Source organism: Sphingobacterium sp. GW821-FHT03E03, assembly GCF_059420745.1.
In genome coordinates this window covers 1-354,679 of the sequence record NZ_JBWKUH010000003.1, presented here as the reverse complement: position 1 = coordinate 354,679, position 354,679 = coordinate 1, and the positions used below count along the sequence as shown (strand labels likewise).

General features: G+C 39.4%; 299 protein-coding genes, 1 pseudogene and 1 riboswitch. Of the genes and pseudogenes, 186 read left to right on the top strand and 114 right to left on the bottom strand.

The genetic code is table 11. The features are described 5' to 3' along the window. Window positions 1-720 precede the first annotated feature (720 nt). Window positions 721-2,841: an ATP-binding response regulator gene (locus tag AC07UV_RS06465; RefSeq protein ID WP_282251019.1), complete on the bottom strand. Its 2,121-nt coding sequence runs from the start codon at window positions 2,839-2,841 to the stop codon at window positions 721-723. 259 nt (window positions 2,842-3,100) lie between these two features. Between AC07UV_RS06465 and AC07UV_RS06460 the strand changes: the two are divergent. The 3 genes and pseudogenes from AC07UV_RS06460 to AC07UV_RS06450 all read left to right on the top strand — a co-directional run bounded on the left by AC07UV_RS06460 (window position 3,101) and on the right by AC07UV_RS06450 (window position 10,554). Next, window positions 3,101-5,113 (top strand): annotated as a pseudogene (locus AC07UV_RS06460) (beta-N-acetylhexosaminidase). A 353-nt stretch (window positions 5,114-5,466) separates the two neighbouring features. Then, on the top strand, window positions 5,467-8,772 hold the full coding sequence (locus AC07UV_RS06455) for a SusC/RagA family TonB-linked outer membrane protein (RefSeq protein WP_495183089.1): 3,306 nt from the start codon (window positions 5,467-5,469) through the stop codon (window positions 8,770-8,772). Between the two features lie 9 nt (window positions 8,773-8,781). Next, on the top strand, window positions 8,782-10,554 hold the full coding sequence (locus AC07UV_RS06450) for a RagB/SusD family nutrient uptake outer membrane protein (RefSeq protein ID WP_495183088.1): 1,773 nt from the start codon (window positions 8,782-8,784) through the stop codon (window positions 10,552-10,554). A gap of 91 nt (window positions 10,555-10,645) precedes the next feature. Here AC07UV_RS06450 and AC07UV_RS06445 read toward each other — a convergent pair whose 3' ends face one another. Both AC07UV_RS06445 and AC07UV_RS06440 read right to left on the bottom strand, forming a co-directional pair. Continuing rightward, window positions 10,646-10,924 (bottom strand): hypothetical protein, encoded by a 279-nt coding sequence (locus AC07UV_RS06445; RefSeq protein ID WP_495183087.1) that lies wholly within the window; start codon window positions 10,922-10,924, stop codon window positions 10,646-10,648. Between the two features lie 191 nt (window positions 10,925-11,115). Beyond that, window positions 11,116-13,350, bottom strand: a complete 2,235-nt coding sequence (locus AC07UV_RS06440) for a glycoside hydrolase family 2 protein (protein WP_495183086.1) — start codon at window positions 13,348-13,350, stop codon at window positions 11,116-11,118. 423 nt (window positions 13,351-13,773) lie between these two features. Here AC07UV_RS06440 and AC07UV_RS06435 point away from each other — a divergent pair, with 423 nt between their 5' ends. Then, a complete protein-coding gene (locus AC07UV_RS06435) occupies window positions 13,774-15,372 on the top strand; it encodes a beta-N-acetylhexosaminidase (RefSeq protein WP_495183085.1) in 1,599 nt (532 codons plus the stop codon). An 86-nt stretch (window positions 15,373-15,458) separates the two neighbouring features. Next, complete coding sequence (locus tag AC07UV_RS06430) at window positions 15,459-16,964, top strand: alpha-L-fucosidase (protein WP_495183084.1); 1,506 nt, start codon at window positions 15,459-15,461, stop codon at window positions 16,962-16,964. A 70-nt stretch (window positions 16,965-17,034) separates the two neighbouring features. Here the strand turns inward: AC07UV_RS06430 and AC07UV_RS06425 are convergent, their stop codons facing one another. Together AC07UV_RS06425 and AC07UV_RS06420 are read right to left on the bottom strand one after the other, a co-directional pair. Then, window positions 17,035-17,679 (bottom strand): HAD family hydrolase, encoded by a 645-nt coding sequence (locus tag AC07UV_RS06425; RefSeq protein ID WP_495183083.1) that lies wholly within the window; start codon window positions 17,677-17,679, stop codon window positions 17,035-17,037. Between the two features lie 239 nt (window positions 17,680-17,918). Further along, window positions 17,919-19,418 carry a fimbrillin family protein gene (locus AC07UV_RS06420; protein WP_495183082.1) on the bottom strand — a complete coding sequence of 500 codons (1,500 nt, stop codon included), beginning with the start codon at window positions 19,416-19,418 and terminating at the stop codon, window positions 17,919-17,921. Window positions 19,419-19,842: 424 nt separating this feature from the next. Between AC07UV_RS06420 and AC07UV_RS06415 the strand changes: the two genes are divergently transcribed. From AC07UV_RS06415 to AC07UV_RS06375, 9 genes are all read left to right on the top strand, one after another. Further along, a complete protein-coding gene (locus AC07UV_RS06415; protein WP_495183081.1) occupies window positions 19,843-20,547 on the top strand; it encodes a hypothetical protein in 705 nt (234 codons plus the stop codon). A 5-nt stretch (window positions 20,548-20,552) separates the two neighbouring features. Beyond that, window positions 20,553-22,541, top strand: coding sequence for a DUF4836 family protein (locus AC07UV_RS06410; RefSeq protein ID WP_282250990.1), 1,989 nt, complete (start codon window positions 20,553-20,555; stop codon window positions 22,539-22,541). A 185-nt stretch (window positions 22,542-22,726) separates the two neighbouring features. Next, window positions 22,727-23,527 carry a tyrosine-protein phosphatase gene (locus AC07UV_RS06405; protein ID WP_282250988.1) on the top strand — a complete coding sequence of 267 codons (801 nt, stop codon included), beginning with the start codon at window positions 22,727-22,729 and terminating at the stop codon, window positions 23,525-23,527. Window positions 23,528-23,741: 214 nt separating this feature from the next. After that, window positions 23,742-25,334 (top strand): DUF3843 family protein, encoded by a 1,593-nt coding sequence (locus AC07UV_RS06400; protein WP_495183080.1) that lies wholly within the window; start codon window positions 23,742-23,744, stop codon window positions 25,332-25,334. 256 nt (window positions 25,335-25,590) lie between these two features. Continuing rightward, window positions 25,591-26,145: an RNA polymerase sigma factor gene (locus AC07UV_RS06395; protein WP_495183079.1), complete on the top strand. Its 555-nt coding sequence runs from the start codon at window positions 25,591-25,593 to the stop codon at window positions 26,143-26,145. Window positions 26,146-26,192: 47 nt separating this feature from the next. Next, on the top strand, window positions 26,193-27,158 hold the full coding sequence (locus AC07UV_RS06390) for a FecR family protein (protein ID WP_495183078.1): 966 nt from the start codon (window positions 26,193-26,195) through the stop codon (window positions 27,156-27,158). Window positions 27,159-27,161: 3 nt separating this feature from the next. After that, on the top strand, window positions 27,162-30,497 hold the full coding sequence (locus tag AC07UV_RS06385; protein WP_495183077.1) for a SusC/RagA family TonB-linked outer membrane protein: 3,336 nt from the start codon (window positions 27,162-27,164) through the stop codon (window positions 30,495-30,497). A 17-nt stretch (window positions 30,498-30,514) separates the two neighbouring features. Beyond that, a complete protein-coding gene (locus tag AC07UV_RS06380) occupies window positions 30,515-32,044 on the top strand; it encodes a SusD/RagB family nutrient-binding outer membrane lipoprotein (RefSeq protein ID WP_495183076.1) in 1,530 nt (509 codons plus the stop codon). Between the two features lie 163 nt (window positions 32,045-32,207). Further along, window positions 32,208-34,679 (top strand): phosphocholine-specific phospholipase C, encoded by a 2,472-nt coding sequence (locus AC07UV_RS06375; RefSeq protein ID WP_495183075.1) that lies wholly within the window; start codon window positions 32,208-32,210, stop codon window positions 34,677-34,679. 114 nt (window positions 34,680-34,793) lie between these two features. Here AC07UV_RS06375 and AC07UV_RS06370 read toward each other — a convergent pair whose 3' ends face one another. The 15 genes from AC07UV_RS06370 to AC07UV_RS06300 form a co-directional block, all read right to left on the bottom strand. Continuing rightward, a complete protein-coding gene (locus AC07UV_RS06370; RefSeq protein ID WP_495183074.1) occupies window positions 34,794-36,137 on the bottom strand; it encodes a TlpA family protein disulfide reductase in 1,344 nt (447 codons plus the stop codon). Between the two features lie 11 nt (window positions 36,138-36,148). Beyond that, a complete protein-coding gene (locus tag AC07UV_RS06365; protein WP_495183073.1) occupies window positions 36,149-37,375 on the bottom strand; it encodes a thioredoxin family protein in 1,227 nt (408 codons plus the stop codon). A 44-nt stretch (window positions 37,376-37,419) separates the two neighbouring features. After that, window positions 37,420-38,904 carry a retropepsin-like aspartic protease gene (locus AC07UV_RS06360; RefSeq protein WP_495183072.1) on the bottom strand — a complete coding sequence of 495 codons (1,485 nt, stop codon included), beginning with the start codon at window positions 38,902-38,904 and terminating at the stop codon, window positions 37,420-37,422. Window positions 38,905-39,098: 194 nt separating this feature from the next. Beyond that, a complete protein-coding gene (locus tag AC07UV_RS06355) occupies window positions 39,099-40,634 on the bottom strand; it encodes a PKD-like family lipoprotein (protein WP_495183071.1) in 1,536 nt (511 codons plus the stop codon). Window positions 40,635-40,646: 12 nt separating this feature from the next. Beyond that, window positions 40,647-41,450 carry a DUF4843 domain-containing protein gene (locus AC07UV_RS06350; protein ID WP_495183070.1) on the bottom strand — a complete coding sequence of 268 codons (804 nt, stop codon included), beginning with the start codon at window positions 41,448-41,450 and terminating at the stop codon, window positions 40,647-40,649. Between the two features lie 5 nt (window positions 41,451-41,455). After that, window positions 41,456-42,898 (bottom strand): RagB/SusD family nutrient uptake outer membrane protein, encoded by a 1,443-nt coding sequence (locus AC07UV_RS06345; RefSeq protein WP_495183069.1) that lies wholly within the window; start codon window positions 42,896-42,898, stop codon window positions 41,456-41,458. A gap of 1 nt (window position 42,899) precedes the next feature. After that, a complete protein-coding gene (locus AC07UV_RS06340) occupies window positions 42,900-46,361 on the bottom strand; it encodes a SusC/RagA family TonB-linked outer membrane protein (RefSeq protein WP_495183068.1) in 3,462 nt (1,153 codons plus the stop codon). Window positions 46,362-46,394: 33 nt separating this feature from the next. Continuing rightward, on the bottom strand, window positions 46,395-47,513 hold the full coding sequence (locus AC07UV_RS06335) for a FecR family protein (protein ID WP_495183067.1): 1,119 nt from the start codon (window positions 47,511-47,513) through the stop codon (window positions 46,395-46,397). Window positions 47,514-47,738: 225 nt separating this feature from the next. Further along, window positions 47,739-48,296 carry an RNA polymerase sigma factor gene (locus tag AC07UV_RS06330; RefSeq protein ID WP_495183066.1) on the bottom strand — a complete coding sequence of 186 codons (558 nt, stop codon included), beginning with the start codon at window positions 48,294-48,296 and terminating at the stop codon, window positions 47,739-47,741. A 159-nt stretch (window positions 48,297-48,455) separates the two neighbouring features. Continuing rightward, window positions 48,456-49,181 (bottom strand): DUF4998 domain-containing protein, encoded by a 726-nt coding sequence (locus tag AC07UV_RS06325; RefSeq protein ID WP_495183065.1) that lies wholly within the window; start codon window positions 49,179-49,181, stop codon window positions 48,456-48,458. Between the two features lie 6 nt (window positions 49,182-49,187). Continuing rightward, window positions 49,188-50,498 carry a DUF5000 domain-containing lipoprotein gene (locus AC07UV_RS06320; protein ID WP_495183064.1) on the bottom strand — a complete coding sequence of 437 codons (1,311 nt, stop codon included), beginning with the start codon at window positions 50,496-50,498 and terminating at the stop codon, window positions 49,188-49,190. An 18-nt stretch (window positions 50,499-50,516) separates the two neighbouring features. Further along, window positions 50,517-52,439 (bottom strand): RagB/SusD family nutrient uptake outer membrane protein, encoded by a 1,923-nt coding sequence (locus tag AC07UV_RS06315; protein WP_495183063.1) that lies wholly within the window; start codon window positions 52,437-52,439, stop codon window positions 50,517-50,519. Between the two features lie 5 nt (window positions 52,440-52,444). After that, window positions 52,445-56,044: a TonB-dependent receptor gene (locus tag AC07UV_RS06310; RefSeq protein ID WP_495183062.1), complete on the bottom strand. Its 3,600-nt coding sequence runs from the start codon at window positions 56,042-56,044 to the stop codon at window positions 52,445-52,447. A gap of 164 nt (window positions 56,045-56,208) precedes the next feature. After that, a complete protein-coding gene (locus tag AC07UV_RS06305; RefSeq protein WP_495183061.1) occupies window positions 56,209-57,345 on the bottom strand; it encodes a FecR family protein in 1,137 nt (378 codons plus the stop codon). 224 nt (window positions 57,346-57,569) lie between these two features. Then, window positions 57,570-58,142: an RNA polymerase sigma factor gene (locus AC07UV_RS06300; RefSeq protein WP_495183060.1), complete on the bottom strand. Its 573-nt coding sequence runs from the start codon at window positions 58,140-58,142 to the stop codon at window positions 57,570-57,572. A 444-nt stretch (window positions 58,143-58,586) separates the two neighbouring features. Here AC07UV_RS06300 and AC07UV_RS06295 point away from each other — a divergent pair, with 444 nt between their 5' ends. The 18 genes from AC07UV_RS06295 (at window position 58,587) to AC07UV_RS06210 (ending at window position 89,382) form a co-directional block, all read left to right on the top strand. Beyond that, a complete protein-coding gene (locus AC07UV_RS06295) occupies window positions 58,587-59,573 on the top strand; it encodes a LacI family DNA-binding transcriptional regulator (protein ID WP_495183059.1) in 987 nt (328 codons plus the stop codon). 171 nt (window positions 59,574-59,744) lie between these two features. Continuing rightward, complete coding sequence (locus AC07UV_RS06290; protein ID WP_495183058.1) at window positions 59,745-62,096, top strand: GH92 family glycosyl hydrolase; 2,352 nt, start codon at window positions 59,745-59,747, stop codon at window positions 62,094-62,096. A gap of 21 nt (window positions 62,097-62,117) precedes the next feature. Further along, window positions 62,118-62,837, top strand: coding sequence for a basic secretory protein-like protein (locus AC07UV_RS06285; protein WP_495183057.1), 720 nt, complete (start codon window positions 62,118-62,120; stop codon window positions 62,835-62,837). Window positions 62,838-62,847: 10 nt separating this feature from the next. Continuing rightward, window positions 62,848-65,142: a GH92 family glycosyl hydrolase gene (locus AC07UV_RS06280; protein ID WP_495183056.1), complete on the top strand. Its 2,295-nt coding sequence runs from the start codon at window positions 62,848-62,850 to the stop codon at window positions 65,140-65,142. 254 nt (window positions 65,143-65,396) lie between these two features. Continuing rightward, on the top strand, window positions 65,397-67,685 hold the full coding sequence (locus AC07UV_RS06275) for a GH92 family glycosyl hydrolase (protein ID WP_495183055.1): 2,289 nt from the start codon (window positions 65,397-65,399) through the stop codon (window positions 67,683-67,685). Window positions 67,686-67,859: 174 nt separating this feature from the next. Beyond that, the gene (locus AC07UV_RS06270) at window positions 67,860-68,222 is read left to right on the top strand and encodes a hypothetical protein (protein WP_259186610.1); all 363 of its coding nucleotides are present in this window, start codon (window positions 67,860-67,862) and stop codon (window positions 68,220-68,222) included. Window positions 68,223-68,368: 146 nt separating this feature from the next. Continuing rightward, window positions 68,369-69,475, top strand: coding sequence for an efflux RND transporter periplasmic adaptor subunit (locus tag AC07UV_RS06265; protein WP_282250949.1), 1,107 nt, complete (start codon window positions 68,369-68,371; stop codon window positions 69,473-69,475). A gap of 13 nt (window positions 69,476-69,488) precedes the next feature. Further along, window positions 69,489-74,039 carry an efflux RND transporter permease subunit gene (locus tag AC07UV_RS06260; RefSeq protein WP_495183054.1) on the top strand — a complete coding sequence of 1,517 codons (4,551 nt, stop codon included), beginning with the start codon at window positions 69,489-69,491 and terminating at the stop codon, window positions 74,037-74,039. A gap of 170 nt (window positions 74,040-74,209) precedes the next feature. Beyond that, on the top strand, window positions 74,210-75,838 hold the full coding sequence (susR, locus tag AC07UV_RS06255; protein WP_495183053.1) for a SusR family glycan utilization regulator: 1,629 nt from the start codon (window positions 74,210-74,212) through the stop codon (window positions 75,836-75,838). A gap of 256 nt (window positions 75,839-76,094) precedes the next feature. Further along, on the top strand, window positions 76,095-79,067 hold the full coding sequence (locus AC07UV_RS06250) for a SusC/RagA family TonB-linked outer membrane protein (protein WP_495183052.1): 2,973 nt from the start codon (window positions 76,095-76,097) through the stop codon (window positions 79,065-79,067). 10 nt (window positions 79,068-79,077) lie between these two features. Beyond that, window positions 79,078-80,598 carry a RagB/SusD family nutrient uptake outer membrane protein gene (locus tag AC07UV_RS06245; RefSeq protein WP_282250944.1) on the top strand — a complete coding sequence of 507 codons (1,521 nt, stop codon included), beginning with the start codon at window positions 79,078-79,080 and terminating at the stop codon, window positions 80,596-80,598. A 36-nt stretch (window positions 80,599-80,634) separates the two neighbouring features. Continuing rightward, on the top strand, window positions 80,635-82,107 hold the full coding sequence (locus AC07UV_RS06240) for an endo-1,6-beta-glucanase (RefSeq protein ID WP_495183051.1): 1,473 nt from the start codon (window positions 80,635-80,637) through the stop codon (window positions 82,105-82,107). A gap of 11 nt (window positions 82,108-82,118) precedes the next feature. Beyond that, window positions 82,119-83,453, top strand: a complete 1,335-nt coding sequence (locus AC07UV_RS06235; protein ID WP_495183050.1) for a DUF5125 domain-containing protein — start codon at window positions 82,119-82,121, stop codon at window positions 83,451-83,453. Between the two features lie 110 nt (window positions 83,454-83,563). Beyond that, a complete protein-coding gene (locus AC07UV_RS06230; RefSeq protein WP_495183049.1) occupies window positions 83,564-83,944 on the top strand; it encodes a hypothetical protein in 381 nt (126 codons plus the stop codon). 437 nt (window positions 83,945-84,381) lie between these two features. After that, window positions 84,382-85,326 carry a hypothetical protein gene (locus AC07UV_RS06225; protein WP_282250941.1) on the top strand — a complete coding sequence of 315 codons (945 nt, stop codon included), beginning with the start codon at window positions 84,382-84,384 and terminating at the stop codon, window positions 85,324-85,326. 5 nt (window positions 85,327-85,331) lie between these two features. Continuing rightward, on the top strand, window positions 85,332-87,320 hold the full coding sequence (locus AC07UV_RS06220) for a TonB-dependent receptor plug domain-containing protein (RefSeq protein WP_282250940.1): 1,989 nt from the start codon (window positions 85,332-85,334) through the stop codon (window positions 87,318-87,320). 32 nt (window positions 87,321-87,352) lie between these two features. Beyond that, on the top strand, window positions 87,353-88,219 hold the full coding sequence (locus AC07UV_RS06215; RefSeq protein WP_282250939.1) for an MbnP family protein: 867 nt from the start codon (window positions 87,353-87,355) through the stop codon (window positions 88,217-88,219). 140 nt (window positions 88,220-88,359) lie between these two features. Next, window positions 88,360-89,382, top strand: coding sequence for a cytochrome-c peroxidase (locus AC07UV_RS06210; RefSeq protein WP_282250938.1), 1,023 nt, complete (start codon window positions 88,360-88,362; stop codon window positions 89,380-89,382). Between the two features lie 48 nt (window positions 89,383-89,430). On the opposite strand, the gene folP is transcribed toward AC07UV_RS06210, so the two are convergent. The 4 genes from folP to AC07UV_RS06190 form a co-directional block, all read right to left on the bottom strand. After that, complete coding sequence (folP, locus tag AC07UV_RS06205) at window positions 89,431-90,270, bottom strand: dihydropteroate synthase (protein WP_495183048.1); 840 nt, start codon at window positions 90,268-90,270, stop codon at window positions 89,431-89,433. Continuing rightward, the gene (locus AC07UV_RS06200) at window positions 90,267-90,746 is read right to left on the bottom strand and encodes a DUF4920 domain-containing protein (protein WP_282250935.1); all 480 of its coding nucleotides are present in this window, start codon (window positions 90,744-90,746) and stop codon (window positions 90,267-90,269) included. Before AC07UV_RS06200 ends, folP begins: the two co-directional genes overlap by 4 nt. 213 nt (window positions 90,747-90,959) lie before the next feature. Continuing rightward, window positions 90,960-91,538 (bottom strand): L-threonylcarbamoyladenylate synthase, encoded by a 579-nt coding sequence (locus AC07UV_RS06195; protein WP_282250933.1) that lies wholly within the window; start codon window positions 91,536-91,538, stop codon window positions 90,960-90,962. A 29-nt stretch (window positions 91,539-91,567) separates the two neighbouring features. Next, entirely contained in the window at window positions 91,568-92,386 is an 819-nt protein-coding gene (locus tag AC07UV_RS06190) for a 2,3,4,5-tetrahydropyridine-2,6-dicarboxylate N-succinyltransferase (protein ID WP_108636324.1), read from the bottom strand. Between the two features lie 176 nt (window positions 92,387-92,562). Here AC07UV_RS06190 and AC07UV_RS06185 point away from each other — a divergent pair, with 176 nt between their 5' ends. The 5 genes from AC07UV_RS06185 (at window position 92,563) to AC07UV_RS06165 (ending at window position 99,581) form a co-directional block, all read left to right on the top strand. Next, window positions 92,563-92,973 carry an RNA-binding S4 domain-containing protein gene (locus AC07UV_RS06185; protein WP_282250929.1) on the top strand — a complete coding sequence of 137 codons (411 nt, stop codon included), beginning with the start codon at window positions 92,563-92,565 and terminating at the stop codon, window positions 92,971-92,973. A gap of 101 nt (window positions 92,974-93,074) precedes the next feature. Next, the gene (locus tag AC07UV_RS06180; RefSeq protein ID WP_495183047.1) at window positions 93,075-96,206 is read left to right on the top strand and encodes a SusC/RagA family TonB-linked outer membrane protein; all 3,132 of its coding nucleotides are present in this window, start codon (window positions 93,075-93,077) and stop codon (window positions 96,204-96,206) included. Window positions 96,207-96,219: 13 nt separating this feature from the next. Beyond that, window positions 96,220-97,650: a RagB/SusD family nutrient uptake outer membrane protein gene (locus AC07UV_RS06175; RefSeq protein WP_495183046.1), complete on the top strand. Its 1,431-nt coding sequence runs from the start codon at window positions 96,220-96,222 to the stop codon at window positions 97,648-97,650. 4 nt (window positions 97,651-97,654) lie between these two features. Then, window positions 97,655-98,710 (top strand): isoaspartyl peptidase/L-asparaginase family protein, encoded by a 1,056-nt coding sequence (locus tag AC07UV_RS06170; protein ID WP_495183045.1) that lies wholly within the window; start codon window positions 97,655-97,657, stop codon window positions 98,708-98,710. A gap of 28 nt (window positions 98,711-98,738) precedes the next feature. Next, window positions 98,739-99,581 (top strand): cyanophycinase, encoded by an 843-nt coding sequence (locus tag AC07UV_RS06165; protein ID WP_495183044.1) that lies wholly within the window; start codon window positions 98,739-98,741, stop codon window positions 99,579-99,581. On the opposite strand, the gene ytxJ is transcribed toward AC07UV_RS06165, so the two are convergent. The 5 genes from ytxJ to AC07UV_RS06140 all read right to left on the bottom strand — a co-directional run bounded on the left by ytxJ (window position 99,582) and on the right by AC07UV_RS06140 (window position 104,050). Next, entirely contained in the window at window positions 99,582-99,911 is a 330-nt protein-coding gene (gene ytxJ / locus AC07UV_RS06160; RefSeq protein ID WP_282250923.1) for a bacillithiol system redox-active protein YtxJ, read from the bottom strand. 5 nt (window positions 99,912-99,916) lie between these two features. Continuing rightward, window positions 99,917-100,657 carry a hypothetical protein gene (locus AC07UV_RS06155; RefSeq protein ID WP_282250922.1) on the bottom strand — a complete coding sequence of 247 codons (741 nt, stop codon included), beginning with the start codon at window positions 100,655-100,657 and terminating at the stop codon, window positions 99,917-99,919. Between the two features lie 147 nt (window positions 100,658-100,804). Beyond that, complete coding sequence (ribH, locus tag AC07UV_RS06150; RefSeq protein ID WP_282250920.1) at window positions 100,805-101,293, bottom strand: 6,7-dimethyl-8-ribityllumazine synthase; 489 nt, start codon at window positions 101,291-101,293, stop codon at window positions 100,805-100,807. An 82-nt stretch (window positions 101,294-101,375) separates the two neighbouring features. Then, on the bottom strand, window positions 101,376-102,047 hold the full coding sequence (locus tag AC07UV_RS06145) for a tetratricopeptide repeat protein (RefSeq protein WP_120261859.1): 672 nt from the start codon (window positions 102,045-102,047) through the stop codon (window positions 101,376-101,378). Window positions 102,048-102,124: 77 nt separating this feature from the next. Continuing rightward, the gene (locus AC07UV_RS06140; RefSeq protein ID WP_282256149.1) at window positions 102,125-104,050 is read right to left on the bottom strand and encodes a polysaccharide biosynthesis protein; all 1,926 of its coding nucleotides are present in this window, start codon (window positions 104,048-104,050) and stop codon (window positions 102,125-102,127) included. 223 nt (window positions 104,051-104,273) lie between these two features. On the opposite strand from AC07UV_RS06140, the gene AC07UV_RS06135 reads away from it, so the two are divergent. Together AC07UV_RS06135 and AC07UV_RS06130 are read left to right on the top strand one after the other, a co-directional pair. After that, complete coding sequence (locus AC07UV_RS06135; protein WP_282250918.1) at window positions 104,274-105,485, top strand: alanine dehydrogenase; 1,212 nt, start codon at window positions 104,274-104,276, stop codon at window positions 105,483-105,485. 166 nt (window positions 105,486-105,651) lie between these two features. After that, complete coding sequence (locus tag AC07UV_RS06130) at window positions 105,652-106,503, top strand: alpha/beta hydrolase (protein WP_282250916.1); 852 nt, start codon at window positions 105,652-105,654, stop codon at window positions 106,501-106,503. Here the strand turns inward: AC07UV_RS06130 and AC07UV_RS06125 are convergent. Genes AC07UV_RS06125 through porX form a run of 3 tightly spaced genes read right to left on the bottom strand, consistent with a single transcriptional unit; the run spans window position 106,500 to window position 109,543 of the window. Beyond that, window positions 106,500-107,543 carry an ABC transporter ATP-binding protein gene (locus AC07UV_RS06125; protein WP_495183043.1) on the bottom strand — a complete coding sequence of 348 codons (1,044 nt, stop codon included), beginning with the start codon at window positions 107,541-107,543 and terminating at the stop codon, window positions 106,500-106,502. The two genes, AC07UV_RS06130 and AC07UV_RS06125, sit on opposite strands and share 4 nt — an antisense overlap. 23 nt (window positions 107,544-107,566) lie before the next feature. Further along, on the bottom strand, window positions 107,567-107,977 hold the full coding sequence (gene tsaE, locus AC07UV_RS06120; protein ID WP_282250913.1) for a tRNA (adenosine(37)-N6)-threonylcarbamoyltransferase complex ATPase subunit type 1 TsaE: 411 nt from the start codon (window positions 107,975-107,977) through the stop codon (window positions 107,567-107,569). A 12-nt stretch (window positions 107,978-107,989) separates the two neighbouring features. Next, complete coding sequence (porX, locus tag AC07UV_RS06115) at window positions 107,990-109,543, bottom strand: T9SS response regulator signal transducer PorX (protein ID WP_282250912.1); 1,554 nt, start codon at window positions 109,541-109,543, stop codon at window positions 107,990-107,992. Window positions 109,544-109,803: 260 nt separating this feature from the next. Between porX and AC07UV_RS06110 the strand changes: the two genes are divergently transcribed. From AC07UV_RS06110 to AC07UV_RS06075, 8 genes are all read left to right on the top strand, one after another. Continuing rightward, window positions 109,804-111,054 carry an HD domain-containing protein gene (locus AC07UV_RS06110; protein WP_495183042.1) on the top strand — a complete coding sequence of 417 codons (1,251 nt, stop codon included), beginning with the start codon at window positions 109,804-109,806 and terminating at the stop codon, window positions 111,052-111,054. Between the two features lie 33 nt (window positions 111,055-111,087). Then, window positions 111,088-112,128, top strand: a complete 1,041-nt coding sequence (gene lpxD, locus AC07UV_RS06105; protein WP_495183041.1) for a UDP-3-O-(3-hydroxymyristoyl)glucosamine N-acyltransferase — start codon at window positions 111,088-111,090, stop codon at window positions 112,126-112,128. A gap of 143 nt (window positions 112,129-112,271) precedes the next feature. Further along, window positions 112,272-113,672, top strand: coding sequence for a bifunctional UDP-3-O-[3-hydroxymyristoyl] N-acetylglucosamine deacetylase/3-hydroxyacyl-ACP dehydratase (locus AC07UV_RS06100; protein WP_259186648.1), 1,401 nt, complete (start codon window positions 112,272-112,274; stop codon window positions 113,670-113,672). A 10-nt stretch (window positions 113,673-113,682) separates the two neighbouring features. After that, window positions 113,683-114,471: an acyl-ACP--UDP-N-acetylglucosamine O-acyltransferase gene (gene lpxA / locus AC07UV_RS06095; protein WP_075990789.1), complete on the top strand. Its 789-nt coding sequence runs from the start codon at window positions 113,683-113,685 to the stop codon at window positions 114,469-114,471. Between the two features lie 23 nt (window positions 114,472-114,494). Beyond that, window positions 114,495-115,118 carry an ABC transporter ATP-binding protein gene (locus AC07UV_RS06090; RefSeq protein WP_495183040.1) on the top strand — a complete coding sequence of 208 codons (624 nt, stop codon included), beginning with the start codon at window positions 114,495-114,497 and terminating at the stop codon, window positions 115,116-115,118. 84 nt (window positions 115,119-115,202) lie between these two features. Further along, window positions 115,203-115,763, top strand: coding sequence for an elongation factor P (efp, locus tag AC07UV_RS06085; RefSeq protein ID WP_120261848.1), 561 nt, complete (start codon window positions 115,203-115,205; stop codon window positions 115,761-115,763). 168 nt (window positions 115,764-115,931) lie between these two features. Continuing rightward, complete coding sequence (locus AC07UV_RS06080) at window positions 115,932-116,531, top strand: 5-formyltetrahydrofolate cyclo-ligase (protein ID WP_495183039.1); 600 nt, start codon at window positions 115,932-115,934, stop codon at window positions 116,529-116,531. A gap of 221 nt (window positions 116,532-116,752) precedes the next feature. Continuing rightward, complete coding sequence (locus AC07UV_RS06075; protein ID WP_495183038.1) at window positions 116,753-118,423, top strand: transcriptional regulator; 1,671 nt, start codon at window positions 116,753-116,755, stop codon at window positions 118,421-118,423. A 746-nt stretch (window positions 118,424-119,169) separates the two neighbouring features. On the opposite strand, the gene galE is transcribed toward AC07UV_RS06075, so the two are convergent. Then, the gene (gene galE / locus AC07UV_RS06070) at window positions 119,170-120,201 is read right to left on the bottom strand and encodes a UDP-glucose 4-epimerase GalE (RefSeq protein WP_495183037.1); all 1,032 of its coding nucleotides are present in this window, start codon (window positions 120,199-120,201) and stop codon (window positions 119,170-119,172) included. Beyond that, window positions 120,201-121,193 (bottom strand): UDP-glucuronic acid decarboxylase family protein, encoded by a 993-nt coding sequence (locus AC07UV_RS06065; RefSeq protein WP_495183036.1) that lies wholly within the window; start codon window positions 121,191-121,193, stop codon window positions 120,201-120,203. Before AC07UV_RS06065 ends, galE begins: the two co-directional genes overlap by 1 nt. Window positions 121,194-121,259: 66 nt before the next feature. On the opposite strand from AC07UV_RS06065, the gene AC07UV_RS06060 reads away from it, so the two are divergent. Beyond that, the gene (locus AC07UV_RS06060; protein WP_495183035.1) at window positions 121,260-122,498 is read left to right on the top strand and encodes a 3-deoxy-D-manno-octulosonic acid transferase; all 1,239 of its coding nucleotides are present in this window, start codon (window positions 121,260-121,262) and stop codon (window positions 122,496-122,498) included. A 150-nt stretch (window positions 122,499-122,648) separates the two neighbouring features. On the opposite strand, the gene AC07UV_RS06055 is transcribed toward AC07UV_RS06060, so the two are convergent. After that, on the bottom strand, window positions 122,649-124,097 hold the full coding sequence (locus tag AC07UV_RS06055; protein WP_495183034.1) for a glyceraldehyde-3-phosphate dehydrogenase: 1,449 nt from the start codon (window positions 124,095-124,097) through the stop codon (window positions 122,649-122,651). 138 nt (window positions 124,098-124,235) lie between these two features. Further along, complete coding sequence (gene hemW / locus AC07UV_RS06050) at window positions 124,236-125,408, bottom strand: radical SAM family heme chaperone HemW (RefSeq protein ID WP_495183033.1); 1,173 nt, start codon at window positions 125,406-125,408, stop codon at window positions 124,236-124,238. Between the two features lie 210 nt (window positions 125,409-125,618). Between hemW and AC07UV_RS06045 the strand changes: the two genes are divergently transcribed. Further along, on the top strand, window positions 125,619-126,740 hold the full coding sequence (locus AC07UV_RS06045; RefSeq protein ID WP_282250892.1) for a glycoside hydrolase family protein: 1,122 nt from the start codon (window positions 125,619-125,621) through the stop codon (window positions 126,738-126,740). Window positions 126,741-126,882: 142 nt separating this feature from the next. On the opposite strand, the gene AC07UV_RS06040 is transcribed toward AC07UV_RS06045, so the two are convergent. After that, entirely contained in the window at window positions 126,883-128,760 is a 1,878-nt protein-coding gene (locus AC07UV_RS06040; RefSeq protein ID WP_495183032.1) for a M1 family metallopeptidase, read from the bottom strand. A 160-nt stretch (window positions 128,761-128,920) separates the two neighbouring features. Between AC07UV_RS06040 and AC07UV_RS06035 the strand changes: the two genes are divergently transcribed. Continuing rightward, the gene (locus AC07UV_RS06035) at window positions 128,921-129,778 is read left to right on the top strand and encodes a hypothetical protein (RefSeq protein ID WP_282250889.1); all 858 of its coding nucleotides are present in this window, start codon (window positions 128,921-128,923) and stop codon (window positions 129,776-129,778) included. A gap of 77 nt (window positions 129,779-129,855) precedes the next feature. Here AC07UV_RS06035 and AC07UV_RS06030 read toward each other — a convergent pair whose 3' ends face one another. The 6 genes from AC07UV_RS06030 to AC07UV_RS06005 all read right to left on the bottom strand — a co-directional run bounded on the left by AC07UV_RS06030 (window position 129,856) and on the right by AC07UV_RS06005 (window position 135,024). Then, a complete protein-coding gene (locus tag AC07UV_RS06030) occupies window positions 129,856-131,253 on the bottom strand; it encodes an MBL fold metallo-hydrolase (protein WP_495183031.1) in 1,398 nt (465 codons plus the stop codon). A 12-nt stretch (window positions 131,254-131,265) separates the two neighbouring features. Continuing rightward, window positions 131,266-132,171 carry a sulfite exporter TauE/SafE family protein gene (locus AC07UV_RS06025; protein WP_495183030.1) on the bottom strand — a complete coding sequence of 302 codons (906 nt, stop codon included), beginning with the start codon at window positions 132,169-132,171 and terminating at the stop codon, window positions 131,266-131,268. Then, the gene (locus AC07UV_RS06020; protein WP_495183029.1) at window positions 132,140-132,553 is read right to left on the bottom strand and encodes a DUF6691 family protein; all 414 of its coding nucleotides are present in this window, start codon (window positions 132,551-132,553) and stop codon (window positions 132,140-132,142) included. The genes AC07UV_RS06025 and AC07UV_RS06020 overlap by 32 nt, the downstream gene beginning before the upstream one ends. After that, the gene (locus AC07UV_RS06015; RefSeq protein WP_335994442.1) at window positions 132,554-133,048 is read right to left on the bottom strand and encodes a YeeE/YedE family protein; all 495 of its coding nucleotides are present in this window, start codon (window positions 133,046-133,048) and stop codon (window positions 132,554-132,556) included. A gap of 148 nt (window positions 133,049-133,196) precedes the next feature. Next, a complete protein-coding gene (locus tag AC07UV_RS06010; RefSeq protein ID WP_282250880.1) occupies window positions 133,197-133,637 on the bottom strand; it encodes a hypothetical protein in 441 nt (146 codons plus the stop codon). Next, complete coding sequence (locus AC07UV_RS06005) at window positions 133,627-135,024, bottom strand: WG repeat-containing protein (RefSeq protein ID WP_495183028.1); 1,398 nt, start codon at window positions 135,022-135,024, stop codon at window positions 133,627-133,629. The genes AC07UV_RS06010 and AC07UV_RS06005 overlap by 11 nt, the downstream gene beginning before the upstream one ends. Window positions 135,025-135,318: 294 nt before the next feature. Here AC07UV_RS06005 and AC07UV_RS06000 point away from each other — a divergent pair, with 294 nt between their 5' ends. From AC07UV_RS06000 to groL, 26 genes are all read left to right on the top strand, one after another. Beyond that, entirely contained in the window at window positions 135,319-135,999 is a 681-nt protein-coding gene (locus AC07UV_RS06000; protein ID WP_495183027.1) for a response regulator transcription factor, read from the top strand. Beyond that, window positions 135,989-137,371 (top strand): sensor histidine kinase, encoded by a 1,383-nt coding sequence (locus tag AC07UV_RS05995; protein WP_495183026.1) that lies wholly within the window; start codon window positions 135,989-135,991, stop codon window positions 137,369-137,371. The genes AC07UV_RS06000 and AC07UV_RS05995 overlap by 11 nt, the downstream gene beginning before the upstream one ends. A 154-nt stretch (window positions 137,372-137,525) precedes the next feature. Beyond that, window positions 137,526-138,734, top strand: coding sequence for a porin (locus tag AC07UV_RS05990; RefSeq protein WP_495183025.1), 1,209 nt, complete (start codon window positions 137,526-137,528; stop codon window positions 138,732-138,734). Between the two features lie 36 nt (window positions 138,735-138,770). Continuing rightward, window positions 138,771-139,073: an urease subunit gamma gene (gene ureA / locus AC07UV_RS05985; protein ID WP_046674789.1), complete on the top strand. Its 303-nt coding sequence runs from the start codon at window positions 138,771-138,773 to the stop codon at window positions 139,071-139,073. 14 nt (window positions 139,074-139,087) lie between these two features. Next, the gene (gene ureB / locus AC07UV_RS05980; RefSeq protein ID WP_120261831.1) at window positions 139,088-139,459 is read left to right on the top strand and encodes an urease subunit beta; all 372 of its coding nucleotides are present in this window, start codon (window positions 139,088-139,090) and stop codon (window positions 139,457-139,459) included. Between the two features lie 6 nt (window positions 139,460-139,465). Beyond that, window positions 139,466-141,316, top strand: a complete 1,851-nt coding sequence (ureC, locus tag AC07UV_RS05975) for an urease subunit alpha (protein ID WP_223584367.1) — start codon at window positions 139,466-139,468, stop codon at window positions 141,314-141,316. Window positions 141,317-141,324: 8 nt separating this feature from the next. After that, the gene (locus AC07UV_RS05970) at window positions 141,325-141,819 is read left to right on the top strand and encodes an urease accessory protein UreE (protein ID WP_495183024.1); all 495 of its coding nucleotides are present in this window, start codon (window positions 141,325-141,327) and stop codon (window positions 141,817-141,819) included. 1 nt (window position 141,820) lies between these two features. Beyond that, window positions 141,821-142,507, top strand: coding sequence for an urease accessory protein UreF (locus AC07UV_RS05965; RefSeq protein WP_282250859.1), 687 nt, complete (start codon window positions 141,821-141,823; stop codon window positions 142,505-142,507). A gap of 102 nt (window positions 142,508-142,609) precedes the next feature. Next, entirely contained in the window at window positions 142,610-143,239 is a 630-nt protein-coding gene (gene ureG / locus AC07UV_RS05960; RefSeq protein ID WP_120261827.1) for an urease accessory protein UreG, read from the top strand. 12 nt (window positions 143,240-143,251) lie between these two features. After that, window positions 143,252-144,208 (top strand): urease accessory protein UreD, encoded by a 957-nt coding sequence (locus tag AC07UV_RS05955; protein ID WP_495183023.1) that lies wholly within the window; start codon window positions 143,252-143,254, stop codon window positions 144,206-144,208. After that, window positions 144,201-144,680 (top strand): urease accessory protein UreE, encoded by a 480-nt coding sequence (locus AC07UV_RS05950; RefSeq protein WP_282250856.1) that lies wholly within the window; start codon window positions 144,201-144,203, stop codon window positions 144,678-144,680. Before AC07UV_RS05955 ends, AC07UV_RS05950 begins: the two co-directional genes overlap by 8 nt. A 106-nt stretch (window positions 144,681-144,786) precedes the next feature. Continuing rightward, window positions 144,787-145,836: an A/G-specific adenine glycosylase gene (gene mutY / locus AC07UV_RS05945; RefSeq protein ID WP_495183022.1), complete on the top strand. Its 1,050-nt coding sequence runs from the start codon at window positions 144,787-144,789 to the stop codon at window positions 145,834-145,836. 19 nt (window positions 145,837-145,855) lie between these two features. After that, complete coding sequence (locus AC07UV_RS05940; RefSeq protein ID WP_120261823.1) at window positions 145,856-146,314, top strand: single-stranded DNA-binding protein; 459 nt, start codon at window positions 145,856-145,858, stop codon at window positions 146,312-146,314. A 286-nt stretch (window positions 146,315-146,600) separates the two neighbouring features. Then, window positions 146,601-147,641, top strand: coding sequence for a phenylalanine--tRNA ligase subunit alpha (pheS, locus tag AC07UV_RS05935; RefSeq protein WP_223584381.1), 1,041 nt, complete (start codon window positions 146,601-146,603; stop codon window positions 147,639-147,641). 114 nt (window positions 147,642-147,755) lie between these two features. Next, the gene (locus tag AC07UV_RS05930) at window positions 147,756-148,331 is read left to right on the top strand and encodes a TetR/AcrR family transcriptional regulator (RefSeq protein ID WP_120261822.1); all 576 of its coding nucleotides are present in this window, start codon (window positions 147,756-147,758) and stop codon (window positions 148,329-148,331) included. A gap of 358 nt (window positions 148,332-148,689) precedes the next feature. Continuing rightward, window positions 148,690-150,102 carry a 23S rRNA (uracil(1939)-C(5))-methyltransferase RlmD gene (gene rlmD, locus AC07UV_RS05925; protein ID WP_495183021.1) on the top strand — a complete coding sequence of 471 codons (1,413 nt, stop codon included), beginning with the start codon at window positions 148,690-148,692 and terminating at the stop codon, window positions 150,100-150,102. Between the two features lie 4 nt (window positions 150,103-150,106). Beyond that, window positions 150,107-150,505: a hypothetical protein gene (locus tag AC07UV_RS05920; protein WP_282250851.1), complete on the top strand. Its 399-nt coding sequence runs from the start codon at window positions 150,107-150,109 to the stop codon at window positions 150,503-150,505. A gap of 221 nt (window positions 150,506-150,726) precedes the next feature. Then, window positions 150,727-151,482: a hypothetical protein gene (locus AC07UV_RS05915; RefSeq protein ID WP_495183020.1), complete on the top strand. Its 756-nt coding sequence runs from the start codon at window positions 150,727-150,729 to the stop codon at window positions 151,480-151,482. A 194-nt stretch (window positions 151,483-151,676) separates the two neighbouring features. Further along, the gene (locus AC07UV_RS05910; protein ID WP_495183019.1) at window positions 151,677-152,366 is read left to right on the top strand and encodes a YiaD family glycine zipper/OmpA-like lipoprotein; all 690 of its coding nucleotides are present in this window, start codon (window positions 151,677-151,679) and stop codon (window positions 152,364-152,366) included. Window positions 152,367-152,616: 250 nt separating this feature from the next. Next, complete coding sequence (miaB, locus tag AC07UV_RS05905) at window positions 152,617-154,053, top strand: tRNA (N6-isopentenyl adenosine(37)-C2)-methylthiotransferase MiaB (RefSeq protein ID WP_223584403.1); 1,437 nt, start codon at window positions 152,617-152,619, stop codon at window positions 154,051-154,053. A 37-nt stretch (window positions 154,054-154,090) separates the two neighbouring features. Beyond that, on the top strand, window positions 154,091-155,368 hold the full coding sequence (locus AC07UV_RS05900) for a sigma-54 interaction domain-containing protein (protein ID WP_282250847.1): 1,278 nt from the start codon (window positions 154,091-154,093) through the stop codon (window positions 155,366-155,368). A 64-nt stretch (window positions 155,369-155,432) separates the two neighbouring features. After that, the gene (locus AC07UV_RS05895) at window positions 155,433-155,894 is read left to right on the top strand and encodes an LptE family protein (protein WP_282250846.1); all 462 of its coding nucleotides are present in this window, start codon (window positions 155,433-155,435) and stop codon (window positions 155,892-155,894) included. 12 nt (window positions 155,895-155,906) lie between these two features. Next, the gene (locus AC07UV_RS05890) at window positions 155,907-156,992 is read left to right on the top strand and encodes a DUF8458 domain-containing protein (RefSeq protein ID WP_282250845.1); all 1,086 of its coding nucleotides are present in this window, start codon (window positions 155,907-155,909) and stop codon (window positions 156,990-156,992) included. A 12-nt stretch (window positions 156,993-157,004) separates the two neighbouring features. Then, the gene (gene secG, locus AC07UV_RS05885) at window positions 157,005-157,424 is read left to right on the top strand and encodes a preprotein translocase subunit SecG (RefSeq protein ID WP_223584411.1); all 420 of its coding nucleotides are present in this window, start codon (window positions 157,005-157,007) and stop codon (window positions 157,422-157,424) included. 301 nt (window positions 157,425-157,725) lie between these two features. Beyond that, entirely contained in the window at window positions 157,726-158,001 is a 276-nt protein-coding gene (locus AC07UV_RS05880; protein WP_088160030.1) for a co-chaperone GroES, read from the top strand. 115 nt (window positions 158,002-158,116) lie between these two features. Further along, window positions 158,117-159,754: a chaperonin GroEL gene (gene groL / locus AC07UV_RS05875; RefSeq protein WP_223584413.1), complete on the top strand. Its 1,638-nt coding sequence runs from the start codon at window positions 158,117-158,119 to the stop codon at window positions 159,752-159,754. 68 nt (window positions 159,755-159,822) lie between these two features. On the opposite strand, the gene ggt is transcribed toward groL, so the two are convergent. The 4 genes from ggt to AC07UV_RS05855 form a co-directional block, all read right to left on the bottom strand. After that, complete coding sequence (gene ggt, locus AC07UV_RS05870) at window positions 159,823-161,526, bottom strand: gamma-glutamyltransferase (protein ID WP_495183018.1); 1,704 nt, start codon at window positions 161,524-161,526, stop codon at window positions 159,823-159,825. A gap of 67 nt (window positions 161,527-161,593) precedes the next feature. Next, on the bottom strand, window positions 161,594-161,920 hold the full coding sequence (locus AC07UV_RS05865; RefSeq protein ID WP_108636271.1) for a nucleotide pyrophosphohydrolase: 327 nt from the start codon (window positions 161,918-161,920) through the stop codon (window positions 161,594-161,596). An 18-nt stretch (window positions 161,921-161,938) separates the two neighbouring features. Continuing rightward, window positions 161,939-162,397, bottom strand: a complete 459-nt coding sequence (gene dtd / locus AC07UV_RS05860; RefSeq protein ID WP_495183017.1) for a D-aminoacyl-tRNA deacylase — start codon at window positions 162,395-162,397, stop codon at window positions 161,939-161,941. Between the two features lie 136 nt (window positions 162,398-162,533). Then, entirely contained in the window at window positions 162,534-164,969 is a 2,436-nt protein-coding gene (locus AC07UV_RS05855) for a TonB-dependent receptor (RefSeq protein ID WP_495183016.1), read from the bottom strand. A gap of 411 nt (window positions 164,970-165,380) precedes the next feature. On the opposite strand from AC07UV_RS05855, the gene AC07UV_RS05850 reads away from it, so the two are divergent. The 3 genes from AC07UV_RS05850 to AC07UV_RS05840 are packed head-to-tail and all read left to right on the top strand — an operon-like array spanning window position 165,381 to window position 168,383. Then, window positions 165,381-166,556 (top strand): amidohydrolase family protein, encoded by a 1,176-nt coding sequence (locus AC07UV_RS05850; RefSeq protein WP_282250828.1) that lies wholly within the window; start codon window positions 165,381-165,383, stop codon window positions 166,554-166,556. A gap of 37 nt (window positions 166,557-166,593) precedes the next feature. After that, complete coding sequence (locus tag AC07UV_RS05845) at window positions 166,594-166,881, top strand: acylphosphatase (protein ID WP_495183015.1); 288 nt, start codon at window positions 166,594-166,596, stop codon at window positions 166,879-166,881. Then, window positions 166,881-168,383, top strand: coding sequence for a lipopolysaccharide biosynthesis protein (locus AC07UV_RS05840; RefSeq protein WP_282250825.1), 1,503 nt, complete (start codon window positions 166,881-166,883; stop codon window positions 168,381-168,383). Before AC07UV_RS05845 ends, AC07UV_RS05840 begins: the two co-directional genes overlap by 1 nt. A gap of 72 nt (window positions 168,384-168,455) precedes the next feature. Here the strand turns inward: AC07UV_RS05840 and dusB are convergent, their stop codons facing one another. The 13 genes from dusB to trmD all read right to left on the bottom strand — a co-directional run bounded on the left by dusB (window position 168,456) and on the right by trmD (window position 183,443). After that, the gene (gene dusB, locus AC07UV_RS05835; protein WP_259186741.1) at window positions 168,456-169,451 is read right to left on the bottom strand and encodes a tRNA dihydrouridine synthase DusB; all 996 of its coding nucleotides are present in this window, start codon (window positions 169,449-169,451) and stop codon (window positions 168,456-168,458) included. Between the two features lie 66 nt (window positions 169,452-169,517). Next, complete coding sequence (locus AC07UV_RS05830) at window positions 169,518-171,959, bottom strand: TonB-dependent receptor domain-containing protein (protein ID WP_495183014.1); 2,442 nt, start codon at window positions 171,957-171,959, stop codon at window positions 169,518-169,520. A 10-nt stretch (window positions 171,960-171,969) separates the two neighbouring features. Then, entirely contained in the window at window positions 171,970-173,103 is a 1,134-nt protein-coding gene (locus AC07UV_RS05825) for a PepSY-associated TM helix domain-containing protein (protein WP_495183013.1), read from the bottom strand. A gap of 66 nt (window positions 173,104-173,169) precedes the next feature. Next, complete coding sequence (locus AC07UV_RS05820) at window positions 173,170-174,426, bottom strand: DUF4374 domain-containing protein (RefSeq protein WP_495183012.1); 1,257 nt, start codon at window positions 174,424-174,426, stop codon at window positions 173,170-173,172. Window positions 174,427-174,451: 25 nt separating this feature from the next. Beyond that, window positions 174,452-176,842, bottom strand: a complete 2,391-nt coding sequence (locus AC07UV_RS05815; RefSeq protein WP_495183011.1) for a TonB-dependent receptor — start codon at window positions 176,840-176,842, stop codon at window positions 174,452-174,454. A gap of 114 nt (window positions 176,843-176,956) precedes the next feature. Next, window positions 176,957-178,045, bottom strand: coding sequence for a DUF4374 domain-containing protein (locus tag AC07UV_RS05810; RefSeq protein WP_495183010.1), 1,089 nt, complete (start codon window positions 178,043-178,045; stop codon window positions 176,957-176,959). 145 nt (window positions 178,046-178,190) lie between these two features. Further along, the gene (locus tag AC07UV_RS05805; protein WP_495183009.1) at window positions 178,191-178,829 is read right to left on the bottom strand and encodes a hypothetical protein; all 639 of its coding nucleotides are present in this window, start codon (window positions 178,827-178,829) and stop codon (window positions 178,191-178,193) included. A 49-nt stretch (window positions 178,830-178,878) separates the two neighbouring features. Next, a complete protein-coding gene (locus AC07UV_RS05800; RefSeq protein WP_495183008.1) occupies window positions 178,879-179,424 on the bottom strand; it encodes an RNA polymerase sigma-70 factor in 546 nt (181 codons plus the stop codon). 34 nt (window positions 179,425-179,458) lie between these two features. Further along, window positions 179,459-180,241: an indole-3-glycerol phosphate synthase TrpC gene (trpC, locus tag AC07UV_RS05795; protein ID WP_495183007.1), complete on the bottom strand. Its 783-nt coding sequence runs from the start codon at window positions 180,239-180,241 to the stop codon at window positions 179,459-179,461. Window positions 180,242-180,256: 15 nt separating this feature from the next. Continuing rightward, complete coding sequence (locus tag AC07UV_RS05790) at window positions 180,257-180,829, bottom strand: anthranilate synthase component II (RefSeq protein ID WP_282250808.1); 573 nt, start codon at window positions 180,827-180,829, stop codon at window positions 180,257-180,259. Beyond that, entirely contained in the window at window positions 180,816-181,109 is a 294-nt protein-coding gene (locus AC07UV_RS05785) for a chorismate mutase family protein (protein WP_120261797.1), read from the bottom strand. Before AC07UV_RS05785 ends, AC07UV_RS05790 begins: the two co-directional genes overlap by 14 nt. Beyond that, window positions 181,106-182,509, bottom strand: coding sequence for an anthranilate synthase component I family protein (locus tag AC07UV_RS05780; RefSeq protein ID WP_495183006.1), 1,404 nt, complete (start codon window positions 182,507-182,509; stop codon window positions 181,106-181,108). Before AC07UV_RS05780 ends, AC07UV_RS05785 begins: the two co-directional genes overlap by 4 nt. Before the next feature lie 256 nt (window positions 182,510-182,765). Further along, a complete protein-coding gene (gene trmD, locus AC07UV_RS05775; RefSeq protein WP_495183005.1) occupies window positions 182,766-183,443 on the bottom strand; it encodes a tRNA (guanosine(37)-N1)-methyltransferase TrmD in 678 nt (225 codons plus the stop codon). Window positions 183,444-183,527: 84 nt separating this feature from the next. On the opposite strand from trmD, the gene AC07UV_RS05770 reads away from it, so the two are divergent. From AC07UV_RS05770 to AC07UV_RS05720, 11 genes are all read left to right on the top strand, one after another. Beyond that, the gene (locus AC07UV_RS05770; protein WP_495183092.1) at window positions 183,528-185,159 is read left to right on the top strand and encodes an ABC-F family ATP-binding cassette domain-containing protein; all 1,632 of its coding nucleotides are present in this window, start codon (window positions 183,528-183,530) and stop codon (window positions 185,157-185,159) included. Between the two features lie 410 nt (window positions 185,160-185,569). Further along, window positions 185,570-186,430: an FGGY family carbohydrate kinase gene (locus AC07UV_RS05765; RefSeq protein WP_495183004.1), complete on the top strand. Its 861-nt coding sequence runs from the start codon at window positions 185,570-185,572 to the stop codon at window positions 186,428-186,430. Next, on the top strand, window positions 186,427-187,068 hold the full coding sequence (locus tag AC07UV_RS05760; RefSeq protein WP_495183091.1) for an FGGY-family carbohydrate kinase: 642 nt from the start codon (window positions 186,427-186,429) through the stop codon (window positions 187,066-187,068). The genes AC07UV_RS05765 and AC07UV_RS05760 overlap by 4 nt, the downstream gene beginning before the upstream one ends. Window positions 187,069-187,084: 16 nt before the next feature. Continuing rightward, window positions 187,085-188,407, top strand: coding sequence for a gluconate:H+ symporter (locus tag AC07UV_RS05755; protein ID WP_495183003.1), 1,323 nt, complete (start codon window positions 187,085-187,087; stop codon window positions 188,405-188,407). A 179-nt stretch (window positions 188,408-188,586) separates the two neighbouring features. Continuing rightward, the gene (locus tag AC07UV_RS05750) at window positions 188,587-190,062 is read left to right on the top strand and encodes a TPM domain-containing protein (protein ID WP_495183002.1); all 1,476 of its coding nucleotides are present in this window, start codon (window positions 188,587-188,589) and stop codon (window positions 190,060-190,062) included. Between the two features lie 162 nt (window positions 190,063-190,224). Beyond that, window positions 190,225-190,830: a CDP-alcohol phosphatidyltransferase family protein gene (locus tag AC07UV_RS05745; protein WP_495183001.1), complete on the top strand. Its 606-nt coding sequence runs from the start codon at window positions 190,225-190,227 to the stop codon at window positions 190,828-190,830. Further along, window positions 190,823-191,668 carry a phosphatidate cytidylyltransferase gene (locus AC07UV_RS05740; protein ID WP_495183000.1) on the top strand — a complete coding sequence of 282 codons (846 nt, stop codon included), beginning with the start codon at window positions 190,823-190,825 and terminating at the stop codon, window positions 191,666-191,668. Before AC07UV_RS05745 ends, AC07UV_RS05740 begins: the two co-directional genes overlap by 8 nt. 49 nt (window positions 191,669-191,717) lie before the next feature. Continuing rightward, on the top strand, window positions 191,718-192,749 hold the full coding sequence (locus AC07UV_RS05735) for a patatin-like phospholipase family protein (RefSeq protein ID WP_495182999.1): 1,032 nt from the start codon (window positions 191,718-191,720) through the stop codon (window positions 192,747-192,749). A 262-nt stretch (window positions 192,750-193,011) separates the two neighbouring features. Then, window positions 193,012-193,767: an SDR family NAD(P)-dependent oxidoreductase gene (locus AC07UV_RS05730; RefSeq protein ID WP_495182998.1), complete on the top strand. Its 756-nt coding sequence runs from the start codon at window positions 193,012-193,014 to the stop codon at window positions 193,765-193,767. Then, a complete protein-coding gene (locus AC07UV_RS05725) occupies window positions 193,749-195,134 on the top strand; it encodes a phosphatase PAP2 family protein (protein WP_495182997.1) in 1,386 nt (461 codons plus the stop codon). The genes AC07UV_RS05730 and AC07UV_RS05725 overlap by 19 nt, the downstream gene beginning before the upstream one ends. A 97-nt stretch (window positions 195,135-195,231) precedes the next feature. Continuing rightward, the gene (locus AC07UV_RS05720; protein ID WP_495182996.1) at window positions 195,232-196,932 is read left to right on the top strand and encodes a bifunctional alpha/beta hydrolase/class I SAM-dependent methyltransferase; all 1,701 of its coding nucleotides are present in this window, start codon (window positions 195,232-195,234) and stop codon (window positions 196,930-196,932) included. Window positions 196,933-197,043: 111 nt separating this feature from the next. Here the strand turns inward: AC07UV_RS05720 and AC07UV_RS05715 are convergent, their stop codons facing one another. The 7 genes from AC07UV_RS05715 to AC07UV_RS05685 form a co-directional block, all read right to left on the bottom strand. Continuing rightward, window positions 197,044-201,888 (bottom strand): DNA repair ATPase, encoded by a 4,845-nt coding sequence (locus AC07UV_RS05715; protein ID WP_495182995.1) that lies wholly within the window; start codon window positions 201,886-201,888, stop codon window positions 197,044-197,046. 20 nt (window positions 201,889-201,908) lie between these two features. Continuing rightward, window positions 201,909-203,342: a serine hydrolase domain-containing protein gene (locus AC07UV_RS05710; protein ID WP_495182994.1), complete on the bottom strand. Its 1,434-nt coding sequence runs from the start codon at window positions 203,340-203,342 to the stop codon at window positions 201,909-201,911. A gap of 80 nt (window positions 203,343-203,422) precedes the next feature. Continuing rightward, entirely contained in the window at window positions 203,423-205,537 is a 2,115-nt protein-coding gene (locus AC07UV_RS05705; protein ID WP_282250787.1) for a flotillin family protein, read from the bottom strand. A 102-nt stretch (window positions 205,538-205,639) separates the two neighbouring features. After that, complete coding sequence (locus AC07UV_RS05700; RefSeq protein ID WP_282250786.1) at window positions 205,640-206,362, bottom strand: OB-fold-containig protein; 723 nt, start codon at window positions 206,360-206,362, stop codon at window positions 205,640-205,642. Window positions 206,363-206,371: 9 nt separating this feature from the next. After that, complete coding sequence (locus tag AC07UV_RS05695) at window positions 206,372-206,566, bottom strand: DUF4177 domain-containing protein (protein WP_257094693.1); 195 nt, start codon at window positions 206,564-206,566, stop codon at window positions 206,372-206,374. After that, window positions 206,553-207,260, bottom strand: coding sequence for a PspA/IM30 family protein (locus AC07UV_RS05690; RefSeq protein WP_282250778.1), 708 nt, complete (start codon window positions 207,258-207,260; stop codon window positions 206,553-206,555). The genes AC07UV_RS05695 and AC07UV_RS05690 overlap by 14 nt, the downstream gene beginning before the upstream one ends. A gap of 4 nt (window positions 207,261-207,264) precedes the next feature. Next, entirely contained in the window at window positions 207,265-207,654 is a 390-nt protein-coding gene (locus AC07UV_RS05685) for a YbjN domain-containing protein (protein ID WP_282250776.1), read from the bottom strand. A gap of 92 nt (window positions 207,655-207,746) precedes the next feature. On the opposite strand from AC07UV_RS05685, the gene AC07UV_RS05680 reads away from it, so the two are divergent. The 3 genes from AC07UV_RS05680 to AC07UV_RS05670 all read left to right on the top strand — a co-directional run bounded on the left by AC07UV_RS05680 (window position 207,747) and on the right by AC07UV_RS05670 (window position 209,603). Further along, window positions 207,747-208,406, top strand: coding sequence for a helix-turn-helix domain-containing protein (locus AC07UV_RS05680; RefSeq protein WP_495182993.1), 660 nt, complete (start codon window positions 207,747-207,749; stop codon window positions 208,404-208,406). 140 nt (window positions 208,407-208,546) lie between these two features. Then, the gene (locus tag AC07UV_RS05675) at window positions 208,547-208,999 is read left to right on the top strand and encodes a hypothetical protein (RefSeq protein WP_495182992.1); all 453 of its coding nucleotides are present in this window, start codon (window positions 208,547-208,549) and stop codon (window positions 208,997-208,999) included. A gap of 193 nt (window positions 209,000-209,192) precedes the next feature. Beyond that, a complete protein-coding gene (locus AC07UV_RS05670; RefSeq protein WP_495182991.1) occupies window positions 209,193-209,603 on the top strand; it encodes a hypothetical protein in 411 nt (136 codons plus the stop codon). A 64-nt stretch (window positions 209,604-209,667) separates the two neighbouring features. Here AC07UV_RS05670 and AC07UV_RS05665 read toward each other — a convergent pair whose 3' ends face one another. Then, window positions 209,668-210,063 carry a single-stranded DNA-binding protein gene (locus AC07UV_RS05665; RefSeq protein ID WP_282250770.1) on the bottom strand — a complete coding sequence of 132 codons (396 nt, stop codon included), beginning with the start codon at window positions 210,061-210,063 and terminating at the stop codon, window positions 209,668-209,670. Window positions 210,064-210,248: 185 nt separating this feature from the next. Here AC07UV_RS05665 and AC07UV_RS05660 point away from each other — a divergent pair, with 185 nt between their 5' ends. Then, window positions 210,249-210,611, top strand: coding sequence for a hypothetical protein (locus AC07UV_RS05660; protein WP_495182990.1), 363 nt, complete (start codon window positions 210,249-210,251; stop codon window positions 210,609-210,611). Between the two features lie 155 nt (window positions 210,612-210,766). Here AC07UV_RS05660 and AC07UV_RS05655 read toward each other — a convergent pair whose 3' ends face one another. Next, window positions 210,767-211,348: a helix-turn-helix domain-containing protein gene (locus tag AC07UV_RS05655; RefSeq protein ID WP_495182989.1), complete on the bottom strand. Its 582-nt coding sequence runs from the start codon at window positions 211,346-211,348 to the stop codon at window positions 210,767-210,769. 418 nt (window positions 211,349-211,766) lie between these two features. Here AC07UV_RS05655 and AC07UV_RS05650 point away from each other — a divergent pair, with 418 nt between their 5' ends. Further along, window positions 211,767-212,273 (top strand): hypothetical protein, encoded by a 507-nt coding sequence (locus AC07UV_RS05650; protein ID WP_495182988.1) that lies wholly within the window; start codon window positions 211,767-211,769, stop codon window positions 212,271-212,273. 93 nt (window positions 212,274-212,366) lie between these two features. On the opposite strand, the gene metE is transcribed toward AC07UV_RS05650, so the two are convergent. The 3 genes from metE to AC07UV_RS05635 all read right to left on the bottom strand — a co-directional run bounded on the left by metE (window position 212,367) and on the right by AC07UV_RS05635 (window position 217,585). Continuing rightward, a complete protein-coding gene (metE, locus tag AC07UV_RS05645; protein ID WP_495182987.1) occupies window positions 212,367-214,679 on the bottom strand; it encodes a 5-methyltetrahydropteroyltriglutamate--homocysteine S-methyltransferase in 2,313 nt (770 codons plus the stop codon). A 76-nt stretch (window positions 214,680-214,755) separates the two neighbouring features. Continuing rightward, window positions 214,756-214,859, bottom strand: a riboswitch (SAM riboswitch). Between the two features lie 152 nt (window positions 214,860-215,011). Then, entirely contained in the window at window positions 215,012-215,701 is a 690-nt protein-coding gene (locus tag AC07UV_RS05640; RefSeq protein ID WP_120261768.1) for a response regulator transcription factor, read from the bottom strand. A 54-nt stretch (window positions 215,702-215,755) separates the two neighbouring features. Then, entirely contained in the window at window positions 215,756-217,585 is a 1,830-nt protein-coding gene (locus AC07UV_RS05635) for an ATP-binding protein (RefSeq protein WP_282250761.1), read from the bottom strand. Between the two features lie 217 nt (window positions 217,586-217,802). Between AC07UV_RS05635 and AC07UV_RS05630 the strand changes: the two genes are divergently transcribed. Further along, the gene (locus AC07UV_RS05630) at window positions 217,803-218,126 is read left to right on the top strand and encodes a hypothetical protein (protein ID WP_282250759.1); all 324 of its coding nucleotides are present in this window, start codon (window positions 217,803-217,805) and stop codon (window positions 218,124-218,126) included. A 55-nt stretch (window positions 218,127-218,181) separates the two neighbouring features. Here AC07UV_RS05630 and pyk read toward each other — a convergent pair whose 3' ends face one another. Together pyk and AC07UV_RS05620 are read right to left on the bottom strand one after the other, a co-directional pair. After that, window positions 218,182-219,609, bottom strand: a complete 1,428-nt coding sequence (gene pyk / locus AC07UV_RS05625) for a pyruvate kinase (RefSeq protein ID WP_120261765.1) — start codon at window positions 219,607-219,609, stop codon at window positions 218,182-218,184. Between the two features lie 134 nt (window positions 219,610-219,743). Then, window positions 219,744-220,238, bottom strand: a complete 495-nt coding sequence (locus tag AC07UV_RS05620; protein WP_282250756.1) for an IPExxxVDY family protein — start codon at window positions 220,236-220,238, stop codon at window positions 219,744-219,746. A 287-nt stretch (window positions 220,239-220,525) separates the two neighbouring features. Between AC07UV_RS05620 and AC07UV_RS05615 the strand changes: the two genes are divergently transcribed. From AC07UV_RS05615 to AC07UV_RS05580, 8 genes are all read left to right on the top strand, one after another. Continuing rightward, entirely contained in the window at window positions 220,526-220,762 is a 237-nt protein-coding gene (locus AC07UV_RS05615; protein ID WP_028070665.1) for an acyl carrier protein, read from the top strand. 27 nt (window positions 220,763-220,789) lie between these two features. After that, window positions 220,790-222,043 carry a beta-ketoacyl-ACP synthase II gene (gene fabF, locus AC07UV_RS05610; RefSeq protein ID WP_495182986.1) on the top strand — a complete coding sequence of 418 codons (1,254 nt, stop codon included), beginning with the start codon at window positions 220,790-220,792 and terminating at the stop codon, window positions 222,041-222,043. An 84-nt stretch (window positions 222,044-222,127) separates the two neighbouring features. After that, a complete protein-coding gene (rnc, locus tag AC07UV_RS05605) occupies window positions 222,128-222,868 on the top strand; it encodes a ribonuclease III (RefSeq protein WP_282250746.1) in 741 nt (246 codons plus the stop codon). Between the two features lie 55 nt (window positions 222,869-222,923). Beyond that, entirely contained in the window at window positions 222,924-224,306 is a 1,383-nt protein-coding gene (gene hisS / locus AC07UV_RS05600) for a histidine--tRNA ligase (RefSeq protein ID WP_495182985.1), read from the top strand. Between the two features lie 243 nt (window positions 224,307-224,549). After that, entirely contained in the window at window positions 224,550-225,545 is a 996-nt protein-coding gene (gene pdhA / locus AC07UV_RS05595) for a pyruvate dehydrogenase (acetyl-transferring) E1 component subunit alpha (RefSeq protein WP_259186816.1), read from the top strand. 29 nt (window positions 225,546-225,574) lie between these two features. After that, window positions 225,575-227,206: a dihydrolipoyl dehydrogenase family protein gene (locus AC07UV_RS05590; RefSeq protein ID WP_495182984.1), complete on the top strand. Its 1,632-nt coding sequence runs from the start codon at window positions 225,575-225,577 to the stop codon at window positions 227,204-227,206. A 266-nt stretch (window positions 227,207-227,472) separates the two neighbouring features. Continuing rightward, window positions 227,473-228,663: a serine hydrolase domain-containing protein gene (locus AC07UV_RS05585; protein ID WP_495182983.1), complete on the top strand. Its 1,191-nt coding sequence runs from the start codon at window positions 227,473-227,475 to the stop codon at window positions 228,661-228,663. Window positions 228,664-228,764: 101 nt separating this feature from the next. Continuing rightward, window positions 228,765-229,124, top strand: a complete 360-nt coding sequence (locus AC07UV_RS05580) for a CoA-binding protein (protein WP_495182982.1) — start codon at window positions 228,765-228,767, stop codon at window positions 229,122-229,124. Here AC07UV_RS05580 and AC07UV_RS05575 read toward each other — a convergent pair. From AC07UV_RS05575 to AC07UV_RS05565, 3 genes are all read right to left on the bottom strand, one after another. Next, window positions 229,121-230,371 carry an ROK family protein gene (locus AC07UV_RS05575; protein ID WP_495182981.1) on the bottom strand — a complete coding sequence of 417 codons (1,251 nt, stop codon included), beginning with the start codon at window positions 230,369-230,371 and terminating at the stop codon, window positions 229,121-229,123. The genes AC07UV_RS05580 and AC07UV_RS05575 overlap by 4 nt on opposite strands. Window positions 230,372-230,521: 150 nt before the next feature. Then, entirely contained in the window at window positions 230,522-233,923 is a 3,402-nt protein-coding gene (locus tag AC07UV_RS05570; RefSeq protein WP_495182980.1) for a 3-keto-alpha-glucoside-1,2-lyase-like domain-containing protein, read from the bottom strand. Between the two features lie 105 nt (window positions 233,924-234,028). Further along, window positions 234,029-235,297, bottom strand: a complete 1,269-nt coding sequence (locus tag AC07UV_RS05565; RefSeq protein WP_282250736.1) for a Gfo/Idh/MocA family oxidoreductase — start codon at window positions 235,295-235,297, stop codon at window positions 234,029-234,031. A gap of 543 nt (window positions 235,298-235,840) precedes the next feature. Here AC07UV_RS05565 and AC07UV_RS05560 point away from each other — a divergent pair. Together AC07UV_RS05560 and AC07UV_RS05555 are read left to right on the top strand one after the other, a co-directional pair. Then, window positions 235,841-237,985 (top strand): glycosyl hydrolase family 95 catalytic domain-containing protein, encoded by a 2,145-nt coding sequence (locus AC07UV_RS05560; protein WP_495182979.1) that lies wholly within the window; start codon window positions 235,841-235,843, stop codon window positions 237,983-237,985. A 46-nt stretch (window positions 237,986-238,031) separates the two neighbouring features. After that, window positions 238,032-239,282, top strand: coding sequence for a glycoside hydrolase family 88 protein (locus AC07UV_RS05555; protein WP_282250734.1), 1,251 nt, complete (start codon window positions 238,032-238,034; stop codon window positions 239,280-239,282). A gap of 124 nt (window positions 239,283-239,406) precedes the next feature. Here the strand turns inward: AC07UV_RS05555 and AC07UV_RS05550 are convergent, their stop codons facing one another. Further along, window positions 239,407-243,267: a hybrid sensor histidine kinase/response regulator transcription factor gene (locus AC07UV_RS05550; protein ID WP_495182978.1), complete on the bottom strand. Its 3,861-nt coding sequence runs from the start codon at window positions 243,265-243,267 to the stop codon at window positions 239,407-239,409. A gap of 140 nt (window positions 243,268-243,407) precedes the next feature. On the opposite strand from AC07UV_RS05550, the gene AC07UV_RS05545 reads away from it, so the two are divergent. The 12 genes from AC07UV_RS05545 to AC07UV_RS05490 all read left to right on the top strand — a co-directional run bounded on the left by AC07UV_RS05545 (window position 243,408) and on the right by AC07UV_RS05490 (window position 260,595). Then, window positions 243,408-246,680, top strand: coding sequence for a SusC/RagA family TonB-linked outer membrane protein (locus AC07UV_RS05545; protein WP_495182977.1), 3,273 nt, complete (start codon window positions 243,408-243,410; stop codon window positions 246,678-246,680). Between the two features lie 11 nt (window positions 246,681-246,691). After that, complete coding sequence (locus tag AC07UV_RS05540; RefSeq protein WP_495182976.1) at window positions 246,692-248,542, top strand: RagB/SusD family nutrient uptake outer membrane protein; 1,851 nt, start codon at window positions 246,692-246,694, stop codon at window positions 248,540-248,542. 162 nt (window positions 248,543-248,704) lie between these two features. Then, window positions 248,705-249,973, top strand: a complete 1,269-nt coding sequence (locus tag AC07UV_RS05535) for a DUF2264 domain-containing protein (RefSeq protein WP_495182975.1) — start codon at window positions 248,705-248,707, stop codon at window positions 249,971-249,973. Between the two features lie 205 nt (window positions 249,974-250,178). Then, complete coding sequence (locus AC07UV_RS05530) at window positions 250,179-251,453, top strand: glycoside hydrolase family 88 protein (protein WP_495182974.1); 1,275 nt, start codon at window positions 250,179-250,181, stop codon at window positions 251,451-251,453. Between the two features lie 66 nt (window positions 251,454-251,519). Next, a complete protein-coding gene (locus AC07UV_RS05525; RefSeq protein ID WP_495182973.1) occupies window positions 251,520-252,791 on the top strand; it encodes a DUF2264 domain-containing protein in 1,272 nt (423 codons plus the stop codon). Between the two features lie 7 nt (window positions 252,792-252,798). Beyond that, window positions 252,799-252,987, top strand: coding sequence for a hypothetical protein (locus AC07UV_RS05520; RefSeq protein WP_495182972.1), 189 nt, complete (start codon window positions 252,799-252,801; stop codon window positions 252,985-252,987). Between the two features lie 144 nt (window positions 252,988-253,131). Beyond that, complete coding sequence (locus tag AC07UV_RS05515) at window positions 253,132-254,952, top strand: CBM96 family carbohydrate-binding protein (RefSeq protein ID WP_495182971.1); 1,821 nt, start codon at window positions 253,132-253,134, stop codon at window positions 254,950-254,952. A gap of 328 nt (window positions 254,953-255,280) precedes the next feature. Further along, on the top strand, window positions 255,281-255,748 hold the full coding sequence (locus tag AC07UV_RS05510; RefSeq protein ID WP_495182970.1) for a hypothetical protein: 468 nt from the start codon (window positions 255,281-255,283) through the stop codon (window positions 255,746-255,748). Window positions 255,749-256,400: 652 nt separating this feature from the next. Continuing rightward, window positions 256,401-258,362 carry a tetratricopeptide repeat-containing sensor histidine kinase gene (locus AC07UV_RS05505; protein WP_495182969.1) on the top strand — a complete coding sequence of 654 codons (1,962 nt, stop codon included), beginning with the start codon at window positions 256,401-256,403 and terminating at the stop codon, window positions 258,360-258,362. Further along, complete coding sequence (locus AC07UV_RS05500) at window positions 258,355-258,981, top strand: response regulator (RefSeq protein ID WP_495182968.1); 627 nt, start codon at window positions 258,355-258,357, stop codon at window positions 258,979-258,981. Before AC07UV_RS05505 ends, AC07UV_RS05500 begins: the two co-directional genes overlap by 8 nt. A 107-nt stretch (window positions 258,982-259,088) precedes the next feature. Next, window positions 259,089-259,505 carry a hypothetical protein gene (locus tag AC07UV_RS05495; RefSeq protein WP_282250721.1) on the top strand — a complete coding sequence of 139 codons (417 nt, stop codon included), beginning with the start codon at window positions 259,089-259,091 and terminating at the stop codon, window positions 259,503-259,505. A gap of 136 nt (window positions 259,506-259,641) precedes the next feature. Further along, window positions 259,642-260,595, top strand: coding sequence for a helix-turn-helix transcriptional regulator (locus AC07UV_RS05490; RefSeq protein WP_495182967.1), 954 nt, complete (start codon window positions 259,642-259,644; stop codon window positions 260,593-260,595). A gap of 215 nt (window positions 260,596-260,810) precedes the next feature. Here AC07UV_RS05490 and AC07UV_RS05485 read toward each other — a convergent pair whose 3' ends face one another. Next, entirely contained in the window at window positions 260,811-261,281 is a 471-nt protein-coding gene (locus tag AC07UV_RS05485) for a DinB family protein (RefSeq protein WP_495182966.1), read from the bottom strand. A 342-nt stretch (window positions 261,282-261,623) separates the two neighbouring features. On the opposite strand from AC07UV_RS05485, the gene rplC reads away from it, so the two are divergent. From rplC to AC07UV_RS05315, 34 genes are all read left to right on the top strand, one after another. Beyond that, window positions 261,624-262,241 carry a 50S ribosomal protein L3 gene (gene rplC, locus AC07UV_RS05480; RefSeq protein WP_104385215.1) on the top strand — a complete coding sequence of 206 codons (618 nt, stop codon included), beginning with the start codon at window positions 261,624-261,626 and terminating at the stop codon, window positions 262,239-262,241. A 5-nt stretch (window positions 262,242-262,246) separates the two neighbouring features. Next, window positions 262,247-262,876 (top strand): 50S ribosomal protein L4, encoded by a 630-nt coding sequence (gene rplD, locus AC07UV_RS05475; RefSeq protein ID WP_120261738.1) that lies wholly within the window; start codon window positions 262,247-262,249, stop codon window positions 262,874-262,876. Window position 262,877: 1 nt separating this feature from the next. Further along, window positions 262,878-263,168 carry a 50S ribosomal protein L23 gene (gene rplW / locus AC07UV_RS05470; RefSeq protein ID WP_223584514.1) on the top strand — a complete coding sequence of 97 codons (291 nt, stop codon included), beginning with the start codon at window positions 262,878-262,880 and terminating at the stop codon, window positions 263,166-263,168. 6 nt (window positions 263,169-263,174) lie between these two features. Continuing rightward, window positions 263,175-264,002: a 50S ribosomal protein L2 gene (rplB, locus tag AC07UV_RS05465; protein ID WP_172392283.1), complete on the top strand. Its 828-nt coding sequence runs from the start codon at window positions 263,175-263,177 to the stop codon at window positions 264,000-264,002. Continuing rightward, a complete protein-coding gene (rpsS, locus tag AC07UV_RS05460) occupies window positions 264,002-264,268 on the top strand; it encodes a 30S ribosomal protein S19 (RefSeq protein ID WP_002997495.1) in 267 nt (88 codons plus the stop codon). Before rplB ends, rpsS begins: the two co-directional genes overlap by 1 nt. Window positions 264,269-264,274: 6 nt before the next feature. Then, window positions 264,275-264,709 (top strand): 50S ribosomal protein L22, encoded by a 435-nt coding sequence (gene rplV, locus AC07UV_RS05455; protein WP_077438121.1) that lies wholly within the window; start codon window positions 264,275-264,277, stop codon window positions 264,707-264,709. Between the two features lie 11 nt (window positions 264,710-264,720). After that, window positions 264,721-265,515, top strand: coding sequence for a 30S ribosomal protein S3 (rpsC, locus tag AC07UV_RS05450; RefSeq protein WP_120333130.1), 795 nt, complete (start codon window positions 264,721-264,723; stop codon window positions 265,513-265,515). A gap of 62 nt (window positions 265,516-265,577) precedes the next feature. Then, complete coding sequence (gene rplP, locus AC07UV_RS05445) at window positions 265,578-266,000, top strand: 50S ribosomal protein L16 (RefSeq protein ID WP_046674870.1); 423 nt, start codon at window positions 265,578-265,580, stop codon at window positions 265,998-266,000. 92 nt (window positions 266,001-266,092) lie between these two features. Next, on the top strand, window positions 266,093-266,311 hold the full coding sequence (gene rpmC, locus AC07UV_RS05440; protein ID WP_108636200.1) for a 50S ribosomal protein L29: 219 nt from the start codon (window positions 266,093-266,095) through the stop codon (window positions 266,309-266,311). Between the two features lie 13 nt (window positions 266,312-266,324). Further along, a complete protein-coding gene (gene rpsQ, locus AC07UV_RS05435; protein WP_046674872.1) occupies window positions 266,325-266,579 on the top strand; it encodes a 30S ribosomal protein S17 in 255 nt (84 codons plus the stop codon). Between the two features lies 1 nt (window position 266,580). Further along, window positions 266,581-266,949 carry a 50S ribosomal protein L14 gene (gene rplN, locus AC07UV_RS05430; protein WP_104385212.1) on the top strand — a complete coding sequence of 123 codons (369 nt, stop codon included), beginning with the start codon at window positions 266,581-266,583 and terminating at the stop codon, window positions 266,947-266,949. Window positions 266,950-266,951: 2 nt separating this feature from the next. Further along, window positions 266,952-267,299, top strand: a complete 348-nt coding sequence (gene rplX / locus AC07UV_RS05425; RefSeq protein WP_104385211.1) for a 50S ribosomal protein L24 — start codon at window positions 266,952-266,954, stop codon at window positions 267,297-267,299. Continuing rightward, window positions 267,299-267,868, top strand: a complete 570-nt coding sequence (gene rplE / locus AC07UV_RS05420; RefSeq protein WP_046674875.1) for a 50S ribosomal protein L5 — start codon at window positions 267,299-267,301, stop codon at window positions 267,866-267,868. Before rplX ends, rplE begins: the two co-directional genes overlap by 1 nt. Continuing rightward, window positions 267,861-268,130: a 30S ribosomal protein S14 gene (gene rpsN, locus AC07UV_RS05415; RefSeq protein WP_028071569.1), complete on the top strand. Its 270-nt coding sequence runs from the start codon at window positions 267,861-267,863 to the stop codon at window positions 268,128-268,130. The genes rplE and rpsN overlap by 8 nt, the downstream gene beginning before the upstream one ends. A gap of 139 nt (window positions 268,131-268,269) precedes the next feature. Next, window positions 268,270-268,668 carry a 30S ribosomal protein S8 gene (gene rpsH, locus AC07UV_RS05410; RefSeq protein ID WP_046674876.1) on the top strand — a complete coding sequence of 133 codons (399 nt, stop codon included), beginning with the start codon at window positions 268,270-268,272 and terminating at the stop codon, window positions 268,666-268,668. A gap of 21 nt (window positions 268,669-268,689) precedes the next feature. Further along, window positions 268,690-269,244, top strand: a complete 555-nt coding sequence (gene rplF / locus AC07UV_RS05405; protein WP_257094573.1) for a 50S ribosomal protein L6 — start codon at window positions 268,690-268,692, stop codon at window positions 269,242-269,244. 5 nt (window positions 269,245-269,249) lie between these two features. Further along, a complete protein-coding gene (rplR, locus tag AC07UV_RS05400; protein WP_120261732.1) occupies window positions 269,250-269,603 on the top strand; it encodes a 50S ribosomal protein L18 in 354 nt (117 codons plus the stop codon). Window positions 269,604-269,615: 12 nt separating this feature from the next. Beyond that, a complete protein-coding gene (gene rpsE, locus AC07UV_RS05395; protein WP_104385209.1) occupies window positions 269,616-270,134 on the top strand; it encodes a 30S ribosomal protein S5 in 519 nt (172 codons plus the stop codon). Window positions 270,135-270,139: 5 nt separating this feature from the next. Continuing rightward, entirely contained in the window at window positions 270,140-270,319 is a 180-nt protein-coding gene (rpmD, locus tag AC07UV_RS05390) for a 50S ribosomal protein L30 (protein ID WP_046674880.1), read from the top strand. Between the two features lie 119 nt (window positions 270,320-270,438). Beyond that, the gene (gene rplO / locus AC07UV_RS05385; RefSeq protein ID WP_120261731.1) at window positions 270,439-270,885 is read left to right on the top strand and encodes a 50S ribosomal protein L15; all 447 of its coding nucleotides are present in this window, start codon (window positions 270,439-270,441) and stop codon (window positions 270,883-270,885) included. Between the two features lie 3 nt (window positions 270,886-270,888). Beyond that, window positions 270,889-272,226 carry a preprotein translocase subunit SecY gene (secY, locus tag AC07UV_RS05380; RefSeq protein WP_108636196.1) on the top strand — a complete coding sequence of 446 codons (1,338 nt, stop codon included), beginning with the start codon at window positions 270,889-270,891 and terminating at the stop codon, window positions 272,224-272,226. Window positions 272,227-272,235: 9 nt separating this feature from the next. Beyond that, a complete protein-coding gene (gene map, locus AC07UV_RS05375; RefSeq protein ID WP_104385207.1) occupies window positions 272,236-273,018 on the top strand; it encodes a type I methionyl aminopeptidase in 783 nt (260 codons plus the stop codon). 74 nt (window positions 273,019-273,092) lie between these two features. Then, window positions 273,093-273,311, top strand: a complete 219-nt coding sequence (gene infA / locus AC07UV_RS05370; protein WP_002997456.1) for a translation initiation factor IF-1 — start codon at window positions 273,093-273,095, stop codon at window positions 273,309-273,311. A gap of 45 nt (window positions 273,312-273,356) precedes the next feature. Continuing rightward, window positions 273,357-273,473 (top strand): type B 50S ribosomal protein L36, encoded by a 117-nt coding sequence (ykgO, locus tag AC07UV_RS05365; protein WP_013665024.1) that lies wholly within the window; start codon window positions 273,357-273,359, stop codon window positions 273,471-273,473. 30 nt (window positions 273,474-273,503) lie between these two features. After that, window positions 273,504-273,881: a 30S ribosomal protein S13 gene (rpsM, locus tag AC07UV_RS05360; protein ID WP_495182965.1), complete on the top strand. Its 378-nt coding sequence runs from the start codon at window positions 273,504-273,506 to the stop codon at window positions 273,879-273,881. A 10-nt stretch (window positions 273,882-273,891) separates the two neighbouring features. Then, entirely contained in the window at window positions 273,892-274,281 is a 390-nt protein-coding gene (gene rpsK / locus AC07UV_RS05355; RefSeq protein WP_046674885.1) for a 30S ribosomal protein S11, read from the top strand. 60 nt (window positions 274,282-274,341) lie between these two features. Next, on the top strand, window positions 274,342-274,950 hold the full coding sequence (gene rpsD / locus AC07UV_RS05350) for a 30S ribosomal protein S4 (protein ID WP_495182964.1): 609 nt from the start codon (window positions 274,342-274,344) through the stop codon (window positions 274,948-274,950). A 96-nt stretch (window positions 274,951-275,046) separates the two neighbouring features. Then, window positions 275,047-276,039 (top strand): DNA-directed RNA polymerase subunit alpha, encoded by a 993-nt coding sequence (locus tag AC07UV_RS05345; protein ID WP_077438111.1) that lies wholly within the window; start codon window positions 275,047-275,049, stop codon window positions 276,037-276,039. A 131-nt stretch (window positions 276,040-276,170) separates the two neighbouring features. After that, a complete protein-coding gene (gene rplQ, locus AC07UV_RS05340; protein WP_120261728.1) occupies window positions 276,171-276,677 on the top strand; it encodes a 50S ribosomal protein L17 in 507 nt (168 codons plus the stop codon). Window positions 276,678-276,834: 157 nt separating this feature from the next. Continuing rightward, window positions 276,835-277,980 (top strand): aspartate aminotransferase family protein, encoded by a 1,146-nt coding sequence (locus AC07UV_RS05335; protein WP_495182963.1) that lies wholly within the window; start codon window positions 276,835-276,837, stop codon window positions 277,978-277,980. 139 nt (window positions 277,981-278,119) lie between these two features. Then, a complete protein-coding gene (locus AC07UV_RS05330; protein WP_495182962.1) occupies window positions 278,120-279,082 on the top strand; it encodes a Rossmann-fold NAD(P)-binding domain-containing protein in 963 nt (320 codons plus the stop codon). 52 nt (window positions 279,083-279,134) lie between these two features. After that, entirely contained in the window at window positions 279,135-279,932 is a 798-nt protein-coding gene (gene argB / locus AC07UV_RS05325; protein WP_120261725.1) for an acetylglutamate kinase, read from the top strand. 26 nt (window positions 279,933-279,958) lie between these two features. Continuing rightward, complete coding sequence (gene proC, locus AC07UV_RS05320; protein ID WP_282250617.1) at window positions 279,959-280,765, top strand: pyrroline-5-carboxylate reductase; 807 nt, start codon at window positions 279,959-279,961, stop codon at window positions 280,763-280,765. Next, window positions 280,755-281,819: a M20 family metallo-hydrolase gene (locus tag AC07UV_RS05315; protein WP_495182961.1), complete on the top strand. Its 1,065-nt coding sequence runs from the start codon at window positions 280,755-280,757 to the stop codon at window positions 281,817-281,819. The genes proC and AC07UV_RS05315 overlap by 11 nt, the downstream gene beginning before the upstream one ends. Before the next feature lie 34 nt (window positions 281,820-281,853). On the opposite strand, the gene AC07UV_RS05310 is transcribed toward AC07UV_RS05315, so the two are convergent. Next, window positions 281,854-282,327, bottom strand: a complete 474-nt coding sequence (locus AC07UV_RS05310) for an Lrp/AsnC ligand binding domain-containing protein (RefSeq protein ID WP_046674894.1) — start codon at window positions 282,325-282,327, stop codon at window positions 281,854-281,856. Window positions 282,328-282,682: 355 nt separating this feature from the next. Here AC07UV_RS05310 and AC07UV_RS05305 point away from each other — a divergent pair, with 355 nt between their 5' ends. Further along, window positions 282,683-283,729, top strand: a complete 1,047-nt coding sequence (locus AC07UV_RS05305) for a hypothetical protein (protein WP_120261722.1) — start codon at window positions 282,683-282,685, stop codon at window positions 283,727-283,729. On the opposite strand, the gene ruvC is transcribed toward AC07UV_RS05305, so the two are convergent. Next, window positions 283,730-284,296 carry a crossover junction endodeoxyribonuclease RuvC gene (gene ruvC / locus AC07UV_RS05300; protein ID WP_495182960.1) on the bottom strand — a complete coding sequence of 189 codons (567 nt, stop codon included), beginning with the start codon at window positions 284,294-284,296 and terminating at the stop codon, window positions 283,730-283,732. A 136-nt stretch (window positions 284,297-284,432) separates the two neighbouring features. On the opposite strand from ruvC, the gene AC07UV_RS05295 reads away from it, so the two are divergent. Together AC07UV_RS05295 and AC07UV_RS05290 are read left to right on the top strand one after the other, a co-directional pair. Next, complete coding sequence (locus tag AC07UV_RS05295) at window positions 284,433-285,371, top strand: lysylphosphatidylglycerol synthase domain-containing protein (protein WP_495182959.1); 939 nt, start codon at window positions 284,433-284,435, stop codon at window positions 285,369-285,371. After that, a complete protein-coding gene (locus AC07UV_RS05290; protein WP_495182958.1) occupies window positions 285,355-286,485 on the top strand; it encodes a glycosyltransferase in 1,131 nt (376 codons plus the stop codon). The genes AC07UV_RS05295 and AC07UV_RS05290 overlap by 17 nt, the downstream gene beginning before the upstream one ends. A gap of 7 nt (window positions 286,486-286,492) precedes the next feature. Here the strand turns inward: AC07UV_RS05290 and AC07UV_RS05285 are convergent, their stop codons facing one another. Further along, the gene (locus AC07UV_RS05285) at window positions 286,493-287,227 is read right to left on the bottom strand and encodes a lysophospholipid acyltransferase family protein (protein ID WP_223584528.1); all 735 of its coding nucleotides are present in this window, start codon (window positions 287,225-287,227) and stop codon (window positions 286,493-286,495) included. A 123-nt stretch (window positions 287,228-287,350) separates the two neighbouring features. Here AC07UV_RS05285 and AC07UV_RS05280 point away from each other — a divergent pair, with 123 nt between their 5' ends. From AC07UV_RS05280 to AC07UV_RS05270, 3 genes are read left to right on the top strand one after another with little or no spacing between them, the layout of a single operon-like run. After that, the gene (locus tag AC07UV_RS05280; protein ID WP_495182957.1) at window positions 287,351-287,626 is read left to right on the top strand and encodes a DUF2089 family protein; all 276 of its coding nucleotides are present in this window, start codon (window positions 287,351-287,353) and stop codon (window positions 287,624-287,626) included. Next, window positions 287,616-288,200 (top strand): YIP1 family protein, encoded by a 585-nt coding sequence (locus AC07UV_RS05275; RefSeq protein ID WP_495182956.1) that lies wholly within the window; start codon window positions 287,616-287,618, stop codon window positions 288,198-288,200. Before AC07UV_RS05280 ends, AC07UV_RS05275 begins: the two co-directional genes overlap by 11 nt. Before the next feature lie 13 nt (window positions 288,201-288,213). Next, window positions 288,214-289,587, top strand: coding sequence for an alpha/beta hydrolase family protein (locus AC07UV_RS05270; protein WP_495182955.1), 1,374 nt, complete (start codon window positions 288,214-288,216; stop codon window positions 289,585-289,587). Window positions 289,588-289,909: 322 nt separating this feature from the next. Here AC07UV_RS05270 and AC07UV_RS05265 read toward each other — a convergent pair whose 3' ends face one another. Continuing rightward, window positions 289,910-290,617, bottom strand: coding sequence for an SDR family NAD(P)-dependent oxidoreductase (locus AC07UV_RS05265; protein WP_495182954.1), 708 nt, complete (start codon window positions 290,615-290,617; stop codon window positions 289,910-289,912). A gap of 2 nt (window positions 290,618-290,619) precedes the next feature. Beyond that, window positions 290,620-291,534 carry a lysylphosphatidylglycerol synthase transmembrane domain-containing protein gene (locus tag AC07UV_RS05260; RefSeq protein WP_282250604.1) on the bottom strand — a complete coding sequence of 305 codons (915 nt, stop codon included), beginning with the start codon at window positions 291,532-291,534 and terminating at the stop codon, window positions 290,620-290,622. A gap of 475 nt (window positions 291,535-292,009) precedes the next feature. Here AC07UV_RS05260 and AC07UV_RS05255 point away from each other — a divergent pair, with 475 nt between their 5' ends. The 3 genes from AC07UV_RS05255 (at window position 292,010) to AC07UV_RS05245 (ending at window position 294,953) form a co-directional block, all read left to right on the top strand. Beyond that, entirely contained in the window at window positions 292,010-292,573 is a 564-nt protein-coding gene (locus AC07UV_RS05255; protein WP_495182953.1) for a lipocalin family protein, read from the top strand. 198 nt (window positions 292,574-292,771) lie between these two features. Further along, window positions 292,772-293,923, top strand: a complete 1,152-nt coding sequence (gmd, locus tag AC07UV_RS05250) for a GDP-mannose 4,6-dehydratase (protein ID WP_495182952.1) — start codon at window positions 292,772-292,774, stop codon at window positions 293,921-293,923. A gap of 103 nt (window positions 293,924-294,026) precedes the next feature. Then, a complete protein-coding gene (locus tag AC07UV_RS05245; protein WP_495182951.1) occupies window positions 294,027-294,953 on the top strand; it encodes a DUF8428 domain-containing protein in 927 nt (308 codons plus the stop codon). A gap of 364 nt (window positions 294,954-295,317) precedes the next feature. Here the strand turns inward: AC07UV_RS05245 and AC07UV_RS05240 are convergent, their stop codons facing one another. The 5 genes from AC07UV_RS05240 to AC07UV_RS05220 all read right to left on the bottom strand — a co-directional run bounded on the left by AC07UV_RS05240 (window position 295,318) and on the right by AC07UV_RS05220 (window position 303,471). Continuing rightward, entirely contained in the window at window positions 295,318-299,064 is a 3,747-nt protein-coding gene (locus AC07UV_RS05240) for an ATP-binding protein (RefSeq protein ID WP_495182950.1), read from the bottom strand. A gap of 87 nt (window positions 299,065-299,151) precedes the next feature. Then, entirely contained in the window at window positions 299,152-299,925 is a 774-nt protein-coding gene (locus AC07UV_RS05235; protein ID WP_199768744.1) for a succinate dehydrogenase/fumarate reductase iron-sulfur subunit, read from the bottom strand. A 14-nt stretch (window positions 299,926-299,939) separates the two neighbouring features. Continuing rightward, window positions 299,940-301,874, bottom strand: coding sequence for a fumarate reductase/succinate dehydrogenase flavoprotein subunit (locus AC07UV_RS05230; RefSeq protein WP_282250596.1), 1,935 nt, complete (start codon window positions 301,872-301,874; stop codon window positions 299,940-299,942). Between the two features lie 58 nt (window positions 301,875-301,932). Further along, the gene (locus tag AC07UV_RS05225) at window positions 301,933-302,703 is read right to left on the bottom strand and encodes a succinate dehydrogenase cytochrome b subunit (RefSeq protein ID WP_120261707.1); all 771 of its coding nucleotides are present in this window, start codon (window positions 302,701-302,703) and stop codon (window positions 301,933-301,935) included. Window positions 302,704-302,874: 171 nt separating this feature from the next. Then, window positions 302,875-303,471 (bottom strand): porin family protein, encoded by a 597-nt coding sequence (locus AC07UV_RS05220; protein ID WP_495182949.1) that lies wholly within the window; start codon window positions 303,469-303,471, stop codon window positions 302,875-302,877. A gap of 88 nt (window positions 303,472-303,559) precedes the next feature. Between AC07UV_RS05220 and AC07UV_RS05215 the strand changes: the two genes are divergently transcribed. The 6 genes from AC07UV_RS05215 to pruA all read left to right on the top strand — a co-directional run bounded on the left by AC07UV_RS05215 (window position 303,560) and on the right by pruA (window position 307,949). Beyond that, on the top strand, window positions 303,560-303,769 hold the full coding sequence (locus AC07UV_RS05215) for a hypothetical protein (protein ID WP_120261705.1): 210 nt from the start codon (window positions 303,560-303,562) through the stop codon (window positions 303,767-303,769). Continuing rightward, a complete protein-coding gene (locus tag AC07UV_RS05210) occupies window positions 303,766-304,107 on the top strand; it encodes a tRNA-binding protein (protein ID WP_282250593.1) in 342 nt (113 codons plus the stop codon). The genes AC07UV_RS05215 and AC07UV_RS05210 overlap by 4 nt, the downstream gene beginning before the upstream one ends. 9 nt (window positions 304,108-304,116) lie before the next feature. After that, a complete protein-coding gene (locus tag AC07UV_RS05205) occupies window positions 304,117-304,584 on the top strand; it encodes a nucleoside deaminase (protein ID WP_282250590.1) in 468 nt (155 codons plus the stop codon). Window positions 304,585-304,685: 101 nt separating this feature from the next. Then, window positions 304,686-305,294 carry a superoxide dismutase gene (locus AC07UV_RS05200; RefSeq protein WP_120261702.1) on the top strand — a complete coding sequence of 203 codons (609 nt, stop codon included), beginning with the start codon at window positions 304,686-304,688 and terminating at the stop codon, window positions 305,292-305,294. Window positions 305,295-305,483: 189 nt separating this feature from the next. After that, window positions 305,484-306,137, top strand: coding sequence for a peptide-methionine (S)-S-oxide reductase MsrA (gene msrA, locus AC07UV_RS05195; protein WP_495182948.1), 654 nt, complete (start codon window positions 305,484-305,486; stop codon window positions 306,135-306,137). A gap of 174 nt (window positions 306,138-306,311) precedes the next feature. Beyond that, window positions 306,312-307,949, top strand: coding sequence for an L-glutamate gamma-semialdehyde dehydrogenase (pruA, locus tag AC07UV_RS05190; RefSeq protein WP_282250586.1), 1,638 nt, complete (start codon window positions 306,312-306,314; stop codon window positions 307,947-307,949). 110 nt (window positions 307,950-308,059) lie between these two features. Here the strand turns inward: pruA and AC07UV_RS05185 are convergent, their stop codons facing one another. The 6 genes from AC07UV_RS05185 to AC07UV_RS05160 form a co-directional block, all read right to left on the bottom strand. Then, window positions 308,060-309,241, bottom strand: a complete 1,182-nt coding sequence (locus AC07UV_RS05185; RefSeq protein ID WP_495182947.1) for a metallophosphoesterase family protein — start codon at window positions 309,239-309,241, stop codon at window positions 308,060-308,062. Window positions 309,242-309,247: 6 nt separating this feature from the next. Next, window positions 309,248-310,015 carry an endonuclease/exonuclease/phosphatase family protein gene (locus tag AC07UV_RS05180; protein WP_495182946.1) on the bottom strand — a complete coding sequence of 256 codons (768 nt, stop codon included), beginning with the start codon at window positions 310,013-310,015 and terminating at the stop codon, window positions 309,248-309,250. 208 nt (window positions 310,016-310,223) lie between these two features. Continuing rightward, on the bottom strand, window positions 310,224-311,249 hold the full coding sequence (gene recA, locus AC07UV_RS05175; protein WP_282250580.1) for a recombinase RecA: 1,026 nt from the start codon (window positions 311,247-311,249) through the stop codon (window positions 310,224-310,226). 67 nt (window positions 311,250-311,316) lie between these two features. Beyond that, on the bottom strand, window positions 311,317-311,994 hold the full coding sequence (gene nth, locus AC07UV_RS05170; RefSeq protein ID WP_495183090.1) for an endonuclease III: 678 nt from the start codon (window positions 311,992-311,994) through the stop codon (window positions 311,317-311,319). A 217-nt stretch (window positions 311,995-312,211) separates the two neighbouring features. Continuing rightward, window positions 312,212-312,403 carry a hypothetical protein gene (locus tag AC07UV_RS05165; RefSeq protein ID WP_147420472.1) on the bottom strand — a complete coding sequence of 64 codons (192 nt, stop codon included), beginning with the start codon at window positions 312,401-312,403 and terminating at the stop codon, window positions 312,212-312,214. Window positions 312,404-312,486: 83 nt separating this feature from the next. Beyond that, complete coding sequence (locus AC07UV_RS05160; protein WP_495182945.1) at window positions 312,487-314,112, bottom strand: S8 family peptidase; 1,626 nt, start codon at window positions 314,110-314,112, stop codon at window positions 312,487-312,489. Window positions 314,113-314,402: 290 nt separating this feature from the next. On the opposite strand from AC07UV_RS05160, the gene AC07UV_RS05155 reads away from it, so the two are divergent. Continuing rightward, window positions 314,403-316,493, top strand: a complete 2,091-nt coding sequence (locus AC07UV_RS05155; RefSeq protein ID WP_495182944.1) for a S9 family peptidase — start codon at window positions 314,403-314,405, stop codon at window positions 316,491-316,493. A gap of 95 nt (window positions 316,494-316,588) precedes the next feature. Here the strand turns inward: AC07UV_RS05155 and AC07UV_RS05150 are convergent, their stop codons facing one another. Beyond that, the gene (locus tag AC07UV_RS05150) at window positions 316,589-316,852 is read right to left on the bottom strand and encodes a hypothetical protein (protein WP_120261693.1); all 264 of its coding nucleotides are present in this window, start codon (window positions 316,850-316,852) and stop codon (window positions 316,589-316,591) included. A gap of 574 nt (window positions 316,853-317,426) precedes the next feature. On the opposite strand from AC07UV_RS05150, the gene AC07UV_RS05145 reads away from it, so the two are divergent. From AC07UV_RS05145 to AC07UV_RS05120, 6 genes are all read left to right on the top strand, one after another. Continuing rightward, window positions 317,427-318,143 (top strand): GNAT family N-acetyltransferase, encoded by a 717-nt coding sequence (locus tag AC07UV_RS05145; RefSeq protein WP_120261691.1) that lies wholly within the window; start codon window positions 317,427-317,429, stop codon window positions 318,141-318,143. A 142-nt stretch (window positions 318,144-318,285) separates the two neighbouring features. Further along, window positions 318,286-319,470: an argininosuccinate synthase gene (gene argG, locus AC07UV_RS05140; RefSeq protein ID WP_120261690.1), complete on the top strand. Its 1,185-nt coding sequence runs from the start codon at window positions 318,286-318,288 to the stop codon at window positions 319,468-319,470. 79 nt (window positions 319,471-319,549) lie between these two features. Then, window positions 319,550-320,563 carry an N-acetyl-gamma-glutamyl-phosphate reductase gene (gene argC, locus AC07UV_RS05135; protein ID WP_282250568.1) on the top strand — a complete coding sequence of 338 codons (1,014 nt, stop codon included), beginning with the start codon at window positions 319,550-319,552 and terminating at the stop codon, window positions 320,561-320,563. Between the two features lie 344 nt (window positions 320,564-320,907). After that, window positions 320,908-321,405, top strand: coding sequence for a DUF1648 domain-containing protein (locus AC07UV_RS05130; protein ID WP_282250566.1), 498 nt, complete (start codon window positions 320,908-320,910; stop codon window positions 321,403-321,405). A gap of 22 nt (window positions 321,406-321,427) precedes the next feature. Continuing rightward, window positions 321,428-322,159: an AAA family ATPase gene (locus tag AC07UV_RS05125; RefSeq protein WP_282250565.1), complete on the top strand. Its 732-nt coding sequence runs from the start codon at window positions 321,428-321,430 to the stop codon at window positions 322,157-322,159. Window positions 322,160-322,357: 198 nt separating this feature from the next. Further along, the gene (locus AC07UV_RS05120) at window positions 322,358-323,653 is read left to right on the top strand and encodes a DUF3472 domain-containing protein (RefSeq protein ID WP_495182943.1); all 1,296 of its coding nucleotides are present in this window, start codon (window positions 322,358-322,360) and stop codon (window positions 323,651-323,653) included. A gap of 88 nt (window positions 323,654-323,741) precedes the next feature. On the opposite strand, the gene AC07UV_RS05115 is transcribed toward AC07UV_RS05120, so the two are convergent. Continuing rightward, window positions 323,742-324,578, bottom strand: a complete 837-nt coding sequence (locus AC07UV_RS05115) for a hypothetical protein (RefSeq protein ID WP_495182942.1) — start codon at window positions 324,576-324,578, stop codon at window positions 323,742-323,744. Window positions 324,579-324,959: 381 nt separating this feature from the next. Here AC07UV_RS05115 and AC07UV_RS05110 point away from each other — a divergent pair, with 381 nt between their 5' ends. Genes AC07UV_RS05110 through AC07UV_RS05095 form a run of 4 tightly spaced genes read left to right on the top strand, consistent with a single transcriptional unit; the run spans window position 324,960 to window position 327,315 of the window. After that, the gene (locus AC07UV_RS05110) at window positions 324,960-325,475 is read left to right on the top strand and encodes a GFO_1088 family ECF-type sigma factor (RefSeq protein ID WP_495182941.1); all 516 of its coding nucleotides are present in this window, start codon (window positions 324,960-324,962) and stop codon (window positions 325,473-325,475) included. A gap of 38 nt (window positions 325,476-325,513) precedes the next feature. Continuing rightward, the gene (locus AC07UV_RS05105) at window positions 325,514-326,203 is read left to right on the top strand and encodes a hypothetical protein (RefSeq protein ID WP_495182940.1); all 690 of its coding nucleotides are present in this window, start codon (window positions 325,514-325,516) and stop codon (window positions 326,201-326,203) included. A 6-nt stretch (window positions 326,204-326,209) separates the two neighbouring features. Next, window positions 326,210-326,731: a DUF4252 domain-containing protein gene (locus tag AC07UV_RS05100; RefSeq protein ID WP_120261681.1), complete on the top strand. Its 522-nt coding sequence runs from the start codon at window positions 326,210-326,212 to the stop codon at window positions 326,729-326,731. A gap of 5 nt (window positions 326,732-326,736) precedes the next feature. Beyond that, entirely contained in the window at window positions 326,737-327,315 is a 579-nt protein-coding gene (locus AC07UV_RS05095) for a DUF4252 domain-containing protein (RefSeq protein WP_495182939.1), read from the top strand. Between the two features lie 86 nt (window positions 327,316-327,401). Here the strand turns inward: AC07UV_RS05095 and hemL are convergent, their stop codons facing one another. The 5 genes from hemL to AC07UV_RS05070 form a co-directional block, all read right to left on the bottom strand. Then, window positions 327,402-328,712 carry a glutamate-1-semialdehyde 2,1-aminomutase gene (gene hemL / locus AC07UV_RS05090; protein ID WP_495182938.1) on the bottom strand — a complete coding sequence of 437 codons (1,311 nt, stop codon included), beginning with the start codon at window positions 328,710-328,712 and terminating at the stop codon, window positions 327,402-327,404. A gap of 278 nt (window positions 328,713-328,990) precedes the next feature. Continuing rightward, window positions 328,991-329,959, bottom strand: a complete 969-nt coding sequence (hemB, locus tag AC07UV_RS05085; RefSeq protein WP_282250551.1) for a porphobilinogen synthase — start codon at window positions 329,957-329,959, stop codon at window positions 328,991-328,993. A 104-nt stretch (window positions 329,960-330,063) separates the two neighbouring features. Next, window positions 330,064-331,650, bottom strand: a complete 1,587-nt coding sequence (hemC, locus tag AC07UV_RS05080; RefSeq protein ID WP_282250549.1) for a hydroxymethylbilane synthase — start codon at window positions 331,648-331,650, stop codon at window positions 330,064-330,066. Window positions 331,651-331,895: 245 nt separating this feature from the next. After that, window positions 331,896-333,137, bottom strand: a complete 1,242-nt coding sequence (hemA, locus tag AC07UV_RS05075) for a glutamyl-tRNA reductase (RefSeq protein ID WP_495182937.1) — start codon at window positions 333,135-333,137, stop codon at window positions 331,896-331,898. 219 nt (window positions 333,138-333,356) lie between these two features. After that, window positions 333,357-334,199, bottom strand: coding sequence for a hypothetical protein (locus AC07UV_RS05070; RefSeq protein ID WP_495182936.1), 843 nt, complete (start codon window positions 334,197-334,199; stop codon window positions 333,357-333,359). 250 nt (window positions 334,200-334,449) lie between these two features. Between AC07UV_RS05070 and AC07UV_RS05065 the strand changes: the two genes are divergently transcribed. After that, window positions 334,450-334,848, top strand: a complete 399-nt coding sequence (locus AC07UV_RS05065) for a hypothetical protein (RefSeq protein WP_335994593.1) — start codon at window positions 334,450-334,452, stop codon at window positions 334,846-334,848. 34 nt (window positions 334,849-334,882) lie between these two features. Here the strand turns inward: AC07UV_RS05065 and AC07UV_RS05060 are convergent, their stop codons facing one another. From AC07UV_RS05060 to rbfA, 4 genes are read right to left on the bottom strand one after another with little or no spacing between them, the layout of a single operon-like run. Then, window positions 334,883-335,533 (bottom strand): DUF8465 domain-containing protein, encoded by a 651-nt coding sequence (locus AC07UV_RS05060; protein WP_495182935.1) that lies wholly within the window; start codon window positions 335,531-335,533, stop codon window positions 334,883-334,885. Between the two features lie 2 nt (window positions 335,534-335,535). Continuing rightward, a complete protein-coding gene (locus AC07UV_RS05055) occupies window positions 335,536-336,624 on the bottom strand; it encodes an aminotransferase class V-fold PLP-dependent enzyme (RefSeq protein ID WP_495182934.1) in 1,089 nt (362 codons plus the stop codon). After that, window positions 336,608-337,264 (bottom strand): leucyl/phenylalanyl-tRNA--protein transferase, encoded by a 657-nt coding sequence (gene aat / locus AC07UV_RS05050; protein WP_495182933.1) that lies wholly within the window; start codon window positions 337,262-337,264, stop codon window positions 336,608-336,610. The genes AC07UV_RS05055 and aat overlap by 17 nt, the downstream gene beginning before the upstream one ends. A 30-nt stretch (window positions 337,265-337,294) precedes the next feature. Next, complete coding sequence (gene rbfA / locus AC07UV_RS05045; protein WP_495182932.1) at window positions 337,295-337,669, bottom strand: 30S ribosome-binding factor RbfA; 375 nt, start codon at window positions 337,667-337,669, stop codon at window positions 337,295-337,297. Between the two features lie 806 nt (window positions 337,670-338,475). Here rbfA and argH point away from each other — a divergent pair. Further along, on the top strand, window positions 338,476-339,807 hold the full coding sequence (gene argH, locus AC07UV_RS05040) for an argininosuccinate lyase (protein WP_282250538.1): 1,332 nt from the start codon (window positions 338,476-338,478) through the stop codon (window positions 339,805-339,807). A 115-nt stretch (window positions 339,808-339,922) separates the two neighbouring features. Here argH and AC07UV_RS05035 read toward each other — a convergent pair whose 3' ends face one another. Next, complete coding sequence (locus AC07UV_RS05035) at window positions 339,923-340,981, bottom strand: aldose epimerase family protein (protein ID WP_495182931.1); 1,059 nt, start codon at window positions 340,979-340,981, stop codon at window positions 339,923-339,925. 139 nt (window positions 340,982-341,120) lie between these two features. Between AC07UV_RS05035 and AC07UV_RS05030 the strand changes: the two genes are divergently transcribed. Together AC07UV_RS05030 and AC07UV_RS05025 are read left to right on the top strand one after the other, a co-directional pair. After that, complete coding sequence (locus tag AC07UV_RS05030; protein WP_495182930.1) at window positions 341,121-342,479, top strand: deoxyguanosinetriphosphate triphosphohydrolase; 1,359 nt, start codon at window positions 341,121-341,123, stop codon at window positions 342,477-342,479. 168 nt (window positions 342,480-342,647) lie between these two features. After that, window positions 342,648-344,759, top strand: a complete 2,112-nt coding sequence (locus tag AC07UV_RS05025; protein WP_495182929.1) for a type IA DNA topoisomerase — start codon at window positions 342,648-342,650, stop codon at window positions 344,757-344,759. 38 nt (window positions 344,760-344,797) lie between these two features. Here the strand turns inward: AC07UV_RS05025 and AC07UV_RS05020 are convergent, their stop codons facing one another. The 4 genes from AC07UV_RS05020 to AC07UV_RS05005 are packed head-to-tail and all read right to left on the bottom strand — an operon-like array spanning window position 344,798 to window position 346,973. Next, complete coding sequence (locus AC07UV_RS05020) at window positions 344,798-345,688, bottom strand: TIGR01777 family oxidoreductase (protein WP_495182928.1); 891 nt, start codon at window positions 345,686-345,688, stop codon at window positions 344,798-344,800. A 26-nt stretch (window positions 345,689-345,714) separates the two neighbouring features. After that, on the bottom strand, window positions 345,715-346,095 hold the full coding sequence (locus AC07UV_RS05015; protein WP_495182927.1) for a hypothetical protein: 381 nt from the start codon (window positions 346,093-346,095) through the stop codon (window positions 345,715-345,717). 4 nt (window positions 346,096-346,099) lie between these two features. Further along, entirely contained in the window at window positions 346,100-346,462 is a 363-nt protein-coding gene (locus AC07UV_RS05010) for a hypothetical protein (RefSeq protein ID WP_495182926.1), read from the bottom strand. 4 nt (window positions 346,463-346,466) lie between these two features. Then, window positions 346,467-346,973, bottom strand: coding sequence for a GbsR/MarR family transcriptional regulator (locus AC07UV_RS05005; protein ID WP_120261913.1), 507 nt, complete (start codon window positions 346,971-346,973; stop codon window positions 346,467-346,469). A 153-nt stretch (window positions 346,974-347,126) separates the two neighbouring features. Here AC07UV_RS05005 and AC07UV_RS05000 point away from each other — a divergent pair, with 153 nt between their 5' ends. The 3 genes from AC07UV_RS05000 to AC07UV_RS04990 all read left to right on the top strand — a co-directional run bounded on the left by AC07UV_RS05000 (window position 347,127) and on the right by AC07UV_RS04990 (window position 349,468). Further along, on the top strand, window positions 347,127-348,110 hold the full coding sequence (locus AC07UV_RS05000) for a hypothetical protein (RefSeq protein WP_495182925.1): 984 nt from the start codon (window positions 347,127-347,129) through the stop codon (window positions 348,108-348,110). 72 nt (window positions 348,111-348,182) lie between these two features. Continuing rightward, a complete protein-coding gene (locus AC07UV_RS04995; protein WP_495182924.1) occupies window positions 348,183-348,632 on the top strand; it encodes an energy transducer TonB in 450 nt (149 codons plus the stop codon). 5 nt (window positions 348,633-348,637) lie between these two features. Further along, window positions 348,638-349,468, top strand: a complete 831-nt coding sequence (locus AC07UV_RS04990; RefSeq protein WP_495182923.1) for a suppressor of fused domain protein — start codon at window positions 348,638-348,640, stop codon at window positions 349,466-349,468. Between the two features lie 62 nt (window positions 349,469-349,530). Here AC07UV_RS04990 and lat read toward each other — a convergent pair whose 3' ends face one another. Then, complete coding sequence (lat, locus tag AC07UV_RS04985; RefSeq protein WP_495182922.1) at window positions 349,531-350,817, bottom strand: L-lysine 6-transaminase; 1,287 nt, start codon at window positions 350,815-350,817, stop codon at window positions 349,531-349,533. 19 nt (window positions 350,818-350,836) lie between these two features. After that, window positions 350,837-352,366, bottom strand: coding sequence for an L-piperidine-6-carboxylate dehydrogenase (gene amaB, locus AC07UV_RS04980; protein ID WP_495182921.1), 1,530 nt, complete (start codon window positions 352,364-352,366; stop codon window positions 350,837-350,839). Window positions 352,367-352,496: 130 nt separating this feature from the next. On the opposite strand from amaB, the gene AC07UV_RS04975 reads away from it, so the two are divergent. After that, window positions 352,497-353,666 (top strand): acyl-CoA dehydrogenase family protein, encoded by a 1,170-nt coding sequence (locus AC07UV_RS04975; protein WP_495182920.1) that lies wholly within the window; start codon window positions 352,497-352,499, stop codon window positions 353,664-353,666. A gap of 604 nt (window positions 353,667-354,270) precedes the next feature. Here the strand turns inward: AC07UV_RS04975 and AC07UV_RS04970 are convergent. Further along, entirely contained in the window at window positions 354,271-354,606 is a 336-nt protein-coding gene (locus AC07UV_RS04970; RefSeq protein ID WP_495182919.1) for a hypothetical protein, read from the bottom strand. Window positions 354,607-354,679 lie beyond the last annotated feature (73 nt).

Below are 354,679 nucleotides of genomic sequence, written 5' to 3'. Positions count from 1 at the left end.
CCTTTTTTTACACGGAAGCCCTTGCTGGAAACAGTCAAGGGCTTCTTTCGTTTACATACTTCCCAAAAGATTCCAGAGAGCAATGCACCGCCACAAAGCCACACAGAGATAAGTCTCCGAAGTTGTACTATAAAATACGGTTCTGCAGGGTACTGATCTAAAGTACTCTACTATGACTCCGTTTATCTACTTTCCAGTGGCAATGACTCTGAAGCTATGGAGAAACTCTAATTTTACTACTTACAGGGGGAATTTCGTCTTGTTCTTTGTCTGGACAGGTCTGCTTAGTCGATTACGAATGTTGTAGCGGCTCAGTTTGTTCCCCCATGCGGCGTTGTGTTGCGAAGTGATGCTGTAGTTTCCCAAGTGAGAGACGGGAAGCCAATCAAATACATATTCCGCGAACGAATGAAGGGGCAGAAGCCATCAAAGACCTAAGTTCTAAACATGATGTTGAAATTCTATTGGATTGTAAGCAGAAGGCCTGTCCAATATTTTATTACCATCCCGAGCACCCGAATAATATCTTAACGATTAACGGCAACCAAGCTGTAATGAAGTGCTTCAGGATTATGAATAATACGTAGGAAAAAGGGGGCTGCAAGCGTTGCAGGCCCCTTTCCTTATTTTCTTGATGTAGATCTTATTTTGTATTGAAGCCGATAGGAACGGATGTTGGTTTTATGGGAAGATAATTGCAACAGCATCTAGCGATACGATCTAAGATGTTAAAATTTGTACGAATGTTGTTAGATTAAAAGGCTTGACCATGATCCCATCAAAATGATACATCTGCCCTTGAGGGGTCTGTACGGTTACCTGTGATTCATCTGATGTTAATGCAATTACTTTGTTGTTAGCGCCGTGGATAGTTGTGTTTCCTTTGACTAAATTCAAAATATCCCAGCCGCTAGGACCATTCATGTTGAGGTCAGTAATGACAATATCACTGGTATTATTTTGAAGATACTCCATCGCATGTGACGAATCTTGAAAAATCTGTACATCTTTGAACTGCTGCAGGGCCTGCTTAATAAATAAATTATTGATTGGGTTATCATCGATAACGACAATATGTGAATGTAGCGGTAGATTGTCCTGTGTAATAACTTGCGTCGGGCTTTTCTTTTCATCAGCAATTGGAACGACTAATGTAAACGTCGACCCTCTTCCTTGTTTACTTTGCACACTTAATGTTCCATTTAGCTGCTCAGCCATAAGTTTGGAAATATGTAATCCCAATCCAAAGCTATTTTTGGACCTGAGGTCAGTCATGTAATATTGTTCAAAAATATGTTCTTGGTCTTTAACCGAAATACCCTTTCCAGTGTCACTGACCTGTACTTGCAACGTTTTTATTGCGTCCGAGTTGATAAATGCCTTTATCTCTATCTGTCCCTTGTCAGTATATTTAATAGCATTACTCAGGAGATTGGATACAATCTGACGCAAACGATATGCCCCGCTCTTGATTAAGGTGTCTGGTTCTATCGTAATATGGCTGATAAGCTTAAGACCTTTTTTATCAGCCTGGCTTTGTTGCATTTTTATCAAATTGGCAAGCAAGTTCGCTGGTGAGAAATATTCTTCTTTAATTTCAAGCATACCTGATTCTAATTTGCCAAGATTGAGTATATCTTCAACAGTATCATTGATCACATGGATATCCTGTGTGATGGAATCCAATAATGCGGGATTAACGCGATTGTTGGATGTGTTGTTCTTTAAGAGGTCAATGACGCTGACCAGCGAATTGACCGGTGTACGCACGTCGTGGCTCACATTAGCTAATATACTGGTTTTTTCTTTGGCAGTGCGCAGGGCGTAATCTCGCGCTGCTGTGATTTTACGTTCGTAAATGATGGTATTGTAATGATAGGATAGAATCAAAGTCACCATAATAATCATTAGGATGATTGAGGCAATAACCTGCTTTCCGAAAAAGGCAGAATTTTCCTTATACAATGTGAAATCCTGTATCTCGGCCGCCCGTAAGGACTCATCTTCTTGTGTTTTTATCTTGAGCAGAGCGGTACTGATTGTACTAAAAAGTGCATAATTTGATTGTAGGAGTTGTCTTTCCTTATCTTGGAGTTCGACGAAAGAACGACGGATTTTACTAAAATCTTGTTTATAGAACGATTCATTCTGTTCAATTAACGTCTGGATCTGGCTGTGAATTGCTTTAATCTGATTGACATTAAATTGTTGTTCAAGTTTGTTAGAAACTAAAGTGTCATTTTTTGCTTTGAAAATCCGGGTGAAAAGTTTTTCTTTTTTTCTGACAATTGTATCTTTTTTGCTTACAGTTAAGGAGGTATCCCGTAATATTCTACTAACAACTGAATCCGCATCTATCCGATTAGTCGTTGGGCGTAATGTTCGACTGGTTTTTGTCAAAAGAGAAAGGGAGTCTTTTGCCAGGAAAATCATATTGTCTACAGATTTCTTGATGCGTGCGAATTCATCAGAGAGATGAATGTTTTGTTCCAATGGTGTATTGGTTGAAAACGATATTCCTTTTTTGGAAGAAAGCGTAGAAAGGGAGTCAATATAAAAGCGGAGGCTATCTAAGTTTTTCGTATAGTTTGCCAAATTTTCGGTACTAAAATCTACCGTATATGACCGAAATGCGTTTCCTGCAGCGTTATAAGATGCAAATAGCTCATAAAATAAACTTGTCAATTGATTTTTGGAACTATAGGCTTTATTTAGACGAGCTTCGGTTTTTTGATATTCAATATATTGATAGGTAAATATCGAACCGATATACACTAAAGAAAGAATCAGAAAAGCAATTAAAACTGTCCTGAAAATAAATATTTTTCTATTATTTTTCACGTTGTTATTCTTTCAACCAATAAATTAATTACAGCCTCTTTGTTTAGTATGAAATTCAAATTTAAGACTTAAAAATGAAAGGTGTTGTTTATAACTGTCAATTAATCGCTACTTTTTAAAAAACTTACACAATCGTTTGATTGAAAAGGCGAGTCGATAGTACAATTTTTATTTTCTATTTTACAGATGGAAACCTAAAAGAGTCAAATAGTTGAGCCAAAATAATTCAGCTCCATTAAAATAACAAATTGTAAAACTGATGAAAAAACTGTTTATTTCAGCAATGTTGTCACTGATTACCTGGCAGGTAAGTAATGCGCAATCTATTGTAAATATTATTCCAAAACCACAGGAAATCACTTACGGGGAAGGTTTATTCCAATTAGATAAACAAACGACCATAAGTTTTAAAAATTGTAGCGTTAAAGATGTGGACTTGTTCATTCGGCAATTGCGGCAAGCAAGCCATTATCCAATGCTGGAAAAAAAGCAATCAAGCAATACGATCGAGTTTATTTTGGATAAAAAACTGGATCTGCCTAGTGATGAGGGGTATCAATTACATGTATCTGCTAAAAAGATAACGGTGAAAGCAAAGACAGCACATGGTCTTTTCAATGCCTCACAATCGTTGCGCCAACTCCTCCCCTTAGCAATAGAGACTAATACGAGTAAAGTTCCTGAATCTACCTGGTCCATTCCTGCTGTGGCGATCAAAGATTATCCCCGATACCATTGGCGTGGATATATGAAAGATGTAAGTCGGACATTCTATGATGTAAACACGGTGAAGAAGTACCTGGATGCGATGGCTTTATATAAAATGAATATCTTTCATTGACATTTGACGGATGACCAGGGGTGGCGTATCGAAATAAAGAAGTATCCAAAATTAACAGCAGAGAATGCGACTGTCTTCCACCGTACTGAAAAACAACCGGCTGAGCGTAGTGGTTTTTATACGCAGGAGCAAATAAAGGAGCTGGTTCAGTATGCTAAAGAGCGCAATATTACAATCGTTCCTGAAATCGACGTACCTGGGCACTCCTGGCCAACAATATTAGCCTATCCTGCATTGGGGGTGAACAAAAATTCTTACCCCAATCATATCTTTCCTTTTGTATCGTCCTGGGGTTATTGGGGTAACCAGTTTACACCAAATACACTTGATCCAACAAAAGAGACAACCTATCAATTTTTGGATAATGTGTTTACAGAGATTGCCGGTCTATTTCCAGGAAGCTATATTCATTTTGGGGGGGATGAGGTCCGTCATGATCTATGGGAAAAGGAACCACATGTGCAGGAGTTTATGAAGCAGTATCAGATTGCTGATGTCAAAGCATTGCAAAGCTATTTTGTACAACGTGTATCAGCTATCATTGTTCAGAAAGGGAAAAAGCCTATTGGTTGGAATGATATTTTAGCAGATGCTAAGAATCTTCCCAAAAGTACAGCTATCATGAGTTGGGTTGGAGAGGAGGCGATTAAGGAGGCGACCAAAGATGGATTTAAGGCTGTGGCAACACCCGCCTCGCATTTGTATTTCGATATTACGCAGGCGGACCGCAATGATGGCACAATGACCGACCTGGCCTATCCGCAGATTAATTCTTTAAAGAGGGTCTATGACTTTGATCCATCAAATGGGCTGACAGCAATGGAGGATCAATTGGTTTTGGGGGTACAGGGTAATATGTGGTCGGCGATCGCCCAGGATATCAAAGATATGAATGTGCAGAATTTTCCACGCTTACTTGCCGTCGCTGAAATAGGTTGGGCTTCTAAGTCGAAGAAAGATTATGCGGAGTTTTGCCGTAGGCTGGATGCTAATCTTCCACGTTTGGATTCCATGCGGATTGATTACTATCATACTGGCGGTTATATCGCAGGTAGCTGGAAAAGTGAAGACATTAAAGAGGAGTATAGTACACTAACCTTTGATGTGACAAAAAAGATCTATGACAATGGGCGGGCACAAGCTGGTTTTTTCTTTTTAGAAGGTAAGAATTTTCTGGAGATAGACGCTGTCCAATTGCTGCAAGATGGTCGTATTATTGATGAGGATGGACATCATGCGCTTGCGGATAAATTTAGAGGAACGAATAAGATTAAACCTTTTTATTACAATTTCACTGTGAGAGATTATAATCCGAATGCGAAATACGAAATCAAGGCTCGCGTTAGAGGAGCTGGTGGAGTAGATTCGAGGGGTAATTTTACATTTAATTTGTCGCCAACTCTTCCTTTCAACAGAACGGAGAAAAGATAGTATATGCAATATATCTTTTTAACCACAAAAGCAGCTGCCCCGGTGGCTGCTTTTGTGGTTAAAAAGACCTCTTCTGTTGTCTAAATATTGCTCTTTTTAGTGCGACCAGCTCCTGCTGGATTCGCTGTTTTATAAAAACAACGGGTTAATTATTCTAATAACCTATCTGTGAAACATAAAAAACAATCTAGTTTTCAGTTTCTTTTGTTCAATTTCATTTTTATTTTCAGATTCTTTTATTTAATTTCCTAATAGAATCAACCGTCTTTTGTGATTTTTTGACAAAAGATAAAATACCAATAAACCTTTAGTAATTGTTTGTAAACTATTATCTAAACACCTCCATTTTAATTATGAAAAAGAATTATCTTTTTTACAGCAAAGCCAGACCTTTAAGTCTTTTAGGTCTAAGTCTTTTATGCTCGTCCCCTAATTTAATTGCGAGCAATTTGAAATCGAAATTGAGCTATTTTCATGTCGAACAACAGCAAATTTCGGGTAATGTGAAGAATGAAAAGGGCGAACCGCTTGCGGGTGCTACGATTACCGTAAAAGGTAGCACGATCCAAGCGTCGACCGATGCCAATGGCAGCTTTTCCATTCGCGCCAAACAGGGCGATTTTTTGGTTATCAATTATCAAGGTTATGCGCGACAAGAGGTCGCAGTAAGTAGCGGAACGATCGCCGTGACGATGATTGGCAATACCGAGTCGTTGGAAGAGGTGGTTATCGTGGGGTATGGTAAGCAGAAAAAGGGAAATCTAACCGGGGCTGTCGCAGCGGTAAACTCTGAACAACTGAAAAATATCTCGCCATCCAATCTGTCCAATACCTTGGCAGGAAGGGCTGCTGGGGTGAATGTGACCAATACCTCAGGGATGGCCGGAGCTTCCTCTTCCTTACGTATCCGTGGAGCTGCTGTAGAACCGCTTTATGTGATTGATGGTGTGGTGCGCGACAAAGCGGCTTTTGACGCGCTGGAAGCAAATGAAGTAGATCAGATGAGTTTCTTAAAAGATGCCGGAACCGCCGCTGTATATGGTACGCGAGCAGGTAATGGCGTTGTATTAGTGACGACAAAAAAAGGGACTGCCCAGGCTCCGGTATTCAATGTGCAGAGCAATTATTCCTTCAGTGCACCAACACAGACTTTATTGGCCAATCTGACTACCGCTACGGATGAACTAATCTATCAGAATCGAGTTTCCCAATTTCGTTGGGAACAGGGCAAGAAAAGTGAACCGTGGGTAGCTCCGAATGGACAGCGCGAATTTGACTATTTTAAAGACAAAAATTATAACACCAATGATGTCATTTGGCGAAATCCTTTTAGCCATAGGCAGTCTATTGCTGTTAACGGCGGTGGCGATAAGATTACCTACTATGCCTTATTGAGCTATCGGAAAGAAAATGGGTCTTATAAATCGCTGGATCACGAAAAATTTAATCTCCGGAGCAATATTTCAGCGAAAATTAGTGAAGCATTTAGCCTAGATTTTAACATCTCGGCCAACCAGACGAATTCCAATAGGTTTTTCTGGCCATTTAGTACATCCGCGAGTGATGATGATTTTGATGTTTCGGATTTCTACCGCGTTACTTTCAACTGGCCCAAGATGTATCCATTTTATCTGACCGCAGATGGGACGCCGAGCAATACTCCAACGGCTTATCCGGTTCAAACGCCAATGGGAAGCTGGCAGGCCTGGAATGTGATCGACCAGGTCATCGGTGACCGATATATCGATCGCAAAGTACGCCAGGTAAATCCAATCATGACCCTTAATTTAAAGCTGGATAAAGTGCTAGAGGGGTTGTCAACAAAATTGGTGGGAAGTTACGTAGCGGAAGATTATATGCGTAAACGCTATATGAGTTTTCAAAAGAACTATACATTTACTTCGCTGAATCCTAATGGCAACCGTTTCATACCGGCCCCACCGTCAGAGGATAGGACAAATGTATTCACTTTTAGCCAGGCCCAACCTTTTATGGACTATAATCCACAGCGCAAATGGCAATACCAGGTGGACTGGTTCCTAAACTACAACCGCAAGTTTGGCAAACATACGGTGGATGGTCTGATTGTCTATGAGCAGTTTAAATCGGGGAATACCAATATTACGTCGCGGGCAGAAAATCCAATTATTCCATTGGATCAGATGTATATCTATCCGACAGACAGGAGCATGCGATCGACGGATGCTTTTGAATTAATGGACGCACGACGCGGAGTAATCGGTCGAGCGAACTATAACTATGCGGATAAGTATATAGCCGAGTTTTCTTTCCGTTACGACGGCTCGCCTTTATTCCCAAATGATAAGCGTTGGGGATTTTTCCCGTCTATGTCTCTTGGCTGGCGCATGTCGGATGAGAACTTCTTTTCGTCCATCAAGAATATAGTCAGTGATCTGAAACTACGAGCATCGTATGGAAGTTCGGGCAACTTTGTGGATGTGGAAGGCTATTCGATATTACCCTATTCGTATATGGAGAAATATAGCTCGATCATCACTTCACGAACAGGAAGCAGAACACCGGTGCCGGGATATATTTTTGGCGATAGCTATTACACCGGGGTAACGTACCTTGACAACCCAACTATGAATCTTACTTGGACAAAATCAAAGAGTTACAACGTAGGGGTAGACTTTGGTTTTGCTCACAATAAATTGACGGGTAGTTTAGATGGATTTATCCGGAAGGAGAGCGATATTCTCGGAACGCGGGGGATTAAGGTTCCTGATAATTATGGGAGAGGGTTGGCACCGGAAAATTATGCGGCGCGAAGCTTTAGAGGAGGAGAACTCTCGCTCAACTGGAATGACAGGGTTGGTGAAGTTTCTTACGGTTTGAATGCGAATATGGGATATGCAAAAGACCGATGGGATATTTTTGACGAGGAACCTTCCTACGCAGCAGGAGGACGGGAAAATTTTCGATCCAAGGTAGGGCGACCTGAAAATCGCATTATTGGTCTGGAAGCTTCGGGACTGGTCCGTACGCAGGCCGAAGCTGATGCGCTGAAGGGAAAGGGCTTTAAGACTTATGGACGTGACCCTTATCAGGGTATGATTCTGTATAAAGATATCCGTGGACAAAATTATTCTGACCAGCCAGATGGCATTATTGATGACAATGATATGCAGTTACTTTCGGAGAATAATACACCTCGCATTAATTATGGATTTGGATTTAATGCCAGTTGGAAAGGTTTCTATATCTCTGCTTTATTTCAAGGCGTATTGGCTTATGATCGTGTGATCAGCAATCAGGAAGGCGCAGGAATGCGGCAACATGGGGATACGTTTAGACCTTATTATCCTATCTGGACTTCGGATGTCTGGACCCCTGAGAATACAGAAGCTAAATACCCTCGGCCTGTAGGCTATAATTGGCAGGAATCCGGTGCCACCTCTTCAACATTCTGGATCCGAAATGGAGCTTATATGCGATTACGAGATTTAAATATTTCCTATACACTGCCACAGGCAATGATGGAAAAAATCAAAATGAAGGGTGTCAACATATTCTTAAATGGTACCAACCTGTTTGTTTTTTCACCGATGAAGGAATTCCATGATCCGGAGCAAAAAATGTACGATTCATATCCGGTGATGAAAACGTTCACATTGGGTCTTGATGTTAAATTTTAATTGATTTTAATGATGAAAAAGATATTTTATCCGCTAGTTGCCTTGTTGCTGACAACGGCTTCTTGCAAGAATGTATTGGATATTGAGGATCTCAACTCGGTAAATGAAGACAAGGTGTGGAATGATCCCAATCTTGTCAATGCTTATCTGGCTAATTTATATACCTTATTTGGAAACTGGAGCAGTGGCGCAGACAATAATTCGCAACAGCTTGCAGGGATTAACTTTCCTTTGAATGCGGTTACAGTCAATAATACGGCCTATAAGGCTTGGGACTATACAACCATGCGTAAGATCAATACCGCTATTCAGAAAGTGTCCGGAAGTACAGGATTAAATGATGCAACTAAGAAATCTATCTTAGGTCAGGCACTTTTTATGCGTGCTTATATGTATTTCAATATGGTCAAGCATCATGGTGGAGTACCCTATATCACAAAACCGCAGGATCTGGAGAGTGATGAATTGAAAGTGCCGCGAAACAGTACCAAAGAATGTTTTGATTTCATGGTAAAAGACCTGGATGAGGCGCTGACTTATTTGCCGATGACTATTGGGAAGGGGACAGCAGATTATGGACGTATTGATGGTAATTTCGCTCTGGCTTTTAAAGCTAAAGTATTATTGTATAAAGCATCGCCACAGTTTAATCCTTCCAATCCTTATGGGAATACCTACTGGGCAGAAGCAAATGCGGTGAATAAAAAAGCCTATGAGCAGCTAAAGGCACAGGGGTATAGTCTGACTGCTGATTACGCCAATATTACATTGGTAGAGAAAGGTCCTGAGGTGGTCTTTGCTGTCATAAACTCCTATCCCAACAAGGTTGCTAACTGGGATAATGGGGTACGGCCGGGCTCCGAAAGCCGGGGAACTGCCAGTGCTGTCCCAACCTGGGATTTTGTGAAAGAATTTCCGATGAAAGATGGTAAATTATATACAGACCCAGCGGGCAAATACCATAAAACGGATGAGCAGTTTCTACAAAGCTATTGGGAGAACCGCGATCCTCGTTTTGACAAATCCATTGTTTGGAACGGGAAGGTCTATGAGGTTTCGGCTAAAACAGGGAAAAGACAATATACCTCGCTGGGCATCGCGGATGCATTAGACAATTTTGGAGAAAACCCAAAAGCTGGAACAACCTCCTCGAATAGAGACCGGTATACAGGCTTTTTTATTTTGAAGAATTCAAAACTCTCTTTAAGACAAACACAGGTGGAGACCCAATATGATGTGGATTTTGTGCTCATGCGCTATGCGGAGGTACTATTGAATTATGCTGAAACAGCAAATGAAACAGGGGACCTGGCTACGGCAATGACCCTCTTAAAACAGATCCGGATGCGTGCAGGTATTGAACCGGGGGGAGATAATAACTATGGTATCGCTGTCGGTAATAAAGCAGATATGCGGGAAGCTTTATTGGCGGAAAGAAATATTGAGTTCTGCTTCGAAGGGCACCGTTTTTGGGACTTACGTCGCTTGCGTAAGCTTGTTGTCCTCAACAATAAAACCAAACAGGGAGTGGAAGCGATCGCGATCAATGCAAACGGAACAGATATGGATCTAAAAGCTGCGGCAGACTTAGCAAAAAATTACCAACTGAAAGAAAATCAGTTTAAGTACAATGTATTGCAGGTACCTAGTACTGGAAATAAAATAAATCTGGTGCCAGATACATATTATTTCTTCCCGATTGCTCAATCTGTGATAGACAAAAACCCGAATATCAAGCAAAATAAAGATTGGGGGGGAGAATTCAATCCTACGTTAGAGTAGTGTATTTTCCGATTACTAAATGTATATAAAATAGAGCGGGATGCCCAGCAATGGGCATCCCGTCTATATTAAACTATGTCAAGTACAGCGTTTATTTTAGCTCGATCATTTTTTGTTTTTCTTCTTCCTGTTTATCTTCTTGTAAGATGGCCAACTGAAGGCTACAAATCAAAGTAAGGATAATAAGGACCACAAAAGCTATCGGAAAAATAACTCCAATGATCACCGCTAGCAATAATGAGATATTGAGGTATTCCTGTCCATTTTTGGAAGACACCTTTAAAACTGAACTTTTAAATGAATCAAAAAGGTCTTGAAAAGCTTTTGTGATCGTTTTGCTGTTGATGCTGAATGTTGTTTTAGTTGCCATGATGTTTATTTTTTAATGTTTTGTTTCTTATTTGATATCTCAAAGGTAGGGCAGATTTGCGTTGTCGGGGAGGGGCATTAGGCTAATCAGGAAAGAATTTCGGTAAACGGTCAGGTTATGTCGGTTAATGATCTAAAAAAGCCACACTAATGCAGGGATTAGTGTGGCTTTTTTAGGCTTTAGTTTTCGTGTTAGAGACCTACGTGTTCTGTTTTAGATTTCGTTGGTCCCGATGCATTTTGCTTATAAGATGGATCATAGTTCCAATGAATGGTATCCGTTAATACCTTCCCATTTTTTTGGTTGATCTTTGCTTCTATGGTATTGGCCCCCTTTGCAAGTTTAACATTGTCAAAAATGTAATGTACATCTGTTTGCCCTTTTCTAACGCCTTTGATAACCGTTCCGTTAACGGTTAAGGTTGGTTCGCCTCTATTGGAATAAACGGTTACAGGAGTAATTTCATTTCCGCGATTGATCATACGGCGTTGGGTGACATACAATATCGGTTCTTTGCTCCAGTTGGCTTTGTACCAGTAAAAACCATCTTTCTTTAGTTTTCTATCAAAGGAAACTAGGCCTTTGTAATTTCTTGGATTAACGTTCAGTGCGGTAATCGGTGTGGCAAAATCAAAAGTATTCCAAACGTACGATCCAAGGAAAATTGGATTTTTGGAGATTACTCCCCAATGGACTTCATGGAATTTTGTTGCATATTCTTCTGGAAAGAAGGATGGATTGCTCCATTGGTTCCCGAAATTACCTACCTCTTCCGCTTGATCCTCGGGAACTGCTTCGGCACCATATTCAGAAAAGATAATCTTGTAGTCTTTGAACTCTTTACTTATACGTTGCGCCCATGTAGCTACATCGTCATCTTTATCAGATTTGTTTTCCAGTTCACCGTTATACCAGCCGAAATAGTGGTTGATCCCTTGTACATCGGCGTTGTTGTTAACCGGATGATCAATTACATTGTATCCGCTGACGGAGACGGTGTAACGATCCGGGTCTTCGGATTTAGCGAGATCATTTAGTTTGGTCGTGAGTTCTACGGTGTAGGCAGACGGGGAGTAAACTTCGTTATGCATCCCCCAGATATAGATGGAAGGGTGATTGAAATTTTGTCGAATTAGTTCTTTCAACTGCTGTTGGGCATTATTGTCTTCAAATGTTGTCACGCGATTCACAAATGGGATTTCGGCCCAGATCACAAGCCCGATACTATCGCATTTGGAATAGAAATATGCTGACTGCTGATAGTGTGCCAAACGAATGGAAGTGGCTCCCATTTCTTTGATAATGGATAGATCTTCGTCGTGGTCGGCGTTGCTCAGGGCTGAACCTTTGCCCCAACGATCCTGATGTCGACATACACCATATAGGGGATACTTGATGTCATTTAAAAAGAAACCTTGACCAGTGCGCAATTCAAATTTGCGTATGCCTAAAGGTGTCGTCACCTCGTCAATGATATGACCATCTTTTTTGATCTGTGTCACAACCCGGTAAAGGTAAGGATCGTCCAATCCTTGCCATAAATGCGGATTTTTGACCGCAATCTGCTGTAATAGCATTTGCCGACCTTGAGGTGGTAAAGTATAAGCTGTATGCTGTTTTGCTTTTATTGTGCCATCTTTTTCAAAAATGGTCGTTAGCAATTCGATCGGTTGTATTTTTCCGGACTTGTTGTCAATTTTTATTTTTAAAGCTATGTCTGCAGCTTTCTTCGAAACATTTTGCTGCGTGATATAGATACCCTGGGAAGCAAAGTCATTCACAGCAACATGAATGTCATCAGTAACAATAAGTTCAACAGGACGATAAACACCGCCGTACATGGGGAACAAGGTGTGGTTGACCGGGATGACCTGTGGGCTAGCTTCATTGTTAACCTTGACCAACAGCTCGTTTTCTGCACCCAATTGCAACATATTAGTTAGTTCAAAGACAAAAGCAGAATAGCCACCCTGATGTCTGCCGACAAAATTGTAGCTACCATTTCGTTGCGAGTTATCGTAGGTAATATCATTTTTTCCTGCTTTGGCAGAAAGAGGTTTATTATTTAAGTAAACTTCGGTATTGGTATTCACACCCTCAAATCGGATAAAAACACGTTTACCTTTCCAATCTACAGCGGGGACAAATGTTTTGCGGTAATAGGCATCTCCAGTATAAAAGCGTTCGTTCTTTCCAAGGCTGCCCGGTTTGATCTCTGCTGTCTGCATGTCTGACGCATTCCAGGTATGTGGTAGGGTAACCAATTGCCACTTTCCATCAAATGTCTGGTTATAGTCCAATGCTGAGGTGGAAAACGGACCTTTTTTAAACGACCAGTTTGAATTGAACGGAATGACAGTTCTGGCTTGTAGATTCAGAATAGTTATCCCTATAAAGAAGAGCGTATAAAAAATCCTTTTAATCATATGGTTTTAACTTAGGGTATTTGTTTCGTTTTCAAATATAACCAACAAAAAGACAATCGCTAATTGTACGGGTTTTAGTTAGTGTAAGATTTTGCAATAATATTAATTTTTTAAATCTTTATTGTCTCCATGTTTAAATATGTTTCCTTATTGTTTTGTTTGTATAAAATACACTATAACGTTTTCGAGAGTTGCGCAAACGATTGACTGGATTTGACTTTCAGTAATAACTTAATAATTTCTTTACCATTGTATTACGCAGAGCTACAATTAGAATCGATTAAACACTTTAGATATTTGGTTTTTGTTTAAGGATATAGCAAACTCAGAATCGAAAATAAAGGTTTTATAAAAATGTAGCAGGATGACGCTTAAATAATTAATTTTAACACCTTCTAGCCAAGGTAAAGTCTTAATTATCATATGAAACGTAAATTAGTATTTATTATAACCTACCTGCTCATTCAAAATGTGACAGCTCAAATCGCGATTATTCCACGGCCTTTAGAATCTAAAATGGGGCAGGGAGAGTTGAAGTTGGCGGGTAATTTTGGAGTCACTGGAGATGCTGTGTTTGAATCGTCTTTACACTATCTTCGGAAGCTGATGTTGAGCCGTTTTGGAATTTCAACTTACACTTCGTTGGAAAAGGACGCAAAAATGATCGTGAAGCTTGATGGCAAATTACAACATGAAGCATATCGTCTAAAGATCGGTCGCAAAGGTATTGAAATATATGCTTCTGATAGATCGGGTATGGTCAATGCTATTGCTAGTTTGGAGCAGGTGTTTACCGCTGCTGAAAGAAAAGGCAATGCGTTCCTATTACCTGTATTGAATATTGAAGACAAACCGCAATTTGGCTGGCGAGGGTTTATGTTAGATGAATCGCGCCATTTTTTTGGTAAGGAGAAAGTGAAATCTTTGTTGGATTGGATGGCTTTTTACAAGTTGAATAAATTCCATTGGCATTTGACAGATGAACCGGCTTGGCGCTTAAGTATACAAAAATACCCCTGGTTAACCCAAGTTGGGGGGATAGGCAATTATCTCGATCCTTATGCTCCGGTACAGTATTATAGTCAAGCTGATATCAGTGAGATCGTTACCTACGCTGCTGAGCGAAATATCGAGGTCATTCCTGAAATTGATATGCCGGGACATGCTACAGCCGCAAACAGGGCTTATCCTTTTCTGTCTGGTGGGGGGAACGAAAAACATCCCGATTTTACTTTTCATCCTGCTAAAAATACAACATATACATTTTTGACTGATGTTTTGCGTGAAGTGAAAACACTGTTCCCCTTTGTCTATATTCATTTAGGAGGAGATGAGGTTGCTTTCGGTAGTGAAGCCTGGAATAATGATGTCAAAGTTCAGGAATTGAAAAAGACAGTAGGTCTAAAATCTAATAAAGAAGTTGAAGAGTATTTTATTCGTCGTATGGCAGATTCTGTGGCTGGGATAAACGGAAAGATTATTGTCTGGGATGAAATGGTGGATGCCAAGTTGGCCAAAGATCAGACGGTCATGATGTGGTGGCGTCATGATAAACCAGAACAGCTAAACAAGATTTTGGATAAAGGTTATCAGGTTATACTAACTCCTAGGTTGCCCATGTATTTTGACTTTGTACAACAAGAGCATCATAAGTATGGTCGTAAATGGGGAAAAAGCTTCAATCCTTTGCAGGATGTATTTAATTTTGCTGGAAATCAATTGGATAGTTTGGGAAAAAGAAAACAACAGGTCTTGGGTATTCAGGCTAATCTTTGGACTGAAACAGTGACGAATGTCAATCGTTTGGATTACCTTGTGTTTCCGAGAATAGCGGCATTGGCGGAGGCGGCATGGGTGCCAGGAACAGGTCGAGATTTTGATGAATTTACAAAGAAATTAAAAAAGCATTTGCCCTTGTACCGCGATCAGGGACTTTATTACTTTGATCCTTTTAAGGACAGTAACGCAGAGCCCGCAGTTATCAAGAAATCGCAAAAACAATATATAGATAATCCAAAGTGATCGTCGGACGGGCAACATATATCTGGTCAATAAACATAGATTTATTTGTCGTTAGGAAGAGTCATTTTCAAAGAAATAATGATAAGATGAAATATAATAAAATAATCACAGCATTGATTCTCGGCAGCATATTGCTGGGAGTAAAAACTACTTCGGCACAATGGACAGGTCCTCGCAAGAAAGTAGAAAACAAGGTAGACGTAAAATATGGGCCTTTGACGCCCGGACATCGGGCAGATGAAGCGATGGAACGGTTCCGAAACTATGGATTAGGACAATTTATCCATTGGGGCTTGTATGCAATTCCTGGTAATGAATGGGAGGGAGTCAGTGCACGGAAAGGAGCGGCGGCATCCGAATGGATACGTACCTGGAGTGGACCAACAGCGCCGAAAGATTGGAAGAATACTTATGATAACCTCTACAAAAAGTTCAATCCTACAGGTTTTGACGCAAAAAACTGGGCTAAACAGGCGAAAGAAATGGGTGCAAAGTATCTTATTTTTACCACAAAGCATCATGATGGATTTGCCCTGTGGCCTTCTAAGTATACAGACTATACAGTGAAGAAGAGTCCTTATAAAAAAGATATCGTCAAGCAGGTCGTAGATGCCTATACAGCGGAAGGTATAGATGTGTTTTTGTATTTTTCAATTCTTGAATGGAATAATTCAAACTATATGGGGAAAGCCCCCTCTAGTCCTGAAGAAAAGGCTAAATTCAATAAGTTTTTGGAATACACGCGTAATCAGTTGCTAGAACTTCTGGAAAACTACCCGCAAATAAAAGGTTTTTGGTTTGATGGTACTTGGGATCAATCTTGGATCCAATCGTATGATTTTACGTATAAATTAGAAAAAGAGCTACGTGAAAAACATCCAGGATTGATTATTGGAAGCCGATTTAGAAATGACGAATTTGGAAAGCGGCATTTTGACTCCAATGGTGATATGCTAGGTGACTATGAACAAGGTTGGGAAAGAAAAATGCCGAAGGAGTTTGAATGGTTGGAGGGACGTGACTGGGACTGTGTCATGACGATTCCACCGAATGGTTGGGGCTATATGAAAGACTGGTCTGGGATTTATACCAAGACCTCAGATGATCTCATCGATATGTTGATGAATTGTGTTTCCATGAATGGCAATTTTGTGTTGAACTTTGGACCTGATGGGAATGGTCTTATGCATCCTGGAGAAGATAAGCTAGCCAAGGAAATCGGTGACTGGATTAAGATAAACGGCGAAGCGGTATATGGTGTCAGACATGCTGGTCTAGCGCCATCCAAATTGGGTTACTTTACAAAGAAAGAGGATAACCTTTATCTGACAGTTTTTAATCGTCCCGTCAACAATATCGTGCGTATTGCAGTTCCTAAGAAGGCTGTAGAGGTTCCAGTCTCTGCTACTATACTCCACAATGGACAATCCTTGGAATTGAGTCATACAGATATTGGTTTAGACTTAGACAAAAATACATATTACGATATTCGGCTTCCCAATTCGTTTAACTCAAATAAAGCCTTTGTGATCAAGATGAAATTAGGAAAGCCAAAGGCGCAAAGTGAAAAGCTGATGGATGCTAAAATGTAGCTAACAACAATAGTTTAATTCAAAAAAGCTGAACTTAAACCATCATTGGAATTAAGTTCGGCTTTTTCTTTTATACGATGTTCAACAGTTCCTGCGGAGCGTGAATAATATGCTTTGCACCGTGTTGCCGCAACTCGGTTTCATCGCGAAAACCCCAGGTTACACCAATAGCTGTCACCCCCGCGTTATTGGCTGTGTCCATATCAACAGAGGAATCGCCAACATAATAACAGTTTTCTTTTGTTATTCCTAAAGTCTGGAGCGTATCCCTGACAATGTCTGGATCAGGTTTGGCGGGATGTCCTGTACGGTGGCCAAGGACCAGATCAAAAGCGATCGTGGGAAAATATTTTTCCATCAAAGGAATAACCGCCTCATGATATTTATTGGATGCTACAGAGATGAGGTACCCCGAAGATTTAAGCATCTCAAGTAGCGAGACAATTCCAATATAAGGTCTTGTATGGGATACTGTCTGTTCTTCGTAGTAGGACTTAAATGCCGTTAGCAGTGTTGCGATTATTTCCGTGGTTCGTGCATGTTCGGGAAGGGCGCGTTCGATCAGTTTCTGTACACCATTACCTACAAATTTCTTGTAGGCCGGTAGCTGATGTATAGGATAACCAAATCGCTGAAGGATCGCGTTGCAACTGTCTCCAAGATCTTGTAATGTATCCAATAATGTTCCATCCAGATCGAATATTATAAGCTTCATGGGTTAAAACTAATAAAAAACTATGATGGATTGATTGTGCATTTTAAGGATAAAATGGTGTTTTTACAGGAATGTCAAGTTTTTTGACGCATCGTGGCTATACCGTTAAATAAAAAGACAAGGCACAATTCATCGTGCATTGTCTTTTTATGGTGGAGATCTTGGCCTTTTTAAGACTTATCAAGCTTTAAGTAATTGTCTTAATCGGAATAAAATAATTCGATAAAGCCGACCATGAATTATTTCCAGATATTGGTATTTATACTTTCTTTTTTCGTGTTGTCTAAATCGGGAAAAAATGTAAATCCTGTTTCTCTTTCCAGATCGCTTACAGTTAGTTTATAATTATTAAACGTGCTTCCTGAAGGCGGAGTTATGTTGTCTATTTTATAGGCAATCGTATAGTATTCGCTCCCTTTCTTCATGGCTAAAGCTTTGAAATAGTATTTTGGTTTTGCGATATCTTTCCTGTCATTGTCTTGTGCAAAATTAAGCAGATTATCCGTATCTGTTGTGGGCATTGCTCCTGTTACAACATACATGGTGTCACATTGCGCTGTCCAGGTCCGTACCTTAGTTTCCAGGTTTGCCCAAAGACCTTGATTGAGACGGGATGCCTGTGCCGTCATATTGGTAAAATAAAATGTTGTTTTATTGTGGGTAATATTCAGGTTGCGATCAGCACTAGGTAGCTGATGACCTCTGTCATAACCCGTTGGTTGAAACCCTTTAAATAGATTTGGTTGGAATGCTGTTGATATAGAAGGATCATATCCCCAAGCATCTGTACGATTGCCAGAACCTAAAATGCTATTATATAATGGATAAGCTACCCAGTAAGCCATTTTTAGCTTTTTATCATACAACATTGCATAGTTTCTTGCTGTGTTTGCATCGGGAAGAAAATGCTGTATGAACACTTCGTCATTACTCAAATTACTCATTTTGGGGATTTCCAGATAGGCTTGCGAATCTCCAATTCCTCCACTTAGCTTACCATTGTCAATTTTGATGTCGAAATTGTAACGATTTCCAGCAATTAGATTTTTTAGGTTTTGATGTTGTGGTGTTGTCCATGTATAACTATCGCCATTAGGAGCAATAAATTTAATAGCCTTTCTAGTGATATCCTCTCCGGGAAGGAGGATGAATTCTACGATAGCTGTTTGGTTGGTATTCACCGAAACTTTTCCTTGTATATCTTTCTTTTCAATGAGGTTAACATTTAGTTTTCCAGCGGGGAGATCAAATCCTCCTTGTGTGTGTACCGATGGTATACTGACGGCAATCTGATTGGCTTCTAAACCCGCTGTATTGGTAATGGAAAGATGAATCGCAATCTTGCTCAATTGTCTTACAAAATTGAGTGGGACGGTATTGTTGGTTTTGTTGATGTTTTTTGCATTGCTGGCATACATGAAATCCAATGCTGACTGATTTGACTGATCACTCAGATCGATGGGATATTGAAAATCAGTAATGGATTTATAAGGATAATATGCAATGAAATCTACCTGTTCATTTGGTAAAAAGATAGGTGATTTACTTTGAAATAATGAACCGTTAATCGCGAATACATGATTGTTGACAGCATTCACAATTGAGGTTGATGTTAATCGCTGACCTGATTTGATCATATAAACGCCAATTTGGTCGCCTTTGTCCCAAGAGGTCCCAGCAGCTTTGGTGTTAATTTGGCCAACAATTGTAGGGGCAAATTGTAATGCAGCTTGCTCCATTCTGGACTCATTTTTTTTACATGAATTAAGAGTAAGCAACGTAATCATAAAATAAACTATTCGCCACATTGCATGCTGTGGAATAGTCCTGGAGGTGTAAATCATATTGATCGTTAGTGTTTGTTAGCAAAGAGGGGCAAAAGTACCTAAGAAAAGTTGAATTATCCGGGCATAAATCTGTGTTTTTGTGCAAGCAAATGCTTTGATAATGCATCTATTTGATTTTTAGATATATTTATTGTGGTTACTGAATAATTTTTGAGGAAGACAGCTGTTTTTAAATAACGGTAAAGATTAGTGCTAAATATGTTATTGGATATCTTTTTTTTAAAATTTTCCTAAAGTGACGAAAATAGCACACTATTTGCTGTTAATGCCCGAACATATATTGATTTGATAATTTATTAATCGGTACTGAAAAGAAATGAAGAGAGTTTTTAAATTAAAAGAACCGTTGAATAGGTTTTATGTGGTTGTATGTGCATTGTTGATGACTTTTACATTGTCCAGTTGTTTTGACTTTGTTGAACAGATTGATCTTAAACCCAATGGTTCGGGACATATAGCGGCTACATTGAACCTGAGTAAAAGCAAAACAAAGGTTTCTTCTTTGATGAAGATGAAAAGCATAAAAGGGATACAGATACCAACGCAGGCCGAGATGGAAAAGGAGATTAAGGCGGCAGTTCAGCTACTCAAGCAGACAAAGGGTATCTCCAATGTTCAGTATCAAACTGACTTCACAAATTTTATTGTAAATATATCCTGTGACTTTAGTCAGATCGAGTCATTAAATGCCTTTTCGGATATATTAGCTAATCGGTTTAAGACAAAGATATCAAATTCAAATAGATATTATTATAATGCTCAGACCAACGTTTTTCAACGTAAATTTGTAGCCTCGAGCAACTGGAAGGCTAAATTCAATCAGTTGGGAAGCGATAATACAAATCAGTTTGCAGATGCTTTTTATACGCAGATCGTGCGTTTTGAAAAAGCGATAGTGGCTCAGGATAATAGCAAAGCAAAAGTTGCGGGCAATAAGAAGGGCGTACTACTAAAATTACCATTTACGGATCTGGTCTATGGTAAGTCTACTTTGGCAAATAAAATCACACTAACAAAATGACCTATATGAAATCAAAAATTTTATTGACTGGACTAGCGTGTCTCTCTTTGATGGGGACTGTGAAGTCACAAGATTTAGTCAAGCTCATTCCTGAAGATGCAGAAATTATCGCTGCATTTAATGTGAAGGAAATTGTTCAGAAGGCGAATGCAAACAAGTTGAATGAGTTGCTTCAGAAAGCAGGTCTGTTCAAGCAACTTGAAAAATCAGGTGCTTCAGTTGGGAATGATATCAAAAACTTGGGTATCGATTTGTCACAAACGTCTTATTTCTATAACAGAAAGACAGACAGTGTCAGTTTTCTCGAGTTTATATTTCCGTTGTCCAATAAAGTGCAATTTGAAAAACTGCTACATGATGTCGGTGAACCTAAGCCCTTTGCCAATGGATATTCAAGCATAGGGATGAAGGCTGGCAGCGTATTGGTTTACAACGACCGTGTGGCGCGCTTTATTTCGTCGACAATGAGTACAACTTTCTTCGAGAACGACTCTGTTGCTAACCGGTATGGGATAAAGAAGGTTGCTTACATGGCACCTGCGGCTGACGCATATTCTCCCGAACTGGATTCCACAACTGCGGTAGTGGATTCAGCAACGGCAGCAGTGGTGGCGTGGGACGAAGATGAAAAGGTACTGGAGCCACTGTCTCCTCCGGTGATTGTAGAGAGTGTACCAGATACGGTCATAGCGCAGGCGGATGCTGTTGATATTGCTGCCGATGCAGCTGTCGCGGCCGCTGAGGCGGTGGAAATGCATGATCCAAGTTATTACGATTCGCTTTATACAGAATACGAGAATCAAAATAGAAAAAACGACTCTATACGCAATGCGCTTCGTGATAAGTGGTTGCTCGGAGAAGCGACACGTTTGCTGTCTGCATCCTATAAGCCTCTCTCAGTTTCAGATCAGGAAAAAGTTCTCAAAAACTTAGGATTGATCCGTCTATATGTACCACATGTCGAGGAACTCTATCGTGGCCTTATGCCTTATAAAACCATTCCTTATCTCTATATGGGGATTAATATGGACAAATTTAAAACAGGATATAAGGATGGAATGCTGGATTTGTTGCAGGATGGAAATGTATTGCGATTGAGAGGCTCCATGGGATTAGATAAAGATCTAGTTGAAATGTCCAAGCGATTATATGCAAGAAAACCAAATGGAAAATTCAATAAATATCTGACCGATAAAACGCTTGGTTTCTTTAACGTTAATATTAATTCAGAAGCCTATTTGCGAGATATGCCTAGTTATACAGCAAAATATTATAGCGGATTACTAGGCCCTCAGCAAGATTTGGTTGAATGGGGATTAATGGCACTTGAAGTTGCATTGGATGAGAAAGCAATTGCTCAAGTAATGCCGGGGGATCATCTATTTGTGGTGAATGGTCTACGCAAGTTCAGAAAGGAATATATTGATTATAGTTATGACGATGATTATAATTCAACGGAGGTAAAGAAGACAAAGGACGAAACTCTACCTGTCTTTATCTGGATGTTTACATCAAAAGACCAGCGTTTGTTTAGAAAGGGACTAGATCTGGCAGTAGCTAAAACCTTTGGTAAAATACAGGATGGCATCTACGCATTTTCGTCCAAAAAAGGGTTAGATTTTCCAATGTATGTTCTTCTAAAAGATGATTTGGTGATGGTAAGTAATGATTCTTTGTCTTTACATGATATCCGTCAAAATAAAACGGCTGGCACTGCAAATAAAGATTTTATTAAGTTGATGAAGCAAAACAAAATGTCTGCTGCGATTGATTTACAAAAGCTGCCCGCAATGTTAAAAGAGATGGGTGTAAGTCCAGGAAGACAATGGGAGCAAACTGTGGCACAATTGAACCAATATGGTAGCACAGCAATCACTTCGAAGGGGATTGTGGGCAACCGTATGGAAGCCGAAATATCAACAAAACTACCAGAGACAAAAGAAGGTGCTATCGGCTATATGATCGATCAGATCCTGCGAGAGATCAGTAAATAAGATGGTATTGAACTTTGCATCAAACAATTTTATAACCCGATTGTTTGATGCAAAGTTTGTAATATTATGGTTATATTTTTATAATGTTAAAATAATATTACGCTCTTTTGGACTGATAGTGGTACTTTTGTGATTTATTATTTACACAATAATAAGATAACTAAACGATTTATACTTTATAGAATATGGGGATATTTTCAAAGCTGTTTGGAAACAAAACTCAAGAGTCAAAGATCAAGGTTGTTGGTACACTCGCTTTTTTAGAGGTGGATATGCACAATCATATCCTTCCCGGAATAGATGATGGAAGCCAGTCCATTGAACAATCTATTGATTTGTTGAAAGGCTTGGGAAGAATGGGGTTTGAAAAATTTATTTGTACACCACATATTATGGAAGGTGTGCATCCGAATACAATCCGAACAATTGAGGATGCCAAAGATAAATTGGTGAATGGAATAAAACAACTTCCTAACAGTCCTGCGATCTATCATGCTGCTGAACATATGATAGATGATGGCATTGCAAGGCTGATTGATACAAACGAGCTTTGTGTGATGCCGGGAGGTTATGTGCTCATTGAAATGTCCTATCTACAGGAATCTAAAGCTTTATTTCAAACTATTTTAGATATACAAAGACTGGGTTACCAGCCAATTTTAGCACACCCAGAACGCTATAATTACTACCACTATAATTTCAATATGTACAAACAGATCAAAGACGCTGGCTGTATGTTACAATTGAATCTTCTTTCTATCAGTCGATATTATGGTGTTGAGGTGAAATCTGCGGCCCTGACAATGATTAAGTCCGGCATGTATGATTTTGTTGGAACGGATGTACATCACAGTCGCCACCTTGCAGCGTTGGAAGATATCGTTGCAAAATATCCGGTCCGTGATTTACTAAAAACATGTAATATTTTAAATCCGTCACTTCAGGATCATTTGAAAAGCAATGATAATGTAATTGCTGCAGGATAAAGAAAAAATAAAATTTACGATACGGAGATGCCCATAAGGCATCTCTTTTTGTTTCTGTTAGACGATCCTCTATCATCATTGAGCTAATTCATCTACGGCCGTTTTTGTCTTTTATTGACCGGAAAGAATATCTAAATTATTTTCGTCTATGCTTGTGTTTTGCAATCATGGAAATTTCGAAAATTTGGCTACTTTTGGATTTAGCATTTTTCATATGAGAGGAAACAAAATTTTTATTCAAGATTGGATTGCACACCATACTTACCAGAAAGCAAACGATATAGATAGTTATTATTTAAGAGTTGCCAATCAGATCAACGATAGTCTATCGACATTGTGGTTTGAAGAGCCGGAGACAAATGACCTCATTCACACTGACGCATTAAAAACATTAAGTATTTATCTCACCTGTTATCTAGAGGATGTTATTGCCAATACAGGGATATTTGCTGCTTTTAGGACCATCCATAAAGAACTATACAGCCAGTTTTTGCCTTTCTACAAGGATAATAATCTGACGGATTACTATCCTGAAGATATCAATAGCGAAGATGTCGCTGTATTGACCTGGTTATTTTTTAGTGAACGGAATCCACACTTGTTTATTGATCCTCAGGGCCGTTTGATACAATTGGTCACAGATCTAACCTATGCTATTTTGGAGGAACATTATGAAGTGGCGCCTGAAAACCCAAAATTAAAATCAGAATATTCATTAGATGAAAATGCTAACTATTTTGAGGTTCGAAATTTTATCGAAAAACTTGTCGCAACAAACTATCTGACCGCGGGAGAATATAACACCAATCTCAACCACTTGATGCAGGTGGCTGAATTGGGAAGATATCAGCATGATCAAACTCAATTGCAACAAATGATTTATCGTGTCCGTGATAATCATTTCAACAATTATAGGCTACATTTATTTGCCCTTAAATCTTCGGAATTTGTTGCAGAAGTAGTGGGTAAGGAACATGCTCTGTATAGCTCTGTCAAAACGCTGGGTAATCGCATCCATAGTTTTTTTGAATATGTAAAGACAGATGAACAGTTTGTCCATGTAAAACATATTGGCACAAAAGCAGCATTCAAGATTTACAAGGATTCGATTCAGGAATTTGCGGAGCCTTCTGCCATATTATCCTTTTATATGGAAATCGTTCCCTGGAAAGAAGCTTGGAATTTGTCGGGAATTATGACAGTGGTCAATCCGGAAGAGGTGAATTTTGATCTACCAGAACAATATGAAATGACTTACCGTATTGAAGCGATGAACGGTAAGGACAAGAGCCTGAAAAAAACAGAAAAGCAGTTGAAAGATATGGGTAAATTATTCCAGTCAGAGCAAAAAGCAGCTGTAGCTTTCATGGAGGGACGAGAAGTAAAAGAATTTGCAAACGAATTCTTTCAAAGATATCAGCAAAAATATCCAAGCAAAGAGGAATCGCCACTCCCGGAATCGAATTTGGAACTTACTGCAGATGCTAAAGTAACAGTTTTCTTCAATCCAAAGACAGGATTAGAGGTATTTGGCGGAATAGAAGAATTTTTCCCATTGAAACATAATCCTTTTATTGAAAAGGAAGAAAAGGGGGCTGAAGCAGATGTGCCTTATGCGCGTTATTTTTTGAATCTTTTGGTAGAAGACTTTTTCCCTAGCGAATTGCCAAGGTATTATGCCAACTTGTTTAAAACTGAAGTAGATAAACAATTCTTCTTCCCATTGGAAGAGTCCATACTGGATTTTTTCCTACGTTTTTATAAAAGGGGGAGTTATTTTCTAGGACCTTTTCCGCTCCTAAAATAATAGCTTTCTATTAAGCGCATATAATTTTTTAATCCCATTGGCATCTACAATGGGATTTTTTATTGACCTTGCAAAATTGCTTTTAACAATCCATCTGGAAGGAGCTATTCTGAAGTTTAATTTAATGTAAACTAATTGTAGCTAAATTGTTGTATCCATATCAGGAGAGAGCAAGCTTTGATTTATGATGTACATTCATTCAGATATTTTGGAAAATTCTACCTAAACTTGTAGGGTCAATTATAAGTGGTGAAGGATGCCTATTGAAAATAACAACATTCCGGATTTTAAAAATTTCTTTTTGTCTTATAAAGATAAGGTGTATAAATATGCCCTGTTACATCTGAAAGAAGAAGATACTTCCGCCGATTTGGTTCAGGAAGCATTTTCTCGTATCTGGAAGAAGTGGGGAGAATTAGATGGAAATAAGAATCCTCAGTCTTATTTATACACAATTGCTAAGAATCTTGTATTTGACGAATTAAGGAAGCAGAAAGTACGGGTTCAATTTAAACTTGATGGGATAGATGCCTCCAAGCAGGTGGACAATTCAAATGAGGAATCCATCCGTTTTAAAGACTTGGAACGCGTCTATCGTGAGGCAATTGAAAAGCTTCCTAAGGCTCGCCTAGAAATATTCCTTTTGAGTAAAGAAGAATTTTTGGATAATCAGGAAATTGCGGACCGTTTGGGTATTTCTGTCAATACAGTCCGCGATCAATTGGTCAAGGGAAACAAGTTTGTACGCCAATATATCCTGGATAATTTTGAGATTTCAACAACCCTGTTGATCTTCTTAACTATTTTTTAGTGTAGCGTCGTCTTATCGTCTTTTAGATACGTATATGTATTTAAACGATGGCAAAGATGATGGATCCCAAACTAGCTGCATTATACAAAAGATATTTACTGAGGGAATTGACTCCACAGGAAAACGCCATATTTTTAGATTTACTGACTTCTTGCAATAAAGATGATTTGCCCGATTTGGAGGAGGTAATCGCGTTGGATGATAATACATGTGATTTAGAGAACTCTATATCAGATGATATTTTTTATGCGATTACGGGAGCAGAATTAAATTCTAAGGTGCGACCTATTTGGAGACGGTCAAGGATGCTAATTGGTATTGCTGCGACGATGTTGCTAGTTGGTTTTGCCTTTTTGTTCTCACTTGTTTTTCAGCCGGTACCAACGGACCTAAACTTCGCGGCGATTCAATATTATAACCCGACTAAATTTGTCAAACGTGTTGTTTTAGAGGATGGCACGAAAATCTCTTTGCGTCAAGGGGCTCGTGTTGTAGTAGTGTCTGATTTTGAAACGGATAGCCTGAGAAAAGTAAAATTGTCGGGTGAGGCTTTTTTTGAAGTTGCCAAGAATCCCCACAAGGCCTTTGTCATAGTCAATTCAGGTGATTTTGATGTACGGGTTTTAGGGACTGCATTCAATCTGACATGTTCTCCACAACAGATGCGTTTGGTTTTAAATCATGGGAAAGTTCAGGTTAAACATGACCAGCAACATTCTATTATCCTTCCTGGCCAACAAGTAGATTATGATATGCACCATAAGCAATTCAATGTAATTGCTATTGATACCATGACAGCTTCCAATTGGAAAAGTGACTTTTTATCATTCAATCAAGTCCCACTTATGCAGATTGTAGGAGACCTCAATAATCTTTATCCAACATATAATTTGAAATTGATTGATTCTTTTCAAACAGAAAGTTTCACAGGTTATCTGCCTGCAAACGATCTGGAAAAGTCTTTGAAAATTCTCAATACCGCATTTAATCAAACAATTATCCATAAAAAGTAATTTATGAAAAGAACCAATTACTATTTAAAACTTATGGGAGGAGCACTGCTATTTCAGTCTTTAGCACTTCAAAGCATGGCCGCCCAATTTTCTGCAAATGAGGGGATAGGAAAAATCCTTACGCGAATGGAGCAGAAATTCAATGTTAAATTCGGTTATGATGCGTCAATATCTAATCAGAAGATTAATGAGCGTGCTGACATTGGCCATCTCAAAAAAGATCAGATCGTCCAGTTTATACAGACGATTTCAAATGGAAATCTTGAGGTAAAAAAAATTGATGACAAACTTTATGTTGTTTCTAAACGGATTAATGGCGACGAAAAAGGTGGGGTTGTTGTTTCTGTGAGCACTCAAAAGGAAATTCATGGTAAAGTTGTGGATCAGGAAACGGGCCAGCCTATTGCTGGTGTCACCATTCGTGTGAAAGGGGGATCAGCAACAGCGACAAGTAATGAAGAAGGTAATTTTAGATTACAGGGAACATCAAGTGCTGAAGTCTTACTCATCTCTTATATCGGTTATGAAACAAAGGAAGTCACCGTTGCTGAGGCTGGACTAATTAAATTGTCAAAATCTTCAGAATCTTTGGAGGAAGTGGTTGTAACAGCCTTGGGTATTAAGCGAGAGCAAAAGGCACTCGGTTACGCGACACAGAGTATCAAAGGTGATGATTTAACGCGTGTAAAGGGGGTTGACGTCGGAACAACACTAACTGGGCGCGTCTCTGGGGTCAGGGTTCTGAACAGTACCGAATTTAATAGCACTCCACAGATTCAGGTTAGAGGACTGACACCTATTTTGGTTATAGATGGTGTGGCATATGAAAATCTGACCTTACGTGATGTCCCCGTGGACAATATAGAAGATATGACTGTTCTGAAAGGAGCCACTGCCACAGCTTTATATGGAAGTATGGGAGCCGGAGGAGCAATTATGATCACCACAAAAAAAGGACTCGCTGAAAAGGGAACCGAAATTGCTGTAAATAGTAACAATATGTTTTTTTCTGGATATTTAGCTCTTCCAGAGGTACAACATGGTTACTCATCAGGTGAAGGCGGAAAATTCAATAATGACGATTATGTTTGGGGAGATAAGTTGGATATCGGGCGTACTGCCAAACAATGGAACCCATTGACAAAACAATTGGAAGATATGGAATTGTTGTCCAGAGGGAAGGACAATTTTAAAAATTTCCTCGAACCGGGTTTTATTTCCAACAATTCTATCAGCTTTACGAATCAGGGCGAACATGGGAGCATTCGCACGTCAATAAACCATATTTATAATAAGGGACAGTATCCTAACCAGAAGCTAAACATGACCAATATGTCTGTTGCTGGACAGACAAAAATCAGCGACCGTGTTGATATCGAAACAAGATTGGCTTATAACAGGCGTTCGGCGACAAGTAACTTCGGAGCCGGATATAATGATCAAGGATATATCTATAATATTCTAGTATGGACTGGTCCAGAATATAATCTGTCGGACTATAAAGACTACTGGCTGATCAAAGATCAATCGCAAAATTGGATGTATAAAGCGTGGTATGATAATCCTTATTTGACAGCATATGAAAAAGTTACTCCCGAATTGGTCAATAAGATTAATGCTGCCCTAACATTAAACTATAAGGTTTCGGATTGGGGAAAGCTTATGGTACGCTCTGGTTACGATTACTATGGACAGAAAAGAGAACAATGTAATCCAATGGGCATTTACGGTACACGTGGTGGTTACGCTGGCTTTGATAGTAAAGGTAAGTATTGGACTCAAAATCAAGATGGTTTTAGCACAACAAATGATGCAATCTTTACAGCAAAGAAAAAGATCGGTGATTTTGGCTTTGACGGTTTGCTGGGCGGAGCTATCTTTTATCGACGCGATAATACAATAACTGCCTCGACAGTGAATGGTTTGTCGATTCCTGGATTTTACTCATTGCGCAATTCAATTGATCCTGTATCTGCAGTGGAAAGTAAGACAAAAGAAATGGTAAATAGTGTATATGGTCGTCTATCTTTGTCATGGAAAAATGCTGTCTTTATCGAGGCAACTGGGCGTAACGATTGGTCGTCGGCATTATCTAAGGCACATCGCTCGTATTTTTATCCTTCCCTTTCTAGTAGTGTAGTTGTGAGTGATCTCCTCGCGTCGAAACCAACTTGGCTGGATATGTTTAAGGTACGTGGTTCTTGGGCAATAACGAAAACAGTACCCTCTCCCTATGAAATTAACCAGGCCTTTTCTATTAGTAACAATGTATGGGATGGATTACCAACAGCTTCTTATCCCAATTCAATTAAAGACTATTCGATATCGCCAACACAGCGTGATTTGACGGAATTTGGTTTTGATTTTGCTGTACTGAAGAATCGTTTTTACGGTAATTATACTCGTTATTTTCGGCTATTGCATAATGTCACAACATATGCAACGATATCAGGATCATCTGGCTACACATCACGATTGATTAATACGCAAGAGGAAAAAATGACGAAAGGCCATGAGATCACTTTAGGAACTACCGCCATAAAAAAAGAGAATTTTCAATGGGATATTATCCTAAATATGTCTCAAAACTTAGAGTACTTCCATAAACTAGATCCTACCTATTCCGCTGATGCCCTATATGTGAAAGAAGGTGCTCGTACCGATTATATTACTGTTAAGGATTGGGAACGATCTCCCGATGGGCAAATCGTGAACAATGCCTCAGGGATGCCTATATCTGCAAAGTATGCGGCTCAGTTATTCGGTTATACAGCACCTAAATGGTTTGGAGGATTGACAAATCAATTTCGTTATAAAGATTTCTCTCTGTCTTTGAGCCTTGATGGGCGGATTAAGGGAATGTCTTATTCGGGGATGAATGCGCGTCTGTGGCAGACAGGTGCACACCCAGATTCGGATAATTCGTACCGGTACGAAGAAGTTGTCAATGGAAATCGAACTTTCGTTGCTCCCGGTGTAAAGATTGTTTCTGGTGCGGTTACTTATGATAAGTATGGACAAATTGCTGAAGATACACGAGTTTTTGCGCCTAATGATAAAGTTGTTTCGTATGAAACTTACTGGAAGTCAGGTTATTCTGGTCGGCAAAATTATTGGGATGAAACATTTATTAAACTTCGAGAATTATCACTTAACTATCGTGTGCCTGAGCGAATCGTTTCGAAATTTAAAGCGAAACGTGCCAGTGTAGGTGTTACAGGACAGAATCTTTTACTATGGACAAAGGATTATCGTTTTTCGGATCCTGATGTTGGATCGGAGGATTTAAACTCACCGTCAATGCGTTACATAGGCTTTAATCTAAATGTTACTTTCTAATGATTACCGAAATTAAGATGAAAATGAAAAAATTGGGTATATATATAGCGATTGGAGCGTTGATCTCGTCTACGAGTTGTTCTAAATTTGACGAGATAAATACTAATCCAGAAACACCTGTGCAGGTCAATTCTTCGATGTTGGCTACACGCATTATTCTAAATTTGGCTAACCAACCTAGCCAAAAGTCCTTTATGCAACCATATCTGTTAACGAAAGAGATCGCCTGGACTGAATTGGTAGAAGGATTTCAATACAACGGATTTGGCGAGGGGACCATATCAATGAATGCAATTAATGATGCTCATTTTATGGGCCAATATGCAGCAACAGATGTCTTGGCAAACGCATACAATGGATTGATGTATTTTGCAAGGGCAGTTAAATTTTATGAAGCAACAATGAGTGTGGGAGATATACCCTACAAAGAAGCACTAAAAGGTGAATCGGATAAACTTTACTTTCCAAAATACGATAGCCAAAAAGAGGTTTTTCTGGGCATATTGGACGAACTGGAAAAGGCGGATCAGTTGTTTGCAAGCGGAGCAAAATTTGCTGGAGATCCCATGTACGGTGGTGATGTTACTAAATGGAGAAAGTTGGTGAACAGTTTTGTCTTAAATGTTTTGATTCAATTGAGTAAAAAAGAAACAGATGCAGACTTAAATATAAAGGGACGTTTTCAGTCAATTTTATCAAATAAGCCGATTTTTACTGGTAATGCTGATAATTTTCAGTTGATTCGGTCTGACAAAAGCGGACAAACCTATCCTTTTTATAAAATCAGTAATAGTTTTGTGATTTATCCAGTTGTCTCAACCGAAATTATAGACCGTTTGAAACAGTATCAAGACAGACGTTTGTTTTTTTATGCAAATCCTTCAGCTTTACAGATTAGCAGTGGGAAGCAGATGAATGAATTTGATGCTTATGTGGGAATTGATCCTTCCTTGGCTTTTGGCGATATCGCAGATTTAAAAAAGAAGAATGACTATTCTAAATTAAATGACCGATACACGGAGTTGGTAAGTGGAGAGCCTACACAGCAATTTTCATATGCACATTTATGTTTCATAATCGCTGAAGCAAGCGCACGAGGTTGGATAGCAGAGTCTGCAGTCAATTGGTATAAAAAGGGAATTGAAGCTTCAATGAAATTTATTGCAGATAATACACCCAATATTACGCAATACACGCATAATATGCCAATGGATGCGACTTATATAGCCAATGCTATAACAGCTTATGGAAATCAGTTCCCTGTTAGCAAAGAAGCACAGATAGAAGCGATCATGATACAAAAATATTTGGCCAGTTTTTTACAAGGAAGGATAAATCCCTACTATGATTACCGTCGTACAGGATATCCGAAATGGAAAATTAATCCAGCATCCAGCTTAAATGCTGATGATCCGACCAAAATCCCAGTCCGCTGGCGTTATCCTGCAAGTGAATATAATTATAATGGAAGTAATCTTGATGCAGCATTGGCGAATCAATATGATGGAAAAGATGAAATCAATCAACTGATGTGGATCTTAAAATAGGTAATACTTTGATCTGTTGAATTTTTATCGTAAAAACTATCCCTGCGCATGAGATCAATCGTGTGCGGGGATTTTTGTTAAAAACGTTACATGAAAAGCGCCAGCGAATGAATATATTCGCTGATAGACCATTGAATTTATAAGAGATATAATAGATGTTTTTATGGATAGTAGAAGAGACTTTATCAAGAAGGCCTCCTTGTTGGCTGGGGTTTTTGGCTTACAGAGTGCTGTACCGGATGCGATACAGCGTGCTTTAGCGATTGAACCAGTTGCGGGGAGTTCTGTTTTAGATGCCGAGCATATTGTTTTGTTAATGCAGGAGAATCGCTCCTTTGACCATAGTTTTGGTACACTGAGAGGGGTTCGGGGATTTAATGATCCAAGAGCTATCGAGTTGCCTAGTGGAAATCCCGTATGGTTGCAGGCTTCAGCTTCAGGAAAGACCTATTCACCTTTTCGATTGGATATCAAGAATTCCAATGCCGCCTGGACAGGAAATCTTCCACATTCCTGGGAAAATCAAATGGCGGCACGTAATCAGGGTAAACATGATAACTGGATTGAAGCAAAACGTCCAGGTGGAAAAGTGCTGAGTGAGATACCGCTAACCATGGGCTATTATACCCGTGAAGATATACCCTTCTATTATGCATTAGCCGATGCGTTTACCATCTGTGACCAGCATTTTTGTTCCTCCATTACAGGTACGACAACCAATCGTCATTTTTTCTGGACAGGCACTTGTGTGCCCAATAAAGGAGCAAAACCGTTGATTCGTAATTCGGATATTTATTTCAACCGTTGGGCGCATTGGAAAACTTTTCCTGAACGTCTGGAAGCTGCGGGTATTCCTTGGAAGGTATATCAGAATGAAGTCAGTATGGAGAGCGGTCTTCATGGAGAAGAATGGTTAGGTAATTTTACAGACAATAACTTAGAGTGGTTTTCACAATACCATATTGAATTCAAAAAAAGCCACTTGGAATTTATGCGTAAGCGTGTCGTTGAATTACCTGCTGAGATCCAGGAGCTTGAAAAAGCATTAGCGAATAATGGAACTGAAAGTGTACAGAAAACCCAAAATAAGCTTAAGCAAAAACAGGAGCAGCTGGGCAGCTATAAGAAACAGCTAGAGCGACTCACCGAACAGGCATTCCAGCAACTTCCAAAGGAGCAAATCGCTTTGCATGAGCGTGCCTTTCAGACAAATGAGGATGATACGTTTTATCGTGAAACCGCCACTGTTGTACATGAAGGTGAGCAGATTACTGTACCAAAAGGGGATGTATTACATCAGTTTCGGAAGGATGTGAAGTCTGGAAATTTACCTACTGTATCTTGGCTGGTCGCCCCGCAATGTTTTTCGGACCATCCCAGTGCGCCGATGTATGGAGCTTGGTATGTGTCCGAAATATTGAATATACTCACCGAAAATCCTGAGGTTTGGAAGAAAACGGTTTTTATGCTGAACTACGATGAAAATGATGGTTACTTCGACCATATTCCGCCGTTTGTAGCGCCTAATCCGGCAGATGCCCGATCGGGAAAAACTTCAGCAGGATTGGATTATAGCGATGAATATGTGAGTTTGGAGCAGGAACTTGCCAGTGGCGAGAAGAAGGAGCATGCCACAGAGGGACCGGTTGGTTTGGGCTATCGGGTACCTCTGATCATTGCGTCTCCTTGGAGCAAAGGCGGCTGGGTCAATTCGGAGGTCTGCGATATCACTTCGACCATTCAATTTATGGAGTATTTCTTTGATAAGAAGCTTGGTAAGGATGTGAAAGAACATAATATCAGTTCTTGGCGGCGTGCTATAACAGGAGATCTGACTTCGGTATTTCGTAAGGCAGAAGAAGGAACTGCTGTAGAACTGCCATTCTTGGATCGCAATCAACAGATCTATGCAATTGATCAAGCCAAATCGAAACCGCTACCGAATAATTTCCATGTATGGACTGCAGATGAGATGCAAGCTTTGCAGACTACCGGAAAAGCTGCACAATTGGCAAGACAGGAAAAAGGTCAAAAAAATTCTAATGCGCTGGCATATGAGCTGTATTCGAGTGAATCTATTGATAAGGACAACGTAAAACTGACGATGTCCGCGGGCAATAAGATTTTCGGGGCGAAATCCCTGAGCAGCCCTTTTAATGTGTATAGTGGACCGAGTTATAAAGATGGTGTAAGTTTTTGGCCATTTGCGATTATCGCGGGTGAGGAATTGAGTTTTGACTGGAACCTAGCCGACTTTAAAGATGGGTATTATGATCTGACGGCCTACGGCCCAAATGGATTTATGCGCAGTTTTAAAGGCAATAGGGAGTCACTGTCTGTTATCGCTACTTATGAGATGGGAAAGAAAGGTACTCCCACGGGGAATCTCATCCTGGAAGCGAGCAATAAAGGAGACAAAGTACTTCATGTACAGGTGAAAGATAATGCCTACAGTTCTTGGAAAAAAAATACAGTATTGGGTGCCGGTAAATCTATAAAATGGGTTGTAGAATCTCAGAAGGTTAACGGTTGGTATGATGTTACTTTGCAGATTGTTGGAAGTAAATTTGTTCGCCAGTTTGCCGGTCGTGTAGAAACGGGAAGCCATTCGAAGACTGATCCGCAATTGGGATAAAAACCAAAGATACAGCTAGCGAAACGGATTCAGTTGGCATATTCGATATAAACAGAAAAAGATCCCGGTTTATTTGGACAGGGATCTTTTTTAGGATAAGTTGTTATTGGGTTTTTATTTTTTAATCCATTCTTCCAGCAAAGCTTTTAGTTTGGGGTCGCTTGGTCTTGGACTGTCTGCGGTGATGAGGTTCCCGGCTTTGTCAATCAATATATAACGCGGAATGGAATTGACTTTGTAAGCATTGGAAAGTTCATTGTCAGAACCTGCGTGCAGCTGGATACCTTTTAGTTTCTTCTCTTTCACATAACTGTCCCATTTGGGTTTATCCTGGTCTACTGATACGCCTACAAACGCAACTGGTTTTCCGTTAAATTCTTCATTTAATTTTTCCCAATGCGGTTCTTCGGCACGGCATGGACCACACCAGGTTGCCCACATGTCAATTAAGACAACTTTGCCTTTAAGATCTGCAAGACTTGTTTTCTTTCCGTTGATATCAGGGTAATTAAATTGAAATGCAGGTACGCCGGTTTTCGTTTCGACCAGTCGGGCTTCTACAACTTTTGCCCGTTCGATTTGCTCGGGTAGCGTAAAATATTTTTTGTATTTCTCATTCATTTCCTGAAAGTCACCATAGGAACGTGCTCCTTCAAGCCGTTGTAAGACATATTGTCCTTTCAGTACATCTGGTCCGATTGCCGCAACTTGTTGATCAAATGTTGGTTTTGTTGACAGATCCAGTTTGCGGTAAATCATATTGCTCATAAAGCGGTCGCCATAGGGAAATTTTAATAATTCAGTTGTCAGGTATCGATCGGCGTTGAACTGTGTATAAAAATCGCTCATTTCCTCTTTGCTGGGGTGGGCTGTACGCGGCATGTAAAGATAAGAGATCGCATAATAGGCAAAATCATAATCGACTAGCTCGGGAAAGAATTTGTCAAAATTCGGATTCCTGGTCTTGACCTTCTTTTTGATCCCTTCTAATTTTCCTTTAAATTCCTCTACCTCGGGGAAGAAATCGACATAAGTACTCATGCCGCCAGGAGTGGTGCCTTTAGCGCGAAAAGTTTTCGATTGTTTGTCCCAAGCGTATAACGTTTCATTTTCTGGGCTATTTTTACCTGTTAATTCATAATCATTTTGACTTAATTTTAGGTTTAATTCCTCATTTCCCTTGAAGTAAAAACGGAAAAGTCCCTGTTGATTCTGGGCATTTCCACTGCCAACAGCATACAATCCTTCATATTCAGGCGTGAAGCGAAATGCAAATCGACCTGATGCGTCGGGAATAGATGTAGCGACTTCCTTCAAGCGGCCATTCAGTACTTTAAATAGTCCGACACGTTTTACTTTGGCGGGATCTGTCGTTCCGGTGATGTTACTTGGCTGTTGTGCGAATGCGACAATCGAGCAAGTCAGGGTAACGAGCAATAAAATGGTTTTTCTAATCATGATATAGAGGATTAACTTAATTTAAATGGAATAATTTTCTTAATATCCTTAGCCTTATATAAGCTGGCATCTTTTCTTTGTATGGCCTCACGTAAGTCTTGTAGGTCTTTTTTGTCGATGTTTAGGAATGGAGATGTCAGGTCTGATTTCAGTAGTTTTTCCATCCCTTTGGAAGCCTGATCAAAATCTTTCAAATAGTAATTTAATAGTATCAGTCGATAACTATCCACCGGATCCAGTGTGTTTCGTTGTGCTGCGGCTAGATATTCAGCTCGTATAGATTTCAGGATTGTCGGATTTTTTGACTGATCCATAATGACCGGTCCGAAGGCATTGCTACGTTCGTCCCAAGTAGGGTAGAGTTTATATTCGTCAATCAGCGCAAAATAGCTGGCCGCATTTTGTGAGCCCGCATAGTAACTCGTAACAAACCCAGGTAAAAACACCTCCCATAATTTATCATTGAACGTAGGACGTATATAGGTCAACATGGTGTTTAGGCTATCCAATTGCTGCGCTGCCCCATATTGTTTACTTTTTACTTTGGCAATTGTTGAAATTTTGTTGCGGAGTAGATTTCCGCCGTATAGTTTAATCAGTTTTGGAAGATTGTCATAAGCCCAGTTATTATATTTTCTAAAGGAAGTAACGCTATTGGCCAAGAAAGCTGTCTCATTGAAGAGATCCTTTTGTTGCTCGAGATATCCTTCGAGTTCCGCAAAATCATGTTTTTCTCCGGTTTTGATAAAACGCTCGCTGTAAGCAGCGGGGAAGTCGTTGTCCAGCGTACTATTAAAGGCTAAATACTGCTGCGCTTTATTCAACCGTACGGCTTCTTTCAGTAGTGGCACAAATCGGTCTACACCAAAGAAACCAGATTCGGTCAGTATGGTTTTACCTTCGGGGCTTACGATGACATAGGTGGGGAACCCTGGGGCGCCGTACTTACGAGCTAATTTCTTCCCGTTGGTCTCTTTCATGACATCTGTTTTGTACATAATATAATTGTCGTTGAGTTCCTTCATAACGATTGGATCCGGGAATACTTGTTTGTCCATCTCAGCACAAGGCATACAGCCTACAAAGTACAGATCTATCAGAATGAGTTTGTTTTCCTTTTTTGCCTTTGCCTGGCATTCCGCATAACTGCCTTGGAAGGTTTTTTCCTGCGCGCTCAATGCGTTGGAAAAAAACATCCCACAGCAGATTGTGATCATATATAGAATATATTTTTTCATGTGATTAGTTTTTAAAAATCTGAGTTATTGACTCTTTTTCAAGATTAAATTGTGATGCTATTGTTGGCATTTGTGGTAATAGAAATAGGTTCGGCTGCTGCTTTTAATCGAATCTCATCTATCAGGGTCGGATTTTTTTTCAATTGATCGACCGTATACTTGTCTATACGTTGAATCAAATCTCCTGTTTTCAGGCCAGTTGGATTTTCAGTAGCACCTACAGCGCCAAGTGCTTTCAACTTTCCGGTATTATCCCAGCCAAACTGATAACTCTTAATTAAAAAATCCTGTGGATGGGCATGTAATCTACTGGGGGAGAAATATACCTCACTTTCAGCGAGATTGATGGTGATATTATAGCGGCTTAATAGACGAACACCAATAGATCCGTCGAAACCAGGTTGCCATTGTTCATTTCCAGCACTGCCGCCCATTAGTGTGACAGGCAAGCCTTGCATTGGGGGCAGTGGAGAAATGGCAAATTGGTAGCTTTTGCCCGAGAAGGTGGGGGAGGAAACTCCCATGCTTACCGTTGCGGCCTGAGTCTCGGGTTTGAATCCGCTGACCAGCAGTTTATTTTGGCGTACAAAAGGACGGAAACAGATAAGGTCATACGAGGCACCAGTGTCGAAAACAAAATGCCCCGAGTAACTCTTGTCCTTGACGATCTCAAGCTGTCCGGGCAATATCATTACACCGGCAGGCATTGTAATCGGTACTACCGTTCCCTTGCCTTTGTATTGAAAATCTCCGAAGTCGTATAATGAAAGCGTATTTTTATCGTAGTCGATATGCGTGATAAATTTTCGTATCAAGCTATTGCCGATGATGCCATCGCCTTCTTTTCCCATTTCAGGAAAGATGGCGATCCCTTGTCCTGTCAGCTTAAGCGTGTCTAATAGAATACTATTGTTGTCAGATACCTGAATCTTTGTGTTGCCGCCGACGACGGACGCGTTATTTTCACGCGTTACCTTTAGGCCAATAGCATCAGCAAGCTGCTTGTTCACGGCCATGCCATCTGCTCCGGTGTCAAAAAGGAGCCTTAAAGGTTTTTCGTATCCATTGATTTTGACTTGCAGGTAAATGGAACCATTCTTGTTTTCAAACGGAATGACTACCCGTAATTTGGGCTTACTTTCTCTTTTTAGTCCATAAAGCTGATCAAAAAGGCTGAAGTAAATTAGTTTTCCCTTATGATCAACTAATGCTTGATTGCTTGTTGTCTTACCCTTTATATCTGTGACCTCAATTTGAAGTAGTGTTCCTCTTGTTGTTTTCTTGTCCGATAGAATATGTACGGCTTTTAGGGGGTAATTTTTGACAATTTGGTTTAAGCGGAAGCTTGCTCCTGGGCCTGTGTGACCTGCGATGGAAAAACCTTCAGCCAGTTCGTGGGAAATTAAGGCCGTATCCTTTTTCTCAAAGCAGGCAAGTAATTTGACTGGTAGCGTTGTATTTGTTTGCGCTAATAGAACAATACTGTTTATAATATACGATCCGAGTAAGAAACATTTTTTAATTTTCATAGCCCACATAAGCGTTTTGTTATTGGTAAACAGCCAACTGGATCTCTTATCCAGTTGGGCTGCTCACATAAATATCTTCTTGAGATACTTGTTTTTAGCATTTTTACATACTGATTAGGTTGTCTACACAATTTAATTTTGTATGACAAATGCCGATCCTGTGAATAAAGTCTCTGTTGATTTTTTAATTTGTGTTATTCACGGTAAGACACATCGACGATTTTGCCAAAACCAGTGTATGATTCGGTCAGCTTTGGAGCTCCGGATAGACTAATCCCATAGAATTCCATTTTACCACTGGTATTTGGATTGGCAGGATCGTAACTACATACCATCAGTTTCTTTGCAAAATCATTGTATCGGTTACTTCCAGTATTGTAAACCAATCGTTGGAATTTAACTTTGGAAATGCGGCGGGTACCAAGATCGACTGCAAGCCCGTGTTTTTTGTTAAACGGATCATATTGGTATACTTGGCTGCCGATCGAATAGTAGATATAACCAAATGTTGGATCTGCAGCAATATTTTCAGCTGATTCCATTCCATATGGATTCTCAATGTCATCAACGGCTAATGGATTGAAGATAGCACCCTCATGTGTAAACCGGACTAATCTTAATTTATTGCTTGTCGGATTTTTCAATAATGCGTAGAATTGGTTTGTTGCGGTAAGTACGCGTTCCATATACACCAAATCCATTTTCATCGCTTCAGGACTGAAGATTTCAGGATCGCTAGAGCCTGGGATCAACAAGGTATAATTTGTACTATTGTGAACTAAAAAACGTTGGTTCTTTTCATCATAAACAAGAGCATAAGCTGCAAAACCATTAGAATTTACTGCAATAAATTTAGCAATCTTCAGTCTGACGCCAGCATTTAAGCGATTAATTGTTGAGCCATAAACCATATTTTGTGTTACATTTTGATGTATAAGAACTCCTTCGCTGTCTAACATATAGACTGGACCTCCCCCTCTGCCCATTGGTTGAATTATTTCAGCGTGATAATTGTCTGTCGTCGTGCGAAAGATTTCTTTTCTCAGATTCCGAAAATCTGTCCAGGTATTTTCCTGATTGTTAAAACTCATGGTCGTTTTGTCCGTACCAACATAGACCCTATGGGCATATTTATTTGTTACAGCATCTCTATCATTTAAATACATCACTAATTTTGGAGCTCCTTCCATATCAATCCTTGCGAAATTTTTAAGAATATCCTGATAGGGATCATATTTGGATGTTGTTTGATTGTAGTTTAACATGTCTAGCCGAGATTTGCCATCAATATCATTCAATACAAGCCAGCCATCGCTTAGTTCAGATGTGACGTTGATTTTGGTAACAAATTCTGCTATTGTATTATCTGTTTTATTTGTGACCCTCAGGTGTAGCAGGTACTTCGCTGGGGACAAGCTTATTATGGTGTCTAGCGCTAATTGGTGTCCCAGCACTTTCTTTTTTTCTGCATTTAAAATAGCGGCGCTTGGGTTGATCGTATACCATTCGTAAGTATAGTGATTCGGGTCTACTTTTTCTCCACTGATCAGCGCCAAATTAGGTTTGATCTGAAATGGTTTCTGATTATACGCGAGATAGGCCGTGTCTATTCCGCTGATTTTTAAACTGTCAAAATTAGAATAGGTATAATTCCCGAGATCTTTTTGACAAGATTGAAATGCATTCAATATACAAATGCAAAGTATCGTAATAAATAGTAATCTTTTCATATTGAGGTTACATTATTGGACATAAATCCCTAGTTCCATAGGTTTCCCGTCTTCATCCATAATCGGATTTCCAGAAGCCGCCTGCTCTTCCAAATAGGATTTCATTCCATAAGACCAAGCGAAAATACTAGCCACAGAAGGTGCATAAGTAGGAGCGGTGAGTTCTTCAAGGCTCAAATCATATCGTTCGATTAATAGCTTAAATTTCAATCCGGAGAACTTTCCAAGATACCCAATGATTAACGATGCATAAGAAGACCTGGCCGGATTCCAGAAATCAGGAACACCTGGTATGTCATTGGCTTCTAATAAAAATCGGGTAAAGTAGGCTGTATATTTACTGGTTCCAGTACCGATCTCCTGACTATTCATCGACGTGGAAAAGTTGTCATTGGACCCCAGTTTAAATAGCAAGTTTAGATTTTCCTTTTTTAATTCGGCGTTGCGGAGCAAGCGGATGTGCAAGGTATCACTTACCTGACCTGATTGAATCATGAAATTATCGTTGACGATATCATAATCACGATCTTTTACGAGGGTTGATGCCGGATCTATGAGCAGTTTATAAGGTCTGTCTTGATTGGACTTACCACCTGTCGTCATAACAATAACGGGGAAAATAGCTTCTTTTATTTTGGGATCTACATAACCAAAAGAATACACACCGTAATCTACAGGGATATAGGTCCCATTGCTTAATTTATTTTGGAAATAGATGTTGTTTTGTCCGGAATATGTTTCGAGACTACTTTTCTTGCAGCTTATGCATACACTGATAGCGAATAAGCCGTAAATTATTAATTTTAATATTTTCATGATCGTTACCTTGGGTCAGTTTCAGATTGTGGAATTGGAAATGTATAGTTTTCTACCGCTACAGATTTATTTGTCGTGGTCGCTCCATTGATCGTTCTGTTATCATTGCGTTTGTAGTAATACCATAACTGACCTTCTCCGTAAAATTCTTTACGATATTCTTTCTTGATATTATCAAGCAATCCTGTTGAGCTTGCAAGGATATCACAGTTCCTATTCTTACGCAATTCATTTAAATAGACTAATGCTTTTGCTTGATCAGGTTCGCATTCGGATGCGATTAAATACATTTCGCTGATACGCATGCCGGGTACGGTATATCTAAAGTTTCGGTTATTATCTGAGGGAATATCAGCATATTTTAAGAAGACAGGGTAAGACTTACCGCCGTTGGAGCGCCAATTGGAAGCGTACCTAAAATCATTCTCCCAATTTTCGTAAACCACATTAATGAATCTGCTGGTTGTCCCCGCGCTGAGAATATTTCTATCTTCCAATGCTGGGCTAAAAAGCTCATCATAGTTTTTGTATAATCTCGGGCTTTCAAAGGCCAGTAATAGCTCCATACTAAATACGCGATTGATTTGAGACAACGCGCTAAGGTCGGAGGCTTGGATCCATGGAAACTTGGATTTTGCTGCGATAACTGCTTCGGCAGCTTTTAAGGCATCTTGTTTGTTTCCAGCCCATAAGTTTGCTCTCGCTTCCAAACCTTTGGCCGCAAAATAGTTAAAATGATAGTTTCTGAATTGAAGGAAAGGTTTGGAACCTAATTGTACTTCCCCGAATGTTTGGTCTACTCTTCCCATATTTAGGACGGGGTCATATTTGAGCAGCAGCTCCGATGATTTTTTTAAATCCGCCAAAATATTGGCCATGACTTCCGTACTCTTAAAAAAAGGAGCGGCCTTATAAGTTGTATTGGTGTAATAGGGAATTGTTTGTGCTTCTTTATTAACTGAAAATGCTGGTGCGAACATCCGAAGTATATCTAGATAAAGATAAGCTCGAGCGGTTAGGGCTTCACCCTCCATCAACCCTTTCGTTTGGGTATCTAAAACATGACCATAGGTGTCTAAATTCTCTAGGAACCTATTGATATTGGTAATGTTGACATACAGATTGGTCCAAATGCCATCCAATTGGGCTTTGACATCCTTGTCTCCGTAATTGAAACTGTTGAGCAGTTGACGTTTTTTGTCATGGGAACCCGAAATGTAATAGGTCTGCGCGAGTAGATCCAGTGTTTCCAGATTTAGCATTCGGCCATACAAATTATCCCCGCTGATGCTTAAATAAATACCATTTAGGGCATCATGAAATCCTTGTGGCGTTTTAAAAACCTCTTCTTCAATAAATTTATCTTCCGGTTTGACATCTAACCATTTATTGCAACTAGTCAGTCCAAGGCTAATTGTAAGTATAGTGATCGTAATTATGTTTTTCATCTTATTTAAAGGTTGCGTTGAGGCTAAACGAAACGGATCGAGAAAAAGGATATTCTATTCCGCGTTCTCTTCGTACAGTTGAGCTGTAAAAGATATCATTCAATATACTGTTGATTCTTACAGTAGAGAGATTTAAACGGTCTAACCAAGTTTTGTTTCTAAACTCATAACCAAAGCTGATACTTTCGCCGCTGAATGAGTTTTCACGTTGTATAAATCTGGAAGACATTGGTGTTATATCTGTGATACTTATTCCTCTGAATTGGGCGATGTCTCCTGGATTCTGCCAACGGTCGTATAATGCACGTTTATCTTGATTGTTTTTTACAATTTCTTCTTCGGACATATTCTCGACTTTATCATACAGTGCCTTATTGAAATTGTCTTTACGAAGGATGTAACGCACCAAGACATTGGTGGTAAATCCTTTGTATGAAAGTGTGCCTCTCAATATACCTTCGGCGAGTGGTTGGGCATTGCCAACTGCAACTAAATCATCGGCGTTATAGTTAAATGTCTGTTCGCCAGCTTTTGTCAGGAATATTTCCCGACCGGAAGAAGGGTCTATTCCCTGAGACTGAACAGCCCATAGCGTATTTGGACTATAACCGTCTCGATATCGGATGAGGGCATTGCTCTGTTTCATCTCGTTATTCAGTGCGCTCAATTTATTGTCAAAATGTGCATACTTGGCTTTTAACATGGAGCCTGTTAATCCAAACGTCACTATGAACTGATTTTGTGGTCTATAAATAGGAGAAAAGTTGATTGTCGCTTCAAGTCCTTTATAATCCAGCGTTCCGGCATTAAATGGATAAGCTGATAATCCGGTCGAAGAGGGTAGGGTGACAGCGACCACCAGTGGATCGGTGAATTTGTCGTAGGCATTGATCTGAAAATTCAGTTTATTATTAAATAATGTCGCATCTATACCCACGCTCGTCTGCCTGGTTCGTTGCCATTCCAAATCTGGAGCACCCAGTGCAGATAAGACAATACCTTGCCCAAATCGGTTTACATCTGAATTATAGTCAAATATTGACTGACTTACATTCCCAAAGTTTTGATTACCTGTAATACCGATGTTTGCTCTCAAGCGTAGCATGTTAATCCAGTTAGCTGTTTTTGCAAATCGCTCATTGTGTATATTCCAGCTTGTACCAAAGGAGTAATAGGGAGAAAATAAGTTGTTGGAACCAAAACTAGTGGAACCATCGAGATTATAGTTTATGTCAAAATTGAAACGTTGGTCATAAGAATAATTGATGGAACCGAGTATTGACGTTCGACGTGAAATTCTCGTGCTTGCAGCGGGTTTAGAGTCCTGTTCAAAACCAAAGGCAAAACTCGGATTACCGTTACTTGCTGCAGGAAAACCTACTGCCTTATATCCATTGAGCCGATTTTGTGATTCGCTTATTTCTCCGCGAAGGTTTGCTGTAATGGTATGTTTATCTTGTAAAACCTTCGAGTACGTTAACATGGCGTTTGCGGTATATCCAAAGGTGGAGGATTCTCTATGCGCCAAGGACCCCTTTTTGCGGTTTTCAACACCTTCAAAGGAAGAATGTAATGGAGAAAGGAAATTATCTGTATTTGTCATCCCCTTACTAATCTGTCCGCTCGCTGTTAACCGAAGTGCCGAATTGAAATCATACGTCATCATCAGGTTATTGTTGATGACATAGTTTTTTGTCGTATTAAAGCTTGAAAGATTGGCATCGTAAATCGGGTTAAATACGTTCCATGAATAATTGGAGGTGCGGGCATCCTCTTTATAGGTTAGGAATTTTTCAGCGGCAGATAGGGGTCTGTAATATGGATTTGTATTTGCCCATGTGGCGAAACCACCATAGGGTGATTCGTTCCCTGTATATCCTGTAACAAAGGCCCGATTGGCAATATTTAATTTACCAGCGCGGTAATTGAGATTCAAGTTTGTGGACCAATCGTCACGACCTGAGCCCTTCATGGAGCCCTTTGTATTTTTGTAATTGACACCAGCATCAAATACGAGCGCACCTTCTCCACCACGTGCACTTAAAGAATGTCGATGGGAAAAACCTGTCTGAACAGGGATCTTCAACCAATAGGTATCAACTCCGCTCAATACTTCCTGAAGTCGGGCATTATAGATACTGTCGAGAAGGATCTGTTGTTCAATTAAATTACTTTTGGCGGTATAGCGTCCTGACAAACGTTCAAATTCTAGTTTTTCAGGAGCATTCATCATGTTATAACTGGAAAGGTCGGGAATTTGAGCCTGCATATCCGTCGTATAAGAGAGCATAATCTTTCCCGCTTTGGGTTTGATCGTTTCGACAACAATAACACCGTTGGAAGCTCTCGATCCATAAATCGCAGTGGAAGCAGCATCCTTTAGAATCGTGACATTTTGAATGATATTCATGTCAAGATCCATTATTGTCCTTAAATTTGTCTCAAAACCATCTAAGATGAATAACGGTTGGTTGGGATCTATTGAAAATTCATCACGAAGAGCAGATGTCGAAATACTGGTTTGCCCACGTAGTTCGATTGTGGGTAGCATATTGGGATTTGACCCCAGTGCATTGTTTTCAATCTGAATAAAAGAAGGATCAAGTGCTCTTAAGCCAGCAACTACATTTTGGTTATTGACCATTTTAAGTTCTTGGCCCGTAAATGATGCTGTTGCTCCAGAAAAGCTTTCCTTTTTGCGTGTCATCATTCCGGTCACAACCACCTCATCAACCTTCTGTTCTAACTTTTTAAGTTTAATAACAATGTTAGAATTTGATTTGTTCGCTACAAATTCCTGCTTTTCAAAACCAAGAACAGAAACAATAACAGTTTCACCCTCGGATGATGAAGGAAGATTAAATATGCCATTAACTTGGGTTTGGACAGCTTTTCTGCTATCACTTTTCAATCGAAGAGTTGCACCAGCGAGTGGTTTACCCTCTTCGTCTAAGACCTTGCCCGTAATGAATTGTTGTTGCACTTGATTTACAATCAAGCTAAAATGGTCTATTTGAGCAGTTTTGATGACTACGGTCTTTTTGACAATCTCATACTCCAATCCATTCGGTTTGAGAATGGCATCCAAAGCCTGTTGTAATGTTCCGTTTTCAAGTTTGATACCCCTGTTCTTGATCTTGTCCAGGACAACATCCTTGTAGAAGAAGCTGTACCCCGATTGTTTCTCCAATTGTTGAAACATTTGTTTGATGGAAGACCCACTCGAATTGATTGTAATGCGTTGTGCATTGGTTGTGCCGTATAACTGCATCAGACTGATTGTCAAAAGAGCAGAAACCAGATGGAATCGCAGTTTGTTTTTTCTGTTAAATACACGGTCTAGCGTGTTGTCTATACAGCCTGCTGTAGGAGATTCGGTCCAAGGTTTTGGATCGGAAAGGGCTGTACTTTTTGCATGGTTCTCCCATGGAACCGGAGGTTTTGCCTTCCTGTTGTTTTGCATTAGGTTAATGATTTATAGTTCAGTATTAATAATTTAGTTTTTCAGTAGGATTGTTTTTTGTTGATTTTTATTTTGAACGATATCGAAATTCAGATCAGCTGCTTGAAGGACGGTTAGGATTTCCTGCAAATTCATGTGTTTATTGATTTTTCCACTAAATCGCTCGTTTTTTTCTGAGTAGTCAAGGTGGACGTTGAGATCGTACCACCTAGCCAACTGTTGCATGATTTCATTCGGGGAGGCATTATGGAAAGTAAAATATCCATCTCGCCATGTAACATATTCTAGCGCATCTACATTTTTCTTATTGAGTATGGCTCCTTTTGTCACCGCTTGTTGATTAGGTGTTAAGAGCATCTTTTGCTGTTGATGTTGCACTTCTACTTTTCCTTCAACAAGTGTTGTTTTTGTGATAGGTTCATTATCGTAAGCATTGACGTTGAAATGCGTGCCCAAGACCTTGATTTGCTGCTCGGCAGTCTTTACAATGAAGGGTTGATTTGGGTTTTTGGTTACTTCAAAATAGGCTTCACCATGGAGTTCTACCGAGCGTTCCGCTCCAATAAACTTCGAGGGGTAGCTTAAGGAACTATTCGCATTCATCCATACTTTGGTTCCATCAGGCAGCACAATTTTAAAGAGCTGTCCTCTGGGAGTCGAGAGGGTGTTTTGGACAATATGATCCGCATCGTCATTATAAACAAGTTCTCCATTTTTAATTTCTTGGACACCTTCAATTGCCTGTGTAGACTGTCCCTGCTTATTCAGTATAACAACTTTTCCATTTTCAAAAGTAAGTTGTACATTCTCCTGAACAGGTTTTATATTGGCCAACTGTTCGGGGGCTATTTTGTCAAAGATCGCATGTTGATAATAGTAATAACCCCCAACACAACTGAGTGCAATCGTAATTGAGGCTGCAATACGAATGGCGTAGCGATACTTTTTCTTGAAAGAAATAGGTTCATTAAATAGAATAGGATTGAGCCGTTGTTGAACACGAAGTTGGCTCATTTGAATTTCCTCATCTGATGGCATCTCTTGAAACTCGGTATCCTCAAACCACTTTTTCAGTCGGCTGTATTCCTCCTTGTTCTCAAAGCCTAATAGATAGTTTTTGATTAGTTTACGTAATGCGTTAGGTACTTTCATCTATTTAAATTAGTTACAAGAGTCTAGTCTTATCGGTATAAATGAACTCGTTTCACTCGGTTCATGCTGCCTTCGGCTGCTTCAGCTGTGATGAAACGATCAGATTTATTTATTCCTTTGTGTGGCATAAATACATCATGATGGTTTCATCGTTCTATTTGGTTAGCCTCGTATACATATAGTCATCAATTGAGACCGGAGCACCTACGCAGAAATGAAAAAAGATTAAAAAAAAGAAAGGAAAATTTGAAAGTCTTTGGTAATCAGTCGCAAGCGTTTGAGCGCTTTGTTGATTTGATTTTCGACAGTGCTTTTGGATAAGCCATATTCAAGAGCAATCTGATTGATAGATTTGTGATTGACCCGGCTTTCATTGAAAATAATTCGGCAACGATCTGGAAGGTTTTGTATTTCTTCCTGGATAAGATCGAGCAAATAGCGATAATGTAAGCGGTCTTCGATAGGGGCATCGTCGATTATGAGGTCTACTTTATCAATTTCAACCAGTAATTGTGTGCTATTTTTGTTGAAGTAGGAGTACGTTAAATATCGGGCTCCAGTCTTGAGATAAGATTCGATATTGTCGATTTCCTGTAAGCGGCTACGGTTTTTCCAAATACTCAAAAACAGGTCATGTAAAATATCCTCTGTTGCCTCTGTATTTTTAGTTTTCAGGTATACATATTGATAGATCTGTTTCCAAAAATGGTTGTATAATGCATCAAATGCAGTCCGGTCGCCTTCAGCAATGCGTATTAGCCATGATGCAATTGTATTGTCCATTTTTTAGTTACCCCTTGTGCTACAAAGGTATTTAAAAAAAAGATAGGGAAAAATACGTTAGGTTGAGTGGGGAGAAATATGGACTAACAAAAATAATAGCGCATGATCAGTCTATTATTTTCGTTAGATTCCATATGTTGATTTTTTGATGAATTCCTATTATTTACTATAATTCTGCTCTGTAAATGCTGTATAGAAATAATCTATTGAAGCCAGGATAGGCTTATAGACGGTTCTATATTTGACCGTACTTGGAGTGACGATATTCTTTAAACTTGCAAAATCTTCGTAGGGTGTAATACGAACGGTTGTTGAATCGCCAGTATTATTGAGGTAGGTTACCTCTGTAAATTGCATAGGGTAAAACGTACCTTGTCGGGGCAGATTACTTTCCCTGGCCAATACAAGAAAATGTTCATTCGCATTTGTTTTGTCAAACTTTAGAAAGGAACGATTTACCAAGGTTCGGATATAGCTTTGCCCATAAATAAACTGACTTGTCGTTACTGCTCTTGAGCTATCTCCTTGACTTGTGAATGAATGTACGCTGGCCGTATAAGTTGCTTCAGAAAGCCCTTCTAAAGCAATCAGCTTAATTTTTCCATGTTCGTTGGCTTCTATTGGATAACTTTTTATTTCTGCAACAGGCGAAAGACTGCTTCTTAGATAGATCTTAACGCGATCAACTTTTGGATCTGTCGTTGCTCTAAATCCTAAGATTGCCCGTTGGTTGCCGGGGATAATCAATAAGGAGTCTACTCTTCCCGGATAATAAATTTCACCATTTTTTAAATACTCACCATAATAGTAATCTGATGGCTTACAACTGTGGGCCAAATAGATAATACCGATGGCAATTAGCATATAATTTAATATTTTTCTCATAATTTATCAGTCTACATATTTACCATATAATTTCAATTCGGATATTGCAACAGTAAGTGCATTCCCTAAGGGCTGTTCACGAACCCCATTCCAGGTACAATTCACTTTTATGCGGAAATATTTAAACCCTCCAGGATTTTCCCAATTCACTTCGAAATCTTCGCCTTTACGCGCATAATCCTGGTCTTCGGCATTTGCATTCGTTCCAAAAGCTAAGCCGGAGGGACGCACTCCTTCAAATGTTCCAAGCATTGTCCAGGATTCCCAGGATCCATCCTGTGCCGGTGAATTGCTGCCATAGAGTTCAAATTCTTTCGGATGGGTCGCCTGAAACAATAAGCCATTGTTGTCATTTCTTCCCCAAAGTTTCACGCGACTTATCTGTGCCTTTTTGCGTGCGTCTAATGTAAACTGAAAAGGTATCGGCGCTGCTTTACCCCACCATTGTTTGTTGGTGGTATAATAAGGGGAGCTTTCGACACCATCAAATAGTGATATCTGCATTTCTGCGCTTCCCCCTTGGGCATTGTAATTGCTGATATAATCACCATTTCTATTCATATCGCTATACGCGGTGATGCCATTATAAATCAAAAGATTATTGATCTCATACTCCTCTTGAGGGGTTAATATCCGTTGGATTGTATCAGATACATTGCCCCATTGATCGCGTACGACAATACCATAGGTCGTCGCAATAGGTTGCTCCCCACGGACGCGAACGATTCCTTCCTTTGATTTGGTGTACGTTTCGTTCAGCACATTCCAACCCGTAATGTTGGTATTTGGATTGGTCCCATATTTGAATACACGTAGTATAATATTGGATGCGTCCTTGTTTTCGAATTTTAGGTTCACCCCGCCAAATGTGCTGTAAAAGAAATCATCTGATTTAAATGATTCTGCCAGAATGATGTAATTTGGTTTTCCAGTCTTGATCTTAATACTGACGGGATCAGACTCTACGTCTCCGACAGAAATCGCAACTAACTTTACTTCATGCTCACCGATGCCGGCATAGCCCTGTACCAACACGGTGTTATCATAGATACTTGCCTTGGTGATCATCTCCTTGCCGTTTTCTAATATATATGTTGCTTTTACATAACGCAGATCAGCGGAAGTAGGTAGATCGTATTTGATTTTGGCTCCCCCGGGAGCTTCTTCGTAAGTCAGGTTTTTTAGTTCGCCTGGTTTTTCTCCCTTTCTCGCAGCCGTAATGCCGATATCTTCCTTGCAGCTTGTCCACAGGATCGGCGTGACGAATAGGATTGTCAGCAATAATTGTCCCGTTTTGTTTAATATATTTTTCATCATTGATATTTCTAGATTAAATTACCACCCCGCGCTTTGGACAAGGTTTGGGTTCCGTCGTCTTTCATTTAAACTCAATGGCCAAAAGTAATCGCGGTCCATAAAGGAACGAGTGTATAATAGCGTTGTTCGATAATATGAACCTTCTGAAGATTGATTGATGTCCCATCCCAAAATAGGATTGTTAAGTTCTTTTACGGCATCTTTCCAACGACGGAGATCCCAGAAACGGATGCCTTCGAGAGCAAACTCACTTGTGCGCTCATATTTAATAATATCCCGGAAACCTTCTTTTGTTGTAGGTTTGTTGGGCGAAGAGGAGTAGTTTTGCCAAGATTCCACGACACCTTTTAGCCCGCTGCGTGCCCTTACTGCGTCAATGTATGAATAAGCTTCTGCTGAGGGACCGTTAATCTCATTTAGTGCTTCTGCATAATATAGAAAAAGATTGGCCAAACGCATGATAGGATGTCCATATAATCTAGCGGTGTATGCATTGCTTGCGCCCACTGTACTTCTATAGTTGTAGTGTTTTTTTGAAGCATATCCCGTCCAATTGAATCGTGTAGGATCGACTTTTCCTGACGAACCAGAATACTTAAGATCGATATTATAAGCGTTGGCGTCTGAGCCTGCCTGTAACATAAATACACGACCTGCATCGAACATTAGTGTGCCATAAAACCTGTTCTCCCTGTTCAGGTTCATGCGTGCAGTTTGTTTTCCTGCCACAAGATCATATTTATATGCATCTGTATTCGGCACAGTAGTCAAATCGAATCTGGATGTATAGGGATAAGTGATATCTTCATTGATAGGTACACCATTTTTGGAGTAAAACTTTTCAACGATATTCAATGTTGCAGACATAAACCCCAACAAGGTGCCTGATCCGGCATTGGCTGTGTATCTGGGTAGCATGAAATAACCTTGTATCGTACCGTTAGCAGTAGATTTTGTGTCGAGCCATAATACTTCTGGGTTATCGGTGTTTTCATTATAGGCCTCCCGGATATTCATTTGAAACTGGGTGCTTGCTTGTGGTGTAAACCCGCCTGTGGCTGTCCAAGTATGTAATTTTTTTCCATGTTCTGTCGCGAAAACAATAGCATCTTTACAGGCATTGGCTGCCAATTGCCATTTTTCAGCCGAATAGCTGTGGTTGAAGAGTTCTTTTCCATCTGTATTCTTTATTGAAGCTTCAACACCGGAATTTCCATTGAACAAAGGGCTGGCTGCGTACATTAATATTTCTGCCTTCATCGCCTTAGCAACGATTTTGGTAATGCGCCCGGTCTCACTATTTACTGCTGTAACATCATCCATTAAATTGGGCATTGCCTCATCAATTTTAGTTACAATGTAACTGAAGCATTCATCCACACTATTTCGAGCGAGCTGGGAGGAGCCAGGGCTGTCATATATAGGGATATTTTTATCCCGAATTGGTACTGGTCCATATTGTTTTAGCAAAAGGAAATGGTAATAGGCTTTTAGGAATTTTACTTCTGAAACCCACATTTGTTTTTCTTCGTCGGTCATATCTGGTACCGACATGATGTTATCGAGAAATGTATTACAATTGGTAATACCGACCCAAAGATTGGTCGCTCCATTATTTCCGTCCCAAGCATTTAGCAAAGGATTATCACCATTTTGATTTCCCAAGGCAATCCTCCAGTTAAAATATCCAGAGTATGTAGACTCTGAATTCAACCAGAACTCGTCTCCGGAAAGCCAGCCGGGATTATTTGTCATCGAAAAACTAGGCGGTAACTGACTATAACAAGTGACCAGATAGCGTTCGGCCATCGTACGCATTGCAAAGGCCTGATCCAGTACAGGGGCATTATCTGGTACAACATCCAGAAATTTGTTACAGGAAGTCGAAAGTCCCAATAATAATCCCAGTCCAATTATATTTTTCTTAAATCTTATTTTCATAATTCCTATAAATTAGCATTGATACCAATGTTAAATACCCTTTGTAAGGGATAATTTAAGGCATTGCCCCCCATTTCAGGATCCCATAATTTGAAGGAGCTAAACCGTAATAAATTTGTCGCGCTCGCATAAATACGTAGATTCTTGACTTTGTATCGTTGTGTTAGTTTTTTGTTGAATGTATAACCAAGCTCGACTTGTTTGAGTCGAAGTAAACTGCCGTTACGCATCCAGAATGTGCTTTGAACGGTGTTATTGGCCATAGGCATGACACTAAGACGAGGCCATGCTGCATAAATATTCTTATTATCTTCGGACCAATAGTTATTTGCCCATTCTTGAAAAACTGCATTTGGAGATGTCTCTGAACCAAAAGGAGCTATCCCTTTACTGACGGGGCTGCTGGTATTATTGGTCGTAGGGTTAATGAATAGTGATGTTCTACCTACTCCACTAAAGAAAAAGGAACAATCTAAACCTTTATAACCCGTACTAAGTCCAAAACCATAATTGATCTCTGGCGTTGTAGGATAACCGATTGGCATGCGATCATCATCATTGACCAGCCCATCACGGTTGACATCTAGGTATTTGATGTCTCCACCACGAACTGTTGAACCAAATTCCTGCGCTGGGCTGTTGTAAACTTCATTGTCGTCGATGAACAATCGTTCAGCTATATATCCAAATTGGTTCGCGACAGAAGTTCCTTTACGTTGACGGTACTCATTTTTATAAGCGGGTTCTTCATAGAATGCATATTCTCCTGTTGCGAAAGTAAATGTTCCTCTGCCCTGAAACCATAAATCGCTATTTACGGATTTGTTGTAAACCAGTTCACCATCAAAACCCTTGCTTTTATATTCACCAACATTGGCGAAAACAGAAGCGGTAAGTCCATTGATTGAAGATAATGATCGTGCTTGGACGATGTTATCCCGATATTGTTGATAGAAATCTCCGGTAAATGCTAGCGCTCCATTAAACAAGCTTAAATCGATACCTAAATTGGTCTGCGTGGACACTTCCCATCGGATATCAGGGTTCGCATACCGATTGACAACAATACCATTTACCGTTCTTCTTCCTGATTCAGCGGGTAAACCAAAAGAATAACCGTATTCAGCGCTATTGAGGTTGACATCAGAAAGATAGAAGAATCTGGTGTCCAAAATTTGGTCGTTTCCAAGTGTACCTCTGGTAAAGCGGAATTTCAAATTATTGACAACATTCCGAATCGGTTCAAAGAATTGCTCTTTGGAAACATTCCAGGCTAGACCGAAAGATGGAAAAAATCCCCAACGAAATTTGTTGGAGAACTTCTCCGATCCATTATAACCAAAAGCAAACTGCGCATGATAGCGATCATCATAACCATAGGTAAAGCTACCGGAGAAGGAGACGTTCCGATTAGGAAGCGTATTTATCAATGAGATGTTATTATCAACAGGCGTTTTGACATTGTCCCGAATCGTATTGATCAGCATACCGAATACATTGTGCTTTTCATTAAATGTTCGTTGAAAGGAAAGTTGATTTTCCATATAAAACACAGCTGATTGTGTCCTCTCTCCAGGCACAAAATCAAGATATTCTGTTCCAGTTTCTGGATTAATCTCTCGATATAATAATGAATTATTTGTGGGGTCAGTTCCGATCGGCTCGTAATAAAAGGGGCTGTATTGCCGGGATTGGGAGAAATAGGAATTTCGCCCAATGTTAAAGAGACCTCTATACTTTAATCCTTCTAACAGTAGCTCCGAAAAATCCTGTTTTAGCTCTAATTGAACCTGAATGTCGCTTCGTTTTCTTTCCGAATATCCACGCATGATCTGTGCGTAGGGATTTGCATATTGTCCCTTATCCGCATTTCCGAAAAGTGGATGCTGGATGTAGGACTGGCTTGGGCCAGCTTGATATACAGGGAGAAATAAGACGGGGTTGGCACGCAGTGCTAGGTTGTATGCTTCAGCACCATTGGTTGGTGGGCCACTATAATTTTGAAGATTGGCTACCGTTCTTACCATGGCAAACGTTGATTTCGTTATATTGATACCAATGTTACTGCGCAGGTTCATTACTTTGAAATTCACATTGTTATTAAAGTTATTCAACGCATCCATCTTTAGAAGTCCATTGTCATTGGTGAAATTTCCACTGACATTATAATTCGCGATCAGACCTCCACCCGAGACACTTAAATTGTAGTTTTGCGTTGTTGTCGTTTGTTTCGTTAGCGCATTTAACCAATCTACTGCAGGGTAGGTCATTGGGTCGTCACCTGCCGCAGTACGCTCGATCTTAAATTGGCTATAAGGCTCAACACCAAGAGGGTCACGTGTCGTTACTGCTTCGTTGTACATCTTCATCCAGGTCACAGGGTCCGCAAACTTTAATGTTTGGGTAGGGGCGGAAATCCGTTGTTCAGCTCTAAAATTGATGGTTGCAGGGCCATCACGACCGACTTTTGTCGTAACAAGTACAACGCCGTTTGCGCCACGGGAACCGTACACTGCGGAGGCTGTGGCATCGCGCAAGATGGAAAAATTTTCAATGTCATCAACAGGAATACGCGCTAAATCATCAGCAGTAACTTCCATATTGTCAACGAGAATCAATGGCCTGTTGTTGGTGCCAAAGGTTCCGACTCCTCGAATAAAGAAGTCAGCATTATCTCCCCCTGGTTCGCCGCTGCGTTGGAATGAGACTACACCGGCAACTTTACCCTGCAGGGCAGCTGTAAGGTTGCTTACTGGAGCACGAAGTTCTTTTGGACTTAATGAAGAAACTGAGCCGATGAGATCACTTTTCTTGGAGCGTTGTCCGAAAGCTGTAACAACAACTTCATCAATGGAGCTTGAAGAAGCTTCTCGTAAAATAACATCAAATTTGGATTTTCCAGTGATAGCTATTTCTTGAGCATCATAACCTACCATTGTAAAGAGAAGTATACCGTTGCTCGGGACTTTTAATATAAATGCTCCATTAATATCCGTTGCTGTACCTAAACCTGATTTTCCCTTTACATTGATGCTTACACCGGTGAGTTTGCGCCCCAAGCTGTCACTAACTGAACCCGTAATTTGAATTTCTTGTTGTATGTTTAAGCTTTTGTCTATAATCAGTCTATTCGCTGTTTTATTCGGATCGACTTTAGCAGGGATATTATTTTTCTTGATAACAACGGTCTTGTCAAAAAAATCGTATGTAAAGTTTGAATTTCCCAATATGATGTTTAAAGCCTGTGTAAAGGGGATGTTTTTTACATCGATGGAAATGTCTCTGTTGGCGGATATTTCGTTCTTTTTGTAGAAAAACGTATATCCACTTTGTTTTTCAAGGTCTTTTAAAATCACTTGAAGACTAGCATGTTGCCTTTTGAGCGTAATCTGCTGTGCGTAGGTATGGGCATCCACTTGGGATAGTCCTAAGCCGATCAATAAAGTAATTAGGTTGATCCTCATGAGAGATCGGGATAATGGTTGCACAAAAAAAGGTCTTTGTTTATCACTTTTAGGGCCATTAAGGGACACAGGTTCTGTATCCAATGAACCTTCATGAAAAACCTTCTCCTTCTTAATGAACGGAGTTAGTAAAAATTTCATTAAATTCGTTTGATGTTAATGTATTAATAATTTAGACGTTAGACGATGCTTTAATATCAATTGTATCAACGGGTTCTGCTCCAACAGAATCCGTTTTTTATTGATATTAACAATGCTATTTAAGGGGGTAATTGTTCATTTTTCATAATTCTTGGCAATTTTGGTTAAGTAATGATTAATTTGATTCGATTGTTCTTTTCAACCAAAGCTTTCGTGTTTAGATCAGCATAATTGAGCAACTCAATCAACTTGTTTAGGCTCAGATTGCGTGGTATTTTTCCGGTATACTGTTCCTTATTTTCATCCCGTTTATAACTAATATCGATATTATACCATCTCGCGATTTGTTGCATGACCTCATCAGTATTACTTCCATTGAAATAAAACTGGCCATTTTTCCAGCTCAATACCTCTTCAATATTCACAAGATGTGAATTCAATTTCCCTTGTTGTAGTATGGCTTGTTCATTTAGCTTGAGGCGAACAGCATGTTTGCTGGGGTCTTCTAGGGTCACAAGTACTGCGCCTTCAGCTAATGTTGTCTTGGTCTGCCCGAGGCCTAGATAGGCATTAACATTGAACTGAGTGCCAAGTACTTCTATTTTTTGTCCTTGTGTCTTGACGATAAATTTACTTTGATTAGAGGTTTTGCGCACATGAAAATAAGCCTCCCCTTGTAGTTCGACCTCCCTGTCGCCTTGATCAAATGAAGTCGGATAGGATATCTTCGAATCCGCATTCAGCGTGACTAAAGTACCATCTGATAATGTCAGATCATACGTTGCACCTTTCGGTGTGTACATACTGTTTTTTTGTACGCTTATTTGTCCGCTTTTGGCATCATGATAACTAATTTGTCCATTACCATCTTTTTTAATGATCACATCACCAGTTTGGATACTTTGATTAAGTGGGAGTTGCTCTAGATCAATTTGTTTTCCATTCCCTAGGATAATAATTGCTTTTTCTTTACCTGCTGTGGTTGACGCAAGTTGTTCAACTGTTGCCAATCGTTCAGGTTCGGGCCAAAATTTTAAAATTGAAAATCCAATTATTAATAGCGTTGCCGTTATTCCGGTATATCGGATAGCAGGATGTAGGATAATTTTCTTTTTTCGACTTTGTATATGCTTGATAATGCTCTTCCGTGCATTGTCTTGAATGTTGCCAAAATCGGCTTCAGAAATATCATTCCTTGATTGTTGATCAAACCAATCAAATAATTCTTTCCTTCCATGAACAGTTTCCTTCCTGTTCAAGAAGTTGGATATCAACTTGTATACTTCATTTAGTTCGTTCATAACAGGTTCCATTGGAATGGTCAGTTATTATATAGGTGATAGAAAATGAAGGTACCTTCTAGTCAAAAATGAAAAAAAATAGAAAAATTAATTTTCATCTCGTTATTGGGCACTACTTTTTTATTGTGCTATATTTATAGGGTTGATTTTTAGCTTGTTGTCGATTTTTTTTGAAGGGGGAGTTTATTTTGAAGCCTGTGATGTTTATTGATATACTTCTTGTTTTAGAAAAAAAGTATAAAATGGAAGAGATGGTTTGTCGCGGCGCGTAGTTGTCTAATGGCCTTATTAATGTGTTTCTCCACCGTTGATTCGCTGATAGCTAGCTTATGGGCAATTTCTTTGTTGGTCAAATAATATTCCCTACTTAATTTGAACACGAGCTTACATTTTTCAGGGAGATTATCTACTTCTTTGGCAACAATGTCGATAATGTATCGATAATATAGCCGGTCTTCAATGCCAATTGTTTCGTCTTCAAATTCTAGCTCTTCGAGATCCTGTGAAATATTCATCTTCATCTCTTTGCGATATTGTGCAAGTATAAGGTATCGGCATGAAGAGAATAGGTAAGCTGGTAAAGATTCAATCTGATCAATCCGGTTACGATTTTTCCAGACTGAAATAAAGAGATCATGTAATATATCTTCTGCGATTTCTGGGCTAGATATCTTTTTGGCAATAAAGGCAATTAAGTCACCTGAAAATAAATCATATAACATAGCAAAAGCCTTTTGATCCCCTTCCTGAATGCGAGGTAAAAGTTCTTCGTAATGGTATGATTTGGTGTTTTTCATAAGGAGTTCAATGCTGGTAAATTTAAGAAAAAAATAGTAGCTTGATTACAAGCTACTGAAAAGTCGAGTTTTTTAATTACTTTTTTTATTATCAATCGATTGCGATGGTAAAATTTTTTATGCTTTCTTATGATATAAAGTATTGTTTATATATTTTTCAACCATACTTAAAGTACTTTTTCGGTATACTTTAAGTATGGTTAAGTATAAAGTTGAAGATACTTAAACTGACCTTAGGCATCATTATGCAAAGAAGGGAGAGACTTAATAAAAATAGAATGGGCGGCTTTTCCACTATGATTTCGCTGGTTGTTTTAGCATACAGTAATCATAAACATGTTCAGATAATTTTATGCATACGATTGTTTAAGAATTCATTGATCTTGATAGGAAGTTACTTTTCATTTTATTTTCTAATTTCACTTAATTTTATGAAATGCTCTTATGGCCAAATCTATTAAAGAAATTGCACAGGAACTGAATGTCTCCAAATCTACTGTTTCATTGGTGATCAATCATAAAGCCGAACAGGCGCGTATCAGTAAGGACCTTGAGAAGCGCGTGCTGGATTATGTAGCAAAAGTAGGCTATAAGCCCAATTCTTTAGCGAAGAGCTTGGCTACGGGGCGTTCGAATACAATTGGGTTGATTGTCGAAAATATTGGAGATTCCTTTTTTGGCCCTTTTGCGCTGTATGTAGAGGAGCTGCTGCGCAAGAAAAATTACCATGTATTATACAGTAGTACTTTGGGAGATCCTCAAAATGCACGAGATATCATTGATTTCATGCTTGAAAAGAAGGTAGAGGGCATAATTCTAGCACCTACGGTAAACTTGGAGAAACATCAACGAAAAATCTTGGAATATAAAGTGCCCTTAGTTGTTTTCGATCGAAATTCACCTGATATAGCGGCACATTATGTTCATATTGACAACGGAGTCAGCAGCCGGAAGGCCTGTTCATATTTGCAGTCTATTGGATGTAAAAATTTTGGATTGATTACAATCGATTCGGATCAGCCCCAGATGCTCGCCCGTAAAGATGCTTATCTAGAGTTTTGTGAGGAAACAGGTATGCAAGCGAGGATACTGCAATTACCATATCGTCGTTTACGACAAAAGGGTATAGCTGCTGTGCAGAGCTGGGTATCTAAAAATGCGGATTTAGATGGTTTATTTTTTACGACCAATTACCTCTGCATCCTCGGTTTGAAATCGCTTCGGACTGAAGGAGGGGAACAATTTAGTTTTCCGTTGTTTTCTTTTGACGATCATGAATTGTTCGATATATTAAATCCTAAGATCTCCTGCATCCAACAACCATTGGAGCCATTGGCAAAAACCTGTGTGAAGGTATTGTTGAGGGAAATAGATCGTGGGATTACCAGTCCGAAGGAATATGTGATTTCGACAAATTTGATCAAAAGATAGTATCAATACCTGAAGCGGGGTAAATCCGAAATTTGTCTTAAAGAAAATAAAGCCTTATTGTAAAAATCATAAGACCTAATATGCGAAAGCTCCGAGTTTTTTTGATTTAATATTCTTTTTTATATCTTTACTAATACGTTTTAGTAGAAATATTTATATATATCCTAAATAATGAAGAAATCATTAAGTGTTTTTCTAGGGTCATTACTGTCCTTGGGTTTGTTTTGCGCAAAACCGGTTTTGGCTCAGAAGTTTAGAGGACAGCAAATGGAAGCTGTCGATCTGGTGAATCCTTTAATGGGTACAGAATCCAAATTTGAGCTATCCAACGGGAATACTTATCCTTCCATAGCAAGACCATGGGGGATGAATATGTGGACTCCACAGACCGGAAAAAATGGCGATGGATGGCAGTATCAATATACAGCTGATAAGATCCGTGGACTGAAACAAACACATCAGCCTTCTCCCTGGATGAATGACTATGGTGTTTTCTCTATTATGCCTGTTACCGGAAAACCAGTGTTTGATCAGGATGAGCGTGCAAGCTGGTTTTCACATAAAGCTGAAGTTGTAAAACCATATTATTATTCTGTGTATTTAGCTGATCACGATGTGACAGCGGAGATGACACCGACTGAACGCGCGGCGATGTTTCGGATCTCTTTCAATAAGACGGATGATGCTTATATCGTTTTGGACGCTTATGAAAAAGGGTCGGAAGTTCAGATCATCCCCGAAAAAAATATGATCATTGGCTACTCGTCGAAATATGCACGCGGCCCATTGCCTGAAAATTTCAAGAACTATTTTGTCCTTGTTTTCGATCAACCTTTTGCTAGTGTTGCTACCTGGGAGGGAAAAGAAAAGAAAGATGGCCAGCTGAAAATCAAAGGTGATCATACAGGCGCCATTGTTGGTTTCAAAGTTAAGGATAAATCAAAACCTGTTCAGGTAAAGGTTGCGTCCTCTTTTATCAGTGCTGATCAAGCTTTGTTAAACTTAAATGAGCTCGGCAATAAGTCATTCGACCAAGTTAAAGAAGATGGACGCCAGATATGGAATACGACCTTAGGTAAAATTAAGGTTGAAGGTGATGATATTGATCAATTGCGCACATTTTATTCTACAATGTACCGTACATTATTTTTCCCGAATAAACTATATGAAATCGATGCACAAGGAAAGGCGGTCCATTACAGCCCATATAATGGTAAAACGCTACCAGGGTATTTGTTTGGTGGTACAGGTTTCTGGGATACCTTTAGAGCCTTGTATCCTTTCTTAAACTTTATGTATCCTTCTATCAATAAAGAAATGCAGGAGGGATTGCTTAATGCTTATCTGGAGGGTGGGTTTCTGCCTGAATGGAGTAGCCCTGGATATGCGGATATCATGGTTGGTAACAACTCTGCTTCGGTAGTTTCAGATGCCTATATGAAGGGCTTGCGTGGTTATGATATCAACAAACTATATGAGGCCTTGCAACATGGTGCAAATAATGAGGGGCCAATGACCGCTGTTGGACGAAAAGGTGTTGAATATTACAATAGCTTAGGCTATGTTCCCTATGATGTTAAAATCAATGAAAATGCTGCCCGGACATTAGAATATGCTTATGATGACTTTACAATATACCAATTGGCAAAAGCATTGAACCGTCCTAAGACTGAGATTGATCTCTATGCTAAACGTGCTCAAAATTATAAGAACTTATTTGACCCTTCCACCAATCTAATGCGTGGTAAAAATAAAGATGGCAAATTCCAAGCTCCTTTCAATCCATTGAAATGGGGGGATGCATTCACTGAAGGTAATAGTTGGCATTACTCCTGGAGTGTCTTCCATGATGTGCAGGGACTGATCGATTTAATGGGGGGAGAGAAAACTTTTGTCAATATGCTGGATTCTGTATTTGTTCAGGCTCCAAATTATGATGATAGCTACTATGGTGGTATTATCCATGAAATTCGGGAGATGCAGGTTGCTAATATGGGGCAATATGCGCATGGTAACCAGCCGATTCAGCATATGCCATATCTGTATAATTATGCAGGCCAACCATGGAAAACGCAATATTGGGTGCGTCAGGTTATGGACAGAATGTATAAGCCAACTCCTGACGGTTATTGTGGCGACGAAGATAATGGTCAAACATCGGCCTGGTATGTATTTTCTGCTTTAGGTTTCTATCCGGTTTGTCCAGCGACAGACGAATATGTGCTTGGGGCTCCGTTATTTAAAAAAGCTACATTAACTTTCGAAAATGGTAAGACATTGACAATAAATGCACCTAAGAATTCGAATGAAAATGTTTATGTCAATGCGCTGCAGTTGAATGGAACAAATTATGGTAAAAACTGGTTAAGTCATAAGGCACTCCATGAAGGTGGGAATCTTAATTTTGATATGACAGCTAAACCAAACTATAATAGGGGGACAACCTTGAGTGCAGCTCCATATTCGATGACAAGTGAATTGAAGGATGGGCTGAGTTCAAAAAAAACAAAAAAGAAGAAATAAGAAAATAACAATAACCTAATTATGAACTTTAAATATTTGAAAAGAACGCTTGCTGTTGTCGCTTTAATGTATTCTTGCTCGCTTTCCGCACAGGATAATTGGCAGCATACAGAGAATGACCGAAAGGTAGCTGTAGATGTCGACAGTATCACCAAAGGTGGATATACCTTAATCTGGATCAATAAAGACAAGGATTTTAGTCCTACACTAAAGAAGAGATTGGTGGCGGCTTATTTTACTAATTATCCCAAACTGGCAAAAAAATATAATAGCAAGACTATCAAAAAAGTGTCTTTTGTTATTGATCCAGATTATAAGGGCGTGGCCGCAACAGCCGGAGGTATTGTACGATATAGCCCGGAGTGGTTTGCCAAAAATCCAGGTGATATCGATGTTGTTACCCATGAAGTGATGCACATTGTTCAGGCTTATCCTGATGGGGCCGGACCTTGGTGGGTAACCGAAGGGATCGCAGATTTTGTTCGTTTTGACAACGGATTAGATAATGCTGGAGCAAATTGGAAGTTACCTGAGTATACAGAGAAACAAAAGTATACGGATTCTTACCGTACTACGGCACGATTCCTCTACTGGATTAACAAAAATGTGAAAAAGGATTTTGTTAAAAAATTGGATGGAGCAATGCGGAGTAAAACGTATACAGATGATTTCTGGAAAGCGCAGACCGGAAAGACGATTGACGAGTTGTGGAGTGCTTATAGTCAAAATCCAAAGATCTAATCCTTAAGCAATGAACATAAGAAGTTTAGTTTGTTTCGGTTTGCTATGTGCCCCTTATTTATTAAGAGCGCAGGAAACCAAATTGATTCAGTATGTTAAACCACTGATCGGAACCGCTCGAATGGGACATACTTTCCCTGGGGCGACCGTCCCTTTCGGTGCGGTGCAGCTAAGTCCAGATACGGATACTTTATCCTATGCTGTAAATGGACAGTACAATGGTGATGTGTATAAATACTGTGCTGGCTACCAATATGGTGACCCAACGATTGTTGGCTTTAGCCATACACACTTTAGTGGTACTGGCCACTCTGATCTTGGAGATATATTAGTCATGCCAACCCAGGGGAAGGTGCAGCTCAATCCAGGAACTGCAGATAAATCTCAGGAGGGGTATAGATCTCCTTATTCGCATGCAAATGAACGTGCCGAGCCCAACTACTACAGTGTTTTGCTTGATAAACATCAGATTAAAGCAGAATTAACAACAACAACACGCGTAGGGATCCATCGTTATACCTTTCCGAAATCAGATGCTTCACATCTTGTGGTGGATTTAACTGCTGGAATTTATAATTATGATGGTAAAAATGTTTGGACAGTTGTCAAGGTATTGAATGACTCGACCTTGGTAGGGTATCGCCAGACGAATGGATGGTCCCGGACACGTACCGTGTATTTTGCGATAAAAACGTCCAAACCTTTCAAAAACTATGGCGCTAAATATGAAGATGGGAAATCAGTGTATAACGGTTTTTGGCGTAAGTTTGATCAACAGCATAATTTCCCCGATCTAGCCGCTCACAACATCAAGCTACATTTGGATTTCGACACGAAAGCCAACGAATCTATTCTGATGAAAGTTGCGCTGAGCCCAGTAAGTATGAAGAATGCGCTCAACAACATGGAAGTTGAAGCTCCGAACTGGAATTTTGATGGGTATGTGCATGCAGGACAAACGGCATGGGAAAAGGAACTTCAGAAAATTGAAGTGGATATGTTGAACAAGGAGGATCTAGTCAATTTCTATACTGCCATGTATCATGCCAGTCTGATGCCAACCATTTATATGGATCAAAATGGTGAATATAAAGGATTGGATCAGGAGATTAATCAGGCGAAGGGTTTTACGAATTATACCTCGTTTTCACTTTGGGATACGTTTAGGGCATTCCATCCGCTTCTGAATCTGATTAACCCTTCGCGCAATGCAGATATCGTAGCGTCGATGATGGCGCATTACGATCAGAGCGTATTGAAAATGTTGCCGATTTGGTCACATTATGCCAACGACAATTGGTGTATGAGTGGTTATCACTCCGTATCAGTCATTGTTGATGCCATATTGAAAGGCGTGTATAAAGGTGATCCCGAAGCAGCATTACGAGCTTGTGTACAAACTGCAAATACACGTAATTATGAGGGAATAGGAGCCTATATAGATAAAGGGTATGTTCCGGATGATGTGTCTGGTACTTCGGTTTCCAATACACTGGAATATGCTTACGATGATTGGTGTATTGCTCAATTGGCAAAGAAGCTGGGTAAAGAAGATATCTATCGTGAATTTTCGAAACGTGCTGAGAGTTGGAAATCGCTATATGATCCAGCGATTGGCTTTATGCGACCAAAGAATTCTCAAGGGAAGTTTAAGGAAAAATTTGATGTATTAGATACCCATGGACAAGGCTTTATCGAAGGGAATTCCTGGAATTATAGCTTGTATGTCCCACATCAACCCCGCGAGATGATGGAGCTTATGGGTGGTCAAAAGAAACTGGAGACCTATTTGGATTCTTTATTTACTATGGAACTACCCGATAAATATTTTGAGCATACCGAGGATATCACCCGGGATGGAATTATTGGGAATTATGTACATGGAAACGAACCATCGCATCATGTTGCCTATTTGTATAACATGACCCAGAGCCCTTGGAAAGCGCAGGCACGTTTACGTCAGATTATTCGAAATCAATATCATAATGGACATGCTGGGTTGGGTGGAAATGATGACTGTGGACAGATGTCCGCCTGGTATCTGTTTACAGCGCTTGGATTTTATCCTGTAGCACCGGGTGAAGATACCTATTGGATTGGAAGCCCATTGGTGAAATCTGCAAAGATCAATCTAGAAAACGGAAAGAGTATTGCGATTACTGTGCGTAACCAATCGGAGAAGAATGTATATGTTAAATCGGTGACTTTGAATGGTAAACTCTTGGATAATTTGAAACTATCGTATAGTAGCCTAACGAATGGTGGTGAACTGATCTATAACATGAGTAGTAAACCGAGTAAATAAAATATTTGACTATACGAATGATAAAATTCAAACAGAAGCCAAACGATATCAGATAGAACGGGTAAAATCTCATTTGGTCATGTTTTAAAAGATACAATCCCCTATTCAGGCAACCACTTGAATAGGGGATTTTTTGTAACCATCTTGTGAAAATAGGCTTGTTATCCTCTATATTTAAATTTCTTATATTATATTTACTAATACGTTTTAGCTTTTTGATGAATTTTAGGACGGCTTCAACCAAAACAAGAATTATGTTTAACATTAAAAAAATAACAGGCGGTGTCCTTTTTCTTTTTGCGTCTCATGTAAGTTTAGCGCAACAATCTTCTCCGGTAGACTATGTAAACCCTTTGATTGGTACAGAATCTAAATACGAGCTGTCTAATGGGAATACCTATCCTGCCATCGCGCGTCCTTGGGGAATGAACTTCTGGACACCGCAGACGGGTAATATGGGCGATGGTTGGGTATATACTTATACTGCGGATAAGATCAAGGGATTTAAGCAAACGCATCAACCTAGTCCCTGGAATAATGATTATGGACAATTCTCGTTGATGCCGATGACGGGTAAACCACAGTTTGATCAGGAAAAACGGGCGAGTTGGTTCTCGCATAAAGCCGAGGTTGTGAAACCCTATTATTATAGTGTTTACCTGGCAGATCATGATGTCACTACTGAGCTTACACCTTCCCAAAGGGCTGCGGTATTTCAATTTACTTTTCCCAAAACAGAACAGGCTTATGTGATTATTGATGCCTTTGATAAGGGATCGTATATCAAGGTTATTCCCCAAGAAAATAAAATTATAGGTTATTCGACCAAAAATAGTGGTGGTGTTCCAGATAATTTTAAGAATTATTTTGTCATAACTTTTGATCGGCCTTTTTCGTATAAAGCTGGTGTAAGGAATGGCAAAATCAAGGATAATGAATTGGAAATTCAGGATGATCATGCTGGAGCGATCATTGGCTTCCCTTCTTTACAAAGAGGAGAGAAAGTGATGGCAAAGGTTGCTTCTTCCTTTATTAGTTTTGAACAGGCGGAGCTTAATCTCAATGAAGTGAACTCTAAAACATTTGAGCAGGTCGCAGATGAAGGCAAACAACAATGGAATGAGGTATTGGGGCGTGTTCGGGTGGAGGATAAAAACGTGGATCGTTTGCGTACGTTTTATTCCTGTCTCTATCGTTCAACATTATTTCCACGAGATTTCTCCGAGATTGATGGTTCAGGAAGACGAATTCATTATAGCCCTTATAACGGCCAGATTCTACCTGGTGAAATGTTCACAGATACAGGCTTTTGGGACACATTCAGAAGTTTATTTCCGCTTTTGAACTTGCTCTATCCATCTATGAATGATCGTATGCAGGAGGGCTTAGTGAATGCCTACAAGGAAAGTGGATACTTGCCAGAATGGGCATCACCGGGGCATCGTGCGTCTATGATCGGTAATAATTCTGCATCGGTAGTAGCGGATGCTTTGGTGACTAATCGAACAGGTTATGATAAAGAAATTCTTTGGGAGGCCCTGAAACATGGCGCACACAATGCGTATCCAAAACATTCTTCTACTGGGCGTTTTGGCCATGAGTACTATAATAAACTAGGCTATATTCCAGCAGATGTAAAGGTTGACCAGAACGTAGCCCGCTCCTTGGAATATGCTTATAACGATTGGTGTATTTATGAATTTGGAAAGACCTTAGGTAAACCAAAATCTGAAACAGCTATTTATGCACAACGGGCGATGAATTACAAAAATCTTTTTGACCCAACGACAAAGTTGATGCGTGGTAAAAAAGCTGATGGTTCTTTTGTTGCAAATTTTGATCCAAGTGCTTGGTCTCGTGAATATACTGAGGGTAATGCATGGCATTGGAGTTTTTGTGTATTCCATGATCCACAGGGACTAATAGACTTGATGGGCGGAAATAAATCTTTCGTTTCCATGTTGGATACAGTTTTTGTTATCCCGAGTTATGAAGGTATGAAAAGTCGTAGCATGATCCACGAGATGCGTGAAATGCAGGTCATGAATATGGGGCAATATGCGCATGGTAATCAACCGATCCAACATATGCCTTACCTCTATAACTATGCCGCAGAACCATGGAAGGCACAATATTGGGTCCGTAAGATCATGGATAAACTGTACCTTCCGACACCAGATGGCTACTGTGGTGATGAGGATAATGGACAGACTTCTGCTTGGTATGTTTTTTCATCATTGGGATTTTATCCTGTTTCACCCGGATCTGGAGAATATGTTATTGGTTCACCTCAGTTTGATAGCGTGACCTTAAAACTCGAAAATGGGAAAAAGGTCCATATTCATGCGAAGCAAGAGCGGGGCGATCAGGTTTATGTGAACCAGCTCTCCTGGAATGGAAAAGCTTATGAGAAAAACTATATCCGCTATTCGGATCTCCTAAAAGGAGCAGATCTGGAATTTAAAATGAGTACAGAACCGAATAAAAATAGAGGAACTAAGAAAGACGATGCTCCATATTCTTTCAGTAACGAAAAGTTTTAGTACGAAAGATCAGGAAATAAATAAAATAGTATAAAAAAATCACAGGTACAATTCACTTAAAAAAGTGAGACAAAAAAACCATGATGACCAATCTATTTGCTGTCATGGTTTTTTTACACGAATAAAATAATCTTGGCTATTTAAAGTCATACCTTTGTGGTTCGAAAATTCGATATGTTAGGTAAATTATTTCATCTTTTAACACTCTTTGCGTATCTCAATCTCTTGACGTATGAGTCATTCTCATCGACGACGGGGCAAGTGCTGCATGCGGGAGAAACGATGGTGGAGTATTTTTTGGATGATGTATTGGATCTAGAACCTATTCATTCTTCACAAGAAGAGAAAGTCCTACTGCAGGACGACTATCGTATATTTTCTGTCAATAGTCAGGTACTATCCATTTTCATATTTGTTTTTGGGATTGTATTTACTGCATTATGCTTTTCTAAGGATAAAATACATCCATTTTATCGGTCAAAAACTATTTGTCGACCAGGATATTATCAATTTTTATATAGATTCCGGCCTTTCTAAGGATTCTCCTATACTTTTCTATTGGAGTCTATAAAATAATAGTGTTTTTTATTTTTCTGGTGTCCAGGGGCAGTAGCTCTGGTGTTTTCCTACACAATATTATTGTAGCTCCCATCTAGTTTTACATTTTATTTTTTATCGTTTTTATGAAGAAATTATTTGCACTGTGCCTATTATTGGGTACGGTAGGGATGCTGGCTTCTTGCAGCTCTTCCAATGCTAATGCCGAGCAAAAAGAAGAAATTAAGAATATACCAATTACACCGCTTGTTGTAATGGATACGACTGTCTATCAGGAGTATATTGCAGATATTCAGGCCTTGAAAAATGTTGAGATTCGATCCAAATTAAATGGATTTCTAGATAAAATCTATGTGGACGAGGGTGCTTGGGTAAAGAAAGGCCAGATTTTATTCCGATATAATAACGAAGAGTATCGCTCGGAGGTTGCCAAAGCAAAAGCGCAATATGATAATTCCATTGCTGAAGCTCAAAAAATCAAGCTTGAGATGGAAAGAACCCAAAAGTTGGTGGATAAAAATATTGTGAGTCCTTCGGAATATAATCTATTAAAAATTCAGTTGAAGGCCGCTAATTCTAAAATTGAAGAAGCCCGTGCTTTAGTTAATCAAGCCCAAACGAGATTGGATTATACGGTGATCCAGGCACCATTTGATGGTCGGATAGATCGGATCTTATTGAAGGAAGGTTCGCTACTGACAGAGGGAAGCCTCATCACCACGATTTCTGATCTAAGCCAGGTCAATGTTTATTTTGATATTTCAGAACGGGAATACCTGACGATGATGCAAGATAAAATGAATGGGAAGGAAACCCGTAAAACGGTGAAATTAATTTTGGCGAATGGGGTCTTATACCCACATGAAGGGGTAGCACATATTGTCGAAAGTGAATTTGAGGCAAATACGGGGTCTATCGCACTTCGTGTACAATTTCCAAATAAGGAACATATCCTGAAACACGGTGCTACTGGTAAGATTGCTGTCCCGATGGAAACTGGAGAACATGCATTTGTACATCAGAAATCAGTATTTGAGATACAGGACAAAACTTATGTTTATACCATGCAGGCTGATAGTACAGTCAAGATGACACCTTTTATTGCGGGGCCTCGTGTAGGCCATTATTACATTGTTGAAGGTGGGCTCGATCCAAATGTTAAAGTGGTTTATGAAGGTGTGCAAAATTTGCGTAATGGAATGAAAATTAATCCAAAATTGAGGAGGCTGTAGCGGAGGATAAATTATGTTTGAAACATTTATAAAAAGGCCCATATTATCGCTTGTAATATCGGTTTTTATTACACTCTTGGGCTTACTGGCATTATTTACGTTGCCGATTACGCAATTTCCAGATATTGTGCCGCCATCGGTGGTTGTGAACGCCAATTATACTGGTGCGAATGCCGAAGTAAGTACCAATGCCGTCGCTATTCCATTGGAGAAAGCGATCAATGGTGTTGCAGGGATGACCTATATGAACTCCGTATCAACTAATAATGGAAGTACGGTGATACAGATTTTCTTTGAAGTAGGAACGGACCCGGATATTGCTGCGGTCAATGTTCAGAACAGGGTAACGACTGTACTGGATGAATTGCCTGAGGAAGTTATTAAAGCTGGGGTAACGACAGAGAAAGAAGTCAACTCAATGTTGATGTACCTGAATGTCTTTACTGACGATGAAACTGCAGATGAACGTTTCATCTATAATTTCGCCGATATCAATATCCTGAAGGAGCTGAAACGTATTGAAGGTGTCGGGCTAGCCCAGATTATGGGTATGCGGGATTATGCGATGCGTGTATGGGTAAAACCCGATCGTATGGCGGCATATAATATCTCTGCCGAAGATGTGGTAGCGGCTTTGCGCAAACAGAATATTGAGGCTGCACCTGGGCAAACTGGGATTAGCTCAGACAAAATGCGCAATATGCAACAGTATGTCTTGCGTTATCCAGGAAAATTTACGGAGATTGATGAATATGCCAATGTGCCTATTCGTGCAAATTCCAATGGTTCGATTATTCGTATCAAGGATGTAGCTGACGTTGAGTTTGGCTCCCTGGATTATGAAATGGTCTCCAAAACGGATGGACGCCCATCTGCGTCCATCATGTTAAAACAGCTACCAGGATCAAACGCGCAGGAGGTTATTCAACGGGTAAAAGATCGTATGGCAGAACTGAAGCAGACTTCATTTCCAGCGGGTATGACCTATACCATGGGCTATGATGTGTCACGTTTCTTGGATGCATCTATTTCATCTGTTATAAAGACCCTACTGGAAGCATTTCTACTGGTGTTTATTGTCGTGTTTATATTTTTACAGGATTTTAGAGCGACAGTTATCCCAATTCTGGCGGTACCGGTCTGTCTGATTGGAGCTTTGTTTTTCATGCAGATGTTAGGCTTCTCAATCAATCTACTAACACTATTTGCATTGGTATTGGCGATCGGAATTGTGGTCGACAACGGGATTGTGGTCGTGGAAGCGGTTTACGCTAAGATGGAGGAAGAGCATCTACAACCCATGGAAGCGACCTTAGAAGCAATGAAAGAAGTTGGGGGCGCTGTAGTAGCGATCACATTGGTGATGTCGGCAGTTTTCGTTCCTGTTGCCTTTCTTTCAGGCCCAGTAGGTATATTTTATAGGCAATTTTCGCTGACTTTGGCCGCGGCTATCGTGATTTCAGGTATAAATGCCCTAACGTTGACACCTGCGTTATGTGCGCTTTTCTTAAAATCACCACATGATCGCAAACCATCCAATAATTGGTTGGACCGTTTTTTCAAACAATTCAATGCTATTTATGACCGAACCGCTTTCGGTTATAAAGGAATATTGATGAAAACAAGTGCTAGACGCGGACTCACACTACTATTGTTGGGTGGATTCTTTGTTGCAACTTGGGGAAGCAGTGCGATATTGCCATCGGGTTTTATTCCAACAGAAGATCAAGGTATGATCTATGTCTCGGTAACTACACCTCCGGGGGCAACAGTAGATCGTACGGAGCGCGTATTGGATAAGATTGATTCCGTTGCACGTAAGTTGGATATTGTCGAAACAGTTTCAACCCTATCGGGATATAGTATCGTTACTGAGGTCTCCGGTGCATCGTATGGAATGGGGATGATTAACCTTAAACCTTGGAAAGAAAGAGATCAAACGGTCGATGATGTAATCAAGGAATTGCGGGAGAAAACAAAGGATTTTGTAGATGGGCAAATTGATTTCTTCCCTCCTCCGACAGTTCCGGGATTTGGTAACTCTTCAGGCTTTGAATTACGGTTGTTGGACCGTAGCGGGAATGAAGATCTCAATAAGACGGCGGAGGTATTGCAGAAATTTATGGAGGATATGGAGAAAAGTGAAGTCATTCAGGATATCAGTTCCAGTTTTGATGTTAACTTTCCGCAGTATATGCTGAAAGTAGACTATGATATGGCTGCAAAGAAAGGGATATCGGTAGAAAATGCAATGAATACCCTACAAACCTTGATGGGGAGTCTCTATGCAACAAATTTCATCCGTTACGGGCAAATGTATAAGGTGATGGTACAGGCAGGACCTGAGTATCGCCAGCGGCCTGAGGATGTCCTCCGTCTATATGTAAAGAATGAAACCGGAGAGATGGTACCTTATAATGCTTTTATTTCCATGGAGCGTATTTACGGTCCAGAGCAGATTACGCGTTATAATATGTTTAGCTCAGCGATGGTGACAGGTCAGTCTTCTCCTGGGTTTAGTTCAGGACAGGCGATCGAGGAAGTTGAAAAGATTGCATCATCTTTACCGCAAGGTTACAGTATCGAATGGTCGGGGATGACCCGTGAACAGAAGATTTCAGGAAATCAGGCCCTGTATATTTTTGCGCTCTGTTTACTCTTTGTTTACCTGTTGTTGTGTGCTCAGTACGAAAGCTTTTTATTACCATTACCAGTTCTCCTCTGTTTACCTGCCGGAATTTTTGGAGCCTTTATTTTCCTGAAAATATTTGGCTTGGAAAACAATATTTATGCCCAGGTCGCACTGGTCATGCTGATCGGTCTTTTGGGTAAAAATGCGATCCTAATTGTGGAATATGCCAATTTGAAATATAAGCAGGGAATGGATATTGTGACTGCCTCAATTGAGGGGGCTGTCGCGCGTTTACGTCCTATTTTGATGACTTCTTTTGCATTTATTGCTGGATTGATTCCATTAATGATGGCTAGTGGGGCTGGTGCTTTGGGGAACCGGAGTATTGGTACTGCTGCAGTTGGTGGTATGCTTATCGGAACGATATTAGGTGTTATTGTTATCCCGGGGCTGGTTATCTTATTCTCAAAAAAGGAGAATAAAAAACAGGTTATAAAACAGACATCGTTAGTGATTGCTGCACTCATTCTTTTTGGTAGCTGTTCTGTCCCCAAGAAGGCGGCACAGCCTGAGAAAATTGCCGTACCGACAGCATTTTCAGAAAGGACTGCTGTTGATAGCGTAAATGTGGGGAATCGGTCTTGGCGCGAGATTTTTAAGGATCCACTTTTAGTTGCATTGATTGATTCCGCATTACAGCATAATATTGATATTCGCCAATCGATCTTACGGCTTGAATCAGCACAGGCTTATTTTAAACAGCGAAAGGCTGCATTAGGCCCTACTGTAGAAGCAGCTGTTGAGGGCGGGATACGTAAATATGGGCACTATACGGAATCGGGTATCGGTAACTATGATTCAAATTTTTCGAGTAATTTGAAAAATGATGAAAAGCTGCCAGAACCATTTATCCCAGATTATTTTATTGGACTTCGTTCTTCGTGGGAAATTGATCTATGGGGTAAATTAAAAAGCCAGAAGCAAGCTGCTTATTTTGGTTTTTTGGCCGAACAGGAAGGAAAACGCCTGTTAGAAACAGAATTGGTATCCAATATTGCAACGGCCTATTATGAGTTAATGGCTCTCGATCAAAAGATCAAGGTGTATAACCGTAATATTGAACTGCATACGAATGCACTTGAAGTCGTTGAGGTAAAAAAAGATGCCGGTTATGCCACGGAACTGTCTGTGCAACAGTTTAAAGCACTATTGGCAAATTCTAAATCTGCTCAGGAGAAATTAAGTCAGGAGATTGCACTGTGGGAACATCATATCAACGGATTGCTGGGAAGATATTATCAGCCTATTAAGCGCAGTGAATATATTGAAAATACAAATCTATATCATGCAATGACCTTTGGCACTCCGGATGATCTGGTCAATCAGCGTCCAGATATTAAAACAGCTTACCTGAAGATGATGGCATCGTCAAACAATCAGGAAGCATCACGGTTGGCCTTTCTACCTTCGGTAGCCATTAGCCCTTTTGTCGGTTTACAGAGCTTCAGTTTCAACAAGTTGTTTAATTTGGACAAATCTATTGCTTATAATTTATTTGGTGGTATCACGCTGCCTATATTAAATCAGAGACAATTGAAGACACAGTATGAAGTTGCAAAAGCCGATTATGGAATTGCTTTTTTAGACTATGAGAAATCTGTTGTGAATGCTTATAACGAAGTCTCTAATGTCATTATGACTCAAGAGGCAATCAGTAAGCGTAGAACATTTGTGGATGAGCACGTAAGGGCATTGGATCTATCTATTGAAGCTGCACAAGAGCTTTTTATTGCGGGACGTGTGACATCGCTGGATGTGGTTACAGCTCAAAAAGAATCCTTGGAAGCCCAGATTGGAAAAGTTGAACTGGAGAAAGAAAATACCTTGAACCAGATTTTACTTTACAAAGCTTTGGGAGGTGGGTGGAAATAAACCCAATGTTCAGCTAATTAGGGAAACTATTTTTCATGCGATAAAGAATTAATTTGTTAATTCTTAGACCCCAAAAAGAGGGTCACAGAAAGAGGCCGTCGTGAGATGTCCTCTTTTTTATTGTTATTTTTATGTAGTTTAGCTTTGACTATGTTGAACCGGGCTTTATTATGTTGCAGCGCATTTTTGTTTTCATTTTTCTATTTCATTTAAGTTTTTTACTAACTGCTCAGGACTATTCGGATAGTACCAAGATTTTTCAACGTTTAGAATATCTAATGGAAAATCAGAAGATGTATGTTAAAAATCGGGAAGACAAATTAGCCAAACTAAAACAAGAGGCGAAAGCACTTGAAGCTGACCAAATTCGTTTTTTTGAGAAGAATTATGAAATTTTTGAAAACTATAAAAAGTTCGATTCCGATGCTGCACTTACCTATATCACGCTTTGCCAAAAATTAGCTCCGGCCAACAATGATTCACTTCATACAGTTATTCAACTAGATTTAGCCTGGGTTTATTCGACGATTGGGCGTTATATTGAAGCATCAAAATTGTTGAACCAAATTAGTTCCGCAGGCCTTGCTACCAAACTTTTAGCCAAATATTACGATACCTATAGCTCATTTTATAGTCATTATGGACAAAGTAACGACCGTCAGGAATATTATCAGGCAAGTGAACGCTATCGAGATTCACTATTACAGGTTTTGCCGAAATCTTCATTGGAATATCGGACGACCATTGCGATAAAAACCTTATTTAATGGCAGTCGGGAAGATGCGAAAAAGCAATTTTTCAAGCTTTGGACGGAAAATCAGAAAGACTTGGAGCAGCGCGCCTTATTGTCCTATTTTATTAGCTTGATCTATAAATACGAAAAAAATACGGCCGGCCAACTTTATTATCTGGCTATTTCAGCGAGTGCAGATATTGAGATGGCAAATCGAGACAATGCTTCATTTCATGATTTAGCGCTAGCTTATTATGATAAACAGGATTTTGACCGTGCCTTTCGCTATATTGAAAAAACAATTGATGATGCGATGCTGTGTAAAGTGCGTTATCGGATTATTGAAGGCACCTCTTCCTACCCAATCATTAATGCTGCATACCAACAGAAAATCAATAGTCAGAATAAGCAATTGATCGCCTTGGTTGTTGTGGTTAGTATTTTGTTGATCGGTGTAATTATCGGATTGATTGTAATCTATCGTCAAGTCCAGCATTTGCGAAGGATCAGGTCGGAATTGTCAGGAACCAATCAGCAGTTGCGGTCATTGAATACTGAAATCAATCAAACGAATTTAAAACTCTCAGAATCCAATCACATTAAAGAGGAGTATATTGCGCAATTTTTTGATATGTGTTCAAGTTATATTGACAAAATGGAGGATATACGAAAAGCATTGCTGAAAAAGGCATCCAATAACCAATGGGAAGCAATCCGGGAGCAATTGAGATCGACACAGATGGAAGAAAGGGAGATACAACAACTCTATATCAATTTTGATCGGATCTTTTTGAACCTTTATCCAACGTTTGTTGATGAATTTAATGCCCTTCTTCAAGAGGACGAGAAGATATATCCGAAGAAAAATGAACTGCTCAATACAGAACTGCGTATTTTTGCCCTGATTCGTCTGGGAATAGATGACTCGGTTAAGATCGCTAGTTTTCTTAGATACTCCCTTCGTACAGTTTATAACTATAGAACCAAGGTACGTAACAAAGCAGCTGGCCATCGCGATGCCTTTGAGGCATCTGTTTGTCAAATTGCAACTATTGATCGACCTTAATATCCACTGATAAATACCAAATAATTAATAATACAAGCCTGTATTCGATCTCTTTTTAGTACTTTTTATCTTGTGTTTTATTTTGTAGTGCGCTGTCTTGTAGTGTTTTGTGTTTTTTGAGAGGTACTTTTTAAGTACCGCCGCTTTTTTTCCTGTTTCGGTCCTGCTAGTTTTGTTTTGAGCGATGGAGCAGGGGAAACTCCTCGCTAGTTTGGAATAACCAAAGACAAAACAATAACCAATTTTTTTATTTCATATGATTTACTTTACTCGAAAAGTAACCTTTTCAATAGGGCTGATTTTCTTGTGTACCTGGTTGAATTCGGTGTTTGCACAAGACCGTATTCAGGTCAGTGGACGAGTGCTTGATGCCCAAGATCAGAAACCGCTCACTGGCGTAACAATTACACAGAAAGGTACCAGTAATGCGGTCTCCAGTAACGGAGATGGGCGTTTTCAAATTTCAGCTGTTCACGGTAGTATTCTTCAATTTAGTTTTGTTGGCTACGACAATAAAGAATTGCCGGCTAATAGTACAATGACTGTTCAGCTGAACTCATCGACCAATGTACTTGAAGACGTTATTGTGATCGGTTATGGTGCCGTAAAACGGAAAGATGTAACCACCGCAATTTCTTCGGTATCGACCAAAGATTTGGAAAAGAGACCGGTCGTAAGTTTGGGGCAGGCCATACAAGGGAAGGCTGCAGGTGTATCTGTGATCCAACCCAATGGAGCACCCGGTGGTGAGATGTCAATTAAAGTCCGGGGTACAACCTCATTTAATGGTTCAAATGACCCACTTTATGTTGTCGATGGATTACCTGTTGAGGACATCAAATTTTTATCACCAAGTGATATCACGGACATTCAGATTTTAAAGGATGCTTCTTCTGCAGCTATTTATGGTTCGCGTGGAGCAAATGGTGTTATTCTTGTAACGACAAAATCCGGAAAAGCTGGGGAAGCTAAAATTACCTTAGGAGCACAAGCTACAGCAAATGTGGTTAATAATACCGTAAAAGTCCTGAATACCGCACAATACAAGGAGTTGATGGATGAGACAGGTTATGTTAAGCTGCCTGAAGGGCTTACTGATCAAACAGACTGGTTTAAGGAAACCTATAAAACTGGAGTTCAACAGAATTATCAGTTATCAATCTCCGATGGTAACGAGAAATTACGTTATTATTTGGGTGGGGGCTATCTGACAGAGAAAGGCACGCTGCAAGGTTCATTCTTTAGACGTTATAACTTCAAAGCGAATATAGATAATCAAGTAAAAAGATGGATGAAGGTTAATGCCAATTTATCTTATGCGGATTACAATACCAACGGGATTATCTCGGGCAACGGATCTAATCGTGGCGGAGTGGTTACCTCTATCATTAATACGCCAACTTATGCACCAATATGGGATACTCTGTTTCCTGATCGGTACAATACTAATTTCAATGGGCTAAATATAAACAGCCCTTTAGAAAATCTCGAACGAACCAAGAATAACAATAATCGGGAGAATAGATTATTGGCAACAGGAAGTGTATTGATATCTTTTTTACCCAATTTAACCTGGAAGTCCTCTTTTTCAATGGACAGACGATCGGGTGTACTGACAACGTTTTTAGATCCCTGGATTACACAACAGGGTAGAAATCAGTTTGGAGAGGCATCTGATGCTCGCAACACAAACACGGTATTGACTTGGGACAATGTGCTGACTTACAGCAGAAGCTTTGGAAAACATAGCTTGGAGGCAATGGCAGGGTCATCCTGGACAGATTCCAAATATTCCAATAGTTATATTTATGGTTCCAATTATGCTAATGGTATCATACAGACGCTCAATGCGGCAAACAAGATTTCATGGAATGGAACTGGGTCCGGGGCATCCAATTGGGCCATCCTATCCTATTTTGCCCGTGCAATGTACAATTACGATGGAAAATATCTTGTAACAGCAAATATGCGCGCGGATGGATCATCAAAATTAAGTCCTTCTGGTCGGTGGGGATATTTCCCTTCGGTATCGGCAGCATGGCGTTTATCTGCGGAGGATTTTATGAAGGACGTGGATTGGATCAATGACTTTAAAATACGCGGGGGATGGGGTCAGACCGGGAATCAATCTGGATTGGGGGACTACTCTTATCTTTCATTCAATGTGATTCAGCGTTTACCTTGGTTTGAAGACAAATATCAATATTCTCCGCCAAATATTGGGAATTCGACTACCTTACGAGCGACAGATTTAAAATGGGAAACAACGACCCAAGCGAACGTGGGGATAGATTTTTCTACATTAAATAATCGATTGAACCTGACCTTAGATTACTACCATAAAAAAACAACAGATATGTTGATGGAAGTGAGCTTGCCTACAGGGTCTTCCTCGGCGAGCACAATTAAACGGAATGAGGGCGAAATGACCAATAAAGGATTTGAGATTGGGATCAACTCCAAGAATCTCACAGGCGATTTTACATGGAATACGGATTTCAATATTTCGTTTAATAAGAACCGTCTGGATAAGCTCGTTTTTACAAAAATCTACAATGATGCGGTTACAAATAATCTAGTCAATGCAACGGTCGTTAGGAATGAACCTGGAAGGCCTTTAGGTGGATTTTATGGATATATTTCTGATGGTGTAAATCCGGAGACAGGTGAATTGATGTATAGAGATCTCAATGGTGATGGCAAAACATCTCCTTCCGATCTCACTTATATCGGGGATCCCAATCCAAAATTTGTGTACGGATTGACAAATAGTTTTTCTTGGAAAAATTTTGATTTAAGTATATTTCTTCAGGGCACTTACGGTAATGATATTTTCAATGCGAGCAGAATGGAAACAGAGGGAATGTATGATGGTCGTAACCAAACGACAGTTGTACTCGATCGCTGGCGTGTTCCCGGACAGATTACACATGTGCCCAAAGCAGGTTTTGATATCAAAAACTCATCTTATTTTGTGGAAGATGGAAGTTATTTGCGCGTGAAAAATATTTCATTGGGTTATTCTATCGCACCTGAACGTTTGAAAAAGATTGGAATTCAAAAGATTCAGCCTTATTTTTCGGCAAGCAACCTATTTACGCTGACTAAATATTCAGGCATGGATCCGGAGGTAAACCAGTGGGGAAATTCGGGAAGAGTACAAGGCCTCGATTGGGGGACATATCCACAAAATAGATCCTTTGTACTTGGTGTAAATGTAGAATTTTAATTGAATTGTGATGAAAAAAATAAATATTAAATACGTTTTACCTTTGCTCATAACAGGCTTATTGCTGGCATCTTGCTCGCTAAATCGTGATCCTCTGGACAGCTATACAGATGTAAGTCAAGGTAAAACTGAAAATGGAACACAGATCGTCTTTAAAAACAAAAGCGAGGTTGATAATTTTCTTTCGGGAATTTACCAACAGATGCGAGATCGGCAAGAGCATTGGTACCTGGATCTATTGCTGATCGGCGATTCTCATGCTGACAATGCGTACGCAGGAACAACAGGTGCGGAAGTTGTACCATTTGAGAATAATTCTATTGAGGGATCCAATTCCGTTGTTGATCGGGATTGGGCTCGTTATCTGGAAGATATTGCGCGGGCCAACCGTTTAATAATCAATGTCGATAGTGTTGCGGATAAATCCATTAGTGAGGCTGACATCAAAGTCTACAAGGCGCAGGGTAAAATCTTTCGGGCGCTTGCGATGTTTGATATGGTGCGCATATTTGGATCCATTCCAGTAATTACAACACAAGGAAAAGATATTACCGCGGAAAATATCGAAGCGGTATATCCGGAGTACTTCCCCAAGCAAGCGACTGAAGAGGAAGCGCATAAACAGATTGAGAAGGATCTTTTGGAGGCCCTGGTTGATGCCCCGGTCAACAGCAATGCGAATAAAACTTTGTTTACAAAGTCTGTAGCCCGAGCTATGTTGGCAAAGCTATATGCTGAGAAACCGCTTAGAGATTATAATAAAGTGATTCAGTATGCAGATGCATTGACTGGAGATGGATTTGATTTGAATCCTAATTATGGAGATTTATATGCAGTGAACGCGGCCAAGACCGATTTAGCACAACGAAATACAAAAGAATCAATTTTAGAAGCGCAATTTATGCCTGGCTCAGGAAACTGGGCGACCTGGATGTTCGGTCGAGACCTGTCCAATTACGACAATGCATTTACATGGGCCAAATGGGTCACACCATCGCGTGATTTGATACAAGCATATACAAATGAGGCAGACCAAATTCGGATGGAGCAAGCGATTGTGTACTATACAACAACCTGGAGCAACTATTACCCATCGAGCCATTATCCTTTTATGTTTAAATTGCGTTCGGGCATGAGTAGCATTGTCAAGCTCCGCTACGCCGATATTCTATTATTGAAAGCCGAAGCGTTGATTCTGCAGGGAACTGATCTTTCCGGTGCAGCTGACATTATTGATAAGATCCGTACACGTGTAAAATTACCCAAATTACCTGCAGGAATTCGGTCGAATAAAGATGCATTATTGGAAGCATATCTGAAAGAACGTCGCCTGGAATTAGCCTTCGAGGGGCAGCGTTGGTTTGATCTAGTTCGTTTAGATAAGGTGGAAACTGTCATGAATGCCGTGTATGCGAAAGACTCAGGAAGAAAGGCGCAGGTATATCCGTTCACAAAGAATTCCTACCGTCTGCCGATTCCACAGCCTAAAATTGACCAGAATCCTAACTTAGTTCAGAATCCAGGATACTAATTATTTTAATTGTTTATGAAACGTAATAATAACACTATGATATATACATTCTTGTTGTCCTGTTTGATCACGGCAACATCTTGTAACCGTGATAGCTTCACACCCTCACAGGGCGATGATATCAAAAAATCTGGCGATGTCACTATTGTGATGACTAATACAAACCGTGCCTATGATCTGACAAAAAAATATGTCGATTTTAGTACAAAGTTTAATATGTCGCCCAACACAATTACCGTAAATCCTGCTCAGAAGTTTCAGACAATGGACGGATTTGGTGCAGCTATTACCGGTTCTACCTGTTATAATCTGATGAAAATGAGTAAGGAGGATCGGACGAAATTTCTTACGGAGACTTTCTCCGATAAAGATGGTATGGGCATGAGCTATATTCGTATTGCTATCGGATGTTCTGATTTTTCATTGAGCGAGTATACTTGTTGGGACAAAGAAGGAAAGGAAAATTTTGGGTTGCAGTCAGAAGAAACGCAATATGTTATTCCTGTGTTGAAAGAAATACTGGCCATCAATCCAAACGTCAAAATTATGGGATCGCCATGGACTCCGCCAAAATGGATGAAGGTCAATAATCTGACAGATTTAAAACCTTTCGATTCTTGGACTAGCGGTCAATTAAATCCAAAATACTATCAGGATTATGGTTGGTATTTTGTACAATGGCTTCAAGCAATGAAGAAGGAGGGTATTAATATTTATTCAATTACCGTTCAAAATGAGCCATTGAATCGAAAAAATTCTGCTTCAATGTACATGTCATGGCAAGAGCAACAAACATTTATCAAACAATCTCTAGGCCCACAGCTCAAGACTGCAAGTATTGCTACGAAGATCTACGCGTTTGACCATAACTATAATTACGATAATATGGCTGATCAGGAAGATTATCCTATCAAAATCTATAATGATGCAGGAGCGGCTTCCTTTATTGCTGGCGCAGCTTATCACAACTATGGTGGTGATAAAGCGGAGCTAATTGATATTCATAATCAACGCCCGGATAAGGAGCTGGTCTTTACAGAGACATCTATAGGAGAATGGAACGACGGGCGTAATCTCGACAAGCGTTTGATGGAAGATATGCGTGAAGTGGCTTTGGGAACGGTCAATAACTGGAGCAAGGGTGTTATTGTTTGGAATTTGATGTTGGATACTGATAAGGGACCGAATCGCGAAGGTGGTTGTCAAACCTGTTATGGTGCTGTCGATATTAGCAAATCAAATTATAAGAGCATCACGCGCAACTCGCATTATTATATTGTAGGACATCTTTCATCTGTGGTTAAGTCTGGAGCGACACGAATTGGTGCTACAGGATATACAGCAGAGGGGCTGGTTTATAGTGCCTTTCAAAATACAGATGGTACCTACGCTATGGTGTTATTAAATGAATCGAATGACAACCGTAAAATCACGTTGGCAGATGGTAAAAATCATTTTAGCTATGAGGTTCCTGCAAATTCAGTTGTCTCTTATCGTTGGAAAAACTAAATATTGGGATTATGAAAAGATATCTCATCAATATACTATTGGGAACAATAGCTGTGGTAAGTTCTTGTAAAAAGGATGAAAAATATGTCTATCAAATTGGTGATCCCAAAATAGAATTGAAATCAGCTATTTCTGCTGCTCATTTTGGTGATAGTTTAGTGTTTAATGTTCGTGTATCGGATAGCGAAGTTGCTTTATCTACGCTGAAAGCTCAATTATATTTTACAGACGATAAGGTCACCGAAACGACGATTCGTACAAAAGAGAATGGCGACTATAGCGGAAAAATTTATGTCCCTTTTTTGAAAGACATTCCAGATGGCAAAGCAACCATTAAGTTTGTCTTGCAGAATATTAGTCAGAAGAAGACCGAACAGTCTTTTGATATAGACTTAAGCCGTCCGGACTTTCCTTATCTCACTTTGGTTACTGAATCAAAGTCCTATCGGATGGAGAGAACCGGGCGGAATCAATATGCGGCCAAAGAGAATTTTCCGTTTTCTGTAAAAGGATATATTCAAGCGCCAAAGGTTGGTGAGCAGGGAAATAGCATGAATTTTGGATGGGTCAATAATGCCATTACGCTCGGATCCACATTGGATATTCCTTTCTCAAATTCGACCTCTGGTGTGTATAGTATCGCATTGAATACGTTAACTTATCAGGCATCACCTTTTATTATCGCCTACGCGATCGATGGTACGGTTTTTAGTCGTCTTGATGATACACATTTTAGAGCGGAGCTGAATATGACCAAAGGTAATTCGGTCACGATAGATGGTATCGAAGATTTGAAAGATTGGTGGATTGATCCGGATTTCTTCAGCCAATCAGTTGATGGGGCCATATCGTTTAAAGGAATAACAGGGAAATACCGTGTTACTGCAGACTTCGCGCTAAAATACTTCGTCGTTGAGGCCATGGCCGGAAATGATCTTGCTAAATTGCAGGAAGATGGTACTGGTGCCGTATGGATAATTGGAGAAGGCGTTGGGAAACCAAAAGTATCCAGTAATCAGGTAGGTTGGAATACAGATAAAGCACTCTGTTTAGCTCCATTGGGTAATAAAAAGTACCAAATTACATTGAGAGCAGGCGAGTCTATCAATACCGATAATATCAACTTTAAGTTTTTCCATCAGAAGGGCTGGGGCGGAGAATTTGGTGGTACGGATGTTACAACCTCAAGTGATCTAGTTTTTGTTGGTGATGGTAAAAATGGACGTGATTCCGGAAATTTGGGTGTCAAAACCGGTAAAATGTTAGAAACTGGCAAAACATATACATTCACATTAGATTTAACAGCCGGTAATAAAAAAGCTGTGCTTACAGTTGTACCAAAATAAGCTGTTTTTTGATTTTTCAGTCCCCAGGTAAAACCTTATCTGGGGACTTTATTGTTCCTATTGAATTTGTTTAATCAAGGATTCATTTATATATTTGCCGAACTCACAAGATGAAAGCTAGACAGTTCATATGGATTTTATTGCCTTTGATGCTCCTCCAGAGCTTCTCAACAGTATGGCTGTGGTCCATTTTTGAACTGAATCGAGATTACATTGCACGCTATGAATGTATCAACCGTTTCAATGAGAACGCCCTTTCGTGTAGAGGACAATGTATCCTAATGAAGAAAATGCGTGAACACGAAGAAAAGGAACAAAAGAACCTTGAATCACGTATTATCTACCTCGTTTTTATCAATAATTCCCAAAATTTTGACTTTAAGGTCTCTTCTTTATTTCAAGAAGATGTAGCGGAGCGCTCGTTTCCTGAATACAACGAAAATTATTCTTACAGACCTATTTTTACCATTTTCCACCCCCCGTTAGTTTAAATCCATTTTTAGAATTCATCATGAGTTTTTTGTTGTTCACTTAGAGCGACAAATAATTCCTCATGTTCGCTTCATCGTGTTTAAGGAATAGTTTATTCCGATGAAACCATCATGATTTATTCAATCTTATAAGGGAACGAATAATCGAGCAAAGCGAGCTCATGAATGCCGCTTAAAGCATACGCTCGATGAATAAATCTGATCGCTTCATCACAACTGAATAAAAAATTTAAACGGATGAAAACTTTATTTGAACAGGTTATCGGCTTTTTGGATGTCAGGTTCCAGTTAATTTAGAAGATTCTATGGACAGCATATGTATTGTTATCCCCTTTTTGTTGGGCATACCTTTCTGTCGTCATTTTTGTTGTCTTCTAACTATACTTTATCCTGCACTAAGATTAGTCTCCTGTAAACTAAGCTAAGATGGTATTTTTATGAAGGTAAGTGTATTGATAAAAACAATAGTTTTTTATGTTGCTATAACATGCGTATTTCTCGGGTCATGTACAAAGGGAAAAACAAATTATGAAGCCGAAAGAGGGAGTGTGGTCGAGGAAGGTGTTGAATTTAAAGAGGTTACAAATGTTGTAAACGCCGGTTATACGATTAGCATCGAGGCGTTGAATGGTGTATTGTATCGCGGTTATAATGATATCCGCGTGCGAATCAAGAACACGCAAACGAATACTCCTGTGGAAGTGTCTGGTGTTACATTTTTGCCAATCCAGACCACTGTTACAGGAGAGAAAAGATCATGTCCAAACCAGTATAATTTCAGTTATAAATCGGACGATAAGTATTTCTCGGGTTATACCGTTTTTACCAGCGAAAGTGGCTCGGAAGGCGGTTGGGAAATCAATGTCAATTTTACAGTTGGCGGTCAAAATTTCTCCGTGATAAAAGAAGTATTGGTCCGGCAACAAACCAATAAAAATCTGAATATGACGATGTTCACAGGGAAAGATGATGAGCAGTATGTCATTGCATTAATTTCTCCAAAGAAACCTAATGTCGCTGAGAATAAATTGGTCGCTGGCATCTATAAATTGAATAGGCAGCTTGACTCTTCACCGAAAGGCTTCGCTGATCAACTGCAATTTTCCTATTCGCAAGTTGAGCGTTATGCGCTGAAGTTAGACCCACGTATGCCTGAACCGTCTATGGGCAATCACTCCTCTCCTAACAATAAAGATTTGATACAGGACACGGATGGTTTATATCATGGTGTCGTTAATTATACCATGACCGGGAACTGGACGTTAAATTTCATCTTGTTGAATCCAGATGGAAAAGTAATCCGTGGTACCGAGGTGCCGAAAGATTTTACACCGGGAGTGGAAGGACGTAAAAGTGAGTTGTACCTCGATATTTTATTCTAAGAGTTATGAGGAAATTAAGTATTATTCTTTTTATTCTTTCTCTTGGATTGAAAGTACATGGGCAAAGCATCCCAGTAAAAAGAGATACAACGAGACGTTTGGGGGAAGTCAATGTTGAAGCTACGATCAAGCGAAAGATTGAAAGTGACATGAAAATGGCCGTCTCCGTCGATGAATTTTTGGCTTCATCAGACAATATCAGCTTTATCAAACGTGGTGCGTATGCATGGGAACCCTTACTGAATAACATGAGTACGGAACGTTCCACAATCACAATTGATGGTATGCATGTTTTTGGTGCCTGTACAGATAAGATGGACCCCATAACTTCCTACGTGGAAAGCAATAACCTTTCTTCCATTGATATTAAGTCTGGGCAAGAAGGGAATATGCATGGTGCGACAGTGGCAGGAAGTATTGATCTCAAAAGGAGAAGTACTCCTTTTGGTCTGCAACAAAAAATAGGTGGTGCGTATCAGACAGGTTTTGAATTTAACAATAAACAAGCTTTTAACCTTGGGAATCTATTCTATTCAACAGACAATTTCGTTGCTGATGGTAGCATTGCCCTTCGTAAAGCGGGTAATTATTATGATGGAAACAACAAGGAAGTGCTGCACTCACAATATAATAAACTGAATGCATCATTGGGCTTAGCCTATAAGACAAGTGCGCTTTCTGCTGTCAGGGTAGATGCGATATTTGATCGAGCAAAAGATGTTGGCTTCCCAGCTTTACCGATGGACCTATGGTTATCACGGGCGATTATTACATCAGCATCCTATAAACAATTGTTTGAGGAAGGGTTGGTAAAAGTGTGGGATACCAAAGTTTATTTCAATGCCGTGGAGCACTATATGGATGATACGACACGGCCGGAGAATTTGGTACATATGGATATGCCCGGATGGAGTACAACCTATGGATTGGTTTCAAAAATAAATTTAAAGAAGGACCGATATTCTTCAGAAGTACAGTTAAATGCTTATGATAATCTTTCGATAGCGGAAATGCGGATGTACCCACAGGATCGATCCAAACAGACTATGTTTGCCTATAGTTGGCCTTGGGTAACAACACGTTTTGTGAGTGTTGCAATGAATAATTCCTGGGAAATTTCAGATCGGAGTAAAGTGAACTTGGGTGGTTCGTTGGGCTGGAACTACAATTATTCTAAATATGTGGAATTTAACTGGATTTTTCATCCGGGCGCACCACAAAAAAAGAATAGATGGCTTCCGGGGATACATGCCAGTTACGAGTTAAACTTAAATCAGTTTGATATTTCTGTCGGAACAGGGGTTGGACATCGTGCACCTTCCGTTTCCGAAGCCTATGGTTATTATATCTACAATAGCTTTGACCGTTACGATTACATCGGAAACCCTGATCTCAAAAATGAAATCTCTTATGAGGTTAACGCCAGTGTTGGATTCAAAACGGAAAAGCTAAGTGTATCCGCAAAAGTGAACTACTTCTACATCGACAATTATATCATCGGACGGATTCTGAGTTTAGGAAGCCCCATGAATTATCAATCCGTTGGTGTGAAAGGTTACACGTCTTTAAAGTATGCGACGCTATTTAATACGGCGATGAGCATAGATTATCAAGTCCTGGATAACCTGCATTGGAAAGCGGTGCTTACCTACGCTAGAGGCAAGGACGATGAAGAGAGTAATCTCCCTTTTATACGGCCGTTAAGCTATCAGACAGCACTTCATTATGCCTATAAACGAATAGGCTTGCGGACTTCATTAAATGGGGATTTTGCACAGACCAATTATAGTCCAGCCTATGGCGAAGATCAAACGGCTTCCTACAAAATATGGAACTTATCTGCTGATTACAGTTTCAGTCTCGGCAAGTTCAAATCTGTCTTTCAGGTTGGGGCTGAGAACCTGTTGAATGAATACTATAGTACCTATGCGGATTGGGGAAATATTCCACGAATGGGACGGAATATTTTTACATCCCTAAAAGTCAATTTTTAAAAAAAATTAATCACATTCAAATAACACATACAATGAAAAAATTAACGAACTATCTAATTTTATCTGCTGCTTCATTAATAATGATTTCCTGTAGCAAAAACGATAACAACCCTGTAGCAAATAATATCAACTTACATTTTAATAATACATTTAAAAATAGCACCATTGTCCTTGGAGGAGCGACAATTACTGATGCTACCGTTAACACATCAGAAAAGGATCAAGCACATCACCTCTCAGAACTTAAGTATGTTGTCAGTAATATTCGACTTGTTAAAGCAGATGGAACTGAAATCCCTTACAATGTAAATGACCTGGATAAAGGAGCTACTGTGGTTAACCAAAGCAAACAAGCGAGTTTGGATTATGTATTGACCAATATACCTGTAGGGGAGTATCGTCAGCTCAAATTTGGATTAGGGGTGAAGCAAGAAATCAATACATTGGATCAGGTCAGATTTCCGGTATTTTATGCTGCAGCGGGAGCTAATGATACCGATATGATGTGGCAATGGGCTACGGGATATCGATTTACGAAGATCGAAGGATTTTATGGTGTTGAAAATAATGCTTTTCAGGTCCACACCGGAAGCACACTGAATGGAGAGGGAGGTAAACCTGAAACATATACGCAGGGCGTAGATGCTTATCGTGATATTACATTGGATCTAACGACGACTGCTGTTGTGGGAAGCAATGCACCTAAAATCACGATCAAAGCTGACTTTGATAAACTCTTAAGTGGAAAAACAAAAGTAATCCTAACGTCGAAAAATGCAACAACACCAAGCCTTCATAGCAGCATGGCGGCCATGGAAGTTTTTGTAAATAATATTGGGGGAGATGGTAAAGAGGATAAAAGCGGCATGTTTTCTGTCGAGCGTGTCGAAAACAACTAAAAGAAATTAATGGCAAGGTCATCAGGAACTTAGTGATGATGGCCTTGTCTTAATATAAAATCTAACAGACCCCTTGTTAGTTAGTAGGAAACAATAGTGGCATAATAATCCTATTCTTATTTGCAAAATCGTTTATTCGAATGAAAACAGTAATCTGTGCCTTAACTGTGTTATTGATTGTACTTTCCTGCAGTAAAAGGGATATGGACGAATCAATAAAGGAGGACAACCCTGAAATTTCACTGGAGATACCTGCAGAATTTCCAGCATTAAATAGTTCCCTAGCGCAAAATAGACCTACAAAATATGGTGTTGAATTGGGCGAGAAATTATTTCATGAAAAGAGGTTCAGCGGAAATAATACTATTTCCTGTGCGAGTTGTCACAATCCCAGTCTAGCTTTTTCAGATGGAAAGCAACAGGCCGTCGGAATTTATGAACGGGTGGGACTTCGTAATACGCCCGCTGTTCAAAACATGGCATTTATGAAGTTTTATAATTGGGATGGAAATATCCTGCAATTAGAAAAGCAACCTCTCGTTCCGATTATAACACATGAAGAAATGAACTCCTCTATCTTGGAGGTGATCGGTAAAATTGGTGTTGATGCCGATTATAAAAAATTATTTCAAAAAGCATTTGGCGATGCAAGCATAACGGCTGATCGAATTTATCGCAGTATTGCACAATACGAGTATACATTGATCTCTGCCAATAGCAAATATGATCGTGTAAAAAGAAATGAAGGGGAGCGATTTACAGCGGAAGAGGAGAGAGGGTATATAACTTTCAAGAGTAAATGTACAAGTTGTCATGGTACGGAGCTTTTTACTGATCAGAGCTTTAGAAATGTAGGCTTTCCATTGAATCCCAATCCTGAAGAAGCAGGACGAGGTCGGGTCACTGGACGACATGCAGATCAGATGGCTTTTCGTGTTCCCTCTTTAAGAAATGCGGCTTACACAGCGCCTTACGGAAGTTTTGGTCAATTTCCAACCTTAAGATCTGTTTTAGATTATTTTGATAAAGGTGTGTTGGAAGCAGAAAATCTCGATCCTATTCTTAAAGAAAATGGTAATCGAATTCCATTAACGGAGCAAGAAAAGCAGGATATTATCGCTTTTATAGAAACATTAAGTGATCCAACATTTATTGGCAAGTAAATACGACATACCCGGAACGATGTTTATACAAATAGTATGCACATTTCTCTAATAGAAGAGATCAACGAGCTGTTTAGCTTCTGCGACATCATGGACACGGAGTATCTGTACACCTCTTTCCAAAAGTAAGGTGTTTAATGCCGTTGTACCATTGAGGGCTTCCTGGGCAGTAGTACCCAATTTTTTGTAGATCATGGATTTACGTGATATACCACCTAAAATAGGGAGACCAAAATATTGTAATTCATCGACCCGATAAAGCAGTTCATAATTTTGATCGATTGTTTTCGCAAAGCCAAACCCAGGGTCGAGGATTATATCCTTTACACCCAGATCTCTTAATTGAGCTATACCTTGTCCCAAAAAGGTAGCAACATCGGTCACGATGTCGGTATATTCGGTTTGTCCTTGCATGGTTTCTGGAGTCCCACGCATATGCATGAGGATATAAGGCACCTGATATTTGGCTACTGTTGCAAACATCTCCTCATCAAGCGTACCTCCTGATACGTCATTGACAATATGTACACCAGCGTCAATAGCTTCTGCAGCAACATCTGCCCGAAAGGTGTCTATAGATAAGATCGCTTCTGGAAAGGCGTTTCTGATTGCCAGGATAGGGGGAAGCGCCCTGTCCATTTCTTCTTGAGAAGAGATTAATGGCGCGCCGGGACGTGAAGAATAGGCCCCAATATCGAGGATTTGAGCGCCTACCGTTAAGAGATTACTTGCTTTTCCCAGAACTTTCTCTACCGTGGTATTATCTCCACCATCAAAAAAGGAATCTGGTGTAACGTTGAGAATACCCATAATAACAGGCTTGTCAAATGTCATTAGCTTTCCACCTACATTGATGGATGGGGCAGTTACTGTCTGAAATTTTTTCATCTTACCACAACAACCCCTTCAGCGACAATATTAATATCGTTTTTTGGCTGAGTAATCTGATTTATTTCGGCTTGAGATTTACCGAGATCTTTTGCGGCATGTTGCAATGATGCGACTGAAGTTTCTTTCCGCTTGGCTACACCTTCGACAACAACTGTCTTACCGATGATATCTGCGGGCATAAAGAATCCATAATCTTTAAAACGTACCATGATAGGTTCCTCTCCATCGCGTTGTAAGGTCATGAAACAGCCTTTCTTTTTGCAGACTTCAACGACTTTGCCTTCAATTTTACCGTTGAAAGTATTCTTGCTACTTAGTTCTTTTTCCAGTTTAGCAACAGAAATCGCTTTATTGGCCTGAATTTCCTTTCCATATTTTACACCCGGTTTTGCTGAGGGAATCTCCTTTTTCTGAGCGTGTAATTGCGTACTTACAGCAATTGCCAATGCAAAAAATAAAATGATCTTTTTCATCTGTATAAATTATTTATAAGTATTGGTCTCATCGGTATAAATGAGCTCGTTTCACTCGGTTCATGCTGCCTTTGGCGGTTTCAATTGTGATGAGGCTATTCCCTGAGCTCACAGGCTCGGTTTTCATTGCGTATATATTAAAGCTGAATGCAAGATAGCTAACACCGTTTATTCAATCTACTTTGAGTTTGAATACATCATGATGTATTTATATTACTTTCGAATGAATTCAAATTTACCACTTGGGTCCAGCTTCATAATGGTAGATGATCTACCATCAGTCTTCACATGCCTATCATATTCGACAATATAGTCTACACCTGCTTTGATCTCTTCAGCTATTTCGTCAAAATCTTTCGCTGTTGGCTCACCACTGATATTTGCTGAAGTAGAGATAATAGGTTTACGGAAACGTTGTAGAAGCTGTTCACAAAAAGGATGTTTGACAATTCGAATGCCAATCGAACCGTCCTCTGCAATGGCATTAGGGGCAAGATTTTTGGCATTCGAATAGACAATTGTCAATGGCTTGTCCGTATATTCAATAAGTTGATAAGCAACATCGGGGATTTCGTTGACATAACTTGCCAATTGGTTGTCGTTATGTAAAAGGACGATCAGACTTTTGGACTTATCTCTTCCTTTCAATTGAAAGATTTTCTCTACGGCATCAGGATTAGTGGCATCACAGCCTATCCCCCAGATTGTATCTGTTGGGTATAGGATTAACCCACCTGCTTTTAGCGTTTCCAACGCTTTGTTCAAATCCTCACGATCCACAAATGCACTCATTTTTTATTTTTTTAGTTCTAACCTTGAATTTAGACAGCTACATTATGCTCCCGTAAAGCATCATTTAATGAAGTTTTCTTATCTGTAGATTCTTTACGTTGACCAATGATCAATGCACAAGGAACTTGATACTCGCCAGCTGCGAATTTTTTAGTATACGATCCAGGGATGACAACCGAACGAGCAGGAACATAGCCTTTGTATTCTACAGGTTCAGGTCCAGTAACATCAATAATTTTGGTTGATGCAGTCAATACGACGTTAGCGCCTAACACAGCTTCTTTTTCTACGCGAATTCCTTCAACAACGATCGCTCTCGATCCAATAAATACATTGTCTTCGATGATAACTGGAGCAGCTTGAACTGGCTCAAGTACGCCACCGATACCAACACCACCACTTAAGTGTACATGTTTACCAATTTGAGCACAGGAACCGACTGTTGCCCATGTATCTACCATGGTGCCTTCGTCTACATAAGCACCGATGTTAACATAAGAAGGCATCATAATTACCCCTTTTGCTAAATAAGCACCTAAACGAGCAGAAGCGCCAGGAACAACACGCACACCAGTATGTTTGTAATCCGTTTTTAGCTTCATTTTGTCATGGAATACAAAAGGACCTGCTGTCATCTCACGCATATCGTTGATCGGGAAATACAAGATCACAGCTTTCTTGATCCAGTCATTTACATGCCATCTCGTGCCGATCATTTCCGCTACACGGATTTCACCGCTGTCTAACTTCATGATCACGGTACGAATTGCTTCTGTATATTCTTTATACTCCAATAATTGTCTATCTTCCCAAGCTTCCTCAATCAATTTTTTAAGTGGCTCTACCATATTATTTGTTTGCTTATTTGAATTTGTTTATTTTGATGTACAAACTTAGATAAAGTTGCATTTAAAAGCAACTTTATCGTTCTCTCCCCTGCCATGAAGAAATTAGGTATAGGGGAAATATGTTAATTTTCGGTGGGAATACCACGATAATTTGCTAATATAACTATTTTTGCACTATGGCTGCAGCATCAGAAAAATTGAGAATTGATAAATATTTATGGTCGATAAGATTGTTTAAAACAAGAACTTTGGCAACCGAAGCCTGTAAGGCGGGACGGGTCAAGTTGAACGGTCAAAATATTAAACCTTCTTACGAAGTTAAGATCGGCGATGTCTATCATATCCAAAAAGGAATCGAAAAGAAAGTTGTTAAAGTGATCGGTCTTCTTGATCGGCGGGTGGATGCAAAAACTGCTGTTCAGTTTTATGAAGATCAAACCCCTGTAGAAGAGACTGTAGGCTACAAATCGGTATTTCAGGCACCTGTGCTTAAGCGAGACCGCGGAACGGGAAGACCTACGAAGAAAGATCGTCGTGAAATAGATGATTTACAGGCTTCAGACTGGTGGGACAAAGAAGATGAATAAGGCAAAAAACATTTCATTTGTTCGATAATTATTTGCATTTTAGGTTAAGTAAAGTTATCCATATTGATATGCTTTAACACTGACCAAAAATGTAGATATTTATGAGAGGTAGCATGCACGCACAAGCGCTGATGACACTAGCGCTTAGCCTAAACCTAGCACCAACTATTGCCAAGACTGGAAGCAAATCCATCTCATTTGCCAATTATGGAAATTCATTTGTACTGTTGCAACAAACTATTCGAGGAAAAGTTCTTGATGAGAAGGGGCAAGGCATAGGAGGAGTCACTGTCAGAAATTTGACAGCTGGAACAACTGCACAGTCAACTCCAGATGGCAATTTCAGTATTGCTGCAAAACAGGGGGATCAATTGGAGTTCTCCTCTGTGGGCTATGACCGACAGAGCAATACTGTCAGTGGTTCGGGGCCGCTAACGATTGTATTGGCAAATAAGAGCACGGTGTTGGAGGATGTGACAGTGACAGGATATACGAATTATTCCAAAAAACAGTCCGCCAATGTTTCCACCACAGTAAAAGCAAAAGATCTGGAACAAGTACCTATGGCTTCTGTTGACCAAATGCTACAGGGGCGTGTTCCGGGGATGAGTGTAATGGCTAGTTCAGGACAACCTGGTGCTACTGCTTCTGTTGTTATCCGGGGGATTGGTTCCATCAATGGTATTTCGGATCCTCTGTATGTGATCGATGGAATTCCTATTGCCACATCTGAACTGAAGAATTTTAGTGCGAATGATTTTGAATCTGTCAATGTATTGCGTGATGCAACAGGAAAATCTTTATACGGATCCAGAGGTTCAAACGGTGTTATTGTTATCACGACAAAAAAAGGTAAATCAGGTCAGTTAACGGTGAATTTTAACTCTCAATATGGTCTTTCCAAACTGACACGACCAAAATTCCAGATGATGAATACACAGCAACGTTTGCAATTTGAAGAAGAATTGGGGGCGTTTGTCGATCCAGATAACAATGAAGGCATAGGTCCTGGATGGACTTATTCACCTAAAAATCCTGACGTAGCGGGCGGAACTTCAGCTTATAAAGCTCGAGCAGCTCAAATTTTGGATAGTTTGAGAGGAATAAATGTTGACTGGCGTGATTACTTCTTTCGCAATGGAAAGTTTATGGATCAGCAGGTAAATGTCAGTGGAGGCGGGGAGCATGTACGGTTTTATAGCAGTGCGGGATACTATAAACAGGAGGGGGTCGCCATTCGATCTGGTCTTGATCGGTATACCTTGAAAAATAATGTAGATTTTGATAAAGGGAAGCTTTCAGGAGGTGTAAATGTGACCCTTGGGTATACAAATTCGAAATTTACTGAAGGTGTAGGAGCTTCACGTGTGGGATCGTCTATGGCATCGGTTTATTATGCACTACCTTATGAATATCCGTATGCACCAGACGGAACGCTCATTCATTTTGGTAATGAAGACGATTACTTTATTTTGGATCAGCGCGAAGGGAGTGCCGGATTGGAACGTTTACTCAACTCAAGTAGTTCTTCTGAGTTATTTAATACCAATGTTGGCCTCAATCTAAATTATCAATTACTACCGACCTTAAAAGCCCACACGCGATTGGGTATAGACTATAACACGACTACCGGCCAAGATTATATCAACCCTGATTCTTATTACGGATCACGGGATCGGGATCCGACACTTGGTGGAAAGGGATTATTCGCAGAAGACAATCTCCGGTCTACCAATGTGATCAGTACCACCGGATTAACCTATCAAAATACTTTTGACGAAAAGCATAATTTGGAGCTCTCAGCTTATTTTGAATATTTATATCGACGTAACCGCGCCTTTGGATACAAAGGTTACGGTATTGATAGCCGTCTACCGGAAAATCCGAATGGTGTAACAGTAAGTCCGACCTATTTACCAGCAATTTTGGGTGGGCGTACTAAATATGCGTTGGCTTCGTATATGGCCTTGGGAAGGTATACTTATGACAATCGTTATTCGTTGACGGCAAGTTATCGTTATGATGGCTCTTCCCGTGTAGCGGAGGCGAATCGTTGGCATGGTTTCTATTCCTTCGGTGCAAATTGGAATATCAAGGAAGAGGAATTCTTGAAATCCAATGAATTCATACAAGGCCTATCTCTACGGGCCAGTTATGGTACCACGGCCAGTACAATCAACGGTGATTTCAATTACTTAGCAACTTTTAGAAAGGACATTACCTATGGTGGTGAAACAGCCATTCGTCCTTATGATCCCGGAAATCCGAATTATGACTGGGAATATGTGGATGAATTCAATGCCGGATTTGATATGGAGCTTTTTCCATCAAAGCGGCTTCGTATTGCCATGGATTATTATAATAAAATAACCAAGAATATGTTTTTCGATCAGCCGATTTCCTTGACATCGGGATTCTTGGATCGTAAACTACCATTGAGCACGGGCAAGATGCGTAATAGGGGATTGGAAATGAGCTTATCCGGTGATGTTATTAAGAGGGAAGATTGGGGGGTGACTTTAGGGGTCAATGCTTCCTATAATAAAAATACCATATTATATCTTTCTGATGCATTGACCGAGGTTTTAGATGGAGATACACGGATTATGCGAGTTGGATTGCCCTATGGTACCTATTATGCGCCTGAGTGGGCAGGGGTTAATCCCCAGACTGGCGATGCGCAGTATTATAACCGCGATGGTAGTATAACAACCGAATACGATGAAACTTCACAGGCCGTTACAAAATCTGGCAGTATGTTTCCAAAATGGGTTGGCGGATTTAATACAACTGTCCGCTGGAAAAACCTCTCGTTGGATGCTTTGTTTGCATTTGTGAGTGATGTTAGCCGTTGGAATAACGAGGATTTTTATAATGAAAATTCAGGTTATATGACGAGTAACCAAAGTATACGCATGCTTACTGATCGCTGGAAGCAACCGGGAGACAATACCATTTTACAGCGGATTGATGTACCACGCGAATATACATCCAAAGATATCCAGGATGCTTCTTTCCTCAGATTGCGAAATGTCAATTTAGTTTATCAGTTTCCGAAAACATTGTTTGGGGATCAAAAGGTAATTAAAGGAGCCCGAATTTTCTTTCAGGGACAAAATTTATTGACCTGGACGTCCTGGCGAGGGCTTGATCCCGAAAATAGTGAAGGGATCAGCCGTTTTAACTATCCTGCTCCGAGAACATATACAGCGGGATTCAGTGTTAATTTTTAAAAAGACTACGGCAATGAAATCATTTAAAAATATACTAATAATCGGCCTCTTTACTGTGGGTTTGTCGACGTTCTATTCCTGTAATAAATTAGATCTAAAACCTTCAGATACGATTGATCCCGAAAAGGCTTACCGTAATCTGGATGATATCGATATGGCCATCAAAGGTGCTTATGCTGGTATGACCTACACACTCATTGGAAATAGTGTAGTTGTATCGGACGAAGCAATTTATCCATTGGAAAATACGGTTGGAAATGTTAGTGCTTATCGTTGGCAATATACAGCCTCAAGTTCATCGGTGACGAGTGCTTTTGGTGAGTACTATGTAGTCATAGATCGTGCGAATCGCGCTTTGGCAGGACTGGAAAAATTGGAGAAAGTGGATGCTGATACGAAAAAGCATTATCAAGGCGAATTGCTTGCAGTCCGTGCTTTTGCTCATGTTGAGCTTTTGAGAGCTTATGCAGCGAGCTATGAGCCCACAGCATTGGGAATTCCCTATATGTTGAAGTCTGAAATTGGACATCCACCACGGAAAACAGTTGCCGAAGTAATCAGTTTAGTCCAAAAGGACATTAATGAGGCTTTGAGCTTAATTGGAGATGAAGAGGCTGTTTACCGCTTTTCTAAAACGGGTTTGTATGCATTGCAGGCAAGAGCCGCTTTATATGCAAAAGATTGGCCACTGGCAATTGCTGCTTCATCGAAAGTCATTGCTGCAAAGCCACTGGCTGACCGGACTTCTTTTCCGAAAATATGGTCAGATGAGAGTTCCAATGAAGTGGTTTTTTCATTGCGTAGGACAGCAGCAGATCTCCCCAAAGAAGATGATTCTCCTGCCGAAGGACCTATAGGCGCGCTATTTTTTAGACAAGACGGCGAAATAGCTCTTTATACTCCTTCGAATAAATTGATCGCTCTATTTGATAAGAATAAAGATATACGTTTTGGTAGCTATATTCTCGATGACCCCAATCGGGGAGTAGGGAAACAACAGTATCTGATTGGAAAATATTTGGGCCGTAAAGAAGCTGATGCAACAGCTGGTCTTGTGGATGTGAAATTATTTAGGACGGGGGAGATGTATTTAATTCGGGCTGAAGCTAATGCCGAAACAAATAAACTCAATGAAGCAAATAGTGATTTGAACGTGTTGCGGAAAGCTCGAATCAAAGATTATCAAAACCGAGTGATCGCTTCTAAAGATGAACTTATTGATGCTATTTTAGCGGAGCGTTACAAGGAGCTAGCATTTGAGGGACATCGTTTTTTTGATTTAAAAAGAAGGAAAATGCCTATTCGTAGAGGTCCCCAAGATGCTGTAAATACGGCGGGAGCACTATTGTTGGAGTCAACAAAAGCACAATACAATTTTCCTATTCCTGCAGATGAAATATTTGTCAACAAAAATATGGTGCAAAATCCAGGTTATACAAAATAATAAAATGAAGATACATGCAATGATAGCCATGATTATTGGAAGTGCTGCGGTTGTGGCTTCCTGTAATCACAATGACGGAAAGGAGAAGCAAGACATGACAAAAGAACAATTTGTTCTGGCAATTCATGGTGGTGCAGGGACAATTTTGAAAAAAAATATGACTGACTCCATGGAGCAGGCCTATAAAACGGTTTTAGAGCAGGCTCTACAAGCTGGTTATAGCCAATTGAAGCAAGGGAGTTCAAGCTTGGATGCCGTTGAACAAGCGATTCATGTAATGGAAGATTCTCCCTTGTTTAATGCGGGAAAGGGAGCCGTATTTACGAATGCGGGAAAAAACGAATTGGATGCGTCTATTATGGATGGAAAGACATTAGCTGCTGGTGCGGTTGCTGGCGTCACAACCATTAGAAACCCAATTTCCGCAGCGCGTGCGGTCATGGAGAAATCGGAACATGTCATGATGGTGGGCAAAGGAGCAGAAGAGTTTGCAAAACAGGTGGGATTGCAATTGGTAGATCCATCTTACTTTTGGACCAAAATGCGTTGGGATGCCCTACAAAAAATTAAAAAAGAGGACAGTACCAAAACACAGCTGGATCATGATCAGAAACAGAGTTCCCGTTTGGGTATCCTTAATAAGTACTATAAATTTGGGACAGTGGGTTGTGTCGCATTGGATAATCAGGGGAATTTAGCTGCGGGTACTTCGACCGGAGGGATGACGAACAAAAAATTTGGTCGTGTTGGCGATTCACCAATTATTGGTGCAGGGACTTATGCTAATAATGCAACCTGTGCGGTTTCCTGTACCGGTTGGGGTGAATTCTATATTCGTAATGTAGCTGCATATTCGGTTTCGGCCTTAATGGAATATAAAAATGATAATGTATGGCAAGCAGGTCAAGCTGTCATTGATCGGATTGGCAAAATGGGCGGAGATGGTGGAATGATTGTTATGGATAAAGAAGGTCATGTCGCCATGCCGTTTAATACCGAAGGAATGTATAGAGGGACGGTTACAAAGGAGGGTACGGTAAAAGTAGAAATTTATAAGTAATCAAACGTATAATCTAAGGGAAGCTGTTATGAAAAAGTTGTTGTGTATTATTGCAGTAGTCGTTTTGTGTTCTTTCACCGACCAGAAATCGCGAATTTCACCTAAGGGAACATTGTTCATTATTGGTGGTGGGCATAAAGATGAACATCTGATGGAGGCTTTGGTCGAAGCAGCTCGGCTTTCGCCAAAGGATTACATTATGATCTTACCGATGGCTTCCACGATCCCCGATGAGTCTGTAGAAGGCATGGTACATCAACTCAAGGAAGTGACAAAAAATAAGATCACCAGTATTAATTTTTCGAAATCGGATGCCGAAGATCGGACGCTAGTTGATTCGGTACGCCATGCAAAACTGATTTATATTACAGGGGGAGATCAAAATCGTTTTATGTCGATCGTGGAGCATACAGCATTGTTCGACGCGATTCATGCAGCTTATCAGCAAGGCGCATGTATAGCGGGCACAAGCGCTGGTGCGGCTATTATGAGCGAGACAATGATAACAGGTAATCAATTAAAAGATTCGGTTTATCGGCCTACCTTCAATAGACTGGAACATCAAAATTTAGAGACATCCAAAGGTCTGGGATTGATAAAATCCGCGATTATAGATCAGCATTTTGTAAAGAGAAGTCGATACAATCGACTTTTTACTGCCTTAGCTGAGTTCCCTGACAAGACCTGTATCGGGATTGATGAGGGAACTGCTATCATAGTTCGACAGAATACTGTAAAAGTGGTTGGCGAATCCCAAGTAATCGTAGCCAAAAATCCACGTGGATTAAAGAAAAAATCCAATGGAATGATCACTTGGGATAATCTTACATTGAGTGCCTATGATGAAGGCAAAATATTTAAGATCAAATAATTATAGGTATTTTTCAATTTCGTCAAATTGAATATCCCCATGTGACGCATCATAAAGGCTGTTTTTGCCTTCGACAATCAGTATCTGCGGTGATTGATGTTCAATATTCCATCGTTGAGCAATTTCATTGGAAAGTGCCCGGTAGCGCAACAGGTCTAAAAGATAAATAGAATACTCCTGATCAACTGTATTTGACATCCGTTCTAAGCTGCGTTTTGCCATGTTACTGATACCACAGGTTGTGCTGTGTTTGAATATGGCGGACACCTTGTCCGATTGATAAAGTTCTTGTAATTGTTCTTCTGTATTTAATTCTATCCAATTGATCATAATAATTATAATTCTTTAAATTTCTTTTGCTCGACTTGCACAAATGAAGAGATCGAAGAGAATACACAGGTTCTCTTGTCGTTGCTAGCAGCGCTAAATAAACTAGGTAGACGTATTCCATCACCTATTTCTTTGTATTTGCTTACCTCATAACTGATTTTTTCTGATTTATCAGTGTATTCGTAACGCGTAATCTCACCCGTATTTTGATCTATATAGATTAAACCGTCTAGCTTCGAACCGAGAACCTGACCTGATGAGGTAATACTTGCAACTGTTAATTTTTGCCCGCCAATAAAACGTTCTTCCTGATTTTTAAACTGAACACTTCTTTGCTCTATAAGCGTGGGTAACAACAGTAGATTTAAATCTGCAAAAAGTTGATTTTTTATGGATTTCTTTATTTCTTGACCGTCAGTAGATACATTGCCTGCTATAAAAAGCTTATCTGTGCTGTTTCCTTTAAAATTGAATAAATAGGTCACCTGATCAGATCCACTAAATCCATCGAATCTACATTCTCCTGTTGTACGGTTAAAGAGGAATTTACGTTCTTCATTAGACAATTCTTCCGATACTGTATTGCCCTTTGCCGAGAAAGCGAGATATTGTAAGGAATCCCATTTCCCTTGACCACCAATACTGCGCCAGATCTGTTTATTCAGGCTATCATCTTGAGCAGATAAATGCCCGAGAGAAAGGAATGATAGCATAAATGCTAAGAGTATGTTCGATAATGTTTTCATAATCATATCTAAAAAATAAAAATCGATTAATAAGATATTATCATATTTTATTAATCGATTTATTTAAAATAAAAGTACTTGTGCATTTTTATGTTTTGGCCCAGAATACTTTTTCATGATTAAATAATAGACAAAATTGATACCAAACTAGAATTTTTTAGCGATGGTAGCCATTTGTATTGCTGTAATAGCAGCTTCTTCACCCTTATTGCCATGTTTTCCACCGGCACGGTCCAAAGCTTGTTGAAGGTTGTCTGTAGTCAGTACACCAAAGATAGCCGGTTTATTATACTTCAGTCCTACATTTGAAATGCCATTGGCGACCGCATGGCAAATAAAATCGAAATGGCGGGTTTCTCCCTGGATTACACATCCCAGACAGATAACAGCATCAAAGCGTTGATTTCTCAAGGCCAGATCTGCTCCAGAGGTCAGTTCGAAGCTTCCTGGAACCTCGATAACTTCGATATTGCCTTCTTTTGCACCATGTTTTTCTAAACCTGAGATAGCACCGTTCAATAGTGCACCAGTAATTTCTGCATTCCACTGTGCAACTACGATTGCAAATTTGAATGGACTCGCATCCGCAACTTGGATATGCGAAAAGTCTGATAGATTTTTAATGCTACTTGCCATAATAGATGCAAAGATAGTGATTTTAGATGGTCACAAAAAAAGAGGCTATCAAATAGCCTCTTTTTTGTGTATTTATGATTTCTTATAAATGTGCTTGTACTCTACCCAATAGACCATCGATAGTAGAAGCCTCTTGGCTTTCTGGGAAATCTGTTTTGATCTTTTTGTAAGCTGTTTCAGCACTTTTGTAGTCGTTTTGTGCTTCGTAAACAAGACCTAATTTTTTTAGGAATAATGGAGTTGTGTATGAGTTGCTCGATTTTTCAGAAGCTTGTTTGTAATAATCAGCAGCTTTTTTATAGTCTTTTAACTCTGAATAAGCATCTCCTGTCAAACCGATAACTAGTGGGTCTAAGATTTGACTTCCTGTAGGGGAATATTTTTCCAATGCTTTTACAGCATCATCAAATTTACCCTGACGTAAGTAAAGACCTCCTAAATATGCATTTGCAATATTTGCAGATTTTGTGTTTGAATATTCGTCTGCAATTTGCTTGAAACCAAGGAACGCGCCATCTCCTGAAATCGCTTTATTCTGTAAAGAATCAATTGTAACAAGCTGCTCGGCTTTATACATGCGATTCGATGCTTCCTCTGCTCTTGGTTGCAAGTAGAGTTTTTCGTATCCAAAGTACAGCAAAATCAATACAACGATACCACCTAAAATAAACGCAACGCTTTTTTGGTTATCTTGAAAAAAAGATCCTTTTGAAGGTTTCAAACCTTGATTTGTATTATTTGTATTTTTAGACATTACTAATCAGTAAAATATGGTTGCAAAAATACACTTTTCGAGCAAATTTGCAAGTGTTTTACAAATTTTAAAGTGAATTAACTTTTGTTTTCGGACTCATTTGACAATTCGATTTCTTTATCCAGTTGTTCATAGATCGAATTTTTACTTTTAAATTCTGGAACAATAAGCTTCATTTGATAAACGACCTCATTTTTATTTTGAGTCGCTAACCGCAATTTTAATTCCGCTAGTTTCAGGCTTACAATGTTATAATTATTTTCACGGACCTTGGCTATCATAATTTTCTCATGATGCGTCGGAAGGGTATTTTCTAGATCGTTTAACAGCTCTTCATATAATTTTTCACCTGGTCTTAGACCTGTAAACTTTATTTCGATATCTTCATTCGGTTTAAATCCAGAAAGACGTATCATCTTCTTGGCAAGTTCAACGATCTTTACTGATTTACCCATATCAAAGACGAATATTTCTCCACCCTGACCCATTGCGCCAGCTTCAAGAACAAGTCGGCAGGCTTCGGGGATAGTCATAAAATAACGTGTAATTTCGGGGTGAGTTACTGTAACAGGACCTCCTTTTTGGATCTGATCTCTAAATCTAGGAATAACAGAACCATTTGAGCCAAGGACATTGCCAAAGCGTGTGGTAATAAATTTGGTATTGACGTCACCATTCGATAAGCTTTCCAAATGATTGTTTAGGGCCTGTACATATATTTCGGCAATTCGTTTTGTTGCCCCCATAATATTTGTTGGATTAACAGCCTTGTCAGTAGAAACGAAAACGAATTTTTCGACCTGAAATTCCACCGCCAGATCAGCTAGGTTTTTGGTACCCATAACATTGGTTTGTACAGCTTCAAGTGGATGGTTTTCCATCATAGGTACGTGTTTGTAAGCTGCCGCATGATATACATAATGTGGTTTGAATGTTTCAAATAGTAAACGCATTCTTTTTGTACTTCTGATATCTGCTATATAAGTGTGGTATACTTGATTTGGGAATTCGTCTTGTAAATCCAATTGTAAATTGTGCAATGGGGATTCCGCCTGATCACAGAGGATAATCATTTGGGGTTCATATTTACCCAATTGTGAGGCGATTTCGCTCCCGATTGATCCAGCTGCACCAGTAACAAGGATCCTTTTACCTTTGGTTTGGTTTAGGATATGATCGTCATTGATTTTGATTGGATCCCTTTCTAAAAGATCTTCAATTTTTATTTTTTGAATCTGATTGGGATTAAGATCCCCATTCATGATTTTTTTGACAGGTGGAAGTGTTAATATACTTACATTTCGCTCTAAAGCAATATCAGTAATTGCATTCTTGCGCTCTGAAGGAATATTATGTGATGCTATAATGACCTCTTCAACATTTAAGGTATTGATCAGATGATTAAATTTCTTGGATGAATAAATTTTCGTTCCATCAATCACTTTGTTGATCTTCTGGTCATTATCATCCAAAAAACCAATTATAGCATTTTTCGATCTAACATCATGATCTAATGTTCTTTTTACGGCGATACCGAGATCACCTGCGCCATAAATCAAGGTTTTTTTTCTGGTGCCATTGACCTTTTTTGTATAGAGAAAGAAAATTTTAATAATAGTTCTATATACTGTTAATATTAAAAATGAGAAGAGCGCAAAAAAGATGATTAATGCCGTGGGAATGTTCCGTTCAATTTCATTTGCTTGAATAATCAATTTGATGATTAAAAGCATGAATACGCTAAATATTATGGTGGATAATATTCGGATGGAGTCAATCGCGCTTGTGTAACGAATTATCCCAGTATACATCTTGAATAAGTAAAATGAGAGGGAGCAGACACTTATAAATAGAATATATCTTATGCTGAAATCTATGTCAAGGAGAAAATCGAAGTTAAAATCATAATAAATGACGTTTGCAAGGAGATAAGCGATAGAGACACTGAAAATATCCAATAAAAAAATGATCCATCTGGGTACTATACTGATTTTACTTAGCATGGTATTATATCTGATTAATTTAGACAAATGTAGATAATTTTGTTTCATTCCCATGGTCTTTATATGCATTAATCTTCCACACCATATAATGGTTCCAAAAGGTAATAGGAGATCTATGATTTGTGTTATTGGTTCGACAACGATGTGGGTATTATGACAATTTTATCTTCGTTTGATTAGATTAATTATTTATCGTAATTTTAACTAAAGTCAATTTAATAAAATGAATGAGTTAGGGAAGCTTGCGAGTCAGGCCATGATTTCTCCGAAAGAAATGCTTTTTGAGAAGAAAAAGAACGGGAAAAGTCTTTTTATTGGGATTCCAAAGGAGATCTCGCTTCAGGAAAAGCGTATATGTCTGACACCGTTGGCGGTAGCATTACTTGTCGAAAATGGGCATGAGGTATTGATTGAGACTGGAGCCGGAGCCGGAGCAAATTTTTTGGATCACCATTATAGTGAACAAGGAGCTCGGATCGTGTCATCCAGTGAAGAAATATACCAGGCCGATTTGATCATTAAAGTTGGTAGTCCTACCGTTTCTGAGGTTAAATTGATGAAAGAGAGGCAAGTACTCTTGTCTTCCCAACAGCCTTCTTTAATGAATGTTGAAGTGTTAAAGGCGCTGATGCATAAGAAGATTACCGCAATCTCCTATGAATATCTGCGGGATGAGGGAGGATGTTTAGCTGTGGTGCGGGCAATGAGCGAAATTGTCGGGGCGACGGCGACTTTGATAGCTGGAGAGTATTTAAGTAATGCTTTCGGTGGAAAGGGGCTCATGCTAGGAGGTGTTACAGGAGTCGCCTCTACAGAGGTCGTCATTATAGGCGCGGGCACAGTTGGGGAACAGGCTGCACGAACAGCCTTGGCGCTGGGCGCACAAGTAAAAGTATTTGACAATTCAATTTATAAACTCCGCCGTTTGCAAAACAATCTTGGTAGTCTTGTATTCACTTCAGTTATTCAACCAATTATTCTCAATAAAGCAGTTATAAGTTCAGATGTCGTTATTGGCGCATTGCGCGCGCGCAACGGCCGCTCTGCTTGTGTGATTTCCGAAGAAACAGTTTCAAAGATGAAACCGAACTCGGTTGTTATAGATGTCAGTATTGATCAAGGTGGGAATTTTGAGACATCGGAAGTAACATCGCATGATAAACCTGTTTTTCGAAAATTTGATGTCATTCACTATTGTGTTCCCAATATCGCTTCGCGGGTCGCTCGTACAGCGACTTATGCGATGAGTAATATTTTCACGTCCATCTTGTTGGACTTTGCAGAATTGGGCGGATTGAAAAATGCGATTTGGAAAAGCCCGGGGATAAGAAGTTCAATCTATCTGTACCAAGGCAACCTAACCAATGCCGATATGGCTTCCCGATTTAATATGACGGCAAAAGATTTGGACTTATTGGTAGTTTCTTCACTGTAACGCATACCTCATATTATATGATACAGATGAAACCATCATGATTTATTCAAACCGAGTGAAACGAGTTCATGAATGCAACTAAAAAACAAATTATGAATGAATAATCACATAGTGGGATGAATAAATCTGATAGCTTCATCACAACTGAAAAATCAAATTTAAAAGGATGAAAAAAATTCTTATGATCTTGTGCTCTTTGGTTTCGCTTGCAAAGGCTCAGGAAGTTATAAATCTTTACCCGGATACTATTCCAAATGCAACTGATAAAGATCAGGTTCTTTTGGAAAAAAATATACCCAAATTATTTGTTTATAAACCAGCTGAAGGTGCAGCCAAAAATATTGCTGTACTTGTGATCCCTGGGGGTGGATACTCGCATATCGCAATGGATCATGAAGGGCATGCAGTCGCTAAGGAACTAGTAAGAAATGGATATTCGGCGTATGTATTACAATATAGATTACCGTCACCCAATATCATGCGGGATAAGAGTATTGGACCGCTTCAAGATGCTCAGCGGGCAGTACAATTGATTCGTACTTCCAACCCACAATTCAAAAAAGTTGGTGTTATAGGCTTTTCAGCGGGAGGGCATTTGGCATCAACCTTAGTGACCAAATTTAAGAAAGAATATATCGCCAATCCATCACATGTGTCACTGCGGCCGGACTTTGCAGGACTAATATATCCAGTTATTTCTATGCAGAATGATGTGACGCATAAAGGTTCTAAAATTAATCTGATTGGAGAGAATCCATCCGAAGAACTTGTTCAATTATTCTCTTCAGATTTGCAGGTTTCTCCAGAGGTTTGTCCTGTTTTCTTTGTGCATGCCAAAGATGACAAATCTGTTCCGATTGAAAACAGCTACCAGATGATGGCGGCATTGGATAAGGTGCATGTCCCAAATACACTCTATGTGTTTGAACAAGGCGGCCACGGTTTTGGATTGATCAACAAAACTTCAGAAAAAAAATGGTTTGATGTATTTCTATCCTGGGTGTCCACCTTGAATTAATCGAAGGGGATCCAATTGGAAATTGTTAGATCAACCGCTTGATTTTTCTGAGGAATTAGTTGTGAAGTGGTTGTGCAATGTAGGTCAACCACATCGTTTGAAACAACGATCTCATAATAGAAGCCTCTAAATTTAGTGTCTTTTACATAGAAAGGCGATTCTTCGGCGAGCATAATAGAGATCCATTCCTGATGAATTGCAATAGGCTTTTCGCTTGCTATACCTAAATTTTGTGCTTGTTGGGGATTTAGGATATTACTTTTTGCCAACAATTGTGCCGTATAAGGGTGTGATGGTTGGCTATACAACAGATGTGGATTATTTTGATCTAATATTTTTCCTGATTTCATGACAATAAGGTTGTCTGCCAGAGCAAGGACCTCAGTGGGATCATGCGAAACCAAAATTATCGTAAGACCTGTTTCCTTCACAATATCTTTGATGTCCTGTTGCAAGGTATCTCGAAAAGACGCGTCAACTTGGTTAAACGGTTCATCCATCAGAAGCACTTCAGGTTCATTGATCAATGCGCGACAGATGGCAACGCGCTGTTTTTCTCCACCACTGATATCAGCGACTCTTTTTTTTGCCAAATGATCTATGCGTAAGCGTTGTAAAATCTCTGCGGTCTTATCCTGCTTTCGTTTGATATCCGTATTGGGTAGCTGTGAAGCAACATTATCCCATACATTCGCATAGGTATTTAAATCGTCGAATCCTTGCGAGACGAGTTTCATGGCATCATGTCCGGGTATTAGCTTGTCTTTACGCGTAGGAACTTGCCAGCCTTTATACCGCACGACACCGTCCGTAGGTTCTAACAGGCCATAGATTAATTTAAGTAGGGTACTTTTTCCACTTCCGGACTCACCAATAATAGCCGTTATTTTTCCTCCTTCAATATCAAAAGAAGCATTTTCAACAGCAAACTGTACATTGTTTTCATGAAATGAGAAACTTAAATGTTCAGCATGAATAGCTGCTAACCCCGGGACGTGGATATCTGAAGGAATATATTGACAAGATGATGAATGAGCCATAATGGAGTATGATAAAAGATAGATTAACGGATAGATATTTTTCGGGTAGCAGCGTCTATGATGCTGATATGTATTTCTTTTGCTTCTTCAGGCAACAAATTTGGTATTTTTTCAGGCCACTCAATAAAGCAGTATGCTCCCGAATAGAAATATTCCTCATAACCAAAGTCAAATGCCTCCTGTTCATCTTTAATCCGATAAAAATCAAAATGATATATTGGCCCGTTGTCAGAATCATATTCATTAACAATCGAGAAGGTAGGACTCGACGTGCTATCTTTTACACCTAATTGTTCACACAAATATTTTATAAAGGTCGTTTTTCCTGCCCCCATTGGGCCATATAGCAGAAAAATTCGATCCTTTGGAAACCTGTTCAAAAGAGTTTGGGCTGCAACAGAAAGATCTGCCGTTGTATTTACGATAATTTCCATGTTGCAAAATTACTATTTCGGCAAGTATGTCGCAAAGGGGATGATCATTTCTTCCAATGATATTCCTCCATGCTGGAATGTTCCGTTAAAGTAATTAACAAATTGATTGTAATTGTTTGGATAAACAAAGTAGGAATCCTCTTTGGCGAATACATAAGTTGAGCTGACATGAAGTTTGGGCAACTGTGCATCATGGGGATTCTTTATCGTAAATACATCTTTTTCAATGTAATTTAGATTTTTCCCTTGTTTATAGCGGAGGTTTGTATTTGTATTTCTATCTCCAACGATTTTGCTCGGTTTTTTGACCCGAATGGTCCCATGGTCCGTTGTGATAATAACACGTACTTTTTTCTGTGAAAGCCATTTAAGGGTCTCTAAAAGAGGTGAGTGCTCAAACCACGATAAGGTAAGCGAACGGTATGCCGCTTCATCATTCGCCAGTTCACGGATCATGGAGCTGTCCGTGCGTGCATGGGATAGCATATCAACGAAGTTATAGACCAGAACATTGAGCTGATTATGTATCAAGTTTCCTAAATTATCTAAAACGTCCTTGCCTTGTTCAAGTGTTAAAACTTTGGTGTAAGAATGTTTTATCGGTTTACGATATAACCTTTTGACCTGATCATCTAGAAATTTGTCTTCATATAAGTTCTTGCCACCTTCATCCTCGTCATTTTGCCATAACTTCGGAAACCGTTTTTCCATTTCCAATGGCGTTAAGCCGCTGAAGATTGCATTCCTCGCATATTGCGTTGCTGTTGGGAGGATGCTGAAATAGTTGATCTCTTCTTCCAGTCTAAAATAATCAGTAATCACCTCGTTGATGATTTTCCATTGATCAAAACGCAAATTATCTATCAGGACGAAAAAGGTAGATATTTCATCCTCAAGTACTGGAAATACTTTCTTTTTAAACAACTGATGGGATAAAATAGGTGCATTTTCCGGACGATTGATCCAATTGATATAGTTATTTTCTACAAACTTTGAAAATTGCATGTTCGCTTCCGACTTTTGCATGGTCAGGATTTCATGCATGTTGTTGTCATCGAGCTTTTCAAGTGATAACTCCCAGTAAACAAGTTTTTTATATACTTCTGACCATTGATTAAAATCCAGATCGTCATTTAATATCATCCCTAAATTGCGGAAATCTTGCTGGTAGGCCATGGAAGTTTTCTCATTGACAATACGTTTATTCTCAGTGAGTTTTTTTATTGTCATCAAAATCTGCTTGGGATTTACAGGTTTGATTAAATAGTCATCTATTTTAGATCCGATGGCATCTTCCATGACATGTTCCTCTTCATTTTTGGTGACGAGTACGATAGGAACTGTAGGATTAATGGATTTGATGATCGAGAGTGTTTCGAGCCCAGTTAGCCCCGGCATGTTTTCATCCAGAAATATTAAGTGAAAAAAACCATTTTTAAAGGCTTCAACTGCATCATTTCCATTGTTGACTGTGTCAACTTTATACCCCTTACTTTCTAAAAACAAAATATGAGGTTTTAGAAAGTCAATCTCGTCATCAGCCCAGAGAATATGTGTTTTTTGCATCTTGTTATATATGTCTACTATAAGAGAGGTTGATATGTTACTCAAATTGTAACAAAAGAAAATACCTCGGTCATTGAATGGATTTCAATATAGTGCTAACATAAGCAAATATCGTGCTTTAGATTTATTTTTAACATTTCTTAACGATGAACTAACTATCTTTGTTTTAAGTTTATATTAGTGATAACCATAAGTTTGTGTTTTACATAAGTGGGTTTTCTATTTAATATGTTGAAAAGTAGCATTAATTTATCGCCGCATTGAATAAAAATAAAATCATCAATGATCCTGTATACGGGTTTGTTGCCATTCCTACTGGGTTGGTCTTTGACCTTGTACAACATCCCTATTTTCAGCGACTTCGCTATGTTAAGCAGGTGAGTATGACTCATTTGGTCTATCCAGGGGCGTTACATACACGATTTCAGCACGCTATAGGTGCTATGCATTTGATGTCGATGGCATTGGAGACGCTTAGAAGTAAAGGGGTAGAGATCTCTGAAAAGGAAGAAGAAGCTGTCTTAGCTGCAATTTTGCTACACGATATCGGTCACGGTCCTTTTTCCCATTCGCTGGAACATAGTTTGATTGCAGGCGTTTCGCATGAATTACTTTCCTCTTTGTTGATGGATCGGATGGATCAGGACTTGGGGGGGAGATTAAGTATGGCGATTGATATCTTTAATAATAAATACGCTCGAAAATTTCTCCATCAGCTTGTTTCTAGCCAATTGGATGTAGACCGGATGGATTATCTGAATAGAGACAGCTTTTTTACGGGTGTTTCTGAAGGAGTAATTTCATTTGACCGCATTATTAAGATGTTGAATGTAGTGAATGACGAGATTGTAGTTGAATATAAAGGACTTTATTCTGTGGAAAAATTTATTATTGCGCGGAGACTGATGTATTGGCAAGTGTATTTACATAAAACAGTTATAGGAGCGGAGCAATTATTGATTAAAATTTTACAAAGAGCAAAATATTTAACAGCATCTGGAGTAGCACTCTTTTCTACTCCAGCATTCCATTGGTTTTTGAGTCAGGAGATTGACCGAACAAATTTTATGGCTGACCCGTTGCATTTGGACTGGTTTACTCGTTTAGATGATACGGATATTATGTCAGCGATAAAAACATGGGAGCTGCATGAGGATAAGATTTTGAGTAAAATGTGTCAGCGAATAATGAAAAGAGACCTGTATCGTTCAGTTATGAGCAATAAACCCTTTCCCTCACATTATATCGAATTGGTAAAAGCCAAAGTACGGGAGTCCTTGGGTGTAAAGGAAGAGGATATTCATTATTATGTGTTTACACAGGAAATTCATAATCGCGCATATAATCCTTCCAATGATCAAATCAAGATATTATTGAAGTCGGGAGAACTTATTGATATTACTGAAGCGTCGGATCTTGGAAATTTAGAAGCGTTGTCAAAAAATGTGTCCAAATATGCATTATGTTATCCGAAAGAGGTAGGATATATTGCAATTCCTTCCATCGGATAGTTATTTTTTAATAAAAAAACATAGATTTGTACCATGCAATTTACTGCTCAACAAATAGGGACATTATTAGAAGGAAGGATTGAAGGGAATCCTGAAGTTACTGTAGGTAACCTTGCCAAAATTGAGGAAGGTAAAAAAGGCGATCTTTCTTTTTTGTCAAATCCAAAATATGAGCATTTTATTTATACTACTGATGCATCGATAGTCATTGTGAATGAAGATTTGCAATTGATGCAAGCGACCAAACCCACACTGACGATTATTCGCGTTAAGAATGCCTATGCGGCTTTCTCTACCATATTGAATATGTATAATGAGTTTCGTCTTGACAAAAGTGGACGTGAAGAACCCTATTTTATACATCCTGAGGCGACAATAGGAGCTGGCGGCTATATTGGAGCGTTTGTTTATATCGGTAAAGGAGCTACGATCGGCGATAATGTGAAGATCTATCCACAGGTTTTTATAGGAGATAAAGTTACGATTGATGATAATACGACCCTCTATCCAGGAGTAAAGATCTACCATGATTGCAAGGTAGGCAAGAACGTTGTTGTTCATTCAGGTGTCGTTATTGGCTCTGATGGTTTTGGTTTTGCCCCTCAGGAAGACGGTTCTTATAAGAAGGTTCCACAAATAGGTTATGTTCAAATAGAGGACAATGTCGAGATTGGCGCGAATACTGTGATCGATAGAGCTACTATGGGAGCGACTATTGTGCGTGATGGTGTCAAATTGGATAATCTGATTCAGATAGCACATAACGTTGATATTGGTAAAAATACAGTAATTGCTGCGCAGACGGGGATTTCTGGGAGTGCAAAAATTGGAGAACGAGTGGTGTTAGGAGGACAGGTGGGTGTCGTAGGGCATATTGTCGTGGCTAAAGGCTCTCAAATACAAGCTCAATCGGGTGTTAATCGGTCAATTAAAGACGAAGGGAAAAAATGGGGTGGCACACCAGTGATGCCGTATCAGCCTCAGCTGCGATCAAATGTCATATTTGCCCGCCTTCCAGAGTTGGAGAAACGCATCCAAGAGCTAGAAAAATTAATAGAATCAAAGTTAAAATAATCTTTTTTCATTGAAATAAACTGTTATCTAATTGTAATGAAGTTATCATGAGTAGTCCAGCTTGCTGCTATTTCGATATAAATATTATAATCTCATGATGGTTTTGTCAAAAGAAGTTTTGATTTAAAAATATGTTATTAGAAATGAATGTGAAACAGAGAACCATCAAAAACGAGGTTGAAATTTCGGGGGTAGGTCTTCATACAGGAAAAATTGTATCGATGACGATCAAACCAGCTCCGGAAAATCACTGGTTTAAGTTCAGACGTGTAGATTTAGACGGTCAACCTGAGGTTTTGGTTGATGCAGATAACGTTACAGACACTTCCAGGGGAACCACTATTTCTCAAAATGGAGCAAGTGTTAGTACAATCGAACATTTAATGGCATCATTAATTGGTCTTCAAATCGACAATGTTCTGATTGATATTGATGGTCCTGAAATTCCAATATTGGATGGGAGTTCAGCAATTTTTGTGAAATTGTTGGAAGAAGCGGGGTTTGAAGAACAAGATGCGGACAGAGATTATTATGAAATCTCTAGCAATATTCATTATGCAGAGCCAGAACGTAAAGTTGAGATACTGGGAATGCCTATGGATGATTATCGTTTGACTTGTATGATTGATTTCAATTCACCTGTTTTGGGTAGTCAACATGCTGCGATTACTTCTATAGAAGATTTTAAAGCAGAAATAGCGTCTTCACGTACGTTTTGTTTTCTACACGAATTAGAGATGTTAGTCGATCACGGACTCATCAAGGGAGGGGATCTAAGCAATGCAATTGTTATTGTTGATAAAGAAACTTCTCCTGAGGAATTGCAGAAACTTGCGCATCTTTTTCATAACGATACAGTTGCCGTTGCAAAAGAAGGTATTCTGAATAATATTCAGTTGCGTCATCAGAATGAGCCAGCCCGACATAAACTGTTGGATATGGTTGGTGATTTGGCACTTGTAGGTCGACCTCTGAAAGGCCATATTATGGCTGCTCGTCCGGGGCATGCTGCAAATGTTGCCTTTGCAAAGAAAATCAAAGAGCAGATTAAGAAAGATAAAACACGTAAAAAAATAAAAGTTTACGATCCAAATATGCCAGCGTTGTATGATACTGTGGAGATTATGAAAATCCTTCCACATCGTCAGCCAATGCTCATGGTCGATAAGATTTTAGAATTAACCGAGACACATGTTGTGGGGTTAAAGAATGTGACCATGAATGAAGACTTATTTATGGGACATTTTCCTGGAGCTCCATTATTCCCCGGTGTATTGCAAGTTGAAGCAATGGCGCAGACTGGTGGTATCTTGGTCCTAAAGACTGTTCCAGATCCTGAAAACTGGTTAACCTTATTTCTCAAAATTGAGAATGCACGTTTTAAAGCACAAGTAACCCCAGGGGACTGTGTTATTTTTAGATGTGATCTCATGGAGCCGATCCGGAGAGGTATTGCTAAAATGAAAGGTGTGGCCATGGTGGGAGAGAAAATTGTCTGCGAGGCAGAACTTATGGCACAGATCGTAAGAGTAAATAACAACTAAAGAAGTATAGATGATACAGCCATTAGCTTATATTCATCCAGAAGCAAAGATTGCTAAAAATGTGGTCATTGAACCATTTGTAACCATTTACAAGGACGTTGTCATTGGAGAAGGTACTTGGATTGGTTCAAACGTGACCATTATGGATGGAGCTCGAATTGGAAAGAACTGTAAGATATATCCCGGTGCCGTGATTTCTGGTGAACCTCAAGACTTAAAATTTGATGGCGAGATTACAACAGCAGAAATTGGAGATAATACAACGATTCGTGAATGTGTAACAATCAATAGAGGAACCAAGGACCGTTATAAAACTGTCATCGGTAAAAACTGTTTGATTCAAGCTTACAGCCACGTTGCACACGATTGTGAAGTGGGTGATAATTGTGTTTTTTCGAATAATAGTACCCTTGCCGGACATATCACAGTCGGGGATTATGTTGTTTTAGCAGGAATGGTTGCAGTACATCAATTTGTGAAAATTGGTTCGCATGCATTCGTCACAGGAGGTTCTTTGGTGCGGAAAGATATTCCTCCATTTGTAAAAGCAGCCCGTGAGCCGATTTCATATGCAGGAATTAACTCTGTGGGATTGCGGAGAAGAGGTTTTTCGGAAGAACAGATAGCTGAAATTCAAAATCTTTACCGTATTCTATTTGTTCAGAACCGAAATCTTGCTAAAGCAATAGAAATTATTGAAGCTGAATATCAAGCAACAGAGATCCGTGATGAAATTTTGGATTTCATTCGGAACTCCGGAAGAGGTATCATGAAGGGATTCAACAATAGAGCGATGTAATAGCATTACTGATTTTTATAGCTTTGGAAATAACATTAAAGGATATTGGTCGAAGATATAACAGCGAATGGATTTTCAGGCATATTAACTATCGTTTTGAATCCGGAAAGAGCTATGCTGTCCTCGGACAGAATGGTTCTGGAAAATCCACCTTGTTGAAGGTTCTTTCTGGGAGCTTGTCATCTTCTGAAGGTGAATTGGTTTATACGAATGGGGAGAGCATCATTGGTATTGATCAGGTTTACCAACAATTGTCTATCGCTGCACCATATATAGAATTGATTGAAGAATTTACCTTGCGTGAGCTGTTCGATTTTCATTTTCAATTTAAAAGTTATCTTCGGGGTTTTGATAAAGAAAGTGTTTTAAATTTATTAGGGTTGGAAAGTGCTCTGGACAAAGAAATAAAGCATTTTTCATCAGGAATGCGTCAGCGGGTTAAACTGGTACTGGCATGTTGCTCTAATTCAAATTTAGTATTGTTGGACGAGCCAACAAGTAATCTGGATAGCGCAGGAGAGGAATGGTATCTGAATTTAATAGCGCGTACCAAGCTCGATTTTAGATTGTTTATTATCTGTTCAAATCAAAAAAAAGAATACGGATTTTGTGACGAAACAATTTCTATCGTCGACTTCAAAAAGTAGCGAATGAAATTTTTATAAAACAATTAGTTTTTGTATTTTTGACGACTCAATAATGAGATAACCGTTTAAAGTTCAATTCAAAGAATGGCTAAGGCATCAGAGGTAAAATCAGGAAATATTTTAAGATTTAACGGAGAGTTAGTCTCTGTAGAAGAATATATACACCGTACACCAGGTAATTTGCGCGCTTTTTATCAAGCAAGAATGCGTAACGTGAAGACTGGGAAATTAGTTGAATATCGTTTTAGAGTTGATGAGAGTGTGGAGATTGCGCGTGTTGAAACGAGTGATTACCAATACTTATACGAGGATGGCGAATTTTTCGTCGTGATGGACAACAACACATACGAGCAATTCAATATTCCTAAGTTTTTATTTGGTGATTCAGCGCGTTTCCTGAAAGAAGGAATGACTGTCATTATTGCTTTTGAAAGTGATGAGCCTATTATGGCAGAAGCACCGAAAAGTGTTGAATTGGAAATCACATATACGGAGCCAGCAGTGAAGGGAGATACTTCTACAAACGCTTTGAAAAAAGCTACTGTAGAAACAGGGGTAGAGATTATGGTGCCTTTATTCATTAACCAGGGAGAGAAAGTAAGAGTCGATACGCAAACAGGTAACTATATCGAACGCGTAAAGTAATATAAGATTTTAGGTTTAGGTTGATTATTCGGTCTTGATAGCGCTCGCTACAAGGCCGTTTTTTTTTGCCTGCTTCCGTCTATTTGCAGTTTCATTATCGAAAATTAGATCATTCATTTACTGGATGCGTTTCAGCTGAATGATGGAATAAAAAAATTATCTTTAAGCATGAAATCTAAAAAGGAATTAAGACAGGAGTTTAAGATGAAAAGATGCCAACTTTCCAAAGAAGATGAGGAAAGTCTTAACCATAAATTACTGTTGCAATTTCAAAAAATAGATCTAACAAAGGTTAGCTATATGCATGTTTTTCTTCCAATCCAAAAATATCATGAACCCGATACCTATCCCATCATAAATTATGTGAAGGAATTTTTTCCGAAGATCATCTTGGTCGTATCTCGCTCAAACTTTTCGGACTATTCTATGCAACACTATATCCTTGATCATCAAACGATTTTCGAGACGAATGAGTGGGGAATTCCGGAGCCTGTTTCAGGAATAGAAGTACGCCCTTCAGTTATTGATTTTATTCTAGTTCCTTTATTGGCGTTTGATGTTGATGGTCATCGCGTCGGTTATGGGAAAGGATTTTATGATCGTTTTTTTTCACTTTGTACGTTAGAAACCCAACGTGTAGGACTATCTTTTTTTGATCCAATCGGACGAATCGCTGATCGAAATGAACACGATGTTGTATTGACTAAAGCGATTACGCCAAATCGCATTTATAGTTTTAGTTCACATGGGCATGATACATCTTTCTAAAGATATTTAAGATGTCCGGAATCCCAGTTTAATGATTTATTTTATCGGATCAGCGTATTTCTCTTTTATCTGTATGTTGATTTTAATGTATGCTGATTTAATTAAAATTATTTTTTATTTTTAGTGAGAAATTCGATTTCTATGCCGTTATGCTGAGATTTTTTATTATACTTTTTTTTATAACGATAATTCCCAGTCGCGCTGTTTTTGGAATGGATATCATGGATTCTAATTCTTCTGCGGAAGAAAAGAACTTTTATGAGACAATTATCCGGGAATCACAGAAGTATCAGACTTCTAGTTCGGCATTGAGCATATACCTAACCCCATATTTTAATCAGGCTATTCGGAAAAATGACAATGCATTGCTCGCGATTTATTATTGCTTGTTAGCGGATCAATCTTTTGACAGTGAAGGTGGAAGAAATAGCTTTAGTGACAAATACTACCTAAAGGCACTCGACCTGGAAAAGGAGTATAATTATCAGAATGTCAAAGCTTGGGTAAAGGTGATGTACGGTTTTTATCTGTACAGATGTCTAAAAGCTTCTGAGGCACTTCCTCTGCTATTGGAGGGTGAAAAGGGCATAGAGGATATACCAAAGGATCTGGTGTTAGATCTGACACAAACATACAAAAAGCTTGGTTATTTCTTCGGCACTTTGGGCGACTATAGAACGGGAATTAAGTATTTGGAACTCGGCCAACAGCAAGAAGGTATCTCTCCAAAACTGAAAGCCGAGATTTTGGATAACCTTGGCTTATTGACTTTAAAAAGTGGTGGGGATACAGTGCAGGCGATGAAAAATTTTGAGATTGCCCAAAATCTGGCGCTTTCGGAGAAGGATTCTCTTCGCTATGCAAAGACTTTGGGTAATCAGGCACGGATCTACGAAGGAATGAAAGATTATCAGAAGGCATTGTCACTTTTAGATAAAGATCTGGAAATCTCGAAATCTCTGGGTAATAATAAAAATACCATTTTCGCTTTGATGATGCGGATTCGTTTGTGTATTTCTATAGGAGCAAATCGCGAAGTCCGTCAAATGATCAAGGAAACCGAACATCTATTGGAAGGAGCCGATGACAAAAAGACGATATTGGAGCTTGAGGGGCATAAGTTGAATCTTGCTGTTCAAAATGGTGACTTGAAGCAAGAACTAAATGCACGCCGGCGTATCGAACAACTCCAAGATTCATTGCGATTTCTGGATGGAGATCCCGTGTTGTCGCAATTGAAATTTATGGCTGACAAGCAAAAATATGCTGATAAACTATCTTTGGCTCAGGCGCTCATCAAAAAGAAACGTGCTGAAACGAGATTGTGGGTGACATTGAGTTTGTTTGTATTGGTATTATCCTTTTTTATTTATAATGCATTTCGATATCGTTCACGCAAGCGTATGCGGGAATATGAGTATCAGTTGTTGAATCTCAAGTACACCAAAGCCGAATTGGACAAGGAATTGATGAGTTCCAAAAGTCAGCTAGAGGAGTATATGGTATATCTCAAGCGTAATAATGAACAGATAGATCTTCTTTCTTCTATGCTTGATGAAATGGGGGAGAGACCTGTCAAAGACCGGGATGAACTTAAAACACTTTTGCAGTCTCATCTTATCACGGATGAGAAATGGCAGGAATTTAAGCTTCTGCTTGCTAAGGAGTTTCCGAACTTATTGCAAAATATTCAGGCTAAATTTCCAGATATTACCGAATCTAATCTGAGGGTGATTGTGCTTATGAAAATGGGCTTAAATAATAGAGAAGTTGCCAATGTTTTGGGCGTTACTCCTGATGCTATTAAAAAATCAATGCAACGTTTGAAAAAGAAACTTGGTGGACAGGCCGGTATATTGATGGAATATATTTCTGATAAGGAACTTGTCTAAAGGGGAATTTCTTATTCATCTCAACATTAAGAATGCTTTGCTGAAAGATCGTGATGCTTGTTTTCGCTTTTTATTACGTAATGATCCTACCAATGGCAGTCGAATCGAGCTGGGTGCCGGTTTTTCCAAAAAAGTAATGCATCGATATCAAGCACATATTTTGTCAAGTTGCTTCTTGGGGATGTCTACTGTCACCCTTCGGCTGGCAAAGGGATCTGATGGGGACCAAGTTAAGACCATGTTATTACCGAGTTCGACCTGTAAGCAGTTTGAGTGCACAGTGAGTCCACCTTGAGTCCACCTTTTACGGTGCTTTCACTGTGCCTGCATGTTTTTTACAAGTCGGGAGCGGGACGAGCATGGAGCGAACTTGTCCATAAGCTATTTACAACAAAGTCCCTTGAAAATTGCAAGATTTACAATTGTCATTTTACTCAAATTTGGAATTGTCCAAAAATCAACAAGATGCTTGATAACAGGGTTTTACTGTGGTGCCTTTAGGTATAGGAATAGATGATAATGGATTTATCAAACAACTAACACGGTTCTTCGTGTAAATTTTTCAACAAAAATAAACTGATTTTACCCAGCCTTGTTTCTTCAGAAACAAGGCGTAGCCTTTGCAAAAAGAGAAAGGATGCAAACAATCCAATCCACTATTATCAAAAAAATGACCGTCTCAATTCTTAAGACGGTCATATGAAGTGAAAAATTATAATGCTTTCTTGAGCTCAACGAGCTCCTATTTAATCCAAAGGATTTTCTTTCAGATTTTTTTCCCATGCCCATGCGGAGGCCATCATCTCATCGATGCCCAATGCAGCTTTCCAGTGCAATTGATCTGCCGATTTGGTCACGTCACCATATACTTTGATGATATCACCATCCCGACGTGGGCCAATTTCATAATTCAATTTTTGACCAGAAGCTTTCTCAAATGCTTTGATGGCTTCAAGTACCGAATAGCCGTTACCGGTTCCTACATTGAATACATCATATCGACCATTAGGGTTTCCTTTTTCCAATAATTTGATTGCAGCAACGTGTGCCTTTGCTAAATCGACCACGTGAATATAATCACGTACACAAGAACCATCAGGTGTGTCATAATCGTCTCCAAATACCATTAGTTTTTCTCTTTTTCCGATAGCGGTCTGCGTAATGAATGGTAATAAGTTTTGAGGTACACCATTTGGCAATTCGCCTATCAATGCAGACCCATGCGCACCTACTGGATTGAAGTAACGCAGGGCGATAATGTTATAGTTATCGTATGCAGTAGCTGTTTCTTCAAGAATCTCTTCGGCGATTTGTTTTGTATTTCCGTAAGGTGAAGTTGCTTTTTTTACAGGAGCACTTTCATTGACAGGAAGATAGTCTGGTTCGCCGTAAACTGTACAGCTTGAAGAGAATACAAAATTAATCGGTTTATTCCGATAAGACTCCAAGATGTTGATCAAGGAGAAGAAATTATTGTGATAGTATTTTAAAGGATTTTGAACTGACTCACCTACAGCTTTGGATGCCGCAAAATGAATAATCCCAGAGATATCGCTGTTATTTTTCACAAATTCATTTACCTTATTGGCATCACAAAGATCGAATTGATGAAATTCGGGTTTAATCCCGATGATTTTCTCTATTTGATCCAATATCTTGATATTTGAATTGGAAAGATCATCAACGATTACAGGAATATATCCTGCCTGATGTAGTTCGACAACTGTGTGAGAACCAATATAGCCTGTTCCGCCTGTGACTAATATTTTTTTGCTCATTATTTTTGATTATAGTATGTAAAGTCTTTATGTAATAAAGTTTCCAAAGGAATCTTTCTGTAAAAATCTATGGTTTTTTCTAAGCCTAATTTTCGGTCTATTTTGGGCTGCCAATTCAATTTTGTCTTCGCTAGACCAATATCCGGTTTACGTTGTTTAGGGTCGTCTATGGGCAATGGTTTATGGCTGATCATACTTGAGCTGCCTGTTAGTGCTATAATCTCCTGCGCCAGCTGTAATAGTGATATTTCGTCGGGGTTGCCTATGTTTATGGGTTGTATACAATCTGAATGCAACAATCTATAAATGCCTTCGATTTGATCATCAATATAACAGAATGACCGTGTTTGTGAACCATCACCAAAAAGGGTGATGGCTTCGCCTCGAATAGCTTGGGCTATAAACGTTGGGATGGCACGTCCGTCATTTAGACGCATTCTGGAACCAAAGGTGTTAAATATTCTTACGATACGTGTGTCCAGCCCATGCGCATTATGATAGGCCATCGTAATTGCCTCCTGGAATCTTTTGGCCTCATCATATACCCCTCTGGGGCCGACAGGATTTACATTGCCCCAATAATCTTCTGACTGTGGTGAGACCAAAGGGTCGCCATAGACTTCTGAGGTCGATGCTACTAATATCCGGGCTTGTTTTGCCCTAGCCAAGCCAAGGAGATTATGCGTACCTAAGGAGCCGACTTTGAGTGTCTGAATCGGGATTTTGAGGTAATCAACAGGACTGGCAGGAGACGCGAAATGGAGGATATAATCCAAATGTCCCGGAATATGCACAAATTTTGAAACATCGTGATGATAAAAGTCGAAATTCTCCAGCTTAAATAAATGTGCGATATTCTGTAGGTCTCCAGTGATCAGGTTATCCATTCCGATAACATCGTAGTCTTCGGCAATAAAGCGATCGCAAAGGTGGGAACCAAGGAAGCCTGCTGCTCCAGTGATCAAAATCCGTTTGCGATGTTTATTTTCCACTCAATGGTTCCTTATTAATGAAATGGGTTTGATATCTTTGACTAAGATAAACATTATTTTAACAACATGCGTTTGCTTTATTCAATTGGAATCTTTCTTTATGGACTCTTATTGCGTATTTTGGCCCCTTTTCATACCAAAGCGCGCCTTATGGTAACAGGGCGAAAAGACTGGTATTTGCGGATGAAACAATCGGTTGACTCTAGCCAAAAACATATCTGGTTTCACTTCGCTTCATTGGGCGAATTTGAGCAGGGAAGACCTGTTTTAGAAGCCGTAAAAAATAATTATTTGGACCATAAAATAATTGTAACATTTTATTCTCCTTCTGGCTATGAGATCAGAAAGAATACCAATCTGGCGGATCATGTTTTCTATTTACCTTATGACACTGCTCAGAATGCAAAGCTTTTTTTAGACCTGATCAATCCCTCATTTGCAGTCTTTACAAAATATGAATATTGGTATTATTATTTTGAAGGCTTACACAGCAGGTCTATTCCATTATTTCTTGTTTCGGCAATTTTTAGACCAGAACAGATTTTCTTTCAGGCCTATGGTACCTTTTTTCTGAAAATTCTGGGCTTTGTGACTTATTTTTTTGTTCAGAATGAGGAAAGCGTAGGTTTGTTAAAAGAATATGGAATCCGAAATGCGGGATTAGCAGGTGATACACGTTTTGATCGTGTGATTGACCTTCCTAAGGTTCGAAAAGAAATACCGTTGATAGCGGATTTTGTGGGAACGGCTCCTGTTTTGGTGGCTGGAAGTACCTGGCCTGAGGATGAAAAATTATTGAAAGAGCTGTTCCAGCAGTTTCCAGAATATAAGCTGATCTTAGCGCCACATGAGATCAATGAGGCCCACATTGTCAGTATATTAAATCTGTGGCCTGAAGCGCTTCGTTTTTCAAAAATGGCGGAATATGAGGCGGTAACTTTAACGGAAGCAAAAGTATTGATCATAGACAATATTGGACTCTTGTCTTCTTTGTATTGTTATGGTCAGGTCGCTTATATCGGCGGCGGATTTGGTTTGGGAATACATAATACGCTCGAAGCGGCAACCTATGGAATGCCTGTGCTGTTTGGTCCCAATTTTAAGAAATTCCAAGAAGCGAAAGATCTGATTGAACAGGGGGGAGGTTTTTCATTTGCTGATAGTAAGGGGCTTATGGATGCCTTTGGACGATTGCAGGATCAATCAAAACGTGTAGAAGCAGCGAAATCCGCCCGTCAATATGTACAGCAAAAAGCGGGAGCAACACCCATTATCATGAAATATTTGAAGAATGCCAACTTATAAAATATAAAGAAAGCTGCTCCAAAGTTAAAAGCAAACTAGCCGAGAATTGAATAGCTGAAAAAGAGACGCTAAGAGTAGACGAACAAAATTAAAGAAAAATAGGATATCAGATCATTTTGGATACCCTATTTTAATATTGAAAATTGGATTCTAATAGTAGGTATATCTTCTTACACCCGCAATATGCCGCGATAAACGCATAACTTGATGGGAATAACCATACTCATTATCATACCATACATAGAGTACAATATTTTTACCATCAGCTGAAACAATGGTTGCTGGTCCATCAATGACAGCGGCTGCTGTTGTACCTATAATATCGGTAGAGACAAGCTCATCATTGCTTGAGAATTTAATCTGTTCGACAAGATTGCCTTCCAATGCACTCGTTTTTAAGAGTGCGTTTATTTGTTCCCAAGATATGGCTGATGTCAATTCTAAATTTAATATGGCTAAAGACCCATTAGGGACAGGTACCCGGATTGCGTTGGAGGTGAGTTTGCCTGTTAATGGCGGGAGGACTTTTGAAACAGCACTTCCAGCCCCAGTCTCCGTAATGACCATGTTTAACGCTGCAGCACGACCTCTTCTGGATTTTTTGTGCATATTATCTACCAGATTTTGATCATTCGTATAGGAATGGATAGTTTCTATATGACCTTTCAGGATACCTATTTTCTCTTCGAGGACGGCCAAAACTGGCGCAATAGCATTTGTGGTACAGGAGGCTGCTGAAAAAATAGCATGTTCTTCCAGATCTATCGTGTTTTCGTTTACACCATAAACAATGTTGGGTACCCCTTTGCCAGGTGTTGTCAACAATACTTGCGAAGCGCCTTTAGAGGCTAAATGGCGGGCAAGTTCTTTTTCATCACGAAAGGCACCTGTATTATCAATAACCAAAGCATTATTGATGTCGTATGTTGTATAATCAATATCTTCAGGTTGCTTAGCGGAGATAACGCTGACTGTGATCCCATTAATAATCAGCGCATTTTTTTCATGATCGGTATAAACCTCACCCTCAAATTCCCCATGTATGGAGTCACTTTTCAAAAGAGCAGCCCTTTTAAGCAATGATTTGGCATCGTTAGGGTCCCTAGTGACTATTGCGCGTAGACGAAGTTGCTTGCCAGAACCCGATTTATTAATGAGTTCGCGTGCGAGTAGACGGCCAATACGACCGAAACCATAGAGTACAACATCACGGGGTGTTAATTCCTGCCACTCGGTGATTCCCTCTAATTCATTGAAAATAAAAGAAGACAAATCCTCCGCATTGATCTGGTCGTTTGTGGCTTTAGTTGCAAGTTTACCGATATCAATTCGAGCGGGAGCTAGATTTGATTTTTCCAATACACGAGCAACATTCAATAGATCAAATATGGTCAGTATATTGCCGGAAAGGATAGTACTTTCCCGGAGGTGGTTGAGAATCACACTTACTTTTTCATCAACCAGCTGCTCTCTGAACAGAACGAGCTCAATGGCCTGGTTATACCAAAGATTACTAATGATTTGAATCAGTTCAATAGCTGCATTTTGCTGTTCTCTGTAACTTTTGATTTCTAGATCAAAAGAAGGACTATGTAACATAATATTTTTATAATAGATTATGTTGCAAACATAGTACAAACAAAACTAAAAAAGCGATTTGATTTTCATTTTCGTAATTATTTAAATTAAAAGACGCTTACTATTGTTGTTTTGATAATTTTATTGGCTGTTTTATTGTTAATTTTCAATAATAAATAATTCGGACATGATATGGTCTGCCATTAATTTACCAGAATCTGTTAATTTTAATTTATTATTGTCTAAAATTAATTGCTGCTGCTCGAGAAATGGTGCGGCATCTTCTATTATCTTGCTTTTAACAGTGTAATCAAAATTCTTTTCTAACAGTTCCAGATCAAGCCCCCACATGGTGCGAAGTGAGGTCATAATACACTCATTAATCTGATCGCGTACAGATAGATGCTCGATTTCTAAAGGGAGCTGGTTGGTTTGTATCGAGCCGATATACTTGGCGTTATGGGCAATATTCCAAGATCTGGAATGGCCATTGAATGAATGGGCAGATGGACCGATGCCAAGATAATGCTTGCCTTTCCAATAATTTGTATTGTGACGTGCATATAAACCATTTTTAGCAAAATTGGAAATTTCATATTGTTCATAGCCCGCACCTTTCAATGTTTCGATCAGCAGATTCATCTGATCGGCTGCCTGATCTGAATCAATGGCAGGACTCATGCCCTTCTTGATAAAATGATCTAGTGCTGTTTTGGCTTCAACGGTCATTGAATAAGACGAAATATGGGGGATTGCATAATCGATCAGTTGTTGCATATTGTAGCGCCATTTTTCATCGGTCAACAGGGGGTAGCCATAAATAAGATCACAGGTGATATTCTCAAATCCTGCATCTTGTACACGCATGATTGCTGCGGATGCTTCCTGTCTGGTATGCGCCCGATTCATCCATTTCAGATCTTCCTCGAAAAAAGACTGTACTCCTATACTGAACCTATTCACGGAAGTTGATCTTAATGCATTCACTTTTGCAGCACTGAGGTCATCTGGATTAGCTTCCAACGTAATTTCAGCATGATTACTGATGTCAAATTGTTTGGCAACAGCATCAATGATCCTTGAGATTTCGTCCGCCTCCAATAGTGAGGGCGTCCCACCACCAAAATAGATGGATTCAACTTTTCTGTCTTCCAAATAGGGAGACCTAAGTTCTATTTCTCGCAAAAGGGCGTTAACCATTTCGGTCTTGTATTGTAGTGAAGTACTAAAATGGAAATCACAATAATGACAAGCCTGTTTGCAGAATGGGATATGGATGTAAATCATGGCTACAAATATACCAACACTGGACCAACTTCGGAGTTTATTCACATTTTTTCTTCCACTTGGGAAGTCGTTCTCCCTATCCTTTTGGATGTTTTATATTGGCGAGCAAAACCCCGTGTTATGTCACGTCGATGTTGAATGGGGTTATTTTTAGAAATAGTCTTTTAAAAATAGGAGATAAAGAGTTTGACAACAAAGGAGTTATTTTCTATCTTGATGATCAGATTCATTTTATATAATCAAAAAACCAATCTTATGAAAATATCTTCCCGTCGTGACTTTCTGAAAAATGTCATTGGTGCATCGAGTATGCTACTGCTTTCACAGCAAGGATTTGCTGTGGATAATCAGTATGAAGAAGCATTTATCGATAAGTTGCTCCCAGCACCAAAAGGAGGTGGATTTGCGATGGCGGATTATTGGATATGGGATCCTTCAGTGATTAAGGGGGAAGATGGTAGATATCATATGTTTGCTTCACGCTGGAGCAAAAAATATGGCTTTGGTAATTGGGTGACTAATTCCGAAGTGGTGCGTGCGATTGCTGATACACCAGAGGGGCCTTATGAATTTGTAGAAGTGGTATTGCCTGCCCGTGGGAAAAAGTATTTTGATGGTTGTACAACTCACAATCCTCGGATCGTTAAAAACGGTGACTATTATGTGCTTTATTATTTTGGAAACAATTATGACGAGCCCAATCCTAGTTATTCCGAGAATGTTTGGGAATCGGGACTGGGGCAGAAAGCCTGGATGCATAAACGTATCGGGATGGCCTATTCAAAGTCGATATCAGGTCCTTGGAAGCGCGTCGATCAGCCCATTTTGAATCCGAGGCAGGGTGAATGGGATACTTCCATAACATCCAATCCTTCTCCGGTTGTTTTGCCAGATGGAAAGGTATATCTGATCTATAAATCATCACCTGTGAATTATAATCCCCCTTTGCTATTGGGGGCAGCGCAAGCTGATTCGTTCTTGGGGCCATATCATCGTTTGTCTGATAAACCTATTTTTTCTTTCCATACCGATCAAAATCATGAAAATGATGTAGAAGATCCTTTCGTATGGCATAATGGTCAGCATTTTGAATTGATTATGAAAGATCGCTATGGCAAAATCTGTGGGGAAGAGGGGGGCGGTATCCATGCATATTCGAAAGATGGAATCGATTGGCATCTGTCAAAAGCCGTCAAAGCCTATTCCAAGACGATCCGTTGGAATGATGGTACTGTCAGTCATCAAGCCAATTTTGAACGGCCGTTTTTACTATTTGAAAATGGAAAACCGACACATCTTTTTGCGGCTACAGGAGATGGATCCGAGTCTTATCAATTTGAACGGACCTGGAATATGGTTATTCCGTTGAAGGGATAGTATATAGGATAACAACGCGCCCTTCAACTGAGGCAGACTAAAAAAATAAGCCCCAATAAATTCCGATTTATTGGGGCTTATGCGTACCTCGAAAGCAGATTATTATAGCAATCTGCTCTAATGTTTACTTTCGATATTTGGATTAGCGTGTAAGGCTATTGTTTGCTGATTCCACATCCGCAAGTCGCAGCGATGGATCTATTGTGATTGTTTTTGGTGCCTTATTGACTGAAATTTTATATTCAGGGTTCGTCCAGAACCAATCCTTTAGTACAGTGCGTTTTATATCCTTATAGATCTCAAAGTTTTCCTCCGGTTTTTCACCGCGCATTTCACGTAAAGGAATGTAAAATAGTTCTTTGCTTCCATCTTGATATTCTACAAGTATATCGAGTGGCATCGCAAAGTTTGATTTATTGAGCAGTTGAATTTCTGAGTCAGTTACATGGCCAATTGCATAATCAATTTGGCGTGTCGTATTGATGAACAAATTGAAATACCATTTTAGGTTTATTCCGGATACATCCTCTGCAACACGCTTGAAATCATTAGGTGTAGGATGTTTGAATTTCCAGATGTCGTAGAATTTCAAAAATGTTTTCTCTAGATTTTCCTGACCGATAATGTAGCCTAATTGTTCCGCTAACACAGCACCCTTATTGTAAGCTTCATTACTATACCCATAATTCGTGTTGTAATAATCCGCAAGCAGACTCATCGGCTCTTCCTTGCCTGAAAGCGCTAATTTATAATAAGCCCGATAGGCATCGATAAGTGGATTGGATGCAATGGCTCCTCGTTTTTCGAAGAGATGCTGCATCGCCAATTCTTCCACATAGGAAGTAAATCCTTCGTCAAACCACTCATCTACGGTTTCATTAATTCCAAATAAATGTTGGTACCAGGAGTGAGCAGATTCGTGGAAGATAACACCAACAAGGCTTTTCAGATTACGGCCTCCAGTAATTAAGGTTGCTGTTCCATATTCCATACCACCGTCACCGCCTTGGATGATGGTGTAAGTTGGCCATGGGTACGTACCAAACTTAGCACTGCAAAAATCGAAAAATTCGGTAGATAGACCCAGGGCTGATTTCCAATTTGATATAACTTCCTTGTCGGTTGGGAGATAGACCGTATAAACTTTTATTCCATTTTTGCTGGAAGCTGAGTCTACCACAAATTTGGGATCCGCCGCCCATACAAAATCATGGATATTTTGGGCTTTGTAATGCCATGTAGCCTTACCATTGTTGGCTTTTACTTTGGCTTTTGCCTGATAGCCTTTTACCTCATCTGGGTTTTGAAGAACACCTGATGCACCGACAACATAATTCTTGTTGAGGTGTATAGTGACGTCAAAGTTGCCGAAAGGCGCTATAAACTCACGACCGATATATTCATCGAGATGCCAGCCAAATTCATCGAATTGTGCCATCTTCGGATACCATTGTGCCATAGAAAGCGCTACACCTTCTGCCGAATTGCGGCCTGACCTCCGGATCTGTTCAGGTACCTGTGCAGTCCATTCTATATTAAAATTAGCTGTTTCTCCGTCCTGGATCGCAGTGGGTAGGGTGACTTCTAGTATGGTACCATCAATCTTATAGCTTGTATTGACCCCATTCATGCTGAGGCTTTTGATTTTTTGGTAACCGATCTGGTTAGGTTGTAAGGTTTCGATACGGCTTTGCAATATTGGTTTTTCTTTGGTGCCAATATTTGATACCATTCGCTTATCTGGATCGCTGATATTTTTCAACCGGTAATCCATCATTGATCCTGGTTGGAAAGCGTTAAAATATAAATGAAAATAGACTTTTTTTAAGGATTGGCCTGAATTGTTGCTATATTTCAAAGCCATTTTTCCATCATATTGATAAGCTTTTTCATCCACGTTGACATTCATTGTATAGTCAACCTTCTGCTGCCAGAATCCTTTTCTCTGGGCCTTTACTTCCTGTCCCCCAATATTTATGACACATATAAGTGCTAGAAAGGACAATATTTTGATTTTCATGTTCCAAACTTACAAAATTGTCTCAAGAAATGCCGATTAATCAGCCCAATCCAGATAAATGTCATCAAATCTTGACGAAAAGCGATTTGATTATTAATAATTGGCTTGGTTTTGGTTAGAAAATTTATCTATTGAGTTAACAAATATTACAAATAAATTTATGGAAAATCTGTATTATAAGCCTTCGGGGAAGGTGCCTGCTTTCGCATTAATCGGTTCGCTTGTGTTAGGTATTGTAGGATCAATTATTTTGGCAATTGTCTATATCGCCTTACAGTGGTTTATTCCGATTGTCTATTTTAATGTCTTTATCACACTTGGATTTGGAGCAGGACTGTTTTATCTGCTTAATTTTTGTTTCAAACAATGGAAACTCAGGAATAAAGGTGTTGCGATTATCATCACATTGATCGTTGCTATAGTTGGTTTTTATGCACAGTGGGCTTTGTTTGTTTCGTTGATGTATAATGCTGAAGGCACCATGGGTGGAGACACCTGGGTGAAATCTTCTTTTAGCCTAGAAGGCTTTAAAGCGTTTTTTATGCATCCATCTTTTATCTGGGAGGCACTACAGGGGTTAAATGAGGTGGGTACATTTACATTGAAGAAATCACCTGTTTCTGGAGCGATGCTTTGGGTAGTATGGGGGATCGAAATGGCAATTATCCTTATTACGCCAATCATCATGGCTTTTCGAGGTATTACCATTTATCCTTTTTCAGAGAAAGATGAAATCTGGATGAGCAAACGGATTTTGCCGGGAAGATTAAAATTTGTTGAGGACAAAGATACGATGGCGAACGCATTGGCCAATCATGATTTTGCCTATGTCTATGATCATCTCTCCGATGAAGAAGAGCATTTTTCTTTTGCGACTGCCGAAGTTTATGAATCAGATACCGATGACCATCAATATCTGACCATCTATAATCATCAATTTGTGGAGAAGAAAGGGAAGATGGAAGAAAAGAAAGATGAGGTCATTGAATTCTTGCGAATTAACAGGAATAGCTTATAGAAGCAGCGGAATGACTGAAATCATGTAAAAATAAAATAGCTCCAGGATTTATTTCTGGAGCTATTTTATTCAGCAGGCTATTTAACTAATAGACCACCTTTTGCTTTCCAGTCATTGATGGACGCACTATATATTTTAATGTCTTTAATTCCATTTTTAGCTAAGATCGAGGCTGCAATTGTCGCCCTGTCCCCAGATTGACAATGTAGGTATAATTCTTTTTTGCGATCAATTTTGTCTAGATTGTCTTCAATTGTTCCAACAAAGAGATGTGTGGCATGTGGTAGATGCCCTGCAGTAAATTCGGCTGTATTCCTTACATCTAGAATCTGAGCGTTGGGATTTTCAAGGGCATCATTCATTTCCTGGAATCCGATAAGCTGTTGTTGTTCCAAAGAAATTCCCAATTGAGGAATGGCATCAGCTGTAATATATCCGACAACATTGTCAAGACCAATACGCATTAACTTACGTGCAATTTCGTCCTGTTCGTTTTCATCCATGATAAGAATAAATGGCTTTGTGTAATTCAGTATCCAGCCGGCCCAGGTATTGAATGTCCGATTATGTTGTATGTTGATACTGTTGGGAAGATAACCTTTCGCAAAATCAAATTTATGTCGTGTATCAATAACCGTGGTGCCTGACAGATACAGTCTAGTGAACTCTTCCCTCGAAAGTTTGGTGTACAGAGGTACACTAGTTTGTAGCGGGCGCATAATTTTGTTAAGTTTCTTCATCATAGCAAAATAGCGCGGCGGCTCAGGCTGTCCATCTAAAAGTTCCGCAACAAAATCACTTTCATTATTTTGATATTGAAATGCCCAGTTGCGTATCCGTTCATAACCAACGGTTGAACTAGGTACAGCACCCAATGCTTTACCACATGCTGATCCAGCGCCATGGGCAGGCCATACCTGAATATAATCGGGCAGTGTCAAAAAATGCTGTAAAGACTTAAACATCTGCTGTGCACCAACTTCCTTGGTACCAATGAGTCCAGCGGCATTCTCCAAAAGATCTGGACGGCCAATGTCTCCAACAAATACAAAATCACCTGTAAATATCATCACCGGATCCATTGTTGCTGGCGTATCAATTAAAACAAAACTAAGGCTCTCAGGAGTATGTCCAGGGGTATGGAGCACCTTAAAAATTAGATTTCCAAGATGGATCTGATCACCGTCTTTTAATCCGATATGGGGAAACTCATATTGCCAATCTTTGCCCCCTTCGTCGGAAAGGTAACATTGGGCGCCTGTTAGTTCAGCTAATTCCAATGTTCCGGAGAGATAATCAGCATGGATATGTGTTTCGGCAATATGTGTAATTTTTAAATTGTTTTTTGCTGCAATCTCTAAGTAAGTATCGACATCTCTTTTGGGGTCAATTACTAGGGCAACACCTTTGGCTTGACAGCCAATTAAATAACTTGAATGTGCTAATGATGACTCGAAAATATGTTGAAAAAACATAATATATGATTTTTAGTGATTTACGAATTGAATGATTTCGAAAGTAAGAATTAGGATACCGATACTGATCAGGAAATAACCAAAGATCCCCTGTAGTCGTACCACCTCCAATTTGTCTTTCCATTTGGAACCAATCTGAAGGCCTATTAAAGTGATTAACGTAAAAGTAAGCAATATCGGCCAATTCATGTGGTTCAATAGCTGGTAGTTTGCAACCAGACCAAAGGACGCGTTTAACCCGATGATGAATAGCGATGATGCGATAGCCTGTTTTAATGGAATTCCCAAAAGGAGCACCAACGATGGTACAATAATAAAGCCGCCTCCGGCACCGACAAGTCCAGTCATGACGCCGACAAGCAGACCCGCGATAATTATTTTGAGGACTTGACCAATATGCATCGTGACAGCAGGTATTGCGACCTGTTTCCTTCTGCAGATCATTGCTAGAGCGGAAATCAGGATAACAATCGAAAACAGCAGCATAATAATATGATTTCTGGAGATCGCTATTTCCGCAAGATGAAATTGCGCTGGTATGGGAGCCAAGAGGTGGCGCTTGGTCAAATAGACCGACAGTAAAGACGGAACCAAAAAGAATGCTGTAGTTTTTAGATCTATCTCGCCTCTAGTCAGGGGTTTAATTGAGCCGATTATGGCCAGTATTCCAATGGAAAACAGGGAATAATCAAGCGCATATTGGGGCTCAATATGAAATAGGTATACGAAGATCGGTAGTGTTAAAATACTGCCGCCACTCCCCATCAAACCCATTGATAGCCCAACCAATATCGCCAATAAAAAGCCAATTATAAATAGTAGTTCCATTTTTGCTAAATCAAATGCTATCGTTACACCCACAGACTCATGATCGTCTATTGTCGGCCTAATGAGGCAGCTTGTGTCTAAGTAAACCATAGATCCATGTTCCCAGGATGGCGAAGATCAGTACAATACCCAATGTCCAATAACCTGAGCCGATCAATGCAAACATAGGCCCCGGACAAGTTCCTGACAATGCCCAGCCCAATCCGAAAATGGTGCCACCGACGAGATAGCGTGTGATACTTTTGTCTTTGGCCTGGAATGCGATCTGCATCCCATTGCTGTCTTTAATCTGTTTCCGTTTGATAATTTGTACAATGATAATCGCTGTTGCGAGTGCCGTACCGATCATACCATACATGTGGAAGGAGCGGAACTGAAACATCTCATAAATGCGATACCATGAAGCTGCTTCTGATTTGTATAAAATGATCCCAAATAAGATCCCGATCAATATAAATTTTACTGCTTTCATTTATGCGAAGATTAAAGGAAATAAGAAGTGAACCATGATGATGCCACCTATAAAAAAGCCAATGACAGCAATTAATGAAGGGAGCTGGAAATTGCTGAGTCCTGAGATGGCGTGTCCTGAGGAGCAGCCTCCGGCATATCTTGTCCCGAAACCAATCAATAGTCCGCCAATGCTTAGAATTAGAAACTGAAATAAAGAGCCATTAAAAATAAAGATAGATTCGGGAAGATAGCCCTGTAGATGATCTATTATTCCCAGTTCCTTTAAATCAGCGACACTTTTTGCATTGATTTGCGCAGCGGAGCTGTCACTTAAAAAGTAATGGGCAATGAATCCTCCAATGGCGGTCCCGAGTACTACAAGAAGGTTCCAGGATTGCGTCTTCCAGTCGAAGCGAAAAAAAGAGGATGATTTACCGGCACCTAATACCGTACACATCGTCCGCAGATTATTCGACATGCCGAAATCTTTTCCTTGTTTTAGCAATAAGTACATGACTAATGCAATTAAAGGCCCTGAAATATACCAAGGCCATGGTTGTTTGATGTATTCCAATAACATAGCTTGTTCTTAAGTTATATGACAAAGGTACATACCGCTATTACAAAAAACGGTAACAAATGTTACCGTGGAATGTATGCTATTACATATCGTAATACTCAATATTAGCCTCTTTGATTGCTTGGGTCAATAAGGGTAGATCATCCTCTTTCTGAAATAACTTATTACGCCAGGTACGAAAAGCGGAACCTTTGTTTTGGTTTATGATAATCAAATTGCCGCCGGAGCGTCTGAGATTTCGAATATGTGAAATGTTGCTCAATGGGAATTCAACTGTTTTTTTTGAATTGCTGACGGTGAGTGTATCTGCATCCAACCGCCATGTGGAGTCCAGAGTAGAACACTTGATGGCAAAATACAGTGCAAGGGGAACCATCAAAAGAGCGATGATTATTTTATAAATTTCTTGAATCGGAACTTTCGACATCCCTATCCCTATCAATAGAATCGAGGTCAATAGAATAAACATGTATTTCCCGCGATGCAATGTTGAAAGATAGAATGTTTGTGGATTACTCTTCATACTTTTTTATAAACTTTCCTTTTGCATTAATATAGTAAAAATTCTCGAGGTCCTCGCTGACCAAGGCTAATCCATTTTCATAGGGTTGTGCATTTTGGAATTTAAAAGGAATGACTACTTTGCCACTGTAGTCGATATATCCATACTTGTTGTCTTTAAAAACCAATAGTAATTTCTCGCCAGCAAAAGATAAATATTCCTGACCTGTAGGTAACAATTTTTTGCCGGATTTGTCAACTAACTGATAGGTTAGATTTTCGATAATCAGTGCTAGATTGTCGCGATACTCTGCAATAGTTTCGTATTTCGCAGGAATCAATACGTTCCCTTTTAGATCGAGTACACCAGTAAAGTCTCCTTCGTTATATAAGGCATAACTTAAACTTGGGACGGAGATGAAATCATATTTTGCAGCGAGCAATAATTTGCCGCTGTTATCCAACAGGCCATACTTCTGATCTTTCATAAATACTAATGGCACACCTTCCGTATCTAAACTTAACGATTCGTACTGACAAGGGATAACTTCTTTTCCCTGTAAGTCGATCAAGCCAAACATTTGAACTGTATCGGTGACGATTGCATAATCACCTACGTAAGCGTAGATGGAAGCATATTTTGCTGACGTGAGTTTATTGCCTAAGCTATCCTGTACTCCAAAAAATTCAGTATTGGGATCTTGATACCAAGATAAATGGTCATTTAGAGCAGAGTCAGTCGTAGTTTCTTCTGCTTCTCCTTCTTCGTAACCTTCTGGAATTTCGAATAATGCCGTATCGTAAGGGACTTCTTCAACTTTAGTAGCTTGGATTCCTAAACCTTCGGCGCCGATAGATAGCGCTGCTCCAGGTACTTTTTCTAGATAATCGTAGGTTCCCCAATATAATTTAGGCAATTGCTCTGCATACCAGACTGTGATTTCAGTCTGTTTATCCTTACTGCCTGCTAGATTAAATGTTGCTTTTTTGCAAGATAGACCTGCAATAACTTTCTTTTCATTCGGAATTAAGCTCATTTCAAAATCACTTGAGTAAGCGTAATCTCCATCCGCTGATGTTTCAATAAGCTTACCGGAAGCAAGATCCGTTGAAGTATATGTTTTGCTATTTTCGTCGATCAGATAAGAAGTCTCGTCTTTGATATTGCTGATCTGTATGGATTTTCCAAACAGCAAACTTTCTACACGCATTTGGTCCTTACAAATATAGGCATGCATCAATGCCTCTCCGTTTCCGGCCAAAATTTTGATAAATTCCGAAGCTGATGTATCTGTGCCTGTTTCGGGGTCTGCAAACTGATAGGTTATTTTAAAGACCTTCTGTTGAGCTGAACTGGTTTTAACAAAAACTAATGTGAAAAAGGCTATGCAAAGGAAAAAATGTTTCATTGGATATACAAATTAGAATACGAAAGTATTGAAAATTGGCTGGTTTGTGAAATAATCTTTTGCCGATTGGGAAAAATCATGCAGAAATTTTGATATTATTGTATTCAAATGCCATATTGTAAAATTAGGTGATGCTATTAGGCAGAAAAATAATAAGTGTGTTTTTATCATCACAAAAATATCATATAAAAGTCAAGAATTTGTGAATTTAATGGCATTCAGTAGCTTAGGTAAGACGAACGGCGATATTTTTGTATTTTACAAACCTTAAGTTTACTTTTTAAAACAATATCTGTGGAACTACTGCTTATAGAAGATGAACCGTCGGTCATATCCTTAATAGAAAGAGGGCTAAAGGAAGAAGGCTATAACATTAGCATTGCAATGGATGGCTATACTGGTTTGAAAATGGCCGGATTAAATCATTATGATCTCATTTTGCTGGATGTGATGCTGCCGGGGATGAATGGTCTTGATGTATGTAAAAACATCCGTATGTCCAATAATGAAGTCCCGATTATTATCCTCACTGCACTGAACCAAACCGAAGATATTGTGGAGGCTTTTGAACGTGATGCGGATGACTACTTGACCAAACCGTTTCGCTTAGAGGAGCTAAAGGCTCGTATAAATCGCTATAGCCGCAAGTCCAAAACAGTGACCGAACAAAAGAACGTCTTGACATTTGATGACCTGCAACTGGATCGAGATAGCAAATCTGTTCAACGCGGGGAATTTCCAATCATACTTACGGCCACCGAATTCCGCTTATTGGAATTCTTGATGCTCAATCGTAATAAGGTATTGACACGAATAGACATCCTAGAGGAAGTATGGGGCATGGATGTCGATCTAAGTACCAATGTCGTGGATGTCTATGTCAACTATTTGCGTAAAAAAATTGACAAGCAATTTGCCCGTAAACTGATCCATACAGTTATTGGTATGGGCTATGTCATCCGTCATGAAAATTAGAACCAAGATCGTACTCTTATTTTCTATCATCAGCACGCTTCTGCTTGTTGTCTTTGCCTTGTACGTCTCTTATTTTACCTACGATAGCCTGCAGACCAAGTTTTTTCATCGGTTAGAAGAAAATGCTGTCATTGTCGGTGATCATATTGTCAACCAGAAGGAAGAAAACAAGGAACTCTATATTCAAGTAAAACGTAAATACCTAAAGCAGTTATCTGAAGGGACAGATCATTTGCTGCGGGTGGTGAAAGGCAGCGACAGTATTCGGTTTAAACCTAACTTACCTATGCCCATGAGCTTCTATAAGGAGGTCATTAAGAACGGCAAAGGTAGGTATATGCACAACGAAACTGCATTTGTTGCGGTATTCTTTAACGACAATCTCCATCATGACAATCTTATTGTCGTATCAGAAGGTATAGATGAGTATGGACATGACGAGCAGCGTCACCTAGACCGTACCCTGATAACAGGTGGGTTTTTAGCCATTTTACTGATTATCCTCATGTCATTTTATTTTGCTGACCGGCTGCTCAAGCCAATAAAGGATATCAACCGTGATTTAGGAAAGGTGGATATTTCAAATCTGGACTATAGACTTTTCAGTAAATTCAGTAACGCCAAAGATGAACTTGGCGTACTGATCGCGAACCTGAATTCTATGCTCAATCGCCTGGATATTTCTGTGCAGTCCCAACAGAGTTTTATCGGTAATGCATCTCATTCATTAAAAACACCCTTGACCATTATTGGTGGTGAAGCGGAACTTGCACGCAATCTGATCCCCAAGGAACACGAAGCCTACTATTCATTGGAAACGATTGCGAAGTATGCGGATAAGATGGAACTCATTATCAATAATCTCCTTCAATTATCGCGTATGGGCTTTAAAGGGGAGGTAGATAATAAAGTGCTCATTCGCATCGACGAATTGCTCTATGAAATTTATAAAGCTGAACGAAGCATATATAAGGATTTTAGGTTGTCTTTTGATCTTACTCAAATCCCTGAGGATAGCGATGAGTTGACCGTGTTTGCTAATCCCGATCTATTCTATATTGCATTTAGCAATATTATCTCCAATGCGTACAAATATGGTAATGGTGAGCAGGTACAGGTCGCTATTAGTTGTGATGACCGAAATATTACAATTAAAGTATTTGATAAAGGGATCGGAATTCCGCAGAAAGATCAGCCCCATATTTTTACTTCGTTTTATCGTGCTTCCAACGTAGGGGATATCTATGGAAATGGCCTTGGGCTTGTTTTAGCCAAGAATATCTTTGATCTTCATGCTGCGGAACTCAGCCTTTATTCTGCAGAAGGCCAAGGCACCCAAGTTGTTGTCACGCTGCCTAAAATCGCTTTCTAATCTCATTTTAATCTCATCCTTATTCCATTTTTAATTTGCTGTGATATACTTGTGCCAGAGATAGGTATATCATATGAAACCATCATGATTTATTCAAGCATATGACTGAATAAATCTGATAGCTTCATCACGAATAAAAAGCGATTTAAAACGGATGAAAAAAACACTTTCACTTATTACAACCTTGGGTTTGGGCATTGCGACATTACAGGCGCAGGAACAGACTCCAACAGATTCCATTCCAGCAGAAAGAAATAGCTTATTATCCAGAGGTAGTTTATTGTCAAAAGAACCAACCAGGGCGAAATCATTTCAACTGGATGTTTTGCTGCGTGCAGGTCTGCAGACTGATAATAGCGATGGCTCCGGCCAGGCAAAAGCAAATCTGGACGATGCACGTATCTTGATGAGTGGCGATTACAACGAGCAACTTTCTTATAAAGTACGTTTTCGCCTGAATAGATCATTTGCACCGACCAGTCAGGACAATGGATCAAGGGCATTGGATATGGCCTATATCAAATACAAGTTTGGAAAGGATCTGAAATGGTCCGTTACAGCGGGTAAGCAGAGCGCTATAGTGGGTAGCTATGAGTTTGAAAATAACCCTATTTACGAATATAAATTCACGGATTATGTTGATCGTATTTTGAATTTATTTGTGGTAGGGGGAACATTGTCCTATGAAGTCAATCCTAATCATTCCTTACATGCACAAGTTTATAATACTACAAACGATAGTTTTATGGATGTGCATACCAAGAGTGGTTTTGCTGTAGGTGATTTGGAGCGATCTGATGTGCCAATGGGAGCTTACTTTACTTGGGTAGGAGCCTTTATGGATAAAAAAATCAATACGAAATGGTCCTATAATATCTCTCAGTTTGCGAAGGGACATACCAATCATTCCATCTCTTTGGCAAACAAGTTTAAAACGCCGAAGCAAATGGTCTATTTAGACCTGCAATATTCTTACCTGGGTGTTGATCATGCCTTGATTGCATCATCAGCAATCAATGACTTTTATGGCCGCACGGGGACAGGACGCATCTTGGCAAAGGATGTCAATTACGCTTCAGCAATTGTACGGTATGATCAGTTTTTAAGTGAAAAATGGGAGGTAGCTCTGAAAGGAGGTTATGAGACTGCCGGATCAAGAGATGACGATCAACTTGGTAAGAATTTCCGTCAAAACTGGACATACTTTGCCACCCTACAACATAAGCCCTTTCATAATCAGGATTTGCGATTTTACCTTGGTTATGTAGGTAATACAGTAAACTACAAGGGACACATGAATATGGGTAAAAGTCAATATAACCGTGTTGCCTTTGGAGCATATTTTACAATTCCAGTCTTGTAATAATTCCTTTAACAAAATAACAAATAATTATTTTTTATGCGTTTAACACCAAGAGAAACAGAAAAGCTGCTATTGCATTTAGCAGGAGAATTGGCAGCAAAGCGACTAAAGCGTGGGGTGAAACTAAATTACCCTGAATGTATTGCCTATATCAGTGCTCAGATTATGGAGGAAGCAAGAGATGGTCGATCTGTTGCGGACTTAATGTCTTATGGTACGACTTTATTGAAAAGAAGCCAGGTTATGGAAGGCGTCCCTGAGATGATCCATGATGTGCAGATTGAGGTTACTTTTCCAGACGGTACCAAGTTGGTAACAGTTCATGATCCTATTCGTTAATAAATCTTAATCATATGATTCCAGGAGAATACATTTTAAAAAAGGAAGAAATCAAAGCTAACGTGGGGCGTAGAACCACTAGCCTTGTTGTAAAAAATGAAGGCGATAGACCGATTCAGGTGGGTTCGCATTATCATTTTTTTGAAGCGAACAAATTGCTTTCGTTTGACCGCGAAAAAGCATTTGGTATGCGCTTAAATATTCCTGCAAGTACGGCGGTACGGTTTGAACCAGGTGAACAGAAGTCTGTTGTACTGGTTGAATTTGGAGGAAGCAAAGAAATTCACGGTTTCAATGGATTGACAAATGGTAAGTATACTGACCAAAATGTCAAATCTAAAGCTGTTGAGAAAATGAAAAAATTAAAATTCAGACAATCTAAATAATATAGAATGGGAGGATGGAATAGACGCGAATGGATTAAGGTTGTAGGACTCACGACATTGGGATCTACCGTTGGTCTACATGCGCTTGGTTTAGATAAACTAGGTTTAGACAAATCATCTGTTAAATATATTGATGGGGAGCTTTATATCCCTAGAGAAAAATATGCTGCTCTTTTTGGCCCGACAACGGGTGATAAGGTGCGTTTGGCTGATACGGAGTTGTTTATAGAAATTGAAAAAGATTTCAACGTATATGGCGAAGAAAATAAATTCGGTGGTGGAAAGACGATCCGTGATGGTATGGGACAATCTGCCCGTGCCCTGCGTGATGAAGGTGTTTTAGACTTCTGTATTACCAATGTGATCATTATTGACCATTGGGGTATTGTGAAGGCTGATATCGGTATCAAAGATGGTAAAATTGTTGGAATCGGAAAAGCGGGTAATCCTGACGTGCAGGATGGTGTAACCGAAGGTATGATTATCGGAGCTTCTACAGAAGTGCATGGTGGCGCTGGTTACATCCTTACTGCTGGCGGTATTGATACACACATTCACTTTATATCACCACAACAGATCGAGACAGCGTTATACTCAGGTGTAACTACATTTATCGGTGGTGGTGCTGGTCCAGCAGATGGTACACTGGCAACAACTGTTACGTCGGGTAAATGGTATATCGAGCGTATGTTTGAAGCGTTTGAAAATTTACCGATCAACGTTGGTTTCTTCGGTAAAGGTAACGTTTCGACAACTAAGCCGATCGAAGAGCAAATTGAAGCTGGTGCATTAGGGGTGAAAATCCATGAAGACTGGGGGGCTACGCCTGCGACTATCGATGCAGCTTTAAAAGTTGCTGATAAGTACGACGTACAGGTGGCTATACACACGGATACATTGAATGAAGCTGGTTTCTTAGAAGATACCGTTGCCGCAATCGATGGTCGTGTTATCCACACGTTCCATACAGAAGGAGCTGGTGGTGGACACGCACCTGATATCATCAAAATTGCGATGTATCCAAACATTCTCCCTGCATCTACCAACCCGACAAAACCGTTTACAGTGAATACCGCAGAAGAGCATCTTGATATGTTGATGGTCTGCCATCACTTGGATAAAAATGTGAAAGAAGATGTTGCTTTTGCAGATTCACGTATCCGTCCACAAACGATCGCGGCGGAAGATATTCTTCAAGATATGGGTGTATTCTCTATTATGAGTTCGGATAGTCAGGCGATGGGGCGTGTGGGTGAGGTTATCTCGCGTACATTCCAGACGGCACATAAAATGAAGATACAACGCGGTCCTTTGGCTGAAGATAAAGGTAAAGATAATGACAACTTCCGTGTAAAACGTTATGTGTCCAAATTTACAATCAACCCTGCAAAAGCGCATGGTATTGATAAATATATCGGATCTATTGAGACAGGTAAATATGCCGATTTGATCTTGTGGAAACCAGAGTTGTTTGGTGTGAAGCCAGAGTTGATTATCAAAGGTGGTATGATCCTAGGTGCGAAAATGGGGGATGCAAATGCTTCTATCCCTACACCACAGCCTATCATCTACAGACCAATGTTCGGAAACTATGGTAAGGCAGTGTCAAAATTGTGTTTCAATTTCGTTTCAAAAATATCTTTAGAGAATGGAAATATCCAAAAATTGAATTTATCACGTAAATGTTTGCCAGTAGAAGGCTGTCGTACAGTGATGAAAAAGGATATGGTACATAATCATGCCACACCTAATATCGTGGTCAATCCAGAAACGTATGAAGTTACAGTGGATGGTGTTTTAGCTACTTGTGAGCCATTAAAAGAGCTTCCAATGGCACAACGTTACTTCCTGTTCTAATTCAATATATGATTTTAGCAAGAGACATTAAAGGGAATATTTGGGCAGATGGCAAGGAGCAGGATGCTGTGGATCTTGATTTTTTAGAGCTTGAATGGTTTGATACCGAGCGACGTGTCATTCGGGGATTTACCGTTCAGGGTCGGGAGATCGGATTTAAAAATCTGGGTGAAGACTCCTTGTTCGATGGTGATATTCTGTTTGAAACAGAGGAACTCCGTATCGTTGTCCGAATATTGCCCTGTCCTTGTTTGGTCGTACGACCAAAAAATGTATTGGATATGGCAAGAATATGTTTAGAAATAGGCAATAAGCATATCCCTGTTTTTATCAACGCAGCTCATGAAATCATAGCGGCTTACGAAAATCCGCTGTGGGAACAATTACAGCGGGCAGGATTTACACCAACGAAAGAGTCACGGGTAATCGAACGCACGCATACATTGCGCATACATCAGTATGCTGTAGTGCAAAATAAAATCACACTAGCGAAGGAGGTATAATATGAATCCATTGTTGACATTGATGCAGATCAATGATTCCGTTTTTCCGATTGGAGGATTCACACATTCCTATGGATTGGAAACCTATATAACCAAAGGTCTCGTACATGACTCGAAAACTGCCAAGGAGTATGCACAGACTTTGTTGGAACATAGCTTCTATTACAACGATGCGGCCTTTTTTCATAAGACTTGGCAATTATGTGAAACAAAGGCTACAAAAAAAAAGGTAGCAGAATTAGACGCCCTGATCACGGCCTTTAAAGCGCCTTATGAAATTCGGGATGCAAGTAAAAAATTGGGAATACGCTTCTTGAAGCTGACTGAAAAATTGCAGCCGGTTAAACGTTGTTCAGCTTATTTGAAAGCAATAAATACACAAGAATTGCATGGGCATTACGCTATGGCATTCGCCATGTTTGCACATGCGCAAGGGATTAGTTATACAGATGCACTGAGCGCTTTTTATTATAATTCACTCAATGGTATTATGACCAACTGCGCGAAACTGGTCCCTATTAGTCAAATGGATGCACAACAGATTCTGTTTAAGTTGCAACCATTAATCAATAAGTTGGTTGTTGCTCAACCTACGTTGGAAGAGGATTTAATCGGTAACTGTTGTATTGCACAAGATATCCGTTGTATGCAACATGAAAAGTTATATACACGTATCTATATATCGTAAAAGCAAGATTATTGCTATACTTAAAATTTATTTTATCTGATTGAGCGAGTTAAATTTTAAGCGTAGTAAACTTCATCTAATCGATGGAAAAAATAAATAAAGATGAAAAAGACGTCAAAAAGAAATTATGTGAAAATTGGTGTTGCCGGACCTGTTGGATCGGGCAAGACTGCTTTGATCGAACGATTGACACGTTCGATGTCCGCAGATTATAGCATCTGTGTTGTTACAAATGATATTTACACACGTGAAGATGCGATGTATTTGCAGCAGAATTCGGCACTACCAGCAGAACGTATCATTGGTGTAGAGACTGGCGGATGCCCACATACCGCGATCCGCGAGGATGCATCAATGAATATTGAAGCGGTGGAGGAATTAGCCAACCGTTTTGAGGATGTGGAGCTTATTTTTGTTGAAAGTGGGGGGGATAACCTGACAGCAACATTCAGCCCAGATCTAGCGGATTTAACCATCTTTGTTCTTGATGTTGCCGAAGGAGAAAAAATGCCGCGCAAAGGTGGTCCCGGTATCACTCGTTCAGATTTGTTGTTGATCAATAAAATTGATTTGGCGCCCTATGTACATGCAGATTTGGAGGTCATGCGCCGAGATACATTGCGCATGCGTGGAGAACGTCCTTTTATTTTTACGAATCTGATGACATTAGAAGGGTTGGAAGATGTAAAGAAATGGATCAAAGAATATGCTTTATTAGAACAAGTAGGCTAAAAACAATAGGATATGGATAGTAAGATAGTATTAAATGTAGCCAAAGAGGACGGTAGAAGCAGGCTGAAAGAAAGCTACCATAATGCACCTTATAAATTGACTCATTATGGAGCTGCGAATCTAACTGATCATCTGGAAATGATTATCATGAGTGCATCACCCGGTATTATGGATACAGATCATCTTCATATTGATGTCCATGTAAAGGAAGAGGCCCAATTAAAGCTGTTTACGCAGTCTTTCAATAAATTGCACCCGATGAAAACTGGGGCTAGCCAGCACACAGATGTACAGGTGGCTTCGGGGGGGATATTGCATTACATTCCGCATCCGGTCACACCTTTTAAAGACTCCATATTCAAGGCGACCAATCATATTCATTTGGCAGAAGATGCGGTTTTGATGTGGGGTGATATTATCAGTGTCGGGCGAATCTATATGAAAGAAGCATTTGAATTTGATCGTTTGCATACACAGACTAAGATTTTCAGATCAGGAAAACTGGCCTTTATTGATAATCAGCTGTTACAACCCAAAAAGCAGCCCATTCAGAAAATGCTCTTCTTTGAAGGTTATACCCATCAAGCGACCTTTTTATTCTCTGCTCTTTTTGCTCAGGAATTAAAGAGCGAACTTGATGAAATATTGACTGTAGAATATAATGATATCTCTTATGGATTTACACAGGCTTCGTCAGATGTCGTTATTCTACGAGCGCTGGGTTCTGATGGTGAATTGCTTTATGATTTTCTGCAAATGCTGGGGCAATTGTGTTGGGACTTTACCATGCACAAACTGTCGGAGTCAAAAGAAGGTGAAGTTATCGAAAATGAGGTAAAAGAATCTTTGCCAGTTGTGGCGGAATCGGTTGTGACAGAGGTTGTTGTTGTTGAAAAGAAAAGTGCAACCAGTCCGCGGAAAAGGAAGGTAAGCAAAAGTAAAACGGAGGAAGGGCTGAAATATGCGTAAATCGAAAGAGCCTACCGAAATCCTCATTGAGTCCATTCCCAATTTTGAGGATGTTAAATTCAATCGTGAATCGGATATCTTGGATCTTTCCTACTTTGAAGTGAATAAACGTGTTATCCATCGCAAAACGCGTAAGGGCAATACAGTAAAGATACAACGCGATGACAGCACGGCCTTACTGTCGGGACAATGTATCTATCATAGCGATGATCTGTTTATACAGGTCAATATCTTGCCTTGTCTTTGTGTATTGCTTGACAGTCAGGATCTTTCTGTGGTCGGAGAATTCTGTTTTGATGTAGGCAATCGTCATTTGCCCGTGTATCTGAAAGCTGACGGACGCTTTGCTGTCTCCTATGACGGACGCCTGTATCAGGCTTTAAAAGAAAAATATAATGGTTCCATTGCTTTGGAGAATGCCATTTTGGAACCGGATGAACAGATTACATCGCTTCGCAATGCGAAAAAATAAGAGGTGAGTATTGGAATGCTTGTTTCAGGTTTTGATTTGATAGCGGCAGCCGATCTTTGTTTGCGCGCTGCTTGAAAATGCTGAAAAATTGTGCATTTTTGTTGTTATGACATTTGGTGCGGAATTGCAGGGATGGTATCAACAGCATAAGCGTGATTTACCATGGCGGGAAACAAGAGATGCTTATAAAATTTGGCTCTCTGAGATTATCTTGCAACAGACTCGAGTAGAACAAGGACTACCTTACTATTTACGATTTGTAGAACGTTTTGAGACAGTCGTTGACTTTGCGAATGCAAATGAAGATGATATTTTACACCTTTGGCAAGGACTAGGTTATTATTCAAGGGGACGAAATATGCATAAGGCTGCACGAATTGTCCGTGACGAATATAACGGCATTTTTCCCGTAGACTATAAAACGCTGCTAAAACTTCCTGGTGTAGGTGAATATACAGCTGCCGCAATATCATCCTTTGCTAATAATGAGGCTCAGGCTGTACTGGATGGGAATGTATTTCGTGTGCTGTCGAGATACTATGGAATAGATACAGCAATCAATTCTACTGAGGGAAAGAAAATTTTTACGGCTATCGCTCAGGAGAATTTAGATCAAGACCATCCGGCATTATACAATCAAGCTATCATGGATTTTGGGGCTATTCATTGTAAACCAAAACAACCCCTGTGTATTACCTGTATGTTCAATACATCATGTTACGCTTTGCTGCAAGGAGAGGTCGATCGATTGCCAGTTAAACTTAAAGCCAAGGCGAGTAAGGATCGATATTTTAATTATTTTATCATCAAGGATGATGTACAAATTTTAATGTCAAAACGCGGGGAAGGCGATGTCTGGCAGAATTTATATGAGTTTCCGCTGATCGAGTCTGATCGAACATTAACGATACCCGAGCTCCTTGGAGATGAGCAATTTGTCCAGTATTTTGGGGGAAAGGCTGAAATTAAACTCCTGCAAAAGCAAACTAAACATATTCTGAGCCATCAGAATATTTATGCGACATTTTTTGAAGTGCGGTTAGAGGGCAGTCTAAATCAAAAAAAATCCAGTTGGGATTATGTATTTTTAAAAGATTTAGATAAATTAGCTAAACACAAGTTGATCTTTACCTTTTTGGAAAGATCAAATTTTTAACCATTTATGCTTTTAAATTATGTCAGGAGTTAACAAAGTTATTTTAGTGGGACATCTTGGAAAAGATCCCGAAATTCGATATTTAGAAGGCAATGTCTCCGTTGCCAGTTTCCCATTGGCAACTTCAGAAACGTATAACAAGGACGGAAAACGAGTAGAACAAACCGAGTGGCACAATATTGTCATGTGGCGTGGTTTGGCAGATGTGGCAGTAAAATACCTTACTAAAGGCAAATTGGTCTATATCGAAGGTCGATTACGTACGCGTACCTACGAAGATAAAGAGGGGATCAGACGTTATGCGACTGAAGTCGTTGCAGAGACTTTTACCCTTTTGGGACGGAAATCGGATTTTGAACCTGCTGGCGCTGCTAACACGGGGAATGTTGCAAGTACACCGGCGCAGAAAGCTGAGGATAAAGAAATCGAAGTTGATTTTACCGAAAACGATCAGGAAGATAATCCGCTTCCATTTTAATCGAACTTAAAGGTAGCTTTGAATATTAGAAGATTATCATTTTATATTAAATATTAGTTATGGGCAAAAGAGCAGATGAAAATCTGCTCTTTTTGATTTTTGGCATATTTCTAATTTCTTTTTACCACAATCAAACCATTTGTGCGCGTTCAAAGAGTTGATTACAAAGACCTTTGTCTCATCGAATCGTAAATGCTGATTTTCTATACAGGAACGCTTTTGACACGAGTTGAGAGATCGCTAAAATTTCTTTTTGGCGGAAATTTTGGCTATGTTTGTCGTAATTATGTTGCAAGATAAAATTACGCAGTATACTGAAGAAATTAAGGCGTTTGTGCCATCTTCTTCAGCCGATGTAGAAAATTTCAGATTGAAGTTTTTGGTTTCCAAAGGGATTGTAAAAAATCTTTTTGACGAATTCAAAACAGTTACTCCTGAAGAAAAACGTACTTTGGGGAAAGTACTGAATGAATTTAAGCAGTTGGCAGAAAATACATTCAAGGAAGCACAAGAGAAATTTGGTTCAGGTGAAAAGCAGAAATCCCAACAAATGGAAGGTGATTTAACGCTACCTGGTAACGGATTTCAATTGGGGTCTAGACATCCGATCTCATTGGTACGCAAGGAAATCGTTGAGATCTTTAAAAAGCTAGGCTTCATCGTTTCTGAGGGGCCAGAGATTGAAGATGATTGGCACAATTTCTCTGCTTTGAATTTTCCTCCTGAACATCCGGCGCGTGATATGCAAGATACATTCTTTATAAAAAAGCAAGAAGGTAATGATATTACGCTAAGAACACATACATCATCTGTCCAGGTTCGCCTGATGGAAGCTGGTAAACCTCCTTTCCGAGCGATTATGCCTGGACGTGTGTATCGGAACGAAGCAATTTCTGCCCGCGCACATTGTTTCTTTCATCAGGTAGAAGGATTATATGTGGATGAAAATGTTTCATTTGCTGATTTGAAGCAGACTTTATATCATTTTGTTCAAGAAATGTACGGTGAGGGGACTAAAGTACGTTTCCGTCCATCTTATTTCCCTTTTACAGAACCTTCAGCGGAGATGGATATTTCTTGTACGATCTGTAAAGGTGCTGGATGTAATCTTTGTAAATATTCAGGTTGGGTAGAGATTTTAGGTTGTGGAATGGTAGATCCGAATGTTCTTGAGAATTGTGGTATTGACAGTAAAAAGTATTCAGGTTTTGCCTTCGGTATGGGTATCGAAAGGATCACAAACCTTAAATATGTGATCAAAGATTTGCGACTTTTCTCTGAAAATGATACACGTTTCTTATCTCAGTTTGAGACTGAACTAATATAAATCAATGCTAATAAAGACTATTGAAACCATCACACTATTGCCACTCTCAAAGCGCATCTTGTTCTGTTCGGGAATTGGAAATAGTGTGATGTGTGGTAGTCTTATCTGAAGAATATGGAACCAGATCATATCATTGAATCCATAAAAAGAACCGCACGGGAACTCTTTCGTCAAAATGGTTATCATAAAACCAGTGTAAACACCTTAGCGAAAAAAGCTAAGATTGCTAAAGCGACTGTTTATAAATATTTTGATAGTAAGGAGATGATTTTGCATGCTATCTTGATGGATTATCTGCGGGCGAGTTTGTTGGAGATCTTAAAGACGACAAAATATGAGGATGATATGGCCTCTTTTTTGGCTTCCACAATTCTTCGTGTCAGCCGACTAACCTATACCGCATGTAATGAGTTGATTGGCTGGGAATTTATTCGTGAGTCTGCCAATGCACAGGAATATCTAAAAACACTATCTGAGGATTTGGAATTTTTGCTTTTAAGCACATTTATTCAGAATGAAAAGATTAATGAGGCGATCAGTGAGGAAAAACTGACATTTCTGATCAAATCAAGTAAGAGCATTGTATTCTCTTTTGCTTTTACAGCTGTTTCAGATGCCGATGTGCGTAAAAATTTCATTTCTTTTCAAAAGGAGATTCTTCCTTATCTGGTGCAGGCAACTATACTCTAAATGACGTTGGGTCTTATTTGTCTATTGCCTTTCGGTTATCCACTTTTAAATAATCTTCAATTTTTTTTCTGAATCGTCTGTTTTTTATTGATTCGTGTTTTTCGTTAGGGGATCAATGAGCTTGTTAGGCTCAGGTTATTGGGCAGAAAGAACTTTTAGTCGATTTTCATAGCTATTTGTGCTAAACTTATATTATCGTTGATATTTGAATAATGGTCTTTGTTATTGCTTGACTAATTTTGAATATTGGGGAAATCGGCCTGATGTAAATGGATTATTGCGATGCGCAAAAGGTCTTTTTTTTAAGACCGTATAGGTCAGTGGAAAATCATTATAAAAAATTGTATTTTTGCAAACTATGAGTAGAAGAATTCCGCAAGAAAAAAAGTTCTTGAAAGATATTGCAATCATTGATATTGCCGAAGAAGGTAGGGGTGTAGGTAAAACTGATGATTTGGTTTTGTTTGTCGAAAAAGCTGTCCCTGGTGATGTTGTCGATGTGGAGTTAATGCGCAAGAAGAAGAATTTTGCTGAAGCTCGGGTGACGAGTTTGAAGGAAGCTTCTACTTATCGCGTAGACCCTTTTTGTGAGCATTTTGGTGTTTGTGGTGGCTGTAAATGGCAACACATGAGCTATGAAGCCCAATTAAAATTCAAGCAACAATCTGTTGATAATGCTTTATCCCGTATTGGGAAAGTCGATACTTCCTCCATGGAGGATATTTTGGGATCAGCTCAAACGGAGTATTATAGAAATAAATTAGAATATACATTTTCCAATAAGAAATGGTTGACCTCTGTTGATGAAGATTCATCGCAATTGGAAATGAATGCTTTGGGCTTCCATGTACCAGGACGTTTTGATAAAATCTTAGATATCGATCATTGTTTTCTTCAGGAAGATCCTTCCAATGAGGTGCGGAATACCATACGGGACTTTGCACTAAGTAAAGGGATGACCTTCTACGATCTTCGTGAACATACAGGTGTATTACGAAATCTGATTATCCGTATTTCTTCTACAGGGGAGATGATGGTCATTGTGGTTTTTGCCTACCCAGAAGAAGGGCAGGTGGAATTGTTAATGAATTTCATCAATGAAAAATATCCGCAGATTGCCTCGCTTCTTTATATTGTGAATCAAAAGCGCAATGATACCATCTTTGATCAAGATATTCAAGTATATGCGGGTCGGGATTTTATTTATGAGGAAATGGAAGGTCTTCGCTATAAGGTGGGACCGAAATCATTTTATCAAACCAATTCTGCACAAGCATATGAACTCTATAAGATCACACGTGATTTTGCGGATCTAAAGGGGGATGAGTTGGTTTATGACTTATATACCGGAGCTGGTACAATTGCGAATTTTGTTGCTAAGAAGGCAAAAGAAGTGATCGGAGTTGAGTACGTACCTACTGCAATTGAAGACGCAAAGGTCAATTCAGCGATCAATAATATCAACAATACGAAGTTTTACGCTGGAGATATGAAAGATGTGTTGATACCATCTTTTATTGCTGAGCATGGGAAACCGGATGTAGTGATTACGGATCCGCCAAGAGCAGGTATGCATGCGGATGTCGTGGCCCGGTTATTGGAAATGGAGTCTCCGAAAATTGTTTACGTGAGTTGTAATGCCGCAACACAGGCGAGAGATTTAGTGCTATTGGCAGAAAAATACGATGTAAAACGTATCAAGCCGGTGGATATGTTCCCCCATACACAACACGTAGAAAATGTCGTTCTATTGGAACTAAAAAAATCATAATATTATGGAAGTAGAGGATTTATTTTCGGGCGGAGCCAGAAATGAGGAGGCGCAATCTACTGGGCAGAGTCCCTTGAAAAGTTTGCAGGTAGATCTTGATTTTTATAGTGAGTCGATCCGTGAAGTTTCGATGGAGATCATAGAGGAAGGCTATTCTTCCTATCCGATTTTTGTAGCACATCAACATGAGGTTTCCGTGGGTGAAGTGATCTTAGATCGTGTGGATCTGGAAACTAATTGGACAATCAATGCTTCTACGTTGGAAGAGTTTGTCGAATTGGATATCATTCAAGAGGATCGTAAAGCTACTTTTATTCAGAATTATAAATCTGCGAAGGATTATATGTGTTTGTTTGTCGTTGTTGCTGAAGGAGCCAATTTTGTTTTCTACCCCTATAAATAGAGAAAGAATATTTAAACTTTTTTAACAATACAATTGTCAAACTATTACTATTTTTAGCGAAATAGGTTGAAAGCATGATGGATTCAAAAGGCTATAATGAGCAGAGCGGAGAATCAGGTCGTTTGGATTTCGAGTCGTTGATATTACATCATAGCTTTCAAAAAACGCTAATGGCGAGATAAATGCCTGAGAAAACTAGCGTGATAAAACAATATATTCCAATGAGAAGAATACACATAGGAGGGCTATTAGGCATCTTGATATTGCTTTTGACGGCATTCGGTGCAAAGGCCCAACATATACAGAAAGTGTCAGGTATGGTGATGCAAAGGGGAACTGCCAATAGAATTGGCGATGTGGTGGTCCTGAATTTGCGCACGAGCAGATCAGCGTTGACAAACTCTTTTGGGGTGTTCACGATAGATGCCTCTGTGGGAGATTCTCTTTCTTTCACTAAAGTTGGATTTTCACCGGTAAAGACTGTTTTGACAAACTTGAATGAATTCTATATTGAGATGCAGGAAGGGATTAAGCTTGAAACAGTCATTGTAGAGCGAAAATCCAAGGAAGCCGAACTGAATGATGCTATGGGAAATTATTCAAAGAAAGGGGTCTATAATGGCGGGAAAAATAAATTTGGAACTTATTTAGGTAGTCCTGCTACCGCACTTTATAATCTTTTTGGACGTGAGGCGAAAAATGCGAAACGCTTTGGACGCTTTATGGACCGGGAAAAGGAGGAATTGCAGGTAGACCGTATCTTTTCAAGGGCAGCTGTCCAGAAATTAACGAAATTGGATAGCGTGGATTTAGATGCGTTCATGATACGTTATCGTCCCTCATTTGATCTAGCTGAACATTGGGGCCAATATGATTTAATGAATTATGTACAGCAATCTTTAGCGGATTTTGAAGCAAAGGGGCGTCCAAAAGGATCTTTGTTACCTGATATTGAAGTTAAGACCCAAGAGAAATAAAACATTTTTGTTTCTATACTGTTAGTTCTATTGAACATCGAGATTATTTGTAGCTTATCGTCTTCATTTATCAACGTTGTGATGCTTTTTTTGGAGTATGGTAACAAAAAAGTTAAAAAAGGATGCTTTTGGCACTTTGTTTGATTTTAACATGAACAGTAATTTAATTTGAATATTAAAAGTCTTAGATAGATATGAAAATGAATAGAAAATTAGCTGTATTTGGTTTGACTGTTGCAACCTCGGCTATGTTATTTGGAAGTTGTAATACATTCCAAAATACAAGTAATAAGACTAAGGGCGGTGTAATCGGCGGTGTAGCGGGTGGTGCTTTAGGTGCATTAATTGGTGGTAAGGCTGGTAATACGGCTATTGGTACATTAGCGGGTGCGGCCATTGGTGGTGCAGCCGGTTTATTGATCGGTAAGAAAATGGACAAACAAGCTGCTGAGATTTCTAAAACCGTAGAAGGTGCTGAAGTGACTCAATCTGCAGAAGGTATTGTTGTAAAATTTGATTCAGGTATTTTATTCGATTTCAATAAATCTGATTTAAAAGCCACTGCAAAAGATAATATCGCTAACTTGGTTGAAACATTAAATAAGGAACAAGGGACAGAAATTTTGGTTATTGGACACACAGATAATGTGGGAACTTTAGCTGCAAATGACAAAGTTTCTTTGGATCGTGCAAATTCGGTACGTGCTTTTGCGGTATCCAAAGGTTTATCTTCTTCACGTATTAAAACTGAAGGAAGAAACTTCTCTGAGCCAATAGCAAGTAATGACACAGAATCTGGACGTGCGCAAAACCGTCGTGTGGAGATCGTTATTGTTGCTGGTGACCAAATGAAGAAAGAAGCAAAACAACAAGCTGGTCAATAACGATCTAAGCAAATCGCTCCTTTGGAGACGGATATGTTTGACTCTTTTAAATAGAGAGTTTGTTGAATTTCCAAAATAACAGAAGGCGCGGAATCTATCCGCGTCTTTTTTGTGAAGTATCGCGCCAGACCCGCTATGATATAAATTATTTACTTCACAAATTTGACAAAGTATAAACCATATTTCTGGCTGACAAACTGTCATTATATGGATTTTAATTTCTAACTTTGTAGTCTTTGAAAATTGAGCTATGCTAGATTTAACACATACAACTAAGGAACACGACGAATCTCGTCAGGGTGAGGCATTGTTATTGGAACAAGATCCAAAGATCAGTAATGGACGTAAACTGTATATTGAAAGTTACGGCTGCCAAATGAACTTCTCGGATAGTGAGATCGTTGCTTCTATTTTGTTGGATAAGGGTTTTGAAACGACAAAGAATTATCAGGAAGCTGATGTTGTCTTTATTAATACCTGTTCAATCCGTGAGAATGCAGAGCAACGTGTTCGTAATCGACTGAAAGAATTTGAGGCGGCTAAGACCAGAAATCCTGGAATGATCGTTGGCGTACTAGGCTGTATGGCTGAACGTTTAAAATCGAAGTTTCTAGAGGAAGAAAAATTAGTTGATGTTGTAGTAGGTCCTGATGCGTATCGTGATCTTCCTAACTTAATTGAAAAGGTAGATGACGGAGCAAAAGCAGTGAATGTATTGCTTTCACGTGAGGAGACTTATGCTGATATTAATCCGGTTCGATTAAATTCAAATGGTGTAACGGCCTTTATTTCGATCATGCGTGGTTGCGATAACATGTGTTCGTTCTGTGTGGTTCCTTTTACCAGGGGACGTGAGCGTAGCCGCGATCCACATTCTATTGTGAAAGAAGCACAAGATTTATTCAACGCTGGATATAAAGAAGTGACTTTATTGGGTCAAAATGTGGATTCCTATAAACATACAGCGCCAGTTGCTGAAGGAGAAACTCCAGGTGAGACGGTGACGTTTGCCAAATTATTGACGATGGTTGCAGAGGTGAGCCCACTTTTACGGGTTCGTTTTTCGACTTCCCATCCAAAAGATATCACGGATGAAGTTTTATATGCAATCGCATCACATGAAAATGTTTGTAACTATATCCATTTGCCAGTGCAATCTGGGAATTCTAGGGTATTGGAACTTATGAATCGTACTTACGATCGTGAGTGGTATATGGAACGTGTAGATGCTATCCGTAAAATTATTCCAGATTGTGCGATTTCTACTGACGTTATTACCGGATTCTGTACAGAAACGGAAGCAGAACATCAGGAAACGTTATCGATGATGGATTATGTGAAGTATGACTTTGCATATATGTTTGCTTATTCTGAAAGACCAGGCACATTAGCTGCGAAGCGTTATGAAGATGATATTCCAGAGGATGTCAAAAAACGTCGTTTGACGGAAGTAATCAACAAACAACGTGACCATAGCTTATATCGTTACCAGCATTTTATTGGAAAAGTTTGTAAAGTTCTGATAGAAGGTTTTTCAAAAAGATCTGAGTTTGATTTTTGTGGTCGTAATGATCAGAATGCCTTGGTTGTGTTTCCTATAGACCCTCGCTACAAACAAGGGGATTATGTCAATGTGCTTGTGGAATCATGTACATCAGCAACCTTGCTCGGTAAAATTGTTGATTAAGAAAACTTAATATAAATTTATTTCCAATTGGAAATTTATGGATAACCAAGATATAAAAAATAGGTTTGGAATCATCGGTAATTCACCGTTGTTAAATCGGGCGATAGATATTGCCCGGCAGGTGGCTCCAACTGATATTTCTGTATTAATACAAGGTGAAAGCGGTAGTGGTAAAGAAGTTTTTTCGCATATTATCCATCAATTGAGTTCCCGTAAGCATGGCCCATTTATAGCGGTCAACTGTGGAGCAATACCAGAGGGAACAATAGACTCCGAATTATTTGGCCATGAGAAAGGTTCCTTTACCGGTGCGCATGAAGCTCGTAAGGGTTATTTTGAAGTGGTTGATGGTGGAACAATTTTCCTGGACGAGGTCGGGGAGTTACCTTTAGGTACACAAGCTCGATTACTACGTGTTTTGGAATCTGGGGAGTATATTCGTGTGGGATCATCGAAGGTTCAAAAAACCAATGTGCGTGTGGTTGCTGCGACAAACGTCAATATGTTTGAAGCTGTTCAAAAAGGTAAATTTAGGGAGGATCTCTATTACCGCCTAAATACAGTTCCTCTGCGTGTGCCTTCACTCAGAGAACGTCCCGAAGACATCAATTTATTGTTTCGAAAGTTTATTGTCGATTTTTCGGAAAAGTATCGCTCCCCTGGTGTGCAGCTGACTGAAGATGCACAAAATATGCTGCGTAACTATAACTGGCCAGGGAATGTGCGTCAATTGAAAAATGTTGCCGAACAAATTGCTGTTTTAGAGAAAGAACGTGTTGTTGACGCGCATACACTGCAAAACTATTTGCCAAATGAGTCACGTACGAGTCTACCGGCCATAGTTTCATCCAATAATAACGCAAAGGAAGATTTCTCTGAAAGAGACCTCTTGTATAAGGTTCTGTTCGATATGAAGAAAGATATGGTCGATCTGAAAAAGCTCGTAGTCGAGCTGATCCAGAAAGGTGTGGATTCTTCTACATTCGATCAAAATTCTCCTTATATCAATCAGCTCTATCAGGAAATTGAACCACAGATAAAATCTGATACCGAAGGATACGGTATCGCGCCAACCTTGACGATACATTCGCCGAATAATAATACAGCAAATGTATTGAAGAATCCTGTTGCGCAGGACGATTATCTGCAAGATGCACAGGAGGTAGAAGAGTCTTTGTCTTTGGTAGACAAGGAATCGGATCTTATCAAAAAAGCCTTGAAAAAACATCGCGGTAAACGGAAAGCTGCTGCACAAGAATTGGGAATTTCCGAAAGAACTTTGTATCGGAAAATTAAAGACTTAAATTTAGACTAGGGTTTTGCACATGTTGTCAAGAAGAATTTTATACAGCTTTCTCACAACCGCTTTTCTATTCATCATGAATAGTTGTGGTGTGAAATATGGATTTACAGGAGGATCCATTCCAGAAGGGATGAAGACCGTCAATATTCAATATTTCGAAAATATCGCACCTTTGGTTTATCCGACTTTAAGCCAGAATTTTACAGAGGCACTAAAGGAACGTATTCGAAACCAATCCCGATTAAGTCAGGTCAACCAAGATGGTGATGCTACATTTGAGGGGTTCATTACAGACTATACGATCAGTCCAGCCGCCGTTGAAGCGGGAACGGACCGCGCTGCGATGAATAGGATGACCATTACAATTAAAGTTTCCTATCATAATAAGATAAACCCTAAAGACGATTTTGAGCAACCCTTTACGCGTTTCAAAGAGTTCGCAGGAAATCTTCAGAGTGCACAGGAGGAGACCCTGGGTAAGGAAATTATCCAAATGTTGACAGAGGATATTTATAATAAGGCATTTGCTAACTGGTAATCCTGCTCCAAGATGAATATTACTATGCCACTATCGAATAACGAGCTTTTCTTTCGAGCAATCAATCATCCGGAGTCTATTGATGAAGATGTAATTTTGGCTTTGATTGAAAAATATCCTTATGCGCAAAGTTTGCGATTTATATATGAACGTAAAGTTTTTGGTGAGAGCAAACCTGTTCAGAATCTATCGTCTGCATTGTTGTATGCTTCGTCTCCAAATTGGTTATACGAATTTATGCATAGCAGACCAGGGGTGGCAGTGAAAGAAATCCAATTGGAAGACATCGTTCTTGATGATGAAATTGAGGATGGCTTGTCGGAGGGTATTATTGTTGAGGAAGCGGTAGCGGTAGATATTGAAGTTGAGCAGGAGGAAACTGATGGTGAAGAGGTGGAGAAGACAGATGAATTGGACCGTTTGATTCAAGCAGGTGTAGCGCAGGATTATTTTCGTTCGCGTGATGCAAAACAACAGACCACGATTGTTGAGTCAACTGAAACTGTTGAGCCAGCTCATTCTGAAATTTCTGTTCAGCCATCGGAGGATACACAGGAGCGTGTCACAGTTTATGATGATGATACAATGCCCTATAGCTTTTTATGGTGGTTGCATAAAACGCGACTTGAGTATGCTGAAACATACCAACCTTATGTAAATTCACCGTTGGGCCCAATGACACCATCAAATGATGATATTGCGAAGATCCATGAAAAATTGGATAGCCAGCTATTGGATCAACAAATTCGGGAAAACATTTTCCATTTGCAATCACCAGAGGCAAAACTCAGTGATGAAGTGAAAACAACAATCTCTTTCCAGATTCCGCGCAAAACGGATGAGGTGATCGAGAAATTTATCCGCGAAGAGCCTATTATCCAACCATTGCAGGCTGAAAAGTTGGATTTGGAGAATAAAGCGAGAAAAAGCTCAGAAGATCAGCATTCACTGGTGACAGAGACCCTTGCAAAAATATATACCGAACAGGGTTTATATCCTAAAGCAATAGAGGTTTACGAAAAATTAGTTTTGAAATATCCAGAAAAAAATGCTTACTTTGCGGCACGCATAACAGAATTAGAAAAGAAATTAAATTAATTACATAAAGAGATGCAAGGATTATTAATTGGTCTTATCATATTAGCTAGTATTATTTTAGCATTTTTGGTTTTAATCCAAAATCCAAAAGGTGGTGGTTTATCATCTGGTTTTTCCGGAGGAACAAACCTAATGGGTGTAAAACGTACAGGTGACTTTTTGGAAAAAGGTACATGGATCATGGTTATTGCTATTATGATTTTTAGTTTGGGTGTTAACATTATGGGATCATCACCAAGTACATCTAAAGGTGGTTTGGGTGGTCAAATTGAAGCCCCAGCACAACAACCAGGACCTTTGAACTTGGGTACACCAGCACAGAAACCTGCAGGTGCTCCAGCAGGACAAGAGCAAGCTGCTCCAGCGCAATCAGAACAAAAAACTCCGGCGACAACGCCAGCAGCTAAGCCAACTGAAGAAGCTAAGAAATAGTTGCAAACAAAGAAATTTAAAAGGCCTCGTCTACAATTTAGACGAGGCCTTTTTTTGTTATACGCGGTTTGTCAGTCTGTCTATTGAAGTATGATCGGAATGGCAAACAAGGATTTGTAAGGTTGTCAGACAAACAGTGACAGTGTGACAGCAAAATGTGCTTTTATTTGTGAACATGTTAAGTTTTCGGTGAAAAATTGTCTTATACATCCTCTTATTTACAATTGGCATAAAAGATGATGTGTCTATAACGATTATAACATAAAAATAAATTCAATAACAGATAAAAAGTAAATTAATTATGGCATTAAGTATCCAACCTATCGGAGATAGAGTAGTAGTAGAAGCTGCTCCAGCAGAAGAAAAAACAGCTTCAGGGTTATACATTCCCGATACAGCAAAAGAAAAACCATCTCAAGGTACAGTGGTTGCTGTAGGTACTGGTAAAGTTGACGAGCCGTTAACTGTAAAAGTAGGTGACAAAGTATTATATGGTAAATATGCAGGTACTGAAATTACTTACGAAGGAAAAGAGTACTTAATTATGCGTGAGTCTGATATTTACGCTGTTATCTAAGGGATTAAAAGTCTAAATTACAAAGTTAAAATTTAAAAAATTGAGGCAGTTCGTAGCTGCAGACTTGTAACATTAGAGTCTCACTACTAATATCTCAATACTCAATACTAAAAAAATGGCAAAACAAGTAAAATATAACGTTGAGGCTCGTGAGGCCCTTAAAAAAGGTGTAGACACTTTAGCTAATGCTGTTAAAGTAACATTGGGTCCAAAAGGACGTAACGTAATTATTGAGAAGAAATTCGGTGCACCAGTAATTACTAAAGATGGTGTTTCAGTTGCGAAAGAAATCGAATTGAAAGATGCTTTAGAAAATATGGGTGCTCAAATGGTAAAAGAAGTTGCTTCTAAAACTGCTGATCAAGCGGGTGATGGTACAACTACGGCTACTGTATTGGCACAAGCAATTGTTGCTCCAGGTATCAAATCTGTAGCTGCAGGTGCTAATCCAATGGATTTAAAACGTGGTATTGACAAAGCTGTGGCAGCTGTTGTTGCTAACTTGAAATCTCAATCTCAAGTAGTTGGTCAAGACAACAACAAAATTAAACAAGTAGCGGCGATCTCTGCGAATAACGACGAGATCATCGGTTCTTTGATTGCGCAGGCAATGGAAAAAGTTGGTAACGATGGTGTTATCACTGTTGAAGAAGCAAAAGGTACTGAAACAGAAGTAAAAACTGTAGAAGGTATGCAATTTGACCGTGGATATTTATCTCCATACTTTGTTACGAACTCTGACAAAATGGAAGCGGAATTAGATAACCCTTACATTTTGATCTACGACAAGAAGATTAGCAACATGAAAGAGTTGTTGCCTATCTTGGAAAAACAAGTTCAAACTGGTAAACCATTGTTGATTATTGCTGAAGATTTAGATGGTGAAGCTCTTGCAACATTAGTTGTCAATAAAATCCGTGGTTCATTGAAAGTAGCAGCGGTAAAAGCTCCAGGTTTTGGTGACCGTCGTAAAGCGATGTTGGAAGATATCGCTATCTTAACTGGTGGTACTGTAATCTCTGAAGAAAGAGGTTTCAAATTGGAGAATGCTGAGTTATCTTATTTAGGTCAAGCTGAAAAAGTTCAAGTTGACAAAGATAATACAACAATTATCAATGGTGGTGGTAACGTAGATGACATCAAAGCTCGCGTTGCTCAAATCCGTTCACAAATCGAAACAACAACTTCTGACTACGATCGCGAGAAATTGCAAGAGCGTTTGGCAAAATTGTCAGGTGGTGTTGCTGTATTGTACGTAGGTGCTACTACTGAGGTAGAGATGAAAGAGAAAAAAGACCGTGTTGATGATGCTTTACATGCAACTCGTGCTGCAGTTGAAGAAGGTATCGTTGCTGGTGGTGGTGTTGCATTTATCCGTGCTACTGAAGCTTTGGTAAACCTTAAAGGTGAAAACGAAGATGAGCAAATCGGTATTGATATTATCAAACGTGCTATCGAAGAGCCTTTGCGTCAAATCTGTAATAACGCAGGTATTGAGGGTGCAGTGATCGTTCAGAAAGTAAAAGAAGGTACTGCTGACTTTGGTTATAACGCACGTACTGACCGTTACGAGAACTTAATCGCGGCAGGTGTAATTGACCCTACTAAAGTATCTCGTATTGCTTTGGAAAATGCTGCTTCAGTTGCTTCAATGTTGTTGACAACAGAGTGTGTATTGGCTGACGAGGCTGAAGAAAACCCTGTAGGTGCCGGTGCTCCTCCAATGGGTGGTGGTATGGGTGGAATGATGTAAGATCATCCAAACTATCTGATATACAAAAGGTTCATCTGGAATTCCAGATGAACCTTTTTATTTGATGTTTAATATCCTTTTGCTGTATCATCTCCACGAGGATCGGCGCCGGTCTGCAATTTGCCGTTTGGAAGGATAAGAATATTTTCTACACGTCCTATTGTTCCTCTAGGATTTATCACATAGCCGTCTTTTGTCAATTTATCTCGTAGTATTGTGTCAATTGCACCTTGCTCGACATCAATGCGATCAGGTAACCACTGGTGATGGAATCGGGGCGAACTGACAGCGGATTGTGCATTTTGTCCAAAGTCAATCACATTTAATATGGTTTGGAAAACGGAGGTAATAATAGTTGATCCGCCGGGTGTCCCCACCACCATAAATAGTTTACCATCCTTTTCTAGAATAGTAGGTGTCATAGAACTCAACATTCTCTTCCCAGGCTGAATTTCATTTGCTTTTTCTCCTGTCAGGCCATACATATTAGGTACACCAGTCTTTATTGAGAAATCGTCCATTTCATTGTTTAATAAAAACCCTGCACCATCTACGATAACACCAGATCCATAGGAGTCATTGAGTGTGGTGGTGATAGAAACAGCATTTCCCTGCTCATCAACAATATTGAAATGAGTTGTTTGCTCACTTTCGTAACCCGGAATGACATCTGCATTTACGTTTTTACTCAATGTCGCCTGATGAAAATTAAACGGATTCAGTTTAGTGGCATTTATTGTGGAATCTATCAGTTGTTGTACAGGGATATTGATAAAATCAGGATCCCCTAAATACTTTGCTCTATTTGCATACACATAGCGTTCTGCTTCAACGATGATACGTATTGTGGAGTCTGTCTGGAAGCCCCAGCGCTGAAGGGGGAATTGTTCAACCGACTTTAATAAAGCCAGTAGGGAGGTTCCGCCGCTCGATGGTGGAGGCATAGAAACAACCTTGTGTCCTCTATAGCTCGATGCAATCGGGGCACGCCAGGCTGCCTTATAACTCGTTAGATCCTGATGGGTAATGATCCCTTTACCATTATTCATTTCGGCAATGAGCAGATCGGCCGTTTTTCCTTTATAGAAGCCGTCGCGTCCTTCGTTAGCGATTCTTTCGATGGTATTTGCAAGATCTTCTTGTACAAACAGGTCACCGGTTTTCCAGGCTGTATTTTTGATAATTGCGGCACCAGTGGGATTCAGCTTGACAAACCGCTCTTTATGATCTTCAAACTCGCGGGCTTGCCTTTCACTGATCTTAAAACCTTTCCGTGCAAGTTCGATTGCGGGTAAGAGTAATTCTTTCCAGGCTAGCTTCCCATATTTCTGATGGGCGTCCCACATGCCGGCGACAGAACCGGGAATACCCGATGCGAGCGCACTGTATAGGCTTAAATCGGGGATAACATTCTTTTGCGCATCCAGATACATATCCCGATGAGCCTGTTTAGGAGCGGTCTCTCTAAAGTCCAGTGCATCGTACTGCCCCATATTGTTGCGATATAGCATAAAACCGCCGCCACCGATATTTCCTGCATTTGGATATACTACAGCGAGGGCAAACTGCACCGCGACGGCAGCATCAATGGCATTTCCTCCCTTTTTTAGCACCGTGACGCCAACTTCCGAGGCTATGGGATGTGCCGTTACTACAGCTGCTTTGTTGAATGTCTCGGGGCTAGTTTTATGGGCGTCAAGCTGCCTGTGGGTATTGGAACATGAAGCGAATAGCAAACTTCCTATTAGCGAATAAATAAATAGTTTATTCATAATATCTACTCTAAAATTATGCGTAAGATTAATATTAAACCTTGTACACCTCTGAAACACAAAGGTGCTATTTTAATTTTTCATTGTTTTTATGACGGTCTGCATCCCGAATAGATTTCTTTTGCAGGTTCTTTTCCAGTGCGTCGGTCAGGTCTATACCCGTTTGATTTGCAAGACACATTAAGACAAACAATACATCGGCCATCTCATCAGCCAGATTAACCTCTTTATCTGATTTTTTGAAAGACTGTTCGCCGTATTGTCTCGCCATGATCCGGGCGACTTCGCCAACTTCTTCCATAAGCATGGCTGTATTTGTCAGCTCATTGAAATAGCGTATCCCCGTTGTATTGATCCATTTATCAATTACTTCCTGTGCTTCTTTGATTGTCATTTTTTCGGATTAAGTAGTTTAAAAATTGTCCTTATCTTTTGTATCCATTATTATGGTAACGGGACCATCATTCAATAAATTGATTTTCATGTCAGCTCCAAATATACCAAGCTGAACAGGCTGATCGATCAGTTGGGAAAGCAGTTTGGCCATTTCTTCATACAGCGGTTTGGCGGTATCAGGTTTGGCCGCCCGAATAAATGATGGCCTATTTCCTTTTTTTGTCTGAGCGAATAGGGTGAACTGAGAAATCAGTAAGATATTACCGCCGATATCCAGTATAGATTTATTCATTAGTCCCTGCTCATCTTCAAAAATCCGTAGGTTAACAAATTTTTGTCCCAACCATTTTAAGTCTTCAATTGTATCGGCTTCTTCTATTCCCAATAGGATCACTAAACCTTTTTGAATCTGCCCGGTGATCTGTTCGTCTACTGTACAGGAAGCATGTTTTACCCGTTGTATTACTGCACGCATAATGAAAAGTATAAAACCAAAGTTAAAAATTCCGATCGTCAAACACGATCCAATCTAGCATTTATTGGTACCAAAATAAAAAGTCTCCTTCTCTATTGAAGAGAAGGAGACTTTTATATAGCCGGGATCCTAATTGTTAAAATTTGATATTTAAGCCCAACATAAAGTTTGTAGGTGCCTGTGGAAAGTAGAAATTGTAATATTTCCTGGTATCGCCTTCCATCCAACCAAAGGTATAACCGTTTGTTTCATACTTTTCATTCAGGATGTTGTTTACCTGTAAACTTAGGTTAATATCTTTTATGCCTAAAGCTGTAAAATTATAATTCGCTAGCAGATTATTAACAAAATAAGAAGAGATGCTTCTTTCTTTCGCTGAGGAATTATCGAGATATTGTCGTCCTACATACTTTGACAGCAATGAAAATGTGAGCGGTTCAATAGGGCTGTAGGAGAAATTACTGGATAAAATCGTATTTGGAGACAGGGCAATATCAGTCTTTGGATAGGAGATTCTGAGGTCACCCATGACTTCTTCAAAATTCTTGATCTTATTCTGGCTGAAGGTAGCTGTAGCCTTCCAGTTCAATTGCTTATTGATGTTCCAGGCTCCGTCAAATTCCAGTCCGATGCGATAACTGTTTTTCACATTTTGTCGGATAGGAGCTCCGGTATCACTGATTTCACCTGTCGGAATCAATTGATCCTTATAAAACATACCGTATCCATTCAATCCAATATTGAATTTTGTATTGGTGAATCTATATCCAATTTCAATGTCCTGCATTTTTTCTGGCGTTGGATCCGGAAGTTTGCTGTTTTTCTCTATGAAATCTTTCCGGACGGGTTCCTTTTGTGCGAAGGCATAGGAAGCATAGATATTTGCATGATCATTTAATAGATAGGTTGCTCCAGCCTTTGGATTTAGGAAATTGAATTTTGGGTGGTAATTATAGTTTTTGACCTTATCATCATCGCCATACATGCGATAGTCTACATTTCGGTATTGCACGTCGGCCATTAGAATCCATTTATCCAATTTGTAATCTACCTTTAAGAAATTGCTGAAGTCGTTTTTCTGCGATTTTCCAAAGTAATATTTGTCATCAATAAATCCCGTTGAGGCATACTGTGCCCAGATTACTTCACCATAATGTTTTCCCTTGTATTGATTGTATGCACCACCCCAAATAATTTCAAGTTGCTCATTGGGTTTGTAATTAAGAGCGTAGGTCATACCATAAAAGTAATTATCAAGCCATCTTCTGCGGACTAGATCTGTTTTTTTTATGGTGTCCTGGCCAATGATGACATCTGGTAGACCATATTTACTTAATTTATCGGCTGGTCTCATCTCCTCATAGTAACCATAGCCTCTTGTATAATGTAGCGCGGTATTTAGCGTGAGCTTGTCGCTGAGGATATTGGTGTAATGAAGTTGGTGATGCTTCTGTGTATAATTGTCCGTTTGGTTTTTGTAGGTATATAGATTATAGTTCCTTCCTGCATTCATAAAACGGTCCTTTTCTGTTCCAGCTATTTCTAACCCATAATCTGCATAATCGTCCATACGGGATCTGTCCCCCGTGATCAAGGGTTCTGGTACCCCGTTCCAAGCCTGGTATGTTTTTTCTTTTCCCCAGAATACGATTCCTTTTAAAATGTGTTTCTTACCGTAGTAGCCGCCATCGATATAAAAAGATTGTAGGTCTGAGGCGCCTCTTTCGATATAGCCATTGCTGCTAATCCTTGATAACCGGGCATTGAAAGCAAACTTGTCGTTGATCAATCCTGTACCTAGCTTCATTGTATTTTTCCAAGTGTTGTAAGATCCAAATGAATTGTTAAGTTCGGTATAGGGTTTTTCGGCTAAAGTATTTGATTGAATATTTAACGAAGCGCCGAAGGAACCAGCGCCATTTGTCGAGGTTCCAATCCCCCGTTGCACTTGAATGCTTTCAGTAGATGATGCGAAATCAGGAAGATTGACAAAGAATGAGCCCATACTTTCAGCATCATTTAGTGGAATTCCATTAAGAGTTACATTGATGCGCTGGTTGTCAGATCCCCGAATGGTCATGTTTGTATATCCTATGCCGGCTCCTGCATTGGAGTTGACCTGGACAGAAGGCGTTTGATTCAATAGATAGGGGATGTCCTGCCCCAGGTTATTTCGTGAAATCTCTTCTTTTGAGATATTCTTGAATGTCGTTGGGGCATTCTTTTTGGCTCTGGTAGATACAACGAGTACTTCTTCTGTACGAATTGTTTTCGGATCAAGTTGGACAGTCACTTCCATATCACGCTCAATGTTCAGGTTTTGGATCCAGGTTTGATATCCTATAAAAGAAACTTGAACGGAATGCTTCCCTTTCTGAATATTATACAATTTGATCAGACCATCTTTGTCCGATTTGGTTGTAAAAGAAGCCTGTCCATCCAGGGATACAGATGCATTTTGTAGCGGCCTTTGTGTGTTCCTGTCTACGGTCTTAATCGTCAAATTGTGCTGAGCAACAGCAATTTGGATAGAAACAGTAGCTAAAGCGCTACAAATCAAAAATTTGATCATGTTGATGTATTTTGTTTAAGTTAAACAAATCATAGAAAGGGGTCACTATGATCGTTCTATTTAACTAACCTCTCCCTCCGCCAGCATTACCTGGATCAGGTGCACAGAACTTAATCTGTTGGGTATAATCTCAGCCCTTATTTGTGTTTCTGACAAAACAAGGCACCCCTATTCGATGATGCGAATATATACATTAAAATCGGAATGATATAACGTGATCTGTTTTTTGACAAAAGGGTAGTGTAGTTAAAAATTCGTTAAAATTTCCTTATGGTTTAAAGTTTTACGTTTAGGCTTGTTTTTGGTATTTATTGTTCTTTTTAGGTACCTTGGCATAGAGTTTTCTACTGTTAGTATGTATTCATATCGGTCAAAAATTTTTAATTACTAATTTGAGAGTGAGGAGATAAAATGTTAAAATATTTAAGCGCAAATTATATTCTACCGATCACTTCAATGCCAATAAAAGATGGTATTGTGGCGGTAGATGAAGAGGGGGTAATTCAGGGTATTTACGACCCCGCATCGTTTACTTTGAATGATAAGGTCAAGATCGAAAGGTATGATGGCGTTATTATTCCAGGTTTTATCAACGCCCATTGCCATATTGAATTATCACATATGAAAGGTGTAGTACCTAAAGGTACCGGTCTACCAAACTTCTTGAGTCAGGTGATGACTTCACGCAGTGCTTCGATGAAGAAAATGGATGATGCAATGGCAAAGGCGGATAAAGAGATGTATGAAAATGGTATTGTAGCGGTGGGCGACCATGCGAATACAGATAACTCTTCTACATTGAAGGAGGAATCGCAAATACTTTATCATACGTTTGTGGAAGTCATTGGCGTTGAACCTGAAGAAGCTGATTTTAAATTAAAAGAAGCGAAATCGTTGACGCAAGAATTCAGAAATGGCCATGTGTCGATTACGCCACATGCACCCTATTCCTGTTCAAAAGCTCTTTTTAAAAAATTCAAAAAAGCTGTCTCTGAGACGAACATCATTAGTATTCATAATCAGGAGAGTGACGAAGAGAATAAATTGTTTAGATACAAAACGGGTGAATTTCTAGACTTCTATAAGAGCATCGGAAAAAATGCAGATTCTATTAAAGCACAAGCCCGGAATTCGATCCAGTCTTACTTACCTTATTTGCCTTATCCGAATAAGTTGTTGTTAGTTCATAACACTTATACTTCATTAAAAGATTTGGATTTTGTGGAGCGTATGGATCGGGATGTCGTGTGGTGTTTGTGTCCGAAAGCAAATTTATATATCGAAGGTGCTTTACCTAAGATTCATAATTTTATAAATGCAGGACAACCATTAGTTATCGGAACGGATAGTTTGGCATCGAACGATACGCTTTCGGTATTGGAAGAGTTGAAAGCATTGCATGAACATTTCGAGGATTTGGATTTCTTGCAAACCATTCAATGGGCTACAATCAACGGAGCTGTTGCGCTGAATATCCAAGATAAATATGGATCTCTGGAAGTAGGTAAAAAGCCGGGAATTGTTTTGCTCCAAGGTATGGAACACATGCGCTTGACAGATAAAGTTAAAATCAAACGTTTAGCATAGTATTTAATTCCACAAAAACTTCTGTACTTTTGCTCTTATGAAACATTTGAATATTTCAATAAGGGGTAAAGTACAGGGAGTCTTTTTTCGATTGACGGCCAAAGCTGTTGCCGATCAGGTTGGTGTAAAAGGCTTTGTTGTCAATCAAAAGGATGGAACTGTCTATATTGAAGCTGAGGGTGACGATTTTGCACTTGATTCAATGTTGGACTTCTGCCAGGAAGGTCCAGAGGATGCAAGTGTTGAAGCGGTTGAAGTTAAGGAAGGTGAGCTTAAGGGCTTTTCTAATTTTGAAGTGATTAAAAGAATCCAACCCCAAGCCTAGTGTCAACAATAAAGAAATTTCTCAGCGATACCGTTATCTATGGTGTGACTACTATCGTTTCAAGAATGATAGGATTTCTGATGACGCCGCTCTATCTCCGTAAATTCAAGGATGCAGCGATCTATGGAATTTATTCTAATTTTTATGCGTGGATGTCCATGCTCAATGCTATTCTAGCATTTGGAATGGAGACAACTTATTTCCGGTATTTACAGAAAGTTGAACCACAGGATAAGAATAAAGTTTACAACAATAGCTTCTTCATCACTTTAATTACCTCCGGATTATTACTGTTGTCTGTATTTGTTTTCACAAGACCTATTGCTTCGTGGTTTGCAGATGGTGGAGATGTGTCTCTCTATGAGCAATATATTAAATACTTCGCATTTATTCTCGTTGCGGATGCGCTTGCTGTCATACCATTTACAAAATTGCGTGCCGAAGGGAGACCTTATAAGTATAGTGCACTGAAATTTGTCAATATTGGTATTACCGTGATTTCAAATTTGTTCTTTATTTTGTTCTTGCCGGATTGGGTACATAAGTACACCTTTTGGGCTGATTTTGCTGGAACATGGTTCAAAGAAGGTTGGATCGGTTATGTCTTTATTTCCAATCTTTTCGCAAGTATCGTTACATTAATTCTATTACTGCCTGAATTGTTAACTTTCCGATTCAGCCTAGATAAAAGATTAATGAATGAAATGTTAAAGTATAGCTTCCCAATTTTAGTAGCTAATATTTCATTTATTATTAATGAGAATCTAGACAAAATGTTCTTTCTGAAATTGGTGCCTGGGGAGGCGGGGAAAGATGATTTAGGTATATATGGTGCAGTTGCTAAATTGGCCGTATTTTTAAGCTTATTTGTTACAGCTTTTAGACTAGGGGCGGAACCTTTCTTCTTTTCATATTCAAAAAACCAGAACGCATCGAAAACCTATGCGCTCATCATGGAGTATTTTGTTATCCTCATGGTTATCGCAATGGTCGGATTGACAGTCAATCTGGATTGGCTGAAATATTTTATCAAGGGTAATGAAGAAGAGATCGCAACATACTGGACTGGGCTTAAAATTGTCCCAATTCTTTTATTCAATTATGTGCTACTAGGAATATATATGAATTTATCGATTTGGTATAAGTTGACAGATCATACACGTTACGCTATTTATATTTCGGGCATAGGAGCGTTAATTACAATTATGCTCAATGTTTGGCTTATCCCAACTTATTCCTATGTGGGGGCTGTTTTATCAACAACAGTAGTATATCTGGTCATGATCGGTTTTTCACTTTACTGGGGACAGAAGTATTATCCCATACCTTATAAGATGATCAAGATCTCTGTCTATCTCGGCGTAGGGCTGTTGATTTCCTGGTTGAGCTTTCAAGTTTTTCATAGTAATATATGGGTCGGAAATGCCATGTTATTGCTACTGCTTGGTATTACTTTTTTCCTTGAAAAGAATGGGCTGATGAAATTAATTCGAAGAAAATAGCTGGTTTGTTCAATACATAAAAAAGGCGACAACTTAAATTTGGTTGTCGCCTTTTTTAATTATTGAAAAATCTTAAAATACTTCAGTTTCGAAGGTATGTTCAATATCATGGAGTACATCCAAAATCTCGTCTTGCGTTTGTAAGCTGACAAGTTTCATTCTGGATTCTTTGAAATTTGGAATTCCTTTGAAATAATTTGCGTAATGTCTCCGCATTTCAAAAATCCCTAATTTATCACCTTTCCATTCAATGGATTTGTTTAAGTGTGTTTTACATACCTCAACACGTTCGGCAATTGTAGGCCCCTCAAGGCGCTCACCTGTATGGAAGAAATGTTTGATTTCTCTAAAGATCCATGGGTAACCAATTGCAGCACGACCAATCATAATGCCATCAACCTCATATTCTTGTCTCCAGGCCGCGGCTTTCTCCACCGAATCCACATCACCGTTACCAAAAATTGGAATCTGAATGCGCGGATTGCGTTTGATGTCACGGATCATAGACCAATCAGCCTGACCTTTGTACAATTGCGCACGGGTACGGCCATGTATTGCTAATGCTTTTATGCCAACATCTTGCAATCGCTCTGCTACCTCGTATACATTTTTGGTATTGTCATCCCAGCCAAGACGTGTTTTTACTGTAACGGGTAGATGAGTTGCTTCAACAACAGCTTTGGTCATCGCAACCATTTTATCAATGTCTTGCAATAAGGAAGAGCCGGCTCCCTTACAGACCACTTTCTTAACAGGGCAGCCGTAATTGATGTCGATTAGATTTGGATTTGCTTTTGTGCAGATTTCAGCTGATTGGCGCATACTTTCAATATCTCCACCGAATATCTGGATACCGATAGGCCGTTCATATTCAAAAATATCAAGTTTTTGAACAGATTTAGCCGCATCACGAATCAGCCCTTCTGAGGAAATGAATTCAGTATACATTAAATCAACACCATTTTGTTTGCAAACATACCGAAATGGGGGATCGCTGACATCCTCCATCGGAGCAAGTAACAAAGGGAATTCTCCCAATTCAATATTTTCACCAATCTTGACCGACATCTTCAATTTTTTTTTACAAAGGTACAAAATTTGGTATTAGTATAAAGTTAGCTAACTGTCATGAGTTTAGAGTCGACTTTTTATCTCTTCGGAACCCGTAGCGCGTTGTGCCGTTGTGTTTTGAGAACCACCGAAACGGTAGCTGAAAGATAGGATGGCAGTTCTACTGTCGGGATTAGATCTACCAATGAGCCTGATCGTTGGCGAGATAGTTTCATATCGTCGATTATTGGTTCTGAAAATGTCATTAACCACTAATTTCAGCGTGGCTTTTTTATTGAGGAAGTTTTTTTGGATGCCAGAATATATCTGTCCGTAGCTTTTGATATGACTGATTCCTACCGTTAAGCCAGACACATAGTTGCCACCCAATTCGATAGACCAATCCTTAGGCAATTTGAACGAATTTTGGCTGTTTAGACTTAATGTATTTCCCTTGCGGACAATTAGCTCATCTTCTTGTGGCAATTCATATTCATTCCGATAATAGTTCGCAAAATGGGTTGCCGACCACCAGCTGGTAAATTGGGTCGGGGCAATAAAGGAAATCCCATAATTTTTAAAAGAACCTATATTTTCGGGCCTTTCAAAAGTGATATAGGGATTAAGTGGATCTCTTCCCAATATATCGTTGACAACATTTGACCGCTGTGCATAATTCAGCGTTAAGACATATTTGCTTGCGTAAGTATAACCTAGTTCAAAGGAGTGTTCGTATGCTGGGTTTAAGTTCGAATTTCCCTCAGCATAGGAAAAAGGATCTGTGTATACCCTGAATGGATTTAAATCCCAAAACGAAGGCCGTTGTATACGATAGCTGTAGCTGGTCTGTACTTTATGATTGTCATTGGCTGTATAAGTGAAAAACGCTGCTGGGAATAGTTTGAAATAGGATCTTTCAAATTGTTCGTTCAATGTAATTTGATGACTACGTGTACGGGTGTGTTCTCCGCGAACGCCTATTTGCGTTGAAAACTTATGCCAGCTTTTTGATAGATTTAGATAACCTGCATGAATAGTCTCTCTGTAGATAAAGTGATTACTTGTACCCAGATCCGGAACATATTGATCATTTTGTAATGTATCATAATGTAGATCGTTTTCAGTGCGTACGTAACTACTCTTCCAGCCAGCTTCCAGTTTATATTCCTTTGGAAGTGGAAGTGTATAATCTAGCTTGGCGACATATACTTTATTGTCTGAGGGGATATCACCAATTCTGGAGGAATTTGCTGGCGGTGTTGAAGCTCCCACATTGTTATATGCCGTATTCAGCTGCTGATCCATTTTTGAATAGTGGTCAACAAGGTCAAGATCTATTTTTAATTCATGACGTTTATCATTGAGCTTTAAATTATAATTGACATTGTACAACATATCTCGCCAGCGCTCCTTACCCTGTGTTATGGTCGTGGATGACCATACTAAATTATCGGTATTAAAATTTTTGAAACTATTTGTGGTGGGCTCGTACTTTGGATATTTTCCAAATCCTCCATTAATTAAGAAACCTATCGTCTGTTTGGGATTTATGCTGTAGTCCATGCCGACTCTGAAATTATTAGATCGGAGTTTTGGCTGTATGGTGTTTTCCTGTTGTGAATACGATTCAGGGCCTGATCCCTGATCGGTGTAAAAATAGCGTGTAAGTGAGTTGTAATATTTCAGATTTTGGAAATACTGATTATAAATCCCAAATACATTGATTTTTTCTGTACGATAATTAAGGTTTAGACTCCCGCCAAGATGCGCTCCTCTACCGGCACCGGCATTAGCCGATACGGAACCATTAAACCCCTGTTTGAGTCCTTTCTTTAATACAATGTTGATGATACCTGCGGATCCAGCAGCATCCTGTTTTGCATTTGGATTAGACATGACCTCGATTTTATTGATATCCATTGAGGAGGTGCTCCGTAGGAGATTGGCCAATTGATCGGCGGACAGGTATGTAATTTTCCCATTGATCATGACCGTCGCTCCAGATTTACCTTTAATACTTAGCGTACCACTTTCGTCGACAGCGACACCTGGAATCTTGCTGAGTAATTCCAGTCCGTTGTTGCCGTCTGCGAGCATTGAGTTTTCAATATTGAAGACCAGCTTGTCCTGCTGCTGTTCGATAAATTGTTTTTTTCTTTCGACGACGACCTCAGCGAGATAAGCATTGTTTTGCAATAATAGAATCTTGCCAAGATCATACTCGTCAAAATGTTCGTCCAACCTGAAATGGGGACTGAAAGTATCCTGATGGGTAAGGCTTTTGACTTTAATAAAATAGCTACCCGCTTTTGTATTGGTAAACCTGAAATTTCCGGTACTATCTGAGTGTGCCGTACTGGCCAGTATACCGCCATTGACGTGATAAAGCGAAATACTTACATAAGGAATGGCCTGTTTATCTTCGCCCACAGTCTGTCCCTTGATATGATTTGCTTTTTGAGCTTGGCTTGTAAATAGGGTACAGATCCAAAGGAGACTTAAGAGATAACGGAGGATATAAGGCATGATTATATAATTAAGTTGTTGCTAATTGTGGACGTCTTGTTTTTTTTGTTGACTTTTTTTTCTTTCCCCACCAGATGTAGAATCCTGTTATCGGTAAAGTCGCACAGATAAGCGATGCGATGAAGTAAATTATTTTGGTGGTCATTCCACCGATAAAGCCGGTATGTAGGGCATAATTGGAACGCATGAGCCATTCCGTGGTATTGGCTTCATCAATTGGTCCCTGTTTGCGGCCGGTTAATTCCAGGGTATAACGGTCAAAATTAAGGTCTCTCCAGCTTCCGTTGGCCATGTCCGTGCAGGCATACACCGCTTTATCTTCTTTTTCAGGATAGTGTACGATGACAGCTTCTTTGTTGAATTTTGCATATTCATGACGCACTTTATACCAGATTTGATCAGCGACCATCAACGCATCATTTAGCGGCTGATCCGGAAGTTCAGGTTTATTATTCTTTTCCGTTTTTGGTTTGTTTGGATAACCTCCCGTCATCCAAACGACAGAACTTCGAATCCAGGGAAAACTCATGATAAGCCCTGTAAAACACATGACGAATGCGATTGTTAGCGCATAGAAACCCAATACGTTGTGGAGGTCATAATTGACACGTTTAAATTTAGCTTTCCATTTAACCGTAAAACTCTGTTCTCTTGATCTACGGTTCCATTTCTTTGGCCACCATAATACCATGCCTGTGATCAGAAGTATGAAAAAGATAAAGGTGCTCCAGCCAACGACCTGCCTGCCTATTTTTGTGGGCATCCAAAGATGACGATGCCCCTCATCCATGAAATGGAAAAAATCCTCATGGTTGACAATCGCCAGGACTTCGGCTGTATAAGGGTTTACATAGACAAGACTGTCAGAGTGATCGAGGCTTACTTTGACGGATTTGTCCAGACCATAATACCAGGAGCTCGCAATTTCATAATCAGGAAGCGTCGCTTTAACAGATTTATAGATCGCAGATGGAGGAAGCTGTTCTTCTGATTTTTGAGGGGTGACCTGAATATAGTTTGTGGTTAATTCTTTGATATCATGTTCAAAGACAAGTACGCAGCCTGTAATTCCTAAGATGATAACGGGTATACCCGCTGCGATTCCTAACCAAAGGTGTAGCCAGGCATTAATTTTACTGAGCATATTGAGGAACGGTTTTTATAATCCGATCTGCACATGTTGGTTGGCAGATCGGATCTTTGCGGATGATTAATAACTGATTTTGCTCATTGATGATACCTGGGATATCCCGGTAAATTTCAACCCTTTTTTTGCTGTAGCGTTGTTGATATCAATGATGTAGGTGTAATATTGTTTGTCGTCTTTATCCTGACAGGTATAGTAAGCCTTAGCGCCACCTTTGTCAACATATACGACATCTTTATAACCTTGTTGTTCATGGGAAGGAATCTCTAGGATTTCTGTCATTTTTTTGGTTTGTATATCTATGATATATAATTTGACAAGACCACCGCCTACACCTTCGGACTGTTCACCCTTGTTGTAGATCGTCATTAAAAATTTATTGTCTTTGAGATAACTACCTCTTGCTATTTTACCCTTTCCAAGAGATTCGATATCGAAATAGTAATCTTTATCAAATTCATCCGTTCCTTTTTTGATTCTCAGGAATCCAGATTTGTTTTTTGTAGCCAATGATGCTTCATTTGCCGAGAACCATACATATGCATCGCCCTTATCGTCTACTGCTAAACCTTGTTGAGCAAACCAGTTTCCGATATGGGAACCTCTTCCATCACGGATTGTTTTTTCAAATTTAAGTTCAGGATAAGAGAAGATACCGATATAGGTAGTATCTGTCGTCGTAAAATCTCCGCCCCAGTTATTTGAACCATCTCCAGATTGGAAAGGAATATAGACTTTATTACCTACTTGAAATACACCTGTCCAGATCGCCATGCGTTTACCACCCAATACTTTGGAAAGATCGACCGTGTTTTTGTTGGCAATAGAGAAATTTTGTGCATCATAGTTTCTTAGCGTCGCGACAGGGTTTACCATACTTCTGTTGGTTGTCCCTAAAATCACATTTTTATCACCGAAATTACCATAGATACCCGCGGTTTCAGCGTTGACCTGATCATCTTTAAGTCTTTGCAGATCGCCTTTGGCATCAATAGCATAAGGAGTGATAGGCCCTTGTCCACCGTATGTCAGACCAAAAACATGGTTGTTTTGATTGATAAAAGAAAATTCTGTTGCTGGCATACCGTTACCTACAATACTTAAATTACCTTGGCTAACATCATCCGTAGTAACAATATAAGTACCTGATGAACCCGACTCTGAACTCCCTTGACCAGTTACGATAAAGACAAATTTTTCCTTCTTTTTCGAGTTTCCTGAATCTTCTCCTCCTTCAACAGGCTTGTCTTTTGAACAAGCGGTAATTGTTAATACGCCACAGGCTACTGTAAGCAATCTTAAGTAATTTGACTTTTTCATTTTGAGTTATTTAATAAATTGTGTGTTATTTTTTGCGTATAAAGTATCTGAATTTGACATTGAAAGACCGACTAGGTTTCTGCATTTCAAAATTGTCGTATCGTGTTGCGTCGGTTAGGTTATTACATTCCAGCGCAACATTGTATTTTCCCGAAGCCATCGCATAGACAATGTTGACATCATGGGATAGTTGTTTGGGAATAATGAAACGCTGTGCTGGTGTGCCCAAACTTGGAAAATCCAAAAAGAAGGCATGGATATATTGGAGGTTGTAACCGATCGTCAATGTATTATGTTTACCTCCGAAGTGGTGCAAATAATAGGCCGCATCTGCATTACCATATAAATATGGGATATTAGGCATGCGATCTTTGTAAACGCTGCTTTCTACGAGTTGACCGGGCTCATATTTCGTGTTATTGATTATATTTTGGTAGGTTAGATTACCACCGATTGAAAACTGATTTTTATAGAAATATTTTAGATTAAGATCTACTCCATTATTGAGTACACTCCTTAAATTGAGGTATTTACTCTCTCTTTTATTGTTTGAGCTTAATGGGCTGATGTAGAGTCTTATAAAATCAGTTGCATTTCTATAGGTATAGTTAGCATCTATGATGATATGATTATTTACATTCCATTTTTTTGTGTAGGAGAGGCCGACATTGATGTTATGGCTATTCTCTGGTTTAAGTGTTGGATTTGCACTCAGGTCTTGCGCATCGCCAAATAATTCGTTGTTTTCAGGTAATCTGGAAGCTTTCTCATAGGAAGCTTTCAATTGTAGGGTTGGATTGACAAAGTAGGAAGCGGCAAAGCCATAACCTAATTTATTGACCGTCGTTTCTACATTTTTGTAGATTTCATTTTTCTTGACTTCTTCAAAGTATTTACCTTTTTGGTTGTAATTTTTTACAAATACATTTAAATCCCATTGATCGGCTATATTCGTACGATAACCTAGTGCAGTAATATTTTTTGTCGTTTTTCGCGGCAACTTGTTGATTTCGAGATCTGGGTAATATATGTCTTTTCCTTTGCGGTCAAACGTTGTCAATAGGTGATTGACCATAAAATGGTGTTTTTCATTGATCGCATAGGAGAGGTTGGCAATGAAGTTGCCATTGTTATTGTTGAAACGATAATCGCGTAGTTCGTTTTCACCTCCGGGAGCATTAGGGTTATTTTTATCTTTGGGTTCACTTTCTCCGGACCAGGTAAATCTTCTATTCACTGTATCCAGACTGCGTTCTTTACCGAGATTGTATCGACCAAATATGTTGACATCTAGTCCCTTTACAAATAGATCTTTTTTGATGTATTTTACACTGGGTTGGATAATATTTCCCAGGGCTTCTCTGCCTCCATAAACATCGTCCATGTGGTTTCCGGTCTGGATTTCTTTTTTGTTTTCACCCAGTGTGATTCCAAAAAGTAGCTGATCTGCATATTTCTTGTTGGAGACTCCGATATTATAAATCATTGTTTCATTTCGGTAGGTGTCGTGGAAACGCCTTTTTCTTCCTTTGGTATATTTTCCGGTTTCAAAATCAGCCGTCCGCACATTCACCCAGTAATTGTTGTCCGAATAGTTTTGAAAGGCCGACAAGGTCATCGTTAATCCGTTATTCGAGATGTATCCTGCATTTACCGCAGTTTTATGTGTGTTGAAGGAACCATAAGAATAAGAAGCATCAAGGTACTTACCAGGGTCATTTTTCGTGACAATATTCACAGCACCACCTAAGGCATCGCCACCCAGCCATACTGGAACAACGCCTTTATACACTTCTACACGCTCGGCAAAATTGATCGGGATATTATTCAATTGAAATGATGAACCAAAATTGTCCATCGGAATACCATCCAGAAATAATTTGACCTGATTGCCGGAAAATCCATTAATACTAAAAGACATATTTGATCCAACACCGCCAGACTCTCTCAAGCGTAAGCCCGAAACTCTATTAAGTGCCTGCCCGATATCTAAAGTCGTATTGTACAGTTTTTTTGCATCTATTGCAGAGACATTGTAAGGTTGTCGTGTTACTTCACTTGTCGTGGATCGACCGATAACTTCAACTTCCGCCATGACTTTTTGATCTGGGGTCATTTGTATTCCGGATAGATCAATAACATTTTTACTACAGATTACTGACCGATTTATAGTCTGATATCCAACAGCGGAAATTGTAACCTGATGATTACCGAAAGAGATTCCACTTATTTTGAAAAAACCATTTTTGTCTGCTTTGGCTCCTTTATTTGTACCCGATAGGACAATTGTTGCCCCATGAATAGGCTCGTTTGATGTATTGGTAACACTACCTTTGACTTCGGCTAGTTGTTGGGAATGTGAAGGAAATGATATGATTAGGAAAAAGAATAACCATACTACTTTAAATTTTGACATTACTTTATTTAGATTAATTACACACAGAGAAGTTGCGTAACTCTAAATCTACCGAAGGTCAAAACAGTAAATAAAAATTATTATTTTTTAATGTACTGAATATCAATTGGAAATTTAATGTAGTCGGTCTATCCGAACGATAAAATCGGTCGCTTGATCTAGGGTAAGACCAACCTGAATATTTTTTGATTTGATATTATAGATCCAAACTTGATGCTGATCCTTTGCATCGTCTATTGTGATATAGGCTTTCCCATTTTCAACGAGAACGGATTCTTTGCGTGTGCCTTTGTCGAAAGGCAGGTTTAATTTTGTCGTAGTTTGGCTGATAAGATCGACCACATAGTACTCAAATTGATAGGTGGAATGATGATCACTAAAGTCGGTGTAGCGATCTCTACGTTCACTACGGACGATAGCCTGATTGTTGCCCAAATACCACATGCCATAAGCATGATTGTGCGTTTTGGCTGTTAGATTGAGAAAATAAGTAGGGTTAATGTGGGTGGAATTGCTATCAATTCTGAAAATTGCGGTAGGTTTTGATGGGCTGTTGCCTAGTGCAATACCGGGGCAGGACATAAAATAGAAATTGCCATTTTCGTCATGAAAGCTATAAGATTGAACAGTATTGACTCCTCCGGGGTAAGAAGAACGAGTATCTTTTTGTATATTTTCTAATTGTAAAGTCGTCTTATCCAGTGTCGCAATATACATTGTATCTATTGTGGTAAAGTCAGTCTCGTTAATCACTTTATTAAAGGTATAGCCAATCAATAACCGTTGTTGGTGTATGGTATCAAATCCGACGGAAAGAATCTTAAAATCCGCTGAGGCCGAAGGTAGTTTTACTTCTTGCTGTTGGTTGATTTTGAAATCGTTGACAGTAATTTTATAGATCCATAGCCGACGGTTTGTTTTGTTGTCCAAAGTAAATAGGAGTAATGTGTCTCGATCAAGCCAGTTTATATTTTCAATATGCTGATCTTGCATAGCCACCTGTGCAATTTCCTTTAATCCATTTGATTCAAGTGTATATTTTTTGAATTTTCCCGCTCTTAAAAAATAAAAATGCTTGTCCTTAACGATGATGCTTCGATCGAATTGTTGTGTCGGAATGTCGATGCCATTTTTTGAAATGGTTAGATTTCCACTATCAACGGTATTTGAGGTGATGATCGTGTTTCCGAGATCTTTATTCATCGTATAGAGACTGTACTTCCCGTCGATATTTCTGCCCCCATCTTCCGTTCTACAGCTTATTACTAAATGGAGTAATAGCAAGGATAAGAATAGCGTGAAGCGGTTGGATAGCATGAGTGTATGGACTAATTGAAGTTCTTCTTATTTAGATGATATTAAATTGTATTTTCAGTTCGTGTTGGATGGTAGGGGCTAAAAAGGTAAGTTCCGATTTGGAGATTATTACCTGCTTGCCATTTTTTTGTGGTTTTAATACAAAATATGTTTCCCCATGTTTGAGCTCCTTCTTTTTATCTGTTCCAGAAAAGCTAAATGCAAAGTTTTTTTTGGGAATGAACATCATATTGCCTGAGGTTTTGAATTCCCCGGTATCCGTATTGATCTCAGCCCGTGCATTTTTACCCAAGATGATATTATAACTGTTCTGGTTAATATACTTCAGTCCAGCACTCGTTCTGTTATCAAAGATGGCGGCAGCTTTTTCGGCATCCTTGCTGAATTGATAAAAACCAACACAGAGTAAAAATACAATACTGGCTGCTATTCCAATATATTTAAAGCTATATTTTTTAGGAGGAACTATTGTTGGGGCTTCGGACTGATCAATATGGCTGTTCAGCTCGGCCCAGATATCCGTTTCTAATTTTGTTTTTTTAGTGATGGAAATAGACAAGGGCTCCGAATCGAGGGTATCATCCAATAACCATTCCTCCACAAGAAGTTGTTCTGCGGGAGAGCATTGGCCTAAATGATATTTCTCTATGAGTTTATGGTCTATTTTCATATGATATACTTCCTGACAAAAGTACAGGATTTCTTTTGTATAGCTAAATTTAGGATATATATTCCGTTAGTTCTGTTTTTAATGTTTTTAATGCTCGTGAAATATGATATTCTACCGCTCGTTCAGAAATATAGAGTTTATGCGCAATTTCCTTGTTGGTGAGCCCCTGTTCTCTGCTCATGCGAAATACATTTTTACATTGTTTGGGCAAACTATCGATCAGATTTGATATCTTCTTGGCTAGTTCATCAGCGATCAGCGAATTATCTACGTAATATTCTTCTCTTGTATTTGAAATATTGTCCAGGTGTTGTTGTCGTGATACTTTATTGCGGATATATTCAAATGTTTTGAGCTTTACTGATCTGATCAGATACCGTTCCACCTCTATGAGACGAAGCTCTTCACGTCGCTCCCAAAGTGATTTGAAAACATCCTGTACGATTTCCTTGGAATGCTCTTCATCTTTGATACTGCTCAGGCAAAAGGCAAACATACCTTCCCAGTGTTGAAGATATATTTGCTCAAAACCTGCTTTATCTATAATAAAAAACTCTTTTTCCAAAATACCAGTTCTCTGCTTGTTCTGACGCAAAGATAGGCTTATTTAGATTCGTTTTAAATAATTTCTAAATTTCTTTTACGAAATCCTTGATCGCTTTCCCCGGATCTGTGGTTTTCATAAAATTTTCACCGATTAAAAAGCTTTGGAAACCAGCCTTTTTTAACGCTTTAATCGTCTTGGGATCGGAGATGCCACTTTCAGACACTTTGATGTATTCGGATGGAATCTTATCCAAAAGATCATACGAATGTTGTAGATCGACGGTGAAATCTTTTAAGTTTCTATTATTGACACCAATGGCATCAATATCGTCGAAAAGATTATCCAAAAGTTCCTGTTCATTGTGTACTTCAAGCAATACATTGAGTCCGATCTGATGTGCATATGCGGCAAACTCCTGAACTTCTTCCTTTTTGAGGCAGGCTGCTATTAAAAGGATGACATCAGCACCATAAGCCTTGGCCTCAGTAATCTGATATTTGTCGACAATGAATTCTTTACGCAAAATAGGGATGTTAATTGCTTCCCTTGCTTTGGAAAGATCTTCAAGATTGCCCTTGAAAAACTCCCCATCGGTCAGCACAGAAACCGCCGAGGCACCGGCTTCTTCATAGGCCTTGACAACATCTTCGACCTTTGCCGTACTGTTGATATCTCCTTTTGAAGGTGATGCTCGTTTATATTCAGCTATAATCCCTGTTTTTTCAGGATCTAATATAGATTCCCGTAAAGAAAGACAGGCTACATTGAAATAGGGATAGTTCAACAGCTCTTCGAATGGAACTAAGGCCTTCGCCTTTTCTACTTCTATTCTTTTTCGTTCAATGATTTTATCGAGTATAGTCATTTTTTGTGTTGAGTATTAAGATAACCAGTTTTCAATTAATTTTTTTCCATTTGTTGTCAATACTGATTCCGGATGGAACTGCATGCCTCGAACATCATACTCCGTATGTGTCAGTGCCATGATGATGCCATTCTCGTCTACGGCTGTCACTTTAAGTGTGCTTGGCAATGTCTCTTTGTTTACAGCCCATGAATGGTAGCGTCCTATTTTGGAATCTTTCGGGAAGTCCTGAAATAGCTTTTCGGATTCATCAGTGACAATAATGCTGGTTGCAACCCCATGTAGCGGCTTTTCCATATTAAATAGTGTGCCGCCGAATACTTCGGCGATTGCCTGTTGCCCCAGGCAGATGCCCAATATACTTTTGTGCGGAGCATAGGTGCGGATCACGTCAAGCAATAGACCTGCCTCTTCCGGAATCCCGGGACCTGGGGAAAGAAGTATTTTATCGAATGCTTCCAGATCTTCCAGTTTGAATTTATCATTTCTCAACACCACATAGTCCTGTCCCAACTCCTGGAGCAAATGAACCAAATTATAGGTGAATGAATCGTAATTGTCAATGACAACGATTTTATTGTTGCTCATAGCCTCTTGTTGTATAGTCCTGATTAAAGTAATTATCTATTTCCTGAAATATCGCTTGAACAAATTCCACTGGTAGGTCGAATTTTTTTGCCAGTGTCGCCTGATTGCTGCTGATATTTTTAATAATATGCTGCCCGGCATCGGTATGATCATCCAACACTTTTGCCTTGTTGAGATAGGTTTTCCGCAAAGCCAGTAATTCAACGATGCGGTTGTCGATGGTGTCTATTGAAACATTGATATGTTGGGTATTGACACAGTATTCTAATGGTCTGATCATAACGTTTCTGCTAATTGTAATGCTTTTCGCAAAGCAGCTATTTTATTGTTGACCTCCTGAAGTTCCATTTCAGGGTCAGAGTCCAGTACAATTCCTCCACCAGCTTGATAGTGCAAGGTGTTTTGTTTACTGAGGAATGAACGAATCATGATGGCGTGATTGAAATCGCCATTGAAACCCATAAAGCCAATCGCTCCGGAGTAGAAAGAACGTTGCAATCCCTCGTAGCGGTCAATGAGTGTCAATGCCATGTGTTTTGGAGCCCCAGAGAGCGTTCCGGCAGGGTAGGTATCTCCTACAATATCGAATGGATTGATATTATCTTTCAAGACACCTGTTACCTTCGATACCAAATGGATGATATGGGAGTAATATTGCGGTTCCATATAGGATTCTACTTTAACCTGAGTACAGTGTCTGCTCAGATCATTACGGGCAAGGTCTACCAACATCACATGCTCGGAGGTTTCTTTCGGATCTTGCTTTAGTTTAGAGGCAATCTTTTGGTCTTCCTCCATGTTCCCGGTTCTTTTGAAAGTTCCGGCAATCGGGAAGATCGTAGCCTGCTTGCCATGGATGCGCAATTGTGCCTCAGGCGATGAACCGAACAGTTTAAAGTCACCATAATCAAAATAGAATAGGTAAGGTGAGGGGTTAATGGAACGTAATGCACGGTAGACATTAAATTCATCACCTGAGAATGGTGTTCGGAAGCCACGGGATGGAACGATTTGAAAGACATCACCACGTTGGATATGTTCCTTCATCTTTTTGACCAATTGGCGATGCTCTTCATCGGTACGGTTGGAACTTTCCTCTCCGGCCAATTTGAACGTATACTCTGGGAAGTTTTTGTTCTGGATCAGGAATTGCATGCGTTCCAGTTCTGACTCTTCATCTTCCAAAAGATGTTCGAAGATATAAAGCTGATTACGGAAATGGTCTATGGCAATCACATACTTATAAACATGATACTGCATAAACGGTATTTTCCGTGCCGGATCAACAGGTGTTGTCAGTTTGATATCCTCAAAATGTTCGATGCAATCAAATGTAAAGTAGCCAAATAGACCGTTGGAGATTAAGTTCAGTTCGGCTATCGTAGAATCTTCAAAAGAATTCCTGAAATCGGATACCTCCTGACGTAATTCTATTTCTTGTGCATTTTTTACAATCCTTTCTTTTCCGGGATAGGTTAATGTTAACTCTCGCTCATCTAGTTGAATCCCTGCTATAGGCTGGCAACAGATATAACTGATATTGTTGTCACGACTATGGTAGTCGGAGCTTTCCAATAACAATGAATTTGGAAAGATATCCCTTAATCGAAGATAAATACTCACCGGTGTTGTTGTGTCGGCAAGCAACTTTCTGCTCTGTGTTTTGAATTTATACTTCATTTTATTCTTTTCTTCGTTATGATAAATTTTATACAAAAAAAACCCGATACTGGTTAGCATCGGGTTTGGAATTTCCACAAATGGTTTTGGTTGATTATGAAATATTATGACAATACCAATTGATTCCCGATGCTTATTGCTTCAGGCCACCACCAATTTGTATTTGTATATCTTCGTGTCATTATTACACAAATTTATAAAAAAAAATAAATAACCAAACTTTTTGTGATAAAAAAACAAAAAATACCCTTATTCCTTAATCATTTAATAAATCAGGGCGTCGTTCCTGTGTTCTTTTTAGCTGTTGTTCGTCCTTCCATGCAGCAATTTTTGCTTCATGTCCACTGAGTAAAATATCGGGTACTTTGCGCCCTTTCCACTCTGCAGGGCGTGTATAGATTGGTGCATCCAACAATCCGTCCTGAAAAGAATCTGAAAGCGCAGAGGTTTCGTCCGATAAAACTCCGGGGATCAAGCGGATGATCGCGTCTGTAACAATTGCCGCTGGAAGTTCACCTCCGGACAGCACATAATCACCTATTGAGATTTCCTTTGTCACATATATATCTCTGATGCGTTGGTCTATACCTTTGTAGTGACCACAGAGAATCATCATGTTACCTTTTGTCGAGAGTCCGTTTGCAATATCCTGATTGAAGGTTTCTCCATCAGGCGTCATATAGATGATTTCATCGTATGTCCGTTCGGCCTGTAATTGTTCAATACATTTAGCGAAGGGTTCGATCTGTAGTACCATGCCAGAGCCACCACCATAGGGGTAATCGTCCACACTTTTGTGCTTATTTGTTGAGTAATCTCTTAAATTGTGTACATATATCTCCGCGAGGCCTTTATTCTTTGCACGTTGCAAAATAGAGTGTGCAAATGGACTTTCCAAAAGGTCTGGTAGGACCGTAATAATATCAAAACGCATGGCGCAAAGATACACAAAAATGATCCATTGTCTATTTATAAGATTGATTCGCTTATCTTTGTGGCAAATTTAAGTGTACATACAGTGATTGACGTAAATAATATTTCTGTTTCCTTTGGGGGAACGACTCTTTTTTCGGATGTATCTTTCTCGATCAATGAGAATGATAAGATTGCATTGATGGGTAAGAATGGTGCGGGTAAATCTACCCTGTTGAAAATTATCGCTGGAGTGGGTAAGCCTACGACAGGTAATGTGGCGGGGCCAAAAGACGCCGTCATTGCTTATCTACCGCAACATTTGCTGACGCAGGATCATGTGACGGTCTTTGAGGAGACCTCGAAGGCTTTTGAGGAGGTCTATGGGATGCGGGATGAATTGGAGCAGCTGAACGAGCAATTGAATATCCGTACAGATTATGAGTCGGATGATTATATGCAATTGATCGAGCGGGTGTCGGAACTGAGCGAGAAGTTTTATTCAATCGAAGAGGTCAATTACGATGCAGAAGTAGAAAAGGTATTGAAGGGGCTTGGTTTTGAGCGTTCTGACTTTACCAGACAGACGTCGGAGTTTTCCGGGGGATGGCGTATGCGTATCGAGCTTGCTAAAATACTCTTGAAGAAGCCGGATCTAATTTTGTTGGATGAGCCAACCAACCACATGGATATCGAGAGTATCCAATGGCTGGAGGATTTCCTTGTCAATTCTGCCAAGGCGGTTATTGTTATTTCACACGATAGAGCCTTTGTCGATAATATCACCAACCGTACCATCGAGGTAACGATGGGTCGTATTTATGACTATCGAGCTAAGTATAGCCACTATTTGGAGTTGCGTCAGGAAAGACGTCAGCATCAATTGAAAGCTTATGAGGAGCAACAACGTTTTATTGCTGACAATCAGGAATTCATTGATCGTTTCAGAGGTACTTACTCCAAGACTTTACAAGTGCAGTCGCGTGTAAAGATGTTGGAAAAATTGGAAGTTATCGAAATTGACGAAGTAGATACTTCGGCCTTGCGCCTGAAATTTCCCCCCTCACCTCGGTCGGGTCAATACCCTGTCATTGTGGAGGAGCTTACCAAGGCCTATGATGAGCATGTGGTATTCCATAAAGCCAATATGGTGATTGAACGTGGCGAAAAAGTTGCCTTTGTCGGTAAAAATGGAGAGGGTAAATCGACCATGATCAAAGCGATTATGGGGGAAATAGATTTTGAAGGTACATTGAAGGTGGGGCATAATGCCAAGATCGGTTACTTTGCCCAAAATCAAGCAGCCTTGCTTGATGGTGAATTGACGGTTTTTGATACGATCGATCAAATTGCAATAGGTGATGTGCGTGTTAAAATGAAAGATCTTTTGGGTGCTTTTATGTTTAGTGGTGATGACACGACGAAAAAGGTTAAGGTATTATCTGGTGGAGAGCGAACTCGTCTGGCTATGATAAAACTTCTTTTGGAGCCGGTGAATGTTTTGATCCTCGATGAGCCTACCAACCATTTGGACATGAAGACCAAAGATATTATCAAAGATGCCTTAAAGGATTTTGATGGTACGTTGATCCTTGTTTCACACGACCGGGACTTTTTGGACGGATTAGCAGAAAAAGTATTTGAATTTGGAAATAAGCGCGTGCGTGAGCATTTTGAAGATATAAAAGGATTCCTGGAATATAAGAAAATGAGCAGTTTGAAAGATATTGAACGATAGCATCTAGATCAACAGGGTGTAAACGTATTCTGTTAGTCTATCTCATATAAGCATACGTTACAAGTTTTTGTTCAAATCCCGATATTTGCAGTACAGAAATCAGAAACTTTATCTGTAAACGAAGCCTCCCGGGCTTAACTGGTAGTGCAACTGACTTGTAAAAAGTAGGTCATTGGTTCATCTCAATAGGAGGCTCAGTTATAAAAAGCGGCTTTATATAAAAAAGCCGCTTTTTTTCTTTAAATGAAGATTAAATCGAATCTTCAAGATTTTTTTCTTAATCCCAAAGTGTATGAAAGATACCTTCCTGATCAATAGGACGATGTGCATTAGGGGAAATAATTTTCTCCAGACCGGGTAAAACAACAGATAATCCGTATATTGAGTTCTCCTAAACATCAATTTTATTTATGATCATTGGATTAGACATTGGGACATCATCTGCGAAAGCTGTTGCATTTGACGACGAAGGTAGCATCTTGTCGCAGCATAGTATACCTTATCCCATATTAAACCCGTCGGAAGGCTGGTACGAGCAAGATCCGGAGATTGTTTATGCTGCATGTATTGAGTCTATTAGGTATGTAATGATTAACTTAAAGCAATCTAGCGCCGAGATACTGAAACCCGTATGCATTTCGGTGAGCAGTGCTATGCACGGACTGATCGCTGTTGACTCGGCGGGAAAGCTACTTAGCAATTGCATGATATGGGCAGATCGCAGAAGCGAGGATATTGCGGTTGCCTTGGAGGCAAGTGAGGCGGGCAGGCAGCTTTATCAGCAGACGGGCACACCAATACATCCCATGTCTTTACTTTGCAAATTAATGTGGATAAAGTCTAACGATCAAAAATTATTTGCTCAGTCGCACAAGTTTATCGGTATCAAAGAATTTCTTTTTTACCGGCTCTTTGGAGTTTATGTGGTCGATCATTCCATTGCATCGGCAACAGGGCTTTTCGACATACATCAGCTAACATGGTCTGATCAGGCGTTAAGATTGACGGGCATATCGGAAGAGCAACTAGCATCACCAGTTCCGGTCGATTATGTTTTAAATATGCCTAACCGAGAAATTGCGGCATTGATGCACATCCCTGAAGATACCCCTTTTGTTATAGGTGGTAGCGATGGTTGTTTGGCTAATCTCGGGGTAGGGGCTATAAGTCCTGGGGTGGCTTCGGTAACTGTCGGTACCAGTGGCGCTATTCGCGTAGCAGTTCGCAGGCAAATCAAGAAAAAAAACAAAGGCTATTTACCTACTTACTGAGACCAAATGAATATATAATTGGTGGCGCGGTTAACAATGGAGGTGTATTACGCAACTGGTTTCGAGATAATTTTACCCAAATGGAAACGGATGGAGATTCTTCTGCCTCGTTAAATGCTTTGGTCGACTCCGTCGTTCCCGGGGCAGAGGGCTTGATATTCTTGCCCTATTTAACTGGTGAACGGGCACCACATTGGAATTCCAATGCAAAAGGCGTTTATTTTGGAATACAGCTGCATCATGGGAGGGCGCACTTCGCACGGGCCATGATGGAAGGAATGTTGTTTGCAATTTACAGTGTAGGAATCGCATTAGAGGAGAATACCGGTCCCATTCATACGATCTTTGCAAGCGGCGGCTTAGCGCGTTCATCGTTGTGGGTGCAAATGCTTGCAGACATTTTCAATAAACCTGTGTTCACCAAAAATACGGTAGAAAGCTCTGCATGGGGAGCAGCATTGATAGGCTTGGAAGCATTGGGTATACAGAGGAGTGATCCTACCGTAAACAACAAGCAAGCGGAGGGAAAACAAGATACCGAGCACTATTACAAACCGAGTGAAGAGAATCATGCGGTATATATGAAGAACTTCCAGAAATTTGAACACCTGTACCATATATTGGAAGGTGAGTTTTAACTAGATGTAAATTATTATGCCTCTAATCATCGTTATTTTGGGAGTAGCTTTACTACTTCTTTTAGTCACTGTTGTCAGGTTAAACACGATCTTTTCATTACTGATAACTTCTGTTGCGGTCGGTTTTGCTATGAATATGAACGCTATGGATATCCTTAAATCTGTTGAAACCGGAGTGAGCAGTACCATGGGCCAGTTGGCACTTTTGTTGGCCTTCGGGTCTTTACTGGGTAAGTTGATGGCAGAGGGTGGTGCTGCAGAAAAGATTACAACAGTACTCACGGCTGTATTTGGCAGAAAGAACTTACCTTGGGCAATGGTTCTCACAGGCTTTTTAGTAGGAATTCCCTTATTTTACAATGTCGGTTTTATTGTCTTAGTACCGTTTGTTTTCATGGTATGTGCTTCCAATAAAATGCCCTTGCTTTACGTAGCTATGCCATTGTTGGCAGCGCTGTCCGTGACGCACGGTTATTTGCCGCCACATCCGGGAGCTACGGCCATAGCGCTTGCCTACAATGCGAACATAGGTTTAACAATGGCCTATGGCGTTGTTGTGGCAATTCCTGCCATAATTATCGGTGGGCCACTCTTTGGCAGGATGCTTAAGCGTATTCCGACCAACCCACCGGCCGAGTTTTTTCCTGAGCAAAATCAAGCAGATAGGGAAGAGCTTCCCGGATTTGCAATTAGTATATTTACAGGGCTGTTTCCAATAATTTTAATTGCTTTTGGTTCATTTGCACATCTACTATTCCCAGAAGGCTCCTCTTGGCTGACGGCACTACGTTTCTTGGGTGATCCGGTGGTGGCTTTAATGATTGCATCGCTAGTGGCGATGTACACGATGGGTATTCGCCAAGGCAAAAGTTTGCGGGAGCAGTCAGCAAGTGTGGAAGAAGCAATTCGTGGGATAATGATGATCCTTTTTATCATTGCAGCATCAGGCGCCTTCAAGCAAATTTTGGTAGATAGTGGTGTAGCCAACTACATCGCTGACCTAACCGCAGACCTTAGCTTGTCGCCTCTTGTGCTTGCATGGTTGATAGCCGGTATCATTCGCTTAGTTATCGGTTCGGCAAGCGTTGCTGGGCTCACGGCAGCGGGCATTATGCTCCCCATTGTGCAAGCAGGAGATGTTACTCCTGAATTAATGGTGCTAGCGACTGGAGCGGGCAGTCTCATGTTCTCACACGTCAATGATCCGGGGTTTTGGATGTTTAAATCTTATTTTGGAGTGAGCATGAAGGACACATTTCGCTCATGGACGGTGATGGAAACGCTCGTTTCTGTTATTGGTTTGATCGGTGTCTTGATTTTACACGGGCTTGGTCATTGACAGCGAATGAGAAAGTATCCTATTGCCATTACATGAATTGCTCAAACGAATATTGAATTATACAGGCCCATAATCGGTTGATTATGGGCTTTTTTTTGAAGGAAACCTTTGTTTGTTTGTTTTTTCTTAATATCGTGACAATGAACCAAATTTTGTTGTTTGAGTTATTCTAAAAAAATATGCATAGATCACATCAACTCTATATCTTCCTTTTATTTTGGCTAAGCTGCTGTTTAAATGCTGTTCCGGTATTGGCACAGTATACAGTAGATAATATACCTAGTCCGAAGCAGAAAGGGCAAGACTATTTTGTGTCCAATCCCGATGGGATCTTGTCATCAGGTACTGTAGCTGAACTGGATGGTTTATCCACACAGATCGAAGCAGCTACCAAAAGTGAGTATGCCATTGTATTGGTCAATGACTATGTCGGTGACAGCGATTTTGAATTTGCACTTAAACTATTTAATACCTGGGGTATCGGTAAGAAGGGGAGTAACAATGGTCTATTATTGTTTATTGCCAAAGATCGGCGGGAATATCGTTTTATTACGGGTTATGGGATGGAAAGTACCTTGCCTGATGCCTATTTAAAGCGGATCGGTGAGAAGTATCTCGTACCAAATTTTCGAAATGGAAATTATGACCAAGGAGTTCTTGAGGCTTCGCAGTTTATCAAAACCATTCTAATGTCGCCTGATAGCAAGGCTGAATTGGAGCGCCTGATGCCTGAGGCAACTCCGATCTGGAGCTTCAACAGTCCTATCCTGCGAAATTCACTTTTGGTACTGGCTTTATTTGCCATTTGTTATATCTGGCTGGGTGAGGTAACCCGCGCGATAAAAGGGCAACTGACCAAGAAAAGTAAGTATTTCCCACCACTGGTCAGCGGCTGTGGTTGTATGGGGATGTTGATGTTTGCCAGTGTCTTTATATGTGCTTTTGCATTGAACAACTTTGAAGTCGTTTATCAATGGAAGAACCTTCCTTACTTTATTTTTATATTTGGCAGTATCACATTGGCTATGAAATATAATGCGAGCCGTACGCAGATTGTCAATTCCTATCGTGATGAGGAGAATATCCAGCAAGCTCTGCGTAAATTTCGTATTTGGGGACTTGTCCCTTTACTATTAAGTCCTTTGGCGCTGTTTGATCTTTTTGGAATAAATAAACGGATTCGAAAAAATGAACTTCGATTGACTCCACCGGATGGTTCGGGACGTTGGTTGCGTATGAACAAAGATGATGATTCTACGCGGGAAAGTGCATACCTGGATAAAGGACAGCTTTTGGAAGAAAAAATTGGCAGTCGGTCTTATGAGATCTGGGTAGATCAGAATAGCAATGAAACCAAGTTGGTTCCCTGGGATGAAAATGCAGGGTACATTGATTGTCCGCAATGTCATTACCGTACATTTGAGACAGGTCTTTCACGGACGATCCGATCCGCAACTTATAGTTCGCAAGGACTTGAGGAACGTTTTGATAAATGCAAGAACTGTGGACATCGCGTCTCCCATGGTGAGCATACCATACCTGTTAAAGTGCGGTCTTCATCGAGCAGCTCCGGTGGTGGTGGTTCTAGTAGTAGCGGTGGTGGAAGTTTTGGCGGTGGCTCTTCGGGTGGCGGCGGTGCAGGTGGACGATGGTAGTTCGCAATTTAGGGGCAAAAAAAAGGTTTTCAATCGGGGAGAATGAAAACCTTAAATAACCAATTATAAACCTAAATTATGATGACACAATATAGTGTATTTATTACACTATCAAAAGTTTTTTTTAAAAAAAAATAAAAAATTAAGCTATATAGCGCATATATGATTTCTGTTTATAAATTAAAACCAAAGTTTCAGCAGTTATTAATGCCGATTTTGACCTTTTTGAATCGAAAAAAGGTAACTGCCAATCAGATTACTATTGGCTCCATAGTGCTGTCTTTGGTTATTGCAGTATTGTTTTGGTATGCTGATCGGATGCCAATTTTGTTCTTGGCATTACCGATCGGTTTATTATTGCGGATGGCCTTCAATGCATTGGATGGCATGATGGCCCGTCTTTTCAATCAGACGAGTAAAAAGGGGGAAGTCTTGAATGAGGTGGGCGATATTGTCTCCGATGTCCTGATCTTCTTTCCGTTGCTTAAATTTCATCCTGAGAGTTTATATCTAGTGGTATGCTTTATTATTTTGAGTGTCATCAATGAATTCTGTGGCCTCATTGGAAAAGTTGTTGCCAATGACCGTCGGTATGATGGACCCATGGGTAAAAGTGACCGTGCATTGTTGCTCGGCGTATATGGTATTTTGAGCTTGTTACAGATCTCGATAACGACTATTTCAGGCTATATTTTTGCTGTACTATGTTTGTTATTGATCTTGAGTTCGATAACGCGATTGAGAAAGGCATTGGTTGTACATGAGTGAAGTATCCAATCCGAAGGACAAGTTTGCTGACGTACCTGTTCGGGTCAGAAGCTGGGGGTACATTGTACTTGTACTGGCCATTGCTTTCGTTCCGCAAACAATAGCATTGTTGTTTGTTTCCTGGCTGACATTTCAGGGGATGCGCGAGTTTATGAAGATGTTTGTGCCCAATTTTAGTCTTGTGTTGCCCTTTGCTATTGTAACGGGTCTATTGCAGCTGATCCTTTTAATCTACTGCTCGTATAGCGCCTATCTATGTTGGGCGACACTATTGTGCATCGGGATTGGGCTGTTTTTCCGGTTCGGACAGAAAACAGCGATGGGTGCTGCTATCGGAATGACCTTTGGAGCCGCTGCCTGCCTGCTTGCATTCAGCCAGCTGGCCTTTATCCGGGCAGTAGAAATCAATCAGGATGAGCTGATGGGATTACGGCTTGTGGCCTATATCATTGTTTTAACCGAACTGAACGATGTATTCCAATACCTAATGGGTAAATTCTTTGGTAAACGAAAGATCGTTCCGCGTATCAGTCCAAACAAAACTGTTGTAGGATGTATCGGTGGTATCGGGCTGACTGTAATTTTGAGTAATATCCTGGGCTACCTGTTATTGCCATTTGGGGATTTTATCTGCTTTTCGTTGCTTGGTCTGCTCTTTGGTACGTTAGGATTTTGTGGTGACGTGCTTTTCTCCTTTTTGAAACGTAGGACAGGAGTCAAGGATACGGGCACATTAATCCCCGGACATGGTGGATTGCTGGATCGGATAGATAGCTTGGTGTTTAATGCACCAGTTTTCTATGGTTTGATTTGTTTGATAGAAATGACGAATTTGTAAATAGCACCAGAATCTTATGTCTCGAATCTCATACCTAATATATCGCTAAATGAATTATCAGCGGACAGTTTTATTTTCAGGAGGCGGTACTCGTTTTGGCTTGTACTTGGGCATGTATGCCGCGTTGGAAGAACTGGGGCTAAAACCAGACCTATTAATTGCTAGCTGTGGTGGATCGTTGGCTGCTGCGATTATTCAGTCTTTTGAAACGGATGCAGAGCGGAAATCTTATCTCCAATCCGAAGAGTTTTATCGCTTCTTCTGTGGACATCGGCTTACGGAACAACGTCATCTGGACAAACTGGGGTGGTATGTGCTAAAAAAGCAGTGGGATAAACGATCTGCTCCTTATCTGGAAGATATCTTTGATCGTTATCTGGTCAATATGGAACCTGATCTTTCGCCCTTGTTACCGACTTTGAACCGCCCATTTTCGGAAGAAATACCGTCGATTATTATTGGTTCGAAATTGCTTTTTGACCGTTCTGAAGTTGGGGAGAGACGTGGAGAACGTAAGCTTTATCAAAAAGTCTTGATGGGGAATACAGCTGTACTATCGAGAGTAAGTCTGGATAGCATCCAAATTCAAGGTGAAAATTATGGACAAAGTGCTGTTGCCCCAACGATAGCGATAAATTCAGCGGCTACATTATTGGAGGCTGTTCGTATTTCCATGTCCGATATGTTTTATATTGAGCCGATAGAGCGGAATGGAGAATATTATGCCGGTGGAGCCATTGATCTGGTACCTGTAGAACTGGCGCAGTCTTTGGCAGCAGAAGTAATCTGCGAGCGGAAGCAGAGTTATAAATTGCAGGAAGAGGGATTAGTCAGAGCGGTATTGGGCTTTAGCGGGAATCAACGCTTGCGGGATATTGATCAGCAATTTCAGAGCTTCCGATGGATCGATACAATGGACGCTGCGGAACAGTTAGCCGGAAACTATTGCAGAAAAGGCATAGATTGGCGTAGATTTGAAATAACATTGTCTCTTCCGGCAAGTCTGGATGAATTTGCGACCGCTATGGAAGCACAGTGGAATTATGGATATAGCAAGACGCTGGAACTGCGTATGGCGTAGTACACGATGTATCGGAATAATGGTCGTTGGGAGAGATGGCGCGAGATAGGGGATCGGCTTGATACAGGGAAATTATTGAGCTTGGACGACATTGACGCTACATACGGTTTAATACACGATGTATCTGGGTAATGGTTGTTGGAAGTATTTATCGTGTAATACGGGATCTATTGGAGAGTTTAGGTGGCATACCGAAGGTTTATTTGTTTGACAGGATAGCCCGATCAAGCGGGTAATATAATCGTTATTTTTTTTGTATAAAATGAAGGTATTTATCGCAGGCGGAACAAGCGGAATAGGTCTAGAACTAGCACAATGCTACCTCCAGCAAGGGGCTGAAGTTGCTGTATGTGGTCGAGACCTTTCAAAGTTGACCAATCAAGCGACATACGATGCGCTCATCAAGTTTGAAGTGGATGTATGTAATCGGGATGCTTTGGCTGATGTCGTTGATTGTTTCTGTCATTATGGGACATTGGATCTTTTTATCAATTGTACCGGAAGTTATGCCGATGATGTGGCACAGGGCATCAGTTATGAAGAGGCAAGTGCGATGCTCCGCGTCAATATGCTGGGAACCGTGAACTGTTTTGAAGTCGCCCGCGAAGCCATGCGTGGACAATCAAAGGGGCAGATCGCAACAATAGCATCCGTCTCGGGGACTTTAGATTTTCCGAATTCAAGTTTGTACAGCAAAACAAAGCGGGCCGCAATTCAAGTGGCTGATGCCTACAGAAGGGCATTGCTTCCGTATGGGATTGCGGTGACAGTCATCGCACCGGGGTATGTAGATACAACCAAGCTCCGTCAACTTAATCAGCAGGATCTCTCCAAAAAGCCCTTTTTGATCAGCGTAGACGATGCCACGCAGCGTATCCTAAAAGCAATACAGCAAAAGAAAGAAATCGTGATTTTTCCGAAGCGTATGAAATGGCTGATGGGATTTTTAGGCCTGCTCCCCCATGTATTATTAAGTAAAATCATGTTTAGGAAAGCCAAATGGATGAAAAACGATTAAAGAAGGTAGGCGGGCAGCTCCTTGTTGCCATCTATTGCCTGTTATTTTTTCAACTTACCTATTCCTATACAGCAGCCTACGCCTCCAGTTTAGCTGCGGTACCTTCCTTTGTATTCGATTTTGAACAGTACATTCCGTTCGTTCCATGGATGATCCTGCCCTATATGAGTAGTGGACTGTTTTTTTGCCTCGTGCCATTTTACTGTGGACAAAAAGGGGAGCTCCTGTGCTATGCAAAGCGATTTACGTTTGTTACCCTGATTGCGGCATTGTGCTTTCTCCTTTTTCCGTTGCGGTTTTCTTTTGACAGACCGTCGGTTGAATATCCTTTGTTTACTATTTTCTTTTCCTTCTTAAAGGAATATGATTCGCCTTTTAATCAGGCACCCTCCCTGCATGTCGCTTATGCCTGTCTTTTTTGGTCAGTGCTGCGTTGGAAGTTCAACGGATGGAAGAAAATAATCTTGGGCATCTGGCTTCTGTTGATGGGCTTAGGAACATTGGCCGTATATCAGCACCATGTGATCGATCTATTGACAGCTTGCATACTCGTTCAGTTCAGTTTTATACTCTTTCCGAATGCTATTGAACAGAGACATAAGCTACGGCAGAAATCAGGTATTGATTCCCAAAAACTTGATGATCGTCTTCCGGCAGTCAGAAACCAACAACTAGCGAATAGTTATTACCTTATTGGGTGGATATTCATGCTACTGGCGCTGCTCTGTGAAGGATACGTATTGCCGCTGATTGTTTTTGCCTGGGTAGCCTTCGTCTGCTTTGCGGTTGGTTACAATTACCTGCGCGGTAATACGAGGTTTTTAAAGGATCATCGGGGTCGAATACCGCTGATAAAGAAAGTATTTTATGCTCCTTACCAATTTGCATACCGGTTGATGTGGCGTTTTTTTAGAAATAAAAATAATCCGCCGCTAATGGAGTTATTGCCTCGTTGTTATGTGGGGCCAAGGTTGAACGCATCGGAGTTTGTAGCCTTGGGATCGGATCGCAATCTAGTTGTTTTTGACCTCGCGGCTGAACTGGAGGAGGTAAAACTCTTGGGTGCCATGGAAAAGTATTATTCTTTCCCTTTGCTGGATATTGCGGAGATCGATCTGCATCATGCCCAGGTGATCATAGATGCAATGGTGTCTGCCTACCGTGTATTGGGCGTGCATGAAAATATGGTCATTCATTGTACAATGGGTTATAGTAGGAGCATGATTTTTGCTGTTCTGATGACGCAGGAATTATTATCTTTAGATTTAAATAAAGCTATTGATCAGGTGAAGTCGATCAATAGGCATATGGTGTTACAGGATCATGCGATCCAGTTGATGAAAATTATCTTCGCGAGCAGATCATGATCAAGAAGGGTGGCTTGGTCTTTGTTTTTAACGACCATGGCTGAATAGATACTAAAATTACATACGCCATTGTATTGATGGAATAAATTATAAAAAGATGAAATCAGGTTATTTTAAGAGTTTCGATCAAGGGGAACTGCTATATCGTGTTTGGAATTATCAACAGGGACAAAAGGCTTTAGTTGTATTGCACCGTGGGCATGAACATTCAGAACGCCTGCAAGAGATGGCTACCGATCCACAGTTTGCCGATTATTCCATCTTCGCATTTGATCTGCGGGGACATGGCCATACCAAAGTGCCCGTATCACCGGTTTTCATGGATAATGTGCGCGATCTGGATAGTTTTGTGTCCTATATCCGCTCCGGATATGGGGTTGACACAAAGGATGTCTTTGTCATCGCCAATAGTATTGCCGGGGTCATTGTGAGTGCTTGGGTACATGATTTTGCCCCTCCGATCGCAGGTATGGCTTTACTGGCCCCTGCTTTCGAGATTAAGCTGTATGTACCACTGGCCAACCAGATGATTGCACTGGGAACTAAGCTGAAAAAGGATCTTGTTATCCAAAGCTATGTCAAGGCGAAGGTACTGACCCATGATATTGAGCAACAACAGGCTTATGATGCTGATCCCCTAATCTCAAAATCCATTAATGGTGCTTTATTGGTCGACCTATTGAAAGCCGGTGTGCGTATCGTCGAGGATGCAGCCGCCATAGATATTCCCGTGATCGTGCTATCTGCCGAAAAGGACTATGTGGTTAAAAACTCGGTGCAAAAGCAATTCTTCGTGTCCATCGCTTCCAAGCTAAAGACATTTATTACCTTACGCAATTTTTATCATGGTATCCTGTTTGAATCCAACAGACAGAAAGTCTATACCTATTTAAAAGATTTTATTACGAAAGCCTATGCAAGACAAAGACCTGAGCAGGGGCTGGAGCCTGATGAGTTTTCGGTAAAGGAATATGAGAAATTGTACCATAAGGTGATGCCTGCGGCTGAGAAACTAAACTATGCTTTTCAGAAATGGACTTTAGGCAAGATCGGATCATTGAGTCATGGTATGAATTTAGGGCTTCAGTTTGGTTTTGATTCGGGAATTTCATTGGATTACGTATACCGCAACGAGCCAAAGGGTAGGTTGGGGCTAGGTAAAATTATCGATAAAGGGTACTTGGAAGCGATCGGCTGGAAAGGAATCCGTATACGCAAACAGCATTTATTACATCTATTAGAAGAGAATATTGAGCAGGTCAAGTCTACAGGCCGGCCTGTGAAAATATTGGATATCGCTGGCGGTACCGGAAATTATTTGTTTGACATCAAAGAAAAATATCCGGAAGTGGAGATCGTGATCAATGAATTTATGTTGTCAAATATTGCAGTGGGTGAGAAAATCATCAAGAAGAAAGGGCTCCAAGGAATACGTTTCAGCAATTACGACTGTTTTGATCCGGAGACTTACAGCAAACTGGATTTTGTACCTAATATTGTGGTAATCTCCGGTATCTTCGAATTGTTTGGCGACAATGAAATGGCGAGCAGGGCGGTATATGGCGCGACTTCCATTTGTGAGGAAAACAGCCATTTGGTCTATACCGGACAGCCATGGCATCCACAATTGAAAATGATTGCTTATGTACTGAACAGTCATCAGAAGAAAGATTGGGTCATGCGCCGACGTTCGCAGAAAGAACTGGATCGGATTATGGCCTATAATGGTGTGGTGAAGGAACGGATGCTTATTGACGATTATGGAATATTTACCGTTTCTTCGGGAGCTGTAAAATAGGGTAATCGTGATTCGGAATGACTGTAGATGCGATCTTAGCTAAATCATCTGATAAATTATTTTTCTCCATTGGTTCGGATAGGCCAATGGAGAAAAATTAAGTTTATGGTTTTAGTTCTTATACTCGCGGATCGCCTGAATAATACCTTCCAGATTTTCATTGAAGTCCAGCAGCTGACCGAATACTTTATCGTCTTTGGCCAGTCCACCGTGTTTATTGTTCTTGCGGAAGATTTCCTTGATGGTTTCCCAACGTTCCAGTTCAACAGGGTTTAGCAGCTCGGCAAGCTCTTTTAGTTTTAAGAGATTGCTTTCGGTATCCGCTGTCAATGTCTGCGATTCGCTCTCATAGTGCGCAAGAAGAAGCTGATCAATTTCCTGCTCATTCATCATAGGCACCACCTGTGCAACCAATTTGCTCATATTCCGATACGATCCCTGCATTTTGAATGGTGGTTCGGTACGGTAATTATCCTGCATTGCTGCACTCTGAATATAATTCTGATTTACTTTGATCACGACATTTCTGATTTTTAGTACATGGCGCAGTACCGAGATAAAGTCATCGATATCCTGTTTCAGGTAGTTGCCCTCTAAATCCGGCAATTGATCCATAACAGACTGCGCATAATTGACTAGGGCGTAGAAGTCGTTAAAAGACTTGCTTGCAATTTTTTCGAGGTAACTGTTTTCAATAGCCGCATTTTCAATCAAACTGAGGTTGAATAATGCTTCGGTATCACCGATCACATCACCGAGATTGTACACATCGGCCCGGTTGGCAAGCATGTCGGGAATCTGAAACTTAGAGCCGCTCTCTGTATATGGATTTCCGGCCATCACGATGCAGAAGCGCTTGCCACGTAGGTCATAGGTCTTACTCTCGCCCTCAAAGATGCCATCAATCTTACGTTGACCATCGGCAAGAGAGATGAATTTCTGTAAAAACTCCGGATTTAAGTGTTGGATATCATCCAGATACAGCATGACATTGTCAGCCATCTCAAATGCAAGATTGATCTTTTTGAGCTCTTCCCGTTCTCCGGATGTTTTCGCTTCAATCGGGTCAATGGATGTAATCGAATGACCAATGGTCGGGCCATTGATTTTGACGAAATGTAAGCCCATAGTTTTGGCAAGATATTCCATTAAGGTGGTCTTACCGTAACCCGGAGGCGAGATCAACAGAAGCATTCCCATACGGGCCGTACGTTTGTTGTCGCCAGCGGCTCCCAGCTGTTTGGCGAGGTTATTTCCGATCAATGGGAAGTAAACTTCGTTGATCAGCTTATTACGTACAAAGGAGGTCAGTACTTTGGGCTCAAACTCACCTATCTTTAGTTCTTTAGCATAGGACTTTGCAAGCTGCTCTTTCAATGTGGAGAAAGCCACAAAACGGGGTACATTATAATCAGCGAATTGCGCCAGACGTGCTAAAAACTCATGATATTGGATATGTTCCTCTCCATTGTTCAGGATCGCATGATTGCCTTTTAATCCGCTGATATGCGCCTGGTCTTTTGCGATGATCAGGTGATACTCATGGGTCGGATAAAGCAACATGATCGCTGCTTCCTCAATATATTTACGTAGCATAAGATATTCCGGATGCTCATCAACGAAGGAGTTGAGCCAATTTAAAGTCAGGTAAAAGCGATCTACCACGCTAAATTGTTCGTTCTGAATATCCGCTTCAAATAGCTTGTAACTTTTCTTGGATTCCAGCAATCGAATAAACGCCTTTTTCAGTTCATCGGACTGTTCGCTGACGACAAAGGTATTGTAGCTCGTAAACGTCTGAAAAAGGTACGTTGCCAGATCACGGCCATGAATGGTGGAGCGATCCAAATGTGTCTCCCATGCATTGAATAACTTGGTCAGTTCATCAATGACAGACTGGTAACGATTTGAATTTGAAAACGTTTTTAATATCGTGTAGGTAGAATGTATCAGTGCCTGCTGCTTTGTCCGTTGATCATCCGAAAGGGATTGCCAAAATAACTGAGCCATCGTTCGCAATAGGGGATCATAGCGAAGCAGATCCAATTTGGTATCCAACTGTTTGACCGTATCATAGATCAATAGCGCATCCACATTGTGAACTCCTTTGACATAACCTTCTGAATAACTTTGCTCCACAGTCTGTGTGATGAATAATGCAGCATCAAAATCTTGTTGTCCTTTCGAAGCCAGGAATGCTTTGTATGCAAGGTATTCTGCACGATAGACTTCCTTATTTTCAGAGACAAGTTCCTGATCCCAGATATCCTGAAAACTGTTGATTTCCTCGGCCTGCACTTTTTGATAGAAACTTGTCCCCGTCAGGTGGAAATACAGTTCATCATTTCTGCGCAGCAAGGTAAGGCTAAGGGATTGGTTATTGACCGCAAACTTGTGCTTGCCCAATGCAATGATATTTTCGCCATCTACAAACAGATCATTTTTGTCACGTAAAACCCGTAAGGCGTCCTCCTGTGATTTCTTTAATAGATTTTCAAGGTTTTCTGCTTTTGAGACATCCTGCAGTGTTTTTAGCTCCTGTACCAATTGTCTGATCTTGTCGATCATCAGATCCGAGGCAAAGAAGCTGAGGATCTCTTCCCGCGTTGCAAATGTCTTGGATTTGTTTTCAATGTTCTTTAATACACGAAGACCGATCTGTTCGAGCGAGGAAGTACGCTTGTTGATCTGTTCAACGATTTGTTCTCTGCGGGAATTAAAAGCCTTGATAACTTCATCACGTTTGTCCGCGATCTTTAAAGCAAAATCTTCAAATTCAGAAAACTTACTTTCGAGCTCTTCCAGCTGAACGATGACTTTTGTGTAATATTCGTCTACCTTTTCGGTTGTCGTTGACAGTTCGAGGTAGTTGGTCACGGATTGCTCCAACAGGGTCAGCTGTGCAGAGAACTCGGCTATTGCTTCTGTACTCTTTAATGAATTGAGTTTTCGCGTTAGCTGTGCGCGCACTTCATTTAAGGAGGAGAAAATAACCGAAATTTTTTCAATGATTTTGGTTGTCTGTGTGGAGTCGTCAATTTTTAAACTATTGAGGATATCAATCAATAGTTCCAGTTCGCTTGAAATGGCCGAATTGGCTTCCTCGATTGCCTTGGCATCGTAGACCTTAACTATGGCCTCTACATTTTTCTTCTGCTGTTCTACCTTTTGTTCGTAAGTAAGCAGGGCTTCATCACGTAGGAGAAAAGCAATGGTTTTTTCGGCCAGGCCAGAGGTGATAACCTGCAGTTTTTCCAACAGACTATCTATGCTGACCGTATCAATATATTTTACATTTTTAAGGTCGATGATTTCACCCTGAAGACGACGGGAGTCGGCCAATTGATGGACGAGCTGATCGAGTTTGTCTACAACGGTACTATTGATGGAGAAGGTGAGTTCTTCCATCTTCTTTTCTGCTGCTAGATTTAATTCTGCGGCATGTTTGCGTTGTGCCTGTACTTTGACGAACTCATCAATAGCGGTATTGGCGACTTCCTTGATCTGTGTTAATGGCTGGCCAAGATTTGATAAGGCGTCATCTTTTATCCAGAAATAGGAATCCAATAAAACCGTGGATTTTTTGAGGATATCTTCGTATAAACCTTCGTAGCTGTCCTCTTTGTTGATAAGCTGTATAACCTCCTGAGCCTCGGCCATCGCTTGCACGATCTGTTTATTGCCTACCTTATAGAGGGGATCATCTTTCTTCTGCTCATTTTCTTTGAGCATGGCCATATAGGGTGTTTCCCAGATCTGAACCTGATGATGCCTGGTGGCTTCTGCCTCGGTGCGGAAATAAATTAAACTACCATCTTTGAACAGGGTAAATCCGTTGCAGATAATCGGGGTCTCGACATGCTGCTGAATGATGTTATATGACAGTAGGATATAGGTATTGGTTTCCTCCTGACAGAATATATACAGAAAATCTTCACCATTGGGGGAGGCTATCCTACGCAGGAACGATACATGTTCAAACTGGGCGTCAAAAACCTTGTGTGTACCATTTTGTAAGTAGTATCCATTCGAAAAAATAATCCCTTGATTGTCTGGTAACAATATTGCTGATTCATTCAGTGATTTGAGGTTGATTACTTCCTTCGTCCGTTGGTTATAGACAAAGGCCCTAAAATCTTCCTGGTATGGCTTGATGCGTACCGCAATAAGATTGCCGAGATCTGCATAGTAATAATCGGCATCGTCCAATTGTTGGTCTGCATTGACCACTTTTTCGGAATAGATCCCTTTGCCACTGTCTGTATTGTTTTCGATCTTGAAGGTGATGTCACCGTTGATTGCCTCAATAAAGATCTTATCCATAATGGATATATGGGGATATTTTCCCAGACGGCGATCATCGAGCGTTGTTTTTGTCCAGTCAAATTCAAATTGGTTGGGCAATTTGGCTTCATGAATGCTGCGGTCATCCTGATACTGGAGCTTACCATCTTTGATTAACCATTTGAATGCTTTGAGGTCAGCAGGATTTTTGCTGGTCTGAAAGATCATGTACAAATAGTTCTCCGTCCTACGAAATTTGGAGAATATGGAGTCCCTATAGTATTTATATAGGTTTTGATAATCTGAGATAAAATTTTGATCGTTGATCAGGTCTAGGGACTGCGGAATAAATTGATTATTCTCAAATGCATAAACACTGAAAACATCTTCCAGCTTGATCTCGGTACGCAGTCCAAAATGCACGTTATACCCAAAAATACATTGATTATCCAAGGCCAGAATGCCGCGGGCAACACAGTTGTTTTCTGTGGTGATCCGTTGATTGGCTTTGAGGACAAAACTCGTTGAATTGAAGACTTCTTTACGGGCTTCATTCAACCGCTGGAGCTTGGTCGCTAGTTCTTCTTTTTGTGTAAGAAGTCGCTTTCGGATAATCTCATATGCACCTTGATCAAGGCTATCGTTCTGATTTATTACGTTTTCTTCTGGCATAAGTTCCGCTAGTTCTTGACTTATTTAACTTTATTGAATTTTAATTCCTGACCATTTTGATACAGCGTCAGCGCTGTGATCTGATCATTTTCTTTGCTGAATTTCAGCTCGGCTTGCACAGCCGTATAAAATAGCTCTAACTCGTTTTTCGGATAGACTTCAATGGCTGACTGTCCCGATAACTGGGCAAATAGACTGCCATTATCATCAGCTGTAATTTTGAACTTCAATTCAGGTTGTTTTGTGTATTTATATGTCCCTAAAAGCTGTTTGATCTGAAACTCCACAAGTATGATCGCTCCCGTTAATTTTTCACGTTCAATAACTGGAGCCTTTCTTTTTTGAAGAATTGCATTAACAGCGGATGTCAATGGATATACATCAACCGTATTCCATTTGTTCATTAAAGCGATGAAATATTTTTGTTCTTTAAAATCTCGAATGTTGATCGTTTTATAGCCCGGATATCCCCCTGTGTGAAAATGCATCTTGCTTTCACTGTTGGTGCTGTCAGTAAAGACCCAGCCAAAACCATAGTACAAACCTGCCATTTTAATGGATTTGCCATTATTGAGCGTGTCGACAGAGATGGCCTTCATGAAATTCTGACGCGTTAATAGTGTATTGTTTTGGATAGCCTGATTCCATTGAAATAAATCTTGGGGCGTACTGCTTATTCCATAAGGCCCACTTCCACCATCAAAATAGGTTAGATAGCTAAATGCAGGAAATTCATCAACATTTTTGAAGCTTTTGGTCTTCGCATCATAGGCCATCCCCTTTGCGTAGTTTTTAAGGTCAGCATTGGGGGAACGTGCCGAAAATATGGCCGTGTTGTTCATTCCGGCAGGTTTGAATATATGCTGCTGCATATAGGAAGCAAAAGATTGCCCAGATACTTTTTCTACAATTAGAGCCAGGAGCAGGTAGTTTGTATTCGAATAAGTGTATTGATCACCTGGTTTAAAGGAGGTGCTGTAAATCTTTGTCTCAATTACTTTGAGGAAGTCCTGATTTGTATTTATTTTTTTCTTATCGATCCATTGCTGATCCCAGGCCAAAAATTCCGGTATTCCCGAGGTATGCCGCAATAGATTTTTGATACGGACATTTTTGAATTTTATATGCGGGAAATATTTGGTAATATCATCCTCATAGGAAAGCTTACCCTGTTCTTCCAATTGCATAATGGCCATCGCTGTAAACTGTTTAGTCACCGAGGCCAATTCAAAACGGCTGTTGCTATTTATTTTTTCTGTTTTTGCGGGGTTTTCGAAACCTATATATTTCTCAAAAACAACTTTTCCGCCATCTGCGACCAAGAATGCTCGGCTGAATTCACCGTCTTGATTCAAGGATTGGAATAGTGAATCCAATCGTTGCTGAACTGTCTGGGCAGTTACCAATACGGTATTTAAGCACAGGAAAATAGAAAATAGGACAAAACGTATCATGTGATTGCTTTGGTTTTTAGGATATTATCTTGAGCCTGTTAAGATTTGATGCTTTACAAGGCTCAAGATGATAAATGTATTTACAGCTTTTTATTGGAAATGCCTAAGTTTTTTGCCAACCCAAATAGTGAATTGATAAAACCTGCATCTTCACCGTTCTCAGCGTCTGTAGCCGCTTGCTGCAATTTGATCAACGCCGCAGACACTGTTAAGTTCTTGATATCATTGGATGAGATCCCATATTTATCCGCTAATCCACGTACTTTTTCAGCAAGATCACCTTTTCCGTCTGGGCCCAATAGTGAATTTTTGATATCAGTCGCATGTTTCGAATTGTCGATCAGATGGTCAAAACCTTTGGCATTGGATACCTGACGTACAATGTTTTCGAAGAACATGGTTTCACCACCAACGATGTCAATCTTCGCTGTTTTAAGTGCCTCGGACAATACCCCCGCCTGTGCTTGTGCAATATCTTTTTGGATATTGATCTGCGCAAGTTCGATGTCACGTTCTTTCTGTAACTGTAATTTGAACTCTTCGTGGTCTTTACCAACACCATCCAGTTTTTTCATGGCCTCTGCTTTCTCTTCGATACCTTTTGCCTCCGCAAGTGCTTTTTCACGGACAACTTCCGCCTGTGCTAAACCTTCTTTGCGCATGGCTTCGGCTTTCTTCTCAATAACATTTGCCTGTACAGTACCTTGCTTCTCTTCGGCTTCGGCTTTTGCAACCATTACTTCGGCTTCCGACAGACCTATCGCGGCTTCTTCTTTCGCTTGTGCTTCAGCTATGATCTTGCGGCTTTCGGCCTCTTTGAGTGACGCTTCTTTTTTCGCTTCGGCGTCTATTAATAATTCCTGTGCACGTTTTTCAGCGATTTTACGCGCTGCTTCGGCGTCAATCACTTTTTTCTCAGCCTCTTGTTCTGCAGCAATTTTCGCTGCTTCAGCAGCTTTTACCGTAGTAATTAATTTTTCTTCGGCTTCTTGTGATGCTGCAATAACACCCGCTTGTTTCTTCCGTTCTACTTCGCGGAATACTTCAATATCTTTGACTCCTTGTTGTTCTTCAATAACACCTTTTTCCAATTGGACGCGTTCTTTGATCACACCCTGAATACTTTTCTTTTCAGTCTCAATCGAACGTTCTTTGTCAATCTGAGCCAAGGTAACAATACGCTCACGTTCTGTCTGTTCCAGTGCACGGTCTTTTTCCACACGTTCTGCTTCTACAGCATCTGTACGTTGCTTGTTCTTCTCGGCGATGATTATCTGACGCAGCTTATTTTCTTCCTGTACAGCCAACTGCTCTTCGGTCGAAATGCGGACACTCTCATATTTCAAGCGTTCTTCCTCACGTACTTTTGCTATTTCGGCTTCTTCACGCGCTTTGATATTATCGATTTCACGTTTTTGTTTTTCTTCTTTTTCGGCAAGTTGACGATCCAGTTCTAAGATTGCCTCGCGTGCTTCTACGTTTTGTTTTTTGATCAATTTCTCTTCGTCACGACGGATGAAATTGGCATTGATATTTTGTTTTGCTGTCAGCTCGGTGATTTTCTTGATACCTTCACTATCCAGGATGTTACTGGGATTTAAGTGTTCGATATCTGTTTGTTCCAGGTAGTCGATGGCACAGTCATCAAGGATATAGCCGTTCAGGTCTGTACCAATGATATTGAGGATTTCATCACGAAACTCACGACGGGCTTCATACAATTCGATAAAATCAAACTTCTTACCTACGGTCTTTAGGGCTTCAGAAAATTTAGATTCAAAGATGCTCTTTAAAGTTTCGGGCTCACTTGCACGGTCGCATCCCAAATTCTGGGCAACGTTGATCACATCATCCACATTTTTGTTGACACGAACAAAGAATGCCACCTTGATATCTGCACGGATATTGTCTTTACAGATTAACCCTTCGCTCTGCATACGGGCGATTTCAATTTTTTTGATTGAGATATCCATGATCTCCATCTTGTGGAAAACAGGGACGACATACATACCCTTATTGAAGGCAACTTTTGTCCCGCCGACCCCCGTCCGGACAATCGCTTTTCCCTGCGGGATTTTTTTATAGAATGCACTCAGTACAACAAAGAATGCAAAAATTAAAAAGACAGCTAAACCGACAATTAGCAATATAATTCCGTTTAAGCCACTTAAAAATAAAAGAGGTTGATATAGCATATGATTAGTATTTATTTAGATTTTAGTATTTAGATATGAGTATTGAGATTTTACTTGCGCAAGCTTTTCGCTGACAAGGCGGCTCTGTCTTGCTCATCAATTTTAAATATTGTCTATGGTGATTTCCTTGGTGACATAATAATATTTTTTGTCCTTGGATTCATCCACGATAATGACATCATCACCATAGCCGATCTTTTCACCATTATGGCTCACGACATTGAGACGGATAGGGTCTTGTTGGATGATAAATTCAGCAGAACCTATTTTTTTGCCTTCAATACTAGCACGCATTTTTCCCATGCGCCCTAGGAAGTCATGGCTCTCTTCGCCATTATAGCCTATATTTTTAAACATTCTTGCGAGTGGTTTGGTCAGAAAATGCATTAAGAAAAACGTAACGATAAAAACAGGAATTAAGATCAATACCGATTTTATTCCCCAGGATGCGACGTCAATATACAATGAAGATACAATGGTGATCACCCAGCCAATAAATTTAAACATGGTCACAATAAGCATAATTGGCACTTTTCCGACATTGATATAATCCATTGCCTTGGCAAAGAAACCCGGTTCGGTATGCGTATCGGAGTCCGTATGATGGTGTGGGTGATCTGATCCATCGGCGTTCATATCATGCGAGCCATCTACGTCGCTGACATCAGGAGTAGGATGTAAGTCTACGTTGGCGTCAGCATCAAATAGATGTACACCATCCCCCATGAGGAACATAAAAAACCAATACACTACAGACAGGCCCGTCAGGACGGTCATGATGCCATTTGATAATGGGTTGAATAAGATATTGATTAATTCTGTCATCGTATTTTTTTAAATTTTTTCTCGTTTGAAGGTGTAATGAAACGACCAAGAGTGACCATTGACCTCCAAGTCTTGCATTGTGACCAATTCCCAGCCTTGATTCCCTAGATCGTTCAGGATCTCGTCGATTTTATCCGGATCCAATTTGGTTCCCCAGAAACCTTTGGGTTCGATTTTGACTGTTTTATACTCAAATCTCCGCATCGTTATTTAATTTTCGTTTTAACTCTTCCAGTTCATTGTTGACAGAGTCCGAACCACTGATGTTCTCATTGATCTCATCTATCCTACTTTTGTTGCCCGTTGCGATTTCGCCATAAGCTTTGGCCAAAGCCTCATCCTCTTCGACCTTTTCTTTCATGCGTTCCAGCATCGAAATGGTACTGTTTGAATCAATATTAGCAAGTTGTCGATTGACCATTTTAGCTGCATTGGATACTTTAACTCTTGCTTTCAATGTCGAAAGCTCACTTTCCCATTTGGATATATTGAATTTAAGTATATCCACATTCTTGCGCAATTCTTCGGCTGAGCTTTGATGGATTGTCGCTTGTTTTTCCAATTCGGTGGCTTCGATCAACAATTGCTTTTTTAGTAATAGGGCTTCTTTGGCTAAGCTCTCTGCTTTTTCAGTAGAAAGTTCGCCTTTTTGGGCCTTTTGCAATAATAAAATGGCTTTGTTTTCAAATTCATTGGCCTCTTCTTTTTTCTTCTCACAATTATTTTGCGTACGTATGGCTAGCGCTTTTACTTTTGCGTAAGCTTCCAACGATTGCTCTAGGTCTTCTTTCATCTCACGGATACCTTGTTCCGTCATTTTGATGGGGTCCTCCATTTTGTCCACTACAGCGTGGATTTCTGCTTGACCGATTCTGAAAATTCTCTTAAAAATATTCATTATTCTATAATTTTGAAAAACTTATTAACTGATTATAATATTCGCTGATCAAAAGACTGAGCGAATTAATGGCAGCATCAAATTCATTTTGATCGAGATTATGTATTTGCATCGTATATCGGAATATGACCTTTTTACCATCCTCTGTCAAGGCAAATCCGCCGTGGATGATATCTCTATTTTTGATGAGCAACGATTTGAACATGTCCATGTTTTCGTTGTTTAGAGTAAATAGGTACTGCTCGAAAATTATGATAGGCTGCGCAATACCCACAATGAGATTGCGAATACCATCATCTTCGTTTTCGATAACAAAAACACCTTCTTTTTCATCTTTATGGGTGATGTTATAACCGATATTGGCGATATAATTTTCAATTTTTGAGAAGTACATAATCAAGTTTTTTATATATTGCACATATTCTTTGCATAAAGATAGTAAATTGCAAAAATATTTTGCAAGAAAAAATTAATTTTTTTTTTAAAATGAGTAACGTTGGGAATAATATTAAGAAGCTGAGAAAGGTGAAAGGATTGAGTCAACAGGCTTTTGGAGATGTTTTTAATCTCACTAGAGGTAATATTTCATCTTACGAGGAGATGCGTGCTGAACCAAAAATCGAGATTATCTTGAAAATTGCAAATTATTTTGGCATTCCTGTGCAACATCTGATTGAAAAAAATCTATCCGTTAATGAGATCCTCAATTTTAACGATTATTTTCAGCCCGATATTCCTACATTAGGTGGCAAACGACTGTCGCAGGTTCCGCTGTTGGAAAGGGATACGTTATTAGATGCTTGTACTTATGTGTCAAAATTGAGTGAACTTCCGGTGATTGAGTTCCCGCTACAGAGCCGTAATCGTTTTATTGCGATAGAGTATATGGATGCTATATCGGTGCCAGGTGATTTTGCTGTAACAGCACAGTCGATTCTATTTTTCGAAGAAATTGATATTGAAAGCTTACATACACTAAATAATGCCTTTGGCCTGTGTTTTTCGGCGGAGGAATTCTTTATTGGAAAATATACAATGGCAGAAACAGAAATAAGCCTGGTGTTAAACGCTTGGAAAAAAGTCGACTTTGTATTGGCAGAGAAGGGAAACTTCTGGAAATTGTATGGTAAATTTGAAAGAATATAGACTTGCATTGTTGGGTGAGACCAAACACGAGCTCATTTGTACTGATGAGATCCGACGATATACCACCGAAGGCAGCATGAACCGAGTTAAATGAGCTCATTTATACCGATGGGACCAATACTTATAAATAATTTATACAGATGAAAGTACAAATCTTATTTGTCCATTTGATATCATACATTGCTTTTATCAGCTGTCAAAGCGATACATCCACTAAAACAAAAAGTGACCAAACCCCTAAAAAACCAGCTGTTGAGAGAATTGAAAGTTCAGCTAAAATGGACGAGAAAGCTGGTTGTTCGCCAGAAAAGGCAATGAAATTGATCCTAGCGCTCAAGGAAGTTGAGGAAAGCAAAAGAAATTTGGATAGCTTGACTGATCACAAAGCCAATATCTCGTTTATGATCGATAGTTTGAAACAAGATGAAAAGGAGTTGTATTCCCTTACCGCCGGATATAATAGTGAAGAAAGATTTGAACCTTATTATCATTTCTATTTGAACAAGAGTGATTGTAAGAATATCCAGATTCTGGACATCGTTTCTGGAGAATATCTTCCTTTGGAGACCTGGAGGAGCCAGAATCATAATTAACGCCATGGTGTTGTTACAATCGGAGACTATTTCAATCATCGGAGATTTAAATATAAATGCATGGGAAAGAGAAAAACTGAGGTTTTTTTGATGTTTATTTGTTTTGTAAAAAAAATATATTTGGATTATAAATTAAAATAATCCAAATTTAAGTTGGTAAATAATTTTAATTTATTATAAACTTATTCGTTTCATGAAAAAAATGATATTATCTGCGGCAATTGCTGCACTTTTCTTTGCTTCTTGTAATAATGCAGATAGCAAAAAAGTAGAAACAAAGGATACAGTCACTACAACTGATACTAAAGGTGGTGTTGCACAGACAACAACAACAGAAACTACTACTACTACTACTGCAGTGCCTAAGTTTAGCTCTCCAGAAGCACAACAGTTGGCAGACGATTACACAAAATATGTGAATGAATATGTTGCTGCTGCTAAAAGTGGAGATGCGACTAAGATCCAAGAGTTAGCTGGAAAGCAACAGGAATGGGCCACAAAGACGGCTACTGCTCTTACTAAATTAACTCCGGAAGATGCAAAGCTATGGACAGAGTATGCTCAAAAGCTAGCAACAGAGTTAACTGCGAGTGCAGCAAAATAATTTTTTTGATATAAATAGGAAAGTAGGACAACTTTAAATGTCCTACTTTCTTTTTATCCCCAAATTAGAACGGAAGTTCATCCTCATCCTCCTCTTGTAGTACTGGAATATCCTCGTTTGAGCAAGTTTGATCTGATAGAATCAAAAAGCTGTCAACTTTGATTTCAGTAAGATATCTTTTTGCTCCATCAGCATTTTCATAGTTACGATAGGTAAGTTTCCCTTCAACCATCAGTTTAGTCCCGCGACTACATTTCTTTTCAATGGTATTATTCTGCTTACCCCAAACAACAAGCGTATGCCATTGTACTTCTTCTACCCATTCACCCGCTTTGTTTTTGAAAAGATCATTCGTGGCAAGTCGTAAAACAGAGTAATTTGTCCCTGTTGAAGTGGTTCTGATGATAGGATCATTTCCCAAATGACCGATTAATTGTACTTTGTTACGTAATGTGCTCATTTTGTCTAATTTTTAAATGTTTCTAATAATTCTTATTTTAGTTCAGGCCATAACCTTCAATGGATGTGGAATGACCTTGAGCAAAGATGAAAAGGAGAGGGGATATTAATCGTCTGTTTACCATTTGTATTCGACTATAGTCGGTTGTAACCGTTTGTTGTCGTTTAAATTTCATATTAAACACTATGGAAAAAGTCTGTTTGGAATGTGGAGAAAATATAAGAGGAAGGTCGGATAAGCGCTTTTGTGATGACTCTTGCCGAAATACATATAACAATAAACTGAATAGCGATCAAACTAATCTAGTGCGCAATGTGAATAATATCTTGCGTAAAAACCGACGTATTCTAATGGATGTACTGAACGGGGAGGAGAAAGGTATGCTGAAGGTACAGCGGGAAAAGTTAAAAAGACTGGGATTTGATTTCAAATTTCACACACATACAATTACTACAAGCAAAGGTCAGACCTATAATTTTATTTATGAGATGGGATATCTAGCTTTAGAAAAAGACTTGATATTGGTTGTTCAAAAAAATCCGTTATAATATTTAACAACAATTTCTCCTCAATGTCAGCGCTTTTCCACTTTATTTCTTCTGGGAAATGTCCTTCTGATTTTCTAAAACCTATTCATGCAATTTTGTTTTCAGCTTGCTCGAATCACGAATTTCGATTCGAGCAAGCTGAGTACCAGTTATTCTTAACTTACATCGGATCCTTTAATGCTAAAATAGTTTACTGCTGTGAAGATGATAATCACTGCATAATAGCTAATTGGGATGAGCAGAAAAAGCCAGTTGTTAAATATGTAACTTAAAGATGAAGGCAACTCAATTTTTAAAAAATCTGCTACAAGAATATAACCTATAAAGGCGCCGAGAAATAAAAGACCGGTGGTATGTATGATGATGATCTTTTTTAGATGCATGCTGTATTGGGCATCTTTATTTTGCTTGGTGTAGCCCATAATGGCTGGGACCAATAGGCCTAATAGCGGGTTGACCAGAAATGTTAGGGAAGCGAGGTAAAGAGCCTTTATGCTTCCACTTTGGTTTTTGTCGATACTGATTTGATTTACATTTGGCATAATTAATTGTTCTAAAGGAATTTCTAAAATCTGACTGATTTGTCTTAAACTGAAACCACTGATCTCTTCTGTCCCCTTTTCGATTCGTTGTACTGTTCTTAAAGATAGACCGGCTTGATTGGCGAGATCCTGTTGTGTCAGTCCTCTGAGCTTTCTAGATTGTTTGATGAGTTGATTTACTGTTTGACTTTCCATAAAACGAAAATGGCTAAAAGGTTGATAATTTTAGAAAAAACGATATGACAATAATATGCCAATCCTATGATAGGTTTGTAAGTTGTTAATAATCAAATATTTTGTAATATGATAAATATTTTGAATCTTTGCAGCATAATAAGGTATTAATATAAAATAAAAAACGGAAGAATATGTTTGCTATACTAAAAAACCCAGCTTCGTCCTCAAAGAAGAGTCTTGGGCATATTCTCCGGAATACCGCACTCTCCTAATCTTCTTTTCCGGACCAATTTTGGCGCTTGTATATGACATCGGATTGTGTGTCTGTATGCCAAGAGATCATTTGAGATGATCTGACCGATAAAAGGAAATAGCTTCTGTGTGGCTAGAGGTAGCGCCAAGAAGCTTAATACTCATGTAATGTTTAAAAAAAACGATGAATTCAGTGAATAAATATGTTCTCCAGGCCTTGGATAATTATCCATATTATCTGGAGGATACCCTAGAATCCTTATCCTATGCCTTGTCATATGATGAATCCAATACCATGGCATTGTGTCTAATGGGACGGGTCTATGCGGAGCAGCTGTTTGATTATGAACAGGCAAAGAAATATTTTCAGGAAGCTTTAAGCCATAATGTGCATGCTTTGGAGGTGTATCCTTATTTTATACAGACCTTGATAGACATGGAAGATTATGAAGCCGCCAAGAAAACCATCAAATATGCGTTGACATTGCCGGGGATGTCTCTGGCTGTAATCTGGATCAAGAAGGTGCTGCTACTTGAGAAATTAAAAAAATACAAGAAGGCTTTAAAAATCCTCAAAATGGCCAAGTTGGATAATCTGAACAGCGATCTGTCCACGATCATAAAGTCTATTGAGGATCGGATTCAAGGAAAATTGGAAATGAATAAGACGGGTAAAAAGAGAAGTAAATAACAGACGAAGACGCTTGATGCCGGATAAAGTATTCAAAAAAAAAAAGCCCAAGATGAAATTTCATCTTGGGCTTTTATCAATATAGTTTAAGAATTATTCTGCTCTTAAGATTTTCGCAGCTTCAACCATAGATTCTAAAGCAGCTTTAGTTTCAGGCCAAGCACGAGTTTTCAAACCACAGTCAGGGTTAACCCAAAGTTGTTCCGAAGGAACTACCGCTTTTGCTTTGCGCAATAGGTCTACCATCTCATCTTTGCTTGGTACGCGTGGTGAGTGGATATCGTATACACCGGGACCGATATCGTTCGGGTATTTGAAATCACCAGCAAAAGCATTCAATAATTTCATTTGTGAACGGGAAGTCTCAATTGTAATTACGTCTGCATCCATTGCTGCGATATCTTCGATTACATTGTTGAACTCAGAGTAACACATGTGTGTGTGGATCTGCGTATCATCCTCTACATTAGATGAAGATACACGGAATGCACGTACAGCCCAGTTTAAGTAATCTTTTTGATCTGCTTTGCGCAATGGTAATCCCTCGCGGATCGCTGGCTCATCGATCTGAATGATTTTGATACCTGCTTTTTCCAAAGCTTGTACTTCGTCTAAGATCGCCAATGCGATTTGGTAAGTTGTGGTTGATCGTGGTTGATCGTTACGTACGAAAGACCATTGTAAGATTGTTACAGGACCAGTCAACATCCCTTTAACCGGACGGTTTGTCAATGATTGAGCGTATGAAGACCAACGTACAGTCATATCTTCTGGACGGTATACATCTCCATAAATAATTGGAGGTTTTACACAACGTGAACCATAGGATTGTACCCAACCGTTTTGTGTAAATGCATATCCAGCTAATTGCTCACCGAAGTATTCAACCATATCATTACGTTCGAACTCACCGTGAACCAATACGTCAATATCCAATTGCTCTTGAAGGCGGATTGTATTTTCTGTTTCTTCAGCAATCGCTTTATCGTATTCTTCTTGTGTGATCGATCCCTTTTTCAGATCAGCTCTCCATTTACGCACATCTTTTGTTTGTGGGAAAGAACCGATTGTTGTCGTAGGGAATGCTGGTAAGTTGAATTTCGATTGTTGTGCCGCTTTACGGTCAGCAAAAACTGATGTACGTTTTGCATCATCATCAGTAATGTTGCTTGTCCGTGTTTTAACTTCCGGTTTGTGGATCAACGGAGAAGTACGGCGGCTTTCTGCAGCAGTTTTGTTGGCTTCGAAACGTTTTGTTGTTTCTGCATCAACTTCACCTTCTGCTAAAATAGCTAGATCTTTTACCTCTGCTAATTTTTGTTTTGCGAATGCTAACCAGTTTTTAACTTCAGCAGGTAATGATTGCTCATTATGCTCATTATCTAAGTCAAAAGGAACGTGCAATAAAGAGGAAGAAGGAGCAATCCAAACGCGGTCTTTGCCTAATGCATCAACTGCTTGTTTGATTTTAACCAATGATTTTTCGTAATCGTTTTTCCAGATGTTACGGCCTTCAACAATACCTAATGATAATGTCAATGAAGCTGGAACTTTAGCTAAAACTGTATCCAATTGGTTTTCTCCACGTACTAAATCCAAGTGTAATGCATGGATAGGTAAGTTAACCGCGATATCTTCGTTGTCTTTTAAAGCTTCGAAGTAAGTTGTCGCGATCAATTTGATGTTTTTGGCAGCAGCAGCCAATTTCTCAAACGTAGGTTGGTATAATGCTTTTACTTTTGCATCTAAATCTAAAGCCAAGAAAGGCTCGTCGATCTGAACATATTGTGCTCCAGCTTCCGCCAATTTAGACAAGATTTGCTCATATACAGGAACTAATTTGTCCAATAGGTCGATACGGTCGAAACCAGCTTCTTTTTCTTTACCGATCAAAAGGTAAGTGATTGGGCCTAATAAAACAGGTTTTGTCTCAATACCCAATGATTTTGCTTCGTTGTATTCATTTAAGAATTTCTCAGAAGTCAATTTGAACTCTTGATCTTTTGTGAATTCAGGAACCATATAGTGGTAGTTGGTATCCAACCACTTGGTCATTTCCATTGCAGTCACATCAATTCCCTTTTGTTGGAAACCGCGCGCCATTGCAAAATATAAGTCTAAGCTGTAGTTGTTGTCTACTTTATTCAACAAAGAATGGTAACGAGCAGGAATTGCACCAACAGTAAGGGTTAAATCCAATACTTGATCGTAAAAAGAGAAGTCGTTGGAAGGGATCAAATCTATTCCAGCATCTTTTTGTGTTTTCCAATTGCCTTCACGAATTTTTTTTGCTGTGTCCAATAATTCCTCAACAGAAGATTTTTTAGCCCAATAGGCCTCATTGGCTTTTTTCAATTCGCGGAACGCGCCCACACGAGGGTAACCTAAATTGTTAGTCAATAACATAATAATGTTTTTAATATTTCTTTTCAACTATATTTCTTGCTAGAGAGAGAAGGACACACTAGAATTTGGTGACTTCGGCTTATCATTCCCATATCAAGTAGGGTAGAATTTAGCACCTTGTCAAGGGACAGGTTGCTAAGGCTTCATCGGGTCTATTCCCTCTGCCTTTCTCTATAAGCGATGCTAAGTTAGAACATTTCTTTTTGATATGCAAATTTTTTATAAAAGTGCATCTATTTTTTATATTCTACTAAGGATAGAAATGTTTTATTTCTTTCTTTTCATTGGAAAGGAGGGTGAAATCACGCATTGGTATCTCACCCTCTATGCCTTTAACTCACCAGGAGTTTGTAACCTTTTCCGTGGACATTGACGATTTCAACCTTGCTGTCTTCTCTTAGGTATTTACGAAGTTTGCTCAGGAATACGTCCATACTTCTACCTGTGAAGTAATTGTCGTCATGCCATATTTTTAATAAAGCTTCTTCCCTAGTCAAAACATCATTCTTTTTTAAACAAAGTAGGCGAAGTAATTCAGCCTCTTTTGTCGATAGTTTTTGCATCTGACCTTTGTAAGAAATCTGCTGACTTGTATAGTCGAAAAAGTAATCTCCAATTTCAAACTTATCTGCAACTACTTCATCCTCTTTATCTCTGACACTTCGTTTCAATAAAGCATTAATCCGAAGAAGTAACTCCTCAACACGGAAAGGTTTTGTGATATAATCATCTCCACCCAATTCAAACGCTTCTGTCTTGTCCTCCATCATGCCTTTTGCAGTGGCGAAGATAATCGGTACGGTACTATTTGTTTTTCTGATCTCACGGCCCACGGTAAAACCGTCTTTTTTAGGCATCATGACATCGAAAATGCATAAATCATAATCATTTTTTTTGAACTGGGAAACGGCTTCGTCTCCATCAATACAGAGCGTAACGTCAAATTTTCCCTTTAATTCGAGATAGTCCTTTAAAAGATCCCCCAAATTGGGATCATCCTCTGCTAATAATATCTTTTGCATAATGAATCTATTAATTTTCACTAATGTTCCCTGAATATACAAAAAAGGAACGTGTTATTTTTTTACGGGCAAAATTACTTCAAAGGTTGTGCCCTTATCTTTCTCACTTTTTACGGTGATTCTTCCATTGAGTCTTCTCAAAATATCCTGAACATAACTTAAGCCCAGACCAAAACCTTTAACGTTGTGGACATTTCCGGTGGGGATACGATAAAATTGATCGAATATCTTTTGAAGGTGATCCCTACTCATGCCGATTCCGTTGTCTGCGATGGTGATAACAATGTTATCGCCAATATTTTTAGAACCGATATTTACATGTAGATCTCCTTTACTGTACTTAATTGCATTGTCCATTAGATTGTAAAATACATTGGAGAAATGCAGCTCATCTCCGACAACAATATCTTTTGTCGCGGCGAGATCGATACTGAATTTTCCGCCGATATTCTGCATCCGGAGCTGCATACTGTCTGTGACAGCGGCTACAAGGTCATTGATATGGACATCTTCACGATCAAGTTTTAATGTTTCTTTCTCCAGTTTTGCTAAGTCTAATACCCGCTCAATATGATTTCCGAGGCGAACATTCTCATCGTAAATGATATTGGCCAATTTCTGTACACGTTTGTGGTCCGCATTGATGTCCGGATCCTTGAGTGATTCACTGGCGATCATAATCGTGGCCACAGGAGTTTTAAACTCATGGGTCATGTTATTAATGAAGTCAGTTTTCATCTCAGATACCTTCTTTTGTCTAAAGATAATGATGAGAGTATAAGCAAAACATCCGACCAATAGAAACAAAAGGGTGAGCATAGGAAGTAGCAAGTAGCTCATGTTGTCTGCTATGATTGCTTTTTTGTTGGGGAAGTATATGGTCAGCTTGCCCGGCGCAGCGCCAACATCGCCTTTAAAAAGAGCTGTAGAATACTTTGTGGTATTTATGGGATTGTTTAGTTCGGCCTCATTGAGAATATTATTTAGCAAAATATTGCTGGTGCTCCATATCTCGATATTAAACGGTGCCTTGATGTCACGATGGATCAATTCTTCCTTTAGGAGTTCTTGGACAATAATAATGTTCAACCGATCCTTAAGTGGTCTTTTCGCCAATTCCATTCCGATAGCGACATCTTCGATGTAATCAGCTTTTTTACCACCAAGCATGGCAACAGAATCGTAAACATTGAAACCGTAGCCTGCATTTTTTTTCGACAGTTTATTTAATTTGGTTTCTAACTCAAAAATTCGTTTCGACAGCTTTGGGTTAGACCTTGGGGGAAGAGCGATGATACTTTTTGCAAGCAACCTTTTGAAATCATCGATATGAACAACTAGAAACCGAGTACTATCGTCTTTCCCTTCTACACGTGGAATCGTTTTTGTTGCGGAAACAAGAATATCTTCTTGGTAATATAGTCCACTTGTTGGGGTTTTAACGATATTAATTTCAACGAGATCTTGGTATTGTGTTCGTTTGACATAGGTTTCGTAAAACCAGTTTTCAATATTAATAATATTTGGATAGGTTGCTTTTAATCTATCTTCTTCTAATTTATATTTTTGATATATATGGTCCAATTTGCCTCTCAGGTCCTCAATCTGAGTTTGCAGTTGCAGCTGTTCGGTCAACTGTTGTTGCTTTGCCTGCTCCTGTTTGGATTTTTCGATATTACGCTCCTGTTGTACTTTTGCGAAATCTACAACTTCACGTCGCTCGAGCTTTCCGGCAACAGCAGTAAGCGCGGCATTGACGGACTCGTCAAAGAGCTGTGATTTTTGACGGTAGGAATCTCGTAGAAAATAGAATTGCATAGCCAATACCCCGATTAGTGCCAAAGACATTAGTCCAATGATTAATACAATACTATTTTTCTTCATGAAATTATGTTTTGCAAATATATATTTTCAATAGCATAATGAGCTCATTACATGCTGTGATTCTGAGCCATTCCCACATCCCATCTGCTGCTTTAGTTGAATTGTTACAAATATAAAGATGCTAACTTGTTTTGGAGTTGTTTTAACAATGTTTAACAGCAATTGCTTTAAATCTTGGTTATGTTGTTGTAAATTAGAAGTTAAAATAGATTATGTTATGAAAACTTATGTATTATCATTGGCATTGTCTTTTACAGTGGGGATTGCTTTCGGTCAGATCAAGCTAAAAGAGCATCGTCCGTTACTGCAGGATAAACAATCCAAGATGCCAGTCCTTGGCTTAGATACCACATCGGCTAAGTATAATATGCCTGTTCAGAAATTCAAAAAGCTGGATGGTCTGGCACCTATGCCGGGAACAGAAAAATCACCCAAGAGAAGGAAATCACAACAGGATACATTGCCGTTTAAACTATTGGAAGATAGTTTGAAAGTGAAAGATTTCAAATTAAAGATTGACTCTTTATATCCCAAGAAATAAAAAAGGAAAGGCATTCTCATCATGAGAATGCCTTTCCTTTTTATGATCCTATTTCTTACAACTGAGAAACACGGATTGTATTTGTTTTGCCTTTTTCAATTAACGGAGTTGATGCCGTATTGATGATAATTGATCCCGGTTTAACATAGTTGTTTTTTACGATAAATCTATTGACATCATGGATAGAACCGTCCGTACTTTCAAATTTGTCATAGATAAATGTTTTCACACCCCAAAGCAAACTCAATTGTTTCAATAGTTTTTCTGTTCCAGTAAATACTAAGATGTCTACGTTGGGTCTGTAGCTTGTAATTTCAAATGCTGTTGCTCCAGAAGAAGTCAACACAGCGATTGCTGAGGCATTTGTTTTTTGAGCAAGATAAACTGAAGAAGCGCAAATCGCGTCTGGAATAAGCGTTCCGTCGTGGATTTCACTAACTTTCTCATTATAATAAGGATAAGAAGTTTGTTCCACGTGGATAATAATCTTACTCATTGTTTCGATTACAATCTCAGGGAATTCACCCACAGAAGTCTCGCCACTTAGCATCACTGCATCTGCACCATCCAATACTGAATTGGCAACATCGTTTACTTCAGCACGAGTAGGACGAGGTGTCGTAATCATGCTCTCTAGCATTTGCGTAGCAATAATTACAGGTTTTGAAAGGTCTCTACATTTTTGGACGATGATCTTCTGAAGTCCTGGTACCTCTTCCATTGGAAGTTCAACACCCAAGTCGCCACGAGCAACCATGACAGCGTCGGTAGCTTCGATGATTGCATCGATGTTTTCGATTGCTTCGGGCTTTTCTACTTTCGCGATTACGCGTGCATGGCTTCCTTTTGCGGCAATGATTTCTTTACATTGTGCAATATCTTCTGCAGAACGAACGAATGACATCGCGATCCAGTCAGCTCCGTGATCCAACGCAAAGTTTAAGTTATCTAAATCTTCTTCAGTCAATGAAGGGATAGATACTTTGGTGTTTGGTAAGTTTACGCCTTTACGTGAAGTAAGCACACCGCCATGCACTACTTCACAAGTAACAGTGTCCTTATGGTTGGTCTCTAAAACACGAAGTTGAAGTTTTCCGTCATCAAGTAATATGATTTCGTTGGCTTCAACATCGTTTGGAAAGTTTTCGTATGTAATGTAGATTCTGTTTTCGTCTCCAATGAGTTCATGTGTGGTAATTTCAACTTTTGAACCATTTACGAGAACAGCTCCACCTTCTTTCATTTTTCCGATCCGAATCTTTGGACCTTGTAAGTCAGCTAAGATGGCAACATTGAATCCGGTTTCATTATTTATTGCATTTATAGTTTCGATTACCTTAAGGTGATCTGCCTGGCTGCCATGAGAGAAATTCAACCGACACACATCAACCCCTTTGGCAATCATGTTGGTCAAAACTTGTTTGTCTGCCGAAGCAGGGCCTAATGTTGCGACAATTTTAGTCCTTTTTTGAACTTTTTCCATCTGTTATTTTGTATTTTTAATGTTCTTCATTTATGACAACAAACGGCAAGCCGTATTGTTGTCTTTTGTCAAAACTAAATCGAATTAATTTAGATTTAGAGTTAGGTGTATTTGCTACACTAACCTACAGTCTGCTAAAATATGAGATTTTCTTTAGATTTCAATATTTTTGGTGATATTTCTTTTGCAATGACCACTTCCGGTAATTTGCTGATCCTTTTGATTATATGTTCAACATCGTCTTCGCAGATGTAATTTTTGATGATGACAAAGAAATCAAAATGGGGGTTTTCGGGAATTAAAAAGGTTCCTTCAATACTTTTATTGTTAATAAGAAAATATTCTGTATCGGAATCCGGACTGAGATAATGAAAAGCAGTGAAGTGATAGCTTATTTTTTTCTTTACGTCAAAGATGATGTGATATTCAAGCTCTTCTTCTGATTTATTTTTCGGGCGACCATCATGGTCGTATTTGCTCTCTTTGCCTCTGGAAAAATCCAGGTTTGTCACTTTATTGATAAAATGGCAGAGGCGGTAATCTTTAAGCGGGCAGGTGATGGCGAGTAGGGTGAAATCTAACTCTTCATCCATATCCATGTCTAACCTTGCTACTAACTTATTGACCACTTTTTTTATAAAATATATATCCTTATGCTAACGAAGGTACTAATAATTTTAAGGTGGGAATATACTTTTTGTGTAAAATTTGAGTTAATTAGCTGAGCGTTTGGAATACAAAATAATTTTTGTTATACTTGAACTAAGTTAATATAGAGTGGGTTAGCTAGTATAAGACGCGAATAAGTTCGGTCGCCTAACATGGTGACTTTCATCTAAATATCAATTTAGGTTTGAATTTTGATGAAATTTATTTTTCTTTGCACAGATTTATTAAACAATTAAACTATAAAATCATGTCAGATATCGCTTCAAGAGTAAAAGCAATTATCGTTGAAAAATTAGGTGTAGACGAAAACGAAGTAACACCAGAAGCTTCATTCACTAATGATTTAGGTGCTGATTCACTTGACACTGTTGAGTTGATCATGGAGTTTGAAAAAGAATTCAACGTTGCTATTCCTGATGATCAAGCAGAGACTATTGGTACTGTTGGTCAAGCAATCGCTTATTTAGAAAAAAACGTTAACTAACTAATTTAATTAGGCTAATCGTAATAAATGGAGCTTAAAAGAGTAGTAGTAACAGGATTAGGCGCCCTTACACCAATTGGTAATACCGTCTCAGAATACTGGGAGGCGTTAATAAATGGTGTAAGCGGAGCTGCTCCTATTACGCATTTTGATGCGTCAAAATTCAAAACTCAGTTTGCGTGTGAGGTAAAGGGGTTTGATCCACATGATTTCATGGATCGTAAGGAAGCTCGTAAAGTCGATCCTTTTGTACAGTATGCAATTGCGTCTACTGATGAGGCAATTAAAGATGCTGGCTTAGATTTTGAAAAATTAGATACAAATCGTATCGGAGTAATATGGGGCTCAGGAATTGGAGGTCTGACAACTTTTACAGAAGAAGTTGCCAACTTTGCAAAGGGAGATGGAACACCACGTTTCAATCCTTTCTTTATTCCTAAGATGCTCGTTGATATTGCTCCAGGACATATTTCAATGCGTCATGGCCTTCGCGGTCCTAACTTTTCAGCAGTATCGGCCTGTGCCTCTGCTACCAATGCAATGATTGATGCTTTCAACTATATTCGTATGGGAAAAGCAGATGTGATTGTTGCCGGTGGATCAGAAGCTACAGTTAATGAGGCTGGAATCGGTGGATTCAACGCTATGCATGCTTTGTCAACAAGAAATGATGATCCCAAAACAGCTTCTCGTCCTTTTGATAAAGACAGAGATGGTTTTGTTTCGGGTGAAGGTTCAGGTGCCTTGATCTTAGAAAGCTTAGAGCATGCCTTAGCACGTGGTGCAAAAATCTATGCAGAGATTGCAGGTGGTGGAATGAGTGCAGATGCACACCATATCACAGCTTCGCATCCAGAAGGATTGGGTGCCAAACTGGCAATGACAATGGCTGTCAATGATGCGGAGATGGATTTTTCAGATATTGATTATATCAATGTCCATGGAACATCTACACCGGTCGGCGATATCAGTGAAACAAAGGCTATTGTTGACCTGTTTGGTGAACACGCATATAAATTGAATATCAGTTCAACTAAATCAATGACTGGACACCTTTTGGGTGCTGCAGGGGCTATAGAAACTATCGCTTCTATCTTGGCTGTGCAAAATGATATTGTCCCACCGACAATCAATCACTTCACAGATGATCCGGAAATTGATAATAAATTGAATTTTACATTCAACAAAGCGCAAAAACGTACAGTGAATGCGGCGTTGAGTAATACATTTGGATTCGGTGGCCACAATGCTACCGTGATTGTAAAAAAATATAAAGCTTAATGTTTGATCCTTCAAACATGGTTTGGTAATATGAGCTAGCGACAGGTTCTTTAATTAGAACTTGTCGCCTTATTTTTAGATGAGATGCCTTTTTCAAGGATATACAAGTTATATATTTCGCCGGATCGGGAATATGTTAAGAAGCTAAAAAACCTATTAGGTTTTATTCCCGGGAATGTGCATTTGTACAAGATGGCATTTAGACATAAGTCTGTTGCCGTAACAATCAAAGAAGGAGCTAAGAACAGTAATGAGCGCTTGGAGTTCTTGGGTGATGCTGTTTTAGGTTCTGTCGTTGCTGAATTATTGTTCAAGAAATATCCGTATAAAGACGAAGGTTTCCTAACTGAGATGCGTTCCAAAATCGTGAGCCGTGCAAACCTGAACCAACTTTCCAGAAAACTAGGATTCAACGAAATGATACAGTTCGATGCCCGAATGATCAGTTTCCCGAATAAACAAGGATCGTTGTTAGGTGATGCATTTGAAGCGCTGATTGGTGCCGTGTATCTGGACAAAGGCTATGTGTTCACAAAAAGCTTTCTCCTAAACCGTATTATTAAACCACATGTTGATATCCAACTACTGGAGCAGACCGAAACTAATTTCAAAAGTCGGTTGATCGAATGGTGTCAGCATACCGGAAAAGAAATCCTATTTCAACAAACGGATAATCCGGAAGGTGAATCTTCGAAGATGTTTAGTGTAGAGGCTGTTGTGGATGGTGTTGTGTGTGGCCTGGGGCGCGATTTTAATAAAAAGTCAGCCGAGAAATTAGCAGCGGAAAAAGCCTGCGAATTTCTCAAGATCCTGGAAGTAGAATAAAGGATTTTTATTCTTTAATTTATTTAGTCCCCGCTAAATATTAACTTTGCCGGATATGGCAACAGTAAAACCTTCTTTGGCGAAAGGAACCCGTGATTTTTCGCCTTCCGAAATGATCAAACGTAATTATATTTTTGACACATTGAAAGCTGTGTTTAAAAAATATGGTTACAATGAAATACAGACGCCTTCATTTGAGAATTTAACAACCTTAACAGGTAAATACGGTGATGAAGGTGATAAATTGATCTTTAAGATCCTTAACTCCGGAGACTATTTGACAAAAGCTCCAGATAGCCTACTACAAGATAAAAATTCGAATAAGCTAATTCCTCATATTTCTGAAAAAGCGCTAAGATATGATCTGACAGTGCCTTTTGCGCGTTATGTTGTGATGCATCAGAATGAGATCTCCTTACCATTTAAGCGTTTTCAGGTACAACCGGTTTGGCGGGCTGATAAACCGCAAAGAGGCCGTTACCGCGAATTTTACCAATGTGATGTCGATGTGGTGGGGTCAACCAGTTTATTGAATGAAGCTGAATTTATTCTGATTTATCAAGAGGCTTTCGAACGTTTTGGATTGAAAGATTTTAATATTAAAATCAACAACCGGAAGATACTTTCTGGTATCGCCGAAATTATCGGAAAGCCAGAACTTATTGTCGATATGACTGTCGCCATTGATAAGCTGGATAAAATTGGATTGGATGGGGTCAATAAAGAGCTGTTGGAAAGAGGTTTTACCGAAGCTGATCTGAATCTGTTGAAACCGATCATCTTATTGGAAGGTTCAAATGGGGAGAAACTTGCGTCGTTAAAATCTATCTTGGCCGACTCTTCAATTGGTTTGACAGGTATTGCTGAAATAGAGGAGGTCTTTGATTATATAAGCAAATTGAGTGCTGATACGGAACTATTGACTCGTATTATCGATCTGGATATTACGTTGGCGCGAGGTCTCAATTATTATACAGGCTGTATTTTCGAGGTAAAGACAAATGAAGTAGCTATGGGAAGTATTGGTGGTGGTGGCCGCTATGACGACCTTACAGGAATGTTCGGATTAAAGGATCTGACAGGAGTGGGCGTCTCATTCGGTGCTGATCGTATATACGATGTATTGGAAGAACTAAATTTATTCCCAGCAAATAAAGCGGATTCTACCAAGCTATTGATTATCAATTTTGATAAACAACTTGAAACCTATACACTAGGTTTGCTCAATAAACTTCGTAAAGAAGATATTGCTGTAGAACTATATGCCGCTCCAGTGAAGTTGAAAAAGCAGATGGGTTATGCCGATGGAAAAGGAATCCCTTATGTGTTATTGGTTGGAGATGAAGAGGTTTCATCCGGTCAATTATCACTCAAGGACATGGAAAGTGGGGAGCAGGTGAAGGTTACCGAAAGTGAACTTATCCAAAAACTGCGCTAACAAACAATTTATATAAAATAGATAAAGCCAAATGATTATTAAGTCGTTTGGCTTTTTTATTTTCATAAGTTTTTGATTTATTTGATTGTGCCGTTCATTTATTTGCTGAAAAATGCTATATACTTTAAATCAAATGTCTTAGAAGTGTCTTAAAGTATAAATAAAATTGATTTTTGACCAAGGAAATTCATCCAAAATTATTAGATTTGTAGTCTAGAATTGTAAGAAAATCAAAACTTTGAAATGAGTTCAACACCTATAACAAAAGAGACATATTTGGAGTGGTATAAGTCTATGTTACTTATGCGTAAGTTTGAAGAAAAAGCAGGTCAACTTTACGGACAGCAAAAGATTCGTGGTTTCTGTCACTTGTACATAGGACAAGAGGCAGTAGTCGCTGGAACGATGTCGGTTATCAAACCTGAGGATTCTTTAATCACTGCTTATCGTGATCACGCCCACGCTTTGGCTAAAGGCGTTTCTGCAAATGCTTGTATGGCTGAATTATATGGAAAGATCACTGGTTGTTCAAAAGGTAAAGGAGGCTCAATGCACTTCTTTTCTAAAGAACATAAATTCATGGGTGGCCATGGTATTGTCGGTGGTCAGATTCCTTTAGGTGCTGGTATCGCATTTGCTGAGAAATATCTTGGTACAGATAATGTAAATATCTGTTATATGGGCGATGGAGCTGTACGTCAAGGTGCATTCAACGAAACACTAAACATGGCGATGTTGTGGAAACTCCCAGTTATCTTCGTGTGTGAAAACAACGGTTATGCGATGGGTACTTCTGTACAACGTACAACTAACATGCAGGACATTTACAAAATGGGATTAGGTTTTGATATGCCTTCTGCTCCTGTAGACGGAATGGATGTTGTTGCTGTACACAACGCAATGGACGAAGCTGTTCAACGTGCTCGTGCTGGCGAAGGTCCTACATTCTTAGAAATCCGTACTTACCGTTATAAAGGACACTCAATGTCTGACCCGGCGAAATATCGTACGAAAGAGGAATTGGAAGCGTATAAAGATCGCGATCCATTATTGGCTACGAAACATGCTATTTTGGAAAACAAATATGCAGATGATGCTTGGTTTGCTGAGGTTGAGGCTGATGTGAAAAAAGTAGTTGATGAGTCGGTGAAATTTGCGGAAGATTCTCCTTATCCAACTGCAGATGAATTGTACAAAGATGTTTATGTACAACAAGACTATCCATTTATTTTAGATTAATACTCTTTAACTTGATAATATAATACAGAATGGCTGAAGTAGTAAGAATGCCCAAAATGAGCGACACAATGACCGAAGGGGTCATCGCAAAATGGCACAAAAATGTTGGTGATAAAGTAAATTCTGGTGATCTGGTAGCTGAAATTGAAACAGATAAAGCTACAATGGACTTTGAGTCTTACCAAGAAGGTACTCTTTTATATATTGGCCCTAAAGAAGGTGAAGCAGTAGCTATTGATGCTGTTATTGCTGTTTTGGGTGAACCCGGTGAAGATTTCCAAGCTTTGTTGAGCGGTGATGCTCCGGCAGCTGAGAAAGCGCCAGAAAAAACTGAAGAAAAAAAAACCGAAGAAGTTTCTGGTCCAGAATCTTCGGCTAACACAGTTACAGCTGAAGAATTGGGATGTACTGTGATCACAATGCCATTGTTGAGTGATACCATGAAAGAAGGTGTTATTGCACAATGGAATTTCAAAGTTGGTGACACGATCAAATCTGATGACGCTATCGCTGATGTAGAAACAGATAAAGCTACAATGGAAGTTACAGCTTATGCTGATGGTACATTGTTGTACGTTGGTCTTGAAGCTGGAGAAGCAGCAAAAGTAAATGATATTATTGCTATTGTTGGTCCTGCGGGAACTGATATTACACCTTTATTGAATCAAAAATCTGCTCCTGCAAAAGCGGAAACTGCAGAAGCACCTAAAGCTGATTCAGCACCTACTGCAACTGCAGCTCCAGTATCATCTGCTGCAAATGATGATGCTCGTGTAAAGGCTTCTCCATTAGCACGTAAGATTGCAAAAGACAAAGGTATCAACTTGAGCGATATCAAAGGATCAGCAGATGGTGGTCGTATCGTGAAAAAAGATGTTGAATCTTTTGTTCCTGCTGCGGCGAAACCTGCTACAACAGCAGCTGCAGCGGCTCCTGCTACAGAGACAAAAGCAATTACTTTACCTACGTATGTTGGTGAAGAACGTTATACAGAGAAACCTGTCAACCAAATGCGTAAGACAATCGCGCGCCGTTTGGCAGAGTCATTGTTTACAGCACCTCATTTTTACTTGACAGTTTCTATCGATATGGATAATGCAATGGTTGCTCGTGCGCAAATCAATGAGATCGCTCCAGTAAAAGTATCATTCAATGATATCGTGGTGAAAGCCGTTGCTGTCGCGTTGAAAAAACACCCAGCAGTGAATTCGTCTTGGCAAGGAGATAAAATCCGTTTCAACGAACATACCAACATTGGTGTGGCTATGGCTGTTGAAGATGGTTTGTTAGTTCCTGTAGTACGTTTTGCAGATGGTAAATCATTATCTCACATCTCTGCAGAGGTGAAAGATTTTGCTCAAAAAGCGAAAGCTAAAAAATTACAACCAGCGGATTGGGAAGGATCTACTTTCACAGTTTCCAACTTGGGAATGTTTGGAATAGATGAGTTTACATCTATCATTAACTCTCCTGATGGAGCTATTCTTTCAGTAGGAGCTATCCAAGCTGTTCCTGTTGTGAAAAATGGTGCTGTAGTTCCTGGTAACGTAATGAAAGTAACTTTGGGCTGTGACCACCGTGTGGTAGATGGCGCAACAGGTGCTGCATTTTTACAGACTTTAAAAGCATTGGTAGAAAATCCAGTTAGATTACTAGCATAGATTCCGCAAGCCAATAAAATATTAGCCACTTTAGTAATAAAGTGGCTTTTTTTGTTCTAAAAATTCGTTTTTTTATACTAAAATCTTCATTTTAGCATTATTATCTTTATACGCGATTCTTTATTGAAAATCAAAAAGAATACACATTAATCAGAGTAGGAGTGGGGGACTAGCGATGTAAAGATCGTGTAAAAAATGAGGTACAAAATTGGCTTAGTGAAATAGGCAAACATAACACAATATAGAAAATCCAGGAGAAGCATTACGTGAAATTATTTTTTTTAAAGGGAATGGTAGCTCTTTTGTTCGTATCTACAATCGCTTGTAGTTCAAAAGAGAAAAAACAAAAAGAGGCGGCGATAGCACAAGCAAAAATAGATAGTACAAGACTCATTTACAATCCCCAGGATGCAGATCCAAAGATTGACGCCTTTATGAAAAACTTACATTCAAAGGCTGCATTCAATGGAAACGTGCTAGTGGCTAAGGATGGAAAAATTCTATATCAAAATACTTTTGGTTGGGCCAATTACCTGAAGCGCGATAGCTTGGCAATTGATGATAAATTTGAACTGGCTTCAGTCACCAAACCAATAACGGCTGTAGGTATATTGAAGTTGGTCGAAGCGGGAAAATTACGTCTGGATCAGACGATCAATGATTTTTATCCTGATTTTCCGTACCCCGGTATTACTATTAAAATGCTATTGACCCACCGCTCAGGTTTACCTAACTATGTCTATTTTTCAGAAGACCACTGGCCTGATCGAAAAAAAGGAATGACGAACCAGGATGTTATGAAAATGCTGACCGAATTTAAGCCGAATAGATATGGTGCACCGGGTGGTCGTTTTTTCTATAATAATTCCAACTTTATGGTTTTAGGAGCTATTATCGAAAAGGTGTCGAAGCAGGATTATGCGACCTATATGAAAGATAGTGTTTTCAATGTTGCAGGTATGACGAATACCGCCGCGTTGTCTAAGGCTGTCTACGATAAGATTCCAACCAACGTTATAGGTCATGATAAGGTATGGCGCAGATCTGTTGTACAGAATTTTCAAGATGGCCCATTGGGAGACAAGGGAGTTTACAGTACAGTACGCGATTTATACCGCTTTGATCTGGCATTGCGGGATGGACGATTATTGAAGCAATCAACCTTGGATTCGGCTTATCGTGGCTATCCAGACGCAAAAAAAGGTATTTTTAGTTACGGCTATGGATGGCGGACATTTGAACATGGAAACGATCATATTGTCTATCATACGGGATGGTGGCACGGTTTTCGTCACATATATGTACGGGATCTGAAAAGGAATATTGTGATTGTTCTACTTTCCAATATGACAAATGGTAGTTTGGTGAAGTTGGATGAACTTTATAAAATTTTGGGAATGCCAGTTTTACGTAAGAACGCCTATAGTACCCATGGCGATTTTATTATTGATGAATAGATCTATTCGTTTCATCATTTCAAAAAATTTAAGACTCCATACCGATGAAGGCTGTGTAAATGCCTTTGAACGGTATAATTGATGAACAAATAAGTATAAGGATGAAAAAGACATTAATCTTAGGCGCCAGTACGAACCCTTCGCGTTATTCAAATAAAGCAGCGAATATGCTCCGTAAGCACGGACATGATATTGTTAACATCGGTTTGAGCGGTGGGGAGTTGGCTGGTGAGCCCATCGAGAAGAAAGGTGAAGTGCATACTGATATAGACACAGTGACCATGTATCTTGGAGAGCAGAATCAAAAGGAGTATTATAACTATATTTTGGCTACAAAACCAAAACGTATAATCTTTAATCCAGGGGCTGAGAATGCTGAGTTAGAGCAGTTGGCTATGGAGAATGGTATTAAAACAGAAAGAGCCTGTACTCTGGTATTATTGAGCACAGGTCAGTTTTAGATTTTAGATTTCCTGAGCAATTCGACAGACAAATACTTTGTGATAAAATAATTTGTCAAACCGATCGTATTACTGTCCAGGTTTAAGCTCGATACTTTTATATCGCAATGTTCTTTTAATATCGCCATTGTATATGAATTGATCGCCTGTTGTATCGGGATCGTAATTAATTCATTGGCTTTGGCGATTTTGCCTCCAAGTACAATAAGTTCTGGATTGAGCAGCTGGATCAGGGAAGCGAAAGCTTTACCTAGATTTGTACCCAATTTAGAAATTTGGTTTATGGCAAATTGATCACCTTTATTAGCCGCCTCGATTACATGAGTTGGTGTTAGGTGATCTAATTCCTCCTTATGTAATTCATTGAGCTTGGTAAGTTCACCTTTTTGGATCTCCTGTTTTGCATTGTTGACCAAGGCAATTCCCGAAGCCACTGTTTCAAGACAACCTCTTTTCCCACAATAACACAATTCACCATTATCAATAAATGGCATATGGCCCACCTCGCCGGAATAACCATCCCGTCCGAGATAAACTTCACCATTGGAAACTATTCCAAGACCTATTCCCCAATCCATTAAAATAATGAGGCTATTTCTCGTGTTTTTGGCCAAACCAAATTTTAGTTCTGCATATGCGGCGCCTTTTACGTCATTGAGGATATAAACAGGTTTTCTGTATTTGTTCTCGAAGTAAGCTGTAATAGATTGCGATTTGTCATGCAGAAATGTTTCATTAGTTCCCTCCTCAGCGTTGATTAGGCCAGGCATGCTAATGATTAGTCCGGTTAAATTTTCGGTATCTACTAATTTTTCCAATAAATATTGATCGATAATCTGCGTAATATCGTAGAGATTATCGGCATTGCGTGATAATTCATTATCAAGTTCTACAGTTTCAGCAACTATATTTTGATTGTTGTCCATGATACTCATTGTAATGGAGAAGCGCTGCAACTCGATACATAACACTTGAAATAACCCATCACACAGCCGATATAGGTTTGGTTTGCGACCACCGATAGATTCTCCCTTGTCAAATTGACGGACAATATTGTCCTCCAATAGTTCAGCAATCAGGCTGTTGACCGTAGGAAGGCTTAGGGAGAGATTTTTTACAATGTCGTTTACTGATACAGATCCTAATTCGGCTATTAATTTGATAATAGAAAGTTTATTGAATAGATTTTTCTTTTCGGGTTTACTATCCAATTTTTTGTTAATCAGTAAGTTTACGGCTTTTGTCATAAAACATCATATTTTGAATTAGAATCCTAGAACCTTAATTTAATAAAAGTTTTGGAATCATTCGGTTATTTTTCTCACTTGTCAAACAAGCCGTTCTTTAAGAAAAAAGGGGATAAGATTCCTTATCCCCTTTTTTTACACTTGGTAAAACTATTTGAGTTTTTTTACTCGAATGTCTTTGAAGAATACTTCAGTTCCATGTCCCAGGAAACCAACATGGCCACTTGTACGTTTTAAACCTGGATGCTCTTTACCATCCAGCGTCCCATTTTTACTAGCTTCCGCAATATCAGCATCGACAATGACAGTACCGTTCAATGTTACTTTAATGCGATTGCCTTTTACATAGATTTCTTCGGAGTTCCACTCGCCCAATGGTTTTAAGTAACCTCTTTTAGCCGTTACCACACCATAGATAGAGCCATGATATTGATAAGGTTTTAAATCTTTATAGACATCGGCATCATTATCGAGAACCTGGATTTCCATTGCTTCATAAGCCGCATCACCTTCTAGTGGCGCGCGTATCCCCACACCATTGTTAGCTCCTGGTGTCAATTTGAAGTCAAAGCGATAGATAAAATCTGAGTACTCTTCTTTTGTATACAAGTTCCCGCCAAATTTAGCATTAGGGTATACCCAGATATAACCTTCATCATTGATGATGTATGCTTTGTTTTCAGTCCATTTGTCCAGATTTGTTCCGTCAAATAGCACTTCAAAACCATCTTTTTTCTCTTGGTCGCTTATTTTGAAGATCTGCTTTCTAGGGAATTCCTTGATGAAAAGATCTCTGTAGTAAACAACTGACCCATGAGCTTGGAGTTCGATCTGCTCTGTTGGGAAAATAGATTGATTTCTGTCCCAATAATTTTCCAGTGGAATATTATCGGTGACCAGTTGACCATTTAACCAAACTGTGACTTTATCGTCAACCATTTTGATTTTAAATGTATTCCATTCACCAGTAGCATTGTCAGCGACCTTGAGCGGTTTGCTTTCGTTTTTTTGGTTGTTGTACAATCCTCCTGAGCCTACTTGAGCACCAACTCTCGTGTTGGCGATATCCCAAATTTGTACTTGTGGAGTGCCTCTCAAGTAAATACCGGCATCACCCTCTATACCACCATAGTTCTCCAATTTCCAGTCTACAAGCATCTCAAAATCTCCATATTGTTTTATGGTAGCCAGATTATCTCCTTTTCCGCTAAAAACAATTTCTCCATTTGAGGCAGACCAACCCTTGCGCATGATCTCATCTGCTTTCGCTTGTTCGGTTGCCAGCGTTTTGGCGTTCATTTTACCTCGTTTTATTGGATCAGCAACTAATCCTTTCCAGCCGCTAAGGTCCTTACCATTGAAAAGTGATACATAACCCTCTTTTACTGGCATTTCAGAAAGATAACGAACAACAGCTTCTTTCAGGTAACCACTCTCGCTACCGGAAAGTTTGCCAATTACCTGTTCTAGTACTTCTCTGACTTTGCTACCATAGTATTTATTGTCCATGGCAATATTCATGGCTGTATTGGCAGCGGCTTCTCCCAACTGTGAATCAGCCATTTTATCCGCAGCAAAAATAAAAGCTTGATAAGTACCTGTTGGTTGAAGGGCAGAAAGTGCAGCTTTCTTCTGTTCTGCTGTTTTTGCAACACTAAATGCGTCACGCAATAAAAGTGTTTTTTGATCAGCCGTATTAGCCGAAGATGAAATAGATTTGATTAATCCTCTGTAAACCGTATTGAATAAGTTGTCATCTTTTTCTGTTCTTGATAAGGATACCAGTTTAGGAAGTGCATTAGCGGATGACCAACTTGACAACGATGTAATGGCTGCAGCCCTTAACTCCGGATTATTATTATTTAGGTAATTGCTGACTGCTTGTAACGATTGATCGTCACCAAGTCCAGCAAAAATAGGGAAATATTTTGCAGTACTCGGAGCGGCTGATTTTGAGATGTTTGCAGCTAATTTCCCTGTTAATCCTTTTGCATTAGGACTTGATTGAATAACATTGACAACTGCTTTCTGCAATAACGCTGCCGATTTTGGATCAGTTGTATTGTTCAGTCTATTGAAAAGTTCTTCAAGATCAGATTCTTGAGCAACATTGGGTAAAGCTTTATTTATCGCTTCCTCTACTGTTGGATTTGTTGTTTTAATCGCCAGAACAGCTTTTGAAGAAGCATTATTGGAGCGTTTGCTCAATATATCCAATAACTGAACTTTTTTGCTGTCATCGACAGAAGCGAGTGCAGTATTGACATCATTGATCACATTAGCATCCTTTGAAGACAGGATAAGGGCCTTAACAGAATTGTTGAATTCTTGATCTGCATCAAAGGCCTGTATTAGGGTATTGGTCTCTTTTCCTTGTGAAAGTGTGTTGATCGCGCTTAATCCTGCTAATTTTGTAACTGGCGAAGTCGTTTTGCCAACCAAGGCTTGGATTGCTTTTAAACTACTCGCGGAACCGTTATGTGCGAGATAGTTTAGGACGCTTTCCTGTACCTCTGGTGTACCCTTACTCGCTAGAGCGAGCAGGCTTTTCGCATCACTGCCTTTACCATATTTACCGAGCAATTGCAAGGCAAGGTTGCGGTATGCACCATTATCACTCTTTACAGCAGACAGTAGATTTTTTTGTTGCTTACTTGGATCGATGGCAGCCAATAATTTCAATGAAGCAAATTGTCCGTTGATGGATTTTACTTTTTGCGACTCCTGGAAGAATTTATTCAGGAATTTGATCGCATCTTGATCATGCTTATTGTCGATCAACGATTGCGCATAGTCAATACCTAGTCCGACAGCATCAAATTTATCGTAACTGTATGCCGCATCGTTCAATTTGTTTTGAAATAAAGAAGCCGAGGCTGTACCGCCAATTTTACTTAGTGCGATCAATGCGGTGCGTTGGAATGCATCGGAGTTATATTTTTTGGTGAAATCCAATATAGCGTTTTCCGCATTTGCAACCTTTAAATCGCCTAGTGCTGTAACAATAGCGATTGCGGTTTTTTCTGTCGTAGAAGCTGCTAGTGCTTTTTCCAAGGCCGTAGCTGACTCGTTGGTACGGATAGAGACCAAAGTTCTTGCGGCTGCATCAGCTAGATTATCGTTCGTTAAACAATTTGCCACAGCTGAGATTGCAGAGTTATCTGCGCACTGGCGGAGTAAACGTAAAGCGAAAACTTGATTTGTAGGCTCGCTCAGTTGTGCGATGGATTTTGCTAAACCTTCAACAAATACTTTTTTTTGCTGTTCTTTGCCAGTTTGATTTACATAAAAAGAATAGCTGTTGGCAGCAAATTCAATTGGAGCATTATTACTTCCTGGTGCTTTTAGACCTTTAAGGAAAGCAACGATGTCATCGGAAGAAAATCCTTCCAGCTCATGCATGGCGAGCAGGAACTTTTCTTTTTCCTCTGCGGGTTGCTGAGCCAGCACATCAGCTATTTTGGTAGCTGTGGTTCTATTTTGCGGTTGCTGGGCATATGAGGCGCTCGAGATGAGAAGCAATACAGCCAGCGAATTAAATATCTTTTTCATTGAGATTATTTATCTTTTATCGGCATGAAGCTACCATGATTACTGCTATCCATCCAGTGTTCTGATGTCTTTTTTGGTTCATGATATTTCATCGGATTATAATTGTTAGATAGACCAAGGACCTCTCATTGGTTGGTGAATTAAACGATTTGCAGCATCATCATCAATAAATTTCTCATTTTGAGAATCGTATTTTAATGAGCGGTTGAGGCGCAGTGCTGCTAATCCCATATTAACCAATGTACAGGAGCGGTGTCCATTTATTTCATTGAGGGCAAATTTTTCGCGTGTCCGGACAGATTCCAAAAAGTCAGTGATTTGCGGAGCCGGCTCAGGGTATTGTGCCAGTTTTCTTTCCAGATCAGGAATATCCGATGCAAATCCTTTATATAATTTACCTTTAGGTCCTTCAATATAAGCCGCTTTTTCATCTTTGGCCTCGCCATCTAAAATGATCTGACAACCATCAGCATAAGTGAAAGTAATGCGTCTCCAGGTACCAACGGCATCTGGGTGTTGCTGTGGCGCATCCACATCTACACTCACTGGGCTTTCATTGTCCTTACCTAAGAAATATTGCACTGGATCCATATAATGTTGGCCCATATCACCTAATCCTCCGCCATCATAATCCCAATAGCCTCTAAAAGTCGTGTGTACGCGATGTTTATTGTAAGGTTTATATGGTGCTGGACCCAACCAAAATTCGTAGTCTAATTCCGCAGGCACTTGTTCTTCTGGTAGGTTTTCTTTTCCTACCCAATAGAATTTCCAGTCAAATCCTGTATGCTTACTTATCGTTACTTTTAATGGCCAACCCAACATGCCTGTATCTACTAGTTTTTTGATTTTACTAACAGGTACATTCATTCCATAAAAATCATCTTTGAAGCGAAACCAAGTGTTCAGACGGAACATATTTCCGTGTTGTGCAATGGCTTCTTTTACTTTCTTACCTTCACCAATGGTACGCGTCATTGGCTTTTCACACCAGATATCTTTTCCTGCTTTAGCAGCCTCTATAGACATAAGACCATGCCAGTGCGGCGGAGTAGCAATGTGGACAATATCTACTTCTGGAGATTTGATTAATTCTCTAAAATCATGGTATTCTTTTATGCCGCCACCCAGGTCACTTTGTGCAGCCGCAAGATGGCTTTTGTCAACGTCACAAATGGCAACTGTTTTTGTTCCGGCATAGCCGAAGTGTCCACGGCCCATATTTCCGACGCCAATTACTCCTTTGGTTAGATGATCACTCGGAGCAAGATAGCCTTGGCCTCCAAGTACAAAGCGTGGTACAATAGAAAATGCTGCAGCACCTACCACTGATTTTTTAATGAAATCACGCCTTGATGAATTCTGTTCTTTCATGTTGGTTGGATTAGTTGTTTTATAATTGATCCATTTTAGGCTGTTAAAATTAACTGCAATTGGATATTGAACCTAAAAATAGATAAAAAACTGATAAATATAAACTGATAACTAAAATTTTATGTATTGTTTATTCTTGTTTTATGAAAAAATAATAAAAGAATAGCTCTGAATTCATTTCTTTCGTATATAAGGTTCGATTCTATTATCCAACGCTAATGTTTAGTTACAGAATTGTTACATGAGCTGTACTGTTCGAAATTCTTACTAAAGAGCATAAATTTTCTAGAACACAATCTAATCCATCTTGTGGTAATAGACCTGCAGTATGTGGGCATTTTGAAAGGACAGAACGATTTATTGGTCCTATTAAAACCTGAATAGTATACCTTAATTTGTATTCATCCAGTGGGTGCTCACATAAAAATCAGGTGATATGATACCGGAAACTCGTGAAACCACTCAATCGTTTTCGTAAAACGAGCTTGATTATGCTTAGAGAATCAGGCATCTTTATGGAGCCTTCAAAAGAAGAAAACCGATATGATGAGACCAACCATGCTATTGATAATTATTTATGCGCTAATCCTACCTGTAATTGGATTTGGGCAATTTAAAGTTGCTCCGCTCGGAAACACGATATATGAGGGTGTGTTTACCGGTAATGGCCTATTGGGAACGATGACTTATCTATCCAGTAAAAAATCAGTGCGTATTGACATCGGCCGAACGGATGTATATGATCATCGTGCAAATTCGGAAGACAAGTTGTTCGATAAGGCCCGCCTGTCACTGGGGTACTTTGATTTGGACCTGGGAAGTGCAATTGTCCAAAGCAGAGGTGATTTCTATCTAAAGGAGGCTTATGCCGTGGCAACTATCTTGACAAATCAGGGACAGATCAAAGTGAAAACGACAACACTTTCCAATGATAATATTATCTTATTAGAGGTGTTGAAACAGGATTTTAAGGGAAAGTATTCGTTCAATTGGGTAGCCGATTCGGCAATCAGTCCACGCATGAAATTTTCCTATACCCAAAAACCAAAGGCTTACCTTGCCAATCCTGCTGGAAAGAATGGACAACAAGGTCACATAAAATACTATGAACAAGCACTGATAGCGGGTGGGGGGTATACGATCGCCTATCTGCTGCGATCAACGAAAGACATGGATACCTATGTTATTACCGTTGGCTATAATCAAAAATCAGCGGATTTTACCCAAGAAACATTAGCGTATCTTCTAAAATTTGGTGCACGGGAAATAAGTACCGGTTTGAAAGAACATCGTCAATGGTGGACGAGCTATTTTAAGGCATCTACACTTGAACTGCCTGATTCAACCTATCAAGGTTTCTACGATATGCAATTGTATAAGCTGGCAAGCGCAACCCGATCGGACAAGCCAGCTATGGATCTGCAGGGACCGTGGACAAGTCCCACTCCCTGGCCAGCTTATTGGCTCAATCTAAATATGCAGCTCGCATATTCACCGACTTTTAAAGCAAATCACCTGGATATCGCCAATTCTTTGATTCAAATGATTGACCAAAATAAGCATAATCTGCGTCTTAATGTTCCGGAACCCTATCGTTACAATAGTATAGCCGTGGGTCGTTCTTCTGCACCGGATTTATGGAGTCCAGTATTATTGCAAAAAGGTGTCTCTCTTGAAAAAGCCTCTGATGGTGATAAAGAACTTGGTAACCTTGTATGGCTACTGCACAGCTACTATCAGTACTATCGGGCAACACTGTCGCGAGATGTATATGATCGTTTATTTCCACTTTTCAAGGACGCAATCAACTACCATTTGCATTTGCTGGAGAAAGATCAAAATGGGAAATATGCTATCGCTGTTAAAACCTATTCACCCGAATATCCAAAAGGATTTGCTTATAATACAAATTACGACCTATCAATCCTAAAGTGGGGTTTAAGGACACTTTTGGAACTGGACGACGAACGTGGAGGCAACGATCCGCTTCATGCTGTATGGAAGGATGTGCTGGCACATTTGGTTGAATATCCACAAAACACTGATGGTTTTATGATTGCCAAAGATGTACCCTATGAAGAATCACATCGACATTATTCTCATCTGATGATGATCTATCCTTTTTATGATGTGAACTGGGATCAAAAGGAGAATAGGGCGCTGATTGAAAAATCTATTGCACATTGGCAGAGTAAAAAACAATGGCTTCAGGGTTATTCCTTTTCAGGGGCAGCTTCGATGTATGCCATGATGGGACGAGGCGATGCGGCTCTAGCCTCGTTGGATATTTTGTTGAACAAATATGTTAAAGCGAATACCCTCTATGCGGAAAGTGGTCCTGTGATCGAAACGCCGTTGGCTGCCATGGCAAGTATACAGGAGCTTTGTCTGCAATATTGGAATGGGATATTGCGTGTATTCCCAGCTGTTCCGAGTAAATGGAGAGATCTCTCCTTTACCCATTTTTTAGCGGATGGGGGCAATTTGATTTCTGCACAACGTAAAAATGGAAATACAGTAGCTGTTGAAGTTAAAAGCCAATACGGTGGAACATTAAAACTAAAGCTCGGTATGCTTAACCCAATTGTTAAAGTACATGGGAAGGGTACGTATACGAAACAGGAGGATGGCTTAATCAGGTTAGAACTCAATAAGGGAACTATAGTCGCTATCCGTGAAAGTAAATAAATAAAAGCAAGCAAAATAAACAACGTATAGAAAGGGAATATAAATAATGAGATTTAGAAAGCAAATTTTTATGATTTTATGGGCTGTTCTGGGGACAGGTACTTTGGCCCATGGACAAACTGTGAAATTGAAACTGTCGAAAGAGTTTGTACAACAGCAACTTGATGCTGCTGCCAAGCAGATTAAAGTTTTGGATAAGGAAACACCGACGGATAAGTTTCCGAAAACATTTGAAAATGGCAAAGAGGTCTTTTCATCATCAAGCTGGTGGTGCTCGGGCTTCTATCCAGGGACGTTATTTTATTTATATGAGGGAACCAAAGATCCGGATCTACTAAAGAAAGCGGAAGATAAATTAACCTATTTGGAAAAGGAGAAGAATAACAAAGGTACACATGACTTGGGCTTTATGTTGTTCTGTAGTTTTGGAAATGCCCTTCGGTTGACTGGGAACACCAAGCAATATGAACCGGTTTTAACAACAGGGGCAAATTCATTGGCATCACGTTATAGTTCGAAGACAAAAACTATCCGTTCATGGGATCACGGGTCCTGGGATTATCCCGTCATTATAGACAATATGATGAACTTGGAGTTTTTGACACAGGTCTCTAAAATAACAGGAGATAAAAAGTATTATGATATTGCGGTCACACATGCTGAAACAACTTTAAAAAATCATTTTCGGAAAGATTATAGTTCTTACCATGTGATCGACTATGATAAGAATACAGGTAAAGTGCGATCGAAAAAAACACATCAAGGGGCATTTGATGAGTCTGCCTGGTCACGGGGACAGGGGTGGGCTTTATACGGTTATACGATGATGTACCGTGAAACAAAGAAAAAGGAGTTTTTAAAGCAGGCACAGCAGATAGCGAAATACATTCTTGACAATCCAGATCTACCCTCCGATCTAATTCCGTATTGGGATTTTGATAAGGATAAGATCGCTGCATCTGATAAGATGTACCCGAATAAGGATTTAAGAGACGTCTCTGCCGCTGCCTTGTATGCTTCGGCGCTATTAGAGCTTTCGCAATATACCAAGGGTAGCGAATCTGCACTTTACTTCGATAAAGCGGAGACAATGATCAAAAATCTATCTCAAGCACCTTATTTGGCTGCTTATGGTCAAAATGGAGGCTATATTCTTCAACATAGTGTGGGAGCACTTCCTTTAAATTCGGAGATTGATGTACCACTGACATATGCTGACTACTATTATGTAGAAGCATTGGTGCGCTATAAAAGGCTCTTGGATGGTGAACCAATGATAAAAGAAATCGCGAAGTAAATACAGTAACGATAAAAGTAACAAAGGCGCCCATTTAGGCGTCTTTGTTACTTTTAAATCTATTCGTACCCTGCCTACAGTCTCTTTTCAAATATTTAATCCCTTTTTTACGCCATTTTGTGTTTTAATCATCTTCGTAGGAGTCCGCTATTTGCTGTGACGGATTATACCCAAATTGTTTCTTAAATTCCCTGCTAAAGTACTTTCTTTCAGAAAATCCAACTGCATAGGCGACCTCACTGACATTCATCGAAGATTTTAGCAACTCCTTCGCTCTGTTAAGCCGGTACATCTTCACATAATTATTGATAGAAAGGTTGGATATCGCCCGGAGCTTTCGGTAAATAATAGGTGTGCTCATACCCATCTTTCGGGAGATAAAATTAACATCAAAGTCATCCGACTGCATATTATCTTCGATCAGTTGATCTAATGTAGCAATAAATTGAGCATCCAGTTCATTGTCGAAATCTGTTTTTTTGACCTGAAATTCCTTGCTTTTTTTATGACTGATTGCGATAAGATTCTGCACAGATAGAAACAACAGCCTATTGTCAAAAGGTTTTGTTAGATAGATGTTTGCTCCATATTGTAGGGCCTGTGTCTGTGATTCACTGTCTGTCACTGCAGTCAACAGGATAACAGGAATATGACTGGTTGCGATATTTGTCTTTACTGCCTGGCATAACTGGGCTCCATTCATATAAGGCATCATCAGATCAGATAAGATCAAGTCGGGAATATACTCTTGCGCTTTCGATAAGGCATCTTCTCCATTGAAAGCCGTGATGACCGTATAGCTATCCTGAAACAAATGAACAATGGTATCCAATAGCTCTCTATTGTCTTCGACAATGAGAATGGTCTGTTGCAAAGATCTACCCAATACGGTCGGAGTTGTTGAATTTGATTCATCTATTATGGTCATCAGGGAGTCTGTAGGAGAGGACATGCTGACTTTCGATAGCTTCGGCAAACGTAGGTTGAATACCGTCCATTCTCCTTTTTCATCTTTCATGGTAAAGCAACGGATCTCTCCTTGATGCTGTAGGACAATCTGCTTGGTCAAGGCTAGTCCGATACCGGTACCTATATTGTCATTTGCTTGTTCCTCCCGATAATATTCTTCAAAGATCTTGAATTGATTGTCCGTTGCAATGCCAATCCCGTTATCAACGATGTTGATAACGATGCTGTCTTCGCTCTCAAGGAGCTCAAGATAAACTGTGCCATTCTCGGGTGTATATTTAATGGCGTTTGACAATAGATTGAACATGACCTTGTCAAATTGAACAGCGTCTATGGATTGTAATCCTACGGCATCCAATTGTCGGATATAATAATTGATATGTTTATTCTGGGCAAGATCATTGAGGAGATAGAATGTGTCTTCAATATATTCCCTGAAGGGGATATCGCTCTGTTTCAAGATGAAGTGCTTGTCATCAAATTTTTTGAAATCAAGTAGCTCGTTAACAACCCCCAATAATTTAGCTGCATTCTTTTTAATCCGTTTTATCTTAGATTGGGTAGTCGATAAGTTGGCTGTTTCGGTAATGATTTCATCCAGAGGTGACATGATCAGGGTAAGCGGGGTCCGGATCTCATGCGAAATTTGTGTAAAGAATTTGATTTTCTTTTCCTGTTCTCTTTCGGAATTGATCAACATCTGGCGTTCTACGACAAACTTGATGACAAAGTGCACACCAAGGGTAAATAGTCCAGCGTATAGAAGGTAGGCCCACCAAGTTCTCCAGAGCGGAGGCTTTATATCAATGTGTATTTGTAGTGGGGTACTGCTCCAGATACCATCATTATTGCTGGCATATACACTGAGTGTATGCCGTCCTTCGGGGATATTGGTATATCTGACACTTGGTGTACTGGTTTCTATCCAATCTTTATCAAAACCTTCTAGTTTATAACGATATCTATTTTTCTGTGGTTTAATAAAATTGGAACTTGAAAAATTAACAGTGATAAAATTCTCGTCATAACGTAATTGCAACGTATAGTTATTAGGCTGATCACCTTGCTGGATGCGACCATAGTTTAAGGGTGTATCTTCAAGGAATATATTTCTAAAAAGCACATTCGGTTTTTTCTGATTGAAAGTGATTTTTCGGGTGTCTATCGAAACTAGACCATTCAATGTAGTCACGAATAAAAATCCAGCTTCGCTGCTATAGACCTTAGCCCCTTGCATATTTTTAACAGGGAGACCATCGTACTGATTAAGTATAGTATTATACTTTGTCGTTGGATCGAAAAAAATCAGCCCATTTTTGCTGCTGATCCAGAAATGTTTGTCGATCATGACAGGCCAGCCTAAGCTGTTATTATGAAAACGGGCTAGAGGCTTGATATCGCCCAAATGATACAATTCGGTTGCTGTTGTAAACCAGATATCACCATCGGGATGGACATAAAACCCTTGAATGGATAATTTTGGGTCCGTAAATAGTTGAATAACTTTTGTCGTGGGATCTTGCTTGTAAAGTCGCCCACCCAATAAAAAATAAACACAATTTTTATTATCGGCTTGGATATCCGTTAATGTGGTAGGTAGTCCTTTGACCGGATATGGCGGTTTCTCCGGAGGTGCAATATATAAACCTGCATTTGTACCCAGGTACAGATAATTGTCTACTCCGGCATAGATGCTATAGATATTATTTTTTAAATGTAGCGGATTTTTGTCCAATAGGACATGGCGTGCAGTTTTAGTTTTTAAGTCAATGATCGAATAGCCGCCACCATGCTGTGCCGCATAGAGGACATTGTTACGTATTGACAAGTCCTTGATCAGATTAGATCGCGATAGTTGCGGGAAAGGTTGCATCGTTCCCGTCTTTTTATCCAAAAGATTTATTCCCTCCTCCTCCGTTCCGATCCAATAAGCATCTTGGGATTCTGCAAAACTGCCAATAATATCGCTATTTAGCCTGTTATGAGGTAGCTCACGACTTGAATAAACATGCAAGGGAATCATATTCGGATAAATGGCATTGATTCCTCCAAAATAAGTGCCTAACCAAATAATTTGCTGATCGTCGATAAATATATCATAAATGGAATTTTGGCTTAACGAATGGGGAACCGAAGTATTATGCTTGTAATTAATAAAGGATGTACCAGCATTAAAGACAGAAAGTCCTTTTAGTGTGCCTAGTAATAATGTATTATTTGGGCCTTTATTGATTTTTCGGATATTATTACTTAGGAGGTTGCTGTTCTCTTCATGGATGTGCTGCCAATGCTTATCCGATAGTCGATATTGAAATAATCCCTGCAGTTTTGTCCCAATCCATAATGTGCCATTTTGATAATACAAAGTGCTGACGATACCTTGATCTTTTAGCGGTAATGAGATACGGTCTATATGCGTTATTTTATTCTCTTTTAACGTGCAAAACTCAATACCGCTATCGCTGGCAACTGCATATGTTGTTGAATTAACCGGAATAATAGCTTGGACATGATTGCGTGTCAGGATCGGTTTTATGGTATAGGAGTTTCCTAAAGGGACGGCAAGATAGAGTCCGCGAGCGGAACAGAGGATGGTGTGATTGCCGTGAACATAAATATCATGGATAGTTAAAGGAAGATCAAATGGCTTGTCTTGTTGAAAGACAGATTTTCTTTTGTCAATATTAAAAATGAAGAGTTTCGTTGCGGTAGCAATAAAAAGATCGTTCCGCGCATTGATATTAATCTTATTGATGTAATCTACATTTTTGAAAATCGAGTCAGTGACTAAAACATTTGTTACATTTCTGGAATCATAAATAAATAGGTTGTTTCCCCCACCAAACCACAATTTATCTTGTCGATCCTGCGCGATTGTCAGTACCGCCTGTTTGTCCAGGATATTATCCTGTGTCAGAGTTTCGAAACTAAAGTGCTGGGCACAACAAATAATACTTGAGCATAGGAGCAATAAAGTGATGGCAATGCTTCGAATCTGTTGTACGGGGAATTTCATAGATAAATAGAGGTTACAGCATCAAATTTAAGATTTTACCCCTTAATATTTATAAAAATCACCCTACTAAATCGTCGTTCTTGCTCAATTTTGACATAGTTAAGTAACCATTTTTAATTATAAAACCAATTTCCTAAAGTATGGCTAAGTTTTACGCAATAGGATTGTCTGCGATGACGCTATTTTCTGTAGGTGCAGTTCATGCCCAACAGAAAATAAATGTAACGGGACAAATCAAAGACAGTCAAGGAGCACCGCTATCAGGTGTAACAATTCGTGAGAAGGGCGGAACAGTCTCAACTTCTACAAATGGATCAGGAACCTATTCCTTATCTGTAAACCCTAACGCAACACTAGTAATTTCTTATGTTGGTTATCAAAACCAAGAGATTGTCATTAATGGCCGCGATATCATTAACGTAACAATGGTTGGAACAAGTTCTGTCATCGATGAAGTTATTGTCGTCGGTTATGGTAAGCAAAAGAAAGAAAAGTTGCTCGGATCAGTGAGTACCGTTGATGCTAAACAGATTGAAAACAGACCAGTCACAAATGTTTCTACTGCGCTTAGCGGTGTAGCAGCAGGAGTACAAGTCAAGCAAAGCACGGGTAGACCGGGAGCTGACGGCGCTACAATTCGGGTTCGTGGTATAGGGACACTCAATAATTCGGATGCCTTAGTTGTTATCGATGGTATACCAGGTTCAATGGATGCGGTGAATCCCAATGATATTGAAAGCATCTCGGTGTTAAAGGATGCATCATCGGCCTCTATCTATGGAACGCGTGCCGGTAATGGTGTTATTCTGATCACAACAAAAAAAGGAAAGGCAAATCAAAAAACACAACTTAACTACTCCGGTATCTTGTCCCGAACCAAACCGATGGGAACTCCTGAGTTTGTGTCAGATTATGTGCGTCACATGGAGCTTATGAATGAGGGGACATTTAATTTGGGAAAACCTGCAAAATTTGCTGAATCTACACTTGATCTTTGGCGAAAAGCCAATGCCGATCCCAATGGTGTACTAGCTGCATCTGGCTTACCTAATTATATCGCTTACCCAAATACCGATTGGACAGATTGGATTTATAATTCGAGCTGGATTCAAAGCCATAATATTTCAGCAACGGGAGGTTCTGAATCGACCAATTATATGCTTTCGGGTCGGATCTTTGATAATCCCGGTATTATGAAAAATACGGGCGCAAAGAAATACGAACTGAGAACAAACCTAAGTACTAAAATCGGAGATCGCTTGACAATTGGAACCAATATGTTTGCATCAACTGAAGACCGGAAAAAGGCGAATGTTGACAATTTGTATAACTTCTTGCGACAATCTACTCCAGGGGTTTATCCGATGTATGATGGTCGATTTGGAGGAGCTGTGGCCGCAGAAGAATCCACCCAATTGAACAATTTGATGCAATATCTCTATGAACCGCAAGGGATGGATAAAGTGTCGAATTTTAATTCGACTATTTTCGCAAATGTAAAGATCATTAATGGATTGACATTCGAAACCAAATTTAATTACCAAACGCGATTCCGTGAACAAACAGGCAGCTCAATCCCAGTTGATAAATATAGCTTTGAGACGAATAAAATCGTCTTTCCCAAAGGCGTTGCCGCTACGCAAGTACTATCGCAGGGATACGAAAACCTTCGTACACTCACTTTCGATAACGTCCTTCGTTATGAAACCAGCATCGGTAAACATAATATCGGAGCACTATTGGGGCATAATGAATTCAAGACAAAATGGTATAATTTCTCGGCTTCAAAAAGGGGGGTCATAGATCCAACGATTTCCAACATCGGTACCGCGAATGAAATGAATGCTATTGATGGCAACGAATACGAAACAAGTATGCGCTCCTTTTTTGGCCGTGTAAATTATGACTTTGACAGCAAATATCTTGTCGAATTTAGTTTACGACGGGATGCATCTTCCAAATTTGGAAAAGATCTTCAAGCGGGCTATTTCCCATCTGTAGGCCTGGGGTGGTTGCTTTCAAGAGAGTCTTTTATGAAAGGGCTTGAACCATATGTCCAAAATGTAAAGCTTCGTGGGTCTTGGGGTAAATTGGGGAATGATATGAATAATAGCGATCCGGCTAGAGAAAACTATTTACCCGCATTTGCTTTCTATGGCAATGCAGGATACTCCTTTGGCGGATCACAAGTTGGCGGTTTAGAATTGAGCAAATTTGGGAATAGATTATTGGCTTGGGAAGAAAGTGAAAATAGAGAAGTAGGGTTGGAGTTTGCGACCTTTCGAAATAAGGCTTATGTCGAGTTGAATTACTATAACAAATTGACTACGGGAATATTGGTACCAGAACAATTGCCACTGACCACCGGTACTACTGGAGCGCCTATTGTCAATTCAGCTGCGATGCGCAATAGTGGTATCGAGCTTAATTTGACGTGGAAAGACAAGATCGGTGAATTTCGCTATAATATCGGAGGTAACTTTGCCTATAATAAAAACCAGGTAACCAAACTCAAAGGGCAATTAGTTAGAGGCTGGAATGACGTCAATGGTACAAGTGTTTACAGCACAAATATCGGACAGGTTTCAAATGCAGTAGGTACCAATCAGCGGAATCTCGAAGGGCACATGTTTCAGGAATATTTTTTGAGACAGCGTTACAAAGGTGATGGCAGTTACTATGTGAATGGCGGGGCCGTAAATCCCAATGGCGGACCTCGGGATGGTATGATCCGTACGGAAGCTGATTACAAATGGGTGCAGGATATGCAAGCAGCAGGGTACAGCTTCTCTCCTGTAAACAAACTGGGTGTTGAACAATTGTATTATGGTGATTTTCTGTATGCTGATCTCAACGGTGATAAGGTCTATGGCAATGAGAATGACCAGAACTTTACAGGAACATCCAACGTTCCTAAATATATTTATGGTATCAATCTAGGATTTTCTTACAAAGGCTTTGATTTACAGATGCTGTGGTCAGGGGAAGGGAAATTACAATACTATTGGAACGATGAAGGCTATAGCAATAACATCGTTCGCGATGGAAACGGTATTTCTAAGCGAGTTGCAGATGATCATTATTTTTATGATCCAGCTAATCCTAGCGATCCGCGAACCAATATCAACGGATCTTATGCCCGTCTAAAATACAACGGTGAGACAATTAACAATGTCGCCAATAATTTCTACCTCTATGATGCAGATTTTATAAAATTGAGAAACTTGCAGATTGGCTACACATTTAACAGTAAACTAACTGAACGCTTACATGTTCGCAATTTACGGGTGTATTTCTCTGGAGAGAACTTGCTTATGTTTACGAAGTTTCCTGGTGCCGATCCTGAAATTGGAGCGGGAGCAAAATATCCTACGATGAAGCAATATGCTTTTGGATTGAATTTTGGATTTTAATACGAAGATATATGAAGAAGATACTAAATATCGAAAAACAAAGATTGTCTGCGTACTGCAAACAATATAATAAATATATGTGGCGTATATCTGCGCTTGCAATTTTGCTGGGAACTATGGGATCTTGTAAAAAAGATCTACTGGATATTAGTTCGAATACACAAGTTCCAGAGGATAAAATGTGGACAACGGACAATTATACTGATCTTGGTGTAAATGGAGTATATCAAGCGCTACGCTTTGGATATGCAACGGGTGGTACAAATAATCGGGAACTCTATCAGTATGATCGTTTATCCAACACGTTGATCCCAAGGGGCGGAGATCCGCTGTTGAATGCATCCACGAATACTTCAAATGGACTTTTTGCAGATGTTTGGAGAGAATTATATGAGAGTGTTCACCGCGCGAATGATGCTATCTATGGATTAACCAATATTTCACCATCGGCCCCTGAGAAGAAAGCGCGTCTACTCGCAGAGGTTAAATTCCTAAGAGCGTTCTATTATTACAGGTTGAATCAGTTGTATAGAGGGGTGCCATTATATGATACACCGATTAACTACAATGAAGCAACCAAACCCAGAAATACAGAAAAGGAAGTTTGGGATTTTATCTTGAAAGATCTGACGGAATCTATCGCTGAGACGAATTTACCAGCAAAGTTGCCTGCAGGAAGTAAAGATTTTGGTCGTATTACGAGATCAGCAGCATATGCACTGCGAGGTAAAGTTTATATGTATCTACAAGATTGGGATAAAGCAATCGCAGATTTTCAGTCAGTTAAAGATGCCGGACACCAGTTGTTTCCAGATTATAAGACATTATTTACTGCCGCCAATGAAAAGTCAGATGAGATGATTTTCTCAATTCAGAATATCGCTTTGGACAACTTTGGATCGACAACACAATTCAGTTTCGGAAGCCGCTCCGCTTTTGGCTCCAATTGGAATACCTACATGGTCAGTCCGGATTTTGTAGATTTATACGAGAACAAAGATGGTAGCAAATTTAATTGGGATGACGTAATCCCTGGTTATAATGCAATGGCACCTGACAAAAGAGAGATATACTTTATCCGTAATAATGTACAACAGGTAGCTGAAGCGAATAAAAAGCCGGCGAAATACACTGACCTTATTGACCCGAAACGAGGATTGGATTTTAAACTTTATTTGCCTACCGGCAATGAGGAAAGATTAAAAAAGGCCTACGACAATCGTGATCCACGCTTAAGTGCAAATGTTATTCTCCCTTATTCAACTTTTGTTGGGACAAATCTCGGAGCTGATCAGACATTTACATCAAGATGGCCACATATTGAAGAATTTAATAATGTGTTTGATCTGCGCACTGACGATCAACCGAGATTTTTTTATATCCCGCGTAAATTTGTGTACGAAGGTGGAAAACCATCTATTCCGAGTCGTGTAGCTGGTGATATAGATTATCCAGTGATCCGTTATGCAGATGTGCTGTTATTGTGGGCAGAGGCACTTAATGAAAAAGGACAGGAAGCAGCAGCGGTGGCCAAAGTAAATGAAGTACGAACGCGGGCCGGGGTAGGACTTTTAAATAGTTCGGCTGTTACCACGGTTAAAGATAAAGCAGATCTTACCAGTCGTATCCGTAATGAACGTAGAAGAGAGCTGTTTGGGGAAGGGGTTATTTACTTTGACGAATTGCGGTGGAAATCCCTAAAAGATCAAGTTTTTAGCGGTAATGCGGGGAACAAACAACCATGGGGCGGAATCGTAGATAGGTATACCTATTTGGGAGACCAACTACTGGTATGGCCTATCCCAGAGTTAGAAAGGCAACGAAATCCTAGTCTAACACAGAATACAGGCTGGAATAATTAATGAGAAATAAATTCATTTTGTAAAGAAACTGTTATCAATCGCTCGTGTAACCGTTTGCTAGAGCGATTGATTCTTTTTAGTTTGTTTTTCTATATTAAAATAAAGATTTTTAGTGTTTTATGTGAGCTTGTTGAGCACACATTTACTTATAAACCATTATCGATGAAGAGAAGATCTGTATTAAAATTGTTGAGCGGTGCTGGCGTTGGTGCATTGACGGCCTCGTTGCCAATGGGGGTGAAGGCAAGTGTTTTATCTGATGAAAGTATAAGTTATGCAGGGAATGACCGTGCTTATTGGGTTTCAATACTAAGCAAGATGGCCACACCTATATTGGATAATATCAGCAAGCAGCAATGGCGCAAGAAGATGCCTATGGAGGTAAGTCCTACTTTTGACAATAGAGATTCGGGCGTAGGTTACCTCGAGGCTTTTGGTCGATTGCTGGCAGGTATGGCTCCTTGGCTGGCTTTGCCGGATGATAGTTCCGAAGAAGGAAAACTACGTAAGAAATTACGTGATCAAGCCTTATTGGGCCTTCAATATGGTGTAGATCCTCAATCCCCGGATTATTTTACATGGCGAGGTCCTTCATCGCAAACGCTGGTAGATGCAGCACATCTCGCCCTTGCGTTCCTAAGGGCACCCAAAGCACTTTGGGAACCATTGGATCAGGTAACAAAGAAAAGGGTTGTCGAAGAATTCAAACTATTACGTAAGATTAAACCTAATGAAAGTAACTGGTTACTTTTTGCGGCAATGACCGAAACTTTCCTATATAGTGCTGGCGAGGAATGTGCGCGTGAGAAAATAGACTATGCGGTCAATAAATTTGATCAGGAATGGTACGTTGGAGATGGTTGGTATAGTGATGGGGCACATTTTAGCTTTGACCATTACAATGGCTATGTGATCCATTGCATGCAAGTGGAATCACTTCGTCATAATATCTCCGCCGGAGGGAAATACAAAGAAATGTATGAACGCGCATATAAACGTATGCAGCGTTATGCTCATCATTTAGAACGGATGATATCGCCTGAAGGATATTATGTGGTTGTGGGGCGTTCGTCTACCTATAAAAATGCAGCGTTTCAGCCTTTGGCAACTGTAGCCCTGGAAAATAAATTACCAGATGATATTTCAAAAGGTCAAGTGAGGGCAGCCCTGACTGCAGTACTCAGACACATCTATATTGACAAAACTTTCGCTCCGTCGGGATGGCTTCGTATGGGGGTGGTTGGAGACCAGCAGTCAAATTTGGCCGACTATTATACCAACGCTGGATCAATGTATGTGGCATCGCTGTCGTTCCTCCCCTTAGGATTACCCGCTACAGATGAGTTCTGGACCTGCGCCCCACAGAAATGGACATCGCAGAAATGCTGGAATGCGGAACAGTTTCCGAAAGACTATTATGTAAGTTATTAAGTCTTTATTCCTTTATCCATAATCTAAATACTAAAATAATAAAGGTGCTTGGTAAGCCTTAGGCTTGTATAAGTAGAAACTCAATACGCATATCTCAATACTAAATAGGTAAAAGATAGAAATTAAAAAAATAGAGGTACTAGGTAGGTCTTAGACTTGTGTAAGTAAAATCTCCATACTTATATCTCAATACTCAATACGAATAATGAAGATACAACACTATATTACAGGAGCTTTAATGATTGGGCTTGGCGTACAAGCAATATCATGTTCTAGTCAGAAGAATTTAACAACAGCCAAATTGGGACTAAATAAAGAGTTTGTCCAAACTAATCTTGAAGATGCACGTAAACAGATTAACTATCTAGCGTCGTCCATCCAGGAGTCGGATATTCCTACCACCTATAAAGATGGGAAATATGTCAATTGGGGCTCTAGCTGGTGGTGCTCTGGATTTTATCCCGGTACTGTACTCTATCTTTATGAATATACAAAAGATGAGAAGTTATTGTATGAGGCAAAACGAAAATTAAAACATTTAGAAAAGGAGAAAAATAATAAAGGAACACATGATCTTGGGTTTATGCTTTATTGTAGTTTCGGTAATGCGCTACGGTTGACAGGTGATTCTACAGCATATAAAGGCGTGTTAAGTACAGGTGCTGCTTCATTGGCAACACGCTTTCATGAAGCTCCAAAAACAATCCGTTCATGGGATGGTGGTAAAAACTGGGATGGACAACCGTGGACATATCCTGTTATTATTGATAATATGATGAATCTGGAATTTTTGACCGAAGTGTCCAAAATGACAGGAGACAAAAGATTTCGGGATATTGCCATACAGCATGCAAATACGACAATGGTTAACCATTATCGAAAAGACTACAGTTCTTACCACGTGGTAGAATATAATCCGGATAATGGAAGTATAATCTCGAGAAAAACAGCACAAGGAGCATTCGATGAGTCTGCATGGGCAAGAGGACAAGCTTGGGGATTATATGGATATACAATGATGTACCGCGAAACTGGTGAAAAGAAATACCTGGAACAAGCGCGGAATATCGCCAAGTTTTACCTTAATCATCCCAATCTTCCAAAGGATCTGATTCCGTATTGGGATATGGATCAAAATAAACTGACCAAGGAAAGTAAGTATTATAGTCAAAAGGATCTACGTGATGTTTCTACTGCTGCGGTAACCGCTTCTGCACTGCTGGAATTGGCACAATATACGAAGGGCAGTGAGAGCCAATTGTACATTTCCAAAGCTGAGCAGATGTTAAAGTCACTTTCTGCTAAACCTTACAAAGCAGATTACAAAGAAGCGGGTGGTTATATATTGAAACATAGCGTCGGTTCTATTCCGCATAAAACGGAGGTAGATGTACCATTGACTTATGCCGATTATTATTACGTAGAGGCATTGATCAGATATGATCGAATGCTCAATGGAGAAAAAGTGATCAAGCAATAAGGGCATTACCAACGTATAAAGGGCGAGGCAAGCTAGTTCCATTTTAAAAGAGTTAATTCCAGTCGTATGAACTATAAAAAATTAGTCATTATTATATTATTAGTGCCACAGGTATTATTTGCTCAAAAGAAAGCGGTAAATAATGGCTTAAAGCAGCGGGCATATTTGGTGAAAACGATTACCAAAATTGCTGATCCTGTGTTAATGGCATTAAGTAAAGGCGAATTAGTTAAAACAATGCCGATTGAATCGCGTAATAATCTGGATCGTACAGGTTGTACTTATTTGGAAGCATTTGGTCGCTTAATGGCTGGAATGGCACCTTGGCTTGAACTTGGACCGGATAATACAGCCGAAGGTAAGTTGAGAAAGAAATATATCGATTTATCCATTGCCTGTATAAAAAACGCAACCGATCCCAATAATCCGGATTACATGAATTTTAGAAAGCATCCTAAAACACAAAGTCAGGCGTTGGTGGACGCTGCATTTTTAGCGCAGGCACTTTTAAGGTCTCCAAATCAACTCTGGGGTAAATTAGATGATCAGACCAAGAAAAATGTGATCAATGCATTTAACCTGACCCGCGAAATGAATGCCTATAGCAATAACTGGGTGTTATTTAGCTCCGAAATCGAGGCCTTTTTCTTAAAATATGATAAAGTTGTCGATAAAAGTCGGTTGGACAGAGCGATTGACCTCATGGTTTCCTGGTACAAAGGCGATGGAATATACGGTGATGGCCCTAACTTTCATTACGATTATTACAATAGCTTTGTCATACATCCGATGCTTTTAGAAACTAGTCTGGAACTGAAGAATGCTAATTTGGATACAGCAAACCTTTATCCGATATTCCTAGATCGCGCCAGAAGATACGCAACCATACAAGAACGTTTAATTTCTCCAGAAGGAACTTATCCGCCAGTAGGACGTTCATTGAGTTACCGTTTCGGTGCTTTTCAGCTGCTTTCGAAAATTGCTTATATGCACGAACTAGAAAAAGGAATCGAACCGGCTCAGGTGCGATGTGCACTTTATACGGTAATAAAGAGACAGATTGAAATGCCCGGAACTTTTAACAGCTCGGGTTGGTTAAATATTGGTTTTGCAGGCCATCAACCAGAGGTGGGCGAAACCTATGTTTCTACCGGAAGTGAATACTTATGTTCCGAAGCCTTCATTATTCTGGGCTTAGCACCAAACGATCCGTTGTGGACTGCCCCCGATGCAAGTTGGACAGCTAAAAAGGCGTGGAATGGCGAACCAATGATTATCGATCATACGCTGAGTCCAGATATTATCGGAACAGATGTTTATAAAGACAAAAAGAAATAATAAATACGTGAAAGTAACTTCTCGAACTTTAACGTTCGAAGATGGTAAAAAAATAACAATGGGACAATTGGAACGCCCTTTTGTGTTATTTGAAAAAGGGAAGCCTGTCTGCATGTTTTTTGCAACAATGGATGGGGCAGGGGGATTTGAAAAGGGCACGAGATCCTGGAATATTGCCATTCCAATAAAGGATTAGTTGTGCCTATGTTTTCATTGGGATAAGCGGCTGCCCCGTTTTTCTGTTAGTTACGATAAATTCACAATATGTGGCAGATTGTCTAAATATTCTAGCCGCATATTGTACCAATTATAAATAACCAATATCATAAATCTAACAATAATGAAAACAACAAACAGTAAAATCAGATGGGCTGCAATTGCATTAACAAGTGTTATTGTAGTGATGATCGGTTGTCAAAAGGATTTGTTAAAGCCGGAAAGTTCTCTTTCGGGTTTATCGAAGAAGGCATCGGGGTCTACTTTGTCTAATGAAATAAGCCTTTTGCCAGCAGCAGACGCTTATATACAAGATGGCGCAAGTGCTGGTACGAATTATGGCGATAATGCCTGGTTGATTGCCAAAGACGATGCGACAGGCTATCGCAGGGAGATTTATTTACGTTTCGATCTTGCGCCATTACCTGATGCTTCAAATATTGAATCAGCACGTATTGAGATAGTAGGTGGGGTTTCCAATGCCGCAGATACAGCGAATGCAAAATGGATCTATTATACAACAACAGGAAAAGATTGGGCAGAAAAGACAATTAACTGGAATAATGCGCCCAGCATAGATAGAAAACTTGGCGAAGTGAATGGCAAGTTTAAGGTCAATAATAGTGTTGTTTATTTTGATATTCCAGCGGCAATTCTTCAGGATGCTTTGGATTCCGACAGAAAAATATCCATTAAGATTGTTGCGCAACGAAAAACCGTTGGTTCGATTTCATTTTATTCTGATTTTCAGTCGAAAGAAGCACAGAATATTGAGTCCAGACCTCGCTTAAAAGTTAATTACACAACGTCAGCCGATGATTTTTATAGCAATCTTGTTATGGACAAAACGACCTTTGATTCGATCCAGGCTGAACTCGCGACATCGGATCAAGCACAGGCATTGATCAATAATCAAGTCACTGTCAAAGCAAACGAGGCGCTGAATTCGCTTCCTAGTCCAGTGGCCAAAATTTCAGATGTCGATGGAAAAGCTAAAGTTCAAATAGACGCCGCAAAAGTCTATTCGTTGGCATTGCAGTCTTTTTTATTTCAGGGAAATACAAATGCACAGCAATATGTTGATAAAGCAAAAGAATTTCTGCTTTCTTGGGCGGCAATCAATGTCGCTATAAGCCAGACGCCTGATGAGAGCATATATCTGCCTTTTTTTACTGGATATTCCCTTATCCGCCCCAAGATTGATAATAATAGCCGCACGATCATAGACAATTGGCTTAGGACAAGATATGACTTTTATAAAATTCAAGCAGTAAGAACGAATAACTGGGAAACTATTCGCAACCTGTTGATGCTTGATATCGCTTATGTATTGAATGATGCTGTGCGGATCAATCAGGCTACGACGGATTTTAGTACACATCATAATAAAAATTATCGTGCAGATGGGGCTAGCGTGGATTTTCTTGGACGGGATGCCTTTGCCTATCATGTCTATGATATGGAATTTATAGGCCAGATCGGTCGCACCCTTTCTATCAAAAGAGGTCGCCCCAAGGTAGATAGCCTCGTGAACCACCGTGCGACTAAATGGGTGAATCTTAGAATCAATCCCAATGATGTACCGGTTTTGGGCGGATCGATTGCGGATGCGGTTTCGTTTATGGCTCCCTATGTGATGGATCCAGCAAATAATATACATTTAGAGTTTGTGAACACAGAATGGGCTCCCGATAAAAATAGAGGCGACTACAATAAAGCATTTAATGCAGCTGGATCTAGTTATGCCTTTGTACAAATGGCAGCGATTATGAAAGACGACATGTACGATTTTTTGAAAAAGATAAATCCTAGTTTCACGAGATATACGGATCTACGTTATTACATCAACTCTTTTGGACAATCGTCACATGTATCTTCTTCCGCCAACGTAACCTTATATGGTGATATTCCTTTCAGGGGCTGGTATAAGCAAATTAGCACATGAACTTATGATCTTGCTAGTTTAACAGCATTGGGTGCGGTCAATGATCAACTAAGTAGTATCAGCATTCCAAAGGGTTTTAAAGTGACATTATATGAAAACGGGGATTTTACGGGAAGTTCGGTTACACTAATTGGCCATACCATTGATCTGTCGAAAATCAATTTTAATGATAGGACCTCTTCGTTGGTTATTGAGAGGTTGTAGGATCATATTATCCTTATCAAAATGAAAGGAGGTTGCCTATGGCGTGTTGAAAGCGGAGGTTTATTTTTTGATACGCTGTAAAAAGCTTATCGTTTATTCAATTATTTATAAACAATTTTAAATTATGTTAAAGAAATCTTTTATAGTAGCATTTATGCTATTGATCAGCGTTAGCCTATTGGTTCAAGCGCGAGATCATGGGACCACAAATCTTGTTAAGGGTTCGAAGCCAGCAAATAAAACTTTAACGACTCATCTCTCCAAGAAAAAGGTAACAGGTAAGAGTACAGCGAGCGTTAGCGATACTTTTGAGTTTTATGTCTGGAATTTTACTAGTTCACCTATTTATTTAACTTTTAGCCCCAATTTTTCTGGCGGTTCAACTCAACATATTACTGTTCCGGCAAATACACGGGGATATTCTGTTAATTTACAGAGAGGAAGCCATTATATCTATGCAAGCTGCCCATATGGACTATCTATGCGATATATGATGAGTTGCGGTTATTCTGGATCGGGGCAGTACTATACATTTGAAAATGTGATCTTGTCTGATAGTGGCTGTACATCGCTGGATATAGAAAACGAATAATTAATAACACGATATTTTGAAAACGCCTGTCTCATTTTATTGAGGCAGGCGTTTTTTTATAGAATTTAGGATCGGTTTGGCCTAAATGAATAGCTGACTTTTAAGGGCTGTTTCAATCTCGGCGCTGGTTTGACTGTTCTTCGACTATTGTTTGCTCCATAATTTACTCGTACCATAAATTCATTTATAATTGGTTTGACTCTTTTAACAGGCAAGTGGGAGAAAAGCTTACTTCAACTTGTATACTTATTGTAAATTAACTAGCATAAAACAGGGATATAATAGGGAAATTATACGCTTTTATCCGAATGAGGTCCGAATGAAGTCCGAACAAGGTCCGTATAAAGTCCCTATTAGTCCATTGTTAGTTCACTGTTTATTATGAATGTCTTATACTTTTCTCTAATCCTGGTATACCTTGAGGGAGTTGAGGGGATTTTGTCGGCCCTAACTAACTTGGTCTTATGTGTTGTTTTACACCTTGTAATTGATATAATGGATTTGAAATTCAAGAATATTATAAGATTTTATGTAATAGGGGTATGGTTTGGGGTAGTTGTATAAAATGTCGTCACAAAACAACAATATCTTATCTTTTTTTTGCATTTTGTGTCATGGAATTTGACCAATATGTCAACATTAAACTGAATAGATGAAAAAACTTGTTTTTCTTTCTATACTGTTGTACAGTATGCTTTTATCCACTTTTGCATTACAGCAGCGTGGACCATCTATCAGTTCCATTGACAGTCTACGGAATGTATTCAATACGGTTAAGAACGATAGTGTGCGAGCCAGAGCAGCGTTATTACTGACGAATAAATTCATGTTTGAGCTGAAGGATACAGCCGCTGCGACGGGTTATTTGGGTGCAGCACAGAAATTGTGTACAACGAAGCCTTACCTGAAAGCACTATACACCTATTATAGCGCCTCCCATATCTTTATGACAGCGGGTGAAACTGATGAATGCCTACAGCTGTATAGACAGGCTGCGGAAATGCTTGAAAAATTTAAGACTAAGGAAGCTTATGAATTTTGGGTGAAGGCCTGGTGGAATTACGCGATGATCATCGATCATAAAGATGATCGAAAAGGAATGGTACGGATCCAGATTGATAAAATAATTCCCGCAGCAATCAAACAGAGAGATTATAATCAAGCTGCAAAATCCTACCAATCGATTGGCTTTGCTTTTAAGGAAATCGGCGATCAGGAAAAGGGAATCTATTATTTTAAAAAAGGGCTTGAACTCTATGAGAAATATCCCCTGTCAAAAGAGAGACATGCAATATCACTATTAAATCTGGCCCGGGAATATGTTGAATCTCGCGAACTAAACTTAGCAAAATCCTATCTGTTAAAATCGGAGCAAATTTTAGATACGCTAAAGGAGTCTGTAGCTCACCTAAACTATGGCGAGACAGCCAGTATGTATTATTGTACGAAAAATGATTTTACGAAAGCCCTTGAGGTTGTCGAAAAAGCGCTGAAAATTGCGGAACGGCTAAATATGCCTTATGAGATTGGCATGATGCATTATCAGAAGTTTAATATCTATTATAGCTTGGAAAAATATGAATTGGCATTGAGGGAGCTTAAGATTGTCATGCGGGATATGCCTTATGATATGAAAAGTAACATGCAGCAATTTGCCAAGGACTTGTCTGACACCTATGCCAAATTAAAGGATTACCCCAATGCCTATAAATGGCTGGGAAAACATGTTGCCATTAAAGACAGCTTGGCCCAAGCGGCCTATAAAAGTGAAATAGCCTGCCTAGAGACCAAATTTAGAACAGCTGAGAAGAACGAGAAGATCATGAGACTGGAGTTTGAACAGAAACAGACAGTACTTCAACAGAAAAACCAGCGTTTATATAATTATATATTGGGTATATTTTCTTTGGTATTGCTGTTGTTGCTCGGTTTGTCTGTCTATTTATATCGTCAGCATAGAAAGAGGTCGCAGCGCGACTTGGAACTGTTGGCGCAGCAGCAAGAACTTCGGGTGACCAAAGCACTATTGGAGGGGGAGGAACTGGAACGTCATCGGGTTGCCCGTGATTTGCATGATGGCCTTGGGGGGCATTTGACTGCGATGAGACTTCGGATCTCTTCCGAAGGGAGTCTGTCTGTATTGGATGGGATAAAATCTCAGCTGGATCAGATGATCTCGGATGTCAGACTGATCGCACATAATATGATGCCTGAAAACCTATCACGCTCAGGGTTATTGGTTGCCCTAGAAGATCTCTGTACTTTGATGCAGCATGGCGCTGCTGTAATTGAGCTGCAGTGCAACGGTCTCTCCAGCAATATTGCAGAGAATATGCAGTTGAATATTTATCGTATTATTCAGGAGCTGATCAACAATGCCATTCGACATGGCAACGCAAATCAAATTATCGTGCAATGCCTGCAAAATGAGCAAGGCTTTTTGATCGGTGTAGATGACAATGGCAAAGGATTTGATGTGGAGGAGGTTGCGGTAGGTAAACGGGGAATGGGACTTAAAAACGTCCAAATGAGAGTTGAATATTTAAACGGAAAAATGAATATCTTGTCACAGCCAGGGGCGGGAACAAGTGTCAATATCGAAATACATGTCTGAGCAACAAAAAACATTGGCTATCTTGGACGATCATCCAATTGCCATCGAAGGGATCAAATCATTTTTAAAAGAAAATCTTTCTTATGACCGGGTACTGGGATTTTCACTGTGCCAGGCGCTGACTGATTTTTTGAAACAAGGTAAGATAGATCTGCTCTTATTGGATATCGCTTTGCCTGATGCAAATGGTATTGACCTGTGCGGTGAACTCAAGAAGGACTATCCTGAGCTTATCATCGTTGGGTTTAGTAATCATATGGCGCGCAATAGCATACTACAGATGCTTGCCAATGGTGCTGCTGGATATATCTTGAAAAGTGCCGATGCGGACGAAATTATTACATGTATTCAGAAAGTTTCTCAAGGTAGCATGGCTTTATGTGGAGCAACACAACGGATCATAGCGACCTCCCCATCCCGACAGCTACCTTCACTAACAATGCGCGAGAAGCAGGTATTACAATTGTTGGCAGAGGGAAAGACAAGTGCACAAATTGCCAGCAAACTATTCTTAAGCCCATTGACAGTGGATACTTATCGGAAAAATCTGATTCAGAAATTTTCCGTAAAAAACACCGCAGAACTGTTGACAATACTATTTAAGGAAAAATTGCTCTAATTCATTACAAGTAACTACCCTAAAATTAGGAGGGTAAATTACCCTATTTCGTGGTATTGTCCCGCATATGGTGTATTTTTACTTTTGCTTATATAGATATGCAAAAGATGAAAACAATAAACAAAAACCTAATGATCCTTTGCCTAGTGGCAATGGTTGCAATGATCTTTGTCGGATGTAGCAAAGATAAGGATGAGCCAACAGTGTCAGGAAAAATAGATGCCATTGTAGGCACGTTTAAAGGGAAGATGGTCATCGGCGGTGATGCTGAATATTTTAACGCGATTGTCATTGTTTCTAAAGTCGATGATGGTAAGGTGAAAGCTACGGTGAAAACAGGAGAGGCTTACAGTAGAGCTACAGCAAAAACATTCCCCGTTCAAAACATTTCCAATATCCATATTTCCGGTCAGGGGCCTATGGGCTCAATTACCTATAAACTTGATGATAAGAATATCCAGATCTCTACGGAGGCTGAAGCCAGTGGCGATGTAGAATACTTCTTCCAAGGGACAAAACAATAAGCGACGTATCCCTAAGGACTTTTGGTAATAAAAAATCACGATTCAAACATATGCATCGTGATTTTTTGTTTGGTATACTGTTTTTAATCAATATCATTTAGTTCAAAAATATGGAATAACTCGTACCTTTATCCTTATGACCGATATTCAGAAAAGATTCGACCGTATCCTTGCTATTTATATGCACCTGCAAGCAAAACCTGTGGTGACAGCCGCTGCGCTGGCAGAAAAATATGAAGTAAGTCTGCGGACAATCTATCGGGATATCCGCTCCCTGATGCAAGCTGGAGTACCTATTTATGGCGAAGCCGGAAATGGCTACTCGTTAGTTGAGGGGTATAAGATGCCACCATTGCAATTTAGCCGAGAGGAGGCTTTGAGTTTTGTCGCTGCTGAGAAATTGGTTGAAAAGTATACGGACAAAAATCTCGCCCACCATTTTACGACAGCCATGCTCAAAATGAAGGCTATTTTAAGAGGGAATGAAAAGGAACATGTTGCTCTGGTCGGGGATAATTTTTTGGTACGAGGAGAACGTCATCAATTCAATGAGAAATTAACACATGGAACCAATACGCTTATAGAAAGTATAGCTGCAAAAAAATGCGTAGAAATCTATTATTCCAAGCCGTCTGACAAAACTCCAGAAAAACGTGAAATCGAAGCAGTCGGTATTTTTGTGGAAAGTAAATTTTGGTATATACTTGCTTTTTGTAAACTCCGAAAGGATTATAGGCAATTTCGTCTGGATCGGATCAGCAATGTCCGGATACTCGCCGACGATTTTGGAAAAGACCATCCTGAACTTTCATTTTTTCTGAATAAGAAACACGAAATGCCGACAACCAAAGTGGTGGTTCAGGTGGATAAGGAAATGGCGAGGTATATGGAATGGGATCGCCATTACTTTGGATTTCAAAAAGAAGTGGTTACCGATAATTACGTTGAAATGCAATTTGAAACCATTCATGTTGAGGGTGGCTTTGCGCGCTGGTACCTGATGTTTGCTGATAAAGGAAAGATTATCGAGCCGGAATCGCTAAAAGGCACCGTAAAACGATTGCTAGCTGCAGCAATCGAACAGGTTTAATCTGAGGTTAGGGGGCTTGGGGTTTCCCGTCGAGATATTACTAAAAAGAATACTTGTCCGGTATCTGAATTGAACCCGAACAAGTATCTTTATATGATATAGATTTTAAGATGTCAGTGATAATAATGTGGCAAGTCTCCAATATTATATAGAGCGTATTCGACTAGTAATACTAGAATCTCCCATCTCAAATCTAATATCTCTCATCTAACAAGCTAATCCCGTTCCCAGAAAAATGGAGGTTGGATACCCAACAAGCGTAAATAGACAAATCCTTGACCACGGTGGTGGATCTCATTATCGATGAAATAGAATATACTGTGGATGATCGGCGAATTGTATTGTCCGAACAGGTTAAATTCTTCGGAGAAACGTTCTGTTGGAATCTCGTCGAATAATGCACTGATCTGTGGAGTAGCCTCATCCCAGGCCTGTAAGAGTTGAGCTTTGGTCGTATAGTTAAACTTCTCATTAAGTTCGCCGCTTTTTTTATTGACAATTTCCTGTAACCCTGGGACAGCAATACCCAAAAGCTCTTGGATCATTTCAGCAAATGTCCGCATGCCTTCTACTTTATAATTGAAAAGTGCTTCTTCTGGAAATTTTTCGATCGCTTGTCTTGTTAAGTTTCTGTGGCCTAACCAATGTGCAAGTAGTTCGTTCTTGGAAATGATTTCTGTTTTCATGATTATCGTATTTAAAGGATTTAAATTTTAGTCTATACTAAGCGTTTTATCTTGTTAAGACAGTTCAAAATTAGCTGAATCAATGACAACTGTATGGCAGCAGGAAAATAGAAATATCGTTTTTTTATTTTTTTTATGCGGGTCGTTATGATCGGGAATAAGAGTTGTGTAATTGGACGAATAAAAACTGATAACGGAATAAAGTAGAAAATAAAAAAAATAATTCACTAATTATTTGACAGTTATAAAAATGTTTGTAACTTTGCAGTCCCTTAATGGGAATAGTGTGTCTTGAGCGAAGCCCTACTGCTTCGAAGGACTTTTAATTAATTAATTTACAACATGTCAGGTATTATTGGAAAAAAAGTAGGAATGACGAGCCTGTTTAACGCTGATGGGAAAAATATTCCTTGTACAGTGATTCAGGCCGGGCCGTGCGTGGTTACGCAGATACGTACGGAAGAAAAGGATGGCTACTCGGCAATTCAACTTGGTTTCGACGAAGCTAAGGAGAAAAACACGACAGCTCCTTTGAAAGGGCACTTTGCGAAAGCAAACACAACGCCTAAGCGTAAGTTGGTAGAGTTTAAAACTTTCCCAGATGCAAAACAACTTGGTGACGTAGTTGACGTTACACTTTTCGAGGAAGGCGAATTCGTAGATGTAGTCGGTACTTCAAAAGGTAAAGGTTTCCAAGGTGTAATGAAACGTCATGGATTTGGTGGTGTAGGTGGTGCGACTCACGGTCAGCACAACAGATTACGTGCTCCAGGTTCATTAGGTGCTTCATCATGGCCTTCACGCGTATTTAAAGGTATGCGCATGGCTGGTCGTACAGGTGGTGACAGAGTTAAAGTTCAAAACTTACAGGTGTTGAAAGTTTACGCTGAGCAAAACCTTATCGTTGTTAGTGGTTCCATTCCAGGAGCTAAAGGTTCTTATGTAATCGTAGACAAATAGTAGAGATGGAAGTTAAAGTTTTAAATTTATCAGGTAAAGAAACAGGTGCCAAGGTGCAACTTCCTGAGTCGGTATTTGGGTTAGAGCCTAACGATCATGCGATCTATTTGGACGTGAAACAATACTTAGCGAACCAACGCCAAGGAACTCACAAATCTAAACAACGTAATGAAATCGCGGGTTCAACTCGTAAATTACACAAACAAAAAGGTACTGGTGGTGCTCGTGCGGGTTCTATCAAATCTCCATTGTTTAATGGTGGTGGTCGTGTATTCGGTCCTCAACCTCGTGATTACTCGTTCAAATTGAACAAAAAATTGAAACAAGTAGCACGTAAATCAGCGTTGTCTTACAAAGCTCAAGATAACAATGTAGTTATTTTGGATGCAGTTCAATTTGATTCTTGCAAAACAAAAAACTATGTAGCTTTAGTAAACGCGTTGAACATTGCTGACGAAAAAACTTTATTGGTTTTGCCAGCATATGATAAAAATGTTTATTTATCAAGCAGAAACTTGAAAAAAGCAAAAGTTATTGTTGCTTCTGATTTAAATACATATGATGTATTAAATGCAACAAAACTATTGTTAACTACGGATTCTGTTAAAACTTTGGAGGAAGCATTAGCTAAGTAATATGGAAATTATCAAAAAACCTATCTTGACTGAGAAAGCTTCTATGTTAACGGAAAAATTAAACCGTTACGCTTTCAAAGTAGATCACAGAGCAAACAAGATCCAGATTAAATCAGCTGTTGAAGCTATGTTCGGTGTTACAGTTCTTGCTGTAAACACTGCAGTTGTAGCAGGTAAAGCAAAAAGCCGTTACACAAAAGCAGGTTTCGTATCTGGTAGAGCTCCTAAGTATAAAAAAGCTATCATTACTATTAAAGATGGCGAAACTATTGACTTTTACAGTACTATATAATTTAAGATGGCAGTTAAAAGATTCAAACCGGTAACCCCTGGTACTCGTTTCAGAATAGGCGCAGATTATTCTGATGTTACTACAAACGTTCCTGAAAAATCGTTAGTAGTAAAAATCAACAAGAAATCAGGTGGTCGTAATAACTCCGGTAAAATGACTATGCGTTATCTCGGTGGGGGACATAAAAAAGTATACCGATTAATTGATTTCAAACGCGATAAAAAAGATATCCCTGCAAAAGTAGCTACTATTGAGTACGATCCAAACCGTACTGCTCGTATTGCATTGTTGCACTACGTAGATGGTGAAAAACGCTACATCATTGCTCCAGCTGGTTTAAAAGTTGGTCAAACTGTAGTAGCAGGTGATAAAGTTGCCCCAGAAGTTGGTAATACATTACCATTAGCAAACATTCCATTGGGTTCTATCATCCACAACATTGAATTAAATCCTGGTCAAGGTGGTTCAATTGCTCGTTCGGCTGGTACTTATGCTCAATTGTCTGCTCGTGATGGTAAATATGCCATCATCAAATTGCCTTCAGGCGAAACACGTATGATCTTATTGACTTGTGTTGCTACAATTGGTTCAGTATCGAACCATGAAAGATCTAACCAAGTGTTAGGTAAAGCAGGTCGCAAACGTTGGTTAGGTCGTCGTCCAAGAGTTCGTGGTGTTGCAATGAACCCAGTAGATCACCCAATGGGTGGTGGTGAAGGCCGTACTTCAGGAGGTCACCCACGCTCACGTACAGGTGTATTAGCTAAAGGCTTCAAAACACGTTACAAGAAGAAAACATCGAATCGTTACATCATTGAGAGAAGGAAAAAATAATGGCTCGTTCAATTAAAAAAGGTCCTTATATCGATCACAACTTAGAGAGAAAAGTTCTTTCTATGAATGAAACTAACAAAAAGTCAGTTATCAAAACATGGTCTCGTAGATCAATGATTTCACCTGATTTTGTTGGCCATACCTTCGCAGTGCACAACGGGAATAAATTTATCCCTGTTTATGTAACAGAAAATATGGTAGGTCACAAGCTTGGTGAATTCGCGCCTACGCGTACATTCAGAGGCCACGCAGAAAAGAAAAAATAATAGGTAATGGAAGCAACAAAAAAACTTAAAAAGTCTGTCTTAATTAGACAGCGCAAAGAGCAAGAGAAAGCTCAACAAGGTGGAGCTTCGGATGCCAAATTATTGAACTGCCCTACTTCGCCTCGTAAGATGCGTTTAGTGGTAGATTTAATTCGTGGTCAGCGTGTTGAAAATGCATTATACATTTTGAAACACTCTAGTAAAGAAGCTGCTGCTCGTGTAGAAAAATTATTATTATCTGCAATCAAAAACTGGGAAGCCAAAAACGAAGGTAAATCAGTGGAAGAAAGCGAACTTATTGTAAAAGAAGTATCAGTAGGTGGAGGTCGTCAATTGAAAAGATTGCGTCCAGCTCCTCAAGGTCGCGGATACAGAGTTCGTAAACGTTCAAATCACGTTACGTTGGTAGTTGATAGCAAATTAAACGTTGAACAAAACTAATTTATTGAGAAATGGGACAAAAAGCAAATCCAATAGGTAGCAGATTAGGAATCATCAAAGGTTGGGATTCTAACTGGTTCGGAGGTAAAAACTATTCCGATAAATTAGTTGAAGACGAAAAAATCAGAAAATATCTTTCTGTTCGTATTGCAAAAGGTGGTGTAGCTAAAGTTGTTATCGAAAGAACTTTAAAACGTATCACTGTTACAATTCACACTGCTCGTCCAGGTATCGTTATCGGAAAAGGTGGTCAAGAAGTTGACAAGATCAAAGAAGAGTTGAAAAAGCTGACTAAAAAGGATGTTCAAATCAACATTTTCGAGATCAAACGCCCTGAGTTAGATGCTAAGTTAGTAGCTGAAGGTGTCGCTAAGCAATTAGAGGCGCGTATTTCATTCCGTCGTGCAATGAAAACTTCAATCGCTTCTACCATGCGTATGGGTGCAGAAGGTATCAAAATCATGTGTTCTGGTCGTTTAGGTGGTGCTGAGATGGCACGTACTGAACAATACAAAGAAGGAAGAACTCCTTTACACACATTGCGTGCTGATATCGACTACGCTTTAGCTGAAGCATTGACTACATACGGTAAAATCGGTATCAAAGTTTGGATCTGTAAAGGTGAGGTTTACGGTAAACGTGACTTATCTCCAAACATTGGTCAAGCATCTGGTGTAAAATCACGTGGTAACCACGAAGGTGGTGGCGAACGTCGTGACAACCGTAACAACAAAGGTGGTCGCGGTGGAAACAACCGTGGTGGAAACAACCGTGGTGGAAATAACCGTGGTCCGAAAAAAGATTAATAGAGTTTATTTAGATTACAACAAAAACCTGCTGAAGAAGCAGATTTAAAAAGTATACGAACATGTTACAGCCAAAAAGAACGAAGTTCAGAAAGATGCAGAAAGGCCGCATGAAAGGTAACGCTTCTCGTGGAGCGGAGTTAGCTTTCGGTTCTTTCGGTATCAAAACAATGGAGCAAGCATGGATCACTAGTCGTCAAATCGAGGCAGCTCGTATTGCGGTTACACGTTATATGAAACGTGAAGGTCAAGTTTGGATTCGTATTTTCCCTGACAAACCTGTTACGAAAAAACCTGCAGAGGTACGTATGGGTAAAGGTAAGGGTGCTCCAGAATACTGGGTAGCAGTAGTACGCCCAGGCCGTATGTTATTTGAAGCAGAAGGTGTCCCTTTGGAAATTGCCAAAGAAGCTTTACGCCTTGCAGCTCAAAAACTTCCGGTTCAAACTAAGTTTGTGATTCGTAGAGACTACGTTGAAGCATAAAAATCTTGGTAATGTCATCATTTAAGCGTTAGGGCCGTTACCCCTAACGCTATATATAAACGGATGATAACCCAAATAACAACTGAAAAAACATGAAAAATTCAGAAATTTTAGAATTATCTAATGAGGACCTAGCAGCTCGTCTAGTCGAGGAGAAAACGGCCCTTACAAAATTGAAATTTGCACATGCTGTTTCAGCTATTGAGAACCCTAACGTGATCAAAGCAGCACGCAGAGCTATCGCTCGTATTAGTACAGAGATCAGTGCACGCAAAGCTGCAGCTAAAAACGAAACAGCCTCTGAGGCGTAAAAATTAAGTCGAAATGGAAAGAAATTTAAGAAAAACAAGAATCGGCTTAGTAGTTAGCAACAAAATGGACAAATCTATTGTAGTAAGTGTTGAGCGTAAAGTAAAACACCCTATCTATGGTAAGTTCGTTAAAAAAACTACTAAATTTAAAGCTCATGACGAAACTAATACCTGCGGTATCGGCGATACGGTATTAATCATGGAAACTCGTCCGCTGAGTAAAACAAAAAACTGGAGATTAGTTGAAATTATAGAAAGAGCTAAATAACATGGTACAACAAGAATCAAGACTTAATGTAGCTGACAATAGCGGTGCTAAAGAAGTTTTAGTAATCCGTGTATTGGGCGGTACGCGTAAGCGTTATGCATCAATCGGAGATAAGATTGTTGTATCGGTGAAAAGCGCTATGCCTTCAGGAAACGTGAAAAAAGGTTCCGTTTCTAAAGCAGTAGTAGTTAGAACGAAAAAAGAAATCCGTCGTAAAGATGGTTCTTATATCCGTTTTGATGACAACGCCGCTGTATTATTAAATAATAATGATGAGCCACGTGGCTCACGTATCTTTGGCCCTGTTGCCAGAGAGTTGCGTGAGAAACAGTTCATGAAAATTGTATCACTAGCACCGGAGGTTTTATAATTATGGCAATCAAGAAAACAAAAACGACTACGCACAAAATCAAAATTAAAAAAGGTGATTTAGTGAAAGTTATCGCTGGTAACTCTAAAGGTGTTCAAGGAAAAGTATTAACTGTTTTAGTGGATAAAAATAGAGCTATCGTTGAAGGCGCTAACATCGTAAAAAAACACACTAAACCAAGTGCAGCTAATCCTAATGGTGGTATCATTGAGAAAGAAGCTGGTATTCACATCTCTAATTTAGCTGTTATCGATCCTAAAACGGGTGAAACTACTCGTGTAGGTCGTAAGTTAAATGCAGATGGTAAATTAGTTCGTTACGCTAAAAAATCAGGGGAGGAAATTAAATAATGACTTACGTACCAAGATTAAAAGTGAAATATGCGGAGGAAATCCGTAAAGCACTTCAAGAAAAATTTCAGTATAAAAGTATTATGCAGGTTCCTAAACTTGAGAAAATCGTTGTTTCACAAGGCGTAGGAGCTGCAACAGCTGACAAGAAATTAATCGATAACGCTATCGCAGAATTGACTTTGATTACAGGTCAACAAGCTGTTGCTACAAAATCGAAAAAAGATATTTCAAACTTTAAATTGCGTAAAGGCATGCCTGTAGGGGCACGCGTTACCTTACGTGATAATAATATGTTTGAATTCTTGGATCGTTTGGTAGCAGTATCGCTTCCACGTATTCGTGACTTCCGCGGTATCAACGATAAAGGTTTTGACGGACGTGGTAACTATAACTTAGGTATCACTGAACAAATCATTTTCCCTGAGATCAACATTGATAAAATCAACAAGATCCAAGGTATGGATATCACTTTCGTGACTTCTGCTCAAAATGATGTTGAGGCTTTAGAATTGTTGAAGCAGTTCGGTTTACCATTTAAAAATCAAAATACTAATAACAATGGCTAAGGAAGGATTAAAAGCACGCGAAGTAAAACGCGCTAAATTGGTAGCTAAATATGCGGCAAAACGTGCAGAATTAAAAGCTGCTGGCGATTACGTTGCATTAGATAAATTACCTAAAAATGCTTCTCCGGTACGTTTACACAACCGTTGTAAATTGACTGGCCGTCCTAAAGGATATATGCGTCAATTCGGTATCTCTCGTGTAACTTTCCGTGAGATGGCTTTAGATGGCAAGATCCCAGGGGTGAAAAAAGCTTCTTGGTAATTAAAAAAAAATACTTAATTTTGCCCGGGCAATTCTACTAGGGATTGCCGGGGTTTTTGCATTTTAAAATTGTTTAACAGATAGAAGGTCCCATACCAATGGTTGGGAGGGAAACCGCTGTCACAAATTTTCATATATAATGACTACAGATCCAATTGCGGATTACCTTACACGAGTAAGGAATGCCATCAAGGCCAACCACAGGGTTGTTGAAATTCCTGCATCGAACCTTAAAAAAGAAATCACTAAAGTTCTTTTTGACAAAGGTTACATTGCTAATTACAAATTCGATGAGAATGGCGTACAGGGTACGATCAAAATCGCATTGAAATATAACCCAATTAGCAAAATTCCGGCTATTCGTACGTTGACACGTGTGAGTAAACCTGGTTTAAGAAAGTATGCAAGCGTTGATACTATGCCTCGTGTTTTGAATGGTTTAGGTATTGCTATCTTGTCAACATCTAAAGGTGTAATGACAGATAAAGAAGCTAGACTTCAAAATGTTGGTGGTGAAGTTTTATGTTACGTTTATTAATCTAGGTAAAAACACAAAGAAATGTCAAGAATTGGAAAAGCGCCTATCGCTATCCCTGCTGGGGTAACTGTTACTATTTCGGACAAAAACTTAGTTTCAGTAAAAGGTCCTAAAGGCGAATTAACACAACAAGTTGACCGTGACATCAATATTGCTCAAGAAGAAGGCAATATCGTCGTGACACGTCCAACTGATCAAAAGAAACACAAAGCATTACACGGTCTATACCGTTCCCTGTTGAACAACATGGTTCAAGGTGTGACTGAAGGTTACAAAACTACTCAAGAGTTAGTCGGTGTAGGTTACCGTGCTACAAGTACTGGTAATGTATTAGAGTTAACTTTAGGTTTCTCTCACCAGATTGTTTTTGTATTGCCAAATGAAGTTAAAGTATCAACTACTGCTGAAAAAGGTAAAAACCCTACAATCACTTTAGAATGTGCTGACAAACAATTGATCGGTCAGATCGCGGCTAAAATCCGTGGCTTCCGTAAACCAGAACCTTACAAAGGAAAAGGTATCAAGTTTGAAGGCGAAGTGTTGAGAAGAAAAGCAGGTAAATCAGCTAAAAAATAATAATCATGGCAGGACAAAAAGCATCTCGTAGAGAGAGAATCAAAAAAGGAATCAGAAAAAACCTTGCTGGAACGTCTGAACGTCCACGTTTATCGGTTTTTAGAAGTAACAAAGGTATCTATGCGCAAATCATTGATGACAATGCAGGTAAAACATTAGTTGCTGCATCTAGCTTGTCAAAAGATTTTGTTGCATCTGGTAACAAAGTTGATCAATCTAAAGCTGTAGGTAAATTGGTTGCTGAAAAAGCAGTAGCAGCAGGTATTAATAAAGTAGTTTTTGACCGTAATGGGTACTTATACCATGGCCGTATCAAATCTTTGGCTGAAGGTGCTCGCGAAGGCGGTTTAGACTTTTAATCTTAGAAAGAAATGGCATTAAGCAATATAAAAAGAGTAAAATCAAGCGAAATTGAATTGAAAGATCGCTTAGTAAGTATCCAACGTGTAGCTAAAGTTACTAAAGGTGGTCGTACTTTCAGCTTCTCTGCAATTGTTGTAGTAGGTGATGAAAACGGTATCGTTGGTTACGGTTTAGGTAAAGCGAAAGAGGTAACTGAAGCTATCACTAAAGGTATCGACGACGCAAAGAAAAATTTAGTGAAAGTTCCTGTAATCAAAGGTACTGTTCCTCATGCACAATATGGTAAATATTCTGGTGGTTCAGTTTTGATTAAACCAGCTGTAGGTGGTACAGGAGTTTTGGCAGGTGGTGCAATGCGTGCAGTATTGGAGTCTGCTGGTATCAAAGACGTATTGGCTAAATCATTAGGTTCTTCTAACCCACACAACGTGGTAAAAGCAACTGTAACTGCTTTAGCAAACATGCGTGATGCATATACAGTGGCACAACACCGCGGTGTCGATTTGAATAAAGTATTTAACGGTTAATTATCATGGCAAAAATCAAAATCACCCAGATAAAGAGCGTTATCGACAGAAGCGAGCGCCAAAAGAAAACTATTGAGGCATTAGGTTTGAAAAGAATCAACCACTCAGTAGAAGTTGAAGCTACTCCATCAATCATTGGAATGGTACGTAAAGTAAACCATTTAGTAGCTATCGAAACTATTTAATATTAGCATATGGAAAGAGTCTTTGGGCTCTTTCCATTACTTGTTATTAATAATCATTATTTTTTAATCGCTAGTACCTGTTTAGTGAGAGCGAAGGGCTAGCACAATTTAGTTTAAAAATGAACTTAAGTAATTTAAAACCTGCAAAAGGTGCAGTAAAAGGTAGCAAACGTATCGGTCGTGGTACTGGTTCTGGTCGTGGTGGTACTTCTACACGTGGTCACAAAGGTGCTGGTTCTCGTTCAGGTCACTCTACGAAAATCGGTTTCGAAGGTGGTCAGATGCCTTTGCAACGTCGTGTACCTAAATTTGGTTTCAAAAACATCAACCGTGTTGAGTACAATGGTGTCAACCTAGATACTTTGCAAGCGTTGATCGAGAAATTCAATTTGACAGCTGTAGATTTCGATGCATTGAAAGCTCATGGATTAGTGTCTAAAAATGACAAAGTAAAAATCTTGGGTCGCGGTGAATTGAAAGCTAAAGTTGAAGTAACAGCGCACGCGTTTACTGCTTCTGCTCAAAAAGCTATCGAAGCTGCAGGCGGTTCTATCGTTAAAATTTAATAAATGAAGAAACTAATCACAACCTTAACCAATATTTGGAAAATCGATGATTTACGTACGCGTATTCTAAATACCTTACTTTTTCTTTTGATTTACCGTATTGGATGTCACGTGGTATTACCAGGTGTAAATCCTCAGGCTTTGGCTTCCGGTCAAAAAGAGGGTTTATTGGGCCTATTGGATATGTTTGCGGGGGGCTCGTTCTCTCGTTCAGCTATCTTTGCGTTAGGGGTAATGCCATATATCTCGGCATCCATTGTTGTTCAATTGTTGGGCATCGCGGTTCCTTACTTCCAAAAGATGCAGAAAGAAGGGGAAAGTGGTCGTCAAAAAATGAATCAAATTACTCGCTATTTAACATTAGGGATTACTTTGCTTCAGGCTTTTGCTTATGTACGTACTCAGATCGAGCCAAGTGCTAAGACAATTGCTGACCCATTGTTCACGATTCTGACTGCCATAGTTTTGACAGGCGGTACTTTATTTGTGATGTGGTTAGGGGAAAAAATTACTGATAAAGGTATCGGTAATGGTATTTCTTTGATCATCATGACTGGTATTATCGCTCAATTGCCAAGTGGTATCACTGCGGAATGGGTTTCTAGAATGGCGAAAGGTGGTGGTGGTCCAATTCCATTGTTGCTTGAATTTGTGGCTTTATTTTTCGTTGTGATCTTTACGATCTTGATCGTACAAGGGGTTCGTAAGATCCCTGTACAATACGCGAAGAAAATTGTCGGAAACAAGCAAGTCGGTGGAGTACGTCAGTATATACCTTTAAAGGTAAATGCTGCAGGTGTAATGCCGATCATTTTTGCACAGGCAATTATGTTTGTGCCGATGAGTTTAGGACAGTTCTTCCCAAATCTTCAGTCGGAATTTTTGACCTCGTTGAGTAACTATACTTCTGTAGCATACAACGTGACTTTTGCGGTGTTAATTATCGCATTTACGTTCTTCTATACAGCGATCATGGTTAATCCGCAACAGATGTCAGATGACATGAAGAAAAACGGAGGTTTTGTTCCGGGTATTAAACCGGGATTGGAAACTAGTAATTTTATAGACCGCGTAATATCAAATATTACATTCCCAGGTGCAATTTTCCTAGCGATTATTGCTATTCTACCTGCTATTGCAAGTTTGTTTGGTATTAATAATCAATTTGCGCACTTCTACGGAGGTACGTCATTATTGATTTTAGTAGGTGTGGTGTTGGATACTTTGCAACAGATCGAATCTCATTTATTGATGCGTCATTACGATGGATTGATGAAAACAGGTCGTATTAAAGGTCGTTCGGCCGCGTCTGTTGAGGGAATGGATCATTCGGCAATTTAATTTCTTTAGATGTCTAAAGTATTTTATAAGTCAGCAGATGATATAGAGCAATTGCGGAAGTCAGCAGATGTGCTTTCGCAATTGCTTGGTGAAATCGCAAAAGTGATTAAACCTGGGGTAAAAACTATATCTCTTGATAAATTAGCTTATGAGTATATTCATGATAACGGTGGAACGCCGGCGTTCTTAAATTATCACGGATTTCCATACTCTTTGTGTATCTCTGTCAACGATCAGATTGTACATGGTTTTCCTAGCGATTATGAAATTAAAGATGGTGATCTTGTTTCAGTCGATGGGGGTGTCAATTTGAACGGTTTTATCAGTGATTCAGCCTATACTTTTGGTGTTGGTGAGATTTCTGAGGAAGCGCAGTTGTTGTTGGATGTCACAAAGGAATCATTGTACAAAGGTGTTGAACAGGCTGTGGCCGGTAAACGTGTTGGGGATATTTCCTCTGCAGTTCAAGAGTACGTGAGCAAGTTCGGTTTCGGGATTGTGCGTGAGCTGGTCGGACACGGAGTTGGGTATCATTTACATGAGAAGCCTGAGGTTCCGAATTACGGAAAACGTGGCGCAGGTCCAAAATTGGAAGAAGGTTTGGTTATTTGTATCGAGCCGATGATCAATGCGGGACGCGCGGGTGTTCGTTTTTGGGATGATGGTTGGACTGTAAGTACAGTAGATGGGAAGTTATCGGCGCACTTCGAACAGATGGTTGCAATCCGAAAAGGTGAACCAGATGTGTTGCTGACATTCGAACATGTAGAGAAAGTTTTGAACAAAAAGTAGTTGGTTTTCAATTATTTTTATTTATCTTTGCACTCCTGTTCGCAGGCTTTTAAATTAAATTTAATCGAGAATATATGGCTAAACAAGCCTCAATAGAACAAGACGGTATAATTAGAGAGGCACTTTCTAATGCTATGTTTAGGGTAGAATTGGAAAATGGACATGAAATCATTGCCCATATTTCTGGTAAAATGCGTATGCACTATATCAAAATTTTACCTGGGGATAAAGTTAAATTGGAAATGTCTCCGTATGATTTGACTAAGGGAAGGATCACTTACCGCTATAAATAGTCGTAAGCCTTTTAATTAGCGCAAGCTTTTGAAAAAATAAATATCATGAAAGTAAGAGCATCAATAAAAAAACGTAGCGCGGACTGTAAGATCATCCGTCGTAAAGGTAAAGTTTTTGTAATCAACAAAAAGAACCCAAAGTTTAAACAACGTCAGGGTTAATTCATTAAAAAAATAATAGCTTAATATTATATGGCAAGGATAGCAGGTATTGATTTACCTAAAAACAAAAGAGGTGTGATCGGCCTTACCTATATTTTTGGTATCGGTCGTACAAGAGCTGAATATATCTTGGAAAAAGCTGGTATCAGCGAAGATGTGAAGGTACAAGAGTGGAATGATGATCAATTGGCAGCAATTCGTAGCATCATCAACGATGAATTGAAAGTAGAAGGTGCATTGCGTTCAGAAGTTCAATTAAACATCAAACGTTTAATGGATATCGGTTGTTACCGTGGATTGCGTCACCGTAAACACTTACCAGTTCGTGGTCAACGTACTAAAAACAACTCACGTACTCGTAAAGGTAAACGTAAGACAGTTGCAAACAAGAAAAAAGCTACTAAATAATAAATAAGAAATGGCTAAAACTAAAAAAGCTGCAAAAAAGCGTATCGTTGTTATTGAACCTGTAGGTCAGGCTCACATTAACGCAACGTTTAACAATATCATTGTAACTTTGACTAACAATCAAGGACAAACTATTTCTTGGTCTAGTGCTGGTAAAATGGGTTTCCGTGGTTCTAAAAAGAACACTCCATATGCTGCTGGTCAGGCTGCACAAGATTGTGGAAAAGTTGCTCATGATTTGGGTTTACGCAAAGTTGAAGTGTTTGTTAAAGGACCTGGTGCAGGTCGTGAATCTGCAATCAGAACATTACAAACTGTAGGAATCGATGTGACTACTATCAAGGATATCACTCCACTTCCTCACAACGGTTGTCGTCCTCCAAAACGCAGAAGAGTTTAATTAATTTAAAGATAAGATTCATCGGCTATAGGCTGATAGATACTTTAATTGTAAAAGAAAATGGCTAGATATACAGGACCTAAGTCCAAAATTGCCCGTAAATTTAGAGAGCCGATCTTCGGCCCAGATAAAGCGTTAGAAAAGAAAAATTACCCTCCTGGACAACATGGAGCTTCTAAACGCAGAGGTAAACAATCTGAATATGCTATTCAGTTGTTGGAAAAACAAAAAGCAAAATACACTTACGGTGTATTGGAGCGTCAGTTCGCAAACTTATTTGTTAAAGCTGCCTCTAAACAAGGTATTACAGGTGAGATCTTCTTGAAATTATTGGAAGCTCGCTTGGACAACGTAGTTTACCGTTTAGGTATTGCTACTTCTCGTGCCGCTGCTCGTCAGTTGGTATCTCACAAACACATTACTGTTAACGGAAGTGTTGTTAACATTCCATCATATAGCTTGCGTCCAGGTGACGTTATAGCAGTTCGTGAACGTTCTCAAACGCTTGAAGCCATCTCAAATTCAGTTGCAGGTCGTACTGTAAATAAATTTTCTTGGTTAGAGTGGAATGCGAAAGAATTGACAGGTACTTTCTTAAGCTATCCAGAAAGATCTGATATTCCTGAAAACATCAAAGAGAACTTAATCGTTGAGTTATACTCTAAATAATAAATAAAATAGAAGTATGCATAGTCCATTTTTGGGGTATGCATCTTTCTATTGTATTACAATTATTATTACAAATAAAACATTAAAAGAAAATAAATGGCAATTTTAGCATTTCAAAGACCGGATAAAGTTATCATGCAAAAATCTACGGATTTTGATGGTACGTTTGAATTTCGTCCATTGGAGCCTGGTTTTGGTGTAACCATTGGTAATGCTTTGCGCCGTATTCTATTGTCCTCGTTAGAAGGATATGCAATTACGTCGATAAGGTTTTCTGGCGTTTCGCACGAATTTTCAACGATCAAAGGTGTTGTTGAAGACGTAACTGAAATTATCTTGAACTTGAAACAAATCCGTTTCAAAAAAACAGGTGAGATTGGCGACAACGAAAAGGTATTTGTAGTAATCAATGGTCAAGAACAATTCTTAGCTGGTGATATCACAAAATTCTCTAATAACTTTACTGTCTTAAATCCAGACTTAGTAATCTGTAACATGGATAACGCAGTGACAATTGAATTGGAATTGAGTATTGCTAAAGGTCGTGGATATGTAAATGCAGATGAGAATAAAGTGACTGATGCTCCAGTAGGTGTTATCGCTATCGATTCGATCTTTACTCCGATCAAGAATGTTAAATATACCATTGAGAATTACCGTGTAGAGCAAAAAACTGACTACGAGAAATTGTTGTTAGATATCTCTACAGATGGCTCAATTCACCCCGAAGAAGCTTTAAAAGAGGCTGCTAAGATTTTAATTCAACACTTTATCTTATTCTCTGATGAGAATATGCTTCTTGAGTCACAAACGAAAGAAGAAACTAAAGTAGTTGATGAAGAAATCTTGCATATGCGTAAGATTTTGAAAACTGAATTAGTAGACCTTGACCTTTCAGTGCGTGCATTGAATTGTTTGAAAGCTGCTGATATCCGCACATTAGCTGAGTTGGTAACTTACGACGTAGCTGATATGTTGAAATTCAGAAACTTCGGTAAAAAATCGTTAAGTGAAATCCAAGAATTGGTTAAATCTAAAGGTTTATCGTTCGGAATGAACTTAGCAAAATATAAATTAGACGAAGAATAATAATTTATTAAGCGACCACTATATGTAATTCCTCTTGAAGTCAATTGCTGAAGAAGATAGGCATATTGCCTCTGAAAAGTTTAGCAATTTAGGTAAAACAAGAACGGTACATATAGTATAATAAAATCAAAATGAGACACGGAAAAAAAGTAAATCACTTAGGCCGTACGGATAGCCATAGAAAAGCAATGTTGGCTAACATGGCAACATCATTAATCCTACACAAACGTATCACTACGACTTTGGCTAAAGCTAAAGCATTGCGTACATACGTTGAGCCTTTGATTACTAAATCTAAAAACGACACAACACACTCTCGTCGTACAGTATTCGCTTATTTGAAAGATAAAGACGCAGTTTCTATCTTGTTCCGCGAAATTTCTGAAAAAGTAGCTAACCGTCCAGGTGGTTACACTCGTATCATCAAAATGGAAAACCGTTTAGGTGATAACGCAGAAATGGCTTTCATCGAGCTAGTTGATTACAACGAAATCTACGGTAAAAAAGCTGCTGCAGCTGAGAAAAAAGCTACTCGTCGTCGTGGCGGTGCTAAAAAAGCTGCTGCTCCTGCTGAAACTGACGCTCCTGCGGAAGTAAAAGCTGAAGTAGAAGGTGAAGAAAAAGTTGACGGAGAATAATATTGTTCCCGTTATCATAGAAAAAGTCCTCTTTTTAAGGGGACTTTTTTTATTTTATGACCATTCCTACCGTTATAACTGATATATTTGTAATGCTAAAATCTGATAGCTTTTTCTAATACAAGCTATTTCGTTTATCAATCTATAATTCATTAAGATGAAACCATTTGATGTTTATCCCATTAATCCCATTAACATAGTTAAAGCTAATGGATCTACGGTGTGGGATGCCGAAGGAAATGCTTATTTGGACTTGTATGGTGGCCATGCCGTGATATCGATCGGACACACGCATCCACACTATGTGCAACGTATTACAGAGCAGTTGAATCGTATCGGATTCTATTCTAATTCTGTTGAAATTCCAATTCAGCGTGAACTTGCACGATTGCTTGGCGAAGTATCTGGTAAGGTTGATTATGACTTATTCCTTTGTAATTCTGGCGCTGAAGCGAATGAAAATGCATTGAAGCTTGCTTCTTTCTATAATAAGAGAAAAAAGGTGATTGCATTCTCTAAATCTTTCCACGGTAGGACGTCGTTGGCTGTAGCTGCTACGGACAACCCGAGTATTATTGCGCCTATTAACGAAACAGAGAACGTTGTTTTTCTTCCTTTCAATGATGAGGATGCACTAAAGGAAGCATTTTCAGCTTATGGTGAGGAAATATCTTCTGTTATTATCGAAAGTATTCAAGGTGTCGGTGGAATTAGGGAAGCATCCGTTGCCTTTCTTCAATTGATCCGCTCACTTTGTGACCAATATAATGCAATATTTATTGCTGATGAGGTGCAATGTGGCTATGGTCGGACAGGTTCCTTCTATGCACAGGATTATTCTGGAGTAGATGCGGATATTTACACGATGGCGAAGGGAATGGGGAATGGTTTTCCTATTGGTGCAATCAGTATCTCTCCAAAGTTTAAAGCTTCCCATGGTAGTTTGGGGACAACCTTTGGCGGCAACCATCTGGCCTGTGCCGCGGCTTTGGCTGTTTTGGAGGTCATCCAACAGGATCGTTTGATGGAGAATGCGAATGCTGTAGGACAGTATCTCATTGAGGAACTAAAGAAAATTGAAGAGATTGTAGAAGTGAGGGGTAGAGGATTAATGATCGGAATTGAACTTCCAGCATCTTTGGCACATGTAAAGAAAGATCTTTTATTAAAGAATCGTATTTTTACGGGGGAGGCTAAACCGAATGTTATTCGCTTGCTTCCTGCATTGAATATTACCAAAGAGCATGCTGATCAATTTTTATTGGCATTAAAAGAACATATAAAGGCGGTTGTAGTCGCTTAAAGATAATAGATGAAATAATCTAGATTGACTCCTGATGTCAGGGAAGATCAATCTGAATTGTTCCATTAGCATAAATAAACAAAGTGGGTAGCACAGTGTGTTGTGCCATAGAAAATACCCCCATAAATGATTTATATAGATGAAAAAGTTTTTCTCTGTAAAAGACGTATCCAGTGTAGCAGATGTTGTCCAGGAGGCGTTAGCGCTAAAAGCGGCACCTTATGATAATCAAGATCTTGGTAAACATAAAACCTTGGGCCTTGTGTTTTTGAACCCTAGCTTGCGTACTCGTTTGAGTACCCAAAAAGCGGCGATGAACTTGGGGATGAATGTGATGGTCATGAACATGGACAAGGATGGTTGGGCATTGGAAACACAGGATGGTGTCGTGATGAACGGCAGTACTGTTGAGCATATCCGCGAGGCAGCAGCGGTCATAGGCGAATATTGCGATATACTTGGATTGCGATCTTTTCCGAAGCTAAAGGACCGAGAGGAGGACTACAGCGAGGATCTATTCAATAAATTTATTAAATATTGTGGTGTTCCTGTTGTTTCTTTGGAAAGTGCCACACGTCATCCATTACAGAGTTTGACGGATATCATTACCATTACCGAGCATAAGAAGACGGCGAAACCAAAGGTTGTATTGGCTTGGGCTCCGCATGTGAAAGCTTTGCCACAAGCTGTGCCGAATTCCTTTGCAGAGTGGATGTGTAAGGCACAGGAAGAAGGGCTTGTCGAGTTTACGATTGCACAACCTATGGGTTATGAACTGAGCAAGGATTTTACAACGGGAGCTACGATTTCAACGAATTTAAATGACAGCCTGAAAGACGCTGATTTTGTTTATGTGAAAAACTGGTCATCCTATCAGGAATATGGTGAGGTGTATACGGTAGATGAGGATTGGATGATGGATAACGAAAAACTGTCTTTGACAAATGATGCGAAGGTCATGCATTGTTTGCCTGTAAGACGGGATCTGGAGTTGTCATCTGAGATTTTGGATGGACCGAATTCGTTGGTTATTAAAGAGGCAAGTAATCGTGTCTGGGCGGCTCAGGTTGTTTTAAAACGAATGCTGGAAGATCTAGTCTAAGACCGATCTTTTGATTATTGAGAAACTATTTTTATTTGGGAAAAGTTGCGTAATGGCTAATAGTGTATTAAATATTATAAAAATTGGCGGAAATATTATCGATGATGAGCGTCTGTTGGATTCTTTTTTAGAGAAATTTTCTGCATTGTCTGGGAAGAAGATCCTAGTGCATGGCGGTGGTAAAATTGCAACACGTTTGGCAAGTGAGCTTGGTGTACAAGCTCAAATGGTTGAAGGTCGTAGGGTGACAGACGAGGATATGCTACGTATCGTCACGATGGTATATGCTGGATTAACAAATAAAACCATCGTTGCCAAATTACAAAAATTGAAATGTGATGCTGTAGGTTTAACTGGTGCTGATGGCGATGTGATAAAGGCTATAAAACGCCCTGTCAAGGATATTGACTATGGTTTTGTAGGGGATTTATTGCATGATTCTGTGAATACACTGGCGATAAAAAAATTCCTGGAAGCAGGTTTTATTCCTGTGTTCTCCGCCATCACTCATAATGGTTTGGGACAGCTGCTTAACACCAATGCAGATACCATTGCCTCATCGTTAGCGGTCTCTCTGGCGTCTTTATATGAAACGTCATTGGTCTATTGTTTCGAGAAAAATGGTGTATTACGCGATGTGACAGATGAAAACTCGGTTATACCAACGATTAAATCCGAAGAATTTGAATATCTCAAGGAATCGGGAATTGTCAATGATGGTATGATTCCGAAACTACAAAATGCATTTAATGCAATAAATAAAGGTGTTCAAGAGGTATATATTGGTCATGCAAATAATTTGCACTTGTTCCAACAAGGGCAGTTTGGTACCTGCTTGACATTAAAGTAATCATGTAATCTAATCTAAACCCAACTATGAAAAAGGTCACTATTATCGGAAGTGGCAATATCGGTCTATCCTTGGCAAAAGGGCTTGTAAAAAGTGAATTTGCCAATGCTGCTGATATTACATTGACCCGGAGAAATCTGAATGCTTTGGCTGAAGAGGCAAGCCAGGGATTCTCGGTTAGTAATGATAATAAAGCTGCTGTTAAAAGCGCTGATATTATTGTCTTCGCCATATTACCACAGCAGTTAAAAAAGGTATTGGTTGAGGTTGCTCCCGAGATAGATAAGAAAAACCAGATTTTTGTATCCATAGTATCTGGTGTTTCATGTGCTGACCTAAAAGCGGTGTTGGGTGAGGATGCAACTGTAATACGTGCTATGCCGAATACGGCAATCGCGATTGCTCAATCGATGACTTGTATTGCTAGCGATAATGCTTCGGATGATAGTCTTGCTGAGGTAGAGAAGATGTTTGAGACCGTTGGATCTGTTGTCGTGATTAATGAAGATCTAATGACTTCGGCAACTGCCTTATGTGCCTGTGGAATTGCCTTTTTCCTACGTGCTATCCGAGCCGCGTCACAAGGTGGAGTCGAAATAGGTTTCCATGCACATGATGCCTTGAAAATGGCCGTTCAAACAGCTAAAGGCGCTGCCGATTTATTGTTACATACGAATGCTCATCCAGAAGGTGAGATTGATAAAGTTACTTCGCCGAAAGGATGTACTATTGCCGGATTGAATGAGATGGAACATAATGGTTTTAGTTCTGCATTTATCAAGGGAATAAAATTGTCTGCGGATAAAGCAGGAGGACTGTACCATGAAGGATAAAGATAGCTTATTTCAGAATAGTCTAGCTTTATTGAAAAAACTGATCACTGTATTTTCCCTAAGCCGTGAAGAAATGGTGACAGCTGACCTGATTGAAGCCTTCTTCAAAGAAAGGAATATTGCGACCTTCAGGAAAGGAAACAACGTTTGGGTATACAATGCACATTACGAATCAAATAAACCAACGATCCTGCTTAATTCACACCATGACACGGTGAAGGCTAACCCAGGTTATACCCGTGATCCATTGGCTCCTACGGAAGAGGAGGGGAAGCTCTATGGCTTGGGTAGTAATGACGCAGGAGGATGTTTGGTGTCACTGATTGCCACTTTCCTGTATTTTTACGAAGAGAAGGGTTTAAAATATAATTTTTGTCTGGCAGCGAGTGCCGAAGAGGAAATCTCAGGCAGAAATGGTATTGAATCTGTCTTGGAAGATATTGGAACGATTGATTTTGCAATCGTTGGCGAACCAACATTGATGGATCTTGCCGTAGCAGAAAAAGGGCTGATGGTATTGGACTGTAATGCAATGGGGATAGCAGGCCACGCCGCTCGTAACGAAGGTGATAATGCTATTTATAAAGCAATTAAGGATATTCAATGGTTTAAGGATTATGCTTTTGAAAAGACATCAGTGACCTTGGGGCCGATCAAAATGTCAGTGACGATGATTCAAGCGGGGTCGCAACACAATGTTGTGCCGGCCAACTGTAGTTTTGTTGTCGATGTAAGGACAACTGATGCTTATACCAATGAAGAAACCTTAGCGATAATCAAATCCCATGTATCTTCAGAAGTTTCGGCTCGTTCTACTCGTTTGAAATCTTCTTCTATTCCGGAAGAACACCCAATTGTCCAAGCGGGAATAACACTTGGACGGAAACTATATGGATCTCCGACGATGAGTGATCAAGCGCTTATTCCAGTGCCTTCTTTAAAGTTGGGGCCTGGAGACAGTGCAAGATCGCATATGGCGGATGAATTTATCTATATTGATGAAATTAGGGAAGGAATTGATTTGTATATAGCGATGCTACAAAAGATCGTATAAAAAAAGCTTCCAACTGTTGGAAGCTTTTTTTATACTAGACTAAGCTGATCTGACGCTTAATACTTTCTTCAAGGGAGATAATCGTTTCCGTACGCTGGATCCCAGGTACCGATTGGATATCTTCGTTTAATACTTTTCTGAGGTGGACAGTGTCCCTACAGATAATTTTTGCAAAAATACTGTATTGGCCGGTACAATAATGTAGCTCAACCACTTCTTTGATTTCTTTCAACTTATCTACCGCATCTGCATATTGTGAACCTTTTTCTAGATAGATACCGAGAAAGGCAGTGATGTCAAATCCAACTTTTTGAGGATTGATAATAAGATTTGAACCTCTGATGATACCTAGTTCTTCCATCTTCTTCATTCTAACGTGGATGGTACCACCTGATACGATTAGCTTTTTCGCTATTTCTGTATAAGGAATAGAAGCATCATTCATTAGAATAGACAGGATTTGGATATCCAAATTGTCTAGATCATAGTTTGCATATTGATTTTCCATTAACAATGGGTTTTGTGTTTCATTCATTGGTCATACATCAAAATCTGACCAATAGCTAAAATAATTAAATTTATTTCAAAATTACTAAGAATTTTCGGTTTATAGATGTAAATTTAATAAAAAATACTTATTGATATTGATAATGTTATATGTTTTTGATTGAAAGTGCTTATAATTGTTTTAGAGGTGATTTTATTGTAAGGTTATCGGATTGTTTCGTTATCTTGTTATTAAAGTCAGGAAGATGATAAAGATGTAGGATAAAGATCAAAAACAAAAGACAAGTAAGTAAGCAGCAGATATGTTAAACCAAAGTCTCCATACGCTTATCTAATATCTCAAGACTAGAATACAGATGGAAGAAGTTCAAGATGTAAAGATTTCGAGGAAGAAGCCGATCTTTGAAGTAGGGGAAGGGCTTCATAAATATCTTAAGCTATATCAACGGGATGAAAAGCTGCCCATTGGTTATAAGGATCTATTGAATTTTACAGAGACCGTACCGGTCATGGACAAATTTGGTAATGATACATTCTGGGAAACACCACTGTATCCTCAATATTTGATTGACCAACTATATGACGGGCTAAAGGTCATCTATGCAAAGCTTAAAGCTTCCGGTAACACACGTATTGTACAGCACAAATATATAGACCGTGTTGAGTACTGTGGTTTTGGTAATACAAGACCATTTCGGATTCGTATCGTAAACCGATTGAATGACGTTTATGATTATTTTTATATCAAACAGGCGGATGCATCACGGATCTACGGGTTGGAACTAGAGGAGATACTATCTCCAAATCAGGTCAATTATATGGTGGATCAGGATACACTTGTTGAAGAACATATCGTTGGCATCCCGGGTGATATTTTTTCGCAAACCAGGATGTTTACACCAGATTACAATTTGACACGTATTTCTAAGGAATTCGTCAAGTTTAATGAACGTTGTATTATCACGCTGCTGGGAGATATGCGCGCCTATAATTTTGTTATGCAAATTACACCTGATTTTGATGACTTTCAGTTTCGGATCAGAGCAATTGATTTTGATCAACAATTTTATGAGGGAAATCCCAAGGTATATATGCCGCAATTTTTTAAAGAGAACTATCCATATGTCAAGCTTGCGATGGAACATCTAACTGAAAAAACGGTATTGCAATATCAACAGGAAGAGCGGTCCTCGATTGTACATAGGGTACGAAGTGAGCGGCACCGGATCGCTGATCTTCGCGACGCTTCGCAAACTCAGATCCTTTCAACACCGGAAAATATTAAACAACTGCGCGAAGGCTACGCAGAGTTTTACCAAAATAATTCTTATTTGAAGTGCAAGACAATGACTGATATCGTCGAGTTAAACGTGAAGAATGTGATTCGGCAGGTACAGATGTAGTTATTTGATTCGGTCTTTGTTGTCTTTGATAAAAGAGGACCAACCTGAATAAGATTTGCCGCTGCCTGAGGTCCTATTTTTTTGAAATGAATGACAAACCGCAATTGCCAGCCCATCTGTTGCATCTAGAAATTGAGGTGTCTCTTCGAATTTTAAGAGATTTTTGAGCATGGCAGAAACCTGTTCTTTCGTGGCATTTCCATTCCCCGTAACTGATTGCTTTATTTTTCTGGGTGAATATTCAAAGATGGGAATATCCTGTGCCAGTGCTGCTGCCATGGCAACACCCTGCGCCCGTCCTAGTTTGAGCATCACTTGAATGTTTTTGCCATAGAAAGGTGATTCCAGCGCAACACAGTCTGGATTATATTCTTGCATTAATGCAGAGGTCTTTTTGAAGATGCGCTGTAATTTTAGGGCATGATCGTCGAGATGCCCCATTTTGATGACACCCATTGAAATAAGGGAGATTGTATTACCAACTTCTTTAATAATTCCGTATCCAAGTACTACTGTCCCGGGATCGATCCCTAAAATGATTCTTTCTTTCGCCTTTTCCTTCTGCATGTACAATATTACAAATTTTGCTTTTTATAAGTGGATTGCTGTACACAAAACTTAATCATTTGGCTAAAATTTAGTAACATTGCTCTCTAATTATCAAAAGTTGACTGGGAGACAAAAAAAATACATCAGTTTTTTATTGAAGATACTGGTTTTTGCACTTGCAACATGGTACATTATTACCAAGGTATCTGATAAGAGCAATATCGATAAGTTTAAGACACTAATTACAGGATTAGAGCAACATTCTGTTGTCTTGACATTGATCTTGATTGTTGTTTTAATGCTTGTAAACTGGCTTCTGGAGGTTGTTAAATGGCGCTATCTTGCATCCAAACTGGAGCATATATCCTTCTGGAAGGCATTTCAATCTGTTTTTTGTGGACTTACATGGGCGATTTTTACTCCGAATAGAATTGGCGAATATGGGGGGCGGGTGTTGTTCCTGAAACCGCAGAATAGGGCTAAAGGTGCTGTTGCGATGGGGGTAGGATTGTTTGCTCAATTGGTATTGACAAGTGTTGCAGGCTCATTGAGCATAGCTTGGTTTATCTGTAAGTTTTTATCCACGCCTTTATCCGTTCAATTTGGTGTCTGGTTGCTCGCTATTATTTATGCCGCCGGATTCGTCATCTTGTATTTTAATGTGAGATGGGTGGATATGCTTGTAGGTCGAATTAAGTTTTTGGCGAAAATCAAACCTTTTTTTGAGGTACTGGAGCATTATTCCGCACGTGAGCTGAGCATCGTTTTGGTAAACTCACTGGCAAGGTTTATTATTTTTACTTCGCAGTATATTATTTTGATGAAGCTGACATTACCTGAGCTGCCACTTCTCTCCATGGTTTTGATGATCTTTATCCTCTTTTTTGTTCAGGCAGCTTTGCCGACATTGGATATTTTCGATTTTAGTGTACGTAGCTTTGTGGCAAGTAATCTTTATAGCTATATTACAACACAAGAAATTGCGGTGATGGCAATTGTATCGTGTATTTGGTTTGTCAATTTGATTCTCCCTGCGATATTTGGTTCTATTTTTGTTTTTAAGATTAATTTTTTCGGTGATACAAATTCTTAGCTATTTATTGATCAGTTTTGCCTGCGTGTATGCTATTTTAGTGTTGTGGATGCGTAAAGGCTGGGCCACGATTCAAGCGCCCACAGGTCTCCTACCTTCTACCAAGACTGTATCAGTTATTATCGCTGCACGGAATGAAGAATTGAATATCCGGAGAACGATAGAATCAATATTGAACCAAAATTTTCCGAGTGAACTTCTTGAACTTATTATTATTGATGATCATTCGGATGACAACACTTCCACCATTGTAAAAGAATATGCCGAGCAAGGCGTGAAATTGATTCAGTTAAATGAGAATGGTCGAATGAATTCCTATAAGAAGCTGGCGATTTCAAGGGCAATTGACTGTTGCAAGGGGGAGATTGTCATTACTACGGATGCAGACTGTAGGATGGGGGCAAATTGGCTTGCGACAGTGATCGGAACATTTGAAAAGGAAGATGCTTATTTATTGTCTTCTCCAGTCGTATACTCGGAGGAAAAGAGCTTTTTTGAGCGATTGCAGACCTTGGAATTTCTGTATCTCATAGGTGTTGGTGCTGCAGGTATAGGCAATAGAAAGCCTACGACCTGTAATGGTGCAAATTTGGCCTACCGAAAAGATATATTCAAACAAATGGGCGGTTTTAAGGGTATCGACGAACTAGCCTCTGGGGATGACGAGTTATTTTTGCATAAAGTGGCGGAGAAGCACCCTGAACGAATTGCTTTCTGTAAATCGGAGGAAGCGATCGTGTATACAGATGCTAAGCCCGATCTTAGGTCATTTATTAGCCAACGAAGACGTTGGGCATCTAAGAGCACCAAGTATAAAAATAAGGGAGTTATTGCTTTAGGGATCGCTATTTGGCTGTTTAATGTGCTATTATTGGCCGGAGCCATTCTTTCAGTTGCAGGTATTAAAACTCTTGCTTGGGTGGTCCTTTTCGCATTGCTACTTAAAATGATAGTCGAATTGGTGTTTATCCAGCCTTTAACCAATTTTGCAAAACGGACTAATCTGCTTTGGTATCTTCCTATATTGAGTCTGGCCCATATTCTGTATTTAGCTTATATTGGAATATTGGGGAATATTGGAAAGTATGATTGGAAGGGTAGACAAGTCAAATAATTCTACTTTATTTTTCAACTTTCTGCTTAATAGTCTCTTCGGCTAGTTTTACAATTTCCTCAATATCTTTATCCTTTGTATCCAATGGATCAAGTACCTCCCATGTCATATGCAGAAAAGGAGTTAGCGGATACATACCATATTGTACCATTTCGTATGATCCTTTGATTGCAATCGGGACGACCAATGCATTTGGGTTTTTCTTTAATAATGTTGCAATACCACCAACATGAAAAGCTTTCATCTTACCTGTTTTTGATCGAGTTCCTTCTGGAAAGATAAAAGCAGACCAATTCTTTGTTTTCATATTGTTGGCAAGTTTGAGAATCTCAGCTATCGATTGTTTGGCGTCATTACGATCGATATTGGCTGCGCCACCATGTTTTAGATTGAACGAAATACTTGGTATACCACTGGCCAGCTCAATTTTTGAGATAAATTTTCCATGAAATCTTCGCAGAAAATAGATAAGCGGTGGAATGTCAAAGGTACTTTGATGATTGGCAACAAATATAATGGGCTGTCCTAATGGGATGGATTTGTTGTCGATAAAAGTGACCCTATTGAATAATGTATAGTAAGATGCAACGAGGCATGCATTTAAGATGTCAACACTTTTTTTGTGTGCATTATAGCCACCGAATTTCAAGCATAGCCATTGGATGGGGTGGAATATAATCAAGGATAAGCCAAAACAGAACCAAAATATAATAGATAGAATATAGCCTAAAAACTTTTTCATTTGCTTTTTTTATTGTTTACAAATATATCATTAAGCAATGATTTTGAAAAATATTGATAATATTGTATTTGATTTTAACATTATTAATATTAAATTTAATAATATCAATAGTATTATTGTTAAATGAAAAAGATACCTGTAAATTGTCCATGTTGTGATGCGAAGTTGAACGTCTCCAAGCTGGTCTGCGATTCCTGCGACACTGAAGTTGTTGGTAAGTTTACTTTACCCTTACTGATGCAGTTGACAATCGAGGAGCAGGAGTTTGTCCTCAATTTCTTAAAGTATTCAGGTAGTTTAAAAGAAATGGCTAACCAGATGGGTAAATCGTACCCAACTGTTCGTAATATTCTGGATGATCTGATTCATAAATTAAATTCGCTCGCCGATGAAAATTAAACATTTATTTTTAAATCCGTTTGCGGATTTTTCAGAACGGACATTGTTTCTCGTGGGTATCATCGGTTTCTTGTTATCCAGTTACCTTGTTTATTTATCAGGTCAGCAGTTCAATGGTTTTATGCACTTCTATAAGCCTGAGGTAACCGTTTCCTTTATTGCGGTGTTAAAAGTCCATGCCTATATGGTTTTGGCTCCTTTAATTCTACTGTATATTGCGGGGGGTATTGCCAATAATAAGACAAGAATTATCGACGTGTTGAATGTTATCTTGATTGCTCCATTTCCACTTTATTTAATGTTGTTTTTGAGCAGGTTAATCAATCAGGACAAGGTTACCAGTGAGATAGATCAAGCGTTAAAAAATGGTGACCATACCTTGTCGAGTATAGACAAGGGGCAGATGGCACTATTTGGCTTATTTGGGATCTTTGTGTTATTTCTCTTGTTTTATCAGTTCTATTTATTGGTAAAAGGAATGAATATCGCTGTTAACAATAAAAAGATTTGGGTAAGCATTTTGTTTGTGGCATTATATTTTATGCTTGATTTGGGTATACAGTTTTATTTTTAACGGACAGAAAACTATGAAGAAAATTTTCTACTTATTTTTGATCTTTTTGCATTTTTCATGTGCTGATGCGCAAACCTTTGATGGTTCGTGGAAGGGGGAGGTGAATGTGTCAGGACAGAAACTACTTTTGGTATTCAACCTGAAGAAGGATAGTGATGCGAATTGGGTGGGGACCTTTGAAAGCCCAATGCAGACCTCATTGAAGTTTCCAGTTAATACAATAAAAACCCATAAGGATTCGATCTCAATGGATGTCAAAGCAATTGGGTTATCATATACGGGCTATCTGGATCGGGATAAAGATGTGATGAAGGGTGTCATGAAACAGGGAAATTTCGAGTCTGCGATGATATTGGTGCGTAGTGAGAACGAGCAAAGCGGGCTTTCACGTAAGCAAGATGTCTTTCCTCCATATGATTATATTGAACAGGACGTTTCTTTTCAAAATGCAAAAGGCAATGCTTCTCTGGCAGGTACCCTGACTTATCCAAAAGGTGGAGGATCTTTTCCGGCTGTCATTTTGGTCAATGGGAGTGGACAGCAAAATAGAGATTCAGAAGTTTTTGGGCATAGACCATTTAAGGTGTTAGCGGATCATCTCAACAAAAATGGCTTTGCTGTTTTACGTTATGATGACCGCGGTATTGGCGGTTCGAAAGGTGAGGTTAACTTGGCGACAACAATTGATTTTGCATCGGATGCAAATTCGGCCGTGGATTTTCTAAGCAAACAGCAAATGGTCAAAACTGATAAAATTGGTATCATTGGCCATAGTGAAGGTGCTTTGATAGCAGAAATAGTTGCTGCTGAAAACGATAAGGTCGATTATATTGCTTTGTTGTCTGGACCAGTCCTCAAAGGTGACTCCTTATTGATCTTGCAAAGCTATGCTTTGGGGAAAGTGGCTGGACTATCTGAGCCTGCGTTGGAGGCAAATAAGCTCAATAACAGAAGGCTATATGACATTCTGCTAAGGGACGAGCCACCAAAGGTTTTGGCAGAATCATTGGAAAAAGAACTTATCCGTCAAAACAATGGAAGTGCATTAACATCTGATATGAAAGTTAAATTGAGCCCGATGTTGATCCCATGGTTCAAAACTTTCCTACGTATTGATCCTGCATATTATCTGAAACAAGTAAAAGTACCTGTTTTTGCTTCTTTTGGAGGTAAGGATATTCAGGTTCCTGCAAATGAGAATATCTATGCACTTCAACGCCTGCACTTGAATACGACAGATGTTACCATTAAAGACTATCCAAATTTGAATCATCTGTTTCAAAATGCGCAAACAGGAAAAATTGAGGAATATTTTGAAAATCCGGAAAGTTTCAATGAGCAATTGATGGATGATCTGACCAAATGGCTTAAATTGAAAACAAAGTAATCGAATCTCGATGCTCGTGGCTATGACATATACCTTTGGGCAATATGGAATAGCTGCCCGTTATAAAGGAGAATATTAATGGGATTGTCTTAAAATTAAAAAGCCTGATTGCAAACCAGAGTTAAATTGTGGGGATAATTTTAAAAATACAGAAAGACATGAAAAAATGACCAAAATTCATTGGGAACTTGGTCATTTTTCATTTGATTTAATGAAGTTTCAAAATTTTATTTGAGTCATTTGCAAAATCGACTTTTGATATAGCCCTTTCATATATGAATATTTTGATGCTAATCGTAGACTGCTATCTGGTCAATATTTGTTATGGTGTTGTATTGGCAACAGGTAGGATTTTGCCGTTAAAGTATTTGTGCCCATTCTGCGCAAACTCCGCAATATATCTGCCCATTTCAAAAGCTAATGTACCTGCCTCCATACCTGGAAAAGCGGCTTCAAACATTTCAGTTTGTGATGATCCTAGGGCCAGGCAGTTGACTTTGATTCCTCTTTCCTTAAATTCTTCAGCCAGACATTCCGTTAAAATTGCCAATGCACCTTTACTGGTAGAATAGGCAGATAGACCTGGAAACTTCATCGAGCCTTGAAATCCACCCATACTACTGATGTTGACAATATGTGAACCTTCATGCATGAATGGAACGATATGCTGAATCATATTAACATGTCCTATCACATTTGTCTGGAGCATTTCTGCAAAATCCTGTCCACTAGTTTCCATAAAAGGTTTATTCACTAATGCTCCAGCATTGTTGATCAGGATATCAACGGTATCGAATTTCGATTGAATAAAAGGGACCAATGTTGCGTAGTCGTCATAAACGATATCAAATTGAGCGGGGAAGAGTGCTCCTCCATCATGATTGAGCTGACTTGCAATTTCATGAAGTTTTCTCAATTTATCTGCTGATCGGGCCAATGCGATAACCTTGTTGTCCTTTTTTGAGGTCAAATCAAGTACCGCTTCAAACCCAACTCCGCTACTTGCTCCTGTGATAATAATATTCGCCATGTTTATTCTTCTAATTTTTGACTTTGCTCGACTTCCTCTACAGAAGGGAGTTTATCCTCTCCGATTGCTTTGGGATTGAAGATAAAATAAATTCCTGAAAGAGCGACCATCGCTGAGATAATATAAAATAACAATGTGATCAATACAGCATTGTGTGAATCTACGTGAAAAATGCCTGCTCCCCACATGATAACAAGTTCACGCATACCCAATCCGCCTACTGAAAAAGGAATAATAGATACTAATGAAGATGCTAGAAATAGAAATAAGTAAGGTGAAAACTTTCCATTAAACCCTAGCGCGTAAAGAATCAAAATTGCAGCGATTACTTGCATAGACTGTACACCTATTGCTTTTAAATGTGCCTTTAAAAAGGTAGCCTTGTACTCTTTGAAAAATTTTGTGACAATAAAATAGTAAAGGATACTACCCAATATGAATAATATGATCGTCAGGTAATTTGGTATGCCCAGTTGTGGCATATAGGTAATTAAAGCCGCAATAATTAAGCATAAGGCCCATAAGCCACTTAGTCTATCTAGAAATAATGCCGTAAATAATTTCCTGCCTTTAATACTGAACCTTTTCCGGAGGAAGAAGATCTTGTAGCCATCTCCACCTACTCCACCGGGTAGAATCAGGTTATAGAATAGTCCCAATTGATAGAGTTTTAAATTGTATTTTTCAGATACATCTAAGCCAATAGCCCTTAAAAAGGTCAGTAAGCGTGAAGAGGATATAAATATCGATATACTATAAGCTAATAAGGCTAAAAATAAATAGATGGGATTTGAATTAATTACAGCTTCTTTGAGATCTTTGAGTGAAACTTTACTGAAAACCCAATACAAGGCTCCTACAGTAACGACAATCTTTAATACGTTTTTTAGAATCTTTAAACCTTTTTTTTTGTCCATAGAAGTTTATTTTTCCAATCTTAATCAATTATAATAGCGATTTTGGAAAATTCAAAGTTAGGAACTTTGTCGAATTGTGCAATTGAACCTAGGCAATAGTTGGGTAAATTCTTGAATACAATAATATCAGGTATAAAATACCGAATATAGTCGCAAGAGAAAATAGCCAATTTAGGTCAATTCTATTATATTTGTGCTTAAGCACAGCAATCATTAATCCGACGATAAAGCAAAATAATAAAATAGGGGCAATGAAAGCAACCTTATTTGTGAAAGCGAGGCTTATTTGGCTTAATTTTGCTTTGGCTTCCTGTCCTAAAAACAGTGGATAGGCGGCGAATGCCAAGAGGATAATAAATAACCGCAAAAGAGTTTTTGCTATTATTTTGCTTATGGTATGATTTTTGACTGTTACGTTCATGATCTGTGGATTAATTTACCCCAAAAATACAATTTGAAATTAAAATTTATACATATGAATCGATTCGTTTTATCATTAGCAACTGTTTTTGCTACGGTGACCTTATTTTGTTGTGGTGCACAAGCGCAAGGTACATCATCTGGAAATCCTGGTAATGGTTCTTCCAATACAAGTGCAGCTTCGGGACCTAGCGCTTCAGAGTGGAAATCTGCGGTGAAAGGAACTTGGACACTAAATTCAATCGATAGAGAAAATTTGCCTTCGACTTTCACTATTAAAAGTGTTTTTGAAGAAGCTCCGGCGGAGTGTTTTGTCGGTAGTAACTGGAACTTTATTGGAAATGGAAAGGGATCAATCACGTTCAATGCGCAAGGTACTTTATGTGCTCCAGGTGCATCACGTGAGATTTTTTGGTCTATCTATAATCCTGGAAAAGGTTTAGGTGAACCACAATTCCAATTTAAAAAGATCTATGCAGGTGATAAGGCAAAAAATGTAAAAACAGGTTACCGTTTGGATCTATCTTATTCTGATGGTAATAAATTAGTCATGAAAATGCCGTTGACAGTTGCCAATGGTGAAGCATATTTAGTGTTTAATTTCTCGCGTGTAAACTAAGGTCAAACGAGAAAAAAAGAATAACGAGAAGCTATAGGAATTCCTATGGCTTTTTTTGTTGAAAATTTAATACTTTTACAGTCCGAAACGATTATGATTTATTCAACTCGCTTCATCACCTTTAAAAACAGATTGATCTGATAAAAATAGCATGAGCCCCAAGGATTAGCTTAGGACATGCTTAATATAACTAGAAATATGGCTGAACAAAACACGAAAACTGCATTGATAACAGGTATCACAGGTCAAGATGGTGCCTATTTAGCAGAATTCCTATTGAAAAAAGGTTATAAGGTACATGGTCTAAAACGCCGTAGTTCTCTGTTCAATACTGATCGTATTGATCACCTTTATCAAGATCCTCATCTTGACAATAGAAATTTCACATTGCATTTCGGTGATTTGACGGATTCAACCAATTTGATCCGTGTTATTCAAGAGACTCAGCCTGATGAAATTTATAATCTTGCAGCCCAATCCCACGTAAAAGTAAGCTTTGATACACCTGAGTATACAGCAAATGCTGACGGTATCGGCACGCTCCGTATATTGGAAGCAGTCAGATTACTTGGGATGATTGAGAAGACGCGCATTTATCAGGCGTCAACGTCAGAATTATATGGCCTTGTGCAAGCGGTGCCACAAAGTGAGACGACTCCTTTTTATCCAAGAAGTCCTTATGCTGTTGCCAAAATGTATGGTTACTGGATTACGGTTAACTATCGGGAAGCTTACAAGATGTATGCTTGTAATGGAATTTTGTTCAATCACGAAAGCCCTGTCAGGGGGGAAACATTTGTGACCCGTAAAATTACCCGAGCAGTAGCAAAAATTGCTTTAGGTTTGCAGGACAAACTTTACCTTGGAAATCTTTCCGCTCAACGTGATTGGGGACATGCAAAAGATTATGTTGAAGCAATGTGGTTAATCCTCCAACAGGAAAAACCTGAGGATTTTGTAATTGCAACCGGAGTCACGACAACTGTTAGAGACTTTGTTCGTTTGGCCTTTGCCGAATTGGGGATAGAAATAGAATTTAGTGGAAAAGGCGAACAGGAAAAAGGCGTTATAATAGATGTCGACGAGGAGCGTTTGGCCGAATTAAATATTGATAAATCGCCTATTAAGTTTGGACAAACTGTTGTTAAAGTGGATACTGCTTATTACCGACCAACAGAGGTTGACTTACTCATTGGAGATCCAACAAAAGCAAATACTAAGCTGGGTTGGATTCCTAAATATGATCTCCAAATGTTGGTAACAGATATGGTACAATCGGATCTTCACTTGATGAGAAAGGAAGAATATCTGAAACAAGGCGGTTTTGAGACCTTGAACTATTTTGAATAATCATAAATAATAGAGGAAAAATAAAACTGGAATAATTTTTGTTTAAACATTTAAATGGTATGAATCAATAAGTTCATATGATGAAAATGACAGTGCATGTATTATGATGAATTCAGAGGTTGTTTCGAGTAAGAAGGAAGATGAGAAGAAGAAAGATTCTTCTAAAGTTTATTTCTTCATCATTGCGATAGCGGCGTTACTAGCAACAAATATATATTTTTATGTTAAGTTTAAGACGAACGGCGAAAAAGTCTATGCCTTAACAGTGGAAAAAGAAAACCTTCAGGTACAAATCGATCGGATAGAAGCCGAATTGGATAAGATTGATGTTGAAAACGTTCAATTGACTCCTGAAATGACTGTACAAAAGGAAGACTCTAGAACTGAGATTGCAGAACTCCGCAAAAAGCTTGAAAATAAGAGTATTACTTCTAAGGATATTGATGACGCTCAACGCAAAATTAACCTGTTAAAAAAACAAGTTGATAACTATCGTGTAGATGTTCAACGATTGATTCAGGAAAATCAAATTTTATCAAAGCAGAACTCTAATTTAAATGAATCGGTAGTCGAGAAAAATAAGCAAATTACTTCTTTGACAACGACTAATTCTGAATTGAAGGAGAAGGTGACAACAGCATCTGCTTTGAAGGTTTCAAGTATTAGTATCAATGGCCTTGAGGTCAAAAGAAATGGAAAGGAATCTGTTGAAGAGCGCGCTAAGCGGGTGGATAAATTGAAAATCAATTTCACTATCGCTGATAACTCGCTTGCTAAAAGCGGAGAACGTGACATTTTTATAAGAATAATCGATCCTCAGGGAAATCTTGTCGTCCAAGGAGATAATATCTTCTTTGTACACGGTGAAAAATTACAGTATACCTTTAAACATAATATTTTGTTTACGAATAAGGGTGAGGATTATATCGTGTATTGGGCTGCCGAAGATGGTTTTACCAAGGGAGCATATACGATATTGCTTTATGAGGACAATGCGATCATGGGTAGATCAACCGTTGTATTGCGTTAGCAAGATATTACGTAAAGAATAGAGAAGGGGCAGTTCAGAGTTGAGCTGCCCCTTTTGCTTTAGTTATTACATGTAATAACCTCCGAGAGGGTCTTTAAATATTCGTCCTGAATAGGTTCACTTTTACTTTTTGCAGCCGTATTTCGTAATTAGAGCCTCTTTAGTAGCGGTGCTGCCCTTATTCTTCCTTTATTTTAGGAAGGTCAATAGGAGCAGTAGACTTTGTGTAAAGCCCTTAACAAAGAATCTATTGGAACTGTTTATACTTCTCAACTGTCCGATAATAACTTGATTCTAATAAATAGATGGATTCTATGTGAGGTAAGTTTCATATATGGGATTGGGTTCATAACATCCACTATAATTAAGACTCAATTTGTTGTAACGGAAGCAAAATATGGAATGTCGTACCTTCACCTTCCATTGTCTCAAAATAGATCTGTCCATTACTTGCTTCGATTGTTTTCTTGACGAGCACCAAGCCTAGACCATTTCCTGAACTCTTCGTTGTGAAGTTGATCTGGAATATTTTATCTTTCATTGCTGCAGGGATACCATAGCCATTATCCTTGACATCTATTTTGACGAACTTGTCAGAGTATCGTTCGATAGAGATCTCTATCTTCATGTTTTTTCGCCCATATCCCCCTTCGATAGCGTTTTTTATCAAATTATTGAAGGTCCTTAATAACTCGTTTCCATCTGCTTTAACAATCAATGTTTTTTGATCAGCATTGTTTATTAATCGGATGTTGACATTTGGTGTATTATTGTATACCGATATCGACTTCGTTATTTTCTCCACAATATTGATATTTTCCATCACAGTCGTTGGAAATTTTGCAAAGTGAGAAAACTCTGAGGCAATTTGTGTTAAGGCATCTATTTGTTCAATAAATGAAGTTGAAAATTTATTGAAGCGATCAGGAAATTTAGGATCATCATCTTTATAGGACCTTCTGAGCTGCTGTATACCTAATTTCATCGGTGTTAACGGATTTTTGATCTCATGGGCAATCTGTTGTGCCATTTCCCGCCAGGTCGATTCACGCTCGGTATCCTTTATTTTATTGGCATAGTCTTCCAGCTTTATGATCATAAGGTTGTACTCTTTGATCAATGTTCCTATTTCGTCATTTCGCTGCCAGAATAAAGGTTCATTGGGCTGCCCCAATCGTAACTGGGATATTTTTTTACTGATTATACTGAGCGGATTGGTCACACTATTGGCTACGAAAGTCGCATAAAAGCCGAAACCTATGATAATTAAAGAATAAATATTAACAATAGTGTTTAATAATAAGTTCTTATTGATATTCTCTTCCTTTTGAAGGGAAAAATTCGGAATGCCAATATAGGCCAACGTGCTATAGTCCTTGTCCCTTATTGTGGCATAACTCGTCTCGAACTGGAACGTTCCGATACGTTCATCTTCAATTGTTTCTGATTTTTTAAGCAGGGAGAGATTTTTGAGCGCGGCTGGATTGATGAACATGGAGAACAGCTCCAGATCATAGATTCTTGGCTGGGAACTATATAATAATTTGCCCGATTTTGAGTACAAATTGAAATCCTTCGATATCGTTTCGGATAAAGTTTTTAAAATATTGGTGAGCTGGTCTTCATTAGGGATTTCCTCTGTAGAGGTTAACATATTTTCCAACCGCTTGCCCAGTTCGATAATAAAACGCTCTTTGCTATTCCTGTTGTTATTGTAGAGTTGTTTATTGATACTGATATATGAAATCACGGCTGATATCAAAATAGCTAATATAACCGAGGAAATAATCGAGGTCTGGATACGTGTGGAATACTGTATTTTGTTTATGATTTTATAGAACTGATATTTCAAGTTACGGAACGTAAGTTTTGTATTCTTGAGAAAGATATAAAATGCCGCCGCATAATGGAAAATCACGAAAATCATGAAAAATACCAAAAATAAGAAAGAGGTTGTGGCTACATAGTCCCAGAAAGAAGGTTTTTGTTTGCTAATGATATAAGTCGAAAAGGTATTGGCAATATAGGCCATATGCAGGTATGAATCTCGATCAAGCACTTCAATGTATTCTCCGGGTCCACCCTTTAATCCACGAAGGTTATTTTCATATGTATATTTTCCAAACTGTGTAACCAGCGAACCGCCTTTATATAGGGCAATCGAATACTCTCCTTTATTATAATATTGCGAATTGTTGATGCGCATATCTGTTAATATCTCAGGATAGGGTACTGTGTAGCTGAAATCCTTGTTAGATAGATTGATGATCACATTAACGATCCTGTTTTGATCGATCGTCACTGGAATGATCGAAAAGTATTCATGTGTTCCAAGTTCAGCACTGGCGCGGTAAAAATTTTGAGTGACCTTTATTGACTTATTGATTACTTTCTCCCGATATTCATTGATTCTGTTTTGGCCATTTGGGTTTAATGGCATATTATTCTGATCATAATAATATGCTTTAAATTCATATTTCGTGAGATATCCACTAAAGTATTTCTTCTTGATGAAGTTATTGATTTCCTCTGTATTGGTATAGGGTAGACTGATGTTAAAGAGGTGTTTTAATTCCTTGTCGTTAGAGATACCGCTCTCGATATCCGAGAATAGCGAAACAGCGTTTAGGTCGTCTTCTGACTGCAGATTGTTCAACAATATCTTCATATCAATAAGATCCCGTTCTTGGTAGAAACGTGCATGAGTAATAGCACTTATGATAGCCCAAAGGATCAAAACGGCAATATAGTTGGTCAATACATGCCTGTCGAAATACTTCTCACCAAAGGATTTGATCAGAATAATTAACGCCAAAAGTAGATTGACCAAGCTGTTCTTTTCAATGTAGATCGAAATAATGAGAATGACAAAGATGACACTGGCTAGTTGAATATTTAATAGTTGAGTGGGCTTTAGTTCTAACTTTTTAAGAATAAACAATACTAAGTCTATGTAAATATTTAATGCTAGAATACCCATACCGACAATGCCAAGATCTACCCAGCTCAGGAAATGCAGATCAACGAGTTTGGTAAAGTCAAAATAGATATTATTTGAATGGGTAATTAATGTCCCAGCAATATCATATAAAAATGCAAAGGATAAATAAATGCTCAATATAAATGCAATCGCGACGGGTAGTTTGAAGATCCGAATGCTTTTTATTTTATCGAAATTGAGTTCCTTTCGGATAGAGTAGATAAATAGTATGAGCCAGAGAATCAATATTGTGGTTGATAAAACGGACCAAATATTAGGAAAGAAGCTATTGTAGGCATAATTGCGTGAATCAAATATAGCGAACGTCGCATTTTCGGAGAGTAGATTCCATTTTAGATCCGCAAATTTGACTAGAATAAATACACCCGCAAGTAGTGCTATTGCCCACCAAGCCCTTTTGGTCTTGGCCATGTGTAGACAGAGACTATTGAAGAATATCAACAGTGCAATCCATGCCAGCAACCAGCAAAAGAACTGCAGAATGGTATAGATATTTTCATGGTCACCATCTTTGAGCTTCACCGAAAAGAGGTAGGACCCCTCGTTACTATAGATGTTTTTAATTGCTACCGTATCTGTATAGGACGCAATATCAATGTTCCGGGTATCGAAGAAGTTTCGTCGTAAAGAAGAGTTTAAATATGGATTGTTGTTATTGGTATAGGGCTTAACAAGGATATACGCAAGTATGCTTATATTTCCGATTGTTTTTTTACGGACGACATAAGAGCGGTTATCATCCTGTACAAAATTTGACTTTTCTAAAAAGCCCTGATCAGTGATGGGAACAAATAAATGTGTGCTCCACATTTTTGGTTCATGATCCTTAAATAGGAATAAATAAACCTTTTCATCATTTTTATATCTTTCAAAAGCTTGATAGACAGCTATTGGATATTGATCATAATTCTTAAATGTTTTGAGAAGCAATGAATCCTTAAAAAGACGATCTACTTTTTTCTCCTGTTTGGCAACATAATCATTGAGGGATTTGGTATCAATGTCGAGTATTTCCTTATTTGTAACAGATTCTTTGATGGTGATAGCTGTTCCTATAAAGCATAGTGTTAAGATCAGTAGAAGTAAACGAATTTTTATACCAGAATTCACGTGCGTCAATTTACATTATTGTAAATATAAAAAAAAGTCCTTGCTTTCTCAGGGCAAGGACTTTTATATTATTTTATTCTAAAATGCTTAAGCGTGCGGTTCTTCTTGTTTGAAAATTTTCGCAGTCAAGTACTCGCGGTTCAAACGCGCGATATTAGTTAATTTAATACCTACTGGACATTCAGCTTCACAAGCACCTGTATTGGTACAGTTACCGAATCCTTCAGCATCCATTTGATCTACCATTGCTTGTGCACGTTCGTAACGCTCAGTTTGACCTTGCGGCAATAATGCAAATTGAGATACTTTAGCAGATACGAATAACATTGCAGAAGCATTTTTACAAGCTGCAACACAAGCACCACAACCGATACAAGTAGCAGATTCGAAAGCTTCGTCAGCGATACGTTTCGGAATAGGAATGACATTGGCATCAGGGACACCACCTGTATTGATATTCACATATCCACCGGCTTGTTGAATGCGGTCAAAAGCAGTACGATCAACAGCAAGGTCTTTCAAGACTGGGAATGCAGCAGCTCTCCAAGGTTCGATTACGATCGTTTGTCCATCGTGGAAACTACGCATGTGCAATTGACATGTTGTAGTACCTTCTTTAGGACCATGAGGGCGACCATTGATTACTAATGAACACATCCCACAGATACCTTCACGACAATCGTGATCGAAATATACAGGGTCTTCACCTTTACGTGTCAATTCCTCATTCACAATATCAAGCATCTCTAGGAAAGACATATCATCAGCGATGTCGTTTGCCTGATAAGTTACAAATTGACCTTTATCTTTATCATTTTTTTGACGCCAAACTTTCAGCGTTAAATTCATATGTTGTGCCATGATAATTTTCCTTCTTATTTATAACTTCTTTGTGTTAACTGAACGTTTTCGAATACCAAGTCTTCCTTGTGTAATTCCTCAGGTACATTGTCTCCTTTGTATTCCCAAGCAGATACATATGCGAACTCCTCGTCATTACGTTTTGCTTCACCTTCTTCAGTTTGGCTTTCCAGGCGGAAGTGACCACCACAAGACTCAGCGCGTTGCAATGCATCAACAACCATTAATTCACCCAATTCCAAGAAGTCAGCTACACGGCCAGCTTTTTCTAAAGAAAGATTTAATTCTTCGTTCTCTCCAAGAACTCTGACGTTAGTCCAGAATTCTTTTTTCAACTCTTGGATCAAACCTTGTGCTTTCTGTAATCCTTCAGCAGTACGCGCCATTCCACAGTATTCCCACATGATGAGACCTAATTTTTTGTGGATATCATCAACAGTTTGTGTACCGTTTAGGGATAACAATTTATTGATTTTCTCTTCAACCTCTTTACGCGTAGATTCGAAAGCAGGATGGCTGTGATCTACTGGTGCGAAAGAACCTAGTTTAGCTAGGTAATCACCCACAGTGTAAGGGATCACGAAATAACCATCAGCAAGACCTTGCATCAATGCCGAAGCACCTAAACGGTTTGCACCGTGGTCAGAGAAGTTACACTCACCTAAAGCATACAAACCTGGGATTGTAGTCATCAAGTTGTAGTCTACCCATACACCACCCATTGTATAGTGAACAGCAGGGTAGATACGCATTGGTTGTTTGTAAGGGTTTTCGTCAGTGATTTGGTAGTACATGTCAAATAAGTTGCCATATTTAGCACGTACAGCATCTTCGCCTAGACGGCCAATAGCTTCTTTGAAATCCAAGAATACTGCGAAACCAGTTTTACCAACACCACGGCCATCATCAACAGCTTCTTTTGCATTACGTGATGCTACGTCACGAGGTACTAAGTTACCAAATGAAGGGTATTTACGTTCCAGGAAGTAATCTCTGTCATCTTCTTTGATGTCGTTGGCTTTGATTTCACCTTTACGTAATCTTTCAGCCATCTCTTGAGTCTTAGGAACCCATACACGGCCATCGTTACGTAATGACTCTGACATCAACGTCAATTTAGACTGGTGATCTCCAGTTACAGGAATACAAGTTGGGTGAATTTGAGTGTAACAAGGGTTAGCGAAGTAAGCACCACGTTTGTGTGCTCTCCAAGCTGCTGTAACGTTACATCCCATTGCATTTGTAGACAAGAAGAATACGTTACCATAACCACCAGTACACATCAATACCGCATGTGCTGCATGTGTTTCAACTTTACCTGATACCAAGTCACGAGTTACGATACCTTTGGCATGACCGTCGATCATGACCAAATCCAACATCTCATGACGAGTATATGATTTTACTTTTCCTTTTTTGATTTGACGGTTCAATGCTGAATACGCGCCTAACAACAATTGTTGTCCAGTTTGACCACGCGCATAGAACGTACGGCTTACCTGAGCACCACCGAAGGAACGGTTGTCCAATAAGCCACCATATTCACGTGCAAAAGGAACACCTTGCGCAACACATTGGTCGATGATGTTTACAGATACTTCGGCCAAACGATAAACATTTGCCTCACGTGAACGGTAGTCACCACCTTTAATTGTATCGTAGAATAGACGGAACACAGAGTCACCATCATTTTGGTAGCTCTTTGCCGCGTTAATACCACCTTGCGCCGCAATTGAGTGCGCACGACGAGGTGAATCTTGGTAACAGAAGGTAATTACATTATATCCTAACTCAGCTAAAGATGCTGCTGCAGATGCACCAGCAAGTCCTGTACCAACAACGATAACGGTAAATTTACGTTTGTTAGCAGGGTTAACCAACTTAAGATTAAATTTATGATTTGACCACTTTTGGGCTAATGGGCCCGCTGGTACTTTTGAATCTAACATATCTCTTAATTTTATATTGATCGATAAAGCCTAAGGCCTCATCTTAAAAGATTCTGAATTATTTAAAGAAGAAAAACAATGGCATCATTGCAAAGCCAATAGGAATTAATACCCCAAATACCCAAACTCCGATTGCTCTGATAATTCCAATATATCTTCTGTGGTTGAAACCTAAAGTTTGGAATGCAGATTGGAAACCATGAATTAAGTGGAATGCCAAAGCTGCCATCGCAACAAGATATAAAGCGACTAAAGCTACATTTTTGAAGGCAAAGTCAACTTGTTTGTACAAATCTCTTGCTTTTAAGATTTGAACGTTGTTTTCTACCGTTTCTTGGTAGTCGTGGAATTCAGAAGCTTGAAGTTCTCTAGCTGTTGTTTGTCCAGTTGCCAAATCAGTACGGTATTCGATGTACGGTACTTCATCATTGTGAAACTTCCACCAAAAATTAGACATGTGCGTAGCTAGGAATACTAAAATGACAGTACCTAAGATACCCATGTTGCGTGAATTCCATTTACTGTTTGCTTGACCATCATATTTGGCATAACCAATAGGACGGGCGGCTTTGTTTTTCATCGACAATGTAATGGCGTAGATGACGTGAACGATGACCGAAGCATACAATAAGTAAGAAACAACTTTGATTGGTGTAAAGTGAGTCATGAAATAAGCGTATTTGTTGAACGCTAGACCCGCATCATCTTTAAATAATTGCAAGTTACCAACCAAGTGAACAACTAGGAATAAACATAGGAAGATTCCTGTTAAGCTCATGATTAGCTTCTTCCCAATCGAAGAACTGAAAACTGGCTTTGATTTACTCATTATCCTTGTAATTTAATTTTAATTAGGCAAATCTACTATTTGCTATTAAATATGATACCATTTTGACAAGAAAAAGGAATAATTTAGAACGGTTCTAAAGTTTCTTAAAATAAAAAGTCCGTTTTGGATAAAAACGGACTTTTTAATGGTATATATACTCGGGTTAATGTACTATAGAATACTGAATAATCTATAGCCTAAACCAATACTCCACATGTTGATTTTTGGATTTGCCTGACTCTCATTGTTGACCTTGTTCAAGCCCATTTCGTAGCGTAGATCTACACGTAAGCTTGAAATATCAGCACCAACACCAAAAGCCCAAGAGGTACCACTTTTTTTGTAGCTGTTTGGATTCAGCTGCTCAATGATTTTTTCCTGGTTATCATCCACTTTAAACGAAAAAATTGGACCAGTCTGGATTCTCGCTCCAATTGGACCTAAGCCAAAGCGCTTGCCTAACAATACAGGAATATCAACTGTTGTAAACTTAACGTCAGTAGTTTCTCCATTTTCTGCTTTTACAGTGGTATTTTTACCTGTTAAATAAACCTCAGGTTGAACATGGAATCCCAATACACCAACACGTCCATAAAGACCTGCCTGATAACCCGCTTTATTGTCTGAACTGAAATACTTGCCATCACTTTTAAATTTAGAAAAATTCAAGGCGCCTTTTAAACCGACCTCAAATCCAGGCAATAGCTGCGCTTGTGCTGTTGCTACGCTACCACAAATCAATAGTAATGCTGGTAAAATCTTTTTCATAATTTTTTATTTATGTATATATTGTATCTTTAAACAAACTTTCACAAGTTTGGTAAAGATATACAAATTTTATACCTAAATCATAGTTATGCTGAAAATTAACGAAGAACAATGGCAGGTTGCGAAAGAAAAACTCCGTCGCAAGTATAACCATCTAAGCGATGAGGATCTAGCTTTTCAAGCAGGCGAGGAAGACAAACTGATCCATAAACTCTCTTCGCGTTTAAAACGCAAACCCTCTTATATTATATTTACAATTGGTAAGGAAATTCAGGACATCGATAGCAATAGATTATGAGTGACACCATTGGTTGGGCAGATTTCGAAAAATTAGATTTACGTGTGGGAACTATTTTGGACGTACAGGATTTTCCGAAAGCTAAAAAGCCAGCTTATCAATTGAAACTTGATTTTGGAAGTGAAATTGGAATATTGCAAAGCAGTGCCCAGATTACAGTACATTATAGTAAGGAGGAACTGATCGGGAAACAGGTTGTTGCAGTGGTGAATTTTCCAAAGAAGCAGATCGCTAATTTTTTTTCTGAGTGTCTGGTAACCGGATTCGCTGATGCAAATGGTGATATTATTTTGACTTCTGTGGACAGAAAATTACCAAATGGATCGAAACTTAGTTAAGTTTGTGGCATGACATTTATAGATTTTGAAGGAACACAATTAATCGATAGTGATGAATCATTTATGCGCATGGCATTAAATGAAGCAAAGAAAGCTTTCGAAGAAGGGGAGGTTCCGATTGGTGCTGTTATCGTGCATAAAGGACGTGTTATCGGTAAAGGGCATAATCTCACACAACGCTTGAATGATGTAACGGCCCATGCCGAAATGCAGGCTTTTACAGCAGCAGCAAATTATCTTGGTGGAAAATATCTGGACGATTGTACATTATATGTGACCATAGAACCATGTATCATGTGTGCCGGGGCGGCATATTGGACACATATCAGTAAAATTGTCTACGGTGCGAAGGATGAAAAGCGTGGTTATTCCCATTTTCATGATAAGATTTTACATCCGAAGACCGTCGTTACCCAAGGTGTTTTGCAGGAAGAATGTGCCGATTTGGTAAAATCATTTTTTCGTCAAAAACGCTAACAAAATATCGAATTTATTGTAACACATAAAAACATAACAGGCTATATTGTGTTATATTTGTATATAAAAACGAAGTAATAAACATTTAAATTAAAATAGATATGGCATTTGAATTAGAAGCGTTACCATACGCAGCCGACGCATTAGAACCACATATTGACAAGACTACAATGGAAATCCACCATGACAGACACCATCAGGCATACGTGGACAACTTAAATAAAGCAATCGCAGGAACAGATGCAGAGAACTTATCTTTATTAGATATCATCAAGAATGTGAGCAAATATTCAGCAGCTGTTCGCAACAATGGTGGTGGTCATTTCAACCACTCTTTGTTTTGGAAAGTTTTAGGTCCAAATGCTGGTGGGGCTCCAACAGGTGAATTGGCGGAAGCAATCAATGCAACTTTCGGTTCATTTGATGAGTTAAAAAAACAACTTCAAGCTGCTGGTGCTACGCGTTTTGGATCAGGCTGGGCATGGTTGATCGTAGGCGCTGATGGTAAATTAGCGGTAACTTCTACGCCTAATCAAGACAATCCCTTGATGGACGTTGCTGAAGTAAAAGGAACGCCAGTTTTAGGTATTGACGTTTGGGAACATGCGTACTACTTGAAATTCCAAAATAAACGTCCAGCTTATTTGGAGGAAATCTTTAATGTTATCAATTGGGATGCCGTAGCACAAAATTATGCTGCAGCAAAATAATTGATCATTTTGATAGGTACACAAAGAAGCGACAATAAGAATTTATTGTCGCTTCTTTGCTTTAAGGATGAAAGGGGTGTGCAATATCTGTTTTTGTTTTTAACCTAACGTAGAGAGCTTTTACATGCTAAATATCTGATCTTTTAAGATCATAATCATGTTATAGACTCACAAGATAATGATATACCTATGAAAGATATTATTATAATTTTTACAGCTATTTTTTTGTTGAGCGCTTGTCGTGCTCAAGAGCCAAAGACTGCGAAAACGGACTTTTCTAAACTACCGGAAAAAAGTGTAGGGAGCTTAGATACCGCAACATTTGCTGCAGGTTGTTTTTGGTGTACTGAAGCACAGTTTAAGGAGTTGAGAGGTGTACACAAGGTTGTTTCCGGATATACAGGCGGATGGGTAGCAAATCCCAGCTATGCTCAGGTCTGTACAGGTAATACGGGGCATGCTGAGGCAACTAATATTATTTATGATCCGAAAGTGATCAGTTATGATAAGCTATTGGAGGCCTTTTTTGTCGCGCACGACCCTACACAACTCAACCGTCAGGGGGATGATGTAGGGACACAATACCGCTCGGCCATATTTGTCCATAGCAAGGAGCAGCTGGATAAAGTCCAGTTTTATATCGCGGCTCTGAATAAGGAGAAAGTCTATAATGAACCGATCGTAACTGAGGTCGTACCAACAGCTGTATTTTATCCCGCAGAGGACTATCATCAAGACTATTATAGGTTAAATGGTAAGGAACCATATTGTCAATTGGTTATTAAACCGAAATTGGAAAAATTTAAACGTATCTTTTCCAAGGTGCTCAAAGAAGGAGAGTAACTTTGGGTATTCATAAAATTTAAGGTAATTTTACTCCTATTGGCACCATTTAGTGTGGTGCTAATAAGTTGAAACCATCAGGTTTTCTCAGGTCAAATAATGAGATGAGAAAACCTGATAGCTTCATCGCCAATAAATAGCAATTTTTTTGGATGAATAATAAATAATTGTAATATGTCTAAAGGATTTTTTACAGTTCCTGTTCCTGCAAATGAACCGGTGTATACTTACGCTGTCGGAACGAAAGAACGTAAGTTGTTGAAAGCAGCAATTGATGAAGCACGTTCGAAACAAATCGATATCCCAATGTATATTGGTGGTAAAGAAATAACTACTTCTAAAAAAGTAACCCTAGCTCCTCCACATGACCATCAACATATTTTAGGTCAATACAATCAAGGCGAGAAATCTCATGTAACAGATGCAATCAATGCTGCTTTGGCAGCTAAAAAGGATTGGGAAAATCTAGCATGGGAAGATCGTGCGGCGATATTCTTGAAAGCAGCTGAATTGATTTCAGGGAAATACCGTTATGAGTTAAATGCTGCGACAATGTTGGGTCAATCGAAGAACCCATATCAAGCGGAAATTGACTCAGCTTGTGAGATTATAGATTTCTTGCGTTTCAACGTGCAATATATGAGCGAAATCTATAAGCAACAACCTCCTGTATCTGGAAAAGGTGTATGGAACCGTGTAGAACAACGTCCTCTTGAAGGCTTTGTGTTTGCGTTGACACCATTCAATTTTACAGCTATTGCAGGTAACTTACCTTCATGTGTTGCTATGATGGGAAATGTTGTTGTATGGAAACCATCTAATACGCAGATCTACTCAGCAAACGTACTGATGAAAATCTTCCGTGAAGCTGGACTTCCGGATGGTGTTATCAATTTAGTGTATGTTTCGGGACCAGATGCTGGTGATGTGATTTTCCAACATCCTGATTTCGCTGGTATCCACTTTACCGGTTCAACAGGTGTATTCCAAGATATCTGGAAAACTATCGGTGACAATATCCATCGTTATAAAACTTATCCACGTATCGTTGGTGAGACAGGTGGTAAAGATTTTATTGTTGTGCACCCTTCAGCTGATCTAAAAGCTGCAAATACAGCTTTGGTTCGTGGAGCATTTGAATACCAAGGTCAAAAATGTTCAGCAGCTTCACGTGCATATATTCCTAAATCATTATGGCCAGCATTAAAGGAGTCTATGACTAATGATGTGAAGTCATTTACAATAGGTGGAACTGAAGATTTTACAAATTTTTTCAATGCGGTTATCGACGAGAAATCATTTGATAAATTAGCAAAATACATCGATCGTGCGAAAGAATCCAATGAGGCAGAGATCGTAGTTGGTGGTACTTATGATAAGTCTAAAGGCTATTTCATTCATCCAACGATCATTGAAGCTTCAAAGCCAGATTACGAAACAATGGTCGAAGAATTGTTCGGTCCAGTATTGACCGTATACGTTTATGAAGACGCTAAGTTCGAGGAAACATTAGATATCGTTGATACAACTTCTATCTATGCATTGACTGGTTCAATTATCGCACAAGACCGCTATGCTATTAATTTAGCTACAGATAAATTGAGACATGCTGCGGGTAACTTCTATGTGAATGATAAATGTACTGGAGCTGTGGTAGGTCAACAACCATTTGGTGGTGCGAGAGGTTCAGGTACAAACGACAAAGCTGGATCTATGATCAACTTGTTGCGTTGGGTATCTCCTCGTACAATCAAAGAAACGTTCAATCCAGATACGGATTACAGATACCCTTTCTTAGAAAAAGGTGAATAAAATAAATCGAATTATCCTGTACGGCGGTAACCATAGCCTGGTTTCAAGCGCTATCGACGATAGCAGATACATTCAAAATAATAAAGGCACTCCGTTATGGAGTGCCTTTATTATTTTGTAAACTTTCCCAGTTCAGTTCCGTCGTCTCGGGTCATTCGAATAGCCAGTGATTTGGCAGATCCCGAAATGTCGATAATGGTCCTTTTTCCAGCCTTTGGGCCACCGCCTATAAATACAGGATAATTGTGGTCCTTATCTGCTGGATAGTATCCATATTGATGCGTATGGCCAGAGACCATTGCATCTATTTTATATTTCTGAAACAAAGGATGGAAGCATTCCCGATTATGCAATGTGCCATGCCATTCATCTGAATGGAATATAGGGATATGGCTGATAACTACTGTGTGTTGGGCAGACTTTCTTTCTTTAGATTGTAATACCGTTTCCAGCCACTTCGCCTGTTCTTTTCTGTAATTGTCGTAATCTACGGTACCAGCATACACTTCATGGCTGTCTGGTTTATCCTCACCGCTGTCTAGCATAATCCAAAAAATAGGCCCCCTTTTGAAAGCTTGGTAATATTTATTGTTGGGATAGCCGAAATACCGTTTGAAATTGCGGGCAAAGGAACCTCTCGTTTCATGGTTTCCACGGTTCATAATGAAAGGTTTGCCTGTCGCAATAAATTCGATAGGCTTCAATAATTTTTCTGTAATGTCTTCCTGATTGCTCACATAATGAAAAGAGTCTCCATTCAGGACAAAGAAATCATAGATTGAGGTGTCTTGATTGGGGACAAGATCGCGATAGCTACTTTTTTCTTCATGAACATCATTATAGACCAGGCAACGAACTTGTTCTTGATTATTTTTCGCCAGCTTGGCCTCAAAGATTGGCGTTTCGATTTCTTGTGCATAGACAATCTTATAGGGATCGAATTTTTGAATTTCTTTTGCCTTGATGCGATAGCGGAAAGATCTGGGGGCTTCCTCGACGGTAAAATGAAAGAAATCTGTATTTGCATTAATCATACCATCTTCGGATTGGTGGATCGTTTGCTGTACATTACCTGCATTGTCAAGGATTTCCAGCCGAGCTACAGCAGGTTTGCTCAAGATTGTAAAGATGCTGATGCCCGTCTCTGTCTGATTCTGTAAATAAGCGGGGACTATAAAACTAAAATCTCCTTCCGGATTTTCTGTTTCTTTTTCTTTAGCGACGCTGATATTGGGCAATGTAATTCCTGCCAGCGCTAGCGCTTCTAAAAATCTTCTTCTATTAAAATTCATAATGGGTTATTTAATTTCGATTTCAACATATAATGGTCGATGATCGCTCGCATATTTCTCTTCAAGGACACGATGGTTGAAGAATTTTGGATGTGATGACGTATTGACCATAATATAGTCTATTTCGGTATTAGGCTTATCTTGTGGAAAGGTTAAGCCATTTTTGCTAGTCGTTTTTGTGAATAACATGCCAAGCTCTTTAATCGCAGGATCAGTGGGTTCGGAGTTTAAATCGCCGACCAGGATCGTCGGTAGCTTTTCATTTTTGAAACGTGATGTAATGAACTTTGCCTGTGCGATTTTGTTCTTGTCTTTTAGATCTAGGTGGGTGTTCGCAAATAAGATTTTCTTATTGTTGATACGCACTTCAATAATGGATAAGCTTCGACGTTCGCTTTCAACGGGAGAAGGTAGAAAATGTTTTTCTACGCGTTCTATCGGATGTTTCGATAATATCGCTGTGCCATATTCACCTTTTTCAAGGTCTATTCCTTTTGAGAAAATGTAGTGCATTCCTGTTAGTTCAGCTAGTTTTTTCGCTTGATCCTTGTTGTAAGAGCGCCCTAGGTTGACATCAATTTCTTGCAAACCGACTAGGTCCGCATTACTGTTTTTAATAATTTGAGCGATGGTATCGAGATTGACAACAGATTCCTTTTCTGAGGGTGGATTCCCATGATGAATATTGAAGGAAAGTACGCGGAGTTTTTGTGCACTGAGATGGAATACTGATCCAAAAAGGATCAAAAGAAATGCAATTAGCTTACGGTTCATTTTTCAAAGTTAAGTTTAGAATGTAGTCAGCGATTTATGTTCGCTCCGCTAAAAATACTAAAATCATAGCGTACAAACTCAAAACTTTGGACATGTAACAAAATAATCATTTAAACTTAATCGGAGCTTTGCGAGAGGAGGAGGTAATAAAATAGAATAGCCATCCCAAAAAGGATGGCTACCTACATTATACTAATTTTTACAGCAACTAGTCTTCATTTTCCTCTGCATGAAGCATTGGATCTTCTCCTGTTACTTCAGTACGGATTTTTGCCTCAAGTTCATCCATTAGATCTGGATTGTCAAACAATAAGGCTTTTACAGCATCTCTACCTTGTCCTAATTTGGTTTCACCATAGCTAAACCAAGAACCTGCTTTTTTGATGATGCCATATTCAACACCTAAGTCAATGATTTCACCGACTTTTGAGATACCTTCACCAAAGATGATATCAAACTCCGCAATACGGAAAGGCGGCGCTACTTTATTTTTTACAATTTTAACTTTTACACGGTTACCAGATACCTCGTCAGAATCTTTAATCTGCGATGTACGACGGATATCCAAACGTACAGAAGCATAGAACTTCAATGCATTACCACCAGTTGTTGTTTCAGGGTTACCGAACATCACGCCAATCTTTTCACGTAATTGGTTGATGAAAATACAACAACAGTTTGTTTTGGAAATTGTTCCGGTCAACTTACGTAATGCTTGAGACATTAAACGGGCTTGAAGACCCATTTTTGAATCACCCATTTCACCTTCAATCTCACCTTTAGGTACTAATGCAGCTACAGAGTCAATTACAATAACATCAATTGCACCTGAGCGAATTAAATTGTCGGCAATTTCTAAACCTTGTTCACCATTATCTGGTTGAGAAATTAATAAGTTCTCAACATCAACACCAAGCTTTTGTGCGTAATATTTGTCAAAAGCGTGTTCAGCATCAATAATTGCTGCAATACCACCTTTTTTCTGTGCTTCAGCAACAATGTGTGTTGCTAATGTCGTTTTACCCGAAGATTCAGGTCCATATATTTCAATGATACGTCCTTTTGGAACACCGCCAATTCCCAAAGCAATATCCAATCCTAAGGACCCTGTAGAAATCGCCTCGATAGGCTCAACAGCTGTATCTCCTAATTTCATAATCGAACCTTTTCCAAAGCTCTTTTCCAATTTATCTAACGTCAGCTGTAACGCTTTTAACTTATCTGTGTTGCTCATATTTTTAGTATATATTTATCAAAATTAAAAATAAAAAAGAATAAACCAAATATTATCACTAAAAAAATTAGTTTTTTATTTCTATCGCGCTTGGAGCACTTTTTATGTGATGGGTTTTCTCAAAGTATTTACACATGTAGGTAATCGGGCATTTTTCGCAAAGTGGTTTTCGGGCCAGACAAATATATCGTCCATGCAAGATCAACCAATGGTGCGCAACAGCAATAGTTTCTTTCGGGAGATTTTTGACTAATTGTTTCTCTACCGCCAACGGAGTGGTTGCATGGTAGGTTAAGCCAAGCCGGTTAGCCACACGGAATACATGCGTATCGACTGCCATTGCAGGATTATGATATACCACCGACGAAATGACATTGGCCGTTTTTCTACCTACGCCGGGGAGCTTGACCAAATCCTCAATCTGCTCAGGCACGATATTGTTAAATTTTTCAATAAGCATTTGTGCCATTCCGACCAGATGCTTGGCCTTGTTATTTGGATAGCTTACCGAGCGGATATAAGTAAATACTTCATCGACGCTTGAAGCGGCTAAAGTCTGTGCATCCGGGTAACGTTCAAATAGCTTTGGCGTTACCTGATTAATTCTCTTGTCTGTGCATTGGGCAGACAGAATAACAGCCACGAGTAATTCATAAGGATTACTATAGTTGAGCTCTGTTTGCGCATCGGGATTATTTTTGGTAAAATATTCCACAAAAGCCTTGTATCGTTCTTGTTTTAACATCACTCCAAAACTAGCCAAAATTTCCATTAAAAAAGAAAACTTGCGGCTTACTCAGTGCTTATCAAATTGATTTTTACAGTATAAATAGATAATGAAAATAATTCGCATAACAGGAGGCTTATGGTATTATTTTAGGAATGCTATGGCGCGATTTATCGACTTAAATGATGGAGGATGGGGTTGATTTTATTCCAATAAATAAGGCCTAATCTCAAGATTAGGCCTTTCTTTTTTCCATTTGTTTGGAATATGCCATGATATTCGCAATACATTTCTTGCTTGGATTAAGCAACATTTTGGGTAATTGAAGTTTCAATTCATTTTCTATATCCTCATCAGTCATTACCTTCTCGTTTTGGGTTAGTAAATTTTGAACTTCGTTTTCTGATTGGGTAAAGTTTTCTACCATAAGCATCTTAAGTTTTGTCCCTGTAAGTTAATTAATTAAACGGACAAAAGATAGTTTTGGTATACGAAAAATGAGAATATTATTTATTTTTTCTTTTTATTACTAAATTCTTCGGCCTTTATGATGGCGTTATATGCATTGACAATCCCTCCGGTTACAGAAATATCTGCAAATTTGACGGTTTTTGTAGCCTCTTCACTAATTTTTACCTGGACCGTTTGTTCCGGTTTTACAACAGATTCCAGAATAATCTGCTTGGTTTCTGTTGCAGAGAGGTTAGGGTAATAAGAGCGTATCATAGCTGCTAGTCCCGCAACGACAGGGGCAGCCATACTTGTACCTTGCTCTTCTTTATATTTTGAATCTGGAATAGTAGAATTAATCCGAACCCCCGGAGCAAAAACATCAACTGTTTTTTTGCCATAATTGGAAAAGTCTGCTAGAAGTTCGTTGTCCGGATGTAAACCACTTGCGCCAACAGTGATCCAATTATTTGCTATTCCTGTGGTATCCCCCTTCGCATTCGTATAGTATTTCATTGGAAAATTGGGCTCCACATCATTATCCTCACTGTCATTTCCGGCAGCATGTACCAGTAGGACATCTTTGGATTCAGCATATTTAACAGCGTCATCCACTGTTTGCTTGTTGTGTGCATAGCTTTTTCCAAAGCTCATATTGAGCACTTTCGCTCCATTGTCTACTGCATAACGGATCGCATTTGCGACATCTTTATCACGTTCATCGCCATCCGGAACCAAACGTACTGTTAGTATTTTGACATTGTCTGCAACACCGTTTATACCAATATTATTGTTACGTTTAGCACCGATGATGCCCGCAACATGGCTTCCATGGAGCGCATCAGGTCCCTTTACATCCGCATTGCCGTAATGACGTTCGGAAGCATCTTCATAATTGTCGCCAATAATGGGACGGGAGTCATATTCTTTATTTAAATGATAGTCAACTTGATTGTTGAAATACTTCGCTCCCTCGGTGATATCGTCAAAAAATTTGACAAAACCATTCGTTTGAATTTCGTCTTTTGCATAGCCCAGAGCGATACGTTGATTGTTCGATTTTGGGTTGAAATTCTCTAGATCAGCCAATGTGATTTCTTCAGGTTTTTTGCCTATTTCACCAACCACAGCGTCCAAATTGCGTTTAAGGGCGTCATAGGAAAACTGTCCCATTTTGGCTTCTTCCAGCTTATTCTTGTATTTTGCTACCATTCCTTGATACGCTAAAAAAGCCTTTCTGTCCGCTTCATTCAGCTCAGTGGTTGGGGTAACATGGGCAAATTTTTTGTCTAAAATCCGCAATTGCCTCGTTAATTCCAGATTGTCAAATTGAACATCTTTTCCATCGGCGTTACCAATAAAGTTCCAGCCATATTTGTCATTGATATAGCCGTTACCATCAGCATCTTTCCCATTGGAAACACTGTCTTTTATGTTGATCCAAACGACATCCTTCAAATCTTCGTGGAAAACATCGACACCACCGTCTAATACACCGACAATAACAGGTGTTGATTTTTTTCCCTTTAATAAAGTTTTATACGCTTTCTCCGTACTGATACCCATTACACCATCCGTGTTGTAATCTAAGTTATACCAATTCAGAGGAACAGCCTCAGCTTGAGCAAACGAGGTCATCGGTAAAGCACCCAAGGCAATCAGATATAGTGATTTCTTTAAATTCATAAAATTTTCTCCTAGCACTGTAGCAAATATAGTATTATTGGTCCTGTTGAATTGTTAATTTTTATTAAAAGTGACTTTATATAGATAATGAAGGATAGAAAATAGATCAGCTTATAATATATTTCAAAATGAAGGGGATATTTACAGTCGATCTATTCCTGTTTATATATAGTTTTGCTATTTCTCTAGAAATGCATTAAATTCAATGTTCTGGGGAGTGATGACGAATAGCAAAATACAAGTCGTATTTGTTTTTATTTAAAAAGAGATTTAGCGCATTCATATTATATATGCAACATAACAAAAATATACAGTGGCCCGAAGTTTCGGCCCCAATAGCTGCAGTGCATCCTTATAAAAGACAAATTCATGGTGATACAGTCATTGACGATTATTACTGGATGATTGACTATTTCAAAAAAGGACAACGATCAGCAGAAGTTATAGACTATCTGGCTGCGGAGAATACCTATACTACCGCGATGTTAAAGGAGACGGAATCTTTTCAGGAAGACTTATTCCGGGAAATGAAATCTCGTATCAAGGAAAAAGATGAGTCAGTACCCTATTTTAAAAATGGTTACTATTATTACAGTAGAACAGAGGAGGGGAATCAATATTTCAAATTTTGCCGTAAGAAAGGGACGTTGGATGCTGACGAAGAGCTATTATTGGATATAGATCATCTCGCACAAGGCTATGCCTATTATGCAGCAAAAGGCTTTTCGATCAGTCCTGACAATCGCTTATTGGCTTTTAGTGTGGATACAGTTTCCCGAAGGGAATACACGGTATATATCAAGAATCTGGAGACAGGTGAGATCTATCCCGATCGGATCGCTAATACCGAAGGTGCTGCAATTTGGGCTAATGATAACCAGACCCTGTTTTATACAGCCAAGAACCCAGTAACATTACTGAGTGAAAAAATTATGCGACATACACTGGGAACCGATGTCTCTACAGATGTGTCTGTGTATGAGGAAAAAGATAACACAAATTATATCGCAGTTGGTAAATCAAAAAATGGCAAATACATTATTATCAGTTCGGAGGGGACCCTGTCTTCTGAAATATGGCTGTTGGATGCTGATCTTCCCAATAATGATTTTAAGGTCTTTCAACCACGTCGAAATGATGTGCTTTATACCATAGTTCCTTTACAAGATCGTTTTTTAATATTGACTAATGATGATGCGATTAATTTCCGAATTATGCAATGCCCATTGGACAAAACAGATCGGGAATATTGGACCATATTTATAGCGCATCGGCCAGACGTCCTCGTGAGCGATATTGAGGAATTCAGATCATTTTTGGCAATAGCTGAACGAAAAGATGGATTAACACAGCTGGCAATTTATGATCTGAACAGCCAAGAACAACATTATCTAGATTTTGGAGAGGTGGCCTATACAGTGTATCCGGGGATAAATGTTGAATACAATTCCGAAAAACTGCGTTATGGATATACTTCATTGGTAACACCTAGTTCCGTATACGAGTATAATATGGAGGATCGCAGCAAAACATTGTTGAAACAACAGGAAGTTTTGGGCGGCTATGACCAAAGTGCCTATAAGACTGAACGTATCTATGCTTTGGCGAGGGATGGTGTAAGGGTACCTATTTCTCTTGTTTATAAAGAGGGAACTCAATTAGATGGCACAGCTCCCTTATTGCAATATGCCTATGGTTCTTATGGAGCATCTATGGATCCTAGTTTTTCCAGTAATCGGTTGAGTTTATTGGATCGCGGTTTTATATATGCATTGGCCCATATTCGCGGCGGCGAAGAAATGGGGCGTCAGTGGTACGAGGATGGAAAGATGATGCGTAAAATAAATACTTTTTATGATTTTGTGGATTGTGGTAAGTGTCTTATTGAACAGCGTTATACATCACCAGACCATCTTTATGCGCAAGGAGGCAGTGCCGGAGGACTTCTGATGGGCGTAGTTGCAAATATTGCAGCAGCGCAATATCAGGGTATTATAGCGCAGGTGCCATTTGTGGATGTTGTGAATACCATGTTGGATGAGACAATACCATTAACAACAAATGAGTATGATGAATGGGGCAATCCCAATGAGTCTGATGCTTATTTTTATATGAAAAGTTATTCACCTTATGAGAATATCGAGCCGAAAGAATATCCAAATTTACTGGTTACAACGGGATTGCACGATAGCCAGGTTCAATATTTTGAGCCCGCCAAATGGGTCGCAAAATTACGGACGGTCAAAACCGGGAGTTCCATTTTGCTCTTGAAGACAGATATGGATTATGGACATGGAGGTGCTTCGGGCAGATTTGATTACTTGAAAGAAATTGCGATGGAATATGCTTTTCTGTTTAAACTAGAAGGGATCAACCACTAAACGTAACTTAAATTCAAAATCGTATTTCTGTTTTCTACTCATAAAAATGCTCCAAAAAGTTAGATATTTTTTGGAGCATTTTTATTTGCCGTTTTTTATTGTTGAGCGTGATTAATGCTATCCTGCTGTTTTTGTAAACGTTCTTCACGTTCGATTTCTCTAGAATCGATTTGATGTTGCTGATAGTTGTCCATCGCAACTTTGCTTGCTTTCTGCGATACGTAGATCGCCAATATGGCAACTATGGTAATGATTGCAAGCCCCCAAGCATATTTACGTTTGTCCTGTTTGACAAGCCAATACATAAAGATGATATAAGGCACAGCAAAAATAATATAGAAAATTAAACTCGGTGACATGCTATTTTCCTCTAAATGATGTATACAAAAGTATCGTTTTTGTCTAAAAATAACGAACCTATAGAAAAAACACAGCTTTTCAATTGACAAAGCCTTAAACCTTTATCAGTTTTATTGTCAAATTAATATCGGTTATAGTGTGGGGGCATGCCCCAGTTATTGTTTATTAATTGCTTGAAAATGAAGGTTACAGAGCGGTTTTGATGCTTGATTGTAATTTTTTAATTTTTGCAAAAAATCCATGATAATATTGTGGAAAAGAAAAAAATATTTTTATACATTTGCATCGTCAGAAACAATTGACAGAGAAATAAAATGAAACAGAGCAAAAAGAACGACTATTCTTATACTCAAACTTTTGAGAAGTTTATGAGAAAGGTGTTCTGTGCTTTCATTTTCGTAGAAATACCTGTTTTACGCTTCCGACGACCCATACTACCTCGGGCTTGATTTGAGGTAGTGAATCTTTCCAAGCAAAACCATGATTGTCCGATGGTTTTTGAATCCATTATTTTATTTATTCAGTAACAAAACGCAACAATGGTTGTTGTTTTATTATTAGGGTCGTAAGTCAATGACTATATCAGATTTTTTAATTATTCCAGCTAAACCTGAGCATGCGCATTATGCAGAGGTTATTTGCAACGAAATGTTCGAGTCTGCAAAGGCTCGTGGTACTGGTATTGCACGTCGTAAACCAGAGTATGTTGCCAAGAAAATGAATGAAGGTAAAGCAGTGATTGCTTTGCATAAAGACGGTCGATGGGCAGGGTTTTGTTATATTGAAACTTGGGGTCACGGAGATTACGTCGCAAATTCAGGACTTATCGTCAATCCCGAATTTCGAAAAGTTGGTTTGGCAAAAGCCATTAAGAAAAGGGTGTTTGATTTGTCTCGCGAGCAATATCCCAAAGCGAAGATATTTGGTCTGACCACGGGTTTTGCTGTCATGAAAATTAATTCGGAACTGGGATACGAACCTGTACCTTATTCAGAATTGACGACCGATGACGAATTTTGGAAAGGATGTCAGAGCTGCGTTAATTACGAGATCTTAATGAGCAAGGATCGTAAGAACTGTATGTGTACAGCTATGCTTTGGGACCCAGAAGAAAAAGAACGTGAACTGAGGGAAAAGATTCAGCGCAAGCATGAAGCAAAAGAACGTTTGGAAAGAATCACACAAAAACAATCGTTATTAAAACGTATACAGGCAAAGTTTTGGAAGTCGGCAAATAAGTTTATTGCGGTCAATTTTCCAAAGCATAATAAAGTTGCCAAAGGATTTTAACAAGAATCATACATAGCATGTCAACTGGCGTAGCAGCCATTGAAAATAAATAATGAACAGGCGATGAAACGGTCAATTTAAGGTTTGAATAGAGCCGGATTGGTTAATAATAGTTTCACCACATTAAAAACAATTTATCTCAATGAAAAAAGTAGTTTTAGCATTCAGCGGAGGATTAGATACTTCGTTTTGTTGTATTTATCTGACGCAAGATTTAGGTTTAGAGGTTCATTCCGTTGTCGTAAATACAGGTGGTTTTTCGGATGAAGAATTGAAGAATATTGAAGCACGTGCTTATGCATTAGGCGTAAAATCACATACAGCGATTGACGAAACAGCAGACTATTACCGCGAAACTATTAAATACTTGATCTTTGGTAATGTGTTGAAAAATGCAACATACCCATTGTCAGTATCCGCTGAACGTGTATGTCAGGCAACTGCTATTGCAAACTATGCGAAGAAAATCGGAGCTGAATGTGTTGCACATGGTTCTACTGGTGCTGGAAATGACCAAGTACGTTTTGACATGATTTTTCAAACCTTGATCCCAGGGGTTGAAATTATCACACCTATTCGTGATCTACAGTTATCCCGTGAAGCGGAAATAGAATACTTGAATAAACATGGTGTCGAATATTCGGCAGAAAAAGCCAAGTATTCGATCAATAAAGGTCTTTGGGGCACTTCTGTGGGTGGAGCGGAAACATTGACATCCAATCAATATCTGCCGGAGTCAGCATGGCCAACGCCAGTGACTTCTTCAGAACCACAACAAATCACGATAGATTTTGAAAAAGGCGAGCCAGTTGCGTTAAACGGAGAGAAAATGGCATCTGTGAAAGTCATTCAGGAACTGCAGGCAATTGCGCAACCTTATGGCATCGGTCGTGATATTCACGTAGGTGATACAATCATTGGTATCAAAGGTCGTGTAGGTTTTGAGGCCGCAGCTTCAGTGATTTTAATTAAGGCACACCACACCTTGGAAAAACATACGCTGACTAAATGGCAATTATCTTGGAAAGATCAAATCGCTGCTTTCTATGGAAATTATATGCACGAAGGACAGATGCACGATCCTGTGATGCGTGATATAGAAGCATTCTTGCAGTCTTCACAAGACACTGTAACGGGCCGTGTGATCGTTGAATTACATCCTTATCGTTTTGTTGTGATTGGTATTGAGTCGGAGCACGATTTAATGTCCAATAAATTCGGTAGCTACGGTGAGATGAATAAAGGCTATACGGGTGATGATGTGAAAGGTTTCTCGAAAATTTTCGGAAATCAGACTATTATCTGGCATAAAGTAAATCAAAAATAAGGGAATAAGGATACTTCTGTAAGCCAAAGGCTTGCAGAAGTAAATTCTTAATACTAGCTACTCAATACGAAATAAAAATATGATAAAAGTAGGAATTGTTGGTTCAGCAGGATATACGGGCGGAGAATTATTGCGTGTATTGATTTATCATCCTGAAGTAGAGATTGTGTTTGCTAACAGTGCATCTAATGCAGGAAACAAATTATATGAAGTTCACAATGATCTGTTCGGTGATACAGAACTGACCTTTTCCTCTGACTTTCATAGCGATATTGACGTTTTGTTTCTATGTGTAGGACATGGTGATGCACGTAAGTTTTTGGATGCAAATCTAGTTGCGCCAGCTGTAAAGATTATTGACCTTTCGCAAGATTATCGTCTTCGGGCAAATACATTATACCAAGGGCAACAATTTGTATATGGACTTCCGGAATTAAATAGGGAAGCGATCAGATCTGCACAGTATATTGCCAATCCGGGTTGTTTTGCCACCAATATTCAATTGGCATTATTGCCATTGGCGAGTAAAGAGTTATTACCCGATCAGATTCATGTCAATGCGACGACCGGATCTACCGGTGCCGGACAGAAACCTGGAGCGACCACACACTTCTCTTGGCGTAACAATAATCTTTCTGCATACAAGTCTTTCGAACATCAACACCTACAGGAAATTTCGGAGTCCTTGGATCAATTGCAAAGTGGATTTTTGCCAGCGTCTGATGATTCATTATTAGCACGCGCTGCTGAAAAGATAAATTTCGTTCCACAACGTGGCGATTTTGCGCGGGGAATTTTCTCGGCAATATATGTTGACTCCGATTTGACAGAGGAACAAGCTTACGAGTTGTACGAAGCGTATTATGCAACACATCCATTTACACACGTTAGTAGCAGCAATATCGACCTCAAACAAGTCGTAAATACCAATAAGAGTATTATCCATTTGGAGAAACACGGGAATAAGTTGCTGATCTTAAATGCTACAGATAATTTGTTGAAAGGAGCATCTGGACAAGCCGTGCAAAATATGAACTTAATGTTCGGATTGAATGAACGTACAGGATTAAATTTAAAGAGTGTTGGTTTTTAGTTCTTTATGACTTATTCAACAGTTGTATTAACAGAATGTGAATAATCAGAATGGATAAAAACTCAATGAAATACAGTTATCAACATAGTTATTAATACTGTGTGGAAAAGTGAAGGGGATAACCTCTTCACTTTTTTTATACCCGCAGCGGTTTGTATAAAGCGTAATGTGGATACACGCAATGATTGCTAAGGTATTGGGTCGAAATCAATGCAATATTGGAAAGGCTAGCACTCGATTTACACGTTGTATCGTTACGGCATGTTTCTTAACTTAGTGCGTATAAAATGGCGGTTAACTCGATCATGTTTAGCCAAATCAATGTAGCGGTAAGCAATTTTAAAATGGAAAAAAGACCAGGCATAAAACTCAAACCGACACTCGGCGATATAATATTGGAATTAATTGGTTACCTGTCCTTATTCACCTTATGGTATCTGATTGCTATAAATTATTATAAACTACCCGAAACTATTCCAGCTCATTATAATGCAGCAGGAAATGCGGATAGTTTTGGTGGGAAAGAGACTATTTTTGCTCTACCAATTATCGCCACGATACTATTTATAGGGATGACCATCCTAAATCGATTTCCACATATTTTCAACTATCCAGTTAAGATTACCGAGGAAAATGCGTTTAGACAATATTCAAATGCAAACCGTATGTTACGGTATTTGAAATTTATTATTGTGGTTATTTTTGGTGTAATTACTTTTAAGACTATTCCGAATTCGGCAGGAACTTCAGATGGGTTGGGCGAATGGTTTTTACCGTTGATACTGGGATTTATTTTTATTCCTGTGATCTATTACGTTGTACAGGCATTCCGGAAGGCTTAGTACTTAATTACTATCACATGCTATGCACTATATTCATTCCATAAGAAATACAAAACCAATCGAGGATCGAATAGCTTATCCATTTAATATTGCTTCAATATTGAATTTGAATGAATTACGGTTTAGATCCCCCGTGACCTTTATCATTGGAGAGAATGGTTCGGGTAAGTCCACTCTGGTCGAGGCTATTGCTATTAATGCTGGTTTCAATCCTGAAGGGGGGACTAAGAATTTTAATTTCCATACGAAAGATTCCCATTCCGAACTTTTTAATGACCTGCAGGTCATAAGAACAGCCTTTCGTGAAAATGACGGGTTTTTCTTACGAGCCGAGAGCTTTTATAATGTAGCAACTGAGGTTGATGATGTATTTGAAGATGATTTGGGAGCTCTTGAGACAAATTATGGTGGCTCATTGCATGAATGCTCTCATGGAGAGAGTTTTCTTAATTTAATGCATAAACGCTTTTCGGGACGTGGACTGTATCTGCTTGATGAACCTGAATCGGCACTTTCCATCAATAGTCAATTTCGGCTGCTAACAAGAATAAACCAATTGGTCAACAATAAGTCCCAGTTTATTATTGCTACCCATTCACCAATTTTGCTGGCCTATCCAAATGCAGAGATTTACACTGTGTCTGAATTCGGTTTGCAACAGGTGGAATATGAAGAAACGGAACAGTTTAAACTCTATAAGTATTTTCTGAATAACTATCAGAAGATGGTTACCGAACTCGGTTTACATGAATAGGTATTGATTTAATACTATTTTTTTTACACAATCGATTGATGTACATTTGGTTTCTTTTCATCACAATCTAAGTTCTATCTTCATAAAATAATCCAGATTCCCTGAACAATTATAAATCTGCGCTAGAATCTAGCGGCAGGGGTAGGAACGATGATTATAAAAAAAGAAACGGGCAGTAGCCCATTAGATTATACCCAAATGGAAAGAAAACATTTTATTAAGTATTTTTTTTTAGGTGCCTTATCTTGCCTTTCATTAGGTGGAACTGCGCAGACCTCTACGAAACCTTATTCCGTTCCGCTCGCGGGCAATGCTTTTATTACTACCGGACAAGATGATGGTGCAGAAATTTCAGGACGCAATGGATTGGTGAAATGGTCGAGTGATCAAAGCATTGCATCTGTATATTTCAGAACTGAGAAAACCGGAAACCTTGAATTGAAGCTCAAAGCAAAAGCTGATGCTGGAAATTCCTCCAAAATAGAGATTTCTGCCCTGGGAAAAAAGAGCTCCTTAGATATCAAAGGGGCTGAGCTATCCGAAACAGCGGCCTTGTCTATTCATGTCAAAACACCGGGCTACGTACAGGTGAATTTAAAAGGATTAAGTAAGTCGGGTGATACCTTTGCCAATGTAACGGAATTAATCGTTAGTGGAGAAGCTGCATCTGAAGGTCTTACCTACTCAAATGATCCCGATTATTACTATTGGTCGCGTCGTGGTCCTTCGTGCCACTTAAATTATACAATCCCGAGTGATGGGAATGTCAGCTATTATTACAATGAGGTAACTGTACCAAAAGGAGAAGATAAAATCGGTTCATATTTTATGGCCAATGGTTTTGGTGAGGGCTACTTCGGGATACAAGTGAACTCGGAGACCGAACGACGTATTCTTTTTTCAGTTTGGAGCCCTTTCCATACGGATGATCCCAAAAGTATTCCAGAAGATCAAAAAATCCATTTATTGAAGAAAGGAAAAGACGTGCATACAGGAGAATTTGGCAACGAGGGATCCGGTGGGCAGAGTTACCGTAAATATTTCTGGAAAGCGGGTGAAACCTATAAATTCTTGTTGAAAGGTGTTCCAGATGGAAAAGGAAATACAGACTATACTGCCTGGTTTTTTGTGCCTGAGGAAAATGCATGGAATGTAATCGCCAGTTTCAAACGTCTGCAAACAAATACATATTTAAAAAGATTTCATAGTTTCTTAGAGAATTTTAGTCCGAATCAGGGGTATTTAGGAAGACAGGTGGAATTTAAAAATCAATGGGTTTATGATGGTCAATGGCGCCCTGTTCAATCGGCTTCATTTAGTGTCGATAATACCTACCGTGCTCATCAACGTATTGATGCTATGGGTGGAACGACAAAAAATGGCTACTTTTTAAGAAACGGAGGCTTCTTTAGTGAGATTGTTAAACCGGGCAGCAAGTTTGACCTTGTCAATAAAAATACTGCACCGAAAATTGATTTTGAGAAATTACCATAGCTAAGATCGTAATACAATGATTCTGTAATGGACTGTTACAAAAAGTAATCGCCTGATATTTTAATATCAGGCGATTACTTTTAAATGACTATTTTTCGGAGAGTTTAATATCTCGTTCTACCGATACATTATCGCCAGTAACGGCATTTCCCTCTTTATCTACCAAGGTTAATTTTACTTTGTTATTCCCCATAGGTAAACCCTTAATCTCATAGGGACCCCATTTGTCCAAAGTAAAAGTTTGACCGTTAATATCCGCACTAATCTTGTTACCGTCCGGAGCAATACTTGTGTTGACCAGATAGAAATCTAAAAGGACATTTTTGGTTTCATCACCTTTGTATTCTCCTTTTGGACGAGAATAGAATAAGGATGCTTCTTTAGGTGTCGGCTCCTGTGTCAATTTACCCGTTGCATCTATCTTGAATTTAATCAATTTTGAGGCCTCAGCTGTTTTAATGGATTCGTGATAAGACCGCGACAAAAACGATAGGAGATAATGTTCTGAATTTAAAGCTAAAGTAACACTGTGTTCCGGTTTATATAAGGCAGTATATGGTTTATTGTCCAAAATAAAGTGGATATGCTGTCCATCATGCGAGTTTGCCATATGAGCTGCATGTTCATCCGCTGTCATTTCAGTAAGCTTAAAGTTGCTAACATTATATTTCACGGTAACTTTTGCGGAGTCTGTACCTACTTTTTCAGCGGTTATCGAAGCAATTCCGAGATTCGCTCCTGGAAATTGTTTCGAATCTGCAATCGGACTAACGGAAATGGAATCCATTTTCTGTGCAATACTGGTATCGGCATTGCCCATTGAATCTGTATGGTCGGTGCCCTTTTTGGTTGAATTATTACATCCAATAGCCCCGATTAATAAAGTTAATGCGGCGGTAAAGCCTGTAATTCTGTAGTATTTCATGATATTTTTGTTTAAATTTTTAACACTCAGCATCTTAAATAACAATTGTACGGGATCTTTTGTTTGTAATAATGGTAAAACAACAATTTGATTATCGGAATATGTTATATTCAACTGGAATAAAACTTGTTTAATCGTTCTTGAAAATACGTAACAGCCCAGAACAATCGGAACCTATTATTTGAACAAATAAATATTTTAAAAAAATATTCATATTAGATGTAATAAATAGGAAGCTTGAGATGTCTTGCTTATATAGAATGCAAAAATGGTAAAGGAAATGATATAGTGCGTATTTAAAACGGATAAAGAAAAATTAGGTAAGCTGAAGGTTTGTACGATCAAAATCTCAAATCTAACATCTCAATACTAAATACTAAAATGAACCAAGAGCAATTTAAGAATACCGTTTTCGTCCATAAGGATAAGCTATTTCGCTTTGCGAAACGGATCTTGGTTGATGACGATGAGGCATTTGATGCGGTTCAAAATGTGATGATGCGTCTGTGGCAGGGGAAAGATAAATTGTATCAATATAAGAATTTGGAGGCATTTTGCATGCAGAGTGTTAAAAATGAGGCATTGAACCGGATTAAAAGAGATAAGGTCCGTACAGATTTTGCTGAACAGCATCAGATTATTTCAACAACAGAAAATTCTGTTGAAAATACGAAGGAAATAATTCTGGAAATGATTAACTCGCTGCCTGATAAACAGCGTCTTGTGATGCACCTACGCGATGTGGAGGATTATGATATAGATGAGATCGGTGAAGTATTGGAAATGGGGGAGTCTGCTGTTAGAGTTAATCTGATGCGGGCCAGACAGAAGGTAAAGGAGCAGTTGACAAAATTATTTGATTATGAAAGCTTCAGGATTTATTCAAATAAAAAATAGATCCAATAGCTTCAATAACAGTGAAACTCAAATTTGTAATGATGAAAAACAGAAGATTAGAGGAATTGAAAGATAAATACTTTGATGGTAAGTCGTCATCGGAGGAAGAAAGAGAGCTGAAAAAATCGGATGAACTGTTCTTTCAGCTATTAGATCAGGAAAAGAATGTGAAAATGGACTGGTCGTTTGAGGATTTTGAAAATCAAGTCAAAGCAGATAAGAAAATCATCCGATGGCGAGATAATATCTGGATAAAATATGCTGCTGCGGCAATTCTCCTGGCGGTTATGGGATTGACCTTTTATCTAAATCAAGAGCCAGCAATACAGCCGTCGGTACTTGCTAATAAAGAGATCAAAGAAACTCAAAGACCGTCGACCAAGGTGGTGACGGAGAACAGTGAAGCAACAGCTCATTCGGATGTAGAGACCGTAACAAGCAGAGACAGGAAACGAAGTGCAATGCTCACGGCAAATACTTCGACGCGTTTCAATCAGCGCATACCATCAAAGAGAATGATGGCGAAAAAGAAGAAGGTTGTGCAATCTTTACAACAAATGGAGGAAGGCTATCAAGCGGATTATGTTGTATTAAACGGTAAACCTGTTGCCAACGAAGAGGAGGCTGTAGAACTGACGCTCCGCTCATTGGGATTACTGGCGAATAATCTGGAAAATGGTGTAGATAAAGCAATGAATATAAAACAAATGTCAATATCGATTAACTAAAATAGTATGAAAGGATTATTAATAGCTTGCCTATTACTTGTAGCAAGTATGGCAAACGCACAGATTTCCAAGTTAGATAAACTTTTCGAGCAATATCAAGGGAAAAAAGGAGTAACGACGCTTAAAATTGGAGCCCCTATGTTCAAATTGTTGGGGAACTTAAAAATTGATGATGAGGATATGGAAACGATTACGCCACTACTCAAGAATGTTAAATCTTTACGTATGTTAATTGTAGAAGATGGCGAAGATAAGGACTTGACAGGTATCATTCGTGGTGCGGTTTCAAATTTAAAATACGAGGAACTTATGTCGCTCAACAGTGAAGGTCAAGATATTCGATTCATGGTGGAGAATATGTCTGCGAATGCAGATATCCTAAACAATTTGTTGCTCACAATAAATGGGGATGGGCAAAATTTATTTATGATTCTTGATGGGGCGATACCTTTGAAAGACGTGACTAACTTGGTCAATGAAGGAAACAACAAAGTGAGTAAGGACAAACAGAATAACAATAAAAAGTAGATATTATGAAAAGATTACTAACATTGTTATGCCTTATTGGAGTGCTATTTTCATTGCAATCCTGTATCATCAAAAAAGGCTCCAACATGGATTTTGTTAGGGGATCCAATGTTTCGAATAATGCAGAGATCGTTGCCATTAATTTGCCGATGTGGTTGACAAAACCATTTATCAAAAAGGCATTGCAGGATGAGAACGACGAGGATGCACAGGTCATGGCGGGCATCGTCAAAAAGTTGAAAAAATTCAGGATGATGACATTATCAAACAATGATCGCGAAAAGAATATGTTGATATTGGAAGATTACCATAAGTTTTTAAAGAAGAACAAATTTGAGGAGCTACTGGTGATCAACAGTGAAGGGGAGGAAATATCGATTAATGCACGTATTGATAAAGATAATGTGATCAGCCGGGTTTCGCTATTGGTACATGACGAAGGAGATGAAAGTGTATTTATGGATATAAAAGGTAAGTTTTCACTGGATGAACTTGTTCAGGGATTGAATAAGATAAAATCAAAGGATAAAAAGCTCGCCACAAAGTTGGCTGATACCCATGCTGTAATTCAACAGGAACTTTAGTTCAGACAGAGATTCTTGATTAAACAGCATATAAATGCCCCAAAAACTATTTTAGTTTTTGGGGCATTGTTGTATTATACTTTTTTTTATGAATGAAAGACGATGTCCAAGGCATCGAAAATATGCTTCTTGGCGGTATTTAAATCCGCGTCAGTATGCGCAGCAGAAACAAAACCAACTTCATAGCCCGAAGGACCGAAGTAAACCCCTCTATTCAGGAGTTCGCGGTGCATGATTTTGTATGATTCCATGGAAGCGTGATCAATTTCACTTGCTTTCTTGATATCTTCTTGCTCAGTAAATGCAAACCAGAAGATAGAGGCAACATGGAATAATTGTACTTGATAGCCTTTTTCAGCGATATAATCACGAAGATCCTGAACGAATGCCGCAGTTTTCGTATTTAAGTTTGTGTAGAAATCATCTTGCGCCAAAATAGTCAGGGCTGCAATACCTGCTGCCATGGCCACAGGATTCCCTGACAAGGTACCAGCTTGATAAACGGCACCGTCAGGTGATATACATGCCATAAGCTCTTTGGATGCTCCATAGGCTCCCACTGGCATACCACCGCCTATGATCTTGCCATAGGTAATAATATCTGGCTGTATTTCGTAGTAAGCAGAGGCTCCTTCAAAACCGATCCGGAATCCGGTGATGACCTCATCCATGATTAGCATACTCCCATTTTCTTTTGTGATATCACGCAGGAAATGCATGTATTCTTTGGATTGCATTAATAGACCATTGTTGGCTGGAATACCTTCAATGATTACTGCAGCAATCTGATCTTTAAATTCTGTAAAAGCAGCTCTCAGCGCGTCTTTGTCATTTAATTCGATGACGATTGTTTCCTCTGCAAAAGCTTTGGGAACGCCTGCCGAAGAAGTTTCTCCGAAAGTAACCAATCCAGAACCAGCCTTCACTAAAAGCGAATCCGAATGACCATGGTAACATCCGTCAAATTTGATAATCTTATCGCGTTTGGTATATCCTCTTGCCAAGCGGATTGCGGACATCACAGCCTCGGTTCCTGAACTGACGAAGCGGATTTTCTCGATATATTTATTTTTTTCAATAATTAATTCGGCGAGTTGATTTTCCAGAGCAGTAGGTGCACCAAAACTCAATCCTTTACCTAATTGTGCTGCAACGGCCTCGCGAACTTGATCATTATTGTGTCCCAAAATCAAAGGACCCCACGAACAGCAGAAATCGATGAACTCATTGCCATCGGCATCCCAAAGACGTGCTTTGTCACCTCGTTCTATAAATAATGGGGTGCCAAATACGGATTTAAAAGCCCGAACCGGAGAATTCACACCGCCGGGGAAATATTGTTTTGCTTTTTCAAATAATTCAGCAGATTTTGCTCTTGAAATATCAGGTGCTTGCATAGTCATTATATTTGAATGCGAAGTTATCTTTTTTTGCGAAGATAAGTCTCATGGAAACGTAAGGAATCAAGAATTCAGTGATATTCCTTATTTAAAGGTCAGGGTATCCTCTTTTTTTCGCAATCGTATTTCTTGTTTATTGATAAATAAAGTGATCTCGTTTGCTGCGTTTATTTGACCAAAAAAGGTCCGAAAACTTAATTTCGAACCTTTTTTAGTATTTACTTTTGTCTTTGAGCAATTCGTTGTTTTTAGAGCGAACACCCGATCTTATTTGCCTAAATAAAACCTTTTTCCAGAACTTCTTTGGCGTGGTAGGATAAAATTGCTGTTGCGCCCGCACGTCTGAAACTTAATAACGTTTCCAGGATCACACGTTCATCCAACCAACCATTTTGAATGGCAGCTTTTAACATGGCATACTCACCACTGACATTATACACCGCGATTGGGAGATCAAAATTATCAGCGAGAAGTTTCACAATATCTAAATAAGGAAGCCCTGGTTTAACCATTAGAAAATCCGCACCTTCTTGCGCGTCTAACTGGGCCTCAATAAGTGCTTCCTTTGCATTTGCTGGGTTCATCTGATACGTTTTCTTATCCCCATGTTTAGGAGCAGAACCCAAAGCATCTCTGAAAGGGCCATAATATGCTGATGCATACTTCGCCGTATACGACATTAAAGACACGTTTGTGAAACCATTATGGTCTAATAGCTCACGAATATACCCGATACGTCCGTCCATCATATCGGATGGTGCGATAATATCTGCACCGGACTGCGCATGTGCGAGTGCCATCTTGCCCAATACTTCCAATGTTTCGTCGTTTAGGATCTCGCCATTTTCGACAATTCCATCATGACCATCGCTGCTGTAAGGATCCATCGCTACATCCGTAACAATACAGGCTTCGGGGAAATTTTGCTTTACTGCTGCAATAGCGCGTAAATACAAACTTCCGTCACGGTAACTCTCCGTCGCGTATTTGTCCTTCAATGATTCTTCGATATTGGGAAATAGGTCAAATGAACGTAAGCCTAATTTGAGGCAGCTCTCCACTTCTTTCAATAAATTATCTATTGAATAGCGGTAGATACCCGGCATTGATTTAACCTCGGTTTTTTGATTTTGGCCATCTACAATAAAAAGTGGAAAAATCAAATTTGACGCGTCTAAACGTGTCTCTTGAATCATGTCGCGAATCACGGCAGATTTACGATTTCTTCTCGGACGTTGTAACATTATATTTAATTTATTTATTATCTAGTGATCCAGTGTTGTTCAATTGCAAGGCAGTAATTCCGTTTGCCAACGCTTAATACGCAATACTAAATTCCCAATACCATTTAATATTCCAGGCCAAAAACAGCCTCTGAGAGACCAATTTCGTCTGGTGAATAGGGAAGTGTATAAGGAACATTCATCTCATCAAACTTGGCTCCGGTTGAACGACCGATGCAGATGACTTTTTGTCCCGGTTCTAAAAGATTGTCCGCAAAATAAGCCTCTACATTACTAGGGCTTGTAAATACCAGTACTTCTGCATTGGATGGATCGACGTCCTCTTCCAATACAGTCTCATAGACTGGGATATTAATGATTTTAGTCTCTGGGCTTAATGCTTTCTGAATAGTCTCAAGCGATTCCTTTGCGCGCGGGATAAGTACCGTTCCACCATTTGCCAATTCGGCAAATTTCTTGGCGATTTCATCCATGTTAATACCTTCGCTGTCACCGGAAAAATCCGCTACACGATCGTACTTACGTAGTATTTCTTCCGAACCACGGCCGATAACGCCTATTTTGGTCTTTTTACTTAACCGCGGCTCCAGATTGAAGAAATGCTCAATCCCGTTCTTACTTGAAAATATGATCCAATCGACATGTTTTAAGATAAAAGGATCCAACTTATTGATGATCGGAAATATTTTGATCAATGAACGGCCTTCGATAGTGATATTATGTTTGGCCATCGCACGGGCGAAGTAGGAATTTTCGTCTACCTCCCTGGAAATAAAGACAGATTGCGGCAACTTACGATCTTTTGCGTACTTACTGAAAATACGCTCAGCCAGTCGGGTTGGATCAGTATCTCTCAAGTATACACGGTCAGGAAAGTCTTCACTTGTATCGGCAATGGAAGCCCAAGCTTCGTACTCATCACCACTTTTGCGGCAATAACATCCGAGTGGTGCATGACATCCAGCGTCAAATTTGTTCAATACCAAACGTTCTACAGCGATGGTTGTAGCGACCTCATTGTTATTTAGTGGTTGCAATGCAGCAAAGAGTTCTTTATCGACTTCACGGATCTGAATCGCTAATACACCCTGTGCTGGAGCTGGGATAATTTCTACTGGTGGAATTTCTTCGACATGAAAATCTGTGATATCCATTTCGATACGGCTGATACCGGCTTTTGCCAGCACAATCGCATCGTATTGTTCGTCCCGCAGCTTCTGCATTCTTGTCTGGAGGTTACCTCTTAGATCATCGAATTCCAGGTCTGGACGTAAAGCTGATATTTGTGCTTTTCTACGGTTGGAAGATGTTCCGACAGTTGCGTTATGTTTTAGGGATAGACGCTTCTTGATATCTACACAATCCTTGTGGATAATCAATAATTCGGAAGGATCCTCCCGTTCAGAAACGGCGGCAATAATCAATCCCGGCGGATTGATTGTAGGTAAATCTTTGTGTGAGTGTACAGCTAAATCAATGGTCCCGTTTAAAAGTTCTTCCTCAAGTTCTTTGGTGAAAAATCCTTTACCTTCCAATTTATCCAGACGGAGGTGCTGAATAATATCACCTTGAGTTTTGATGACTTTTAACTCTGCTTCGATACCGATTTCCTGTAGTCGGTCTTTCACAAAATTTGCCTGCCACATTGCAAGAACACTTCCCCGGGTGCCAATAATTAGTTTTCTATTCACGTTATTTTACTTTACCTATTAAAATGTGTTTAATACCATTTATCGAAGCAAAAATAAATAAATAGGTGGAATATGTTGACACGTTACTGTCATTATCTAAAAGGAAATGATTGATAAACCGAAAACTAGAATAGAGGTAGGGCTATGACAAAAAGGAAACCGCATACGAACACCAGTGTTGGTCGCATGTTAAGAAAGTAACACATATATTTTGTCAGGAAATGATTGCAGGGATATGATTGCAATTAGTTTTTCTCGGTCTCAGGTGTTTTAACCAAAATCTCTTTCGCCATTACCATTGGAACTTTGATGTATTTCTTTTCCATATAGTTGATGACTTTTTCCAATACTTCTCTTGCTTCAGGTGTCAATGCCTGTACTTCTTGTGCAAAGACCTCGTTTAAAGCAAATGATTTGATTTCTTTAATTTTTTCAGGAACTTCACGCATGGCAACCTCTACGCGTCTCTGTTTGATGAGTGGTAAGAATTCCTGAATATTGTCTTGGATGATTTTTTCTGCACTATCCAACTCATTATAACGTTCCTGGATATTTTTCTCCGCAATAGCTTGTAGACTACTGACTTCGATGTAATGAATCGGGTGATTTTTGACAACTTCGGCATCAATATCATTTGGAACAGCTAAATCAATGATAATTTTCTTGTCGGTTTCACCATTTAATAGTGATTGGTACAAGGTATTATCAATAATTGATGTGGGAGCACCGGTACATGTAATCAGAATATCAAAACCTTCTTTGTATTCGCCAATGCTAGCAAGCGGATAAGCCTCAGCATTTAACTCCTCAGCTAATGCTTTTGCGTTTTCAAGTGTGCGATTAAAAACGACAAATTTGGCTTTTTGATTTTTTTGGAAATATTTCGCTAAGTTTTGGTTTGTTTCCCCTGATCCGATAATGACGATTCTAGGGTTTTCAATTAACTTTAATTCGCGTAGTTTGCGGTAGGCAAGGGATACAACAGAAATCGGGTTTCTGGAAATTTTAGTATAGGTATAAACTTCTTTTGCTGTCTTTACCAGTCTGTCCATCATTAGACGAAGGAAATCACCCGTAAAACCGGCTTCTCTACAGCGATCATAAGCTCTACGTACCTGCGCCAAAATTTCTTTTTCGCCAACAACAAGGCTTTCAAGTGAGCAGGACATACGAAGTAAATGATGTAAGGCATCCATTCCTTCATATTTGTTGACCTGACCCAAATAACATTGAAGTCGCTCTTGCGGAACACAGAAATTCAATTTTCCCATAAACTCCGCAATAAATTCGTTGGTCAATTCGTGAGCTCCATAAAATACAAACTCTACTCGGTTACAAGTACCAATGTAAAAGATCTCCGGAATATCTAGGCTGTGTTTTAGGCTAATGAGGCGACTTTCTAAATCCTCATTGCAGATCACTAGATTACCTAGATCTTTTAATTCGACATGTTTATGAGTAAACGCTAATACTTTAAGATTTTTCAAAGCTCTAATCCCTCGCTTATATTTAACGGTACAAATGTAGCTTAAATGCTTTGTGCTTGTGTCAAAAATCTGTCAAAGGGATTAATTTAGAAAGATTTTAAATAGATGTTTTTTGTGTTTAATTGACTGTATTTTAGCTTGTTATATTTTGTTTTTCGATTAGATGATTTTCATCACCTATCAGCGTGATGAAAATCTCAGCCAAATGAAGTTGTAAAACTAGTTATTAGTGGCAGTATCTGTTTGCACTGAGTCTACCGTTATATCTTCCAATTCCTCCATATAAGGGCCCTCTTCAGAAGTGGTTGCTTCTTGAATTTCACTGTCACTATACTGATAATAGGTATCAAAAGTTTTTGTTCCTTTATTGTAAATCAAAGCATATTTAGAACTTTTATTTTTAACAATAATTCCATCGGCCGGAGCGGGAACTAATTTCATCTCATCCATAAAAATCTTCTGTCCTTTTTTAAAACTATTGATCAAAGGAAGTTCACTGGAATATTCTTTCCAAAACAAGATATCTCCTTTTGCTGATATAATCCAGATCGCACTGCTTTGATAGTCATTTTTTTCCACAAGAAACGCCATTTCTTTGTTCCAATTGTCCGCGTCATGACGATCAGTAAAATTACCGTAACAGAATACCGATTTTGCACGATCCTTTATACGGGTAAATTTATAGATGGGTTTATCACCAGAAGGTTCAAGGTAGCTATTCCCCATAAAGATTTTTGTAATGCCTCTGCGGTAACGTAATGGAATATTGTCATATTCAGGGATTGTAAAGATGGCATTGTTCCAATGGACGTAGTCATCAATGGAGCTCCAGCCATCAGCCTCTTCGAGATCTTTTGGATCTGCATTCTCAAATCCGTCCACGGCTGTTGCTGCACTATCTACAGGTATGGCATCAAGGTCTTGCTGCTGGACAAAATTGTAATATCCTCCGCCGGCAAGTATGGCCAATAGCAAGACAATTCCAATAATAATATATATTTTTTTCTTTGATTTTGGCAGTGGTGACTGTTCCGCTGCAGTTTCTTCAAATGCTCTTTTCATGTTCAATATCCGGGTTTAATTTTAAATAAACTTTCAGGTAGGAATTCCTTTCAGATACTCTTCTAACCCAGTTATTATGCAATCAATTTTGCTTGCTTTACTGTTGTTTTTTGAGGTATAGCTCCATGTTCGGAATTCTGTACGAGAATTTCGTTTTAAAAATAGATTAATTTTTCAGAAAATTGAAGACAAGTTATATAAGTGACAATATTCAACTTATATTCGTGTCAATTTTAAAGTAATTTGAACCATGGTCATCATTAGGAAGTATTTTGCCATTGTTGGACTTATCATTTGTTTTTTGTCCAGTATGACTCCATTTTTAAAAGTTCCTATCAAAGGTAACTGGAACCTTTATCAGGTGGACGCCTATTTATTTTTTATCACTATGCTGATTTTGGGAATAACAGCATTGTTATTTTTTGTTCGTGCAGTTCGCGCCTATCAATGGATGACCAGATTGGCAGCATGTTGGTATCTATTAAGTGTTTCTGCGGTATGGTTTAAAATCAACAACTATTTTGACTGGGGTTTTGCGGACAAACTGCTTTCCAAATCACTCCATATGCGTTGGGGCTGGATAGTCTATTTAATCGGGATCCTACTGTTATTGTTGAGCACAAAGAAGATTGGGTCAACAAATGAGTAATGCATTAAAAAATAAGCTAGATAATTTATCTAGCTTATTTTTTGTTTGGACGATGCGGTATAAAATGTGTCTTTAGTTTATCTAGTCCTAAATCCTCTTCGATTTTGTCCAGTTCATAAGACCAGATTTTTTCATCCAAAATTTCATGAAGCATCTTTGGATTAGTCAGGTCCACAGGACGCACACGTTGTTCCTTATTGATCGGATTAGTAAGTTCCTGCAAACTGCTGCTATGTCTAATGATTTGAAAACGGAATGTTGGCCATTTACCCACATTGGCAAAGTTTCCTGTATAGAACTGGATGAAATCATGTGGTGGTATTTTATTGCTAAAAAGTCCTTTCACTTTATTCGCTGTAGCTTCAGAAACCGATACGAGGAGTTCATAACTTGTCTCATTGACGATATGCAACTTGGCTAATCCATCTTTGTGATCGCCGGAAATGGCCAGTAAAATCCCTTTTTCGATAAATCGGTTTGGGGTCAATGGAGTTGCATGTTGATCAAGCTCATCATCCGCTCGGCGCATATTTCCAAAAACGAGGGTTATCTTGTCCATAGGAACAGGAATTTCGAATCCTGTTTCATCCGTTACTCCTACAATATTGTTGGCTTGCATGGAAGTGATATGCCCTTCAATGGGCTCATCAACGAACCTGACTAAGTCGCCTATTCTAAATTTCATGGTTAATTTATTTTTGTATCTATAATATGTAATAGCTTTTCAAGATCTGCATGGTCATTGTAGAGGTGGAATCCAACACGAATGCCAGTACCGCGAGGAAAACATTTTATACCCTCATCTATCAGGAGTTGAAAATTGTTTGGATTAATCTGTATATTGAAGATATTGCTTTGTGGACGTCTATTGATAATGCTATCAAGTACTAGCCCTCTATTGGCCAGTTCACCCCTTGCTTGCGCCAACAGATCTTGTGTGTATGAAACGGTTTCAGCATAACCCCATTGTTCAAACTGCATCAGAGACTGTTGCAGGGTTCCATGAGCTAAGGTGTCCAAATGCCCCGGTTCAAAGCAAAGTTGAACAACAGATTTATTCATCCATTGATTGTTGAGATAACTGTAGTTTTTCTGTACGTCAGCATAGAGGATTTCTTTAAGCTGATCGTTTAATAGAATAAAACCATTTCCGAATCCAGCCATAAGCCATTTATATCCGCTACTTAGTACGGCGTCGAAGCCTGAAGTATTAAAATCAAATAAATCTGTTCCTAAAAATTGTGTACCATCACCAATAATTAGCAATTCAGGATGCTGATGTTTTAATTCCTGTATAAAAGAAAGGTCTATTTTTAAACCAGAGATATACTGAACAATTGATAGAATAAGTACATCTGGCTTAAAGGTAGCTATAGCATCCAATATATTAGCCTCAAGCTGTTCGTCCATAGTGACGAAGCTGTGCTCAAACCCAGTTATTATTGTTGGGAAATTTACCGAAGGATAATCATTGTCCAAAAGCAAAACCTTATAATGTTTAGGTAGGCCCGCTAACAATGCGTTGAATGCAAAAGAAAAGCAGCTTGACAGAAACACGTTGTTCCCGGAGCAATTGAAGAATTGTCCAAGTGTATTTCGGCAGGAATCCAATGCCGCACCCTGTTGTTCACGAAGTGTTGTGTTCGAATCATGGAATTCTTGATCCCGTTGCGCACGCCATTGCTTTGTTTCACGTGAAAGTAGACCTGAGCCAGGTGTAGTCAAGTAAGTTATCGCTGTGTCAATATCAAAATGTTTGCTATAGGGACTGTTCATATCTTGGATCTTTTGTTAGTATTGCTAAATAATCTGATAAGGGAAGGTATTCACCGCCCATACTCTCCAAATGGATGGTATGAAATTGGCAGTCAATCAACTGTAGGTCTATTTCCTGTGCTAGATAGATCAATGCAGCTTTGGATGCATTTGGTACTTTGGAAAACATGCTTTCACCGCAAAATACACCATTGATCAGAACGCCATAAAGTCCGCCTACAAGTACCCCCTCTTGCCATACTTCAACAGAATGGGCATAGCCCATGGTATATAGGGCTGTATAGGCCCTGATCATGTCTTCTGTGATCCATGTTCCATCCTGATCCTTTCTATTGATCGAAGAACAGGACTTAATGACTTCATTGAAGTTTTGGTCTATGGAGATCGAAAATGTATTCTTCCGTATACAGGAAGCCATACTTTTACTGATCTTTATCTTGGATGGATAAATAACGAACCGTGGATTAGGTGCATACCATAATATTGGACTATCATCACTAAACCAAGGAAAAATACCATTGCTATAAGCTAATAATAGCCGTTCAGCCGAAAGGTCACCTCCGATGGCCAATAGGCCATCTTTTTCGGCGTAGCTCGGATGTGGAAAATCCAGCTTTTTGCTATCCAGTTCAAATATCATTGATTCTTAGATCAGCCAGTTTAAGGTACATTATTCTTCTGGTTGGCGTGGCTCTTTACTTATTTCTTCAAATAATTTGTCCATGTGCTCCACATATTCATTGGTGTCATCAAGGAAAAAGTCCAATTGAGGGACAATTTTTACCTGGTTTTTAATTTTTGATCCCAACTTATAGCGTATCTCAGATGTTTTGGTACGGATAGCTTTAATATCTTCTTGTGCAGTCTTCGTGTTTAGAAAGCTTAAATAAACACGTGCGATAGCTAGATCGGGAGTAACTCGAACACGTGTAACCGTAATGAATGCCCCTGGAGCCCATACCTTGCCATCGCGTTGAAATAATGCTGCTAAATCCTGTTGAATGACCCCAGCAAAACGTTGCTGTCTCTTGCTTTCTGTTCCCATCGTATACGTTTTATGTTGAATATTCTCAATATGATACACAAAGATAAGTATTTTAGGCAAGAATATACGCTACATGTTGACTAACTCCAGTGGTATGAATACGAAAAAAGGCACATCTTGGTTTGACGTGCCTTTAAATTTCGATTCACAATTGGTTAGGTAATTTCTTGCAAGTTTTAAGACGTTGGGGTCTATCATATTTGGTTCTAAAATTCGGTGTATTTAAAGTGGTAAGTATTTACTAACCTTACCGGCTTTTATTTTTTCATCTCCCTTACACTACAAACATAGGAATACTTAAAAAACTGACAAAATAAGTTTTAAAAATAAAGTGAGTGGTTACTTATAAAATGTGTTTATTGCGATTTAACAAACTTTTAACATTTGTTTTTTTTTGTAACAGGTTTTTTTCTACGTCAAAAATTCTACTTTTTACCCTTTCCATGAATAATGTTGAACCTAAAACAGCTTGGCATTGATATAACCATTTGCAATTGGTATTTTTGTCATGTTAATAATAGATGTACATATCCGTAATCAAATCGATCGTTTTAGAACCGCAGATAGTATAATGAGCCTATGATTGTTTCATGCGCAAAAAACAAATCGGATATAGCGTATGATCGTGTTGGATATAAAAACTTTATCGCCGTAAGGCATATAAATGTCTTTAACGCGGGGATGTAGTGACATACAAATAAATATTCAGAGAAAATTATTGTGGGCTATGATCAGCAGCTAAACCGAAATGAATAATCGGCTCATCATAATTTCGTTATCATAAAACAAAATATATTAATATATTAATGAAAATCTGGCAAAAAAATATAGATGTTGATTCATTTGTGGAATCATTTACTGTAGGTAATGACCGTGTGATGGACCTACAACTTGCGGCAGCGGACGTATTGGGCTCTTTGGCGCATACACGTATGTTAAATAGTATCAACCTCATGACTGATGAAGATCTTGTTGTGGTACAGAAGGAATTGAAAAATATCTATAAAGAAATTTTAGCAGGGGATTTTCAGATTGAAGATTCGGTAGAAGACGTACATTCACAGGTTGAGATGCTACTTACACAGCGTATTGGTGAAGCAGGTAAAAAAATTCATTCAGGTCGATCCCGCAATGATCAGGTACTCGTAGATCTGAAATTATACTTCCGTTCCGAAATCCAAAATATTATTCAGAATACGGAGTCTTTCTTCAATGAATTGATTCAACTTAGTGAGCGTTATAAGCATGTTTTGATTCCGGGATATACACATCTTCAAATTGCGATGCCTTCATCCTTTGGTTTGTGGTTTGGCGCCTATGCAGAAAGTTTAGTGGATGACCTTGAAATGATGAAAGCTGCATGGAAGGTCTGTAATAAGAACCCCCTGGGATCTGCTGCGGGCTATGGTTCATCTTTTCCACTAAATAGAACGATGACAACCCAGTTATTGGGCTTTGAAGATTTGAATTATAATGTGGTTTATGCACAGATGGGGAGAGGAAAGACCGAGCGTATTCTGGCACAGGGGATGAGTTCTATTGCGGCAACCCTAGCTAAATTCGCGATGGATGTCTGTCTATATATCAATCAAAATTTTGGTTTTATATCCTTTCCGGCACATTTGACAACGGGCTCCAGTATAATGCCACATAAAAAGAACCCTGATGTATTTGAGCTAATTCGGTCCCGTTGTAATAAAATTCAGGCCTTACCGAATGAAATTGCTTTGATGACAACGAACCTTCCTTCAGGTTATCACAGAGATCTCCAGCTGTTGAAAGAAAATCTCTTCCCAGCATTTAAGTCACTTAATGAATGTCTTGAAATAGCTACGTTTATGCTGGCAAATATTTCTGTAAAAGACAATATTCTTGATGATCCCAAATACGATTATCTATTCTCGGTAGAGGTTGTAAACAATGAGGTGCTCAAAGGCGTGCCTTTCCGCGAAGCATATCGGACTATTGGTATTGATATTGATGAGGGACGTTTCAAACCATCGAAAGAAGTAAATCATACACATGAAGGTAGTATTGGGAATCTATGTAATGATCAGATTCAGCGCATGTTTCAGCAGGTGAAAGCGACTTTCGAATTCGAAAAAGTAGAAAAGGCCCTGGAAGAATTGGTGAAATAAGAGCGGTGTGTGTCCTTGAGTCTATGAATGAAATTAATGCGTGTTCACTGAGGGGAATAGGCTCTTAAATACAATGAGAAAAGACCAAATTCTTTAAGAATTTGGTCTTTTCTTGTTATTTCTTTATTGAAAACTTGAAGTGTGTTTCTGAATCAAATTGCGCTCCGGCTTTTAACAAGGTTGAAGGAAATTCCCTTTGATTGGGACTATCGGGGAAATGCTGTGTTTCTAGACAAAATCCCGCATAGGGCAAATATTTATTTCCTCTTTTACCGATGTCGTTTCCTGTCATCCAATTCCCTGTGTAAAGCTGCAAGCCTGGCTCGGTAGTGAATACATCCAGCTGTATTCCTGTGTTTTTTGAATAGACTGTTGCACAGGGCTGCGAGATTGGTTTATTATTGACATAACAATGATCGTAACCTTTGGCCGAAATAAGCTGTTCATCATTTTCTGTGATGTCCTGCGCAATCTTTTTTGGGGTTCTAAAGTCAAAAGGAGTGCCTTCAACTGGTACGATCGCGTTGGGTATTTGATTTTCATCAACAAATAGCACCTCATCTGAATTTATTTGAAGCACCTGTTGCAATACATCTCCACTTCCTTCCCCATCAAGATTGAAATAAGTGTGATTTGTTAAATTAACATGTGTGTCAGCATCTGATTGCGCGTGGTATTTGATGACGATTTCGTTGTTTCTGGTTAGGGTATAAGAAACCATTACTTTTATATTCCCAGGGAAGCCTTCTTCACCATCTTTAGAAACATAGTAAAATTCTACATGGGATTGATAGGTCACTCTGCGATCCCAAACTTTATCGTGGAAGCCTGAGATACCGCCATGCAAACAATTGATCCCATTATTTTGAGGAAGTGTATACTGATTCCCATTAATTTCAAATTTGCCATTTGCAATACGGTTTGCAAAACGGCCAGCAGTACAGCCATGGTATTTTTCGTCTGATTCCAGATAGCCCTGTATTGAATCAAAGCCTAGGGCTACATCAACCAGATTACCTTTGTTGTCGGGGACTAAGATACTGACAATGCGCGCGCCATAATCCGTTAAGAGCACCTGCATACCACCCTCATTTTTTAATAAAAGTAAATGGGTGTTTTTTCCTTCTATAATGCCTTCAAAATATTTTGGAATAAGTGATTGATATTTAGTCATGATTGTTCCTATTGGTATTGAAAGTTAAAGATACAGAATATAACCTGTATAAAAATGACCTCGGTAACAGCTGCCTGTAAAATTTGTCATTTTGAGATTTGGTTCAAACCAATTATTGGAGAAATGGTATATTTGCGCTATGTCTGAAAAAATGAACTGGAAAGATTTGCTTTCTGCAAAACGCTGGGGGTATGAAGATAGAACAGCTGATAGCTACCTTGTGGCTCGATCGGAATTTCAACGGGATTATGATCGGTTGATTTTTTCTTCCCCATTTCGAAGATTACAGAATAAAACTCAGGTTTTTCCGCTTCCAGGGGCTGTGTTTGTACACAATAGGTTGACACACAGTTTGGAAGTAGCCAGTGTAGGTCGCTCACTCGGCCGTATGTTCTATGCACAGTTAAAGGAAGAAAACCCAAATATAGACACCGAATATCCGTTCCTACAAGAGGTTGGAAATATTATCTCAGCGGCTTGTCTCTCTCATGATTTGGGGAACCCTGCATTTGGACACTCAGGGGAGTCTGCGATATCTACCTACTTCACAGATGGAGATGGACGGAAATATCAGGAACAGGTAACAGCCGAAGAATGGGCAGATCTAACCCATTTTGAAGGTAATGCCAATGCCCTGCGGATTTTGACTCACGCTTTTCAGGGAAAAGATCCAAAAGGATTTGCCTTGACCTATACCTCATTGGCATCTATTGTGAAATATCCGTGTTTAGCTATTGATGGGCATGTCAAAAAAAGCCACCATCGCAAAAAATATGGTTTTTTTACAGAGGAGCAAAAAGCTTTTGAGAAAATTGCGGACGAGTTAGGGTTACTAAAAGATCCTTCCAATCCCAAGGGTTATTTGAGACATCCCTTGGTGTATCTTGTAGAAGCTGCCGACGATATCTGTTATAATATCATTGATCTGGAAGATGCACATCATCTGAAAATATTATCCTACCAAGAAGTAGAAGAACTTTTGTTGCCATTATGTGGTTCCGAAAATCTTCGTGACCGATTGGACGGTTTGCTGGATACACCGAGTCGCGTGGCACTATTGCGGGCTAAGGCGATCAACACCCTGATCAAGGGTTGTGTTGATGTATTTGTTCGTGAACAAGAGCAATTTTTATCTGGGACTTTTTCATCCGCATTAATGGATGCGCTGGATGACAGTATTGTAAAGCAAATGAACAAAATCTCAAAAATATCCATTGCGAAGATTTATAATGCACCAACGGTAGTCCAGATTGAGATTGCCGGTTATCGGGTGATGGATGCCTTATTAAAGGAGTTTGTACCGGCATACCTTAAAAAGAACAAAAATAATTACGACAAGAAATTAGTCGCTTTAATTCCGGAGCAGTTTTATACAGACAAACAGGACTCCTATTCCAAAATCCGTTCTGTGCTGGATTTTGTTTCTGGAATGACCGATGTATATGCCATCGAACTCTATCGTAAGATTAAAGGAATAACAATTCCGAGTATCGAATAGGTTTGCGAACAATTTAGTTTGTTAACTTGTGATCCTGGTTATCGATTTATTAAGATCATGATAACTTTGTAAGTTATCTTGTCAAAGTAAAAATGAAAGTACTCGATAAGCTAAGAGCATGTACATGTTGCGTCTCAAATCTCAATATTCAAATCTCAATACTCTAAAATGAAGGTTGTAATAGCTGAAAAGCCCTCCGTGGCTCGTGATCTGGCCCGTGTGATGGGAGCGAAGGAAGTCAAAGATGGCTATATCGCCGGAAATGGCTATGCTTTTACCTATGCTTTTGGTCATTTGGTTCAATTGTGTACGCCTCAGGCTTACGGTTATAATAGCTGGACTATTTCCAATCTTCCCATCATACCTGCAAATTTTAAACTGGAATCGAAGAAAGTCAAACGGGATGGAAAGCAGATGGATGATGGCGGTGCGGTCAAACAGCTCAATACAATAAAGTCACTATTAGAACAGGCCGAAGAAATTATTGTAGCGACGGATGCCGGGCGGGAAGGTGAGCTAATCTTTCGTAATATATATTACTTCCTGGGTTCAAAGGTGCCGTTTAAACGGCTTTGGATTTCAAGTCAGACGGATAAGGCCATCAAAGAAGGTTTCGCAAACTTAAAAGAGGGTACTGAATACGATAGTTTATACATGTCTGCCCGATCGAGATCAGAATCGGATTGGCTGATCGGGATCAATGCCACACAGGCAATCACTTTGGCTGCAGGCAACAAAGGACTTCTTTCTTTGGGAAGAGTACAGACGCCTACTTTGGCGATGATCTGCTCGCGATACCTCGAAAATAAAGATTTTAAGCCGCAGGCATTTTATAAAATCCAGGCAGGCTTTGAGAAAGATAATATCAGTTTTAAAGCCACGTCAAACAAAATAGATAAAAAAGATGTTGCCGAACAGACAATCGCCCGATTGACTGTTGGGACAAATGCGCGTGTTGCCAAAGTAGAGGCCAAAGAGACAAAGGAACAACCTCCTTTATTATTTGACTTAACCTCCCTTCAACAGGATGCGAACAAAAAATATGGTTACTCAGCCGACCAAACCTTGAGTATTGCACAGACACTTTACGAGAAAAAGGTTATTACCTATCCCCGTACCGGATCCCGTTATATTGGTGAGGATGTTTTCGAACAGATCGAAGCGCTTTTTCAGCATCTCTCGGATTATGCGGAGGAATCTATTGCATCCATTGCTAAGAACTTAATTGGAGCAAAGTTAAATAAGCGTTCTGTTGATGACAAAAAGGTAACCGATCACCATGCGCTGTTGGTTACCGATGAAAAGCCCGGCCATATGTTGAAAGAACAGCAAAATATTTACAACATGATTGCTAAGCGTATGGTCGAGAGTTTCTCGGAAGTCTGTATCAAGGATATCACCACAGTTACGATAGATGCGCAAGGTGTCGAGCTGATCGCAAAAGGGACGGTCATCAAACAGTACGGCTGGCGTCTTTCTGCCGAGCAGATAGAAGCTCCAGATGAAGATAAGAACAACGATGACCAAGACAATGAGAATGCGCAGTTACCTAAATTGCTGGCTGAGGAATTACTGCAAATATTGACTTTGGAACTCGCTGAACGTTTTACCAAGGCTCGTCCGATTCATACCGAAGCTTCACTCTTAAAAGCGATGGAAACATCCGGTAAAGAAATTGAAGACGATGAAATGCGCCAGGCGATGAAAGACTGCGGTTTGGGAACACCAGCGACCCGTGCGGCAACAATAGAGACACTTTTTCAGCGTGACTATATAAAACGGGACAAGAAAAAGCTGATTCCGACTGAAAAAGGACTGGCAGTGTATAACCTAGTTAAAGATCGTTCGATTGCGAAGGTAACATTGACTGGAAAATGGGAGCAAAAGCTGGAGGAAATGCGGGCCAATAAGGTTTCTTATGATGTTTTTATGAAACATATAAAGGACTACACAGCGAAAATTACCAAAGAATTATTGACACTGCGAATTTCATTGGCCCAAGAGGAAGTTAAACCACAGCAAAAGGGGAAAATCAAATGCCCTAAATGTGAGAAAGGCTTAATCCTCCTATATGATCGGATGGCACAATGTGATCACTATGCCCGTGGTTGTGATTTTAAGATCTGGCGAACATTGAACGGTATTTTTCTGGAAGAAAAAGAAATGAAGAATCTTTTGGAAAAAGGGAAAACCTCGGAGTTTAAGGGGGTTAAAAACAATGAGGGCGCTATTGTAAATGCTCCACTGGTATTCGAAAACTTTAAAGTTAACGTGGGATAGGTCGGCCTATCCCACGTTGTAGCTAGCATCGTTTCCGTTTATTTCAAAATTAAAATATCGTCTAAAGCCCTTTCAATCGTTGGAAATTGAAATGTAAAACCAAGTTCCGTTAATCTTTCTGGTATTACCCAACGACTTTTCAATAAAAGTTCAGTTTCCGTCCCGATCAACAAAGCACCTATTTCCAACAACCATTTCGGTGAGGGGAGACCAATTTTTCGATGCATGACGCTTCGAAAAGTCCCCATAAAGGTTTTATTCGTAATCGGATTGGGGGCAGCACAATTTATGATGCCATCTATTTCATGATGTTTTTGTATAAATAAGATAATCTGGAATAGATCTTCAATATGTATCCAGCTAAAATATTGATCACCGTTGCCTTGTATTCCACCTAAACCGAAGCGAACAAGATTTTTAAAAGGTTGTATAACACCACCATCAGCGCCTAGGACAATAGCCATCCGAAGAGCCACCTGTCTGGTATGGGGTAAGTGGAAATCGAAAAATGTCTTCTCCCATTTCTTTGCGACCTCGACGGAAAATCCCGTTCCGATCTCACCGCTACTTTCAGTCATTGGTCGATCCTCTGCATGACGGTAGATTGTTGCGGTGCTTGCATTTAACCAAAGAATAGGAGGATGGGTGCAATTTTCAATTGCCTTACCTAAAATACTTGTGGTCTCTGTTCTTGAAGAAAATATTTGTGCTTTGTTGCTGGCATTGTAGCGACAATTGACGGACTTGCCCGCGAGGTTGATCAACATTTCAGCATGTTCAAGTGCGGCTGAAATGCCATCCGTATCGGTCCAGGGTATATTTCCTTTCTGTCTGCCAACGAGGATCACCTGATATCCCATTCTTTGGAATCTTTTGGAAAGATATTGTCCGACAAAACCTGTTCCACCTGCAATAACTATTTTAGGCATGATAATACCATTTTTAGAGATCTGTTTTACTCGTTAATTGTTGTTGGCATATTTCTTCTTTGTTTTGCGATTCTTTTGCCCCGGAAGAATAGAAACATATTCAGAAAAAGCATGACACCTAAATAAATGCTGAATCCACCGATTTTATAACTGAGCCGCTCAATGAGTGCCTGTACACTCGGTTCATATAAGCTGATCTCGAGGATATACAAAGCAAATCCTAGGTTCATGAGGTAGAAACCAATCCGGAAAAGATTGTTTGTCGCATTGGCGACTTCCGGTCGCCCCGCAAAAATATCATTCATGTACACGATACTATTTTTGAAAAGCACATACGCAACATAATAGGTCAGTGCAATTGCAATGGGTAGATAAATAAAATACCCGATAACTGTTAGATTTCCCATGATATTATGATTTAATAGTGAATGAATTTGTCTTTTTAGCGAAGAAATAGATGCCAAGCATATTAAAGTAATGCATGCAGACAAGTACAAATAATAATGTTCCTGTTTTTAATGCAATACTGCTGATCAGATCCTCAAATGTTTGGATTTGTTTCCAGTAACTGAATTGAATGACAGCATAACCAATATTGAGCAAATAATATCCCATAAGCAATAGATTGTTTGTCGTGTCTGTTAGAGCAACGTTGTTCTTAAACGACGAAAGAATAAAAATCCGACCATTTTTGTGAAACAAGCGACCTACCCAAAGGATAATGTAGCAGGTTAGCAAGCCATATATTGCGTAAGCAAGGATATTAAAGTTCATAAGATTACATCATTAGTTTGATCAATTTTAGTAACAGATCCCCGCCGCTGGTATTGAATAGTTTGTTTGCGATGGTTTCGAGTTGATCTGTTAATACCTGGATATCTTTTACCGTCTTATGAAACTCCTTGCCTTCTGGCGTTTTATCTTTCTCGGTATTTTTACTGATTTCTCTGAGAATATCCATGACCGGATCAAGTTCTTTTTGCTTGCGCATAACAGCAATTTTCATCGCCCATTTTAATACGTCTTTCTCCGCAACGAAATATTCCTTTCGGTCTCCTGCAATATGTTTTTTGTAAACAATACCATAATCGACCAATTGACGGATACTCATGTTGGCATTACCTCTGGAGATAACCAGCTTCTCCATGATTTCGTCTGTAGACATGGGGTTGCTCGCAGAAAGGAGTAATGCATGTACCTGAGCAACGGATTTGTTGATCCCCCATTCGGAACCCAACGCTCCCCAAGTATCTATAAATTGCTGTTTTGCTTCTTGTAATTCCATCTTCATTTTTATTTCTTACTCAAATTTATATATAGTTTTTGAATTTTCAAAAATTTCTGAAAATAAAATAAATTCAATAAACAAGTCACCATATCGTAATAAGGTTTTCCTTTTCTTGTGTCCTTTTTGATTTGTATTAACTTTGCTGGCATTATGGCAACAACTTTGTATAATCCATTCAAACAATTTCAATTTGATCCAACTATTTGTTTTTTAACAGGCAATAAACTTCAGTCTGAGGAGGAGAGCATCCAGGTCTTTCCTGTTTGGATGATGAAATCTTTTCAATTGGAAGATAAGCCTTTCAAAATGTTGGATGAGAATCTAGTGACTTATAAGTCACTCAAGCTTCCATGTTCGATTGATACAGCTGAAGCAATAGAACAAATGGAACGTGCCGTTGAGCAATCATTTGAGCAGGGCTACGAAGCGGTCAGCCAAGTAGATCCTTTGCTACTTTTTCAATGGATGACAAAAATCATCTATGGCGTTGTCTATAACGAAATTCTTGCTGGAATCCGTCAACAGAAAGCTTCAGGTGAAGACATGAACTTTTCGCAGGCTTTGGCGCAACGTTTTACCAACTTGCACGCCATGTTGCAGTCGTTGGTCGTTCCGATGGAATTTGAAAATACTTTCCCATTTTCCCTTGTTGTAGTTCCAGTAGAAAATGCGCCTGATACTTTTATGTATCGTGATGAAATAAATACTCTTATTTTTTCTATTCGAATGAAAGATTTTGCGGTTATTGCTTGCCTTCAGGATAATGCAACAAACAATATCTATCATGAAGACATATTGAAGACGATTGCAGGGAAAAAGCTTCACCCCATACAGTTTGAAGAGTTGTGTGCGCGCTATTTCTACTCTGCTTATCTTTTTAACCGCCTGCCGGATTACACCTATTTAAATACACCTCAGAAAGTCTATGTTGAACCTATGCCGTTAGCGGATATGTCTATGAAACCTATATTTGATCATTGGCAGAATAAGACCTACGGTCAGGTACTGGAAAATTTCTGGAAACCCTGGGGTTTGACCTTGTTCGAAATTATTAAAAATCCAGAACAACCAATTAGCTTTTTGCTGGATGATCAAGGTGCTTTTATCACGGATGTTGATATGCCCCTAAATTGAATCTGAAGAAAGTAAAGTAATAAGTTGGTCCAAATACGCGTTAAAATGGTATGATTATGGATGGGATAGGCTATGTATTCACCAAAATTTAAAATTACTGTTTCGACAGTCCTGCTTTTTATCGTTTGTTTGACTTCACAGGCGCAGACTGCTGCTGTTCGTAATATTCCTGCAGATAGTCTAGTCCAAAATGTGGATGATTTTCCTTATTTTAAGGGTGGGATAAGGGCATGGTCAAGATTCTTGCAAAATAACCTCGATCTGACACGTACCGTGGGTGCTATGGATAGTGTCGCTTACGTAAAGTTTGGCCTCAAACAAACAGCGATTCTTAATTTTATCGTTTGTGAAGATGGAGCTATTTGTAATATTGAAATTGAGAATCGGGAGAATGTAAGCCCTGAATTTGCAAAAGCCGTATTGGCGGCAATGCGGAAATCACCACAGTGGATGCCAGCTTTAGTCAAGGGAAAGCCAGTCAAAACAAAATTTCGGCAGCCAGTAGTCGCTGTTCTTGAATAATTGAAATGCAATTTAGAAAATTAACCATTTATTCACTTCATATGTCATTTTGGGATAAAGTCAAAAAAATCATGAGCGGGGGAGAGGACGAATCTTCCACTGAAAAGAAAGATGTTGAAATTACTGCCGGAGGTTCGACTATATATCGTTATGAAAGTCAGCCTGAGGAAAAAGATCCGAAAGATCTATTCCCTGAGGTACAATGTGTGTATCTTGAAGAGATAGAGGAGCATTTGACAAAATATATCGCTGAACCAGATCTGGTCTTTCACGAAATTATATCCGAATTGGTGCATATTGATGTACACTGGATAAAGCCTAGTGCGAACTATCCATACAATATCCTGGTAACTTCTGGTATGAGCGACCTTCCCATGAATGTTCCGGAGGAAATAGACGATAAGGAAGCCTATGAGCGTGCCGAGTTAATGGTTGTTCTTCCTGCTGATTGGAAAATAGGCGATGAAGAGTTTCAGGATGATATCAACTACTGGCCAGTTTACTTTTTGAAAAGGTTAGCGCGTTTTCCACATGAGTATAAAACATGGTTAGGCTATGGTCATACTATTCCTAATGGGATGGAGGCCGAAGAAATAGCAAATACCGGTTTTGGCTGTATGCTCTTATTGCCTCCGATGTTGAGCTTTGATGAGGAATTTTTGGAACTTCAAACAAAAGATGGCAATATCATTAATTTCTATGCAATGATTCCAGTTTATAAGGAAGAGATGGATTTCAAACTGGAAGAAGGGACAGATGCCTTATTGGATCTTTTTGATGAATATGGAATTTCAGAGCTTGTGGACATAGATCGTCCAAATGTTTGTAGAAAATAGTGACCTTGGTCAATAAATGCAGTACTATTTGTGAATGAGTCACCGATAGTACTGCATTTTTTTTAAAGACTGTTTTCGATGATCATGATCGTTTTGTCAATATCTTCCTTGCTGATATTAAGATGCGGTCTGAATCGTATACTTTTTTCACCACAGCCCAGCATGATCAATTTGTTGGCATAAGCCCTTTTGATAAATTCGTTACGGGAATCTGCGGAATCAAAATCCAGCGCTACAAATAACCCTTCACCCCTTAAATTACTGAGTTGCGGCCTATCTTTCATAACTTTCTGTAGTTTACTCTTAAGATAAGTTCCTTTTTCAGCAGCATTCGCCAAGAGATTTTCCTGTTCGATCACTTCAAGAATTAGTTTAAAGCGGAGCATGTCTATAAAATCTCCCCCAAAGGTGGAGTTGATCCGGCTGGATTCTTTGAACACATGATGTTCCACTTGATCAAATTTTTCCTTGTTCGCTAATATCCCACAAACTTGAGCTTTCTTACCAAAAGCAAGTACATCCGGTATAATATCATAATGTTGATAAGCCCATATTTTTCCGGTAATACCCAGCCCTGTCTGTACTTCATCGAAAATCAGGAGAATTTCATTCTTGTCGCAGATCTGACGCAGTTGTTGGAAAAATTCTTTCCGAAAATGATTGTCTCCACCCTCGCCCTGTATTGGCTCAATGATAATGCAGGCAATATCGTTGGGATTGTCGTGGATGGCCTGATTGATTTCTGCGATTGCCCTCTCCTCTACGGTTATTGTTTGGCTGATATTTTCTGACGTTAGTGGATACGTTAATTTGGGATTTACAATACGAGGCCAATTGAACTTTGGAAAATACATGTACTTTCGGGGATCCTGCGTATTTGTTAAGGAGAGCGTATAGCCCGATCTACCATGAAAAGCCTGTTTAAAATGGATGACCTGACTCGCTTCTTTTTGTATGCCCTGAGCGAAATTAAGTCTAGTTTTCCAGTCAAAGGCTGCTTTCAATGCATTTTCCACAGCCAGTGCTCCACCGGAAATAAAAAATGCATAGGGGAGTTCTTTTGGTATTGCCACACGGTCGAATGTATCCACAAAATCTGCGAATTCTTTGGGGTAGATGTCCGATATAGCAGGCTTGTTGACTGCCATCTTGCCCAGAAACTCACTATGCTTGACCAGATGGGGATGGTTATAGCCTACAGCCATAGAGGCAAACATGCTAAACATATCCAGGTATTCGTCCCCATTTTCATCGACAACATAAGAGCCGTGCGATTTTTCCATATCCATGACCAGTGGAAACCCGTCTGCCAATATATGTTTACTTAGTCTTTCATGTACGTTGCTCATAATTTCGAATCTGAATGGTTTATAAATCAAATTTTATACCTTGTGCCAATGGTAAGTCTGTTGTGTAATTAATGGTATTTGTCTGGCGACGCATATATGCTTTCCATGCATCCGAACCAGATTCTCTACCACCTCCGGTATCTTTTTCTCCGCCAAAGGCCCCACCGATTTCTGCACCTGAGGTACCGATATTGACGTTTGCTATGCCACAATCCGATCCGGCGGCGCTGAGAAATAGTTCGGCTTCTCTCAGATTGTTTGTCATCACAGCTGAGGACAGGCCTTGGCTGACACCATTTTGCAAGGCGATAGCATTGCCTATGTCGCTTTGATACTTTATTAAATATAGAATGGGAGCGAAAGTTTCGTGTTGCACGATCTCATAATGATTTTCGACTTCGGCGATAACGGGCTGTACATAGCAACCACTTTCGTAACCTTTGCCTTCTAGTACTTTTCCTTTAATAAGAAGTTTTCCCCCTTGTGTTTTAATTTTGTCTAGTGCGTTTAAGTATGATTTTACAGCGGCTTTATCAATCAATGGTCCTACATGATTTTTCGTGTCCAAAGGGTCGCCAATTTTTAATTGACCATAGGCTTTTGTCAGTTGCTTCTTGACTTTGTCGTAGATACTCTCATGGATAATCAGTCGTCGTGTACTGGTGCAGCGTTGTCCTGCTGTTCCCACGGCACCAAATACGGCACCGATGATTGTCATGTTGAGGTCCGCATCTGGGGTAACAATAATCGCATTGTTGCCACCAAGTTCCAAGAGCGTTTTGCCCAATCGTTGCGCAACTGTAACAGCGACTTCTTTTCCCATCCGTGTTGATCCTGTTGCCGACACTAAGGAGATGCGGTTGTCAGCAGCAAGCCATTCACCGACTTCTTTGTCGCCCATGACCAGGTTGGAGATACCTTCAGGTAATCCATTGTTATGGAGGATTTCTGCTAATAGTTTTTGGCAGGCAATGGCACATAGTGGCGTTTTCTCACTGGGTTTCCATACGACGGTGTTTCCGCAAACCAAAGCGATGGCCGTATTCCATGCCCAAACGGCTACAGGGAAATTAAAGGCGGTAATAATACCGACTACACCTAAAGGATGGTATTGGTCATACATGCGATGGCCGGGACGTTCGGAATGAATGGTATTGCCATAGAGTTGTCGGGATAGCCCCAGCGCGAAGTCACAGATGTCAATCATTTCTTGTACTTCCCCCATGCCTTCTTGATAGGATTTTCCCATCTCATAGGAGACTAATTTTCCGAGTGTCGGTTTCAATTCTCGTAATTTATCGCCTAGTTGACGGATAATGTCTCCTCTCTTGGGAGCGGGGATAAGTCGCCATGCTTTGAATGCGTTTTGAGCATCACCGATGACTGTCTCATAATCCTTCTGGCTGCTACCAGACACTTTTGCAATGAGTTTTCCATCTACAGGAGATAGGGATACGAATACCTCACCACCAGAAAACCACTTTTGCCCTGTTGACGAGCCTAAATTCTGGGATGTTATGCCGAGTATTTTAAGTTCTTTTTTTATCATAATGGTTTATTTTATTCGTGGAATATATTAAATATAGGGAATAAAATTCTGTTAAACAAGTTATGTGTGAATATTGTTCATTTTGAAAATATTTTATTATCTTAGATAAGCTAATGTAGACTATACGATTATGAAACAAATAAATGTTGATTATTTTCAAGTGGATGACCTTTTATCAGAGGAGCACAAGCTTGTCCGTCGTGCTGTTCGGGATTTTGTTCGGTCAGAGATAAAACCAGTCATAGAAGATGCAGCACAGGCACATCAGGCCATAGCAGGGTTGATGCCCAAACTTGGTGCAATAGGTGCTTTAGGTCCTTATATTCCAGTAGAATATGGTGGTGCGGGATTAGATCAGATTTCTTATGGTTTGATTATGCAGGAATTGGAGGCCGGTGATTCTGCGGTTCGTTCGGCTGCTTCGGTGCAATCTTCTTTGGTGATGTATCCGATATATACCTATGGTAGCGAGGAGCAACGCCGTAAATATTTGCCGGGACTTGCTTCCGGGGACCTTGTGGGCTCTTTTGGTTTAACCGAACCGAACCACGGTTCTGACCCCGGAGGGATGGAAACGCGATTGACAGTGAGTAATGGTGGTTTTTTATTGAACGGTGCTAAGATGTGGATTACAAACTCACCAGTATGTGATCTTGCTGTAGTTTGGGCACGTGATGAGGCGGGAAAAGTGCGAGGGGTAATTGTTGAACGTGGAATGGATGGTTTTGAAACACCCGAAACATTACATAAGTGGTCTTTACGAGCTTCTAAAACTGGCGAGCTGGTTTTTCATGATGTCTTTATTCCCGCTGAAAATGTATTGCCTGAGGTAAACTCGATGCGTGGGCCGCTTTCTTGTTTGAATTCTGCACGGTATGGAATATCTTGGGGTGTGATAGGAGCGGCGATCGACTGTTATGAAACGGCTGTTCAATATGCTCTGGAGCGTCAACAATTTGACCGACCAATTGGCGGGTTTCAGTTGCAACAGAAAAAATTGGCTGAATTTCTGACAGAAATTACGAAAGCTCAGTTGTTGTCCTGGCGTTTGGGGCTTTTAAAGAATGAAGGGAAAGCAACCCCACAGCAAATTTCGATGGCTAAACGGAATAATGTGAATATGGCTTTACAGATTGCGCGTGAATCCCGGCAGATTTTGGGAGGAATGGGCATTGTTGGGGATTTTCCAATTATGCGACATATGATGAATCTTGAGTCGGTTATTACTTATGAAGGTACACATGATATTCATTTATTGATCACTGGGCAGGATATTACTGGGCTCAATGCGTTTTCCTAAACCTGAGTGCAAACCAAATATGGGACATCATCTTATTCAAAATTGTTAATAACAATACGATGTTTTGTTCATGATTTCGTGTTCTTGTCTCTGATATCTTATTTAATTCACGTGGCGCAGCTATCGTTTTTGAGAAAAAGACGATGGCTGCGCCACGTTTATCCTACTCCATATGTTTCGTGTTTTCCGTTGATTGAATCTTATTTATCTCCGAGGCGGTGAGACTATTTGTGTCCTTAAAAGAATTTTCGTTCGGATGTCCTAACGTTATAGATAGGCATAACAAGGATTGGTCGCTGTTATATCCCTTTTAGTTCTTAGATTCTGTTGGTGCAGCTGCTGATCGTACTGTATCTATATTGCTTCTCCCAAAGGAGGACCGAATCATCGGACACTGTCCATGGCTCCTCATTGCTGCTCGTTATTATGAACAAGTCCATCATTAACTTAGCAATAGAGTAGAATTAAGCTAGCTATTAGCTAGGTATAATTTAGCTTATACCTCAACAAAACCTAAACTATACCTAAACAAAACCTAACTAAAACCTAAGTAAAAGTATAACTTGTCCATGAGTTATAAACCTGTTGTCCATAGGCGATCTGACTAAAAACCCCGGCCATCTTTCCGTCCATGAGCGTTCCTGCAGTCTGCCGGTTCCCATTCCAGTGCTGAAGTACGGATTAATGTGTCCCTTTCCGGCAGTCTCCATATTATCGTGTTATTCTGTCCTTTGTGCCCCGGTTTCCACCTCACGGCCCTATTCTTACCCCGACGCCCCCCCCTGATAGCCCCCGAACAAAAAACAATCCGCCAAGTTCCCAGCGAGTTACAGACATATTGAAATAAATAAGAACAAAAGGCTTGGAAGTTTGCCCGAAAACTCCCTATCTTTGCACCACTCCGCAAGGGAGGGGCGGTTACTTCGAAAGAAGGGACCATGAAAAAAAGAAGGGTTTAACGGAAGTTAGGCGCGGAAATCGGAAAAAAGGAAAAGAAAAAAAACTTCAAAAAG

What these genes read in the sequence shown, in the direction of transcription:
- AC07UV_RS06135 (WP_282250918.1), top strand. Translation starts at nt 104,274, where the DNA reads ATGAATGAGTTAGGGAAGCTTGCGAGTCAGGCCATGATTTCTCCGAAA.
- AC07UV_RS05305 (WP_120261722.1), top strand. Translation starts at nt 282,683, where the DNA reads ATGGAAGAAGTTCAAGATGTAAAGATTTCGAGGAAGAAGCCGATCTTT.
- AC07UV_RS06020 (WP_495183029.1), bottom strand. Translation starts at nt 132,553, where the DNA reads ATGAAAGCAGTAAAATTTATATTGATCGGGATCTTATTTGGGATCATT.
- AC07UV_RS05110 (WP_495182941.1), top strand. Translation starts at nt 324,960, where the DNA reads ATGAACCAAGAGCAATTTAAGAATACCGTTTTCGTCCATAAGGATAAG.
- AC07UV_RS05615 (WP_028070665.1), top strand. Translation starts at nt 220,526, where the DNA reads ATGTCAGATATCGCTTCAAGAGTAAAAGCAATTATCGTTGAAAAATTA.
- AC07UV_RS05265 (WP_495182954.1), bottom strand. Translation starts at nt 290,617, where the DNA reads ATGGCGAATATTATTATCACAGGAGCAAGTAGCGGAGTTGGGTTTGAA.
- AC07UV_RS06375 (WP_495183075.1), top strand. Translation starts at nt 32,208, where the DNA reads ATGGATAGTAGAAGAGACTTTATCAAGAAGGCCTCCTTGTTGGCTGGG.
- AC07UV_RS05180 (WP_495182946.1), bottom strand. Translation starts at nt 310,015, where the DNA reads ATGAACCGTAAGCTAATTGCATTTCTTTTGATCCTTTTTGGATCAGTA.
- AC07UV_RS06265 (WP_282250949.1), top strand. Translation starts at nt 68,369, where the DNA reads ATGAAGAAATTATTTGCACTGTGCCTATTATTGGGTACGGTAGGGATG.
- rplD (WP_120261738.1), top strand. Translation starts at nt 262,247, where the DNA reads ATGGAAGTTAAAGTTTTAAATTTATCAGGTAAAGAAACAGGTGCCAAG.
- AC07UV_RS05650 (WP_495182988.1), top strand. Translation starts at nt 211,767, where the DNA reads ATGAATTCAGTGAATAAATATGTTCTCCAGGCCTTGGATAATTATCCA.
- gmd (WP_495182952.1), top strand. Translation starts at nt 292,772, where the DNA reads ATGGCTGAACAAAACACGAAAACTGCATTGATAACAGGTATCACAGGT.
- AC07UV_RS06225 (WP_282250941.1), top strand. Translation starts at nt 84,382, where the DNA reads ATGAAGGTAAGTGTATTGATAAAAACAATAGTTTTTTATGTTGCTATA.
- nth (WP_495183090.1), bottom strand. Translation starts at nt 311,994, where the DNA reads ATGTTAAAACAAGAACGATACAAGGCTTTTGTGGAATATTTTACCAAA.
- AC07UV_RS05550 (WP_495182978.1), bottom strand. Translation starts at nt 243,267, where the DNA reads ATGAAATTCCCCGTACAACAGATTCGAAGCATTGCCATCACTTTATTG.
- AC07UV_RS05735 (WP_495182999.1), top strand. Translation starts at nt 191,718, where the DNA reads ATGAATTATCAGCGGACAGTTTTATTTTCAGGAGGCGGTACTCGTTTT.
- AC07UV_RS06245 (WP_282250944.1), top strand. Translation starts at nt 79,078, where the DNA reads ATGAAAAAAATAAATATTAAATACGTTTTACCTTTGCTCATAACAGGC.
- ykgO (WP_013665024.1), top strand. Translation starts at nt 273,357, where the DNA reads ATGAAAGTAAGAGCATCAATAAAAAAACGTAGCGCGGACTGTAAGATC.
- AC07UV_RS05680 (WP_495182993.1), top strand. Translation starts at nt 207,747, where the DNA reads ATGAGTAACGTTGGGAATAATATTAAGAAGCTGAGAAAGGTGAAAGGA.
- lat (WP_495182922.1), bottom strand. Translation starts at nt 350,817, where the DNA reads ATGAGCAACGTACATGAAAGACTAAGTAAACATATATTGGCAGACGGG.
- secY (WP_108636196.1), top strand. Translation starts at nt 270,889, where the DNA reads ATGAAGAAACTAATCACAACCTTAACCAATATTTGGAAAATCGATGAT.
- AC07UV_RS05955 (WP_495183023.1), top strand. Translation starts at nt 143,252, where the DNA reads ATGGATAGTAAGATAGTATTAAATGTAGCCAAAGAGGACGGTAGAAGC.
- AC07UV_RS05895 (WP_282250846.1), top strand. Translation starts at nt 155,433, where the DNA reads ATGAATAGTTGTGGTGTGAAATATGGATTTACAGGAGGATCCATTCCA.
- AC07UV_RS05160 (WP_495182945.1), bottom strand. Translation starts at nt 314,112, where the DNA reads ATGAATTTAAAGAAATCACTATATCTGATTGCCTTGGGTGCTTTACCG.
- lpxD (WP_495183041.1), top strand. Translation starts at nt 111,088, where the DNA reads ATGCAATTTACTGCTCAACAAATAGGGACATTATTAGAAGGAAGGATT.
- AC07UV_RS06235 (WP_495183050.1), top strand. Translation starts at nt 82,119, where the DNA reads ATGAAAAGATATCTCATCAATATACTATTGGGAACAATAGCTGTGGTA.
- AC07UV_RS05245 (WP_495182951.1), top strand. Translation starts at nt 294,027, where the DNA reads ATGATGAATTCAGAGGTTGTTTCGAGTAAGAAGGAAGATGAGAAGAAG.
- AC07UV_RS06055 (WP_495183034.1), bottom strand. Translation starts at nt 124,097, where the DNA reads ATGTTACATAGTCCTTCTTTTGATCTAGAAATCAAAAGTTACAGAGAA.
- AC07UV_RS06180 (WP_495183047.1), top strand. Translation starts at nt 93,075, where the DNA reads ATGAGAGGTAGCATGCACGCACAAGCGCTGATGACACTAGCGCTTAGC.
- AC07UV_RS06300 (WP_495183060.1), bottom strand. Translation starts at nt 58,142, where the DNA reads ATGAAAAACACCAAATCATACCATTACGAAGAACTTTTACCTCGCATT.
- AC07UV_RS05495 (WP_282250721.1), top strand. Translation starts at nt 259,089, where the DNA reads ATGAAAACAATAAACAAAAACCTAATGATCCTTTGCCTAGTGGCAATG.
- AC07UV_RS05720 (WP_495182996.1), top strand. Translation starts at nt 195,232, where the DNA reads ATGAAATCAGGTTATTTTAAGAGTTTCGATCAAGGGGAACTGCTATAT.
- AC07UV_RS06045 (WP_282250892.1), top strand. Translation starts at nt 125,619, where the DNA reads ATGAAAATATCTTCCCGTCGTGACTTTCTGAAAAATGTCATTGGTGCA.
- AC07UV_RS06325 (WP_495183065.1), bottom strand. Translation starts at nt 49,181, where the DNA reads ATGAGAAAAATATTAAATTATATGCTAATTGCCATCGGTATTATCTAT.
- AC07UV_RS05845 (WP_495183015.1), top strand. Translation starts at nt 166,594, where the DNA reads ATGAAACATTTGAATATTTCAATAAGGGGTAAAGTACAGGGAGTCTTT.
- AC07UV_RS05820 (WP_495183012.1), bottom strand. Translation starts at nt 174,426, where the DNA reads ATGAAAAAGTCAAATTACTTAAGATTGCTTACAGTAGCCTGTGGCGTA.
- AC07UV_RS05655 (WP_495182989.1), bottom strand. Translation starts at nt 211,348, where the DNA reads ATGGAAAGTCAAACAGTAAATCAACTCATCAAACAATCTAGAAAGCTC.
- rplN (WP_104385212.1), top strand. Translation starts at nt 266,581, where the DNA reads ATGGTACAACAAGAATCAAGACTTAATGTAGCTGACAATAGCGGTGCT.
- AC07UV_RS06430 (WP_495183084.1), top strand. Translation starts at nt 15,459, where the DNA reads ATGAAATATAATAAAATAATCACAGCATTGATTCTCGGCAGCATATTG.
- AC07UV_RS05690 (WP_282250778.1), bottom strand. Translation starts at nt 207,260, where the DNA reads ATGAATATTTTTAAGAGAATTTTCAGAATCGGTCAAGCAGAAATCCAC.
- AC07UV_RS06015 (WP_335994442.1), bottom strand. Translation starts at nt 133,048, where the DNA reads ATGTACTTATTGCTAAAACAAGGAAAAGATTTCGGCATGTCGAATAAT.
- AC07UV_RS05700 (WP_282250786.1), bottom strand. Translation starts at nt 206,362, where the DNA reads ATGACAGAATTAATCAATATCTTATTCAACCCATTATCAAATGGCATC.
- rnc (WP_282250746.1), top strand. Translation starts at nt 222,128, where the DNA reads ATGCCTTTTTCAAGGATATACAAGTTATATATTTCGCCGGATCGGGAA.
- AC07UV_RS05755 (WP_495183003.1), top strand. Translation starts at nt 187,085, where the DNA reads ATGCCTCTAATCATCGTTATTTTGGGAGTAGCTTTACTACTTCTTTTA.
- AC07UV_RS05515 (WP_495182971.1), top strand. Translation starts at nt 253,132, where the DNA reads ATGAAAACAACAAACAGTAAAATCAGATGGGCTGCAATTGCATTAACA.
- AC07UV_RS05130 (WP_282250566.1), top strand. Translation starts at nt 320,908, where the DNA reads ATGGAAAAAAGACCAGGCATAAAACTCAAACCGACACTCGGCGATATA.
- pruA (WP_282250586.1), top strand. Translation starts at nt 306,312, where the DNA reads ATGTCTAAAGGATTTTTTACAGTTCCTGTTCCTGCAAATGAACCGGTG.
- AC07UV_RS05145 (WP_120261691.1), top strand. Translation starts at nt 317,427, where the DNA reads ATGACTATATCAGATTTTTTAATTATTCCAGCTAAACCTGAGCATGCG.
- ureB (WP_120261831.1), top strand. Translation starts at nt 139,088, where the DNA reads ATGATTCCAGGAGAATACATTTTAAAAAAGGAAGAAATCAAAGCTAAC.
- AC07UV_RS05575 (WP_495182981.1), bottom strand. Translation starts at nt 230,371, where the DNA reads ATGACAAAAGCCGTAAACTTACTGATTAACAAAAAATTGGATAGTAAA.
- secG (WP_223584411.1), top strand. Translation starts at nt 157,005, where the DNA reads ATGCAAGGATTATTAATTGGTCTTATCATATTAGCTAGTATTATTTTA.
- miaB (WP_223584403.1), top strand. Translation starts at nt 152,617, where the DNA reads ATGCTAGATTTAACACATACAACTAAGGAACACGACGAATCTCGTCAG.
- AC07UV_RS06320 (WP_495183064.1), bottom strand. Translation starts at nt 50,498, where the DNA reads ATGATGAAAAATATATTAAACAAAACGGGACAATTATTGCTGACAATC.
- rpmC (WP_108636200.1), top strand. Translation starts at nt 266,093, where the DNA reads ATGAAAAATTCAGAAATTTTAGAATTATCTAATGAGGACCTAGCAGCT.
- trpC (WP_495183007.1), bottom strand. Translation starts at nt 180,241, where the DNA reads ATGACTATACTCGATAAAATCATTGAACGAAAAAGAATAGAAGTAGAA.
- rpsE (WP_104385209.1), top strand. Translation starts at nt 269,616, where the DNA reads ATGGCATTAAGCAATATAAAAAGAGTAAAATCAAGCGAAATTGAATTG.
- proC (WP_282250617.1), top strand. Translation starts at nt 279,959, where the DNA reads ATGAAAAAGGTCACTATTATCGGAAGTGGCAATATCGGTCTATCCTTG.
- AC07UV_RS06275 (WP_495183055.1), top strand. Translation starts at nt 65,397, where the DNA reads ATGTTTAACATTAAAAAAATAACAGGCGGTGTCCTTTTTCTTTTTGCG.
- AC07UV_RS05070 (WP_495182936.1), bottom strand. Translation starts at nt 334,199, where the DNA reads ATGAAAAGAGCATTTGAAGAAACTGCAGCGGAACAGTCACCACTGCCA.
- AC07UV_RS05890 (WP_282250845.1), top strand. Translation starts at nt 155,907, where the DNA reads ATGAATATTACTATGCCACTATCGAATAACGAGCTTTTCTTTCGAGCA.
- rpsH (WP_046674876.1), top strand. Translation starts at nt 268,270, where the DNA reads ATGACTACAGATCCAATTGCGGATTACCTTACACGAGTAAGGAATGCC.
- AC07UV_RS06230 (WP_495183049.1), top strand. Translation starts at nt 83,564, where the DNA reads ATGAAAGCTAGACAGTTCATATGGATTTTATTGCCTTTGATGCTCCTC.
- ureG (WP_120261827.1), top strand. Translation starts at nt 142,610, where the DNA reads ATGAAAAAGACGTCAAAAAGAAATTATGTGAAAATTGGTGTTGCCGGA.
- AC07UV_RS05115 (WP_495182942.1), bottom strand. Translation starts at nt 324,578, where the DNA reads ATGAAATACTACAGAATTACAGGCTTTACCGCCGCATTAACTTTATTA.
- AC07UV_RS05865 (WP_108636271.1), bottom strand. Translation starts at nt 161,920, where the DNA reads ATGACAATCAAAGAAGCACAGGAAGTAATTGATAAATGGATCAATACA.
- AC07UV_RS06210 (WP_282250938.1), top strand. Translation starts at nt 88,360, where the DNA reads ATGAAAACAGTAATCTGTGCCTTAACTGTGTTATTGATTGTACTTTCC.
- AC07UV_RS06005 (WP_495183028.1), bottom strand. Translation starts at nt 135,024, where the DNA reads ATGAAACATTTTTTCCTTTGCATAGCCTTTTTCACATTAGTTTTTGTT.
- AC07UV_RS05020 (WP_495182928.1), bottom strand. Translation starts at nt 345,688, where the DNA reads ATGCCTAAAATAGTTATTGCAGGTGGAACAGGTTTTGTCGGACAATAT.
- AC07UV_RS06215 (WP_282250939.1), top strand. Translation starts at nt 87,353, where the DNA reads ATGAAAAAATTAACGAACTATCTAATTTTATCTGCTGCTTCATTAATA.
- AC07UV_RS05990 (WP_495183025.1), top strand. Translation starts at nt 137,526, where the DNA reads ATGAAAAAAACACTTTCACTTATTACAACCTTGGGTTTGGGCATTGCG.
- argB (WP_120261725.1), top strand. Translation starts at nt 279,135, where the DNA reads ATGGCTAATAGTGTATTAAATATTATAAAAATTGGCGGAAATATTATC.
- rplO (WP_120261731.1), top strand. Translation starts at nt 270,439, where the DNA reads ATGAACTTAAGTAATTTAAAACCTGCAAAAGGTGCAGTAAAAGGTAGC.
- recA (WP_282250580.1), bottom strand. Translation starts at nt 311,249, where the DNA reads ATGAGCAACACAGATAAGTTAAAAGCGTTACAGCTGACGTTAGATAAA.
- hisS (WP_495182985.1), top strand. Translation starts at nt 222,924, where the DNA reads ATGGCAACAGTAAAACCTTCTTTGGCGAAAGGAACCCGTGATTTTTCG.
- AC07UV_RS06355 (WP_495183071.1), bottom strand. Translation starts at nt 40,634, where the DNA reads ATGAAAAGATTACTATTTATTACGATACTTTGCATTTGTATATTGAAT.
- AC07UV_RS06100 (WP_259186648.1), top strand. Translation starts at nt 112,272, where the DNA reads ATGAATGTGAAACAGAGAACCATCAAAAACGAGGTTGAAATTTCGGGG.
- AC07UV_RS05150 (WP_120261693.1), bottom strand. Translation starts at nt 316,852, where the DNA reads ATGTCACCGAGTTTAATTTTCTATATTATTTTTGCTGTGCCTTATATC.
- AC07UV_RS05330 (WP_495182962.1), top strand. Translation starts at nt 278,120, where the DNA reads ATGAAAAAGTTTTTCTCTGTAAAAGACGTATCCAGTGTAGCAGATGTT.
- AC07UV_RS05710 (WP_495182994.1), bottom strand. Translation starts at nt 203,342, where the DNA reads ATGATACGTTTTGTCCTATTTTCTATTTTCCTGTGCTTAAATACCGTA.
- ruvC (WP_495182960.1), bottom strand. Translation starts at nt 284,296, where the DNA reads ATGCAGAAGGAAAAGGCGAAAGAAAGAATCATTTTAGGGATCGATCCC.
- fabF (WP_495182986.1), top strand. Translation starts at nt 220,790, where the DNA reads ATGGAGCTTAAAAGAGTAGTAGTAACAGGATTAGGCGCCCTTACACCA.
- AC07UV_RS04970 (WP_495182919.1), bottom strand. Translation starts at nt 354,606, where the DNA reads ATGGTCCCTTCTTTCGAAGTAACCGCCCCTCCCTTGCGGAGTGGTGCA.
- AC07UV_RS06170 (WP_495183045.1), top strand. Translation starts at nt 97,655, where the DNA reads ATGAAGATACATGCAATGATAGCCATGATTATTGGAAGTGCTGCGGTT.
- AC07UV_RS05540 (WP_495182976.1), top strand. Translation starts at nt 246,692, where the DNA reads ATGAAGAAGATACTAAATATCGAAAAACAAAGATTGTCTGCGTACTGC.
- AC07UV_RS05715 (WP_495182995.1), bottom strand. Translation starts at nt 201,888, where the DNA reads ATGCCAGAAGAAAACGTAATAAATCAGAACGATAGCCTTGATCAAGGT.
- efp (WP_120261848.1), top strand. Translation starts at nt 115,203, where the DNA reads ATGGCTAAGGCATCAGAGGTAAAATCAGGAAATATTTTAAGATTTAAC.
- ggt (WP_495183018.1), bottom strand. Translation starts at nt 161,526, where the DNA reads ATGAATAAACTATTTATTTATTCGCTAATAGGAAGTTTGCTATTCGCT.
- AC07UV_RS06415 (WP_495183081.1), top strand. Translation starts at nt 19,843, where the DNA reads ATGAAGAGAGTTTTTAAATTAAAAGAACCGTTGAATAGGTTTTATGTG.
- ytxJ (WP_282250923.1), bottom strand. Translation starts at nt 99,911, where the DNA reads ATGATCAATTGGATAGAATTAAATACAGAAGAACAATTACAAGAACTT.
- AC07UV_RS05220 (WP_495182949.1), bottom strand. Translation starts at nt 303,471, where the DNA reads ATGAAAAAGATTTTACCAGCATTACTATTGATTTGTGGTAGCGTAGCA.
- AC07UV_RS05765 (WP_495183004.1), top strand. Translation starts at nt 185,570, where the DNA reads ATGATCATTGGATTAGACATTGGGACATCATCTGCGAAAGCTGTTGCA.
- trmD (WP_495183005.1), bottom strand. Translation starts at nt 183,443, where the DNA reads ATGCGTTTTGATATTATTACGGTCCTACCAGACCTTTTGGAAAGTCCA.
- AC07UV_RS06185 (WP_282250929.1), top strand. Translation starts at nt 92,563, where the DNA reads ATGGCTGCAGCATCAGAAAAATTGAGAATTGATAAATATTTATGGTCG.
- AC07UV_RS06425 (WP_495183083.1), bottom strand. Translation starts at nt 17,679, where the DNA reads ATGAAGCTTATAATATTCGATCTGGATGGAACATTATTGGATACATTA.
- rpsM (WP_495182965.1), top strand. Translation starts at nt 273,504, where the DNA reads ATGGCAAGGATAGCAGGTATTGATTTACCTAAAAACAAAAGAGGTGTG.
- rpmD (WP_046674880.1), top strand. Translation starts at nt 270,140, where the DNA reads ATGGCAAAAATCAAAATCACCCAGATAAAGAGCGTTATCGACAGAAGC.
- AC07UV_RS06080 (WP_495183039.1), top strand. Translation starts at nt 115,932, where the DNA reads ATGAAATCTAAAAAGGAATTAAGACAGGAGTTTAAGATGAAAAGATGC.
- AC07UV_RS06385 (WP_495183077.1), top strand. Translation starts at nt 27,162, where the DNA reads ATGAAAAGAACCAATTACTATTTAAAACTTATGGGAGGAGCACTGCTA.
- amaB (WP_495182921.1), bottom strand. Translation starts at nt 352,366, where the DNA reads ATGATAAAAAAAGAACTTAAAATACTCGGCATAACATCCCAGAATTTA.
- AC07UV_RS04995 (WP_495182924.1), top strand. Translation starts at nt 348,183, where the DNA reads ATGTATTCACCAAAATTTAAAATTACTGTTTCGACAGTCCTGCTTTTT.
- rplB (WP_172392283.1), top strand. Translation starts at nt 263,175, where the DNA reads ATGGCAGTTAAAAGATTCAAACCGGTAACCCCTGGTACTCGTTTCAGA.
- AC07UV_RS06220 (WP_282250940.1), top strand. Translation starts at nt 85,332, where the DNA reads ATGAGGAAATTAAGTATTATTCTTTTTATTCTTTCTCTTGGATTGAAA.
- AC07UV_RS06075 (WP_495183038.1), top strand. Translation starts at nt 116,753, where the DNA reads ATGGATTCTAATTCTTCTGCGGAAGAAAAGAACTTTTATGAGACAATT.
- AC07UV_RS06060 (WP_495183035.1), top strand. Translation starts at nt 121,260, where the DNA reads ATGCGTTTGCTTTATTCAATTGGAATCTTTCTTTATGGACTCTTATTG.
- AC07UV_RS05270 (WP_495182955.1), top strand. Translation starts at nt 288,214, where the DNA reads ATGAAGAAAATTTTCTACTTATTTTTGATCTTTTTGCATTTTTCATGT.
- AC07UV_RS05570 (WP_495182980.1), bottom strand. Translation starts at nt 233,923, where the DNA reads ATGAAAAAGATATTTAATTCGCTGGCTGTATTGCTTCTCATCTCGAGC.
- rplQ (WP_120261728.1), top strand. Translation starts at nt 276,171, where the DNA reads ATGAGACACGGAAAAAAAGTAAATCACTTAGGCCGTACGGATAGCCAT.
- AC07UV_RS05005 (WP_120261913.1), bottom strand. Translation starts at nt 346,973, where the DNA reads ATGGAATTACAAGAAGCAAAACAGCAATTTATAGATACTTGGGGAGCG.
- AC07UV_RS05165 (WP_147420472.1), bottom strand. Translation starts at nt 312,403, where the DNA reads ATGGTAGAAAACTTTACCCAATCAGAAAACGAAGTTCAAAATTTACTA.
- AC07UV_RS06400 (WP_495183080.1), top strand. Translation starts at nt 23,742, where the DNA reads ATGAGAGGAAACAAAATTTTTATTCAAGATTGGATTGCACACCATACT.
- AC07UV_RS05725 (WP_495182997.1), top strand. Translation starts at nt 193,749, where the DNA reads ATGGATGAAAAACGATTAAAGAAGGTAGGCGGGCAGCTCCTTGTTGCC.
- AC07UV_RS06125 (WP_495183043.1), bottom strand. Translation starts at nt 107,543, where the DNA reads ATGGCTCATTCATCATCTTGTCAATATATTCCTTCAGATATCCACGTC.
- AC07UV_RS06290 (WP_495183058.1), top strand. Translation starts at nt 59,745, where the DNA reads ATGAAGAAATCATTAAGTGTTTTTCTAGGGTCATTACTGTCCTTGGGT.
- AC07UV_RS05555 (WP_282250734.1), top strand. Translation starts at nt 238,032, where the DNA reads ATGAGATTTAGAAAGCAAATTTTTATGATTTTATGGGCTGTTCTGGGG.
- rplV (WP_077438121.1), top strand. Translation starts at nt 264,275, where the DNA reads ATGGAAGCAACAAAAAAACTTAAAAAGTCTGTCTTAATTAGACAGCGC.
- AC07UV_RS05000 (WP_495182925.1), top strand. Translation starts at nt 347,127, where the DNA reads ATGGCAACAACTTTGTATAATCCATTCAAACAATTTCAATTTGATCCA.
- AC07UV_RS05235 (WP_199768744.1), bottom strand. Translation starts at nt 299,925, where the DNA reads ATGGCACAACATATGAATTTAACGCTGAAAGTTTGGCGTCAAAAAAAT.
- AC07UV_RS05825 (WP_495183013.1), bottom strand. Translation starts at nt 173,103, where the DNA reads ATGCTCAGTAAAATTAATGCCTGGCTACACCTTTGGTTAGGAATCGCA.
- argH (WP_282250538.1), top strand. Translation starts at nt 338,476, where the DNA reads ATGAAAATCTGGCAAAAAAATATAGATGTTGATTCATTTGTGGAATCA.
- AC07UV_RS06305 (WP_495183061.1), bottom strand. Translation starts at nt 57,345, where the DNA reads ATGAACGAACTAAATGAAGTATACAAGTTGATATCCAACTTCTTGAAC.
- AC07UV_RS06010 (WP_282250880.1), bottom strand. Translation starts at nt 133,637, where the DNA reads ATGAAGAGTAATCCACAAACATTCTATCTTTCAACATTGCATCGCGGG.
- AC07UV_RS06390 (WP_495183078.1), top strand. Translation starts at nt 26,193, where the DNA reads ATGGCAAAGATGATGGATCCCAAACTAGCTGCATTATACAAAAGATAT.
- rbfA (WP_495182932.1), bottom strand. Translation starts at nt 337,669, where the DNA reads ATGGGAACAGAAAGCAAGAGACAGCAACGTTTTGCTGGGGTCATTCAA.
- msrA (WP_495182948.1), top strand. Translation starts at nt 305,484, where the DNA reads ATGAAAGATATTATTATAATTTTTACAGCTATTTTTTTGTTGAGCGCT.
- AC07UV_RS05185 (WP_495182947.1), bottom strand. Translation starts at nt 309,241, where the DNA reads ATGAATTTTAATAGAAGAAGATTTTTAGAAGCGCTAGCGCTGGCAGGA.
- rpsQ (WP_046674872.1), top strand. Translation starts at nt 266,325, where the DNA reads ATGGAAAGAAATTTAAGAAAAACAAGAATCGGCTTAGTAGTTAGCAAC.
- folP (WP_495183048.1), bottom strand. Translation starts at nt 90,270, where the DNA reads ATGAAAAAATTTCAGACAGTAACTGCCCCATCCATCAATGTAGGTGGA.
- AC07UV_RS06395 (WP_495183079.1), top strand. Translation starts at nt 25,591, where the DNA reads ATGCCTATTGAAAATAACAACATTCCGGATTTTAAAAATTTCTTTTTG.
- AC07UV_RS05630 (WP_282250759.1), top strand. Translation starts at nt 217,803, where the DNA reads ATGAAAACTTATGTATTATCATTGGCATTGTCTTTTACAGTGGGGATT.
- rlmD (WP_495183021.1), top strand. Translation starts at nt 148,690, where the DNA reads ATGAGTAGAAGAATTCCGCAAGAAAAAAAGTTCTTGAAAGATATTGCA.
- mutY (WP_495183022.1), top strand. Translation starts at nt 144,787, where the DNA reads ATGACATTTGGTGCGGAATTGCAGGGATGGTATCAACAGCATAAGCGT.
- AC07UV_RS05215 (WP_120261705.1), top strand. Translation starts at nt 303,560, where the DNA reads ATGCTGAAAATTAACGAAGAACAATGGCAGGTTGCGAAAGAAAAACTC.
- AC07UV_RS05965 (WP_282250859.1), top strand. Translation starts at nt 141,821, where the DNA reads ATGAATCCATTGTTGACATTGATGCAGATCAATGATTCCGTTTTTCCG.
- AC07UV_RS06440 (WP_495183086.1), bottom strand. Translation starts at nt 13,350, where the DNA reads ATGATTAAAAGGATTTTTTATACGCTCTTCTTTATAGGGATAACTATT.
- AC07UV_RS05780 (WP_495183006.1), bottom strand. Translation starts at nt 182,509, where the DNA reads ATGAAGTATAAATTCAAAACACAGAGCAGAAAGTTGCTTGCCGACACA.
- AC07UV_RS06315 (WP_495183063.1), bottom strand. Translation starts at nt 52,439, where the DNA reads ATGAAAATAAGATTTAAGAAAAATATAATTGGACTGGGATTATTATTG.
- AC07UV_RS05030 (WP_495182930.1), top strand. Translation starts at nt 341,121, where the DNA reads ATGTCTGAAAAAATGAACTGGAAAGATTTGCTTTCTGCAAAACGCTGG.
- AC07UV_RS05695 (WP_257094693.1), bottom strand. Translation starts at nt 206,566, where the DNA reads ATGCGGAGATTTGAGTATAAAACAGTCAAAATCGAACCCAAAGGTTTC.
- AC07UV_RS05705 (WP_282250787.1), bottom strand. Translation starts at nt 205,537, where the DNA reads ATGCTATATCAACCTCTTTTATTTTTAAGTGGCTTAAACGGAATTATA.
- AC07UV_RS06350 (WP_495183070.1), bottom strand. Translation starts at nt 41,450, where the DNA reads ATGAAAATATTAAAATTAATAATTTACGGCTTATTCGCTATCAGTGTA.
- aat (WP_495182933.1), bottom strand. Translation starts at nt 337,264, where the DNA reads ATGATATTTGAACTGGATAGCAAAAAGCTGGATTTTCCACATCCGAGC.
- metE (WP_495182987.1), bottom strand. Translation starts at nt 214,679, where the DNA reads ATGTTATTGACTAACAATTTAGGTTACCCTCGTGTGGGCGCGTTCCGC.
- AC07UV_RS05790 (WP_282250808.1), bottom strand. Translation starts at nt 180,829, where the DNA reads ATGAGCAACAATAAAATCGTTGTCATTGACAATTACGATTCATTCACC.
- AC07UV_RS05255 (WP_495182953.1), top strand. Translation starts at nt 292,010, where the DNA reads ATGAATCGATTCGTTTTATCATTAGCAACTGTTTTTGCTACGGTGACC.
- AC07UV_RS06310 (WP_495183062.1), bottom strand. Translation starts at nt 56,044, where the DNA reads ATGAAATTTTTACTAACTCCGTTCATTAAGAAGGAGAAGGTTTTTCAT.
- rplW (WP_223584514.1), top strand. Translation starts at nt 262,878, where the DNA reads ATGGAAATTATCAAAAAACCTATCTTGACTGAGAAAGCTTCTATGTTA.
- AC07UV_RS06280 (WP_495183056.1), top strand. Translation starts at nt 62,848, where the DNA reads ATGAACATAAGAAGTTTAGTTTGTTTCGGTTTGCTATGTGCCCCTTAT.
- AC07UV_RS06340 (WP_495183068.1), bottom strand. Translation starts at nt 46,361, where the DNA reads ATGCAAAACAACAGGAAGGCAAAACCTCCGGTTCCATGGGAGAACCAT.
- AC07UV_RS06335 (WP_495183067.1), bottom strand. Translation starts at nt 47,513, where the DNA reads ATGAAAGTACCTAACGCATTACGTAAACTAATCAAAAACTATCTATTA.
- AC07UV_RS05200 (WP_120261702.1), top strand. Translation starts at nt 304,686, where the DNA reads ATGGCATTTGAATTAGAAGCGTTACCATACGCAGCCGACGCATTAGAA.
- hemB (WP_282250551.1), bottom strand. Translation starts at nt 329,959, where the DNA reads ATGTTACAACGTCCGAGAAGAAATCGTAAATCTGCCGTGATTCGCGAC.
- porX (WP_282250912.1), bottom strand. Translation starts at nt 109,543, where the DNA reads ATGCAAAAAACACATATTCTCTGGGCTGATGACGAGATTGACTTTCTA.
- AC07UV_RS05335 (WP_495182963.1), top strand. Translation starts at nt 276,835, where the DNA reads ATGAAACCATTTGATGTTTATCCCATTAATCCCATTAACATAGTTAAA.
- rplC (WP_104385215.1), top strand. Translation starts at nt 261,624, where the DNA reads ATGTCAGGTATTATTGGAAAAAAAGTAGGAATGACGAGCCTGTTTAAC.
- AC07UV_RS05880 (WP_088160030.1), top strand. Translation starts at nt 157,726, where the DNA reads ATGGCATTAAGTATCCAACCTATCGGAGATAGAGTAGTAGTAGAAGCT.
- AC07UV_RS05310 (WP_046674894.1), bottom strand. Translation starts at nt 282,327, where the DNA reads ATGGAAAATCAATATGCAAACTATGATCTAGACAATTTGGATATCCAA.
- AC07UV_RS05810 (WP_495183010.1), bottom strand. Translation starts at nt 178,045, where the DNA reads ATGAATAAAGATCTCGGAAACACGATCATCACCTCAAATACCGTTGAT.
- AC07UV_RS06445 (WP_495183087.1), bottom strand. Translation starts at nt 10,924, where the DNA reads ATGGCAACTAAAACAACATTCAGCATCAACAGCAAAACGATCACAAAA.
- AC07UV_RS06455 (WP_495183089.1), top strand. Translation starts at nt 5,467, where the DNA reads ATGAAAAAGAATTATCTTTTTTACAGCAAAGCCAGACCTTTAAGTCTT.
- AC07UV_RS05260 (WP_282250604.1), bottom strand. Translation starts at nt 291,534, where the DNA reads ATGGACAAAAAAAAAGGTTTAAAGATTCTAAAAAACGTATTAAAGATT.
- AC07UV_RS06155 (WP_282250922.1), bottom strand. Translation starts at nt 100,657, where the DNA reads ATGAAAACATTATCGAACATACTCTTAGCATTTATGCTATCATTCCTT.
- ureC (WP_223584367.1), top strand. Translation starts at nt 139,466, where the DNA reads ATGGGAGGATGGAATAGACGCGAATGGATTAAGGTTGTAGGACTCACG.
- AC07UV_RS05805 (WP_495183009.1), bottom strand. Translation starts at nt 178,829, where the DNA reads ATGAAAATAGACCATAAACTCATAGAGAAATATCATTTAGGCCAATGC.
- AC07UV_RS06295 (WP_495183059.1), top strand. Translation starts at nt 58,587, where the DNA reads ATGGCCAAATCTATTAAAGAAATTGCACAGGAACTGAATGTCTCCAAA.
- ribH (WP_282250920.1), bottom strand. Translation starts at nt 101,293, where the DNA reads ATGGCAAGTAGCATTAAAAATCTATCAGACTTTTCGCATATCCAAGTT.
- AC07UV_RS06330 (WP_495183066.1), bottom strand. Translation starts at nt 48,296, where the DNA reads ATGGACAATACAATTGCATCATGGCTAATACGCATTGCTGAAGGCGAC.
- AC07UV_RS05940 (WP_120261823.1), top strand. Translation starts at nt 145,856, where the DNA reads ATGTCAGGAGTTAACAAAGTTATTTTAGTGGGACATCTTGGAAAAGAT.
- AC07UV_RS05230 (WP_282250596.1), bottom strand. Translation starts at nt 301,874, where the DNA reads ATGTTAGATTCAAAAGTACCAGCGGGCCCATTAGCCCAAAAGTGGTCA.
- rplX (WP_104385211.1), top strand. Translation starts at nt 266,952, where the DNA reads ATGGCAATCAAGAAAACAAAAACGACTACGCACAAAATCAAAATTAAA.
- AC07UV_RS05640 (WP_120261768.1), bottom strand. Translation starts at nt 215,701, where the DNA reads ATGCAAAAGATATTATTAGCAGAGGATGATCCCAATTTGGGGGATCTT.
- AC07UV_RS06435 (WP_495183085.1), top strand. Translation starts at nt 13,774, where the DNA reads ATGAAACGTAAATTAGTATTTATTATAACCTACCTGCTCATTCAAAAT.
- argG (WP_120261690.1), top strand. Translation starts at nt 318,286, where the DNA reads ATGAAAAAAGTAGTTTTAGCATTCAGCGGAGGATTAGATACTTCGTTT.
- AC07UV_RS06250 (WP_495183052.1), top strand. Translation starts at nt 76,095, where the DNA reads ATGATTTACTTTACTCGAAAAGTAACCTTTTCAATAGGGCTGATTTTC.
- AC07UV_RS05065 (WP_335994593.1), top strand. Translation starts at nt 334,450, where the DNA reads ATGGTCATCATTAGGAAGTATTTTGCCATTGTTGGACTTATCATTTGT.
- AC07UV_RS06270 (WP_259186610.1), top strand. Translation starts at nt 67,860, where the DNA reads ATGTTAGGTAAATTATTTCATCTTTTAACACTCTTTGCGTATCTCAAT.
- ureA (WP_046674789.1), top strand. Translation starts at nt 138,771, where the DNA reads ATGCGTTTAACACCAAGAGAAACAGAAAAGCTGCTATTGCATTTAGCA.
- AC07UV_RS06035 (WP_282250889.1), top strand. Translation starts at nt 128,921, where the DNA reads ATGGAAAATCTGTATTATAAGCCTTCGGGGAAGGTGCCTGCTTTCGCA.
- AC07UV_RS05125 (WP_282250565.1), top strand. Translation starts at nt 321,428, where the DNA reads ATGCACTATATTCATTCCATAAGAAATACAAAACCAATCGAGGATCGA.
- AC07UV_RS05505 (WP_495182969.1), top strand. Translation starts at nt 256,401, where the DNA reads ATGAAAAAACTTGTTTTTCTTTCTATACTGTTGTACAGTATGCTTTTA.
- hemL (WP_495182938.1), bottom strand. Translation starts at nt 328,712, where the DNA reads ATGCAAGCACCTGATATTTCAAGAGCAAAATCTGCTGAATTATTTGAA.
- AC07UV_RS06410 (WP_282250990.1), top strand. Translation starts at nt 20,553, where the DNA reads ATGAAATCAAAAATTTTATTGACTGGACTAGCGTGTCTCTCTTTGATG.
- AC07UV_RS05285 (WP_223584528.1), bottom strand. Translation starts at nt 287,227, where the DNA reads ATGAAAAAGTTTTTAGGCTATATTCTATCTATTATATTTTGGTTCTGT.
- pheS (WP_223584381.1), top strand. Translation starts at nt 146,601, where the DNA reads ATGTTGCAAGATAAAATTACGCAGTATACTGAAGAAATTAAGGCGTTT.
- AC07UV_RS06260 (WP_495183054.1), top strand. Translation starts at nt 69,489, where the DNA reads ATGTTTGAAACATTTATAAAAAGGCCCATATTATCGCTTGTAATATCG.
- AC07UV_RS05545 (WP_495182977.1), top strand. Translation starts at nt 243,408, where the DNA reads ATGGCTAAGTTTTACGCAATAGGATTGTCTGCGATGACGCTATTTTCT.
- AC07UV_RS05635 (WP_282250761.1), bottom strand. Translation starts at nt 217,585, where the DNA reads ATGAAGAAAAATAGTATTGTATTAATCATTGGACTAATGTCTTTGGCA.
- AC07UV_RS06165 (WP_495183044.1), top strand. Translation starts at nt 98,739, where the DNA reads ATGAAAAAGTTGTTGTGTATTATTGCAGTAGTCGTTTTGTGTTCTTTC.
- AC07UV_RS06420 (WP_495183082.1), bottom strand. Translation starts at nt 19,418, where the DNA reads ATGGAGCAAGCTGCATTACAATTTGCCCCTACAATTGTTGGCCAAATT.
- susR (WP_495183053.1), top strand. Translation starts at nt 74,210, where the DNA reads ATGTTGCAGCGCATTTTTGTTTTCATTTTTCTATTTCATTTAAGTTTT.
- AC07UV_RS05535 (WP_495182975.1), top strand. Translation starts at nt 248,705, where the DNA reads ATGAAGAGAAGATCTGTATTAAAATTGTTGAGCGGTGCTGGCGTTGGT.
- rplP (WP_046674870.1), top strand. Translation starts at nt 265,578, where the DNA reads ATGTTACAGCCAAAAAGAACGAAGTTCAGAAAGATGCAGAAAGGCCGC.
- AC07UV_RS06130 (WP_282250916.1), top strand. Translation starts at nt 105,652, where the DNA reads ATGAAAAAAATTCTTATGATCTTGTGCTCTTTGGTTTCGCTTGCAAAG.
- AC07UV_RS05915 (WP_495183020.1), top strand. Translation starts at nt 150,727, where the DNA reads ATGAGAAGAATACACATAGGAGGGCTATTAGGCATCTTGATATTGCTT.
- map (WP_104385207.1), top strand. Translation starts at nt 272,236, where the DNA reads ATGTCTAAAGTATTTTATAAGTCAGCAGATGATATAGAGCAATTGCGG.
- AC07UV_RS05740 (WP_495183000.1), top strand. Translation starts at nt 190,823, where the DNA reads ATGAGTGAAGTATCCAATCCGAAGGACAAGTTTGCTGACGTACCTGTT.
- AC07UV_RS05530 (WP_495182974.1), top strand. Translation starts at nt 250,179, where the DNA reads ATGAAGATACAACACTATATTACAGGAGCTTTAATGATTGGGCTTGGC.
- AC07UV_RS05100 (WP_120261681.1), top strand. Translation starts at nt 326,210, where the DNA reads ATGAAAGGATTATTAATAGCTTGCCTATTACTTGTAGCAAGTATGGCA.
- AC07UV_RS05015 (WP_495182927.1), bottom strand. Translation starts at nt 346,095, where the DNA reads ATGGGAAATCTAACAGTTATCGGGTATTTTATTTATCTACCCATTGCA.
- AC07UV_RS05970 (WP_495183024.1), top strand. Translation starts at nt 141,325, where the DNA reads ATGATTTTAGCAAGAGACATTAAAGGGAATATTTGGGCAGATGGCAAG.
- AC07UV_RS05485 (WP_495182966.1), bottom strand. Translation starts at nt 261,281, where the DNA reads ATGAAAACAGAAATCATTTCCAAGAACGAACTACTTGCACATTGGTTA.
- AC07UV_RS05280 (WP_495182957.1), top strand. Translation starts at nt 287,351, where the DNA reads ATGAAAAAGATACCTGTAAATTGTCCATGTTGTGATGCGAAGTTGAAC.
- AC07UV_RS05660 (WP_495182990.1), top strand. Translation starts at nt 210,249, where the DNA reads ATGGAAAAAGTCTGTTTGGAATGTGGAGAAAATATAAGAGGAAGGTCG.
- AC07UV_RS05830 (WP_495183014.1), bottom strand. Translation starts at nt 171,959, where the DNA reads ATGCCTTATATCCTCCGTTATCTCTTAAGTCTCCTTTGGATCTGTACC.
- pyk (WP_120261765.1), bottom strand. Translation starts at nt 219,609, where the DNA reads ATGGAAAAAGTTCAAAAAAGGACTAAAATTGTCGCAACATTAGGCCCT.
- AC07UV_RS05995 (WP_495183026.1), top strand. Translation starts at nt 135,989, where the DNA reads ATGAAAATTAGAACCAAGATCGTACTCTTATTTTCTATCATCAGCACG.
- pdhA (WP_259186816.1), top strand. Translation starts at nt 224,550, where the DNA reads ATGAGTTCAACACCTATAACAAAAGAGACATATTTGGAGTGGTATAAG.
- rpsK (WP_046674885.1), top strand. Translation starts at nt 273,892, where the DNA reads ATGGCTAAAACTAAAAAAGCTGCAAAAAAGCGTATCGTTGTTATTGAA.
- AC07UV_RS05855 (WP_495183016.1), bottom strand. Translation starts at nt 164,969, where the DNA reads ATGATCAAATTTTTGATTTGTAGCGCTTTAGCTACTGTTTCTATCCAA.
- rplE (WP_046674875.1), top strand. Translation starts at nt 267,299, where the DNA reads ATGACTTACGTACCAAGATTAAAAGTGAAATATGCGGAGGAAATCCGT.
- AC07UV_RS06175 (WP_495183046.1), top strand. Translation starts at nt 96,220, where the DNA reads ATGAAATCATTTAAAAATATACTAATAATCGGCCTCTTTACTGTGGGT.
- AC07UV_RS06025 (WP_495183030.1), bottom strand. Translation starts at nt 132,171, where the DNA reads ATGGTTTACTTAGACACAAGCTGCCTCATTAGGCCGACAATAGACGAT.
- dtd (WP_495183017.1), bottom strand. Translation starts at nt 162,397, where the DNA reads ATGCGTGCAGTAATACAACGGGTAAAACATGCTTCCTGTACAGTAGAC.
- AC07UV_RS05275 (WP_495182956.1), top strand. Translation starts at nt 287,616, where the DNA reads ATGAAAATTAAACATTTATTTTTAAATCCGTTTGCGGATTTTTCAGAA.
- AC07UV_RS05900 (WP_282250847.1), top strand. Translation starts at nt 154,091, where the DNA reads ATGGATAACCAAGATATAAAAAATAGGTTTGGAATCATCGGTAATTCA.
- AC07UV_RS05205 (WP_282250590.1), top strand. Translation starts at nt 304,117, where the DNA reads ATGACATTTATAGATTTTGAAGGAACACAATTAATCGATAGTGATGAA.
- AC07UV_RS05025 (WP_495182929.1), top strand. Translation starts at nt 342,648, where the DNA reads ATGAAGGTTGTAATAGCTGAAAAGCCCTCCGTGGCTCGTGATCTGGCC.
- AC07UV_RS05560 (WP_495182979.1), top strand. Translation starts at nt 235,841, where the DNA reads ATGATGAGACCAACCATGCTATTGATAATTATTTATGCGCTAATCCTA.
- AC07UV_RS05850 (WP_282250828.1), top strand. Translation starts at nt 165,381, where the DNA reads ATGTTAAAATATTTAAGCGCAAATTATATTCTACCGATCACTTCAATG.
- AC07UV_RS05580 (WP_495182982.1), top strand. Translation starts at nt 228,765, where the DNA reads ATGAAAAAGACATTAATCTTAGGCGCCAGTACGAACCCTTCGCGTTAT.
- AC07UV_RS05745 (WP_495183001.1), top strand. Translation starts at nt 190,225, where the DNA reads ATGATTTCTGTTTATAAATTAAAACCAAAGTTTCAGCAGTTATTAATG.
- AC07UV_RS05345 (WP_077438111.1), top strand. Translation starts at nt 275,047, where the DNA reads ATGGCAATTTTAGCATTTCAAAGACCGGATAAAGTTATCATGCAAAAA.
- AC07UV_RS05095 (WP_495182939.1), top strand. Translation starts at nt 326,737, where the DNA reads ATGAAAAGATTACTAACATTGTTATGCCTTATTGGAGTGCTATTTTCA.
- AC07UV_RS05490 (WP_495182967.1), top strand. Translation starts at nt 259,642, where the DNA reads ATGACCGATATTCAGAAAAGATTCGACCGTATCCTTGCTATTTATATG.
- AC07UV_RS05315 (WP_495182961.1), top strand. Translation starts at nt 280,755, where the DNA reads ATGAAGGATAAAGATAGCTTATTTCAGAATAGTCTAGCTTTATTGAAA.
- AC07UV_RS05910 (WP_495183019.1), top strand. Translation starts at nt 151,677, where the DNA reads ATGAAAATGAATAGAAAATTAGCTGTATTTGGTTTGACTGTTGCAACC.
- AC07UV_RS05665 (WP_282250770.1), bottom strand. Translation starts at nt 210,063, where the DNA reads ATGAGCACATTACGTAACAAAGTACAATTAATCGGTCATTTGGGAAAT.
- AC07UV_RS06450 (WP_495183088.1), top strand. Translation starts at nt 8,782, where the DNA reads ATGATGAAAAAGATATTTTATCCGCTAGTTGCCTTGTTGCTGACAACG.
- AC07UV_RS06345 (WP_495183069.1), bottom strand. Translation starts at nt 42,898, where the DNA reads ATGAAAAACATAATTACGATCACTATACTTACAATTAGCCTTGGACTG.
- AC07UV_RS06285 (WP_495183057.1), top strand. Translation starts at nt 62,118, where the DNA reads ATGAACTTTAAATATTTGAAAAGAACGCTTGCTGTTGTCGCTTTAATG.
- AC07UV_RS05565 (WP_282250736.1), bottom strand. Translation starts at nt 235,297, where the DNA reads ATGAAAGAACAGAATTCATCAAGGCGTGATTTCATTAAAAAATCAGTG.
- rplR (WP_120261732.1), top strand. Translation starts at nt 269,250, where the DNA reads ATGGCAGGACAAAAAGCATCTCGTAGAGAGAGAATCAAAAAAGGAATC.
- AC07UV_RS05225 (WP_120261707.1), bottom strand. Translation starts at nt 302,703, where the DNA reads ATGAGTAAATCAAAGCCAGTTTTCAGTTCTTCGATTGGGAAGAAGCTA.
- AC07UV_RS05510 (WP_495182970.1), top strand. Translation starts at nt 255,281, where the DNA reads ATGTTAAAGAAATCTTTTATAGTAGCATTTATGCTATTGATCAGCGTT.
- AC07UV_RS05750 (WP_495183002.1), top strand. Translation starts at nt 188,587, where the DNA reads ATGCATAGATCACATCAACTCTATATCTTCCTTTTATTTTGGCTAAGC.
- AC07UV_RS06195 (WP_282250933.1), bottom strand. Translation starts at nt 91,538, where the DNA reads ATGAGTGCATTTGTGGATCGTGAGGATTTGAACAAAGCGTTGGAAACG.
- infA (WP_002997456.1), top strand. Translation starts at nt 273,093, where the DNA reads ATGGCTAAACAAGCCTCAATAGAACAAGACGGTATAATTAGAGAGGCA.
- AC07UV_RS06040 (WP_495183032.1), bottom strand. Translation starts at nt 128,760, where the DNA reads ATGAAAATCAAAATATTGTCCTTTCTAGCACTTATATGTGTCATAAAT.
- argC (WP_282250568.1), top strand. Translation starts at nt 319,550, where the DNA reads ATGATAAAAGTAGGAATTGTTGGTTCAGCAGGATATACGGGCGGAGAA.
- AC07UV_RS06190 (WP_108636324.1), bottom strand. Translation starts at nt 92,386, where the DNA reads ATGGTAGAGCCACTTAAAAAATTGATTGAGGAAGCTTGGGAAGATAGA.
- AC07UV_RS05590 (WP_495182984.1), top strand. Translation starts at nt 225,575, where the DNA reads ATGGCTGAAGTAGTAAGAATGCCCAAAATGAGCGACACAATGACCGAA.
- AC07UV_RS05155 (WP_495182944.1), top strand. Translation starts at nt 314,403, where the DNA reads ATGCAACATAACAAAAATATACAGTGGCCCGAAGTTTCGGCCCCAATA.
- AC07UV_RS05950 (WP_282250856.1), top strand. Translation starts at nt 144,201, where the DNA reads ATGCGTAAATCGAAAGAGCCTACCGAAATCCTCATTGAGTCCATTCCC.
- AC07UV_RS04990 (WP_495182923.1), top strand. Translation starts at nt 348,638, where the DNA reads ATGCAATTTAGAAAATTAACCATTTATTCACTTCATATGTCATTTTGG.
- AC07UV_RS06365 (WP_495183073.1), bottom strand. Translation starts at nt 37,375, where the DNA reads ATGAAAAAATATATTCTATATATGATCACAATCTGCTGTGGGATGTTT.
- groL (WP_223584413.1), top strand. Translation starts at nt 158,117, where the DNA reads ATGGCAAAACAAGTAAAATATAACGTTGAGGCTCGTGAGGCCCTTAAA.
- rplF (WP_257094573.1), top strand. Translation starts at nt 268,690, where the DNA reads ATGTCAAGAATTGGAAAAGCGCCTATCGCTATCCCTGCTGGGGTAACT.
- AC07UV_RS05120 (WP_495182943.1), top strand. Translation starts at nt 322,358, where the DNA reads ATGGAAAGAAAACATTTTATTAAGTATTTTTTTTTAGGTGCCTTATCT.
- AC07UV_RS05105 (WP_495182940.1), top strand. Translation starts at nt 325,514, where the DNA reads ATGATGAAAAACAGAAGATTAGAGGAATTGAAAGATAAATACTTTGAT.
- AC07UV_RS05060 (WP_495182935.1), bottom strand. Translation starts at nt 335,533, where the DNA reads ATGAAATTTAGAATAGGCGACTTAGTCAGGTTCGTTGATGAGCCCATT.
- AC07UV_RS05815 (WP_495183011.1), bottom strand. Translation starts at nt 176,842, where the DNA reads ATGTCAAAATTTAAAGTAGTATGGTTATTCTTTTTCCTAATCATATCA.
- AC07UV_RS05930 (WP_120261822.1), top strand. Translation starts at nt 147,756, where the DNA reads ATGGAACCAGATCATATCATTGAATCCATAAAAAGAACCGCACGGGAA.
- AC07UV_RS05785 (WP_120261797.1), bottom strand. Translation starts at nt 181,109, where the DNA reads ATGATCAGACCATTAGAATACTGTGTCAATACCCAACATATCAATGTT.
- rpsD (WP_495182964.1), top strand. Translation starts at nt 274,342, where the DNA reads ATGGCTAGATATACAGGACCTAAGTCCAAAATTGCCCGTAAATTTAGA.
- AC07UV_RS05675 (WP_495182992.1), top strand. Translation starts at nt 208,547, where the DNA reads ATGAAAGTACAAATCTTATTTGTCCATTTGATATCATACATTGCTTTT.
- rpsS (WP_002997495.1), top strand. Translation starts at nt 264,002, where the DNA reads ATGGCTCGTTCAATTAAAAAAGGTCCTTATATCGATCACAACTTAGAG.
- AC07UV_RS05055 (WP_495182934.1), bottom strand. Translation starts at nt 336,624, where the DNA reads ATGAACAGTCCCTATAGCAAACATTTTGATATTGACACAGCGATAACT.
- rpsN (WP_028071569.1), top strand. Translation starts at nt 267,861, where the DNA reads ATGGCTAAGGAAGGATTAAAAGCACGCGAAGTAAAACGCGCTAAATTG.
- AC07UV_RS05210 (WP_282250593.1), top strand. Translation starts at nt 303,766, where the DNA reads ATGAGTGACACCATTGGTTGGGCAGATTTCGAAAAATTAGATTTACGT.
- AC07UV_RS06370 (WP_495183074.1), bottom strand. Translation starts at nt 36,137, where the DNA reads ATGATTAGAAAAACCATTTTATTGCTCGTTACCCTGACTTGCTCGATT.
- AC07UV_RS06030 (WP_495183031.1), bottom strand. Translation starts at nt 131,253, where the DNA reads ATGTTTTTTCAACATATTTTCGAGTCATCATTAGCACATTCAAGTTAT.
- AC07UV_RS06200 (WP_282250935.1), bottom strand. Translation starts at nt 90,746, where the DNA reads ATGAAAAAGATCATTTTATTTTTTGCATTGGCAATTGCTGTAAGTACG.
- AC07UV_RS05035 (WP_495182931.1), bottom strand. Translation starts at nt 340,981, where the DNA reads ATGACTAAATATCAATCACTTATTCCAAAATATTTTGAAGGCATTATA.
- AC07UV_RS04975 (WP_495182920.1), top strand. Translation starts at nt 352,497, where the DNA reads ATGAAACAAATAAATGTTGATTATTTTCAAGTGGATGACCTTTTATCA.
- AC07UV_RS05730 (WP_495182998.1), top strand. Translation starts at nt 193,012, where the DNA reads ATGAAGGTATTTATCGCAGGCGGAACAAGCGGAATAGGTCTAGAACTA.
- AC07UV_RS06380 (WP_495183076.1), top strand. Translation starts at nt 30,515, where the DNA reads ATGAAAATGAAAAAATTGGGTATATATATAGCGATTGGAGCGTTGATC.
- tsaE (WP_282250913.1), bottom strand. Translation starts at nt 107,977, where the DNA reads ATGGAAATTATCGTAAATACAACGGCAGATCTTTCTGTTGCAGCCCAA.
- AC07UV_RS05685 (WP_282250776.1), bottom strand. Translation starts at nt 207,654, where the DNA reads ATGTACTTCTCAAAAATTGAAAATTATATCGCCAATATCGGTTATAAC.
- lpxA (WP_075990789.1), top strand. Translation starts at nt 113,683, where the DNA reads ATGATACAGCCATTAGCTTATATTCATCCAGAAGCAAAGATTGCTAAA.
- AC07UV_RS05525 (WP_495182973.1), top strand. Translation starts at nt 251,520, where the DNA reads ATGAACTATAAAAAATTAGTCATTATTATATTATTAGTGCCACAGGTA.
- AC07UV_RS06145 (WP_120261859.1), bottom strand. Translation starts at nt 102,047, where the DNA reads ATGTCTAAAAATACAAATAATACAAATCAAGGTTTGAAACCTTCAAAA.
- AC07UV_RS06405 (WP_282250988.1), top strand. Translation starts at nt 22,727, where the DNA reads ATGGGGATATTTTCAAAGCTGTTTGGAAACAAAACTCAAGAGTCAAAG.
- dusB (WP_259186741.1), bottom strand. Translation starts at nt 169,451, where the DNA reads ATGTCGGTCAAGATTGGTGAAAATATTGAATTGGGAGAATTCCCTTTG.
- AC07UV_RS05010 (WP_495182926.1), bottom strand. Translation starts at nt 346,462, where the DNA reads ATGAACTTTAATATCCTTGCTTACGCAATATATGGCTTGCTAACCTGC.
- AC07UV_RS06240 (WP_495183051.1), top strand. Translation starts at nt 80,635, where the DNA reads ATGATATATACATTCTTGTTGTCCTGTTTGATCACGGCAACATCTTGT.
- AC07UV_RS05500 (WP_495182968.1), top strand. Translation starts at nt 258,355, where the DNA reads ATGTCTGAGCAACAAAAAACATTGGCTATCTTGGACGATCATCCAATT.
- AC07UV_RS05920 (WP_282250851.1), top strand. Translation starts at nt 150,107, where the DNA reads ATGGAAGTAGAGGATTTATTTTCGGGCGGAGCCAGAAATGAGGAGGCG.
- rpsC (WP_120333130.1), top strand. Translation starts at nt 264,721, where the DNA reads ATGGGACAAAAAGCAAATCCAATAGGTAGCAGATTAGGAATCATCAAA.
- AC07UV_RS06360 (WP_495183072.1), bottom strand. Translation starts at nt 38,904, where the DNA reads ATGAAAATTAAAAAATGTTTCTTACTCGGATCGTATATTATAAACAGT.
- AC07UV_RS05670 (WP_495182991.1), top strand. Translation starts at nt 209,193, where the DNA reads ATGAAAAAAATGATATTATCTGCGGCAATTGCTGCACTTTTCTTTGCT.
- galE (WP_495183037.1), bottom strand. Translation starts at nt 120,201, where the DNA reads ATGAGCAAAAAAATATTAGTCACAGGCGGAACAGGCTATATTGGTTCT.
- AC07UV_RS06140 (WP_282256149.1), bottom strand. Translation starts at nt 104,050, where the DNA reads ATGCTAAGTAAAATCAGTATAGTACCCAGATGGATCATTTTTTTATTG.